Origin of the sequence: Niastella populi (assembly GCF_002078015.1) — a bacterium.
GTDB lineage: Bacteria > Bacteroidota > Bacteroidia > Chitinophagales > Chitinophagaceae > Niastella > Niastella populi.
Map to the genome: position 1 here is coordinate 1 of NZ_LWBP01000210.1, position 382,711 is coordinate 382,711.

285 protein-coding genes and 2 tRNA genes are annotated in these 382,711 nt (G+C 45.9%); 192 read left to right on the forward strand and 95 right to left on the reverse strand.

Features of this window, described 5'->3' with window-relative positions; all coding sequences use genetic code 11:
* Positions 1-121 precede the first annotated feature (121 nt).
* From A4R26_RS25550 to A4R26_RS25590, 9 genes are all read left to right on the forward strand, one after another.
* Positions 122-454: a hypothetical protein gene (locus A4R26_RS25550; RefSeq protein ID WP_133054776.1), complete on the forward strand. Its 333-nt coding sequence runs from the start codon at positions 122-124 to the stop codon at positions 452-454.
* Positions 440-529: transfer RNA gene (locus A4R26_RS25555), tRNA-OTHER, on the forward strand. Before A4R26_RS25550 ends, A4R26_RS25555 begins: the two co-directional genes overlap by 15 nt.
* A gap of 345 nt (positions 530-874) precedes the next feature.
* Positions 875-1,672 (forward strand): site-specific integrase, encoded by a 798-nt coding sequence (locus A4R26_RS25560; RefSeq protein ID WP_081169371.1) that lies wholly within the window; start codon positions 875-877, stop codon positions 1,670-1,672.
* A 6-nt stretch (positions 1,673-1,678) separates the two neighbouring features.
* Positions 1,679-2,026 (forward strand): helix-turn-helix domain-containing protein, encoded by a 348-nt coding sequence (locus A4R26_RS25565; protein WP_081169372.1) that lies wholly within the window; start codon positions 1,679-1,681, stop codon positions 2,024-2,026.
* A gap of 69 nt (positions 2,027-2,095) precedes the next feature.
* Entirely contained in the window at positions 2,096-3,091 is a 996-nt protein-coding gene (locus A4R26_RS25570) for a virulence RhuM family protein/type II toxin-antitoxin system death-on-curing family toxin (protein ID WP_081169373.1), read from the forward strand.
* Positions 3,092-3,130: 39 nt separating this feature from the next.
* Positions 3,131-4,189 (forward strand): Swt1 family HEPN domain-containing protein, encoded by a 1,059-nt coding sequence (locus tag A4R26_RS25575; protein ID WP_133054777.1) that lies wholly within the window; start codon positions 3,131-3,133, stop codon positions 4,187-4,189.
* Positions 4,190-4,293: 104 nt separating this feature from the next.
* Positions 4,294-4,692, forward strand: a complete 399-nt coding sequence (locus tag A4R26_RS25580; protein ID WP_081169375.1) for a hypothetical protein — start codon at positions 4,294-4,296, stop codon at positions 4,690-4,692.
* A gap of 69 nt (positions 4,693-4,761) precedes the next feature.
* A complete protein-coding gene (locus A4R26_RS25585) occupies positions 4,762-5,007 on the forward strand; it encodes an ImmA/IrrE family metallo-endopeptidase (RefSeq protein ID WP_081169376.1) in 246 nt (81 codons plus the stop codon).
* A gap of 81 nt (positions 5,008-5,088) precedes the next feature.
* Complete coding sequence (locus tag A4R26_RS25590) at positions 5,089-6,072, forward strand: hypothetical protein (RefSeq protein WP_081169377.1); 984 nt, start codon at positions 5,089-5,091, stop codon at positions 6,070-6,072.
* Positions 6,073-6,199: 127 nt separating this feature from the next.
* On the opposite strand, the gene A4R26_RS25595 is transcribed toward A4R26_RS25590, so the two are convergent.
* Together A4R26_RS25595 and A4R26_RS25600 are read right to left on the reverse strand one after the other, a co-directional pair.
* On the reverse strand, positions 6,200-7,036 hold the full coding sequence (locus tag A4R26_RS25595; protein ID WP_081169378.1) for a tetratricopeptide repeat protein: 837 nt from the start codon (positions 7,034-7,036) through the stop codon (positions 6,200-6,202).
* 203 nt (positions 7,037-7,239) lie between these two features.
* Positions 7,240-9,222, reverse strand: coding sequence for a carbohydrate-binding protein (locus A4R26_RS25600; RefSeq protein ID WP_081169379.1), 1,983 nt, complete (start codon positions 9,220-9,222; stop codon positions 7,240-7,242).
* Between the two features lie 316 nt (positions 9,223-9,538).
* Here A4R26_RS25600 and A4R26_RS25605 point away from each other — a divergent pair, with 316 nt between their 5' ends.
* Positions 9,539-9,967, forward strand: coding sequence for an EthD family reductase (locus A4R26_RS25605; RefSeq protein ID WP_081169380.1), 429 nt, complete (start codon positions 9,539-9,541; stop codon positions 9,965-9,967).
* A gap of 37 nt (positions 9,968-10,004) precedes the next feature.
* Here A4R26_RS25605 and A4R26_RS25610 read toward each other — a convergent pair whose 3' ends face one another.
* From A4R26_RS25610 to A4R26_RS25625, 4 genes are all read right to left on the reverse strand, one after another.
* Positions 10,005-11,306 carry a ComEC/Rec2 family competence protein gene (locus tag A4R26_RS25610; RefSeq protein WP_081169381.1) on the reverse strand — a complete coding sequence of 434 codons (1,302 nt, stop codon included), beginning with the start codon at positions 11,304-11,306 and terminating at the stop codon, positions 10,005-10,007.
* 7 nt (positions 11,307-11,313) lie between these two features.
* Complete coding sequence (locus A4R26_RS25615) at positions 11,314-12,843, reverse strand: SusD/RagB family nutrient-binding outer membrane lipoprotein (RefSeq protein WP_107685902.1); 1,530 nt, start codon at positions 12,841-12,843, stop codon at positions 11,314-11,316.
* 24 nt (positions 12,844-12,867) lie between these two features.
* The gene (locus A4R26_RS25620) at positions 12,868-16,458 is read right to left on the reverse strand and encodes a SusC/RagA family TonB-linked outer membrane protein (RefSeq protein WP_242675016.1); all 3,591 of its coding nucleotides are present in this window, start codon (positions 16,456-16,458) and stop codon (positions 12,868-12,870) included.
* 71 nt (positions 16,459-16,529) lie between these two features.
* Complete coding sequence (locus A4R26_RS25625) at positions 16,530-17,519, reverse strand: FecR family protein (RefSeq protein ID WP_081169383.1); 990 nt, start codon at positions 17,517-17,519, stop codon at positions 16,530-16,532.
* 139 nt (positions 17,520-17,658) lie between these two features.
* Here A4R26_RS25625 and A4R26_RS25630 point away from each other — a divergent pair, with 139 nt between their 5' ends.
* Together A4R26_RS25630 and A4R26_RS25635 are read left to right on the forward strand one after the other, a co-directional pair.
* A complete protein-coding gene (locus tag A4R26_RS25630; RefSeq protein WP_081169384.1) occupies positions 17,659-18,216 on the forward strand; it encodes an RNA polymerase sigma factor in 558 nt (185 codons plus the stop codon).
* Positions 18,217-18,620: 404 nt separating this feature from the next.
* Positions 18,621-18,845, forward strand: coding sequence for an SHOCT domain-containing protein (locus tag A4R26_RS25635; protein WP_081169385.1), 225 nt, complete (start codon positions 18,621-18,623; stop codon positions 18,843-18,845).
* A gap of 8 nt (positions 18,846-18,853) precedes the next feature.
* Here A4R26_RS25635 and A4R26_RS25640 read toward each other — a convergent pair whose 3' ends face one another.
* From A4R26_RS25640 to A4R26_RS25650, 3 genes are read right to left on the reverse strand one after another with little or no spacing between them, the layout of a single operon-like run.
* Positions 18,854-19,885, reverse strand: coding sequence for an MlaD family protein (locus A4R26_RS25640; protein ID WP_081169630.1), 1,032 nt, complete (start codon positions 19,883-19,885; stop codon positions 18,854-18,856).
* Between the two features lie 7 nt (positions 19,886-19,892).
* Positions 19,893-20,663: an ABC transporter ATP-binding protein gene (locus tag A4R26_RS25645; protein WP_242675017.1), complete on the reverse strand. Its 771-nt coding sequence runs from the start codon at positions 20,661-20,663 to the stop codon at positions 19,893-19,895.
* Positions 20,664-20,674: 11 nt separating this feature from the next.
* A complete protein-coding gene (locus A4R26_RS25650) occupies positions 20,675-21,445 on the reverse strand; it encodes an MlaE family ABC transporter permease (RefSeq protein WP_081169386.1) in 771 nt (256 codons plus the stop codon).
* A 714-nt stretch (positions 21,446-22,159) separates the two neighbouring features.
* Between A4R26_RS25650 and A4R26_RS25655 the strand changes: the two genes are divergently transcribed.
* Positions 22,160-22,753: a DUF4136 domain-containing protein gene (locus tag A4R26_RS25655; RefSeq protein WP_081169387.1), complete on the forward strand. Its 594-nt coding sequence runs from the start codon at positions 22,160-22,162 to the stop codon at positions 22,751-22,753.
* 110 nt (positions 22,754-22,863) lie between these two features.
* On the opposite strand, the gene A4R26_RS25660 is transcribed toward A4R26_RS25655, so the two are convergent.
* Positions 22,864-23,055 (reverse strand): hypothetical protein, encoded by a 192-nt coding sequence (locus tag A4R26_RS25660; RefSeq protein ID WP_081169388.1) that lies wholly within the window; start codon positions 23,053-23,055, stop codon positions 22,864-22,866.
* Positions 23,056-23,264: 209 nt separating this feature from the next.
* Between A4R26_RS25660 and A4R26_RS25665 the strand changes: the two genes are divergently transcribed.
* Positions 23,265-24,299: a heavy metal-binding domain-containing protein gene (locus tag A4R26_RS25665; protein WP_107685903.1), complete on the forward strand. Its 1,035-nt coding sequence runs from the start codon at positions 23,265-23,267 to the stop codon at positions 24,297-24,299.
* 88 nt (positions 24,300-24,387) lie between these two features.
* On the opposite strand, the gene A4R26_RS25670 is transcribed toward A4R26_RS25665, so the two are convergent.
* Entirely contained in the window at positions 24,388-25,023 is a 636-nt protein-coding gene (locus A4R26_RS25670) for a hypothetical protein (RefSeq protein ID WP_081169389.1), read from the reverse strand.
* Between the two features lie 429 nt (positions 25,024-25,452).
* Between A4R26_RS25670 and A4R26_RS25675 the strand changes: the two genes are divergently transcribed.
* A complete protein-coding gene (locus A4R26_RS25675) occupies positions 25,453-25,902 on the forward strand; it encodes a YqgE/AlgH family protein (protein ID WP_081169390.1) in 450 nt (149 codons plus the stop codon).
* Between the two features lie 14 nt (positions 25,903-25,916).
* The gene (locus tag A4R26_RS25680; protein WP_081169391.1) at positions 25,917-26,192 is read left to right on the forward strand and encodes a hypothetical protein; all 276 of its coding nucleotides are present in this window, start codon (positions 25,917-25,919) and stop codon (positions 26,190-26,192) included.
* 99 nt (positions 26,193-26,291) lie between these two features.
* On the opposite strand, the gene A4R26_RS25685 is transcribed toward A4R26_RS25680, so the two are convergent.
* A complete protein-coding gene (locus tag A4R26_RS25685) occupies positions 26,292-29,993 on the reverse strand; it encodes a CBM96 family carbohydrate-binding protein (protein WP_081169392.1) in 3,702 nt (1,233 codons plus the stop codon).
* A gap of 54 nt (positions 29,994-30,047) precedes the next feature.
* Positions 30,048-31,718 (reverse strand): CBM96 family carbohydrate-binding protein, encoded by a 1,671-nt coding sequence (locus A4R26_RS25690; RefSeq protein ID WP_165760414.1) that lies wholly within the window; start codon positions 31,716-31,718, stop codon positions 30,048-30,050.
* A gap of 469 nt (positions 31,719-32,187) precedes the next feature.
* On the opposite strand from A4R26_RS25690, the gene A4R26_RS25695 reads away from it, so the two are divergent.
* Together A4R26_RS25695 and A4R26_RS25700 are read left to right on the forward strand one after the other, a co-directional pair.
* Positions 32,188-32,799, forward strand: coding sequence for an NAD(P)H-dependent oxidoreductase (locus A4R26_RS25695; RefSeq protein ID WP_242675018.1), 612 nt, complete (start codon positions 32,188-32,190; stop codon positions 32,797-32,799).
* A gap of 2 nt (positions 32,800-32,801) precedes the next feature.
* Entirely contained in the window at positions 32,802-34,700 is a 1,899-nt protein-coding gene (locus tag A4R26_RS25700) for a monovalent cation:proton antiporter-2 (CPA2) family protein (RefSeq protein ID WP_081169394.1), read from the forward strand.
* 186 nt (positions 34,701-34,886) lie between these two features.
* Here the strand turns inward: A4R26_RS25700 and A4R26_RS25705 are convergent, their stop codons facing one another.
* On the reverse strand, positions 34,887-35,654 hold the full coding sequence (locus A4R26_RS25705; protein WP_081169395.1) for a MerR family transcriptional regulator: 768 nt from the start codon (positions 35,652-35,654) through the stop codon (positions 34,887-34,889).
* 566 nt (positions 35,655-36,220) lie between these two features.
* On the opposite strand from A4R26_RS25705, the gene A4R26_RS25710 reads away from it, so the two are divergent.
* The 8 genes from A4R26_RS25710 (at position 36,221) to A4R26_RS25745 (ending at position 52,390) form a co-directional block, all read left to right on the forward strand.
* Positions 36,221-39,076 (forward strand): glycoside hydrolase family 31 protein, encoded by a 2,856-nt coding sequence (locus A4R26_RS25710; RefSeq protein ID WP_081169396.1) that lies wholly within the window; start codon positions 36,221-36,223, stop codon positions 39,074-39,076.
* A gap of 19 nt (positions 39,077-39,095) precedes the next feature.
* Positions 39,096-42,215, forward strand: coding sequence for a SusC/RagA family TonB-linked outer membrane protein (locus tag A4R26_RS25715; protein WP_081169397.1), 3,120 nt, complete (start codon positions 39,096-39,098; stop codon positions 42,213-42,215).
* Positions 42,216-42,232: 17 nt separating this feature from the next.
* Entirely contained in the window at positions 42,233-43,822 is a 1,590-nt protein-coding gene (locus tag A4R26_RS25720; RefSeq protein ID WP_081169398.1) for a RagB/SusD family nutrient uptake outer membrane protein, read from the forward strand.
* A gap of 30 nt (positions 43,823-43,852) precedes the next feature.
* Complete coding sequence (locus tag A4R26_RS25725) at positions 43,853-45,277, forward strand: hypothetical protein (protein WP_081169399.1); 1,425 nt, start codon at positions 43,853-43,855, stop codon at positions 45,275-45,277.
* Between the two features lie 255 nt (positions 45,278-45,532).
* The gene (locus tag A4R26_RS25730; RefSeq protein WP_242675019.1) at positions 45,533-48,772 is read left to right on the forward strand and encodes a SusC/RagA family TonB-linked outer membrane protein; all 3,240 of its coding nucleotides are present in this window, start codon (positions 45,533-45,535) and stop codon (positions 48,770-48,772) included.
* A 23-nt stretch (positions 48,773-48,795) separates the two neighbouring features.
* Positions 48,796-50,616 (forward strand): RagB/SusD family nutrient uptake outer membrane protein, encoded by a 1,821-nt coding sequence (locus tag A4R26_RS25735; RefSeq protein WP_081169400.1) that lies wholly within the window; start codon positions 48,796-48,798, stop codon positions 50,614-50,616.
* A gap of 162 nt (positions 50,617-50,778) precedes the next feature.
* Positions 50,779-51,192: a DUF2541 family protein gene (locus A4R26_RS25740; protein WP_133054778.1), complete on the forward strand. Its 414-nt coding sequence runs from the start codon at positions 50,779-50,781 to the stop codon at positions 51,190-51,192.
* Positions 51,193-51,349: 157 nt separating this feature from the next.
* Positions 51,350-52,390, forward strand: a complete 1,041-nt coding sequence (locus tag A4R26_RS25745) for a hypothetical protein (RefSeq protein ID WP_133054779.1) — start codon at positions 51,350-51,352, stop codon at positions 52,388-52,390.
* Positions 52,391-52,413: 23 nt separating this feature from the next.
* Here A4R26_RS25745 and A4R26_RS25750 read toward each other — a convergent pair whose 3' ends face one another.
* Positions 52,414-53,304, reverse strand: coding sequence for an AraC family transcriptional regulator (locus A4R26_RS25750; protein WP_165760415.1), 891 nt, complete (start codon positions 53,302-53,304; stop codon positions 52,414-52,416).
* A gap of 304 nt (positions 53,305-53,608) precedes the next feature.
* On the opposite strand from A4R26_RS25750, the gene A4R26_RS25755 reads away from it, so the two are divergent.
* The 5 genes from A4R26_RS25755 (at position 53,609) to A4R26_RS34555 (ending at position 57,731) form a co-directional block, all read left to right on the forward strand.
* A complete protein-coding gene (locus A4R26_RS25755; RefSeq protein WP_081169404.1) occupies positions 53,609-54,469 on the forward strand; it encodes an alpha/beta fold hydrolase in 861 nt (286 codons plus the stop codon).
* A gap of 45 nt (positions 54,470-54,514) precedes the next feature.
* The gene (locus A4R26_RS25760; RefSeq protein ID WP_081169405.1) at positions 54,515-55,297 is read left to right on the forward strand and encodes an alpha/beta hydrolase; all 783 of its coding nucleotides are present in this window, start codon (positions 54,515-54,517) and stop codon (positions 55,295-55,297) included.
* A gap of 9 nt (positions 55,298-55,306) precedes the next feature.
* The gene (locus tag A4R26_RS25765) at positions 55,307-56,089 is read left to right on the forward strand and encodes an MBL fold metallo-hydrolase (protein ID WP_081169406.1); all 783 of its coding nucleotides are present in this window, start codon (positions 55,307-55,309) and stop codon (positions 56,087-56,089) included.
* Between the two features lie 417 nt (positions 56,090-56,506).
* The gene (locus A4R26_RS25770) at positions 56,507-56,707 is read left to right on the forward strand and encodes a hypothetical protein (protein WP_081169407.1); all 201 of its coding nucleotides are present in this window, start codon (positions 56,507-56,509) and stop codon (positions 56,705-56,707) included.
* Positions 56,667-57,731, forward strand: coding sequence for a GDSL-type esterase/lipase family protein (locus A4R26_RS34555; protein ID WP_107685904.1), 1,065 nt, complete (start codon positions 56,667-56,669; stop codon positions 57,729-57,731). The genes A4R26_RS25770 and A4R26_RS34555 overlap by 41 nt, the downstream gene beginning before the upstream one ends.
* Positions 57,732-57,935: 204 nt before the next feature.
* Here A4R26_RS34555 and A4R26_RS25780 read toward each other — a convergent pair whose 3' ends face one another.
* Together A4R26_RS25780 and A4R26_RS25785 are read right to left on the reverse strand one after the other, a co-directional pair.
* On the reverse strand, positions 57,936-58,697 hold the full coding sequence (locus A4R26_RS25780; protein WP_081169408.1) for a LytR/AlgR family response regulator transcription factor: 762 nt from the start codon (positions 58,695-58,697) through the stop codon (positions 57,936-57,938).
* Entirely contained in the window at positions 58,678-59,697 is a 1,020-nt protein-coding gene (locus A4R26_RS25785; protein WP_081169409.1) for a sensor histidine kinase, read from the reverse strand. The genes A4R26_RS25780 and A4R26_RS25785 overlap by 20 nt, the downstream gene beginning before the upstream one ends.
* A gap of 329 nt (positions 59,698-60,026) precedes the next feature.
* On the opposite strand from A4R26_RS25785, the gene A4R26_RS25790 reads away from it, so the two are divergent.
* The 22 genes from A4R26_RS25790 (at position 60,027) to A4R26_RS25895 (ending at position 97,147) form a co-directional block, all read left to right on the forward strand.
* On the forward strand, positions 60,027-60,782 hold the full coding sequence (locus A4R26_RS25790) for a DUF1223 domain-containing protein (RefSeq protein WP_081169410.1): 756 nt from the start codon (positions 60,027-60,029) through the stop codon (positions 60,780-60,782).
* Positions 60,783-60,832: 50 nt separating this feature from the next.
* A complete protein-coding gene (locus A4R26_RS25795; RefSeq protein WP_081169411.1) occupies positions 60,833-61,270 on the forward strand; it encodes an organic hydroperoxide resistance protein in 438 nt (145 codons plus the stop codon).
* A 275-nt stretch (positions 61,271-61,545) separates the two neighbouring features.
* Complete coding sequence (locus tag A4R26_RS25800) at positions 61,546-62,244, forward strand: isochorismatase family protein (protein ID WP_081169412.1); 699 nt, start codon at positions 61,546-61,548, stop codon at positions 62,242-62,244.
* A gap of 77 nt (positions 62,245-62,321) precedes the next feature.
* Complete coding sequence (locus A4R26_RS25805; protein WP_081169413.1) at positions 62,322-64,094, forward strand: amidohydrolase; 1,773 nt, start codon at positions 62,322-62,324, stop codon at positions 64,092-64,094.
* Positions 64,095-64,419: 325 nt separating this feature from the next.
* Complete coding sequence (locus A4R26_RS25810) at positions 64,420-65,130, forward strand: PepSY domain-containing protein (protein ID WP_081169414.1); 711 nt, start codon at positions 64,420-64,422, stop codon at positions 65,128-65,130.
* Positions 65,131-65,256: 126 nt separating this feature from the next.
* Positions 65,257-65,850: an RNA polymerase sigma factor gene (locus A4R26_RS25815; RefSeq protein ID WP_081169415.1), complete on the forward strand. Its 594-nt coding sequence runs from the start codon at positions 65,257-65,259 to the stop codon at positions 65,848-65,850.
* Between the two features lie 149 nt (positions 65,851-65,999).
* Positions 66,000-67,241: a FecR family protein gene (locus A4R26_RS25820; protein WP_081169416.1), complete on the forward strand. Its 1,242-nt coding sequence runs from the start codon at positions 66,000-66,002 to the stop codon at positions 67,239-67,241.
* 266 nt (positions 67,242-67,507) lie between these two features.
* Positions 67,508-72,751 carry a carbohydrate-binding protein gene (locus A4R26_RS25825; protein WP_081169417.1) on the forward strand — a complete coding sequence of 1,748 codons (5,244 nt, stop codon included), beginning with the start codon at positions 67,508-67,510 and terminating at the stop codon, positions 72,749-72,751.
* Between the two features lie 199 nt (positions 72,752-72,950).
* Complete coding sequence (locus A4R26_RS25830) at positions 72,951-73,544, forward strand: RNA polymerase sigma factor (protein ID WP_165760416.1); 594 nt, start codon at positions 72,951-72,953, stop codon at positions 73,542-73,544.
* A gap of 217 nt (positions 73,545-73,761) precedes the next feature.
* A complete protein-coding gene (locus tag A4R26_RS25835; protein WP_081169419.1) occupies positions 73,762-74,997 on the forward strand; it encodes a FecR family protein in 1,236 nt (411 codons plus the stop codon).
* A gap of 463 nt (positions 74,998-75,460) precedes the next feature.
* Positions 75,461-78,967 (forward strand): TonB-dependent receptor, encoded by a 3,507-nt coding sequence (locus tag A4R26_RS25840; protein ID WP_081169420.1) that lies wholly within the window; start codon positions 75,461-75,463, stop codon positions 78,965-78,967.
* A 31-nt stretch (positions 78,968-78,998) separates the two neighbouring features.
* A complete protein-coding gene (locus A4R26_RS25845) occupies positions 78,999-80,795 on the forward strand; it encodes a RagB/SusD family nutrient uptake outer membrane protein (RefSeq protein WP_081169421.1) in 1,797 nt (598 codons plus the stop codon).
* Positions 80,796-80,935: 140 nt separating this feature from the next.
* Positions 80,936-82,276 (forward strand): IPT/TIG domain-containing protein, encoded by a 1,341-nt coding sequence (locus A4R26_RS25850; RefSeq protein ID WP_081169422.1) that lies wholly within the window; start codon positions 80,936-80,938, stop codon positions 82,274-82,276.
* Positions 82,277-82,311: 35 nt separating this feature from the next.
* Positions 82,312-83,595, forward strand: a complete 1,284-nt coding sequence (locus tag A4R26_RS25855; RefSeq protein WP_081169423.1) for an alginate lyase family protein — start codon at positions 82,312-82,314, stop codon at positions 83,593-83,595.
* Between the two features lie 492 nt (positions 83,596-84,087).
* The gene (locus A4R26_RS25860; protein WP_133054780.1) at positions 84,088-84,453 is read left to right on the forward strand and encodes a hypothetical protein; all 366 of its coding nucleotides are present in this window, start codon (positions 84,088-84,090) and stop codon (positions 84,451-84,453) included.
* Between the two features lie 135 nt (positions 84,454-84,588).
* Positions 84,589-85,704, forward strand: coding sequence for an efflux RND transporter periplasmic adaptor subunit (locus A4R26_RS25865; protein ID WP_081169636.1), 1,116 nt, complete (start codon positions 84,589-84,591; stop codon positions 85,702-85,704).
* Positions 85,705-85,771: 67 nt separating this feature from the next.
* Entirely contained in the window at positions 85,772-88,963 is a 3,192-nt protein-coding gene (locus tag A4R26_RS25870) for an efflux RND transporter permease subunit (protein ID WP_081169425.1), read from the forward strand.
* Between the two features lie 62 nt (positions 88,964-89,025).
* Positions 89,026-90,483, forward strand: a complete 1,458-nt coding sequence (locus tag A4R26_RS25875; RefSeq protein ID WP_081169426.1) for a TolC family protein — start codon at positions 89,026-89,028, stop codon at positions 90,481-90,483.
* A 307-nt stretch (positions 90,484-90,790) separates the two neighbouring features.
* Positions 90,791-91,198 carry a hypothetical protein gene (locus A4R26_RS25880; protein WP_081169427.1) on the forward strand — a complete coding sequence of 136 codons (408 nt, stop codon included), beginning with the start codon at positions 90,791-90,793 and terminating at the stop codon, positions 91,196-91,198.
* A gap of 99 nt (positions 91,199-91,297) precedes the next feature.
* Positions 91,298-92,380 (forward strand): efflux RND transporter periplasmic adaptor subunit, encoded by a 1,083-nt coding sequence (locus tag A4R26_RS25885; RefSeq protein ID WP_081169428.1) that lies wholly within the window; start codon positions 91,298-91,300, stop codon positions 92,378-92,380.
* A 173-nt stretch (positions 92,381-92,553) separates the two neighbouring features.
* Complete coding sequence (locus A4R26_RS25890; protein ID WP_081169429.1) at positions 92,554-95,721, forward strand: efflux RND transporter permease subunit; 3,168 nt, start codon at positions 92,554-92,556, stop codon at positions 95,719-95,721.
* The gene (locus A4R26_RS25895) at positions 95,714-97,147 is read left to right on the forward strand and encodes a TolC family protein (RefSeq protein WP_081169430.1); all 1,434 of its coding nucleotides are present in this window, start codon (positions 95,714-95,716) and stop codon (positions 97,145-97,147) included. Before A4R26_RS25890 ends, A4R26_RS25895 begins: the two co-directional genes overlap by 8 nt.
* Positions 97,148-97,233: 86 nt before the next feature.
* Here the strand turns inward: A4R26_RS25895 and A4R26_RS25900 are convergent, their stop codons facing one another.
* From A4R26_RS25900 to A4R26_RS25920, 5 genes are all read right to left on the reverse strand, one after another.
* Entirely contained in the window at positions 97,234-97,686 is a 453-nt protein-coding gene (locus tag A4R26_RS25900) for a hypothetical protein (protein WP_081169637.1), read from the reverse strand.
* A 59-nt stretch (positions 97,687-97,745) separates the two neighbouring features.
* A complete protein-coding gene (locus tag A4R26_RS25905) occupies positions 97,746-98,642 on the reverse strand; it encodes a helix-turn-helix domain-containing protein (RefSeq protein WP_081169431.1) in 897 nt (298 codons plus the stop codon).
* A 56-nt stretch (positions 98,643-98,698) separates the two neighbouring features.
* A complete protein-coding gene (locus A4R26_RS25910; protein WP_081169432.1) occupies positions 98,699-99,535 on the reverse strand; it encodes an oxidoreductase in 837 nt (278 codons plus the stop codon).
* Positions 99,522-99,803: an Atu4866 domain-containing protein gene (locus A4R26_RS25915; protein ID WP_242675020.1), complete on the reverse strand. Its 282-nt coding sequence runs from the start codon at positions 99,801-99,803 to the stop codon at positions 99,522-99,524. The genes A4R26_RS25910 and A4R26_RS25915 overlap by 14 nt, the downstream gene beginning before the upstream one ends.
* A 204-nt stretch (positions 99,804-100,007) precedes the next feature.
* Positions 100,008-100,526 (reverse strand): arabinofuranosidase catalytic domain-containing protein, encoded by a 519-nt coding sequence (locus A4R26_RS25920; RefSeq protein WP_107685905.1) that lies wholly within the window; start codon positions 100,524-100,526, stop codon positions 100,008-100,010.
* Between the two features lie 175 nt (positions 100,527-100,701).
* Here A4R26_RS25920 and A4R26_RS25925 point away from each other — a divergent pair, with 175 nt between their 5' ends.
* The 3 genes from A4R26_RS25925 to A4R26_RS25940 all read left to right on the forward strand — a co-directional run bounded on the left by A4R26_RS25925 (position 100,702) and on the right by A4R26_RS25940 (position 103,315).
* The gene (locus A4R26_RS25925; RefSeq protein ID WP_081169434.1) at positions 100,702-101,781 is read left to right on the forward strand and encodes a mechanosensitive ion channel family protein; all 1,080 of its coding nucleotides are present in this window, start codon (positions 100,702-100,704) and stop codon (positions 101,779-101,781) included.
* A 253-nt stretch (positions 101,782-102,034) separates the two neighbouring features.
* Positions 102,035-102,661, forward strand: a complete 627-nt coding sequence (locus A4R26_RS25930) for an HAD family hydrolase (RefSeq protein ID WP_081169435.1) — start codon at positions 102,035-102,037, stop codon at positions 102,659-102,661.
* 453 nt (positions 102,662-103,114) lie between these two features.
* Complete coding sequence (locus tag A4R26_RS25940; RefSeq protein WP_242675021.1) at positions 103,115-103,315, forward strand: HTH domain-containing protein; 201 nt, start codon at positions 103,115-103,117, stop codon at positions 103,313-103,315.
* A gap of 105 nt (positions 103,316-103,420) precedes the next feature.
* On the opposite strand, the gene A4R26_RS25945 is transcribed toward A4R26_RS25940, so the two are convergent.
* From A4R26_RS25945 to tssD, 11 genes are all read right to left on the reverse strand, one after another.
* Positions 103,421-103,822, reverse strand: coding sequence for a hypothetical protein (locus A4R26_RS25945; RefSeq protein ID WP_081169438.1), 402 nt, complete (start codon positions 103,820-103,822; stop codon positions 103,421-103,423).
* Positions 103,823-103,832: 10 nt separating this feature from the next.
* On the reverse strand, positions 103,833-104,690 hold the full coding sequence (locus A4R26_RS25950; protein ID WP_081169439.1) for a M35 family metallo-endopeptidase: 858 nt from the start codon (positions 104,688-104,690) through the stop codon (positions 103,833-103,835).
* Positions 104,691-104,809: 119 nt separating this feature from the next.
* Positions 104,810-105,211, reverse strand: a complete 402-nt coding sequence (locus A4R26_RS25955) for a hypothetical protein (RefSeq protein WP_081169440.1) — start codon at positions 105,209-105,211, stop codon at positions 104,810-104,812.
* Between the two features lie 25 nt (positions 105,212-105,236).
* Positions 105,237-105,404: a M35 family metallo-endopeptidase gene (locus A4R26_RS25960; protein ID WP_165760417.1), complete on the reverse strand. Its 168-nt coding sequence runs from the start codon at positions 105,402-105,404 to the stop codon at positions 105,237-105,239.
* A complete protein-coding gene (locus tag A4R26_RS25965) occupies positions 105,380-105,682 on the reverse strand; it encodes a PAAR domain-containing protein (RefSeq protein WP_081169442.1) in 303 nt (100 codons plus the stop codon). The genes A4R26_RS25960 and A4R26_RS25965 overlap by 25 nt, the downstream gene beginning before the upstream one ends.
* Before the next feature lie 22 nt (positions 105,683-105,704).
* On the reverse strand, positions 105,705-106,109 hold the full coding sequence (locus A4R26_RS25970; protein ID WP_081169443.1) for a hypothetical protein: 405 nt from the start codon (positions 106,107-106,109) through the stop codon (positions 105,705-105,707).
* Positions 106,110-106,139: 30 nt separating this feature from the next.
* The gene (locus tag A4R26_RS36145; RefSeq protein ID WP_369332942.1) at positions 106,140-106,388 is read right to left on the reverse strand and encodes a M35 family metallo-endopeptidase; all 249 of its coding nucleotides are present in this window, start codon (positions 106,386-106,388) and stop codon (positions 106,140-106,142) included.
* A 130-nt stretch (positions 106,389-106,518) separates the two neighbouring features.
* Positions 106,519-106,923, reverse strand: coding sequence for a hypothetical protein (locus tag A4R26_RS25980; protein ID WP_081169445.1), 405 nt, complete (start codon positions 106,921-106,923; stop codon positions 106,519-106,521).
* A 47-nt stretch (positions 106,924-106,970) separates the two neighbouring features.
* Positions 106,971-107,822: a PAAR domain-containing protein gene (locus A4R26_RS25985; RefSeq protein WP_081169446.1), complete on the reverse strand. Its 852-nt coding sequence runs from the start codon at positions 107,820-107,822 to the stop codon at positions 106,971-106,973.
* Between the two features lie 47 nt (positions 107,823-107,869).
* Complete coding sequence (locus tag A4R26_RS25990) at positions 107,870-109,540, reverse strand: type VI secretion system Vgr family protein (RefSeq protein WP_081169447.1); 1,671 nt, start codon at positions 109,538-109,540, stop codon at positions 107,870-107,872.
* Positions 109,541-109,620: 80 nt separating this feature from the next.
* Positions 109,621-110,016 carry a type VI secretion system tube protein TssD gene (gene tssD, locus A4R26_RS25995; protein WP_081169448.1) on the reverse strand — a complete coding sequence of 132 codons (396 nt, stop codon included), beginning with the start codon at positions 110,014-110,016 and terminating at the stop codon, positions 109,621-109,623.
* A gap of 560 nt (positions 110,017-110,576) precedes the next feature.
* On the opposite strand from tssD, the gene A4R26_RS26000 reads away from it, so the two are divergent.
* Positions 110,577-112,106 carry a SulP family inorganic anion transporter gene (locus tag A4R26_RS26000; protein WP_081169639.1) on the forward strand — a complete coding sequence of 510 codons (1,530 nt, stop codon included), beginning with the start codon at positions 110,577-110,579 and terminating at the stop codon, positions 112,104-112,106.
* Between the two features lie 136 nt (positions 112,107-112,242).
* On the opposite strand, the gene A4R26_RS26005 is transcribed toward A4R26_RS26000, so the two are convergent.
* The 3 genes from A4R26_RS26005 to A4R26_RS26015 form a co-directional block, all read right to left on the reverse strand.
* The gene (locus A4R26_RS26005) at positions 112,243-112,680 is read right to left on the reverse strand and encodes an ankyrin repeat domain-containing protein (protein ID WP_081169449.1); all 438 of its coding nucleotides are present in this window, start codon (positions 112,678-112,680) and stop codon (positions 112,243-112,245) included.
* Positions 112,681-112,799: 119 nt separating this feature from the next.
* The gene (locus tag A4R26_RS26010; RefSeq protein ID WP_081169450.1) at positions 112,800-113,252 is read right to left on the reverse strand and encodes an ankyrin repeat domain-containing protein; all 453 of its coding nucleotides are present in this window, start codon (positions 113,250-113,252) and stop codon (positions 112,800-112,802) included.
* A gap of 456 nt (positions 113,253-113,708) precedes the next feature.
* Positions 113,709-115,418: an ATP-binding protein gene (locus A4R26_RS26015; protein WP_081169451.1), complete on the reverse strand. Its 1,710-nt coding sequence runs from the start codon at positions 115,416-115,418 to the stop codon at positions 113,709-113,711.
* A 319-nt stretch (positions 115,419-115,737) separates the two neighbouring features.
* On the opposite strand from A4R26_RS26015, the gene A4R26_RS26020 reads away from it, so the two are divergent.
* Positions 115,738-116,517: a metallophosphoesterase gene (locus A4R26_RS26020; protein ID WP_081169452.1), complete on the forward strand. Its 780-nt coding sequence runs from the start codon at positions 115,738-115,740 to the stop codon at positions 116,515-116,517.
* 758 nt (positions 116,518-117,275) lie between these two features.
* Here A4R26_RS26020 and A4R26_RS26025 read toward each other — a convergent pair.
* Positions 117,276-117,635: a hypothetical protein gene (locus A4R26_RS26025; protein WP_081169453.1), complete on the reverse strand. Its 360-nt coding sequence runs from the start codon at positions 117,633-117,635 to the stop codon at positions 117,276-117,278.
* 87 nt (positions 117,636-117,722) lie between these two features.
* Between A4R26_RS26025 and A4R26_RS36150 the strand changes: the two genes are divergently transcribed.
* From A4R26_RS36150 to A4R26_RS26045, 4 genes are all read left to right on the forward strand, one after another.
* The gene (locus A4R26_RS36150) at positions 117,723-118,100 is read left to right on the forward strand and encodes a YgjP-like metallopeptidase domain-containing protein (RefSeq protein ID WP_207625821.1); all 378 of its coding nucleotides are present in this window, start codon (positions 117,723-117,725) and stop codon (positions 118,098-118,100) included.
* A gap of 98 nt (positions 118,101-118,198) precedes the next feature.
* Entirely contained in the window at positions 118,199-118,621 is a 423-nt protein-coding gene (locus tag A4R26_RS26035; protein WP_081169455.1) for a hypothetical protein, read from the forward strand.
* A gap of 156 nt (positions 118,622-118,777) precedes the next feature.
* A complete protein-coding gene (locus tag A4R26_RS26040) occupies positions 118,778-120,472 on the forward strand; it encodes a right-handed parallel beta-helix repeat-containing protein (RefSeq protein ID WP_081169456.1) in 1,695 nt (564 codons plus the stop codon).
* A gap of 378 nt (positions 120,473-120,850) precedes the next feature.
* Positions 120,851-122,791, forward strand: a complete 1,941-nt coding sequence (locus tag A4R26_RS26045; RefSeq protein ID WP_081169457.1) for a T9SS type A sorting domain-containing protein — start codon at positions 120,851-120,853, stop codon at positions 122,789-122,791.
* Positions 122,792-122,984: 193 nt separating this feature from the next.
* Here the strand turns inward: A4R26_RS26045 and A4R26_RS26050 are convergent, their stop codons facing one another.
* Entirely contained in the window at positions 122,985-127,415 is a 4,431-nt protein-coding gene (locus A4R26_RS26050; protein ID WP_133054781.1) for a hybrid sensor histidine kinase/response regulator transcription factor, read from the reverse strand.
* A gap of 211 nt (positions 127,416-127,626) precedes the next feature.
* On the opposite strand from A4R26_RS26050, the gene A4R26_RS26060 reads away from it, so the two are divergent.
* The 4 genes from A4R26_RS26060 to A4R26_RS26075 all read left to right on the forward strand — a co-directional run bounded on the left by A4R26_RS26060 (position 127,627) and on the right by A4R26_RS26075 (position 134,242).
* Entirely contained in the window at positions 127,627-129,048 is a 1,422-nt protein-coding gene (locus A4R26_RS26060; RefSeq protein WP_081169460.1) for a 3' terminal RNA ribose 2'-O-methyltransferase Hen1, read from the forward strand.
* A gap of 1 nt (position 129,049) precedes the next feature.
* On the forward strand, positions 129,050-131,602 hold the full coding sequence (locus A4R26_RS26065) for a polynucleotide kinase-phosphatase (protein WP_081169461.1): 2,553 nt from the start codon (positions 129,050-129,052) through the stop codon (positions 131,600-131,602).
* Positions 131,603-131,678: 76 nt separating this feature from the next.
* A complete protein-coding gene (locus A4R26_RS26070) occupies positions 131,679-132,662 on the forward strand; it encodes an MBL fold metallo-hydrolase (RefSeq protein ID WP_081169462.1) in 984 nt (327 codons plus the stop codon).
* Positions 132,663-132,982: 320 nt separating this feature from the next.
* The gene (locus A4R26_RS26075) at positions 132,983-134,242 is read left to right on the forward strand and encodes a serine hydrolase domain-containing protein (RefSeq protein ID WP_081169463.1); all 1,260 of its coding nucleotides are present in this window, start codon (positions 132,983-132,985) and stop codon (positions 134,240-134,242) included.
* A gap of 96 nt (positions 134,243-134,338) precedes the next feature.
* On the opposite strand, the gene A4R26_RS26080 is transcribed toward A4R26_RS26075, so the two are convergent.
* The 4 genes from A4R26_RS26080 to A4R26_RS26095 all read right to left on the reverse strand — a co-directional run bounded on the left by A4R26_RS26080 (position 134,339) and on the right by A4R26_RS26095 (position 138,297).
* A complete protein-coding gene (locus tag A4R26_RS26080) occupies positions 134,339-135,814 on the reverse strand; it encodes a serine hydrolase domain-containing protein (RefSeq protein ID WP_081169464.1) in 1,476 nt (491 codons plus the stop codon).
* 223 nt (positions 135,815-136,037) lie between these two features.
* On the reverse strand, positions 136,038-136,649 hold the full coding sequence (locus A4R26_RS26085; protein WP_081169465.1) for a hypothetical protein: 612 nt from the start codon (positions 136,647-136,649) through the stop codon (positions 136,038-136,040).
* A 197-nt stretch (positions 136,650-136,846) separates the two neighbouring features.
* Positions 136,847-137,260, reverse strand: a complete 414-nt coding sequence (locus A4R26_RS26090; RefSeq protein ID WP_081169466.1) for a nuclear transport factor 2 family protein — start codon at positions 137,258-137,260, stop codon at positions 136,847-136,849.
* 485 nt (positions 137,261-137,745) lie between these two features.
* Positions 137,746-138,297 (reverse strand): TetR/AcrR family transcriptional regulator, encoded by a 552-nt coding sequence (locus A4R26_RS26095; protein WP_081169640.1) that lies wholly within the window; start codon positions 138,295-138,297, stop codon positions 137,746-137,748.
* 149 nt (positions 138,298-138,446) lie between these two features.
* Between A4R26_RS26095 and A4R26_RS35715 the strand changes: the two genes are divergently transcribed.
* The 5 genes from A4R26_RS35715 to A4R26_RS26115 are packed head-to-tail and all read left to right on the forward strand — an operon-like array spanning position 138,447 to position 141,623.
* On the forward strand, positions 138,447-138,671 hold the full coding sequence (locus tag A4R26_RS35715) for a helix-turn-helix domain-containing protein (protein ID WP_242675022.1): 225 nt from the start codon (positions 138,447-138,449) through the stop codon (positions 138,669-138,671).
* Positions 138,672-138,674: 3 nt separating this feature from the next.
* A complete protein-coding gene (locus A4R26_RS26100; protein ID WP_242675023.1) occupies positions 138,675-139,301 on the forward strand; it encodes a methylated-DNA--[protein]-cysteine S-methyltransferase in 627 nt (208 codons plus the stop codon).
* 9 nt (positions 139,302-139,310) lie between these two features.
* Positions 139,311-139,919 (forward strand): alpha-ketoglutarate-dependent dioxygenase AlkB family protein, encoded by a 609-nt coding sequence (locus tag A4R26_RS26105; RefSeq protein WP_081169467.1) that lies wholly within the window; start codon positions 139,311-139,313, stop codon positions 139,917-139,919.
* Positions 139,919-140,182: an Ada metal-binding domain-containing protein gene (locus A4R26_RS26110; RefSeq protein ID WP_081169468.1), complete on the forward strand. Its 264-nt coding sequence runs from the start codon at positions 139,919-139,921 to the stop codon at positions 140,180-140,182. The genes A4R26_RS26105 and A4R26_RS26110 overlap by 1 nt, the downstream gene beginning before the upstream one ends.
* 10 nt (positions 140,183-140,192) lie before the next feature.
* Entirely contained in the window at positions 140,193-141,623 is a 1,431-nt protein-coding gene (locus A4R26_RS26115; RefSeq protein ID WP_081169641.1) for a GDSL-type esterase/lipase family protein, read from the forward strand.
* Here the strand turns inward: A4R26_RS26115 and A4R26_RS26120 are convergent.
* Positions 141,620-142,600 (reverse strand): GlxA family transcriptional regulator, encoded by a 981-nt coding sequence (locus A4R26_RS26120; protein ID WP_081169642.1) that lies wholly within the window; start codon positions 142,598-142,600, stop codon positions 141,620-141,622. The two genes, A4R26_RS26115 and A4R26_RS26120, sit on opposite strands and share 4 nt — an antisense overlap.
* 269 nt (positions 142,601-142,869) lie before the next feature.
* Between A4R26_RS26120 and A4R26_RS26125 the strand changes: the two genes are divergently transcribed.
* Positions 142,870-143,442, forward strand: coding sequence for a dihydrofolate reductase family protein (locus tag A4R26_RS26125; RefSeq protein ID WP_081169469.1), 573 nt, complete (start codon positions 142,870-142,872; stop codon positions 143,440-143,442).
* A gap of 14 nt (positions 143,443-143,456) precedes the next feature.
* Here the strand turns inward: A4R26_RS26125 and A4R26_RS26130 are convergent, their stop codons facing one another.
* Entirely contained in the window at positions 143,457-144,353 is an 897-nt protein-coding gene (locus tag A4R26_RS26130; RefSeq protein WP_081169470.1) for a TolB family protein, read from the reverse strand.
* Positions 144,354-144,750: 397 nt separating this feature from the next.
* Between A4R26_RS26130 and A4R26_RS26140 the strand changes: the two genes are divergently transcribed.
* A complete protein-coding gene (locus A4R26_RS26140) occupies positions 144,751-149,244 on the forward strand; it encodes a DUF4979 domain-containing protein (RefSeq protein ID WP_165760418.1) in 4,494 nt (1,497 codons plus the stop codon).
* A gap of 241 nt (positions 149,245-149,485) precedes the next feature.
* Here the strand turns inward: A4R26_RS26140 and A4R26_RS26145 are convergent, their stop codons facing one another.
* The 5 genes from A4R26_RS26145 to A4R26_RS26160 are packed head-to-tail and all read right to left on the reverse strand — an operon-like array spanning position 149,486 to position 151,914.
* Positions 149,486-149,845 (reverse strand): SnoaL-like domain-containing protein, encoded by a 360-nt coding sequence (locus A4R26_RS26145; RefSeq protein WP_081169473.1) that lies wholly within the window; start codon positions 149,843-149,845, stop codon positions 149,486-149,488.
* 31 nt (positions 149,846-149,876) lie between these two features.
* Complete coding sequence (locus tag A4R26_RS26150; protein ID WP_081169474.1) at positions 149,877-150,728, reverse strand: sigma-70 family RNA polymerase sigma factor; 852 nt, start codon at positions 150,726-150,728, stop codon at positions 149,877-149,879.
* A gap of 18 nt (positions 150,729-150,746) precedes the next feature.
* The gene (locus A4R26_RS26155; protein WP_207625822.1) at positions 150,747-151,163 is read right to left on the reverse strand and encodes a RidA family protein; all 417 of its coding nucleotides are present in this window, start codon (positions 151,161-151,163) and stop codon (positions 150,747-150,749) included.
* Between the two features lie 54 nt (positions 151,164-151,217).
* Positions 151,218-151,436 (reverse strand): putative antibiotic biosynthesis monooxygenase, encoded by a 219-nt coding sequence (locus A4R26_RS34670; RefSeq protein ID WP_133054782.1) that lies wholly within the window; start codon positions 151,434-151,436, stop codon positions 151,218-151,220.
* A gap of 16 nt (positions 151,437-151,452) precedes the next feature.
* On the reverse strand, positions 151,453-151,914 hold the full coding sequence (locus A4R26_RS26160; RefSeq protein ID WP_081169643.1) for a carboxymuconolactone decarboxylase family protein: 462 nt from the start codon (positions 151,912-151,914) through the stop codon (positions 151,453-151,455).
* A 220-nt stretch (positions 151,915-152,134) separates the two neighbouring features.
* On the opposite strand from A4R26_RS26160, the gene A4R26_RS26165 reads away from it, so the two are divergent.
* From A4R26_RS26165 to A4R26_RS26235, 15 genes are all read left to right on the forward strand, one after another.
* Positions 152,135-152,467 carry a hypothetical protein gene (locus tag A4R26_RS26165; protein WP_081169476.1) on the forward strand — a complete coding sequence of 111 codons (333 nt, stop codon included), beginning with the start codon at positions 152,135-152,137 and terminating at the stop codon, positions 152,465-152,467.
* Between the two features lie 17 nt (positions 152,468-152,484).
* The gene (locus tag A4R26_RS26170) at positions 152,485-153,045 is read left to right on the forward strand and encodes a hypothetical protein (protein ID WP_081169477.1); all 561 of its coding nucleotides are present in this window, start codon (positions 152,485-152,487) and stop codon (positions 153,043-153,045) included.
* A gap of 241 nt (positions 153,046-153,286) precedes the next feature.
* Positions 153,287-153,637 (forward strand): NADH-quinone oxidoreductase subunit A, encoded by a 351-nt coding sequence (locus A4R26_RS26175; RefSeq protein ID WP_081169478.1) that lies wholly within the window; start codon positions 153,287-153,289, stop codon positions 153,635-153,637.
* Between the two features lie 63 nt (positions 153,638-153,700).
* Positions 153,701-154,267 carry an NADH-quinone oxidoreductase subunit B gene (locus tag A4R26_RS26180; RefSeq protein WP_081169479.1) on the forward strand — a complete coding sequence of 189 codons (567 nt, stop codon included), beginning with the start codon at positions 153,701-153,703 and terminating at the stop codon, positions 154,265-154,267.
* The gene (locus A4R26_RS26185) at positions 154,264-154,755 is read left to right on the forward strand and encodes an NADH-quinone oxidoreductase subunit C (protein WP_081169480.1); all 492 of its coding nucleotides are present in this window, start codon (positions 154,264-154,266) and stop codon (positions 154,753-154,755) included. The genes A4R26_RS26180 and A4R26_RS26185 overlap by 4 nt, the downstream gene beginning before the upstream one ends.
* Positions 154,756-154,764: 9 nt before the next feature.
* Positions 154,765-155,931, forward strand: coding sequence for an NADH-quinone oxidoreductase subunit D (locus A4R26_RS26190; protein WP_207625823.1), 1,167 nt, complete (start codon positions 154,765-154,767; stop codon positions 155,929-155,931).
* Positions 155,932-156,051: 120 nt separating this feature from the next.
* Positions 156,052-157,128, forward strand: a complete 1,077-nt coding sequence (gene nuoH / locus A4R26_RS26195) for an NADH-quinone oxidoreductase subunit NuoH (RefSeq protein ID WP_081169481.1) — start codon at positions 156,052-156,054, stop codon at positions 157,126-157,128.
* A 71-nt stretch (positions 157,129-157,199) separates the two neighbouring features.
* A complete protein-coding gene (locus A4R26_RS26200) occupies positions 157,200-157,676 on the forward strand; it encodes a 4Fe-4S binding protein (RefSeq protein WP_081169482.1) in 477 nt (158 codons plus the stop codon).
* A gap of 204 nt (positions 157,677-157,880) precedes the next feature.
* Positions 157,881-158,495: an NADH-quinone oxidoreductase subunit J family protein gene (locus A4R26_RS26205; RefSeq protein WP_081169483.1), complete on the forward strand. Its 615-nt coding sequence runs from the start codon at positions 157,881-157,883 to the stop codon at positions 158,493-158,495.
* On the forward strand, positions 158,492-158,803 hold the full coding sequence (nuoK, locus tag A4R26_RS26210) for an NADH-quinone oxidoreductase subunit NuoK (RefSeq protein WP_081169484.1): 312 nt from the start codon (positions 158,492-158,494) through the stop codon (positions 158,801-158,803). Before A4R26_RS26205 ends, nuoK begins: the two co-directional genes overlap by 4 nt.
* Positions 158,804-159,036: 233 nt before the next feature.
* Positions 159,037-160,947, forward strand: a complete 1,911-nt coding sequence (gene nuoL, locus A4R26_RS26215) for an NADH-quinone oxidoreductase subunit L (protein WP_081169485.1) — start codon at positions 159,037-159,039, stop codon at positions 160,945-160,947.
* A 109-nt stretch (positions 160,948-161,056) separates the two neighbouring features.
* Positions 161,057-162,526, forward strand: a complete 1,470-nt coding sequence (locus A4R26_RS26220) for a complex I subunit 4 family protein (RefSeq protein WP_081169486.1) — start codon at positions 161,057-161,059, stop codon at positions 162,524-162,526.
* A 72-nt stretch (positions 162,527-162,598) separates the two neighbouring features.
* Entirely contained in the window at positions 162,599-164,008 is a 1,410-nt protein-coding gene (locus A4R26_RS26225) for an NADH-quinone oxidoreductase subunit N (protein WP_081169487.1), read from the forward strand.
* Between the two features lie 161 nt (positions 164,009-164,169).
* The gene (locus A4R26_RS26230) at positions 164,170-164,553 is read left to right on the forward strand and encodes a hypothetical protein (protein ID WP_081169488.1); all 384 of its coding nucleotides are present in this window, start codon (positions 164,170-164,172) and stop codon (positions 164,551-164,553) included.
* Positions 164,554-164,853: 300 nt separating this feature from the next.
* Complete coding sequence (locus A4R26_RS26235; RefSeq protein ID WP_081169489.1) at positions 164,854-166,722, forward strand: serine hydrolase; 1,869 nt, start codon at positions 164,854-164,856, stop codon at positions 166,720-166,722.
* A gap of 70 nt (positions 166,723-166,792) precedes the next feature.
* Here A4R26_RS26235 and A4R26_RS26240 read toward each other — a convergent pair whose 3' ends face one another.
* From A4R26_RS26240 to A4R26_RS35165, 5 genes are all read right to left on the reverse strand, one after another.
* Entirely contained in the window at positions 166,793-168,373 is a 1,581-nt protein-coding gene (locus tag A4R26_RS26240) for a hypothetical protein (protein WP_081169490.1), read from the reverse strand.
* A 32-nt stretch (positions 168,374-168,405) separates the two neighbouring features.
* Complete coding sequence (locus tag A4R26_RS26245) at positions 168,406-169,857, reverse strand: M48 family metalloprotease (RefSeq protein ID WP_081169491.1); 1,452 nt, start codon at positions 169,855-169,857, stop codon at positions 168,406-168,408.
* Between the two features lie 213 nt (positions 169,858-170,070).
* Complete coding sequence (locus tag A4R26_RS26250; protein WP_081169492.1) at positions 170,071-170,535, reverse strand: hypothetical protein; 465 nt, start codon at positions 170,533-170,535, stop codon at positions 170,071-170,073.
* 214 nt (positions 170,536-170,749) lie between these two features.
* Complete coding sequence (locus A4R26_RS26255) at positions 170,750-172,219, reverse strand: aminotransferase-like domain-containing protein (protein WP_081169493.1); 1,470 nt, start codon at positions 172,217-172,219, stop codon at positions 170,750-170,752.
* Positions 172,220-172,237: 18 nt separating this feature from the next.
* Positions 172,238-172,498 carry a hypothetical protein gene (locus A4R26_RS35165; RefSeq protein ID WP_165760412.1) on the reverse strand — a complete coding sequence of 87 codons (261 nt, stop codon included), beginning with the start codon at positions 172,496-172,498 and terminating at the stop codon, positions 172,238-172,240.
* A 121-nt stretch (positions 172,499-172,619) separates the two neighbouring features.
* Here A4R26_RS35165 and A4R26_RS26260 point away from each other — a divergent pair, with 121 nt between their 5' ends.
* The 3 genes from A4R26_RS26260 (at position 172,620) to A4R26_RS26270 (ending at position 175,060) form a co-directional block, all read left to right on the forward strand.
* Positions 172,620-173,678: a sensor histidine kinase gene (locus tag A4R26_RS26260; protein ID WP_081169494.1), complete on the forward strand. Its 1,059-nt coding sequence runs from the start codon at positions 172,620-172,622 to the stop codon at positions 173,676-173,678.
* Entirely contained in the window at positions 173,665-174,372 is a 708-nt protein-coding gene (locus A4R26_RS26265; protein ID WP_081169495.1) for a LytR/AlgR family response regulator transcription factor, read from the forward strand. The genes A4R26_RS26260 and A4R26_RS26265 overlap by 14 nt, the downstream gene beginning before the upstream one ends.
* A 133-nt stretch (positions 174,373-174,505) precedes the next feature.
* Complete coding sequence (locus A4R26_RS26270; RefSeq protein ID WP_081169496.1) at positions 174,506-175,060, forward strand: hypothetical protein; 555 nt, start codon at positions 174,506-174,508, stop codon at positions 175,058-175,060.
* A gap of 3 nt (positions 175,061-175,063) precedes the next feature.
* Here A4R26_RS26270 and A4R26_RS26275 read toward each other — a convergent pair whose 3' ends face one another.
* From A4R26_RS26275 to A4R26_RS26290, 3 genes are all read right to left on the reverse strand, one after another.
* Positions 175,064-175,882 carry a universal stress protein gene (locus tag A4R26_RS26275; protein ID WP_081169497.1) on the reverse strand — a complete coding sequence of 273 codons (819 nt, stop codon included), beginning with the start codon at positions 175,880-175,882 and terminating at the stop codon, positions 175,064-175,066.
* 312 nt (positions 175,883-176,194) lie between these two features.
* Positions 176,195-177,574, reverse strand: coding sequence for a HAMP domain-containing sensor histidine kinase (locus A4R26_RS26285; RefSeq protein ID WP_081169499.1), 1,380 nt, complete (start codon positions 177,572-177,574; stop codon positions 176,195-176,197).
* The gene (locus tag A4R26_RS26290) at positions 177,574-178,269 is read right to left on the reverse strand and encodes a response regulator transcription factor (protein WP_081169500.1); all 696 of its coding nucleotides are present in this window, start codon (positions 178,267-178,269) and stop codon (positions 177,574-177,576) included. The genes A4R26_RS26285 and A4R26_RS26290 overlap by 1 nt, the downstream gene beginning before the upstream one ends.
* A 243-nt stretch (positions 178,270-178,512) precedes the next feature.
* Here A4R26_RS26290 and A4R26_RS26295 point away from each other — a divergent pair, with 243 nt between their 5' ends.
* The gene (locus A4R26_RS26295) at positions 178,513-180,150 is read left to right on the forward strand and encodes a tetratricopeptide repeat protein (RefSeq protein ID WP_133054783.1); all 1,638 of its coding nucleotides are present in this window, start codon (positions 178,513-178,515) and stop codon (positions 180,148-180,150) included.
* An 869-nt stretch (positions 180,151-181,019) separates the two neighbouring features.
* On the opposite strand, the gene A4R26_RS26300 is transcribed toward A4R26_RS26295, so the two are convergent.
* Positions 181,020-185,975, reverse strand: coding sequence for a LamG-like jellyroll fold domain-containing protein (locus A4R26_RS26300; RefSeq protein WP_081169502.1), 4,956 nt, complete (start codon positions 185,973-185,975; stop codon positions 181,020-181,022).
* A gap of 905 nt (positions 185,976-186,880) precedes the next feature.
* A complete protein-coding gene (locus tag A4R26_RS35915) occupies positions 186,881-187,003 on the reverse strand; it encodes a hypothetical protein (RefSeq protein ID WP_278248447.1) in 123 nt (40 codons plus the stop codon).
* Between the two features lie 322 nt (positions 187,004-187,325).
* On the opposite strand from A4R26_RS35915, the gene A4R26_RS26305 reads away from it, so the two are divergent.
* The 5 genes from A4R26_RS26305 (at position 187,326) to A4R26_RS26325 (ending at position 193,084) form a co-directional block, all read left to right on the forward strand.
* Positions 187,326-187,799: a RidA family protein gene (locus tag A4R26_RS26305; protein WP_081169503.1), complete on the forward strand. Its 474-nt coding sequence runs from the start codon at positions 187,326-187,328 to the stop codon at positions 187,797-187,799.
* 295 nt (positions 187,800-188,094) lie between these two features.
* A complete protein-coding gene (locus tag A4R26_RS26310) occupies positions 188,095-189,315 on the forward strand; it encodes a selenocysteine synthase (protein WP_081169504.1) in 1,221 nt (406 codons plus the stop codon).
* A 140-nt stretch (positions 189,316-189,455) separates the two neighbouring features.
* The gene (locus A4R26_RS26315; protein ID WP_081169505.1) at positions 189,456-190,706 is read left to right on the forward strand and encodes an amidohydrolase/deacetylase family metallohydrolase; all 1,251 of its coding nucleotides are present in this window, start codon (positions 189,456-189,458) and stop codon (positions 190,704-190,706) included.
* A 13-nt stretch (positions 190,707-190,719) separates the two neighbouring features.
* Positions 190,720-191,640 (forward strand): RraA family protein, encoded by a 921-nt coding sequence (locus A4R26_RS26320; RefSeq protein ID WP_081169645.1) that lies wholly within the window; start codon positions 190,720-190,722, stop codon positions 191,638-191,640.
* A 307-nt stretch (positions 191,641-191,947) separates the two neighbouring features.
* Positions 191,948-193,084 carry a bile acid:sodium symporter family protein gene (locus A4R26_RS26325; RefSeq protein ID WP_081169506.1) on the forward strand — a complete coding sequence of 379 codons (1,137 nt, stop codon included), beginning with the start codon at positions 191,948-191,950 and terminating at the stop codon, positions 193,082-193,084.
* A gap of 72 nt (positions 193,085-193,156) precedes the next feature.
* Here A4R26_RS26325 and A4R26_RS26330 read toward each other — a convergent pair whose 3' ends face one another.
* Positions 193,157-193,534 (reverse strand): hypothetical protein, encoded by a 378-nt coding sequence (locus A4R26_RS26330; RefSeq protein ID WP_081169507.1) that lies wholly within the window; start codon positions 193,532-193,534, stop codon positions 193,157-193,159.
* A 100-nt stretch (positions 193,535-193,634) separates the two neighbouring features.
* Positions 193,635-194,012 (reverse strand): winged helix-turn-helix transcriptional regulator, encoded by a 378-nt coding sequence (locus A4R26_RS26335; RefSeq protein ID WP_081169508.1) that lies wholly within the window; start codon positions 194,010-194,012, stop codon positions 193,635-193,637.
* 248 nt (positions 194,013-194,260) lie between these two features.
* On the opposite strand from A4R26_RS26335, the gene A4R26_RS26340 reads away from it, so the two are divergent.
* From A4R26_RS26340 to A4R26_RS26425, 18 genes are all read left to right on the forward strand, one after another.
* A complete protein-coding gene (locus A4R26_RS26340) occupies positions 194,261-195,124 on the forward strand; it encodes an SDR family oxidoreductase (protein ID WP_081169509.1) in 864 nt (287 codons plus the stop codon).
* 26 nt (positions 195,125-195,150) lie between these two features.
* Positions 195,151-195,852, forward strand: coding sequence for a DsbA family oxidoreductase (locus tag A4R26_RS26345; protein WP_081169510.1), 702 nt, complete (start codon positions 195,151-195,153; stop codon positions 195,850-195,852).
* A 150-nt stretch (positions 195,853-196,002) separates the two neighbouring features.
* A complete protein-coding gene (locus A4R26_RS26350; protein ID WP_081169511.1) occupies positions 196,003-196,575 on the forward strand; it encodes a YceI family protein in 573 nt (190 codons plus the stop codon).
* A 12-nt stretch (positions 196,576-196,587) separates the two neighbouring features.
* Positions 196,588-197,124: a YceI family protein gene (locus A4R26_RS26355; protein WP_081169512.1), complete on the forward strand. Its 537-nt coding sequence runs from the start codon at positions 196,588-196,590 to the stop codon at positions 197,122-197,124.
* 13 nt (positions 197,125-197,137) lie between these two features.
* Positions 197,138-197,527, forward strand: a complete 390-nt coding sequence (locus A4R26_RS26360) for a hypothetical protein (protein WP_081169513.1) — start codon at positions 197,138-197,140, stop codon at positions 197,525-197,527.
* A gap of 347 nt (positions 197,528-197,874) precedes the next feature.
* Entirely contained in the window at positions 197,875-199,119 is a 1,245-nt protein-coding gene (locus tag A4R26_RS26365; RefSeq protein WP_081169514.1) for a Pycsar system effector family protein, read from the forward strand.
* Positions 199,120-199,132: 13 nt separating this feature from the next.
* Positions 199,133-201,187 carry a polyphosphate kinase 1 gene (ppk1, locus tag A4R26_RS26370; protein ID WP_081169515.1) on the forward strand — a complete coding sequence of 685 codons (2,055 nt, stop codon included), beginning with the start codon at positions 199,133-199,135 and terminating at the stop codon, positions 201,185-201,187.
* Between the two features lie 16 nt (positions 201,188-201,203).
* Positions 201,204-202,067: an SdiA-regulated domain-containing protein gene (locus A4R26_RS26375; RefSeq protein WP_242675024.1), complete on the forward strand. Its 864-nt coding sequence runs from the start codon at positions 201,204-201,206 to the stop codon at positions 202,065-202,067.
* A gap of 15 nt (positions 202,068-202,082) precedes the next feature.
* On the forward strand, positions 202,083-204,620 hold the full coding sequence (locus tag A4R26_RS26380) for a BamA/TamA family outer membrane protein (protein ID WP_081169517.1): 2,538 nt from the start codon (positions 202,083-202,085) through the stop codon (positions 204,618-204,620).
* A gap of 234 nt (positions 204,621-204,854) precedes the next feature.
* Entirely contained in the window at positions 204,855-207,218 is a 2,364-nt protein-coding gene (locus A4R26_RS26385) for a GAF domain-containing protein (RefSeq protein WP_133054784.1), read from the forward strand.
* A 134-nt stretch (positions 207,219-207,352) separates the two neighbouring features.
* Positions 207,353-208,375 (forward strand): lipid A deacylase LpxR family protein, encoded by a 1,023-nt coding sequence (locus A4R26_RS26390; RefSeq protein ID WP_081169519.1) that lies wholly within the window; start codon positions 207,353-207,355, stop codon positions 208,373-208,375.
* Positions 208,376-208,635: 260 nt separating this feature from the next.
* Entirely contained in the window at positions 208,636-209,859 is a 1,224-nt protein-coding gene (locus tag A4R26_RS26395) for an ROK family protein (RefSeq protein ID WP_081169520.1), read from the forward strand.
* Between the two features lie 134 nt (positions 209,860-209,993).
* Positions 209,994-213,314, forward strand: a complete 3,321-nt coding sequence (locus A4R26_RS26400) for a SusC/RagA family TonB-linked outer membrane protein (protein WP_081169521.1) — start codon at positions 209,994-209,996, stop codon at positions 213,312-213,314.
* A 24-nt stretch (positions 213,315-213,338) separates the two neighbouring features.
* A complete protein-coding gene (locus A4R26_RS26405) occupies positions 213,339-214,892 on the forward strand; it encodes a SusD/RagB family nutrient-binding outer membrane lipoprotein (protein WP_081169522.1) in 1,554 nt (517 codons plus the stop codon).
* 116 nt (positions 214,893-215,008) lie between these two features.
* Positions 215,009-216,370 carry a DNA recombination protein RmuC gene (locus A4R26_RS26410; protein WP_081169523.1) on the forward strand — a complete coding sequence of 454 codons (1,362 nt, stop codon included), beginning with the start codon at positions 215,009-215,011 and terminating at the stop codon, positions 216,368-216,370.
* Positions 216,371-216,796: 426 nt separating this feature from the next.
* Positions 216,797-217,168, forward strand: a complete 372-nt coding sequence (locus A4R26_RS26415; RefSeq protein ID WP_081169524.1) for a hypothetical protein — start codon at positions 216,797-216,799, stop codon at positions 217,166-217,168.
* The gene (locus A4R26_RS26420) at positions 217,131-217,463 is read left to right on the forward strand and encodes an endonuclease toxin domain-containing protein (RefSeq protein WP_341350293.1); all 333 of its coding nucleotides are present in this window, start codon (positions 217,131-217,133) and stop codon (positions 217,461-217,463) included. Before A4R26_RS26415 ends, A4R26_RS26420 begins: the two co-directional genes overlap by 38 nt.
* A 5-nt stretch (positions 217,464-217,468) precedes the next feature.
* Complete coding sequence (locus A4R26_RS26425) at positions 217,469-217,918, forward strand: contact-dependent growth inhibition system immunity protein (protein ID WP_133054785.1); 450 nt, start codon at positions 217,469-217,471, stop codon at positions 217,916-217,918.
* 165 nt (positions 217,919-218,083) lie between these two features.
* Here A4R26_RS26425 and A4R26_RS26430 read toward each other — a convergent pair whose 3' ends face one another.
* Positions 218,084-218,866 (reverse strand): DeoR/GlpR family DNA-binding transcription regulator, encoded by a 783-nt coding sequence (locus A4R26_RS26430; RefSeq protein ID WP_081169527.1) that lies wholly within the window; start codon positions 218,864-218,866, stop codon positions 218,084-218,086.
* Between the two features lie 434 nt (positions 218,867-219,300).
* Here A4R26_RS26430 and A4R26_RS26435 point away from each other — a divergent pair, with 434 nt between their 5' ends.
* From A4R26_RS26435 to A4R26_RS26470, 8 genes are all read left to right on the forward strand, one after another.
* Positions 219,301-222,426, forward strand: a complete 3,126-nt coding sequence (locus A4R26_RS26435) for a SusC/RagA family TonB-linked outer membrane protein (protein ID WP_081169528.1) — start codon at positions 219,301-219,303, stop codon at positions 222,424-222,426.
* A 54-nt stretch (positions 222,427-222,480) separates the two neighbouring features.
* Entirely contained in the window at positions 222,481-224,013 is a 1,533-nt protein-coding gene (locus A4R26_RS26440) for a SusD/RagB family nutrient-binding outer membrane lipoprotein (protein WP_081169529.1), read from the forward strand.
* Positions 224,014-224,193: 180 nt separating this feature from the next.
* On the forward strand, positions 224,194-225,837 hold the full coding sequence (locus A4R26_RS26445) for an alpha-L-fucosidase (RefSeq protein WP_081169530.1): 1,644 nt from the start codon (positions 224,194-224,196) through the stop codon (positions 225,835-225,837).
* Between the two features lie 3 nt (positions 225,838-225,840).
* On the forward strand, positions 225,841-228,138 hold the full coding sequence (locus A4R26_RS26450; RefSeq protein WP_081169531.1) for a glycoside hydrolase family 20 protein: 2,298 nt from the start codon (positions 225,841-225,843) through the stop codon (positions 228,136-228,138).
* A gap of 25 nt (positions 228,139-228,163) precedes the next feature.
* Positions 228,164-229,480: a gluconate:H+ symporter gene (locus tag A4R26_RS26455; protein ID WP_081169532.1), complete on the forward strand. Its 1,317-nt coding sequence runs from the start codon at positions 228,164-228,166 to the stop codon at positions 229,478-229,480.
* A 24-nt stretch (positions 229,481-229,504) separates the two neighbouring features.
* Positions 229,505-229,966 carry a RidA family protein gene (locus A4R26_RS26460; RefSeq protein WP_081169533.1) on the forward strand — a complete coding sequence of 154 codons (462 nt, stop codon included), beginning with the start codon at positions 229,505-229,507 and terminating at the stop codon, positions 229,964-229,966.
* Between the two features lie 126 nt (positions 229,967-230,092).
* The gene (locus A4R26_RS26465) at positions 230,093-231,130 is read left to right on the forward strand and encodes a sugar kinase (protein WP_242675025.1); all 1,038 of its coding nucleotides are present in this window, start codon (positions 230,093-230,095) and stop codon (positions 231,128-231,130) included.
* A 108-nt stretch (positions 231,131-231,238) separates the two neighbouring features.
* The gene (locus A4R26_RS26470) at positions 231,239-232,306 is read left to right on the forward strand and encodes a dipeptidase (protein WP_081169535.1); all 1,068 of its coding nucleotides are present in this window, start codon (positions 231,239-231,241) and stop codon (positions 232,304-232,306) included.
* 90 nt (positions 232,307-232,396) lie between these two features.
* On the opposite strand, the gene A4R26_RS26475 is transcribed toward A4R26_RS26470, so the two are convergent.
* Positions 232,397-234,037: a T9SS type A sorting domain-containing protein gene (locus A4R26_RS26475; RefSeq protein WP_081169536.1), complete on the reverse strand. Its 1,641-nt coding sequence runs from the start codon at positions 234,035-234,037 to the stop codon at positions 232,397-232,399.
* A gap of 666 nt (positions 234,038-234,703) precedes the next feature.
* Between A4R26_RS26475 and A4R26_RS26480 the strand changes: the two genes are divergently transcribed.
* Both A4R26_RS26480 and A4R26_RS26485 read left to right on the forward strand, forming a co-directional pair.
* Positions 234,704-235,804, forward strand: a complete 1,101-nt coding sequence (locus A4R26_RS26480; RefSeq protein WP_081169646.1) for a glycosyltransferase — start codon at positions 234,704-234,706, stop codon at positions 235,802-235,804.
* 18 nt (positions 235,805-235,822) lie between these two features.
* Positions 235,823-236,227, forward strand: a complete 405-nt coding sequence (locus A4R26_RS26485) for a hypothetical protein (RefSeq protein WP_081169537.1) — start codon at positions 235,823-235,825, stop codon at positions 236,225-236,227.
* 8 nt (positions 236,228-236,235) lie between these two features.
* On the opposite strand, the gene A4R26_RS26490 is transcribed toward A4R26_RS26485, so the two are convergent.
* Positions 236,236-236,805: an RNA polymerase sigma factor gene (locus A4R26_RS26490; protein ID WP_165760419.1), complete on the reverse strand. Its 570-nt coding sequence runs from the start codon at positions 236,803-236,805 to the stop codon at positions 236,236-236,238.
* Positions 236,806-236,954: 149 nt separating this feature from the next.
* On the opposite strand from A4R26_RS26490, the gene A4R26_RS26495 reads away from it, so the two are divergent.
* The 16 genes from A4R26_RS26495 (at position 236,955) to A4R26_RS26575 (ending at position 268,792) form a co-directional block, all read left to right on the forward strand.
* Positions 236,955-237,947, forward strand: coding sequence for a FecR family protein (locus A4R26_RS26495; protein WP_081169539.1), 993 nt, complete (start codon positions 236,955-236,957; stop codon positions 237,945-237,947).
* A gap of 33 nt (positions 237,948-237,980) precedes the next feature.
* The gene (locus A4R26_RS26500; RefSeq protein WP_081169540.1) at positions 237,981-241,712 is read left to right on the forward strand and encodes a SusC/RagA family TonB-linked outer membrane protein; all 3,732 of its coding nucleotides are present in this window, start codon (positions 237,981-237,983) and stop codon (positions 241,710-241,712) included.
* Between the two features lie 13 nt (positions 241,713-241,725).
* Complete coding sequence (locus tag A4R26_RS26505) at positions 241,726-243,339, forward strand: SusD/RagB family nutrient-binding outer membrane lipoprotein (RefSeq protein ID WP_081169541.1); 1,614 nt, start codon at positions 241,726-241,728, stop codon at positions 243,337-243,339.
* A gap of 166 nt (positions 243,340-243,505) precedes the next feature.
* Entirely contained in the window at positions 243,506-244,948 is a 1,443-nt protein-coding gene (locus A4R26_RS26510) for an alpha-L-fucosidase (RefSeq protein WP_107685908.1), read from the forward strand.
* 35 nt (positions 244,949-244,983) lie between these two features.
* Positions 244,984-246,444 (forward strand): alpha-L-fucosidase, encoded by a 1,461-nt coding sequence (locus A4R26_RS26515; RefSeq protein ID WP_081169542.1) that lies wholly within the window; start codon positions 244,984-244,986, stop codon positions 246,442-246,444.
* A gap of 68 nt (positions 246,445-246,512) precedes the next feature.
* The gene (locus A4R26_RS26520) at positions 246,513-248,363 is read left to right on the forward strand and encodes a beta-galactosidase (RefSeq protein ID WP_081169543.1); all 1,851 of its coding nucleotides are present in this window, start codon (positions 246,513-246,515) and stop codon (positions 248,361-248,363) included.
* A 129-nt stretch (positions 248,364-248,492) separates the two neighbouring features.
* A complete protein-coding gene (locus A4R26_RS26525; protein ID WP_081169544.1) occupies positions 248,493-250,655 on the forward strand; it encodes a glycoside hydrolase family 3 N-terminal domain-containing protein in 2,163 nt (720 codons plus the stop codon).
* Between the two features lie 911 nt (positions 250,656-251,566).
* Positions 251,567-254,173: a glycoside hydrolase family 2 protein gene (locus A4R26_RS26535; protein ID WP_081169546.1), complete on the forward strand. Its 2,607-nt coding sequence runs from the start codon at positions 251,567-251,569 to the stop codon at positions 254,171-254,173.
* A gap of 218 nt (positions 254,174-254,391) precedes the next feature.
* The gene (locus tag A4R26_RS26540) at positions 254,392-256,386 is read left to right on the forward strand and encodes an SUMF1/EgtB/PvdO family nonheme iron enzyme (protein WP_081169547.1); all 1,995 of its coding nucleotides are present in this window, start codon (positions 254,392-254,394) and stop codon (positions 256,384-256,386) included.
* Between the two features lie 634 nt (positions 256,387-257,020).
* A complete protein-coding gene (locus A4R26_RS26545; RefSeq protein ID WP_081169548.1) occupies positions 257,021-260,098 on the forward strand; it encodes a SusC/RagA family TonB-linked outer membrane protein in 3,078 nt (1,025 codons plus the stop codon).
* A gap of 42 nt (positions 260,099-260,140) precedes the next feature.
* Entirely contained in the window at positions 260,141-261,745 is a 1,605-nt protein-coding gene (locus A4R26_RS26550) for a SusD/RagB family nutrient-binding outer membrane lipoprotein (protein WP_081169549.1), read from the forward strand.
* A gap of 152 nt (positions 261,746-261,897) precedes the next feature.
* Positions 261,898-265,263, forward strand: a complete 3,366-nt coding sequence (locus A4R26_RS26555; protein WP_081169550.1) for a VCBS repeat-containing protein — start codon at positions 261,898-261,900, stop codon at positions 265,261-265,263.
* Between the two features lies 1 nt (position 265,264).
* On the forward strand, positions 265,265-266,710 hold the full coding sequence (locus A4R26_RS26560) for a vanadium-dependent haloperoxidase (RefSeq protein ID WP_242675026.1): 1,446 nt from the start codon (positions 265,265-265,267) through the stop codon (positions 266,708-266,710).
* Between the two features lie 150 nt (positions 266,711-266,860).
* Positions 266,861-267,754 (forward strand): helix-turn-helix domain-containing protein, encoded by an 894-nt coding sequence (locus tag A4R26_RS26565; RefSeq protein ID WP_081169551.1) that lies wholly within the window; start codon positions 266,861-266,863, stop codon positions 267,752-267,754.
* Positions 267,755-267,959: 205 nt separating this feature from the next.
* The gene (locus A4R26_RS26570) at positions 267,960-268,301 is read left to right on the forward strand and encodes a hypothetical protein (protein ID WP_133054787.1); all 342 of its coding nucleotides are present in this window, start codon (positions 267,960-267,962) and stop codon (positions 268,299-268,301) included.
* Positions 268,302-268,384: 83 nt separating this feature from the next.
* Positions 268,385-268,792, forward strand: coding sequence for a DinB family protein (locus A4R26_RS26575; protein ID WP_081169553.1), 408 nt, complete (start codon positions 268,385-268,387; stop codon positions 268,790-268,792).
* 177 nt (positions 268,793-268,969) lie between these two features.
* Here A4R26_RS26575 and A4R26_RS35170 read toward each other — a convergent pair whose 3' ends face one another.
* The 3 genes from A4R26_RS35170 to A4R26_RS26585 form a co-directional block, all read right to left on the reverse strand.
* Positions 268,970-269,143, reverse strand: a complete 174-nt coding sequence (locus A4R26_RS35170) for a hypothetical protein (RefSeq protein WP_165760420.1) — start codon at positions 269,141-269,143, stop codon at positions 268,970-268,972.
* Positions 269,144-269,158: 15 nt separating this feature from the next.
* Positions 269,159-270,820: a sodium:solute symporter family protein gene (locus A4R26_RS26580; RefSeq protein ID WP_081169554.1), complete on the reverse strand. Its 1,662-nt coding sequence runs from the start codon at positions 270,818-270,820 to the stop codon at positions 269,159-269,161.
* 397 nt (positions 270,821-271,217) lie between these two features.
* Positions 271,218-272,234, reverse strand: a complete 1,017-nt coding sequence (locus A4R26_RS26585; protein ID WP_081169555.1) for a LacI family DNA-binding transcriptional regulator — start codon at positions 272,232-272,234, stop codon at positions 271,218-271,220.
* Between the two features lie 171 nt (positions 272,235-272,405).
* Here A4R26_RS26585 and A4R26_RS26590 point away from each other — a divergent pair, with 171 nt between their 5' ends.
* The 7 genes from A4R26_RS26590 to A4R26_RS26620 all read left to right on the forward strand — a co-directional run bounded on the left by A4R26_RS26590 (position 272,406) and on the right by A4R26_RS26620 (position 284,542).
* Complete coding sequence (locus tag A4R26_RS26590; protein ID WP_081169556.1) at positions 272,406-273,293, forward strand: inositol oxygenase family protein; 888 nt, start codon at positions 272,406-272,408, stop codon at positions 273,291-273,293.
* 241 nt (positions 273,294-273,534) lie between these two features.
* The gene (locus tag A4R26_RS26595) at positions 273,535-276,567 is read left to right on the forward strand and encodes a SusC/RagA family TonB-linked outer membrane protein (protein WP_081169557.1); all 3,033 of its coding nucleotides are present in this window, start codon (positions 273,535-273,537) and stop codon (positions 276,565-276,567) included.
* 17 nt (positions 276,568-276,584) lie between these two features.
* Positions 276,585-278,258: a RagB/SusD family nutrient uptake outer membrane protein gene (locus A4R26_RS26600; RefSeq protein WP_081169558.1), complete on the forward strand. Its 1,674-nt coding sequence runs from the start codon at positions 276,585-276,587 to the stop codon at positions 278,256-278,258.
* A gap of 366 nt (positions 278,259-278,624) precedes the next feature.
* Positions 278,625-280,901 carry a GH92 family glycosyl hydrolase gene (locus A4R26_RS26605; protein WP_081169559.1) on the forward strand — a complete coding sequence of 759 codons (2,277 nt, stop codon included), beginning with the start codon at positions 278,625-278,627 and terminating at the stop codon, positions 280,899-280,901.
* A gap of 43 nt (positions 280,902-280,944) precedes the next feature.
* Positions 280,945-282,384, forward strand: a complete 1,440-nt coding sequence (locus A4R26_RS26610) for a glycoside hydrolase family 28 protein (protein ID WP_081169560.1) — start codon at positions 280,945-280,947, stop codon at positions 282,382-282,384.
* Between the two features lie 179 nt (positions 282,385-282,563).
* Positions 282,564-283,205: a hypothetical protein gene (locus A4R26_RS26615; RefSeq protein ID WP_133054788.1), complete on the forward strand. Its 642-nt coding sequence runs from the start codon at positions 282,564-282,566 to the stop codon at positions 283,203-283,205.
* A gap of 380 nt (positions 283,206-283,585) precedes the next feature.
* On the forward strand, positions 283,586-284,542 hold the full coding sequence (locus A4R26_RS26620; RefSeq protein WP_081169649.1) for a CvpA family protein: 957 nt from the start codon (positions 283,586-283,588) through the stop codon (positions 284,540-284,542).
* A 68-nt stretch (positions 284,543-284,610) separates the two neighbouring features.
* On the opposite strand, the gene A4R26_RS35175 is transcribed toward A4R26_RS26620, so the two are convergent.
* A complete protein-coding gene (locus A4R26_RS35175) occupies positions 284,611-284,778 on the reverse strand; it encodes a hypothetical protein (protein ID WP_165760421.1) in 168 nt (55 codons plus the stop codon).
* A 279-nt stretch (positions 284,779-285,057) separates the two neighbouring features.
* On the opposite strand from A4R26_RS35175, the gene proB reads away from it, so the two are divergent.
* The 3 genes from proB (at position 285,058) to A4R26_RS26635 (ending at position 291,617) form a co-directional block, all read left to right on the forward strand.
* The gene (gene proB / locus A4R26_RS26625; protein WP_081169562.1) at positions 285,058-286,092 is read left to right on the forward strand and encodes a glutamate 5-kinase; all 1,035 of its coding nucleotides are present in this window, start codon (positions 285,058-285,060) and stop codon (positions 286,090-286,092) included.
* 9 nt (positions 286,093-286,101) lie between these two features.
* Complete coding sequence (locus A4R26_RS26630) at positions 286,102-287,343, forward strand: glutamate-5-semialdehyde dehydrogenase (protein ID WP_081169563.1); 1,242 nt, start codon at positions 286,102-286,104, stop codon at positions 287,341-287,343.
* A 197-nt stretch (positions 287,344-287,540) separates the two neighbouring features.
* Positions 287,541-291,617, forward strand: coding sequence for a two-component regulator propeller domain-containing protein (locus A4R26_RS26635; protein WP_242675027.1), 4,077 nt, complete (start codon positions 287,541-287,543; stop codon positions 291,615-291,617).
* A 10-nt stretch (positions 291,618-291,627) separates the two neighbouring features.
* Here A4R26_RS26635 and A4R26_RS26640 read toward each other — a convergent pair whose 3' ends face one another.
* Positions 291,628-291,876: a hypothetical protein gene (locus A4R26_RS26640; protein WP_133054789.1), complete on the reverse strand. Its 249-nt coding sequence runs from the start codon at positions 291,874-291,876 to the stop codon at positions 291,628-291,630.
* Between the two features lie 736 nt (positions 291,877-292,612).
* Here A4R26_RS26640 and mgrA point away from each other — a divergent pair.
* The 3 genes from mgrA (at position 292,613) to A4R26_RS26660 (ending at position 297,290) form a co-directional block, all read left to right on the forward strand.
* The gene (gene mgrA / locus A4R26_RS26650) at positions 292,613-293,608 is read left to right on the forward strand and encodes an L-glyceraldehyde 3-phosphate reductase (RefSeq protein ID WP_081169567.1); all 996 of its coding nucleotides are present in this window, start codon (positions 292,613-292,615) and stop codon (positions 293,606-293,608) included.
* A 375-nt stretch (positions 293,609-293,983) separates the two neighbouring features.
* Positions 293,984-296,311, forward strand: a complete 2,328-nt coding sequence (locus A4R26_RS26655) for a glycoside hydrolase family 2 TIM barrel-domain containing protein (protein WP_081169568.1) — start codon at positions 293,984-293,986, stop codon at positions 296,309-296,311.
* A gap of 82 nt (positions 296,312-296,393) precedes the next feature.
* Positions 296,394-297,290: an aldo/keto reductase gene (locus A4R26_RS26660; protein ID WP_081169650.1), complete on the forward strand. Its 897-nt coding sequence runs from the start codon at positions 296,394-296,396 to the stop codon at positions 297,288-297,290.
* A gap of 252 nt (positions 297,291-297,542) precedes the next feature.
* Here A4R26_RS26660 and A4R26_RS26665 read toward each other — a convergent pair whose 3' ends face one another.
* The 4 genes from A4R26_RS26665 to recG form a co-directional block, all read right to left on the reverse strand.
* Complete coding sequence (locus A4R26_RS26665) at positions 297,543-301,187, reverse strand: DUF7948 domain-containing protein (protein WP_242675028.1); 3,645 nt, start codon at positions 301,185-301,187, stop codon at positions 297,543-297,545.
* A 69-nt stretch (positions 301,188-301,256) separates the two neighbouring features.
* A complete protein-coding gene (locus A4R26_RS26670; protein ID WP_081169569.1) occupies positions 301,257-302,357 on the reverse strand; it encodes a PorP/SprF family type IX secretion system membrane protein in 1,101 nt (366 codons plus the stop codon).
* A 283-nt stretch (positions 302,358-302,640) separates the two neighbouring features.
* A complete protein-coding gene (locus A4R26_RS26675; RefSeq protein ID WP_081169570.1) occupies positions 302,641-306,309 on the reverse strand; it encodes a DUF7948 domain-containing protein in 3,669 nt (1,222 codons plus the stop codon).
* Positions 306,310-306,605: 296 nt separating this feature from the next.
* Entirely contained in the window at positions 306,606-308,726 is a 2,121-nt protein-coding gene (gene recG / locus A4R26_RS26680; protein WP_081169571.1) for an ATP-dependent DNA helicase RecG, read from the reverse strand.
* Positions 308,727-309,185: 459 nt separating this feature from the next.
* Between recG and A4R26_RS26685 the strand changes: the two genes are divergently transcribed.
* The gene (locus A4R26_RS26685) at positions 309,186-309,827 is read left to right on the forward strand and encodes a DUF4136 domain-containing protein (RefSeq protein ID WP_081169572.1); all 642 of its coding nucleotides are present in this window, start codon (positions 309,186-309,188) and stop codon (positions 309,825-309,827) included.
* Positions 309,828-309,859: 32 nt separating this feature from the next.
* A complete protein-coding gene (locus A4R26_RS26690; protein ID WP_081169573.1) occupies positions 309,860-310,495 on the forward strand; it encodes an outer membrane beta-barrel protein in 636 nt (211 codons plus the stop codon).
* Positions 310,496-310,760: 265 nt separating this feature from the next.
* On the opposite strand, the gene A4R26_RS26695 is transcribed toward A4R26_RS26690, so the two are convergent.
* The gene (locus A4R26_RS26695; protein ID WP_014223435.1) at positions 310,761-311,312 is read right to left on the reverse strand and encodes a YqgE/AlgH family protein; all 552 of its coding nucleotides are present in this window, start codon (positions 311,310-311,312) and stop codon (positions 310,761-310,763) included.
* 293 nt (positions 311,313-311,605) lie between these two features.
* Here A4R26_RS26695 and A4R26_RS26700 point away from each other — a divergent pair, with 293 nt between their 5' ends.
* Positions 311,606-312,997, forward strand: coding sequence for a sensor histidine kinase (locus A4R26_RS26700; RefSeq protein WP_242675030.1), 1,392 nt, complete (start codon positions 311,606-311,608; stop codon positions 312,995-312,997).
* Here A4R26_RS26700 and A4R26_RS26705 read toward each other — a convergent pair.
* Positions 312,960-314,204, reverse strand: a complete 1,245-nt coding sequence (locus tag A4R26_RS26705; RefSeq protein ID WP_242675031.1) for an S-adenosylmethionine:tRNA ribosyltransferase-isomerase — start codon at positions 314,202-314,204, stop codon at positions 312,960-312,962. The genes A4R26_RS26700 and A4R26_RS26705 overlap by 38 nt on opposite strands.
* 487 nt (positions 314,205-314,691) lie before the next feature.
* On the reverse strand, positions 314,692-315,000 hold the full coding sequence (locus A4R26_RS26710; RefSeq protein WP_133054790.1) for a hypothetical protein: 309 nt from the start codon (positions 314,998-315,000) through the stop codon (positions 314,692-314,694).
* A 273-nt stretch (positions 315,001-315,273) separates the two neighbouring features.
* Here A4R26_RS26710 and mraZ point away from each other — a divergent pair, with 273 nt between their 5' ends.
* The 15 genes from mraZ (at position 315,274) to A4R26_RS26780 (ending at position 333,896) form a co-directional block, all read left to right on the forward strand.
* A complete protein-coding gene (gene mraZ / locus A4R26_RS26715) occupies positions 315,274-315,738 on the forward strand; it encodes a division/cell wall cluster transcriptional repressor MraZ (RefSeq protein ID WP_081169577.1) in 465 nt (154 codons plus the stop codon).
* Positions 315,739-315,742: 4 nt separating this feature from the next.
* Positions 315,743-316,666, forward strand: coding sequence for a 16S rRNA (cytosine(1402)-N(4))-methyltransferase RsmH (gene rsmH / locus A4R26_RS26720; protein ID WP_081169578.1), 924 nt, complete (start codon positions 315,743-315,745; stop codon positions 316,664-316,666).
* A 9-nt stretch (positions 316,667-316,675) separates the two neighbouring features.
* Positions 316,676-316,798: a hypothetical protein gene (locus tag A4R26_RS35920; protein ID WP_278248448.1), complete on the forward strand. Its 123-nt coding sequence runs from the start codon at positions 316,676-316,678 to the stop codon at positions 316,796-316,798.
* 148 nt (positions 316,799-316,946) lie between these two features.
* Positions 316,947-317,276, forward strand: coding sequence for an FtsL-like putative cell division protein (locus tag A4R26_RS26725; RefSeq protein WP_081169579.1), 330 nt, complete (start codon positions 316,947-316,949; stop codon positions 317,274-317,276).
* A gap of 93 nt (positions 317,277-317,369) precedes the next feature.
* Entirely contained in the window at positions 317,370-319,499 is a 2,130-nt protein-coding gene (locus A4R26_RS26730) for a PASTA domain-containing penicillin-binding protein (RefSeq protein WP_081169580.1), read from the forward strand.
* Between the two features lie 12 nt (positions 319,500-319,511).
* Entirely contained in the window at positions 319,512-320,975 is a 1,464-nt protein-coding gene (locus A4R26_RS26735) for a UDP-N-acetylmuramoyl-L-alanyl-D-glutamate--2,6-diaminopimelate ligase (protein ID WP_081169581.1), read from the forward strand.
* A 34-nt stretch (positions 320,976-321,009) separates the two neighbouring features.
* Positions 321,010-322,290, forward strand: coding sequence for a phospho-N-acetylmuramoyl-pentapeptide-transferase (mraY, locus tag A4R26_RS26740; protein ID WP_081169582.1), 1,281 nt, complete (start codon positions 321,010-321,012; stop codon positions 322,288-322,290).
* Positions 322,291-322,514: 224 nt separating this feature from the next.
* Positions 322,515-323,855 (forward strand): UDP-N-acetylmuramoyl-L-alanine--D-glutamate ligase, encoded by a 1,341-nt coding sequence (gene murD / locus A4R26_RS26745; RefSeq protein WP_081169583.1) that lies wholly within the window; start codon positions 322,515-322,517, stop codon positions 323,853-323,855.
* Between the two features lie 61 nt (positions 323,856-323,916).
* Positions 323,917-325,368, forward strand: a complete 1,452-nt coding sequence (locus A4R26_RS26750) for an FtsW/RodA/SpoVE family cell cycle protein (protein ID WP_081169584.1) — start codon at positions 323,917-323,919, stop codon at positions 325,366-325,368.
* A gap of 20 nt (positions 325,369-325,388) precedes the next feature.
* Positions 325,389-326,537, forward strand: a complete 1,149-nt coding sequence (murG, locus tag A4R26_RS26755) for an undecaprenyldiphospho-muramoylpentapeptide beta-N-acetylglucosaminyltransferase (protein ID WP_081169585.1) — start codon at positions 325,389-325,391, stop codon at positions 326,535-326,537.
* Positions 326,538-326,629: 92 nt separating this feature from the next.
* Positions 326,630-328,036, forward strand: coding sequence for a UDP-N-acetylmuramate--L-alanine ligase (gene murC / locus A4R26_RS26760; protein ID WP_081169586.1), 1,407 nt, complete (start codon positions 326,630-326,632; stop codon positions 328,034-328,036).
* 85 nt (positions 328,037-328,121) lie between these two features.
* Positions 328,122-328,889, forward strand: coding sequence for a cell division protein FtsQ/DivIB (locus tag A4R26_RS26765; RefSeq protein WP_081169587.1), 768 nt, complete (start codon positions 328,122-328,124; stop codon positions 328,887-328,889).
* 80 nt (positions 328,890-328,969) lie between these two features.
* On the forward strand, positions 328,970-330,349 hold the full coding sequence (ftsA, locus tag A4R26_RS26770) for a cell division protein FtsA (RefSeq protein ID WP_081169588.1): 1,380 nt from the start codon (positions 328,970-328,972) through the stop codon (positions 330,347-330,349).
* Between the two features lie 279 nt (positions 330,350-330,628).
* Positions 330,629-332,482, forward strand: a complete 1,854-nt coding sequence (gene ftsZ, locus A4R26_RS26775; RefSeq protein WP_081169589.1) for a cell division protein FtsZ — start codon at positions 330,629-330,631, stop codon at positions 332,480-332,482.
* 478 nt (positions 332,483-332,960) lie between these two features.
* Entirely contained in the window at positions 332,961-333,896 is a 936-nt protein-coding gene (locus tag A4R26_RS26780) for a TIGR01777 family oxidoreductase (protein ID WP_081169590.1), read from the forward strand.
* On the opposite strand, the gene A4R26_RS26785 is transcribed toward A4R26_RS26780, so the two are convergent.
* The 4 genes from A4R26_RS26785 to A4R26_RS26800 all read right to left on the reverse strand — a co-directional run bounded on the left by A4R26_RS26785 (position 333,897) and on the right by A4R26_RS26800 (position 338,982).
* Positions 333,897-334,697, reverse strand: coding sequence for an ABC transporter permease (locus tag A4R26_RS26785; protein ID WP_081169591.1), 801 nt, complete (start codon positions 334,695-334,697; stop codon positions 333,897-333,899).
* A 1-nt stretch (position 334,698) separates the two neighbouring features.
* Entirely contained in the window at positions 334,699-335,595 is an 897-nt protein-coding gene (locus A4R26_RS26790; protein WP_081169592.1) for an ABC transporter ATP-binding protein, read from the reverse strand.
* 115 nt (positions 335,596-335,710) lie between these two features.
* Positions 335,711-336,370 carry a peptidase M10 gene (locus A4R26_RS26795; protein ID WP_081169593.1) on the reverse strand — a complete coding sequence of 220 codons (660 nt, stop codon included), beginning with the start codon at positions 336,368-336,370 and terminating at the stop codon, positions 335,711-335,713.
* A gap of 200 nt (positions 336,371-336,570) precedes the next feature.
* Complete coding sequence (locus tag A4R26_RS26800) at positions 336,571-338,982, reverse strand: 3-hydroxyacyl-CoA dehydrogenase/enoyl-CoA hydratase family protein (RefSeq protein ID WP_081169594.1); 2,412 nt, start codon at positions 338,980-338,982, stop codon at positions 336,571-336,573.
* Between the two features lie 152 nt (positions 338,983-339,134).
* Between A4R26_RS26800 and A4R26_RS26805 the strand changes: the two genes are divergently transcribed.
* Positions 339,135-340,454: a glycerate kinase type-2 family protein gene (locus A4R26_RS26805; RefSeq protein WP_081169595.1), complete on the forward strand. Its 1,320-nt coding sequence runs from the start codon at positions 339,135-339,137 to the stop codon at positions 340,452-340,454.
* Positions 340,455-340,530: 76 nt separating this feature from the next.
* Here the strand turns inward: A4R26_RS26805 and A4R26_RS26810 are convergent, their stop codons facing one another.
* Both A4R26_RS26810 and metG read right to left on the reverse strand, forming a co-directional pair.
* A complete protein-coding gene (locus tag A4R26_RS26810; protein ID WP_081169596.1) occupies positions 340,531-341,403 on the reverse strand; it encodes an NAD(P)-dependent oxidoreductase in 873 nt (290 codons plus the stop codon).
* 75 nt (positions 341,404-341,478) lie between these two features.
* Complete coding sequence (gene metG / locus A4R26_RS26815) at positions 341,479-343,590, reverse strand: methionine--tRNA ligase (RefSeq protein ID WP_081169597.1); 2,112 nt, start codon at positions 343,588-343,590, stop codon at positions 341,479-341,481.
* Positions 343,591-344,400: 810 nt separating this feature from the next.
* On the opposite strand from metG, the gene A4R26_RS26820 reads away from it, so the two are divergent.
* The 4 genes from A4R26_RS26820 to A4R26_RS26835 all read left to right on the forward strand — a co-directional run bounded on the left by A4R26_RS26820 (position 344,401) and on the right by A4R26_RS26835 (position 349,824).
* Positions 344,401-345,234, forward strand: coding sequence for a S66 peptidase family protein (locus tag A4R26_RS26820; protein ID WP_439330562.1), 834 nt, complete (start codon positions 344,401-344,403; stop codon positions 345,232-345,234).
* Between the two features lie 72 nt (positions 345,235-345,306).
* Positions 345,307-346,215 carry a S66 peptidase family protein gene (locus A4R26_RS26825; protein ID WP_081169599.1) on the forward strand — a complete coding sequence of 303 codons (909 nt, stop codon included), beginning with the start codon at positions 345,307-345,309 and terminating at the stop codon, positions 346,213-346,215.
* 509 nt (positions 346,216-346,724) lie between these two features.
* Positions 346,725-348,179 (forward strand): glycine-rich domain-containing protein, encoded by a 1,455-nt coding sequence (locus A4R26_RS26830; protein WP_081169600.1) that lies wholly within the window; start codon positions 346,725-346,727, stop codon positions 348,177-348,179.
* A gap of 709 nt (positions 348,180-348,888) precedes the next feature.
* The gene (locus A4R26_RS26835; RefSeq protein ID WP_081169601.1) at positions 348,889-349,824 is read left to right on the forward strand and encodes a hydrogen peroxide-inducible genes activator; all 936 of its coding nucleotides are present in this window, start codon (positions 348,889-348,891) and stop codon (positions 349,822-349,824) included.
* Between the two features lie 125 nt (positions 349,825-349,949).
* Here A4R26_RS26835 and A4R26_RS26840 read toward each other — a convergent pair whose 3' ends face one another.
* From A4R26_RS26840 to A4R26_RS26850, 3 genes are all read right to left on the reverse strand, one after another.
* Entirely contained in the window at positions 349,950-350,756 is an 807-nt protein-coding gene (locus A4R26_RS26840; protein WP_081169602.1) for an alpha/beta hydrolase, read from the reverse strand.
* Positions 350,757-350,934: 178 nt separating this feature from the next.
* A complete protein-coding gene (locus tag A4R26_RS26845; protein WP_081169603.1) occupies positions 350,935-351,723 on the reverse strand; it encodes an alpha/beta hydrolase in 789 nt (262 codons plus the stop codon).
* A gap of 421 nt (positions 351,724-352,144) precedes the next feature.
* Complete coding sequence (locus tag A4R26_RS26850) at positions 352,145-354,139, reverse strand: KUP/HAK/KT family potassium transporter (RefSeq protein WP_081169604.1); 1,995 nt, start codon at positions 354,137-354,139, stop codon at positions 352,145-352,147.
* Between the two features lie 238 nt (positions 354,140-354,377).
* Here A4R26_RS26850 and A4R26_RS26855 point away from each other — a divergent pair, with 238 nt between their 5' ends.
* From A4R26_RS26855 to A4R26_RS26875, 5 genes are all read left to right on the forward strand, one after another.
* Positions 354,378-355,955, forward strand: coding sequence for a hypothetical protein (locus tag A4R26_RS26855; RefSeq protein ID WP_133054791.1), 1,578 nt, complete (start codon positions 354,378-354,380; stop codon positions 355,953-355,955).
* 13 nt (positions 355,956-355,968) lie between these two features.
* The gene (locus A4R26_RS26860; protein WP_081169606.1) at positions 355,969-356,955 is read left to right on the forward strand and encodes a hypothetical protein; all 987 of its coding nucleotides are present in this window, start codon (positions 355,969-355,971) and stop codon (positions 356,953-356,955) included.
* A 208-nt stretch (positions 356,956-357,163) separates the two neighbouring features.
* The gene (purQ, locus tag A4R26_RS26865; protein ID WP_081169607.1) at positions 357,164-357,865 is read left to right on the forward strand and encodes a phosphoribosylformylglycinamidine synthase subunit PurQ; all 702 of its coding nucleotides are present in this window, start codon (positions 357,164-357,166) and stop codon (positions 357,863-357,865) included.
* Positions 357,866-357,933: 68 nt separating this feature from the next.
* The gene (locus A4R26_RS26870) at positions 357,934-358,386 is read left to right on the forward strand and encodes a protein-disulfide reductase DsbD domain-containing protein (protein WP_081169608.1); all 453 of its coding nucleotides are present in this window, start codon (positions 357,934-357,936) and stop codon (positions 358,384-358,386) included.
* Between the two features lie 262 nt (positions 358,387-358,648).
* Positions 358,649-360,613, forward strand: coding sequence for a protein-disulfide reductase DsbD family protein (locus A4R26_RS26875; protein ID WP_081169609.1), 1,965 nt, complete (start codon positions 358,649-358,651; stop codon positions 360,611-360,613).
* Between the two features lie 294 nt (positions 360,614-360,907).
* Here the strand turns inward: A4R26_RS26875 and A4R26_RS26880 are convergent, their stop codons facing one another.
* The gene (locus tag A4R26_RS26880; RefSeq protein ID WP_081169610.1) at positions 360,908-361,489 is read right to left on the reverse strand and encodes an RNA polymerase sigma factor; all 582 of its coding nucleotides are present in this window, start codon (positions 361,487-361,489) and stop codon (positions 360,908-360,910) included.
* A 262-nt stretch (positions 361,490-361,751) separates the two neighbouring features.
* Here A4R26_RS26880 and uvrA point away from each other — a divergent pair, with 262 nt between their 5' ends.
* Positions 361,752-364,568 (forward strand): excinuclease ABC subunit UvrA, encoded by a 2,817-nt coding sequence (gene uvrA, locus A4R26_RS26885; RefSeq protein ID WP_081169611.1) that lies wholly within the window; start codon positions 361,752-361,754, stop codon positions 364,566-364,568.
* A 220-nt stretch (positions 364,569-364,788) separates the two neighbouring features.
* Here uvrA and A4R26_RS26890 read toward each other — a convergent pair whose 3' ends face one another.
* A complete protein-coding gene (locus A4R26_RS26890; RefSeq protein WP_165760422.1) occupies positions 364,789-365,688 on the reverse strand; it encodes a T9SS type A sorting domain-containing protein in 900 nt (299 codons plus the stop codon).
* A 503-nt stretch (positions 365,689-366,191) separates the two neighbouring features.
* Between A4R26_RS26890 and A4R26_RS26895 the strand changes: the two genes are divergently transcribed.
* Positions 366,192-366,683, forward strand: coding sequence for a hypothetical protein (locus A4R26_RS26895; protein WP_081169613.1), 492 nt, complete (start codon positions 366,192-366,194; stop codon positions 366,681-366,683).
* 73 nt (positions 366,684-366,756) lie between these two features.
* Here A4R26_RS26895 and A4R26_RS26900 read toward each other — a convergent pair whose 3' ends face one another.
* From A4R26_RS26900 to A4R26_RS35180, 3 genes are all read right to left on the reverse strand, one after another.
* The gene (locus tag A4R26_RS26900; protein WP_133054792.1) at positions 366,757-367,182 is read right to left on the reverse strand and encodes a DUF4293 family protein; all 426 of its coding nucleotides are present in this window, start codon (positions 367,180-367,182) and stop codon (positions 366,757-366,759) included.
* A gap of 149 nt (positions 367,183-367,331) precedes the next feature.
* Positions 367,332-368,612: a serine hydroxymethyltransferase gene (gene glyA / locus A4R26_RS26905; protein WP_081169615.1), complete on the reverse strand. Its 1,281-nt coding sequence runs from the start codon at positions 368,610-368,612 to the stop codon at positions 367,332-367,334.
* Positions 368,546-368,797, reverse strand: coding sequence for a hypothetical protein (locus tag A4R26_RS35180; protein WP_165760413.1), 252 nt, complete (start codon positions 368,795-368,797; stop codon positions 368,546-368,548). Before A4R26_RS35180 ends, glyA begins: the two co-directional genes overlap by 67 nt.
* A gap of 179 nt (positions 368,798-368,976) precedes the next feature.
* Here A4R26_RS35180 and A4R26_RS26910 point away from each other — a divergent pair, with 179 nt between their 5' ends.
* Together A4R26_RS26910 and A4R26_RS26915 are read left to right on the forward strand one after the other, a co-directional pair.
* The gene (locus tag A4R26_RS26910; RefSeq protein WP_081169616.1) at positions 368,977-369,975 is read left to right on the forward strand and encodes a sugar phosphate nucleotidyltransferase; all 999 of its coding nucleotides are present in this window, start codon (positions 368,977-368,979) and stop codon (positions 369,973-369,975) included.
* 184 nt (positions 369,976-370,159) lie between these two features.
* Positions 370,160-370,573 (forward strand): carboxypeptidase-like regulatory domain-containing protein, encoded by a 414-nt coding sequence (locus A4R26_RS26915; protein WP_081169617.1) that lies wholly within the window; start codon positions 370,160-370,162, stop codon positions 370,571-370,573.
* Between the two features lie 289 nt (positions 370,574-370,862).
* Here the strand turns inward: A4R26_RS26915 and A4R26_RS26920 are convergent, their stop codons facing one another.
* From A4R26_RS26920 to A4R26_RS26935, 4 genes are all read right to left on the reverse strand, one after another.
* Positions 370,863-371,765 (reverse strand): hypothetical protein, encoded by a 903-nt coding sequence (locus A4R26_RS26920; protein ID WP_081169618.1) that lies wholly within the window; start codon positions 371,763-371,765, stop codon positions 370,863-370,865.
* Between the two features lie 164 nt (positions 371,766-371,929).
* Positions 371,930-372,463, reverse strand: a complete 534-nt coding sequence (thpR, locus tag A4R26_RS26925; RefSeq protein WP_081169619.1) for an RNA 2',3'-cyclic phosphodiesterase — start codon at positions 372,461-372,463, stop codon at positions 371,930-371,932.
* A 51-nt stretch (positions 372,464-372,514) separates the two neighbouring features.
* On the reverse strand, positions 372,515-373,813 hold the full coding sequence (locus A4R26_RS26930) for an ABC transporter permease (protein ID WP_081169620.1): 1,299 nt from the start codon (positions 373,811-373,813) through the stop codon (positions 372,515-372,517).
* A 119-nt stretch (positions 373,814-373,932) separates the two neighbouring features.
* Complete coding sequence (locus A4R26_RS26935) at positions 373,933-374,868, reverse strand: ABC transporter ATP-binding protein (RefSeq protein ID WP_081169621.1); 936 nt, start codon at positions 374,866-374,868, stop codon at positions 373,933-373,935.
* A 140-nt stretch (positions 374,869-375,008) separates the two neighbouring features.
* Here A4R26_RS26935 and A4R26_RS26940 point away from each other — a divergent pair, with 140 nt between their 5' ends.
* Positions 375,009-375,998: a zinc dependent phospholipase C family protein gene (locus A4R26_RS26940; protein WP_081169622.1), complete on the forward strand. Its 990-nt coding sequence runs from the start codon at positions 375,009-375,011 to the stop codon at positions 375,996-375,998.
* 475 nt (positions 375,999-376,473) lie between these two features.
* On the opposite strand, the gene A4R26_RS26945 is transcribed toward A4R26_RS26940, so the two are convergent.
* Positions 376,474-378,066, reverse strand: a complete 1,593-nt coding sequence (locus tag A4R26_RS26945; protein ID WP_081169623.1) for an NAD(P)/FAD-dependent oxidoreductase — start codon at positions 378,064-378,066, stop codon at positions 376,474-376,476.
* Positions 378,067-378,554: 488 nt separating this feature from the next.
* Between A4R26_RS26945 and A4R26_RS26950 the strand changes: the two genes are divergently transcribed.
* The 5 genes from A4R26_RS26950 to A4R26_RS26975 form a co-directional block, all read left to right on the forward strand.
* Positions 378,555-378,842: a hypothetical protein gene (locus A4R26_RS26950; protein WP_081169624.1), complete on the forward strand. Its 288-nt coding sequence runs from the start codon at positions 378,555-378,557 to the stop codon at positions 378,840-378,842.
* A 277-nt stretch (positions 378,843-379,119) separates the two neighbouring features.
* Positions 379,120-380,553 carry a chromosomal replication initiator protein DnaA gene (gene dnaA, locus A4R26_RS26955; RefSeq protein ID WP_081169625.1) on the forward strand — a complete coding sequence of 478 codons (1,434 nt, stop codon included), beginning with the start codon at positions 379,120-379,122 and terminating at the stop codon, positions 380,551-380,553.
* A gap of 104 nt (positions 380,554-380,657) precedes the next feature.
* A complete protein-coding gene (locus tag A4R26_RS26960) occupies positions 380,658-381,389 on the forward strand; it encodes a hypothetical protein (RefSeq protein WP_081169626.1) in 732 nt (243 codons plus the stop codon).
* A gap of 155 nt (positions 381,390-381,544) precedes the next feature.
* Positions 381,545-381,635, forward strand: a tRNA-Ser gene (locus A4R26_RS26970).
* Between the two features lie 261 nt (positions 381,636-381,896).
* Positions 381,897-382,711 (forward strand): site-specific integrase (locus A4R26_RS26975; RefSeq protein WP_081169628.1); only part of this gene is annotated, 815 nt, incomplete at its 3' end.

Genomic DNA, 382,711 nt, shown 5'->3' on the forward strand with positions numbered 1-382,711 from the left:
TACTCAAAAGCTCCTCCTGGCTCCAGCCATTTTAAATTAATATCGACTTATACGAAATGCATTTGCTCATACTGATGTTATCGCTGACAATGATGAAAAACCCTCAGATAAAAAGAGTGAATTGCATTATAAAGAAATAATGCAATTTCAAGGGCAAATTGAAGCAGCCTATCCAAAGCTGAACGCACCGAATAGTATTGATAATATAGGGTTTGATGATTTTTTATTATTTACAAGAGCAGTAAAAAATACTGCTGAGAATATGATGAAGTTTTGCACCCCTAAGAATAGTGAACTGTATTCTTATTATCAGCGTCTTAATCTCTTTCGACAATACCAGTCTGGGTCAACTAGGAGAAAAAACGCTATGGTGGGAGATTTGAAGCAAAGATTTGGGCTAAGTACTGTTGAAGCAGAAAATTTATTAAATTCGGACTTTGCTTCGTTAGCTTAATTGGTAGAGCGACCACCTCGATAGCAGTAACCTGCTATCAAGTGGCAGGTCGGAGTTCGAATCTTCGGTGAAGCACTAGTTGCCCGCATAATCTTGATAGAGTTATTGAATTTATTATCTTAATAGTCTCTTTAATGCTCTTCTTCAATAATGTCCTTGTTTTGTTACTAAATTTTGTAAACCTCAAGTAATTTGCGAGTCTTTACTTTCTGTATTGGGAAGTAACGCTTTTCTTCTGCTTTCTCTTGTTTTCATCAGCTTTCCTAACGTGATGCTTATCAGGACTGTGTTCTAACAGATTCCTCTAATTTTCCTGCGTTTTATTTTTTTGTTGGACGATTTCCTGTTAATTTCGGATAGCAGGTGCGAGGTGCAAAATTTAAAGGTTTTAGAGAAATTATTGCACTAAAATGCTCTTGAGTGCTTTCTAGTGCAATAAAATATCTGAAGAAGTGGAAAGGTGCTCACTTAAAATTCCGGCATATTGATGAAAGGTTTTTAGAAAAATTCAAGGAGTATTTGCTAACTACCACTTCTTTAAAGTCGAAGCACACAAAGCTTAACCAGAATTCAGCTGCCTCCTATTATGATAAATTAGCCCTGATTGTTCAGAGTGCATTTCTTGATAAATATTTATCTGAAGACTACACACAACGGGTTCCCCATATCAGTAATGTAGAAACGTTCCAGCAGATCATTGACGACGAAGAATTGAAATTGCTGTTGGATAATCCGGTGGAGGATGAATTGGTTTTCAGATCATCAATATTTGCGTTATTAACCGGCTTTCGCTTCAGTGCCTTGAAAATATTGAAGTGGGGTGACTTTCATTATTCTACTTCATTAGATGCCTGGTATGTGTACATTATTGACCCAAAACCAGAACGATCATTTAAACACTATATCAGTCATCAGGCTTTACATATTTTAGGTGGCAAACAGGATGGTGATAAACTGGTATTTCCCGATTTAAATTATCACCACGTAAGAGCAAAATTGAAAGAGTGGTTCAGTAAAGTGGGCCTGGAGAAAAAAGCCAAGTTCCATAACTGGCGGCATAAATATGCTACCGACTTAATTGAAAAAGGAGAAGATATTTATATAGTAAGTAAGATGCTTAATCACAAGCATGTGAAAACAACGCAGATCTATGCAAAGGTACCTGATACCAACAGGGCCAGGGCCGCAGGTAAGGCGATTATTAATCATTTAAATTAATCAAGTATGGGTATATCACCGATGGAGCAACGTTTGGAGAAAATGGAAGCTGATATACAGCATATAAAAGGCATGCTGAGTGAATTGCTGGATATCACCCGTATGGCTACACAGAATCATTCAGAGGAAAAGATCATGTCGGCAAAAGAAGTAGCGGAATTTCTAAAACTGGATTTAAACGTGATCTACTCCAAATGTAGCGATGGGCAAATACCTTATTTCAAAATGGGCAAGCTGTATAAGTTTAAGAAATCTGAAATCCTGGAGTGGGTAAAAAAGCAGGAAGCCAGCTCGCCGTTTTCGGTAGATGATTATGTTGAGCGGTATTTGCAGAAGAATCAGTTGAAGGGGTGATTAAAAAATTGAACTACCGAGGAAAACTCGGTAGTTCGAATATATTGGGAACCAATTAAATATTTTAAAATGGAGAATCGAGGGGAAATCGTTATTTACCAGGCAGATTCTGGTAAGCCTCAAATAGAGGTTAAATTAGCTGGGGATACTTTGTGGTTGTCACAACGACTTATGGCCGATGTATTTGATAAAGATTCAGACACGATTGGTTTACATATTAAAAACATTTTTTCTGAAGGAGAACTACTGGAAAATGAAACTACCGATGTTTTCTCGGTTGTTCAACACGAGGGAAACAGAAAAGTGAAAAGGAATGTAAAATTTTATAATCTGGATGTCATTTTATCGGTTGGGTATAGGGTCAGTTCTAAAAGGGGCACGCAGTTCCGGATTTGGGCAAACAAAATATTAAAAGATTATCTGGTTGTAGGGTATGCGGTGAATGAAAAGCGCCTGCAGGAACAGTCCCGTCAGTTGGAGGAACTAAAAAAAACTGTTAAGCTGTTAAGTAATGTGGTAGATAATAAGGAACTAACTTCCGACGAAGCAACTGGGCTGCTTAAAGTAATCGCTGACTATACCTACGCTCTGGATGTATTGGATCAATACGACCACCAGATATTGGAAATTCACGATACCACCGCAGAGGAACTATTTCGGATTACTTATGAAGAAGCGATGAAAGCTATCCGTGGCTTGCGGGACAAGTTCGGTGGAAGCTCACTTTTTGGGAATGAAAAAGATGATTCTTTTCAGGGGTCGCTTGCGGCTATTTATCAGACGTTCGACGGTCACTATGTATATCCAAGCGTTGAGGAAAAAGCTGCCAACCTACTATACTTTGTTATAAAGAACCATTCCTTTTCGGATGGTAATAAACGTATAGCTGCTTTTCTGTTTGTGTGGTTTCTTGAAAAGAACCATATTTTATACAGAGTGGATGGCTCAAAGCGAATAGCTGATAATGCACTGGTCGCACTTACCTTAATGATTGCAGAAAGTAAGCCAGATGAAAAGGATATGATGATAAAGGTGGTCGTTAATTTAATTAACATGAGAAATTAGCCGTAAATTCCTATTCTCTTACTATCTAAATTTTTAAAGGTGAATATTTTGACTGAGAACACTTTATCTATTTTGCCTGCAGACCTGATTCAAAAAGCAAAAAAGATGTCTAAGGCATATGAATATCTTTATTGTATTGAGAATTTACTGCGGGATTTCATCGATAAACATCCGAATCGGATTTTACTAAACTTCTCTTCAGAAGTTCAAAAAAGTATTCGGGTAAGAAAAAACGAAGAGCAAAAACATAATTGGATTTCACTGAGGGGCAATTCGGACTTATTTTATATAGACTTTAAAGATTTAGCTGATGTAATCTCTAACAATTGGGACTATTTTAAAGACAATTTCCCTTCCCAAATTTGGATCAAAGCAAAACTTGAGGATTTGACGAAAATACGAAATTTAATCGCACATAATAGTTACATTGACAGTGACGACTTATCTCTAGCTAAAGTTCATTTCAATACAATCGCTCGACAAATATCTGGCAATAAAAATATATGTTTTGTAAGCCAACCCACGGATAACATAGTAGGTAATTTTTTCGTTGAAGGGTTAAGTAAATCCAAACTTTGGACGTATGGCCAAGTTTCTGATGGGATAGAATATCTTTTTTACTTTCCAGCTACTATTGATGTTGCTCCAATTTTGTTACGCGCTTTTTATTACCAAGTTAGTATTGCCTTTTATATCGTTTATGAAAACTGCAAAATTCTTTTGAATCCATCTTTTAACACTAGCCGGGAATATGAGGAATGTAAAAATTTAGAGTTTCTTAACAAAAACGTTCAATTTCAAATAGGCTTCCATGATATTGATAAAGACGGATTGGAAGAATTGTTTATTTGCGCTAAAGATCAGACGCGGGAGTTTATAAAGGATGGGATGGTAATTAACGTTTTCAAGTATTATCCTCCAGCTTTTAAGCGACATTCAGGTAGAGCTGAAAATTGGGATCTTGTCGGAGATTTCAAATGCTGGGAAGAAAAAGCTTATGTTAAAGAAAGTTCTATAACTATCCCGCGTAATTTAAGAGGGTTTTATTATGAATGGACTTTTGTGAAAGGAGAATTCAGAGATACGGGATATCATTAGTACCATTAGCAGAGACCTTGGTTAATAAATTCAAATTTATTAATCAATATTTTGCCATATAACCAATGGTTCATTTTCCTCTTTCTGATTCAAAAAAAGTTTATATGATCGACAAAATTTCAAATTGGATTAAAGGTAAATTGAATAGGCATAACGAAAAAGCAAACCCTTCTGATTTGCGACTAATAACCGCCTTGCACGAAGCAGCCCATGTAGTTTGTGCATATCTGTCTAAATTCCATTACTTAATCGGAAACGTTTGTTTGACTTCTGATTTAACCGGTGAAACATTTGTGACTCTTAGTAAGAGCAAGCTTATAGTAGAAGGTAAAGCCGAAATGCCAGGTATTGAGAACGATTGTGATGTAGCTATTGATGCTGCAATTATTTTTTATGCTGGTTTTGAAGCAGAGAAAGTTTATTCCCATAAGAGTGGAATTTCGCCAGATAAAAGCCACTCAATGAATGACTATAATTATGTTGACCAGTTGATTGTGGACTAAAATTTTGACTCAACGTGAAGTATTCTTGGTTGTTCTTTTTTAATTTTAATAGATTAGTCGGATTTTGATATGAACTTTCTGGAAGTATCTCTGTCTGAAGAATACCAGAATATTTCAATTGCATTGGGTATGAGATATTATTGTGAAGAGCAAGAAGAAGAAGCTAAATATTTAGGTGGGTGCTTGCAAATTCCAAGAGCGGGATTATTGTGGGCAACAAAAAAGTCAATGAGTATTGAGCAAATCAGTGAATACTATGTTGCAAGTATAGATATGGTTAAATATAGACTAAATATAAGTGGTGTTTCTAAGTAACGATTTTTTACTAAAAAGTGAAATATTTTTTCTTAATTACTTAAGCAAGGATTGATTTTTAAAGTTTAAATAATTGCATACATGGAACCGTTGATATACTATCCCACATTTGAGCCGCCAAATGAAACCTGGCTAAAATTTGCATTGTTATATTTTGAGAATTTTAAACCAATTGTTCCTTACAATAGGCGTGAAAATCTTTCTGATGATTTTAGGAGAGTTATTGATAAATCTGATCTTGTTACTTTATATTCTCCTGGTGATATAGATGGCCATCATGCCTCTCTCCATGCAATTGAAGATGTAAGGAGAATTTTAGAAGAACCGTATGGTCGAAGTGAAATGTTTAAGGAAATAAATCTTGCGAGAAAATGGAAAGATCCCAAAAATTGGACTTTCAAAATATACAAGGAAAAGTTTTCTTATAATTGGGTGGAGTTTTGTCAAAATCATAATATAGGCATTAATACACAAGATGGAATTCTTTTGCCTGAAGAATTAGCTTTTATATATATGACCTATTTGGCTAAGGAAATTGCCTTTAGTGAATCTGCAGCGATTATAACTGACAACAATAAGTTCGATGCATTTACCAATTTTTCAAGACTCAGTAATCCTGTTACTGATAGAAATCTTGAATTCAGAAAAGGAATTATCAATTTGGTACTTCCTAGGAAGTTAAATGAAATACCAATTAATAAAGTGATAAAATTTAGGCGAGAAAATAGGGCGCTTATAAAAGCATTTAATACTGAATTGCAAAGTGTTCAACAGAAAATATCAGAAGGCTATTCTGAGCAGGACTTTATAGATCGCTATAATGATGTATATTCTCAGATAACTACGGAGATTGCCAAATTCGGAATCGGGATAACAGCAATTCCTTTTGGAATGTATGCATTAATTAAAAATCCTGGAGCATTAACGCAAGCGTATGTTAAGGAAGTTTTAGGTGCAATGGGGTTTTTAATTGGAGGTGTTTTTGGGTTGCATAAAGGGTTAAAGGATACTGCAACAAAAAGGTACTGCAAAAAATATATTACTAATCTTACAAGGTTGCAATAAAGCTTCATTTTTTGTAAGAACTAATGAAATTGCAGAAAGAGCTGCTACTTTTTTCACTAGTTTTCATTAAAAGCGCATCAACTGCGATTTTCTACTTTCTGTATCGGGAAGTAAATCCCTCTTTATTTTATTGCTTTTGCTTCGATCTGAAATATTCAATCACTTTCGGGATAGCGTACAAATCTTTGTTGCTCTCCCAATACAGATGCGCCTGCTGTTCTGAACCCTGAAGAATGCCACCCAACATTTCGGTAGTTTTATCAACTGGCGGTGGTGTATGTTCCTCTTTTGCCACTTCATCTACTACATACTTATTCCGCTGCATTGCAGCAGGCAGTTTCCTGTCGGCGTCCGCTATCTTATCTTCCAGCACATCCAGCACAATTTCCCCGAACCTGAATTCGATGGAAGGATCATCATGGTTCTTTTTCAGATGCTCTCTGGCAGCCTTGTAATCACCGGTGTTCATATACGTATCCATCAACAAAAGTCTGATGCCCTGATTATCGCCCTCATTCAGGGAAAGGATCATCCTGAATATTTCAATTGCTTTCGGAACTTGTTGCTGCCAGAGACATTCCAGTCCATAAGAATGGCACATACGCAACCAGGCCCTGTTATCCAGTATCAGCCAGCTGAGTTTATGTTTGGAAAAATCGAACTTTTCAGGGAATAATGCTTTGCCTTTCAGGTAACCCTGCTCAACAGTGGCAAGTGCTTCATCCGGCTTCTGCTGTCTGCGATACAATTCACTCAGGCAGGAATAGGCACTGAAATAATAAGGGTATTCTTCAATCAGGGAAAGCAAATCTTCTTCTGCTTTCTTAGGCTTTTTGTCAAAAAGGCGAAAGGCTTCTACCATCGCTTTATGCAGCATTTCCGGACTCCAGAATTTAGGATATACGAATTCCCATTCCGTTGTGTCATATTGCCGGATCTTTGGCTTTTGTTTATCGTTGGCCATAGTAATTTAGTTTTTCATTGACCAACAAGATAGCTGCTTACATTTAAAAAACAAAGCTCCGCATCAGTTAGCTTCCATTTTTAAAAAATTGATTTGTGTCATATTTGCGCAAAGTCCCGTGGGTGAGTATCTTTTCGCTCCTGAAAAAAGTCAGGAGTGAACAATTTTCACTCCTGACATAGCTACTTAATTATATCTAACGACTATTGCCGCTTCAGGAATTTCTTTGTGATGATCTCCTTGCCGTTGGATAATTTGATTATGTAAAGGCCGGATGAAAGTACGCCAACATTCACAGTAGTTTTGTTTCCATACAGTCTGTAATTCAATACCTGTCTTCCTGTGTTGTCATATATCAAAATACCTGCATGCTCATCGACTTTCTGACTCACGTAAACATTCAGGAAATTAACAGTGGGGTTAGGAGACAGCTGAATATTGCTTTCGGCGTTCTCTATCATAGGCTCGCTAACGGCGAACCTGGCGCTACCTCCCGTAAATACAAAATGGTTTAAATTAAACAAGTAGCCGGTGCCTCCTGAAAATGATAAGTAAAGATCGTGTACACCACTTGCTCCACTAATGCTGGAAGTCATCGTTTTCCAGGTTTGCCAGCCGCCTGAATTGGTAACATTTATTGCACCTATTTGAGGACCGCCTGCAGCATCAAGCCTGAATTTTATGGTTCCTCCGGTTGTGTTGCTGGCAACACGAAGTGAAACACCGGTAGCACCTGTACCAAAATTTACGTTGGCAAAACGTATCCAGTCGCCATTTTCAATAAAGCCGACGTTCAGGCCTCCTTCACTGCACGTTTCTGTTTGTACGCCTGACATGGAACTATAATTTTCGGCTTGTACTATGGAATAGGCGTTTATGTTTCCGCCGCCACTACCGGTCAGGCTGTTGATATAAATTTCAAGCATGGTATATCCACCTGCTCCGATATTGTTCCTGTCAGCTGCATTATTGGGGTTCAACCCATTGGCTGTTTCCCATGCATTCGACATACCATCGAGATCAGAATCGGCAGCAGGAGTGCCATTAGCTACAGTTCCAACATTTCCGGGAATGCCGTTATCATCTTCTGTATTTATGATCTGTCCTGAAGTTCCATATGATTTCAACTGGTTAATTAACAGATTATCGACGGCGTCTCTGGTAATAGAAGCACCCACATTTGCAATAATATGATTGACGGCAGTCTGAGCCGACATTAAATTTGACACGCCCGGATAACTATATGGTGAAGATTGTACGGTTGCTGTCTTGTAATCAGTAAGAAGTGAACCATCCAACACGCCATCCTTATCCGGATCTACCCAATTGTCAGATGCATAAACATTGAATGATGGCGTCGTATTGGTAATATGGGAGTTACTGTTGCCCGACGGTCCATATATGAAATAATTTCCGATCAGGTTGCAAGCTGAAGCACCTTCAGTATCTCCCATGATATAACCATGTTCCGCCCAGTTGTAAAGTACGGAGTTGATGAACTCATGCGTACCCCTGGCCTTTGGATTGCGTGTTTTATTGTCAATGTATAAACTACGTATCATCGACCATTTACCACTTTGCAATAACCCACCTGTTGAATGATTTGTATTATTAATTCCCTGGCTTATGATACAATCCTGGAAAGTCAGGTTATCTATACCTGAACCATTGACATCAAGGGTGCCATCCCTCCCCCAGGATATGGAAACATGGTCAAAAATAAAATTTTGACCCGATGAAATGCTTAACGCATCTTTTCCGGACGTTCCATTTTTTCCCATACGAATGCGGATATAACGTATAATATTGTTTCCGGCGTTACAGGCTACACCATCACCGTAAATGGTGATACCCCCGCCTGGGGCAGTTTGACCGGCAATAGTAACACCGCCGGATACTACAATACGGGAAGAAATATTTATAACTCCACCCACATCAAAGACAACCATTCTGTTCGACTGGCTCACGGCATCGCGGAGTGAGCCTGCCCCGGCATCATTCAGATTGGTTACATGGTAAACGGTTCCACCCCGGCCGCCAGTTGCATAACGGCCGAAACCCTCAGCTGTGGGAAAAGCTAATTGCTGCGCCATCGTCAACGAAGTGTTTAAAAGCAAGATACCGGTGATGCATATACCGGTGAAACTGAAATGAATGTTCGGTAGAGTAAATATTAATTTTTTCATATGCAAGATTTTAGTTGAAGAAACTTAAGGAAGGCGTATCTTTTTCAATCGTTATTGTCAAACTTATGATATTACAGTTTTCCGAAGTGCTGTTTTTTGACCATTTAAGTTTAAAAATTGATTTGTTCACATAGCTGGCGACCCGTATAACCGATTTACAAAAACTTACGCATTATACTATTTCATGTTGTACTCTGATCAAAACCGTAAGAAACGGATACGATGATCTGGTAGGTACAGCGTTTTTTCCTGTTCCCGAATTATGTTATATTCGTTTACAATTTTTCATACTGCACCATAGCAAAAAAAAATACAGATGAAACTCAGCGTTTTAATATCGTTTCTTCTTATGACAGCGAGCGTTGCCGCGTTTGGTCAGGAAAAGCAATCTGGCAGATCTGAAAACCGGCATTCGGAGGTCGCTGAAAAAGGGCTTGTAAAAATATCTGTCATGTATCCTTTTGCGGAAGGCAAAAAATTCAATATGGAGTATTACCAAACCAGGCACATGCCGATGGTTGCAGGATTTCTGGGCGCAAATTTGGTAAAATACACCATAGAAAAAGGCCTTGCGAGCGGCATTCCCAACCAGCCATTGCCTTATATGGCTATTGGAACATTTTATGTAAAAAGCCTTGATGAATATAAGTCGGCAATTGGCCCGAAAAGAGATGCTATAAGGGCCGACTTCGCAAATTATACAGATATAGCTCCGGTAATTTTAGTTAGTGAGGTGGTAAGGTAACTTGCTTACACTACACATTTCAGGTAAGTATGCCCAATTATTTCCCCTTCGACTCATAAGGCCCGAACACCGCTTTCACCGGCATAGCAGATGTACTGTCATCAAGAATAATAACATAGTAAACGGCGCCGCCGGGCAATACTCTTACCAGAATATGTCCCTGCTGGCTTTTATAGGCACGATCGATCAACGGGCCTATTACATACCTGTTTGCATCCAGCATATTGGTGGCAAACAGATCGCGCGGGCCGGGGTAAATGTGTGTATTGGTCATCCGTATCAATACTTCATGGCCCGGGTGATCGGCCGACCACGACTGTCCGATCCATATACGCGGTTTAAATGTTCTTACCTGAAACTCATTCACCGCATCGCGGTTGCCGTGATGGTCCATGGTAGCAACATCCACTTCCCCAATGGCTTTGGCCATGGGTGTTTCCACATCGCGCAACCGGTTATCGCCGGGAAAAACATTTCCGGGATTATCGCCCCCAGTGTAATAAGTGAACGGCCCATAGTTAATGGTCAGCGCCAGGCTCAGGCTGTTCTCATCGGGCCAGCTTGCACGGTTGGCAGTATCTATAGCAGGAAAATGTTGTACAACAGTTGAATCTTTACCTGTCCAGATCCATTGATTGGCTTTTACGTTTTGTATATAAAAGGAAGGGTAAGCGCCGGCATCATGCCGCAAACGGAGCTGCCGCCTGCTTCCGGCTTTGAGGCCGGCCACTTTCATTCCGGCCTGTTGTTTGGCCGAAAGGAAATTAAAATAGTTTCCCATGGTGTGGCCAAACCTTATTTCGCCACCACCGTATTGATCAGCCTGCTTTTTTATATCGTATGGATAATTATAATCCGGATACCCTCTGTCGATCAATGTGCCGATTGGCAGTAGTTCGGCAACGCCTGTAATGCCGGTCAGTTTGAATTTGCCCGATGCTGCTTCCGGTGCATCGGGATACCAGGCGCCAAAATGATCGTCATGAAAATGGGTGATCAGCGCATAGTCGATAACGGCTTTATTTTTATTGGGCGATACCTGTTGAATATACCGTACTATCCATTCGTAAGGTTTATGCGAATCATCAGGTTTTAGCTTGGAGTTACGTGGAGTAAAAGTGCGGCTGTCCAACGGTGATATTTCACCGGCATCTACCAGCATGGTAGTGCCATCGGGCAAGATGTAAAAAGCCGAACTGCCCCTGCCCGTATTTATATGATGCAGATCGAGATACCCTTTTTGCCAGGCAGGTAATGGTGCTCCGGCTACAGGTACCTGTGAAAAGATCCCTGTACCCATAAGGGTACAGGGAAAAAGCAGATAAAGTAATATTTTCATTTTGCTCTTATTGCAATAACCACATTTTGGTGTTCAGGTCATCGGTATTGCCTTGCCGTTGTACGGCAGCCGCCCGGTTCGCTGTATTGAGTGATTGTTCCGATAAAGGATAAATATAACGGATGGGCACTTTGTTATTGTTCAAATTAGAAGGGCCGGGTGTAATGGTTGGCGAGCCGGTCCGGCGCCAGTCGAACCAGGCCTCCAGTCCGTTAAAGTATAAAGCGATCCATTTCTGCAAAGCGATCTTTTCAAGTTTCTCCGCATCGGTGCCTGAATAAACTACCGGTGCCTGGGTAAGGTAGTTCGCCGGCATGGCTACATTGAGGTTATATGCCGCCGGTACCACCGATTGCCAGTAATTGAAATTGGCGGTGATGCCATTGTTGTAATACGTTTCGGCATTTCCGGTAGTTATTAACCCCTTCTGGTGGGCCTCAGCCAGAATAAACTGCAATTCTGCATAGGTCATCAGCAATCCCTGTGCTGCAGCGGGTTCGGGAGGCGCCTGTCCGGCGTCATTGCAAACCAGGCAGGCAAACGTATAACCGACTCTCGAAACGCCCTGTACGCCGCCGTTATATGCAAGTGCATCAACATCACTGAGACCATTCGGAATTCCTTTTATTTCAGGTGAACCGCCTGCCACTGAATTTTGTGTGGGCCTGCCGAATATTTTAATGCGGGGATCGCTGAGCTGGGTAAGCCGGTCGGTGAACGTTTTACTAACCCTGAATTCATCAAAGCTGCCTACGCGGCTTCCATACATGGGCCATTGATTGGGTGCGGCAGGCAGGTATTTAAGTACCGCGTTGTCGTTGTTGTTTTCAAAAACCGGGTTGCCGGCGGCATTGCCAACGATGGCCTGCATATCGGCAGCGACATTTTTCTTTGCTGAGATACGCATCAGGGCCCGAAGGCGTAATGAATTGGCCAGCTTTCTCCATTTTAACAAAGCAGTTACACCGCCGCCGTATAACAGGTCGCCGGTAAAGTTGCTGCCATCTGCACTTTCCAGTAGCTCGTTGGCTTTTTTCAGATCGGCCAGGATGCCTGCATAAATATCCTCCTGTTTATCGTAAGCGGGTTGATATATTCCACCTGTTTTTGCTTTGCCGGCATCGCTGTATGGAACATCGCCATAGGCATCTGTCGCCAGTGAGAACATCCATGATTTCAGGATCAGGCTTACACCGTAATAGGGACTAGCTTCATTATTTTCAACAAGAATTAAGATGTTCTGGATGTTGCGGTAATTGCTATATACCGTATTCCAGATATCGTTTCTTTCATTCCAGCCATAACGGTCTTCGTTTACGAATTGTATTTTGGCATGGTGCTGAACAACGATATTGCCAATGCTCCAGGCTTCATTTACCTGGCGGTCCATCATGTTTTTAATGATGCCGCTTAATAAAACATCGGGTGTTACAGCGGTGGGATTATTATTATTCGTGTTGACTTCTTCAAAATCTTTTTTACAACCGGTGGTAAGTCCGATCACAAGCACTACCACCATAATATTGATCAGTTTCATAATAGTTCTTTTAGGAATAACGCATCAAAATTTAAAAGAAAGGTTTACGCCATAGCTGCGGGTAGAAGGAATGCTCATATACTCGATACCCGGCAGGGCTGTACCACCTGAGTAGGACATGTTTTCAGGATCTATATGCGGCACATTATCCCATAGCAGGAGATTGCGGCCCACCAACGAAATAACGGCATCATGAATAGGCGTTTTTCCAAATAGTTTGCGTGGAATTGTATAACCTATCTGTACTTCGCGGAGCTTGACAAAGGAGGCATCATACATTACACCCTCTGCTATGCTGCGGCCGTTTGTCCAGGCCGTATGCCATTCGCGTACGGCAACCTTTTTTGTATTGGGACTAAAACTGCCATCGGGATTTTGGATCACACCGGCTCCAATAACGCCATTTCCTTCTTTGCCGAGGTCGTATCCATCTGCACGGCCCTCGAGCGTTTCTTTGATGATGCCGCCTTCACGACCAACGGTCTGGGTTTCTGAATACAGTCTTCCGCCCTGTCTTATATCGAACAGGAAGCTAAACCTGATGCCATTGTACATCAACGTATTTCCAAGGCCCATCAACCAGTCGGGATTATAATTGCCGAGGTGGATCCTGTTAGTGGTTGGAACAGGGCGTCCTTTATCGGCTGAGAAAACCATTTGCCCCGTGTATTTTCCGGTGGCATCGTAATATGGCGCATCCTTGTTGGTACTTTGTACCCTGGCGAAACCAATACCATACAGGTCGCCCATTCTTTCGCCTACTCTTGCTTCCACACTTACCCGGCGTGAGGCCATTACATAATTGGTAAGGCCATCGCTTAACTCAAGCACCTTGCTGCGGTTGGCTGAAAAATTGATATAGGTATCCCACGAGAATTTCTTCGATCTAACTGGTGACGCGGTGAGCATTACTTCAACTCCGCTATTCCTGATCAACCCTGCATTGATCTTGCGCGAATCATAACCGCTGGTGTTCGACAGCGGAATGTTCAGGATCTGGTTTTTTGTACGGCTCTGGTAATAAGTTACATCGAGCCCTACACGGTTGTTCAGGAAACGGATCTCCAAACCGCCTTCATACGCAGAACTGATCTCCGGTTTTAAATTCAGGTTGGCCAGACTGCTTGTTTCGCTGTAGATCTGAGCTGCGCCAAAAGGATCGCTGCGGTTATAGGTTTGGGTGAATGCAAATGGATCGGTATCATTTCCTACCTGCGCCTGGCTGGCACGCAGCTTTAAAAAGCTGATAGCGCGGGGCAGGGTGATCATGTCGCTCAGGATGGCGCTTATTGCAATGGAGGTATAGAAGTAGGAATTATCTTCTTTTCCGAATGATTTCAGTTCCTGAGGAAGCGTTAACGCGCTGCTCCAGTCGTTACGGCCTGTAACATCGAGGAACAAGAAATTCTTATAAGAAACACCGGCAGAACCATACAAACTATTGATCCGTTTGCCCACATTGTTCTGCTCATTCACCAGCGCAATGCGCGAATTGTTGGCGCTGTAAATTTTCGGAACATTCAACTGGCCCGCCACTGTTTCATTGAAACGGGAGGTCTGCCGCATCTGGTTGCCGCCTAAGGTGGCATTCACGGCGAAGTCGCTGTTGATGTTTTTGTTGAGCGTAATAAGTAAGTCGGAGTTGCGCTCTTCATTCACAATGTTCGATTCGCGGTACTGGCCATAGGGAAAACGCTGTGTACTGAAAGCCCTTTTGTATTCACGGCGCTCATTGCTCCAGTCGGTTGCAGTACGAAGCTGCAGGCTAAGCCAGCTGGTAAAATCGTATTTCAATACCACGTTGCCTATTATACGGTCATAGTACTGGCCGTTGGTATTTTCATATACGGTAAGATATGGGTTGTCGTGGTAGTTATAGTTCCAGCCATATTGTTGCACATTGTCCAGCCCACGCTGCCACAGGCGTTTCATATCCGACAGTTTAACAGAAGCCGGTAACCAGCAGTTGAACAGGTACATGATGCTTTCCGTACCGTAACTGATAGAAGGCCGGTTATCGCTTTCACTCTTGATATAGCTCACAAAGGCTTTGGCTGAAAACTTATTGGTTAAATTGTAGCCGCCCGAAAAGGAGATCGTATTTCTTTTAAGGTCGGTATTGGGAACGATACCTTTTTGATCGAGATTGGTATAACTAAGCCTGAAATCACCCTCTTTGTTTCCGCCCACCAGGGCTACGTTATTGGTAAATGTATGGCCTGTTTCAAGAAATTTCTTCAGGTTATCTGTTTCCGGCTCCCAAAGAGTAGGAGTTATTACACTTCCTGCAGGCGCATTCATATCGCCGCCTGTAAAAGGGATCGATTGCCCGTTCAACGTTCTGGGAGAATTGTACTGGGGGAACAACTGACCATTGAATGCTGGTCCCCAACCCTCATCTGTTCCATCGGCAAGACCCGCACCGCGTCCGTCTACAAAAGCAAAATCACCACCGCTTCCATTTCCCTGTCCGTATTTGTTTTGGTATTCGGGTAGTTTTAGCGGTGTTTCGAAAGTGAAATTGCTGTTTACTTCCACACCTATACCTCTTTCTCTTTTTCCGCTTTTTGTTTTGATAAGGATAACGCCATTGGCAGCTCTTGAGCCATATAATGCAGCTGCGGCCGGCCCTTTCAGTACGCTGATACTTTCTATATCGTCAGCGTTCAAAAAGCTGGCCCCATTGCCATAATCCACTTCCAGGTTGTTACGGCCTGAGCCGCCGGTAATGGAATTGCTGACAGGCACCCCGTCTACCACATACAGCGGTTGGTTTTTATTAAGGTCTACCGAACGTTCGCCACGGATCGATACCCGGGCTGAACCGCCTATTCCAGATGGGCTTCCCACCACGGTTACACCGGCCACTTTACCTGCCAGTTGATTCACTACATTGGTTTCGCGGGCCACGGTAATATCTTCTCCTTTCACTTCCTGCAAAGCATACCCGAGGCGTTTTTTTTCTTTTTTAATACCCAGGGCGGTTACTACCACTTCATGTAATCCTTTATCTGAACGCACCATTTCAACCTGTATATCGTTATCTGTACCAACAGTAATAACCTGTGAAGTATATCCAATATGGCTTAACTCCAAACGGTCGCCTTCATTTACCTGTACGGCGAACCGGCCGTTTTTATCTGTACTGGTTGCTTTGCCCGAGGGCCGCGCAATGATGGAAACATCGGGCAGCGGATTTTTTGTAGAGGCTTCCACTATTCTGCCTGTCAATTCCTTTCTTACGGAATATTTCTTTTCAGCAGCAGGCGCTTTTTCAGTTCTGAATGCAATGTTTGAACCAATCACATTGTAAAGCAGGCCGCCATTTTTCTCCAGGTCGGTCAGTGCCTGTTTTAATGAAACGTTCTTCCATTTCACTTCTTTCAGCTCCACTTTTCCCAGTGCGAGCTTGTCGTAGGAAAAGGGAGTGTTACATTGTTTTTGCAAAGCGTTCAAAACAGCAGCCAGGTTGGTGTTCCTGGCTTCCAGCCTGATGGGGGTGCCCAGCACATCTTTATGCTGGCCTGCCGCCATCGAGGAGCCTAGAATACAGGAAAATGCAAGCGCCGTCAGTTGCTTCCGGCCTGCATTCCAAAATGTGGTACATTTGTCCATACGTAATTTTTGTGAACTTTTGTTTACAAATCCCTCCCGTTCCAGCGGGAGGTTTTTTTTAGAAAGAATGTTTATCTTCTGACTACCTGAATGGTATTATCATCTATCCTGTACTGTAACCTGTAAATAAAGGCCAGGTTGCTGAGCGCGGCTTCCAGGTTATTGCCCGGTACTACGGCCGTTAGCTGTTGCTGGTCATCACGATTGTTTTGTAAATGAATGGTTTTGCCGAAGTGAGAACCAATACGGTTTAACGCATCGTTCAATGAAATATCCTGCAACACGATATCGGCGCCTGTAAATGAGCCGGCATCTGAAATATTCACAGGCTGCACATTTCCTTCAGCCTTTAGCCGGTTATAGCAAAGCATATTACCGGGGGTAAGTAATGTGGTGATGGTCTTATTATGTGTATCTGAATAATTGGTGCTTACTTTTCCTTCTATCAGCGATATGCGTGTATTTTCTTCATTATCGTAAGCCTCTACATTGAACCGCGTGCCCAGCACCGTGAGCTTAACCTTTCCTGCCTGTACTGAAAATGGATGCAGACTGTCTTTATGTACATCAAAAAATGCTTCACCTGTAAGCAGGATCTGCCGTGTTCCTTTTTCAGGATCATTTGCATATTGCAATACGGCGCCTTTTGAAAGCCATACTTTCGATCGATCGGGCAGTTGAAAGCTCATCTTGCCCGATCCGCTATTTCGAACTGTTTTCCAGATGGTTGCAGCTACCGGTTTATTATGGCGCCGGTTGTTCGCCCACCACGAAACGGTAAAAAAGATTGCCAGTACGGACGCGGCAACGGCAGTTTTTTTCCATTGCCCCATTATCAGTATTGTCCTGCCATGTGGTTTTATCTGTGAGCGTATCTGCTGCCACAGGGAAGCGGTAGCTTTTTTGCTCATGACCCCACTGGCATGTTCCCAATTTTCATCCATCTGCCGCAAAAGCACTTCCGGGTATTGCTGCAAATATTGTTGTACATAAGCTGCTTCTTCAGTTGTGCACATTCCATCGATCCAACGGCGTAATAAATCCTTAGTAATGTTGTTCATATAAAAATTCGCTGGCTATAACACACCAAAAGCGGATTTCAGTACTAGTCTGAAAAGTGGATAAAGATTGAATTAACAATCTGGTAATGGTAGTGAGGGTAAGTGGTCAGGGTACTAACCTGTAATTTTGACTGCCTGAATGCTTATGACCAGAGAAGAGCTGTATAAAGAGCAATTGTTTACTGAAGTGTTCTATGCTTCAAAAGATAAACTGTACGCCTTCCTGAAGGAATATACAGACGATACGCATTTTGCAGAAGACATCATGCAGGCCTGTTACATAAAGGTTTGGGAAAACATCGATAAGTGGGATAATGCAGACAGGCTGTTGCCGCTCATTAAAACCATTGCACGAAATCTGTTGCTCAACGCCATCCGCAATAAAGCCCAATTGCCATTGGAATGGCTCGAAAAGTATGGTGTGGATCATACTCAATATTATCAACCTGATCAAGACCAGGTAAAACGTTCGCTTTATTCACTCGATACGGTGATCAACCAGTTACCCGACCAGTGCCGTAAAGTATTTGTAATGCACCGCGAGAAAGGACTCAGCTACGATGAAATTGCAACCCGCTTGTCAATTTCCGTACATACTGTGCGGAATCATATGAGTAAAGCGATCCATCTCTTAAAAAGCCATATTCCAAAGGATATGATCCAGGTAATAATATTACTCTACATACATTTTGTTTAAGAGATTCCCGGATGGGAGTTATAGAAAACGATAACCGGTGTGTTGAAAATTCTGCAGGCAAAGGCTTTAATCTCATCTACGATATTCTAACATCCGTTTAATATCATTCTAATTCTTATAAAGTAAATTTAGTGATCAATTGAAATAATTCGTAGCATTTATACAGCGGGACAATTTGGTGTTTCATGCGTAATGTGATTATGCATGTGTTATAGGTGTCCTCAACCCAAACGGTAGAGAGAAATCCCTGACTTAATACTGTATGCAGGGAAAACTTATGTATTACTCATGTGCCCAAGCGATCATACTGGATGATCGATTCGCTCCTTCTGTTAATGAAGGAGCGTTTTTTTGGAACCTTATGTCATTTACGGCTGTAATACTTATCATCAAAAAATACGAATATGCGGTACAATGATTATTTTATGGGAATGCATTTTTTTTGGTGGATCTTATGGGTACTGATGGTTGTCTGGATCTTTTATTCAGCCTGGAGTTTCGGGCAGCAAAAAGAAAAAAAAGATACACCGCTTGATATTCTTAAAAAGCGTTTTGCAAAAGGAGAGATCAGTAAAGAAGAATATGAAGATCGAAAAAGCATTCTTCAACAGGATATAACAGGGGAATAAGATAATTCCTATTTGTCTGCGGGCGCCGGGCGTTGTTCCTGAAATGCCATCGTTTTTTTGGCTTCCCTTTGCTTTTGCCTTTCCAGTCTTCTGAAGTATCCGCGGAACAGGAAATTATGCTTCAATGCTTCCATATTCTGGTTAAAGGAGTGGGTGCCTTTTTGTATGTTGTCGAGGCTGCTGTTTATTTTAGTTACCATCGTAGAGTCTTTCAGCAGGGCATTTACCGTACCGTTACCGTTATATACATCCTGCTGCACATCTTTTATGACCGCATGTAAGGAAGCTGCCAGTTCATCGGCCGTTTCTCCTACTCCTTTAATTTTCGCAATAGCTTCATTCAGGTTCATGGCAAGAGATGAATCGGTTAGTATAGCCCCTGCCGATCCTTTCCCGTTTTTTACATTGGAAACGATAGCCTGCAGATCATCGGCCATGGCTGCAGCACGGGCAGTGGCCAGCTGCATATTGACGGCAGACCTTTTAAGATTGCGTGGCAGGGTTTCCTCGTTCAATATTTCCCATAAAGCCGTACTGTTATTAATGCGTTGCACTGTCGACTTTAATTGCGCGGCAATAACCGCCATGTCGTCGTTGGTTTTAGATAGTGTTTGCAACATATCATCTGTATTAACCCCGTTGCGGGCATTTAAAACCTCTCCTTTGGCAACAAGGGGCGCCGGCTGGCCTGAAGGGGAAATATTGATCACCTTGTTTCCCATCAGCCCGTCTGAACCAATTGAGGCGAAGGCGTTATTACGGATGATCTTTTCCATCTTTTTATCAACCCGCATTTCAACTTCCAGCAGCGTGTCTTTTAAGATTTTGATCCTTTTTACCGTTCCAATCTGAATACCCGAAAAGCGAACGTTGTTGCCGGGCACAAGTCCCTGCACATCTTCAAATTGTGCTTTCAGGATGAAGGATGGGCCAAACAGGTTGCTGTTTTTGCCGATCATATAAAGCAGGACTATAAGAAAAAATAATCCCGACAGAACAAATGCGCCCAGCTTTATTGTATTTACCGTTTTCTTTGCCATAAAATAGTTATTCAATTAAGTCTTTAATTTTAGGATCACCCGATTTTTTTAGAGAGTCATAGGTGCCTTCGGCATAACAACGGCCGTCTATCAGCATCACCACTCTGTCGGCGGCAAGCCGAACACAGTTCATATCGTGCGAAATGATAAGAGAAGATGATCTATATTTTTTCTGAATGGCAACAATTAGTTCTATAATTTCTTTTGCGGTTCCGGGATCGAGGCCGGTGGTGGGTTCGTCGTATAAGATAATTTCCGGTTTAAGTATCAGCGTTCGTGCCAGCGCTATTCTTTTGCGCATACCACCCGATAGTTCGGCAGGCATCATGTTTATCGTATGTTTCAATCCAACGTCATCAAGCGCTTCCTGTACGAGTTTATTAACTTCCGGCTGGTTAACATTCATCCAGTGCCGGCGCAGTGGAAATTCGAGATTTTGCCGAACGGTCATTGAATCGTACAAGGCGTTACCCTGAAAGAGGAATCCAACTTTGGCTCGTATTTCATCCAATTCATTCCGGTCAAGATCGGGTATATTCCGCCCGAATATTTCAATTGTACCGCTATCGGGTTCCAGTAAACCAATTATACATTTTATCAGAACCGATTTACCCGAACCTGATTTGCCCATTACTACGAGATTCTCGTCTTTTTCAAGATTAATGTTAAAATCAACCAGTACTTTATTACTGCCAAAGGATTTGTTCAGGTGTTTTATGATTATTACATCCTGGTTGGATTTCTTTTTTTCCGGTTGTACAATTGTTTGCGCTTCCACGATCGAATGATTTAGTTCAGGTTTAATACGTTTGTAATTTGAACGGCTATGAGGTCAATAACAAATATCGTGATGGAGGAAATCACAACGGATGAATTGGCCGATTGTCCTACCCCTTCAGTTCCTTTATTCGAATAAAACCCTTTATAACAGGAAATAATACCTACAGCAAAACCAAAAAAGAATGATTTCACAAATGCCGGCAATACGTCACTAAAACCAAGGTTATTGAATACCTGTGTATAAAACAGGGGAAAACTGGTTATGCCATTGATGTTTACACCGATATACGAACCGAATAACGATATGGCGTCACTTATCATCACCAGTATAGGTAACATCAGTGTTGAAGCTGCAACCCTGGTTACCACCAGGTATTTAAAAGGGTTGGTGCCCGATACTTCCATGGCATCTATCTGCTCGGTTACTTTCATCGATCCCAGTTCCGCCCCGATACTGCTTCCTATTTTACCTGCGAAGATCAGGGCAGTGATCACCGGGCCGATTTCCCTTACTATGGCAATGCCCACCATGGCCGGCAATTGAGACTCTACGCCGTATTCGATCAGCGAAGGCCGCAACTGCATGGTCAATACCAGTCCCATGATAAAACCGGTTAATCCGATCAACGGTAATGATCTATAACCGATTACAAAGCATTGCCGTAAGAACTCTGAAATCTCGTATCGGGGTTTGAAAGCCTCTTTAAAAAAGCGGCCTGTAAAAACTGATATCCCCCCGGTTTCCTGCAGGAAATCAGTTGTTTTAACCGGTAACGCCATAACATCAAGATTTTGTCCTGTTTATATTAAATTTCTAAGGCAACATTTGCCGTTTTTTATTCAGCAACCGGTAAGAACAGGTTGTTTGCGGGGATGGCAATGTGGTGTATTATACCGCTATTGAGGAAAATATACCCACTTACTATTAACCCGGCATCATACGCTGATCTGCCCGTTTTCCATCATCCGCGCGTTTTACTTTTCAGGGTACTCATTTACCAAATTGTCGATACCTAAAGGAGTAATGGTTCCGGTGGCGCCGGCCATATAATAGTGTGACAATGTAATTGAAGATGTTTTTTCATGATCTACAGTTTAAGATTGAAGTAATGATCACCGGTGTTTCGTGAACAAAACTGAATTTTGTCAGGGGGTTGCTATACAGCATAAAGCAAAAAAATCATTCCAGCGCAAAGTTGCTCGTGGCATTGAGCTGATGTTGGACTTTAATGAGTGCGTATTTAACGCTGCTCTAATTCTGTTTTAATATAGTGTTTATCAGCGAATCGCATCAGCTATGATTCGCCTGCGTGTTAAAAACTCTGCACTATGGGGGATCATTTCTACTCTTTATTGCTTTGTACAGGGCGGTTAAATGTTCAGGACCGGATTGGGTATTATCAATCAGATTATTAGCAGTTCCCGTTGTACGATGCGTCTGGTGGCATAAATATTCCATTTTATCTTTCATTAGATCACCAAAAAACATGTAACATGACAAAGATTACGACAGTAAGTGCGGTGTTAGGATTGATCCTGTTTATAGTCAGTTGCGGACCGTCAACGACACAAACGATTGGTAAAAATGTAGATCCCGATGCGGTAAATCTCAGAGATGCCAGAACCTATGGCTGGATCAGCAGTATAGACAATATTCCGGAAACCCATATATTTATTAGCCCTACCGGCGTTTATGCATTTAACAATGAATCGGCCAGAAAAAGAATTAAGGATGCAATTGAATATGAATTAAAAGCCCGCGGATATAAAATGTACGATTCCGGCAATGAACCCGATATGGAAGTGTCTTTTTTTATATCGGAACAGGCAGGCACCTTGCGCAAGACAGGCAGCTATGTTATGGTTCAGGGAGAGCCTGTAATTCCCAGCGACAATGTAGAAGAGGTAGCTGTTGAGCCGGGAACGCTCATCGTTAATATCATCGATGGTAAAACCGATAAAATGGTTTGGCAGGGATTTGCGTCGGGAATTCTTAAACCGGAAGATGTAAACGATGAATTAAAAATAAACCAGGCTGTATCTTCCGTATTTAACAGGTTTAATTTTAAGGCTGCTGGTAACAGATAAGACGCAAAGCACATAAGCATATCAGCCCGAAAAATAAAGCAGGAGGATAATAATGGTGTAAAGGCATACAGGTTAAAGGTGGATCCGGAACATTTTTGCAACTGTGATAATTACATATCGCTACTATCCGGCTTATTATTTTTAGGAGCGAGGTTTTCATTTTCAATTGCATTTGAATCCCTGTTTTCGATCTCAATAGAAACACCACTAACGCCTCCTGCTCGTTTTGATAATTGTTTTTTAGTTTTTAGATTCACCTTTGATACCTTTCTTGCCTTTTTATTGAAATATTTCTTTTTCATCGGTTTCCTGTTGTAAATATTATAAATATATTTTCCAGTTCTTTTTTCTTCGCTCTTCAGAAGCAGGCAGTTTGCCCTGCCTTAAGTTTGTGTCTTTTATTAATAGTATTATATACTTTATTGAAGTAAAGTTATTTTATGTATGGGGTTTTTTCATCAATAGACACAACTTTTAATTTGCTTACTTTTAAGCAACCCAATGCAAACAAATGGCTACAAAAACGCTACACCTGTTATTCATTCTGATGCTGGTTACATGTAATGATCTGTTCTCTCAATACGTTTGTACTCCATGCAATGCCTCATGTGATACCATACATTTTACCGCGCCGGGCATTTGTCCGCATTGTAATATGCAGCTTGTGTTGGGGTCATCGCCAAACACGAACAATGAAATTAAAGCGGGCTCCGGAAAATTTTCGTTTGCAAATTCCCGAAATGGCAAACAGGTGACGGTTCATTATTATCTCCCCAAAACATTAAATAAAAATTCACCAGTTCTTTTTGTTATGCATGGTGCCGGACGTAACGGCGGGCCTTATAGAGATACATGGGTTGAACATGCCGATAGATATAATGTACTGGTGCTGGCGCCTGAATATTCCGATGACAAATATCCGGGGTTCTGGAACTACAACCTCGCCGGAATGATAAGTGATGTAAAGGTCAATAAAGAAAGAACAGGCATTGACTCTTATAAGATCAATTCAAAAAAGGAAGAATGGGTCTTCGATGATTTTGATGAAATATTCGATGCCGTTAAGGATAGCCTGAAGTTAAAGGTCAAAACCTATGATATGTTTGGGCATTCTGCGGGCGGACAAATTTTGCATCGCCTGGCGATGTTTAAACCCGGAAGCAAAGCGAACAGGATCCTGGCTTCAAATTCCGGCTGGTATACTGTGCCCGATTCTACAGCTTTGTTTCCCTACGGTTTGAAAAATAGCACCGCAACCAAAAAACTGCTCACAAAGGCATTTAAAGCACAATTGATCGTCTTTCTTGGTGAGAAGGATAATGAGAATGAAAAGCGGGGTGATCTTGTTCGATCGGCAGAAGTGGATGTTCAGGGCACCGGCAGGCTGGCACGCGGTAAATACTTTTATACGAAAGCGAAACAATACGCCGATGCATTGCGTGTTGGTCTTAAATGGAAACTGGTTATTGTACCCGACGTGGGGCATGATCATATTGCCATGGGCAATGCTGCTGCAAAATACTTATATGGATCTGAAAATGATTGATGCCTCAATACTCAAACACCCTTGGCCAAAAGTACCAGGAAATAAAAACGGGGCCGCTTGCGAGGCCCCGTCTTATAAACGATTTTTATTAATCCTGTGTGAACAGTTTCAGTTTACCTGCAAAGGAGAACTCGGTTGAAACTGGTTTCCCCTGATTGGGTGAGTACCAATAAGAAACTGCGTTGGTATAAGCACCGGTTCCTGATGCGGAAAATTTCAGCGAAACATTGCCGGTGGTTACATTAAGACTGTCGATAGTGATAGATTTGGTAAGACCAGTATAATTACCAGAATAATAAGCATTGTCGTAATAACTATCCTCATCTTCCCAATAGTGGCCACCTGCTACATTGGTAACTTCCTTTGTAGTAGGATTATAAGTAAATTCTGTCCACGCACCCTCGTTCCAGCCTACGTCACTGAAACGCTCTATATAAATGTCATAAGTTCCATCACCGTTATTGCTTAATTTTTGCGTGCTTTGATCATTACCTTTGAACCTGTACATGCCACTAACTGTTCTGCTTTTACTGTTATTATCTTCGAAAGTGGTTGTAGCGGTAATTGGTTCATTTGAACCCAGTGAGCTTATAACTCCATCTAATTGTTCCTGCAAAGCAGAGTTGTGTTTTTTCAAATCGTTGATGTCGTCTTTCAGCTTTTTACAAGAAACAAATGGAGATCCTGCAATAAGCACACCGAAAATGATTACTAACTTTTTCATTACAATCTTGCTTTTTGTTGATTTGGGGTTTATTATATATTAAGTGTCTGCTCGTTTAGGTGGCACTTTTTCAAAAGTGCATGCGTATGTCATTCCGCTATCAAATGTTGATGCAGCCAGCATGATTAAATAGCAACGTTGGCGATGTTCTTAACTGATACTAAATGGGAAAAGAGAGTACCTGTGATACGGTCTGTTCGTGTAAGAATAGTTTTTCATGGAATAGATGTTATTGGATATCATTTACGAATGCAAAGTTAGAGGAAATATGCAGGTATGCAAGAAAATACTTATAAAATGTAGAAATATATGTTCCAGTTGTTGAAAATGGGTAATGAAGCGTATTTAACCATAACTGCGCACCACATTCATCGATGATGCCGGTCAGTCGCTGAATACAACTAATTAAGAACTTCTTACATTTACTATATGAAACCAGGAACCTTTTTAAAAAGTACGCCGCTTTTAGCCGACACGGTGTTTGAGAACTCGATAATATTTATCGTAGAAGTAAACGATAAAGGTGCAATGGGGTATATCATAAACAAAAAGTATCACCGGGCATTGAACGAGCTGGAAGAGTTCAAACACGTACGTTCCTTCCCTTTATATGTCGGCGGCCCTGTAGACCAGGAACATCTTTTCTTTATTCATAAGCGACCCGATCTGATAACGGGCGGAACGCCCATTGCTGATGGTGTTTTGCTGGGCGGAAATTTTAAAGAAGCTGTTACACATATCAACAACAATTTACTTACCGGCAAAGACGTTACCATTTTTCTTGGATACTGCGGCTGGGATCGCGGAGAACTGGAAGCAGAGATTGCCGAAGGAAGCTGGGAGATCATAGGAAAAGAAACACCTTTTCAGGAAAACTGAAAATAAGCTATATCATGACAAACATCCCTGTTGAAAAATTAGAACTGGTAGTGGTTTTTAAAAAAAATATTGAATTGGTAAATGCAAAGGAGATTCTTGATAATGGTAAGGTAATTTGCAGGGAAGGCATGGATTCAGGCCGGGGCAAACTCTACTACTATAGAACAGGTCCTAAGTTTATACTCACATTTGAAAAGGAAGCCGACAAGCAGCGTATACTAACTCAATTCGAGGCATTACCCGAAATACATGAGGTATATACACCCGATTGGGATAAGTGTAAAGACTAACAACCCACAAAACAAAAAGGTGAACATTCACGACCTGTGTGCCAGGAAGCAATGTTCACCTTACCTACCGGATCGATCAGGATCCAACGGCAGGAAGCGTTATTCTTTCAGTAATTTCCGTGTAACGATCTTTCCGTTATACACCAGCTTCAGCAGATAAATTCCCGCCGGAAGTTGCTTCATGTTCAGCGATGTGCGGTGGTCGCCGGCCTGCAGCCAGGCGTTCACAAGCACTTTCACCTGTTTACCCGTCATATCAAATGCCGCCAGTTGCGTATGGCCGGGCGCCGGTAATGAAAATGTAATAGTGCCTGTTTCCCTGAATGGATTGGGATAACTGCCCAGTGTTAATTTCAATACATCGGAAACCAGTCTTTCCGCCCGGGTACTGGTTCGAGCTGTGGAACCATTTGTTGTAATCACCAACCGGGGCGCATTGGAACCAAACTCAGAAGAATTCCAGAAGATCCGCGGCTCGTGCGCGGCCTGGCTTTTCAGCGCCAATGAAATGCCGGTTCTGCCCGCCTGCAATTCGCTTTGCACATAATCGGTAACATCCCAGGTGATATAAGCGTAAGCGCTATTGGTAACGGTAGCCGATGCCAGCGCGGTGTTTCCTGAAACAGGTTTATTATTCCAGGTAAGGGCATTTTCTGTCCATGTAATATTGCTTACCGGGAAAACGCCGACAGGCACACTGGGCACGGTGGTAAGATCAACTTTTCCATATACGCTCAATGTGGCAGAGCTGACATTTGAAATACCGCCTGCATCGAAACGCAGATATGTTTCCCTGTTATTACCGGTGGTAGTTGATGGGTTCACTTTAGTGATAAGCAATGTTGAATCTGTAACCCCGTGCGTAATGCCGGCATTGGCGCCGTCGCGTACATAGGCGTCCTGCACGGGCACCAGTGTAATGGTTTCACCGCCCGAACCGGTTTGTATTTTTACTTCCGTATAACTGTTCCAGGCATTTACACTATTGCCATGCCCTACAATGCGAACATATTTTGCACTGCGTGGCGTAAAGGTGAATGTTTCCAGGTTCAACGTACTGCCGCTGCTTACCACCCCCGTTGCAGCGTTGGTAAAGTTAACGCCGTCATTGCCTGTAAGTATATCAAAAGTTGAAGTTCGCGTATTACCACCGTAGAAGGCGATCTGCACACCGGTAACCGTAGCCGCATTGGCAAGACAGAGCTGGATCCATTGCCCGTCGCCATTGGCCGACCATCGTGTGTTGAGATCATTGTCGAGTACATTGGCCGGTACATTGCCATCGTTCCCGCTGGCAGTTACCGGTTCGCACGCAGGTTCGCCGCCATCTGCAATAACCGATAATACAGGTGGGTTGGAACCAGATTCACTGGAATTCCAGAATATACGCGGGTCATGCGCCTGCTCGCTCTTCAATGCCAATGCTATTCTTTTACGCCCTGCCGCCAGTTCCGCTTTTACATAACTGGTAACATCCCAGGTGTAATAGGTAGCGGCCGCATTGGTAACGGTAGTAGATGCCAGCGCTGCAACCGATGAAGCGGGTTTGTTGTTCCAGGTAATGGTGTTTTCTGCCCAACTGGTATTGGCCACTGAGAACACACCTACCGGTACGGCTGGTACGGTAGTTAAGTCAACCTTGCCAAATACTTTTAATTGTACAGAGGCCACATTGCCGGTAAGTGAGGTAAGATCGAATAGCAGGTACGACTCGCGGGCATTGTTTAATTGTGCGCCCGGCGCCAATTTGGTAATAAGAAGGGTAGAATCGGTAGTGCCGAAATTTGTACCTGCATTGGTGCCATCGCGCACATAGGCATCGTGTATGGGCGTATAACTTAACGCCGGCGGCGCTACCCTGAAATGTGCGGTATAAGTAGCATCATTATCGGTGATGTTAATATTTTGTAAGGCGGCGCCGCCATGTTCCCAGTGGTCGAACAAATAAGTTGTGCCATTTACTGTCTGGGGCGAAATTGCTTCCATCGGCCGCACCATACCACTCAGCGCAGGCGTATTATATGGAGCGGTAAAAGGCACATCATCTAACCGTATTTGTAAACCCGCCGGTACAGTGCGAAGTGAAAGTGTAGACAGGATCGGGAAGATCTCTACATAAGTAGTATCCCTTGCGCCCTGCGCATCACGCACAACCAGGTACAGCCGGTACCAGATATCGGTTTCAACATGGCCTTCGGCTGAAATAGGAAATGAGCCGTTACTGACGCCATCAGCGATCTCAGGTCCGGGGTGAATATGATTGGCATGATGAAAATCAACCCACCACTCAAAATTGGCAGCCGGCAAATTACCGTTCTCCGCATCGGTGCCTGTACCGCTGAAACTAATGGTTGTACCGGCTCTGAACGATGCGCCATTCACCGGACTGGTAATGGCTGCTACCGGGGGCGTGTTGGGTTGTGTTACCGTCAACGTGGCATTGTTACTTGTAACCGAGCCTGCGTTGTTCGTGACAACCACACTATATGTGCCGGCATGGGATGGTTGTACATTGGTAATGGTGTAGGTCGCCGATGTAGCGCCGGAAATAGCGGTGCCATTCTTTCGCCACTGGTACGTAGGCGCCGGGTTACCCGTAGCGGTAACGCTGAACGTAGCCGTATTACCCTGCGATATAGTAATACTTTGCGGCTGCGTGGTAATCACCGGCGCCTGCGTGCCGGTATAAATAATTCTGTAAAGCGCATTATTGTTCCTGCTTAAATAATACAGGTTGCCATCGGTTCCCTGTTTAACATATACGAGCCCACTGCCGAGGTTTGTACCAAAATTGCTGCGGGTGGGGGAGGTGGCGGCAGGGTTGATATGATCGATCCATGTGCCGCAGTAGTCGAGAAAGAAATAACGGCCGTTATATGTTGATGGATAATTGCTGATGGCCCCATTGAAGAACGTACCGCCATTTATGGCGCAGCCCTGCCCTGCTGGCGGTGGATCATTACGGTTAGTTGCGTACACATAAATGGGATTGGTAAAACCGGTGCAACCGCTGGTGCACATGCCCTCCTTGCTGGGCCACCCGAAATTACGTCCGCCGGTAGTGGCGTCATTGATCTCTTCCCAGGTGGCATTGCCCACGTCGTTCACAAAGATCTTTCCACTTACGGGGTCTGATGCAATGGTAAAAGGATTTCTCAATCCGTAAGCCCAGATCCTGCTGCGGGCGGCATTGCCGGTAAAAGGGTTACCGGCAGGCACGGTGCCATCTGAATTGATGCGTAATAATTTTCCAAGATAATTATCGAGGTTTTGCGAATTGGAACCAACCTGGTTCTCACCCACGGCAACATATAACTTACCATCATTACCAAATGCCAGTGCGCCCCCATTATGATAAATACCGCTTAATGTGGGCAGATCGAGTATGGGCGTTTCTGAACCGGCCACATCCCCCGTCATGGTAAAACGGCTCACGCGGTTATGCGGCCCCGAGGTATGCGTATAATACAGGTAAATGAACTGGTTGGTGGTAAAGTTTGGATCAATGGCTACTCCAATCAAACCTCTTTCCCCGCTGGTATTTACCGAAAGACTAACGGCGGGGGTAGATAAAAGGCTGCCATTTTTTACAACCCGGAGCTGACCGCTCTGCTGGCAAATAAGTACGCGGCCATCGGGTGTGAAAGCCATGGCGGTGGGATTGCTTAATGATGCGGTGACCTGAACGCGTTGAAAATTGGCTGGCAAAGTTTGCCCCTGTACTTTGGAGAATAGTAACAATAATAATATGAACAGGGTTGGCCATGCCGGCCATGCTTTGAGGATGTTTCTTTTTTTCATAATGATGGTTAAGGTTAATGACGAAAGAAATGCTATCGCTGCTGTAGATGTCAATTATTCCTTCAGCAGTTTTCTGGTAATGACTTTATCGTTATAAGTTAGCTTCAATGTATATACGCCGGAGGGCAGGCGGCCGGCATTGAAACTGGCTTTATGATTTCCCGCCTGAAGTATACCGTTTACCAGCACAGCTACCTGTTTGCCGGTTATATCGTACACTGAAAGATGGGTATTGGCCGGTTTGGCGAGGGAAAAAATAATAGTGCTGTTGTTTTTGAACGGGTTGGGAAAACTGTTTAACCCGCTCACCGTTGTTACACCGGTTATCTCCTGCCGTGCACCGGCGGCGGTTGTAATGGTTAATTGTGGCGCATTGCTTCCGGTTTCTTTCGAATTCCATAATAACCGGCCCTGTGTTTCCTCGTGGTTCTTCAATACAAAGGAAACTTTTGAACGGCCTGCAGCTATTTCGCTCTGAATATAGCTGCCTACATTCCAGTTGTAATACCGGGCCGTAGCATCGGTAACTGTTGTGGTGGCCAGTGCTGAAGAAGCGGAAGCCGGTTTATTGTTCCAGGTGATGGCCGATTCGGTCCAGCCGGTATTGGAAACCGTATACGCTCCAACAACAATATTGGCATCGCGGTTATCCTCCGTACGTCCGTTTACTTTTAAAGTAGCTCCGGTAACGGTGCCTGTTACGGAAGAAAGATCAAAGATGAAATAGCTTTCGCGGTTGTTGTTTGCCTGGCCTGCGGGCGCAACTTTGGTAATCAATGATGTTGGGTCGGTTGAACCAAAAGCGGTGCCGGCATTGGTGCCATCGCGTACGTAGGCATCGTGCTGTGCGTTCAGGTTTATGGGGCCGCCCGGGTTGCTGCCGCCTATACCGCTGGGACAAAGGCTCGCACTGCTTTCTGTAATACAAAAATCGTTGAACCGTACCTGTTCATCGCGCAGCACATCGTCTTTGCCGCGGTATACACCCCATTTGCCGCGGTTATAATCGGCGCCCGAGCGCCACATATCGAGGCTGTTGTTGGTATAAGAAAGTAAAAGTGCCCCGTCGCTTACGCGCGTTAATGTGATCTCGAATGTGCCCGCGCTGCCATCACTGCTTTTGTATTTTACATAGGCTTCAACCCAGTTGCCTTTAAAAGGCGCCAGGTCAACTTGTTTAACTGTGCCGAGGCTACCGCTGCCTTCGCCTGAACTGTGAATGATCTGCATCTTTTGCGGATTGCCGGCGCGTGGAGTAATGGTGATCAATGGCGCTCCGGCATCGCCTTCGATCGCTTTTATCTGAAAAATATGGGTGAACCGGCTGGAGGGAATAAAACCGGCGTCCAGTTTAAACTTCCAGCGATAATAAGCTGTTTGTCCCTGTGTGTGCTGCATGTCGGCAGGAGATCCTGACCCGCCTTTTATTTCCATACGCACCCTGTCTTCGTTCGTACAACGGTCATCATCGGCATCGGCATGACTGTGAAATACAAATACATATTTCCCTAGCGTGTTGTCAAATGCCTGCGTAACATGCGGGCCAAACGATGTATGTCTGCAATCGGGGTTCTCATTGCCAAACCCTTTTGAACTAATTAGGCTATAGGCGGTACCCGAACCGGTAGCGCTTAATGTAACCTGTGCGTGTAATGGATAATAGAGAAATAACAAAAGTAAAATTACAGCGGCTGTAAGAAGCCGGTTGTGTAGTAACGGTTTCATGTTGAACAAGGCTTTAAAGTGTAAATAATAGATGCCCGCCATCAGACCGGATGAGCATGATCTGTTGGTGCAGGTTGTAAACTGGCAGAGGTAGGGGTATGTGCTGTTCCGGGAGTATAGTTTGCGCGGTATGTGAACAGGCTAAGAGAACGAATATACCATAGCGATATATTCGCGAATGTTTTGTTTTTTCATATAGCAGTTGTTTTAAGTGAGAAGAAGGTCTATGAAGTAACTACTTTCTTCTATCAACCGCGTCCCTGCAATTAGCCGAATGGTAAACTATTTTAGCATCGTTTATCTGATAACGATAGAAAATACAGCCCCGGAATTCAAGCAAAAAAAGAACTATTTATATTTCATTGTACCTGACAGGATGTCTGGAAGATGACGGGCCTGCCCTAAATAAAAATTATTGATAAAAATTGTAATTTCTCTTAAGTTGTGGCTTAAATAAATGGGGGAAAGCATGATGAAGAAAATCCTGGTAATTTTTGCCCATCCGGTGTTAGAGAAGTCGCGGGTGCATAAATCGTTGCTGCACTCTATATCCCGGCTCGACCATGTAACTTTCAACGATCTCTACGAGAATTACCCCGATTTCGACATAGATGTAAAAAGAGAACAGCAGTTGCTGCTTGCGCATGACATCATCATCTGGCAGTTTCCTTTCTATTGGTACAGTGCGCCTGCTTTATTAAAGCAGTGGCAGGATCTTGTTCTGCAGCATGGGTGGGCGTATGGAAAGAACGGGATGGCGTTAAATGGCAAAAAGGTCTTCAACGTAATTACATCGGGCGGCGGTATGCAGGCCTATCAGCCTGATGGGTACCAGCATTGCACCATGAGCGATCTGTTGCGGCCTTATGAACGTACCGCCGCCTTGTGCCATATGGCCTACTGGCCCCCTTTCTGGGTTCCGGGAACACATAAACTCGAAGCGGCACAGATAGAAGAATTCGGCGAAAAATACCGGCAGCTCCTCATTGAATTGGGAAAGGGTAATTTAACCGATGAGGAAATACTGCCCGTTAACTGTATAAACGACCTCATAGAAATTACGAAAAGTAACACGGCATAAACATGGAGCATTCATTTTTTTCTACCGCATTGGTTTTCCTTGCAGCGGCCGTTTTGTTTGTACCGCTGGCAAAAAAGTCGGGACTGGGTTCTGTATTAGGTTATCTTATTGCCGGCGTTATCATTGGCCCGTTTGTAATGGGGTTTGTTGGCAAGGAAGGGCAGGATATAATGCATTTTGCCGAATTCGGGGTGGTTATGATGTTGTTCCTGATAGGGCTTGAACTGGAACCCGAGTTGTTATGGAAACTGCGTAAGTCGATCCTCGGGCTTGGCGGGCTGCAGGTAGTGCTCACTACCATTGTTATCGCGGGCATTGCCATGTTGTTCAATTTTGTATGGCAGCAGGCGCTGGCGCTGGGAATGGTGCTGGCTTTGTCTTCAACAGCCATTGTGTTGCAAACCCTTTCTGAAAAAGGGCTGATGAAAACATCTGCGGGACAAAGTGCGTTTTCAGTTTTGCTGTTCCAGGATATAGCTGTAATTCCAATGCTCGCACTTTTTCCTTTACTGGCCACTATTGGGAATGGAGGTGAAAAAGCGGCCGATCCGCATGCCGTAAAAACATGGGTTGATGGTTATCCGGGCTGGCTGCATGCACTGATCGTGCTGGGGTCAATTGCCGCTATCATTGCGGCAGGAAGAATTGCGGTTCGCCCCCTGCTGCGGATCATTGCCAAAACCAACATGCGTGAAATTTTTACCGCTTCCGCACTTTTGATCATCGTTGGTATTGCCGTTCTGATGACGCAGATAGGGTTAAGTCCGGCCCTGGGCTCGTTCCTTGCCGGCGTAGTGCTGGCCAACAGTGAATACCGGCATGAACTGGAGAGTGATATAGAACCGTTCAAAGGACTGCTGCTCGGCGTATTCTTTATTGCCGTTGGCGCTTCCATCGACTTCAATCTTGTTGCCGCACAATACAGCCAGATCATCTTGTGGGTATTTATTTTGATCGCTGTTAAAGTGGGCGTACTATTATTTCTGGGAAAGTTTTTCAAGGTCAGTATAGAGCAGAACTTTATTTTCTCCTTTAGCCTTGCACAGGTAGGCGAGTTCGCTTTTGTATTGTTCTCGTTCTCTTTACAACAGGGCATATTATCTGCGGAAACAACGAGTTTGATGACCGCTGTTGTGGCCATAAGTATGGCCCTTACGCCGCTGATCATACTTATAAATGAAAAATTCATACTGCCTAAAGTGGGAACCGATGAAGTGGAACAGCGGCCCGCTGATGAAATAGATGAAAAGAACCCGGTTATCATTGCCGGTTTCGGCCACTTTGGAAGTACCATAGGGCGTTTTTTGCGCGCCAATAAAATACCTGCCACCTATCTCGATCTTGACTCTGACCGGGTTGACGCATTGAGAAACATGGGTTTTAAAGTTTTTTACGGCGACGCTTCGCGGCATGAATTGTTACAGGCAGCAGGAGCCGATAAAGCGAAGATCATAATCATTGCCATCGATTCGCCCGAAAAGCGGTTGGAAATGATTGAAACGGTAAAGAAACATTTTCCGCACCTGCACATGCTTGTACGGGCCAAAAACCGGTTCGATGCATATGAGCTGATGAATGCCGGTATGCTGCATATTTACCGCGAAACACTGGAAACCAGCCTGCGGGTAGGGGTTGATGCCATGTCGTTGCTGGGGTATAGAAAATACACTGCGAAGCGGCTGGCAAAGAACTTTATGAAATACGATGAGGCGAATATGAAGTATTTGTCGGCCATCCGCAACCAGGAAGAGTATGTTATTGAGGCAAGAAAGTATATTGAAGAAATAGAAGAAACCATTCAGTCTGACCGGCAAAACCTGTTCTTTGGCGGCGACATGTCGTGGGACCCTGAAACGTTGCGCGAAGAAGCAAGGGCAAATAATAGTGGAACAATTGGCTGATATAAAATATAGGAGGCTGACCCAAAAGGTGGGTCGCCCTTAACGGATACATGCCTTTCCGCGAAGCAATAGGGCGGCTCACCTTTTTTACGCAAGATGAGCCACCCTTCAACGGTCAGAAAGGGGCAAGCGAAGCCAGGGGTGATCCTCCTTACAGATTCTCTTTACCTGGTCAGCCCCTTTTGCCTATTGCTTTTGCGAGTTAACATAATGCGCTGTGGCTTCTTTTATAAAAAGCGCCAGCTCCATACTGGGCAGGCCGTTAACCGGGGTGTAACGGTTGTCTTCCACATACAACTCGCCCAGTTTTCTGAAATATTCCAGTTTACCCGTTTTTATTTGTCCGCCGGTAAGCCGCAGAATGATCTGATAACGCCGCGCTATGCATTCCTGCACTTCTTTGCTTTTGGGGTCGCCGGTCATAAGCGCCGTTAATTGAGCGGTAATGTCGTTCAACTCCTTTTTCAGCGTTTCCATTTCTTCTTTGCTGAAACTGCGAAGCGTTTCCTCCGCCTCTAAAATGGTTTCCTTACCCCATTTCGTCATGGCTTCCGTTCTGTATGCTTCCATTTTTTCGCGGGAGATGCCATCATAAAGATCCTCTACCTGTAACATAGTGTTGTTTTTTAGTGTTACCAATGTTTTTTCAATGGTACCAACCAATGTGTTTATCCTTTCCTTCCGGGCCAACAGCGCCTTTTTATGTCCTTCCAGCGCCTGCACTACATCGAATGCAGGATCGTCCAGAATGGCGCCGATCTCTTTCAGCGGAAAATCGAGCTCGCGGTAAAAGAGGATCTGCTGCAAACGCAACAGTTCTTTTTCGCCATACAGCCGGTACCTGGCCTCGGTACGTACGGAAGGTTTCAACAAGCCCAGCTTATCATACAGGTGCAAGGTGCGCACGCTTACGCCCGCCAGTTTCGAGAGCTTTTTTACAGAATAGTTGTCCATCGTTTGGGTTTATACCTGACGCGAACAAATATAGCCTATGACGTAAGGTAAGGGTCAAGAGAAAACCCGGGTTTTTTTCCTTTCGTGAAGGAGAACTTACACCTTAATACCAAATCATAGCATCCTTACGGCCGATGCTACCACTGTTCTTAGGGTTTTCTTAGGGTATTCTCAGGGTGTACCTAGGGTTAAAACCCTAAGAAAACCCCAGGATGACCCTAAGATGACCCCAGGATGACCCCAGGATGGAAGGAGGAAGAGAGACAGCAAAGCGGTTGAATAAAACTGGTAAATGCCCCGGGTGTCATAACGGCGCATAAACGGTTGCCTTTCACCCGGTGTTGGCGCATGATAATTTACTGGGTTGTAAATGGCTGGTGAAGCCGGGCATTTGTGGTGCACTTTCGGGGGGCTGGGAGGCATATTAATTTCCATATTGCCCACAACATGATGTAAATCAGTTAGTCTTAACATTTAACCCCCTAATTGGAAACATTTGGGTCCCTCGTTTCAATTCACCAGGTTTTAGTTTTATGGTATCAATTAACGCTTGTATTGCTAATACTATGAAACTACGACTGCTGCTTTTTAGTATCGTGTGCACCTCATTTTTCAATGCCTTATTGGCAGAAACTCCATCTTACATTACCACGCCAACCGGCGTTATCATTTTTACCGATAGCCTGGTTACCGGAACTTCACGGGCCGTTAAACTGGAAGTTATTGCCGATAATATCATAAGGGTTATAGCTGCACCGGGTAAGGAAATGGCTGCTACCCAAAGCCTGGTTACCGCTTACAGCAAAAAGCCGGGCCTTGCCTGGAATGTGGTTCCTTCAAAAGGCAGCCTTACCTTAAAAACAAAAAGCCTTGCGGCCATCGTTGATCTCAAAACCGGGGTGGTTACTTTCTTCGATGCCAAAGGCAAAAAAATACTGGCCGAAAAACCACCGCTAGGCAGAAGTTTCGAACCTGTGGTATTCGATGGCAAACGGTTGTATGCGCTTACCCAAACATTTCAGTCAACCCCCGATGATGCGTGGTACGGCCTGGGGCAGCACCAGGATGGCGTATTTAATTATAAAGACCAGCAGGTAACGTTCTTCCAGAACAATACTGAAGTAGCCATTCCGTTTTTGATCTCCAGTAAAAACTATGGCATCCTGTGGGATAACTATTCTCTTACGAAGGCAGGGGATGCACGCCCCATGCACCAGCTTTCTTCTTTCAGGCTATATTCAAAAAATGGCGAACAGGGCTGGCTTACGGCCTCGTATTGTAATGATAGATCAAAACCGGATGACATTGTTTTGGAAAGGGCGGAGTCGGCGATCGATATGGAATTCCTGAACGATTCAAGGATACAGCTTCCGGCCGCATTTACCCCGGCCACCGGTTCGGTAATATGGGAAGGAAGCATTGCAAGCGCCATCACCGGTTTGCACAGGATCCGTTTTGTTTTCGGCGGCACCATAAAAGTATCTGTGAACGGAAAAACCGTATTGAACCGCTGGCGTAAAGCCTGGAATCCCGCGCCGGCATTGCTTCCGCTCAATTTGAAAAGCGGCGAAAAAACTGACATTCGTATTGAATGGGTACCCGAGGGCGCTGAATCCTATTTATCGGTAAAATGGCAGGAACCGCTTACGAAGACGGAACAGAATGCATTTACTTTCAGTTCCGAGGCCGGTAAACAGGTTGACTATTATTTTATTTCCGGCGCCAATATGGATGATGTAATTGCCGGTTACCGCAACCTTACGGGTAAAGCGCCCATCGTTCCAAAATGGGCACTGGGTTTCTGGCAAAGCCGCGAGCGGTATAAAACACAGGCCGAAATACTTGCCACCATCGATGAATTCCGCAAGCGAAAAATTCCTATCGATAATATTGTTCTCGACTGGAGTTACTGGCGCGAGGCAGAATGGGGAAGCCAGGATTTTGATGCAAGCCGTTTTCCTTCGCCCGATAGCATGATCGATGTGCTGCATAAAAAATACAACACAAAGCTCATGATCTCGGTATGGCCGAAGTTTTATGAAGGCATTCCCGCCTATAACGAATTTGACAGGCAGGGCTTCCTGTATAAAAGAAATATTGCCGACCGCCAGCGCGACTGGATCGGTAAAGGGTATGTTTCCACTTTCTACGATGCGTTCAATGAAAACGCACGAAAAAATTTCTGGGACCTCATTCATAAAAAAATATACACCAAAGGCATCGATGCCTGGTGGATGGATGCCAGCGAACCCGATATTTTGTCAAATGTGAGCCCCGAAAAAAGAAAACTGCAAATGACGCCGGTTGCTTTGGGCAGCGCGGCAGAATACCTGAATGCATATCCGCTGCAAAATGCAAAAGGCATTTATGAAGGACAGCGTTCAACCGATCCCGATAAACGCGTATTCTTATTGACCCGTTCAGGTTTTGCCGGTTCACAACGGTATGCGGCGGCTATCTGGAGCGGCGATATCGGCGCTACCTGGCACGATATGAAGGCGCAGATCGCTGCGGGAATTAATTTCTCCATGTCGGGCCTTCCTTACTGGACCATGGACATTGGCGGTTTTGTAGTGCCTGAAAAATTTGAAAAACCAAATGCGGAAGATCTCGAAGAATGGCGCGAGTTAATGACCCGCTGGACGCAGTTTGGCGCTTTTGTTCCTTTGTTCCGTTCGCATGGGCAGTTCCCTTACCGCGAAGTATTTAATACCGCACCGGAAACGCATCCTGCCTATCAAAGTTTTTTGTATTACGACAAACTGCGGTACCGCCTCATGCCTTATATCTATTCACTGGCCGGAGCGGCATACCATAACGATTACACAATTATGCGCGGCCTGGCTATGGACTTCGGAACCGATACTGCCGTATTGAATATCGGCGATCAGTATATGTTCGGCGGTTCATTGCTGATAAACCCCGTGTATGAACACAGGCAAACCAAACGCGAGCTATACCTGCCCAAAAGCGCCGGCTGGTACGACCTGTATTCAGGCAGGTGGTATGCGGGCAAACAAACAATTATGGCAGAAGCGCCTTATGAGCGCATGCCCGTATACGTAAAGGCCGGGTCAATTATTCCGTTCGGGCCCGAGCTGCAATACACGGCTGAAAAACCGGCCGACACCATTACGCTGAACGTTTATGCCGGCGCCGATGCGTCATTCGATCTGTATGAAGATGAAGGCGTGAATTATAATTATGAAAAAGGCGCCTATGCCATCATTCCTGTAAAATATAACGAAGCCGCAAAAACGATCACCATCGGCGACCGTAATGGAACGTTTGCCGGAATGCTGCAAAAAAGAACATTCCGTATCAATTTCATTACGCCGGGAAAAACGATGATGCTCGACTTAGGCGCCAGGACCGCCCGGGAAGTGCTGTATGAAGGAAAGAAAATGAACATAAAACTGTAGTTAAGTTAAAAATTTAAATATGAAATCAACCCAAACGATCTGCTTGCGACTATTGCTGCTATGGGGAATGTTGTTTGTATTCCTGCCTGGCAATACGTATGCGCAAACCGAAAAGATCAGTGGTACGGTATTACATCAACGTACTGCTGAGCCGGTACCGGGCGCAACGGTTACGGTTAAGAAAACCAATCGCGTTGCCGTTACCGATGCTGCCGGAAAGTTTTCGATCAATGCATCGGCCGGCGAAGTGCTGGTGATCACCTCCATCGGGTTCACTCCGCAGGAAACAACTGTTGGGGCAGGCGAGTTGAGCATACGGTTACAGGAAGCCGACAATCAACTGGAGAATGTAATTGTGATCGGTTACGGCACACAAAAGAAAAAACTTGTTACCGGTGCTAACATCCAGGTAAAGGGGGCCGATATTCAAAAGCAGAACACCACCAATGCGCTGCAGGCTTTGCAGGGGCAGGCGCCGGGTGTGCAGATCACCTCTTACTCGGGCCAGCCAGGCGCCGGTATGAATGTGATCATTCGCGGTAAAGGTACTATTGGCAATTTCGGGCCGTTGTATATTGTTGACGGAATTCAGACAGTGGATATTTCTTACCTGAACCCGGCCGACATTGAATCGATCGATGTGCTGAAAGACGCGGCTTCTGCTGCCATCTACGGCTCGCAGGGCGGAAACGGCGTTATTATAGTTACTACAAGAACCGGAAAAACCAATCAAAAACTTCAGCTTACGCTCGATGGTTTTTATGGTGTGCAGAACATAGCCCGCAAAGCGCCATTGCTGAATGGAAAAGAATATGCGATCATAATGAACGAAGCGGCTATCAATTCCGGTAAATCACCTTTATTCACTAATGACGTTGTGAATAATTTACCGGTTAGCACCAACTGGATGGATAAAATGTTTGATAAGGATGTACCTTATCAAAACTATGTATTGGGGCTGCAGGGTGGGGGCGCCGGTTCTGCATTTACCGCATCGCTGGGTTATACCAACCAGGGGGGCATTATAGGCGGTTCGGGCATCTCCAATTTCGAACGGTACACTTTCAGAATAAATTCCGAGCACAACCTGTATCAGAACATCGTTAAGATGGGGCAGCACCTCACCTTTAATTATCAAAATACAAGGGGTATTGCGGTTGACGGACAATACAACAATACTTTACGGGCTGCCTTCGGTACCAGTCCGTTCCTGCCCATGTACGATTCAGCGGGAAAATATTTCAGTGCCGATAAATTGGGCTGGTATCCGGGAAAAGCCGATCAGGCATGGAACAGTGGAGAATCGAACCCATATGCAACGATGGATTACACTACCCGTAACCGTCACAGCAACCAGGCTTTGTTTGGCGATGTGTATATCCAGGTTGAACCCATAAAAGGATTGAAATTCCGTTCAAGCCTCGGGTTGAACTATGCCAACACTCAAAGCCATGGTTATACGCCGGTTTACCGGCTTTCAATATATGCATTTAATGATACCGCCAAGGTTACCCAGTCAATGGGCAACGGCCGCACCATACAGTTCGACAATATGCTTACGTATGATTTCAAGGTGGCGAATGATCATAGTTTCAGTGTTATGGCCGGTGCCTCTTCTTTAAAAACAAAAAGCGACAGTATCAGTGGTTACAACTGGGATCTGCGTGTTTCCGATATCAGGTATGCTTATTTAAGTGTTGCCCAAAATGTGAGCAGGGGCCTTCCTTATATGGGTATTACCGGCTTCCCTTATGAGCGGGCGCTGCTTTCCTACTTCGGAAGATTACAATATAACTTCCGTGAAAAGTACCTGTTGAATGCCACCTTCCGCGCCGATGGTTCTTCCAAGTTTGCATCATCGGGCCGTTGGGGATATTTCCCATCCGTATCGGTAGGTTGGGTTGCTTCATCGGAAGAATTCATGCAGTCTGTTGCATGGCTCGATCATTTGAAGGTTCGTGCAAGCTGGGGCCGCGTGGGTAACCAGGACGTAATCGCTAACCAGTTTCTATCACCCGTTGTGTTTAACAATGCCGGGTATATTTTTGGCAACCAGGAAGGCGCATCTGTACAGGGCGCTTATACAAGCAGGCTGGCCAATCCTGATATAAAATGGGAAACATCACAACAAACCAATATCGGTATCGACGCCGTTGTGATGAAGCGGTTGAATGTAACGTTTGATTATTATGTAAAGGATACGAAAGACTGGCTGATCACCGTGCCCCTGCTGGCAACCGCCGGCGCCGATGCACCGTTGATCAACGGCGGAGATGTAAGGAACTCCGGTGTTGAACTGGCCCTTAATTACCGTAATAATATTGGCAAGCTCAATTATTCAATTGGTATAAACGGCGCATATAATAAGAACCGGATAGGCAGCATTCCAACGAGCGACGGTATCATTCATGGTAATACGAATGTGCTGTACGCGAATGCAAATGAGTTTTACAGGGCGGCGAACGGCCAGCCGGTGGGTTATTTCTGGGGCCTGAAAACAGATGGCATTTTCCAGAACGAAGCCGAAGTGAACAATTACGTAAGCAAATCGGGCAATAAAATACAGCCTGATGCACAACCGGGCGATGTACGTTATGTTGATCTTGACAACGACGGTACCATCAGCGATAAGGACAGAACGAAGATCGGTGATCCCAACCCTGATCTTACCTATGGTTTTAATGTATCGTTGGAGTATAAAGGGTTCGACTTCCTGGTACAGGCTTCCGGTGTGGCGGGCAACCAGATCGTACAATCATGGCGTAACCACTCCGGTGCACAGGGCAACTATTCAACCGAGATCCTTGGCCGCTGGACCGGTCCCGGCTCTTCCAATAAAATTCCCCGGGTAACGGAAGATAACCGCAACTGGACAAATTTTTCCGATCTGTACATCCATAAGGGCGACTTCCTGCGCATAAGCACTATTACACTAGGTTATGATCTGGCCAATGTGGTCAAAAAAAGCTATCTGAGCAGGGCAAGGTTATACGCCTCTGTGCTGAATGCTTTCACCTTCACCCGGTATAATGGCATGGATCCGGAAGTTGGCTATAATGAAGGCTTTTCTTCGGGCATCGATCTTGGTTATTATCCAAGGCCGAGAGTGGTAATGATTGGTGCAAACATTCGCTTTTAATTAAAACTGCAGTAACAATGAAAAACGTAAAACTATATATACCGGTAATTGCGCTGTTATCGCTGGCGGCCTGTAAAAAAAGCTTTCTCGATACGGAAGATGTAAAGGTTGCCTCGGATCAGAACTTTTATAAAATACCATCCGATGCCTGGAAAGCGCTGGTGGGCGCCTATGATGGCCTGCAGCGGGTATGGGCAGAAGGGGTTGCATTGCCGGTGGCAGCGGAAATAATGTCTGATAACGCATTTGGCGGTACCGGTAATTCAGATGGATTGGGCTTCCAGATGATGGATGAGTTTGACAAATTGCGTTCACCGGCCGATGTAAGCATGTTTGGTAATAACTGGACAGCCTACTACAAAGCGATCTACCGCGCAAATGTGTTGTTGTCGAAGCTCGATCAAATTGAGTGGGCCGGTAGTGAAGACCTGCGCAAAGTGTATGAATCGGAAACAAGGTTCCTGCGGGCTTATTGTTATTTTGATATGGTGCGGTTGTTTGGCAATATTCCGTTGGTAACAATACCTACAACGGAAAATGTACCACAGGCCAATCCCGATGATGTATACAAGCTCATTGCCGAAGATTGTAAGTTCGCGGCTGACAATCTTCCGGCAATAAGTTATACCAGCCAGGCTGCCGCTACCCGTGGCCGCGTTACCAAATGGGCTGCAGAATCGCTTATTGGCCGCGTTTATCTTTACTATACCGGTTATTATAATAAATCCGATCTGGCCGGCGTGGTATCAAAAGCACAGGCGCTTGCTTACCTCGAAGATGTGATCAGCAACGGCGGTTTTGGGCTGGTCGACAAGTTTGCGAACTTATGGCCTGCAGCTTCCGGCGCCAACTATGTGGGTGAAGAAAATAAAGAAACGATCTTCGCTATCAGGTATACGTACACCAGCAATTACGATGGCAATGTCGATGGCAACCACTGGCTGGTAATGTATGGAATCCGTGGTAAGAACTATGCGCCTTATGGCCTTGGCTGGGGCGGCGGTACCGTAAATGCAAAATTGTGGAATGCCTACAATGCCAATGATACCAGAAGATCCGCTACTATTGTTTCCATTGCCGGTGAGGGAATCGACCTGCAAAACAAAAACGACCAGCGGGAGTATACCGGTTATTATCAAAAGAAGTATGTGCCTATGTCTTCAGGCGATACCAGCCTGGCGGTAAAAATGGGGGGCCTCAATTTTATGATCGGCCAGTTCCAGGATTATGTTTCCATCCGCTATGCAGATGTGTTGTTAATGGCTGCCGAACTGGGTTCTCCCAATGCACAAACCTATTTCGACGATGTGCGTAAAAGGGCATGGGGCGCCAACTTCGTTCAAACGACGGTAAACCAGGCGAACATCATGAACGAAAGAAGGCTCGAGTTTGCCGGGGAAGGAATTCGTTACTACGATCTGCTTCGACAGGGGGTTGGTACTGCCGCCAGTGTAATTGGGGAATCGGTTGTACTGCAAAATGGCGGCGCCAACGTTACAAAGAATATTCTTCCTTCAAAGATCAATGAAACAAAAGGCCTGGTGCAGATTCCCAATTCACAGATCACCTTATCGAATAATGTGTTAAAGCAGAATGCCGGCTGGTAATAACATTGACAACATTTAAAAAGCAAACAAATGAAACGCTATAATAAATTAACGGTGTTGGTTGCACTGGCGGTATTTACGGTGGTCGGCTGTAAAAAGACAGACTACAGTTTAGCGGGCACGCCCGATAAATCGGAGATCGACATGGAAGTGAAACAAGACCTGCAGGTGGATGCCGGTGGTAATACGGTTTACCTTATCAATCATACCGAAAAAGTGGAGCCCTACTGGAATTATGCAACCGGTACTTCAACCCGGCGCATAGATACCGTGCGCTATGCGTTCAAGGGCGATTACGTAGTACAGCGCACAGCCATTACCGCTGGCGGCCTGGTAGAACTGGACCCTGTTACCATTCATGTAACGAAAGATAACCTGAACTATGTAAGCGACCCATTGTGGATCCTGCTGACCGGTGGGCCTGGAAATGAAAAGACCTGGCTGCTCGATGCCAATGCCAATGGCGATCAGAAATTCTTTACCAGTCCGGCATACTTTACCGGTCAGAGCAATGTAGCAAGCACCAAAGCGCCCGACGGGCAAAGCGTTATCTGGCCACAATGTTCAGATGCGTCTGACCCTATGTGCTGGAAATATGAGCCCAATTACCTGAACGATACCTGGGTGTCGCCAAAACAGGATTATGGTTTTATGACGTTTAGTTTAAAAGGCGGTCCGTTTTTGACTACCGACCATAAAGGGGTTGCTGGCGTAAATACCGAATCGGGTACGTATTATTTTGATGTAAATACCCTTACCCTCACAACCAGCAATGCAACTGTGTTAGGCGTGGCGTTTACACCCACCGATGCCGGCAATCTGTTAAGTTTAAAGGTGCTTACATTAACCGGGAACACCATGCAGTTGGCGGTTAAGCACAAGTCAAAACCGGAATACCAGGTATTGAATTATATCAGCAAACAATACAGCGACAACTGGGTTCCACCGCCGCCGCCTGCAAAAAAGCCCGACGATGGTTACAACCCATCATTTGCCGCAGGTGAACTGGTGAACATGCTTACCGGTGGCGCCGCTTCACCCGGCCGCTTCTGGGCATTGGATGTAAATGGTAACCCGGTTGACTGGATCGCAAAAGGCAATGGCTGGACAACCAGTAAAGCCTCTTCAACTCCCTGGGGATGGAATACCGATTGGGAAACGGCAGTGAATGGTGCATGGATCCGTTTCGATCTTGTAAATGGCCAAAACTATTCCCGCTACCAGAACGGAACACTTACCACCGGTACATTCACGGTAGATGAAACAAAGAATGAAGTAACCCTGGTAGGAAATACATTGTTGCAGAACCCGGCAAGTTCGTTGAACCCGACAGCTACCACACTCAAAGTAGTGAAGGGCTGGCCAACCGATTATAAAAATAAAGGCATTTGGTTCGGCACCAGCTATGATGCAGGTAAAGACGAATGGCTGTCATTCCACTATATAATGCCATAAGCAATAAATAAAAGCGAACACAGGCAACAACTTTTTCCAAAATTGTAAACGCGATAACGGAAATCAGTAATGGTTCAAATCAAATCAGAGAGGCGCCTCAAACTTGAAAGCAAGTGCGGGCGCTTCTTTACATGTAGTAACAGCCGGTTACTGGCCATCATATTATGAAATTATCAGGATGGCGCAGGATGCTTTTCCTTTGGTACATTAATACCTTGAGCACCAGTATTTATAATAATCAGTAAACGCTGCTATATGAAAAAATGTCTGCTTACCCGGGCATCGATGCTCATTTCCCATGCCCGTTATCGAAAGTTGTTGCTTTTTTCTCTCTCCATTCTGTTGTGGAGCGCCTCTTTCTCGCAAAACAGCTTAATTGTATCGGGTATTGTTGAAGATAAAACAGGGCCGCTTGAAGGTGTAAATGTGTCGGTTCAGGGATCAACGACCGGAACATTTACAGATAAGAGTGGAAAATTCACCCTGGGGGTGCCCGATCAAAATTCAACCCTCGTTTTTTCATTTATCGGTTATGTTACGCGCACCATGCAGGTGGGCGGCAACACCACCTTCAATATTACACTGGAGGCCCAGGATAAATCGTTGAACGAAGTGGTGGTGATCGGTTATGGTACCGCGCGCAAAAAAGACCTTACGGGGGCAACGGCTTCTGTAAGCGGCGCCGAGATCGTAAAGATCCCGGTAACCTCCGCTGCACAGGCTATCACCGGTAAAATTGCCGGCGTAAATGTCGTTACGCAAAGCGGTGCGCCCGGTGCGCCCATCAACATTACCGTACGCGGCGGAACTTCCATTACCCAGGGTAACTCCCCCCTGTATATTGTTGACGGGTTTCAGATGGATGATGCGTTGAGAAATATCGACGCCAATGACATCGAGACCATCGATGTAATGAAAGACGCCTCTGCAACCGCTATTTATGGCGCCCGCGGTTCAAACGGGGTTATTCTCATCACCACCAGATCGGGCAAAAGCGGCAAAACGCAGGTCACTTACAACGGTTATGTGAGCTTTGAAAAACTCGCCAACAAACTTGAGTTATTGAATCCGCAGCAATATGCCGGTTACCAGTATGAATTTCAGCTGCTGGCCGGCCGGCCCGATAAATGGGCTAAGAATTTTGGCGGTGATATCAACGATCCGAATTTCTATACCGGTGCGGCGGAATATATCCGTAATACGTATGGTAATACACCCGGCATCGACTGGCAGGATCTTGTTTTTGGCGGCACCGCGCTGTTGAAAAGCCATAGCGTAGCGCTAAGCGGCGGAAATGAAAAAACAAAAATGATGCTCAGCCTGAACCACATTGGGCAGGAAGGTATTCTGGCAAAACATGGTTTTCAAAAGACCAATGTACGCGCCAATATCAACCACCGCATCTCCGACCGCATCAGGGTTGAGTTCAATTCCAATTTCAATACTATGAAGTTGCAGGGTGGAGGTAACATGTCGGGCCAGCTGAAACTGAGCATACTGCAGCCTGTTACAGGAGGTACGCGGTTCTCAGATGCACAACTGATAGATACCGATATCAGCGAAGACATGCAGGCCGACGATTCGCAGTATGATATTTACAATCCCATCATTACAAACGACGCCGTTACCAGAACAAGGTATACCCGGCAGTTCGTAAACAATGCAGCCATCAATATCGACCTTATGAAAAACCTTACCTGGCGTACTGCCGGCAGCTACATGTGGCAACAGATACGGGAAGATTTCTGGGACGATGGCCGTACAAAAACTTCCCAAACCTATGGCGGTCCCTGGGGCAGCCGTGACAACAGTGAAAAATATTCCTGGCAAATAACCAATACCCTGAACTGGAAAAAAACATTTGGCGGGCACAGCCTGAACGTAATGGCCGGCCAGGAAACCTATTATAGCGAGTCTATAAACCTCGATAATACCTACTCAGGATTCGGACCTAACAATTTTGGTTTGAACAATGTGGCCATGGCCGATACCCTGTATGATAAAGGATCAGGCAAAAGCCGGTTTGGACTGGTATCGGTATTTGGCCGTATCATGTATAGTTACGCCGATCGTTACCTGGTAACCGCCACTATGCGTGGCGATGGGGTTTCGAAATTTGCACCCAGCCGCCAATGGGGCGCATTGCCCTCCATTTCGGCCGCATGGCGTATTTCACAGGAGGAGTTCATGCAGGATTTCACTTTCTTCGATCAGTTGAAATTACGCGTGGGCTACGGAACCACCGGTAACTGCAACATCGACGACAACATGTATGTCACTGCCTACGGCGGCGGTTATTATGCCATCAACAGGCAACAGGTGAATACGCTGGTGCCGGGGTCCAAACTGGCGAACGAGGAACTGGTATGGGAAAAAACGAACTCGTTCAACGTTGGTGTCGATATGGCCATTCTCAAAAACCGCGTAAACCTCAGCGCTGATTTTTACAACCAGCAATCGAATAATTTGTTGCTCGAAGCCAGCATCCCCACCTCAACCGGTTACTCTACCCAGTTTCAGAATATCGGTTCCATTCGCAACCGCGGGGTGGAGTTTGTGCTGAACACAAAAAATATTGTGAGTAAAGATTTTCAGTGGACAACCAACCTGAACATTTCATTCAACAGGTCGCGCGTGCTTCATTTGAATGGCACCGACAGGTTAGCTCCCTCCGATATGTTCATTATTGAAAAAGGCAAATCGTTAGGAAAATTCTACGGCTACCAGTACGATGGCTTATATACCACCGACGATTTTGTTCAGAATGGAAGTACCTACACGTTGAAAGATGGCGTTGCCCGTTTAAAGGGAAGTAATGCCGCCAATGTTAAACCGGGCGATATAAAATATAAACCAGCTGCCGGCGAGTTTGATACGAAAGGCAACCCGGTTTGGAGCACGGCCGACCGCACCATCATCGGCAGGGGCGAACCCGATTTTACCGGCGGTATCACCAACACGTTTGCCTATAAAGGATTTGACCTGAACATTTTCATGAACTTCGTTTCAGGCAACAAAATATTCAATGCCAACTCCCGTCGCTTCTTAGGGCCCTACCTGCCCAATCAAACCATGCTGGCGCCTATGGCCAGCCGTTTCACACTGATTGACCCTGCAACCGGCCAAGAAACAACCGACCTCGCGCGCCTCGCCGAGTTGAATCCCAATCAATATGCCGCTGACGCCATGTGGAGTTTGCATTCAGATAACAGCAAGGCCATAAGCGATAATATCAATTATTACCTGGAAGATGGTTCCTTCCTGCGTTTGAATACGATTACCCTCGGTTATTCATTGCCCCGTCAATTATTGAAAAAGGCCGCGATCAACCAGGCAAGGGTATACGCAACCGTGAACAACATTCACACCTTTACAAGCTACACAGGCTACGATCCTGAAGTGGCTAATACAGATAACCCAACAAAGAAAGGCCTCGATGATTCGGCCTATCCCCGCGCAAAAAGTTTTGTGATCGGTTTGAATGTAACCTTCTAGTCCTAATTTAAAAACGAACAGCAATGAAAAAGATATTATATAATATAACCATATTGACATTTGCGGTGCTGGGCTTTACTTCCTGTAAAAAATGGCTCAATATGCCATCTGAAAGTAAGTTCGACAGCGAAACCACTTTCCAGACCGTCGACAAAGCGGAGATGGCTGTATTGGGCATTTACCCGTTTACATTCAACAGGGAATTGTATTATCAGTTTGGCATGGGTACCGATGAGTGTTTCTCAACCGAAGGAGAAACAAATTCGAAGAACCAGTTTTCGAATTATGTGTATTCGCCCGGTATTACACCAACAGATACCTATACCGCCATGTACCGGGCCATTGAATATGCCAATGTTTGTATAAAGAATCTGAGCGCGATGACCGCGGCCGGCGAAGCTGAGCAAAAAAAGATAAACATGTTGCTGGGCGAGTCGTACGCCATGCGCGCAATGAGCTATCTGAATGTGGTGCGCCTTTTTGGCGATCTGCCGTACCCTACCATACCCGTTCAGGACGCAGGTACTTTTTCTTCATCGCGGGTTAGCCGCGATACCATTTATGATGGTTGTGTGGCCGACCTGCAAAAAGCGATCGATCTGTTGCCATGGAAAAGCGAAGGCATGGTGGCAACGCCGGAACGTTTTACAAAAAATGCCGCCTATGGCATCCTGGCCCGGGTAGCGTTATATGCGGCCGGTTATTCGTTGCGTTGGGACCTGGCCAGTTATTCGGCTGGTTCTATTACTATGGGGCAGCGCACCGATGCGGCCCGTATACGCGAGTTGTACCAGATTGCGTCCGATGCATGCAATGCGGTTATGACGAAAGGCGAGAATGATCTGCTGGGAAGTTTCGAAACCGTTTTTCGCGACCTCGTGAATGGCAGGTACAATAAAGAGTCAATGCTTGAGTACGGTCAGTACGGCACTAATGTGAACGGCTCGGCCATTGGTTATACAAACGGCATGTTTGCCCATACCAGTTCTTTGTATGGAAAAGCAGAGCCTTTAATGGGAGCCATGCCCACATTATTGTATGATTTCGGGGAAGGCGACCAACGCCGTGATGTAAGCATTGCAACGTATGGGGTAACTTCAGCCAACAAACGCCAGATGAACCCCTACGGAAGCAACCGCATTGGTAAGTTCCGCGTTACCTGGAAATCAGGATCGGGTACGGCCATCAATAAACGCGATATCAACTGGCCCTGGCTGCGCTATTCAGATATATTGCTGATGTATGCAGAAGCACAAAACGAGTTGAACAATGGCCCTTCCGCTACCGGCAAAGCTGCATTTGAAAAAGTAAGGATCCGGGGTTTTGGCGGCGATGCCGGCAAAATTGGAACAACGCCCGCTACTTACCAGGATTTTAAAAATGCGATCATCAATGAACGTAAACTGGAACTGGCATTTGAAGGCTTGCGCAGAACCGACCTGGTTCGCTGGGGTATTCAGTATGAAGTGCTGAGCCAGGCAAAGCAAAACGTGATCGATATGGCAAATAAAACAGGAAAGTATGCCAATATCGATCTGTTCAGGGCGTATAAACTGGAAACAGCTACCACATTCAATGATCCCGTTGTAGCCATTCCGTATATCGGTTATAAAACAGCGCCCACGCCGGCAGAGCAGGCTCAGTTGACTACCGACGGATATACATTGCTGAATATGCACAGCAATGTGGCGCCACACGGCGGCCGCGAGTTGGCGGCAAGCCAGGCCTGGGTAAAAGCTATCTTCAGGGGGCTCGAAAAAAATAAAACGGAACTGTTACCGCTGAACACTACTACAATTGATAACAACCCTGGTTTGGCCGGGCAGCAACATCCTTTGTATTAAAATAAAAATGATGAACCTCAGAAGGGGTGGGTCGCCTGGAGCGGCCCACCCCTTTTGCTTTAATGTTGTTGTGATGAATTATCTCCCCACGGAACAGATTTTGCTGCACTTGTTATTAAAGGTGATGCCATCTTATTGTTTCATATAAAAAAAGGAGAAACTATGAAAAGAATGATTTTGTTTTTAATGACAACGTTTCTGACTGTTACCTTTTTGCATGCGCAAAAACCTGAGGTGATCATAAAAGACAAAGCCGGATGGAACAAGATCGGCGACGCAAAGGTTGATTTCAGCAACGACAAGGATAAATTTATTTTATTATGGAAAGATAAATTCAAAATGCTGCAGATAAGGGTAAAAGACGCGCCTGTTCATATTGAAACCATGTCGGTAGAATATGAAGGGGGAACAAAGGAAGATATTTCGCTGGCTTCAGAGCTTAAGAGCGGTTCAGCAAGCCGGGAAATAGAACTTAAGAACCCCGATAAGGAAATAAATAATGTAACATTCGTATATCGTACCGTTTCCGGTTCCGGAACTTCCAAAGCGGAAGTGGAACTATGGGGTATGAAATGATCTGAGGTAGCGCGGCTCTTATAATTGAGCTACGATTATCCTGTCAACGGAATAGCAGCCTGCCATTGGGAGGCTGCTATTTTTAAGTCCCTGCTGTAGAAAGTAATGCTCGATCTATGAAATATGTTCCCCATGCATAACTATTGAAAATAAACTAATGACTCGCTTATTTATTGTAATGCTGCTGCTGGCTGCTACACACGTAAATGCCCAGCATAGCTTGTGGTCTCCTGATTCATTATCCAATTCCTCTCCCAATTTTGCAATGGACCGGTACAACCAGTTGCTCACTTATCACGATCCCATAATGTACCTGGCCTTTCCACTTATAGAACCACTGAAAACAAGAACAATCCCACTTAAAGACGGAGAAGGAAAAGATGGTTACTGGCTCGAAGGGAATTTTACCAACCGGTTCGTCATTCACAGAGGTAAATATTATAATCCGGGCTGGTTGCAAAGAACGCGTTTTACTTTTGATGTGGCCATTACGCCTCGGTTGACCCGCGATGAATCGAGCCCGTTACTGCCCTCGAATAACCGGTTCGGGCTTGGCTTCGATCTGCTGCTTTCCTCAACAGGCAACCTGATAAAAGACCGCACAACACCTGCATGGCTTACTGTACAGTTGCTTCATTATTCAAATGGCCATGCCGATTCGTTCTTTATCAGGGACGATGAAGGCAATCAACGGAATAATTACCGTTCGGGCGATTTCAGCACCAACAACCTGCGGGTGCTTTTCAACCTGGCAAATGTTTCTGCAGGCAAGCATGTTTTATCGGCAGCCGTGGGCTGGCAGAGGGAATTGGATCTGAGCGGGCCGCTTGGGGTTAGTCCGCAAATGCGCAATAGCTATGGCAAACACCGGGCATTGTTCAGCTTTCAATGGCTTCGCGTATCGAGGCTGGTTGTCCGCAATTCCATCTTCAGTACCGCAACCAAAAAGATCGCCAAACAGCGGCAGTTCTCTTTCAGAACGGATATGGAATATATAGCCGGCGATCTGTCGAATTACCCGTATAAAAATAAATACCGGTTTGGCTGTCATGCCTATCTTACCTATATGCCATCGACCACCAATGAAGTTGGTTTTCTCATTCACGGGTATACCGGTCGCGATTACCTGAATATCCGGTTCGATGATATTGTTTTTATTGGCGAGCTCGGTTTATACATGCGGATCAATAAAAGATAAAAAAGAGCGCCCGTTGTAACCGGTTAAAGCTTTTGCTGCTGGTTCTTGTATTCGGTAAAATTTACGCCACAGTTATTTTTAAAGAATTTGCTGAAGTGCGCCGGGTTGTCGAATCCGAGGCTGTAGGCAATTTGTTTCATGCTTTCGGAAGTATAGAGCGCCTGCCGTTTTGCTTCGAGAATAATTTGCTGTTGTATATGATGGCTTGTAGGAAAACCGGTGATCTTCTTCACGGTGCGGTTGAGGTAATTAGGTGTTACCGCCAGTAGGGAAGCATAGTCATTTACAAATTTCCTGGTATGAAAATGTGTTTTCAAAAGACCGATGAATTTGTTCACGAGGTCTTTCTCGCGGTTAGGGGCGTCGTTGTGCGGTAATTTATTCAGGTTTCTTGAAAAATAGATCAGGAAAATATTCAGCAATCCTTTCAGCAGTTCCATTCGCTTATCGAACAGGTTGCCGTATTCCGATTTCATTTTTTGCGCAACAATTTCCAGTTCGGGTTGCATTTCTTTACAGATCAGGGCCGACGCCACATTATGATATTGCCCCAGCCAGGTGGCGCTGTTACTATAACTATCTGAGAGCCGTAGAAATTCAAGAGCAAAAGAAATGATAAACCCTTCTGTGCCGGTGGTAAACCGCAGTTTCCTGAAGTGGCCGGGAAAAATGCAATAGATATTATTTTCCGCCAGCAGGTGCTCCTGCCCATCGAGTTGCAAACTCCCCTTTCCTTTTTGCAACAACAGTATTTCAAAGTGATTGAGCTTTTCCGGTGGTGAAGAAATAACAGGTTGCGGTTCCTGGCACCCGATCGTATGGATCGAAAAATGCTGACTGTTGTCATTAAACAGTTGATAGAAGACCGGTGCTTTTTGTTTTTCACGATCAGCGGACAGAATGGAAGTGTTCATAGCAATGAGTTTATGATTTGGTTGGTTGAAAGCTGTTATACTGTTGTCAATTGGCATGCCATTGTATAAAGTATTGATCTTGCAATATTTATATCTGGCGTAGATTGGAGGCTGTCGCGACATATCGCGCATTGGCGATATGTCGTCAGTTACGTTTTTTGTGTTGTGTAAATTGGTTTGATCTACCTTTAACCCTGCAGACAGGGCATGCCGAAATATACAAACAGTAGCACCATTTAACTATTGATCGGGAATAAGCGGCAGCATAATTTTGATAGCGAACAAAGACCAAAAACTTATTGCTATGGAAGTAAATGCCACCAACGCCCGCACACAGTTCGCCGGTATCAATGGAAAAAAAATTGCCTATAGATCTATAGGTAAGGGTTATCCCATGATCCTTTGCCAGCGTTTTCGTGGAACGCTCGATGATTGGGACCCGTTATTTCTCGATGAATTAGCCCGTAATTACAATGTGATCATCTTCGATTATACAGGGCTCGCTTCCTCACAGGGTATACCGCATGCCGATATGAAAGGTTTTGCCGGCGATGTTATTGATCTGGTAAAATATTTAAACCTCGAAAAGATAATTCTTGGCGGCTGGTCGTTCGGCGGCTGGGTGGCACAGATAGTGACTACCGTATATCCTCAACTGGTTTCACAAGCGATACTTATAGGTACAAGGCCCCCTGGCAAGGTTAGCCACGACCTGGAGGAAATTTTTATAAAAACAGCGTATAAACCGGTAAATGATTTTGCCGATGAGATCATCTTGTTCTTTGAACCCATTTCTGAACTGAGTGTAAAAAAAGCGAAGGAAAGCCATGACCGCATTGCGCAAAGGACCATCGATAAAGACATTCCGGTAACCCTCGATCAGTTGCAACATTATAGGAACGGCGGTGAGGATTATGTAAAAGATCCTTACAATGCCCGCGAAAAGTTAACAACCACCAATATTCCCATCCTTGTTATTTCAGGCGATCACGAAATATGTTTTCCACCCGGCAACTGGTTTGAGCTGAACAGGACGCTGCCGACTACACAGGTGGTGGTGATTCCGCGGGCCGGACATGGCCCTCAGCACCAGTTTCCAGAAATGGTGGCAACCTATATCCACGCCTTTATCGTGAATAACATAAAGGACGGTACCGCGAATTGAATTTACCGGAATACATTTTATTAATCATAAAAAACGCTTAGATCGATGCTCACCACAAGAAATATCGTGTTTATAACCGGCGCATTTGTTTCCAGTGCGTGTTGGGATGAATGGCGCGTATACTTCGAAAACAGGGGTTATAAAACCGTAGCGCCGCCATGGCCCTTTAAAAATGGAACCGCAGCGTCGTTGCGGGCAAAACAACCCAACGATGTCGACCTCGCTACCCTCACATTTAAACAACTGGTTGATCATTACGTAAGCATTGTAACAAGCTTTCCCGAAAAGCCGATCGTTATAGGGCATTCATTGGGCGGCATGATAACGCAGGTAATTTGTAACCGGGGATTGGCAGCGGCCGCGGTGGCCATCCATTCGGTTCCGCCGCAGGGTGTATTCCCTTATGAATTTTCATTTTTAAAAGCCGGCTGGCGGGTATTGGGTATCGGTACCTCGCTGAAGAAAACATACCTGATGTCGTTCAAAACCTGGCAATATGCTTTTGTAAATGGCATGCCCTATGAAGAACAGAAGGCAGCATATGATAAATTCACTATTCCCGAATCAAAAACGGTAGCAAGAGGCGCATTGACTTCAGATGCAAAGGTCGATTTCAGCAAACCGCATCCGCCATTGTTATTGACGGCAGGAACGGAGGGTACCATCATTCCCGCGCATTTGAGCAGAAGGATCTATAATAAATATAAAAAGAACAACGGGTCTGTTATCGAATACAAGGAGTTTACCGGCAGAAATCATTTTGTACTGGGGCAACCGGGCTGGGAAGGCGATGCGGATTACATTATCGATTGGCTAAAACGGGTTTAATATCCTCATATGACCATCAACATTACCCATATCGATACCGCCTGTGTGCTGCTCGAGATCAATGGCTATAAAATACTCACCGATCCCACCCTCGATAAGGCCGGTAAATTATATTATCATGGGGCAGGCACCTTTTCCCGCAAAACGGGCAACCCTGCCATTACCATAGACCAGTTGCACGATGTTGACCTCGTATTATTAAGCCATCATCAGCATAGAGACAATTTTGATCATAATGGAAAAAAGTTTGCGCAAACCGTTCCATTGATCATTTCAACCAATCCGGCAGCCAGGGCAATAAAAGGCATAACGGGTTTGCATGATTGGGAAAGTTATGCGATCGATACGCCTAAAGTACCGGGATTAAAGATTACGGCTACACCGGCGCAGCATCACCCCTGGTGGGTGCCTGAGTTTTTGGCCGGCAAAGTAATTGGTTTTGTTATCGAATTCGATGCGCAGCAGCATGGCGTCATATACATTTCAGGCGATACGGTTTATTTTAAGGGAATAGAACAGGTGGCCAGGATGTACAGGATAGATATCGGTATTTTTCATGTGGGTTCGGTTGAGATCCGCTACCTCACCGGTTGTAGCCGCTATACCATGAATAGCGACGATCTGTTACGGTCGGCCGAAATATTGAAGCCGCAGAAAATAATTCCTATTCACTACAAGGGCTGGAGCCATTTTAAAGAAAAGGAGAATACCTTACGGGCAAAGATCGCGGGCGATCGAGATGTAAGCAGTAAAACTGTTTTTCTTACCCCGGGTGTAAAGACCGTAATTTAAGACGCGTGTTTATTTCCTCTTTTGATATTCCACAGGTTATTATTGACAATTAAAGTCACTACACCCTAAATGGATGTAGTGGCTTTTTTCTGCGCCAATACTTTCAAACGTAGAAACCGAAACGCTTTTGCAGCGTGCGATGAATGCGAAAGTATAGCAAGACGACCAATGTTTGTGTATAGGTAAAGTCCTGTTTTATTGATATTGATCAAGCGCTACCTGTTTTGAAGAAAATTATTAAGATGTAACCTGAAAGATCCAACTCCATTAAATCAACTGTTGCTGCTATGAATAAAGTGGCCAGGTTAATGTGCATAGGGATCAAAGTAAAGGCACGCACGAAATTTCCGGAAATCAGAATAACTAACTTTTTCCCACCGCCCTTTTCCCATACACTCCCGCAATTTCAGAACGTATATGAAAACGGGCGGTTATTTAGGATCAACGTATCTTACAGCTGGCAATTATAAATATAATACGTTTGTAGCCGCCGACTTTGCAGCGGCAGGAATAGAGAACCAACCCTATTCCATCCCTGTTCACGGCTACACCGGTAAATCAGTAAACAAAGGAATTGATGAAAACAGTATTGGCAATTTTCGCATGTTTGATCTTTAGCTGCGCACAGGCGCAGGAAGTGCTTCCGCTTTACAATGGACAAATATTAGGTAATATTTATGAAATTAATAAGGAAAAGACAGAGAAGCCTGAAAAGGGAAGACCGTCGGTGATCAATGTAAGCAAGTATACTGAAGAGGATATACTGAAATATTCACCTGAACTGCAGGTAAGCAGTACAACCCCACCGGCATTTTTAGTACATGCGCAGGACGACAATACTTCGTGGGTGGGTAACAGTATTGCCTATTATAAAGCGCTTACGGCAAAAAAGATCAGCGGTCAATTGCTTATTTATCCCAAAGGCGCACATGGGTTTGCCATCAACAATAAAGCCATGGGCAAGTCGTGGCTGCCGCAGGCCATGAAATGGTTACGCATCAATGGATTTTACAAACCGCTGGCGACCCGGCCAAAACAGCCGCAGGCGCCACCGTTCTATAAAGATATCCTGGCTTTCAAAAAACAGGATGCACAACAGGCGCCGCCGGCCAATGGCATTCTGCTGGTTGGCAGCTCCTCCTTTACAAAATGGACAGATGTGCAGGAATACTTTCCCGGTTATCCCATTATCAACCGCGGTTTTGGCGGATCAACGCTGCCCGATGTGATACGGTATGCATATGATATTATTCTGCCCTACAAACCGAAGCAGGTATTGATCTATTGCGGGGAGAACGATCTGGCCTCGGGAGAGGAGGTAACCGCGGCGGTGGTAGTGCAACGGTTCAAAACATTGTACGGCATCATAAGGCAGAACCTGCCCAATGCCACAATCAGTTTTGTATCGATAAAACCCAGCCCGGTAAGGGCACATATACAACCAAAAGTAAAAGTGGCCAACAGGGAAATACAGGCCTGGCTGAAAACCAAAAAAAATGCGCAGTTCATCGACATCTACGATGCCATGCTCGATGCAAATAAGAACATGCGCGAGGAATTGTATGTAGGCGACCGGTTGCATATGAAACCGGAAGGATATGCCATCTGGAAAAAGTTAATTACACCGTATCTGGTTAAATAACATGAGGCGCGGTGAAGGTGTTATAACAGGTAATAAGATGAAATACTTCAGGATATAATTAGGACCGCTTACGATGAAACAAACGCCCGATGGTTTGTGCAAAGGGAGTATGGTGGCCGCACCATGCATGTAATTTCGCTTTGTATGGGCCTGTAGGGCACGAGTTAACTTTTTAACCAGTCAACGCGTCAACCGGCTCGCCCTTCACCTATTCTCCAGCCACTGCAAAAAAGCGGTGGTTTTTTCTTTGCCCAGTAACAGGTCGTCGGCATTGGGAACAACCAGCTTCACCAGTAGCTTTCTGCCATAATAATGTTCCACTTCTTTAATGGCGCTGAAGTTCACCAGGTATTGGCGGTTCAGCCGGTAAAATTGTTTAGCCGAAAGCTGGTTCTGTACCTGGTCAATCGATTGGGGAAGGGTATAGGTTTGTTGCTGGAATGTTACTATAGTAGTGGTGTCGTGTTTTATATAAATGTATGCGATCTGGTCGGTGGCAATGGTAACATATTTATTTTCCTTAAACACCAGAAAGCTTTTCTTGCCATCATCAATCCCCAGTCTTTTTATCAATTCATCGAGATTGGGTTGGGTATTTTGTTGAAAGAAGTTTTTAAAGTTGTCTACTTTTTCAAAAGCCTGTTCCAGTTGTTCCTTCGAAAATGGTTTTAAGATATAGTCGATGCCGTTTGCTTTAATGGCGTCCATGGCGTATTCGCCATAGGCCGTGCAGAATACAACCGGGCAGTTTATTTTCACCGCCTTAAAAATTTCGAAGCTCACGCCATCCGACAGTTGAATATCCATAAAGATGAGGTCGGGCGCAGCATTTTGTGAAAGGTAGTTCACCGCGCTTTCGATACTTTGCAAACTGGCAACAACTTCGGCGCCGGGTTTTATTTGGGTGATCAGGCCGGCCAGCGATTTTGCCGCTTTTACCTCGTCCTCAATAATGACTATTTTCATGTATTACAGGCAGTTTTATCGTGAACAATGTATCGTTGGGTTGTATGAGTATTTTTTTATCGAGCAAATGCGTATACCGCTGGTTGATATTTTCAAGCCCCATTCCTGTTGATGCCTCCGGCGTTCGTTTTAGTTGTACCTGGTTTTGAACAACGATGAAATCGCCTTCGGAATATATTTTTATCTGCAAGGGCCGGTCAAGTGAAACCACATTATGTTTTATACAATTCTCAACCAGCAATTGCAGGGTAAATGGCGGTATCCAGGTTTGCTGTAACTGCGGATCGATAGCAACCGAAAGATCGATGCCTTCCTCAAACCGCGCTTTCAGCAGGAATACGTAGGCGTCCATGATCTTCAATTCCTCGCCCAGTTTTATCAGGTTCAGTTTGCGGCTTTCGAGGGTAAACCGGTAAAAGTCTGAGAGTTTCAAAACAAATTCAACCGTGTGCTCATCCCGGCTCTCAACCATATACTTTAAGGTATTAAGGCTATTGAACAGGAAGTGGGGATTAACCTGTTGTTTCAGTAATTCGTACTGTGCGCCGAGATTATCCATTTTCGAGCGCTCGAGCTCGATGCTTACCTGCTGGTTATGATAGCTCTGGTACAACAGTTGAATGAACATATAGAATGTAATGGTTATTAAAATACCTCTTACCTCAACCATTACCATCGTAGCGCCAAAGGGCAAATGCGATAAAATGAACTGTTGCAGGCTGGCCAGCAGGAACATGACCAATAAACCCAGCGCCAGATTTTTTACCAGCCGTTTTGCCGAAAAGCCATGGGCTATATCTTTTCTTGAATAAGCCGGCAGCGTATACATATTATAATACCATACGAACAGGGCGAACAGGGTTGTCAAAACAAAATTGGCGATGGTTTCATATAAACTGAAATGCCGTTCGGCAATTTTAGGTATCGATAACAGGATGCCCACCAGTATGGAGCTTGACCATATTATTTTGCCCGATATCCTGAATGTTTGCTTTTTCATTAATGACTCAAATATAATTTGAATTCGCTTCTTTCTACTCAGGTGGGCGGCCGGGTAGGCAATTTAAACGGTGAATCAGGCTTTTTATGCCGTGAATTGGACAGGTTGAAACGTTGATAAAGTTAATAAACGTTGTATTCCCTTATCAACCTGTTAACTTCTCAGCCTGCCCTGCTTTGCAGTGCCAGTCTCGCTAGCCGTCCTGATTGCCTAATTCAACCGTCAATTAGCCTACACCACCAATTTATGTATTTCCACCCGTGGATATTGACGTCAATTTGTGTTGCAATTGACGCAGGAACGAATTACAATAATTAAAAAACAGGTGTATGAAAACAATAATAGTAATGATAACAATAGCAGTGTTGGCCGCCGCATTTGCGCGCCCGCTGTATAATAAAGACAAAAGCAAAAAAGCCACCGCTGGCAATAACAATGGGTTTGTGGTAGCCGAACTTTTTACTTCCGAAGGTTGCAGTAGTTGTCCGCCCGCCGATAAGCTCATTCAAAAGATCACGCAGGAGAATACCGGCAAATCAGTTTATGTGCTGGCCTTCCATGTCGATTACTGGGACCACCAGGGCTGGAAAGACCGCTTCAGTGATGCTGCCCACACCGAAAGGCAACGCCGGTATGCCGGTTGGCTGAATCTGGAAACCGTATACACTCCGCAAATGGTGATCAATGGACATAAAGAATTTATTGGTTCCTATGAAAACAACATTACAAAAGCCATTACAAAAGAACTGGCGCAGCCGGCCGCGCAAACAATATCGCTTCGTCCGCATGTGGAAGGCAACAAACTGCATGTTGACTTTACCGCAGCGGCACAAAAGAATGCCGAACTGGTGCTGGCGCTGGTGCAGAAAACCGCTACAAGTAATGTAAAGGCCGGTGAAAATACCGGAAGGCATTTAACACATGTGCAAATAGTGCGACAGTTGTACACACAGGATGTAAGTGATAATAAAAAGATCATGCTCGATCTGCCCGGTGATTTCAATGCAAATGCTTTTGAGTTGATCGGTTTTGTGCAGCAAAAGAAAAACGGACGGATTACCGCAGCTGCCAAAGCTGAATGGTAGACAGCTGACGCGGGTTCATTATAAATTTTAAAACAATTAAAAACTAAAAAATGAATGCTTTAACAACAAATGTAACAGACATCGAAAAGGTATTGTACACTGGTAAAACCCATACCACCGGCGGAAGGGATGGGGCTGCCAAAAGTTCTGACGGCCGGCTTGATATTGCCCTTACACATTTGGGTACACCGGGTAACGGAACCAATCCCGAACAGTTATTTGCCGCAGGCTGGTCAGCCTGTTTCCTGAGCGCCATTGGTATTGCCGCGGCGAAAAGAAGCGTGAAGCTGCCCGCAGATGCTGCGGTTGATGCGGAAGTAGACCTGGGTAGTTCAGCCGGCGCTTATTTTCTACAGGCGCGCCTCAATGTTAGTTTGCCCGGCATCGATGCCGAACTGGGTGCAGAACTGCTCAGGGAAGCGCATGCAACCTGTCCGTACTCAAAAGCAACAAGTGGTAATATCAATGTAGCGATCAACCTGGTGTAATGTAGGTAATGCTGACGTTCAGCACTGTTGCGAATAGGTGGTGTTCTGTTTATAGTGATTTGTGTTTCGCATTCAGCGTTTTGCGTTCAGCCTTTTTCATGGCTAAAGCAGCGCTCCGCTCTCCGGCGGGGTCGCTGTTTTTTTTGTGGTTTGCGCTGTAGCCTCTTGTATGCATAAACTATAAATCATACAACGAAACGTCTCATTTGTCAATTGATCGAGGGGGCGGGTTAAAATAAATTTGTGCTATCTAATTCACTAAAATTATTTCACCCATGGAGAAGCCTATCAAATCAATTGTAGCGCTAATGGCAGCCTGTTTGTTTTCAATAAGCGGTTTTGCTCAGAAGCCTTCCCCGAAATTATTGACGCCCACTAATCACACATTGGTATTGATCGATTTTGAAGGCCAGATGGCCTTTGCGGTAAAAAACATCGACCTTGAAAACCTGCGCCAGAATGTAGGGCTCGTCAGCGGCGGATCGAAGATCTTTAATGTACCTACCATTGTTACAACGGTTTCGGAAAAAAGTTTCAGTGGCCCGGTGTTCCCCGAAGTAAGCGAAGTATATACCGATACCGAAGCCTACATGGACCGAACTACCATGAACGCGTGGGAAGATGTAAAGGTGCACGATGTTATAGTAGCCAAAGGCAAAAAGAAGATCGTATTGGCCGGGTTGTGGACCGAAGTATGCATTGTAGACCCGGCGCTTTCTGCACTGATCGAAGATTATGAAGTGTATGTGATCACCGACGCCTGCGGTGGAGTAAGCGATGAGGCGCATAGAGTGGCCATTCAAAGAATGATACAGGCCGGTGTGCAACCTATTACCGCTACACAATATGTTCTTGAACTGCAAAGGGACTGGGCGCGTTCTGAAACATACGCCGCCGTTACCGCGCTGTTCAAAAAATACGGCGGTGCTTATGGTTTAGGTATTCAGTATGCGCATGATATGCTTAAACACTAAAGCTATTTGTTTAACATTCATGTAAGAGGTTGTAAGGCAGGTTAACATCCTGCTTTTTCATTTTAAACTGTAATAAAATGAAAGCAAAAAATTGGTTACTTTTTATTCTCTTCTCATCGGTGGTTTCGGCAAATGCACAACAGGCTTCGCTTATCATTCATAATGGAGCCATCATTACGCTCGATGACAGACATCCTTCAGCCAGTGCGGTTGCTATTGCCGGCGGCCGCATCGTGGCAGTGGGCAGCAACGAAGAAATTTTAAAGTTAAGAACGCCGGCCACCAAACTGGTTGATGCAGGCGGGAAAACCCTGATCCCCGGTTTGTTCGATTCACATTTGCATGTGATACGGGCCGGCAGATTTTATAATGCAGAGCTTCGTTGGGATGGGGTGAAAACCCTGAAGCGGGCCTTGCATATGTTGAAAGAACAGGCGCAACGCACACCAAAAGGGCAATGGGTGCGGGTAACAGGCGGATGGAATGAATACCAGTTTGCAGAAAAGCGATTACCCACCTTGCAGGAAATAAATGAAGCCACAGGCAACACACCCACATTCATTTTGTATTTATATTCCCATGCTTATTTGAACAGGGCGGGGCTGCAGGCATTGCACATCGATGAACATACAACTGATCCTGCCGGCGGCCTGATCCAGAAAGATGTAAACGGACAACCCACAGGATTACTGGTAGCAGAACCGAATGCGTTCATCCTGTATTCAACGCTGGCAAAACTGCCAGAGTTGACCAATGAGGAAAAGATCAATTCAACCCGGTTGTTCATGACCGAGTTGAACCGGCTCGGCGTTACCAGCGTAATGGATGCAGGTGGGGGCTTTCAGAATTTTCCGGATGATTATTCAATAACAGACTCACTTTCCAAACTGGGGCAACTGACCGTTCGATTGCCTTATTATCTCTTTGCGCAAAAAGGCGGCACTGAGTTGCAGGATTATCAGAAATGGATCTCGATGGTGGATCTCGATCATCAGCCTTCGGAACATTTACCCACCGAATATTTTGTAGAGGGCGGTGGTGAGAACCTGGTAGCCGCAGGGGCCGACTTTGAAAATTTCAGTAAACCCCGTCCAGAGCTGTCTGCGGCAATGGAAAAACAATTGAAGGATGTTATTTCGTTACTTGTAAAGAACAGGTGGCCGTTCAGGTTGCATGCAACGTATAACGAATCTATAACCCGGTTTCTGAAGGTGATTGAAGAAGTGAACAAAGAAACGCCCCTGAATAATTTGCCCTGGCTTTTTGATCATGCTGAAACAGTGTCTGCGGCAAATCTGAAACGCATCAAAGCACTGAATGGCGGCATTGCGATCCAGCACCGTATGGCGTACCAGGGCGAAAGCTTTGTAACCCGGTATGGCAAAACGGCTGCCCGGCATACACCACCCATTCGCGAGATGTTGTCGCTGGGCATTAAAGTGGGCGCAGGTACCGACGGCACCCGCGTTGCCAGCTACAATCCCTGGGTGGCATTGTACTGGCTGATAACCGGCAAAACCATTGGTGGCAACAGCTATGCTGCTGCTGAAAACCAACTGGATAGAATAACCGCCCTTAAGTTATTCACCCAGGGCAGCGCAAGTTTGATCAACCTCGATAATGACCGCGGTGCAATAAAAAGAGGTTATATGGCTGACCTCGCGATCTTAAGCGATGATTACCTGAAGACGGGTGCAGAGAATATTAAAAATATTCATTCCTTATTGACGGTGCTCGATGGCAAAATTGTATATGGTGAAGGAGACTATAACCGGTTGGCGCCCGTTCAGCCAAAGCCGGTTCCGGCCTGGTCGCCCGTGAATTATTATGGAGGATATCAATACAAATAAACCTGTGAAGCAGGTATTTTTGGTAATTGGCTTTTGTGTTGGCATAAATGCGGGGCGCAAATTGTCCCTGCATTTAAGCCTTTGCGTTATAACGACGATTTCAGCAGCTTACGAAACGATACCGGTTTAACCTGGTATGAAAAGGCAAAGTTTAACGCGCTGTCGAAAAATTAGAACGCCTATGTAAGCCTTGGCGGCGAAGTGCGATACCGGTATTTCAACCTGAAGAATGAAGACTGGAGCGACAGCCCGGATGATAAAATTTGCGGTTGTATTTTAAGTTTTGAACAACTTGTGTAATTTAGCTGCCATTAATATCCTTTCTATGAAAACTGCAATAACCGCATTGCTGGTATTTTTTTCCGTTTCCATGGCCGCCGGGCAGGCAATATGTAATAATATCCGGTTTATCGACAAAACCTCCATCCCCGGTTTCGACAATCCCTACAGTACCTTCAAAAAATACGATAACGCCGGTATTGTTCCCGAAACGGTTAAACAACGCATTGAAAAGGTAACCATTGAGGAAACATCGCGGAGCTTCTTTCAAAAGCTGATCGTAAAACAGGTGTTGGTGTGTGATGCCGATGTCAGGAAAAAGATGACCGATGCCTCGCGGTTCAAAGATGAGAACGGCAACCAGATCGACTATGTTTATTCATATCTGTATGAGGTGAAACTGAATAACGACATTCCCTTCCTTTTCAGGGTTGATTATAACAAAAGCGGGGAGTTGATGCGCAAAGTGCAATTGTCATCCCTTAATTGCAAGCGATTGAAAGTGATCAACTGCGACAGGGCCATTCAAACCGCATTGACCGATAAAACCCAGCCAATCGTTCATGGCATCGATGAAAGTTTCCTCGTGGTAAACCCGCTTAAAAAAACACTGGTGTACCAGATCACTTCTGTAATGGACCCCGAAACCAGCATGGTATACATAAAATGGATCGATGCGTACAACGGAAAAGTGCTGGCAAGAAGAAACTATAAAGTGGAAATAGAAAACCCGAAAGATGTTAGAGTGGGCGGGTAAGATAAATGTTTGGCAGACGGTTTAAATAAAAATTATTTTTATAATTCCTGAAACGCCGTAGATTAGCTCTCCTTATCGATTGATCGTACACTCTTTTAAACCTGTTAAATAAACACGTAAAACGCCTTGTCGCCCGACCCTTCATATACTGAGAATGAATTACTAAGGCTGATAGCTGAAGGTGACAAAAATGCCTTTACACAGATTTTTAATAATTACCGCAACAAGATCTATTCCATTGCTTACGATCTTACCGGATCAACAGCCGTAGCAGAGGAAATAGTGCAGGATGTGTTTTTAAAGATCTGGGTAAAAAGAAATTCGCTTAACGAGGTAGAACACTTTCGCGCTTACCTGTTTACCATCACCCGCAATTATGTATTCACTGCATTGAAACGCATCGCCCGCAAGGAATCGATAGAAGTGAGCGCCATGCAGGAGGCACCCTTGTATTACCACGATACCGAAAACAGGGTGCTTAACAACGAATATACCCGCATTTTACAGGCGGCCATCGAACGCCTGCCCGAACAGCAACGGCAGGTGTACAACCTTATAAAGAACGAAGGGTTGAAAAGAGAAGAAGCCGCTGCCGCACTTCATTTATCACCGGAAACGGTTAAAACCCATTTGGCGCAGGCCATGCGCAGTATCAGAACGTATTGCCTTGCCCGCCTCGACATTTCCATCGCCCTCATCATTCTCATCCGGAATTATTAACCGGCTGATATTCACATTAGTTATCTTCTTTCCGAAAATATTTTAAAAAAAGTTTCACCCGAACTCACCCAAACAGTTTCGTGCAGGCGTCTCTATATACGTAGTGCTTTTGTACAAAACATTCAAAGTTCATAACCCCTGGTATTAGTATGTCTTCATCATTGGAGTATTTATTGAACAGGTATGCTGATAAAACCTGTACTGTAGAGGAGAAAGAAGAATTAATGCGCCTGCTGCAGGAAAGCGGCAATGACGAAGCTGTGCAGCAGTTGATCGATAAAATGCTGGAAGAAAGACCTGAAACACATGTCATGTCCGGGAAGACCGCGCAGGCTGTATTGCAGGCGATCTTCGAAGCCGAAGAAACACCGGTGGTGAAAATGAAAACAACACCGGTACGCAGGGTATCATTTGGCCGCATCGCTGCCGCCGCTTCAGTATTGTTGTTATTGACCGCTGGCGGTTGGTTCCTGTTGAACCGCATGTCAAAAACGCCTGTTACCACAGCCGCTGTAGTGAACGATGTTGCGCCCGGTGGAAACAAAGCCTTGCTTACACTCGCAAACGGTTCAACCATCGTACTCGAAAATGCAGCCAACGGCGTTGTAGCGCAGGAAGGAAATGCGGAAGTAGTTAAACTGAAAAACGGGCAGTTGATGTATAAGACAGCCGGCGGCAAACCAGAAGGCACATCAACCGATTTAACATACAATACATTGTCGACCCCCAAGGGCGGTGAGTACAAGATCGTATTGCCCGATGGCAGCCAGGTGTGGTTGAACGCTGAATCATCGATTACGTATCCCACCGCATTCGATGCCAGGGAAAGAAAAGTGCAGGTAACCGGTGAAGCCTATTTCGAAGTGGCCAAACTGGTAACGGCAAAAGACAAAAAAAGAGTGCCGTTCCTGGTTGATATAAAGAACAGGAAAACCGGTGGCAATATAGGCCAGGTGCAGGTATTGGGCACACACTTCAACATCAATGCATACGAGGATGAAAAGCTGGTGAAGACAACCCTGCTCGAAGGCAAAGTGAAGATCAGCCAATTGGCCAAAAATGCAAAACAGGAAGTGACCCTTAGTCCCGGTGAACAGGCGCTGCTGGGAACCCACTCGCCCCTCACTACAAACCGCTCGCCCGATATCAACCAGGTAATGGCCTGGAGAAACGGGGTGTTCCATTTCGAAAAGGCAGATATACAAACAGTGATGCGCCAGATATCGCGCTGGTACGATGTAGAAGTGGTGTATAAAAGAGATATTGAACAGGACGACCCTTTGTTCTTTGAAGTAAAACGCAATACCAATCTCTCCGATGTGCTGAAAGTATTGAACCTCGCAGGCGGCGCAAAATTCAGCATAGAAGATAAAAAAATAATAGTACAGTAAATGTGCCGGTGGCGGGTTGAATCAGAATTCCCGCTGCGTTTAGTGAATACCCGCAATTAATTAACAACCTGGTACCCGGTAACTGGTGCCCGGTACCCGGCACCCTGCAACTGAATCAGCAACATGTAAACACTTAAACAGATCCTATGAAAAACCTGTGGTAAACAATAACCAACAATCCCATACCACCTAAACCCTGGCCCGGAAAAAAATATTGAGATCATCCGTAGATCGATTACCCTAATTAAAACAGTTAAAATTCGTCCATGAAAAATTTTACTCAAAATATTCCATACTATTCCCTTTGTAGTTGGATGAAGAGGAAAATGGTGATGCACAAACTGGTGCATGGCGTTATGCTGATGTTGTTGATGATCGTTTTCAATCAAACAACCTATGCGCAGCGCACATTTGCCCACCCCGGTATCAGCCACAAAAAGAGTGACCTAGACCGTATGAAATATATGGTGCAGGCAGGTAAAGAGCCCTGGAAAACTTCTTTCCGGAACCTCACTCAAAACCCATATGCCAGCTTTAACTATACCGTACAGGGCAACCCGGGTATTACCCGGTTGGTTGAACCTTCTTCCATAGCTGGTTACAACTACGAAAAATTCAAGTACGATGCATTGGCCGCCTATTACAATGCCATCATGTGGTATATCACCGGTGATGAACGGCATGCCCAAAAAAGCGTACAGTGTTTCAATGCATGGGTCAACATCACCCATATTGAATCAAACGGTACCATGGCGCTCGATGCGGGCCGTGTGATCTGGAAAATGCTGGAAGGCGCCGAGATCATCAAGAGCACCTATACCGGTTGGGCGCAAAACGATATAAACAGGTTCAAGGCAATGCTGGTGTATCCCGGTTATTCAACAACCACGGTGCCTGCGGCAGCGATCCAGGCTGAAGATGCTACCTTCTACTGGTATATGTACAATGGCGATGCAGGCCGCCACGGCAACCAGGGCATCTTTGCCATGCGTGGATTGATGGCCATGGGTATCTTCATGGATAACGAGATCATGTACGACCGGGCGCTTCGTTATATGACGGGCCAGCCGCACCGCACAGATGATCTGCCATATCCTTCAGGTCCCCGCTCCGTATCGGCCAACCCCACTGCTACCTACGATTATTACGATGAATATTCACTCGGCTCTTCGGTTGGTACAACACCCGATTACGGGTATAATGAACCTATCGCAAATTATATCTGGGAAAATGGTCAATGCCAGGAAGCCAGCAGAGACCAGTCGCACACCATAACAGGCGTGGCTATTATCAACACCATGTGTGAAATGGCCTGGAACCAGGGTGACGATTTGTATAGTTTTCTCGACTACCGCGTATTGCTGGGTATAGAGTTCGGTATGCGTTACAATGCATCGCTCAACTATAAGTTCCCCGACCAGCAGTCGCCCTGGGAACCTACTGTGGAAAATGGTGAATTCATTCAACGCAGAGACCGCACCGGCCGCTGGTTCTCAAAGAAAATGAACCCGTACCTCGAGAAAAATTTTGCAACACTTACAAGAGGCACCAACTTCAAGTTCACCCAATACCCCTTCCATGAAATGGCGCTGGCGCACTACCGCGATCGCGTTGGATTAAATCCCGACAGGTACAAATGGTTGCAACGGGCGTTCGACATTTCAACTTCCGAGTCGGGTCTGGAAGGACAGGGTTTCCAGGTTGACTTCCCGGGCTGGGGTGGTTTAGCTTACCGCAGGCCTGCCAATTGTGCCGGAGATCCCGTTGAATTTGTAAATGGCAAACCTGTTTATAAAATGCATGTGGTGCCCGGAAAAATTGAAGCGGAGGATTTCGATCATTTCACTACCGGCGGGCAGGGTAAAGTATATAACGACAAAACCGCCGGCAACAGCGGTGGGCAATACAGGACCGGCGAAGCGGTTGATATTGAAACGTGTTCCGAAGGCGGTTATAATCTTACCGGTCTCGAGAGCGGCGAGTGGATCAATTATACAGTAGCCGTACCAACGGCAGGTACGTACAAACTGAAAATGCGTTATGCTGCAGCTGCTGCCAATGGCGCCATAAGAGTAGAGTTCAATGGCGATGATAAAACCGGTACAGCAGGCATCCCTTATGGCACTGTATTCTCAAATGGCCCGCAAGACTGGCGCGAGATCACTATAGGTTCGGCCTTCACCCTGCAGGCCGGCGTACAAAGCATGCGCGTATATATTGCAGGCGCCAGCAATGCTTTCAACATAAACAGGTTCTCATTGAGCTATATAGGCGCGCTGGAAACACAAACCATCTCCTTCGGGGTATTGCCAACAAAGAAATTAGGCGATACCGATTTTGAATCAGGTGCAACGGCCAGCTCAGGTTTGCCGGTTACGCTTACCAGTTCAAACCCCGGGGTGGCTACTATTGTTGATGGAAAAATAAAAGTGGTAGGTTCCGGTGTGGTAACCATTACCGCTTCACAGGAAGGTAACGATGCCTATGCGGCAGCCGCCAATGTTTCCCAAACGCTCACGGTTACGGGAATTGCAGCTGGTGATTTTGTTTCAACCGGTAACATGAACTGGAATGGAGGTACCTGGAACATCTCGGATGGAAATGGCGGGTACAGCGGTACCACCACAACGGCGCCCAATGGTAATACGAACGTTCACATTCTCGCGGGGCACACGGTCACGTTGGCATCGACGGCCGGAGTTGCAAAAAACTGCACAGTATATGATGGAGGCACCCTGTTACAACAGGTTGCCCTTTCTGTTTCAGGCCTATATGTGATCGATGGTACGCACACCATGTCAGGTACCCTCACCGTTAATGATTTTTCAATAACCAGTACCGGTGTACTGGCTTCTACAACGGCCCCTGCCGGCAGCGTGTACAGCCTTATCACCAATAAAGCCACTACGCTTTCTATCAATGGCCGTCTTGGCGCGCCGGCAGGTTCTGCGGTTACTGCCATTGGCTCAGGCATTCGCATATTTGTAAGCGGTACAGGTACAACCACCTTTACCGGCAGCGGTGTCATGAACATTGCCCGTTTCTCACCAAACTCTTCACAAAGCTCAAACCAGACTTTCATTATCGATATCGATATGGAAGTTCGTAACTACGCAGGTTCAATGGTGAGCAGCCTCACCCTGCAGAACGGCAACAATGGAAGCGGCGCCAAAACCCTTACCATCAATGCCGGAAAAACAGTAACCATCAACGGTAACAACAGTCAGGGTTCATTCCATGGCCAGTATGGAACAGGGTATGGCTGGACGGCATTCACCAATACCGGCGGCAGCATGACCTATAACATCAACGGTACGCTCGATTGTTCTGCGGCCCAGTTCAACCTGAGCACCAACCAGAACTCATCAAACAACGAGCTAACCGTAAACGTGAACGGAAAGCTGAAACTCGGTTCTACCGTACGTTTATTCCGTTTTCAACCCACGCAAAAGATCAGTATCAATGTAGGCGATAACGGCGTTATCGACGGTGCGGCCGCTGCATTGATCCTGAATGCCGCAACAAGCGGTCAAAGCGTTAATACCAGCAACCACACCGGTACTGCTGCCGTAGCTACCGGCTTGGGCGGTGTAACTTTCAATGCCAATAATCCTGTACCGGGTACTTATACATTTGTTGGAACCGGTGGCTCAGGTTATGTAACTCCGCCGGCCGTGTTCTTCACCGGTGGTACATTATCGAACAACCTGGCGCCAACCTATGCCGTTGCCAACCTCACCAATGGGGCAGTTACCGGCATTACGGTTATTTCTACCGGTAACTATTCGGTAAAACCAACCGGTATTACATTCGCAGGCGGCGGCGCCCCCACGCAATGGTTTGCCATCAAAGGCGATAACCAGTCGGGTACGGTAACCTGTTTGGCCAATGCCAATATCGCCTCTCCATTGTGGATCGGTACCGCAAACAGCTACAACCCGGTAACTGTTACGCCAGCTGCAACCACTGTTTTCACTGCAAACGTTAAGCAGGGCAATCTGTCTGTTGGCTCTGCCTATGAAAGCCATGCCATCAACAGAAGCTGGACAATTCAACCGGCTACCCCAACAGCTACTGACATTACTTTTGGTTATAACGCAACCGATGCGAATGCCCTTTGTGATGCTGCGGCGCCTATGCGCCTGGCCTCGCAGGCAAATGTGCCGGCAATACTTAGTGAACCACAAACCCCCGCCGTTGGTACAACCTACCAGGCAGGTTTTACCGGTGTTACCGGGTTCCCTTCATTTAATTTATTGAACGTCGGAACGCAAACCATTACGTTCGATGCTATGCAACCTGTAATGGTTGATGCCGGTGAAATTGAGGCCGGCGCTACCGCCAGCTCTGAGTTGCCGGTTCAATATGCAAGCTCCGATGAATCCATTGCAAGGATCGTAAATGGCAAAATTCAAATAGTGTCGGCAGGGGTGGTTACCATTTCCGCTACACAGGGCGGCGACGAATACTATCTGAGCGCCGACACCGTATCGGTACAACTGACCATTAACAAAGCATTCTATGCCGACGCTGATGGCGATGGGTATGGTGCAGGCGCTGCCGTGTTGTTTGCGCAAAACGATGCACCCGCCGGGTATGTTGTCAACAATTCAGATTGTAACGACGCCGATGCCCTGGTACATGAACCCATCCTGTACTATGTTGATGCCGACCATGATGGTTTCGGTTCAACAGTGTCGGCTCCGTTCTGTACAGCTACCGCTCCCGCAGGTTATGTAACAAATAATGAAGATTGTGATGATACCAGATTACTGTATGCAGATACCGATGGCGATGGTTTGGGCGCTGGCAGCCCTGTTGCCTGTGGCGTTGATAATAATACTGATTGCGACGACACGAACCCGGTTTCGTTAAAAGCCGGCATTCCCGATGTATATGCGGTAAACGCGTATGCTACTCAAAAGAATACCATTTATGTTGGTTATGCGAACTCCTCGCTCACCATTGAGGCTATGCCTGAAGGTGGCACGGCTCCTTATACCTATAAATGGAATAACAACAAAACAACAAAGGCCTTCACGGTTACCACCGCCGGTACCTATACAGTTACCATCACTGATAACAAAGGCTGTAAGGCTACTGCTTCAATAACCATTAAGCGTATTAATGTAACATGTGGCATACGTGACGATAAAGTGGTGATCTGCCATAACAGGCACAGCGGGTGCGTAAGCGCTTCTGCAGTAGATGCTCTCCTGAAACATGGGGCCAAACTGGGCTATTGCGACGATGAAGACGCCATTGCTGAGATCACTGTTTACCCCAACCCGGTAATAGGTGGTAATGTTTTTGTAAGAACCCCCGACTACCTGAAAGGCAAACAGATAACGGTAACCATTACCGATCTGCCGGGTAAAGTGATTCTCCAACAGGTTGAGCCAAACAATGATGGCACCATTGAAATTCGTTTAGACAGGAAAGTGCGCACCGGAATATATATGATTAAAGTAAACAACAAGTATGTTACGAAACTGATCGTGCTTCAATAGGAATGTTTAGTGATAAAAACAAAAACCTGTTCTCGTTATGGGAGCAGGTTTTTTTTATGACGCGCTTAAAATGGCGGAAAAGCACTATTCATTAGGGTGGTGTATTTTAAATTTTAATTATATAATTACAAAGCCGCAGCATGGGTTATCATTTATAAGTTTTTGTATTACTTTTACCGCCCTAAGTAGTAATCCTTATTTGGAAGCGACAATAATCTATACTGATGAAACACTTCTCGATCTTGTAGCCGATGGCGATAAAGATGCATTTACCATGCTCTATCGCCGTTACTGGCAGCCATTGTTTACATCGGCAGCAAGGGCGCTTCGTTCAAAAACAGATGCGGCCGACCTGGTTCAGGATATCTTTTTATCGATCTGGAACCGCCGGCATGATCTTAATATTACCGGTTCGCTGGCCGCCTATTTACAAACAAGCGTGCGGTACAGTGTCATTAAATACATTGAAAAAAATATTACCCGCCGCGATTACCTTATCCTGTTAACGGAAGTGCTTGTCAACTATCAGCCGCCCGATGTAGAATCCCAACTGCAAATAAAGGAGCTGCAAAACGTAATACGATCTGCCGTGGAACAAATGCCGCATAAAATGCGTGAAGTATACCAGCTCAGCCGGCAGCATCATCTTAGCCATAAAGAAATTGCCGGTCGTTTGGGCATTTCAGACGAAACAGTGAAAAAGCATATTCAACATGCTTTACAAATTATTAAAACAGCCATCAGGCATAACGCCACAACATTTGCGTTCCTGCTTATTCAATGGTTGAAGTAAAGCGACTGACTATTCCCGTTCCTGTTCAGGATTGCTGCAATTTACGCCTCATATATTTGTAACTGATCTGCCATATGGTTATGGGTAAATTACCAGAACAGGGTAAAGTATAATTACGTTCGAACCCTGGCTCAAAAAAAAATTCTGTTTTTTTTACCCCCTCGGTTGCATTTGCCGGACAGTATATACGTTGCCCGAATTTTTATATGCTTGAATTATGAATGAAACATTGGCAACTGACCTTTTAAAAAGATACAGTAGCGGAGATTGTTCAGATGTTGAGAAACAGCTTGTAGAAGCATGGTACAATGAATTGATCGAAACGGGAGCCCTTGAATGGGAGGAAGGAGAACGTGAATCAATGCAGGCTGCCATTGAAAACCGGTTGTTGCAGAACATGACTGACGATGAGATCCCGTATGTACCGGTACGCCGGATGCATACTGCCGCCAGGACCTGGTGGGTTGCAGCTGCCATGCTGGTATTATTGACCGGCGCGGTGTATTACCTGCATACCAAAAAACAGGCGGCCCTGCTTGCGAAAAAAGAACAAACGTTAAAGAACGATGTGGAGCCCGGCAGCAACAAAGCAGTTCTTACTTTATCGAACGGTTCAACCATTGTTCTCGATGATGCGTTGAACGGAGTGATAGCGGAACAGGGTAATGCCAAAGTGATGAAACCCGCCGACGGGCAGTTGTTGTATGAACAGGAAGGCGATAGGGAGAACGGGCCGTTGGTTTATAATACACTAACCACACCCCGCAGCGGACAATACCGGCTTGTATTACCCGACGGTTCCAAAGTATGGTTGAATGCAGCCTCTTCTATTCATTATCCTATTGCATTTGCAGGAAATGAAAGAAGGGTACAGATAACCGGCGAAGCTTATTTTGAAGTGGTCAAAAAGCAGCTGCCTTCGGGAGTTCACGTGCCCTTCATAGTTGATCTCCCTCCCGCCGGGGGAGTAAAGGGGGGCCAGAGCGGCCAGATAGAAGTGTTGGGAACGAATTTTAACGTAAATGCCTACAGTGACGAAAGAGCCATTAAAACAACATTGCTCGAAGGAAAGGTGAGAATAAGCCAACCGGCAATCGACAACCGGCATTTGACAAAAAATGCTGAACGTTCAGTTGTCTTGAAACCCGGTGAGCAGGCTGTATTGGCAGGCGCCCATTCACCATTGACCATTGACCATTCACCGGATGTAGATAATGTGGTAGCATGGAAGAACGGCCTGTTCCATTTTGAGAACGCCGATATAAGAACAGTAATGCGACAGCTTGCAAGGTGGTACGATGTAGAGGTTGAATATGAAGGAACCACCGTGAAAAATGATCCCTTGTTTGTTGAAATTTCAAGGAACACCCGGTTGTCGGATGTACTGAAAGTTTTGAATGAATCGGGAAGTGCGAAGTTCACCATCCAGGGTAAAAAGATCATTGTTAAATAACCCCTATAATATGCATATCCTGTTTGAGGCCATCCGCGTCTACTGTAAACGCGGACAATTAATAACCTATGGATCATGGCTCCATGCCTGTCGTGGAGCCCGTACCCTGTCGGGCGGTACAAACGCTGCAATTTATCATTCTCTTTCGGCTGCAACCATTTCTTGCCGGCAGCTACCCGACGATTCTTATAAAGAGGTCTTCCGGAATAATTGACGGTGTGTTTAACCAGTGCATTGACGATTGTTTAATCCGCTTTGCGGATTGACCAGGGATCGGTATGCCCTATCATAAAGTGTATTTGGCTGAATGAAGGTTTTTTCATTGGCCTGAATAAAAAACCGCCCCGAAGGCGATCGGTGCGGTTTGTAAAAATTCAGGTTAATGCAATGCAGATGCTGATATCCTTATTGTTTAACCCAAGACCACCCCGGTCAGTGAAACCGGGGGGCTAAATCCAAATTTATGTATTTAATTCATTGCCTCCACCGCTATTTGGCGAAAATAAAGGTGGGGCGTAAAGAACTGATCGTAATGAATTACCTGTTCATTTTTCTACTGTTTACCTGTTTCAACCTCTCGGCAGGCGTAGTGTATTCTCAAAAGGTTACACTCTCCGGGAAGGACATTCCCTTAAAGCAGGTCTTTAAGGAGATCAAAAAACAGGCAGGATATACGTTTGTTTACCGGGAAGTGCTGTTGCAAAAAGCCGGTCCGGTTAACCTGAACGTGAAGAACGCTTCCGTTCCGCAGGTGCTCGACATTTGCTTCAAAGGCCAGCCGCTATCCTATACCATTATCAATAACAACATTGTTGTAGTAAAAGAAGTGGTGTTCTCTTCTCCGGCGCCGCCAACCACTTCTACCCATACTGCACCCACGAATGTTGTTATACAGAACCCCATAAAAATAATAGCCCCGCCCATTAAAATTACCGGTCGCATTTTGGCCGAGAACGGTCAGCCGCTGGCCAACGCCAACGTTGCAGAGAAAGGAAAATTAAATGCAGCGATCACAAAAGCCGACGGTTCATTTGTGCTGATGGTTGAAGGCCCGCAGTCGGTGCTGGTGATTTCCTATGTTGGTTTCGACGATAAACTGGTGGTTGTTGGCGACAAAACCGAGCTTGAAATAAAATTGACCACCACGCAATCGCCCATGGAAGAACAGGTGGTGGTGGGTTACGGTACTTCCAAAAAAGCAACGGTAACCGGTGCGTTGGAACCTGTAACCAACAAAGTATTTGAAAGCAGGGCGGTAACCAACCCCGCACTGGCATTACAGGGTAGCACACCCGGTTTGGTTATTACAAGAACGTCAACCCGCCCCGGTAATGAAGCGTTGAACCTGCAGATCCGTGGCGTCACTTCTATAAACGGCGGACAGCCGTTGATCGTTATCGACGGTATTCCCGTAGCAAACACCAATGCCTTCTTCACCATGAACCCCGATGATATTGAATCGGTGAACGTGTTGAAAGACGGTATGGCCGCCATCTTCGGGTCGAGAGCCGCCAACGGTGTAATAATGGTAACCACCAAACGCGGTAAAGGAAAAACGCGGATCGACTATAATTATAATGCGCGTATCAATACCATGGGGATAAGAACGCCCACCACCTCGATGCAGAATTATGCTGCTTTATGGATCGAGGCCAATAAGCAGGAGATCACACCTGATTACTGGGGATGGCAGTCGATAGAGAACCTCGAAAAAATGAAAGCCGGTGTGGAAGGAATTTATTCAACCTCCAAATGGGGCGATGTATTCATTGGTAACGCCGACCGTTTCGATGAATTGTTCTCTCCCCGTCTTTCACAACAACATGGCCTCAGCATTTCGGGATCAACCGATAAAACCGCTTACCGTTTATCTGCAGGTTATGCCGATAACCGCGCACCGCTGGCAACCGCCTATGATGGTAACAAACAATACAACCTGCGCCTGAATTACGACTATAAACTGGCCCAAAAAGTGAAACTGCAAACCGGTCTTTCTTATCAGCGCGATGTTACTTCTTCGCCTTCGAGCGGTATGCGTTTCGAACTCATCGGTTATGATCCGCCGTTCTTCCCGGCTAAAAACCCGTTTGGCCAGTGGTATGCCAACTTCAATTCGGCCGGTAACCGGAACAGTACGGCTGCTACAACCGATGGCGGGCGTGATATCAGGGCGAATGACCTGCTACGCATCGACTTAAAAGGTACCGCCGAAATTTACAAAGGACTTGAACTGGAAGGAACCGCTTCATTCCAGGTGAACCAGTACCGTATGGATAATTACCACCTCACTGTTCCCATGTACACATGGACAGGAGAGTCGGCTTCTGAGAAAATAAATCCCGAATCGGATATCAGGGCCGAAACACAGAACACTTTATACCAGAACTATACCGGTTTGTTACGGTATACCAAATCGTTTGGTGGCCACCGTATCACCGCTATGGGTGGTATCAATGCCGAAAAGAACGATAGCAAGGGATTATATGCCTATCGTACCAACATCGGCAACGACGGGGTTTATGACCTGAACGTTGCGCCTGCCGACTACGTAGAAGGAAGAGGCGGCCGCAACCAGTGGGGGATGTATTCCTATATCGGCAGAATAAATTATGCATTCAGGGGAAAATACCTGGTTGAAATACTGGGCCGCCGTGATGGTTCTTCCCGGTTTGCACCCGGCCATAAATGGTCGAATTTCTATGATGTATCTGCCGGTTGGGTAATAACCAATGAGCAGTTCCTCAGAGACCTCGATATCGTCGATCTCAACTACCTGAAGATCCGCGGTGGTTATGGTATCATGGGAAACAACGTCAACATCTCGGAATATGATTATATCTCCGACATCGTAATGGGCAATACCGTATTCGGAAGCACGGCCGGCAACCAGACCGTTATCCGGTTGAACCGTAATGGCCTTACCAGCGTTGACCGTACCTGGGAGCGCGTGAAAATGATGAACGTAGGTTTTGACCTCATCATGTACCGTAACCGCTTAAACGCCCGTTTCGATTATTACAGGAAAAGAAACGACGGTATGATGGTGCAGGTGATCTATCCATCTGTACTGGGTGGAGATGCACCGCAAACAAATAACGGTGTGCTCGATGTGCACGGTTGGGAAGCGATGGCAGGCTGGCGCGATAAGATCGGCGATTTCAGCTATAATGTGTCGGTGAACGTTTCTGACAGCCGCAACGAGCTGGTGAAATTATACGGCGCCGCTACTTCAAACCCCGGTATGGTAGCCGCAAAAGAAGGTTATCCCCTGAACTCATGGTTCATGTACCACACAAGAGGTTTTCTGAAAGACGAAAAAGAAGTTGATCTGTATTACAACAGGTATACCGCTTTGGCGCAGGGCGAAATTCCTGCGGTAAGTAACGATGAAAGACTGCGGGCCGGTGATACCAGGAAGCGTGATGTGGATGGCAATGGCGTTATCGATCAGAACGATGTGAAGTTCATGGGCGATGCTTCTCCGCATTATACATTCGGAATTACCCTTGGCGCCGGCTGGAAGAACATTGACTTCAGCGCATTCCTGCAAGGGGTAGGCGAACAATATATCGAGCGTACCGGTGCGCTGGCCTATCCTTTCTACGCAGGGTACACCAACCAGAACACTTCATTCCTCGGAAAAACCTGGACACCTGAAAACCCAGGCGCAAAATATCCAAGGTTAACCGTAAACAAAGTACGTTCAAAATGGAATTACCTGCACAACGATTTCATGTTGCAGAACAACCGTTATATCCGCATGAAAGCGTTGATAGTAGGTTATACCCTGCCCCAATCACTGATCTCGAGAGTGAAGCTGGAAAGAGTAAGGATCTATTTCTCAGGCAACGACCTGTTCGAAATAACCTCTGTAAAAGACGGGTTCGATCCTGAGCAGGGCGCTGATTCGCAGTTAAACGGTTACCCGTTCATGAGAACCTGGTCGTTCGGTGTTAATCTCGGTTTATAATCTAATATCTGAATAGCGAAAAAAACTCTACATGAAGAACTTCATTATTCCGGCGGTTATTGGCGCCATGCTTACCGGCGCCGTTTCGTGTCAGAAAAATTTTCTCGATCTGAAGCCCCTCGACAGATTGAACGAATCATCCTATTTTACCACCCCGGTGCAGTTTAAATACGCTACCAATGATTTCTATGAGAAAATGATCAGTTGGGAAAAGATCGACGGTAGCAGCATTTATGATTTTATGGACTTCGGTTCCGACATTTCGGCAAATGTTAACGAAGGGGTTCAGACCAGTTATGGCCGCGGCGCCATAACTGTGCCCACCGACGATAAGTACTGGGACAACGCCTATGCATATATCCGCGCTATCAATATCGTTTTACAAAAGGCGGAAAACTATTCCGGTAAAAAAGAGGAGATAAAACAATACATAGCCGCCTCAAAATTTTTCAGGGCCTGGCATTATTTCTTCCTGTTGAAACGCTTTGGCGGCGTGCCGTTGATCACAACCGTGCCCGATATTGAAGGCGCGGAATTGTCGGCCCCCCGTAACAGCCGTTACCAGGTTGTTGACCACATCCTGGCCGACCTGAACGAAGCCATCGAAGGCCTTCCAACTGAACAGGCAATTCCTACAACGGAAAAAGGCCATGTAAGCAAATGGGCCGCCGAAGCATTTAAAGCACGCGTATTGTTATACGAAGCAACCTGGCGTAAATACACAGGGACATCAACCGATTTCAAAGGGTCTGAAGGCCCCGCCGGTGATCAGGTAAACCAGTTCCTGACAGAAGCGATCGCCCGGGCAAAAAATGTGATTACGAAAGGCGGTTATAAATTATGGAACTACAACAGTTCGTTAGGCAACCGTAGCTCTTATTACCTGTTCTGTATCGATGGTACCGGTTCAAACCCTTCAGGGCTCGATAAAACTTCCAACAACGAGTTTATCCTGAAAAGCATGTACGATCTGAACCTGCGTCCCGGCGGCATCAACCTTTCACGAACCATGCAAACCTACCAGTTGCCTAACCGCAAGATGATGGATATGTATGTGTGTACCGACGGGTTGCCCATTCATAAATCATCGATGTTCCTCGGTTATGACGAGGTATCGAAAGAATACCAGAACAGGGATTATCGTTTGTTAGGTCATGTACTTGGCGGATCGGCAGGCATCCCGGCAAAAGGATCTGTCAAACTCGACGGAAAACTGGGTTATACCAATTATAAATTTGCCGCCTACAGGTATCCAACATACCGTGCCGATAACCAGGAGTCGCAGGACTATCCACAGATACGCCTGGCCGAAGTATACCTGATCCTTGCTGAAGCACTGTATGAAAAGGATGGCGCCATCAGCGATGCAGACCTCAATAGTACGATCAACCTGTTAAGGGCAAGAGCCGGTGTGGCCCCGCTTACCAATGCGCTGGTAAGCACCAATGGCCTCGACATGCTGGAAGAGATCAGGAGAGAGAGAACGGTTGAACTGTTCGGCGAATGCACCCGCTTCGATGATCTGAAACGCTGGGGCATTGCAGAGTACAGCCTGAACCAGCATATCTGCGGTATGGTGGTAGGCGATGCTTCTTACCCCACTGAATTCAGGGATGCTGCCGGCAACGCTACCGCGCTGTACATTCCCCGCAACTATGAAAAAGGCGGTGTTAGTGAAACGGTGGTAAATACGCCCGCGGGCGATGTGAAGGCGATCCTCATAGATGCATCAGCCAACCGGAATTTCAAAAGAAAACATTATTTATACCCGTTGCCATTGCGTCAGATCCGGTTGAACCCCAACCTGGTTCAGAACAATGAATACTAAGTAACAGGCAATAGGCAATTGACAGAGAGAGGAGCAAATAACAATTTGTGCTCCTATCCAATCGGGAGATAGCAAATTGACTGTCGATTGTCTATTGCCGTTTATGATTACCATTTGAGCATCTGTTTAAATCCATATATATGAAGTTTCCAGTAAAAAATATTCAGTTCATTACAGCCATACTTGCTGTGGCTGCAGCTTATGTGGGTTGCACCAAGGGCCCCGATATTAAGTCATATTCTTACCCTGCACCGGAACCGAAAGCGATATTCCCCGATGCGGGTTATGCCGGTTATGCCGATGTAACCATCACCGGCGCCCGGTTTGGCGATTATAAACAGGCCGTTAAAGTATTTTTTGGCGGTATTCAGGCCGATACCATCCTCAGCTGTGAAGATGAAAAGATCGTTGCAAGAGTACCGGCCGATGCCGTTTCCGGTAAAGTAAGTTTGCATGTTTGGACGCACTCGATAGACTCTGTCGCCAGTTTTAAAGTAATGCCCAACCCGGTAATTACTTCAGTGAGCGAGTCTGCCGGTGTACCGGGTGATGTGATCCTGATCTCAGGCGCCCATTTCGGTACCGATGCTACCAAAGTGAACGTTAACTTCAATAATACACCAGCTACCGTTAATTCAGTTGAAGATTCATTGGTTAGTGTTACAGTACCTGCCGGTTTTGTGCCCGGCAAGCTGCACGTTACCATAAATAATTTCAATATAACCGGGCCCGATTTTGGAATTCTTGTCGCTACTCCAACACCTGTTTATGCGCTGGATTTTGAAAGCGACCTGGTCGACAAAATAAGCGGTGTTGCAGCCACCTATAATAAGGGTACGGCAGCGGATCTTACTTACGAAGAAGGAAAACGTGGCATGGCAGTGCGATTCCCCGGTTTTACACCCACTTCATGGAACAGCTCGGGCTCTGTTTCAATACCTGCGACAGTATTCCGGCAAAGAGACTTCTCCGTTACCTGTTGGGTAAAATGGGATGCGGGTAGAAACATTTATCCCGACCCCATCTTTGAATTTGGTGAAGCCCGCGGCACACGGTTTTGCTTTTTAAACAGAATGGGTTCCGGAACAAATAACTGGAATGGTACACAACAAAAAATAGTGACACGTTTCCTGTTAGAGAAAAAAGTAAGGAATCCGGGAACTGGTGCAACCGAAAACTACGAAGATTATTTAGGCGGTTCCAATGTAGTGCCGCCAACCGTATGGAAACACGTGGCCATCGTATATTCTTTCACTAATCAGTTTATGAAGATCTATATGGATGGCGTTGAGATCGGGTCGAAAAACCTTTCAAGAAACGACGCAGATCCTTTCCTGATGACCATTAACAATGCCCGTATTGGTGGTTATGCATACGGTTCTGGTACCGAAACAAACTATGCCGGCTTAATGGATAATTTCCGTGTATATAACCAGGCATTGAGCGGAGACCAGATCTATACTGACTTTTATAAAAAATAGGAACGTACACCAATATTCAAAAGCTCCAAATTACTATGAAACGAATCGCAGGTTTTTCTATACTGGCCATCGTATTGAGCGTATCGGCCATATACTGCTCGAAGAAAGGCGGTGAAGAATATGATGAATTATATGATACCACTGGCATAGTGGGCGCCGTAAAATATATTGATACGCTGGCTGCTGGTAATGCGTTGAAACATCCCGGCGGATTGAATGTGAAGGAAGATTTTGACCGTATCAAAGCGGCGCTGCTTGCAAATAATACAGACATCATTGCCGGTTACAATAAACTGATAGCTAATTCGCATGCTCAGCTTTCTTATTCGCCCAACCCGGTTGAAAAACTGGTGCGCGGCGGAAAAAGCCGCGAAGAGCCCGATGCCGATAACTATTCGCGCGCTTTCAATGACGTAGCGGCCGCTTACCAGTTAGGGCTTCGCTGGAAGATCGAAGGCAATGATGCATATGCCGGGAAGGCCATTCAGATCCTCAACGCCTGGGCTGCCACCTGTAAAAAATTGAGCGGCGACCCCAACGTATTCCTGGCTGCCGGTTTCTACGGTTACCAGTTTGCACTGGCCGGTGAACTGTTGCGCGATTATGCCAACTGGAAGCCGGAGGATTTCAAAAAATACCAGCAATGGATGCTGGATGTTTTTTATCCCAAGAACCATTCATTCCTTACAACACATAATGGTGCGTGTATCGATCACTACTGGGCTAACTGGGATTTAGGTAATATAGCTTCAGTGATGGCCATCGGAATTTTAACCGATAACCGTACCCTGTACAATGAAGCGGTGAATTATTTTCAACGCGGCGCCGGTAACGGAAATATCAGGAAGGCGATCTATTACGTGCATAAAGACCAGGGCCTGGCGCAATTGCAGGAAAGCGGCCGCGACCAGGGACACGCTACACTGGTAATGGCTATGTTAGGCACCATCTGCGAAATAGCCTGGCACCAGGGCGATGATTTTTATGGCTTTGGTGATAATATGGTTTTAAAAGCATCGGAGTATAATGCCAAATACAATATTGCCCGTGAAGATGTTCCCTGGAAAGAGTATGCATACAAAGATTGTGATACTACAATAATGCATACCGCGCCAAGCGAAGAAGAAAGAGGCGATCTCAGGCCCATCTATACCATGATCTATAACCACTATGTGAAGCGCAAAGGTATTCCGGCTGCTCCTTATACCCTCATAGCTGTAAACAGGAGTTTTCCTGAAGGCGGCGGCGGCGATTACGGTTCAAACAGCGGTGGTTTCGATCAGCTTGGTTTCGGCACCCTGTTATATACAAGACCATAATTTATTAATAAGATCCAATATCCAAACCGGTGTTGCCACACTTTCAATGTGTGGCGCACCGGCAAAAAATCAATATCCAATATCCGAAATCCAGTATCCTGAATCCAGTATCCGGTCCGGTATCCTGAAAAACCAAGATCCAATATCCCGTCCCCTTTACATTTTTTTGTTCCCGATGTAAGTCAGGAGACACGGGAACCAGAAACTCCGGAAGGCCTCCCGATAATTTCGGGGGGCTTTTTTTATCGTGTCACGGTTTCTTCACAGGGATATGGTTAAAGCAATATTTAAAATTTATTAGAATGATATTAGAAATTCATTAGTGTTAAATGCTCAACTGATCAGCAGGTAATTTTACATCACAATTTTGCATATACTTAACCACAATAAAAAAATAATGAATAATAAGGATTGATTGCAACCGTTTTAATGATAAATCAATCTGTAACTATAGTTAGTGTGTACAGTTCATCCTGAAAATAAATCGTGATTGTGATCAAGAAATACTTTCTTCAATTCATCGTTTATTTATTGTTCGGCCTTCTGGCGATGGCCGATCCGGGTCTGCGTACGCAATGGCATGCAGGATACAACACATTATTTGCCAACACCCCGGGTGGTCATAATTTTGTATCCGGTGATGATGAGCAGGTTAATTGTACTTATGACACCCGCAAGAAGCAATCGTTTCTACGGTTACGATTCCGTGCAGAAACATTATTCCGCAACAGCTACAATGATATAGGCAAACCGGTTAGTACTATCGATCCCGCAAAATTACCGGTATCGTATGCCAGGAAATGTGCCCATCTTCCCCCCTTTTATTATCTCTTTCTTTTCAGGCTTACTCCATTCTGACCCTTGTAATACCGTTTCTTTCTCTGCTTGCGATAATGATAATTATAACAGGAAATTGCTTGCTCCAAAAACAGGTTTGGCAGGGAAATATTTGCTTATCCCTTCCTATTAAATATTAAATAAATGTATAAAGAGATGAAAGCTTTAGCAGCCTTGAATATTTTGTCGATAGTCTGGTTAACAGGATGTGCCGTAAAAGGAAATACAGAAAAGAAAAATGCAGATGTGGAAGTGCCTGTATTTGAATTGAAAAGCAGGGATACTACGCTTAACCGCTCGTATGTGGCAAATATCAATGCCCGTCAGAACGTTGAGTTGAGGGCAAAAGCCTCTGGTTTCCTCGAAGACATACTGGTTGATGAAGGCCAGATTGTAAGGAAAGGCCAGTTGATGTTCCGCCTCAACGATGCCGAGTTCAAGGTGCAGGTAACTGAAGCAAAGGCCGCATTGGCCAGTGCAGTGGCAGAAGTGAAAAGCGCTGAAGTGGAATTGCGCCGGGTACAGTCGCTTGTAGATAAAAAGATCGTGACAGGCACTGAACTGGAACTGGCAAATGCAAAGCTGGCTGCTGCAAAAGCAAAGGTTGACGAAGCCCGCGCAAGGGAAGAAAAAGCAAACATCAGTTTATCTTATACAGCTATACGGGCGCCGTTCGATGGCATCATCGACCGCATACCGCATAAATTAGGAAGCCTTGTTAATGAAGGAACTCTGTTGACCACCGTGTCGGACAATAAAGCCATGCACGTATATTTTAAAGTGTCTGAACAGGAATATCTGAGTTATGTAAATAATAAGAAAGCCAGAGACGCCAAACAACCCGCCACGTTGGTGCTGGCCGACGGAACTACCTACAAACATCGCGGCAGAATTGAAACGATGGAAGGCGAGTTCGACAAGGAAACCGGCTCTATCGCATTCCGCGCAGCATTTCCCAATCCATCGGGTGTACTTAAGCATGGCGCCAGCGGAAACATCGTACTTACAACGCCCATTTCAAATGCCCTCATCATACCATCGAGATGTGTGCTGGAGATCCAGGACCGTAATTATGTATTTGTTGTAGACGAAGAACAGAAAGTAAGCATGAAAAGTTTTATGCCCGAAGCCCGCATCGATGATTTCATTTTGGTGAAATCGGGTCTCGATGAAGGCGATCGCATTGTATATGAAGGCGTACAAAATATAAAAGAAGGCAGTCCGGTTAAACCCCGTATGTTAAGTAGTGAAAGCGTTTTGACTGCAGACTGATTGTTGCGAAAAGCAATCTGATCCTTATTTAACAACAATTAAAAAGCAGTAAAAAAAACCGGATAGCATGTTTGAGACTTTTATAAGACGACCGGTGTTGTCGTTGGTGATCTCTTTGGTTATACTCTTACTGGGCGTTCTCGCCTTATTTACTTTACCCGTAACCCAGTTCCCCGATATAGTACCACCCTCGGTAGTGGTAACGGCCACGTACAATGGCGCCAATGCCGATGTATGTACAAAAGCGGTAGCCGTACCGCTCGAGCGCGCCATCAACGGTGTGCCCGGCATGACCTATATGAGCTCTGTAAGCAGTAACAACGGTGTTACGCTTATTCAGGTTTTCTTCGAAGTAGGCACCGACCCCGACCAGGCGGCGGTGAATGTACAGAACCGTGTAATAACCGTGTTGGACGAATTGCCCGAAGAGGTGATCAAGGCCGGTGTTACGGCAGAAAAAGAAGTGAACTCCATGCTGCTGTACCTCAATATTATGAGCAACGACAGTACGGCAGACGAAGAGTTCATTTATAATTTTACCGATATTAATATTCTCCATGAATTAAAACGCATTAATGGAGTAGGTCTCGTTGATATCATGGGTTCGCGCGATTATTCCATGCGCGTTTGGTTAAAGCCCGATAAATTATTGGCCTACAATATCTCAACCGACGAAATAATAGCAGGGTTACGCCGTCAGAATATTGAAGCGGCGCCCGGTTCAACCGGCGACAATTCAGGTAAGGATAAACAGGCAAAGCAATACATCCTGAAATATACCGGCAAGTTCAATACGCCCGAACAATACCGCAATGTGATCCTGCGCGCCAATGAAGACGGTTCTTTGTTGCGATTGAGAGATATTGCCGATGTGGAGTTTGGTACGGTGAGTTACGACATGGTATCGAAGACAGATGGCCGTCCCTCTGCATCCATCATGATCAAGCAACGCCCGGGTTCAAATGCAAGTGAGGTGATCGAAACCATTAAAACGAAAATGGCGGAACTGAAAGAGACCAGTTTTCCGCCCGGAATGACCTATAACTACGCTTACGATGTATCGCGTTTCCTCGATGCCAGTATCCATGAAGTACTGCGTACTTTAATGGAGGCGTTCATTCTCGTGTTCATCGTGGTGTTCATCTTCCTGCAGGATTTCCGTTCTACCCTCATCCCCGCGCTGGCCGTACCCGTTGCACTGGTGGGAACGCTGGCCTTTATGCAAATGCTTGGCTTTTCTATCAACATGTTAACCCTGTTTGCATTGGTGCTGGCCATTGGTATTGTGGTAGATAACGCCATTGTGGTAGTGGAAGCGGTGCATGTGAAAATGCAGGAAGAAAATTTACCGGCAACAGAAGCTACCATTGCCGCCATGAAAGAAATAGGCGGCGCAATAGTGGCCATCACCGGTGTTATGTCGGCCGTATTTGTGCCGGTGGCATTTTTGTCAGGCCCTGTGGGCGTGTTCTACCGGCAGTTCTCGCTCACACTGGCCATGAGCATCGTTATCTCTGGTATCAACGCCCTTACGCTTACGCCGGCATTGTGCGCGCTGATGCTTAAGCATAATCATGGCGCTAAGAAAAAGAAGAACCTGTTACAGCGTTTCTTCAATGGGTTCAACCGCGTGTACAACCGTACGGAAAAAGGTTATGGCCATATGGTTACGCATATGGTGAAACGCAAAGCGCTTACCCTTGGCGTACTCGTATTGTTTTGCGTGGCCACCTGGGGCGTTTCGAAATTCCTGCCATCAGGGTTTATTCCGGCTGAGGACCAGAGCATGATCTATGTAAACGTTACTACGCCACCCGGTTCAACCGTAGAACGTACTGAGGAAGTACTGGATAGGGTACAGAAAGCGATCGGAAAAGAAAAAACCATCGATAATATCAGTACACTGGCCGGTTATAGTTTGATGAGCGATGTTACCGGCGCTTCCTATGGCATGGCCATGATCAACCTGAAAACCTGGGACGAAAGAGAAGAAACCGTTCAGCAGATCATACAACAATTAAAAGCAAAGACCGCGCATATAGCCGATGCGGTGATAGAATATTTTGAACCGCCCACCGTGCCCGGTTTTGGTAATGCCGGTGGTTTTGAGTTCAGGTTATTGAACAAGAACCGCAATACCGGTTTGCAGGAGATGGCTGAAGTGTCGGATAAATTTCTGACCACGCTGAAAAATCATGAAGCCATTTCAGGCGCCAATACCAGTTTCGATCCCAACTTTCCGCAATATCTGTTGCACATCGACCAGGAAATGGCGGCCAAACAGGGCGTAAGTGTGGAGAACGCGATGAATACGTTGCAAACCCTGCTGGGTAGTTATTATGCAACCAATTTCATTCGCTTTGAACAAATGTACAAAGTGATGCTGCAGGCATTGCCCGAATACCGCGCCAACCCCGAAGACGTGTTGAAGTTATACGTCAAAAACGACAAGGGCGAAATGGTGCCGTACTCGAATTTCGTACGAATGGAAAAAGTGTTCGGCCCCGAGCAGATAACCCGGTATAATATGTACACCGCCGCCATGATCAATGGAGATGCGGAAACGGGTTACTCGAGCGGACAGGCCATCAGTGCCATTCAGCAGGTGGCCGATAGCGTATTGCCCAAAGGGTATACGTACGAATGGAGCGGTATGACCCGTGAACAGATCATTTCGGGTAACCAGGCCGTTTACATCTTTGCGGTATGCCTGGTGTTTGTATACCTGTTACTGGCTGCGCAATATGAAAGTTTCCTGTTACCGCTGGCGGTTATTCTTTCATTACCTGCCGGTATTGCCGGTGCATTTGCCCTGCTGCTGGCCATGGGGTTGGAGAATAATATCTATGCCCAGGTAGCATTGATCATGCTCATCGGTTTGCTGGCGAAGAATGCGATCCTCATAGTTGAAGTAGCTGTGCAGCGGCACAGGGCCGGTATGCGGGTAATTGAAGCTGCACGAGAAGGCGCGGTATCGAGGCTGCGTCCCATCCTCATGACCTCCTTTGCCTTTATTGCCGGTTTGATACCGTTGTGTATTGCCAATGGAGCAGGCGCTATGGGTAACCGTTCTATCGGGAATGCGGCCGCAGGCGGCATGCTGGCAGGTACCCTCTTTGGTATCTTCCTGATCCCCGGCCTGTACGGATTGTTCATGTACCGCCGTACAAAGAAGAAAGGTAAAAAGAATGTGCGGCCCCATGAAGAAGAGCCGTTGACCGAACATATGGTAGATCATGAGGAGATAGCAAAACGATAGCGGTGGGTCGCTCTTGCAGAGCTGCTCACCCTGGTGTTACTTTTTAAATTATATATCAACTAATGAAAAATATATTCTCCCGTATCAGTGGAAAGGTAATAACGGGATCAGCTTTTTTGGTTTTTAGTGTAGTATCGGGTTGTAAGGTAATGACCCCGTCAGCGCTGCCTGCGGTAAAACCGATGCCGCAGCAGTTTGCTGACAAAACAGGCGCCGCCGATTCGGCCAACCTGGTTTTCCGCAATATCTTTTCCGATCCGCATCTGAATACTTTTATAGCAACCTCTTTAAAGGATAATACCGATTTGAATATAGCGCTGCAACGCATCGCCGCGGCGCATGCGCGGTTATCGGAAAGAAAGGGCGCCTTTCTGCCTTCGGTGAATGGCGTAATTTCCGCTGCTGCCGACAGGTACGGCGATTATACGATGAATGGCGTGGGCAACTTCGACACCAATCTTTCGCCCAATATCAATAAAGACCAGAAGATACCCGTAAGCCCTACAACCGATATGTTTGTAGGTCTTACCAGTAACTGGGAGATCGATCTCTGGGGCAAATTGCGCCATTTGAAAAAAGCGGCGCAGGCCGAATTGCTGGCAACCGAAAAAGGTAAACAACTGCTCATTACCTCGCTGGTGGCAACACTGGCAGAAGGGTATTATACATTACTCGGCCTGGATACAGAATTGAAGATCGTAAGAAAGAACATTGGTTTGCAGCAAAGGGCGCTTGAAATTGTAGAGGCGCAAAAGACCGGTGGCCGGGCCAATGAACTGGCGGTACAACAGTTCAGGGCGCAGTTGCTGAACACCCGCGGCATCGAGTTCAGGATCCTGCAGGATCGCATTCGCATCGAAAATGAATTGAATGCCATCGCCGGCAGTTATCCCAAACACATCGATCGTGACACCGCTCTTCCGGCATCACCGGCAACAGCAATTGAAACCGGTTTGCCTGCTTCATTATTATCTGCGCGCCCCGATGTTAAACAGGCCGAATTTGAATTGGAGATGATGAAAGAAAATGTGCAGGCCGCGCGCGCCGCTTTTCTGCCTTCCTTAGTATTGAGCCCCTATGTGGCGTTCAATGCATTTACACCATCGTTATTGTTCAATGGCGGAAGCCTGGCCTATGGAATTGCCGGTGGTTTAACCGCACCGCTTTTTCAGCAACGCCGGTTAAAAGCGCAGTTCACTATTGCAAATGCCGCCAGCAAAGAGGCGGTATATAATTACCAGCAGAAACTGCTCGATGCCTACAGTGAAGTGGTGACCAATATGAATGCGGTGGAAAATAACAAAAAGTCACATGAACTGAAGTTGCAGGAGGTACGCGAACTGAACGCAGCAGTAACTTCTGCCCGTGAATTGTACCTTACCGGTTATGCAACCTATCTGGAAGTGATCACCGCCCAGAAGAATGTACTGGAAGCCGAACTGGCGCTGAATGAACAGAAGATGAACATTTACCTCTCCCTCGTCAGGTTGTACCGCAGTCTCGGCGGCGGCTGGCAGTAGTAATTAGCTAATGTGATAAGGTGATAATTTGATAATGTGATAATGTGATAATGAAATACAGAGATCCGCAAATTTAGTATAAAGGCAGGTGTGCCACGTTTCAAAGACGTGGCACACCTGTTTTAGGGAAGTATTTTACTAATGAAATGTTATTGACACCCTGCCGGCTTCCCGGTTGTGTTTTTACAATTAATTTTACGACATCCGCCCCTCAATGGATTCCCGGCAAAACGCAGGCGGTAAACTAAACGATTGCTTTCCACAAACGGGAAGACTTGTCCTTTTAAATCTTCATATTAGAAGCCTGATGGAGTTGCTGGTTAAAATTTTATTATCACTTTGTTCATTTTTGCCGGGCGTGCACGCACACACCTCCCAGCAACATGTTCATGGCTTCTCCAAACATTTCTACACCCTGCCGGCCGGGGATCTCAACAACCTGCAGAATGTACAGGCGGTGGTTAGTCAACGCCGCTCAGCAGGCGACCGCCGGGCAAATGACGAGGCTGCCGAAAGGGAAGAAGAAAGTGAGGACGACGATGATGATGAATCGCGATCGTCCAAAAAGCACCCCGGTTCCGGTAGCAATTTCATTACTTATAATTCCGCATCAAACAATAGCGCACATTATTTTTTAAATCAATTCTCCGCCAACGGGCAGTTATCGCATTTCTCCGCCAATAAATTTATCATTCACTGTGTTTTCAGGATATGATCCTGAACTTCTCCACATGAACCTAACCAGCTAACCTATCGATTGGCTGTATTTATTGTATTCCATTATCGAATTATCACATTATCGAATTATCACATTATGAAAGGAATTTTTATGCTCACAGGCTTGTGCGCCCTGTTGTGCTATACTGGTTGTACGACAAAAGAAGAAAGCAAAGAAGAACCTGCCAGATTACTTGTAACCAGTCCGCTCAAAATGGACACTACCGTTACCCAGGAGTACGTGTGTCAGATCCGTTCTATCAGGAATATTGAATTGAAGGCCCAGGAAAAAGGGTACCTGCAACGTGTGTATGTCGACGAAGGCCAGTTTGTAAAGGCCGGGCAATTATTATTCAAGATCATGCCTACGCTGTACCAGGCAGAAATGGAGAAAGCCGATGCGGAAGCGCAGGCGGCCGATATTGAAGTGCAGAATACGCAGTCGCTGGCCGACCGCAATATAGTATCTAAAAACGAGCTGGCGCTGGCCATAGCGAAAGCAAAAAGGGCAAAAGCAGAACTGGCGCTGGCGAAAGCGCATCTCGCATTTACCGATATCAGGGCGCCATTCGATGGCATCGTTGACCAGCTGCATTTGAAACAGGGAAGCCTTGTTGAAGAAGGGGAGTTGCTCACCAGTCTCTCAGACAACAGCCAGATGTGGGTGTACTTCAATGTTTCCGAACCAGAGTACCTCAACTACCAGGCAAACCTGAAAACAAAGGAAAAAATGAAAGTGGAATTATTGATGGCCAACAAACAGGTATTCAATCATCCCGGTTATGTGGAAACCATCGAGGCCGAGTTTAATAACGAAACCGGTAACATCGCTTTCCGCGCCTCATTTCCAAACCGGGAGGGACTGCTTCGCCATGGCGAAACCGGCAGCATTCTTATGAAAGAACAAATGAAAGATGCTATAGTCATTCCGCAGAAAGCCACCCTCGAGATCATGGATAAGAAATATGTGTACATAGTGAATAAAGACAATGTGGTGAAATTAACGCCTGTCACTATTGCTGCAGAGATCCCTGACTTGTATATAATAAAAGATGGGGTGAATGAAGGCGATAAGATATTGCTGGAAGGCATCCGCAAGGTACAGGATGGCGATAAGATAAGCTTTGAGTTTGAAGAACCCGAAAAGGTGCTGGCGCATCTGAAGCTTGAATCGGAATAGATCTAAAAGCAGTTGCTGTTACCAGGAACCGGTTACCGGGGCTCGAAATATTACAGGTTGATTACAGGCGGGCATTCCGAATCAGGGGTCCGGCAACGGGTAACCGGTAACTGACACATCGACCCCGCTCGAGCAATGTTCAGTCGGGCGGGCATTCACCAAAAGATAAAACTATGTTTAATATATTCTTAAAACGGCCGGTCTTTGCGATCGTGCTATCCCTCGTCATTGTCTTTATGGGAATTCTGGCAATTAATACATTGCCAACATCCCAGTTTCCATCCATTGCGCCGCCACGGGTTATCGTTAGTGTGGCCTACCCGGGCGCCAGTGCCGATGTGTTGGTAAAATCTGTGCTCATTCCCATGGAAAAAGCCATAAACGGTGTGCCTGGCATGAAGTACATGACATCGGATGCCACCAGCGCCGGTGAGGCAAATGTACAGGTAGTGTTCGATCTGGGAACCGATCCCAATGCGGCAGTGGTAAACGTAAAGAACCGGATAGAACAGGTAACGAACCGCCTACCCGTGCTGGTACAACGGGAAGGGATCATTGTTAATATTTTACAACCGAATATGTTGATGTATGTTAACGTATTCAGTACCGACAAACACGCCGATGAGAACTTTCTTTACAATTTTACCAATGTAAATATCCTGCGCGAGCTGAGCCGGGTAAAAGGCATTGGCAGCGCGCAGATCCTCGGCAGCCGGCAGTATGCCATGCGCATCTGGCTGAAACCCGATCGCATGCGCGCCTATAATGTTTCTACCGATGAAGTGATGGAGGCATTGGCCAGCCAGAGTATTATCGGTTCTCCCGGCAGGTTAGGCCGCAGTGATGGTAAAAGATCTGAAGCGCTGGAATATGTATTGACCTACAAAGGACGGTATAACCAGCCCGATCAGTATAAGAATGTGATCATTCGCGCCAATCCCAAAGGCGAGCTCCTGTACCTGAAAGATGTGGCCGACGTTGAATTGGGAAGCGAATTTTACGACATCTATTCCAACCTCAATGGCCATCCGTCAGCAGCCGTAGTATTGAAACAAACCTATGGCAGTAATGCGCAGGATGTAATTAAAGCCATTAAAGAAAAGCTGAACGAGTTGAAGAAAGAATCCTTTCCGCCGGGAATGGATTATGAGATCGACTATGACGTATCCAACTTTCTCGATGCATCAATTGAAAAAGTATTGCATACGCTGGCAGAGGCCTTCGTACTGGTGGCTATTGTGGTATTCATCTTTCTCGGCGACTGGCGTTCGACGCTTATTCCCACCCTGGCGGTACCGGTTTCGCTTATCGGTTCCTTCTTCTTTATGCAGTTGTTTGGGTTGAACATCAACCTCATCACCCTGTTTGCGCTGGTACTGGCCATAGGTATTGTGGTTGATAACGCCATTGTGGTTATTGAAGCGGTGCATGCGAAAATGGAAGAAACGCATATGTCGCCCTACAATGCAACCAAACAGGTATTGCACGAGATCAGCGGTGCAATCGTCGCCATCACTTTTGTAATGGCGGCGGTGTTTGTTCCGGTGGCGTTTATGAGCGGTCCGGTGGGCATCTTCTACCGCCAGTTCGCTATTACTATGGCCACCGCCATTGTATTATCGGGGGTAGTGGCGTTAACGCTTACGCCGGTGTTGTGCGCTATGTTGTTAAAGAACAACCATGGCAAGCCGAGGAAGAAAACACCCATCGATCGTTTTCTCGATTGGTTCAACAGGGGTTTTGAGCGAATGACGGGCAGCTATTCAAGGCTGATGGAAAAGATCGTAAGCCGGCGCCTGGTCACCTTCGTATTGCTGGGTGCGTTTTGTTTTGGCATCTTCGGTATTGGTAAAACACTGCCTGCAGGTTTTATTCCCAGTGAAGACCAGGGTATGATCTATGCCATCATTCAAACCCCGCCGGGTTCTACCATTGAAAGAACGAACGACCTCGCCAAACGGGTGCAGGAGGTGGCCGAACATATAGATGGTATTCAGTCTGTATCGGCGCTGGCAGGCTATGAGGTGTTGACGGAAGGCCGTGGTTCAAATGCCGGTACCTGTATAATAAGTTTGAAAGACTGGGCGAAAAGAAAACATAATGTATCGGCGATCATTGAAGAACTGGAAGAGAAGTGTAAGGAAATACCGGGCGCTACCATCGAGTTCTTCGGTCCGCCGGCCGTGCCCGGTTATGGCGCTGCGGGTGGTTTTGCCCTGCGTTTGCTCGACAAAACCAATAGCGACAATTACCTCGATATGGAAAAGGTGAACGATGACTTTATGGCTGCGCTCAAAAAGCGTAAAGAGCTCACCGGCTTGTTCACCTTCTTCAGCGCCAATTACCCGCAGTACGAACTGGAGATCGATAACAGGGCTGCCATGCAGAAGGGCGTGTCAATCGGAAAGGCAATGGATAACCTTTCGATACTGATAGGCAGCAGCTATGAGCTGGGCTTTATCAGGTTCGGCAACTTCCTGAAGGTATTCGTACAATCGTCGCCTGAATACCGTGCGCTGCCCGACGACCTGCTGAAATTATACGTAAAGAACAACCGCGATGAAATGGTGCCCTATTCGGCGTTTATGTCAATCAAAAAAACGCACGGGTTGAACGAGATCACGCGGTACAACATGTACAATTCATCGGCTATCAGGGGCGAACCGGCCAAAGGATACAGCAGCGGCGAGGCCATAAAGATCATTCAGGAAGTGGCCGATAAAACCTTACCCCGTGGTTATGGTATCGACTGGGAAGGGTTGTCGAAAGATGAATCGGCACGCGGTAATGAGGCGGTCATCATTTTCGGTATTGTATTGATGTTCGTGTACCTGATCCTGGCCGCGCAGTATGAAAGTTTCATTCTGCCATTATCGGTAATTCTCTCGCTGCCTGCCGGTGTGTTTGGGTCGTTCCTGCTCATTAAGGTAATGGGACTGGCCAACGACATTTACGCCCAGGTGGGTTTGATCATGCTGGTAGGTTTGCTGGGTAAGAACGCCGTGCTGATCGTTGAGTTCGCAGCGCAGAAACACCGGTCGGGCATGACCGTATACCGGGCTGCCATGGAAGGCGCCAGAACGCGGTTTCGCCCTATTCTTATGACGTCATTGGCGTTTATTGCGGGTTTGATACCGCTGGTAGTTGCTACGGGACCGGGCGCTATCGGTAACCGTACCATTGGTTCCTCCTCATTGGGCGGTATGCTCATAGGAACCGTTGCCGGGGTGATCGTGATACCCGGACTGTATTATATGTTTGGCAAACTTGCAGCAAAACGGCAATTGATCAGGAACGAAGACGAAAATCCATTAACAGAAGAAATTGATCACCATGTTTAGAAACACTATAATAAAATATGTAGGTATCGGTTGCATTTGCCTGGCATATGCAGCCTGTAAAACGCCTGTGCTTACCGGTAGAACGGAGAACAGAACGGTGCCTGCGGGCTACAACAACCCGCAGGATACTGTTAATTCCGGGGCCATTAAGTGGAATACTTTTTTCACCGATCCCAACCTGGCAGCGTTGATCGATACGGCGTTAAAGAACAACCAGGAGTTGAACATTACCTTGCAGGAAATAGCGATCACCAAAAATGAAATAACCGTCAGGAAGGGAGAGTACCTGCCATTTGTTGGTATCAAGGGAGGCGCAGGTGTTGAAAAGGTGGGCCGGTATACCAGCCGGGGCGCCAATGACGCTACTACTGAAATAAAACCCGGTAAGGAAATGCCCGAGCCCCTGGGTGATTTTTTGATAGGCGCCTATGCAACCTGGGAGGTCGACATCTGGCACAAACTGCGCAATGCGAAAAAAGCGGCCGCACTCAGGTATTTGTCAACGATAGAAGGCCGGAATTTCGTGATCACCACACTGATTGCGGAGATTGCCAATTCTTATTATGAATTGCTGGCGCTCGACAATCAGCTGGAGATCGTAAAACGAAATATCGATATTCAGACAAATGCGCTGGAGGTGGTAAAGCAACAGAAGGAAGCGGCGCGGGTAACCGAGCTGGCGGTACGTAAGTTTGAAGCGGAAGTGCTGAATACAAAAAGCCTGCAGTACAGCATTCAACAGCAGATAACCGAAACTGAAAACCGCATCAATTTCCTGTTGGGGCGGTTTCCGCAGCCAATACCACGCAATGCACAGTCGCTCGATAATGTGATGACTGAAAGTTTGCATGCCGGTATTCCATCGCAGTTATTGACCAGCAGGCCCGATATAAAACAGGCAGAGTTGGACCTGGCGGCAGCGAAGCTGGATGTGCAGGTGGCGAAAGCGCAGTTCTATCCTTCACTGGGCATAACGGCTGGTGTGGGATATAATGCGTTTAGTCCGTCATATTTATTGAAAACGCCCGGGTCTATGTTGTATTCACTGGCCGGTGAACTGGCAGCGCCATTGGTGAACAGGAATGCGATAAAGGCAATGTATTTAAATGCCAATGCTAAACAAATACAGGCGGTGTATAATTATGAGCGAACGATTGTGAATGCGTATGTAGAGGTGGCCAACCAGGTGTCGAAGATCGATAATTTGCAGAAGCGTTATGATCTGAAGTCGAAGCAGGTGGAGGCGTTAACGCAATCGATCACTATTTCAAATGACCTGTTCCGCAGTGCGCGTGCCGATTATATGGAAGTGCTGATGACGCAGCGTGATGCGCTTGAATCGAAATTTGAGTTGATAGAGACCCGGAAGGAGCAAATGAAAGCGAAGGTAAATATTTACCAGGCGTTGGGGGGAGGGTGGAAGTAATGTGCAAATGTGCTAATTGAATACAGGGACGGCTATAAAGTAATGTAAAAAGCCTCTGGTTGAGCTGGAGGCTTTTTACATATACACTAATTTTTCACCCTTACATATCGTTCTATATTATACCGGTTAACGCCGGTAGCTTCAATTTTCTCAATTCCCTGTTGAATCAACGTATCGTTGTGAATGCGAACGGTGAATTCGAACTTATTGTTTTCCCAGTCACGGGCGTTGCAATATTCAAGAAATTCGGTATAGGTGCTGTCTTTGAAAGTATACTTTCCGCCACCGGCGGAGAAGAAAGCGGTTGCTGAATCTTTGCCTTTGTTAAGGTCGTGGCCCATAAATGCAAAGTGCGAATCATTGATGATCTTGATGAATCGTTTGTTTTGGGTGTAATCGGTAACGGTAGTGTCGTTCTTTTCAATAAGGGTACCGGTTTGCAGTTTCCAGGTGCCGGTGATAGGTGATGATGTTTTGTTATTCGAATTACAGGAGGCAAAGATCAGGAGAAAAGGCAGAGATCGTACAATCGATTGCATGTAGCTTGAGTTTGGTTGAAAGTTAAAAATAGCGAAAAACGGGTTATCCACAATCCCCCTCATCCCCTGAAAACAGTGGGCGTTGTATTGTTAAATCGTTTGAAGAAGTGAATAAAATGCGCCAATTCTTCAAAACCCAGGCACCAGGAGATCTCCGACACATTCCAGTTGGTGTGTTTTAACAAAGCACGGGCTTCCTGGGCCAACCGTTCGGCAATGACCTTTGACGTGGTTTTTCCCATTACGGATTTCACACTTTTGTTCAAATGGTTTACATGTATGGCCAGTTGACCGGCAAATTCCGCAGGCGTTTTCAATTTTACCTGCTGGTGTACCGATTCTATAGGGAACTGCCTTTCGAGTAATTCGATAAACATGGCAGTAGTACGCATCGCTGCATTCGATTTGGTATCGGCTGCGGCGGATGCAGGTTGCATTTTCTGCGCTTTATGTACCAGTTCATACACCAGGTTGCGGATCACATCGTATTTGAACTGGTAATCAGATTGTATTTCCGCCTGAAGGTGTTTAAAGATCTCCGTTACCTCGCTCTCTGTTGTTTCATTTAAAACAAACACCTTATCACCGCCTGGTTTGAATACGGGGTACTCTTTGATATTGCCAAAATGGTTAAAAAAATCTTCAGTGAAAATGCAAAAGTACCCGCTCTGGTGATCATCGAGCGGTTCCCAGCTATAGGGGATCATCGGGTTGCCGAATAGCAGGCAGCATTGGGGGCTGTCAACCGTTTTGTCGGCGTAATGTATGCGATTGTTCCCTTTGATCAGCGTGATCTTATAGAAGTCTTTTCGATTATATGGTATGGGTTTGGCATTCTTGCCTACAAACGGGTCCAGCTCAAAAACATTAAAATGGCCCAATCCTTCCTTTAACTCTGCAGGGATCCACTTGAATTTCGTTTTATAGAATTCCTCAAGGGTTTGCGTTTTTTCCATAATGCAATTTACCGAAAAATAAAAGTCTATGGATTCCCGATGCACTTATTGCCCGTTTAAAAATCAGTTGAAAAACTAAGCGCCTTCAATGCATCCAGTGAGCTGTTTATATCTGCAATTTTTGCTTTTGCCCTGTTGTAAGCATCGGTACCGAGAAATAATCTTACTGGCGGTTCTGGCATTTCGGCCAGTTCTATCAACGCTGCAGCGGCTTTCACCGGATCACCGGCCTGCGAACCGTCCATGCTTTTATATTTCTGGTGCGATTGGTGTACAGCAGCATAATCATCGATCTGATCTTTGACAAACACCAACGAGTTATCAGAGAGGAATTCCGTTCTGAAACCGCCTGGCGCTACCGCCGTTGTATGGATCGTCAATTCTTTCAGGTCCTGTGCCAGCACTTCGGTCAAGCCGGTCAATGCAGATTTTGTGCCTGCATAAATAGCCCAGCCGGTGGCGCCGGCAAATCCAGCGATGGAAGAAATATTGATGATATGCCCGCTACGCTGTTTGCGCATATAGGGCAGTGCTGCCTGCATTACATATACGGGAGCGAAAACATTTACCGAAAAGCTCTGTTGCAGTTCCTCTTCCGTGAATTCTTCTACGGTTCCGCCCATACCATACCCGGCATTGTTAACGATAACATCAAGCTGTCCGAACTTTTCTACCGTATCTGCTATTGCTTTTTTGACCGCATCCGGGTTGGTAAGATCAACGCCAAGCGGAAGAAAGTTGTCAGAAGCGTTTTCTATTGCTGATACGAGTTGAGCTGCGTTACGCGAGGTGGCGGTAACCCGGTAGCCTTGTTCAAGCAGTCGCTTTGCCAATGCAAGACCCAGTCCTTTCGACGCGCCGGTGATAAACCACACCTTTTTATTGTTGTTCATGGTCGTTTTGTTTTTGTTTATATAATACCATACCGGCATGATACAGGATGCCGTTCCTGAAATCGCCATCGGCGGTAAAACCGGTATCGTCTTTATAGTCGATGTGATTTCCCGTTACCCGGTATGCGCCCACATAAGCGCTTTGGCGGTTGCCACGCGCTTCATCGTACCGGTTACCTGGTAATAACTGATGTTTGATATAGCCATCCCGGGTAACCCATATGCCCAGGTATTCGCGGCTTTCTTCCATTGTAATATTTGTTTCCATGATCGATTGTTTTATTAAATCAAAATTACAGCTGATGCCGGCGCCGGCTTTTGCGGGCATCAAACCAAAAACTGCATAAATCAAACAATTGAAGATAATGGGACTGATAAAAAGAAGGGTTGGATAATTTCAACGTCTTAATGGGGAAAAATAATAGCGGCCGTCCTCATTGAGGTACGGCCGCTTTAAATTAATTCTCTTTTTTTATCGTACTCCCTGATGCGCAGCGGTGGTTGTGTTTCCGCGCGGTTGTTTTTTCGATTCCAAAGAATGTCTTTCGCCCGAAGCAAGCGCCAGTTCATCAATAATCCCGGCATTTACTATCCGGGTTTGCAGGGCTTTATCATGCTGCACAGCGTCGGGACCATTCCCGCTCTGATCGTACCAGATGCTGACATAACAACTGGTGGCCTTATAAAAGGTAGAAAATGACATTATTGTACCGGGAAAATATTTAGACGATCCCGGTGTAACAATGATCACTTTACTATTGGCGGTAACCGATTTGGTGGCTTCGTCAAATTCCACCCAGGCTTCGGCATTATCTGACGCCCTGCGTACCATAAAGCAAAAGCCGGCATACGTATTTCTAAGTAATTTGCTTGAATAGGCAGGGGTAACAGACGTGGATAGGTGGGTGTCGTTAGTTGATTCCTGTGCGTTCGTATTAAGAAAACTTAATACTAATATAAAGGAAAGCGCATGAGCGTAAAAGGTTTTCATGAATAGGATTTACGGGATTAGGAGTTTAGTGGGAATATATATTCCCCAGCCAAAATATATTGTAAAAGAGTGCGGTACAAACTTTTTAGTGAAATTATTTCTGTTTTAACGCCATTATAATGGAATAACATTTGTAGTGGTGAGCCTAATCGACTGATTATTAAAATGAACGCGTATGAATTGGTGGGATACCGTTTTTGCCGGAAATTCCTTATTGAATTGGATGATCGCCTTTGGAATTATAATCGCTTCCTGGGCCGTAATAAGGGTGGCAAAACACGTTTTGTTAACAAGGTTCAAAAGATTTTCAACCCATACCCGAAGCACACTCGATGATTTTATTTTGCAGTTGGTCGAAGGGGCATTGATCCCCGCTTTATATTCAGGCGCTCTCTATGCGGGTATTTCGTATTTAATTTTGAGCCCGAAGGTAGACAGGCTGATGCATATTGCAGTAATGGTAGTGGTTACATTTATTATTATTAAAACCATTACATCGGCATTGAACTATCTTATAAACAATGCACTTGGTAACGATGCAGAAGACATAGAGAAGAAGAAGCAGGCGCGCGGGATCATTATTATTGTAAACATTGTATTGTGGGTGCTTGCCCTGGTGTTCCTTATAAATAATCTTGGATATAATATTACATCGGTTGTTACCGGTTTGGGAATTGGTGGTGTGGCCATTGCGCTGGCTTCGCAAAATATCCTCGGCGATCTGTTCAATTATTTCGTTATCTTTTTCGATAAGCCCTTTGAAGTGGGTGACTTTATTATTGTAGATGATAAAATGGGCGCTATAGAATATATCGGTGTAAAAAGCACCCGCATAAGAACTTTGAGCGGTGAGCAGTTGATCTGTTCAAATACCAACCTGGTGAATGCGCGTATACATAACTACAAACGCATGGAAAAACGGCGGGTGTCATTCACGATAGGGGTAGTGTACAATACGCCGCCTGAAAAGGTGCAGAAAATACCGGGAATAATAAAAGAGATCATTCTTGCGCAGGATATGACCACGTTCGACCGGGCGCATTTTTCGGCGTTTGGGCAGTTCAGTCTCACCTTTGAAGTGGTATATTACATTCAAAGTCCGGATTACAATTTATATATGGACAGGCAGCAGGCCATTTACCTGGCTATATTAAACGCTTTTAAAAAAGAAGGCATTCAATTCGCGCTGCCAACGCAAACATTGCAGTTCAGCAATGGTTTTGGTTCACTGGCTGGCGCTGAGGTTAAAAGTTGAAAATGGTGCCCTGATTGTAGAGCCAATTCCCCTTACTCCCAGCGGGTAGCGAATGTTGCGTTGTTGTAAAAGCGTTATCAGGAATTGTGCATCATCGGGAGAATGAAACCTGGAGTAGGTGCCGTATTGTGACATAGGAGACAGGGCATGAGTGCAATATAAAGTAAAATTGGCGTGAAGGCAAGGGCATGGAAACTGGGGATTGTTAAAAACACCCGCAATTGGTATATTAGCCTTTTAAACGACTGCTCATATGAAAAAGGCCATCATTTTTGACCTGGATAATACCATTTTCCCGGTGCCGCAAATCGGGCACAAATTGTTTGCTCCATTATTTGAGTTGATAGAAGTGGACGGAAACCATACAAAGGACCTGGAGAAGATCAAAGATGCGGTGATGCGCACGCCTTTTCAGAAAGTGGCAAAGGACCATGGTTTTAGCGAAGAGCTAACCCGCAAAGGCATAGACTTGTTAAAGGAGTTGGTACATAACGGCGCCATAGAGCCGTTTGCCGACTTTGACCAGGTAAGAAAATTGCCGTTCGATAAGTATGTGGTGACTACCGGCTTTACAAAAATGCAGCAAAGCAAAGTAAACAGTCTCGAACTGGAGAAGGATTTTAAGGAGATCCATATCATCGATCCTACCACAACCAACAAAACAAAGAAAGATGTATTTGCCGATATTATACAGCGGCACAAATATAAAAAGGAAGATGTATTGGTGGTAGGAGATGATGTAAATTCAGAAATAAAAGCGGCGCAGGAATTGGGTGTCGATGCCGTGTGGTATGACAAATACAGCCGGTATGAGCCGAAAGAGGGTGTGAGCAAAATAGCTGATTACCAAAAGTTGGTAGAAAGATTATTAGTAGTTTGAACTAACCATCCCGATAGCTGGGCGCCAGTCTAATCCCATGTGTTGTTTTATTAGGGTTTTGAAATAGTGCGAATTAAATATAGAAAGAGCAGGGCGGAAATGCAAGGGATGTGAGAATGTTACTAATGCTTCAATAGCAAAAGACTTAATCTAAAAAAGGAATATGCATTTTTTGCATATTACATCAATTCAAGCAAAGTTCAAATTTTGCACTTTGCAAATAATAAGAAGTCAATTAAGGGCCAGAGGTAAAAAGTACACAGTTAAAAATGACAATGGTGATGTCGCTGGAGTGAATAATGCTGCAAAATTGCAGAGGATATTTAACTACAGCATTAATGGTGCATTTTTTTGTAAGTTGTTACGAGCGTCGGATATAATGAGAAAAACGTCGGAGAAAACGTAGGAGAAAATGGAAAAAGCGTCGGAGACATTAGAAAAACGTCGGAGAGAGTGTCGGAGAGGATAGGGAAAACGTCGGAGAGGATATTAGAACTGATAAATGCTAATCCGGAAATTACTATTCAGGAATTGGCCCCAATAATTAGTGTATCTAACCGGTCAATTGAAAGAAACCTTCAAAAGTTGCAGGAGAAAAATTTATTAAAAAGAATTGGTGCTGATTTTGGCGGACGCTGGGAGGTATTGGGGTGATCCCAAAGCAGAGCCTTGTCAAAGGAAGAAATGCTGTGCCTGTCCTAAGGGGTGTAGCCCATGATCGTTCATCAGCGTTTCCAGTTCGGCCTGGAGGGTTGGAAGCTAGTAAGATATCTCAACCTTATTTGATTCCAGCTTATTAAGCGGCCCTTCGTCTTTATAATTAGGATGATAAACAGACAGCTGAACAGTATATTTTTTCCCCTGAATAATCTGATAAACTTCATTAAGTTCAATACATGTGCTTATGGTATCGCCTGATTGTATTGGAATAAAATCTTCAGGAACAACGATGCGTTTTTCCATTTCACCTACGTATTTGACAGGCTGATTGTTTTCGTCTGTTATGATAAATAAATTTCTACGAGTTTTCCCGTTAGTGCATATCGTCTTTTTATCCAAATAAACCTCTCCAGATGTGTTATTGGAAAACACCAGATTGGCAACCATAAGTTTGCCGGCGACTTTAACATCTAAAAAAACATCGACAAACATATTCTTCATACTCGTAAGTTTACGTCGTTACAAAATACTCAAAAGAAGTAGCGTTTTTCAAAGCGCCATCAGGGTTTTGTTTAGCCAGTAGAAAACAACCATTTTCTCCATACATCACATCTTGCGTTCCTCCAATATTTGCAAAATGTGATAATTCATGTATTATTGTGCTTGACTTTGAATCTTTTCCTGTCGCAGTTGCCTTCCAAAATACGGTACCTATTTTAAACCTATATTTATAATCGTCAGGATAAGCCGTGGCACATATTTCTCTTCTGTCCTTTTCGTCAATTATTTCATCGAAGTTACCTGCAGTTAACGTTTTACTAGCTTCTAAAGCTCGTTTTATCCTTGCTAGTATTTCCTTCCTGGTGTTGTCATCGTTTTGGCCAAACCACTTGGTCAGACATTCCATAGTCTGATTGTCACCTTCGCTTAACAACTTAATTTTGTGTTCTAATACGCGTATAGTATCTGCAATAGCCTGGTTTATTAACCGTATTTTATGTTTGATAGAAGGCTCTACAAACTTCTTTTTGTTACCATAAGTATCTTCAGGCGGAAAGATACCCAAACATCCGCCTCCAATAATAACTGAACTACTGCCTGAACTCACATTACCACCATGTGCACAGAGGTCGTTCATGCGTGCGGTGGGCATTCCACCAATATAAACACTTGATGATCCGGTTACTACTTTATCCGCCTCCCCCACACATGCACAAACATCCCCAACCGTCGCTGCCGGTAACCCTTCAATCAGCACCGTCCCACAACCCGGGCCAATTATAACTCCACCCACATGCGGAACACCCGTACCGGGCGTTACCTTCGGGCAGGTATGCATGTCGCCTATTCGTGCTGCGGGTTTGGCCATAAACCTTATTATACATTATTTATACATGAATTCAATAATATTCGACTGCACAACAAGAAGCAAAAGTTAATTGAATATTTTCCATGCCTCATATCCACCTACAACCATTTTTTAATTTCTTAACAAATTACTTCAACAACATTTGATTCAATCTTTTCAATGCTCGAGTTTGTCAGATTATTATTAAGATATGCTGAATATTGGATGGTATATTTTTTCCCATTCTTTAGCTCATATACTTCATCTAATTCAACACTTGTTTCTATTTTCTGTCCGGGGTCAATCATAATAAAGTCTTCGGGCGTAATAAAACGCTTTACCATAGGTCCATCATAGTCAATCATACGCTTCTTTTCATCAAAAATTTTAAACAAATTATTTTGTATTTTATTTCCATGACAAGTCCTTAGCTTATCAATGGAAACTGTTTCGGATGTATTATTAGAGAAAATTAAATTAGCAAATATCTTTCTGTCCTTTTTTGCAACAGATAATTCGACTTTAATAAAATTGATATCCATATGTCAATTTATTTTATAAAACAATTTATGCCTCCATAAAATATTCAAATGAATCGGCGTTAAATAGTGCATCTTTGGGATTCTTAATTGCCAAATCTAAGCTCTTTACTTCTCCATCAGCATGGTCAACAGTTCGTCCAACATTTTTAAAATGAGATATTTCATGGATCAGGATGCCTGGTCTTGAATCCATACCCGAACACCAGTAACCCTTCCCCCCTGCGCACATTGATCTCCAATTCGTGCCGCCGGTTTACCACCTAAAAATACCCCGGTTGACCCCTTTGTTATTTTGTCCGGCTCACCCACACATATACAAGCATCCCCAACCGTCGCCGCCGGCAATCCTTCAATTAGCACCGTTCCGCATCCCGGGCCAATTATAACCCCGCCCACATGTGGTACACCTGTGCCGGGCGTTACCATAGGGCAGCTATGCATGTCGCCTATTCGTGCTGCGGGTTTGGACATTAATAAAACTTATTGTTACTGTCTATTTATAAACTATCTCTACTTTATTAGACTCAAACGGTGTAAACCCTGACTTGTCCTTATAAGTAGGATGAAAAACAGAATACTGGATACTATATTTATGCCCTTTTGACAATTTATAAACCTCATCTAAGGTTATCCGTGATTCAATTATTTCACCACTTTTTAGCTTAATATAGTCTTGAGGAACAACATCCCGATAAACATATGCGCCAGTATACCCAACCTCGGTGTTATCCTCATCAACAATATTAAATATCTTACGACGGGTCTTGTTATCGATACATATGGTTTGCTTATCCAAATGCATATCGCTATTTGAGTTGTTCGCAAATTTCATGTTGGCAATCAAGCTGCCTTCTGATAACTCTACCGCTAATTGTATGTCAATGCTTTTCTCGTTCATAACTCTTTACTTTGTTTTAATAGTTATGCTTTATATGGCTATAAAACACTCAAATGAATCCGCATTCTTTAAAGCAAGATTTGGATGGCCTTTAGCCAATTCTTTACACCGATCGTACCCATAAATGATATCTTCAGTTTTTCCAATATCGTGGAAATGTGATAATTCGTGAATTATTACCGAAGCTTTTGAAGGCTGGCCCTTTTGTTTGCAATACTTCCAGAATGAATCTCCCATAAATATTCTATGCGATGCATCTTCGTTTAAACCCTTGCAAATTCTATTTGCTTTAGCTCCTCATTTGCTATTACAAGAAAATTTATTTCTGAAAGACTGTTTAGCACACTCAAAGATTTCCTAATTCGTGCTGCGGGTTTGGACATATAGTTAGCTTAAAATGACACTTCCCTTACTTATAGATAATATCAATTACGTTGGAGTCGATTTTCGCCAGGTCTTGTTCTTCAAAATAAGGAGGTTGAAATGCTGAATATTGGATTGTATACTTTTTTCCCTTTTTTAACTCATATACTTCGCTTAAGTTTATATCCGTCTCCAATTTTTCATTTACATTAAGCTTTAAGAAAGATTCTGGATTCACCTCGCGGCAAACTTTCATTCCAGTATAATCAATCAATTTTCCTTTTTCGGTCTTTATTCTAAAATAATCTCCACGAATAGTGTTGTCGTAACAAATTGTTTGATCATCTAAGTACACCATTTTGGAGGCAGTATTTGCTATACATAAATGAGCAATTAACTGGCCGTTTATTACTTTTACACTTAGATTTACATCAATAATTTGATCACTCATATAACTATTCTATTAGAGTTCATAATTTATATATTGTCCTTGTCTTGTCAGGATTCTACAAACAACCTGAATGAGTCTGCGTTGTTTAAAGTATATTCCGGATAGGTTTCTACTAATCGCAAACATCCCGTTTCATAATAGGCATGATCTAATGTATTGCCTGTTTTTTTGAAGTGCGACAGTTCATGTATCAAAACACCGCTTTTTGAATGTTTTGAATCTCCGCCTAATTGCCAGAAAGGATCACCTAGAAAAATCCTATATGATCTATCTTTGTTGTAAACAACAGCTTGCTGTTGCATTCTGTCTTTTTCATTATAGATTTGGTCGAAACAATCCACCGTCAATTTCTGACAAACATTCAAAACCTTTTTGATCATTTTCAAAATTGTTATCCTTGCATTGACGTCATCAGTTCCAAACCATTTTTTAAACTCCTTCAATGTATCAGGATCACCATTCTTTAGTAACTTATGCTTATGACTCAACATGGCTACGCAATCCTTAATTACCTGGCTTATTATCTCTCTTTTCTCTTCATCGGAAGGTTCTATGAAATCCGAGTCAGGAACGCCCTCTGCTGGCAGGCACATGAACTCACCCTCCCCAATCAACACACTCCCACACCCACCAGTAACCCTTCCTCCATGCGCACATCGATCTCCACTTCGTGCCGCCGGTTTACCACCTAAAAATACCCCCGTGGACCCCTGTGTTATTTTGTCTGGCTCACCCACACACGCACAAGCATCACCCATCGTCGCAGCCGGCAATCCTTCAATTAGCACCGTTCCGCATCCCGGGCCAATTATAACCCCACCCACATGTGGTACACCTGTGCCGGGCGTTACCGCCGGACAACTATGCCCATCTCCAATCCTTGCTGCCGGCTTACCCAATTGATGAAATTTACAAATTGTTTAGTTTGTATCCCTGTCCCGGTAAATTAATTGAGCTTGATCACGCCCGCCTTCATGATCATATCCATCGCAGCATTGATATTCGCCTTTCCATTGCTTACGATCTTTAACTCCTCCGTTGTTTTTATATTCACCTTTACCCCCTTCAGCGTTATCTCCCCATCTTTCATTTCCAGCTCGGCCTCCCCGCATTTCAATTTCAGGTTTCCCTTTGCTTCTATTACAATCTTATTTTCTCCATCCATATACAACTTGTTCCCGTTTTGATCTTCCATAGTAACACTCCCTTCCTTATCGTTCATGATCACCTTTACACCACTGCGGGTTTGTATCGCCTTTATATCGTTTTTTTCAGTGCTAAACTCCGTTTTTGCGCCGCCATTATAAACCGTTCCGGCAACATAGGGCCGGGTAGCATTGTCGCCCGCAAAGGCCACCATCACTTCTTCGTCTTTCTCCGGTAACATAAATAACCCTTTTCCATTCCCCGCGTAGGGCGATATAACCCGTAACCACGGACTTTTCTCATCCTCACTCATCCAGCGAAACCGAACCTGCACTCTGCCTAATCCCGCATTATCATGGTTATTCACCACCAGCGCACTCTGCGTTTCACAATACGGTTCGGCAACGGCCTTTACCGGTGGTATTTTTACCGTTGACGGTATCGCCGTAAACTCATTGGAATAATTGCCTGTTCCATCCCAGGTATGTTCTATGGAAATAATAGTAAACTCGCCCGGCGATCGATCTGCCGGATCTTTTTTCTCCTCCGTTTTTATAACTACACAATCTCCCGGCTGAAAACCGGGCAGGTCGCTGCAGCCATGCACCCGAACAACATCACTGATCTCACTCGCCGCCCGCAGCGTCATAACCTCATCTACCTGCTTTACATTTCGCACATAGTGATTATGCCAGTTGGTTACCGGTGCTATAAATACCTGTTCTCCTTTTGTCAGCGCGTATTCGCCCAACCCGTTATGCCCTGCATTCAACGCACTGTTCGCAACCTCGGTACTATACACTTCATTGTTTACATAATCCAATGCCTTTACCTGGCACTTGCCGGGCTTTATTTGCATATGCAAGGCATACCGGCTCAACTGCACCCCGTATTGCAGTGTGATCTTTTTCCCCTTTGGCTGCCCTATTACCAGTTGCTGCCCGTCATAAAACAACCATTCGCCGTGTTTGCCGGCCAGCCTGCTGATAAACTGCCAGGCCGATTCTTTGTACTGCACATAATAATAAAGGGTCTCTTTATATGAAGGGTTGATCCTGTATTTCAGCATATCATCGGGATACAGGTTCAATACTTCTTTCAGGATGCTTTTTACCGACTTGCGCAACCACGACCGGCAATGCCGGCCGCTATCCAGTAAAATGGTGGGAGAGTACCCACTGATCACTATATTTCCCGGATGCCCGTTATTACACGTTGCCTCCATTTGCGTAACTACACCGGTAAATGACAGTTCCGATCGCTCGTTTTCCGAATTCACTTTTATGTGCACCGCGGTGCCGATCAAGCTTTTCGACTCCTTCAACACAGCTCCATCTTCTTCCACCGCCTTGGCCGGACAAACCAGCCTGAACGAATGATGCGCATATATTCCCTGGCTTAACTTCAGCGAAGTGAACTGATCTATTTTAACACCATTTATTTCTATAGTAGTTTCTACGGCTTGTGCCATGAATACTTGTTTTAAGGTTAATAGATGCCTGCCAGATGCTTACTAAAGAGCATCCGCAACACGCCTTACCGCCAAACCGCTTACAGTCCGGGCCAGTTGTTTTTAAACACTGTTTCTTCCAGCTTGATGGTGTGTGCACTTAGCGTTAGCTGTAATAATATGGGATGTTCGCCCGCAGGATCGAATATTTCATGATATTCCACACACAAGGCGTTTTCAAACTCAAGCGTTTTCAGTTTGCTCATGGTATCGTACCTGATAAATGTGATCTTCCCATTCTTTGTTTGCAATGTATTGATCATCCATTCAAACAATTCCGGGTGGTTGATGCTCGCCAGCGTAAGATTAATGGTTCCACCCATCGGCTTTGACGCAGCCTTACCCGTTACATCGATTGACTGATTGAATTTAAAGCCGCATCGCAGCACATTTATTTCATCCTCATTCTGCAGTTGCAGCCTGGCAATGAACGACATGGTAAAAGTTTTTAAACAATTACAAATACGTCAAGACATATGTCTTGCACAATATAATAGTTAATGCACTGCACTGGTTGGGACATGCGGGGTTGCCGGGAGTATGTAGATATGTTGCTTCTAAAATCAGAGAGACCTAACGTAGCATAGATTGTAAAATCAAATATATGTATTAATCGATTACAGCAAACAGTTATTGTATAAATTTTTTCGCGTGAGTCGAATCGTTAAAGAAGTATATCAGTGATCCGTATTAGGTATAAAAAAGTCCTGCGGGTGCTTGTTGCATTGATCTGTAAAAGTAAAGGCTGTTTCTTTATTCAATGTTTAAGGAACATAAACAAGCCCCGCTTTTAACCGGCATTGTAAAGGAAATGATACCACAAAAAGGCCTGTCCAGGCAGGACAATACCCCTCACTTTTTTTACCTACCTTCGCGCCCGGAATGAATGGCATTATTGCATCTTCCCCGGTTGCCTTGCTTTAATTCAGATACCGATATCCATATAATTCTTTTCATTTCCGGCAACAATTATTTTATTACTGATTTATACAGCAGCATGGCTTTCCTGAATTTATTCGATTTCAAACAAAAAGTAAACTATAAAACAGAAGTACTGGCCGGGTTCACCGTTGCCATGACCATGATCCCTGAGTCATTGTCCTTTGCAATTTTGGCGGGTTTGTCGCCTTTGACCGGTTTATACGCCGCATTCCTGATGGGGCTGATTACCGCTGTCCTCGGCGGACGGCCGGGAATGGTCTCCGGCGGCGCAGGGGCTACTGTTGTTGTATTGATCGCGCTTATGCAGTCGCATGGCGTGGAATATGTTTTTGCCGCTGTGGCGTTGGCGGGCTTATTTCAGGTTACAGTTGGCGTATTCAAACTGGCAAAGTTCATCAGGCTGGTACCGCAATCGGTGATGTATGGATTTGTGAACGGCCTCGCCGTCATCATCTTCATGGCGCAGATAAAACAGTTTACTACAACAGGCGCCACCGGTACATCGTGGCTTACCGGAACGCCGTTATGGACGATGCTGGCACTTGTAGCATTGACCGTTGCAGTCGTGATCGTACTTCCGAAGATCACGAAAGCCGTTCCTGCTTCACTGGTGGCTATCATTGTCGTATTCCTGGTGGTGCTGGGGTTTGGCATAGAAACGAAAACGGTTAAAGACATTGCCTCTATCAGCGGCAGCCTGCCGCCATTTCATATTCCCATGGTGCCATTTAGTTTCGATACATTGAAGATCATTTTCCCGTATTCACTGGTAATGGCCGGTGTGGGTTTGATAGAAAGTTTATTAACACTGAATATCGTTGATGAAATTACGGGCACAAGGGGCCGCGGTAATAAAGAATGCGTGGCGCAGGGAACGGCGAATGTGTTCAACGGCTTTTTCACCGGCATGGGTGGCTGCGCCATGATTGCACAGTCGTTCGTAAATTTATCGGCCGGCTCAAGGGCCAGGCTCTCTGCCATTATCGGTTCCATAACCATTTTAATTGTGATCCTCGTAGGCGCGCCTATCATCGAGCGCGTACCCATGGCTGCATTGGTTGGCGTAATGGTCATGGTGGCCATTGGCACGTTCGAGTGGACCAGCCTGCGCATCATCAATAAAATGCCAAAGCCCGATGTAATTGTGGGAATACTGGTGGCCATCATTACCGTATGGTTGCATAACCTGGCATTGGCGGTACTGATCGGTGTTATCATTTCCGCCCTGGTATTTGCCTGGGAGAGCGCGAAAAGAATACGGGCCAGAAAATACATCGATGAGAAAGGGGTAAAACATTATGAAATATTCGGTCCCCTTTTCTTTGGTTCTGTTGCCACCTTCCTGGAAAAATTCGATGTATCAAACGACCCCGCAGAAGTGATCATTGATTTTAAAGAAAGCCGCATTACCGATATGAGCGCAATAGAAGCATTGAACAAGCTGACTGAGCGCTATCATAGATCAGGTAAGAAATTACACCTGCGCCATTTAAGCGCCGATTGCCGCGCACTGATCAAAAACGCCGAATCGGTCATAGATGTAAATGTCATCGAAGACCCTGAGTATAAAGTGATGGCTGATTAAGCCATTCACCCCGAAAAATAATAGCGGTTATGCATTCATGTGTAGCCGCTTTTTTATTCCCCTTTACGCCGGCCCGGCCATCGTTCCGGTTCGTTCCGGGATGGCGCGGTTGCCTGCAAAAGTTGATGCAACTACATTATGCATTCCCCTCGTAAGCCACCAGCTCTTCTACATTCGGAATGGCCGGTTTGAACAAACTCACCAGGCAGTCAAATTCATCTTTGTTTTGGAAACGATAGGTGTTTATAACATCCAATGGTTTTTTGCCTTTGTCGTTTTTCTTATTGAGGTCACCCCCGTTTTCAACGAGGAGTTTCATTATTTCAATTAATTCGGGGAAGAATTCAGCGCGTTTATTTTGGATCATGCTATCGATAGCGTAGGCGCTTATTTTGTGCAGGAGCGTCCAACCCCCGCCGATATCAACATTGGGATCGGCGCCGGCATCGAGAAATCTTTTTAGCATGGCAGCATCATGTTCAAGCAATGCAAATTCGATGGGGTAGATGGGCACCTGCCACTGGCCGAAAAGCTGGCGTTCGTTGATGTAGAAAGGATCAGGTGAGTGAAGCATAGGGTAAATAGGATATTAGAGCGTAAATATAGGGTGGAGATCTTTGAATGTCAATAGGTTCGGAAGAAAAAAGATAAATAATTATTGGAGGTGGAATGCCTGAGGGGGGTATTTCAAAACTAATTGATATGTATATTTTTATAGTTTGAGGCGGTTGGATGTCTTTCCTGGTAGGTGATCAGGTTGTCGATATTGGGAATGGCCGGTCTGAACAAATTCATGAGTTTATCGAACCCTTCTTTTAAGCCAGCATAGCTATTGATTAGATCCAATGGGCTTATGCCATTGATGTCTTTTTTATTAGGATCAGCGCCGTTTTCAAATAAAACTTTAACCATTTCAAGATGTTCGGGAAAGAAGGTGTCGCGGTTGTTTTGGATCATACAATCAATGCATGCGTCCATAGCTTCGTGCAAAGGCGTAAAACCCTTGCCAAGATCGATATTAGGATCGGCCCCGGCTTCAATAAGTAACTTTACCATATCAGGGTCATCCTCGTTTATGGCAAATTCAATGGGATACACACCATTGGGAAGCGGAGCATTAACTGACTGGTTAGAAAAGTTGAACATGGTGACCTTATTTGTCAGGATTCGGTAGTAAATATAGGTTTTCTATTCCTTAAGTAAAATGTATGGGAATGGCAGCGATTAACAGAAAATACATTTTGTGAAATGATTTGATTTGTTCGAATCGTATCACGGGAGGAACTGGTTGTTTAATGAGATGTTCGTGTCATTTTACGGTGGAGCTATTAATATAACGATTAAGTGAGCGCCTCAACCATTTTCCTGGCGTCGGGAAAATGGTCAGCGGGGGCGATCACATTCCTGACTTCAGGAAGGTGATTGGCTTATCTCAATTTGCCAATTATAGAGAATTTTTACGAAATGTGGAGAAATGCAACAAAATTTGCAGATATCATAAATTAAATATAATTATTTGATAATTAATTGCCTATGTGGCATTTTCGATCTTTTTTTTTTGAATATGGAGAAATTTTTTAAATATTATGGAGAAATCAGGAGCTACGGTTCTGTTGATTGGTCTAAATAGGATACTACATTATAAATTAGTTCATCATTTTGTAAGTCGTTAAACTTATTTTCCAGTTTATATCGCGTCCCCCTCCCTGTTCCCTCGGCGACTATAACTTTATCTAACAATAGCTTATTGATAATATATTTGATCTTATTTCGGTTTAAAAACCCTTTCAACATTTGCTCCAATTCGCCAATTTTTAAAACTTTTCCTTGTAACGCAGCAATCAACCGCTCAACCTCCTGAACAACATATCTTGTCCCAATTTTTTGTTCCTTTTCTTTAATTTGCTTGTATTCATCCGATAGTAAGTATTTTAAAGCGTTACCCCTGCTACGTTTAATAATTTGGTGATCTTTTAACCAATTCAGTATTGTTGAATTAATTTCGTTCGATTGGTTATTTTTAATTCTATGCAAAGCAATAATAACATCAACTGCAAGTTTTTTATGAGGCAGATGTTTCCTTTGAATATTGTTAAGGAAGATGTAGAATTCTTTATCCAGGTTGGTGCTATCCAGAACAAGGGTCACCTGAAACAGGTTTGAATCAGTATAATCAGGTTCATGTTTTCCCTCCGATAATGTAATTGAATATATTTTATCTATTCCTTGCCCCGACCGTTCTACGAGGCCCGTTTTTTCCATTACTTCTGCCATTAATCGACTGCGTGGTGTACTACTTACCGTGAGTAGATTGTTAATGTTTACCCCTTTCGGAAAACCGCCGGGATTTATAATTTTAATTTTTTGAGGATATTGTTTAATAACAACTTCGCTTGTAATTGAATAATCACGGTGTGCTATGGCGTTCAGAACTGCCTCTCTAATAACCGTTTCGTTAAAGTGCATTATTCCAAAAATATAAACCTCTGATTCTATCATTGTTTGGCCGTTGCGCACATTTATCAATTGCCATATGTCGTCAATTGCTACAAATAATGGGCCTGATATTACCTGCCGTTGTTCATAGGGAATGCTTGATTCAAAATACCGGAACTCCCAAATGATTCTTGCATTTGGCAGTAAATTTTCTATAGTTTCTTTTTTACCCAGCAAAATCAGGGCAGCATAATTTAGCCGGCCCTGTACAAGTAATTTTAGATCTGATAATATTTGGGTGGTGGATAGTGTTTGAAAATCAGGATTCATTTGCTTCCGTGCGTATGCTTCTTTCATTATGCCTATAGCGCTTTCGTCCAGATCTTCAATGGTAAGATCTGAACATGTTTTGGCTGAAAAATCAGGTTCCTGCTCGCTAAGGATATGAAACATTTCATCATCGGTCATATTGCGTAAACTTTCCCCGGTACGCATCAGGGCCACGCCTTCAAATTTCATAAGCCGTCCAACAGGCCGAGATGATACATAAACAATAAGTACCCGTTTATTTTCTTCGAATAACTCATCATAATGGATTCTTATACCCAGGTGAATTAAAGTATCATTAACGATGGCGCCCATTCGATGGAGGCCAAAATCTGAACCTACTACTTCATGAGGAAAAGCGTCTGTCATTCCAAAAACCAATTTGCCGCCACCTTTATTGGCGAGGGCTGTAACGTAACCGAGAAAACATTTGCGGCGATCTGCCTGTTTAGTACTACTGCCCCCGCCGAAAGGAAAATTGTGTTTAGCTTCCTTAAATTCAATATGGTCTTCAGACTCTTTGAGTTGTTTTAATTGGTCGATCGTCATAAAAATTCCTGTTTACTCACTGATAAAAGAACAGAACGAAACATTACAATCAGGGAATTGCAATTGATCTTCAATGAATAGTTTGGTTGGAATCGCAAGGGAAGGAAAGGCAATCAGGAAAGCCCGTTGTGAACTTTTGCAAATACAATATACAGTAATTTTTCAATAGCCGGCATGAATAAACGAAATGACTGAATAAACTTTTAAAGAGTTAAGAAATGAACTCTGTAGGGTTAAATCTTATATTCATGTATAGTGCTAAGGTGTAAACGAATCCCTGACAACTGGAATTACGATTTAATGATTTTAAATTTGCCCAATGAAAATTCAATACTGTTCCGACCTGCACCTGGAGATGCCCGATAATGAAAAGTACATAAAGCGACACTTGTTGGAGCCAGTGGGGGAGGTATTGGTATTGGCAGGGGACATCCTGCCGTTTGGACTGCATAAAAAGCAAAATGAATTTATTGATTATTTAGCCGGAAATTTTGAAATGGTGTATTGGGTGCCCGGCAATCATGAATATTATGGGTACGATGCTGCTACGGTAGCCAATCCTTTGTTGGAAAAATTACGCAGCAATGTATGGATGGTCAATAACCAGGTGGTGGTGCATAATGGCGTGAATTTTATTTGCACAACCATGTGGAGCAAAATTGATGTGGTGCATGCGCTGGAGATACAACGAAGTGTAACCGATTTCTCCAACATACAATGGGCGGGCGAACGATTTACTACCCGCCAATTCAATCAACTGCATAACCAGTCGATGCATTTTTTGGAAAAAGCGATCAAAGAAAAAGGCGCCGGAACAAACGTAGTAGTAACGCATCACGTACCAACGCTGTATAACTATCCCGCGAAATACAGGAACAGCCAGGTCAACGGCGCATTTGTCACCGAATTACATGATCTCATTCATGATTCGGGAGTTGACTACTGGATCTACGGCCATCATCATAGCAATACGCCCGAGTTTAAAATCGGAAACACTACTATGCTTACGAACCAGTTGGGGTATGTGCGGCGGCATGAGCATGGGAGTTTTAGCAGGGGGAAGGTGGTGGAGGTGGGGGCTAAACGCGGTCGGGACTGAAACGGTGGTCCTTGAAATTCCCTCACGTTTTTGCCTTATTTCCCAATCCGGGATAACCGAAGCCAGACCGAAGCTTAACCGATGCTAGGCCGAAACTTGAATGCACGGATTCTGAATGGGAACAGCTCGAAAACCTACTTCAATCTTGTTGAACATTACGAAATTTGGCGACAGGTTGCCGCCGGATTGGATAGAATGCCCGAAATACTGGTGGCGCGCAGATTAAACGTGGATGCAGCGTAGATTCAGTATAGGATCACTATAGACTCGCCCTACACTAACTATCACTCACCATAGACTAAGCCAGGATCAGCCGTACATCAGCCGTATTACAGCCGTACTTACTCCGATGTTGAAAGAATCAATGAGTTATGTTGATATCAGGACATGTAGCTGTACCGCAATGGTAGCAATATGGCAGGGTAATGGCCTGGGTATTGCACCGGCACTCTCTGGATACTCTACTGGAACACTAGTGCGCATGAGTAGTCCCAGAGCATACTTAGAGCTATCCCAGAGCACCCCCAGAGCATTATACTACCATTACCCTACAAATCATGTAGCACCCTGATCGGGGAATCCTTCGTTCCTGGTTCGTTCTTCGTCCGTTCCAACACTATCTGATTACTACCCAAATACTACCCATTTCATAGGGAAAAACGCTGGTCTACGGGTAGCCTGAAAACGAAGTAAGAACGAAGTTGGGGTAGTTCAGTAACGGCACGTGTGTAGTTAAGCGAACTTGATCATTATCAACTTTATAGACAGCGAAAGGCAGGGTTTTTGAGGTATAGTCTGTGAGCTTGCGATGGATGAAATATGGCTTTGCCGTCGTGACCGATGCCGGCTTCCAGGAAATCGGCCAGTTCGCGCCGGATGCAATCGATGGGGCATTGATGGAAGAAGTCGGTAATAGTGGATAAAAGATTGTTTAGCTGCTCGCTTATCAACATGCCATGGAGTACCTCTATAAACAGAATCAACAGCTCGTAGAATTCATACAAGATCTCCCGTCCATTCCCGCTCGAATACGGACTTTGTGTGTTGATCAACGCAACCCGCAGCCAATTGGGCAACAGGTAATCGATAAGATCGCTCAGGGTAGCCTGGTCGAACACTTCGGCTATTACCTCAATAGGTTGAGTGGTGACTTTTTCGATCAGCCGGGCTGGTTGACTTAAACAAAAAGTTCCTCGATCTGTAATGTGCGCCCTGGCACAAGTACTTCTAAGCGGCAATACATTCTGAATAACTGGTATCGAAATGAGCTGAAAGAGTTGATTTCTTCGAATATAGAAAAGTGGGAGAGAATTATACCGGTAAAAGTTGATGACTTTGGTGTAAAGAGCATGAAGACGAAATGGGGCACATGTAATATAGAAGCCCGGCGAATTTGGCTTAACCTGGAACTGGCGAAGAAGACCCTTCAATGTTTGGAATATGTTCACGAAATGGTGCACTTGTTAGAAAGAAGGCATAACGATCGGTTTATATGGTATCTGAATAAGTTTATGCCGCAATGGAAAAGTTACCGGGAAGAATTAAACCGGTTGCCAATAAGTCATTTGGATTGGGAGTATTGAGATGATTACTAAACGTGAGTAGTTTGTTATATTAGTATTGTAAAAATGGCTGACATACTTTTTTACAGGGTTTAAGGAATTTTGCATCCGAATAAATAATGACAACTCAATACAGTATATTATCAGTTTTAATCAGACCTGAAATCCAGGAAAAGATTTCAATAGGGTTGCTATTGTTTGATGCGAATGAGGTCTACTTCAGCTTTTCAGGAAATAAATTACTTGTTTGCAAAGAGTTGCTTTCAACTCCTTCTTACAAGATCCTTAGGGAAATCTTTGAGAATATCGAGAAAATTCTTGATGAGGAGAAAGCCAGAAACTTCCAACCTAAAAGCTTTAGGATTTACAAGAGTGCCATCACCGGGAATATATTTACAGCAGCATATATATCGTATTTGAGTAGGTACTCCAATAATATTTTGTCTTTTACTGCACCAAAGGATATTAATTTAGAGACTAATGATCAGAACTTTTTGAGTCTGTTCAAAAAGTATATTGATGAGATAATTGAAGCAGTGTAGTCGAAAGGTTTAAATCTGCTATTCATATTTTAGGTCATTCCCCAACCTGAGAAACGTAATAAGTACTTCTCTGTATTTCCGCATTTCGTAACCTCCCAAATTGTTGACTGGCATGGTTTTGCGGGCTTCTTGCGCCTCACTACTTTTTGAAAAACTATGAAGCGCTTAACCTCCTGTTTCCTTGTTACACTGCTTGTGGCAACATCATTGTTTACTTATGCGACTGACTACTACGTTGACCCCTCATCCGGTGGCAGAAACCTCGGCACTTACAACGATCCATGGCACGGCATTGACGACATTCCACAGTTTGTAAACTTCTTTCAACCGGGCGATAACGTTTACTTCCGTCGTGGTCAACAATACTGGGGTACTTTGTCTATCAATAGTAGTGGCCGCGAAGGCGCACCTATTTCGTTCCTGCCCTATGGTGAGGGCGCCGCGCCCATCTTTAAATACGGTTCCTGGAACTTTAGCGATCCACTGGTATACAACCGCACTTTTATCCGGCTCAATCAATGTAACTACATCGTTATCGACGGGTTTGAAATGAGTGACTATACCATTCGCGATTACGATCGTTACACCCCCGCTAACGTGGGCTATGGCGTTTACATCTATAAAGGTCCCGGCAATGGGGGTTCGCATAATGTCATTAAAAATTGCAGCTTCTCGCGTATCGGTTGCGGCATTAGCATAGACGGCGGAAGCGACAATACCGTCACCAATTGCGATATCCGTAACCTGCGCATGATCATCAATACGAATTATCAAATGTGGGACGACTTCGGCGCCATTGGCATCGTAGTAGGCGGGTCCAACAATACCATCACCCGTAACCAGATCCACGACTGCTGGGCCAATAGCTACGATTATAACCTCGACGGCGGCGCCATCGAAATGTATGGCGAAGTTTCCAACAACAAGATCATGTACAACACCGCCAGCGATAACATCGGCTTTATGGAATTCGGCAGCGGCTGGGGCGGCCACGCACTCAATAACCTCGTTGGCTATAACCTGCTCGTCAATAACGGCCACGTATTCTGGATCAACTCTACCAGCGTTTTCGCCCTCGATGTGCGTAACCTCCAGTTCTTCAATAACAATGTGGTGGAAACCAAAACGCCCCGCCTCCCCGATGTAAGAAATCTCATTGGGATCATGTCTACACCCTGGGTGTCGAATGTGCTTACAATGAAGAACAATATTTTCTGGATCAACACTTCTTCCAATATCACCGATCCGAATTTCAGGCCTTTTAACGGCCCGCAGTTGATCCACCAGAGTAACATCTTTCACCTGAATGGCGGCAACCTTGGGTTTGAACTGGATTATTCAGAACAAAACCTTCCTAAAGAAGTGGAAGTATTCGCCAACAGTTATTCGTACGATCCGCTTAGCTGGAACTACGATCTGCGGCCAACAGCCTGTGCCGTTAACTGGGGCCAATGGACTGGCATCGAAAAAGACTTCTGGGGTAAGGCCGTGCCTTTCAGCGGTGTTCCTGATGCGGGCATCTCTGAAAGCAATTCCAGCATTACGCCCGCCCGTATTTCCGTGGCGTCAACCGGTTTGGTTGCAGTGGAGGACCGTGACGTGAAAAGCAGCCTCTCCGTTTCGCCGAACCCCGCACAGGATTATATCTACCTGAAATTGCCGGGTAATAATTTTTTAAACAAAGAACTGATAGTTGTAAATATGGCCGGTGCAGTGGTTAGAAAACAAAGATTGAACGATGCCGGCGCCCAGGTAAAGCTGAACGTTAGTGCATTGCCGAAAGGCTCCTTTGCAGTAAAATTGATAGATACTAAAACCGGTCAGTCTCAAAGTACAACATTTATAAAGTAAGTTGACGAGTTGACCGGTTAACGAGTTAAATAGTCAATATGCCTCACTACCTGGTACATACGTAGCGTATGTTAGGGCCATTGCTATGCCGCTACTTTCCACTCTTTCAGGTAGGTTTTTATTGTGCATTTTATTGTACAAGGCTTCATTTTATTTCAGAATTACTATTGATGTTTAGCTGATGATGAACACTTCATTTGCTATGATGTGTATGCGAAAAATATTTCATTAGAACCTAAACGTTCTCATTGTTTTTCTGCTAAGTACAATTGTGTAGTGTGAACATTTATTAATTTTCTCTTAATGTTATTGGCATAATTTTATGGGGTATTAGTTACACATTTTAAGTTTCTGATTTCGTAGCCGTAATCAATCCCAATGAAAAATACAATATCCTGTATGCTTGTACTGCTGTGCAGTATGGCCTCGCTCGTAGCGTCTGCAACAAATTATTATGTTGATCCGTCATCAACCGGATCGAATCAGGGGACATTCAACGATCCCTGGAAATCTATCGACGACATTCCATGGGCTATCAATTACTACTCACCGGGTGATACCATTTTCTTCAAACGTGGTCAGGAGTACGTTGGCACCATGTCGATGAACAGCAGTGGCAGCAGCAGCGCGCCGATCGTGCTTATGCCCTATGGTTCCGGCGCCGCCCCTTTGTTTAAATACAGTGCAGGTCACTTTACCGATCCGCTCGTTTACAACCGTGTGATGATCCGGCTCAATCAATGTAATCATATCGTTATCGATGGCTTCGAGATGACCGACTTCACCATTCCCAATGATCATAGCGTTGCGGCTAACGTGGGTTATGGCGTATACATTTACGCAGGCCCCGGTAATAACGGCTCCAATAACATCGTCAGGAATTGCAAGATCACCAAACTTGGCTCCGGCGTTTGCATCGACGGCGGCAGCTTTAACACCGTTACCAATTGCACCATCGGCGACCTGCGCATGATCCTTAACACGCCCGATGTTGAGTGGGACGATTTCGGCGCCATGGGTATCATGGTGGGCGGTTCCGACAATACCATCACGCATAACCAGATCCACGAATGTTATGGCACCAGCTACGACTACCATATTGATGGCGGCGCTATTGAAATGTATGGTTCAGTTTCGAATAACAAAATACTTTATAACACTGCCAGCGAAAATATCGGCTTTATGGAGTTCGGCAGCGGCTCGGGTGGACAAGCACTCAATAACCTCGTTGGTTATAATCTGCTCGTGAACAATGGCCACGTGTTCTGGATCAACTCGGCCAGTATCTATAGCCTCGATGTACGTAACCTGCAGTTCGTGAACAACAACATTATTGAAACGCATGCGCCCCGCATTGCCGATGTAAGGAACATGATCGGTATAATGTCTACCCCTACAGTGGCCAATGTGCTCACCATGAAGAATAACATTTTCTGGATTGCCACTGCTCAAAATATCACCGATCCCAATGCGCAGCCCTTCAATGGCCCGCAATTGATCCATCAGAACAATATGTTTCACCTGAGCGGGGGCAGCCTTGGCTATAATATGGACGTAACTGAAACAAACCTTCCCGCCGGCTTTTCGCCGTTCATCGATATTACTTCTTCCAGCAATCCGCTGCTGTGGAATTATGATCTGAAACCAGCTTGTACTGCTATCGATTTTGGTCAGTTCACCGGTATCGATAAAGATTTCCAGGGTAAGCCGGTTCCTTATGGCGGTTTGCCCGATGCGGGGATCATTGAAAGTATTGCGATCGTTCTCCCGCTTGAAATTTTGTCTTCACGGGGTTATTCAACTACCGTCGGAAATATTATCGAATGGGAAACCAATAAAGAACTGGCCAAACACTTTGAGGTGGAGAAAAGCAGCGATGGCCAAACGTTTGGCTCTATTGCGACAATTCCGTATAAAACGGACGCGAACACAAGCAGTATAATATACCGGTTCACCGATGGCGATATTAAAGGTGAGGTTCAGTACTATCGCATTAAAGGGGTTGAAGCCAATAGCAAGGAGATCTATTCAAAGATCATAAGTATTAAGAGCGTTACAGTGCAGTCATCCCCCGGCAGCTTTACCCTGTTCCCTAATCCTGCGCAGGATCATGTTTACCTGAAATACCCGGGCAATGATTTTCTGAATAAAGAAGTTATGGTGGTAAGTATGGCAGGCGTTGTGGTGAAAAGGCAAAGGTTGAATGACGCATCGGCCCAGGTTAAACTGAACATCGGCGATTTGCCGAAGGGGGCATATGCCTTAAAACTGTTCGACACTAAAACCGGGCAAACACATAGCACTATGTTAACCAAATAAAAGGCCGCAAGTGTAAGGCCTGATATAATAAAAGAATCAAAATGGCGAGCGGGTTTACATTCCCGCTCGCCATTTTTACTAATTACAGCAGAATCTTAGGTAAATCATTGTATCCGTAAAACGTCCTGAAGGAGCGTGATGTTAAGTAAGTAGCGAGTCACGAATAAAACCGTCACTTACCACTTACTACCTATTACTTACTACTTACCTTACTTTTCACGTACTCCGATGGCGTTACCTCGTACTTCGCTTTGAAACAGGTGCTGAAGTATTTGGCATTGTTGAATCCAACCGAATACGCGATCTCGGAAATATTGCCATAACCGGAATCGAGCAGTTGCTTTGCGCGTTTAAGGCGCATTTCTCTTACAAACTCAATAGGCGCCAGTCCGGTAAGGCCCTTGAACTTTCTATAGAAGGTGGTTCTGCCCATAGCTACGGTTTCGGCCACCGTATCGATATTGAAATCGGCATCGCCCATCTTCTCTTCCACGATCGCTACAACCTGTTGCAGGAAGGCTTCATCGCGGGAAGTGATGGCTACTTCGCCCGGTTCCAGTGGCACCGTTTTCTTTCCTTCCAGCAATGAGTTCAACAGCTTCTTCCGCTGACTTATCAGGTTCCTCATGGCTGCCACCAGGAAATCGTGCCGGAATGGTTTGGTGATATAATAATCCGCGCCATAATCCAACCCTTCTATCTGGCTTTCGATGGCGCTTTTGGCGGTTAACAATATTACCGGAATATGGCTGGTAACCAGGTTGTTCTTTAGTTTGTCGAGCAGTTGAATGCCATCCATCTTCGGCATCATAATATCGCTCAATACCAGGTCGGGCTGCAGCTCCAGCGCTTTTGCCAATCCTTCTTCACCATTGTCGGCTGTCTCAACCCGGTATAATGTAGTCAGCTGACTTTTCAAAAACGCCTGCAGATCGGCATTGTCTTCTACCACCAGCAACAGTGGCAAATTGCCATTCGCATCGGCAGTAGTTGTTGATGCCGTTGCCAAAGCTGTTGTTTCATAACCGGCCAGCATTTCATCCGTTGCTTCTGCATGGTGCAGAAAAGCAGGCGTGGCAACGGGCGCCTGTGCTTTCCCCACTGATAAAGTAACGGTTACCGTCAGGCCGCCATCGGCATTATTATGGGCTGAAATAGTGCCGCCATGCAGCGTGATCATTTCTTTCGACAGCGCCAGCCCGATACCGGTTCCTTTCACCTGTTTGCCTTCGGTTACCTGTTCTTCATGGAACAGCTCGAATATTTTATCGAGCATCTCCGGCGGCACTCCCTTGCCCTGGTCGCTTACCTCAATTTGTATGCGGTTGTGTTGCGCCGGTTGCGACACCTTTACCCTGATGGCCTTTCCTTCCGGCGTAAACTTAAAGGCATTTGCTACCAGGTTGTAGATCACTGTTTCTACTTTATCCAGGTCGAGCCAGGCCTCTATTTCCTTTGATTCACTCACCACCTGGAAATCGATCTGTTTCTCCCGCGCCAGCTCGAGGAAATATTCGCCAATGCTTTTTACAAATGAAACTACTTCTACCCGCGAGGGATGTATGACCGCCTTACCGCTTTGCAGTTTGCGCAGGTCGAGCAACTGGTTTACAAACCTTGCCATGCGGTTGGCGTTCTTTCGAACCACTTCTACATATTGCCGGCCCTGCGGGGTGAGGTTTTCCTGTTTTCCAATTTCCTCGATGGGGTTCACTATTAACGTAAGCGGGGTGCGCAGTTCGTGCGATACATTGGTGAAGAAATTCAACTTCAGTTCAGCCAGCCGTTTTTCTACTGCAATGCGTTGCCGCAGCCGTAACATGGTCACGGCTGCCCGCCGCACGATCTCGAAAATAATAATTGCCGCCAGCGTATATAACAGGTATGCCCACCATGTTTTCCACCAGGGCGGCAAAATGGTGATCTGCATACTTTTAACAGGACCGTTACTATACAACTCCCCATTCGTGCATTTTACCTCAAATACATAATCACCGGGCGGCAGGTTGGTGTACGTTGCGCGGCGCTCACTGCGGTTGTAATGCCAGCCGGTATCAAAACCCTGTAACCGGTAAGCGTACGATTGTTTGTCGCCCGAACGGTAATCGAGCACCACATAATCGATGCTGATGATATTTTGGTTATGTTGTAAGGTAAGCTTTGAAGTATGGTTCACCGAAAACGGCAGAATGTTGCTCCGGCCCGCCGCCACATCGGTATTGTTTATTTGCAGATTGGTGAAGGCGATCGCTGCGCGGATCGGGTGCGCCACAATGGTTGTGGGATCGAAGGTGAGATATCCTTTCAGCGTTCCGAACACGAGGCTGCCATCGGCCCGGCGTATTCCTGCTGTTTCGGAAAATGCATAGGGCGGAACGCCGTCATATGAATTGTAATTGCGAAAAGTTTTTTGCTGCATGTCGAACCGGGCCAAACCGGTTTGCGTGGCTATCCATAAATGGCGCTTGTTGTCTTCTGCACAACTCAGCAGGTAATCGTTGGGCAAACCTTCCTGCGTGGTATATACCTGGAATGTCAACCCCTTCATAGGATCATCACCTATGGCCTGGTTCAACCCGCCGCCAGAGGTGGCCAGCCACATGGTATTGTGTGAATCGCGGTAAATATATTGGATATCGTTATTGCCGAGACTGTATTGATCGCCGGGGATCTTCTGGTACATGGCATACGTGAAATGACCGGCCTTACCGGTATGTACAATTAGCAGTCCGTCGGTAGTGGCCACCCAGATATTGCCATGCCGGTCTTCCGCCATATTGCGGATCTTCCGGAAGATATTAGCCGGGTAGTCGCGTAAGGCGTTTTTGTCGTGCAGAAATGTAGTGCGTTCGCCTTCGTTCACCACCAGGCTCAGCCCTTCCTGGAAACTGCCTACCCAAATTCGTCCGGCTTTATCTTCCAGCAAGGCATAGATCTCATTGCTGGGTATGCTCGCAGGGTCATTTGCATTGGGCATGAAATGATGCAGCTGGTATTTCGTTTCTGCCTTATTAAGCGGTACCGCTTTGTACAACCCATGCGCTTTTGTGCCCAGCCAAACCGCGCCCTTGCTGTCCTGCATAATGGTATACACCAGTCCAAGGCCCTGTGAGGGCATACCTTCAAATTGTATATTTACCGGCTTGCCGTTTTCCAGCACATACAGCTTTGCCCCTTTAGCGCCGATCCATAACCGCTTTTTACGGTCTTCGCACAAACCGCGTACTTCATTTTCTGTTTGGAATGCGGCCGGGTTTTCGAGCAGGTGCTGGTCAAAAGCATTACGCTGAAAAGTAATTTTTTCAACACCGCGGTCTTCGGTCCTGATCCACAGCAGTCCCGCCTCATCGTAATACCAGGTGCCTACATTGTTCGAAAACAATTGATCGGGTGCATTGGGTTCGTTGTAGAAATATTCCACCTTATCGGTAACCGGGTCATAATAACCAAAACCGCCGCCTTTCAAACTTATCCAAACCCGGTGCAGGATATCTTCCAGTACCGCATAATGGCCTTTCGGGAAAATATACCGCGCATTACTTTTTTGCCGGTAAGCTTTCGCTTTACCGGTTGCAGGATCGAGCCTTATCACCCCTTCCTTTTGCGGTTCTATCCATAAATAACCCGAGCGGTCTTCATAAATGCTGAACAGGGCATTCGCAGGATCGCTGATCAGGGTTTTAGTTTTGAAGAACGGTGCATGTATAAAATGCATGTCAATTAATTCGCCACCGGCCGTAGAGGCGTACATATGGCTGCGCTCCCTGTTGAGCTGTAACGCATGGATGGCCGAATTACTGATGGGCATTACAGCATACATTGTATCGCCCAGGTATTGAAACAAGCCGCCGTTGCCCATGCCAAAATATAGAACAGCTCCGCTAAGCGATGGTTCCGCGCAGGTGTAGGCCTGGTTTTTAGGGAAGTGATCGGCAAATGCCGCATTTTTATAAACCCCCTTTGCGTCTTTCACCAAACACGTCAGGCCTTTTTCTGTGCCTATCCATATGCGGCCGTCTTTATCTTCCTTAAAAAAATGTATTTGGTTCGATGGCAGCCTGAAATCCTTTGAAAGCCCTTCCTGGTAAGTGTAGTATCCCGATGAGTCGGCCTGCGGTGAGGTCACTGCCACCAGGCCTTCATTCAGCGTTTCAATCCATATTCTGCCATTGCCGGTGGAGAGGATGCGTTTGAATGTATATTTTCTTCGCGGCGGTAATTGTATAATGGCATTCAGCGGCAGCAGTTTTTCGGTGCGTTTGTTGAACCGGTATACCAGTCCGTCGTAACCTACTATCCATAACTGTTGAAAATTATCTTCAACGATCTGGTCGATGCGGGGGCTTTTCAGGTAGCTCTGATCACCGGGCGATGATTTGTAGGTGACAAAACGCTGGCCATCGAACCGGTTGATGCCGTTCCAGGTGCCGAACCACATAAATCCTTCGCTGTCCTTGAAAATGGTGGTGATGATATCGTGTGAAAGCCCGTCTTCTGTAGCGTAGTGCTCTATTTTACATTTTGGTTGAGCCGTGACGGTTACAACAGCTAGTACCTGTAAAAGCAACAGGCAGCAAAAATATCTGGCAGTCATGATCATAACACTAAACAATCGTACAGGCAAGTCGCGTTTTTTCTCCTCCGTGAAAGTACCAATTTACTTGTACAATTTACATTTTTCCCACCTGCTTTATGGGCTTTTGGCGGTGCAGAAGCCGGAAAGGCTAATTGCAGGCGGCGCCAGGATAACCCCGGGGCTTTTTTATTGGGTTACTTTTTGGTAGATTCGGTATTGTTATTGGCAGATTTATAGCAATTGCCAATGTATAGCTTTTATGTTACTGACCATTACATCTACCCACCAGCCGGCTTCTGACCTGGGCTACCTGTTGCACAAGCATCCTGCCAAAGTGCAGGAATTTGAAATTTCCACCGGCGTAGCGCATGTTTTTTATCCTGAAGTTTCCGAACAAAGGTGCACCATTTGCCTGCTGCTCGATCTTGATCCCGTTGGCCTCGTTCGCAAAAGCAATGGGCCGCGCGGCAATGATTTTGCCCTCGAACAATACGTGAACGACCGGCCGTACGTGGCCAGTTCGTTTATGAGCGCCGCCATTGCAAAAGCATTTTCTTCCGCCATGAACGGGCGTTGTAAAGAAAAGCCCGAACTGGTTGCCGTGCCCATGCCGCTCGAAGTGGAAATTGCGGCCATTCCCGTGCGCGGCGGCGAAGCGGTAGTGAAGGAGTTGTTTGAACCGTTAGGATATGAGATCACATTGCAACGTCACCCCGTCGATACCGCTTTTCCCGAATGGGGCGAAAGCCGGTATTTTACACTGCGCCTGAAGCATACCGTAACGGTACAGCAGTTATTGTCGCACCTGTACATTCTGATACCGGTTTGTGATAACGACAAACATTACTGGGTGGGGCAGAGTGAAGCGGAAAAGCTGTTGGAGAAAGGGCAGGACTGGCTGCCTGCGCATCCCGCCCGGGAATTCATTACCATGCGCTATTTGAAAAATCAGCGAAGCCTGACCAGCCAGGTAATGGAAGTGTTGTTGAAAGATGAGGCAACGGTTATAGATGAGGAGGATGAAGAAAAGCCGGAACCTGAGCAAAAGAAACGGGTACACGACCTGCGCCTGCAAACCGTGCGCGATGAATTACTGAATGCAAACGCCAAAACCGTCGTTGACCTTGGTTGCGGCGAAGGAAAATTGCTGCGCCTGTTGCAGGCGGAAAAACAGTTTGAAAAGATCCTTGGCATGGATGTGAGCTACCGCGCACTCGAAATAGCAAAGGATAAACTAAAGCTCGATAAACAACTCGTTACCCCAAAGCAGCGGATAGAACTGATACAGGGCTCGCTTACTTACCGCGACAAACGCATCGAGGGTTTCGATGCCGCCGCTTTGGTGGAGGTGATCGAGCATTTGGATGAACCGCGGCTGGCGGCATTGGAAAAGATCGTTTTCAAGTATGCAAAGCCCCTGGATGTGATCGTTACCACGCCTAACGCGGAATACAATAAAAAGTTTGATACGTTACCGGCCGGGCAAATGCGGCATAGCGACCATCGCTTCGAGTGGACGAGAGCCGAATTCAGACAATGGGGCGATCGCATTGCCGAACAATATAATTACGAAGTTGTATATAAACCGGTAGGGGAGGAAGATGCGGAGGCAGGCGCATTGACGCAAATGGCGGTTTTTACAATAAAGCAAAGAACAGTTGCACTGAACAGATTTTTATAGCATGACGAACAGAAATATACACATTCCTGAATTATCATTGGTGGTGCTGATCGGGGCTTCCAGCTCGGGTAAATCAACCTTTGCACGGAAGTTCTTTAAAGCAACGGAGATCGTTTCTTCCGATCATTGCCGCGCCATGATCAGCGATGATGAGAACAGTCTCGAAGCATCGGCAGATGCATTCGATGTAGCGCGTTTTATTACCGCTAAAAGATTGAAGGCCGGGTTGCTAACGGTGATCGACGCCACCAACGTACAGGAAGCCGGACGGAAAGACTGGGTACGGCTGGCAAGGGAATACCATGTGCTGCCAACGGCCATTGTGATCAATATGCCCGAGAAATTGTGCAGCGCCCGCAATGTCCTGCGCACAGACCGCGATATGGGCAAACACGTAATTCCACAACAGATCAGCCAGCTCAGAAGAAGCCTGCGGCATTTAAAACTGGAAGGGTTTAGAAATATCATTGAGTTCCGTACTCCTGAAGAGGTGGATGCCATCGAAAACATTATCCGTGATCCGCTGTATAATAATAAAAAACAGGAGCGCGGTCCGTTCGATATCATTGGCGATGTGCATGGTTGTTATGATGAGCTGGTGTTATTGATAAATAAACTGGGTTATGAACTTGCAGACGGCCTGTATAAACACCCGGCCGGCCGTAAGCTGGTATTTGTGGGCGACCTGGTTGACCGCGGCCCCAAAACGCCGGAGGTATTGCGCCTGGTGATGAACCATGTGAATGCAGGGCTTGCTTTTTGTGTGCCCGGTAACCATGATTATAAATTAATGAAATGGCTGAATGGGCGAGATGTGACCATTGCGCATGGTTTGCAGGAATCTATTGACCAGTTGAATAAGGAAACGCCTGCATTCAGGAACGATGTAAAGAAATTCATCGACGGGTTGATCAGCCATTATGTATTCGATGGCGGTAACCTGGTGGTGGCCCATGCCGGTTTGCGGGAAGAAATGCATGGCCGCGGTTCCGGCGCCGTGCGCGAGTTTTGTATGTATGGCGAAACCACCGGTGAAATTGATGAATTCGGATTACCGGTCAGGTATAACTGGGCCGCAGAGTATAAAGGCAAAGCCATGGTGGTATACGGACATACGCCCGTACCCGAACCGCAATGGTTGAACCGCACCATCGATATAGATACCGGTTGCGTTTTTGGCGGAAAACTGACGGCTTTGCGTTACCCGGAGAAGGAATTGATGTCGGTTCCGGCTGCGCGTGAATACGCCGTTTCAAAAAGGCCGTTGCATAAAAAAACCGGTAACCTGCTTTCGTTGCAACAACTGCACGATGATGTGCTTGACCTGGAGGATGTAGCCGGTAAACATATTATATCCACCACTTACGGCCATAACATTACCATACGTGAAGATAATGCAATTGCTGCGCTGGAGGTGATGAGCCGGTTTGCCATCAACCCCAAATGGCTGATCTACCTGCCGCCAACGATGAGTCCGTCGGAAACCAGTAAACTCGATGGTTACCTGGAATATCCTGCGGAAGCATTTGATCACTATAAGAATGTTGGGGTTGAGAAGGTGATCTGTGAAGAAAAACATATGGGCTCGCGGGCCATTGTAATTGTTGGCCGCGATGAAGAAGCCATTCATAAAACATTTGGAATAGCCAACGAAGGCATTGGCATTGTATATACCCGTACCGGCAGGAATTATTTTAATGATAAGAAAGTAGAACAGGATTTCCTGTTGCTGGTGAATGATGCATTGGAGAAATCAGGTTTTTACGACCGCTTTCAAACCAGTTGGGTTTGTATGGATACCGAGTTGATGCCCTGGAGCGCCAAAGCGCAAAGCCTGCTCGAAACGCAATACGGTTCGGTAGGCGCTGCTGCAACGCAAGGTTTGAACAGTGCGGTAGAAGCGTTGGTAAAAGCGGCGGCTACGAATGAAGCGGCCTTGCCATTGCTGGAAAAATACCAGGTGAAGAAAGCACAGGCCACTCAGTTCATCGATGCCTACCGCCGCTATTGCTGGCCGGTGCATGCGCTCACCGATTACAAGCTGGCGCCATTTCATATTCTGGCCACCGAAGGTAAAACCTGGGTCGATCAAAGTCATGAATGGCATATGGAAAACATACAACAGATCTGTGAGGCCGATTCAGCGGTGATGCTGGCAACGCCCTACCGGATCGTTGACCTGAACGATGAGAACAGTATACAGGAGGCTACCGAATGGTGGCTGTCATTGACCGCCAAAGGCGGCGAGGGCATGGTGGTAAAACCATTTCAGTATATACATACCAATAACAAAGGCCTGGTGCAGCCGGCCATCAAGATCCGCGGGCAGGAATACCTGCGTATCATTTATGGACCGGAATATACAACGCCATCGAACCTTAACCGGTTAAAACAAAGAGGGCTGAATGCGAAGCGATCGCTGGCCATTCGTGAATTTGCATTGGGGGTGGAAGCGTTGGAGCGGTTCATTAAAAAGGAGCCGTTGCGCCGCGTGCATGAATGTGTATTTGGCGTACTGGCGCTGGAGAGCGAACCGGTTGACCCGCGATTGTAGTAAGTGTGCCACTCCTCCGGGGTGTGGTACACGTTTTCCCTATTTAGCTTACTTTACATACCGATAATACACCTATATGAAATATTTGCATCCGGCGGTAAAACAAGGAAAAAAGTATTTGAACCCAGTTCCCACCAGTGTGGGCACCGGATCATTATGGGGCGTATTATGGAAGTATATGACCAATAAGGCGGAAACAACACCTAAACGAAAACTGGGTCCGTTTACGACAGATGCGACAATATACGCGCAGCCGCCTGTTTCCGGATTGCGCATTACCTGGGTAGGGCATTCAAGCCTGTTGATAGAAGTGGATGGATTGCGATTACTGACCGATCCGGTTTGGAGCAGCCGCGCCTCCTTTTCAGCTTTTATCGGTCCGAAGCGTTTTTTCCCGGCGCCGTTGGATCTCAATAAACTGCCGCCGCTGGATGCGATCATCATTTCACACGATCATTACGATCACCTCGATAAACATGTAATACCGCATTTTGCTTCTTCCAATGTACCTTTCTATTGTTCAATAGGTGTGGGGCAATACCTGCAGGCCTGGGGCATACAAAAGGAAAGGATCACGGAAATGAACTGGATGGATAAGGCCACGATCAGGAATAGCTGTACGATAACAGCCTTGCCTGCCCGCCATTTTTCGGGCCGCAGTTTAACCAACCGGTTTGAAACCCTGTGGTCGTCATTTGCCATAAGAACGGCTGCGCATAACATCTACTATGGAGCCGACTCCGGTTGGTATGAAGGGTTTACCGAAATTGGCGAAGCGTTCGGTCCGTTCGATGTCACCATGTTGGAAGTGGGCGCTTATAACCGGGACTGGGCCGATATACATATGGGTCCGGATAATGCGGTAATGGCGCATCAGGCATTGAAAGGAATACTGATGATGCCCATCCACTGGGGCACTTTCAACCTGGCCTTGCATCCCTGGAATGAACCGGTGCAAAGATTGCTGGAGCTGTCATTGGCAAAGGGCATTCCCTTATTTCTTCCCCAACCCGGCGTACCGACGGAAGTAGCCAAATATAGTTCGCAGTGGTGGGAATAATATTTATCCTATCTCAGTAACAGAAAACTTTGAACTGTTGCAAAAAGTGCAACAGTTCAGGTAAAAGTAAATCCGGAATTTCCGGATTTACTGACATAACGGCGGCAACTGTTTACCCAAATGAAATGGTTCGAATAGAATGTCATGGCTGTTGTAAAATTGTACAACTAAATTGAGTAGTTGCAGAAAATGCAACAACTGAAGATGGCCTCTATGCAAAAACACAATCAACCTCTGGTATAAAAGGATCACCACATCTCCTGAACATTCTTTAAATTCAGGAGCTGTAAAGCTATTCACATAGATTAAAAATTATTGCTATGAAACGAACGATCCTTGTCTTGCTGCCTGTCCTCCTTATTGTCAGTGCATTTCAATTAACAAATTCTTCCGTTCAATACAAACCGGCGCCGATTGTTTCCGCGGCGGTGAAAGACCGTATAGACGCTACCCTGAAGCGTTTTATCGATTCAGGTAAAATAGTCGGTGTTTCGGCCCTGATCTTTGAAAGGGGAAAAGAAGTTTACTACAATTCCTTTGGCCTGGCAGACCGTGAAGCCAATAAACCCATGGACCGCAACACCATCGTGCGCATTTTTTCCATGACCAAACCGGTGACGGGGGTGGCGCTTATGACGCTTTATGAAAAAGGCGCTTTTCAGCTCGATGAACCGCTTTCGAAATACGCACCTGAATTTGCCGACATGAAAGTGTACAAAGGCGTAGATGCCAGCGGTAACCTGATACTGGAGCCGGCCAAACGGCCAATAACCATTCGCGATATAACGCGCCATACTGCAGGTTTTGCCGGCATGGAAATTCCCGCGCTGGCCAAACTGGTGAAAGAAGCCGATTACATGAACCCGGCCAACACGCTCAGTGAAATGGCAAAGAAACTGGCCGGCCTGCCCCTGGCATTTCACCCCGGCGATGAATGGTCGTATGGTCCCTGTGTGGATGTACAGGCGTACCTGGTTGAACGGCTTTCAGGCAAGCCATTTGATCAATACATAAAGGAAAAGATCTTCGATCCGCTTAAAATGACAAACACCCGCTATGTGCTTGCTGAGAGTGACCATGCACGTTTTGCGGCTTTGTATGACCGTAGCGATGATAAAACATTGAACCGCGTTCCCGATGAACGCGCCAATGGGTTCAATACAAAGAACTGGGCTTTGAAACCCGGCGGCTGGGGCCTCACATCTACCCTCGATGATTATATGAAGTTCACTCAAATGCTGGTAAACAAAGGAAAGCTGGGAAAAGTACGGGTATTGAAACCCGAAACAGTACAACTGATGTCGACCAATCATTTAAGCGATACCATTTCAAAACGCATGTGGCTGCCCAGTAAAGGGCGGGTTGGTTTCGGAATTGATTTTGCCGTGCGTACGCAGCCGCCTGCAACAAAGGACGAGAACAATGGCGTAGTGGGAGAATATTTCTGGGATGGCGCCGCCAGCACCATGTTCTGGGTTGATCCGGCCAATGAACTTACAGCAGTATTATTTACGCAACTTGTTCCCTTCGATAGAGTAAAATTGCATAAAAGCTTCAGGGATGCGGTGTATGGAGAATAGGCTAATTAGCTAATGTGCTAATTCGATAATTAATACAGAAAAGGCCGCCAATGGCGGCCTTTCAATTAGCATATTAACACATCAGCACATTAGCAATTAGTTTTTTGTTTTTTCCAGCAGCCACTTCGCGTGTTCATTCTTTGCATCTAATGCTACCGCTTTTTCAAAAGCTTCCATAGCCTCTTTCTTTTTGCCGCTGCGTTTGTAGTATTCGCCAAGGGTTTCAAAAACCATTGAGTTGTCGGGATATTCCTGTGCGTTCAACTCCAATATTTTAATGGCTGCGCTCATTTTTTTTGCGATCCGCAGATCATTGGCCACATAATTCAACTGGGCCGGATCAAAGATCAGCCCCGGGCTGCGGCTTACCTTCATCGTTTTGTATTCTTCAATGGCTTTATCGACGTTCTTTTTTTTGGCTGTCTCCAAAACGAGATCGTGCAGCGCCCAGATATACCGGTACGGTTTTACGGGAACTGTAGGTGCTAAAATATGATAAGCCAGATCGTTTATCGGGTTTAGCGTGTTCGCCAGGATCACAACGCCTGTTTTTTTGGTGCGGTTCAATAACATGATAGATCGATAACCGGCGGTTGTACCGTCTTTCCATAAGTATTCATCGCCTTCTTTCGATTTTACCAGCGTCCAGCCCAGTGTTACTTCTCCATCGTCAGGTCTTTTTGAGATGCGGGGAGTATGCGCCAGTTGCATGGCAGGGTACAGGTCTGTCTTTATGATGCCTAAGTTGGCGCCTGCAAAGTTGAGCAGATCGTTGATGTTCGACCGCAGTGCGCCGGTACCGGCGATGGCCGGCATATCCCAGTTTTCAACGGCAGTACCGGTTTCATTATGACCCATTGCCAGCACTGCTTTTTGGGCGGGCGCCAACGTAATGGTGGTATTGGGCATGTTGAGCGGCGTGCATATTCTTTCTTTCACCAGGGTTTCATAGGGTTTGCCCGCCACCTGCGAAAGTATATGTCCCAGCAATCCATAACCGACATTGCTGTATTTGAACCAGGTGCCGGGTGCATAATCGAATGTAGCCCTGCTGATGTAATCGTAGGTTTGTTCAATGGTATAGTCGGCAAATGGGTTGTCGAGGCTCTTAGGATCGTAATTATCGGGCATGCGGGGCCAGCCTACGGAATGGTTGGCTAAATGCAGTAAGGTGATCGGCTGGTTTTTTATCACAGGCACCTGAACGCTGGCAGGCAGATATTTCGAAACAGGATCATCGAGATTGACCTGTTTCTTCAATACCATATCGGCCAGTAACAACGATGTAAACACCTTGGTTATGGAGCCTATTTCATACATGGTTTTTTCATCGGGCAGCACCTGGCCCTTTTCTTTCCAGGTACCCGCCGCAACTATCTGACGTTTTCCCGTGGCATCTATGGTGCCAACGATAATACCCGGACTTCTTTTCTGGTATACTTCTTTTTCAAGAATGGGTTTTATTTCGTCTGCCGGCAATTGTGCCGAACCAACGAAACAGGTGGTGGTAATCAATAGCCCGGTAAAAATGCTTTTTAAAAATGGCTGGCTGTTGTGTTGTAAAAATTGCATGTTCAATAAGATTAATAAAGGGTCATGGCAGCGCGAGGCGCCACAATACTAACGGGTTATGCCGATAATTATTTTTGTAGAATTGAAGTTGGAGTGTGCCACGATGCGGCAGGCCCTAAATTAGGCTATAATGTGTATAAAAGAAAAATTCCTGCCGGTTTTTATCGTGTAAGTTCATTTACATGATAATCCGGCAGGAACACTATAATGTCTTCAACAGGATCTATCGCCCGTTTGCCCGCAGCACCACGATATCTTTCTGCACTTTGTCGTCGTGTGTTTTTTTGATAATATAATGCCAGTTGCGCTCAGATACATCTACAAAGAAAACCTCGTCTTTTTTATGGGCGGCAACAGCGTCCTGCACTTCTTTCGGAAACATCAGTTCGCCAAAGAACCAGTCGGTATCACCCCTGGTCGTATTGCCATCCATAGTGTACTGGTCGCTCAGTTTATCCCACGACTCTCCTGCATTTATTTTTGCAACGATCAGCTTTTTCATGCTGTCGATCTCTGAAGGGGATAATGAGCTGCCATCGAGGAAAATGTAGCTGGCGCGGTAAGCAACCGCCTCTTTTGCTTCAACCACTTTGTAGGTAACGTAGCCTACGGAAAAGATATCGCCTTGTTTTTGTCTTAACAGCCGCTTGTCAATAAGCGTTGTGTCTTTGCCATACGTGAGCTTAAGTATGGCGGGTTTGATCTCCGGGTTAGCATCTACAAATTGTTGCGCCTGTTGAACTGTTCCGATCTTCTGGAATCTTTCTACCAATGTTGGTTGTGCCATTACAGTTGCTGAAAAAAGCACTGATAAAACCGACAAGCTGAATTTCATATATTTTATTTGTTTTCTTTTACGTAAAAGCCTGGGGCTCCGTTGGGGCCAGGGGTTTGGAAGTTACTATTTTTTACCTGATCCGGATACCCCGTTTCATGTAATATATTGCGAAATATTTGCAAAAATTTGGCCATTTTACGCTAAAGAGAGCCGGCGGCACGTCCCATTGGGCATTATTTAATCATATTCTAACGTCAAATGAACTTCCGGTCTTTACTGTCGATGGGTACATCGTTTATTGACGCGTATCTGCGCTGCATCAGTCCGTCGGCATTGAACTCCCATTGCTCATTTCCATAAGAGCGGAACCAGTTGCCTTGGTGGTCGTGCCACTCGTATTCGAACCTGACGCTGATGCGGTTGCCGGTATAACTCCACAGCTCTTTTTTGAGTTTATAATCCAGTTCTTTTTCCCATTTTTTGGTCAGAAAGGCTACTACTTCTTCCCGGCCATTGATGAATGTATCGCGGTTCCGCCATTCGGTATCGACGGTGTAGGCGAGAGATACGCGGTTCGGGTCTTTGCTGTTCCAGGCGTCTTCGGCGAGTTGCACTTTTTGTATGGCGGTTTCATACGTAAATGGCGGCAGCGGTGGTCTTTGTTTCATAAATTTTTTTTAGTGGTGCTTGTGATACAACAAAGATAAGCGGTTTTTATTAAACGAATAGACCGATCTGTCTATTTTAATAAAAACTGTATTTTTAAAAGGAAATTGGAGAGTAGCAAACATTGTGAAAGTTTTGTAGCGTGCGTGAGGCATCCGCGTGGCAAAAGCGTTTTGCCCTCCGCCCCGGGGCCTTCCGCGTGAAGCATTTTGCATTTCGCATTTTGCGTTTTGCATTCGCGTTTTGCATTAAGTGTTAGGCGCTCCACGTTTCGCGTTCCGGGTTAGGCGCTCCGCGTTCCGCGTTCTGCATTTTGACTTCCGCATTTCGCGTTCCGGGTTAAGCGTTCAGCGTTTCGCGTTCCGCATTTTGTCTTCCGCATTTTGCATTCAGCGTTTTGCGTTCCTCATTTTGCCTTCCGCGTTTCGCGTTAAGCGTTTTGCGTTAAGCCTTCAGCCTTCAGCCTTCCGCCTTTAGCCTTCCGCCTTTAGCCTTCAGCCTTCAGCATCCGGCTGACTATCTTTTTGCATTCATTCACCGGCCACTGGCTGCGGAACAATTTGCTTTCCATGATGGCCGATTCAAAGAGAAGGTATATGTGATCTTTGATCGATTTATCGCCGGTGATCAGGCTGCCGAGGTATTTGCGAACATCGATCTTATGGTTCTGGATAATGTCGAGTATTTCTTTTTCTTTATCGCTGATTTCACCCAGCATATTCAGAAAGGCGCAACCCTGGTAGTTCTCTTCCTTATTCATGGCGTGAATAAAATCGAAGGCGGCCAGGATCCTCTTTTGGGGATCATCGGCACGGTCAACCTGTTTTTTTAATTTGGTAAACCAGTGATCGTGGCGGCGGTTCAGGTACGCGATGCACAATTTCTCCTTCGACTCATAATGCTGGTACAGGCTGGCCCTTGCCACATCGGCTTCTTTTATAACCTGGTTTATACCCGTGGCCTGGTACCCCTGTTGGTGAAATAACCGGGTGGCCGTTTGCATTATGCGCTCTTTTGGATTGGATTCATGTACCTTCATACCGGCAAAAATAACCATATCTTTTATGTGTATACAGACTAATCTGTCTGGTATTGATTTTGAATTCGTTAAGGATCAGAAAAACAGCGCAAGAACCGGGTTGTACAACCCGCTGCCAGGGGAGAGATTTGCGGTATAAAATTGAGTTTATGGAAAAGCAGGAGGAAATAAATTACAACCGCATAGCGGAAGCCATCGACTTTTACCGGCATAATTTCAGGGATCAGCCATCGCTCGATACCGTGGCGGAACATGTGCACGTGAGCCCTTTTCATTTTCAGCGGATGTTTAAGGAATGGGCCGGCGTTACGCCGAAACAGTTCCTGCAATACCTTACGCTCGAACACGCCAAACAGGTGCTGAAAAAAGGATAGGAGGTGACGTTGGTAGATGCTGCATTTGAATCGGGGCTTTCCGGCACCAGCCGTTTGCACGACCTGTTCATAAAAGTGGAAGGCATGACACCGGGGGAATATAAGAACGGGGGCGAACAACTGGCTGTCAATTACAGTTTTGCTGAAAGTCCGTTCGGTACTATCATCATAGCCTCCACCCACAAGGGTATTTGTTATATGGCATTTGCCGATGGGGAAGAAGAGGCGGCGTTGCAGGAGTTAAAGAACCAGTTCCCCAATGCAAAATACCGGCAGTTGTCAGACACCATTCAGCAGAACGCATTGTTTATTTTTACGCAGGACTGGAACAAACTTCACGAAATAAAACTCCATTTGAAAGGAACGCCCTTCCAGATAAAAGTATGGGAGGCGCTGCTGCGGATCCCAATGGGTGAGCTATCGACTTACTCGGGGCTGGCCGGTAAACTCAACCAACCCCTCGCATCGCGGGCCGTAGGTTCGGCGGTAGGCGCTAACCCGGTTGCCTTTTTAATTCCCTGTCACCGCGTAATAAAATCAACCGGTGAATTTGGCAACTATCATTGGGGCAGCACCCGCAAGAATGCCATGATCGGTTGGGAGGCATCAAAACTTTCTTCAGCACAATAATTTGTCAGCATGGACCTGTTCAGCAATCATACAGACGAAACGATAAACTATTTGCCCAAAGACGGTACGGTGAATTATTATGGCAAACCATTGACCCGTACGAAGGCAGATCACTACCTCGAAAAATTATTGACCACCATCGAGTGGAAAAACGACGAAGCCGTCATTTTCGGCAGGCATATCATCACCAAAAGAAAAGTGGCCTGGTACGGCGATGAGAATTATAACTACGCTTATTCGAACATCAACAGGCAGGCTTTACAATGGACAAAAGAATTGCTTGAACTGAAAGCGCTGGTAGAAGAGCGAACGGGCGAGGTGTACAATTCCTGTTTGTTGAACCTGTACCATAATGGCGAAGAGGGCATGGCATGGCACAGCGATGATGAAAAAACGCTGGCCGAAAATTCGGCCATCGCTTCCTTTAGTTTTGGGGCAGAGCGTAAGTTCTCGTTCAAACATAAACAAACAAAAGAAGTGGTATCGATGGTGCTCGGGCATGGCAGCCTGCTGGTGATGAAAGGCGCCACGCAAACGTACTGGCTGCATTGTTTACCGAAATCGAAACGCATAACCACGCCGCGGGTAAACCTTACTTTCAGGATAATGAAACCATAATGATCAGGCAGCGCGACCTGGGAAATGATGTTGCTGAAAGAAAGGCTGCGGTTCACCGGCTCATCAGGAATAAAGCGATCACATTGGGCGGGAATATGCCGGCAAAGATCTATGGCACGCTTTCCTGCGGTTCCGGCAAAAAAATGAAGGCGGAGAACAGGGTCTTTTTTCATAATGAAGCAGAAGCCATTGCTGCGGGTTACCGGCCCTGCGGGCATTGCCTGCGGGCGAAATACCTGAAATGGAAAAATGCCTTATTTTAGCAGGCATCATATGAAAAAGATCACGCCCAACCATTGTTTGTTTTTCGTTTTCCTTTTTATTCAAACCGCGGTAGTTGCCCAAAAGGCTGTGCGCATTTCCTGCGTGGGCAACAGTATTACGGCTGGCTCAAGACTGGCTGATCCCAAAACGGAAGCTTATCCGGCGCAACTGCAGCAGTTGCTGGGCGGTGGCTATGTGGTAAAGAATTTTGGCGTGGGTGGCAGAACGGTGATCAAAGATTGCAACAGATCGTATATGGCCACGCCTGCTTACCGGGAAGCATTGAAAAGCGAACCCGATATTGTTACGATAAAATTAGGCACCAACGACAGCCGCCTGCCTTACCGGTTACAGATCGATAGTTTTATGGCAGACTATAAAACATTGATCCGTTCATTTCAACAGCTGCCAACGCATCCCCGTATTATTTTGTTATTACCGGTAACATCCTACCTTGCCGATACCATGCGGCAAACTGAGCAGGCCATTGCAAAACTGATCAGGCCGCGCATACGGCAGGTAGCATTTGAAGAGAAGCTGGAGCTGATCGACCTGCACAGCATTACAACCGGCATGGCGGCTGCGTTTCCCGACAGCCTGCATCCATCTGCAGCAGGCGCCGCCATTCTAGCCAAAAGAGTGTATGAAGCAGTAATTAATAAGGGAGATGCACACTACGATATCTTCAAAAAGATAAAATCGCCTTTTACCGTTTCTTCTTTTTATGGTTATGATTGCGCCGATTTTACTTTCAATGGCCGGAAGGCCAAAATTGTAAAACCGCGCCGCACGGCCGAAGGCCGGCCTTTTATCTGGCGTGCACGGTTCTGGGGCGTAGAGCCGCAAACAGAGATCGCGCTGCTCGACCGGGGTTTTCATGTGGTGTATTGCGATGTGGCCGAATTGTTCGGCAATGCAGCAGCGATCGCTGCCTGGAATAAATATTACGCATTCCTGCAACGCGCAGGTTTATCGAAGAAAGCCTGTATGGAAGGGTTTAGCCGCGGCGGGGTGTATGTATACAACTGGGCGGCGCAAAATGCTGCAAAAGTTGCGTGTGTGTACGTCGATGCGCCTGTGCTGGATCTGAAAAGCTGGCCGGGTGGCAAAGGCAGCAGTAAAGGAAGCGCTAAAGAGTGGGACACCTTTAAAAAAGATTACGGTTATACAAGCGATTCAGCCGCTGTAACATTCAAAGGCAATCCGGTTGATAAAGTTGCGCAGATCGTAAAAGGCGGTTACCCGGTGCTGCATGTGGTGGGCGATGCCGATGAGGTGGTGCCGGTGAGCGAGAACACCGCCATTTTTGAACAGAAGATGCAGGCGTTGGGCGGAAACATACAGGTGATTCATAAACCGGGCGTGAACCATCACCCGCATAGCCTTGCCAACCCAACACCTATTGTTGATTTTATTTTAAAGGCCGTGGGGCGAAGTTAAACCTCAACGCCTTCTTTGTTGTATTTGTTGCGGTATTCGATAGGCGAGAGCCCGGTGATCTTTCTAAACACGGTGCGGAAAGCCTTGATATCGGAATAACCTACATCGTACATCACTTCATTTACATTCTTGCGGCTGTTCTCGAGTTGTTTTTTTGCCGCCTCTATTTTTACGCGCTGAATATATTCGATGGGGGTATTATTGGTGGCTTTTTTAAAGCGCCTGATAAAATGCCGTTTGCCGATGGCGTATTTTATGGCCAGTTCTTCTACCGAAATTCTTTCCATTACATTCTTTTCGATAAACTCCTGCGCCTGTTTTATGGGTTCATCCTCATGTTTTTTCTGCCCGTTGAACATGATAAAGGGCGACTGGGTTTTGCGGTCTATTTCCAGCGCAAATACCTTGGCCGCCATAATGGCCATTTCACGGCCGGCATGTTTTTCAACCAGGTGCAGCAGCATATTCCAGTAAGAGGTAGCGCCGCCGCTGGAGTATAATCCCTGTTGTTCGGTCACTATGCGGCCATCGACGAGGGTTACTTCGGGGAACATTTCCCTGAATTCATTGGCCTGGCGCCAGTGGCTGCTGCATTCTTTTCCATTCAATAAGCCGGTTGCCGCCAGCAGGAAGGCGCCAATGCACAAACTGCCAACTTCTGCTCCCTTGTGATATTGATCAACGATCCAGGGAAGAAAACCTTCATTCTTTTTTATTGCTGCTTTCAGGTCGCCGCCAATGGCCGGCACCAGAATGAGATCGGTCTTTTTTATATCACCTGTCAATGCATCGGCATGAACCGTAAAAGTGCCGTTGTGCAACTGCACTTCCCTGGTGAGCCCCACCAATTGCACTTTGAATGCCGGTGGTTTGCCGGTTGATTCAAGAAAATCATTTACGCCGGTGAAGAGGATGCGAGGGTCAACGATGCTTGCCATTACCGCATCATGCGGAATAAGAATGCTGATATGCTTCATAATAATATAGCAATTTGTCGTTATGTAATTAGCTGTACGCTGCAAGCCACACGCTGCAAGCAAATACAAAAACCTGCTTTTCAAACACTTCCCGTTTTGCAGTTTTGCCTTCCGCGTTAAGCGTTTTGCCTGCCCGCTAAGGTAAGAAACAATAAAGTCGCGAACAACCCGCAAGGAAGTCATTTTCACACTCCGTCAAACCTAATTACCGTCGATACATTTGTATCAGCAAACCATTAAACAACAATTAAATGGAAAAGTAGTGCGCTATGCGGAAAGTAATTGTATCCATGAATGTGACGCTGGATGGCTTTATGGCGGCCAAAGATTGCGGGCTCGACTGGCATTTCAGGAGCTGGAATGAAGAGATGGCGCGCGCAACGGCGGAACAGCTCAGCAGGGCCGATACCATTTTGCTGGGCGGCATAACCTACAGGGGCATGGCGCAATACTGGAATGCTGATCCGGTGAATATGATCAGGCCGCGGGAAGACCTCGATTTTGCCACTATGCTGAACAGTTACCCTAAAGTGGTTTTCTCAAAAACAATGTCAACCGTTACCTGGCATAATGCCAGGCTGGCCAAAAGAAGTATTGGCGACGAGGTAAGTGAATTGAAACGCCGTGAGGGAAAAGATATGATCATTTATGGCAGCGGCAAAATAGTAACGGCACTGGCAAAGCTCGGCCTTATTGATGAGTTCAGGATGTGGGTTCACCCGGTTGTGATCGGCTGCGGTAAACCGGTGTTTAAAGAGCTGGCCGGTTTGTTCGATCTGCAACTGGTGAAAACGGAGATCTTTAGTTCGGGAGTGGTGATATTATTTTATTCGGTGCGATAATACGCTGTCTATTTTCATCGAAGCTTCTTAATTACATCAGTGGAAACCCAATAAATATCCCCTCTGCTGGCATAGAACAGGTACTTGCCATCCGGGCTCACGTATGGGCAAAAATCATTAGTGTTCGTATTGATGGCGGCAATGGGGCGGGATACCGACCAGGTGCCGTCAGGTTCGCGGAAACTTACATGCAGGTCGCCGCTTCCCAAACCTCCCGGACGATTTGTTGCAAACACCAGATAAGTTTCATCTGGTGATACAAATACGTCGGCTTCGTAATGAGATGAATTTACACCGGAAGATAGCTTAACAGGAGGCTGAAATTTACCCAAACGAAAGTCGGAGGAATATATATCATAATTCTTCTTTCCTTCCTTATCTCCCATATTGGAGGAAAAGTACATGGTGCCATTTTTTGAAAAGGAGATGTAATATTCATTCTTATCACTGTTAATATTGCTTCCGGCATTTATTGGTTCAGACCAATGGCCCGACTGACGCTCAATGTACCAGATATCATAATCCTTTTTAGGCCCCGGGCCATTTAGCGGTTGATCGGAAATAAAAAATAACTTCTTTTCATCTGGCGACAAAAACGGGTCATTATAGCTATAAACATTGTGACTAAGAATAGTAACCGGGGGCGTCCAGCTTCCGTTTTCAAATATTATCATCCGTGTTTCGGCTTTGCCATCGATCTCTACACCGTAATAGAATTCCTTAAGGTCTTTTGAAAACACGGCGCCAAATTCGAATTGGTCTGTTTTCGACACTATACCCGGCGCAAATACCCTGGGTGTTTTTCCGGGCGGTATTTCATTAAAATAGCGCGCATCGGGGTTTTGCGCATTAGACGCCGCAGTGCAAAGAAAAGCGGCTGTAATTAATGATATAAACTGATTTTTTCTCATGCCTTGATTAATTAGCGATGTCATGTGTCCCAGCTCCATAATTGCCATATACCGCTAATCGGATTGAAATTATGAATAATCCCGGCAAGCCCAACCGTTTTGTTTCCATAACCTCCCATTTGATCTACGATAAAAGAAGCAGGGAGCTGACCGGCGTCGGGCCATGTTTTTTTCAAAACCGGAAGAAAGGCGGGATTCCACATCGGGCCTGCCATTGCCCCTATGCGACCGCCACAAATAAAAAATAAATTTAATTCCGAAGTACCCCTTACGGCTAACCTGGCGGACATTATACCCGACAACAGGCCTGGCCGCTGTGTTTTCGTAATGTCACATTGTTGCGAACAATGTAAACATATGAATTCTAAACCCCATGAAATATCCAAACCGTACAAACATGAAGATTACCCTTACGAGCAATGTGCTTCTGTTGAAGCAAAAATGGCTGCGATCCGCCGCCATGAAGATCAAAACCACAACCCTGATTTTTGCGCTCATGCTTTTTGTGCAGCGATCCTGGGCGCAAACCGGCCTGGTCAATGATGATTTCTCAACCGGCAACACCAACAACTGGAAAGCGGCTACCGCCGGATCAGCAGGACAAATTGTGAATGGCCGTTTTGTGGTAACAATGGCCCTTCAGACGAGTGGCAAATACCGCGGCGACATTCAAAAAACAGGCGGCATAACGCTGAACCGCAGTGCCTATCCTATTGTTGCCATCAAGTTCAACAAACCCCCCAGGTGTAACTATTTCTTCGACACCAACCTGGGATCGTTCAATGGTACCAATAACAATGCTATCAAAATAGCTTCGGCCACTGGTAATGTATATTATTGGGATCTTTCAAAGGGTACCCTTGGAACTACCGCACTGGCTGAAGGCAGCGCTACCACCCTTACCTCATTCCAGTTTAAAATAGCAGATGTGGTACTATCTTCCACAGAAGTTGCTGCGAATGATATTCAATACGAGGTAGACTGGATCAAAACCTTTACGTCGGCAGAAGAACTGCGGGCGTATGTAGGCGTTAATAACCCGCCTTCTTTTTCTTTTACCGGGCAATTTGTGCATCCGGGGTTATTGCACAATACGGCCGACCTGCAAAGAATGAAAAGCGCTGTGGCCGGCAAATTTGGCCGTCCTTACCAAAGCTACCAGTTGCTTCAAAGTTCAACCCGGTCCTCTGCTTCTTACAATATGGCAGGACCATACCAGTTACTTACCCGCGACGCCAGCGTTACGGTAAATGGTGTAAGCGGCGGTACAATTAAAAATGGCGTGGAAGCCGATTTTCTGGCAGCTTATTACAATGCACTCATGTATAACATCACAGGTAATGAAGCGCATGCCATAAAATCAATCGAAATAATCGATGCTTATGCCGCTGCCACAACCGGAATTACCGGTAGTGATGCAGAACTGAACGGCCTGTATGGTTTTATGCTGGCCAATGCAGCCGAGCTTATGCGTGCTACCTATTCAGCATGGGCCGTGGAAAAGCAGGAACAATGCGCCACCATGCTTAAGCAGGTATTTTACCCTGTACTGCAAAACTTTAAACCCTGTTCACATGGCAACTGGGATATCATTTGTATGAAAGCATTGATGGCAATCGCTATCTACAGCAATGATACCAACATGTTCAACCGGGTAGTAACGTACTTTTACCATGGCGAAGGTAATGGCAGCATCGATAATTATGTATTGACTGCTGCAGGCCAGTTGCAGGAAAGCAATCGCGACCAGCCTCACGTAATGCTGGCATTGGGCTCAATGGCCGAACTGGCTGAAATGGGTGTTAAACAGGGCATCGATCTCTACGCTGCTTCAGGTAATGCCATAATGCGCGGCTATGAGTATACCGCGAAATATAATCTTGGCAACACCGTAGATTACCAGACAGCTTACGATTATTGCGAAAAGAACTATAGCGATTACACGCCCGAAGCAATTTCTTCAAATGGTCGCGGTCAGTTCAGGCCGGTATTTGAAATTGCGTATAACCATTATGTGGTTCGCAAGGGATTGCAAATGCCCTGGACTTTACAGGTAATGAGTGCCACAGGGCCTGAAGGGGCGCCTGCCGGTGCCGACAATCCGGGATATGGCTCTTTGTTCTTCTATCTGAACAGTGCAGCCGATTATCCTAAAGACAGCACTATAACGCCGGTTGATACTACTGCCGGTTTGATCAATGATAACTTTACTGCCACAGCCGATGGCTGGGCAGCGGTTACCAGTGGGTCAACAGCCAGTGTAGCAGACGGAAAACTGATCGTTAGCCTGGTTACTCAATCGAACGGCAAAGGACGTGGCGATGCAAAGAGGACCGCCGGCGCCACACTGGCTCCTGGCAACTACCCCATTTTTGCCATTAAGTTCAAGAAGCCACAGGCAGGTAATATCACATTCGATACCAACCTGGGTGCTTTTGGAAACGGCGCCAATAAATGGACCGGTAAAGTAGGCGATGATATATATTATTACGACCTTACCAAAGGTGGGTTTGGTGCAACACCAACCATGCTGAGTATGGATAAGTCAACCCTGTTAACCACCTTCCAGTTTAAAGTAGCAGATATTACCTCTGGTGAAACAAGCTATGCAATAGAGTGGATAAAAACAGTGAAAACGGTTGCTGACCTGCAGGAACCTCCAGCTCCGCTTAAGCCGCAAAGCATCACATTCGATTCGATCCCTGTTGCAATACTGGGCGATACTGCAGCTATTGTGTTGAAGGCTATCGCAAGCTCAGGCCTTCCGGTTACTTATACCATTTCCGATACTACTATAGCTACTATTGTTAACAATAGGGTGATCGTTAAAAGCGATGGCACTGCAATCATCACCGCTTCACAAGCTGGTGATACTGCTTACCAGCCAGCAAACCCTGTTGCGCGTACCCTCATCATTCGCGATACCATCAGCGGCCTGATCGATGACAACTTCATTGGCAGCAGCGATGGCTGGGCTGCTGCAACCAGTGGTTCGGTTGCAACCATTGAGAATGGCAGGCTGGTAGTTACCCTGGTAACTCAATCGAACGGTAAAGGCCGTGGCGATGTGAAAAGAACCGCCGGTGCCAAATTGTTACCTTACAATTATCCCATCATTGCCATCAGGGTTAAAAAACCACAGGTGGCCAATATCACATTCGATACCAACCTGGGTGCGTTTGGCAATGGCGCCAATAAGTGGACGGGCATCATAGGTGATGATATCTATTATTATGACCTTACCAGGGGCAGTTTCGGTGCTGCTGCTGCCAAACTGCTGCAGGATAAGGGTACCAGGCTCACTACCTTCCAGTTTAAAGTGGCTGATATCACTTCCGGTGAAACCAGCTATGCAATAGAGTGGGTAAAAACCGTGAGATCTGTAGAAGATCTGAAGAAAACCTTACCCCATGTTGCGCAAAGCATCAGCTTTGATTCAATGCCTGCTGTTTTATTAGGCGATACCGCAGCTATTGTGCTCAATGCTACCGCCAGCTCGGGCCTGCCTGTTACCTATATCATTTCCGATTCGACCATCGCTACCAATAATAATGGCGTGGTTAAAATTCATCGCGATGGTACCGTGATCATTACCGCTTCTCAACCGGGAGATTCGGCTTACCTGCCTGCAGCACCAGTTGCACGCACGCTTACCATAACTCCGTTGAAGATAACCGTACAATCGCTCGATGGCGATAAAGGAAAAACTGCCAATAACAGCATCAATCCGTACCTGAAACTGGAAAATCAGGGATCGGCTGCTATACCTTATAGTGAGTTAACCGCCCGTTACTGGTTCACAGCGGAGAACTTTGCCGGGATCAATACCTGGATCGATTATGCGCAAATAGGTAATAGTAAAGTGAAAATGAAATATGTGCAGCTCGATACGCCACGGGCCGGTGCTTATGGGTATATCGAATATAGTTTCGATCAATCAACCGGCAACCTCGCTGCCGGTGGTAATTCAGGTGTTATTCAGGCGCGTTTTGCCAATACCGACTGGGCAAACTTCAATGAAACGGATGACTATTCATACGTGAATAACAGTGCCTATGCGAGCAACAGCCACATTACTTTGTACCGCAATGGGCAACTGGTATGGGGTGTAGAACCTGCTGCCGTAACGCCCGGGGTGAAGGTGAAAGTTTACTCGTTGACCAGAAACAGTGGCGCCAATACCATCAGCACTGAGCTAACCATCAACAACGAAGGCAATATGCCCGTAGCTTATGGCGACCTGAGCGTTCGTTACTGGTTTACAGCCGATGGCACAGCTGCATTGAATTCATGGGTAGATTATGCGAAACTGGGCAACAGCAATATTATTACCAGCTTCAACGCGGTAAGCCCTGTTGCAACAGGAGCCGATAAATACTTTGAGATCAAAATTAAACCAACGGCTGGTAACCTGTACCCTGCTGGCAATACCGGTACTATCCAATACCGCATAGCAAAATCAGATTGGTCGAATTTTACGTTTACTAATGACCATTCGTGGAAAGCGCCTGCACCGTTAGCGGTGAATGATCATATAACCGTTTATTACAAGGGACAACTGATCTTCGGTACGGAGCCCACTGCTGCGCATCAGGCGCGGGTAGCTACCCATACCGCAGTAGAGGTGGTTGACAATGTAAATCGCCATGCTGCACCTGGCAACATCGCGCTGTTCCCGAATCCGGTAAAAGATCTGTTGAATATTCGGGTAAGTGAAGTGGCGCCCGGCGCGTTGGTAAAAGTATACAACCTACAGGGCCACCTGTTACTTACACGCAGCATCACTGCTTCAATTCAAACTATTTCCCTGCAATCATTGGCAACTGGCATTTACCAGGTTGAAGTGCGCAATGGGAATACGGTAACAACAAAACAAATTATCAAACACTAAAAAGCAATAGCCAGGGAACACGTATGCTTCCCTGGCTATTTTTAACATTTACAGCCACCATCCCTGTCCAATAACCGAAATGCCGCATTCGTTAAAACACCCTTCAAATGGCCTTTGTAGCATGGTAGTTTTGATCTGCATATCAACACCTGCAACAAATGAAAGCGAAATTTCAACAGCCGGCATGGCTGTTTTTGGTGATAGCCTTTTGGTGAGCCACCCTTGTCATTAAGAAGCTTTACTATACAAAGAATTGCTCAGAAACGATCTTTCCATCCTTCACCACATACGCGCACACTTCGGTCATATCCCAGCGTTGTTTGTCCTTCATCGACACATCCATGCGCATGGTACAGGCAAAGGCGCCGGTGCCAATCAACGGGTCACTCACTTCCAGTTTGTGCATTGTCTCTACCATATCCTGAAACTTATTCCCTTTTTCCAGAATAGCGGGTAAACCCTTTGTTTCTTTTTCAAAGGCGGGTGTTTCATACGGCTCGATGCTAACGGCGTCGTTGGCAAACAATTCTTTCTGGGCTGATTCAAAATCGCCTTTGCGGCAAAGTTCAACCAGGCGGTTGGCAATTTGTTCTATTGTCATGGCGTATTGTTTTGTATGAAGCTACAAAACCTTATGCCAATCTGCTGCCGATAGCCTTTAATTTTTCGGGGTCAAGCACATTACTGATCTGGAAAATCCTGTTGGTTTCCGGGTCAATTCCAAAAACCTGGCATATTTTAAGTTGATCGCCGTCATAGAACAGCAAAGCGGGTTGATGATTAATTTCCCCGGCCTTCACAGTGTAACCGCTGTCATATTTATGGAAAACAAATATCAATGTGTCGGCCACTTCGGGTATGCCAGTACATGTTTTCTTAAATACTTTATATGTGCTTCCGCCATCTGCATAGAAGGCGATATCTTCCGTTAACACGCTTTCGAGTGTTTTTGTATCGCGGCTTCTGATGGCATGCATGAATTTTTCGAGCAGATCCGGTGTGGTATTTTCCTTTTTGGGGGCGGCTGCGGGGGTATGCGCCTGATCTATCTTTTGTTTGGCGCGGCTAAGCAGTTTGCGGGAACCCTCCACCGTAATGGAAAGCGTTTCGGCAATTTCCTCATGCGAATAGGCAAACGCTTCTTTTAAAATAAATACAGCCCGTTCTTTGGCATTCAGTTGTTCGAGCAATATCAGCAACGAATATGAAACAATTTCATTCAGTTTGATATTGGTATCGGCTTCTTCGGTATCAACCGGTTCGGGCAGCCACATATCGCCCAGTTGCAGTTTCTTTCTTTTGTTTTTGATGGTGATCGATTGATTGATGACGCTGCGGATAAGATAATTCTTAGGGTCTGCCACATTATCTTTTCCACCGGCTACATATTTATACAATACATCCTGGATGGCATCTTTTGCATCTTCGGCCGTTCCCAGAATATTGTAGGCATAAGGGAACAGTATGTGCTGATAATTTTCCAATTGATATGCTTTTATGAACTATTTGGTAACGGCTACCGCATCGATCTCTACCAGCATATTATCCAATGCCAGCCGCGGAACGGGGATCAATGTGTTGACCGGAAATTGGTTGTCGGGCCACATTTTTTTAAACTCTTCAATAATGATGTTCAGTTTTTCCGCATTGTGATCAACCACCAGCGTGGTTACTTTAACCACCGACCTCATTGACAGTTGTTGCGTTTGCAGCGCAATTTTAATATTATTCAGTGAATGTTGCACCTGGGTGCGGAAATCGGCGCTTAATTTTCCCTCTTTATTTTCTTCACCGCCTTGTCCGGCCACAAACACTAATTTACTGCCGCCGGGCACTACCGCCACATGCGAAAAGCCATAGGGCGATGGATTGAACAGGGCATCGGGATTGTGAAAGGTTTGTGCATTTGCTGTTGTCATAGTTGAAAGAATTAGAAATGCTGTTATAATGCTTTTCATGTTTTATGTTTTCAGTTATCTGCTCAGCCAGTTATTCAATAATCGTTGCATGGCCGGCACCACGGCAAAAACGGCAATGGGTACTACTATGGCCGTAGATACCAGTGTTTGCAATGGAAGCGGTTTTATTTTCGAGAAATGATGGCCAAAGAGCATGGCTATTACTGTAACGGTAGGATAAATGGCCATCCAGATGAGGACAGCCATCTTCCATTTTTTGGGTGGTTTCGACATGGGTATTAGTTGATGATTAATTGAACTGGCCAACTTTATAACCACCGGGCGTTGTTCTGAAAGCGATATTGAACCTGTTCCAGGTATTGATGCTGGTGATAGCCAGGGTGAGATCTGCTATTTCAGACTTATTATAGTACTGGCTGAGTGTATTGTACACGTCATCGGTAACTTCCTGCTGGGGTATTTTTGTTACTGCTTCCGCATAAGCAAGCGCTGCTCTTTCGGCTTCACTATAATACGGGCATTCTTTCCAGGCGGGTAAAGAATAAAGCCGTTGTTCCGATTCGCCCATGGCAACGGCGTCTTTATAGTGCATATCGAGGCAATACGCACAGCCATTAATTTGCGACACCCGGGTCTTGATGAGCTCCAGTAACTTGTGATCTAACCCTGATTTTTTAAGGTACATTTCCGATTTGAACAAGCCTTCAAATAAACTTTTGTTAGCGTCGCTAAATGCAATTCTCTGTTCCATGATCATATCTTTTTTATTGTTTTGAATCGTTTTCCGGTAGTAAAACAAAACAGCGCAGCAAAATGTGACAGCACCGGGGAAGTTTTTAAAAAGTTTTTGAAATGCGGGTAAACGTGAGGCAGCAGGGAAGTTGATTATAATCAATAAATAACTGGAATTCAACGATGAGTTGAGCTGGATGCTAATTTGTTTAGTAAATTCAGTGATCAAATGGTAAGTGATGGCGAAAGGAAATAAAATCAGATGGGATGTATACTTAGTTGAGTTAGCTTCCAGGGTAGGAATTTTCGGTACGGTTGTAATTTCTCTTTTAGCATTATTCATTGTAAAAGGAACAGCGGCCCAGCACAAGGAGTTTATTGATAAATTCTTTTTGGTGAAATGGGGCAATGGAGCCAGCTTCTATCTGGGTATAATTATTATCTGTCTTGTCGTGCTTCTATTGGCCCAATATGATCATTATAAACTTCGAATAAGGGTAAAAGAGGAAAGAATAACAGAACTTTTAAATGAAAGAGAGCGGTTACAAAATAAGTTATTAAAAAAGCATTGATTTATAAAGTAAGTCAAATGGTACAAATCCTTCTTTATATTATTCCGGTATTTATTGTTTACCAGATTATTCGTGGCTGGTGGGTTTCTAATGAAACCTTAAAAGCAAAGTATAAATTAGATCGTTTAAAAGACGAGCTTACGTGGTTGGCAATTTCCGGTGAAGTAAACAGGGAAAATAAAGTGTATATACACTTAAGTAATAATATTGATAAAGCATTGATTGCGCTTCCCCGTTTTAACTTTTGGGTAATGTTATACATATTAATAAGAGGAAAATATCAAATAAATATCCAGGAGATAGAAAAGGTGCATAATGAAGCCGAAACACACGCAATGCTTAAAGAAATATATAATTCTTACCATAAAGTAATTCTCGCTTACATTGCCCGGAAAAATTGTATTACGGTACTGCTGTCTTTTCCTATATGGAAAAAGCTATTGACCAGGCAACTCACTGTTAATGAGCATGACCATACGTGTGATCGAAATACAGATGTTAATGATGAGGCTCAGGAATACTCGGCTTTTGTATTTTATTTTCAAAATATTTCTGCAAAATCTCTGCTTGCAGGTTAAATAAGTGACCTGAGGACGTTGCTCCTTTCTCACCAGGGTGTTGACCTTATAATCAAAATCAGGTTGTCCCATGCTTCGCGGCGAAGCAATGCCGTGCACCCATTTTTTTGTGCCGGTTGTATCATCAACTGAATCTGAAACCGTTAGCCCGTCTGTTAATTAAGATACAAAATGTTGCATTTGAAATAAAAATGCTAAATTTAGAATCAGCAGCCGATTCGCTTACATTCAAATTCGCCATATGGGACCAATTGCGCTCCTTGTATTGACCCTCGCTGCCATTCTTTTCTCGGCCGGCGGCATACTCGTATCAAAATTTTTGGTAAGGGGATCGGTGAATGCGCAAAAAGGCCAGCCCTACGAATGCGGCATACCTACTGAAGGCTCGCCCTGGAATCAGTTTAATGTTGGTTATTATCTGTTCGCCCTTCTGTTCCTGATCTTTGATGTAGAATTGATCTTCGTTTATCCCTGGGCCGTTGTTGTAAAAAAAGTTGGAATAATGGCGCTTGTTGAGATCGCCATTTTCTTTTTTATATTATTTACCGGGTTTTTGTACGCTCATAAGAAAGGCGCATTAAAATGGATGTAGGCCCCCTCTAACGCTTCCGCCGGCTGGCGGAGTGAACTGAGGGGTAAAGTCAGCATAATATCAATGGAAAACAACACAAACAAAGAGATAGAAACCGCATCCCAGGGAAATGAACATTTTCCCGGACAGGTTCACGACCTGCCCGGCGGCGGCATTATTATCAGTTCTTTTAATGATATCATTAACTGGGCGCGATCCAATTCGTTATGGCCGCTCACTTTCGCCACCAGTTGTTGCGGAATTGAAATGATGTCAACCGCTTCTTCCAAATACGATTTCTCCCGTTTTGGTTTTGAAGTGGCGAGGGCCACACCCCGCCAGGCCGATGTGATCATCATCGCCGGCACCATCGTAAACAAAATGGCGCCGGTGCTGAAACGCCTGTACGATCAGATGGCCGATCCCAAATACGTGATCGCTATGGGCGCATGCGCCATCAGCGGCGGCCCGTTTTTCTATAATACCTATTCCGTTGTAAAAGGCGCCGATCATATTATACCGGTTGATGTATATATTCCCGGGTGCCCGCCCCGGCCCGAAGCTTTGTTACATGCCTTGATCACCTTACAGCAAAAAATAAAAAGCGGATTGACCCGCGAACAGATCCGCGCAGAAAAAATGCAGCCATGACCAAAGAAGAGATGAAGGAACATATAGCCCAACATTTGCCCGGCGCTGTTTTTGATGAAACGGGCGAATGGTTGAATGTGCAGGTGGAAGCGGATGCATGGAGATCCTTTGCGCAATGGTTACGCAATGAAGTACTGCAAATGGATTATCTGTTTTGCCTTACGTGTATCGATTGGCCGCCTGCCGCTGCAGCCAAAACGCAGACGGCCGCCGGTGGTGGAGCATTAACGATGGTGTATCATTTTACTTCAACCACGTTCAGGCAACCGCTTGTGGTGAAAGTAAAACTCGATAGAAATAACCCTGAAATAGAAACGGTATCAGCTATCTGGCGCACGGCCGAATTTCATGAGCGCGAGGTGTACGACCTGTTTGGCGTGCGGTTCCTGCATCACCCCGATCTGCGCCGACTGGTTTTGACCGATGATTTTGAAGGGCATCCGTTAAGAAAAGATTTTGAAGACCCGGTGAATATGATCAGGCTTTGATATAATATAATGTATAGAGAAACGCAAATAGTAAACACTCAGAATAATATTCCTTCAAATGCGGAGGATGCAGGGTTTGCTGCGGATGGCGGCGAACTGGTAATTAATGTGGGGCCGCAGCACCCGGCAACGCATGGCGTGTTGCACCTGGTGATCACCTTACAGGGTGAAACCATTCAAAAAATAGAACCACACCTGGGCTATATCCATCGCAGCATAGAAAAAATGTGCGAAAGCCTTAGCTATCGCCAGTTCATTTATGTAACCAGCCGTATGGATTATTTGTCGGCCCACATAAACAACCATGCCTGCGCGCTTTGTATTGAAAAAGGATTGCAACTGGAAATACCACCGCGCGCCCAGGTGATAAGAGTACTGATGGGTGAGCTTACCCGCATTGCCTCACATGAATTGTGGTGGGGTGCTATGGCGATGGACCTCGGTGCGTTCACGCCTTTTTTTTATGCCTTCCGCGAACGCGAAACCATCAACGATATAATGGAAGAAACCTGTGGCGCCCGCTTAACGATGAACTATATGGTGCCCGGTGGTGTGATGTATGATCTTCACCCCAACTTTCAAAAAAGGGTAAAGGATTTTATTCAGCTGTTCAATAGCAAGATCGATGAATACGATGACCTGGTGACCAGTAATATTATTTTTCAGAACCGCACAAAAGGCGTGGGCGTGCTGTCGAAAGAAGATGCCGTTTCGTTTGGTTGTACGGGGCCGGTAGGAAGGGGGAGCGGCGTACAATGCGATATCAGGAAATTGTATCCGTATGAAGTGTATGATAAGGTTCAATTCGATGAGATCATAGAAACGGGCGGCGATAGTTTTTCGCGGTACCTGGTGCGGGTGAAAGAACTGCGCCAGTCGATCAGGATCATTGAGCAATTGATCGATAATATTCCTGAAGGCGATTTTCAGGCAAAGACAAAAGCCGTTTTAAAATTGCCGAAGGGCGAGTTTTATTCGAGGGTGGAAACCGCCCGCGGTGAATTCGGGGTGTATATCGTGAGTGAAGGCGGCACAACGCCCTACCGCATAAAATTCAGATCTCCGGGATTTTCAAATTTATCGGCGCTCGATCATATCAGCAGGGGTTGTAAGATCGGTGACCTGATGGCCATTATGGGAACGTTGGATTTGGTGATACCGGATATCGATAGATAAAGTAGCGTTGAAAAGTTGACAGGTTAACAGGTTGATAAGGGCCCGTTAAGGCTGCATTCTTTGCATCCGGAGCAGCAACAGAAAATTGACTTTTGTGAACCCTGAATAAACAACAACAGGATGTTTAGTTTAGAAAACATAACAAACTCAATTCAGCACTGGTTGTACAGCACGTTCAACCCAACCATGGCATTGATCATGGAATGCGTTATTGTTATGTTCCTGGTGATCGGGTTGTTTGCCACGTTGGGGTTGGTTCTGGTACTAATGGAAAGAAAAGTTGCCGCCCGGATGCAGATCCGGCTTGGTCCGAACCGGGTAGGGCCCCAGGGCATTTTACAAACTACCGCCGATACCTTAAAGCTGATGATGAAGGAAGGGCTTACACCCAATGGCGCCGATAAATTCCTGTTCAACCTGGCGCCATTCATTGTAATGATCGCGGCGATGCTGATCCTCGCACCAATTGCATTTGCAAAGGGTTTTCAGATCTGGGATATTAATATCGGCGTATTGTATGTTACGGCTGTATCATCCGTTTCGGTGATCGGTATATTGATGGCAGGCTGGGCCAGTAATAATAAATATTCGCTGCTGGGCGCTATGCGCAGCGGGGCGCAGATCGTTAGTTATGAACTGTCGGCCGGTTTTTCAATTATCTCTATTGTTGTATTGTCGGGCAGCCTGCAGGTATCGGAGATCATTGCTTCGCAACAAACCGGCTGGTGGTTGTTCCGCGGACATATTCCTGCCATTATCGCTTTTGTAATTTTTATTATCGCGGTTACCGCAGAAACCAACCGCGCACCTTTCGATCTCGCAGAAGCAGAATCGGAGTTGACCGCGGGTTTTCACACCGAATATTCGGGAATGAAGTTCGCGTTGTTCTTTTTGGCTGAATACATCAACATCTTTATTGTATGTGCTATTGGCGCCACTTTGTTTTTAGGCGGGTGGATGCCGCTACATATCGGCAATTGGGAAGGGTTCAATCGCATAATGGATTATATCCCTTCATCGGTATGGTTCCTTGGCAAAACATTTTTCCTGATCTTTTTGATCATGTGGTTCAGGTGGACGTTCCCCCGCTTGCGGGTTGATCAGTTGCTGAGCCTGGAATGGAAGTACCTGTTGCCCATAAGTATGTTCAACCTGTTGCTGATAACGCTAATCGCCATTATGGGCTGGCATTTTTAGCCTCCGGCCGGCCCCTAAAGGGAAGGAAAAAACTGAGCGTGCCTGAACGAAGCCTGACTAAAATTGATAACATGTTTATTAAGCAGTATATCTCAGATGTATATCACACTGTTGCATCGCTGCTGAAGGGAATGAGAACAACGGGCAGCTATTTTGTGCGGCCCAAAGAGATCATTACCCAGCAGTATCCCGATAATCGGGCGCAAATGAAACTGCCCGAGCGGTTTCGTGGTGAAGTGGTGATGGAGCATGACGACAATAATGAACATGCCTGCACCGGCTGTACGGCTTGTGAACTGGCCTGCCCGAATGCCACCATCAAGATCGTAACGAAATTTGATATAACACCGGAGGGCAAAAAGAAAAAAGCGCTGGACACGTTCGTGTACCACCTCGAGCTGTGCACCATGTGCAATTTATGCGTGGAGGCTTGTCCGACCAGCGCCATAAAAATGGCCCAGACGTTTGAACATAGTGTTTATGACCGGAGTCAGTTATTGAAGAAATTAAACAAACCGGGATCGAAGTTGCGCGCGGGAGTGGAGTAGGGGGGAGTTGACAAGGAGTTGAAAAGCTGATACAGGTGATAGAGTTGATAAAGGGAATACAGTTGAGTTGATGAGTTGACCGGTTGATACAGGTGATAGAGTTGAGAAAGGGAAGGCGGGAGATGAAGAATGAGGAAGTTCTTAAGATTTTTGATTTGGCATTTTTGATTTGGTTCTTGCAAATTGAGATTTGGAATTTTTATTATGAACGCATCACAAGTCATATTCTATCTTATTTCGGCTTTTGTGCTGGGTACGGCCGTTTTGGCGGTCACCAGCCACAAGATCTTCCGTTCCGCCATCTGGCTTTTATTTAGCCTTATAGGCGTGGCGGCATTGTATTTCTGGATGCAGGTAGAGTTTGTTGCTGCGGTACAGATCATCGTATATGTGGGCGGGGTAGTGGTGCTCATCATCTTTTCTATTTTCTTAACCCAGCAATCGGGTAGTGAAATGCCAAAGCCGCCATTGAAACGGATGCTGTTTTCCATACTGGCGGTGCTGTTTGGGTTTGCATTTTCCTATAACATAATTGCTAATTACGGCTTCGATGCCGCAACCACCACAAAACCTTTCAATGTGCCGGTATCGGCTATTGGCGAACAAATGCTCGATACAAAACAATATGGATTTGTTTTGCCGTTCGAAGTAGTGAGTATGTTGTTGCTGGCAGCCATGATCGGGTGTATTGTTATCGCCCTGCGATCTGCTCCTAAAGGAAAACCTGTTCAAAAACCGGCAGCGCCGGCTGGTGCCAATGGCGCTTCCAATAAACCGGTAACCGGATCAAATATGGTTGTAGAAGAAAAATCATTATGAACATACCACTGACACATATTTTATTTGTAAGCACGGCCCTGTTTTTCATAGGCATGTACGGGTTGTTCACCCGCCGTAATCTTATTACCATGCTGATGGCCATAGAACTTATCTTAAATAGTGTGAATATAAATTTTGTGGCATTCAATAAATACCTGTACCCCGATAACCTGAACGGCGTTTTCTTTACCCTTTTTATAATAGCCATTGCTGCCGCTGAAGCTGCGGTGGCAATTGCGATCATCATAAATCTGTACCGTAGTCACCGCTCGATCGATGTGGAAGATGTGAGGGAGATGAGAGGTTGATGAGTTGACTGGTTGATGAGTTGACTGGTTGATAGCGTTGATAAAGGGAATACAGGAAAATGAAGAATGAGGAATGAAAAAGGGAATACAGCATATTGAATAGCTGAAGTATAAAAATTCGCGCGGCCATTCACGATTGCCGATTGCTGATTCACGATTTCGGAATAACGATTGCCGGATAATGGCGCGAATCACAAAATTCGTACTGCCATTCACCATTCACCATTGACCACATGAACTACGCATCATACATAGCACTGATTCCCCTGCTGCCACTGGCGGGTTTTGTGATATTGGGGTTGTTTGGCAAAAAGCCTTTTGCCCGCTCAGCCGGGGTAATAGGAACGCTTTTAATATTCATATCAACGCTGCTGGCGCTGTATACAGCGTATCAATATTTTTTTGTTGCCGGAAAACAACACGGCATATACCCCGCGGTGAAGGCGCTCGAATTTACCTGGTTGCAGTTTTCTCCGGGGCTGTCGATCGATATGGGTTTACTGATCGATCCGGCATCGGTAATGATGCTGGTGGTGGTGACCTTCGTTTCACTCATGGTGCATATATTTAGCATCGGCTATATGAAAGGCGAAGAACGGCTTTCTACCTATTATTCCTTTCTGGGGTTGTTCACCTTTTCTATGCTTGGGCTGGTACTTTCAACCAACATTTTCCAGATCTATATTTTTTGGGAACTGGTGGGCGTATCCTCTTTCCTGCTTATCGGTTTCTATTACGATCGCCCGGCAGCCGTGGCTGCCGCGAAAAAAGCATTTATCGTTACCCGCTTTGCCGATCTGGGATTCCTGATCGGCATATTGATCCTCGCCTTCTATAGTGGAACGCTCGATTTCGGCACATTGATACAACGGTTAACCGAACCTGGCTCATCGGCCCTGGCGCAATTGAAAGGTTACGGTTTTATAGGCATTCCTGTATTCAGCTGGGCGCTTGCCTTATTGTTTATAGGCGGCGCAGGTAAATCGGCCATGTTTCCCCTGCACATCTGGTTACCCGATGCCATGGAAGGTCCCACCCCGGTATCGGCATTGATCCATGCGGCAACCATGGTAGTTGCCGGTGTATACCTGGTGGCCCGTTTATACCCGGTGTTTGTGTTGGATGTTCCGGTATTGCAGTTGATAACCTGGGTGGGCGTTATTTCGGCTTTCCTTGCAGCGGTCATTGCCTGTACCCAAACCGATATAAAACGGGTGCTGGCATATTCAACCATTTCGCAAATAGGGTACATGTTGTTTGCGTTGGGGCTGGCAGGTTATACTGCATCGCTCTTCCACCTTTTCACCCACGCATTCTTTAAATCCCTGTTGTTCCTCGGTGCGGGGGCCGTTATTCATTATATACATACCAATGAAATGGGCAATATGGGCGGGTTGCGAAAGTATATGCCTGTAACGCATATTACATTTCTTATTGCCTGTATGGCCATTGCCGGTATTCCGCCATTCGCCGGTTTCTTTAGTAAGGAAGAAATATTGCTGACCGCCTGGCAAAACAATCAACCTGTATATTATATAGCCCTGCTTACCTCGGGTATCACCGCTTTTTATATGTTCCGGTTGTACTTCAGTATCTTCTGGAACAAGCCCCTGGCACATAACCATAACCATCATGGTGAAGGCCCCTGGAGTATGAAATTCCCCCTGCTGGTATTGGCGCTGGCCGCCGTTGTAGTGGGTTTTATTCCGTTTGCGCATTATATCTCAGCCGGTCAGCAGGCAGCGGAGCATACCATACCAATTAGTTTTTCCATTGCTCCGGTGGCAATGGCCCTTGCAGGCATTGCGCTGGCATATATGTTATATTATAAACAGAACGAAAGGCCGCAAAAGCTGGCGACCGCAATGGGCGGTTTGTACAGGCTCGTAAGGCAGAAATTCTATTTCGACGAACTGTACCTGTTCGTTACAAAAAAGATCATTTTTAACGGTATTGCAAAACCTGCGGCCTGGATCGATAAACATCTGGTTGATGGATTGATGAACGGGTTGGGCCGGGCTACAACCGGTATTTCTGAACGGATAAAAGCATGGCAGTCGGGCAGCGTGCAAAGTTATGCCTTGTACTTCTTTGGCGGAATAGTGGCGCTGGCAGCTGTTTTCATTTACTGGTGGACAGGTTAATGTGATAATGGGATAATTCGATAATTCCGGCTGCAGCGGGAATGGGATAAGGAAAGTGAACCACAAACCGCAAACCACAAACCACAAACAACAAACCACAAACAACAACATGTCGTTGTCATTACTGATCATATTACCACTTATTACCGCCGTTGCATTGTTGTTATGCAATGGCCTGAAACCCGTGCGGGTAGTGGCGCTCACCGGTGCGGTGGTGCAGTTGCTCTATTCGTTCTATGTGCTGTTGATGTACCATAACCAGCGGGTGTTTGATGGAACGCCGATGCTGTTGCAGGAGAACCATGTCTGGTTCGCCCCGCTGAATATCCATTACCATGTTGGCGTAGATGGTATTTCCATGGCCATGATAATGCTGACCGCTTTTGTAACGGTTGCAGGCATACTGGTTTCGTGGAAAATAGAAAAACTAAGCAAAGAGTTTTTCTTTCTGCTTACGTTGTTAAGCATGGGCGCCTATGGCTTTTTTATTTCACTCGATCTGTTCACGCTGTTCTTCTTTCTTGAAATAGCGGTGATCCCGAAATTCCTGCTGATAGGCATCTGGGGCAGCGGCCGGAAAGAATACAGCGCCATGAAACTGGCGTTGATGCTGATGGGCGGCAGTGCACTGGTGTTTGTGGGACTGGCCGGTTTGTATTTCAGCACGCAAACCGCTGGCGGCGAACATACGTTCAATATGTTGCAGATTGCGCAGTTGCGCATTCCGCCGGAAACGCAATTGATCTTTTTTCCTTTTGCCTTTGTGGGGTTTGGCATTTTCACCGCTTTATTCCCTTTTCATACCTGGGTGCCCGACGGGCACTCATCGGCGCCAACCGCCGCCTCCATGTTCCTCGCCGGTATTTCCATGAAGCTGGGCGGCTACGGATGTTTACGGGTAGCCACGCTGTTAATGCCCGATGCGGCGCATGCTTATTCATGGATCATTATTCTGCTGGCCACGGTTGCCATCATCTATGGCGCGTTCGCTACCATGATGCAGACCGATCTTAAATACATCAATGCTTATTCCTCCATCAGCCATTGCGGTTTTGTTTTGCTTGGCATTGGCATGATGACCCAAACGGCTATTATGGGTGCGGTGTTGCAAATGGTTTCGCATGGGCTCATGACGGCCCTCTTCTTCGCTGCCATTGGTATGTTATATGAAAGAACCCATACGCGGGAGGTGGCGCAAATAGGCGGCTTGTTAAAAGTAATGCCGTTTATAGCTACGGTATTTGTAATAGCCGGTTTGTGCTCGCTGGGGTTGCCGGGGTTGAGCGGTTTTGTGGCGGAAGTAACGGTGTTTATGGGTAGCTGGGAAAATGCCGATGTATGGTACCGGCTGGCTACCATACTTGCGTGTGCTTCGATTGTGGTAACCGCGGTGTACATTTTACGGGCAATGGGTAAGGTAATTATGGGACCCTTACAGGTAGAAGGCGCTTCGCTGCAGCAGGCCGGCGCACTGGGTGATGCCGGCTGGAATGAAAAGGCAGCGGCAGGATTGTTAATAATTGGAATTATAGCCATCGGAGTAGCTCCGTTTTGGTTAACTGAATTGATAAAACAATAAACAATAGGTAAGGGGTGCCACACTTACGTAAGCGACGCCGTGAAAGTGTGGTACACCTAAATAACTTTTACTATGGCTTTGGATTTTTTACTACTCATGAAACAGGAACTGTTGATCACCGTGATCATCTTTACGCTGTTGCTGTTGAAAATCGGAAGCGATCTTTCCAATGCTGCCGTATTGAATGTTGCCAATGGATTGTTGTTGCTGAACCTGCTGGCGGGTACAGTAGGTAACCAAACCGGTGCATTGTTCAATGGCATGTTCTTCACCAGTCCGCTGATCGTACTGGAAAAAAATATTCTTAGTCTGGGTACCCTCATCGTTTCGTTGCAGTCGTCTTCCTGGCTAAAAAAGCATGAGCATGTACCGGAGTTTTATATTTTATTGTTATGCACTTTGCTTGGCATGTACTTTATGATCTCTGCCGGCAACCTGCTGATGTTTTATGTGGGGTTGGAATTATCGAGCATTCCGTTGGCGGCCATGGCCAATTTCGATCTGGCAAAAAGAAGATCGTCAGAAGCCGCCATGAAGTTCATTTTGTCATCAGCCTTTGCATCGGGATTATTATTGTTCGGTATTTCGCTGGTGTATGGCGCTACCGGCACACTTACTTTCAGTGAAATAAGTTCCCGGCTCGATGGCGCACCGTTACAGGTCTTTGCCTTTGTATTATTACTGGCGGGTTTTGCCTTTAAGATCTCCATTGTGCCTTTTCATTTATGGACGGCCGATGTGTATGAAGGCGCCCCGGTAGCGGTCACTTCGTGGTTATCGGTTATTTCAAAGGGGTCGGTCTTGTTTGTGTTTGTTTCGGTTCTATACACCGTATTTAAACCGCTGGCCGGCGCCTGGTATAATATGTTGTTCGTTTTGTCGATGGTAACGATACTCATTGGTAATCTCTTTGCCATCCGTCAAAACAATATCAAACGGTTCCTGGCTTTTTCATCCATTGCCCAGATCGGTTTTATTCTGGTTGGGATAACCGGAAGCTCACAACCCGGTACCGCATCGGTTGTTTATTTCGTGCTTATTTATGTGTTCTCGAACCTGGCTGCATTTGGCGTGGTGGCGCTGGTAAGTTCGGTAACCGGGCGCGAACAGGTGAGTGATTATAAAGGGTTTTACAAAACCAACCCGGTTTTGTCGTGGGTGCTTACAATTGCTTTGTTCTCGCTGGCAGGTGTGCCCCCAACCGCGGGTTTCTTTGGTAAGTTCTTCCTGTTGATGTCGGGTGCGGGTAAAGGCAATTATGTATTGATAACGGTGGCGGCACTGAACATGATCATTTCATTTTATTATTACCTGCGCATAGTAAAGGCGGTCTTTATGGATGCCAATGAGCAGCCCATCGAACGGCTGGCAATTCCTGTTTATCCAAAACTGGCCATGTTTATTTGTGTGGCAGGGATAATTGTAACCGGACTGGCGGGCTATGTGTATGATTATATCTATTCGCTGAGTTTTGGGTTTTAAGTTCACAGTTCACAGTTCACAGTTCACAGTTCACAGTTCACAGTTCACAGTTCATAGTTCATAGTTCGCAGGTCGCGGTTTGGCTTCAATGTTGTGTTTTTTTAGTTTTGGCGATTTGTATTTTTTGTTTCTTGTTATTTTTTTGGAATTTATCCTTTATTATGGCTATCAATAAAAATCATGAATTCGAAGAACTGGATGGCGTTAAATGCGCCATAGTGGAAAGGAATGCCTCGCAGCAACGCGTCGGTTTTTTAAGACCATTACTGGAGTTCAATAAATATACAGTGATAGTGGTAACTTCACCGCCACCCAAAGCTGTGGCCGCCGCCGCACCGGCCGCAACAGATACGCCTGTTGAAGCAGCAGCGCCACCACCGCCCATATTTACTATTGGTGTAACAGATGTTACCTTCAATGCCATCAATGCCATCTTCGGAAGATTACTGAAAACACCCGATGGCCATACTGTTACACTTGCGTACTGGCAACAGAAAGAAACGGTAAGCAGGGATGATGTGCCGTACTTCTCTAAAAAAATATAATCACTGTATACTTCTTACATTATACTACTTCTGTGATTACGTAGTCTTACTTGATCTTTGTCAAAGAAGGAGTTTACCACTATTGTGGTATTGGTAACGGGGCATATACCTGTTACATTTGCATTGAATTCGAAAATGAACATTTGCCCCCGCATAATGAATAAGGGTTGATCTGTTCGCACCAGCAAGTGTCTCCGATTATTAGCACAAACAATTTTTAAATACAGGGATCTCGCTATTGCATCAATAGCATGGCAGTCTTTTGTGTCAAATTATTAAACACTAGTTAAAGGTCTTACCATGAAATCAATTTCTCTGACAGGTTTATTTGTTCTCTTTATCACATTAGCTTCGTTGCGATCAGGTTTTTCGCAGTGGGTGGCAAGGCATAATTTAAGTGCTGCACAATACCAGGCAGCATTTGATGATTATGTAAAAAAGGGATTCCGGTTGTCGACTGTAAGCGGTTATACCAGTGGCGGACAGGAACGTTATATTGCGCTGTGGGAAAAGAAGGCGGGTCCGGAGTGGGCTGCACGCCACGGGTTATCGGCCAGGGATTATCAAAATGCATTCGATGACTTCAGTAAGAAGGGTTTCCGTCTTACCCATGTTGCCGGTTATGGCGTTGACGCGCAGGCGAAATTTGCCGCCATCTGGCAAAAAAAATCCGGTGCTGCCTGGGCTGCACGGCATAATTTAACGGCGGCTCAGTATCAAAAGGCATTTGAAGATTTTTCAAAACAGGGATATCGTTTGGTGCATGTATCGGGTTATGTGGTTAACAATGTTGAATACTTTGCCGGTATTTGGGAGAAGAGCGCCGGCAATGCGTACATCGCGCGTCATAACCTTACTTCAAGCCAGTATCAGCAGGCGTTCAACGATTTTACCAAACAGGGTTATGCTTTGAAAACGGTAAGCGGGTATACAAAGAACGGTACCAACCTGTATGCGGCTATCTGGGAGAAAGCTGGCGCTCCTTTATGGGCTGCCCGGCATGGCGTAAGCAATGGCAATTACCAGTATGTGTTCGATAATATGTATTACCAGGGTTACAAACCAGCCTATGTAAATGCATATGCATCGGGCAACAGTTGTGAGTACAATGCCATCTGGACCAACACCAACATGAAGGGGGCTGATATTGCGGCTATCGACGAGGCCGTGAACCAGTATATGAGCAGCCAGAGCGTAAAAGGATTGTCTATCGCGGTTTGTAAAGACGGCAGGCTGGTATTTGCGAAAGGCTACGGGTATGCCGATGCCGCCAGCGGTGAAGAGATGTCGCCCGATCAGCCCCTGCGGATCATGAGCATCTCAAAACCGGTAACATCGGTTGGGGTAATGACGTTGCTCGATCAGAAGAAGATCTCGCTCGATAAACCGGTGTTTGGTCCCAACAGTATCCTCGGTTCAAAGTATGCAACGCCTTCCGGCAAAGAAAAGTTGAACCGCATTACGGTGCGTCAGTTGCTGAACCATACCTCGGGTTTGCGCTCGTGTAATGGCGAATCGGTTTTCTGGGATCAGAATAAAAACGCCGACGATGCCATGAATGTGCTGCTGAACGCCTCGGACCTTATAACGACCGATACTTCTTCACAGTATATTTATTCCAACACCAACTTTTTTATACTGGCGCGGATAATAGAGCAGGTGAGCGGCCAATCGTACGAAAACTATATTCGCAGTAACGTGCTTAATAAATGCGGCATCGGCAATACCATGTATGTGGGCGCTGCTACGGGCACTGCAAAATCGGGGGAAGCCACTTATGTGCCGATGGATAAAATGAATTTACAATTGTGGGCCGGTTTCGGCGGCTGGGTAGCAAGGCCGATCGACCTGTTGAAATTCCTGAACCGCGTTGATGGTACGGCTATTCCCAGCGATGTGATCACCTCGCCCACCCATACGGCCATGGTTGCCGGTACCTCTTTGAATAATAACTATGGCTGCGGCTGGAACGTATCGGGGACAACACAAAATCACAATGGTTGTTTTAACGGCACGCGGTCGTTCCTGGTTGAAATGGGCAACGGCATCAGCTATTCGGTTATCGTTAACAACAATCCTTCGAACGATGGTTGCGGCTGGATGATGAAAGGAGCTATTGAAGCGGGTTTGAATAAAGTGTCGGGCTATCCGTCGTATGATCTTTTCTAGCATTGGTTAAACAGGATAATAAAAAAAGCCTCCCGGTTCAATGGGAGGCTTTTACTATTTTATGACGGCATTATAAAGATTCGATTGAAACCGTTGTAGATCTTTCCCTTCTGTTGTATTCAGATACCATTATATGTCCTTCCTTGGCCGGGAAAATATAAGTTAAAATATTTCCCTCTTTACGCGGAACGGTACGGATCACTTTTTTTGCGGTCAGGCTGTAAATAAAGAAGTTCTTTTTGTCTGAAATGATAAGATACGTGTTCTTTGTTTCGGGGTTCGAAGCGGTCATGTACTTTCTTGTATCGAACATCCAGCCGAGTTTGTTCAGGTAAAAACCACCTTCGTCACCGCGAATGGCGCTTTCGTTCGATAACACGCCTTTGGAACTTTGTTTAAGTAATACAGTATTGTCGATCCTTACTTTGTTGTAACCAAACATGGAGATGTACAATGGAATGATAACGGTAGGCGCGGTTACAACTGAGGCTACTATCGAACCTACCTTTGCTTTTTTAACAAAGCTGGTACCAAAGAAATAAGTGTTACCCTGGTAATCTTTTATTCCACCCTCATACCAGCAGTACGTTCTGCTGTCGAGGTTCTGGCCTTTTTTCGAAAACAGCGACTGTGAACCATCGTTCCAGTACGAATAAACTTCACTGATATCGCTTTTCCTGGGGCCATTGATATTTAAAGAGTATACGCCTGCAAATGTACCGCGGGCAAAGGCTTTGGGTGTGGCATAATTGTTCCCTTTTTGTGGGTCTATAACACAACCGCTTATAAACAGGTTGCCGGTTACCGGGTCATTTGAGAACGAGTTTATGGTCAATGAGTTCCCTTGTTTATCTTTTAAGGCGTGTTTGAAAGGAGAAGCCGAATCTGCTATATGAAAACCCCATACTTCATAACTGCCCAGGTTCATGTCGCCATTTCTTCTATCGGGTTTGTTCTTGGCCAGCACATAAACATATTTTCCGGCGGTTAACATGTTTGCCAGGCTGGCGCCTTCAAAAATTTTAACAGGTTTTGTCCATAACTGGTCACCGGCCGTATTGAAAGCAACCAGCGTATTCTTTTGTTCATCGCCATAACACAATGCGAATCCTTTTCCGGGAATGTTGCGCAGGTACACGTTCTTCAGGGCACCGCTACCCATATACGATTTGTTGCCCATTTTACCCGACCATTCCGATTTCTTTACGGTTACATTCAGGTTATTGGCTTTTATTATTTTGCCATCGAGGCTCAGGAACTGGGTTAAAATGGCTGTTTTTTCGTTTTGCTCGGCCGCTTTATATTCTTTTTTGCTTGTATATTCCTTGAAGTAGAAATTACTTTTGAAGTAGGCCAGGCACAATACATCCTGTTCAAATGTTACGCCATATAAAAAGAGTTTGATCTCTTTGAAATTTATCACTCCTATATCGTTCAGGTTTTCATCCATAAGGGTGATCTTATAGTTGAACGAATCGGCGCTTGCTTTTTCGAGCTGGGTAAATACCACGTAACCTACGAGTGAGTTATCCTGGTAAATGGGTTTTACCTGTGACTGAATATCCTCGTTCACTTCTTTAAAAACTTTGGTTTGCGCTTGTGCGGCACACACCGAGCATAGCAGCAGGAATGCTGTCAGGATTTTTTTCATCTGTTTTGTTGGTTATATTGTATGGGGGAGAACTATTGCTTTTCGAAAATTCTGGCAAATTCGTAATACATGCTATTGGCATTGCTTACAGAAAATTCCCGGGCAGCCTTCGACCTGTTATTTTCTGAGATATCGGGGTCGAGCGCCAATGTTGATAAAAGGTTTTTCAATGCCTTTTCGCTGGCGGGCATGCTGTTCCAGAAACCGGCATTTTGGAACGACTTGCAATATTGTTCGAGCTGCTCACGTGGAATTTGTTCCAGCATGGTTTGCAGTTCATAATAGTCTTTTGAAATGTATTCTTTCTGAACAACACCAATGGCGTTAAAGCGATGCAGTTCGCGGTCGGAATAATATAAACCCGAAATGATATTGTTGAACATGAAGTCGTACCACTCGTCGGTATTGCCTTTGTCTTTTTCGAGCAGGATGCGGTACAGGCAGGGGGTAAGGCTCATGTTGGAATACATATTCCAGATGAGCATCTTATTTGCTTTTTCGTAGATGTTAGCCGGTATGCTGGTGAGCGTAGCGGGAACATTCTGGCTGCGGGTCTTATTATATCTTTCAACGCAGTCGGGGTGTGTTTTTAAAGAGTCGTTAACGCCGGTAGTATCTTTAAAATTATAGGCTCTTGCTGAAAGCCCTTTTGACCGCTTTTTTGTCCAGGCATCTTCGAAGGGCAGGTTGTATGCGGTGAAATAGCTTTTAACCGGGTTCTTCAGCGGGTGCTGGTATACGACATCGGCGCTGTCGAGCCGAAGAAAAAATTCAGCCTGGAAGGGAATGTTGCTTTTCTTCAATAAGACGATCGCAAGCGAATCGGCATCGCTTTCGTGGTAACGCTGGTGTTTGCTTCTGCTGAACGAGTAGTTCTCCAGCACTTTTTTCAGGCGGGTAAGCCGTTCATATTTTGAATCGAGCACCGAGTTCAGCGATTTCTGATACTCATCTGAGGTAAGCCATTCGGCGCGTTGCTTCATGGCATTTTCAGGATGCGTAAGAATGTTATGTGATAATTCGTGTGCTATTACCAGCGACAGTTCTTCCTTTGTTTTTGAAAAAACGATCAAACCCAGGTTCACTGCAATGATATTGTTGCCGATGGCATATGCATTCACCGAGGCGCTTCTGTCGATAACCAACATGGGCTTCACCGGTATCGATGTTTTATTTGCCTGTACTATCTGGGTAATGATGCCATCTACATATTCATATACTTCTTTGTCGCGGATATAATTATTGCCATCGATGGCTTCGGTAAAAAAGCTGGTGCGGCCGTCCCAGATCTCTTTGTATTTTTTCTGTGTGTTCTTTTCTTTATAAATGGCCGGGCATACCCAGGCTTTTGACAGGGAATCCTTTTGCTTTTTGTAATAAATGCGGGAGAGGTCCTGAAAGCTGTACAGTGACTTTGTTTGGGCAAATACCGGTATCGAAACAATGGTTAGAAGGGCCGTTATCAGGGGTTTAAGGCGGTGCATCGGATACGTTTTTTCAGATGTAATTTTTCTGCGCAAAAATACTAATAATTGTTACGGTGATTGGTAATTTTGAACAAATGGTGTATTAGTTTAATATAATACGGCCGTTTACAGGACAAGGTTGGGTTAAAAAGTGAAAAGGCAGAAGCCTGAAAGTATAACTTTCAACCCTTCTGCCTTTGTTCTGCAACATAAACTTAATTCCGGTGCTGTTTATTGCGCTTTTTTGTATTTTTCTACTACGCTAAAAATCGCCTCATTGTCCGATTTCAGGGTCATCCAGGTTTTTGCATCTTCCAGTTTTATAAAGTAATCGATCCTGGAATTGCCATTTTCGGTCATGACAGAAACCTCTACCACGCCAAAGATATTTTTGTTAGGATAGGTGTTTTTGACCTTAGAGCGGATCACGAACGGCAAACCCGACTCGGAATAGTAACGGGTAAACTCGGTTGCTTTTCCGTCTTTCAGGTAAATGATGCGTGAACGAACACCATCGGCAACAAAATTTACCACCCACGCTTTGGGCATTTCATACCAGTTCACTTTTTCGGCTTTGGGAAAACTGGTGCTGAACGTTTCAATCAATTTGTCGTCGATTTCACCCGGACCAGGATCACGGGCGATCAAACTGAAACTAAGAAGCAGTGCTGAGAACATGATGAACAACTTTTTCATGGCTTAAACTTTTTAAACATTAATAATCGGTCGTAAAGGTATATGGTATTTGGACTATTACGGCATCCGGTTTTTATATTCCAGGTAGTCCGGTTTAATGGGGCAACAGTAAATGAGATCAGTGTTATGAGAACATGCGTCAGAGTGCGTCGGGGACTTTACTCGGGTCAACACGCATTAAAAAATTCCGCACTATAACGGAGAATCGGAATTATTATTTTGAGCGGATGGCTTTAGTGAGTTGTTCAACTGCGTACTCCGTTTCCGTTTCATTCATCCAGCCAAAACCCATTCGGGTGGAATTCAGCGAGATAGGCGAGGTATTATGGATCAAACCATTTGAAAGAATTAATCCCTGCGATTTTAATTTTTCTGTAAGCGGGGGTAGTGGAACCGATTTATGGAATTTAGCCCAGATGGCCAGTCCGCCATCGGGTATTTTGAACTCGATAATGTCGGAGAGTTTTTCATTCAGCAGTCCGCATAAAAAATCGCGGCGTTTATGATAGGCCAGCAGGGCCTTTTTCATATGTCTTTTTATATGCCCTTCTTCAAACATTTCGGTTAGCGCCAGCTCCATAATCGGGTCGCCCTGTACGTCTATCAATTGCCGTAAGCGGCTTAGTTCGAGAATAAGATTTTGCGGCGCAATAATATAACCGGTTCGAATGGCAGGTGCAATGGTTTTGCTGAGCGTGCCGATATATACTACCATGCCTTTTGTATCGGCGCTTACCAGGGGCAGCATGGGGCTGCTTAAGTAATGAAAGTCGTAATCATAATCATCTTCGATAATGATAAAACCATACTTTTCGGCAAGCGACAACAACTGAATACGGCGGGCAGCCGCCAGGGTTACCGTGGTGGGGTAGTGGTGGTGCGAGGTGATGTACAGCGCTTTTATTTTTTTGCGTGTACAAAGTTTTGCAATGGCATCTACATCTATGCCGTATTCGTCGACCTTCACGCGCGCAAGCTGCATACCGGCTTCCAGAAAAACATGATCGGCATAATAGTAGTTTGTATCGCCTACAATAATGGTATCGCCTTTTGTAAATAATATAGTGGTAAGCAGGTAGATCGCCATTTGAGCGCCGCGGGTAACCAGGATATTTTCAAATGTGGTTTGCAGGCCGCGGCTCGCATTCAGATAGTCGGAGAGAACGATCCTGAATTTTTGTACACCGGGCGTTTCAACATACGACATGAATTTCAGGTAGGTATTTCGCGACAAAACGCTTTTATAGGCCCTGCCGATCTCATCGGCGGGGATCAGCCGCATGTCGGGACCATCGTGAAAACCGGTAATATGCCGTAAAGGCAATGAAGGGGAACGGGTTACCGTGTTCACTTTTACGGAATAACCGGTTGTAGCGGCAAAGTTTTTTTGTTTGACCGTATTTGAAAAACGGCGGGCGTTTATTTCGGGCAGTTCTTTGCTGGTGAAGGTTCCTTTTGAAGGATGCATTTCTATCCAGCCCTGGGCATCGAGTTCCTCATAGGCGCGTACGATCGTTTTGCGATGTACTTCCAGTATTTCGGCCATTTGCCGGGTTCCGGGCAGTTTAATGCCGGGCCCCACCCGCCCTTTGCGCATTTCCTGTATAACGGAATTGGCTATTTGCAGGTAAACAGGGCAATCACTGTCTTTCTGTAATTGTATGATCGTTTTCCATGGAAGCATAGCGGACTACCTGGCTGGTTAAAAATGATCACTAAGATAGTCCATTTGCACGAGATGGGCATTGATACCCGGTGTATGGCCGGCACCTGGCAAAGCGGTTTTCATTTTCAATGATTTTTGCCCTGGCATAATTTTTAATCTGTTGTTATAAACTTTTATATGCGTGACTGGCTCAAAGGTTTGATCGCAGGATATGCCGCCTGGAAATGGGGCGGCGGCTGTTTGGGAACCATTATCGTTTTTGTATTGGTTTACTGGTTGTTGCAGGGTTGTTAGCATAAAAGCGGCTTTATTACTAAACGTGCAGTCTGAACCCTGCAACCTGTTTTCTGTACTTTCCTGCCTGCCGTTCGTTGGGTTATTATCAGAATAGGCACATTTTCCCGATTTTTAGGGTGCTATGAAAAGAGTGCTGCTGCATAGTACCTTCTGGTTGGTGTATCTGTTGCAGGATACCGTACTGGAATTTGTTTGGATGGGCCCTGCCTTAAAGAACATTCCTGAAAATGTACAATTCTGGCTGGCGTTTAAAGCTGCGGTTGCGGCCGTGGTTCCTAAAATGCTGTTCACGTATTATGTTTTGTACGTAGCCATTAAACAGGTCATTCAGGGAATGCTGAAACTGCACCTGGTCATTTTGCAGGTTATTGCCGCTGCCATAATTACCATCATTTTTTACCGCGTCGTTTTCGTTTATTACATCAACCCGGTTATTTACGCCGGCGTGTTGAAAGAACGCCCGCTTTTTCATATCCTCGGTGTATTGCTGGCTGTTATGGATACCGGCTTTGTTTCTGGTATTGCCATTACACTGAAATTACTTCGAATACAGCTGGCTGCCCGCGAACGTGAAAAAAATCTCATTAAAGAAAAGCTGGAAGCGGAATTGCTATTCCTGCGCAACCAAACCAATCCCCACTTTTTATTCAATACCCTCAATAATATTTATGCGCTTGCCCGCAAACGATCTGAACATACGGCGGAAGTGGTGATGCGGTTATCGAAACTGTTGCGTTTTATTTTATATGGATCAAAAAGAAATGTGATCACCATTGCCGATGAATTGAAGGTCCTTGACGACTATATAGCACTGGAAAAAATGCGTTACGAACGGCTTACCATTCACTTTCATCGCGAAATAGACGACCCCACGAACAAGATAGCGCCATTGCTTTTACTGCCTTTTGTTGAAAATGCGTTCAAGCATGGGGCCAGTGAAAGCCGTTTCGATTCTTTTATCCGCATCGACGTGCAATTACGGCAGGGGCGGCTTACCTTTAAGATAGAGAATACCAAAGAGGATAATACAACAGCCGAAATACGCGATAATATCGGGCTGCGCAATGTACGCCGGCAACTGGAGCTTATGTACAATGAGTATGATCTGCAGCTGCAGAATGAACCTGGTACGTTTTCGGTACAGCTATTTATAAATTTAACCAGCTATGCACAGGTATAACTGTATAATTGTTGAAGATGAACCACTGGCGGCAGAAGTGCTGAAAGATTATGTTGCGCAGGTGCCCTTTCTGCATTTAAAAGGCATTTGTACCGATGCGTTGTATGCTATGGACGTGTTGCAAAAAGAAAAGATCGACCTGGTGTTCCTCGATATTCACCTGCCGAAATTGAAGGGGTTTGATTTTATTAAAGCGTTAAAGAAACCGCCGCATATCATCATTACCTCTGCCTACCAGGAATATGCGCTGCAGGGATATGAATTGAATGTGGTTGATTACCTGTTGAAGCCAATAGAGTTCAATCGTTTTGTGATGGCGGTTAACAAGCTGAAAGACAGAGATACGGCCGATGTGCCGGTTATAGCGCCGGCAGCGGCAATGGAACGGGCCGCCCTGTTCTTTAATGTGGGCAAGAAACGCGTGAAGGTATATATTGATGAGATCCTTTTTATCGAAAGCCTGAAGGAATACATAAGGATAACTGCAAAAGACAGGGCCATTCTCACCAAATTACAGTTAGGGCAAATTGAAGAAATGCTGGCGCAGAACGGTTTTCTGCGCATTCATCGTTCGTTTTTGGTGGCCCGTAACAAGATCGATGCTTTTTCGGCTACGGATGTGGAGGTTGCTGGTAAACTAATACCTATTGGAAGAAGTTATAAAGAGCAGGTGATGGTAATACTTGAATCATGAAAAAAGTTATTCAGTTGTTCAGTTAGTAAGTTAGCATTGAACTCAGAACTGAACAACTGAACAACTGAATAACTGAACAACTAAAGAACCTGCTGTTTGCAGGTACTAAACTGCATTTCGTTGAAAAATTGATATGGAGAAACGCCCTTTCCTTACATTCAGCATTCAACCAAATGCTGCTGTCATGACAACCGTTCAACCTGTTCCCGGTCTCCGGCAACATAATACAAAACCGCTGGTGAAAACAATTGCCTGGGTAGGCCTGCTGGCGGGAAGCCTCGATATTCTATCAGCCTTTTTGCATGCTTATATTGTACGGGGAACCGCTCCCGGCATCGTGTTGCGTTTTATTGCCAGCGCTGCTGCAGGTAAGCCGGCTTTTACCGGCGGCTGGGAAATGCCATTGCTGGGTTTGCTATTTCATTTTATGATCGCGTACGGTTTTACCATCCTGTTCTTCCTGTTGTATCCTCATTTGAAAATAATGTGGAAAAGCATGGCGCTTACCGCAATCGTTTACGGCATCTTCATTTTCGTGGTAATGAACCTGCTGGTGCTGCCGCTGACAAAGGTTCCCCGCGCCGCCTTTCATTTCGATAAAGCGGCTATAGCCACCGGCATCCTGATCATTGCGATCGGGTTACCGCTTTCATTTTTTGCCGGAAAGTTTTATGATGTCAGAAAATGATGATCAGTTATCGGGCGTTCTGAAAACGCATAACACGGGCATTCTTGCGTGGTTGATGATCCTTTGGGAAAAGGGCCCGATAAAGAATTGCTTGTTGGCAACATCAACCGTGGAAGAAATTACCAGCATGTCGGGCGCCGTTTTATCGGCTTTGTCGAGTACTTCTTCGGCAATATTTTTTCCGAAACTGTAACTTACCGCGTATTGTACGGCATTCTTCCAGGTGCTTTTCATTTCATCGGCGATTTCCGATACCTGTTTTACATCCTGGTCTTTTCTGTCGATGGAAATACCCAGTAGTTCGAAGTTACAATCGGGATAGATCTTGATGACCAGGTCGCTGATGTACTGGTATTTTTTAAACCCGCCCAATGTGGGTCTTATGGGGAAAAGCACTTTGTTGAAATCCTGCCATCTTTTGCCTTCAGGAACGATCAGTACCGGGCAGCAGGCATGTTTTATGGTATAATATGAGTTGGACCCGATGAAGTAGTCCCGGTGCCCGGAAGCGCCATAAGCGCCCATGACAACCAGGTCGGGTTTCATTTCGAGTGCAAGTTTTGCAATGGTTGGCCCAATAAATCCTTCCTTGAAAAATACGGTTGTTTCAATCCCGTGCCGTTGTTTTATATTGTCTGCGATGGCGTGCCCGATTTGAGTGGCATTTTTTATGGGATACGTTTCTTCCGCTGTATAAGCCGTATCATCTATATGCACGATCTGTATTGCCGCATTATTTCTTTTTGCTATAACAATCGCCGTTTCCAATGCATTAAAGGATGCCTCGCTATAGTCCGTAGGGATTAAAATATTTGTAATCATGAGGCCTTGTTGTGATCATTTTTTTCGGGGTACGGGGGGTAATGGCAAAGCGGCTGGTTTAGTTGTGTCGATCTTACGGGTAAGTTCAATTACAACCCCTTTTAATGAATCGTTTTGTAAAATGAGTTCTCTGTTCGCCCATTTATAGTCAATGGTTTGTTTATAAAGGCAACCGCTTACTGCTACGAGCATTGTAATAAACGCAAGCAGGCATGTAAATACTGGACGTCTGAGTTTCATTTGAAGCGGTTCTTTCCCATGCAATTTATTCCCAGTCTGTTATTGAGTAATTAATAGTGGGTTAGAAGTGTATTAGAATTTTGCCGTAGGCACGATGATCACAAATTCGGTGCCCTGGCCGGGGGTGGAACTTACCGAAATGCTGCCCTTATGCAGTTTGACTATGCGGTTGGCCAGTGACAGCCCCAGGCCAAAGCCTGACTGCTGACTGGTATTATTTACCCGGTAAAAGGGTTGAAAGATATATTTCAATTCTTCCTCAGGAATACCCATGCCCTGGTCGCTGATGGTAATGGAAATTGTATCGGACGCTGCCTTCAGTTTAATGACGGCCTTGTGATCGTTGGAATATTTGCAGGCGTTGGAAACGATATTTTTAATGGCGGTAAATAAGAGTTCTGCATTGCCGAACACGATCAGTTTTTGTTCTTCGGCGGGCATATCGTCGAACGACAAAACTACCAGGTAGTCGGGATTGCTTTTTTTGATCTCGGCGGGAAGGCTCATCAGTATTTCATCCATTCGTACCGGTAAGATATTCAGCCCGCCCGGGTCGCCCGAAGCCTGTGCAAATTCCAGCAGGGTTTGTGTTAGTTTGCTTAAATGACGTACATCCTGGTACACCGATTCCATTACAACCCGGTATTGCCCGGCTTCCCGGTTCTTTTGCAGCGATACTTCCAGCTGGCTCGAGATGGCAGTTAACGGGGTAGATAGTTCGTGCGAGGCATTGGACACAAAACGGCGCTGGGTTTCAAAGCTGTCCTGCAACCGGCCCAGCAGGCGGTTGAGGGTTTCCGACAGGTAATGCCATTCGTCCTTTACATCGCCGGTGCTTATCCGGCCCGAGAGATTATGGGCGGAAATATCATTGATATCATCGGCTATTTTGCGCACAGGCCGCATCAGGCGGTCGGAAAAGAAATAACCGCCCAGAAACGTAATGATGATGCCTGATAAAAAACTGAACCACAAGATATTTCGCAGCTGCCTGATCTTGGTTTTGCCATCCTCGTCGTAAGCTGCTGTAATGGCCACGATCCGCGACTGGGGGGTCACGTAGTGATACGCTACTGCTTCTTTACGGCCGATGTTGAAAAAGATGGCCCCTTTTACCCGGGCATCGTCGAGAATGGGGGTATCGATCCTGACGGTATCAACCGGTGCGTCGCTGTAACTATAGATCTTTTTGTTGAGGTAATCATAGGCCTGAAAGGTTTTGTCTTTCATTGCCAGCATAGTGGAGGAATCAATTTTACGAATGAGGTCCTGGTCAAAAACCTGCGACTGCCCCAGCAGGCGGGCGAGGGTAATGGCCCGGTTCTGCAAACGCGTGCGGATGTTTTGCTGCCGTTGCGAATAGGAAAAGTACCAGACGGTTGCGCATACCATGGCCAGGATAAAAAATACAATCAGACAGAACAATAATGTTATGCGCAGTTTAACGGGCATCAGCGATCGTTTTCCTTTAAAATATAACCCATGCCAACATGTGTTTGTATCAGCTTTTGTTCGTAGGGTTTGTCGATTTTATTACGCAGATAGCTTATATATACGTCGATGATATTGGTGTTGGTATCGAAATCGATATCCCACACGTTTACCGCAATGGCTGCCCTCGACACTACTTTGTTCTTGTTACGCAGCAGGTATTCCAGCAACTGAAATTCTTTAGCGGTTAAACTTATTACATCTTCTCCCCGCTTTACTTCTTTACTGTCGAGGTTCATGGTAAGGTCGGCCGCTTTAAGTAAGTTGCCAACCGGTACCTGCTGGTTCATAGTGCGTTTGAGCAGTACCCTTATTTTAACCAGCAGTTCCCTGAACTCGAATGGTTTTACAATATAATCGTCGGCGCCGGCGTCATATCCTTCTATCTTATCGTTCAGGGTGCTTAACGAGGTAAGCATAATGATAGGTATATGGGTATTGCGGGCCCTGATGATCTTCGTGAGCTCGTAGCCATTGAGGCCCGGCAGGTTTATATCAAGGATCACCAGGTTGAAATCGTGAGCGAAGAACAGCCGTTCGCCTATTTTACCATCATAGGCCACTTCAACATAATAGCCGTTCTCGGTAAGCCCCACATTTAACGTGTCGGCAATCTTTTGTTCGTCTTCAATGATCAGGATCTTCGTTTCTTCCATATACTTTTATTACGGTGTACTGGTACACGCAAATTGCAATAACAATAAGAACTGAATCGATGTTATAAGCGCTAAGTTACAATTTCAATTGCTATCCTTAAAAAATAGCAAAATACCGCCCGGCCAATGCGCCCGCCCCGGTTATCAGGGCTTCTAATGGACTTCTAATTCTGATTTAACAAGTGCCTAATTCCTGTAAAATAAGTTTGACAACCCTAATTTAAAAGTTGTAAAGATATGCTGATGAAAAAAGGACCAGTCACACTACTCTGCGCTATGATCTCGCTTGGCGCCTCCGCACAAACCGTGCAGGACGCAAAAAAAATGATCTATTACGAACGCTATAAAGCGGCGTCGGAACAACTGCAACAAATTGTAAAAACAGAACCTGCCAATGCAGAGGCCTGGTACCTGCTTACAAAAGCAAATTTGCAGTCAGACAATCCCGCTTCCACAAAAGATATTCTATTGCAAGCCGTACCCGATGTTAAAGATGAACCTTTTTACCAGGTTGCTTACGGAAGTGTATTGTTGCACAACGGGAACAAAGACAGCGCCCGCTTCTATTTCGACAAAGCGCTGGATAAAACCCGCAATAAAAATCCCGATATCCTGTCGGCGGTAGCCAATGCGCATATCGACGCCAAAACCGGCGATGCGGCATATGCCGTTCAGCTGCTCGACAGGGCCATCGACCGCGACAAAAAAGAAGCCGCCCTGTATGTAATGATGGGCGATGCCAATCGCAAACTGGGCAATGGCTCCGAAGCATACAAAATGTATACTGCAGCGCTGGGTAGAGACAAAGACCATGCTGCTGCCATGTACCGCATCGGGAAGATCTTCGTGTCGCAGAAGAACCCCGAAATGTACCTGAAGCATTTTAACGAGGCGCTGGCCGCAGATAGCAGTTATGCACCCGCCCTTTATGAATTGTATTATCATTATTATTTCACCGAGCCGCAAAAAGCGATGCAGTATTTTCAGCAATACGTTGCCAAAAGCGATAATAAGAAGGATAATGATGTACTTTACACCGATCTGTTGTACCTGAACAAACAATACCAGGAGGCCATTGCCAAAGCACAGCAGTTGATGGCCAAAAATAATGGCGACTCTATGCCCCGCCTTCATAAATTGATGGCTTATAGTTACCTCGGCCTTAAAGATTCAGCCAACGCCATGGCTAGTATGAACAAGTATTTTGCCAAAGAGGTAGACAGCAATTTTGTTGCAAAGGATTTTGAGATCATGGCCGATCTGTATGCAGGTATAGAAGGTAAAGAAGATTCTGCGATCGTTTATTATCAGAAAACGGCAGATAAAATAAAAGACAAACCTGAAAGATTTCAATTGTACAGGAAACTGGCCGACCTGCACAAAGACAAAAAAGATTACGTGAACCAGGCACATTGGCTGGGTATGTATTACCAGGATAATCCAAAGGCCACCAACATCGATCTGTTCAACTGGGGAATAGCCCATTTCAAAGGTGAATCATATGTACAGGCCGATACGGTATTTGGTACCTATATTCAAAAATATCCCGATCAGGCTTTTGGTTACTACTGGCGTGCCCGTACAAATTCCCTCATGGATTCAACCATGGAAAAAGGCGCGGCCATTCCCTGGTACAACCAGCTCATCACCCTTATTGAAAAAGACACCGCCAATAAAACCAATAAGAAGTGGCTGATAGAAGCATATGGTTACCTCGCAGCTTATGAAACCAACCAGGTAAAAGATTATAAAACGGCTACCGAGAATTTGAAGAAGATCCTGGTTATTGACCCCGATAATAAAGATGCACAACAATATATTTCAATACTTGAAAAGAAGTTAACAGCTGATAGCAAACCGGGATCGGATCCCGGCAAATAATAGGGCATGAAGATTAGTAACTCCAGTCACAATGCTCTTTTTCTACAGGTCATAGGTGGGTTATCCTTTCAAGGATAACTCACCGTTTTTTTTATAAGGAGGCTATGTCGGCTTCGTACACAATTGTCGCTTTTATACATTACCTGATCAGGATTATCAATAGCTGTATTAAAGCCGTTTACCGATGAAATTGAAGGGTAGAAGCGATGAATGGCTAAACGCCTTCAACAAAAACAATTAATTTTTTTTTATTATTAGTGTCGAAAAATTTTTTATTTGAAAAATTATTTTACTTTTGACTACCCAATTACCTTAGTTCTTCCTTAAGCTTTGATTATTAAACCTGCATTTCCTGCCTTATCAGTTCTAAGCCATTCAGTAAGATACACTACAAGATTCCCCCGGTTTATACATTTTGTAATTACACACCCGCCCTAATTCGTATACCAGGTTTTTTATTTTAACTGCAATTGAACATTGCAGCAGGCGCCTTACAGGCCAATACAATCTTAATATAATTCCAATTACTTAAACCGGTGCTGACAGGGCATTGCCTGCTGCTGGCAAAACCGAGCGATCTTATTATACCATGAAAAACCCATGATAACGCCAATATATAGTAGCCCGTGTATCCTGTACTGGTTAAGGTCAGCTTTATTTCTGGTTAGTCTGAACGTTTTGTTAGCGGTGGACGAATGCCTTATCTGTAGCCATCACTAATTAAATGGCTACTTTGAACCACAAGCTGAACTTATAATATGAAAAACCAAAGGTGACCCCTCCACATCGGGGTCACCTTTTTTTGGGCCTCCCCCTGACATCCTCCGTGGAGGGGGACAAAAAATGATATACTTAATTGGCGGTATAACCTATCGCTGAATGATCAACTGTTTAACACGTACTTCAGCAGCAGTAACCAGCTTTACAAAATATACACCGCTGCCGAGCTGGCTGGTGTTCACCGGGTAGCTGACTAATTGATTGGCCGCTGTTTCGCCGGTACTTACCACCTGCACCAGGCGGCCTTGCGTATTGTACAACTCGATGCGGTACTTACCCGGTTTGTTCAGCGTGAACGCAATGGTGCATCGGTTGCCGGCCGGTGTTGGGTAAATAATGAATTTTTGTTGCGCATCGATGATGGCCTGCGGCTGAGGGTCGTTGGTTGCGGTGCGTGCATTGCCTGCACTGTTTGTTGCGCAATGGCCCAACTGGCCGCCGATCAATTGCAGAACGGGTACTGCCAGTTTGTTTACGCAAAGCTCATAGCCACGATAACATACGGTTACCTTTTGTTCCCTGCCGCCGCAGCGCACATCTTTTACATGCAGGTTTACCGAAGCGGTGGCGGTGCAGCCATACGCATTTGTCGCTTTTGCCGTATAGCTGTATTCTCCGGCCCCGGTTGGGGTAAATACCGGGTTGGCAATGGTAGAATCGCTCAGGGCTGTAGCCGGCGTCCACCTGAATTGTGCAGGCGTTGCATTGGTAGCGGTCAATCTCAATTGCTGGCCGCCATAACCGAGGTAAATGGTATTGAGATCGGCGCCGGTATATACCGGGCTCATACGGTTAACCTTGATGGCCGGCGCGGGTATAGAACCGGTAACGGTGACAATGGCGCTGGCCGATGCGCGGTTATTGTTTGAGTCGATCACTGTTAACTGAACTTCGTTCTCTCCAATATCAGTACAGGTAAAGGTGTCTTTATCTACAAGCAACTGTTGAATGCCGTATCGATCGGCCGATCCATTGTCGAGATCGCCGGCGGCGATGCTGGCCATACCATTAACCAAAGTAACGGAAACGTTTTTGGTGATAACCGTTGGCGGTACGGTATCTGTAATGTTGAACTTCCAGGTAGTGCCGGTTGCTGTTTCGCCATCACGAACCGCATCAACACGCCAGAAGTAATTGCCGGGCGTGTTGGCATTGATAATTGTGTAGGAAGGAGCTGTAATGCCCGTTGCCAGTTCCTGCAAGCTGTCGGGTGATGCGCCCACATATACATTATAGGTCTGCGCTGTTCCTTTCCAGCCCAAATTCACGGTGCCATAGGCTACGCTGTCGCCATTGGCCGGCTGCGGATCGGTTACTGCCGTTATCAATGGATTGCCATTGTATAGTGAAGCGATCTCTGCAGGCGTCAATGCGTAGTTGTACAAACGCACATCGTCCATAATATCGTGAAAGGGCTTATTCTCGGGTGAATTGCCTATCAATAAAGGAGCGGCTTTACCTATGGTGCCGCTGGTTGAATAGGTTTTTGAACCGGCGGGAACGCCATTGATATATAACCTGATCTGCCGGGCGGCGGTATCTTTGACGGCAACTACATGTGAGAAGTTGTTGTTGAAGATATTAAATGCAGTGGCTCTTTTCAGGCTAACGCCTATGTCGCTTTTGGCCGATGCATCATCGATGGCAAATGTAAGCGTGCTATCTTTCAGTTGAATGCCATACCATTTTCCGCCGGGATCGGTGAACTGTCCTTTATGGATCAGGTAACAATCTTTTCCTGAACTATAATTGCTGTTACCGCTGGTGAGCTTTACCCATAGTGAAACGGTGAACGAATTGGCATCGAACAACAGGTGTTCGGCATGCGCCACATTCACCGCACTGCCTGCTACCGGGTTAAGGTATTGCAACCCGTTACCCGATTTACCGGGGGTAAATGTTGCTTCAGGCATATTTACGATGTTACCGTTATGATGATAGTTGCTGTTGTCGGCAACGATGGTGCCGCTGGTTTCATCGAATTTCCAGTGGCCCGTCATGCCTTTGGGCGATATCGCCCTGAACCACCAGGTAGCGCCCTGCGTAATTCCGGCATCGCCTTCAGCATCTACCCGCCAGTAATAGTTTGTTTTTGCGGCAAGATCATGGACTGTAAAGCCGGGGTTGCTCAGCGGCACATCTGCAACAAATGCAAGGTTGCCCGGATCGGCGCCGGTATATAGTTTGTACTTATTGGTTTTCAAACCGCCTTTCCAGGTAATGCGCAGGCTGTCGCCATACCCTTCCAGTGCGGCGCCATTGGCAATGGATGGACTGTAGGGTTGCAATGGCAGCGGGCTGGTGTGGTACAGGCCCAGCACTTCATCGGCGCTGAGCGCATAGTTATAGATCTTCAGCTCATCGAGCATGCCTTTATAGGGAGCGGGTCTGTTGGCAGTAGATAAAAATTCAAGCGCGCCAATGTTCCCTATAATAAGATCGCTGGCCTCTCCAATGCCGGCATTGGCTTTTGAAATAGTAGTTTCCTTCACCAGTGCGCCGTTCATGTACAACCGCAATCTTTTGGCCGCGGTATCGCGGATAGTGGTCACATGCACCCAGTTACCGGTAAAGAAAGGCGTACCATCGGCCTGCAGTTCGTCTTTACCGCCGCCATTGGCGTCGTTATCGTCGTCGATGGCAAACCGAAGTTGTTTGTTTTTGAATTCTATGTCGAATCGTTTACCGGTTGCGCCGGTTGCGGCATTGCGCGTTATGGAACCCTTGCACAACAGGTAAGCGCTGGTTGAGTTGTCGGATGGCAACAATGCAGCATCGGCCTTCATCCAGAACGATAACGAGAAAGAACCTTTGTCGAGGTACAGGTGGTCCTGGTGCGGAACATTCACCACGTAAATATCGGCATCGGCGGTTGAGAAATCAAGCGCATTATTTATTTTGCCGGCTACCCGTATGTTTTGGTTATCGTCGTCAAGGCCCAGCACGCCATGAGCCTGGTAAAGCGATGAATCGGTTACCTCGCGGCCTTCCGTTTCATCGAAGCTCCAGTGGCCCACCAAACCCAATGGAAAGTTTTTGGTGGTCCTGAACTGCCAAAGCGTTCCCTGTGTAGTGCCTTTGGCGTTGGTAGCATCGATGCGCCAGTAATAAGTTACAAAATCGGTGACGCCGGTAACACTGTACGAGGCATTGGCTGTGTAAGGGAGCGCTGCTTTTTTTACCAGGTTGCCGGTATCGGTACCGAAGTAAATGGCGTAAGTGGCAGTATTGCTGCTGCCGGTCCATTTTAAGGTAACCGCGTCGGCGGTTATTTCTACATATTGATTGCCGTTTGAGGGAACCGGCGCCGAGGCTGCTGCCGGGGCAGAGGGGAGCGGCGGCGTTTTTGTCGTAACCGGTGCGCTGTAAGAAGAAACACCCGCTGCATTCGCTGCCTTTAGCCGGTAATAATAAGTTGTATTGGGGTTAACACCGGTGCTGTCGCTGTAACTCGTTGCATTGGCTGGGGGCTGTGCAATCGCGGTATAGTTCACCCCGTCGGCCGAGCGTTCCAGTACAAAATGATCTTCATTGTTTGCATTGTCGGCCCATTGTATAACTACTTTGCTGTAAGGCGCAGGCAATTCAAAAGTGGAAGCGGTTAAGGTTACATTGGTGGGCGGTTTTATAAAATCCGCGGGTGGGGTAGCGGTAAGCGTATTGATGTATACTTCAATGTTCAGGTATTGCGGGTAGGTTGCATTATACGCTACTGCGTCCTGTGCATTATTCCGGTTCAAACCATGCGCATCTTCCCAGCTGTCGGGCATACCATCGTTGTCTGAATCTAACGGCGCCGGAGCATTGAAAACGGTTCCAACCCCGCCATTGGTAAATGGCAGGTCACTCTCGCGATATACATAATACCCTTTTGTGCCGCGCGAGCGAACTTCTTCGGCCAGCAATGAATCTACCTGGTCGCGGCGCGGATAACTTGCACCCACGCTGTCGATCACCCATGCATAAGCCTGCGCTGCGGTGAATGCGGGATTGGCCTGCGGGTAAGGGAAGGGTTGCGTTTTAAAACCATCGGGTGCAATGCCGGGATAACCAATGGTATCGTAAGGAACCGGCGCGCCATCGGAAATACCATTCTGGTTATTATCGAAGTAGTTACCTGAACCGTACAGGTAAAAGGTGCCGGTACCACGGGAGAACGGTGTTGTTTTGGTGGGTGGCGTCAGTGGCCCGCCCATGAAATAGTTGTTGATGATATTCACTTCCGAAACACCGGAAGAGCCGCCCATGATGTAGGCGTCGGCCGACCAGCCATAGTTGAGGTTATCGCCAAGGCGATTGCCGTTACCCCAGTCGTACACCACGTTGTTTACAAATTCATTTACCCCTTTTACTTTCGGGTTACGCGTTTTGTTACTGATGTACAGGTTCCTGATCAAACTTACTTTACCACCATCAGGCGTTTGTATCAACCCGCCTGCTGAGTGGTTTTCGCGGTGTAAGCCCTGAGCAATAATGGAATTTTGAATGGTGATGCTGTCGGGCGCGGTGCCTTTGTTGTCCCAGTTAATAGAGAACACTTCATCCATGCCCCAGCTGAACGACATATGATCGAAGATGATGTTGGCGCCATTGGCTAAACCTGAAGCGTCTTTGCCACTGTTACCGGTAGCGCCCAGCCTGATGCGCAAAAAACGACAGATCGTATTGTTGGCGCCGGTGAAGGTTACCCGTTTGTTGAACAGTACAATGCCATCACCCGGCGCTGTTTGTCCGGCAATGGTAACATTCGGTGCAACAAGAACATCGGAGGCGAGGTGTATGATTCCGCCAACGGCAAAAACCACAAAACGGCCGGGTGTGCTAACGGCTTCCCGAAAGGAACCGGCACCGCTGTCGTTCAAATTGGTAACTACATATACCGATGGTGATGCAATGCCTCTTGCCCCTTTGGCAAAGCGCCCGAAACCGGTAGCGCCGGGAAAAGCAAGTGTTTGAGCATGGGAAACAGTAAATGAATGGGTAAAAAGGAAAAGAAGAACCGCAAAGGCAATGGCTTTGCGATAACGTGAAGCAAAATTTCGCATGGCAATTAATTATGGAATGGTGTTATTGGCAATCGTTTAGTGCACACTGTTTCAGTTACTGCAATCTTTGATCAATGTTAGTTAATTGCAGCTGTTACATTGTCCTGCTCCATCCTGAATTGCATGAGGTCCCATTCGTTTTCTCAAAGATCAAATCAACATTTCACATTGCCCGTGCGGTATTTGAAAGGGTTGGCCCGGTAATTGACTTTACCGGTTTCTTTTTGACGTTGCCAGCTCGGAATCTGACATGTCTGTTTGTTTTTTTATGCATTACCAGTTCGGTTATTGACACAACCATTTAGGTATTTGATCCCACCCGCTCAGGTTTTCATTAATACAAGTCGGAAAGAAGCCAGTATGGTGTAGTCAGCCATCCATTCCTGGCTGGTAATGGCTTTTACACCAATGGTTATAGCAATAACCGCACACGAAGGGTCATTTACCCGGTTGGAGATGGCTATTACTTTTTGGGTAATGTCAAAACCTGGCCCGGTGAAGTGAAAAACCGGTTGGCGATCGCTATAACCCGGTCGGCAGGGGCATTTACCCGATTGGGGAAGGCCTTGTACTGATGGGTGGAAGCATGCACCTGGTTGGCATAAGCCTTTCGCCGGTTGGGGGAGGCTACAGCCTGATGGGGGGAAGTATTATTTCAACCGGCGAGAGGTTGAAAACGATAAGGTGAAATGAAAAAACAGGATGCCAAAGCATACTATCGATTGGGAATGTCAGTTACCGCGCTGAACAGGTGACATGTTGAGTTGAATTGCCATTGGGCCGGTTGGGAAAGTCAATTGCCTGGTTATTCATTGCCCAAACCCTCTCCATCATCTGCCAACCCGTTTCGTGATCCGTTTTATCAGTTGGTCGGCAGCGCGTTTCCTGTTTTTGGTTCTTCCCATTTATTTTTCCGGTTGTACATCATAATTTTTCTCCCCGCTCTTCAACCCGGTTCCCACATAGTCATGCCCGTCACCACTCAATTGTAAACCATATTCAATCAAAATGCCTGCTTTCCCGATCAATCAAACGGTTGTTCAACGCGGCATTTTACAGGTAAAAGGTCCTGAATTGTTTTCGGTGTAACAAGGGCGACGGCACTTTGCTGCAAAATTTGCGGATTTATGATCTTTTTTGCAAGGAAAAAGGGGCTGGAAAATAAAATTATCGCCCATTATGCAAATAATTTGCAATTATTTTTTGCAAATTTCGAGAATGGGGCTAAATTAGATGAGTAATTCAATCAGTACTTATTGCCAGGCCTGCTGCCGGTGACCGAAAGTTTCGCGCTGTAAACCGACAGCTTCCGGGCTCATTCGCCATCACTAACACTTAAAGAAATTGCGCATGATCAGCCAACGAAGAAACGCACTCAAAAAATTGTTTGCTACAGTTGCCGGAACCGTAGGATTGGGGTTGTTTGCAAAAGCGGGAGCCGCTGCTGCTGCACCAGATAAAGAAGACAAGGACGTATTTAATGTTGTTGATGACCAGGATGTGCCGCTTTTCTCAGGCGCCACAAAATTCAAAGGACTGGTTTTCATTGCGGGCAAAGGCGCTCATTTTGCCGGCGACATCAAAGCCCACACCGATCATGTATTGAAAGAACTTGAAAAAGAATTACTCGCTGCCGGGTCTTCAATGGAAAAAGTGTTGAAAGTGAATGTGTACCTCGACGATATCAAAGACTATAAAGAGATGAATGAGGTGTACAAAGGTCGTTTTGGAAAGAAACCGCCGGTGCGTACTACCGTAGCCGTTGCCAAAGGCGGCGTGCCGGGCGATTCATTGGTAGAGATCGATTGCATTGCATATGTATAAGGTTTATGGTTTATAGTTGCCTTGAAATTCGGGCGGTTACCATTTTTAGCAAAAGCCTGAATATTCGGGAGCCATAACCATAAACAAAAAACTATAAACAATAAACTGTTTCAGGTTAAGGTTCGATTAATACACTACAACATCACATTTCTTATTCTCTTATCACTGTGATCTTGTGGTTACCATCACCTTATTGTATACCCGGTCCGTTTGTTAATCCAGCTATGAACGGGAAGTGATCCAACCAAACATTTGTGATCCAACCAAACATTTCCGCAAACCACAAACTAACTGTATGCAACGGAGAACATTGCTCAGGTATTTTTCACTTGTTCCCATGGCAGGCAGTGCCGCGCTGATTCCCTTTGCCACTGCCAAAGCCGCTCCGCCCCCTGCTGAAAAACGAAACCTTTTTAAAGAACTGGGTGTGCGCACATTTATCAATGCTGCGGGCACATATACTGCCATGACCGGTTCGCTGATGCACGATTATGTTGTAAATGCCATACAGCAGGGCGCCGCCGAATTTTGCATGCTCGATGAATTGCAGGATAAAGTGGGCGCGAAGATCGCCGCGCTGGTGCATTCGGAAGCAGCAGTGGTAACATCGGGCGCCTTTGCCGGCATGACGTTGGGGCTGGCCGGTATTTTAACCGGGATGGACCAGCATAAAGTTGAACAGTTGCCTCACCTCGAAGGAACGGGAATGAAGTCGGAAGTGATCATTCAAAAGGCACATGATATTGTATACAATCATGCCCTCAAAAACACCGGCTGTAAATTAATTTATGTAGAAACCGCCGCCGAAGCAGAGCAGGCCATCAATGAAAGAACGGCCCTGCTGCACTTCCTCAATATCGAAGCCGATAAAGGAAAGATCCTACACGAAGAATGGGTGGCGCTTGGCCGTAAACACAATATTCCCACATCTATCGACATTGCTGCCGATGTACCACCCGTATCAAACCTTTGGAAGTTCAATGATATGGGTTTCAGTTTCGTGGTGATCTCAGGCGGCAAAGCCATTCGGGGTCCGCAAAGCGCGGGATTACTGATGGGAAAGAAAGAGATCATTGCGGCTGCGCGGCTGCATATGCCGCCGCGTGGATTTAATATTGGCCGTGGGTTTAAAGTGAACAAAGAAGAAGTGCTGGGTATGTATGTGGCGCTTGAAAAATACATCCAACAGGATCACGATAAAGAATGGAAAGCGTGGGAAACAGCCACAGCGCAAATCGATACTGCCGCGAAGGCAGTAAACGGTGTAACAACCAGTATCTCCGTGCCGGCACTTGGAAACGTTACACCTACTTTACAAATCAGCTGGGATGCAACAAAAGTAAAAGTAACCGGTAAAGAACTGCAGGAGAAATTACGTGGCGGTCATCCCTCCATCGAAATAGGCGGTGTAGGCGATAACAGCATTACCGTTACGGTCTGGATGCTGAAACCCGGGCAGGAAAAAATTGTAGCCACCCGTATCAGGGAGGAATTGTCGAAAGCGGGAGGCTGGTAGAGGCAATTGGAAACGTGAAACGGCAAACTTCAGCGCGGCGTACGCCGGCAATTCGCCTTCGCCAGGCTACGGCGAACAAGTCGGCAATCCTTGCCCGTCCGAAGCATTGACCATTGACCATTCACCATCGACATCAAAGCATGTTCAAATTATACATCTTTCTCTTTCTCGCAAATGTGTGGCAGATCGCATCGGCTCAAACCTACAATCTGGTTGTCAAAGGAGGTCATGTGATCGATGCCCGCAATAATATTGATGGCGTAATGGACATTGCCGTAAGTGATGGCAAAATTGTACGGGTGGCAAAAAACATCGATGAAACAAAAGCAACACAGGTCATCAACGCCAAGGGCCTGTACGTAACACCCGGACTTATAGATGCGCATGTGCATGTATTTTATGGTCCCGATGCCGAACGCGCTTACAGCAACGGCCACCTGGCTGTTATTCCCGACCTTTTTACTTTCAGAAATGGCGTTACCACAATAGTGGATGCCGGTAGTTCGGGCTGGCGTAACTTTTCCCAATTTAAAAAACAGGTGATCGATCTTTCACAAACAAGAGTGCTGGCATTTATAAATATTGTAGGCGAAGGCATGCGGGGTGGGGCATATGAACAGGATACAAAAGATATGGATGGCAAACTCACCGGTATGACGGCGAGGCGGTATAGCGATCATATCGTAGGAATAAAAGTGGCGCATTTTGTTGGCAGCGAATTTACGCCGGTTGATGAAGCCGTAAAGGCAGGCGCCATCGCAAGTTCACCGGTAATGATCGATTTCGGTGGTAGTAGTCCGCCCCTGTCAATTGAAGAATTATTCACCCGGCATTTACGGCCCGGCGATATCTTCACCCATTGTTTTGGCCAGTTGCGCGATCGCGAACCCATTGTTGACGTCGATACCAAAAAAGTAAAACCCTTTGTTTTTGAGGCGCAGAAAAAAGGGATCGCTTTTGATGTAGGATACGGTTCCATCAGCTTTGCTTTCTCCCAGGCCATTCCGGCAATAAAGAATGGTTTCTATCCCAACTCCATCAGCACCGATATTCATGCAAACAGTATGAATGCATCCATGAAGGATCTGTTGAATGTGATGTCGAAAATGATGAGCATCGGCATGACCCTGCAGGGTGTTATTCAGGCCGCCACCTGGAACCCGGCCCGCGAAATAAAACATGAAGAGCTGGGGCATTTGTCGGAAGGCGCCATTGCCGATATCGCTATTCTTGGCCTGCGCAACGGTAAGTTCGGTTTTTTCGACTATACCGGTTACAAAGTAGAAGGCGCTCAAAAGCTGGAATGTGAAATGACCATCAAAGGGGGAAAAATAGTGTATGACCTCAATGGGCTCACGCCGCCGGCAACAAACAAAGCGGGCGGTCAATAAAAATAAACTGATCATGAAACCTGTTATCATAACGGCTGTTCTTCTGCTTTGTACAACAATGGCATTGCAGGCGCAAACCATGCCGCGTGAAGAACTGATCTTTCTTACCGGCGAGTGGAAAGGCGAACGGTTTGCCGATGGGCGGCCAAAGATCCCCGACGATCTTATTCGCCGGGCGCGCAGTATCAATATTGAAGATGCATGGACGATCCTCAGCAACGAGGGCTATACCTGCCAGTATGAAGGCAGCTGGAAAACAGTGCATACCGATACGCCGGTGGTTGGCCGGGCATTGACCGCCCGTTTTATGCCAACCCGTCCCGATGTGGAGAAGAATATAAAAGAACGCGGAAAGAAAGAAGGGCGCGTAGGCAATACCAACGCCTGGCCTATTGATATGCTTACCAAAGGCGATGTATACGTGGCCGATGGGTTTGGAAAGATCGCCGATGGAACGCTAATCGGCAGTAACCTTGGCAATGCCATTTACAGCCGCTCGGGCAATGGTGTCGTTTTTGACGCCGCGGCCCGCGACCTCGAAGGGCTGGCAGAAATAAAAGGTTTCAACGCATATGTGCGCGACTGGCATCCCTCGTATTTGAAAGACGAGGTATTGATGGGACTGAACACGCCGGTCCGCATAGGGCATGCCATGGTGATGCCCGGCGACCTGGTGGTGGCAAAAAAAGGCGGGGTGCTGTTTATTCCGGCCCATATGGCCGAGACCGTTATCGTAACTGCCGAGTTTATTATTTTAAAAGACAAATTCGGCATCGGTATGTTGAAGGCCGCTAAGTATACACCGGGGCAGATCGACAGCCAGTGGACCGATAAAATAAAACAGGATTTCCTGGAATGGCTGCAGAAAAACCCCAATGAGATCCCGATGACCCGCGCGCAGTTGGATGAGTATATGAAGAAGCGGACGTGGTAGGGGGAGTTGACGGGTTGACGAGTTAACAAGTTGAGAGGTTGATAAAGGCATGTGATGAAAGTATATTATAAAGGGGCTGGTGGTGGCATGGTGCAAACAAAGTGAGCGCGCCGATTGCAGATGTAGGCCGCGCAGAGGTTTGCCGTTTCTCAGCCTGCCCCGATGAAGTCGGGGTTTGCCGATTCACGATTGCCGATTGCCGACGATGAAGCGAGTTCCAAACTGGGAAACCCTTTCACGATTCACGATTGCCGATTCACGAAAACGAACAAAGATCCTTATCTATAAAAATGCTCATACTTAATCAATGACTTCCTTAAAGATAGCCCTGCCGGTTGCTGCTGTATTTTTTATCGCTTTTGTCGTATTCAGTATTTTAAACGGCGCAGCAAATGCCGGTCCCTGGCTGATTGCCTGTTTCCTGTTTTTGTCAGCAGGGTTCAGGGTGTATGATGCCCTGAAAGGTTTTTCTTTCACCATGATCATATTTGCCGCCGTAACCACGGCGCTTTATTACCCGCAGTATTTCGTAAGCTGGGGCGGAGTGAAACTGGCTATTTTCTTCACTCCATTATTACAGATCATCATGTTTGGAATGGGAACCGAAATGGGCATTAAAGATTTTGCCGGCGTTATAAAAATGCCCAAGGCTGTGCTGATCGGGTTGTTTGGTCATTTTACATTTATGCCGCTGGCCGGTTATACCCTTGCCCGCATTTTTAATTTTCCACCCGAAATAGCAGCCGGTGTAGTGCTTATTGGCAGTATGCCGTGCGGAATGGCGTCGAACGTGATGTCGTACCTCGCCAATGCCAATTTAGCGTTGTCGGTAACGTTAACGGCTGTTGCCACGCTGTTATCGCCATTTTTAACGCCGTTGTGGATGAAGGTGCTGGGCGGACAATTCATCACCGTTGATGCCAGCGCTATGATGTGGGATATTGTGAAGATCGTTGTACTACCCATTGGCGCCGGTTTGCTGTTCAACCGGTTCTTCAAAGGCAAACTTACCTGGCTCGATAAAATAATGCCGTTGATCTCCATGTTCGGTATTGCCTTTATCATTGTGATCATTGTGGCCGCAGGGCGCGATAATCTTATTGTAATAGGACCGGCCCTCATCATTTGCGCACTTATTCATAACACCACCGGGTATATGTTTGGTTACTGGATCGGCAGGCTGTTCCGGTTGCCCGAACGCGATGCCCGTACCATTGCCATTGAAGTGGGAATGCAAAACGGGGGACTGGCCTCAGGACTTGCCAGGGAAATGGGAAAGGCCGCAACGTTAGGACTGGCGCCTGCGATCTTTGGTCCGCTCATGAATATTACCGGATCGATACTGGCGTCGTATTGGCACAGGAAGCGGATAGTTGATGAGGATGGTTCAAAGAAAGAGGCTTTGGAAGCTATAGGTACGTTGGAGGTTAACAGGGTTGGTTGAGGTTGACGAGTTAACGAGTTGACTGGTTGACGGGAGGTTGAAAAGGTGATAAAGTTGATGGAGGTAATAAAGTTAAAAGTGGGTATAATCGCAAGGCCATTTTAAATCATTAAATTCTTTGCCAAACCTATGTAGAACCTCTTCTACCTCATACAAATTGTATAACCTGTAAATATCATTACGCCTGTAATCCTCATTTGTAGGCCATATGTCACTTTCATAAACGTCTCTACGCAATTCCTGTACATGTATGCAGTATGGTTTTTCCCAGATAAGTTTTTCTTTCCTGAATTCAGGAGAATGAGGATCGTTTACGTATAAATCCAGCAGGCGTTGATTTGCAGTTTGCTTTGTAACACTGAGCCAACCTATATAGTCAGGGCCGGAATCGAGCTGAGCGCCCAGTAATTTTCCTTTGTTTATAAATTGAATTGCATGCTCTTTTTTCATAGGAGAAGAACTGGTAATCGGAAATTGTCTGGGTACTTGCCCTCAAACCTGAACTACTTACTAACTCAATAACTAACTCCTCTTTAGGGGCGGGGGTGAACTAACCAACTTTCTTCTGCGCATACTTCGCCCTGTTTGCCAGAATACATTCCATATTCTTCTCGGCCCACAGTGCCAACTGCTCGATATGCGGTAATAAACTTCTGCCAAGATCGGTCAACTCATACTCTACCCGTGGCGGTATCTCGGGGTACAGTTTGCGCGACACCAGTCCATCCGCCTCCAATGATCGCAACGTTACCGTCAGCATCTTCTGCGAAATATCGCCTATCTGTTGATTCAATTCATTGAACCGCTGTTTTCCCACATGGCCAAGTATCGAAATGATCAATATACTCCACTTGTCGCCAAACCGGTCGAGGATGTGACGGATGGAGCAATTGGGGAATGCATGTTTTTTTTCACTATTATCTTTCATGTCTAAACATTGAGAATCAATAATACTTACCTCGAGGTAACTGGCGAACGGGAAAGTAAGTTCTTTGTTGGTATTAACTTACTTCTTAGCTTTGACTCTCCAAAAGAGAGTAAGAAACTAATAGGATGCAAGTTAAAACAAAAAAATAAGTAACACAAACCTGTTCCCCAAATTGCCCCAACAGGCATTATAAGATACGCATAATGAGCCAATTGTGCAACTTGATCGGGAACAATAAATGATTGAATATGATATTGGTAACAGCAGCAACCGGACACCTTGGAAGCGCCACTATAGACTACCTGTTGAAGAAAAATGTACCCGCCGCCGGCATCGCCGCCCTGGTAAGGGACGAACAAAAAGCCGCCGGTTTAACCGCCAAAGGCATCAGTTTGCGTAAAGGCGACTACCACAACGCCGCCTCCCTGCAGGCTGCTTTTAAGGGTATCGATACCCTGGTATTCATTTCATCGGGATCGATCCATGACCGGGTAGCCCAACATAAAAATGTAGTGGATGCAGCCAAAGACAGCGGCGTTAAGCACATTATTTATACCAGTGTATTGAAGGCTTCCGATAAACTGAAGTTCGTACCGGGCATCGACCACTATCATACCGAAAATTTTTTGAAAGCAGGCGGTATCGCTTATACCGTTTTACGTAACACATTTTACATAGATGTGCTGCCGATGCTGTTGGGCGGGGCGCTCGAAAGCGGGCAATGGTACTATGCAGCAGGTAATGGCAAAGTGAATTTAGCGGCCCGAACCGATATGGCCGAAGCACTGGCCAATGTAGCCGCTGCGCCGGCTTCGCATGTAAATAAAATATATGAGATCGCCGGCAGCAACTCGCATACATTTCACGAAATAGCCGATGTATTGACGCAGGTTACCGGAAAAACGATCATTTATATCCCCATTCCGCTCGAAGCATTGAAGGAAGGCATGAAACAGGCAGGTGTGCCCGAAGACCATATACCCATGTATGCCAGCATAGCGGAAGGCATCGCCGCAGGCGACCTCGATTCGAAGGATGCAAGCCTTGAAAAATTATTACAAAGAAAACCGGTTGGCCTGAAGGAATATCTGCCCAAAGTTTTAGGGAGGTAAAAACGAAAAACAGGAAATAAAATATTATGAAAATAGAGATCTGGTCAGATGTGATGTGCCCGTTCTGCTATATAGGCAAACGGCGATTTGAAAATGCGTTGAACCTGTTACCGTTCAAAGACGAGATTGAAGTTGAATGGAAATCGTTCCAGCTCGATCCTTCCATTGAGAGTGAACCAGGCAGGAACATACACCAATACCTGGCCGAACGGAAAGGGTTTTCGGTAGAAAAAGCCAAAGAGCTGAATGACCATGTAACAGCAATGGCGGCCGCCGAAGGGCTGCAATACAATTTCGATAAAGCGGTGGTGGCCAATTCGTTTGATGCGCACCGGTTTGCACAGGTGGCAAAAAAGAACGGCAAAGGTATTGAAGCGGAAGAAAGCCTGTTCAGGGCATATTTTACAGAAGGAAAAGATATCTCCAACCACGATACGCTGGCTCAGTTAGGCAGTGAGATCGGGTTAGATGGGGCAGCAGTAAAAGAGGCGCTGGAAAGCGATGCCTATACGAAAGAAGTACAAAAAGACATATCAGAGGCGGAAGCATTGGCCATACGCGGCGTTCCCTTCTTTGTGATCGATCGTAAGTACGCGGTGTCAGGAGCGCAGGCATCCGAAACGTTTGTACAGGCATTGAATCAATCATATACGGAATGGAAAAAACAAAATACGCAGTTAAAAACCATCGACGGACAAGTTTGTACACCCGGTGGTGATTGCAAATAAGATCAAACATCTATATTTGCTTCCCCCTGAACGGCGTACCGTAACCGATTGCACATACTGTTATGCTTATATGAAATTTTTCCGCGTTGTAAAACCGGAAGGGTTAGCATCTCATTATCTCTTACATTAATACTCAAACAATAAGAAAACATGAAAAAAGCAACTATCATTGCAGCATTATTGATCGCATCTGCAGCAACAACCTTTGCACAAACCTGGTCCATCGACAAAGCACACTCAAGATTAGGTTTCAATGTTACCCATATGGGCATCTCTGAAACAAGCGGTTCATTCAAGATCACTGACGCAAAAATTACTTCATCGAAACCCGATTTTTCCGATGCGGTAGTTGAACTGACCGCCGATGTAAAAAGCGTCAATACTGAAAACGAAATGCGCGACAAACACCTGCAGGGCGCCGATTTCTTCGATGCGGAAAAATATCCTACCCTTACTTTCAAAAGCACTTCTTTCAAAAAAGTAAGCGGTAAAAAATACAAAGTAGCCGGCCAGCTTACATTACATGGCGTTACCAAACCGGTTGAACTGGATGTTACTTTCAACGGAACTGTTGAAAACCCAATGAGCAAGAAAACCATGGCCGGTTTCAATATTGCTGGTATCGTTAAACGTTCCGAGTTCGGAATTGCTACCGGTATGCCTGCTACCATGCTGGGCGACGGAGTTGCACTGCAGGCAAGCACTGAATTTCAAAAAGACTAATAGTATTTGATTATGAAGAAACTCATCTTCTCAATGGCAACACTGCTGGCTTTTACAGCAGTGTTCGCCTTCACCGTTCTGGCTCAAAACTGGACGATCACTGATAAATACAGTATTAAGTTTTCGAGCCCCGATGTGTCAGGGATCTTTAAAACATTCAAAGGCAGCATTGCTTTTGATGATGCCAACCCTGCCGCTTCAAAATTCGATGTAACTGTTGATGTGGCCTCTATCAACACGGGCAATGGTTTACAGAACAAACACGCCAAAGGCGAAGAGTGGTTCGATGCAGCCAAACACCCTGTTATCAGGTTCACCAGCAAAAAGTTTGCAAAAACAGCCACAGGTTACAGTGTAACGGGCGATTTGCAAATAAAAGGTGTTACCAAAGAGTACACCATTCCCTTCACCTTTAAAAAAGCCGGCGCCGGCGCTACCTTCAATGGCAGCTTTACTGTAAACCGTTCTGATTTCAGGATCGGTAAACCCGGCGGCGATGTAGCTGAACAGATAAAACTCGATATAGCTGTTCCGGTTACCAAAGGCTAATAAACGAACATGTATGTTTAAAAGATTATTATTACTGGGTTTGGTATCGGGTGTATTGGCCGGGTTGGCAGCCTTTGTTTATCAAAAGGTTTATTTCAAAGCCAATGAAGTTGATTTCTCAGCGATCGTAACACCGGCAAAACTCTTCATCGGGGGCATACTGGTAAACCTGCTGGCTTCCGTTGTTTACGGTTTGCTCACCAAATGGTTGCCGAAAGCAGGCGAGATCATCTTCAACCTGTTGTTCGTAATAATTACGTTCGCATGCCTGGTAGTGCCTATCGGCTATATACTACCGCTCGATTATGAGCAGCCCGAATTATTCCCCGGTTTAACGGTGCCCATGCTGTTCTTCCCTGCATTGGCCTGGTTCACCATAAAACCGGTTTTTATAAAGAAATAGCCAGCCTTAAAAAGACGCTGTTGATGTTCGGGCCGGAAGAAGTGAACAGAAGATGAATAATTAAAGACAGGATGTATAAAATAGATGATAGTTGTTGCTTCCGGCCGGTTTTTACTTCCCGCATTGGGAAGCAAGTGTGCCACACCTTCGAGGTGTGGCACACTTGTTTCACCGCCTTCCGGTTATACAAATCCTGTAATTTGATGTAACAGTTCATGATTTTATGGCCGCGGCTTCCTAAATGACCCTAACTTTGGCGTTGTAGCGCCTAATTCTCAGTAGCCGTACAAATAATTTTACCTGATTATATTTGCTATATACTTGTAGACAGTAAAAGAATTCCTTATATGAATTATTATACGTTATTGGATGAAGTAAAACAATACGTAACCACTTTCTTTCATACCCATGCTAATGATAAACTGGTTTATCATAACCTGGTGCATACAGAAAATGTAGTGAATGCGGCAATCGAGATCGGCAACCACTACCGGTTGAACGATTTGGATTACTTTATTGTGGTAACGGCGGCCTGGTTCCACGATATAGGGTACTATACCGAACCGGCCAGGCATGAAGAGAAAGGGGCGGAAGAGGCGGCGGTATTTTTGAACAGGAAAGGCGTTGATGCAACAACCGTTGAAACCGTAGCCAATTGCATACGGGCCACGCGGTTGCCCCAAAACCCGCAAACCCTGCTCGAGAAAATAGTGGCCGATGCCGACCTGTTCCATCTTGGAACGGCCAAATTTGCCGAGTTGAATAAAGTAATAAGACGCGAATTCATTGAACTGCATAACATAGATATCAGCAAAGAAGAATGGCGGAATAAAACCATCCGCCTGCTCGAAACACATCAATACCATACCGATTACTGCCGGCTGTTGTTGAACGATACCAAGGCCAAACACCTTGAAAAGCTAAAGGCAAAAGCGGCGGAGAAAAACCCGGAACAAAAAAATACCGTACCGGTTTCGCCCATTCCACAACCCCCAACCACCAAAACGAAATTAACTCCCCTGATACAGGAAGAGCCTGATGAAAAAGGAAAACGGAAAAACAGCCGGCCCGACCGCGGCATCGAGACCATGTTCAGGATCACTTCGGCCAATCACCAGCGCCTGAGCGATATGGCCGATAGCAAAGCGCATATCATGATCTCGGTAAATTCCATCATCATTTCCGTATTGTTGAGTGTGCTGTTGAAGAACCTGGAACAATTTCCGCAGTATACCATTCCCGCCATGACCCTGCTTACCATTAGCCTGGTCACCATCGTATTTTCAATTCTGGCAACCCGGCCCAACATCCCCAGCGGAACTTTTACCCAAACCGATATCAACGAAAAACGGGTGAACCTGTTGTTTTTCGGGAACTTCTTTAGAATGAGCATGGATGAGTATACTTCGGGCATGTTGCAGATGATGGACGACCGCGACTTTTTGTATCGCAGTCTGATCAAAGACGTTTATTCGCAGGGAGTAGTGCTGGGAACAAAATACCGGCGCCTGCGCATCTCGTACAACGTGTTCATGTATGGGTTGATCGTTTCGGTGATCGCCTTTTCCATAGCTGCCATCGTTACACAATGAAATCGGTAATTGCATGCAATCTGAATCTTTTTTCGACAGGGACCTCAGCTGGTTGTCGTTTAACGGAAGGGTGCTGGAAGAAGCAGGCAGCGACAACGTGCCATTATTGGAACGGATCAAATTCTTATCTATCTATTCGTCGAACCTCGACGAATTTTACCGTGTGCGCATGCCCGCTGTAATGGCACTGGAAAAAATACACCAGTCGAAAGGGGAACATAAAAAAGAAAAGGCCAAAACAGAACTGTTGTTGCAGATAGATAAAATTATCAATGAGCAACAGGAGCGCTTCGGGTTTATTTTTACCAACGAACTGTTGCCCCTGCTCAGGGAAAAGAATATTCATTTACTGTACAACGAACCGGTACCTGAAAATATAAAAGCCGAAGTGGCCGATTATTTCTACACCCAGGTAATGGCATTTCTGCAGCCGGTTTACCTGTCTATTTCCGGCGTTAAATTCTTTCCCGAGAATAATAAGATCTACCTGCTTACCGTCATAGAGAACGATCGCGGGTACGATGAGCTGGTCATACTCAATATTCCATCAGACAACATGCCGCGGTTCTTCAGTGTGCAGCGCGGTGATGAACAGTTTGTCGTTTTTCTCGATGATATCATCAAAGACAACCTTTCGGCCATATTCAAACATGCGGTCATCAAGGGCTGTTACAGTTTTAAAATAACGCGCGATGCCCAGCTGGAGGTGGAAGATGATTATGAAGGCGATGTGGCCCGCAAAATTGAGGAGCAGTTAAGCAAACGCGATTTCGGGCTGGCAACCCGGCTGCTGCATGAGCCCGGTGTCGAAGAGGGGCACCTGCAGTTACTGATCATGGCACTTAAACTGCAAAACGCCATGGTGATCCGGGGCGGCTGTTATCACAACCTGAAAGACCTGATGGCATTTCCCGTAAAGGATGCGGCAATGAGTTATGATAAATGGCCGGCCATTGCGGTAAAACCCGGCGATGGGGTATTGTCGCTTTTCGATCTGGTTGAAAAGAAAGACATCATGCTGCATCCGCCCTATCAGTCGTACGACCTGGTACTGCGGTTCTTCAACGAAGCGGCGGTTGACCCGGCTGTTACCGAGATCTATGTAACCCTGTACCGGATCGCCAGCGATTCAAGAATAGGCAATGCGCTGGTAAGCGCGGCAAAGAATGGAAAAAAAGTGTCGGTACTCGTAGAGCTGAAAGCCCGGTTCGATGAAGCCAATAATATTCGCTGGGCGAAGAAGATGAGTAAAGCCGGCGTTAAAATAATTTACAGCGCCACTACCCTGAAAGTACATGCCAAGATCGCCCTGGTAAAACGAAAAAAAGACAAACGCATTACCTATACCGGCCTGCTGGCAACGGGCAACATGAACGAAAGCACCGCCCGTTTGTATACCGATCATATTCTTTTTACCGCCCATGCCGGCATCCTCCGCGAAATGGAACTGCTGTTCATTTTCCTTGGGCACAGGAAGAAAGCCGGCAATCCCGGCCTTATAACATTCGACCAGTTACTGGTGGCGCAGTTCAACCTGCAGCAACGCTTCCTTGAAATGATCGACCGGGAAATGGCAAATGCCCTCGAAGGCAAGCCCGCCATCATCACCATCAAGATGAACAACCTCGAAGAAAAGGTTTTGATCAACAAGTTATACGAAGCCTCACAGGCGGGCGTGCAGGTACGCCTCATTGTACGAAGCATTTGCTGTTTGCGGCCGGGTGTGCCGGGGTTGAGTGAAAATATTACCGTAACCCGCATAGTTGACCGGTACCTCGAGCATGGAAGGATCTTTGTATTTCATAATAATGGCTCAACCGAATTGTATATGGGTTCGGCCGACTGGATGAACCGGAATGTATACCGGCGCATAGAGGTGGTGTTTCCCGTGTATGATAAGGGCATTAAAAAACAGGTACTGGAGCTGTTGCAACTGCAGTTACAGGATAATGGCCAGGCCGTAGCCATCGACCAGCATCTGAACAATATACCGTTACCCAGCGAAGAAGGCAAAGCTTTTTGTTCGCAAAAAGCGATCTATCAGTTTTTGGCTGCAGGTAAGGCGTAAAACAGCAAGTATGTATATGAAAAAAATAGCTCCGGGCCGGTTGATCGTGCTGGCATTTGCACTGGCGTCAACCGCCTGCGCACCAAAGCGGAAGTTTGAAAGTCCGAATGAGTACGATATCAACAAACCGCAAAAGATCGTTATGCCGCCAAGCCTCGAAGAAATTTCGGGCATTACATTTTATAAAGGGAACAGCGATACATTGTATGCCCAGGAAGATGAAAGCGGCAAGCTGTATTACCTGAAACCGGGTGATAAACGGTCGCAGCATTTCAAGTTCGGCAAACATGGCGACTATGAGGATGTGGCTATCTGTAACAACACGGTGATCATGTTGAAAAGCAACGGCGTGCTGTTCACGTTTCCTTTTGCTGATATTCGTCACCCCGAAGAAACGGGTAATGTAAAGGAATGGGAACACCTGCTGCCTGAGGGAGAGTATGAAGGAATGTATGCTGATGAAAAAGACAATACAATCTACATTATATGCAAGGATTGTGTTGATGAAAAAAGCAGTAAAACCGCAAAAGGCTATATCTTGCAGCTAAATAACGACGGATCGATTGGTCAGAAAGGGACTTTTGAGATCGATGTACACTCCATAAAGGATATTACCGGCGAGAAAAAAATCAACTTTCATCCATCTGCCCTTGCCCGCAACCCCCGTACTAACGAATGGTATATCATAACATCAATAAATAAATTATTGGTGATAACCGATAGCAACTGGAAAGTGACCGCCGCGTATAAACTGAATCCGGCCATCTATATTCAGCCAGAGGGAATGGCATTTGACAAAGACAACAATCTGTATGTATCCAATGAGGGCGGAGACCTGCATTCCGGAAATATTTTAAAAATTAAATGGAAGGGAAAGTAAACCTTGGGAGAGCCTATGTCAAAAAGAATTCTACACCTTGCATTACTTATTGTATTCACCGCGCCGCTTGCGAAAGCGCAAACCGACAGTGCCGTTGTTAAAGCCCATCCTTCGTATGACAGTGTTACCAGGTGGCACCGGCGGTTATTTGGTGAAAATTTCCGGAAAGAATGGGCGGCGCCGGTTAAGCTGCCCGTTATCAATGTTAGTGCAAGAGGGCTTACCCCCATACAACGCGGAGGCGGCCACCAGACCCGCTCTCTTCGGCTTAAAGACGCCAAAGGCAATGAATGGGTATTGCGTAGTATTGAAAAATACCCCGAAATAATTCTGCCCGAAACATTTCGCCAAACTTTTGCCGCCGATTGGGTACGCGATGCCATGAGCGCGCAGCATCCCTATGCACCCCTCATCGTTCCGGTGTTATCAGATGCGGCGGATGTGCCGCACAGCAATCCTGTTATTGGCAGGGTAGCACCCGAAGGGCTTGGCGAGTTTGAAAAGGAATTTGCCAACACCATGTGTTTGCTGGAACAAAGAGAGCCGTATGGCGATTCAGACAATACCTTTAAAATGCTGGAACGCCTGAATGAAGACAATGACAACGTGATCGATACGGTGGCATTCTTCAGGGCCCGCCTGCTCGATATATTTATGGGCGACTGGGACCGGCATGAAGACCAGTGGCGCTGGGTAGATGAACAAAAGGGACGCGGAAGAAAGTATGCACCCATTCCGCGCGATCGCGACCAGGTGCTGTACCGCAATGAAGGTTTTTTTCCACGGATCGCATCCCGCAAATGGGTGGCGCCCTTCCTCACCGGTTTCCGCGGTGACATCAAACGGCAGAACTACGCTTTCTTCAACGGCCGTTTGCTCAATGCCCGGTTTTTGATTCAGTTTGATCATGATCGCTGGATGCAACTCACCAATGAGTTTCTGGCAAAAATGACCGATGAGGTGATAGAGGCGGCGTTGAAGCGGTTGCCGCCGGAAGTATATGTGATGAAACATGACGAGCTGCTGCAGAAAATGAAAATGCGGCGCGCTGCCATGCCAAAGGCCATGGAAAATTACTATCGCTTTCTGAACCGCATTGTAGACCTTCAGCTCTCCGGCAAAAACGAGCTGGTTGAAATAACAGACGCTCCTGAAAATGGTTTACTGGTAACCATTCACAAACTTTCGAAGAAAGGAAAGGCCCAAGATCAACTATTTTCCCGCACATTTGTTTCATCAGAGACAAAGGAGTTGCGAATATTTATAGGAAAGGGCAACGACAGTGTGGTATTGAACAATACCAACAAGAAGATCAAAGTGCGTATTGTCGGGGGCGAAGGCAATAAAGTGTATAACGTGGCGGCATCGGGTAAAAAAGTGTGTGTGTACGAACGCGAAACAGGCGCCGTATTTACGGGTAAAACCGGCCGGTTGAAAACGCATTTGTCGAACGACACTGCTAATACGGGTTTTACCCCAACCAATCCCTACGCTATTGTAAAACCGGTGATAGCTGCCGGTTTTAACCTCGATGACGGGCTTTTACTTGGCGGCGGCGTTAAAATATTTACACCCGGTTTTAAAAGAATGCCCTATGGCAGTATACAACAGATCTCCCTTGCGCATTCCTTTTCCACTGCTGCTTACCGCATCAGGTATCGGGGGGAATGGTTACGGGCTGTTGGAAAGGCCGATATAACGCTGCAGGCCAATATATTTGCGCCAAACAATACCCGCAACTTTTTTGGCAGGGGCAACGAAACGGAATATATAAAAGAAGGGGATTTCAGAAGATTTTACCGTACCCGGTATAATGTATATCATTTTAACCCATCGCTTCGCTGGCACCTGGGCCGGTCTGTAACACTGAGCGCCGGTCCCTCCCTTCAGTTCTATCATTCCGATAGCGTGGAGAACAAAGGCCGGTTCATAAATACCAACGTATCGCTGATCAGTTCATATGACAGTAATACCATTCACCAGGACAAACTGCATGGCGGTGTAATAATTAACCTCATAAGCGACAAACGCAATAACCCTATACTTACTACAGCGGGGCATTATATCAATTTGCAGGCGCATGCGCATGCCGGCATGAACGATATATCGAAATCCTATATGCAGCTGATACCGGAAGTTGCTGTTTATAAGCGCCTGAACAAAAGAGCTACGCTGGTAGTTGCCAACCGGTTAGGCGGCGCTGTTACCATTGGTAAAGCAGCTTTTTATCAGTCGGCCTTTTTAGGCGGACATGAAAACCTGTTTGGCTTCAGGCAGTACCGTTTTGCCGGGGAGCATATGGTATACAACAATCTTGAATTTCGTTTAAAGCTGGCTAACTTTGCCAGCTATATACTCCCTGGTCAGTTTGGAATGACGGGTTTTTATGATGTGGGCCGGGTTTGGGAAAAAAATGAGTCATCCAGCATATGGCACCAGGGCGTTGGGGGAGGATTTTATTTCGCGCCTGCTCAAATGGCAGTATTCCAGGTTACGGCCGGTTGGTCAAAAGAAGGCTGGTTTCCCTATGTGATCATGGGATTCAGGTTTTAACGGATACAACTTTATATGATATATTGCCGGTTTCCGGTTCCTGCAGGTGACATTACAGCTGTTTTTGAGTTGTGGCATCTTATTCGCGAAACGTTAAATGGCAACCGTGAAAAGCGCCGCCCGAATATTCCCTTCCCGGTAGAATGCCAATTTTTGTGAAATTTGATCTGGCAACTCCCCGATTGTGGGTTTCACGTTTCACTTTTTACGTTTCACGCCTTAAAGGCCTTGTGTATGCAAACGATGACGTTAAATATTAATGAGAAGTTTACTTTAAATAAACTGGATACGGCTTTTTCACTGCGTCCCTTCATTAATTTTCTGAAAAAGAGTTTAAAGAACGATTCTTCATTAAAAGATAAACTGACCGCGTTTTTGCTGGAGAAAATGGAGCAATTTCCTGAACTGGAAGGCGACATTTCTGTCGAAAACATGGACAAATACCGCGACATACTCGAACTGATCTTTGTAAGTATGTCGAATGTCACTGAAGATGAAAACCGCCTTCCCTGGGCGCTGGGTATGCCATTGCGGCCACTGTTCATATATGGTACAGATGCCTTTTATAACCTGATGATCGATACCCGCGATAAGAAACTCAAAAAGGCGGTGTTGCCGGGTGATGATAAGGTAATGAAGCTGCGCAATTTGCGCATGGCCTATACCTTTATCCTTGAACGTATTTACAATTTTTCCCCTTTTCACAAGAATGACATGATCCACACTTTTGTGGATGAAGAAACGGGGCTGCTGCGGCATTTGAAAATAAACATCGATACCCGTTTTATAGAAGTAACACCGGTTGGCCCCTTGCCCGATCTGAATTCGATCGCTGGCCCGGGCCAGTTGGATGATGAGCATGGTTTTGAAAAGCTGGAGAAGATATTGCCGTTAAGCATCTTTAAATTCAGGGGAATGTCGGTAGTTACTATCACTGACGAAACAGCGAAGTATGCCGTAGAAACCATCAGGAACACCATTGTTTCGCATAACATGCATTCGGAAGATGAATGCTACAAAGACGTGTCGAAATCATTGAAAACGCTGGTGCAGAATAACGCCATCGATTTCAACGTAACGCCGTTGTTCATGATAAACGATGAACTGGTGTTGCCCGAGGTGCAGGACCTGAAAAGCGTACTGATGACCGAGGATTGTAATAGCCAGGCCGCCCGGAATGCTTATCGGTCGTTCGTTGGGGAATATATCCGCAATCCGAAACCGCTTATTTACAAAACCATTTCTTCAAAAGAAGCCAAATTATATCCCTTCCTGGCATCCTGCACCAGAACCGGTATACAGTCGTTCATGGTGTTACCGTTGTACTCGAATAATAAGCTGGCGGGCATCATGGAAATTTTTACCAGGGTGCCGGGCATCCTCGATGAGAAGGTGCTGGCCATGCTTGAACCGGCCTATCCTGTGCTGGCGCAACTGGTGCAGCTTACGATCGATCATTTCAATGCGGCCATCGATGGGGTGATAAAAGAAAAATTCACCTCACTGCAACCCGCAGTACAATGGAAATTCAATGAAGCGGCCTGGCGTTATATAGAACAGCAGGAAAATACCGGCAAAGGAAAAATAGAAACCATTGGGTTTGAGGATGTATACCCGCTGTACGGCGCTATCGACATCCGCAATTCAACCATTGAACGCAATAAAGCGCAGCTCAGCGATCTGCAGCAACAGTTCGCCATCCTGCTCGAAACCCTGCAGGAGGTTAAAAAGCATTATACGCTGGCATTGACCGATGAAATGATCTATAAATGCCGCAAGTGGAAAAATACACTCGATGACTCCCTTACGCCGCATGGCGAAGTAAAGCTCACCGATTTCCTTGAAAAAGAAGCCGTTTCTTTCCTGAAACATTTCAAGCTAACCCATCCCGGATCGGCAGCCATCGTTGAAAAATATTTTGCCGCCATAGAGGAAACAAAAGGAGTGGTGTGGGCGAACAGACGGCAGCTGGAAGAATCGATGCAGTCGGTAAACATGGCGGTGAACAATTACCTCGACCTGATGAAGGATGAACTGCAGCAATCGTATCCCTGCTATTTCGAACGCTTCAGGACCGATGGGGTAGAGTATGATATTTATATAGGACAGTCCATTGCGCCAAACAAACCATTCGATATACTGTACCTGAAGAACCTGCGCCTGTGGCAGCTTTCGTCAATGGCTGCCATTGCAAAGATCACCCATGAGATGTTGCCGAAATTGTCGAAACCATTGGAAACAACCCAGTTGATCTTCATACACAGCAGTACGATCGATATCAGTTTCCGGAACGACGAACGCCGGTTCGATGCCGAAGGCGGCTACAACATCAGGTATCAGGTAATAAAAAAGCGGATCGATAAAGTGCATGTGGCCGATACCAACGAACGGTTGACCCAACCCGGCAAAATTGCACTGGTATACTTTAACCGCCGCGATGCCGATGAATACATTTCGCATATTCAGTATTTGCAGGAGCAGGGAATATTGTTGAATGATCTTGAGTTCCTCGATCTGGAAGAACTACAGGGCGTAGCCGGGTTGAAAGCGTTACGGGTAGGCATTAACCTGGCGTATGATAACAATGAGAACGCATAAACTTCAAAAAAAATCGTCGCAATAGTATTGCAGGCGGAGGGTTACACGTTATTACCTCGTACAACCATCGGAAGAAAGACTGGTATTTCAATTACCGGCAGATGCTTTCCATGTTGCCAGGCTAAACTGTAATTATGAAGCGCGGACAAATAATTTTATTGTTGTTGTTAGGGATTGGAATAACGGAAACGGGCCTTACGCAGCAGCAGGCGGCATACAGGCATTTGTTGCGCGCCTATGAGGACAATGACATTATCAATTTACCGGGCGAAGGCACCGACCGGGGTTATTCAAATGGCACCCGGCTCGACTATTTTCTGGTTAGCAATAAACAAACGCTTTTCTTTCTCAACCGCATTATGCCAAAGGCCGGCGACAGCAGCGTGAATACCTTTGGCTTCAGCCTCATGCAGGTGATCTACACCCCAAAGAATATCCTTAAAAGAATACCCGACAGAAATGATTTCGCCTATGCCGGCGGATTGTTCGCCACCCACTCTTTGCTTTCAGCCAATGCCATAAAAAAGTACGGTTGGCAAACAGAAGTGTTGCTGGGTGTAATGGGGCCGCCCTCGCTGGCAAAAAATGCCCAGTTAAAAGCGCACCAGATCGTTGGCATTGTAAAACCGAATGGTTGGGATCATCAGCTAAAAACCGATCTGTTGTTGAACGTAAGTGTGGCGGGGGAAAAGGAGCTGTGGCACCTTGGCCATTTTATGGAAGCGGTCGGCGGCGCCCGGGCTTTTGCCGGAACCGCCATGAATGGATTTTCATTGTATGCTCTCATTCGCCTTGGTAAAATGACACCTTATTTCAAGGGGTATGTTTCACAGTTTTCTGCCCCACCGGGCCGAAAAAGCCGCTGGCAGGTGTATGGTATGGTGCGGCCTGTGGTTGAATACATGCTTAGCCATGCATTGATAGATGGCGGGGTGTTTAACCGTAATAATGAACCGGCGCCGGTGCCAGACCCCTACGCCGATGAACCGGTGACCGGCGACCGGGTTCGGAACCGGGTTGTAGCAAAAATGGGGTATGGACTGGTTGTGTCGGCAGGGCAGGTGGGGATCTCTTTTACGCAGACAACTATGACGCCGGTTGTAAAAGGAACGGGCAGGCAGGAGATCGGCAATATTTCGCTACACTTCGCCTGGTAAAAAAGAATAGGATTTAAAGAGGAGGGTTTCCTGTTAAGGAAGCCCTTCTTTTTTGTTTTTGCACCCCCTTTAGCATCGTATAGCAATCGAAAAAGCCACCATACGTACTCCCTGAATCAAGACTATTTGCAGAAAATTATAATTTGATAGTCAATGGACTAGCGGGAGTAATGAAAAAAAATTAAAAACATTTAATAAAAAATTAAAAAGATATTTTAACTTACAATTAAATTTGATAAAAGAACCAACTAACGCCGCGCATGGAAAAAAACTTATTGTATAAAAGGAGGATCGTTAAACATCTCTATTTTGGCAATATGTTATCCTGTGCCGACCTGAGTGACAAGATCCACAAAAGCATACCGCTTACCACCCGAATGTTGGGTAAGTTAATGGAGGAGGGGATGGTAACCGAAACCGGGTATGCAGCTTCAACCGGTGGAAGGCGCCCTGTAATGTACTCATTGAAACAGGATGTAATGTATGTAGTGTCTGTGGCTATGGACCAGTTGGTTATGCAGATAGCTATTCTCGACATGCAGAACAGGAACGTGACCGCTATTGAACTGTTCGAGCTACCACTCACTAAGAATCCGAATGCACCCGCAGCCCTTGCAGAAAAAATCAACGAAATAATTATCCGTTCGGGAATTCCGAAGAGCAAAATTGCCGGCATAGGGATCGGAATGCCTGGTTTTGTAAATGCGGTAAAAGGGATCAATTACACCTTCCTTGAAACAGATGGATACACCATTAGCCAGTACATTTCGGCAAAAGTGAAATTACCGGTGTTCATAGATAACGACTCGCGTTTGATCGCGTTGGCCGAACTGAAGTTCGGAGCTGCGCGTGAAAAAAAGAATGCATTGGTGATCAATGTCGGCTGGGGAGTGGGGTTAGGGATGATCCTTGAAGGGGAATTGTTCAGGGGCCATGATGGGTTTGCGGGCGAGTTCAGCCATATACCATTATTTCTGAATAATAAATTATGCAGCTGCGGTAAAAGCGGTTGCCTTGAAACCGAAACCTCATTGTTGGTAGTGATCGAAAAGGCGAGCAATGGATTGAAGAGTGGCAAACTGTCGATGCTGAAAGAATCGGCGCTTTTGGTCGATCACCCGGAAAAAGCATTTCAGAATATAGTAACCGCGGCCAGCCGGGGCGACAAGTTTGCGGTAGAGATCCTGTCAGAGGCAGGGTACAATATTGGAAGGGGCGTGGCCATCCTGATCCACCTGTTGAATCCTGAGGTAGTGATCCTGAGCGGACGCGGCTCAGCGGCCGGGAAGATCTGGCAGGCGCCTATTCAGCAGGCATTGAATGAACATTGCATACCGCGTTTATCATTAAATACAGAAATAGAAGTATCGGCGCTCGGGTACAATGCAGAACTGACAGGCGCAGCCGCGCTTGTTATGGAAAATTATGAACGCGATGATGTGAAAAACCTGATATACGAAAACAGACCGGATGTTTTTATCTGATCCGGTCCTTTCTTTAATTAAGCTTTATACCTATACCTATATAAGACTGTTTTTAAACCAGGAATGCGTTGAACGCAGCATTCCGGCATCTGCTATATAAACAGGGAAAATTTTAAACAATCAAACAAACTGCTATGACGAAAGCAACAATCCGTCTACTTCTGGTCATGCTGGCCGGTATCTGGAGCCTTACAGGTACTGCGCAGGAAAAAAGGATGATCTCAGGAGTAGTAAAGGACAGCACTGGTAAAGCTTTGCCAGGTGTTTCCATCTCTGAAAAAGGTTCAACAACCGCTACGGTTTCCGACATGAACGGTGTCTTCAGGATCCCGGTTTCTTCTGCTAACCCGATCCTGGTTTTTTCTTCCATCGGATTCGATAGAAAAGAAGTTACAGTAGGTAGCCAGACTACATTGGATGTTTCCCTGGCCGGCGAGATCACCAGTCTCGAAGGCGTGGTAGTAACCGCGTTGGGTATTAAGAAAGATCAACGCAAATTAGGTTATGCCACTTCACAGGTAACAGGTAAAGACATCCTTCAAACGGCTCCTACCAACTTTGCCTCTGCATTGTATGGTAAAGCGCCCGGCGTTACCATTAGTACCAACCCTGGCGGTGCAACTAGTGCCGCGTCTATTCAGATCAGGGGTATCAACTCAATTAATGGTCAGGGTCAGCCATTGCTGGTAGTGGATGGTGTGGTTATCCGTAATGGTGATGCCAACAGTGAAGGTTACTGGGGTGGCAACCAACGGTTGAATGGTAATGGTTTGCTCGATATCAACCCTGAGAACATTGAAAGCATCAACATCCTGAAAGGTGCTGCTGCTTCCGCACTGTATGGTTCCGATGCCAATTTTGGCGTTGTCGTTATTACTACCAAAAATGGTAAAGGCCGTAAAGGATTAGGTGTAGATGTTAACCTGAGTGCCAACGTGGAGCAGGTGGCTGTAGTGCCCGATCTGCAAACAGAATATGGTCCGGGTTACGAACGTGCAGTAAATATAGGACAGGGTGCCGATGATCAGGGCTGGATCAACAGAACAATAAATGGCCAGGCGGTACAATACCCCAATTATAGAGCCTATGCCCAGTTTGGTCCAAAAATAGATGGCCGCCAGATCTATTACTGGGATGGTACCATGCGTGAGTACAAAGGTCAAAATCTCTGGAAAGAATTTTACAGAACAGGGCATAGCCAAATTGCCAACATTGCCATCAATAACTCAACTGATAAAATGAATTACCGCTTATCGTATACCCGTAACGATTACAAGGGTATTCAGATTGGTGGTAAACAGGAAAAAAATACATTCAATTTTAACTCAACCTATAAGGTTACATCGAAAGTTTCGGTTGATTTGATTGCAAACTACATTAACGAGAAAGTACATAACAGGCCACGTCAGTTGTATTATGTTACCAACAACTTCGGCGGTTTCTTCAGCCCTGCTGATAATATGGATGCATACTTCAACAAGTATCAGACATCCAAAGGGTACAAATGGGTTGACTGGAACAGCAATCTCGATGTGGAGGAAAGATTAAAATACAACATCCGCGCTAAGGACTTCCTCGACTTTTTGTGGAACCAGCTCGCTAATAATTTTGATGAAACCAGCAACCGCTTCCTGGTTTCCGCAACGCTTAATTGGAATATCGCCAAAGGATTGAACTTCCGCGGTCGTTATGGCACTGATTATACCGGTTATTATGCTGAAACAAAAGAAAAATCAACACAGCCCATTTCATTTGGTGCTACCGGCCGGTATGCTACCAATTCCAATCGCTTTGTTGTAAATTATGGTGACGTTTTACTGTCCTATAATCGCAAGCTTTCAGAAGATTTCAATACGACGGTATCAGTAGGTTATCAGGCGCGTAAAGAAGATTATCGTTGGAACGAGGCTACTACCAGGGATGGTTTAACACAGGAAAACTGGTTCAGTTTGAACGCCTCTAAAAACAACTCAGGCAGTACAGTAAGAAACCAAAGATTGGTTAAAGATGGTGCATTTGGTATTTTGAACATCGAGTACAAAGACTTCCTTTTCGTAGAAGGTACATTAAGAAGAGAAGTTACTTCGTCTCTGGCCCCAGGCAATAACACCTTTTATTATCCTGGTGTAAGTGCGGCATTTGAGTTAACCAATGCGCTTCAATTACCTGCCTTCTTTACCTATAGCAAACTGCGCGCTTCATGGGGTGTAGTGGGTAATCCGCCTCCGGCATATGTAGGTAATGTTGCCTATTATTCTAACCCGCCATCCAATGTGGAAGGTATTCCCATCCTGTATCCGCCAACTACACGATATGGTAATAAGGATCTGAAGAACGAACAAAAGAACGAGATCGAGTTTGGTTTGGAAAACAGGTTCCTGAACAACCGTTTGGGTTTTGACCTCACTTACTATAATGACAAGATCAAAGATCAGATCCTGGAACTTACTACGCCTGCAACCATTGGTGCTTCAAGCGTGTGGGTGAATGTGGGTGATATGCGTAACTATGGGGTTGAATTGGGTTTGTATGGTACACCGGTTAAAACAAAAGATTATGCATGGGATACCCGCCTGAATATTGCTTTCAACCGTAACAAGGTTATCTCCCTGATGCCAGGTTTGGAAAGATTGCAACAGGCTAATCTCGATAACGGTTCTGCATTCGTAGTAGCTCAGCCTGGCAAGGCAGCCGGCGAAATTGTTGGTTACAAAAGAAGAACCGATGACAAAGGGAATTATATTATAACCGCCAGCGGTTTGCATGAGATCAATTTCGATACGCTGCAATCCCTGGGTAACCTGCAACCAAAAGCAGTAGGTGGTTTTATCAACAACTTTTCCTACAAGAACTGGAATCTGAATGTAGTGGTTGATTTCCGTTTTGGCGGTCAGATTATTTCACAGGCTATGTTGTACGGAACAGGTTCCGGCATGTATAAGAGCACGCTCCATGGCCGCGATACAGAGCATGGTGGTTTGTCTTTTTATACTGATGCAAGCGGAAAAAATATCCAGGTGCCTGCAGGAACAGCTGCTGGTCCGGGCGGACAAAAAGTTTACAACGATGGTATGATAATAAAAGGGGTAACTGCTGATGGTAAAGAAAACACTACTATCATAGATGCACCTACATATTACCGCTACCATTATAACTGGGGTTCATTTGTAGGATCAAATATCAGCTATGCTGACGCTGTGTTCGATAATGATTTTATCAAAATGCGTGAAGTGGTCCTGTCATATACGTTGCCCAGAAAAGTGGCCGGCTTAATAAAAGCACAAAACCTTACGCTAAGTGTTTATGGTAGAAACCTGTTTTACTTCGACAAGGCGCTGCCTAACTACGATCCTGAAGAAGGTGTTGGTACTAACTGGGTTTCTCAGGGTACAACCAATGGTCAGGGTAACGCCGCTACCCGTTCATTCGGTGGCAGCATCAGGGTTTCATTCTAAACACATTGAAAAACATTGACAATTATGAAAAAACTTATTATAACAATCCCGCTTTTAATTATGGCGGCAGGCGCGCTGGTAACGGGTTGTAAGAAATCTGAGATCACGGGTAGTTATTTTGATCCCAATGCTTCTGTAAACGCCACTATTCCAGCTTTGTATTCAGGTTTATTCTATAATGAAAGAGTGTTACCGCGTTATTGGGGACTGTTCACTTTTCAGATCCCTATGATGGGTACTTATAGCCAGACCGCCGGTTATACCCAGGGCGATAAAGTTTATGAGCAGGCGGTTAACTATACCAAAGACCGCTGGGATTATTTTTATAATAATACCATAGCCCGGTATCGTGAAATTGAAAAGTACTATGGCAATCTTGCAACCGATGCTGAAAAAGCAGGTTATCAGTTGTTCCTTGAAACGTCAAGGATATTCCTGTACGACCAAACTTCACAAATGGTAGATATGTGGGGTGATATTCCTTTTTCAACTGCAGGTCAGTTGAATACAACAGGAACTATTGTACTGGCTTCTTATGATAAGGGTGTTGATATTTATACGAACATCCTGAACGATCTGAAACGTATTTCAGATTACCTGGCAACTGTAAAACCAGAGCAATTCTACCAGGATCAGTTGACCGCTTATGATTACATCAATAAAGGGTCAATTACCAAATGGCGTAAATATGCCAACTCGTTGATGTTGCGCTTGGCTATGCGTATTTCTTATCAGAATGAAACCGCAGCCAAGTCACTGGTGCAAACCATTCTGGGTAATGCCACTCAGTATCCTACTGTTGATGCTGCTGCTGAAACTATAAAAATTCAACCTTCAAGCACTACCAGTACACTTACTGTTCTCAATGATATCAGAAATGGTTTTGGTGTAAATCCGTTTCCAGGCAGCAAAATGGTTGATACCATTATGGCGCCGGCAGCAGATCCCCGCTTACCCATTTACTTTACTGCAAATAGAAGAGGCGAATACAAGGGTGTGCCTTATAACTGGACAGCTACCCGTGTGGCAGACTCAGTTGCTACCAATTACTTCTCCCGCTGGGATTCTACTACCTTCAGTGAGAACAATGTGTTCCCTGGTATAATTATCTCCGCCGCCGAAGTAAGCTTTTTGAAAGCAGAAGCGTTTGAAAGATGGGGTGGTGGAAATGCAAAAACAGCATATGAAACAGGCGTTAAGCAATCCATTCAGTTCTATCAGTCGGTAAATGCAGGCAGCAGCCATACCGGAGCAAAAGAAGCAATGCCTTCAGATGGAGTTATTAATACTTACCTGGCAAATCCTGCCATAGCATATGGTACCGATAACCTGGAAAAGATCGCCACGCAGAAGTGGATCGATTTTGGCGTGATCCAGGCTCACCAGGCATGGATCGAATGGCGCCGGACAAAATTGCCTAAGTTAAATTTCCCAAATGATCCTTCGTCTGTGCTGTCGCCCGCCCCGCCCACTCGGTTGTTGTATCCTTCAACTGAAGTCAGCTTAAATGCAGCAAACTATGCAGCAGTGAAGTCGAGTGATAACGTTACTACCAAAGTATTTTGGGATGTAAAATAAGTTACATATTAAGTGTTGAGAGTTAACAGCCCCGGTAATCGTACCGGGGCTTTTTTATTGGGTAAAGTCGGCAATTTCTGACCAATTGCTTAAATTGACCCGTCAATACCATTACCATGGAAACAATATTTATAGTGCTGTTGGTTCTTCTGCTGCTGGTTAGCGTCATTACCCTGGGTGTTGCATTGAAAGTAATGGGGGCGAAGAACAATACCGATTGGATGGCCATGAAGTATAAAATGGAAAATGTGATGACGGAGATCGCCCGGATAGAGGCTGCCGTGAAACAGGAAATGGTTACCAACCGCCAGGAAACGGGCGATAATACACAACGCATTCGCGCCGAGCTGGCCGCTTCGCTCAAAAATTTCGGCGAGCTTATAACCCAAACCATGTCAAGCGCCAGTACGGTGCAGAAAGATAGCTTTCATGCTTTGCTGAACAAACAAAGCGAACAGAATAATGCCATAGCATTTCGGTTAGACCAGATGCGTGAAACCCTGGAGAAGAAAATGGCCGAGATGCAAACGGGCAATGAACGCAAGCTCGATGAAATGCGCGCAACCGTTGACGAAAAATTACAAAAAACGCTGGAGGCCCGTTTGGGTGAATCGTTCAAACTGGTAAGCGAGCGGCTGGAAGCTGTGCATAAGGGACTTGGCGATATGCAGCAACTGGCAACCGGCGTAGGCGATTTGAAGCGGGTACTTACCAATGTAAAGTCAAGAGGTGTGCTGGGCGAATATCAACTGGAAAGCATACTTGAACAAATTCTCACCATCGATCAATACGGGCGCAACGTAAAAACAAAAGAGGGTTCCAATGCATTGGTGGAGTTTGCCATAAAATTACCGGGGCGCGGTGACAAAGATAAAGTGGTATGGCTGCCCGTCGACTCCAAATTCCCCAAGGAAGATTTTGAAGCGTTGATGGATGCATACGATCAGGCAATACCCGATCTGGTGGAAGAGATCAGGAAGAATTTTATAAAAGGCATTCGGAAATGCGCCCTGGATATCAGCAGCAAATATATTGACCCGCCAAATACAACTGATTTTGCCATCCTGTTCCTGCCCTTCGAAAGCCTGTATGCCGAGGTGTTGCGTACGCCCGGTTTGTTTGAAAGCATTCAACGGGAATATAAGATCATCATTACCGGTCCAACCACGTTATCGGCTTTGCTGAACAGCTTGCAAATGGGTTTCAGAACGCTGGCCATTGAAAAAAGATCAGGTGAAGTATGGCAGTTGCTGGGAGCGGTGAAAACCGAGTTCGGCAACTTCGGCGGTATACTGGAGAAAACGCAAAAGAAACTACAGGAAGCCAGCAATGTAATAGAACAGGCAGGTGTGCGGTCGAGGGCAATTGAAAAGAAATTACGCGCTGTACAGGAATTGCCGAAAGACGATGCGGTTGCACTTCTCGGAAAGCAGAATCCTTTGAATTTGGAGCAGGGGGATGAGGGTGAAGAAGGATAGTTAATGTTTAACTTCGTGATAGGCAGGACCGGAATCTCGGCTGTCCCGTACTATTTTCAAGCCATTTTGACGGAACCGCTCACTTCAACCTGTATATACAAAAAACTACCAACGTGCCGTAATGAATATGCGAAAAGGGTCTTTACACTGTATGTGACCAAAGATCCGATCAGGACTTAAGGAAAATCCAACACATAACGTATTTTTTTTTTACTTTTGAATTCAAAGTTTCCAACTGGCCCAATACTATTCAATTAACTGTTAGCTTCAATAATTCAGATCAGTCAATTAACATCCTGGTTAAAATTTTAAAGGAATATTTATTATGTTTCAGAAGAGTTTTCTGTAGCCTTATCCTCATTGGCTTGTTAGCGTTACGGACAATTGCACAAACAAAACCATTGGCGGAATCCGTAATCGGGAAAGGTGATTACCACAACTACAAATTATATAGGCGGCCTTGTTTACCAAAGCAAAGCGACTGTACCGGCAGAGGCAACTGACCATACCGATCAACTCCAGCATATAATGCACGAAGAAGGAAGAACACGGTTTGTAGCTGCAGTGGACAACAACCCGGGCAGTTTTGAGCACGACTATTTTGTTAAGGATCATTTGGGTAATGTGCGTATGGTACTGACAGAAGAACGTAAAACGGATATCTACCAGGCGACTATGGAACCGGCCATACGGAACTTTGAAGTAGCTTTATTCGGCAACAAGGTAGAGTCAACTGCCCAAACCAAAGACCCCGATTTTGATGCGGATAAACCTTCCCCATTGTTTCAAAACTATTGATAGATTTAGCGAAGGTGTTGCAACAAGTATCAAGAGCATTGACATGGGAGCAAAGAGTTATATTGGAGCAGGTAAAGTATTCGATGTCTTAAAGGGATATATAGATGTATTAATGCAGTTTAAAGGTGGCTCAAGGGCCGGTGTCATTATTAAGGAAGCAGATATTACATCTAAAGTATTGCAGGTTGCAATAAAGCCGTTTGGCACCAGCCTGATGCAGTGGGTTGAAATAGCGAAAGCCTGGCAATATGCATACAAAAACAATATAGGATTTCAATTAAGATTAATAAAATGATTTATATGCCTGGAGCTTCAATTTATAAGCTACATTCCGAAGATTACCTGATGTTTGCCTTATGCAAAACTAAAAGTGGATTCTCCGTTGCATGTGATCCGTTCACTCGTATCGCTAAAGATGATAGAGGCGTTGATGTGGTTGTTAATGCATTAAAAGTTTCCCTCAATACAGATGATACAAAACGGTTACCCGATCCCCAGAACTGGAAGGAATTCGAACAGAATTTTTTACAGAAATGTGGACTGAAAACTTTACAGCCGCTGCAAAAGGCCGGAACGCTTTTGGTTGAAATTTATAGAGAAGACAACTATCTGGTATTTCTGCCAACGAAGCGTGGTGAAGATGCTAATTTTGAGCATAAGGACAGGGCCGAAGCTGTTAAAGTATTATTTACTGCTTCTAATAAAGAAATAATGCAGGCCCTGGAGGAAACTTTCAGCAAATGTGAATAGTGTTTATTTCAATTAATTTACAATTATGGCTTCTAGTTGTAGAGAATTTTTATTACTACCACTAGAAGCCATATCTTTTAAACAGAAGAACTGAAAAGAAAGAGTAACCTATTTATTATGCTGGAGTGAGACCCGAATTTCAGGCCCTCAACTATTCATTGGAGGTTACAGTAGCGTAAGATTTTTAGCTTTATACGCCTGTAATTCGTTGCTGTCGGGGGTAAGTTCTGTGATTAAATAATCGATCTCATTTACGTCTGCGATCTTCATTTGCATCACCGAATTCAGTTTTTCAGAAATGGTAAGTACGGCTACTTTGTCGGCCGCATTGATCATCGCTTTTTTTACCTGAATGGTTTCCCAGTCTGAATCGGTTAAACCGCTGTTGGAATCGATGGCATTGATACCGAGAATGCACAGGTCGGCTTTTATATTACTGAGGTATTGAAAAACTTCGCCGCTAACGGTCATCTGGCTGTAGGTAGAAATTTGTCCGCCGATCATAATGGTCTTGATCATTGGTTTATCGAGCAGCTCAACTGCAGAAAGTACATTTACGGTAATGAATGTGGCCCGCAGGGTAGCAGGTATTTTTTTGATGAACTCCCTGATGGTAGTCCCCCCGCCGATAAGCACGATCATATCTTCCTTCAACAGCTGCAGGGTTTTATCGGCAATGATCTCTTTATGTTGCTGCGAATAGGTTTGCGACTCATGGCCAATATGGTAGGCAGCCGACATCACCCCGCCTTTAATGCGGATCACCTGGCCCTCTTCGGCCAGCTCATTCACATCGCGCCGGATGGTGTCTTCCGACACATCTATCAGCTTTACCAGGTCGGTAAACATTAAACGGGTATGGATATTTACCTGTTTAGTGATAAGCTTCTTCCTTTCCTTTTTCTGCAATGCAACCGGCGCCGGTGTATTGGGATTATTGTTTGCCATAAACTATTGAAACATTGTTTGGATTAAGGTCCCTCTCCAATTGACAAAATTCAATATTTACCTCGAAATAAAACGGCTTCTTTAAAGGTTAGGCGATTTTATTTTTCAATCAGGAAGGGTAACCCCGGAATTGTAAAGACCTTCTATTTATGCAATTGTTGCAATAATACAATAATTGCAAATATTTTGCAAAGTTAATTCCATTCTTTCGTTTTTGACGTCTACCTGGCAGATAATTTATTGTTAGTTGATAATCAGTATTTATTGTGGCATTTGCTTTATCTGCATCCTTAACCGCTCTCAAATGCCTTTATCTAAGTATTTGCAGTATTTTGAATAATAATTGCAAATAATTTGCAGTTATTTCGTTTTTGTTATTTAAATTGAGACAGAATTCGCAACGTAACCAAACATTCTACTCAACTCAAACGCTTATGAAACGAGTCAAACTAATTGCTTCGGGCAGCTTGCTGCTATGTTTTCATTTCTTATTCTCCTTCCCGGGCCTGGCCCAAACGACCCAATTGAAAGGGCTGGTAAAAAGCGAAGCCGACCAGTCGCCACTTCCCAACGCCACGGTAACCCTGGTAACAGGCAAAGGTGACGCCTCCACCACAACCGATTTAAAGGGACGTTTTACCCTGGTGGTGCCCGCCGGTTTGGGTTCTTCAGAGCTGCAATTACTTATTACCTCGGTAGGGTTTGAAAAAAAGCAGGTCACTGTTACGCCGGGTGAAACAATGATTACCATCTCGTTGAAAAATGGCAGTGCCGATATGCTCGACAACGTGGTAGTAACGGCATTGGGCGTGAAAAAAGAACGGAAAGCGGTAGCTTATGCCGTTACCGAAGTAAAAGGGAGCGAGTTTACCCAGGCTCGTGAAAATAACGTTGCCAATGCGCTGACCGGTAAAATTGCTGGCGTTAATGCCGCCGGTTTATCAACAGGTCCAGGCGGTTCAAGCCGGGTTACTATAAGAGGTAATGGTTCTTTAAATGGCGATAACCAGCCGCTGTATGTAATTAACGGAATGCCCATAGATAATTCAGTGCCGGGCGGTGCGCCTACTGTAAATGGTATTACGTTCAATATCGACCGCGGCGATGGCATAGCCGGTATAAACCCCGACGATATTGAATCAATAAGTGTATTGAAAGGAGGAACGGCCGCAGCCTTGTACGGTTCGCGGGCGGCGAATGGCGTAATTCTTATTACCACAAAAAAAGGCAGGGCGCAAAGAGGAATTGGTGTGGAATATAATTCAACCTATACCATGGAGAACATTGCGGTCATTCCCGATTTTCAGTACGAATATGGCCAGGGCGCCCAGGGGGTAAAACCTACAACCCTTGCCGCATCACAGGCAAGCGGCAGGTTTTCGTGGGGGGCAAAAATTGATGGTTCGAAAGATTATGTAGGTGTTGACGGCAATACACATCCGTATGTTGCACAAAAAAAGAACCTGCAGAACTTTTATCAAACGGGCACCACGTTTACCAATACCATAGCGCTTACCGGCGGTTCCGATAAGTTCAATTTCCGGTTCTCCGCTGCCGACCTGAACAGTAAAGGTATTCTACCAAATACTACCTATAAGCGCAAAACTTTTAACCTGTCTGTAAACAGTAAACTAAGCGATAAACTACACCTCGACGCGGTAGTGCAATATAATCTTGAAGAAGGGAAGAACCGTACCATGGCTGGCGATGCCCTTGGAAATCCTAACTGGACCCCGCTTGAAATTGCCAATACGGCCGATGTGCGCTGGCTCGATCCCGGTTATGATGCAAACGGCAATGAAACGATCTGGAACGATGTGGCCATTGCCTCGAACGGGTATTTTGTGCGCAATAAATGGCAGGAAAACGACCGGAAGAACCGGTTTATAGGTCAGGCCGATATTTCGTACGAACTGGTAAAAAACCTGGTATTCAAAGGCTCGGTGAGCCGTGATTTTTATAACTATAATTACTCGCACGTAATGCCTACCGGAACGTTATATACGCCGAATGGCGAGTATGCCGGTTTGAAATCTGATGTGTCTGAAACCAATGCCATGGTTACCGCCTCGTACAAAACATCTGTGGCGGGGAAACTCGGCATTTCGGTAATGGCCGGTGCAAATAGCCGCAAATTCAATAACGACCAGCTTAACATGAGCGGCCGGAATTTTACCATACCTTATTACTACAGTTTTTCAAATTTGTCAACGGCATCTACCATACCGTATAACGGCCGTATTACCACGAATTCGGTTTTTGCTTCTGTAGACCTCGATTACAAGAACCTGTTGTTTATTACGTTAACAGGCCGCGAAGACTGGTTCTCGACCCTCAGTTCAAAAAATAACCATATTTTTTATCCGAGTGTAGGCGGCGCCTTTATCCTGTCCGATGCGCTCAGCCTTCCTTCCCTTTTTAACTTTGCCAAACTGAGAGCCTCATGGGCGCAGGTAGGCGGCGGAGCGCCCGATCCGTATGCTATCAATCTTACTTATAGCAATGTGCCCAGTTCGGGGCCGGCGTTATTGAACGTTACCAGTAACAATATCTCAAATCCCAACCTGAAGCCATATACTTCAACTACCTACGAAGCCGGTATTGAACTGCAAATGCTGCGCAACAGGCTGGGACTTGATTTTACCGTTTACAACCGTAAAACAACAAACGATATTGTAAATACGGCTATTTCCTCTACCTCGGGTTATAACAATGTAATTCTGAATGTAGGCGAATTGCGCAACCGGGGCATAGAGGCATTATTGACCGGTAAACCGGTTACCGGTAAGTTTAGCTGGAACGTTAGCTATAATGTAGCCTACAACAACAGTAAAGTTGTTCAACTGGCTCCCGGTTTAAAAAGTATCCAGATAGCCAATGCCGTTGGTAACTGGTGTTACATCAACCATATCGAAGGCCAGCCTTTCGGTACCCTCGTAGGTACCCGCATGGTTAAGGATGAAAATGGAAACACTGTTTTCAATGCTACCACAGGATTGCCGGTTGTAAGCCCGCTGCAGGAACTGGGCAACAGCGTGGCGCCGCTTACCATGGGGCTCACCAATGAATTCAGGTATAAAGATTTTTCGTTCAGCTTTTTGCTCGATGGTAAATTCGGTAACAAGGTTTTCTCCGTCTTCGAACTATATGCTACCCGTATGGGCAAATTGAAAAGTACGCTGCCCGGCCGTGAGAACGGACTGGAACTAAAAGGAGTTGACCAGGCCGGCAACCCGTATTCAAGAACCGTATCGGTAGCCAATCTGCGCCCATACTACGACAATTTCAAAACTTACTCCGAATTGTTCCTGCATGATGGCAGTTTTGTAAAGCTCAGGCAGGTGATACTCTCGTATAACATCCCCGTAAGTAAAATAAAGTTCCTGAAAATTCAGGCGGCCAGCCTGTCGTTCGTTGCCCGTAACCTGGCCATCCTTTACCGGCAAACCGACAATTTTGATCCGGAACAGAGTTTTACCAACAGCAATGCCCAGGGATTTGAGTCTATTGGCCTGCCACGTACAAGATCATATGGCCTGAACCTGGGTATTAAATTATAATTCCAAAAAATTGAAGGATGAAACGTCCATGGCAAAACTCATAAATATTTTCAGATGAAAAAACTCATAACAACATATACGGCCTGCCTGGTTATATTGTCCGGTACATTTATCATGCAGTCGTGCGACAAGAATTTCGAAGAAACCAATACCAACCCGAATGCCGTTTCAACGGTAGTTCCTCAGTTTGTATTTACCAAGGCGCAGTACGATGGCGCTGGCAATATGCTCGCCTTGTTTTTAGGTCATATGCAATACACTACCAGCTATAATGATGTGGCCGGGTTTGGGTCGAAGTATGTTACCAACCAAAGCCAGCAAACAGCCGCCGCTTTCAGCAGCGCTTATACGAATGAGATAAATGAAATTGGAATAGTGATCAAAGCGGTACAGGGCGATGCAGCAAAAATTAATATGCTCGCAGCGGCTAAAATATGGCGGGTGTACTGTTTTAGCAGGCTTACCGACCTGTATGGCGACATACCGTATTTTGAGGCCGGGCTGGGGTACGATTCGGCTTTGTACAAACCGGCCTACGATTCACAGAAAGACATTTATGCCCACATGCTGGCCGAACTTGAATCGGCCGCACAAAGCTTTGATGCTTCTAAAACCACTTTCGGAACATCGGACCTTATGTATGGCGGCGACATTGATAAATGGAAAAAATTCGCTTATTCTTTAATGTTGAGAATGGGCATGCGGATGACCAAAGTAGATGCCACCCTGGCGCAAAGCTGGGTTGCAAAAGCAATTGCCGGCGGTGTTATTTTGCAGGACGGCGATATTGCTAAAATATCTTACATCGGCTCTGGCCAGGATATTAATAAAAACCCGCTGGTCTTTGATTTATGGAATAGCGATTATATTGCCCAGAATGGATCTACCAATACAGAAGGAGGTAAGTATCATAATGTATTTATCAATTACCTCAAATCGACAAAAGATCCGCGCTTACCCGTTTTTTCTGTGGTTTGGGTTAATGGAACACCCAGTACCGATACTGCCATTCAGAAAGGAATGCCGGCCACGTTCATTAATATTAAACCGGCCGATTTCGTAACCTATTCAGAGCCCAACCCGAAAACCGTATTGCAGATGAGTTCGCCGTTGTTGTTATTTACCGCGGCCGAGTCGCATTTTCTGCTGGCCGAAGCCGCCCTCAGAGGTTGGTATAATGGGGCAACAGCCAGTTCGTTGTACCGGAACGGCATTGAAGCGGCCATGCGGCAGTGGGCAATTATAGCCGGAAGCGCCGGTCAAATAGCCGAATCAGATATCAATAAATACGTTGCCGGCAATGCTCTTAATACAGGCGGCACCTTCGACCAGCAAATGGAACAGATCTATACACAGTTTTGGATAAGTATTTTTCCCGATGCCCAGGAAGTGTTTGCCACTTTCCGCCGTACCGGTTATCCGGCATTGGTTCCGAATAACTACCCCGGCAACGCAACCGGCGGAAAATTTTTCCGGCGTGCATTGTATCCGTTATCAGAACAAAACCTGAATGCGGAATCGTATAATGCTGCCGTGAGCCGGCAGGGTACAGATGAATTTTTAACCCGTATCTGGTGGGATAAGTAACTGAAACGGCAATCGGCAATCGGCTCGAATTTTCGGGCGGCGCAAGGTCGTAATAAAATTTGAATAGTCGCGATGCCATTCACGATTCACGATTTTTCGTACACAATACAAGTAGGTTTTAAGTGTAACCGGAGGGCATGTCTATGTCCTCCTTTAAAAAAATACCAATAATTGAATGGCATGAGAATAAAAAGAGGATTTGTAATTATCATTTGCATAATGCATTCGTTGGTTTCCCCGGGCCAGCACGATGTAGTGAAAGATGGTGAGGCCAGCGAATATAATCTCAATAAACCGGAAAGGGAAGAATGGTTGCGTAATTCAGCTGCAGGGTTGTTCATACATTTCAGCGTGGATGCACAACTGGGAATAGTGATCAGTCATTCGCTGGTTGGTGCATCGGATGATTATGTAAACAGGTATTTCAATGAACTGCCGAAAACATTTTATCCGTCACGTTTTGATCCCGTTGAAATTGCCACCCTGGCAAAACTGGCCGGTATGAAATATATTATGTTCACGACAAAACACCACTCGGGGTTTTGTATGTGGAATACGAAAACGACCGGCTTCAATATCATGAACACACCGTACCGAAAAGACCTGTTAAAGGATTTTGTAGAAGCCACGCGCAATGCAGGGTTACAGGTAGGGTTTTATTTTTCGCCCGAAGATTTTCATTTCCTGCATACGCATGATATGCTTATCAGCCGCGACGATGTTGTAATGACTGATGTGGTTAAGAAAGAATTTGATGAGTTTACCCGCCGGCAATGCGAGGAGCTTATGACGAATTATGGAAAGATCGATCTGTTGTTTATTGATGGTGAGCCAAAGGAAGTGGTAAAGGAAACCTGCTGGAAGCTGCAACCCGATATTTTAATTACCCGGGGAGCATTGAAAACAACCGAGCAGATGTTGCCCGGTGTAACCATTCAAAAACCCTGGCTTTCGTGTATTACCATTGGTACGGCCTGGCAGTTTCAGCCAACGAATGAACGATACAAATCGGGCACTTCATTGATTGATTTACTGGTAGAGGCCAGAAGTAAAGGCGGATCGTTATTACTGAATACCGGTCCCAAACCCGATGGCGCCATGGTGCCGGAGCAGGAGAACCGGCTGCGTGAACTGGCCGCCTGGTATTTCATCAACAAAGAAGCGGTGGACAGCGTGCAGCCCTGGGTCATTAGCCGCGAAAAGAACATATGGTTTACAACGAAAAATAATAAACAAACCCTTTACGCAATTATTACCGGTTTGCCAGGCTGGGTAGAAGGTGACCGGAAAAGCTTTGTACTGCATTCAGTAAAGGCAACAGCCGGCACTTCAATCAGTGTACTTGGACAGAACGGCATCATCCAGGAATATAAACCGGGCCGGAACGTAAAACCCGCTTTTCAGCAAACTGATACCGGGTTAATTGTATCGGTGTTTCGCACCCAGCGCATTTACGACGATCATAAATGGCCTAATGCCGTGGTGGTAAAACTGAAAAATGTGCAGCCTGCCATTGAACCCGTACAGGTGGTAACGTTAGACGCCCGTTCATCAGGAACTACCATGGCGTTATCAGGTAAAATATTAAACTTTAAGCCGGCAACGCCAATGAAAGCACGATTTTACTATCGCCCGTATCACGGGCAGATAGAAGACCTGTATACCGGCCCCTGGATAAGGTCTGCCCCGGCGCCGATAGAAAGCAACGGACACTTCAAGGCAACCATTGCCGGTTTGAAAAAGGGACAGCAATATGAATTCAAGGCAGTAGCCGAATACAGCAATATTGAATTGGAAGGAGATAAAAAATTGTGGACTCAATAAAATATGAAGTGTAAAAGAAGTTCCCTGGTGGTATTTATATTGAATTTTTTCCTGCCTCATGCCCTGTTGGCGCAGGCCGGCAGCAATGTATTGCCTGCCCTTATCCCTTTACCGGTTGAGGTAAAACGATCGGCCGGAATTTTCGATTTGAACCCATCGACAAAAATTGTAATTGAAAATAAGGACGTGAGCGGGTTGGCTGCATTGTTTAACGGCTATGTGACCGCCCTCAGTGGAAAACAGTTACCGGTAGTATCTGCCGCCCCGGCTTATAATTTTATCTTATTGGATCTCGACCCGGCATCGATAACCCATAAAGAAGGGTATCGGCTTCAGGTCAATGAAAAAAGCATCCGGTGTATTGGCCATGATGCAGCGGGGGTTATGTACGGCCTGCAAACCTTACGGCAGTTATGGAACGTTTCGGGCAATTCGATAAAAGTACCGGCATGTACCGTAAACGATTACCCGCGGTTCGGGTACAGGGGCATGGCCCTCGATGTGAGCCGGCATATCTTTCCGGTACCATTTATCAAAAAATACATCGATCTGCTTGCCCTTTACAAGTTCAATACTTTTCACTGGCACCTGACCGATGACCAGGGTTGGCGGATCGAGATCAAAAAATATCCAAAGCTGCAGTCGGTGGCTGCCTGGCGCAACGAAACACTCATAGGGCATAAAAAAGAATTACCGCACCGGTTCGATGGAAAACGTTACGGTGGTTATTATACACAACAACAGATCAAAGAGGTGGTACAGTATGCGGCCAGCCGGCATATAACCATTATTCCTGAAATAGAAATGCCCGGTCACGCTTCAGCAGCGCTGGCTGCTTATCCGTTTCTGGGTTGTACGGGCGGTGCATATAAAACTTCAACGTTCTGGGGGGTGTTTGACGACGTGTTTTGCGCAGGTAACGATAGCACATTTACATTTTTGCAAAATGTGCTCGATGAAGTAATGGCGCTGTTCCCATCAACCTTTATTCATATCGGCGGCGACGAATGCCCAAAAACAAGATGGAAGGCTTGTGCAAAATGCCAGCAACGGAAACAGTCGCTGGGTTTGGCCAACGAACATGCATTACAGAGCTATTTCATTCAGCGGATGGAAAAATACCTGAATGGTAAGGGCCGGCAGATCATCGGCTGGGATGAAATACTGGAAGGCGGTTTGGCGCCCAATGCCACGGTAATGAGCTGGCGGGGTGAAGAAGGAGGAAGGGCCGCTATAGCTCAAAACCACCGGGTGATCATGACGCCCGAAAGTCATTGTTATTTCGATTATTACCAGTCGTTATACAATGAGGAGCCACTGGCCGCGGGTGGTTTTACACCTTTGCAGAAAGTATATGGTTATGAACCGCTTGCTGCAGATACGGATACTTTGCAAACCCAATACCTTGCGGGCGTTGAAGGGCAGGCCTGGAGCGAATACTTTACCAGTGAGGCAAAGGCGGTGTATATGATCTTTCCAAGGGCGTTGGCGCTAGCTGAACTGGCCTGGACGCCCAAAGCGCAGCGTAATTACAACGATTTCCTGCAACGGTTACGGTCGCAGAAAGAACTGATGCAACTGGCCGGCCTGCGTTATCCGGCGCATGTTGATGACATCACTTTCAATGCAACAGCCCTACAGAACAATACCGTTCAAATGACCTTGCAAACATCGCTGCCCGGTGCTGCAATCCGGTATACAACAAACAATAGTGTTCCAACCAAACAGAGTGCGCTATATACCGCACCGGTTGCGCTAACGAAAACAGGCACGTTAAAAGCGCTGGTATTTGACAAACAGGGAAAACCCTGCGGCAGGATATTTCAGCAGTCAGTTCATATACATAAAGGAGTGGGGGCGCATGTAACAGTGAAGCATAAGCCGGTAGAACGTTTCAACCCCGGTAACAACGTATTGGTAAATGGATTGTACGGCAGCAACAGGTACAATGACAGCCAGTGGCTGGGTTATAGTGGCAGTGATTTCAGTGCCGTGATCGACCTTGGTTCAGTGCAAACGATTACACGACTCGGTTTAAACACCCTGAACTATCACTGGCAGCGGATGTGGGCGCCGGTTTCGTTACAATTCCTGGTTTCAACAGATGGAGCGCATTTTTCGGAAGTATACCGGCAGCAATCGTTTCCGGTGAACGGCATCAATAAGGTGAAAAGCACCATAAAACCCGTTCAGGCGAGGTACATCAAAGTTACCGGCGTAAACAAAGGTGTAATTCCGGCTGGTGAATATGGCGCAGGCGGTAACGCCCTGCTGCTGATAGATGAAGTAATAATTGAATGATGAAAAGCAAAATCAATAAAAAGTAATGTCAATTGTAATCGTTCTGGTCTGCATAGTTATACTCATCCTGCTGATAACGTGGGGTAAGCTGAATGCATTTCTGGCTTTTCTGATCGTATCACTGATGGCCGGTTTATTTCTTAGGCTGCCGGCCGAAAAGATCATGGCATCTATTCAGCAGGGAATGGGCGATACGCTGGGCGGGTTGGTGAGCATTATCTGCCTTGGCGCCATGCTGGGTAAGCTGGTAGCGGAAAGCGGCGCTGCGCAAAAGATAGCTACGGTGTTGATGAACGCATTCGGCGTGCGTTACCTGCAATGGGCCCTCATGATAACCGGGTTTATCATTGGCATTCCATTGTTCTACGGCGTAGGATTTGTGCTGATGGTGCCGCTTATTTTTTCGGTTGTGTATCAGTATAAGTTACCGGCCGTTTATATTGGGCTGCCCATGCTGGCGGCCTTATCGGTAACCCATGGCTTTTTGCCGCCGCATCCTTCACCCACCGCATTGGTAACACAATTCGGGGCAGGAATGGGAGCAACGTTATTGTATGGTCTGGTAATAGCTATTCCTGCCATCGTCATCGCAGGCCCGTTATTTTCAAGGACGATCAAAAATATTTCAGCCCAACCGCTTGAAACTTTCAGGCCGCAGACAATAGATAAGGCAAAGCTACCGGGAACCGCCGTTAGTTTTATCACTTCATTGTTGCCTGTGTTCCTGCTTACCGCCACCACCGTTGTAACATATTTCTTTAATGAATACGAATCATTCAAAGGCATTTTGACGTTGATAAGCGAACCTGCGCTCATTATGCTGGTATCGGTGCTGGTTGCCGCTTTTACATTGGGCGTGGGTAATGGCAGAAAGATGAAGGACGTGATGCATATTTATGGAGAAGCGGTTAAGGATGTTGGCATGATCCTGTTGATCATTGCCGGCTCGGGCGCATTGAAACAGGTATTGACCGACAGCGGCGTGAGCAAAGAAATAGCATCGGCTTTACAAACCTGGCCGGTACATCCGTTGATCCTGGCCTGGTGTATGGCCGGCATCATACGTATTTGCGTAGGCTCTGCAACTGTAGCCGGCTTAACCACTGCCGGTATCATTGCCCCGCTGCTTGCAGGTTCGGGTGTTGATCCCAACCTGATGGTATTGTCGGTAGGCGCAGGCAGTTTATTGTTCTCGCATGTTAATGATGCCGGTTTCTGGCTGTTTAAAGAGTATTTCAACCTGAGCATAAAAGACACTATAAAAACATGGTCGGTGATGGAAACGATCGTTGCCGTGACGGGACTGGCCGGCGTAATGATATTAGACGGGATCATAGGTTAAATATAAAAGTCAAATAACTAAAACATGAACGCAGAAGAAAGATTCAACAAACTGGGATTGAGATTACCGCCTGCTCCCACCCCATTGGGAGTGTACAAGCCTTATCTTATCGATGGAAAGTATCTGTACTTATCGGGCCATGGGCCTGTTCGAGACGACAAAACACTGATCATTGGCCGTATTGGCAGCGAACTGAATATGGAAGAAGGTAAGCTGGCCGCCCGGCAGGTAGGGTTAACTATGTTATCGACGATCGTAACACATATAGGCAGCCTCGATACAATTAAACGGGTAATAAAAGTATTGGGCATGGTGAACTGTACGCCCGATTTTGAACGGCATCCCTATGTAATAAACGGTTGCAGTGAATTGTTTGCAGCGGTATGGGGTGAAGAGAATGGGATCGGCGTGCGCAGCGCTGTTGGTTTTGGTTCCCTGCCCGATAATATACCGGTGGAAATAGAAGCAATGTTCGAGTTGTTTTGAAAACGGAAGCCGGAAGTCAGTGGTCGGAAGCCGGAAGGAATAGTAAATTAGGTTTTGGATTTTAGCCGGAAAGCGCAAAATTCGTGAAACCATTGACCATTCCCCTTTCACCATTAAAAGCACTTGATGATGATGCCACCATTAAATGGTCCTGTTCAGTTAACCGCATTTGGTGAGTTCATGATGCGGTTGCATAGCGCAGGATCTCAGCGGTTTTTACAAACCCAGGAATATAAAGCTTATTATGCCGGCGCGGAAGCCAATGCATGCGTGTTACTATCCCGGCTTGGCATTCCCACCCGGTATATTACCCGGGTGCCTGACAATGATATCGCCCTGGCCGGCATTCAACAACTGCAAAGCCATGGTGTGGCTACCGGTCATGTAATATATGGCGGTGAAAAGCTGGGACTTTATTTTACCGAGCCCGGCAATCATCTCCGGCCCACACGCGTCATTTACGACAGGGCCGGTTCTTCCTATGCCGAACTGCAGCCGGGTATGATCGATTGGAAAAAGGCATTGCATAACACCGCTTATTTCCACTGGTCGGGTGTGGCCGCGGCAGTTTCGCAAAGCGCGGCCGATGTATGTGCCGAAGCGCTGGCTGTGGCAAAAGAGAACGGCGTCATCATTTCCGCCGATTTCAATTATCGCAGCACCTTGTGGAGGTATGGGAAGAAAGCTTCCGACATTATGCCTGCATTGTTACAATACAGCGAAGTGGTGGTGGCCGACCTCGATGCTGCTGCCATTTACTATGGAATAAAAACAGCTGAAGGCGCCTCGCTGGAAGATCGCTTTAAACAATGCAGCGACGCATTGCGCAAACGATTACCGGCCATGAGAACGCTGGCCATGAGCTTTCGAAAGACCGAGGGGTTGATGCACGATTATTCCGGAGCCATGATGCACCAGGGGCAATATTATTTTACAGCCGGCTACCGGCTGCCGTTTATTACCGATCAGATCGGAACGGGTGATGCCTTTACTGCCGGTTTGTTGTATGGCCTCATGAATGATCTGCCACCGCAGGCGGTAATTGAATTTGCAATGGCCTGTGGTGCATTGAAGCAAAGTGTTCAGGGCGACTGGGCCATCATCAATAAGCAGGAAGTAGAACAATTTATGCAGCAGGGCGCATCGGGAAGAATAATCAGGTGAAATGAAGAATGAGAAATGAAAACAGAGAAATGAGAAAGGCATAAAAACAGATGAAGATTGAATGTAGAATTGTAAATCTCAAAGTCGGGAATTAAAAAGAACTAAACAATGTTTACAATAGATGCACACCTCGATCTTAGCATGAATGCCATGGAATGGAACCGCGATCTGCGGCAGCCGGTTATGGATATCCGTAAACGCGAGGTAGGGCTAACCGATAAACCCGACCGGGCAAAAGGCACTGTAGCGCTGCCCGATTTACGAAAGGGGCATATCGGGTTGGTAGTGGCAACCCAGATAGCCCGGTATGTAGGGCCGGGAAATCCCTTGCCGGGCTGGCATTCACCCGAGCAGGCCTGGGCGCAAACACAGGCGCAGCTGGCCTGGTACAAAGCGATGGAAGCCGCCGGCGAAATGGTGATGATAAAAAATAAACATGAGCTTGAAAGCCACATCGCATTATGGTTGAATGGTGAGCCCGATGATAATAAACCTGTGGGTTATATCCTAAGCCTCGAAGGCGCTGATTCGCTGGTAACAGTAAAACATCTTGAAGCGGCGCATGCCTATGGACTGAGAGCGGTTGGCCCGGCCCATTATGGCCCCGGGCGTTATGCCAATGGTACCGATGCAACCGGTGGTTTACAGGAGATGGGTGCAGCTTTGTTAAAAGAAATGGACCGCCTGAACATGATCCTCGATGCTACGCATTTGTGTGACGATGCATTTTGGGATGCCATGCGCATTTTCAACGGGCCCGTTTGGGCCAGCCATAACAATTGCCGCGCATTGGTTGATCATAACCGGCAGTTCAGCGATGAAATGATAAAGGTATTGATTGAAAGGGGAGCCGTTATTGGCGGCGCCCTGGACGCATGGATGATGGTACCGGGCTGGGTACGGCAGCAATCGACGCCGGAAGAAATGAACTGCAATCTCGACAAAATGCTCGATCATCTCGATCATATCTGTCAGCTGGCAGGTAATACGCTACATGTTGGTATCGGTACCGACCTGGATGGCGCTTTCGGAAAAGAGCAATCGCCATACGACCTCGAAACAATTGCCGATCTGCAAAAGATCCCGGCACTGTTAAAGAAACGCGGATATGCACCGGAAGACATTGAAAACATCATGCACGGCAACTGGCTGCGGTTTTTACGCCGCGTGTGGTAAGTGCAACCACAGTTCATAGTTCATAGTTCATAGTTCGGAGTTCATAGTTCCACATTCCGCGTTTAGCCTTCAGCCTTTAGCCTTCCGCTTTCAGCGTTTCAAAACCTGGTATACGTTGTAGCGGTTTCGCGTTCTCACAGCCAACAGGTAAATACCGGCGGGATACCGGCTGATGTTGAATTCCTCCTGGTATTTACCTGGTTTTTTTTCACTGCGCCACATACCCACCTGGTGCCCCTGCATGCTATGCATGGTTATTTCAACCGCCGATAAAGAATCAATATAATAGTTCAGGGTGAATAGCCCGGCGTTGGGGTTGGGAAGAACACTGTGCTGCAACCCGAGTGACTGCAGCATTAACCGGCTGGCAAAATCTTTCGTAGTGTTTGCCGTTAAATGTATTTTATTAACTGAATTGTTGACACCGGGGTCGGTGCCGATAATATAGAAGTCATTGATGTCGATCTCGGTATTCGACCACCCGTCGCTGCTAAGGAAAATGGGATAGTTAACACGGATCTCATCCCATTTGGGGGCCGATCTTACAATGAACCTGCGGTCGGTCCAGTTTACAAGATCGACGGAAAACCGGATGGCGATCTTCCACAATTTTTTATCTGAATAATCGATGAATTCTTCCACGCCAATGAAGTAATTCTCATGCTCAACTTTGGCAACGCTGAACCTTATTTCCTGGGCCTCATTTTTGGTATCGCCCATAATGTCGGTGGCCTTAGCGCCTTTCACCGTTATAAAATCAAGCATTCTTTCTTTGGTAAAACCAACGGGTAATGAGCGGTTCCATGATTCCTCTCCGTCCGGTGCTTTATAATACACCTCGTAGCTAAGCGGGTTCAAGGCATCGTTCAGTGGCGCCCGCGCTACCTTTATACCCTCGTGGCAGCCTTCTTCATCGGGGATATTATCTGCATAAGCGCCGCTTTCGACATAATAAACGTAAACGTAATTATTATGAACGATGGAGGAAGGATGTCTTAATCCGCAGGTGGCCTTAACTCCCTGGGTTGTTACGTATGCGTTTGCCGGCCAAACGATTGGCCCCAGTTCGTTGGAAAAAAACTGCTGGCCCCAGTTGGTGGCCTCGTTGTTGGGCACCCAGGCCGCACTGATGATACCGTTATAGGCCTTCCAGCCTTCAATGTAGGGGCTGCCGCCCGAATAGGTGGTGTGATCGAACGGATCGATGGGGCAATTTTTCTGAATGGTATTTGGGTATTTTTTGCTCATGGGGTTTTTGGCTTCGCCGGAAACGTAGTTCTTGTTCTCGCCATGCAAAAAACCAAGCGAAACCTTTCCTTCATTTGGGTGATGAAAGCTGGCAGCGCTGTAAATAGCATGATAGGTGCGCTTCCAGTCGTACCCTGGTTTCAGGTTATGATATGCTTCAGAGTTGATATAACTTTTCGATACATTATAGGGGCCAACACCTTCCTGCCTGAAATTGATCGACCGGTTGGTTGTAAGTGGTGAGGGCGATGACCAGATGTAAGAGCCGCTGCCATCAACGAACAAATATGACTTCCAGCCGCCGGGAATGATCCATGGTGGCACTTCCGTTTTTGCTTTTCCTTTATCCCGTGCTCTGGCCTCGAATGTAACGGAAGTCACTTCGTCAACCGTAAACGAATGCAGATCGGGCAGTTGCCCGGTTTGAGCCGTTAATGAACAGGTACAGAACCATGCTACAAATACAAGCGTTATTTGTTTCACATAAAAGGTTTGGAATATTCAAAAACCTGTCATAAGCGGCCGATAGAATGATCAGCTGCCGGCAGGCGATATAAATTTTAAGGGTATATATAAGCGCAGGAAAGGCAGGTATGAATCCCGTAAACAATTTACTAAATTATATTACAATTTTTTTAAGGCGTATGAACTTTTTGTTGTCTTGTTGGCCTGCAGATGCCGATTGTTGTTTAATGACCGGTTAGTGACATTAAACATATTTTTTATCAATGTGTGGAATCGGAGACACGGAAAATAGTTTTCGTTTATTTCATGGGCCATATGCACAGCCATGCCAAAAAAGAATAACTGCTTCTATATAAAAGAATTAGTGCCCTTTTTCGGGTTAATGCCTTTTTTTAAGGGAAGTTTTATGAACAATAGGCACAATAATAGCAGCTAGCAGCATGGCTGCCATAGTTGCTATTATGTAAGGAACATCGATACCCTCCCCAATCGGGCCCTGGAAAGCCAGAAAGCCGGTCTGTAGTAGCTTCCATAATAAATTGCAAAGTAAAGAGTGCAGGCGCGCCCTGCACTTCTAAAAAGATCAGCACCCAACGTGATGCTGGTTGCAGGCGTATTGTTAACAATTAAACGACCATGGGCAAATTATACTTTACTGATTAATTGATTTTTATTGGAACGTATATGAAGATCGTACATGTAGTAGAGCCTTTTGCTTCTGGCATAGCCACGTTTGTTCAATCGATCGTACAGAATTTGCGCGATGACCACCACATCGTTATCCATGGCGAGCGGGAATGTGTGATGCGGTCGGCAGAAGTAATAAAATATTTTCCCGAAGATAATGTGCAGTTTATCCGGTGGCGTTCGGCGCAACGAAGCATCAGCCTGGTGAAGGATACCGCAGCGTTGGTAGAATTATGCCAGTTGTTGAAGAACCTGAAGGCGAAAAAGATGGTCGACGCCGTGCATTTGCATTCCTCCAAAAGCGGTTTTCTGGGCCGCCTGGCATGCCGCCTTACGAATATCCCGAATGTGATCTATACACCCAACGGCGCTCCGTTCCTGCTGAGTAATGTAAACGCTATGAACCTGTTGTATAAACTGTTTGAAAAGCTGGGGTCCGCATTTGGCGGAAAAGTCGTTTGCAGTTCCCGGTCTGAACAAACCGCTTATCGCAAGCTGGGCATCAGGGCACTGAATATCAATAACGGCATAAGTATCAGTGAGAACCGTAATGCCGCGAAACTTAACCCGGTGTCAACAGCCAGGTTTCGCATTGTTACCAGCGCCCGCATCGTGCAACAAAAAGACCCGGCGCTTTTTAATGATATCGCTGCCTGTTTTAAGGATTTTGATCAGTTTGAGTTTATTTGGGTAGGCGATGGGGAAGACAGGCACCTGCTCACAGCTCCCAACATTACCATTACCGGCTGGCTTCCCCAGGCCGAAGTGCTGAGGTTGATCGACGGCGCCAATTTATATTTATCAACATCCCAATACGAAGGATTGTCTTTTTCCGTTCTGGAAGCGCTTTCCCTCCGCAAAACCGTATTGCTGAAGGATTGCATAGGCAACAGGGATATTGTGAGAAAGGGGCTGAACGGCGATCTTTTTACCAGCAAGCAGGAAGCGATCGTTAAGATCTTTCAATACTATAACAATCCGGCCATGTTGCAGGTAATGGGTGAATACTCTGGCTGGCTTTGTCACAAAGAGTTCAATGTAGATGCTACCTGCCTGCTCTATCGTGACCTGTATAAACGGGTGGTAATAAACAAATAAAAGCGTAAACAATTGTATATGGATATCACTATAAATGGACTGAAAGAACGGAATGAAGGCGCAAAACATTTAACTAACGGGCATGCGATAAGCGATTCGTCGTATAAGCAGATCAACGAAAAGCTTGAACAGATAACCCAATATCTTTTACAGGAACTGGAGGCCAAACAGCGTACCATTGAAGAGCAGCGCAAAGAGATGGAACGGTTTAAAACAGAACTGGTTGAAAGATCGTCAGAAATAAACCAGCTTGAAGAGAAGCTGCAGCAATGCACACAAAATACGGAAGGCCATCGCCAGCTGATCAATAAATTATTGAATGATATTGAACATTTTCAGAACGATATCGAGTGGTATAAACGCACCTACGAACGCCGGAGCTTTTGGGGCGTATTGAAAGAAAAACTAACGAGAAAGAAATAAGTTCCAGCCTATAAAAAAAAGAAACAGAAGAATGCCATTGTCGTCAACAGCTTTTTTAACGACTTAATTGATTGGTACAGCAGGTTGCGGGCAGCCTGGTAATTGATATTCATGATCTCGCTCACTTCGTCATAGTTCAGTTCCTGGTAAAATTTCAGGTATATGATCTCCTTCTGCCGGTTCGAAAGCTGGCCAAGCGCCTGCAGCACCCGGGCCGTTTTTTCTGCATCCTGCTCCCGGCCCACCAGCAGGGTTTCATGGCTTAATTCAAACAATACATCAGCGTGATTTTCATTAAAAGGCCCGGTCGTTCTGCGCTGGTTAGCCCGGTACAGCTTGTATTTGAGCGACTTGAACAGGTATGCCTTTACCGATTGAACCTGGGTTTGGCTTTTGTTCTGCCATAGTTCAGTGAAGAGTTCCTGGATGCAATCTTCGAGAATATCGTTGCTGTTGGTGAGTTTACCGCCATACTGAACCAGCGGTTCATAGTAGCGTCTGAAAAGCAATGCAAACGAATCGTGATCGCCTTTTTGATAGGCCTCCCATAAAGCAATATCAGTTTGGTTAAATATCAAGTTTTTATCAGCTAAGCTAGTTTTGTGAGTGTGAAACCGAAACAGATGTGAATTTAGGATATGTTTTAGTTGAAAATCACAAAAAAACCTAAAAATATGATTACAAATAGTGATTTTGCAGTACTAAATTTAGAAGTGAAACCTACAATATGGATGTTACGAGCAATACTATTGAAGAACTGTTAAGTGATGAGAGCTTTTTGGCGTGGTACTTTAAAACCGATCCTTTAGCTACAGAAAAATGGAATGACCGTATAACCAACGACCCTGTGCAAAGGAAACTGGCTGAAGAGGCCGTTCAAATGCTTCAAACCATTACCATTAAAGAACAATCAGTTGATATACAACGGCTGAATAATGCTGAAACCAGGCTTGTCAATGCTACCGTCAATGCTGATGCAGATCAGCGTTTGGCGCCTGTTGTCGCTATCAGATCCCGTAAATATAAATGGTGGGCTGCTGCTGCAATTATTTTCTTAACTTCAGTAGGAGTTTGGCAATATTTCCGCACTACAGGCAAACTCGCCATTCAAACCGCCTATGGGGAAACCCGGCAGGATGTATTACCCGACGGATCGCAGGTAATGCTCAATGCTAACACCACACTGAATTATAAAAAATGGAGCGAAGGATCAGATCGCGAAGTGTGGGTGAAGGGTGAAGCCTTTTTCCATGTGAAAAAAACAGCTCAGAAAACAAGGTTCATTGTACACACAGGAAATTTCGATGTGCTTGTTACAGGAACCCAATTCAATGTCATTGACCGGAACAATAAGAACAATGTGTTGTTGAAAGAAGGAAGTATTATCATACAACACGAAGGACAGGAAGTACATATGAAGCCGGGCGATTATGTTGAGTTCAGGGATAATGGCATTCAAAGGAGAGAAATCAATAATGCACCGGTTCTGGCCTGGACGGAACACAAGTTCATTTTTGAAAAAACTCCTATGAAAGAGGTCGCAACCCTGGTAACAGAGTTGTATGGAGTAAAAGTTACCCTGGCTGATGAAGCTAGTTCAACTGATTCGATCTCCGGCATAATGCCTAATGATAACCTGGATGTATTTATACAGGCTTTGGAAGCGTCTAAATATGATGTAGTGAAATCGGATAAAGAGATTCAGATCAGAAGGAAATAACGACCAGGCAGGTTTATGTTTTAAAATCTGCGTATGAGGAAAAAAGGCTCGGAAAGATTTTTCCGGGGTTGTTTATTAACGGTTGCCATGTTGCTCGTTTGTGCTGCTTTTGCACAGAATGGCGTTACATTCAACCGGAATAAAGCTCCACGTAAATCTTTACATGCAGGCGTTTCAACACCGGCAAGGGATACTACTGTTGCCCGCCAACCCCTTTTCGTCATTCTAAAACAGCTCAATCAATCAAAAGGTATTTTCTTTCTTTTCTCCGAAAAATCGTTTGGAGATGTACTGGTAAAGCCGGTCAGCAATAATAACCGGCCGGTTGAACAGATCCTGCAGGAACTACTGCAATCAACCGGCCTGAAGTACAAAAGGGTGAACAATAAAACTTTTGTCATTGTAGACGCTTCACGTGATAATTCTCCGCTCAATAAATCATCCTCTTCTTCTTCCGCTTCTGAAACAGGGAATACTTCTGCCGAAAGTAAAATGCAACTGGTAAAAGGACGGGTAACCACCGTTGATGGAAAACCGCTGTTGAATGTAAGCATTTGGGTAAAAGGTACTAACCGCGGCACTACCACCAACGCCAATGGTGAATTTGAAATGGAAGGTTCCAAAGGTGAAGTGCTTGAAATGACAAGCGTGGGGTACGATAGAAAAGAAGTTGTGCTCAATAATTCCAGCGCCATCATTTACCTGCATGCGCGGTTATCGGTTGTTGATAAGATGATGAATGAAGTGGTAGTAACCGCGCTTGGTGTAAATAAATATTCCCGCTCTTTAGGGTATTCCTTAAGCACGGTCACTGCAGAGGACCTCACTTCGGCCGGCAATACCAATTTCGCTTCTGCTTTATATGGCCGGTCGCCAGGAGTGTTGATCAATACAGCGCCGGGCGGCGCCACCAGTGCCGTTCAGGTACAGATCCGCGGAGTGAACTCGCTAAATTTCAATGCCCAGCCGTTATATGTAGTGGATGGCATCGTTATCCGCAATACCAATGAAAAAGGCATTGCCGGCATCAACAATGGCGGTTACTGGGTCGATCCGCGTATTCGCGGCAATGGCATCCTCGATATCAATACTGCCGATATCGATAACCTTACTATTCTAAAAGGGGCCAGCGCTACGGCCCTGTATGGTTCCGAAGCCGCTGCGGGTGTGGTGGTGATCACCACAAAAAAAGGAGCACCCAAAAAGCGGTTGGGTGTTTCGGTAAATTATACGAACACCATAGAACAGGCCGCGTTTTTGCCCGACTTCCAACATACCTATGGCCCTGGCGCCGACCGCGCAACCAATTTATCGGAAGGCGCCACGGAAGAAGGCTGGATCCCCGTTGACCTGGACGGGGATGGCGCCAATGATCACCTGCGGCCAAACTTTACCGCCTATGCGCAATTCGGCCCGAAGTTCGATGGCCGCGATGTGGCCTGGTGGGATGGGCACCTGCGGCCTTATAAAGCGCATGAGAATAATTACAAACAACTATACCGCACCGGGTTCAATTCTATTTTAAATACATCGGTTGCGAACCAAACCGATAAATTCTCTTACCGGTTGTCGTATACCCGCAACGATTATAAAGGCATACAACACGGCGGCGATCTGCAGCGGAATACATTTCACCTCAACAGTAATTTTAAGATCAATGATAAACTGAATGTAGATGTGATCTCCAGCTATTTTAACAGTAAAGTGCATAACCGCCCGTACCAGTTGACCCGCATCATTGCCGCATATGCCGGTTTTTACAGCCGGGCCGAAGATATGGGCGTGGTGCTCAATAAGTATAAAACAAGTGAAGGCTATAAATGGGTGCCCTGGAATCAATCGCAACGCAACCCGGCAGAAGCGCTGCGTTCAAACGTAAAAGTGGAAATGCTCGATTTCCTGTGGATGCAGTTGAGGAACAGCGAAGATGAATTTCAGGATCGTTTCCTTAACAGTGTTACGCTCAATTATGAGCTGAACAGTAACTTGAAGTTCAGAGCGCGTATCGGTAATGACCTCACCAGTTTGAAAACAGAAACCCGCCAATACAATGAATACCCGGTTATTTATAATCCTTCCAATGCAAGTACCGGCAAATTCAAATTGGCCAACGGGCGGTATTCGATCTTTTATGGCGATGGGTTATTGACCTGGACGAAGAAATGGAATAGCAAATGGAGCCTTTCGGTAACCGGAGGGTTTCAGGCGCGCAAAGAGAATTACAACGACCAGTCATCCGAAACCACCGATGGTTTGCTGGAGGAGAACTGGTTCAGCCTCGAAAATTCCTATCATCCTGTACTTACGCAAACCGACAGAAGCGCCATTTTAAAATACGCTTACCTTGGGTTCTTCAATCTTGCGTATAAAAACTATTTATTTTTGGAAGGTACCGCACGAAAGGAGTATTCATCTACTTTACCGCCCGGTAAGAACAGTTATTTTTATCCATCCCTGAACACCGGGTTTATTTTTAGTGAAGTAATGAACCTTCCAGGCTGGATCTCTTTTGGTAAAGTGCGTTCTTCTTATGGTATTGTGGGCAATGCGCCGCCTGCCTATACCTCGCCGGTTGCGTATACACAAACCACGCTTTTTTCGATGAACGGCCCGGTGGCAGCATTGAATGCTCAGATAAATGCCGGCAATAATGATATTCGTCCCGAAAATAAGTATGAACTGGAAGTTGGGCTGGAGTCCATGTTGTTCAAAAACCGGCTGGGTTTTGAAGTTACGTGGTTCAATAGCCGCACGGTAAACCAGATTGTTCAATTGAGCATCCCTTCCAGTTCGGGCGCCATGACCAAACTGGTGAATGCCGGTGAGCTAAAAAGCAATGGCGTTGAAATGGGGCTGCATGCATTTCCGTTGACCGGAAAAAAATTAAAATGGAAAAGCCAGTTGAATGTATCGATGTCGCGGTCAACCGTAAGCAAACTGGCATCGGGGGTTTCGAATATCGTATTTTACGAAGCCGAACAAAATGCGGTGCGCATAGTGGCCGAAGAAGGCGAAACGGTGGGTAATATTTATGTTAATCCGCGGCTGAAAGATAATGAAGGAAACTTCGTGATCGGTTCAAACGGCTTGTATGTAATAGATAATAACCGGTATGAAAAAGTAGGGAACGTAATGCCGCGGGTTACTGGTGGCTGGTTCAATAAGCTGAACTGGAAAATGTTCTCGCTCGATTGGGCCGTCGATTACCGACTTGGCGGTAAAATAGTATCGCCGCCTTTGAAATACAACCTCGGTGCGGGTATGTATAAAAGTACGTTACAATACCGCGATGCTGAAAATGGCGGATTACCTTATTATATCAGCAATGGTGAAAAGATCTTATTGCCCGGTCACCAGGCACAGTCGCCCGATGGCAGCAAGGTATATCACGACGGCGTTATATTGCCCGGCGTTACGGTATCGGGAAAAGAGAATACAAAGATCGTCGATGCTGCATATTACTATATGAATACCTACATCTGGGGCGCATCGGCGGTAAATGAAAGTGTTGTGGTGAATAACAGTTATATCAAATTGCGCGAAGTTGTATTGGCGTATTCATTGCCGGCCAAATTTGCCAATAAGTTGCATTTTAACAATATCCGCTTTTCACTAATTGGCAGAAACCTGCTGTATTTCTACCGTACTCTCAAGAATATCGATCCCGAAGCAACCATCGGTTCCAACTGGATCAGGCAAAGCGTCGATGAAGGATCGATGGCCGCTACACGGAGCTTCGGGTTCTCTGTAAATATGGATTTTTAATGAATGATCGTAAATGACCAAAACGGTTCAACATATAATTTTATTGGTATTGCTGGTTGCTGTAACTATCACCGGTTGCCGCAAAAAGCTGGCAGACCTGTATTATGACGCCGACAAAACCGTACAACCTTCCATTGAAAAGTTCTTTACCCAAATGCTTGACAACGACCGCGTACATCCCTCATACTGGAACGTGCGCACGTTTATTGCTTTGCACACCGGCGTGTATACCCAGTTGATCGGTTATTTGAACTATACGACCTCGTATCAGCAGAATGCAGGTTACACGCAAGACAGGTGGAACGATTTTTACCGGCCGGGCACCGCCGGTGATGGCGGTAATGGCGGCATAATGGCCCATTACCGGTTGATAGAATCTTTGTACAATTCCATAGAAGATGATCAGCAAAAAGCCAATGCCGCTGTTTTTGAAATGGCTGCAAGAGTAGTGATGTATGACCAGGCTTCGCAACTGGTCGATTGCTGGGGCGATATTCCTTTTAGTGAAGCCGGCAGGGTGAACACCTCCGGCGGTTCGATGTTGCCGGGGTTTGAAGCTGCGTCAAACGTGTACAATACCATCCTCGATGGGTTGAAAAATGCAGCGCTCTATTTTTCAGGCGCAACGCTATCCCCGGCTGCGCATGCCGCATTCACCAAACAGGACATCCTGTTGAACGGACAGTTAGGTAAATGGCAGCGTTATGCCAATTCGTTGCGGTTACGCCTGCTGATGCGCCTGTCGTATGTTGATGAAACAAGAGCGAAAACGGAAGTATTGACAATAATAAACAATCCCGACCAGTTTCCGTTGGTTGACGGTGCATCGAACTACATGCCTGCAACAACAGATGTTTTACAACAGCCGCTTGCCAACTATGTCGAAGATCTGCATAATGCGCTTTCTGAAGTGTTCAATTATTCGGCTCCTGATCATTTGCTGAATAAAGCGATGAAGCCGGCCAACGATCCACGTATTCCGGTGATGTTCGATAAATACGGCCGAACCGAAGGGGATCAGTTTATTCCCAATGCCGATTACAATGGCCTGCCGGTTAGCTTCAATGCCGAACAGCAGCAGGTGAACCTGGGCCGTTACGCCATTCTTGATTCCGCTACATTTTTATACAATAGTAAGTTGCCGGGGATTGTGATCACCGCCCCGGAAGTGAACTTTTTAAAAGCCGAAGCCTGGGAACGCTGGGGCGGGGGCGATGCGAAGTCGGCATATGAAACCGCTATCAGGCAATCGATTGCTTTTTACTATTATCTCAATAGCCTGAATACCATTACCCGTATGCCTCTGGCGCAACCGTCCGCTGCTGCCATCGACAATTTTATACAAGACGATCAAGTAAGTTATACAGGTACGGCCAACGAGTTGCTGGCTAAGATCTGGTTACAGAAATGGGTGCATTTTGGCTTTTTGCAATCGGTACAGGCCTGGGCAGAATACCGGAGAACAAAACACCCCCTGTTGCAGTTCTATCCCTCTACCTTGCCCGGTTACGAATGGCCGCCTTCGAGGCTGGTGTATCCTTCCAGCGAAACATCATATAATACAAACTATATAACCGTAAAAGATAAGGATGTACGTACAGGCAGAATATTTTGGGATGTTAAATAAACTCTAAGGTTTCAGGACTTTTTAAAATCCGGTATGTATCGTTGAAAATTTGCGCCCAGTACTTAGTTTTGACCCCCCTGTATCAACCTGATATCCGTTACTGCTATTTATAGCCACCGAAACAAAGATTGTTGCCAATTATTAATAACAAAACCAGCTTCTGTTTATGATGCGTGTTTCATTCTATTATCTTTTTGTTTTACTCATACTGACAGGCAGTACTATGGCACAGGAACAGGTACACCCGCAGTCGACCCAATACGAATGGCCAACCGACCCGGCCGTAAAAGAAAAGCTGGAGAACTGGCGCGATCAGAAGTTTGGGATGATCATTCACTGGGGATTGTATGCAGTACCCGGCATGATAGAATCATGGGCATTGTGTTCGGAAGATTGGGTATCACGCGATACGAACAGCAATTACTGCGATTTCAAAAACTGGTACTGGGGTTTGAAAAAAGATTTCAATCCCGTTCAGTTTAATCCCGACCAATGGGCGCAGGCCGCGAAAGACGCCGGTATGCGGTACCTGGTATTCACTACCAAACACCACGATGGCTTTTGTATGTTCGATACGAAAGAAACCGATTTCAAGATCACCAACGGTCCTTTCGCCGGTAATGCCAAAGCCAATGTAGCCAAATACGTATTCGAAGCGTTCCGCAAACAGGGCCTGATGATCGGCGCTTATTATTCAAAACCCGACTGGCATAGCCCATACTACTGGTGGCCAATGTATGCCACGCCCGATCGCAATAATAATTATGATATCCGCAAACATCCCTGGCGCTGGAACAGGTTTAAGGAATATACGTATAACCAGATCAGTGAGCTGATGCACGATTACGGTTCCATGGATATCCTGTGGCTCGACGGTGGTTGGGTGCGGCCGCTGGAAACGGTAACCGATGAAGTGCGGGCCTGGGGAGCTGCCATTCCGGCCTGGAGCCAGGATATCGATATGCCAAAGATTGCCGAAATGGCGCGCAAGGCGCAGCCCGGTTTGCTGATCGTCGACAGAACGGTTCATGGCCCGTATGAAAATTATCAAACACCCGAGCAACGGGTTCCCGATAAACAACTCGAACATCCCTGGGAAAGCTGCATTACACTTGGTGATAACTGGGGGTATGTGCCAACCGATAAGCTGAAAACGCCGTCTAAAGTTATTCATCAGTTGATTGAAGTGGTTGCCAAAGGCGGCAGCCTGTTGCTGGGCGTTGGTCCCAAACCCGATGGAACGTTGGATGCACCCGTTGTAGAACGCCTGGCCGCGATCGGCAACTGGCTGAAGGCAAACGGTGCAGCTATTTACAACACCCGGCCCATTCAGGGTTATCAAAGTGGCAAAGTGTATTTTACGCAATCGAAAAATACCAGGTCGGTATATGCCCTTGCCCTGCTCGATGAAAACAGCCCCGTGCCTGCTACCATTGAATGGGATATCAATGTGCCGCCCAAAGGATCGAAAATAAAACTGTTGTCAACCGGCGCCAATGTGAAGTATGTTATCAATGGCGAAAAAGTGAAAGTAAATATTCCGGCTGCTGTACAAAAGATGAAAGGTGTTCCGGCCCTGACTTTTGAATTTATAGTGGCAGCAGATTAGGTAACCGATATAAAAATTTATAATCAGTAGAGCGTATGAAAGTAAGTAAAGGAGTTATTTCAATAGCGACGGCGGCATTTGTGTCATTCTCATTTTTATCCGCACAGGCCCAGGTAAATGCGCCGGCGCCTGTTGGCCCGGTACCAACGCCTGCCCAACTTGCCTGGCACCAAATGGAAACCAATGCCTTTGTACATTTTACCATCAATACATTTACCGATAAAGAGTGGGGCTATGGCGATGAAAGCCCGAAGTTGTTTAACCCCGCCGCTACCGATGCCATGCAATGGGCGCGGGTGCTGAAGGAAACCGGTTTCAAACAAATGATCCTCACCTGTAAACACCACGATGGCTTTTGTTTATGGCCTACCAAATACACCGAACATTCAATAAAGAACAGTCCGTATAAAAACGGGAAAGGCGATATTGTAAAGGAAGCATCCGATGCCTGTAAAAAGTACGGGTTGAAATTTGGGGTATATCTTTCACCGTGGGACAGGAACCGGGCCGATTATGGCACACCTGATTACATTACTTATTACCGCAACCAGTTGAAAGAATTGTTCACCGGTTACGGACCGGTTTGCGAAATGTGGTTCGATGGGGCCAATGGCGGTGACGGTTATTATGGCGGCGCCAGGGAAAAAAGAAAGATCGATGGAAAAACGTATTATGACTGGCCAGCGACGTTAAGCCTGGTGCGGCAGATGCAGCCCAATGTGATCTTCTTCAGCGATGCAGGTCCGGGTGTACGCTGGGTAGGTAATGAAAGAGGCGTTGCGGGGGAAACCAACTGGAACACCATTACACCCGATACCCTCTACGCCGGAAAAGCGGGCATCGAGGATTTATTGAATACCGGCTCTGAAGATGGAACTGCATGGATCCCCGCAGAAGTGGACGTGTCTATAAGGCCCGGCTGGTTCTATCATAAGAAAGAAGATTCACTGGTTAAAACCGCGCAGCAGTTGTTCGACATTTATCTCACCTCAGTAGGCCGTGGCGCGGTGTTGCTGCTGAACATTCCGCCCGATCAGCGCGGTTTGTTCCATGAAAAGGATATCAAATCATTGTACGGCTTCCGCAATATCCTCAACCGCGAATTAGGTAAGAATAAAGCTGCGGGCGCTTCTGCAACCGCCAGCAATTTCCGGGGTAAGGCAGGCGCTTATGCGGCCGGCAATGCGGTTGATAACAGCAACGAAACGTATTGGGCAACAGATGACGAAGTAACTACCGCATCGCTCGAAATAAACACCGGCAAGGTGCAAACGTTCAAATACATCATGCTGCAGGAATATATAAAACTGGGCCAGCGCGTAAAATCATTTACGGTAGAGGTGTGGAACAACGATGCCTGGCAGCAGGTAGCCGCCGGCACTACTATCGGGTATAAGCGCATCCTGAAACTTACGCCTGTAAAAGCCGGTAAAGTGCGGGTCAATATCACCGCTTCAAAAGCCTGTCCGCTCATTTCAAACGTAGCCCTGTATTAATCATATTATAGAACCAATTGTAGAAAGATATTATGCAATTTCTCTGGCGTTGTGGCACGGTTAACAACATGAAATGGTTTCTTTTTGGTTTGGTGTGCATGTTGATGGCCGGTGCGTCCATGGCTCAAAAAGCCCGTTCATTTGAAGTGAAGAACGGGCTGTTCATATACGACAATCAACCTGTACAAATTCACTCGGGCGAAATGCATTATGCCCGCATTCCCGCGCAATACTGGCGGCACCGCTTAAAAATGGTTAAGGCCATGGGCCTTAACACGGTGGCTACTTATGTATTCTGGAACTATCACAACCCGGCCCCCGGAGTGTGGGATTTCAAAACAGGCAGTCACAACATTGCCGAATTCCTGCGCATTGCAAAGGAAGAAGGGTTGTTTGTAATTCTGCGGCCGGGTCCGTATGCCTGCGCCGAATGGGAATTCGGGGGTTATCCCTGGTGGTTATCGAAAGATACCAGCCTCGTCATTCGCTCATACAACCAGCCGTTTTTAGATTCCTGCAAGGTTTACATCAATAAACTGGCTGAGCAGGTAAAGCCTTACCTCGTGAGCAGTGGCGGACCCGTTATTATGGTGCAGGTTGAAAATGAATTCGGATCATACGTGTCGCAGCGGAAGGATATACCCATTGACACACATCGCAGGTATAATGAAGCCATACATCAGCAACTGGTAAGTTCAGGGTTAACTGGGCCATTCTTCACTTCCGATGGAACGTGGTTGTTTGAAGGCGGTTCTATACCCGGTATATTACCGACTGCCAATGGCGAAGACAATGTAGAGAACCTGAAAAAGGCAGTGAATAAATACCATAATAACGAAGGCCCGTATATGGTAGCGGAATATTATCCCGGCTGGTTACACCACTGGGCCGAACCGTTTCCCAATATCGGTGTGCAGCAGGTTGCGCAGCAAATAGAGAAATACCTGAAGAACGGTGTGCACTTCAATGTTTACATGGTACATGGCGGCACCAATTTCGGATTTACATCCGGCGCCAATTACAATAATGAGCACGATATTCAACCCGATCTTACCAGCTACGATTATGATGCGCCGATCTCCGAAGCAGGCTGGGCCACACCCAAATATCTTGCCGTGCGTGATCTGATAAAAAAATATGCAAAATATACGGTACCGGAAATACCTGCAAAGATCCCCGTGATCACACTGCCTGCCATTCAGCTGAACAGATCGATTGACCTGTTTGATCTTAAAAAAACAGTACAACCGGTAGTGGCCGATACACCACTATCTTTTGAAGCGCTGAACCAGGGGCATGGATATGTATTGTACAGTAAACGTTTTACCCAACCTGTACAGGGTACCCTGCAGATAAAAGGATTGCGTGATTACGCTGTAGTTTATGTTGACGGAAAGAAAGTGGCGGTCTTAAATCGCGTGAATAAAGAGTATACTGCTGCAATAAATATTCCTTTTAACGGTATGCTCGAGATTCTGGTGGAGAATATGGGCCGGATCAATTATGGCAGTGAGATAGTGCATAACAGCAAAGGCATTATTTCACCGGTGCTCATCGATGATATGGAGATCACCGGCGGCTGGAATATGTACAAACTTCCATTCGATAAAGCGCCGGTTGTTGGTACAGGCAAACAAAAAGAAGGGAAGGCGGCTATTTACAGCGGTACGTTCAGTGTAACCAACCCCGGCGATGTATTCCTCGATATGCATAACTGGGGCAAAGGGATCGTATTTGTAAATGGCATCAACCTGGGCCGGTACTGGCAGGTAGGACCGCAGCAAACTTTATATTTACCTGGTTGCTGGTTGAAGAAAGGTATAAATCAGATCGTGGTATTTGAGCAGTTGAACGATAATATTAAACCGGTGATACCTACGGTGGCAAAACCGGTATTGACGGAATTGAAGGGAGAATAGGAGACAGGTGAATGGTCAATGGTCAATGGTGAATAAGCCGCCGGCATTCAACATTCCCCAAAAACCGGAATCATCTCACCACTCACAATTCACCAGATCAGATATTCTAAAGCTAATTTTATATACATAATGAATAAACGAATTCTTTTTTCATTAAGTCTCTGCGTTGCATTAACGACGCAGGCCCAAAACAATACTGCTGTATTTCGCAATGCACAGCAACCAATGGATGCGCGGGTGAACGACCTGCTGCATCAGTTGACGCTGGAAGAGAAAATCTCCCTGCTGGGTTACCGCAGTAAGGAAGTACAACGGCTGGGCATACCTGCTTATAACTGGTGGAACGAGGCGCTGCATGGCGTTGCAAGGGCGGGAGTGGCCACCGTATTTCCGCAGGCAATTGGCATGGCAGCCACTTTTAACAACGATCTCATGCATGAGGCCGCTACGGTTATTTCTACAGAAGCCCGTGCCAAATACAATTTATCGCTGGCACAGAACAGAAGACTGCAATATATGGGGCTTACCTTCTGGTCGCCCAATATCAATATCTTCCGCGATCCCCGCTGGGGGCGCGGCCAGGAAACTTATGGCGAAGATCCTTTCCTGACGGCGAATATGGGAACGGCCTTCGTAAAAGGATTACAGGGGAACGACAGTAAATATTTAAAGACCTCGGCCTGTGCCAAACACTTTGCCGTGCATAGCGGTCCCGAAGCGGGCCGGCATACCTTCAATGCCGTGGTTGATGAAAAAGACCTGCGCGAAACATATTTGTATGCGTTCAAATCATTGGTTGATGCCGGTGTGGAATCGGTGATGTGCGGTTACAACCGGGTGAACGGCCAGCCTTGTTGTACCAGTGATATCTTACTACAACAGATCCTGCGTAATGAATGGAAGTTCAAAGGACATGTGGTTACCGATTGCGGTGCACTGGATGATATCTTCATGCGGCATAAAGTAATGCCATCCGGCGTTGAAGTGGCGGCTGCGGCCATCAGGGCCGGTGTAAGTCTCGACTGCTCGAATGTGTTGCAAAACGACGTAATGAAAGCGATAGAGCAAAAGCTGCTGACTGAAAAAGAAGTGGACAGCGCGCTTGCGCATATTTTGCGCACCCAGGTAAAACTGGGTTTCTTCGATGCGGCAACCGCCAACCCATTCAGTAGTTACGGGGCCGACAGTGTGGCCAATGCCGGGCATGCCGCACTTGCCCGTACCATGGCGCAACAAAGCATGGTGCTGTTAAAGAACGATAAACAGTTACTGCCGCTCGATAAAAAGAATTATCCGGCTATCATGGTGGTTGGTTCCAACTCTGCATCCATGGATGCATTGCTGGGCAATTATCATGGCGTAAGCAGTCGTGCAGTTAGTTTTCTCGAAGGCATTACCAATGCCGTTGATGCAGGCACCCGCGTTGAATATGACCTCGGCTGCGATTATACCGATACCGTTCATTTTGGCGGTATCTGGGCAGCCGGCAATGCCGATATTACGGTGGCGGTGATCGGGTTAACGCCCGTATATGAAGGGGAAGAAGGCGATGCATTTCTCGCAGCAAAAGGCGGCGACAAACCCGACATGAACCTGCCCGCTGCGCATATTGCTTTTATGAAAGAGCTCAGGAAAAAAACAAAAACCCCGGTTGTTGCAGTCGTTACAGCGGGAAGCGCTGTTGATATTTCAGCCATAGAACCATATGCCGATGCCATCGTTCTGGCGTGGTACCCGGGCGAGCAGGGTGGTAATGCACTGGCCGATATCCTGTTTGGTAAAGTATCGCCTGCCGGCCGCTTGCCGGTAACATTTTACCAGTCGTTTGCCGATGTACCGGCATACGACAGTTACGCCATGAAAGGCCGTACCTATCGCTACTTCAATGGCAAAGTGCAGTATCCGTTCGGTTATGGATTGAGCTATACTTCATTTGCATATGAATGGCAAAAAATGCCGGCTAACATACGAACGGCAAAAGACAGTCTTACCTTTTCAATAAAAGTAAAGAACACCGGCAGCAGGGATGGTGATGAAGTGGTACAGGTGTATGTTGAATATCCGCAGGTAGAAAGAATGCCGCTGAAAGAATTGAAAGCTTATAAACGCGTGCATGTAAAAGCCGGTGGTGAAGCGGTTGTGCAATTAAGCATTCCGGCTGCAGAATTGCAGAAATGGGACCTCGCCACCCGAAGCTGGAAATTATATCCCGGCAACTATACTATTTTCGCCGGCGGCAATTCGGCCGATAAGAAAATAACCGCTACTGTTAAAACAGGGGGGAAGAGGTAAAAAGGCAACGAGAAAAGGCAACGAGAGAAAAGGCAAAGAGGCAAAGAGGCAAAGAGGCAAAGAGGCAAAGAGGCAAAGAGGCAAAGAGGCAAAGAGGCAAAGAGGCAAAGAGGCAAAGAGGCAAAGAGGCAAAGAGGCAAAGAGGCAAAGAGGCAAAGAGGCAAAGAGGCAAAGAGGCAAAGAGGCAAAGAGGCAAAGAGGCAAAGAGGCAAAGAGGCAAAGAGGCAAAGAGGCAAAGAGGCAAAGAGGCAAAGAGGCAAAGAGGCAAAGAGGCAAAGAGGCAAAGAGGCAAAGAGGCAAAGAGGCAAAGAGGCAAAGAGGCAAAGAGGCAAAGAGGCAAAGAGGCAAAGAGGCAAAGAGGCAAAGAGGCAAAGAGGCAAAGAGGCAAAGAGGCAAAGAGGCAAAGAGGCAAAGAGGCAAAGAGGCAAAGAGGCAAAGAGGCAAAGAGGCAAAGAGGCAAAGAGGCAAAGAGGCAAAGAGGCAAAGAGGCAAAGAGGCAAAGAGGCAAAGAGGCAAAGAGGCAAAGAGGCAAAGAGGCAAAGAGGCAAAGAGGCAAAGAGGCAAAGAGGCAAAGAGGCAAAGAGGCAAAGAGGCAAAGAGGCAAAGAGGCAAAGAGGCAAAGAGGCAAAGAGGCAAAGAGGCAAAGAGGCAAAGAGGCAAAGAGGCAAAGAGGCAAAGAGGCAAAGAGGCAAAGAGGCAAAGAGGCAAAGAGGCAAAGAGGCAAAGAGGCAAAGAGGCAAAGATTGAGCGGCGCAAGTTAGTAAAGTATTTACGAAGTTCGCGAGGCATTTCACGTTTGCCGTTTCACGTTTGCCGTTTCGCGAGGCCATTGACCATTGACCATTGACCATTGACCATTGACCATTGACCATTCACCACTCACGACTTAGAATCAATAAAGAAACCAGACAATGAAAAGACTAACCTTGTTATTTTTGGTGGCAGTGCACATAGCGGCGGGGCAGAACCGTTATGAATTGAACAACGGCTGGGTATGTGCCGCCATGGGATCGGTGAAAACAACGGGCGATAAAATTTCCGCAGCATCCTATTCCGTAAAAGGGTGGATGCCCGCAACCGTACCCGGTACCGTGCTTACTTCATTGCTCGACAATAAAAAAGTACCCGATCCTTTTTACGGCATGAACAATGAAAAGATCCCCGATATTTATAAAACCGGCCGCGATCATTACACGTACTGGTTTGTAAAAGACTTTACCGAAAAAGCGCCGCAGGGCAACGAGCAGGTATGGTTGCAGTTCAGAGGGGTAAACTACAGCTGCGATATTTTTCTCAATGGAAAGAAAGTGAACGCCAACCGGCACTACGGCATGTTCCTGCGGCAGAACTATAACGTTACCCGCTTGCTGAACAGCAATGGCAACAACCGGCTTGCAGTGATCGTATATCCCATCGATCCCGTTGGTAACCCCAATGGCGGCCAGGGTGGGGATGGCACCATTGCCCGCAACGTTTCGCATCAGTATGTAGCGGGGTGGGACTGGATCCAGCCGATGCGTGATCGCAATACCGGCATCTGGGACAAAGTGTACATCGAAAAAACCGGTGCTGTAAATGTAAAGAACCCGCATCTTGTAACACAGGTGCCTGGCGTTCGTAAACCTGAAGGCCCGCAGCAACCTGCGCAAATACTGGCAAGCGCCGAACTCGAGAACGCTTCCGATAAAAAGAGGGACGGCGTGTTGCAATACCAGATCGATGGGCAAACGGTTAAACAAAACATTTCCATCGAGCCGGGCGAAGTAAAAGAAGTAAAGCTGCCGGTGTTCCAGCTCAACAATCCCAAATTATGGTGGCCTGCCGGTTATGGCCCGCAGCATTTATATACAGTGAAATTCCAGTTCATTGAAAACGGCGCCGTTTCCGATGAAGAAACGGTAACCGCCGGTGTACGTGAAATTCAAACAGGCTGGAATGCCATCACCCGCAGCAAACAGGTGGCAGTGAACGGACAAAAAATATTTATCAAAGGTGGTAACTGGATCATTTCCGACGCCATGTTGCGTTTTACCGATAAACGCTATGATGCCGAGATCCGCTATCACCGCGACATGAACCTTAATCTGATCCGTGTATGGGGTGGCGCGTTGATAGAACGCCCCGAGTTCTTCAATGCATGTGACAGGTATGGCATGTTGGTGATGCAGGATTTCTGGATGTCGGGCGATTGTAACGGCCGTTGGGTCGATCCCATGAAATCGGAAGATCAATGGACCCGCAGGAAATATCCCAATGATCACAACCTGTTTTTACATTCGGTTGCCGACCAGGTAAAAATGGTACGCAATCATCCTTCGCTGGCCATGTGGTGCGGTGGTAACGAGATCACGCCTCCCGAGGATATTCTGGTGCCGATGAGAGATTCTATATTACCCGCATTGGATGGTACGCGCTGGTTCGTCGATTATTCAAACAGCGATGAGATGTCGTATAATTCACTGGGCGGAAACGGCGATGGACCATATACCATACAACCTGTAAGTCACTTTTGGGAACACCGTACCTTCCCCTTCAATTCGGAAGTGGGTTCGGTGGGTGTAGGCGATTACGTTTCATTGCAGCGCTTTATACCACCGGCCAATATGCAGTTCCCGACGCATACACCCAAAAAAGTAGATTCCGTTTGGGAATATCATAAATACATCGGGTATGATCAGTACATTGCTCCGTATGGCAGGTTGTTCGATATTGCCGACTGGACCAGAAAAGCGCAGCTGGTAAATTATGATCAGTACCGCGCCCTGTCGGAAGGTTTCAGTAACCGCATGTGGGACTGGTACACCGGTTTCATCATTTGGAAAACCCAAAATCCGTGGACGGCTATGCGCGGGCAGATGTATGATTATTACCTCGACCCCAATGCCTGTTTGTTTGGCTTGCGTAAAGGCAGCGAACCCCTGCACGTCATGTGCAACCCCGTCGATGGCATGGTTACTATCGTAAACAATACCTTCGAAGAGCAGCGCAACCTGATGTTGTCTGTGCATTTTTACGATATGTACGGAAAAGACAGTTTTGTAACGCAGGTGTTCACATATATTGAACCGTCTTCGGCGAAGCGGATTCTGTCAGTAAAGGAGTTGATGACGAACCTGTCGAAAGAAAAAGGTGTTTTCCTTTCGCTGCAGTTGCTCGATGAGAAGAAACAGGTGATCAGTGACAATTTCTACTGGTATCCCGATGAAATAGGGAACTATACCGGTGTGGAGGCACTGGCGCCTGCGCTGTTAAAAACAAATGCCAAACAGTTGGGAAAAGGCAAAATTGAAGTAACGCTGACGAACCCGCCAACCAATACCGTGGCATTTTTTAACCGGGTTACGCTGGTTGATGCCAATAAAAAAGAACGGATCTTACCGGTGTTCTACAGCGACAACTACTTTTCTATTGTGCCCGGCGGTGAGAAAAAGATCACCATTGACTATGAGTCTTCCGCTGCACCTTTAATTATAGTCGAAGGCCAGAATGTGCGGCCCCAGGAAATAAAAGTGCAGTAAACGGATCCGGATAAACAATATTAGGCGGGTTCCCTTTATCGGGAGCCCGTTTTTTTTGGGAGTCATCTGCCGGAAGTAGAGCGCCTCGCACCGGCAGCATTCCTTTATTAACGTTGTCAACTTTTTCAACCTTTCAACCCACCCAACGGTCCACCTTTCTATTTATAGAGAAATCGTTATTTTACAACCTTTAAGCACATTAAAGCCTCTATTCCCGTATGAATAATCCCCGGCTCATTATTATATGTTACTTGCTGATGCAAACCGGTTTACAAAGCATTGCCCAACAAAAGAACTCCATAGGGGTGCAGCTGGTTGAGGTAAAAGCCGGCACGTTTGCCATGGGATCGAACCGGGGAAAAGAGGATGCCGATGAAAGCCCGGTACATGAGGTAACCATCTCAAAAAGTTTCAACATGTCGGCCACCGAGATCACCAATAAACAATATGAAGCATTCGATCCGGGGCATAGCCGGCTGCGTGGCAAAAACGGGTTCTCTTTGAAAGATGATGAAGCGGTGGTGTTTGTCAGTTATGAAGAAGCTGTCGCTTTTTGCGCCTGGTTATCGCGTAAGGAAGGAAAACCTTACCGGCTGCCTACGGAAGCGGAGTGGGAGTATGCCTGCCGTGCAGGTACCGTCACCGATTACCATACGGGTAATGAATTACCCCCGGCCATGCAGAAATTACAACATACGAACCGCACACCGGTGCCGGTGTCATTGCAGGTAGCGCAAACTGAACCAAATGCATTTGGATTATATGATATGCATGGTAATGTGGAAGAGTGGTGTTACGACTGGTATGGCGCTTATACCGCCGGTTCGCAAACCGACCCGGTTGGCCGGCAGTCGGGTATGAGCCGGGTTACAAGAGGCGGCAGTCATAATACGCCCGTGCGTTTCCTGCGCTCGGCCAACAGGCAGGGGATGTTGCCGGAAGACAAACACTGGCTTACCGGGTTCAGAATTGTACAGGCGCCCATGCCCCGTACCAAAGCATTACCGGCAGCACCTCCGGCCGCTCATACCATGCAGGTTGCACAACAAAAGTTTAGCTGGAATAATATAACGGAACCATTTTTCGATGCGCCGGTTGCCTATGTAATAAAACCTGACAGCAGTTCAGGTACTCCGTACTATAAACATAATCATTGTCCGGCCATTACCTGGTGCCCCAATGGCGATCTGCTTGCAGCCTGGTTCAGCACCAATGCCGAGTCGGGCCGTGAAATGGTGATCCTGGCAAGCCGGTTGCGCGCCGGTCATAATAAATGGGATACGGCATCGATGTTCTTTTGTGTACCGGATAGAAATACCACCGGCACCTCTTTATTATACGATCAAAAAGGTATGTTGTATCATATAAACGGTCTCGAAGCTGCAGGCGACTGGCAGAACCTGGCGATGGTGATGCGCAAAAGCGCCAATAACGGCGCTACCTGGTCGAAACCGGTGTTGATCGCACCGGAGCATGCAAAACGCCACCAGGTGATTGCCGGTTCATTAATTACAAAAGAAGGCTGGATGGTGCAGTTGTGCGATGCCGATCCCAGCTCACGAGGCGGAACAGCCATGCACATCAGTAAAGATAAAGGCGCGCATTGGTCAACACCATATACCCTGCCTGTAACACCATTGTTTAAGAATGGTGCAACGGGTGGACTAATTGCGGGTATTCATGCCGGTGTGGTGCAATTGAAAGATGGCCGCTTGCTGGCGCTGGGACGTAATGATAATATTAAAGTTGATAGTACGACCGAAAGAATGCCGGTAAGTATCTCCGCCGATCTTGGCGCTACCTGGCAATATGCTCCTTCTGTATTCCCACCTATAAGCAGCGGACAACGCCTGGTGTTGCGCCGTCTGAATGAAGGCCCGCTGTTACTGGTTTCTTTTACACATAGTCCGGGTAAATCAAATGTCGAGGGCATGGATTTCACCAAACCCGATGGGAAAGTGTTTAAAGGTTATGGAATGTATGCCGCCCTTTCTTTCGACGAGGGAAAAACCTGGCCGGTTAAAAAGTTGTTGACCGATGGAACCATCAGGCAACTCGACGGTGGTGCATGGACCGGTGTGTTCACCATGGATTCGACCCATGCCGAACCAAAAGGCTACCTGGCTGCCACCCAAACGCCCGATAATGTTATACACCTTGTAAGCAGCAACTTATATTATCGTTTCAATCTGGCCTGGTTACAGTTGCCGTAATCGGCAAACTCCAGCGCGGCGTACGTCGGCAATCCTTGCCCGTCCGAAACGTAAGCGAAGGCGGGGGCAATCGGCTTGAAATTCGGGCGGCGCAAGGTCGTAACGATATCCGAATAATCGCGAACCCTTTCACGTTTCACGTTTGCCGTTTCACGAGGCCATTCACGATTCTCCTTCATTAAGGGCAATAGCTTTCCCACCCGCTATAACGGTAACATTATATAGTGCTTGGCAATTTTATGATTGTAATCATTGTTTTTAATTTTTTTTTATTTGTCTGCATCAATTTTATGCAAATGATTGCCTCTAAAAAAAGAGTTGTTAAATCTTTATTACAAAATGGTATTTGCTTACACTTAGTATTATAAACCTTATGCCTTTGTAATTAGAGCCTTGTGCCTTGACTCTTACGCCTTGTGCCCTGGCTTGTGGCCTTCCGTTAAGCCAAAGTATAACCAAAACAAAACCAGAAAACTTAACACTTCACCGACCCCTTAACTGAGAGGGCTTTAACACCATTAGGGAGCATTGCAAAATGATTAGCAGTCTGAAAATGACCGCCTGTTCATCTCATGTCATTTTGTATCCAATCTTCTTATGGGAGTTATTTATTCATCATAAAACCAATTGCTAAATGAGACATGTTCGCCTGCTAATTGCATTTTTATTACTGCATTCAGCAGTACTGGCCCAAACACGACAAATATCCGGGTCTGTCAAAGACAAGGCCGGCACCGGAATTCCCGCCGTAACAATTAAAGTAAAAGGAAAAGCCAATCAAACCGTTACCGACATCAACGGTGCTTTTAGTTTACAGGTTCCAACTGGTAAAATACAACTTGTGGCAACATCGGTAGGCTACGGTGAAACAACCGTTGATGTAGCAGCCGATCAAAGCGACGTTGCAGTAACCATGTCGGAATCAGGAGAGCAACTGGGTGAAGTTGTTGTTACCGCGTTAGGTATTTCGAAAGAAGCCAGGAAGGTAGGGTATTCTGTGTCAACCGTTGTAGGTGACCAGCTTAACCAGGCAAGGGAAACCAATGTGGCCAATTCATTAAGCGGCCGCGTTGCCGGTTTAAAGGTTTCTGGTACCAATGGCGGTCCCGGCGGCACCGTAAAACTTTTATTGCGCGGTTTACCTAGTATGAATAACCCCGGCTCGCCGCTGTTTGTTATCAATGGCGTGCCGATGGACAATACACAAAGAGGCAGCTCCGGTGAGTGGGGCGGCGCCGATAACGGTGATGGTATCGGTAACATCAATCCCGATGACATTGAAACCATGACCGTATTGAAAGGTCAGGCCGCTTCTGCCCTCTACGGATCGAGAGCTACCAATGGTGTGATCCTTATTACTACCAAATCGGGTAAACGCGGTGATTTCTCGGTTGATTATAATTTGAACGTTATGGTTGACAGGGCCATTGACTTTACCGAGTTTCAATATGAATACGGACAGGGTGTTGGCGGTTTAAAACCGGCAACTGCTGTAGCCGCCCAGGCATCGGGCAGAATGAGCTGGGGCGAACGCCTCGATGGCTCGCAGGTTATTCAGTTCGATGGTAAAATGTATCCTTACAGCGCTCAGAAAGACAATATTGAAAATTTCTACAGAACCGGCCCTTCCATTACCAATACAGTGGCAGTTTCAAGAGGGGGTGAAAGCGGTTCATTCCGTTTATCATTATCGAACCTGAGCAATGAGTCAATCGTTCGTAACAGCGGGCTCGACAGAAAGACCGTGAACCTGAACATAGAACAAAGCATCACCAGCAAGCTGTCGATAAAAATGATGGCTAATTATATTGATGAAAAATCAAAGAACCGGCCGCAGTTGAGCGATGGTCCCATGAATGCCAACAATGGCCAGTTCCTCGCTACCAATATTGACCAGAATATTTTGAAACCTGGCTACGATCCGGTAACGGGTTACGAAACACAGTTCAGCGATGATGAATATGTAACCAATCCGTGGTTTGTGGTGAACCAGTATGTAAACAATCTTGGCCGTAAACGTCTCATTACATCAACAGCCGTGCGGTACGAGTTTACCAAATGGCTGTATGCACAAGGCCGGTTGGGTTACGATATATCGCACGACCGGTTGTTTAAAGTAGAACCCTGGGGAACGGCTTATACAACTAACAGGGCCGGTAATTTACAGGACCTGCAGTCATGGGAGCGTTATGAATTGAACGTAGATGGATTGATCGGCGCTAGCCATAAGATCACCGATGACCTCAGTTTTGATGCGGCCATTGGCGCCAACATTCGCAAGAACCAGGATGAAAGAATAAAGATCGGCGGCGGCCCGTTCATTCTCCCTTATCAATATTCATTCAATAACGTACAGAATTTTAACCGGGATTATGATTTCAACAAATCGCAGGTGAATTCGGCCTACTATACTGTTGACTTTGCCTGGAAAAATTTTCTTACAATCGGTACCACCGGCCGGTATGATGCTTATTCAACCCTGCCATCAGGCAACAATGACGTTTTCGTTCCCTCGGTTTCTGCCAGCCTGATCTTCTCTGAGTTAACCCATATCAGGGACCTGAATTTCGGTAAACTAAGGGCCTCTTACGCGGTTACCAGTAACGAGCTTACAACGCCGTATGAAACCAAGGTATATTATTCCCTGGGAAATAATTTCAATGGAGTGCCCATGGGGCAGTTCAATACTTCATTGCCAAGTGGTTTGTTAAAACCTTTTACGGTATCAGAGTTTGAGATCGGCACCGAGTTGCGCATGTTTGGAAACAGGTTGAATGTAGATGTGGCTTATTTCACCAAGAAAACAAGGGATGAGATCATGAATGCCACATTCAGCATTGCTACAGGTTACACCAGTGGGTACATTCCAAATGGTCAAACCCAGAACAAAGGAATTGAAGTGCTGGTAAGCGGTTCACCTGTTAAGACCAAGGACTTCAGCTGGACTGCAACCTTGAACTTCACATCGGTTAACAACAAAGTGTTAAGAACCGATGCTGCCAACAGGCCTGTACCCCAGGGTCAGAACCGCGGAACATTAGGTAATGCCATTACAGCTTATGTTGTAGGTTTTGCCGGTCCGCAGATCCTGGCTTATGATTACAAGCGCGATTCAAAAGGTGAAATCGTGGTGGATGCATCAGGTTATCCATTGCGGGGCGATAGTTTGCTGGCCTGGGGTAGCGTGTTGCCAAAAGTGTATGGCGGTTTGAACAATGAGATCAACTTCAAGGGAGTTACGCTTTCTTTCCTGATCGATTATAATTTTGGTAACAAAATACTCAGTGCTACCAGCTATTATTCCATTCTCCGCGGCCTGAACAAAATGACACTGGAAGGCCGTAACGGAATAACAAAAGGGGTAACGGAAGCCGGCGCACCCAATACCACACAGGCCGATGCCCAGGGATATTACCGCGCACTGGCGCAAAATGTAACTTCTGTTCACGTGCTCGACGGCGATTTCATCAAACTTCGCCAGGTACAATTAAGTTATACCTTACCAGCAGCGATCGTTAGCAAATCAGTGATCTTCAGATCAGCTCAGATCTCATTGGTTGGCCGCAACCTGTGGACCATCATGAGGAAAAGTGATAACATCGATCCCGAATCACAGTTCGGTTCCAATGTTCGATACGCTGGTATTGAAGGAACAAGTTTGCCTTCAACCCGTACTTATGGTGTTAACCTGAATTTGAAATTCAAAAAATAGAGCACGGCAGAAGAGCGATTATTAAACATTAAAATTTCCCAAATGAAAAGAGGACTTATATATATATGGCTGGCAGTATTTGCGCTGGTAACGGGATGTAAAAAAGATTTCGATGCTATCAATACCGATCCCAACCAGGTAGCGCCTTCCAATTTCAACTCCGATTATTTTTTGTCGGGCAGCCAGTGGAATTATATCAATGGCATTACCGGTTATAACGGCGCCATTCTGTTCCAGAGCGGCTGGGCGCAGATCCTTGCTTCCACTACATCGGGCGCTGCGAACTATTACAGCAATATGGATAAATATGTGCCATCGGGCCAAACCAACGACTATTCGGGCCGCGGGTTCGATCTCGGTTATAAAAGCGCCCGGCTGTCGCAGGAGATCATAAAGAACTATGCCGACAACCCCGAAAAGGTGAATGTTGTAAGCGCCGCCACTGTAATGAAAGTACTCGCCATGCAGTTCGTTACTGACCTATATGGCGACGTTCCATATTCCCAGGCATTGCAGGCAGCAGCAAATATTACACAGCCGGTGTACGACAAACAACAGGATATTTATAATTCCATGTTGACCGAGCTCGATGAGGCATTATCAAAATTTGATGCGTCAAAGCCAAAACCTGCAGCCGATCTGTTCCCATATGCAGGCGATGTAGACAAATGGAGAAAGTTTGGATATTCTCTGATGTTGCGCGTGGCTATGCGGTTGACAAAAGTAGATCTGGCAAAGGCACAGCAATATGCTGAAAAAGCAGCAGCCGGTGGTACCCTGTCATCTGTTTCTGAAGATGCCTATATCAGGGGCGACAATGCCAGCGGGTACCGCAGTGAGAACTCGCGTTCTCTTATCACTCCGGCCGATTTCTACCAGGTAAAATGGAGCAAAACGCTGATCGACTTTCTTAAAGCAACGAACGATCCGCGCGTAAGCGCCATCGCAGAACTTCCACCAGCCGGCATTGCCGGGGCCCAAAATCCTGATCTTACCGGCAATAATACCTTTGCCAACCAGATGGGATTGCCTAATGGCTGGGACCTGAATGGCGGTGCAACAGATATTACCAATGCACCCGGTTATCCCGGCGCATCGGGCAATGACCCCATAGGCAATTATTCACGGCCACGTCAGGCTGTATATACCAATCTGAACAGCCCACAGTTTGTTTTAACATATGCAGAATCTGAACTGTTACTGGCCGAAGCAAAAGTGAGAGGCTGGAACGTAGGCGCTACTACGGCCGCCATGCATTATGCCAATGCAGTATCGGCTGGGCTGCAATCCCTGTCAGCCTTTGGCCCTGCTGCTACCATTGCTCCGGCAACGGCCAATGCGTATGCCGCTGCCCACCCGTTGAATACTTCATCAACAGCGGCTTCGCTGAAACAGATCAATGAACAATACTGGGCTACCACCGGCATTCTGTTGAATTTTGTAGAAGCCTGGAACAACTGGAGAAGATCGGGTTATCCCTTACTGACGCCGGTTGTTTATCCCGGTAACTTTTCGGGCGGTAATATTCCGAGAAGACAGTTGTATCCAACAACAGAGGCCTCTATCAACCCGGCCAACTACCGGTCGGCGGTAGGCAGCCTTACAGCAGGCGATGTATTTCAATCGAGGGTTTGGTGGGATAAATAACGTTTAGGGTTTATGGTTTGTGGTTTGTGAACGTTGTAGCCCCTGAGTATTATTTTTTGCTGGCTGGCATTTCGGGCTATGCAATTATTACTTAGGGGTTTCGGCCTAAAGAACCACAAACCATAAACCACAAACTACAAACTGATGGTTATATGATAAGAATACTAATTATAACGGTATTTGTTAATTGTATTTTTATTGCTGCACCGCAGTCGCAGCCCCTTTTTGAATTTTTAACTCCCAAACAAACCAATATTCAGTTTGTAAACCGCATCAGCGAAACAGAGAATCTGAACGTGCTCGCGTATGAATATTTTTATAATGGCGGCGGCGTGGCGGTGGGTGATATAAACAATGACGGGCTCGAAGATATCTTCCTGGTATCTAACATGGGCGAAAACAAGTTGTACCTGAACGGCGGGAAACTGCAGTTTAAGGATATAACAAAAGAGGCAGCGAAAGAACTGGCAGGAAGAACCGGAGGCTGGAAGACCGGTGTAACCATGGCCGATGTAAACGGCGATGGCTGGCTGGATATCTATGTTTGTTATTCCGGCAAAGTGAGCGACGATATGCGGCGCAACCAGTTGTTCATTAACCAGGGCAATGGTAAATTCAAAGAAGAAGCGGCAGTTTATGGTATCGATGATAAAAGTTATGGCACACAGGCCGCCTTTTTCGATTATGACAACGATGGCGACCTCGATCTGTTCTTACTGAACCATAGCACAAAGAAGATCGATAATATGGAACTGGCCCGGCACCGCGATGAAGTAGATGAACTGGCTGGTAACAAACTGTATGAAAACCGGAACAATCATTTTGTCGATGTTTCAAAAAAAGCGGGTATCAGGCAAAACCCGTTAACCTTTGGTTTAGGTATTGCCGTTGCCGATATCAACAAAGACGGCTGGCAGGATGTATATGTTACCAACGATTACAACGAGCCCGATTACATGTACCTCAACAATGGCAACGGCACATTCACCAACAATGCCGATAAAAGCCTGCGTTACCTGTCGCAGTTTTCAATGGGCGTCGATATTGCCGATTTCAACAACGATGCATTGCCCGACATCATTACGCTCGATATGCTGCCCGAAGACAACCGGCGTCAAAAACTATTACAGCTGCAGGAGAACTACGAATCGTTTGCCCTGATGGTAAACCAGGGGCTCAACCCGCAGTATATGCGTAATATGCTGCATTTGAACAATGGCGGCCCCCTCCCGACCTCTCCGCCAGCTGGCGGAGGAGGAGATAGGGCTCTTTTCACCCCCTCCACCGGAGGGGGCAGGGGGGAGGCTCCTTCCTTCAGCGAAATTGGCCAGCTGGCCGGCATATCGAATACCGATTGGAGCTGGTGCCCGTTACTGGCTGATTATGACAACGACGGTTACAAAGATCTTTTTGTCACCAACGGTTATTTACGCGATTACACCAACAAAGATTTTCTGCGTTACTGGGGCGATTACAAAGTAAAAAAGGCAATGGACCGTGAACCTGTTCTGCTGATGGACCTCATACGGGTTATGCCCTCAACAATGTTGCCTAATTATATTTTCAGAAACAATCACAACTGCACCTTTACCAACCAGCAGAAACAATGGGGAATGGAAAAGCCGGCCATCTCATCCGGCGCGGTATATGCAGACCTGGATAACGATGGTGACCTTGACCTTGTGATAAATAATATCAATGAACATGCGTTTGTATACCGGAATACCGCACGTGAAAACACGAAGGCCGGCTATGTTTCCCTAACGTTGCATTACAAAAAGCCCAACTGGTTTGCCATTGGCGCCAGGGTTTATCTGTATCAGAACAAAACGGTACAATATGCAGAGGTAAATCCGGCGCGCGGGTATCTTTCCTGTTTACCTGTTCGCCAGCATTTTGGTGTTCACAATTCCGCAACAATAGATTCAATAAAGATCGTTTGGCCCAACCGTACGGTGCAACTGCTTACCAACGTAGCCGCCAATAAAGAAATTACGGTTGAATACGAACAACCGCCCCAACCCATTATAGAAGAAAAACCGGTTTATGCAAAGACCATTTTTGCGCCGGCCGATAAATTATTTACTTATAAACATACCGACCTAAGCGAAAATGATTTCAAACGCCAGTTGCTGATGTTGTTCATGTACAGCAAAACGGGTCCGGTGATAGCAAAAGGCGATGTGAATAAAGACGGGCGGGAAGACCTGTTTGTAAGCGGCGATAAAAACAAACCTGCCAAAATCTATATTCAGAATACGAAGGGGCTGTTTTATGAGGAACCCAATGTTATCGGTGATGAAAATACATCCTGCATTGCGGCTTCCGCATTTTTTGATGCAGATGGCGATGGTGATCAGGACCTGTATGTTGCCAAAGGCGGTTATGCGTTGTTTGAACCCGGTACCCGGGCCCTGCAGGATGAACTATATCTGAACGACGGCCGCGGGCAATTCAAACCCGCGAAGGATGCACTGCCCAACCTGGGCGCTAACAGCAAATCATGCGTTCGGCCCTGCGATTATGACGGCGATGGCGATATCGACCTGTTTGTTGGCGGCCGTGTTATACCCGGTTACTATCCACTGACGCCAACTTCTTTCCTGCTGGTAAATGATGGCAAAGGGAAATTCACTACCGCAACCGTTCCTTTTACACAGGCAGGTATGGTAACCGATGCGCAGTGGGCCGATCTGGATAAAGACGGCCGGAAGGACCTGGTGCTTTGCGGCGAGTTTATGCCGGTAACCGTGTTTATGAACACCGCCAACGGGTTTGTTGATAAAACAAGCGCCTGGTTCAATAAGAATGCCAACGGTTTTTGGTTTACCCTGCATGTGACCGATGTTGACGGGGATGGCAATGAAGATATCATTGCCGGCAACATGGGCCTGAACACCTGTATAAAAGTATCGGATAAGGAACCGGGCGAGCTGGTGTATGCCGATTTCGACAGCAATGGTTCTGTTGATCCTTTCTTTAATTTTTATATTCAGGGTGTAAGTTATCCGTTTGTCAGCCGCGATGAATTGAATGACCAGATCTACCCCATGCGCAAACGGTTCACTTCATATGCGGCTTATGCGCAGGCAACCCTCAACGATATTTTTTCAAAGGAGGAACTGGAAAAGGCAAACCGGTTAACTGTGACCGAAACCCGTACCCTTGCTTTTTTGAACCGGAACGGGAAAATGGAACCCGTTGAATTGCCCATGCAGGCACAGTTTTCGGTAGTTACCAGTATTCTTTCCGATGATTTTAACGGCGATGGAAAGAAAGACCTGTTACTGTTGGGAAATCGTTCCGATAACCGGTTGAAGATCGGTTGTATAAATTCAAGTTATGGCTGTTTGTTAAGCGGTGATGGAAAAGGCGGGTTTAATTATATTGATCAGCCCAATTCGGGGTTGAATATAAAAGGCGATGTAAAAGCCGCTGTGGAATTAAAAGCGAACGACACAAAATATATTATAGCAGGTATCTGTAATGAAGCCATGGAATTTTATAAAGTACAGTAATATGCTTAAAGAGTCTCTTCGTTTGTTTGATATGTCAAACCGGTGCCTGGAAACGGGCGCCGGTATATTTTCCATTGCCTGCATGCAACGAATTGGAAAATATATGCTTCTGGTTATACTGTTACTGGGTCAACAGAGAACCATTGCTCAACCAACGGCTGTTAAAGCAAGGGTAATGCAGAAAAGTGAAGCGGCATTTACCCGTTATCTGCAGCCCGCCGTTTTTTCTTTATCGAAAATAATGATGCACGACGTGGTGAATCCGCCTGCGGCTGCCCGTTACTATGCCTATTGTATGCTGGGCGCTTATGAGATCATTTCGCAAAACGATTCTACGCTCACTACGCTGAATAACTTACTGAAACAATATGAACGGCCGTTGATAACCACCAAACGCGGCAGTTACGATCCCCGCATTGCAGCCATATATTGTATTATGGAAACAGGCAGGCTTATGTTGCCATCGGGTTACCGCCTGCAGGAAGAAGAGGAACAATTCATTGCACAACAAATTAAAGCCAGGGTGCCGCGGGCAATGCTCGACAGTTCGGTTGCAGTTGCCAATTACATTGCCGCGAAGATGGCCGGCTATGCCAAAGCCGACCGCTACGGTAAGTTAAGCGCACAGCTGAGGTATACCCCGGTAAAGGGCGACAGCTACTGGTATCCCACGCCGCCGGCCTATATGGAAGCGGTAGAGCCTAACTGGAAAACGATACGCCCGCTGGTGATCGATTCGTGTAACCAGTTTTTACCAAAGCCGCCGGTTGTGTTCAGTAAAGACAGCGCCAGTGAATTTTACAAAATGGCTAAAGAAGTATATGATGTTTCGGTAAAACCAACCGAGGAGCAACTGAACATAGCTTCGTTCTGGGATTGCAACCCGTTTGTTGTAGCCACCTCGGGGCATATGATGATCGGGTTTAAAAAGATCAGTCCGGGCGGCCACTGGATGAACATTGCCGGCATAGCTGCTCAGCAGGCGCACTTGAGTTTCAATGCTACCATTACTGTGCAGATGCTGACAGGCATTACCATCCATGATGCGTTCATCAGCTGCTGGGATGAAAAGTACCGGTCGAACCGCATCCGGCCTGAAACCTATATCAACCGCTATATCAATATAAAATGGCAGCCCCTGCTGCAAACCCCGCCCTTTCCCGAATACACCAGCGGCCATAGCGTGGTATCAACAGCCGCCGCTGAAGTGCTTACCTATATGTTGGGCGATAAGTTAACGTATACCGATAATTCCGAAGAAATATTCGAGATCCCCGCAAGAACATTTACTTCTTTCCGGCAGGCCGCGGATGAAGCCGCGGTTTCACGGCTGTACGGCGGCATTCACTATCGCGATGCTATTGTGAATGGGCAGGACCAGGGCAGGGAAGTGGGGATGTTTATCGTTGGCAGATTGAAGGCGGTAGGGATGAAGCCGGTGAAATGAGTTGTCTGGCAAGGCAATAGCTGTAAAAGAATGGAAATGTCCCCGTTTGAGATCCAGACCGGTACTCCTGCCTTTCTTATACAGCAGATCAAAAGGAGAGGTGAATTCCGGTAGCTGATCTGACAACCGGAAATTTTGTAATTTTAAAGTATGGATGCCGATATTCATACCTTGTACGAATCAGATTTCTACCGTGTTATGGATTTCAGGTGCCGGTGCACCGAATGCCGTACTTCGAAGCCTGAATATAATACGGAGTTTTGTATAAGCTTTGTACGAAAAGGCAATTTCCTGTTCAATGTTTTCAGGCGGTCGCTCGATTCCTATAGCGGTTGCGTGCTGGTGACCAAACCCGGGTATGAACGCACGGTTACCCATACCCATGCCATTCCCGACGAATGCACCATCTTTGAATTTAAAACCGGCTTTTTTAAAGCAATGCTGGAACATTATGGCAAAATTCCTTTCTTCACCGATAACGATTGGCACTCCACGCTTATAAAAACAAATGCGGAAACCGAGTTCCTGCATTTTCATATTATAAAACTGATACTTAACCGTACGGGCGGCAAGCTGCAGATAGATAACCTGGTAATGGAGGTGATTGAAAAAGTGCTGAGCAATATAACCAATTATAAACCCGATCTGCGCATCAATACCCGGTTAAAGCAAAATCACCTGGTTACCATAGAAAGGGCAAAGGACTTCCTCTCAAATCATTTTACCGACGATATTTCCCTGATGCAGATCGCTGAGTATTGCTTTGTGAGTCCCTTCCATTTCAGCCGCCTGTTCAAAACTTTTACTTCAGAAACGCCGCATCAATTCCTGTTAACGCTTCGACTCAAGAATGCCGAATTGTCATTACGCAATACAGCACAACCGGTTGCTGATATCGCTTTTTCATCAGGATTCAATAGTGTAGAACATTTTACGGCTGCATTTAAACAAAAGTATAATTGTCCGCCCGCCGCCTACAGGCAGCAACATGCGGTAGCTTCCGGTACTGGCAATAAGACGTATTATCATTACAGCAAACTATAAGGAAGGCTTTGCCTGTTATGAGCTCTACTTCGACTTCAGTGGCGATAGCGAGCACGAACTGATTATCAGCATGCATATCCCATATCTTCAAGCAAGGCCCTTCCGTCATTGTTTCAATGAATAGTATAGAAGCGGTAAAACTGCTGTTGCAAAAGGGACGAAGGTGGGAAATGCCATCCTGGAATGCAATCAGGGCGACCGCTGTTTGCAAAGGGAAATACTTAAGCTGCTTGTAGATCATGGAGGGAACGTTGACCACCTGGGATATTGGAAACGAACAACACTTTATTATGAAATTGAGAACTGGGTGAATACTTTTCAAAACATGGCAGCCGCAAGAAGCAATAATCCTAATAGGGTGGCAGGGCATGAAGCGGATTTCAAAAATCATTCTTTCAATATTCCTTTTTTAATTCAATTGGCCGCCAACCCTTTCAACTGTGACGGAGAGAACTCCGGTTATCTCACCCTGTTGAGACAGAAATGGAGTGAAAACTACATTAATGCAACAGGAGTTGAAAAGTTTGTTGAGAATGCCGGAAGATAACAGCATAAAATCATAATGAATTTAGCAGGATTCCTTAAGTGCTTCGGAAAACGGCTGTATAGCTTTGCTGAAAATACAGCGTTATGAAAGATCAATTATTGTCAATCATCGAAAATTCAAGGAAGTACACATTACAGGTTGCCGCGGCCATGCCCGACAAAGATTATCATTACAAACCAACCGGCGCCGGTTGGGATTTTGGTGAATTATTGAACCACATAGCTTATGGTATTCACTGGTGGGAAGAAAATTATATCAAAGGTACTAAGACGGAATGGGCCCCGCCGCCGGCAAAGAAAACCAAAAAGGATGTAGTGGCATTGCTTACGAAGGCATTCGATTCACTGCAAAATACGGTTAAAGGGCAAACGCTCGATGAGCAATCGGGTTACGGTGCTCATGCAACGCTCGATCATATTACCCATCATCGCGGCCAGGCGGTTGTATATTTACGTACCCACGGTATTGAGCCGCCGGAGTATATGTATTAAAGTTATTGTTATGGTGGGTTATCGGCCAGTTGGCGGATGACCCATTTTTATTTAAGCTGTTATTTGCGGCGGGTGAATTCCTGGCAGTAAAAATATGCAATATGTTGAACCCTTGCTATAAAAAAACGGCTGTCACCCGACAGCCGCTATTCGTATTTTGGTAACAAGTTTTCTAAGTTATGCCTTGTTGGCTTTTCTTATGAACATCATAGCCAGGCCAAAGATGAGAAAAGAAACGCCTGTATAGGCATTCAGTTTATTGGCAAGATCGGATCCCAACAACAGGATCAGTGATACAACCGAAAAGAACAGGCCAATGACAAATTGCAGATCGTTTAATTTTTTGTACATGGAAGCAATTATTGGTTAAAAGAAAATTATGTTCAACAGTAAGGTGATCGCCAACAACAGCAGACCCAGCGGTACCACCCGCAAATACCATTTTTGTTCGTGGTACTTCGGTTTCTCCGTTAACGAATATACTAAACCTTTTAATTCCTCGTCGGGTTTGGGTTTGGTAAACAGGCTCACTATGATTGTTGTAAAGAAATTGAAGGTCCACGATACGGCAGCTACGATAAATGCCTGACCCATACCGCTTTTGATGGTATACCATTCGGCTATCCAGCCGCCCTTGCCTTCGGCAACGGTAAGCCCGTGCGTTGCGGCGGCGGCGGCGGTTCCCACAACCAGTCCCCAAAAGGCGCCATGGCTTGTGGTTCGTTTCCAGAACATCCCCAGCAGGAAAGTGGCAAACAGCGGACCATTCACAAAACCAAATACGAGTTGCAGAAAGTCGTTGATGTTGTTAAAGCTTTTGGCAATGTATGCAGTAGCAATGGAAATAAGGATGCCCACCACCGTTATGACCTTGCCCACCAGCAGGTAATGCCGGTCGCTTTTATTCTTTACAAAATACGATTGATAAATGTCAAAAGTGAACACGGAGTTGAAGGCGGTAACGTTACCGGCCATGCCGCTCATGAACGAAGCGATGAGCGCGGTAATGCCCACACCAAGGATACCGGTAGGGTAGTAGTGCGCGATCATCGATGGCAGGGTCATGGTATAATCCAGTTCGCCATTGGCGGTTGTTGGTATGCTATAGCCCTTTGATGCAAGGGCAGGTTGCATTAAGGTAATGGCAATAAGCCCGGGTAATACCACTATCAGTGGCATCACCATTTTAGGAATGGCAGCAATGATCGGTGTGCGTTGTGCATCGCCCATATTGCGGGCGATCATGGCCCTTTGCACTACAAGGAAGTCGGTGCACCAGTAACCGAACGACATTACAAAACCCAGCCCGAAGATCAATGACATAAAGTGCAGTCCCATGGGATTATCGTTGGCGTTACCCATGTATTTCCAGGCATGCGTCATTTCGGGTTGTAATAACGATTTGATATTATCCCAGCCACCGGCATCGTGCAGGGAAATTACTACCAGGGGTGATAGTCCCAATACAATTAAGAAGAACTGCAATACTTCATTATATACCGCACTGGTTAAACCGCCGAGGAAGGTGTATACCATTACAATGCCGGCCGAAACCCATATAGAGATATCGAAATCCCAATGGAGGATCGTTTCCATCAGTTTTGCCAGTGCATACAATGAAATGCCCGATGAAAACACCGTCATAACGGCAAAGGAGATAGCATTTAAGCCCCGCGTTTTTTCATCAAAGCGAAGCGACAGGTATTCGGGCACACTGCGGGCGCGGCTGCCATAATAGAACGGCATCATAAAAACGCCAAGGAATACCATGGCGAAAATGGCGCCTACCCAATAGAAGTGGACGGTCATTATGCCGTACTTGGCGCCGGATGCCACCATTCCAATCACTTCCTGGGCGCCAAGGTTGGCTGATATAAAAGCGAGACTGGTGATCCAGAGCGGGATACTGCGGCTGCTGGTAAGAAAATCATTACTTGATTTTATTTTCTTTTTTATAAGAAAACCAACGCCAATAACAAAAATGAAATAAACAAGAATGATCAGGTAATCGGCAAGTTCTAAGCGCATGTGCAATCGTTAACTGTGTGTGATAGTTTCATGCACAATATATTTCTTTCATTTCATTATTATGATCTGAATCATAGATAGGGAGAAAAAGTTACGAATACGGTTGCGTGGGCCGGAAGCCCCGGGTTGAAAGGTTAATAGAGTTGCTAATGTTGATGGAGGGGTATTAAGATAACTAATTGGATAGCTTTAGCTTGTTGGCCTTGGATTTATAAGTTGATATGTTGACAAAGCTGGAACCGGAATTTCTGACCTTCTGGCCGGTGTCAGGCTCGCATTTGCTGGGGTGGCCCGGAATATAAACCCCGGAAACAGGTAACTGGTAACCGGGAACATTGAATTTTGAACTAAAAACTAATATTTGACCTTTATCAACTCTATCAACATTATCACCTTTTCAACTTCCTCCTGCAGTCGACTCCCGTTCAATAAGAACCGAAGGTATCACCATCCGCTCCTTGCTTAAATCAAATGTACTCTTTTCAATTCCTTTAAAAAGCAGGGTGGCGGCAGCTTTGCCAATTTCAAAGGCGGGCTGGGTAATGGTGGTGAGCGGGGGATTCAGGATGGGGGCCGTGTCGAGGGTGGCAAACGCTATCACTTTGATATCCTCTGGTATATGTATGCCCAATTCATGACAGGCAAGATAAACCGGGGTAACGATCTTTTCAACCGAAGCGATCAATCCATCGGGGCGGTGTTTATTTTGCAAAATGGTTTTTATTTGATCATACATGCTGTCGTTATCGGTACAATATATTATCTGTTGGTTTGCTTCCGGTATACCGGCTTCAGTAAGCGCCGCTTTAAATCCTTCTTCCCGGTTCAGGCAAATAGGCAGGCTTTGCGAAATGCTTACAAATGCCGGTTTGCGGCAACCTTTCTTTAATAAATGATTGGCTGCCATAAGGCCACAGTCGTAATCATTGGTTGTCACTCTCGCGGTTTCTATCGATTCCTGTTCACGGTCGAAAAAAACAACCGGGATATTATTGGCCTGTAACTTAATAATATGTTCGGCTGATTTGGTTTCGCTGGAAATGGAGATCAGCACCCCGTCTACCCGACCACTCTGACAGTCTTCGAGAATGGTTCTTTCGTTGGCGAATTTTTCGTGCGATAAATAGATAAGTACGTGATAACCTTTGGTTTCGGCAATAGACTGAATGCCATTGATGGCGAGCGAGAAAAAGTTATCGGCCACTTCGGGCAGCACTACCGCAATGGTTTTACTTTTCTTTTTGCGCAGGCTGCTGGCGTATGGATTAGGTACATAATTTAACTGCGCTGCCAGCTCCAGTACCTTCTTTTTTGTTTCATCACTGATCTCATAACTATCGCGCAACGCTTTTGAAATAGTTGAAACTGATAGTTGCAACTGTTCTGCTAAAACCTTTATGTTGACTTTACTCATCGGACTGTTTAAGGTCTAAGTGCCTGTTTTACAGACTATTTTATCTTGCAAATTGCTGCAATTTCTCGCAACCGTTTTCGTAAATAAAGTTAAACGATAGCTAACAATCTTTAGCAAAAAAGTAGAACTTAGTTTTGAATTCAACACCAGTCTTAATAAAAAAACGATTGCATGGCAGCTCCTGGTAAATTCACCGAGAAAGAAATTAATCCGCTTGGCAGTTTGGATGAGTGGGAAGACGACGTTCTGCAACGCTATCCAGATCCCGATACAATTGCAAAAGAAAAATCAAAAGAAGCATACCGTAATTACGAAGAACCCGGCCGCGATACCGTGCGCGAGTTCTACCGCCTTAATCATACGCACCAGACGTTTGCGTTCGTTCAACAGAAAAGAAAAGATTTTTTACAGTTCAATCGTAAAGAAATGTCGGTTTGGGATGCGTTCAATTTCCTGAACCAGCTGGTTGACGATTCCGACCCCGATACAGATCTCGACCAGTTCCAACACCTGTTACAGGCATCGGAAGCCATACGTGCCGACGGCCACCCCGACTGGATGGTGCTCACCGGTTTGATGCACGATATGGGCAAGGTACTTTGTTTATTTGGCGAGCCGCAGTGGGCAGTTGTTGGTGATACGTTCCCGGTTGGCTGCGCTTATTCAGATAAAGTTGTTTATCCCGAATTTTTTAAGAACAATAATGATTACACCGATCCCGTTTTTAGCACTAAACTAGGGGTATATACGCAAAATTGCGGATTACGAAATGTAAGCATGTCATGGGGACACGACGAGTATGTTTATCAGATGTTGAAAGATTATTTACCCGAGCCTGGCTTATATATGCTGCGGTATCACTCATTTTATGCCTGGCATCGCGAGGGCGCTTATGGCCATCTGTTAGATGATCACGATCGTGAAATGCTGAAATGGGTTAAGTTGTTCAACCCATATGACCTGTATTCAAAATGTCCCACACCACCAGATTGGAAGCAGCTTCGGCCCTATTATGAGGACCTGGTTGCTAAATACCTACCATCGACCATAAAATTTTAGTAGCAAACAAAAAAGTCTCACCCGAAAACTTTATCCATTCCTTGTTTTATTTCACTGAACAGGTAAGCTATGCCTATGCGTATAGTTGATGAATCAGTGTGCAGGTAATCGTATGCAATGTAAAACACAATTTTCAGGTAGTTGTGTTTTTTTAGAGATATGCATATAAATGTGACTAATACATTTAATTGACTTTAAAAACCGGAAGAAAGATTTAACACTTTAACCTAAAACTTACGTTATGAGATTGCTTGGTCGGTCGCTCCCGAAAGGCGCGGGTAAACGCCTATTGCTTCTGCTATTCTTAACGCCGCTGTATCTGCTGGCACAATCACAGGAAGTTTCCGGAACCGTAAAAGACTCTACGGGTCGCCCATTGGCTGGGGTTTCGGTTTCTGTAAAGGGAAAGAATCTTGTTACTATTACAAAGTCGGGTGGTACGTTCATCATTCCTGCACAAACAGGAGATGTACTGGTATTTAGTGGTGTTTCACTCGAGAATCAGGAAATTTTGATTGGAAGTAAAACAACGCTTGATGTTACTATGCAAACCTCAGCCTACATGATGACTGATGTGGTGGTGGTAGGTTATGGTAAAGGGTCACGTAAAACCCTTTCCAGTGCTATTACATCTGTTAAACCCGAAGACCTCAACCGAGGCGCCATTGGCGATGTAGGCCAGTTGCTGCAGGGTAAAGTACCGGGTCTTAACATCACTGCCAATGGTGACCCAAACAGGCCTGCGGCAATTATTCTGCGCGGGGCCTCCACTATTAATAGTCCCCAGGGACCTTTCTATGTAATTGATGGTATTCCCGGCGCCGATATCAATACCGTTGCACCGGATGATATTGCTTCCATCGATGTGCTGAAGGATGCTTCGGCTACGGCCATTTATGGTAATAGAGCCAGTAACGGCGTAATAATGGTTACTACCAAAAGAGGTAAAAAGGGAGCATTACAGGCTACCTACAATGGCTATGTCGGTATTGAATCGGTTACAAATGGTTTGGATCTGATGGATACCACACAATTAAGAGAATATGTTCGCAAGAACAATTCATCGATAAACCCTAATGATGATAAAGGGGCCAGCACCGACTGGATGAAGGCCATTCAAAAAGATAATGCTTTTTCTCATAATCATAACATATCGTTCAGCGGCGGTACCGATAAAAGTACCTACAGCGCCAGCCTGAACTACCTGAAAAAAGATGGTATCATATTGCAAAGCAGTCTGGAAAGAGTGATCGCCCGCATTTCGGCCGAGCATCGTGCGCTGAACGATCATTTGATCTTCGGGTTGAATTTGATGAGCAGCAACAGTAAGGCCTCCAATGTTCCTTTCCAGAACATGGTGTTTCAACAGGCTGTAAAATACAACCCCACCTCTCCGGTATATAATGCCGATGGTACATTTTTCGAAAACCTGAACAATACGGGCTATTTTAACCCGGTTTCCATTATTAAAAATGCGAAAGATGATACCAAATACGGGTCATTACAGGGCGCATTTACCGTGGAAGCCAAACTGCCGTTCGGATTTACCTATAACATGAACCTGGCTTATCAAAGAGGTACCTGGCTGCATGGTGAATATTACAGCAAGTATTATTCACAATATTATAACAGCAGTAATTTTTATACCAACGGAGACCCAGGTGGCGGCCGCTCATTGCGTAATTTCTATTCAAGTGGTTTAGCGTACAGGGGATATTACCAGGGTACTACTAAAACACTGGAGTCGTATTTAACCTGGGCAAAACGTTTGGGGCTGCATAATATCAAAGCAGTAGTGGGTTACAGCTGGCAAAAGAACACCAGTGGAGATGGTTTACAAAACAGCCAGACCAATTTTATCTCTGATTATACTTCCTACAATAACATGAGTTTGGGTAACTATCAAACGGTAAATGGTTTTGTTGTGGATTTTGGCGGTACGTTATACCAGGAAACGAATTTTATCTCTGATTTCGCCAGGCTTAACTACGATTTTAATGAAAAGTATTTGTTACAGGCTTCGGTGAGAAGAGATGGCAGCTCTGTATTTGGTAAAAATAAAGAATGGGGTTATTTCCCTTCTGTAGGAGCGGCCTGGCGCATTTCACAGGAAGATTTTCTTCGGCATAATGAAATAATCAGTGAGCTGAAATTAAGAGCCAGTTACGGGGAAACCGGTAATGCTTTCGGGCTGGGCGCTTATACCTCACAACAGTTATACGATAAAGCAGGTTCCTATTACAATGCCGGCGTTTTTGCCACTTCAATCAGAGTAAGTCAGGGCTACAATCCGGATTTGCAATGGGAAAAAACTTCCACAAAAAATATCGGTATCGATTATGGCATATTGGATGGAAGGATCTCTGGTTCTATCGACGTATATGAAAAGCTGACTACCGGTATGATTTTCCCCTACGCTGTAAGCCCAACCATAGATCCGAGTGGATTTGTGTATATGAATGTGGGTAAAATAAGGAACCGTGGTATTGAGTTTAGCTTAAATGTGAGTGCTGTTAATACGAAGGATTTCAGCTGGAACACCGCTTTGAACCTGGCCAGCAATAAAAACGAAATTCTGAGTTTGAAAGGACCTGAAAAATACGGTATGAATGCAGATTCTACTTACTATACTCAGTTAGATGGTCCTGGAACAACAGGTAGTACGTTACAAATGTTGGCAGTGGGTAATCCATTAGGTCTGTTCTATTCTTTTAAATATGCAGGTAAAGATGCCTCAGGTAACTCCTTGTTTATAACAGGGAAGGGCGATCAAACAAGTAACCCCACCCAAAGAGTCGATTATCATCCATTAGGAAGCCCGCATCCGAAATTAATGTTCGGCTGGGTAAATAATTTCCGGTATAAGAACTTTGATCTCAATCTCTTTATACGTGGTGTAACCGGTAACAAAATTTTCAATGGTACCCGTGCCGATCTGCATTATGTTACGTCTGCAGGTGTAACCAACATCACGCCCGATGCAATGGATGATGCAAAGAGCGATGCCAGGAATAACAACTATTCATCGCGTTTTGTGGAAGACGGCTCCTATATACGTTTGGATAATGCCACGCTGGGATACCGCTTTAAGCTTAATAGCCCCTATATCAAACAACTGCGTTTTTATACTACCATAAATAACGCTTTTGTAATAACAAAGTATAAGGGAATAGATCCTGAGATCAACCAGGGTGGTGCATCACTGGGTGTTGACTATAATAATTTCTATCCCAGAACAAGAACTATTTTGTTTGGCGTGTCAGTTGGTTTCTAACGATTAAAACAAAAATTATGAAAAAGCATTTTCGATTATATATGATCATTCTGGCAGCCGCTACAACATTGGGCGCCTGCCATAAAATATCGGTTAGTCCGAATTCCCTGTATACCGGGGATGTTTTCCCAACCAACGATGAACAGTTCCAGTCTGTTATCGGTACCATTTATACTAATATACGTGGTCACTATCCGCTTACTTTCTGGTTTGTTCAGGAATTGCCTTCCGATGAAGCCATACTGCCGAGCTATGGCGGTAACTGGTACGATGGCGCCGGGTATATTGACCTGCATCGTCACAGCTGGACAAAAGACCATGGCTGGATTGGAACTGCCTGGTCAGACACATATGGTATAGTAGGGCTTTGTAACCAAACCATCTATACTTTCAGGACTGCGCCTGAAAGCGACGCTAAGAATACCGCTATTGCAGAAATAAAAACATTAAGAGCATTGGCTTATTGGGAATTGCTCGATATGTTTGGTAATGTACCGCTCGATACTGTTTACCCAAGCCCCGGTGTTCAGGAAAAAGCGCCGCGTGCACAGGTATTCAGCTATGTGGAGTCGGAGTTGAAAGCAGCCCTTCCCTTCCTGAAAACAGGTACCGGAATTGCAACTTATGGAAAAGTTACAAGATGGATGGCCCAGGCTTTATTGGCTAAATTATACCTGAATGCACAGGTATACACTGGCGCTGCCAAGAACAACGAGTGTATTGCCGCCTGCGACGATATTATTAATTCCGGAAATTTTGCGGTTGAAGCGCGTGGAAGTTATTTAAACATGTTCTATCCTGACAATGGCCCTTCAAACAAGGAATTTATTTTTGCCATTCCTTATGACCCCGCCACCAGCAACGGCTACCTTTTCCACGGACGTTATGACCTGAACAGGAACCTCGGAATTAAATACCGTTATTCAGGGGCAACACCTGGTAATTATTCCATGAGTAGTATTATTATGAATCAAACCAGTGGAAATGGTTTGAAAAATACCAAACCCAGCGGCCCCCGCGCAACACTTTCCGGTTTCTATAATGCGTATTTTAAAGATGATGCAAATGATATCCGAAAAGACCAATGGCTGGTTGGTCCTCAATACTGGCCAGATGGCAACCCTATTAAAGTAGCTACTACCAAAAAAGGATATGATCAGTTTTACAGCGGATCAGATGGAAGTGCTTCTTACATTTATGATCTATACATTGATTCTGTAATAAGCTTGCGCCAGAGTGTTTCTGCCCTGGACCTGGGTAACGATGAAATAGCCTGGAATATGGGTATCCGGAATATCAAGTTTTATCCCGATGCCAATTCCGCTTCCCGTAACCAAAACAACGACGCACCGCTGTTCCGTTATTCCGATGTGCTGTTGATGAAAGCAGAAGCGATCCTTCGCGGCGGTGCTGCCACTAATGGCCAAACAGCTTTGTCGCTGGTAAATATGGTCCGCAGCAACCGTACTACTTCGGCTGCATGGTCCTCGGTTACCCTCGATGACCTGTATGCTGAAAGAGGCCGTGAATTTACCTGGGAATGCTGGCGCCGTAATGATATGATACGTTTTGGAAAATATGAAAGTGCGTATGGTTTCAAAACCAACTCAGATACTTATCGTCGTATTTTCCCAATACCAACAAGAGCATTGGCAACTAACAGTAAATTGACGCAAAATCCAGGTTACTAATAATATTGATTGAAGAATAACCCGTGTTAATCCGATTCCTAAATTAATCTGTAACCCTAACACATAAACTTTAGTTTTAGGAAAGGCGATGACCAGAGCGCCGGGCTTGCACACTGGAGCCCGGCCTATTTAATAAATTTTGAAGAACCGTTTTTAAAATCCACATAGTCCTTGTTCATTTTTTAAATGCAATTACGATTTTTTTCATAATCATGTAGCAGTAAATACTGACCCTCCGGGCTTTCCAGCCTGGAGTTTTTTTTAAAAATGCGGCCGGGGATCCCGGATTCCTTATGTTTGGCGAATTACAAACTGTAGCGAGTTAAAACTGAATAACTGAATAACTGAATAACTTGAAAAGCATATATGAACCGGATGTTATTATTGAGTAAAATAGTGATATTGATAGCATGGGGCCAGTTTATAAAAGCTCAGGATCTTATCCAATACGTACAACCATTATCGGGCACCGCCCCGTCAACAACGACGGCCGCACAAAAACATAGTGAAGCCGGCTCTGAAAAAAATGCCAATACCATTCCGGCAGTAGGTGTGCCATTCGGTATGACGCAATGGACGCCGCAAACGAGAACTGCAGAAACAAAATGTATTCCCCCCTATTTTTATAAAGACAGCCTCATCAATGGATTTCGCGGAACACACTGGGTTAGCGGATCGTGTATGCAGGATTATGGCAGCTTTACCATTATGCCCGTGACCGGTTCTCTTCGAACGACGAACTTCGCCACACCATTCTCGCATCAGCAGGAGATCGCCACGCCTGCTTATTATAAAGTTGAGTTGCCGGCATACCATTGTATAACCGAAATAACGGCTACGGCACGTTGTAGCATGATGCAGTTCACCGTTCAACAGGATGATAGCCTGTTCCTGCTCATTATGCCTAACAGCGACCGCGGTGAAGGGGAAGTGTATTTAAACCCGGTTAAAGGAACGGTATGGGGGTTTAACCCCGTACATCGTATTTACCAGGGCTGGGGCAACCAGGCAGGTTTTAGCGGTCATTTCTTTTTGCAATTTGAAAAACTCCCGGTAAGTGGCGGCAGGTTTAGCGAAGTAACACCGCCAACCGGCAGCGTTACAAATAAGCACGGCAATGGGGTGTATGCCGGGTTTGCTTTAAAAAAAGGCGAAAAGCTCAGGGTTCGTATCGGCACCTCATTCAGCAGCGCCACAGAAGCTCAAAACAATTTACGGACAGAAATTGCTACCTGGGATTTTGCTACCGTTTTATCAAAGGCTAAACAAAGCTGGGAACAGGCGCTTGCACAAATACAGGTGCAGGGTAAAAACGAAAAAGATAAACGCATTTTTTATACAGCCATGTACCATGCGCTGCAGCATCCGCGGCTTTACAGTGATGCAAGCGGCGCTTACCCGCCATTTACCGGCGGATTGCCGGTAAAGAAGTTATCGAATGGGCAGTACTACGATGATTTTTCCATGTGGGATATTTACCGCGCTCAACTGCCCTTGCTGCAGATCCTGCAACCGGCACGCGTGAACCAGTTTGTTTCGTCAATGATCCTGAAAGGCAAACAGGGTGGGTGGCTGCCCATTTTCCCCTGCTGGAACAGTTATACCGCCGCCATGATCGGCGATCATGTAACGGCGTTTATTGCTTCGTCTTACGCTAAGGGGATAAAGCATTACGATGTAACGGCCGCTTACCGCCTCATGCGCCAGAATGCTTTCGATTCTCCCAGTAAAGAGGATTACGTTAATGGAAAAGGCCGCCGCGCCCTTTCCTCGTATTTGCAATACGGTTATATTCCCATGGAAGACAGCGTGCAGGAAGCATTTCATAAAAAAGAACAGGTGAGCCGCACCCTCGAATATGCCTACGATGACTATGCATTGTCGGTGGTAGCCAAAGGGTTGAATAAAACAGCCGACTATAAAGAACTGCGCAAACGCGCTTTGAATTACAAAAATGTATTCGACAGCAGCGTGGGCCTGGTTCGCGGAAAATATATTGACGGTCATTGGTATGAACCCTTTAATGCCGACAGGCGCGAGCCCTATATTACGGAAGGAACCCCGCGCCAGTACACATTTTACGTTCCGCACGATGTGAACGGGTTGGCGAACCTGATGGGGGGCGATAAAGCGTTGGAGAGAGCGCTCGACACCCTGTTTGTCAAAAATGAATACTGGCATGGGAATGAACCGGGGCACCAGATCCCGTTCATGTACAATTACACGCCATCGCCCTGGAAAACGCAACAGGTGGTGCGGAGTATCTTAAGTGAAGAATACAGCGACGGTGCCGGTGGTTTAAGCGGTAATGACGATGCCGGGCAAATGAGCGCCTGGTATGTGTTTGCTGCCATCGGTCTGTACCCGGTTGACCCCGTTTCGGGTGAGCATCTGCTTTGTTCACCCATCTTCGATAAAGTTACCCTGCAATTACCCGGTAATAAAAAACTGCACATCGTTTGTAAGAAACGATCGGAAGGCGCTATCTATATAAAACAGGTGAAGCTGAACGGCAAACCCTTCAGCAGGAATTTTATTACGTATGCCGATATCATGAAAGGGGGCATGCTCGAAATTGAATTACAACAACAACCCGGCAGCTGGGGCGCAGCGCCCATGGCAAGGCCTGCGGGAATGAAATAATACCTTACAGGTCGTTCCCTGAATTAAATAAAACGCAATCGTGATGATAAAGAAACTGACTATAATAAGTCTGGTATTGGTTATTACTCTGCCGCTTACAGCGCAACGGATCTTCAATGTGGTGAGCTACGGCGCCCGGGGCGATGGTAAAACAAATGATGCGCCGGCCATACAAAAAGCGATCGATGCCTGTTCGAAGAGTGGCGGCGGCCGCGTACTGCTGCCTGCCGGCCGGGTGTTTATGGCAAGCCCGTTCAACTTGCGATCGAACATCGATCTGGATGTGGAAGCGGGGGCGAAGCTGCTGGCCAATCCCGATGAAAAAGTTTACACCAAAAGCGCTTTCCGTCAAAACCCCGGGGAAGGCACCGTCTGGATCGGCGGGGAAAATATTCAGAATGTATCTGTCACTGGTTTGGGCGAAATAGATGGCAACGGCATTTCCTTTATGGGCAAAGAACTCGACGATTCGTATGAACTGAAACCCTTCAATGTGCTCGATCCCCGGCCGCATGTGCTTACGATCGTCGGTGGAAAAAATATCCGCATCAGGGATGTGCGCATTGGCAATTCAGCCTACTGGACCATTCACCTTGCCGGTTGTAATGATGTGGTGATCTCGGGCATTACCTTACTTAATTCATTAAAAGTCCGCAACAGCGACGGCATCGATGTAGACCATAGCAAAAACGTACGCATCAGCGATTGTTATATTGAAAGCGGCGACGATTGTATTTGCCTCAAGAACCGCCGCGAATACGAAGAGTTCGGCCGTTGCGAGAACATTACAGTGAGCAACTGCACCATGACCTCGCGCAGCTGCGCCATAAAGATCGGTTCTGAAAATATGGACACCATTCGCCAGGTTGTTTTCAATAACTGCATAATAAAGAACAGTAACCGCGGAGTGGGTATTCAGAATCGCGATGAAGGCGTAGTGCATGATGTGATCTTTTCGAACATGATCATTGAAGGGCATTTGTTCTCCGATGTGTGGTGGGGCAAGGCCGAGCCCATTTATGTTACCGCTTACCGCAGGGCAAAGATCGATCACAAGGATGCCAACTGGCGTTTTCCAAAAGGTGCTACAGAAGGCCGGGTAGGCATGGTATACAACATTTCTTTCAGCAATATTAAATGCATCAGCGAGAATGGAATTTATGTAAGCGGCGAATCGCCCGGTAAGATCGCCAATATTTACTTTGATGAGGTTGATGTACAGATCAACAAAAGCACCAATATTCCCGGCGGTGTGTATGACCGCCGCCCGGCCAATGTGGAAGGTTTTGTAAAAGGGCGCACTTCGGCCTTTTACTTCGACCAGGCGCAGCACATAAGGTTACGGAATTGTTCGGTGCAATGGGGCAGTAACCGGCCCGAATATTTTGCCCACGCAGCCGAAGCGCACGGGGTTGATAGTTTTACCGTGTTCAATCTTGAAGGAGGGGCGGCGTTCCCTCAGTTAGCACCGGTGAAGAAATAAATAGTTACCCGGTCCCGGGGCCTGAAAATTCAGCCTTCTGCATATAGTCGTAGGTCTGGAAGTTCAGGCCTTTATCAACTTTATAAACTATATCACCTTATCACCTTACTGTTAACAAAGCTTTGGCTCAAAAAACAATATTTGTCGTTATTTTCGCCTGGAACCAACTACGTCATTCTATGCGATCTTTATTATGCCTGTGCATGCTGGGCCTGAGTATTGGCGCCCTGGCCCAGGATGAACCGATGCCCGATCTCCGTAACAAAAGAGAAAGTTTTACAAAATATCCCAAAGGCGAAATTCGTAACGACCTGGCCACCTTTACCATCGGTGGCATCGATGAACGTATTGGCAAAAATCCGCTCGAACGAATACCCGCTACCGACTTCAATATGCATTCAATAACCTTTGAGGGCAATAACGTCAGGGTGATCATTAAAAGCGGTCCATTCGATGCCAGTAAGCACAAATTATTTTATTACTATGATAAGAAGTACCTCGTTAAAATAGATGGTAAGCCTTATTATGGCGATTACGGCACCATTCCGACAACAGCTATAACTTCGGTTACTGTTATAGTTAATAATAAAGATACGGTGGCTATACCGCCGGCCGCATTTGCCGATCTGTACCACCCCGATTTTACTTATTCAGACGGTGGCACAATCAAAACCCATAATGCAGTGTACCTGTCGGCCGACAAAAAGAAGATGTACATCTATATGTTGAACAGCGAAGCGATCGGTAAATATGAAGTTACCTGGATCTTGCAGGATAATAAATATGTTGGACGTGTGATCGATTCAGGAATCATGCGGTAGTAGTGCTTTTTATTACCGGTCGAACGGCAATAACCGACTCCCTGAAGCTGGGAGTGTTGTAATTTATTAATAGGTATAAACAACACATTCTCAGTTTGGAAGCAGTTCATCTCCCGGGGTAAAAAAATAATTTTTTTCCGGGAAACAATTTACGAACCACGAACACCGTTAGTATATCGGTTTTTCATAGGATATTGGATTTTTAACAGGCCTGGATTTCTATCCGGGCCTTACTTTTTACCCCCCGTTCTGAACAGAAGTGTAGAATTTTAGCAACAATACGATCAGCCCACCGGTAAATCTTACAAGAGAATACCTGAAAAATTACAATTTGCACCTGTAGCATGGTTTTTTACTGTTATTGCCAAAGGCTTGTAAGTATGAATTGGGTTGATATACTGCTACTGATAGTGGTAGCTTACGGTATTTGGGACGGTTGGCAAAAAGGATTTATCCTCGAGTTATTGTATTTACTGAGCCTGGTGATCAGTATTGCAGTCACTTTTTTATTATATCCATACCCTACTATTTTTATCAACAAATATATTCCCGCGCTCGGCTCCTGGGCCTTGCCCTTTGCGTTTATTATTACTTATGTTCTCATGCGGGTGTTAACAAATTTGCTTACCAACAAAACATTACACCGTATTCCGGCAGAAACACATGACCGCTGGGATAATAAATTTCTCGGCATGCTGCCCGGTTTCCTAAACGGGGTTGCCCATGCGGTGATCGTAGCGGCCCTTTTGCTGGCGCTGCCCATCAGCAATAAAGTTTCAAATACAACCCGCGAAAGCCGGTTTGTGGTATTGCTGTCGGTTCCGGCCGAATGGATAGAAACCAAATTGTCGCTGGTATTTGATGAAGTGGAAAGAACGATGAACCGGTTAACGGTAAAACCGGGCTCCGATGAAACAGTACTCCTTCCTTTTACAGTAATTGCACCACCCTCCAGGGCCGATCTTGAAATTCGTATGTTAAGCTGGGTAAATGCGGAAAGAATAAAAGCAGGTTTGAATACGGTGAAAGCCGATCCGGAATTGACGGCGGTTGCCCGCAAGCATTCTGTCGATATGTTTCAGCGGGGATACTTTTCGCACATATCACCCGATGGGAAGAACCCGTTCGACCGCATGAATAATGACGGCGTTAAATTTACAAATGCGGGTGAAAATATTGCGTTGGCGCCAACGCTCGATATTGCCCATAGCGGGTTGATGCATTCTCCCGGTCATCGTGAAAATATTCTGCGGCCCGAATTCGGCCGTCTTGGTATCGGCATCGTCGATGGCGGCAAGTATGGATTAATGATCTCCCAGGAATTCAGGAACCATTAAGCAGTTTGCAATAGACAATTGGCAAATACATCTTTGCTGCCTGCCATTTGTCTATTGCCGATTGAGATCTATTTTCTTCCAAATAACTTAGTAATTATAAAGAATATCAGGGCAATTACACCCACTACCAGGATGATTCCCCACCACATACCTACTTTAAAAATGGTTTCAATAGCCGCACACCCTGTGTAAAACATTGTTATCATCAATAAAATAATTCCATAAAACGCTTTCATATCGATTGTTTATTACTAATATCTAAAACGGTGTGCCTGTTATAAGTTATTGACAATCATAGTGCTTAAAGTGATTCTTTGTAGAATTAATTACCCGAAATATGCCCAAGGCCGAAAGCGGAAGGCTAAAGCAAAATGCCGAACGCAGCTTCCGGTCTGACGGGCTTCCGCAATACATTATTCCCGATAAAATCGGGATAGTTCGACATTCGGGGTTCAGCGTTAAGCCTTAGTCGTTCAGCCTTAGCGTTCTTCCGCCTTTTGCGTTATTTTTGCGCCATGCAAAAACCGGTTATTGTTATTAAGCTCGGCACAGCGGTCATAACCAATGAAGAAGGTGTAATCAGTCATTCCATTATTAAAAAAGTAGCGGCGGAAATTGCGGAATTGTTTGCTACCCATCGTGTGGTACTGGTTTCGAGCGGTGCGGTTGGCAGCGGAAAGGTTTTTATTCAGCACTATAAAGGCAGTATTACCGAACGCAAGGCGGCCGCAGCCGTAGGCAACCCCCTGCTGATCCAATTATATCAAAAGCATTTCTCCAAATACGACATTCCCGTGGCCCAGGCCCTGTGCGAACGCCATCATTTCAGTAACCGTTTCCAGTTCCTGCAGTTAAAAGAAACCTTCGAGGCGTTCTGGCAGAACGGCATTTTGCCTATTGTGAACGAAAACGACCTCGTTAGCAATGTGGAACTGAAGTTTTCCGATAACGACGAACTGGCTACCCTCATTGCCGTGGGTTTCGATGCTGAAACACTGGTAATTTGTACCTCCGTAGGCGGGTTTATGGATGATGCCAAAAACATAATTCCCCGGGTAGAGAAGATCGATGGTAAAGTAATGGGCTATGTGCAAACCGGTAAAAGCAGTCTGGGTCTTGGCGGCATGACCTCCAAACTCACCTTTACCCGCCTCGCTACCTCGTTGGGCATTCAGGTGATCATTTGCGGACTGGCCGGCAAAACACCCTTTGCCGACGCGCTGGCCGGTACAACCGGAACTACCTTTGTATCGCAGGCTTCGAACCTGAAAGCACGTCAAAAATGGCTGGCCAGCGGGTCAATTACGCTCGGTACTATTCTGGTCGATAAAGGCGCCGTTAAAGCCCTTCGCCAGCGCCGGAGTTTGTTAACTGTTGGGGTTACCAGCGTACAGGGTAAATTTGCAGCTGGTGAAGTAGTTCAGATAAAAGATGAAGAAGAAAACATTATCGGTGTTGCCAAAGTGAAACTGGATACTGCTGCTATCCGCGATGGTATTTCACAAAAGAACGTACTGGCAGCACATGCTGATGATATCGTAATATTTTAAAAAGGCCTGATGAGCACTATACAACCACAAATAATTAAGACCTGGAAAGCCGCCATCCACCTGCGGCAGGCCAGCGAAAAACAATTGAAAGCCGCCTTACTGCAACTTGCCGATGAGTTGGAGAAGAACAGTTCGGCCATTCTGAAAGCCAATCAGCTCGATGTAGATAAACAGGAGCCCGGTAATCCGCGTATCGACAGGCTTATATTGAATAAACAACGTATTACAGGTATTGCCAACAGCATTCGCAAGATCAGCAGGCTGCCTAACCCTTCCGGTAAAACGCTTGAAAAGCGCCGGCTCCGGAACGGGTTACAGTTGCGAAAAGTGACCGTGCCGCTGGGTATTGTAGGCGCTATTTATGAATCGCGACCAAATGTAACGTTCGATATAGCGGCGCTTTGTTTACGCAGCCAGAACGGCGCCCTGCTCAAAGGCAGCAGTGAGGCAGAGAATACCAACCAGGCAGCCATGCGCCTTATAAAAAAAGTACTGAAGGCAAATGATATCGATCCTGATTGTGTAACGTTATTGCCTTCAGACCGCGAAACGGTGCAGGAATTGTTTACCGCAACCAGGTATGTAGACGTACTGATTCCCCGCGGTTCCGATTCTCTCATACAATTTGTTAGAAAGAACAGCCAGGTACCGGTGATCGAGACCGGCGCCGGCGTATGCCATGTGTACGTGGAAAAAGAAGCCGCGCTTAAAAAAGCGGTAAATATTGTGGTTAATGCAAAAGTATCGCGCCCTTCGGTATGTAATTCCGTTGATACGGTACTGGTAGACGAAAAAGTAGCGCCTGCATTCCTGAAACAACTGCAACCATTGTTCAGCGAACACCAGGTAGAGATCTTTGCCGATGCCAAAGCGCATAAATTACTGAAAGGGTATCCCCATTTACAAAAGGCTGCCCCCGGAGATTTTGACCGCGAGTTCCTGAGCCTTAAATGCGCGGTGAAAGTGGTAAAGGACATTGATGAGGCCCTGGACCATATTCGCGAGCATTCAACCAAACATTCCGAAGCAATCGTCAGCAATAATAAAAAGCATTGCGCCCGTTTTCTGCAGGAAGTGGATGCCGCCGCTGTGTATACCAATGCATCAACCCGTTTTACCGATGGGGAAGAAATGGGGCTGGGTGCAGAAATAGGCATCAGCACCCAAAAGCTGCATGCCCGCGGCCCCTTCGCATTGGAAAAGCTGGTTACCGAGAAGTGGCTGCTGCAGGGGAACGGACAGGTGCGGTAAAGCCGGTTACAGGTTGCAGGTTTTTGTATTCCCGGTAACCTGCATCCGGTAACCTGCATCCTGGAACCTGGAACCTGCCAGATACTGGTACCTGGCAACAGGCAACTTAATTTTACGTAAATTGCTACTGCCGATTTACCATGATTAACCGTGTATTGATTATAACGATTGTCTTCTTATTAAACCTCCTTCCCGTATTGGCACAACCTGTGCAATATGCTTTTTCACACCTCGATATTTTCAACGGCCTTTCGCACAGCCAGGTGAACACCATCATCAAAGATGCAAAGGGGTTTATGTGGTTTGGCACCGCCTCAGGCCTCAACCGCTACGATGGTTATACATTTAAAGTTTTTCGCCATAAAGAAAATGACAGCACTACGCTCAGCGATGATCTTGTTTCTGCGATCCAGGAAGGGCCGCATAATAAATTCTGGATCAATACCCGGGGCGGACAAAACATTTTTGATCCGGTATCGGAAAAGGCCATAACCAATACGCCTGCCTACTGCCGGCAACTGTCGTTACCCGCCGCAGTGGTTATCGATATAGCCAAAGACAAACAGGGCCGGTTCTGGTTTGCCCAGCCCGGGTACGGCCTCAGCCGCTATGACCCGGCTACAAATTCAGTGCATCGGTTTCAGCGCAAAGCGGTAAAAAACATGCCCTATATAACCGATATGGTAACTGACAATGCAGGCAACCTGTGGGTTATGTACAATGATGGACTGCTGGAAGCATATACTACTGCAACGGAAAAACTCAATTACAGCAACGCAGCAATCTTTAAGAAAGGCGATGCTTTACGTTACCGCCTGTTTGCCGATGCTGACAATGATCTCTGGATCTACACCGATGGTTTTCCCCAAGGCGTGTACTGTTTCAACAGCACAAATAACAAGCTGCAGCATTATCACCGCGACGCTGCTGCCAACCGGCTTAATACCAATCTGGTTACCGGTATACAACAGGACAATAACGGCAGGATCTGGATCTCAACCGATCATGGCGGCATCAACCTGGTAAATAAAAGAACGGGTGTTGTTTCTTACCTTGAAAATAATCCGGAAGACATCAAAAGTATTAGCCAGAACAGCATCAATGCCATTTACCGCGATAACACCGGTATCATTTGGCTTGGCACTTATAAAAAGGGCATAAATTATTATCACGAGAACATCATTAAATTTCCTGTATACCGGCATTCGCTGTCCGATGCGAAGAGCCTGCCCTTTGACGATGTGAACCGTTTTGTTGAAGACGATAAAGGCAACCTGTGGATAGGCACCAACGGGGGCGGGCTTATTTATTACGACCGGGCCAATGGAAGTTACCGCACCTTTAAACACAACCCCGCCAGTGATAACAGCATCAGCAATGATGTCATTGTCAGTTTGTGCATCGATCATAATAAAAAATTATGGATCGGCTCGTTTTACGGCGGGCTCGATTGTTATGACGGCAACCGGTTCATTCATTATAAACATGATCCCGGAAATGCAACCAGCATTTCTGATAACAGTATCTGGGAAATATATGAAGATGCGCAACAACAACTGTGGGTTGGCACTTTAAGCGGCGGGTTGAACCGTTTTGATGCCGCCATAAATGGTTTTTTTACGTATCGTAATGGCGCAGGCTCCATCAACTCGAATTATATTTCGGCGCTTGCCGAAGACCAGGATGGCAATTTGTGGATAGGCACCGAAACGGGCATCAATGTGCTGAACAGGAAAACGGGTCGGTTCACTTATTATACGCACAACTCGAAAGACCCGCACAGCCTCGGAAATAACAGTATTACCGACCTGCTTAAAGATAGCCGTGGTAATATGTGGGTAGCTACCCGCAACGGGTTGAATTTTTTTGACCGGCGTACCAATACGTTCCGGCATTTCAATGAGGCTGATGGATTGGTGCAAAGCAATATTCTCACCCTTTTGGAAGACAACGCCAATACGCTTTGGCTGGGTACCACAAATGGTATTTCGAGGGCCTGGGTACAGTATGGCGCCAACGATGAATTGACAATCCGGTTCAGAAGTTATGATGAACGCGATGGACTGCAGGGCCGCGAGTTCAATGAAAATGCCGCATTAAAAACTAGCCGTGGCGAACTGATCTTTGGCGGCGCCAATGGCTTTAATATTATTAGTCCGCAATCAATTGCCCACAATACCACCATACCCGAAGTAGTGCTTACCGATCTGCGGGTATTCGATAAAAGCCTGCAGGCCGGCGATACCTTCAACAACCGGGTGTTATTAAGAACGGCTATCTCAGAAGTAAAAGAGATCACGCTTAAACATCATGAGAAAATCTTCTCGCTCGAGTTTGCCGCGCTCAATTATTCAAACCCCGAAAAGAATCAATATGCCTATAAGCTCGAAGGTTTCAATAATGATTGGCTTACCACCGACGGTACCCATCGTACGGTAACCTATACCAACCTCGACCCCGGCAAATATGTGTTCAGGGTAAAAGCCGGTAATGGCGATGGGGTATGGAATGAACAGGGCACTTCGCTCACTGTAACCATTTTACCCCCGTTCTGGCGCACCATTCCGGCATTTATTATTTATGCATTACTGGCTGCCGCTATTTTAATAGTTGCCCGCCGGCTTACCATTCAACGGGCGCATATGCGTTTTCAACTCGCCCAGCAAAAGAAAGAGGCAGAGCGCATACATGAGCTCGACCTGTTGAAGCTGAAATTCTTTACCAACGTAAGCCACGAATTCAGGACACCGTTGTCGCTCATCATGGCGCCGGTAGAAAAAATGCTGAAGCAGTCGGGTGAGCCGGAACAAAAGAAACAATACCAGTTAATATACCGCAATGCCCGCCGCCTGCTGGCCCTGGTAAATCAACTGCTCGATTTCAGGAAGCTCGAAATGCAGGAGCTGCGTTTATATCCGTCACTGGGCGATATCGTTTCTTTTGTAAGGGAAATAGCCAACTCCTTTACCGATATGGCGGGCGCCAAACACATTCACTTCAATTTTACCACCGGCATTTCCGCCCTGCAAATATCCTTTGATGCCGATAAACTGGAGCGCATCCTGTTCAACCTGTTGTCCAATGCATTCAAGTTTACGCCCGAACATGGCAACATACAGGTAATAGTAGATCTGCAGCCGCATAGCGGTGAAAGTCAAACGCAATATGTATCCATTCAGGTGAAAGACAATGGAATTGGCATTCCGGCTGAAGACCAGGAGCGGATATTCGAGCGGTTCTTCCAGCACGATGTACCGGGCAGTATCCTTAATCAGGGAAGCGGAATAGGGCTGGCCATTTCAAAAGAGTTTGTACGGCTGCACCAGGGCTCAATAAGTGTAAACAGCGAACCGGGGAAAGGCACTTGTTTTACGGTGTTGTTACCGGTAACCGCGCCGGTTGCGCAACCGGTTATTGAACCTGCGCTGGCTGGCAGTGAAGAACTGATGACTGCTGAATTGCCCGAAGAACAAACCGGGCCGCCGGGTAAGGGCAGTCGCAAACGGCCGGCGGTGCTCATCGTTGAGGATAACGAAGACATAAGGTTTTACCTGAAAGATAACCTGCGCCGCAACTATACGGTATATGAAGCGGTGAACGGGGCCGAGGGGTGGGAGAAAACAAAACAGCTTCAGCCCGATCTGGTTGTAAGTGATGTAATGATGCCGGTGATGGATGGCATGGAGCTATGCAAACACATAAAGAACGAAAAACAAACATCTCATATTCCGGTGATATTACTGACGGCGCGTTCTGCGGCTGAACCCAAACTGGAAGCTTTTCAGGTGGGAGCCAACGACTACGTCACCAAACCCTTTAGTTTTGAAATGCTGCAGTCGCGCATTAAGAACCTGCTGGCGCAGCAGGAGGCCATGCGTAAGTTATTTCAAAAACAATTGGAGGTGAACCCTTCAGAGATAAGCATTACTTCTGTTGATGAACAGTTCATTCGCCAGTCGATAGAAACAGTTGAACAACAGATCTCCAATGCCGACTTTTCGGTTGAAGACCTGAGCCGGGCCTTGCATATGAGCCGCGTGGCCCTTTACAAGAAATTGCTGGCCCTTACCGGTAAGTCGCCCCTTGATTTTATAAAGACCATTCGCCTGAAACGGGCGGCGCAATTGCTTGAGAAAAGCCAGTTCACCATTTCTGAAATTGCCTGGGAAGTGGGTTTCAACAATCCCAAGTATTTCGCCCGCACTTTTAAAAAAGAGTTTGGGGTGTTGCCATCGGAGTATGCGGCCCGGCCACCGGCTAATAAAAGCGAATAGGATGCACGTATTAATGTGAGTGCCCCGGGGCATAGTTGCGGGCCGATTGTTCACCATGTATTTTTTTCGCATGCCCGGGTGGGATCTTCTTATGCCTGTGTGCCTTTCGCGGTTCCTGATGATTGCCCGAAGGCAGGGTAGAAGGGTTTTGCGGCGCCGGCTTCTCAATCACCGGCGGTGCTGTTTTTGTTTCCGTTTTTGATTTACAACTGCTTCCTGTCAGTGCCATCAAAGCCATTGCGTAAATAAGCAATTTCATGTTAAAGGGTATTGGATCTACGGGTTGTTCCGTATTGGAAACAATTATAATATACTTTTTCTGATCATACAAGCGCTGCCTTGTTTTCAATTGATTTATCATAAGCAGGCACCTTGGTTAACATTTTAATACCATCAAAAATACATTCTGTTACCCATTAAGATCATAGCAAAAAGTATTTTAGCACCCTGGTGTTATTGGGGTTGCCGGTACCGGCTTGTATTCCGGAATTGGTTAAACCCATAATTTTTCGAACGATTGCTGTCCATGCCTTTTCCTTTTCCAGGTTGTCCTGCACTCAGGGCAACCTGGTTTTTTTATGCCTTCTGCAAAATATACGGTCAATTTGCAAGAATATCTCGCCGGTTGTAGTGCTTTCCCTATTCCACATGTTACCCCTTGCTGAGCAAGTAGTTATCGCACCAAACGCAGGCCCCGCCTGTAAAGAAATGTTAAAATAACAGTTGTAAGTTTTGTTTAACCACATAATTAAATAAGCACTGTAGCGTTTAACATATGTATAGATTGAACAGGGAAGAGTTAGCAGGGCCGTATACCGTCAAACCCAGGGAACTAAGTATTATTCTTATCTATACGTACTTAAATACCAATATGACGCGTTATATATATTACGCATTGAATAACATAGATTATGTGTAACGATACTCAATGCTCCGTGGCTTCAGGTTTGATGTGCTTTCAACTATTTTCGAATTCCATTAATCAATAACTTAAGATGGCATATACCCCGTCTTCAACCCGTTATGATTCCATGACGTACAATCGTTGCGGCAAAAGCGGTATACTCTTGCCTGCATTATCGCTTGGGTTGTGGCATAATTTCGGTGGGGTAGACGATTTTAAGAACGCCCGCCGGATCATCAGGCATGCCTTCGATAAAGGCATCACGCATTTTGATCTGGCAAATAACTACGGGCCTCCGCCCGGTTCGGCCGAAGAGAATTTCGGCGCTATGTTGAAGAAGGATTTTTCGGGTAACCTGCGCGATGAACTGATCATCTCAACAAAAGCAGGTTATTTAATGTGGCCGGGGCCTTACGGTAATTGGGGGTCGAGAAAATACCTGATGTCGAGCCTCGATCAGAGTTTGAAAAGGATGCGATTGAATTATGTCGACATCTTTTACTCGCACCGGCCCGATCCTGAAACACCGCTCGAAGAAACGATGATGGCGCTGCATGATATTGTAAAGAGCGGAAAGGCATTGTATGTTGGCATTTCGAATTACCAGGCAACCGAAGCAAAGGAAGCGCTGGAGATGCTGAAGAAAGCGGGAACACCCTGCCTCATACATCAGCCGAAGTATTCGATGTTTGAAAGATGGGTAGAGAACGGATTGCTCGATGTGCTGGAAGAATATGGTGTAGGATGTATTCCCTTCTCGCCGTTAGCGCAGGGTATGTTAACCGACAGGTATATAAAAGGAATACCTGCCGATTCAAGAGCATCGAAGGAACATGGTTTTTTAAAGAAGAACGATATAACACCGGAGAGGATGGAGAAAATAAAGCGGTTGAATGAGATCGCCACACGGCGTAACCAGTCGCTGGCGCAAATGGCGCTCAGCTGGTTGCTGAAAGATAAACGGATAACGACCGTATTGATCGGTGTAAGCTCGGTAAATCAGTTGGATAATAACCTGGCCTGTCTTGATAACAGGTTATTCTCATCTGAAGAGCTAAATGAAATTGAATTGATATTGAAGGGTTAGGATCATGTGTTTGCAAAACAGTTTGCTAAAACGGGAATGTAAAATATAACAGGATTGAAAGGCTTTAAAACGCTTAGACAAAACAAAATTTAGTATTATATTGCACCGTTCGTAGAAACTACCTATAGGTTTTTCCTGTAATGCAATGTGTGAGCGGCTTTAATTGAATTGAAACGTACCATTCTGTTCAATGAAATGCTTCGCAAAACATGTTACAACTATAGGGAACAGGTATAACCCCGCCACCAAAAACCGCAGAGAAGAATAACCGCTTTGGTATTCTTACCTGTTGGCAGGTTATATAGATCTGGTCGGTAGTTTTTATACGGTTAGGTCTGATATCTTATTTAGTAGCTACTTATCCATACACCTGAAATGAAAAAGACTATCCTGCAATTGTTGATCGCGCATGGGATATTAACCCAGGCGTTTGCACAGGGAACTGCACCCAACCAGCATTTAGGAACAGAGAGAGAGCATTCCTCTTTGCGTGGCCTGTATAGTTCCAACGACCGTGCCAATGACATTAGAGCCAAGTTACCCCTGCCAGGACTGCTGGAACAAAAGGAACTTGCCTCACGCAACACCGCCGCCCACAACAGGGTATTCGATTCTTATATAGAACGGGTATCCATCGATGCCAAGGCATCAGGCGATTTCTCCATGCAGGTGTTCAGTGATAATATTAAGCCAGGTCAAACCATCGAGTTCCAGGTATTAGACCCCAACGGCAAACCGCTGGGCGAACCTTCTCATGTGACGGCTGCTGAAAAGGCTGACATCAAAAAACAGTTTTCCATGATCAGAACATGGAATCCTGAAAACCCGCACCTGTATCAGATCGTATTAACATTAAAAGACGCATCACAACAAGTATTATACACTTTTACTAAAAAATTCGGTTTCCGTTCGGTTGAGTCGAAGCCTGATGGTATTTATGTAAACGGCATTAAGGTCATCTTTAAAGGGATGAACCGTAAGAGCGCCGAGCTGGGCAATGCAAGATCATCTGAAGAAGCATACCTGGCTGATATCAATACCATGAAGGACCTGAACATGAACGCCGTTCGGTTGTCTTACTACCCCGTAGATCCTCACTATTTCGACCTGTGCGATTCTATCGGTTTGTTTGTGATCAGTGAGCTCGCCTCCGGCGGCAAACCAAAAGAAATGGTAAAGGAGATCGTATTCAGCGGTTTGAACCATCCTTCGGTAGTATGTTGGTCAACCGGTCCCGAGCATGCCGGCAACAAAGAGCTCGATAAAGAGTTCGCTGCATACGATGTACAGAACCGTTATGTTATTCACCCGGTTATAAAAGGTGATAACAAAAAATCAGATTTCAATTCAGTTGCCAATTCTATCATCTACGGCACTGAAGCATATATACCTGTAGAAATTGGTAATGGTATCTTCTCTGGCGGTCGCGCGGCCGGGTTAGATGAGTTCTGGACAGAAGCCAGCAAATCGTCTAAGTTCTCCGGTACCTTCCTCGCATCTTACCGCGATGAGAATGGTATTGAATCTGCCAGCGGGTACGATATCAAATCGAAAGACAAATGGGCCAGCTACTACGCTATTAAAGAAATATGGGCCCCCCTTGCTTTTGATATCAGTTCACTCAGCCCTTCATTCAATGGCGTATTAAATGTTGAGAACAAGTTCCTGTATACCAACCTTACCAGGCTTAAGTTCAGCTGGAAACTGGTACTGTTCCCCAAGGCAACCCAGAAAACCCTGGAGCCGCTGGTGATAGAAGAAGGAAAAACTGAATCGCCTTATACAGGCCCTGGTGAAAAAGGCCAGTTGAAGTTCACCTTTACGCAGCCTTTTATTCATGCCAGCGCCCTCGTTTTGAATGTGCTTGACAACAAGGATAAAGAAGTATATACCTGGACGTTCCCCATCATGAAGCCTGATGACGTGGTAAAAACCAGTCCTGAAGTCGCTTCTATCTCAACCATCATGCGTACAGAGGAAAAAGACTTCCTGTCGCTGGTGTGCGATGGTATCAACTATATCTTCGATAAGAAGAATGGTAACATGACCAAGGTATATGTAGGTAAACGCGACCTGCCATTCAACGGACCGTTCCTGGCTGGTTTGTCGAACTACGCCCTGGCCGATTTCAAACACCTGGTAAAAGACAACACCCACATTGTTGAGGTAATATATAAAGGCGAGAGCACATTGAATGTTAAGTGGACCTTCCACACCGGTGAACTGCCTCGTATGGATTACACGTACTCGATGAAATCTCCCGGCGAATTTGTTGGTATCACCTTCAAATATCCCGAAGATAAGATCACCGGCATGAAGTGGTTTGGCCGCGGCCCCTACCAGGTTTGGAAGAACCGGGTTAAAGGCCAGCAGTTAGGTGTGTGGGAGAAATCAAATAAAGGTAATGCCGAATACAAAGGATGGCATGCCGATTTATACTGGGTGCAGTTCCAGACAAACATGGGGAACTTCACTTTCTATACCGATCGGCCGAACATATTCCTGCAAATGTTCAGCCCCGTGAAACAGGGTACCCTGCTGAATGAGTTCAGCGCAGCGCCGTTCCCTGATAATGGTAATATCGGGTTCATGCACCAGATCAGTGGTTTGGGCACCAAACCGGCCGAAACTGTGGCTAACAAAAGCCTGAAGAGCGCTAACGAACAGTTAGGCGGCACGATCTATCTCGATTTCAGATGGTAATATAAGTTCTGCTAAATATTTGACCCCGTTCCGGCTAAACCTGGAGCGGGGTTTTTGTTTGTAGCTATTGTACCTTTATGCCATGGAATATGCACAACTGGGAAGATCCGATCTGCAGATCAGCCGCATAGGGTTCGGTTGTATGTCGCTCGGCGATACGTATGCCGGTAGTGAAAAAGTACTGCACCGTGCCGTTCATCTTGGCATCAATTTCTTCGATACCGCCGACCTGTATGCCAAAGGCATGAACGAGATCGCCGTAGGCAAAGCATTGAAGCCTTTTCGCAGTAACGTATATATAGCTTCCAAAGTGGGCAATCAATGGCGTGCCGATGGCAGCGGATGGGACTGGAACCCGCGTAAGGAATATATTCTTGAACAGGTGGAAGGCAGTCTGCAACGCCTGCAGGTTGATTGCATCGACCTGTACCAGTTGCATGGCGGTACCATTGACGATCCCATCGATGAAACCATAGAAGCGTTTGAACTGCTGAAACAGCAGGGCAAGATCAGGCATTATGGTATTTCATCTATCCGCCCCAACGTAATAAGGGAATATATCAGGCGCTCAAACATCGTAAGCGTTATGATGCAATACAGCCTGCTCGACAGGCGGCCTGAGGAAACCTGTTTACAATTATTGCAGGAAAACAATATAGGTGTTTTGGCCCGGGGCGCTGTTGCGCAGGGATTGCTCATAAATAAACCGCCTAAAGCATATCTTAATTATTCGCCCGGGGAAGTGGAGCTGGCAGCCGCTGCAGTACATAAAGCAGCTGATGAAAAGCGCAATGCGGCCCAAACGGCCTTACGTTATGTATTGCAGCATCCGGCAATTTCCGCTGTTGTGGCAGGGATAAGGACCATTGAGCAACTTGAAGAAGCGGTGGCTGCGTTAAAAACGCCGGTCATTGATGAAAAGGAACTGGCGGTGTTGAAGGAAGCCGTTGTAGCAAATAAGTATGAACAGCACAGGTAGTTAATGTGATAATGAATACAGCTGAAAGCCGAAAGCGAATACAAATACAGCTGCAAGCTGCAAGCGAATACAGGCCAAAGCTGAACGTAAAACATGTGGCCCAACCTCCATCAACTTTATCACCTTTATCAACTCCATCAACTTGCTCCCTGTATTCCACTTCAACATCCTACATTGAACATGCCGGCGCTTCGGTCGGCATCCCGACACGCAGAGCTTCGTCGGGATACGATATTCTTCTGTTTTTCACATTTATCTTATCAACGTAATATCTCCCGTTTTCCGCACCTTTTTCCCGTCAGAATACTCCACATCGAGGGTATACGCATATACATCCATCGGTTGCAATTGCCCGTTGAAGGTACCATCCCAGCTGGCGCGGCGGTCCTGTGTACCGAACACCAGCCTGCCCCAGCGGTTGTAGATCTTCCAGTTCATTTTGGCAATGCCAAAACCGGTAACCATAATCCTGCTGTTTCTTCCAAAACGCCCGGGCGTAAAGGCATTGGGCACATCGAGCAACGGGTTGATCAACGCCTGCACCGGTTTACAAATAGTATCGGAACAACCCTGCCCTGTATACGCAACCAGGCAGGCCTGGAAGGTACCGGTAGCATTATACTGATGGCTTACGGTATCGACCGTGTTTTTGATCACTACGTCATCATCGCCAAAATGCCAGTGATAGTTTACAGCACCGGTTGATAAATTGGTGAAGATGGTTGGTTTATTTACCTCAGGCGTTACCGGTGAAAACGAAAAATCGGCTACAGGCTTCGGATATACCGTAATGTCCATGCTTGCTGAATCAATGATATTGCACGTGTTTGAATCAATGACAACCAGTTTTACGGTCCATTTGCCTAACCGGGTATAGGTATGCGTGGGGTTTACTTCGTTTGAGGTAGTGCCATCGCCAAAATCCCAGTGAAATGTTTGGCCGGCCAGCGAGGTATTGTTGAATACAGCGTAATGCGGCAAACATCCCAACGATGGCGTTTCGAACCGCGCATCGACCAGCGGCGATACGCGCAGTTCTTTTGATATGGAGTCGGGCGAATTACAATAGGCCGTGTCGTGCAGAATAAGTTTTGGAATATAGGTGCCTGCCGACGTATATGAATGATGTACCGTTTGACCGCCCGGTGTTATGCGGGTGCCATCGCCAAAATCCCAGGTAAAGCTTTCAGGCTTGAAGGGTTTACCCGGCGGGAAGGTGCTGGTATTTACAAATTCATATTGTAGCGAGTGACAGGGCGGTAGTTTGGTTATGGTATATGCCAGGTTAGCCGGGTCGTCGCGTACATGGATAGTCAGAAAAGCGGTATCGCGAATGTTACAGCTAGCAGAGTCAACAGCGATCAGGCGTATGCGAAAGCTGCCCGTGCTGTTAAACGTATGGGTAATATCGTAGGTGGTGGTATATTGTTCGGGGGTGCCATCGTCAAAGTTCCATTCATAACTTTTGGCGTCGAGAATGGTATCTTTCAATACCACTGTGAACGGCACACAACCCAACGTATCGAACATGCCGTTGAAATAAGCTTTTGGCCCTGCGCCTACACCGGAGAAGTTGAACAGTATTTTAACGGCGCCGAGGTTACAGCCATTTTGACCTGCTCCATTTGTAGGCGACCATACACCACTGGTAGTAGGGTAGGGCCTGGTAATAGGCAGATCGGGAATATTGCCATAGCAGTTGGCGCATATGGCCTGGTAAATAGCGCCCTGCTGGTCGAACCGGCTGGTACCGCCATCTACGTGTTCACCCAGGCCGCCATCCTGGCCAAAGAAAGTGCCATACTTTAATGAAGCGGCATTTCTTTCCAGTACAATAAAATAGAAATCCCGGTTATCGGTCACCGCTTTCAATGCATCGGGTGTAACGGGCATACCCCGGGTGCCGCCGAGGTCGTAGGGATCGGCCTGTGTTGAAGCCGGCGCATACCAGCCGCCCCAGCCGGAGATGTATACGTTCTCGCAACGGTCAACGAGGAAGGCCACCGGCGATATATTGGGTTTATTGCCGCTGCCGAATACCGTTGAGTATTCTATGGAGGTAAGATCGGGCCGTAATTTTGTGATGAACTGTTTTGCACCCGCATTGCTGTAAGCGGCGTTTATAACGGGCCACGACCCGCGCGTTACGCCCATAACATAGGGAAAACTGTTGCGGTCGAACTGAATGCCGTATATGAGATCGGCCTGCTGGGTGCCCATATAAATGGTGCGCTGCAGGGTAGTGCCGTCGTTTGAAATAATGGAAACATATCCATCTATAAAACCTGCCAGCCCACTGCTTATTACACCATTATTGAGGCCAGGTACCGTTCCGGGCAGGTCACTGCTGGAAGTGCCGCCGGCTACATAAATTTCGTTCGTTGCTGGCCGTAATGCCAGTACAAAGGCGGCATCGTCGCCTGTGCCGCCAAGGAAGGAACTCCAGATAACCGTATTGCAATCGGGGTTTATTTTCAGCACCACGCCATCCTGGTTGCCGCTGCGTGTTTGCTGAAAACCGTTCCCTATCATGGGGAAATTCGATTGCGATTGGCCGGCCACATAAATAAACCCGTTGTTGTCGAGGATCACTTCGCTGTGCGAATCATCGCCATAGTTCCTGAGCAGGGAATTCATTATGTGATCGCCGCTTTCCATCTGGTCCTCTATATTCAACCCGTCGTTGCCCGGGCCGCCGATGCGTAAAGAACCTATAATGGCGCTGCCCTGGGCATTCAGTTTGGTAACCACCATGTCGCAGCCGCCGCCCTGGCCTATAAGCGTACCGGGGTAGTCGCCTGAATAGGTTCTTCCCAGGATTACCAGGTTGCCCTGGGGATCGCAGTAAAGACTATGCGGAAAATCATCGGCGCCGCCGCCGAGGTAAGTAGCATATTCCCGTCTGTTACCCGCTGCGCTGAACTTAAAAATGCTGATATCCAAACCGCGTTGCCCGCCGCGCGTCCAGGTAGTTTTATATGCGCCGGGGGAAGCCGGAAAGCCCGCCCCGAATGCAATACCGCCTGAGAACAGGGAGCCATCAGGGCCCGGTGTGGCTGTAAAGCCCCATTCATCGGTGGTGCTGCCGGTAAAGGATGAAAAAATGATCGTTGGGTCTATCACCAATGTGCTGGTCTTTGTATAATCGCCTGTTTTGAATCGCACCCTGTTCTTTCCTTCAATTTTATAAGCGCAGGAGGTTTCCTTTCTGCCGTGTATATTGTCGAACTGGTACGTGTACGGGTATAACTCCCGCACATCGCCCACACTGGTTTTTATTACCAGTTCACTGTTCTTTACCGATAGTTTATTGGCCCCGTCGTATTGCATTACGATATCGTTCACATTGCCGCCGGGGTTTACGATGATATCGTATTTCAGCCGGCCGCTCTCTGAATAGTACCGTACATCTATATGGGGGTAAACGTTTTTGTAAATGACCGCCTGGCAGCTTTTAACATGGCTGATCCATTGGGAAGGATCGTTGCCTTTGATATAATTGCTGTAACCCGGTAATACTTTATCGGGAACAATTTGCGGATTGGCAGCTCCGCCTATGAACTGTACCCTGTAGGCGTGGGAGCGTATGGTGATGGTGGAGTGACCGGCACTATCAACGGATTGTGTGTTCCTGGCAATACGCGCCCTGCTGTCTGTTGCTATGGGTAACTGATGGTTGTCATGCGCTTCACCGAGGTCGGTGGCGTTGTGCTGCACAATGGTAAACCCGTTCTTTTGCAGATAGAAATTCCCTGTGGGCAAATCGCCCCTGAATTGAACCTGTTTATCCCATTGTCCTTTATTCTCGATGAACTCAAAAGAGGAAGGTGCCTGCGCAACCGATCGTATAACGCCTGTTATGCACAGGGTTATAGCTATCAGACAATTCTTAACCAAGATTCGTGTTTTCAAAGTGTAATAATAGGCCAGGTTGCAATGATAAGGATTACGGCTCTCCCGTAAGCATTAATATTTGAACGTAGGACACATTGACTGCCTTCTGTCGCCATTATACTCGTTATAGAACCCGTGTCTAAATAAAGCAAATTCAAACGCGCCACGTGATTGATTGTACTGTTTCAGGGATGACGTGGTAGCATCATAGGTGAACATGAGCTTGATGGCCTTCCATTCAAAACCCACCATGGGAATGAACGAGTCGCCGCCGCGATAATATAAACCACCGATCAGTTGGTATTCGCCATCGCCCGATAAATTGTATTGAACATTTCCGCCCAATACCAGCTCGCTTGTTTTTGCGGTGGTGCTGTAATAGGCCATGGGATTCAAAATAACCTGTTCGTTCAGCTTGAAGCTGGCGTTCACAAAAGCATTGTACCGGGGCGCAATACGGCTATCGTACCCACTTAATGAATCAGGGGTGGTAAAGAACGATTCGCGGGGCCTGTTTATGTGCCAGGCAGAAATACCGCCATTGAGATATAACCTGTCGGTAGGAAAGTACGCATAATTCAAACCTACCTGCATATCGAAATAACTTACGTTGGGCGCATCGAGCGCTACGCTGGTAGGCAGGTTGCTGTCGAAGAACTTGCCATCGAACTGATCAGGGAACTTTAGCGCGGTTGTGTTGATGCGTTTGTTGGCCCAGCCTACATTGAACCCGAGCGATAATAAATGCGCTACGCCCAGCATTTGATGGTAAGCTGCCGAACCATATATTTTGGTTGAAGTAAGACTGCCCGAACCGGCAACATCACGAAGTATAACGCCGCCTAACCCCAACCAGCCGCTTTCGATCCGGTCCCTGAACACCTGGGCATCGCCCCATATACTCATTGTTTTGTATGGAACGCTCATGATCGACGACCATTGATTGCGATAGTTAACGCCTAAGCGGTAATCGGCATCGGGTATAAAACCCGTGTTGGCGGGATTGGTTGTGAGCGGGGAATTAAACCATTGGGAAAAATGCATATCCTGCGCCGTTGCCTGAGAAACACATACGACACACGACAACATCGCCACCACTGTTTTCAGTAAACGGTTTACTATTTCCCGGGTCACAGGGGGCCGCACTGTTTTGTTAGCTTTAATTTTTTTCATAAACCACCTGTTCTAAAAGTACAATTTGTTATATCATATGAAAGCTTTCATTGAGCTTTAACATATTATTTTACAGCTTAGCGCTAAACGCTTAATGCTGAACGCTGGTTCCCGGCTGTTCAGTTTTCTATCCGGGTATTGAGCTTCCTGCCCTGGGCGTTTTATCACTTTCCGCGTTCCGCGTTAAGCGTTCTTGCTTCTCCTGCTGCACTTTCAGGCGTCTCAACGAAGTAAGGCCGTACGCCGGTTCGGTCATTAGCCTTCCGCATTTCGCCTTCCGCCTTTAGCGTATTAAAGTAATATCCCCCGTCTTTCTTAGTTTTCTTCCATCGGAAAATTCCACATCGAGTGTATAGGCATATACATCCATTGGTTGTGGCGTGCCTTTGTAGGTGCCGTCCCAGCCAATTTTTCTGTTATTGGTTTCAAATACCAGTTGTCCCCAGCGGTTATAAATGCGCCAGGTCATTTTTGCAATTCCAAAACCCATCACGCTAATGAATGCGTTCCTGCCGAAGCGGCCAGGTGTAAACGCATTGGGTACGTCGAGCAACGGATCAACAATGGCTTCCACAGTTCTGCAGGTAGTATCGCTGCATTCAAATTCATTGAACGTAATGAGGCAGGCATTGTAGGTTCCCGTTGCATTGTATTGATGCGCGGTGGTATCCATGGTTGTCTTAACCACTGACTCGCCATCGCCAAACTGCCACTCATACCTTGCTCCACCGGTCGATAAATTGGTGAAAATGGTTGGCTTATTGGTTTGGGGCGGAACCGGCGCAAACGTAAAGTCGGCGGTCGGCAGCGGGTTCACGGCGATTTCCATACTTGTTGAATCGATAATATTACAGGTGCTGCTGTCAACGGCCACCAGTTTTACCGTAAACCTGCCAAGGTTATTGTATACATGCACCGGGTTCACGTCTGTAGAGGTGGCGCCATCGCCGAAATCCCAATAGAACTGTTGCCCGGCCAGTGAGGTATTATTGAAAATGGCGGTATAAGGCGCACAACCCGAAGCCGGGGTTTCGAACCGCGCATCAACCAGCGGCGATACGCGCAGTTCCCTTACAACCGAATCGGGTGAATTACAATACGCCGTATCGTTCAGAATAAGTTTTGTCTGGTAGGTGCCTGCCGCAGCATAGGAGTGCTGGTAGGTTAACGGCGCCGGTGTTATGCGGGTGCCGTCGCCAAAATCCCAGGTAAAGCTGCCGGGCTTAAAAGGTTTGGTGGCCGGGAAGGAAGTGGTATTGGTGAATTCATATAACAGCGACTGGCAGGGTGGTAGCTTAGTCGAAAGGAATGCCAGGTCTGCCTTATCGCTACGCACATGAACGGTTACATAACCGGTATCCCTGACGTTGCAGGTAGTGGGGTCAATGGCAATCAATCGTACCCGGTAGTCGCCCACCGCGTTGAAGGTGTGCGATATTTCTGTATTGGTGGTTGTTTCATCGGGCGAACCATCGTTGAACGACCACTCATAACTTTTGGCGTTGAGAACAGTGTCTTTTAGTACAACGGTAAAGGGCACACAACCCAGCGTATCTACCACGCCGTTGAAAAACGATTGCGGTCCGGCAGCCACGCCGGCAAAGTTGAAGGCGATCTTGGCGGCCCCCAGGTTACAGTTGGAAGTTCCTGTTCCATTCACCGGCCCCCATACACCCGGCGTAATGGGGTAGGGCACTGAAATATTGCCTACCGAACTGCCGAAGCAGTTGGCGCAAATGGCCTGGTATATTACGCCCTGTGCATCGAAACGGCTGGTGCCTCCGTCAACGTGTTCGCCTTCGCCGCCGCTTTGGCCAAAAAAGCTGCCGTACAACAGGGAGGCAGCGTCCTTCTTTATAACAATGAAATAAAAATCGTGGTTATCGGTTACGGTCTTCAACGCATCGGGCGTGGTGGGCATACCGGCTACGCCCGACATATTGAACGGGTCGCGGCCATTGGCCGAGATCCAGCCGCCCCAGCCCGAAATATAAACGTTCTCGCAACGGTCAACCAGGAAGGCCACCGGCGAAATATTGGGACGCGCAGCGCCATTACCAAATGTGGTTGAATATATGAAACCCGACAGGTCGGGTTGCAGTTTTGAAATGAATTGTCTTGAATTGCCACCGTTATACGCGGCATTGATAATTGGCCAGGTGCCTTCGGTGATACCCATTATGTAGGGAATGGCCAGCTTATCGAACTTGATGCCATACACGGCGTCGAACCCACCGGTACCCATATACGAGCTGCGGATGATGGTTGAGCCGTCATTGGCGATCTGCGCTACGAAACCATCTGTAGTGCCGCCCTGGTTGGTGCCCTGGTACACTCCGCTTTTGTTGCCGGGAAAATTGCCGCTGGCTGTGGCGCCGCCTACAAACAGATCGTTGGAAGCCGGGTTTACTGCCATCACAAACGCACCATCGTCGCCTGAACCGCCGAGGTAACTGCTCCAGACAACGTTATTACAGGTCGGGTCTATCTTTAACACCACACCGTCCTGACCGCCGCCTGCTCCCGGTTGAAAAACGCCGCCGGTCGTTCTGAAATCATTTGAACGTGTTTGGGCTGCTATTACAATATTTCCACCATTGTCGAGCGATACTTCGCTGCGGCTGTCATCGCCATAAAAGCGCAGGGTAGAAGACAGATTGATGGAGCCGCCTTCCTGCAGGTCGCTTACGTTAACACCATCAGCACCGCTGCCGCCAATGCGCATTGAACCAATAATGCCGGTTCCCGATGCATTCAGTTTGGTAACGGCAATATCGGCGCCGCCGCCGGGGCCAAATAGCGAGCCCGGATAACGCGAGCTATAGGTTCTGCCCATCACCACCAGGTTGCCCTGCCCGTCACTGATAAGGCTATGCGGGTAATCGTTCCCTTCGGCCCCGAGGTAGGTTGCGTACATACGCTGTGAACCATCGGGACTGAATTTGAAAATACCTATATCCACCCCGCCATTGGCAGAGCCGCCCTGGTAACTGGTTTGGTAAGCGCCCGGCGAAACCGGGAAACCGCTGCCGAATACGATACCGCCCGAGAACAGCGAACCATCGGGGCCCGGGGTGGCGGTAAAGCCGTATTGGCCGGCCTTGCTACCGGTAAACGATGAAAAAATGAGCACCGGGTCAATGATCAGCGTGCTGGTCTTTGAGTAGTTGCCTACTTTAAAGCGCACGGTATTTTTATCAACCAGTTCATAGGCGCAGGTAGTTTCCTGTTTGCCTTTTACCTGATCGAACTGGTACGAGTAGGGATACAGCTCCTTTACTTCGCCAACCGACGTTTTTATGATAAGCTCTTTATTCTTTATTGATAACTTATCGGCGCCTTCGTAGCGCATAACGATATTGTTCACATCGCCGCCGGGGTTAACGATGAGGTCGTATTTTAAATGACCGTTCTCAGAGAAATAACGAATATCGATATTGGGATAGATGTTCCTGTACAGGACGGCCGTGTAGGTTTTTACATTGCTGCTCCATTTGGAAGGATCGTTCCCGATGAAATAATTGCTGTAGGTTGACAGCGGTTTATCGGGCATGATCTGCGGGTTGGCTGCTGCGCCAACGAAATGCACCTGGTAGGCATGCGAGCGTACAGTCCACGGAGAGGAAGGTGGGTTGCCACCGCCGCCCGGTTTTCCGGAATGACCGTAGCTGGGGTCATCGGTACGGGCATTTGATTTTACGCTTGCCGTGCCCGATACTTCACCATGGGTACGGTGAAAGAACCGTTCCAGGTCGCCGGTATTGTGTTGAACGACTGTAAAGCCATTGGGGTGCAAATAGAAATCACCCGCCGGCAATTCGCCTTTGTATTTGATCTTACTTTCCCACTGGCCTTTATTTTCAGTGAATTCAAATGTAGATGGCCCCCCTTGCGCAAGCGTATCAAGGGCTATGATGGTAAGAAGAAGTGCTATCGAACTGATTTTGCCCAATTCCTATCGGTTTTCAATTTATTATAATATAACGTTTATTCTATTCTGTTCTTACCTGCCCGGATAATATTAATCACATATTAAGCTCTTGCAGCGTATGATATAAATAGCAGGAGATGGAATTAATTAAAAAGTATCGTACTACTTTTTTAACAGACCCAGGCAGGTGTGCCACACTTTCAAAGTGTGGCACACCTAAGTATCTTTTTTAGTAAGCAGTTAGTGTTTACAATTTACGATGCATCAATTGAATTGTAAACCTGTATATAAGCAGTAATGGTTAAGACTTTTGTAACCTACGAAATTTTGCTCCAGGCGGTTTTTCCTGTAAGCGATTGCAGGTAGTTTTTTAGCTGCAAATTTGCTGCCGAAGCCAGGTCGGGGTCATCATCCAGTAATCGTTCGGCCATTTCGCGGGCAATCTCGAGCCATTTTTTGTCCTGAACGATGCTGGCCAGTTTGAAATTCAATGCGCCGCTTTGTCTTGTTCCCTCAATATCACCGGGGCCTCGCAGTTCAAGATCTTTCTCTGCAATTTTGAAACCGTCGTTCGTAGCACACATGATCTTTAACCGTTCCCGGGCGTCATTGTTCAGTTTTGAACCAGATAATAATATGCAAAAGCTTTTCTCGGCTCCCCGTCCCACACGGCCGCGTAACTGGTGTAATTGTGAAAGCCCGAATTTCTCGGCATTTTCTATCACCATCACACTCGCATTCGGCACATCAACCCCCACCTCAATCACCGTTGTACCAACCATGATTTGAGTGTCATTGGTCTTGAAACGTTGCATGTTGGTGGTACGCACTTCCGGTGTTTGCCGCCCGTGCACCATACTGATCCAATACCTGGGCTCCGGAAAATAGGCCTGCACATTTTCGTATCCCTTCATCAGGTTCTCATAGTCGAGTTTCTCCGATTCCTCAATAAGCGGAAAAATGATATAAGCCTGCCGCCCTTTGACAATTTCTGCCTTTATAAAGTCCATTACCTGGCTGCGAACCGTCTCATAACGATGTACGGTTAAAATAGGTTTACGGTTGGGGGGAAGCTCATCAATTATGCTTGTGTCCAGGTCGCCGTAAGCTGTCATGGCCAGGGTGCGGGGAATGGGTGTGGCGGTCATCACCAGCACATGCGGCGGAATTGCCGCCTTTTGCCATAAACGGGCACGCTGGGCTACCCCAAACCGGTGCTGTTCATCAACGATGGCCAGTCCCAGGTTTTTGAATTTTACCGTGTCTTCGAGCAGGGCGTGGGTACCTACTACAAAATGAATGGTACCGTCTTCCAACTGCTGCAATATCTCTTTTCGTTCGCGGGTTTTGGTAGAACCGGTGAGCATGCGCACATTTACCGGCAGCTCTTTCAGCAAACCGCTGATATTGTTGAAATGCTGGTTGGTAAGGATCTCCGTGGGCGCCATAAGGCAACCCTGGTAACCGTTATCAATAGCCAGCAATAATATCAGCAGCGCTACAATGGTTTTACCACTTCCTACATCACCCTGCAGCAGCCGGTTCATTTGTTTGCCGCTGCCGGTATCGCGTCGGATTTCTTTTATTACTCTTTTTTGTGCTCCGGTCAGTTCAAACGGCAGGTGATTTTCATAAAAGCGGTTAAATATATCGCCAACCTGGCTAAACACTACTCCTTTTGAATAGCGGTGCCGTTGTTGCCGCAACAGGCCCATCCGAAGCTGTGCTATGAAAAACTCTTCAAACTTCAACCGGTCAATTGCTTTTTGCCACGTTTCAGGGTCGGGCGGAAAATGCATGCTTGTAAAAGCCTTGAAGCGCGGCATCAGTTGCAGCAGTTGCAATATGGATTCCGGCAGTATTTCAGGAATGTTCTTTTCCTGTAACAATTTAATCAAAGTTTCTGTAAAATGGCCGATCTGGCGGCCGCCCATTCCCCTCGATTTTAATTTTTCTGTACTGGGGTAAACCGGTTCAAGGGTGCTTTTGCCTTCCATCTTTTCCCGGCTCCATACCTCCATTTCGGGGTGGGTGATCTGGGGCTGGCCCTGAAAGAAACTCACCTTTCCATATACCAGGTAAACCTGCCCCAGCGCAAGCATTTTTTGTATATAAGTAATGCCCTGGAACCAAACGAGTTCAAGGGTGCCTGTGGCGTCTTTTATTTCGGCTACCAGGCGTTTTGCCCTTTTCTCCCCAATTATTCCAAAGCTGGTGATCACTCCTTTGATCTGAATAAAATCGGTTTGCGGAACAATGTCGCGTACCTGGTTCACCCTGGTTTTATCAATATGGCGGTAGGGTACCAGTTCGAGCAGGTCTTTGAAGGTAAATATGTTCAGCTCTTTTTTGAGCAGGTCGGCCCGTTGCGGCCCCACACCTTTCAGGTACTCAATGGGATTGGCTAATATGTCTACAGTTCCTTTTATGCGGCAAATTTAATGCAAGGCAACGAGGCAACAAGGCAACCAGGCAACAAGGCAACGAGGCAACAAGGCAACCAGGCAACAAGGCAATCAGGCAGCAAGGCAACGTGGTGGCTCGCGCAACACACATTTCCCACACATCCACCTTTCATCTTAAGGTCATTCTAGCGTATACCTAGGGTTTTCTTAGGGTTATCTTAGGGTTCAAACCCCAGGAAAACCCCAGGATGACCCTAAGATGACCCTAGGATGACCCTAGGATGAGAGGTAACAAAGAGGTGGATCACACGTACAGAATAAACCTGTAGGGGTTTAACGAAGTTTTAATTAAACCATAAACCGGCTGCGGCATCTAAGGGGCACGTCGACAGTTTATAACATGTTAGCGCACTGTTAAGGAATGCGAATTGCAAACATTCAGGTATTGGCTTTGTTTCATTTTTATAATCAGGACGTTAAAACCAGTTAATTATGAAGAGAATAGTAATTGCAGCGTTAGTAACGACGGGGGTACTGGCCATGACCAGTTGTAGAAAAGATCCCGTTAAAAACCTCGAGGGAGACGAAGGGCTCATTTACATTACCAAACACTCCGATTCGGCAAATTTTGGAACGTTCCGAACGTTCAGCATCGCCGATTCGGTAGCCGTTATCAGCAATAACCAGTTGGAAGGAAAAGTGCGTACCGATGTGGATGCCGCCTATATTAATGCGGTAAAAGACCAGTTGGTGCAACGTGGCTACACGCAGGTGGGCCGCGACCAGGACCCCGACCTTGGCGTCAACATCAGCCGTATTTACAATACCTCAACCGGGTTGTTTGATTATGGCGCTTACTGGGATCCCTATTACGGCTCTTACTGGGATCCTTATTATTGGGGTTATGGCGGTTATGGATATTATTTCCCCTCATATTTCGTGGGCACGTACTCCATAACGGAAGGCGCTATGTCGATCGACATCTTTAATTTACGCGACGCCAAACAAACCAACAGGATAAGCAGTGTGTGGAACGGCCTTATAAGAGGCTCAAGCGTGTTCAATGTGCAAACCGCCGGCAACGGGGTGAAGGCGCTCTTTGATCAGAGTACCTATTTTTCGACATCGAACTAAATTTCATTAACGATCATTAAAAGCTTACAGATATGAATACGAAGTTGAGTATGGGCATGTTATTGATAGTCAGTTTGTTGCTTTTGACCACTGTACCCTTTACCGCCAAATCGCAGGAAAGGGTACTACAGCTCGATATAAACTATGCCATAGGAATACCGGCCGGATCGTTCAAGAGCGATCTGGTTGATAAAACCTCGGCCCGTGGCTGGACGGCCAACATAATGTATAACACTACCAAAAAGTTATCGGTAGGTTTGGGTTTTGGATTCCAGGATTTCTACCAAAAATTTCCGCGTGCCGTGTACAAGCTCGAAGAAGGGGGCGAAGTGTCGGCGGTGCTGACCAATTCCATTCAAACCATTCCGGTGCTGGCCCAGGCGCAATACCGTTTTTTGCCGGGCAAAGCGGTTCAACCCTATGTGGGGCTGGGCCTTGGTGGAAATATTATAGTGTACGATCAGTGGCTGGGTGAATTTGAGAACAGCAAGTCGAGCTTCAAATTTGCCGCAAGGCCCGAAGCCGGCCTCTTCATTCCATTCAGACCCCAGGGACCCGCAGGGATCCACCTTTTTGGCGCCTATAACTACATGCCTTATAACCAGGACGGGGTTGATAATTTGAATAACTGGGGAGCAGGTATTGGGGTGAAATTTCCGATCCGGTAATTTAGGTCAATGGTGAATGGTCAATGGTTAATGGGCCATCTAAATATTGTAGCCCGCCTTATGTTTGGCGGGCTTTTTTATAGGCATAAGCCTTCAGTATCCAGAAAGTTATGCTTAATGGTAAATGGCAAAGTAGATTACTAATGGAGATAGTTCAAAAAAATCGATCGCAGGCGCTATCGGCAATTAAAGACTTTGCCAGAGTGAGGCATAAATTACGTGGGAATTCAGAATTTCGGGAACCAATTCCCCATTTACCATTCACCTAATTCAGCTGCGGGTCAACGGGGAAATTGGCCATCATTTCATAGTCGCCGCCAAGATGTTTGAGCGATTCTTTCCATATTTCATCGGCCTTGCGGTGGAATACCAGCTTGCGCGTCGCCTGGGCGGTAAGCCATGATTTTTCTTTCAGTTCATCATTAAGCTGACCGCTGCCCCAGCCGGAGTAGCCAATAAAAAAGCGGATCTTTGTGGTATCGATAGAACCGGCTTTTATGAGGGTAATGGCGGTTTCAAAATCGCCGCCCCAGTATATACCATCCAGCACTTCGTAGCTGCCTGGGATCAGATCGGGGTATTGATGCAGAAAATGTATGGTATCCATTTGAACCGGTCCGCCATAGAAAACAGGAAGTTTAAGCTCGTCCAGGTCGTTCATCAGCTCATTGAGGGTGTGGCCAAAAACCCGGTTTATAACAAAACCAAAGCTGCCCTCGTCCTGGTGATCACATAAGAAAACTACTGTTCGGCTGAAATTCGGGTCCTTTAAAAAAGGCTCAGCTATAAGTAATATGCCTGGTCCTGGATTTACCATATTTCTAAATTAGTACATAAAACGACTAACCAAAATGATTGTTCAAAAAAATTAGCGATTCAATAAAAGTTTTCTAAGTTAGCGTCCCGCTTTGCCGGTGCAACTTGGTAAATCTAAGTTAAAGGATCGCATATGAATTCGGTACCATAGGGGGGACTAATTTCGTTTATTAAATTTGCCGGTTAAAATTATCTGCTATGAGGATGTTGTTCTTTCCCACAACAGGAAGGAGTGTAGCAGTAAACGGTAACCGGTAGATAATGACAACAGCGGCGTTAATAAAACCATATAAATTGCAGTTAAGGAAAATTTTTCCTGTTATTATTGTGCTGATCAGCTTATCGCTGGTGGGGACCATATATGTACAGTACAGCTGGTTACGAACCATGCTGTTGAACAAGAATGAAGAATTGAAAGGTAAGATCGAACGTGGTATGCACATCGTAGGCACGGCCCTGATGGAGCAGAAAGGTTCGCTGCCTTCTCTTAAACGTTACCGTACGCGACCCGATTTCAGCTGGCCGGCAGAACAGTTCAAGATGGAACTGATGAACCCGCCTACCATTGCCCAAAAGTTTACCGAACAGGAGGTGGCGGAAAAGCTGAACAAAGCTTTTGAAGAACAGGGTTTGCACAATGTGAAATTTGAATTTGCCATTACTTCCAACCTGAATTTGCTTTCTTACGAAATTAAATCAAGAGGTTTTTTAACACAGGTTGAAGATACCGTGGGCGATCGTAACCTTGGGTTTTACTACCTGTTGCAACCGCCCAGCGGCAGCGACCTCGAGAACATTGTACCCGAAGAAATAATGACGGTGATTGTGCCCAATGTGAAAAGAATAGTGCTTAGCGATATGCGCTGGATGATCATTGGCGCCATTTTCTTCACCCTTATGATCATTACCGCTTTTTATATTACTGTAAATGCATTGTTGCGTCAGAAGAAGCTGAGTGAAATAAAGAACGACTTCATCAATAATATGACGCATGAGTTCAAAACGCCGCTTGCTACCATTTCGCTGGCAGTTGATGCCCTGCGTAACGATAAAGTGGCGCAGGACCGCGAGAAAATGAATTACTTCAGCAGTATTATCAAGGAAGAGAACAAACGGATGAACAAGCATGTGGAAACCATTCTGCAGGCTGCTGTTATGGACCGTCAGGAAATTACGCTCAACCGGGTGCCGTTGCATGTACATAATCTCATTCATGAGATCATGGATAATTATCAACTGCAGTTGCAGGAGAAAGGCGCACGTGCCGAATTAAGCCTGGATGCCAGGTTCGATTTCATTGAGGCCGACCAGGTGCACTTCCGCAACCTGATCTCGAACCTGGTTGATAATGCCGTTAAATATTCGAAAGAGAACCTGTTGATAAAAATTGCCACGTATAATACCAGTCATGCAATAGGAATACGTATTGAAGATAATGGTATTGGTATGAGCAAGGAAACGGTTCGGCGCATCTTCGAAAAATTCTATCGCGCCCATACGGGTAATATTCACAATGTAAAAGGGTTTGGTCTTGGCTTGAGTTATGTAAAAACCGTAGTTGATGCCCATGACGGCAAGATCAAGGTTGATAGCATGCTTGGCAAAGGATCGGCCTTCACCCTCGAAATTCCATTGTTTAAAGAAAAGGTTAGTGCCGAAACAGCAGGCAGCCATCGCCATAACTAAGAAAGCGAAAATCATTCTCTAACGCATACGTATATAGTTTTCGCCAGTCGGCCCCAATGAATGCGGCTACCAGTAAGAGCAGCGTTGATTGCGGCTGGTGAAAATTTGTCACCAGCGCATTGGGTATGCGAAACGTATAACCCGGCGCAATCAGCAGCGATGTTTTGGTTATAATGCGATCGAGCTGATGTTGCTGTAAGTAATTCAGTAAATTTTCGAGCGCGGTTTTAGCCGGAACCGGATCGCCGTTCAATTCATACGGGTCCCACTGGTGTACTACCAGTTCTTCCGGCGGGCAGTCGGGTTGCCGCGTTGCTTTTACTCCCAGCCAGTACAGGCTTTCCACCGTTCTTAATGAAGTGGTGCCTACCACAGTGATCTGTTTATCGAGGTAATTCAATAGGCAGTTGATGGTGTCGATAGAAACATCGATGAACTCCGCATGCATAGGATGCCCACTCATGGTTTCGCTTTTCACCGGTTTGAAAGTGCCGGCGCCAACATGCAGGGTTACATATTCGAGGTGGACCTGTTTTTGATCGAATGCTTTAAAAACCGCATCGGTAAAATGCAAACCGGCCGTGGGAGCGGCTACCGATCCTTCAGCATTGGCATAAATGGTTTGATAGCGTTCGCTATCGGTTTGTTCAACTGTGCGTTTTATATAAGGAGGAAGCGGAATATTACCCGCTACCTGCAAAACTTCGGCAAAGGTGAGCGAAGCAGGTGTCCATGATAGTTCAATGGAAAAGCTGTCTTTCTCCTTGCCAAGGTAGCGGGCCTGCAAAACAATTTCATCGTCATTCCAGGCCATTCGTTTTTCAAGAATTTGTCCGGGTTTCCATTTGGAGGCGCCGCCGATAAGGCATATCCAGGTAACCTGGCCTTTTTGGGTCATGGCTGTGGTCATGTCGGCGTATTGCGGGGGCGGTTCCAGGCAAAAGATCTCCACTACCGCGCCGGTTGGTTTTTGAAAAAGCAGGCGGGCGGCAACTACCCTGGTATTATTGAAGAGAAGGAGGGAACCGGCGGCAACATATTGAGGAATATTCCGGTAAATGTCTTCCTGAATGGCCCCTTCTTTATAAATAAGAAGCCGGGAACTGTCTCTTTCGGGAAGTGGATACCGGGCAATTTTTTGCTCCGGCAGCTCATACGTAAAATCGTGAACTGATAAGTCTTTTGGATGCATCGGGCATACGGCCAACTGCCGCTGTTTTGATGAGGGGCAAAGGTAAGGGAATCGATTGGCAATAGTGAAAGGGCGATAGGTAATCCCTGTTGATGGGCGCTGAAATCCCTGATCATATACCCGGAAACGAAAGATACCCAGAAACAATGAGCGGCTGTGATGACCGGTAAGCCGCAGAATCATGCAAGGTTCGCTGAAAGTGAGTTGTGACGGCCATTTAATAGCGCTGATCTGATGTTGATTTGACTAAAAGAATTAGACAAAATCTTTCAACAATTAGTCAAAACTTGACGTGGATTTAGTTTTTAATTAATTCTAATAAAATATTGACGCGTATTCAATTATTTCTTAACTTAGAGGCATAGGATAAGGTTTAATGGTTAATGGTATTTGATTAGTGCAGCCTCCCCTCCGGGAGGCTTTTTTATTTATATCCATCGATGGCAGTTGCAATTGGTTGCAATGCTTGTCGGCCGGGCAATTGGTGTGATGAGTGGTAAGGCTAATTGCACAAACTTACTTCAACAAGATCATGCTGCAGGGCATAGTGGCGAATGGTGGCTTCCTTCGGTAACCATGCCGCCGCTTTTCTTAAAATCCAAAACCTGGAGGCCCTGGTACCCGGCCACGGGTAACCGGTAATCTGGTTTTCCCCTTTTTTACCACCGGCCTGCCGGTTCAACCGATCTTCTACCACATTTTCCCACCAATTACAGCTTTCCTGGAGGCAATAACCACCCCCGAATCCCATTTTCAGGCAGCCCGGATAAATTTTCCCGCCACAAAATGACCCGCTTTTAGTTGAGGCCATGCCAGTTTTTTGCCGCTGCCACGAAAAAACATCCACCGGACCGTTCAATTTTGCTTAATCCACAGCTTATGCACAGTTATGCACATCAATTCACATGATTATGCACATGTTTGAAGGGAAATAAAGTAGAAAAATTCACGGAAAGCCTTGTTGATCACTTATATACAAATAATAATCCTTGTGGAAAAAATATTCTTTCCAAATTCGGGTAAGAAAGTGGGAAAAAGTGTTATTTTGTGTAAGTGTTAGACAAATAGGTGCAACTCATTGTAAATGATACAATTTCTCGGAGAATACGAAGCAACCCTCGACGCAAAAGGGCGTTTTCTCCTACCGGCAGGCATTAAAAAGCAAATGCCGGAGGATGCTGGAGACCAATTTGTCATAGCTCGTGGTTTTGAAAAATGTTTGACTTTATATCCCAAAAAAAATTGGGACCCAATACTGGCCGAACTGAGTAAAGTTAGCGAATACAAGGCCGAAAATAGGGAGTTCTTACGATATTTTACAATGGGCGCTTCACTGTGCGATCTGGATTCAGCGGGAAGGATGTTGGTGCCTCCAAATTTAAAAGCCCATGCAGGGCTCGAAAAAGATATAGTACTGGTTTCTGTTATCAATAAAATTGAGATCTGGGATAAAGTTAAGTACCAACAGTTCTTTGAGTCTTTTACACCGGAAAAGTACAGCGATCTGGCAGAGCGGGTAATGGGTGGTCAAAATACTTCACAATTGTAATGTTATGAGTGAGCCTGTTTACCATGTACCGGTTTTATTGCAGGAGGTGATCGACGGTTTGAGCATTCGCCCTGATGGGGTGTATGTTGATTGTACCTTTGGCGGCGGTGGCCATTCCCTGGAAATTCTTAAACTACTTAACGCTGAAGGGCGTATGGTTGTTTTCGACCAGGATGCAGATGCCCGGAAAAATGTGCCCGATGATGATCGTATCATTTTTGTTCCGCACAATTTCAGGCACCTGCAGCGGTTTTGCCGGCTGCATAAAATAACGCAGGTAAATGGCATTTTAGCCGACCTCGGCGTTAGCAGCCACCAGTTCGATACCGCCGATCGCGGGTTTAGCACCCGCTTCGAAGGCGACCTCGATATGCGAATGGACCAGCGGCAGGAACTGACGGCCTTTGAAGTGGTTAACACTTATGACGAACAGCAATTGCACAAATTGTTTGAACAGTATGGTGAGGTTACCAACTCAAAAACACTGGCCCGCACCATTGTTCAGGTTCGAAAAACGGTATCGCTTAAAACCATCTCTAACTTCAAGCAGGCGCTGCACGCGGTAGTAAAAGGAAATCCTAATAAATACTTTGCCCAGGTATTTCAGGCTTTGCGAATTGAGGTGAATGATGAATTAGGCGCATTGAAAGAAATGCTGCAACAGGTTCCCCCCCTGTTAAAACCCGCCGGCCGTGTAGCCATCATAACTTTTCATTCTTTGGAAGACCGGATCGTGAAGAATTTCTTTCGCAAAGGAAATTTTGAAGAAGAAGAAGTGGATGTTGACCCGTTCGGAACAAAAACCTCCACACCACCACTCAAAGCAATAACAAAAAAGCCGATCGTTCCAACCGAAGCCGAGATGAAGCGAAACCCGCGCGCAAGAAGCGCCCGGTTAAGAGTAGCAGAGAAGGTAGAAGGAAATTAGAAATTAAAAATGAGAAACAGAGAAATGAAGAAGGAAGTACAGAAGCAGAAGGCAGGAAATAAAAATGAAAGAGAGATAGGGAAATTGAACAATGAAAGTGAAGCTGTATGCGTCGTGCTGGTGTTTCATTAGCAAATTATCACATTCACCGTCGAGTTCTTGTTCTCATAATAAAGGGTAATTAAAAATTGCAATTTCTATTTGATTTAAGCCTCGTGAATTAAGCATTCATAGCGGTTAGACGGATAGCACCTGTCTGACCGCTATTTGATTAAGTAAAATGAGTGAAGAAAAAGAAATATCACGCAGGAGACGGCAACGCAAAAGGTTGTTTGGGTACAGGTGGATCGTAAAGAACATTCCTTTCTTCCTGTTCCTGTCGGTACTGGCAATCGTGTACATCTACAATGGTCACTACGCCGACAACACCGTGCGCAACATTAACAAAGTAAATCGCGAGCTGAAGGAACTGCAATTCGAATACAAAACATTGAAAAGCGAAGTGATGTTCCGCAGCAAACAGAGCGAACTGGCCAAATCGGTAGAAACGCTTGGATTGAAAGAACTGGTTGTTCCACCGGCGATACTGGTAGACACATTAAAAAATTAGAAGGTTTAAAATATAAAAGTGAGGATGCTGGCAGGTGAAGGGCGTTTGGATGTAGGAAACTCGTCATTGACCATTCACCGTTGACCATTCACCATGGAGGTTAAAAAGGACATATTATGGCGGGTTTACCTGTGCTACATAGGCATAGTTGTATTCAGTATTGCCATTCTGGGGCGGGCGATTTACATTCAACAGGTGCAGGGCAAATTCTGGCGCGGGCAGGCAAAAGACCAGCAGCAGAAGTTTGTAGAGATCGATGCGCAACGCGGTACCATTTATAGTGAAGATGGCCGAATGCTCAGTACCTCAACACCGTATTTTGACATTTATGTTGATTTTGCAGCAGAGGGATTACGTCAGAAGAACGGCGCGCGGTTCCACAATAACCTTGATTCACTGTCACTTGGCCTGGCCACCATGTTCCCTGAGAAAAGTAAGGCATCGTGGCGCCGTGAATTAAAGAATGGTTATCAAAGAAAGAACCGCTATTATTTGTTGAAAAAGAACCTGACATTTCAGCAATACAAACAGTTACGCAGTTTGCCATTGGTGCGGTTGGGAAAAGATAAAAGCGGTTTCATTGCGGAAGTAAAAGATAAGCGTTTAAACCCTTTCGGGTTGCTGGCAAACAGAACCATCGGGTTATCACGCGAATACATAGATAGCGGCGGAAATATGCGCAGTATGAATGTGGGGTTGGAAAAAACGTATGACGATCAGTTGCGGGGCGAAAGTGGAAAACGTTTGATGCGAAAAATTGCAGCCGGTGTATTTGTACCTGTCGACGGATCGGAGATAGAACCGCAGAACGGAAAAGACATCATCACCACGCTGGATGTGAACATTCAGGATATCGCTGAAAATGCATTGCTGAATGTTTTAACCACAAATGAGTGTGAATATGGTACTTGCATCGTAATGGAAGTGGCAACAGGGAAAATTAAAGCCATCGCTAACCTGAGCCGAAGGGAAGACGGCAGTTACTGGGAGAATTACAATTACGCCGTACAGGCATCTGAGCCCGGTTCTACTTTTAAATTGGCTACGATGTTGGCGTTGCTCGAAGATCAATTAATAACTTTGCAGCAACACATAAACCTCGAAGGCGGAAGCTGGAACGTAAATGGAAGAACCGTATATGACACCGAAGATCATGGCACGGATGCAACAGTAAAAGAGGCGTTTGAACACAGCTCGAATGTTGGAATGGCAAAGTTGACCACCACCTACTATGGTAAGAATCCGACTCGTTTTATAAATCACCTTAAGAAACTGCGATTCGATCAGCTAACGGGCATCGATCTGTTGGGCGAAGGAAAACCGCTGGTGAAAACACCTAAATCAAGGTCATGGAGCGCAACATCGCTGCCATGGATGAGTTTCGGGTACGAAGTAATGGTAAGCCCTTTGCAAACATTGATGTTATATAATGCGGTAGCGAATGATGGAAAAATGATGAAGCCTTACCTGGTGAACGCAGTAACCGAAAACGGCGTGACGATACAGGAGAACCAGCCGCAGATAGTGGAAGAAACGATCTGCAGTACAAAAACATTAAAACAGTTACGCCAGTGTCTTGAAGGTGTTTGTTCAGATGGAACGGCAAAGGAATTGTTCAGGGGAGCGCCCTACCGCACAGCAGGTAAAACCGGCACAGCTTTGATGGCCAACGGCAATAAAGGATACAGTGAGAAAATTTATCAGTCGTCGTTTGCAGGTTATTTTCCGGCCGAACATCCGCAATACAGCTGCATAGTTGTGATCCGTAACAAACCGTTTGCACCTGTTTACTACGGAGCAAAAATTGCAGGACCGGTATTTAAAGAGATCGCCGATAAATTATATGCGTTGAATGCCGATCGAAGCAGGGGATTGAAGCAGCTGGCATTGAGAAAAGACAGCAGCTTCCATTTATACGCCGGTTCAACGGAAGATATAAAAGAGGTGGTTGAGAAGTTACGAATGAAATACCGCGATTCGGCAAAAGCAGATGAATGGGGTCATTTGTATACAGTAAATAACCAACAGGTGTTGAACAACAGGAAAGTGTCGAATAAGATCATGCCCGATATACGGGGAATGGGTTTAAAAGATGCACTGTTCCTGTTGGAAAACAGAAAAATGAAAGTAGTGTTCCGGGGCAGGGGGAAAGTGGTTAGTCAGAGCATAGAACCCGGGGCATATGTAAGTAATCATCAAACGGTGAGTTTAGAACTGAATTAATAAATATATAGCGTGACACTGCAGGATATACTATATAAGGTAAGTATTCGCTCGGTACATGGTAACACCAGCATACCGGTGCATGACCTGCAGTTGGATTCACGGAAGGTAAGCGCAGGATCGGTTTTTATTGCCGTAAAAGGTTCTGCGGTAGATGGCCACCGGTTTATTGATCAGGTGTTACAACAGGGCGCCGTTGCGGTCATCTGTGAAACAATGCCCGCCGAATTGAAAGAGGGAGTGGTGTATGTTCAGGTGGAGAGCAGCGCGGCTGCCGCGGGTTACATGGCACATAACTTTTACGAACAGCCATCTGAAAAAGTAAAGCTGATAGGAGTAACCGGCACCAACGGTAAAACAACCATCGCTACCTTATTATTCAAGCTCTTTACCAACCTGGGATATAAATGTGGCCTGCTGAGCACGGTGCAGAATCATATTGGAAATGAAGTAGTGCCGGCAACACATACCACACCCGACGCCATCAGCCTGAATGCCATGCTGCAACAAATGGTGAACAGCGGCTGTACCCATGTTTTCATGGAAACCAGTTCGCATGCCATACACCAGCATCGTATAACCGGTTTGAAGTATGCCGGCGGGTTATTCAGCAACATTACCCATGATCACCTCGATTATCATAAAACATTCGATGAATATATCAGGGTAAAGAAATCGTTCTTCGATCTGCTGCCATCAGAAGCATTTGCCATATCAAATGCCGATGACAAACGCGGTCAGGTGATGTTGCAAAATACACACGCGCGCAAATACCTGTACAGCCTGCGAACGATGGCGGAGTTCAAAGGCAAGATCCTGGAGAACAGGTTAACCGGTTTGGTAATGACCATCAACGACCAGGAAGTGCATTTCCGCCTTATTGGTGAATTCAATGCCTACAACCTGTTGGCCGTATATGGTGCTGCCATTTGTTTGGGTGAAGATAAACTGGAAGTGTTGCGGGTGTTGAGCGAGATCACCGGGGCGGAAGGACGATTTGATTATATCATTTCACCCAACCAGAAAATAATAGGGATTGTAGATTATGCCCACACGCCGGATGCATTGCTGAACGTGTTGGCCACTATAAAAAAATTGCGCGAAGGACATGAGCAGGTTATTACGGTAGTTGGTTGTGGCGGCGATCGCGATAAAACCAAACGTCCGGTAATGGCGGAAGTTACCTGCGAGCACAGTGACAAAGTGGTATTCACTTCCGATAATCCGCGCAGTGAAGATCCATTACAGATCCTGGCCGACATGGAAACCGGTTTAAATACCGCGGCCAAAAGAAAATATGTATCAGTGCCCGATCGCAAAGAAGCCATAAAACTGGCAGTGAGCATGGCAAAGCCGGGAGATATTGTGTTGATTGCCGGTAAGGGCCATGAGAAGTATCAGGAAATAAAAGGAGTAAAACATCCTTTTGACGATAAGCAGGTGATGCGTGAAATGTTTGAGCTGTATGAAAAATGAGGAACAAGAGCTCGTACACCTAAAATAAACCAACATGTTGTACCATTTAATCGATTGGTTAAAGGAATTGGGGGTTAAGATGCCTGGTAATGCACTGTTTCAGTTCATTACATCCAGGGTATTGCTGGCAGTGATCCTGTCGCTGGTAATATCGGCCGTGTTCGGGAAAAAGTTCATCAATTACCTGCGTAAAAAACAGGTAGGCGAAACCGTACGCGATCTGGGCCTGGCCGGTGAACAGCAAAAGAAGGGAACGCCAACCATGGGCGGTTTTATAATCATCCTGGCAATTCTGGTTCCAACGCTCTTGCTGGCCGATTTAACAAAGGCTTACATCCGCCTCATGTTGTTTGCGACCGTATGGCTGGGGATGATAGGTTTTATAGATGATTACCTGAAACTGCGCGCCAAAAAGCTGGCCCAGCAACAAGGCATCGCTTATAAAAAAGGTGATAAGGATGGTTTGGCCGGGTGGTTCAAAATATTAGGACAGGTTGTGTTGGGTTTTGTAGTGGCTGCCACATTGTTATTCAATAACAATACAAAGGCATGGCGGGAATTTACCGGAACAACGCCACCGGCCGAATCCGCCAACTACAGGGAAATAACTTTTGACGGTAAGGTTAAAAAGTTTGTGGTAGCCGATGAGCCTATTACAACCATCCCGTTTGTAAAATCGCACGAGTTCAACTATTCAAAACTGTTGCCTGAAGGTTTACGCTCTTTGACCTGGATCCTGTATGTGATCATCGTTATTATTATTGTAACGGCAGTTTCCAATGGCGCCAACATAACCGATGGTATCGATGGGTTGGCAACAGGAACAAGCGCCATTATAGGAGCATGTTTGGGCATCTTTGCGTACGCGAGCGGTAACCTGCGGTTTGCCGAATACCTGAACATTATGTATATACCCAACCTCGGTGAGCTGAGTATATTCATCGGCGCCATGATCGGGGCCTGCGTAGGGTTCCTGTGGTATAATTCATATCCGGCGCAGGTATTTATGGGTGATACGGGAAGTTTGACGCTGGGCGGGATCATTGCTGCACTGGCGATCATTGTAAGAAAAGAATTACTGATCCCTATTTTCTGCGGTGTGTTCCTGGTTGAGAACCTGAGTGTGATCTTGCAGGTGTCGTATTTCAAATACACGAAGCGGAAATATGGTGAAGGGAAAAGAATATTCCTTATGAGCCCGCTGCACCACCACTACCAAAAGCTGGGTTACCATGAATCGAAGATCGTAACGAGGTTCTGGATAGTGACCATCCTGTGTATAGTGTTTGCGATAGTAACACTGAAAATAAGATAATAAAAAGCCTCACCGGTTAGCCGGAAGCTTGAATAGCAATAAACTGATTACTGAAAAACCAACACTCTGAATTTCCACTTAAGGAAAACCAATCATAGTAGTAGGTAGAGTGTGGTAGAGCAGTACAAATTCAAACTAAGGAAGAACCCCCTTTAATCCGGATAACACCCGATTAATAATATAAGTACCCGGTATAACCGGCACGTAATGGAGTTAGTATTTACATGAGTAAGCGATTGGTAATACTTGGAGCCGGCGAAAGCGGCGTTGGCACTGCCATCCTTGGCAGGCAGAAGGGGTATGATGTGTTTGTATCGGACGGTGGAGCGGTAAAAGAGAAATATAAAGAGGAGCTGAATAAATACGGGATCGAATGGGAAGCAGATCAGCATACCGAAGAGAAGATCTTGAACGCGGATGAAGTGATGAAAAGTCCGGGCATTCCTGAGAAGAGCGAACTGGTGAAAAAGATCAGGAAAAAAGGAATACCGGTTATCAGTGAAATAGAATTTGCATACCGCTACAAAGGCAACAGTAAGATCATTGGCATTACGGGCAGTAACGGAAAAACGACAACGACGTCGTTGATGTATCATATTTGTAAAACCGCCGGACTGGATTGTGCGCTTGTAGGCAATATCGGTTATTCATTCGCCAAACAGATAGCTGAAGACCCGAAGGAATTGTATGTGGCGGAGATCAGCAGTTTTCAATTGGATGATATTGAAACGTTCAGGCCCGATGTAGCGATACTTACCAATATTTCGGAAGACCATTTGGACAGATATGATTACCGGTTCGAAAACTATATACACAGTAAGTTCAGGATAGCTGAGAACCAAACAGCGCAGGACTATTTTATTTACTGTGCCGATGATCCGGTAACCATGCAGTACTTAGAGAAATATACTATCAAATCTAACCCATTACCATTCAGTATGAGTAAAGAATTACCCCAGGGCGGTTTTATCAGGAACGGACAGATGACTGTTACAGTTGATGATGAGAAGATGCAGATGAATGTGAGTGATTTTACTTTAAAAGGAAAACACAACCAGAATAACACGATGGCAGCAAGTTTAGGTGGTGTAACGATGGGGATTCGCAAGGAGAAGATCCGCGTAGCCGTTCAAACATTCGAATCGCTGGCCCACAGGATGGAACCCGTTAGCACTGTACGTGGTGTTGAGTTCATCAACGACAGCAAGGCCACGAATGTGAACAGTACCTGGTATGCCCTCGAGAGCATGGAGCGGCCTACTATTCTCATACTGGGTGGGGTAGATAAAGGAAATGATTATTCTATCCTTACCGACCTCGTTCGCGAAAAAGTGAAAGCGATCGTGTGTTTAGGTACGGATAACCTTAAAATACATGAAGCATTTAAAAATGATGTACAGTTGATGGTGAACACCGCTTCGGCAGAAGAAGCCGTAAAAGCTGCATTTCATTTTGCCACACCGGGCGATACGGTTTTGTTAAGCCCGGCCTGCGCCAGCTTCGATCTGTTCAAGAATTATGAAGATCGCGGCGACCAGTTCAAGCAGGCAGTGCGCGAATTGTAACCGGTTTGCAGTTTTCAACTGCCAACTGGTAGCCAGGCTAAAAGAGTGTTAATGAAAAGGAATGACGAATGTTAACGATATAGGTTTGTTAAACAAAACCCGGGGTGATAAGGTCATCTGGGCTATTGTGGTCGTATTGGCCCTGGTGTCAATGCTGGCGGTGTATAGTTCTACCGGATTACTTGCATATAAGCATAACCGCGGAAACACCGAGGTGTACCTGTTCAAACAGGTAGTTACTACCATCATGGGCCTGGCGATCATCTATTTTTCACACCGGGTGAATTATACCTTGTACTCAAGGGTAGCGCGGATCTTATTCATGATCTCGATACCCTTGTTGGTATATACCTTGTTCTTTGGCGTTGAATTAAACCAGGGTAGCCGCTGGATCCGGTTACCTATCATTAATCTCACGTTTCAAACTTCCGATCTCGCCAAGCTGGCGCTCTTCATGTTCCTGAGCCGCCTGCTGAGCAAAAAACAGGAAGTGATCAAGGATTTCAAAAAGGGATATATCCCTGTGATCATACCCATAGCTGTCGTTTGTATTTTGATAGCCCCGGCCAACCTGTCAACCGCATTGCTGATAGCTGCTACCAGCATGTTGTTATTATTTATAGGCAGGGCAAGCACCAAACACCTGTTACTGACGATTGGGATAGCCGCCATTCCGGTAGCGATACTGGTAATGATAGCTGTAGCTTTTTATGATAAGAAAGAAGAGAAATGCGCAGAGCTGCCTTTCTTTTTGCAAACCGCACGTATCCCAACCTGGATAAGCCGCGTGCAAAACTTTATTTACGACAGCAAACAGGTTGATAAAGATGAGAACTATCAGATCAATCAGGCAAAGATCGCCATTGCAAAAGGCGGTTTGCTGGGGTTAGGTCCGGGTAATAGTGAAACGCGGAACTTTTTACCGCACCCGTATTCAGATTTCATTTTTGCCATCATCATTGAAGAGTATGGACTGGCGGGAGGCTGTTTTCTCTTATTTGTATACCTGCTGTTCCTGTTGAGGAGTATCAGGATCTTTAAAAAATGCCCTTATGCTTTTGGGGCATTTCTGGCGTTGGGGTTAAGCTTCACGCTGGTGATACAGGCCCTCATCAACATGGCGGTAACGGTTAACCTGTTTCCGGTAACGGGCGTTACATTGCCGCTGGTAAGTATGGGTGGCAGCTCGTTCATGTTCACCTGCCTGGCCATTGGCATCATCTTAAGTGTGGCCCGTAATGTAGAACAGCTCGAAGCGCCGGCCACACCAAAAGCAACCGGTGAAGCAAAAGAGAAAAAGAAAGCTGCTGCTGATGAGGAAGAAGCCGGGATGGAGGAAGAAGAAACACCGGTGAAAGCCAAAAAGGAAAAAGCGGTGAAGAAAGTAAAAGCCACCGAGGCAGAAAAAGCAGAAATGGCCGGGAAAGCGGAGAAAGCAGACAAAGCGGAAAGAAGTAAGGCATTGAAACCGTTGACCGATATAGCGATGAATGATCTGGAGCAAGGCAAGTAAGCTTTCAAAAAAAATGCACAATGAGCGAGTCACCAAATATATCAACAGGCTCACATTACCCCCCCACCGGGGTGGCCAGGGGTGGCCGGATAATCATAGCAGGAGGAGGAACGGGCGGACATATTTTTCCGGCGGTGGCCATTGCACATGCATTGCGTAAACTGGAACCATCTGTTGAGATCCTGTTTGTAGGGGCCAAAGGAAAAATGGAAATGGAAAAAGTGCCGCAGGCAGGATATAATATTATAGGGTTAGACATCGCCGGTTTTAACAGAAGTTCTTTGATAAAGAATATCGGTTTGCCATTTAAACTCATAAAAAGTTTCTGGCAGGTTCGAAGCATTCTTAAAACATTTCAACCCGATGCGGTGATAGGTGTGGGTGGTTATTCAACCTATCCGGTATTGCGCTCGGCGCAGGCAAAGGGAATACCCACATTTATACACGAGGCCAATTCATTTGCCGGTAAAGCAAACATGATGCTGGGTAGAAATGCCACCAGGATCTTTGTGGCAACCGATGGCATGGAAAAGTTTTTTCCGGCCGGCAAGATCATGATCACCGGCAACCCGGTACGGCAGAACATTGTAAACAATACCATCAGCCGTTCAGAAGGCATTCAGTTCTTTGGGTTGGATGCATCTAAGAAAACGGTATTTGTTACCGGCGGTAGTTTGGGCGCGAAAGGAATAAACGAAGCGATAGATGCCAACATAAATGCATTCATACAGAATGACGTGCAGCTGATATGGCAAACCGGTAAACTGTATGCTGAAAAAGCCAGCGCAAGGGCGGCGGAGAACCGGAACATCTGGGCCAACAGTTTCATTACACAAATGGAATATGCTTATGCGGCCGCAGACATTGTGATCTCGAGAGCAGGCGCCATGTCGGTAGCTGAATTATGTGTAGCGAAAAAACCTGTAGTGTTTGTGCCCTTTCCGTTTGCCGCAGAAGATCATCAGACTGCCAATGCACAAAACCTGGTGAACAAACAGGCCGGCTTATTGATAAAAGACAGCGAGGCAAGGGAAAAACTGGTTCCAACCGTAATTGCCCTAGCCCGTGATGAGGACCAGCAAAAGATGCTGCGGGAGAATATTGGGGAATTAGCGGTTACCGATGCAGATGAAGTGGTTGCGAGGGAAGTGTTGAGATTGATTAGTTAACGAGTTGACTGGTTAACGAGTTAACAAGTTAAGGCTGGTTGAAAAGTTGATATTGTTGCCGTTTGCCGTTTCACGATTCACGAATAAAGAAAATGATCGATATAAAAGACATACAAAGAGTTTATTTCATAGGGATCGGTGGTATAGGAATGAGTGCACTGGCCCGCTACTTCAAATTTCATGGAAAGGAAGTGAGCGGTTACGACAAAACCGAAACCCCGCTTACAAAACAGTTGGTAAACGAAGGTATTCCGGTACACTATGAAGACGATCTGGCATTGGCGCCGAAAGATGCACAATTGATAGTGTATACGCCGGCAGTGCCGAAGGGACATACCGGGCTGGCCTTTTACCAGCAAAACAACTACCCGTTGTTGAAACGAAGTGAAGTGCTGGGGGCTATAACAAGAAGTTCTTTTAATATCTGTGTGGCCGGAACGCATGGCAAAACAACCATCACTACCATGGTAGCGCACATTTTGCGCCACAGCGAATATGGTTGTAATGCTTTCCTCGGTGGCATTGCTGTGAACTATAACAGTAATTACTGGAGCCATGAGAACGATACCTGTGTGGTAGAAGCCGACGAATACGATCGCAGCTTTTTACGGTTAACCCCTGATGTGGCAGTGATCAGTGCAATGGATCCCGATCATCTGGACATTTACGGAACACCCGGCGCTATGGAAGACGCGTTCATTGAGTTTGCCGGTAAAATAAAACCAGGCGGAACGTTGATCAGCAAGTTTGGTTTGCCAAGAGGGAAGGAACTGAAAGCACCGAACCATTTTACCTACCATTTGCAAAATACCCAGGCTGATATTTATGCCTGTAATATTCAGATGCAGCATGGTACATATGTATTCGATGTGCAGGTGAAAGAGTGGAAGCTGGCAAACGTGGTGTTGAACATGGGCGGCTTACACAATATAGAAAACGTAATAGCTGCTATAGCTATTGCCCACCGCCTTGGAATTGATGATGAAAAAATTAAAGCGGCGGTAGAAGCATTCAGGGGAGTGAGACGCCGGTTCGAATATGTTATAAAAACTCCTCCCACAGCAGGGGAGGCCGGGAAGGGGCTTACGTTTGTTGATGATTACGCCCATCACCCCGAAGAGTTGCGCGCTTTGATAACCGGGGCCAGAGGATTGTTCGGAAGCATGAAGTGTACCGTGGTATTTCAGCCACACCTTTTCACCCGGACAAGAGACCTGGCAGATGAGTTCGCCGAAGTGCTCGATATGGCCGATGAGGTAGTGCTGTTGCCCATATATCCGGCAAGGGAATTACCGATAGAAGGTGTCACCAGCAGCATCATACTCGACAAAATGAAGAACCCGAACAAACAGGTATTGACTAAAGAGCAGTTGGTGCAATGGATTAAGGAGGTGAAAGACCCATCAACAAAAAGCGGCAATGGCTGGTTATTGATCACAGCCGGCGCCGGTGATATCGATACGCTGGTTTTACCGGTTAAACAGATCATTGAGAAATAGAATAAGTGCAGAATAAGTGCAGGCACCTGCAGGTGCTACGTAAAAGTAGTTGTACCCATAGGTGCCGGCAGGAACATAAGATCACATGAAAAAGAAAAGCGCTGTCAGAAGATTGATACTGGTGACTTTCTGGTTGTGTATAGCAGCCGGCACTATGGTATTGCTGGTAGCGGCGATGAATTCACAAAGCAACAAAACCTGTAAAGGGTATGCGATAAGGATAAAAGGCAAGGTTGACCAGTGGTTCCTTGATAAAAAAGATATCGCATCGTTGCTGGTAGTACAGGGAGGGGTGCAGGGAAAACCCATAAAAAGTTTCGACCTGCGCACAATGGAAAACCAGCTCAGGAACAATGTGTGGGTGAAAGATGCGGAACTGTACTTCGATAACAGCCGCATATTACAGGTGCAGGTTGAAGAGCGAATGCCCGTGGCCCGGTTATTTACGGTAACAGGCAACAGCTTTTACATCGATAGCAGTGGCGAAAAATTACCGTTGTCAGATAAGTTCTCGGCCCGTTTGCCCGTGTTTACCGGTTTTCGTTCGGAGAAGGATAAACTAAACGGAGCAGATAGTGTGTTGATGCGGGATATAATAAATATCAGCGATTACCTGGTACACGATGATTTCTGGATGGCACAGGTTTCGCAAATAGATATCCAGCCCGATCGTTCATTTGAGATTATCCCCGTGGTAGGCAACCATATAATACAGTTTGGTGACGGTACCGATTACGAGAAGAAGTTCAAAAGGTTGCTGTTGTTTTATCAGCAGGTGTTGAGCAGGACCGGAATGGATGTATACCAGAAGCTGAACGTACGATACGCACGACAGGTAATAGCGGTGAAGTAAGAACATTGTAAGAGCAGAAAAAATGATTGAATAATATAGAGCAACGCCCCCTCAATACAACAACTAAAAACAGGATAGTTATGCAACACGAACAACAACCCATTATTGTCGGACTGGATATCGGTACGACAAAAATTGCCGCGATTGCCGGCCGAAAGAATGAATTCGGCAAGCTGGAGATCATTGGCTTTGGCCGGGCCAACTCCAACGGTGTTAAGCACGGGCAGGTGCTTAATATCGATGAAACCATCAAGGCCATTAACATGGCGCTTGAGAACTGCTTCGCATCAAATCCGGGTTTGGAGATAAATGAAGTTTATGTAGGTATTGCAGGCCATCATATAAAAAGCCTGCAAACCCGTGGCGACATCGTGCGTCAGCAAACCGACGATGAGATCTCGCAACGTGAGATCGATCAGTTGATCTCTGATCAGTATAAAACATACATTCCTGCAGGTGATCAGATCATCGATGTGATACCCCAGGAGTTTACAGTTGATAATTTTCAAAATATTCCTAACCCAATTGGCTATGGTGGCGTGAAAATTGGTGCTAATTTCCACATCATCACCGGCGACAAGAATGCCATCCGGAATATAACCCGTGCAGTAGAAAAAAGCGGTTTGAAAACAAAGGACCTGGTATTACAACCACTCGCCTCTGCTTCAGCCGTAATGGGAACAGAAGACCTGGAAGCAGGTGTAGCCATTGTTGACATTGGTGGTGGTACTACCGACCTCGCTGTATTTTATGAAGGTATCTTAAAACATACCGCTGTTATACCTTTCGGTGGTGAGAATATAACCAACGATATCAAAACCGGTTTGGGTGTTTTGAAAACACAGGCTGAGCAAATGAAAGTGCAGTTCGGAAGCGCACTGGCAAATGAAGCCCGCAGCAATGCCTTCATTACCATTCCGGGTTTGCGCGGTATGCCGGCCAAAGAGATCAGTGTAAAGAACCTGGCCAACATCATACAGGCACGTATGAGTGAGATCATGGATTTTGTTACCTATCACCTGAAGCAGGTAGGTTTGGATAGCCGGATGCTCAATGGTGGTATCGTATTGACTGGCGGCGGTTCTCAATTAAAACACCTCATTCAGTTGACAGAATATGTAACCGGACTGAACGCCCGCATTGGTTACCCTACCGAGCACCTGGCAGCAGGGCATATTGAAGAATTGGCCCGCCCAACTTATTCAACCTGTATCGGTCTTATTTTAAAAGGCTACAGCGATTACGAACATCAACGCAAGCAGTTCGAGAATCAGTTCAGGAAATTCGAGATCCCCGAAAATCTGCGTAAAAATGCAGCCATCGAAGAAGAAGAAATGATCGACGAAGATGAACTGCAGGCAGAAAAAGTAAGGAACCGCAAAGGCATCAAGGATTTCTGGGGCAAGTTCAAAGATGGTATCATCGAACTGTTCAAGGAAGAAGAAGACCACGCATTATAAAAACACAAGGCCCTGAACTCCCCCTCCAACGGGAGCGCTTGTCCCGACTTGTGGGGAGGACAGGGGAGGCCACAAGTAACAGGAATTGATAACAGACCGCGTACATTCAACCTATTGAAAAAGAAAATCCGGGGAATATGAAAAATGCCGGCATGGCATTGACGCTGTTGCGCAGTAACATAAATCGATACCATGCAAATTTGTAAACTAACCCGTTATTCTTAATCTGGTCTCAACAGCGAGTGAGGGTAGGCTGGTGGGGCTGTTAAACAGTAAGCTATGATTCATTTTGATTTACCGAAGGAGAAATCATCTATCATCAAAGTAATTGGTGTGGGTGGCGGCGGTAGCAATGCGGTTAACCACATGTATAGCCAGCAAATTGAGGGTGTTAACTTTATTATTTGTAATACCGATGCCCAGGCTATTTCACAAAGCCAGGTGCCTAATAAAGTGCAGTTGGGACCCCACCTTACACAGGGATTGGGAGCAGGAGCAAATCCTGAAATAGGTAAACAGGCTACGGAAGAAAGCCTTGAAGAAATTAAGCGCATTTTGGAAGTGAATACCAAAATGGCATTTATCACTGCAGGCATGGGCGGCGGAACCGGAACCGGTGGCGCCCCAATTATTGCCAAAATATGTAAAGATCTTGACATACTTACTGTTGGTATCGTAACTACACCATTTTCATACGAGGGTAAGAAACGTCAGTTGCAGGCTGAATATGGAATAAAAGAACTGAAACAGTCTGTTGATACATTGCTGGTGATCAGCAACGATAAACTGCGTCACCAGTTTGGTAACCTGAAAATGAAGGAAGCTTTCTCGAAAGCTGATAATGTGTTGGCTACGGCTGCCAAATGTATTACAGATGTAATTAATAGTACCGGCCAGATCAACGTTGACTTTGCCGATGTGTGCACCGTTATGCGTAACGGCGGCGTGGCTATCCTTGGCAGCGCAGCCTGCAACGGGGAAGACCGTGCATTGCGTACGATCGAAGAAGCGTTGAACTCGCCATTGCTGAATGATAACGATATCCGTGGCGCAAAATGGATCTTAATTAATATCAATTCAGCCGAAGGGGAATATGAGTTCACAATGGATGAAGTAGAGATCATTCAGAACTACCTGTTAGATCAGGCCGGTGAAGGTACCGATGTAATTCTCGGTATGGGCTACGATGATTCGCTGGGCGACAAACTGGGTATTACCCTTATTGCCACCGGCTTTGAACATAAAGACCCTTTCAAGAAAGCGGCGGCGCCAAAAGCCGAACCAAAGAAAGACGATAAGATCATTCTTACTTTGGGAGCCAACGATAAAGCTAAAAAGGAACAACCGGTTGCTGAGAAAAAAGAGGAAAAAAACGAACCGGACATCAAGCCGGAACTGGCGCCCAAGCTGGTTGATAATGAGAACACGGCAGGACCGGTAGCGCTCGAACTTTTTACGAATGAGGATGCTGGTAAAAATACTGTGGATAAAAACGGCGCGCCGGAAAAAATTGAATGGGTACTTTCGCAGCCATCCGACCCCATCCAAAATTCCTCTATAAAACAGCAGCAGCAACAACAACATCCACAAAAGAATCAAAATAATTCTTCGGTGTCTGCAGCATCCGGAGGATACTTGGCCAAGCCCGCCAATATTTATGCAGAACCAAAAAAAGAGGAATCCAAACCAGAAAATTCGCCTATGAAGGAACCAGTTAAAAATACCAATGCAAACCCACTCCAGGAAGATGATCCTTCCAATGAGTTGCATCTGGTATTCAAAGATGATATTCCAGCGGCGGATGAGCCTGGGGCCCATCATTCTCAACCCCCTGTTAGTAACGGCAACATTTCTGTTGAGGACCTGGCTATGCTAGACGAAGCAGAAGAACAAAAACGCCGTGCAGCTGAACGAATTCAGAAATTGCGCAACCTTTCGTTCAATATTAACGGAGCTGACCCTAACAACGAGTTTGAAACTGTGCCGGCATACATCCGCCGCAATTTGGAACTGTACAATACGATTTCAAGCGTCGAGAACTTCTACAGCAAGTATGAAGTGAAGGCCGACGAAAATAATAATGGTCAGATTTCCACGCTGAACACGTTTTTAGATGGAAAAAAACCTGATTGATAATTGTTGTTTAGATCCTGTCCCACCCAGTGTGCTACCTGTTTGTATTGAGAGTAAAGGTTCATTGAACAGGAGTTCCGGGTTAAATCGATTGTTTTAACACAGCGATTGTTGTTTTTAGTTGTAGTCCCCCCGACTAATCGGGGGGATTTTCTTTTAATGAAAAATGCTAAATGAGGAACAGAGAAATGAGAAAGGAAATACAGAAATATTGAATGTCGAATGTTGAATAATAAATGTAGAAGTAGAGAAAGACGGTTGATAAGTTAACAGGATAACAGGTTGACAAGGTTGATAGAGGTGATGGAGTTAATAAGGTTGATAGTGGTTTAAAACCAGCAATTTGTAGTGTTGTATTCGATTTCAGCTGTATTCGCTTGCAGCTTGCGGCTTGAAGCTTGAAGCGTGCAGCTGTATTTGTATTCGCTTGCAGCTTGCGGCTTGAAGCTTGCAGCTGTATTTCTCCTACCTTTGTACCATGGCAACCATACTAATCACCGGCGGTACAGGTACCATCGGCAAAGCTTTGAGCAAATTCCTTACCGGTCAGCAGCACCAGGTAATCATTCTTACGCGCAGCCTTCAACGCAGCGGAACAGGTACACCCGGTGTATCATATGCCGCCTGGGATCCGGCCCAAAAGTCCATCGACATCGATGCATTGCAAAAAGCCGATTATATCATTAATCTCGCAGGCGCCGGCGTGGCCGATAAACGCTGGACGAAAAAACGCAAAAAGGAAATTGTTGACAGCCGGGTGCAAAGCGGTGAGTTGCTGGTAAAAGCGTTGCAGGAAAACACCAATAAAGTTAAAGCGGTGATAAGTAGTTCGGGTATCGGCTTTTATGGCGATGATAAAAAGCGAAGCACTTCACAACCTTATTTTAAAGAAAGCGATCCCCCCAGTGATGATTTTTTAGGCGATACCTGTGTAAAATGGGAGAATGCCATAAAACCTGTAACTGCATTGAACAAACGCCTGGTGATTTTCCGTACTGGTATAGTATTAAGCAACGATGGCGGTGCTTTTACTGAATTTAAAAAACCAATACGTGCCGGCATAGCGCCTATTTTCGGCAGCGGCGACCAGGTAACCAGCTGGATCCATATCGACGATGTTTGCCGCATGTTCCTGTATGCCATCGCCAATGAAAGTATAAAGGGCGAATACAACGTGGTAGCCCCTCAACCCGTCACCAACAGGAACCTTATGCTTACGCTGGCCAAAAAAATAAAAGGCCGCTTTCACATTCCCATCTATGTTCCTTCATTTATGCTCAAACTGATCCTCGGCGAACTCAGCATCGAGATCCTGAAAAGCGCAAAGGTCAGTTGCCACAAGATCACCGACAGCGGGTTCCAGTTTGTATTTCCTACGCTGGAAGTGGCAGTGGATGATCTGCTGAAAAAATAATTACAGATCGTCGGTCGTGAATTTTTTAACGGAAAAAAACAAATACGCAGCCAGGTAGATCAGCGCCATAATGAATATGGCCGTATAGTTAGGCGGCGTGGCAATCAGTTTATTCATTATCTGTTGAATTCTCGGAAAAGGTACCAGCATATCGGTTGTTTCGAGCGGTAAGTACCGGCCGGAATAATTGGCGTACTTGTTCAATAGCAATACAATGATCTGTTCCAGCACCAGCGCATAGGAAAAGAAAACGCCAATGGCCAATCCCCCCCTTTTAAACAATACGGCCATCACTACGGCAACCATTATATAGCTCATAGCCTGCAGCAGGTATAACCAGATATAGGAAAAGCCATCGAAGCTGAACGAATTGGTGCCTTCCATAAAACCATACAGCGTGGCGGCCATAAACACGACTACTGTCGATAGCAATGACAACAACGCCGCCATCATGATCTTGGCTACGATAAATTGTTGCCGCGTCCAACCATCGATAACATTCTGCCGATGGGTTTTAAAACTATACTCGTTGGTAATGGTAATGATCATGATGAGGCCGGGAATAAACAACAGGAAACTACTGATATTGGCCGTTGTTTGCCATACCGTAGGAAAAGAGTAGGGCGTGCCCAACACCATTTCTGCAATGCCTTTGGCCTGTTTCGACTGGTAGATAGATTCCTGGATGCGAAAGGCAATGTAATTGGCGCCGAAAATAGTGGCTACATAAAGGCATAACAGGATCCAGAACGCACGGTAGTTCTTTACCTTCATCCATTCTATTGCTAATAGCTGGCCCATACTAGTTATTGTTTTGAGTAAGTTCAAAGAATTTGGTTTCAAGGCTTTTTTTCCTGAGCCGCAGGTGATTAAGCGTAATGCCTTTGTCGAAACAAAAGCGGTTCAACGCTTCAAGGTGGGCGGTACCTGCAGAAAACGCAACATCTACATGTTGCCCTTTCATGTGTACCCCTTTTACACCGGGATATTGTTCAAGAATGGTATGCAGTTGCTGCAGATCGGTGGCGCCCGTTTCAACAATATCTTCCGTAACCAGTATTTCATCTACATGACCGTGGGTGAGCAGGGTGCCCTTTTGCAGAACGGCCACATGCGTACAAACTTTCTCCACTTCATCGAGCAGGTGGCTGGCCATGATAATGGTTTTGCCTTCTTTGCTTAATTTTTTTATCAGTTCCCTGATCTCCACAATACCCACGGGATCGAGGCCATTGGTTGGTTCGTCGAAAACGAGTACATCAGGATCGCCAAGGAGGCTGCTGGCAATGGCCAGCCGTTGTTTCATTCCCAATGAATAGGTACTGAATTTCGAGAACCTGCGTTGCTCGAGATTCACCAGTTGCAATACTTTATCGATATCGGCTTTCCCGCGCTGTTTTATGGCGGCTGCTATCGTAAGGTTCTGCACCGCATTGAGGTAATGATAGAAATTGGGAGTTTCAAGCAAGGTGCCTATCTGCTGCCGCTGCACATGGGTAGGCGCCTGATCGAATAATTTATAGGAACCCGAAGTGGCGCGTAATACATCGAGGATAATGCCCAGCAGGGTCGTTTTGCCACTGCCGTTAGGGCCTAAGATACCGAAAACCGATCCTTTGGGAACGGAAAATGAAACGCCTTTTAACGCCTCGATGGGGCCGTAATTCTTGTACAGATTTTCAACGGTAAGAATAGCCATGTTTACCCGGTTTAGCTGGTGATTGAGCAACAAAAAAATAAAATACAACAAGTTTGTCGCTGCGGTGAGCCAAATATTACCAGCGGCAGGCAGGAAAAATAAACAAAGGAGTTTATCAGGTAACCGGTGGGCGGTGTTTTTGGTGGTACAGGCTGCTGAATTCGCCTACAACCGCCTTTCCATTAGTAAAGAACAGCTTATGCAGCTTTAATGCTTCAATTTCACTGGCCATCACTTTGCGGTGAACCGGGTTCATGGTGCCGCCGGCACCGCCTGCTTTGGCATTGGGATCGTATTGAAAGGGCGGGTCAACAATGGTACCGCGGGGATACATGATACCCGGCGTAGACTTTCCTCTTATATCAAGTACCTCGGGGTGAAGCAGCCCTAGGGTATGCCCATACTCATGGGCGGCGGTGGTGGAAGTTTGTATGAGATTGTCGAGTTTGAAGTAACCGGTATTACAGCCGATACCATCTACAAAAGAAATATTGCCGGCCGCAAAGGCTTCAATGCGAAAGAAATTATATCGCGGGTTATCGTTGTACCATACTTTTTCGGGGTCGAGGCTGGGTTCGTAAATACCATCAATTTCAAAGTGCACGTTGTACATTTCGCCGTTGATCTTTATACTGGCTTTGGGTTCGTTCCAGTGTTTGCCGATATCATTGGCTATTTGAATGGAAAGTTCTTTGGTAGCCGCATCACCGTAAATGACGATCACTGAATGGATGACCAGTTGATTGGTGATGGTATGTAATTCGGCTTCCCCCATTTTGAATACCGCTTAAGGCTGAACGCTCAACGCTTAACGCTGCCTCGCGTAATGGATGCTGACCAACTAAATGCGAACATCCCGAAGTTCGGGGGTAAGCCTTTAGCATTCAGCCTTCAGCGTTTTGCATATTGTAATTTAAAGAAAAAGGCGCCCCGATGGTCCGGAGCGCCATAGTTTTCTCATGTGACGCCTGATTATCAATTGCGGACAGGCTTTCCGCCTTTCAAAACACTTTGGATCCTTTCCAGGGTTTTCTTCTCACCACACAGTGATAAGAATGCCTCCCGCTCGAGGTCCAGTAAATATTGTTCAGATACCAGCGTAGGTTCGCTCAAATCGCCGCCGCACATAACGTAGGCTAACTTTTTAGCAACTACTACATCATGATCGGTAGCATAAGCTGCGCGCCACATGCCATTGATACCGGCATATAAAGCGCCCAGTGCCGAACGGCCCAATACTTTGATATCGGTTCGTTGTACGGGTGTAACATAACCGCTGTCAAAAAGTTCGATCACGCTCTTTTTGGCTTCAGCAATACGGCGGCCCTGGTTCAGCACTATTTCATCTTTCCCTTTGCGGAAGATGCCCAGTTCAAAACCTTCATGGGCTGAAGTAGCGACTTTGGCCGTGGCTATGGTAAGAAATCGGTTTTTAAGTGTAATAGTATCCGGTTCGTCCTCATGCATTTCATCTGCGGCGCGTAAAACAAATTCTTTTGTGCCGCCGCCACCGGGTATAAGTCCAACCCCCAGTTCAACCAAACCAATATAGGTTTCTGCAGCAGAACAAACTTTATCGGAATGCAGGCTTAATTCGCAGGCACCGCCCAGCGTAAGGGCATGTGGTGCAACTACTACAGGAATGGCAGAATAGCGCGCACGCATCATGGTGTTCTGGAACATGCGAATGGCCATGTCGAGCTCATCATATTCCTGTTCTATTGCAAGCATAAAGATCATGCCTACATTGGCGCCAGCGCTAAAATTTGCGCTATCATTTGCAATTACTACACCTTTATAATTATCTTCTGCTTTTGCAACAGCTGTTTGTATGCCTTCCAGTACTTCGCCGCCAATGCTTCCCATTTTCGTATACCACTCCAGGCCCAGTACATCATCGCCCAAATGATAGAGCCGGCAGGCGCTGTTTTTCCATACGGTCTGGTTCTCAAAATTCTTCATCACAATAAATGCATCGCCGCCCGGCAATGATTTATATGATCTGGAAGCTACATCATAATATAAACGTTTGCCATTCTCAACCTTGTAGAATGTTTTTGCACCGGCTTCCAGCATCTCGTTTATCCAGGGGGCAACGGCATAACCGGCAGCTTTCATTTTTTGCACCGTACTTTCCACGCCCAGTACATCCCAGCTTTCAAAGGCGCCGATCTCCCAGCCAAAGCCGGCCATCATGGCATCGTCTACCCGGTATATTTCATCAGAGATCTCGGGAATACGGTGTGAGATATACGAAAACAGGCCGTAGTGAAAATGACGGTAAAAATCTCCTGCTTTATCAGTGCCGCTGCACAAAGCTTTCAACCTTGTTTTAAGATCATCGATGGGTTTGGCAGCTTCCACTGTCGCAAACTTTGCTTTGGCGCGCGGTTTATATTCAAAGGTTTTGAAGTCAAGGGAATAAATTTCCTTCCCGGCCCCCTCCAAACCTCCTCCGCCAGCTGGCGGAGAGGCTTTCAAAGTCTTTTTGAAAAAGCCTTGTTTTGTTTTATCGCCCAACTGGTTGTTGGCTACCATTTTTTCAAGCCAGGCCGGTATTACAAATATATCGCGTTGCTCGTCGTTAGGGCAATTATCATAAACGCCCTTCGCCACTTTCACCAGCGTATCGATCCCTACCACATCGGCAGTTCTGAAGGTGGCCGATTTCGGGCGGCCGATGATCGGGCCTGTCAATGCATCTATTTCATCAACAGTGAGGCCCATTTTATCAACCAGGCCAAAAATGGCCATGATGCCATAAACACCAATACGGTTGGCAATAAATGCCGGGGTGTCTTTACACAACACAGTGGTTTTACCCAAGTACAGGTCACCATATTGCATCAGGAAATCAACCACCGCCGCATCGGTATGTGGTGTTGGAATAATTTCAAGTAATCGTAAGTAACGGGGTGGATTGAAAAAGTGCGTTCCGCAGAAGTGTTTTTTAAAATCATCGCTTCTGCCTTCCGCCATCAGGTGAATAGGAATGCCCGATGTATTTGAGGTAATAAGCGTACCGGGTTTGCGGTACTTTTCTACTTCTGTAAAAATTTGTTGTTTTATGTCAAGCCGTTCAACAACTACCTCTATGATCCAGTCGTAACCGGAGATCTCTTTCAGGTTATCGGTAAAGTTGCCGGTGGTGATCTTCTTCACCACATCTTTAGTGTAAACAGGAGAAGGATTACTTTTTAAAGCAGCCTGGAGGGCGTCATTGACCAGCTTATTGCGGGCAGCTTTGTTATCACTTTCCACTGCCTCCTTAGGCACCATGTCTAATAACAACACCTGAACCCCAATACCGGCAAAATGGCATGCAATACGGGAGCCCATAACTCCACTGCCCAAAACAGCTACTTTTTTAATGATTCGTTTACTCATAAAAAAATAGTTAGCTAAACAACTATTTTCAAAGATAGGATAAAATCCGCACCTGCCAAGAGCTTTTTATAAATTAGCTTGTTAATGAGCCTCCGGGTTTATACCGATATTTATATAAGTTGCTGGCTCTCCGTTAAAAACTGTTATAAAGTATGCGTAACAGCGCCATTCAAATATTTTCCGCGGCTGTGCGGGCAGTACAACCGCAGTATCTTTTGCGCAAGTATATGCGCCGGGAGCCTGGCGGACTGCGCTTAGGCGAACAGTTTTTCAACCAGCAGGATATTAACAAAGTATATATTATAGGTGCGGGCAAGGCCAGTGCCGCCATGGCACGCGAAGCGGAGCTCATTCTGGGCAACCGTATCGATGCCGGTATCATTGTTACCAAATACGAACATGCTTTTCCGCTCAAAACCATCGAATGTATTGAGGCGGGCCACCCGGTGCCCGATGAAAATAGCCTGCTGGGCGGCCGGGAAATTATCAGGCTGCTAAAAAATGCGGGTGAGAAGGATGTAGTGATCGCCCTCATCAGCGGCGGTGCTTCGGCATTGATGATCGATTGTCCGCCCGGCATATTGCTGCCCGAACTGCAAATTGTTTTCAACCGGTTACTCGAATGCGGGGCTACCATTGAAGAAATGAATATTGTGCGTAAACATTTATCGGCCGGTATCAAAGGCGGGCAGTTGTTGCGTACGGCTGCACCGGCAACCGTCATCAGTTTTATTTTAAGCGATGTTATTGGCGACCCGCTCGATATTATTGCCAGTGGGCCCACCGTGGCCGACCCTTCTACATTTGCCGGTGCCTGGGAAATTCTGCGCAAATATCAATTGCCCGATAAACTACCGGTAAGTATCATTCGATGGCTGCAGCTGGGCATGAATAAACAGATTACCGAAACCCCAAAACCCGGCGACCCGCTTTTTGATAAAAGTTTTAATTACCTCATTGGCTCCAATCGCATCGCACTCGGGGCGGCGGCTTCCATGGCGCGGGGCCTGCAATACCAACCAGTTATTATTACCAATGTGCTGAAAGGTGAAGCGCGCGATAAGGCAAAGGAACTGGTATCGCAGATCCAACAATACGATGGTATAAGACCGGCCTGTTTGTTATTGGGCGGCGAAACAACCGTAACCATCAGGGGTACGGGTAAAGGGGGCCGTAACCAGGAGTTTGCCCTTGCAGCACTGGTGGAATTACAAAAACTGTATTCAATAGACGAAGAAAATAGGCCGGTCATCCTTTGCGCCGGAACCGATGGTACCGACGGACCAACGGATGCCGCCGGTGCGGTGGCCGATGGCCTGGTGGCAGCACTCGCTGCCAAACGGAAACTAACACCTGAAAACTATCTTGCACAAAACGATTCCTGGAACTTCTTTCATCAAACGGGCGGACTGGTGATAACCGGTCCCACGCATACGAATGTGATGGATATTATTGTAGTGTTGATACCATAAGAAGACCTGTAAGGCCCGCCATTTGAGCCTGCCCTTGCAGTTGACCTTAGCGCACCTTACAGGTCTGGCCAGTTAATTATTTAAGGTCAGCGGCTAACGAAACGGCGCTCCAGTCGAGCTCAGGGCCTTTCTTTTCAATCAATTGTTGCATATGCTGCTGCAGCAGGCTGGCCAGCGGCATATTTTGTTGCACCTGTTGCGCCTGTGATAAAACCAGGTTAACATCTTTCAATCCTAATTGCATATTGAATGCAGGCGGCGTAAACTGTTTGTTTACGATGATGTTGCCGTAATTGGTATAAATAGGGGAGTTGAAAATGGTTTGCGTAAAGAACGACCACATTTTTTGTGTATCTATATTGCTTTTGGCAGCCATGGATACGCTTTCGCCAATGGCTTCCATGGCGGCGGCTATCATAAAATTACCACAGAGTTTAACCGTATTGGCAGCGGTAATGTCGTCGCCAAATTCCCAAACGCCGGCGCCGCCCGCATCTTTCAACAGTTGTTCGAACCGCTGGCGGTGTGCCGCATCACCCGATATTACAAAGTTCAGCTTACTGGCACGGGCAGCCTCAGGGCGGCCAAATACCGGGGCCGACAGGTAATGTGAACCTTTTTGTGTATGTTGTTTTGAAAGTTCTTCAGCGGTAAGCGGCAGAATGGTGCTCATTGAAATATGAACGCTGCCGGGTTGCATGTTCTGGATCAACCCATCGGGGCCTTCGCTGATACTTTTTAATGCCTTGTCGTCAGATACCATGGTAATGATGACATCACAGGCTTCGGTTAATTCCTTTACATTGGCACAGGCCGTGGCGCCCTTATCGGTCAATGCTTTTGTTTTGGCGGCGGTGCGGTTGTAAACGAATAGCGGGTTTCCTTTTTCAAGAATGTTTTCGGCTATGGGTGTGCCGAGGTTACCTAGTCCAATGAATCCTATTTTCATATATTATGTTTTAAAACGCAAAAAGGTGAGCCGCTTTGGAAGGCGGCCCACCTTTTGCACCTTCGTAAAAATATATTAACTCACTGAAGAGCCATTGTCAATAGCATCGACGGGATTGATAAAATGCAGTTTGCCTGCTTTATCGTCTGCCATCAGGATCATTCCATTGCTTTCAATACCGCGCATTTTTCGGGGCGCCAGGTTGGCTACCACCACTACCTGTTTGCCGGTAATGTCTTCCGGTTTAAAATGTTCGGCAATGCCCGAAACAATAGTGCGCGTTTCAAAACCCAGGTCAACCTGCAACTTCAACAATTTATCGGCTTTTGGCACTTTTTCGGCAGCAACGATAGTTCCAACCCGCAGATCGAGTTTGGCAAAATCATCGTACTGAATGGTTTCTTTTACCGCTTTAGGTTCAGCATGGGCAACAGCGGCTGCTTCGCCCGATTTGCTCTCTGCCTCGGGCTTCGCTGCTTCAGCTGGTTTAACCAATCCGGCTTTTAATTTGGCTACCTGCGCTGCTACCACGTCATTCTCAATTTTTGTGAACAACAATTCAGGCGCCCGTAAACTATAACCAACGCTTAGCAATTTTGTTTTACCGGCGTTCTCCCATTCAAGCATTTTTTCTACCACCTTCATCTTATGCAACATTTTTTTTGCAGTTTCAGGCAGGAAGGGATGCATTAATATCGCCAGGTTGGCGGTCAGCTGTAAGCAAATATGCAAACAGTTATCGATCAGTTTCTGATTATCGGGGTTCTCGGCTAATGTTTTGGCAACGATCCACGGTTCTTTCTTCTGCATGTACTTATTTCCTTTATCGGAAAGTTGCATAACCTCGAACAGGGCATCTCTGAATTTGAATTCCTCAAGCGCTGTTTCCACTTTCTGTTTTGCTACTGCAAATTCTTCCAGCATAGCTTTATCGGCTTCATCCATTACCTCGGCATGTAACGGCGGTACTTTACCACCGCATAATTTGTGCATGAGCACAAAAGCCCGGTTTTCGAAGTTGCCGAAATTATTAACCAGTTCGCTATTGATCCTGGTTTGAAAATCAGCCCAGGTAAAATCATTGTCCTTTGTCTCAGGGGCGTTTGCACACAACACATAGCGCAACATATCGGCCCCACCCGGAAAATCCTTTATGTATTCATGTACCCATACGGCCCAGTTACGGCTGGTACTTACTTTATCGCCTTCAATATTCAGGAACTCATTGGCCGGCACATTTTCGGGCAATACAAAACCGCCGTGCGCTTTTAACATCGCCGGGAAAATGATACAGTGGAAAACGATATTATCCTTACCAATAAAGTGCACCAGTTTGGTGTCGTCCTTGCACCAGTAATCGTCCCATTGTTCGGTAAGTTCTTTGGTAGCGGAAATATAACCGATAGGGGCATCGAACCAAACGTACAGCACTTTGCCTTCGGTATCGGGCAGGGGAACTTTTACGCCCCAACTGCTGTCGCGGGTCATGGCGCGACTTTGCAAACCGCTGTCGAGCCAGCTTTTACACTGTCCATATACGTTGTTCTTCCATTCGGTATGGCCTTCGAGGATCCAGCCTTTCAGCCATTCTTCGTAGTTCTGCAGCGGAAAATACCAGTGTTTGGTTTTGCGTTTAACCGGCACCGCATCGCTGAGCGTGCTGCGCGGGTTTATCAGTTGCTCGGGGCTTAATGTAGAACCGCATCGCTCGCACTGATCGCCGTAGGCATTTGGGTTGCTGCACACCGGGCAGGTACCGGTAATGTACCTGTCGGCCAGAAACGTATTGGTTTTTTCATCATAGAACTGTTCCGTTTCTTTTTCCTCGAACAGGCCATCGTCGTACAGCTTTTTGAAAAAGGCGGCGGCAGTTTCATGATGCACCTGGTTGCTGGTGCGGGAATAGATATCGAAAGAAATACCCATTTGATCGAAGCTTTCTTTGATCAGGGCATGGTATTTATCTACAATTTGTTGCGGACTAACGCCTTCTTTCATGGCGCGGATGGTAATGGGAACGCCATGCTCATCACTGCCGCCAATAAATTTGATATCTCTTTTTTGCGCCCGTTGGTAACGCACATAAATATCAGCCGGTAAATAGCAGCCTGCCAGGTGACCGATATGCACCGGACCATTGGCGTACGGCAGGGCCGCTGTAACTAAATAGCGCTTAAAATTGCTCATTTGATCGTCTTTTGTATTTCTTATCGTCGTCCCTTGCGACACTTCCTTGTGCAGCATATCGCTACGCAGCCCAAAGGGTTGAAAGGATGGATTGCAAAAATAACTATTCTGGGGGAGGGGATGAAATCGGGTAATTGACGGGGCAAAGTGTGTGGAAATGCAAAAAGTCCCGTCCGGGATCTCTGGCAAAGATGGAGGACCGGGGAGCGGCAATCGACTTATTCCAAAATTGTAATGCGCCTGTTGTTACAAATGGAAAACCGGTTTATAAACCAGTGATAAATCAATTGGCATAAGCAACCGTATAGGTTATCGTTGCCTCTATACTATTGACGTATGGGAAGTTTAAAAAGGTTGGGGGAAAGAGGAGATTTATAAGGTTCACCACAATAAGACACTGATAATGACCCGGACAGCCGCAAAAAAAGCAACGAACATCACTTCATTGTTGATTTCAGCACCGGTCTTTTTGCGAACGAGTAACTGGTATCCGGTCCAGCCGCCACAGCGCAATGACCATAAACAATGCCTGCATTACGCGAACTGCCATGTAATAAAAGTAATTTTTTTATGTTTTGGCGGAATAAACTTTACGGTATATTTAAAAATCATATTTAATACATGAACCGTAAGCATTTTTTGTCCTCGTTCCTGTTGCCCGGTTTGCCTTTTCCTGGTTTTAGCGCGCTCGCTAATGAAGGGGAGAACGAATCGCCGGCGCCTGTGCTGCCGCGCTATCTTAAACCCGGTGATACTATTGGCATTACCTGTCCGGCCGGTTTTATCACCCTGCCCGAAATACAACCCGCCATGGTGCAAATGGTGGAGTGGGGATTCAATATCAGGGTGGGCGATACCGTAGGAATGAGGGATTGTACTTTTGGGGGAACCGATGAGGAGCGCGCGAAAGATCTTCAGCAAATGATCGACGACCCTAAGGTAAAAGCCATTATGTGCGCCCGCGGCGGGTATGGGTTTGTGCGCATTATCGATAAACTGAATTTCACCAAACTGGCCGCCCATCCCAAATGGATCATCGGCTTTAGCGATATCACGGTATTACACTGCCACCTGAACCGGAATTTCGGTATCGCTTCCATTCATTCAAAAATGTGCAATAGTTTCCCGGATGACTGGAACAAAGCCGAGCCCATTCAAATAGAAACCATTCTTTCGATAAAACAGGCATTGACCGGTGAAAAAATGAAATATACGGTGCCCGTTAACCCGCTGAATAAACCGGGTAAGGCCGAAGGCGTACTTATCGGTGGTAACCTTAAAATTATAGAAACGCTGGCCGGAACAAGATCAGAGCTGCGCACCACCAACAAAATACTGTTTGTTGAGGATACGGGTGAATACCTGTATAGTATCGACCGCATGTTCTGGAACCTGAAAAGGACCGGAAAGCTGGAGAAACTGGCCGCACTGATCGTTGGCGGCTTTAAGGTAAAACCCGATGACCCCGGAGAAGAGTTCGGCCGTTCGGTACAGGATATTGTGCTGGAAAAGGTAAAAGACTATAACTATCCCGTTTGTTTCGATTTTCCTATTGGTCATCAACGGAACAATTTTGCATTAAAATGCGGGGTAGTGCACCGGCTCACCGTTACAGGTGAACAAGTAATGCTTCGGGAAATTTGACGGTTTTATGGTTTACTTAAATTTGCGTCATCGTTTTAATAATTTGGCATTGGGTCTTACAAATAATCAATAATGGTAAAAATTCCTCCCTATTTACAGCCTGGTAACACCATTGCATTGGTTTGTCCATCGGGATATATGGCAATAGAGAAAGCGCAAACATGTATCGATGTATTACAGCAATGGGGCTATAAGGTAAAGGTGGGCACTACGGTAGGCAGCCATTCTGCCACGTATTTTTCAGGTACCGATGAAGAACGCCTGATCAATTTTCAGCAGATCCTCGATGATGAGGAAGTGCATGCGGTTTTGTGCGCCCGCGGAGGATACGGGTTAAGCCGCATCATCGATCATATCAGTTTCAAAAAATTTAAAAAGCAACCCAAATGGGTGATCGGCTTTAGCGATATAACGGTGCTGCATTCACATATTTATTCCAATTATGGCATAGCCACTTTACATTCACCTATGGCCGGTGCGTTTAATGATGGCGGTTTCAATAACGAATATGTGCTGTCACTTAAAAATGCGCTCGAAGGAAAACGAATAAAATATGAATGCGCCGCCCATGAGTTCAATAAAAAAGGAGAAGCCGTTGGCGAACTGGTGGGCGGTAACCTCGCCCTGCTGGCGCACATGGTAGGTACACCTTCCGACATTAAAACAAAAGGCCGGATCCTGTTCCTCGAAGATGTGGGGGAATACCTGTATAATATCGACCGCATGATGCGGCAGTTGCAGCGAAGCGGTAAACTCAGTAAACTGGCCGGACTGATCATTGGTGGTTTCAGCGATACAAAAGATACCGAGCGGCCATTTGGACAAACCGCCTATGAAATAATTCATGATATAGTGAAGGAATACGATTACCCCGTTTGTTTTGGTTTCCCGGTAAGTCATGAAAAAGAGAATTATGCCTTGAAGGTGGGGGAAGGGTATAAGTTGAAGGTGGGGAAGGGGAAGGTGATGCTGGAGGAGTAGGTTGGAGTTGACTGGGAGTTGACTGGGAGTTGAAAGGTTGATAGAGTTGATACAGGTGATAAAGGGTTCCTGCGCGGCAGGCTTATTAATTGCCGGCCCGTTCTCTGATATAAAGCCAATCCTGTTATATGAATCTTTTTGGACACTGTATTTGCTTGCGTTTAGCGCGTATATTGCTTTAGGCTTACAGCTGTATTTGTATTCGCTTGCAGCTTATTGCTGTATTTGTATTCGCTTGCAGCTTACAGCTGTATTTGTATTCGCTTGCAGCTTGTAGCTTGCAGCTTGCAGCTGTATTTGTATTCGCTTGTAGCTGTATTTATTTCCTCGTTCCACGCCGCTTGTTCAGGTATGATAATCAAAGCAGCACTTGTTCCACATGCCGGTTTCACGTTAGCTGAAACCCGCTTCCAGACTGAGGTTTCACGTCTGTTAACAATTTGGTAATATGCCTTTTCTTGTACGTATGATTGCTTCCGTTATAACTTTGGGTAACCAAAGAAAGAAATATGAAAGTAGAAGAACACAGTAGCCTTTGGAGTGCCATTCAACAGTTTCCCCTCGATGACCCGAACGCAGAAATTAACTTCTCCCGGAAATTATCTGCAAAGCAACGCTGGTCACCTTCCTACACAGCACAGGTCATTGAGGAATACCGGAAATTTCTCTTCTTATGTTGTATCTCTCCAAACGGCGCATCACCATCACAGGCTGTAGACGAAGCCTGGCATTTACACCTCACTTACACACAATCCTACTGGACCGATCTGTGTAAGAATACACTCAAAAAAGACGTTCACCACCATCCATCGCGGGGAGGGGATGAGGAAGATCACAAACACCGCGATTGGTATGCCGAAACGCTTTCGCTTTACCAGTCGGTTTTTGAATCGCCGCCACCCGAAGACATCTGGCCCCCACCTTTACAACCAAAATCTCCAATAGAAGAACCGGTTCCGATCATCCGAAACACTGTTATCGCGCTCATTGTAGTATTGCTGTTGTTTCCCTTCCTCCTCATTTATTATCAACACGGCGTTTTCTTTCCTTTCTCACTCACCGGCAAACAGTTTATAGGTTTTCTTCCGCTCCTCGCAGTAAGCAGTATCCTCTGTCATATGCTCATCCAGAACGAAAAGTTCAAACATTTTCCTGCACTGGCAGATTCCTGGTTTCCCGAAGAGGCCACGGCTTTTGAAATCGCCCGGTTCCTGTATGGTAGAAAAAGGGCAATGCAAACCGCGATCGTCGATCTCATCCGCAGGAACTTACTGGTGCTAACAACCGATAAGCTGTTCTTACTGTACCCCCACAGGTATGTAAAACCAGAAAATGAGCGGAACCCGCTGATCCCGGCGCTTCTTAAAGACGATCGAAGCAGCGTTACATATGATAGTATCATAGAGCAGTGGGGTAAGGATGTACCGGAAGAACATTCCACTTTGCAACAGTTGCATGAGCTCGCTAATCGCAAGGAATCGTTCTTTAAGAAGTACAACTTCCTGATCATCCCGTTTGCGATAGGAATAGCACGTTTCATACAGGGAGTGGCTAATTACAAACCCGTGAGCTACCTTTTCGTGGAAATAATGGTGCTGCTGCTGGTTACTTCACTGGTAGTGAAAGCGTTCTCAGGAAAAACAGCGATGTTCAAAAGAATAAGTGAAAAAGCAAAAACGAGGAATGAATTCGGGTGGTTGTATGACGACAAGGTGGTGGCAGACTTTGCGATGAAGGGCAATGATGCAATAAGCGGGTTTTCTGACGGAATTGTGTTGATAGGCCTTTTCGGAATGCTTCCGTTCTTTGACCGGACGGCGAACACTTTAACAAATTTCTGGGAAGACCTCGGCTATGGTGCTACATCAGATGGAGGTGAATGCGGAAGCAGTGGCGGAGGATGTAGCGGTGGCGGAAGTTGTGGCGGAAGTTGTGGCGGGGGATGTGGTGGATGTGGTTCGTAGTTTACAGTTCACAGTTCATTGTTCATAGTTCACTGTTCATAGTTCAGATTTTTTATGTTGCCAGAAGCCGTTGGTTTCTGGTTTGTCGTTTATAGAGGTATAAGGATCAGGTGATCAGATTTTTATTTTCATGAAAAATGAAGAACTCTTTAAACGAAAGGGTATCTGCTAACGGTAGTAAGGTAGGAAAATCGCGAGTCCACTCACCATTCACCATTGACCATTCACCAAAAAGCCACCGTCCTTCATTAAGGAACAGTGGCATACTTTAACCTAAACTTATAATTTACTCCTGTGACCTGTTTATAGTTAGAACTCCTGTTTTTGTTTTTGCAAATCGGCAATTGCCAGTAAATTCGGGCGGCGCATGACCAATTATTATCTCTGAAGTTGAGCGCCTTTCACGTTTGCCGTTTCAGGCTCACCCCAGCCACCCAGGCGGTAACGATGTGCATCAGAATAGGAAAGAATACAGCCTGTATTTTTACAAGGCGGGTAACTGATACCATCTACCACATGAGCGGGTGCAAAACGCATTATCCGTTGTTGCATAATTATATACAGGGTACCTCCTTCACTACTATTTCAGGGCCTGTCGCAGACTCCCTCAACACCGATCATGTTTAATTCCCGATCGCTATACAAAACTTCAATAATTTTTGCTATAAATCAAATTGATTAATTTTATGTAAGCATAGATAAAACCTATATGACATTTGTACAACTAGAATATGTGGTGGCAGTAGATACATACCGCCATTTTGCTTCCGCCGCAGAACACTGTTTTGTTACCCAGCCTACATTGAGTATGCAGGTGCAGAAACTGGAGGAGGAATTGGGCGTCAAACTTTTCGACCGCAGCAAACAACCGGTGGTGCCAACGGAAATAGGGGTGGAGATCATCGAGCAGGCCCGCCGCATTTTGTCGGAAAAAAATGTGATCAATGAACTGGTGCAAACAAAAAAGGGTATTCTCACCGGCGAATTGCGCATTGGCATCATTCCTACGCTGGCGCCTTATTTATTGCCGCTTTTCATTCAAAGTTTTTACAAGAAATACCCGCACATAAAACTGGTGGTGCAGGAATTGATGACCGAGTACATCATTACCCGGTTACGTGAAGGGCGGATCGATGTGGGTATTCTGGTAACGCCCCTGCAGGAGAATGGGATAAAAGAACATGTGCTGTTCTATGAGGAGTTGCTGGCCTATGTGTCGCGGAAAAATGCGGCGTATAAGAAAACATATGTGCTTGCCCAGGATATCGATCCCGAAAAATTATGGCTGATGGAAGAAGGGCATTGCTTCCGCTCGCAGATCGTAAATCTTTGCGAACTGCGCCGCGCCAGTGAAATGAGTACCCACTTCGAATACGAGGCCGGAAGCATTGAAACGCTGCGCCGCATGGTAGAACTGAACGATGGCATTACCATTCTGCCCGAATTGACCACCCTCGATATGAGCGCCCGCCAGTTACAGCTCATCAGGCATTTTAAAAAACCGGCTCCCATGCGTGAAGTGAGTATTGTGGTTCACCGCGATTTTGTAAAGAAAAGGCTGATAGAAGCGCTGAAGGAAGAGATCATTTCGGCAATACCCGATAAGATCAGGATGAATAGGGATCTGAATGTGGTGCCAATATAGAAATGAAAAATTAGAAATTAAGAATGAAAAATAAAAAAGTAAAGGCAGAATTGCAATCTCATACAAGCTTTAAACCGGGAAGTTGGCTTAAACTTTTTCATTTCTAATTTCTCATTCTTCATTTTTCATTTCAACAATGAATCAAGTTTATTTTGATATTCCGGAAACCCCGTCAAATCATTGTGTTTCCCGCCTTCGATCGTAATATACTCATCCGTTGGTTTCAGCAACGGCTTTAGTTTTTTCGAGTTACGATACGGAATGGTATTGTCGCTGGTGCCATGAAAAATAATAACCGGGTTGGTAACTTCCTGCAGGTATCGATACGTGGGCAATTTAAACTTTATCATGTTATTGAGCGGGTATACCGGCAGCCAGCTTCCGATTATTGACGGAAAGCTATAATAGGGCGCTTCCAGCACCAATGCTTTGCAGTCGCGGATGGTGGCCAGTTGCGATGCTATTCCGGTACCCATCGATTTTCCGTAAATGATAATGCTGTCCTTCGAATAATGCGCCTGCGCCAGTTTGTAAAACACGAGCGCCCAGTCGTACAACCGTTGTTCGGTAAAATCACCCGTGCTTTTGCCAAAACCGGGATAATCGATCATCCACACGTCGTAACCACGGTTGATAAAATCCGGCGCCGCCTTTGCGTAGTGCGAAATGTTCTGTTTATTGCCATGAAAATACAACACCACGCCTTTGGGTTGGGGCTGTTTGGCGGCAAACTGAATGATATTGATATTCGATGTTTTCGTATAGGGAATATTCACCTCTTTAAATGCCCAGGGAAAATTGTACGGCGATGCAGCCGGAACCGGTTGCGGATGAAACATTATTTTATCCTGACCGTAATAAATAACAATGCCAATTAAACAATATACCAGTATCAGCACTTTCAGCCAGCGAAAGAGGATCTTCTTTTTCATAGAAAATGCAAGATAGTTGTTTGTGGTTTATGGTTTGTAGTTTGTTATTATCCTAATTTCATAGCCGCCTCATTATTGGCTGACGACTTAAATGACAGGTAAGGTAAGCTAAAGTATTACAGACGGCCTGATAGTTGTCAGCAGTTTGCAGAGAAAGAACCACAAACCACAAACAGCTTCAATATTTAAGAATGTCTCTCACAAAATTGTGATATTCCGGAAAGGAAGGTAAATTATTGTGTTTGCCGCCTGCAATGCGAATAAGCGTGATCTTATGGGGATTGATCCGCTGCAGTTTTTCACTGTGCCTTATCGGTATCAACCGGTCACGGGTGCCGTGAATGATATACGTATGGCAATTCACATGGCGGATCCATTTATCGGTGCGCAGGTGATAACGCAGCACCCATCGTACGGGTAATATGGGCAGGAACCGTTCTACCACGATGCGAAAATTATAATAGGGCGAATCCAGGATCAGGTACCGGGGTTTGTTGTCGGAAGCGATCTTCGCCGCAAAACCGCTGCCGATGCTTCGTCCGTATACAATGATGTGATGCTCGGGGTATTTTCCGGTGAGGACATTATAAACGAATTGCATGTCGTTCAGCATGTCCTTTTCGCTGCGTTTGCCGGTGCTTTTGCCAAATCCCCGGTAATCGACCAGCACCACATCGTAATCGTAGCGGTAAAAATCACGGGCATATTTAGCCCAGCCTTTTATGCTTCTTGTATTACCATGAAAATAAAGGATCAGCCCCTTGGGATCGGGCCGGTAAAAGTGCAGTCCGTTGATGCGTACGCCCGGCGAAATATCGAAAAATAATTCAGTGAATGGGATGTCGTACCTGAACTGAAAATCGGCCGGCAGCTTTTCTGGTTTGAAAATAAACCGGTCCTGTATGAGGTAAATGAGAATAAATAGTAATAACAGGCTTCCGATAATATAATAAACGAGAATGGGCAAGTGATCAGTTTATGGTTTGTAGTTTATGGTTTGTGGTTCTTTCACTTCAAACCACTAATAAATAGCAGGCAGATTGTTATGCGATAGTTGAAGTTACTGAACTTTCAGGGAGTATGCCAATTATCGGCGAGCCCGGATTTCGGGTCAACCATAAACAAAAAACAATAAACTATAAACTTTTAGAAAGCAGGCCAATAATCAGGTGACTATAAATTTAGGACAACCACAAACAACAAACCATAAACCACAAACTCTTCAGCGTGCATGCCAACAATCAGCCGGCTATAAGTTTAGGATAACCACAAACAACAAACCATAAACCACAAACTCCTCTGCGTGCATGCCAATAATCCGTCAGCTATTAATTTAGGACAACCACAAACCACAAACCATAAACCACAAACAGCCTGCGTTCCGCAGGCTAATATCCCGTTATGTTTTCTTCACTGTCGAACACCCGTTTCAAATTAAGATTTGGTACCGGCGCCACAATGAGCGGGAATTTTTCAATGGTCACGTTGCTCACATCCAGGCCGAAGCCGCGTTCTTCCGACAAACTGTATTCCTTCACATTGAAATACAGGCGCATGATCATTTTTTCGAAGAAAGGAAGTTCGATATCCTGGCTCAGGTATTTTTCCATTACAATGAACTGGAAATCGCCCACCACATTGTTACGTTCAAGGCTTTCGTAGCGGCTGGTAATGTTCACCTCTTTATTGGCAACCAGGTCGGCCACCACTTTCCTGAACATGAGGTTGATCTTGGGCTCCATTCTGAAACCTAATCTGAACTCTACCCTGATGATGTCATTGGGAATGATATGCTCAACCGTGTACTCGCAGGTATACGGGTCGTCGAGCGTATCAACGTGAACAAACCAGTAGATATCGGCCCGTTTGGGCTTTTTATTGAGGATGGAATAAATGATCTTATGCTCAATTTCCTTGGGGTTATTGGCGCTGGTAAGGTATACCAGGTGGGTAGCGTACTTGGGTACGGTTTTGTCGTTGCTCAATTCCTGTATTTGCGGAATATAATGTTCGAGCCTTACAAACTCCACATACCGGTTTTTGATCTTGCGGCTGCGGTACCAGATATACATTACAAAGAACAGGGCGCCACCTACCAGCAGGGTAACGAAACCACCGTGCGGGAATTTCTCGAGGTTGGCAAACAGGAACGACATTTCTATGGTAAGGTAAACGATCAGGAATAGATAGATCCAGATGGGTTTGGCCCTGCGCGAAACCAGGAAGTTGGCGAACAAAATGGTAGTGGCTATCATACACATGGTGATGGCCAACCCATAGGCAGCCTCCATTTGTGACGATTTCTTAAAATATAATACCATGGACACACAACCTACAAATAACAGCATGTTAATACCCGGTATGTACAATTGACCTCTTTCCTCGGTAGGGTAATTGATCTTCAGCTTGGGCCACAGGTTCAGCCGCATTGCTTCACTGATAAGCGTAAACGAGCCGCTGATCAACGCCTGGCTGGCGATGATGGCTGCTGCGGTGGCTATAAGAATGCCCGGGATCACAAACCAGTCGGGCATTATTTTATAAAATGGGTTGAAACCGGCGCTGATCATGGCGGGGGTTACCTGTTTGCCCGAATAATTTGCAAGCAGGTAAGCGCCCTGGCCCAGGTAATTCACGATGAGACAGCTTTTTACAAATACCCATGAATACCGGATGTTTTCCCGTCCGCAATGGCCCAGGTCGCTGTACAGGGCTTCGGCCCCTGTGGTGCAAAGGAATACGCCGCCCAGGATCCAGAACCCATTAGGGTAATTCGATAACAGGTCTATAGCGTAATACGGGTTGAACGCTTTAAAAATGTGCAGGTCATCTAACAGGTGCGAAGCCCCCAGCACGGCCAGCATACAGAACCAGCAGGCCATGATGGGACCGAACATTTTTCCAATGGAGGCCGTTCCAAACTGCTGCAGGAAGAAGAGCACACTTATGATGGCGAGAACGATATAAACGATGGTGGAATCTTCAATACGGCCAAGCCCCTGAATATTTCGCAAACCTTCTACGGCCGAAGTAACCGAGATTGGCGGGGTGATCATGCCATCGGCCAACAGGGCCGCACCCCCCAGCATGGCGGGTAATACGAGCCATCTTCGTTGCCGGCGCACCAATGCATACAACGAAAAAATGCCTCCCTCACCCCGGTTATCGGCTTTTAGCGTAAGTACAACGTATTTCAGGGTAGTTTGCAGGGTGAGAGTCCAGATTACGCAGGACAAAGAGCCCACAATCAATCTTTCATCTATCGTCCGGCCGCTGGTGATTGCATTTAGAACGTATAATGGAGATGTTCCGATATCGCCATAGATAATTCCTAACGCAATGAGTAAGGTGGCAACGGTAACTTTATTAATTTGTTTGCCCACGGTAGTGTCGCTTATCCCGTTATCAAAGGGTTTTTAATAAAAATGGTAGCACCCCGGGTGATAGTTCCCGGGGCGCCCGGTACAAAGGTATACGTAAAAATATTAATTCTGAGCCATTTTATGAATCGAACCTGAAATGCCGACGGATTTTATGCACTTTCGGTTGCCTGCGAATCAATAAAAAATGAAAGCTTAAATTTATTGCGAAAGTTTGGGCAGCCGTTTAACAATCAGTAATTTGGCATATAACATGCATTGCAGCACCATGATGAATTCAGGCAAAAAAACAGGGCGACAATTGCTGCTGGTAGCATTGTTGCTGGTAGCTTTTTCATATATCAGTTCCGCACAGCGGATCACCTATTCCCTGGCTGAACGGGAAGACAGCCGGCGTACCGATTTTGAAATAATCGGCAAGATCGGTGCCAACGTTCTTGTGTTCAAAAACAACCGTAACGAAAATGCCATCAGCGTTTACAATAACGATATGAAGCTGCTCGAACGGGTAAAGCTGGAGTATGTTGACGACCGCTGGATCAACGTCGACTTCATTCCCTATTCAGATCACGTGTGGATGATCTACCAGTTCCAGCGCAGAAGTATCGTGTATTGCATGGGGGTAAAGCTCGATGCCAACGCCAAACGCATGTCGGAGCCCATCGAGCTCGATACAACCCGCATAGGCTGGGCCGCCAGTAACAAACTCTACAGCACCATTTACAGCGACGACAAGCAAAAGATCATGGTGTTCAAGATCAATAACAAGAATCCCAAGAGTTTCCTGTTCACCACGATGCTGTTCAATAACAGCTTCGAGTTGCAGAATAAACATCATATGAACATGGCCATGGAAGAGCGGAACGACTATTTTACCGACTTCCTGCTTGATAACGACGGAGACATGGTTTTTGGCAAATTCGTTCGAAAGAATGGCAGCGATTATATCAGCAAACTGCAGCTCATTACCAAAAAAGCGGGGGAGGAGCGGTTTACGGTCCGTGACCTGAACAAAAAAGAAGACCGGGTGCTCGACGAAGTAAAAGTAAAGGTCGACAACACCAACCGGCGCTACCTGTTCTCGGCCCTCTATTACAAACAAAAACGGGGCAATGTGGAAGGATTGTACTCCGTGATCTGGGACAAGGCCGCCGATTCTGTCATGAAAGAATCGATGCTGGCTTTCAATGAAGATCTGCGTAAACAGGCCAAGGGGCCCGATGCCAACCTGCGGATAGCCTTTAATGACTACTTTATCAGCGATATTATCATAAAAAGGGATGGCGGGTATATACTTACAGCCGAATCGATGTATACTACATCCCGCGGCGGTACGTTTAATAGATGGGATTATCTGTATTGGAACAATCCCTGGTCGTCGCCGCTCGATTATAGTTACTGGTCGCCCTACTATAGTCCCTGGCGCTCGCCCTGGAACCGGTACGGTGGCTCTTCCGCAACCCGCTATCATGCCGAGAACATTATGGTGCTTTCATTCGATAAGGACGAAACGCTGCAATGGAGCAACGTGATCTCGAAAACGCAGTTCGACGACGAAACGGATGCGCTGGTGTCGCACTCGCTGATGATAACCGGGGGTGAATTGCATTTTTTGTTTAATGTGTATGAGCGCAGAACCCTGTTACTGAACGACCATAGCATTGCTGCCGATGGTAAGGTTACCCGGCACCCAACACTGAAAAACCTGGATAGGGGAGTGGAATTCATGCCCCGGCTGGGTAAACAGGTAAGTGCCGGCTCCATGATCGTTCCCTGTCAATACAGAAACTATCTTACTTTCGCCAAAATTGAATTTTAAAATATCTGTTTGAGTGACAGGAATATTCAAGCAAAAAACCTCCAGTAATATCATCGTATTGCTGGTATATGGTTTAATTCTGAAATTTAATCGTTTTCTGAACCCTGCCGGCGGTCCCCTGCAACAACCGGAAGACCATTTCCTGTATAACTGGCTGATCAGTTTGTTAAAGCCGCTGAATATTCACCCGGTCCTGTATGTATTGTTCACTTTCCTGCTGTTGTTCAGCCAGGCATTGTTGTTCAACCGTATTTGTAACGACCAGAAGCTGCTGCCGCGGCCCAATTACCTGCCGGCAATGGCCTACATGCTTACCACCTCGCTGTTTGCCGAGTGGAACTATTTTTCGGCGCCCCTGCTGGCCAATACCTTCCTGATCTGGATCTTTTACCGCATGACCACCCTGCCCAATATTCAAAAACCGGCTGCGGCCATTTTCAGTATTGGCGTTCAAATAGGCATTGTTACCCTCTTATACCGCCCCGCCGTTGTTTTTGTGGCGCTGGTGTTGCTGGCCCTGTTCATCATGCGGCCATTCAGGCTGAAGGAGTGGGCCATCAATCTGCTGGGTATTACCATGCCGTACTATTTTCTGGCCCTCGTGCTGTACCTCGGCGATCAGTGGGACTGGAATAAGATAAAGCCGGTGTTCACTATCAGTTTACCTGCCATTCCTTCTTCAGTATACAATACAATAAGCATTACGTTACTGGTTGTGCCCTTTATGATCGGCGGCTACTTTGTACAGTCCAATCTCAACAAAATGTACATTCATGTGCGTAAAAGCTGGAGCCTGCTGCTGCTGTACCTGATCATGGCCATGCTCATCATTATGGCCGACGGGGGCAGCAATTATGTGAGCTGGATGCTGTGCGCAGTGCCCATTACCGCCTTTCATGCCGCTATGTACTTTTATATCGGTTCCCGCCGTCTGCCCATGATCCTTCACTGGGTTATTTTTGGCTATGCCATTTATCTTAATTATGTGATTAAAAATTAAGACTGCAACTGATTGATAATTAAAATGCTATGTTGGTTTAAAACAGCAGGCTTAAAGCTTTAAGCCCTACGCTGTTGGCTAAAGGGAACAGCGGAAACCGTATTTGCTTACGGCTTGCAGCTTACGGCTTACAGCTGCGGGAAACATATTATCTTTGCATTTCAATTTAAAGAACGCCATCTGGCTAAAAACAAATAAACATTTTCAGATGAAATTTGGTGTTGTAGTTTTTCCCGGCTCCAATTGCGATCGCGATATGCAGGATGCCTTGCAAGATGATCTGAATCAGGAAGTAATAATGCTTTGGCATAAAGATAAGGACCTCAGTATGTTCTCAACTGAAGACTGCATTGTGCTGCCCGGCGGTTTCTCCTACGGCGATTATATGCGCTGCGGGGCCATTGCCCGGTTCAGCCCAATGATGCAAAGTGTGATCGAATTTGCCCAAAAAGGCGGTAAAGTGCTTGGCGTTTGTAATGGTTTCCAGATCCTTTGCGAATCGCATTTATTACCCGGTGTTTTATTACGTAATGCCAATCAGCAGTTTATTTGCAGGAACGTATACCTCAAAGGCATAGGTTCCGATAAAGCGCTGAAAATACCTATTGCGCATGGCGAAGGCAGGTTCTATGCCGATGACGCAACACTCAACAAACTGGAAGCCAATAACCAGGTTATATATCGTTATTGCAACGAGAACGGCGAAATAACCGCCGAAGCCAACCCCAATGGCGCCACCCGTAATATTGCGGGAATCTGTAATGAACAACGCAATGTGTTTGGTATGATGCCGCACCCCGAGCGGGCTACCTCAGCCGCATTGGGCAATACCGACGGCCGAATCGTATTACAATCGCTGATCATGGGCGTAACCGCTGTCACGGAAAAAGCGGCGCTGGTCAATTTTTAGATAATTATTAAGTTTTTTTCTTAGACTTTTGAGGCAGATAAACTGTTTTAATAAGTAAACAATACAACATGAAGGTAACGCTGCTCTCCCTTTTGGTAACGATGATCGGTGCTGTTTCGATGGCGCAGTCGAGTAAAGAAGTAAAATGGGCTTTTACATCAAAAAAGATAGCCGACAAAACATATGAGGTTCGCATGACAGCCACCGTAAATAACGGCTGGCATATCTACTCCCAGAAAGTGGGCGTTGACGGACCGATACCAACGGCATTTACTTTTACCAAAAACCCATTGGTAGTGCTGGAAGGCGCACCCAACGAAGTTGGAAAGGTGATCAGTAAAAATGAAGAAGTTTGGGGTGGCGTGGTACGCTACTTTGAAGATAAAGTTGAATTTATACAAAAAGTTAAGATCAAAGGCGGTAAAACAAACCTCGCAGGTAAAGTAGAGTATATGGTTTGTAATGAAGAAAAATGCCTGCCGCCTGCTGAAACAACTTTCTCTGTAGCAATAGGCGGATAAGGCTGAAAGCTAAAGGCACAAGGCTGAAGGCGAAAACCGAAGATAAGAGGGAATGCCGAACAACCGGAGACAAGCGTTCAGCCTTAATCGTTCAGCGTTTAGCATATTCCGGGTTTTTCGGAAATAATCGGGTTGAACGAATTTCGGAGGCTGGCATTCAGCGTTAAGCATATTAAACGGGTTCTTGTTAAAAGAACTCGTTTGTTTTTTTGCAAAGTCAGTATCGCATTTATTTAATTGTGAATTGCTTTCAAATAATTGTATGAAACATTTTCTATGGAGTTTAATAGCGCTTTGCTGCATCAACTCCACCGTGGTTAAGGGCCAGGATGCAACTGCTTACAAATGGGAGGTCACCGGTAAAAAAGTACAGGATAAAGTATACGAATTAACCTTTACTACTCCCGGAAACAACAAATGGCAGTTATATGGCGCCAATGAATCGATAAGCGATGTGCCATCAGTAGAAATGGAGTTCGCCGATTCTTCCATTGAAGTAAAAAAGCCGTTCAAAGAAAGCGGGAACAGCGTTGCATTTAAAAATCCCATTTTCGATAACACTTCATTTAAAGTATACGAGGGGCCCGCTTCATTTACGGTAACGGTTCAGTTCAGCGGAGCCGTACCGGCCAACCTGTTAGGTACTTTTCGTTATACATATGGCAAAGGCGAAGAGTTCTACCCGTTGAACGCCTATGCTTTTTCCGTTCCGTTAGAAGGCGGTGTGGCGTCCACAACAAAGATCAGGGTAGCCTCTTTTGACCTGAAAAATCCCGTAAATGCCTGTGGCGATGAAGATACCGGTGGTAAAAGCCTGGCCGGTATATTTCTGATCGGTATGCTGGGCGGTTTTATTGCATTGTTCACGCCCTGCGTATTCCCGCTGATCCCGTTGACGGTTTCGTTCTTTACAAAAAAGAGTGAGGATAAAAAGAAAGGTATTGGCAATGCTACCATATACGGCCTGTTTATTTTTCTGATCTATATTTTATTGAGCATTCCGTTTCATCTTGTTGATAATGTACAACCGGAGATCCTCAATAATATCTCCACCAATATGTGGTTGAACATTCTCTTCTTTTTCATTTTTGTATTCTTTGCCATTTCTTTCTTTGGCTTTTTCGAAATAGGCCTGCCCAGCGGGCTCGCCAATAAGATCGACTCCCGCTCAGGCATGAGTAGTTTGGGCGGCATCTTTTTTATGGCGCTTACGCTGGCCATTGTTTCGTTCTCCTGTACCGGGCCTATTTTGGGTTCACTGCTGGCAGGCGTAGCATCAGAGGGCGCCTGGCCATTGACAGTGGGTTTGGCTGGTTTTGGTTTGGCGCTTGCCTTACCGTTTGCCCTGTTTGCCATGTTCCCCGGCTGGTTACAATCATTACCAAAATCGGGTGGCTGGCTAACCAACGTAAAAGTGGTGCTGGGTTTCCTCGAGCTGGCCATGGCGGTAAAATTCCTGTCGAATGCCGATCTGGTAAAACAATGGGGATTTTTAAAACGGGAAGTGTTCTTTGCCATCTGGGTAGTGATTGGTATCCTCATCGTGTTGTACCTGTTGGGCAAGATCAGGTTCCCGCATGATGGTCCGGTTAAAAAGTTCAGCAAAACCCGCATCGCATTCATCGCCATTTTTGCGGCAGCCACTATATACCTGATACCCGGACTAACCAATACCCACAGCGCGAACCTGGGGCTTATCAGTGGCTTTCCGCCGCCGCTTTGTTATAGCCTGTATAGTAACCCGGTGAATTGTGAAAAGGGTAAGTCGATAGAACCTTTGCGGAATGATTATGAAGAAGCGCTGGCGCGCGCCAAAAAGGAGAACAAACCGGTGCTGATAGATTTTACCGGCTGGGCCTGTGTAAACTGCCGTCGCATGGAAGAGAATGTATGGCCCAATGAACAGGTGAATGCGTTGATAAGGGATAAATTCATTATCGTGTCGCTGTATGTAGATGAAAAAAGGGCATTGCCGGCCACCCAGCAGGTTGATTTTGTAACAAAGACCGGCGCACAAAAGAAGATCATTACGGTAGGTGACAAGTGGGCAACTTTTCAGTCGGAGAACTTCGATGCGGTGGCGCAACCACAATATGCCATCATAAGCCCCGATGAAAAAGTACTTACAAAAACCAAAGGATATACACCCAGTGCGAAAGAATTTGCCCAGTGGCTTGAGTGTGGAATAGATGCCTATAAGAAAGACAGGCAAACGGCAGCGAAGTAAACAAGTGTGCCACACCTCCAGGGTGTGGCACACTTACAATCCCGAAGTTCAGCTTCGGGACTAAAAAAGAAAACACCCCGCTCAGCCTGAGTGGGGTGTTTAATTAGGCGTCATTCTGTTCCAGCCTTCCGGCAAGCAAGCAATTCAGGAAAATGGGCCCGGATGGAGGGCCAGAATGACAATATTTTTTACTTTCTCAAATCTTTATCTCTCGTCAAAATTAAGCAGCTTATTCCGTTCCCTTTTCAGAAATGCTGTTAAATTTCTGTGTACCCTTTCTAAAAGTAAAAAAACTTACAAAGCGATCTTTTTCTGTAACATCATTTTGCGCAGATTGATCAGGCCGTAACGCATTCTGCCTAATGCAGTGTTGATGCTGCAATTGGTCAGTGCTGCGATCTCTTTAAAGCTCAGATCGGCATAATGACGTAAAATGATCACTTCGCGTTGATCATCCGGTAACAGATCAAGCATTTGACGAACGCGGTCATAACTCTGACGCTTCATCATTTTTTGATCAGCACCGTCTTCTGTGAAATTGATAACTTCGAATATATCCCTGTCGTCGCTGGTTTTGATAGCAGGGGTACGTTTTACCTTACGGAAGTGATCAACACACAAGTTGTGAGCAATACGCATTGCCCAGGGAAGGAACTTTCCTTCTTCGGTGTACCTGCCTCCGCGAATGGTGTCGATGATCTTGATAAGCACATCCTGGAAAATATCTTCGGCGAGATATTTGTCCTTAACAAGAAATAAGATGGAAGTGTACATTTTTTCCTTGTGGCGAAGGATGAGTGTTTCAAGAGCGTTCAGATCTCCATCCTGGAAGTCTGTGATTAACTCGTGATCCGTTTTTTTACGTAGTGAACTCATAAACTTCTACGGTTTTTGAAGGTGATAGGATATTAATTAATATGGATTTTTATAATTGAATGGCTTTTCTGAGTAGAAGTGTCTGCGCGATAGGCGGTGTGTTTAGTTTTCGTTTCGTTGTACAAATTACCAACTAAAGATAGAGACTTTTTCGAAAAAAGCAAACTTTAAGGAACTTTTAGATTTTTTTACCCAATAACCGCTAAAGAAACTATTTAAAATTATCCTCCAACAAAACAATAAATTTGTTGTCTTTCTAATTATGGCAGTATCAACAAAGGCAAAATCAGTGAATAACCCGGCGCCAAAACCATCAGATAACATATATATAAAAGGTGCACGGGTTCATAACCTAAAGAACATATCGGTTGAAATTCCCCGAAACAAATTCATAGTGGTCACGGGTGTGTCGGGTTCAGGCAAATCTTCTCTTACCATTGATACGTTATTTGCTGAAGGCCAGCGGCGCTACGCAGAAAGCCTTAGCGCCTATGCCCGCCAGTTTATGGCCCGGATGGTAAAACCCGATGTGGATTTTATCAAGGGTTTATGCCCGGCAATTGCTATTGAACAAAAGGTAATTACCCGTACCCCACGCTCTACCGTGGGTAGCATGACGGAAATTTACGATTACCTGCGATTGTTATTTGCACGCACCGGCAAAACCATTTCCCCCGTTTCGGGCCGCGAAGTGAAGAAAGACGATACAAATGATGTAATACAGGCCATCGCTAACCGGCCTAACGGTGATAAAGTACTTATTCTTATCCCCTTCAGGCAACATAAGAACCGCAAACCGCTCGAAGAACTGAATATCCTCATGCAAAAAGGTTTTTCCCGGTTGTATAACGGGGAAGTGCTGCGCATTGAAGAGCTCATCGATTCGGCCAATACTAAAAACGGTTCGGTTCCCAAACTTACCGGCGACGTATATGTGTTGGTCGACCGCCTGGTGGTAAAAGAATTCGACGAAGACGACCGCCATCGCATGGCCGATTCAATTGGCACCGCTTTTTATGAAGGGGAAGGAGAGTTGATGTTGGAAGTGAATGGCGCCACCAAATTACATTTCAGTAACCGCTTCGAACTCGATGGCATGCAGTTCGAAGAACCCGTTCCGAACCTCTTCTCTTTTAATAACCCGTTTGGCGCCTGTCCAACCTGCGAAGGGTTTAGCCAGGTGCTGGGCATCGATGAAGACCTGGTAGTGCCCGATAAACGGTTAAGTGTATATGATGGCGGAGTTGCCCCGTGGAAGGGTGAAAAACTAGGCGCCTGGAAAGACCAGTTTATCCGCGGCGCCCGCAAATTCGATTTCCCGGTACATAAACCCATCATCGATCTTACCAAAGCACAATACAAAGTGTTGTGGGAAGGCAATGAGTTTGTGAACGGCATCAACGATTTCTTTAAAGAAGTTGAGCAGAACCTGTACAAGGTTCAGTATCGCGTATTGTTATCGCGCTACCGCGGAAGAACGCAATGCCCCGATTGCAATGGATACCGGCTGCGTAAAGAGGCCCTGTATGTGAAAGTGGGTGGTATGCATATTGGCGAACTGTGCGAAATGCCGGTGAAAGACCTGAACCAGTGGTTTGCCGGCCTGCAGCTAAGCGAATACGATCAACAGGTAGCTAAACGTATATTGATAGAAATAAACCACCGGATAAAGACCCTGCTCGATGTGGGCCTTGGTTATTTGACCCTTAACCGCCTTGCCAACTCTTTAAGCGGCGGCGAAAGCCAGCGTATACAGCTCACCCGTTCATTGGGCAGCAACCTCACCAATTCGTTATATATTCTCGACGAGCCTTCTATTGGCCTGCACTCACGCGATACCGAAAGGCTGATACGGGTGTTGAAAGAACTGCGCGACCTCGGCAATACCGTTGTAGTGGTTGAACACGATGAAATGATGATGCGCGAAGCGGATTACATCATCGACATGGGGCCGCTGGCTTCGCACCTCGGCGGGGAAGTGGTGGCGCAGGGCGACTATAATACCATTATCAAAAACGATAAAAGCTTAACCGGGAAGTACCTGCGCGGCGATCTGAAAATTGAAGTGCCCCGCACGGTGAGAAAGTTCACCCGTTCGGTAAGTATCGAAGGCGCCCGGCAGAACAACCTGAAAAATGTTGATGTAACCTTTCCGCTGAATGTATTATGTGTGGTAAGCGGGGTAAGCGGCAGCGGCAAGACAACACTGGTTAAACAGATCTTATACCCCGGACTAAAAAAGATCAAGGGCGAACCTGTTGAAAAAACGGGAATGCACAAAGCGATCACCGGCGATACAGATTATATTTCCCAGATAGAGCTGGTTGATCAGAACCCGATCGGAAAATCATCGCGCAGCAACCCGGTAACCTATATAAAGGCATGGGACGAAGTGCGCGACCTTTTTGCGAAACAACCATTGAGCAAGATCCGCGGTTTTCAACCCAAACATTTTTCATTCAATGTCGACGGCGGCCGCTGCGATACCTGTAAAGGGGAAGGCGAACAGATCGTTGAAATGCAGTTCCTGGCCGATGTGCACCTTACCTGCGAAATATGCGGTGGTAAAAAGTTCAAGGAAGAAGTGCTTGAAGTAACCTACAGGGAAAAGAATGTATACGAAGTGCTTGAAATGAGTGTTGATGAATCGCTGGAATTCTTCAAAGATGAAAAAGACATCATCAATAAAATAAAACCGTTGAGCGATGTGGGCCTCGGTTATGTAAAACTGGGACAATCATCCGATACCCTGTCGGGCGGTGAAGCGCAACGCGTAAAGCTGGCTTCATTCCTCGGTAAAGGCCGGGGCCAGGGGCACATCCTGTTCATCTTTGATGAACCTACTACCGGTTTGCATTTTCATGACATTAAAAAACTGCTTACCTCGTTCAATGCGCTTATCGAGCAGGGGCATTCTATACTGGTGATAGAACACAATACCGATGTTATCAAAAGCGCCGATTATATAATTGACCTTGGGCCCGAAGCCGGCGACGGCGGCGGTTCAATCGTATATGCCGGCGTACCCGAAGGGTTGAAGAAAGTGAAGGAGAGTTATACGGGGAAGTTTTTAAGTTGACGGGTTAACAGGGTGTGCCACGTTTGACCTCGACGATTACAGGAAACGAGGTACACCTGCTTTGTTGGCGAAGCGATCCACCCATTTGCTATAATAAACAAAAAACCCTCCGGTACAACCGGAGGGTTTTTTTCATGGAATAATGCTACTCAATGGTAACATAAATCATTTGTAAACTGTATTTTGTCTATAACGGCTTCCAATATCCAAAACTTCAACACTATTTCTTAAGCGCTTTATGAATGCTTTCGCCAACCTTGATGAAGTACAGGCCTTTGGCTGCTTTTTCATCGAGCGCGATGGCATTGGCGCCTACGATCCGGAAATTTATCTGTTGACCAGACATGTTGAAGACTTTAACTTTGCCAGGAGTATTCAGGTCGGCAGAAGTAGCGCCGATCAGTTGAATTTCGCTGGCGAAAGGATTGGGGAATATTTTGGTAACGATGCTAGAACCTTTTTTGCTGTTTACATAAACAACTTTAGAAAGCTCTGATTTGCCATCGAGGTCAACCATGTTAAGACGATAGTAATATGCGCCTGCGCCAGGAAGCGGATCGTTAAAAGTATATTTAACAGCGTCAAAAGACATACCTTTTGCCGTTACTTTACCTACAGTAGTAAAGCTTCTGCCATCAGCGCTTCTTTGCACTTCGTACTGGTAGCTGTTTTCTTCCATTGAAGAGGTCCAGGCGAGGGTAGCTTCTGTTTCGGTATTCAGGCGGCCGTTGAAAGCTGATAATTTAACGGGCAGCGGACCACCGGCAATAGGAACTAAAGTACACTCTTTAAGCACACCACCTGAGTAAAAGTTTATTTCTACGCGAACGATACCCTGACATGCGTATTCAATGGTAGCTGAAGTAGATGTAGACGGAAGCGGCTGAGCGGTATTGCCATTTATATCCGGGATAGGTAAACCGTTACCGCCGATCAGCGATATGGTACCAACAGTTGATGGATCACCGGCAGGCAAATTGCCAAGAAATAATTTGCAAAAGGTAGGAGAGGCGGGCATATTAAAATATTGTCCAACAGCCAGCGGACAATCCGGATCGGGTTGTGCCATTGTTGTTACATAACCCGCTAAAACCATGATCAAGAGGTAAAACTTTTTCATTACATACATTTATTAGGTTCAGAAATAAAATACGATGTCATTACCGCTGTTTGAAAAAACATGCGGGTTACGGTTAGCACCTTACACGATGTAAGATTGCCCGGGCTTTAGACAGGAGTGGAACTGTTCGGGATAATCAGAAAGACTTAAACCGGTGGGATTTAAAAGGATATGGATTAACAAAAAATGTTTTAAACAGGGAAATGCAACAGGTAGGAAATTCTAACAGATATTGGAATATGGCTACTACGTCAGGGGGAAAAACCAATAGATGGTTCGTGTGAAAATTGATCCTTATTAATTATTCCTTAGGGGGTGGATATGAAGTCGAAGGTAATAATAAAATTCAAAATTCAAAATCATTTTGGCGGATTAAATTGTGATAGTGAGTGCGTTGGGATTCTACGATTTTGTTTAACCGAAGATCACCTTCCGCTTATCTTACTTTTTAACACTACCAAAGCATTTGGCTCCCTTACTTTGCAAAAACTATAGCCATATAAATGAGAAAAATATTAATTTCTTTATTGTTGATAATCATCTCCGTTGGCGCCTTTTCGCAATCGGTTACTGTTCCCCGGCTGATCGACATGCTCGACTGGAGCCCCACGCAGGTAGATACTACGTTGAAGAAGAATGGTTATCTGCTGATGAAGAAAGATGTAGATTCAACCAGCTCATTGTATGAATATTCATGGTTCGATAAAGACGTGGATGGGAGAGAGGTGGTACGCGCCCTGGTGCTGATGGATGCCCGGGTAAGGAATATGCAAAGCAGGCTGATAACCTACCGCACTTATAATAGAGATGAATACGGGCAAATGGCCTCCTGGCTGCTGGCCAATAATTTCCATTCCACAGCCAAATACGATTTTAAAGAAGCCCAGCACACCGTTTACAGCAATGGCAAACTCAACATTACGGTAAAAGTGATCACCACCCGGTTAAAGAACGGGAAGAAGTTTACAGCGTATGAGCTGGAACTGGGAAAATAAGTTATTCAGTTCGTAGTTATTGAGTTCATAAGTTTTGAAAACTAACAAACTGAACAACTGAATAACTGAACAACTACCTCAACCTGTCCAGGCTCTTCACCAGCTTCTCATCTCTGCGTATACCCCTGATCGCAAAGAACAGGAACACCGGAACAAAAATGGCGAAGATGGCTGTGAGGTCGAATGCGCCTTCGTTCGGTACAAACTTTCTTGTTTCAACAAAGAACAGTACCAGGTTGATGATCGATACTAACAGGGCCGCGAGTACGAGCCGCAACTGCATTTTTCTGTCCTTGTATAAGAAGATGGCAATAATGGAGGTAATGCCTACACCTGCAGTTAAGATCAGCAGCATCAAATTGCTTTGCGCGGTTAAAGAAGCAAAGGTCTTTTGTTGATTTTCCGCGATCATATTGCCGCTGTAGAACGAAAATTTCAAACTGCAGAAAGCGGCTGCGGCAGCCAGCAGTAACCAAACAGATTGTAGACGTTGGATCATAATGGTGATGGTGAATGGTGAAAGGTGAATGGGGAAATCGTGAATGGTCAATGGCCAATGGTGAATTGCGATTCCTGATCTTTTGGCCTCGCTATTATTCCGGGAGCTGCATTACCGGGTTTATTCACCATTGACCATTCACCATTGACCTATCCTAATTCAGGATACAGCGGGAACTGTTTCATGAACGCATGCACATCCTGCTTAACAGCGGTGATGGTAGCTTCATTATCAGTATCCATCAATACTTTATCGATCATGCTTACCACGGTTTCCATATGGCCTTCATTCATGCCCCTGGTGGTGATGGCAGGAACGCCAACCCTGATACCGCTGGTAACGAACGGGCTCTTGTCGTCGAAAGGAACCGCGTTCTTATTGAGCGTGATATGTGCTTTGTCGAGTGTTTCCTGTGCTTTTTTACCGGTGAGGTTCTTGTTACGCAGGTCGATCAGCATCAGGTGGTTGTCGGTACCGTTGCTGATAAGGTTATAACCGCGTTTTACAAAAGAGGCCGCCATGGCCTGGGCGTTTTTGATGATCTGCTGGCCGTACGTTTTGAACTCATCGGTCAGGATCTCACCAAACGCAACAGCTTTGGCAGCGATCACATGCTCCAGCGGTCCGCCCTGCATACCGGGGAAAACGGCCAGGTCGAGCAGTGCGCTCATAGAGCGGATGTTGCCCTTGGGGTCTTTAATGCCCAGCGGGTTATCGAAATCATGACGCATCATGATGATACCGCCGCGGGGACCGCGCAGGGTTTTATGTGTAGTGGAAGTAACTATGTGGCAATGATCGAACGGATCGTTCAGCAGGCCTTTGGCAATTAAACCGGCGGGGTGGGCGATATCGGCCATCACCAGGGCGCCAATTTGATCGGCAATAGTGCGAATGCGTTTGTAATCCCAGTCGCGGCTGTAGGCAGAAGCACCGCAAATGATCATTTTAGGTTTTTCCTTTTTGGCAATGGCTTCCATCTGGTCGTAATCAACCAGACCGGTGTCTTTACTCACCCCGTAATGCAATGCCTGGTAGTTCTTACCGCTGAAGTTGGCGGGGCTGCCGTGGGTAAGGTGGCCACCCATGCTCAGGTCGAGCCCCAGGATCTTGTCGCCGGGTTTCAGACAGGCTAAAAATACCGCAACGTTGGCCTGGGCGCCGGCATGCGGCTGTACGTTGGCCCAGCTTGCGTTAAATACTTTTTTCAGGCGCTCGATGGCCAGTGTTTCAATTTCATCCACCACTTCACAACCACCGTAATAGCGTTTGCCGGGGTAACCTTCCGCATATTTGTTGGTAGGTACAGAGCCCATGGCCTGCATCACCTGGAAGGAAGTAAAGTTTTCGGAAGCAATAAGTTCTATTCCATTTCTTTGACGTTCAAGTTCTTTTTTAAGAAGGTCAAAAACAAGCGTGTCTTTTTGCATGGCGCAAAGATAAGGCAAGAAGGCAAGGCAACAAGGCCAAAAGGCAAGGCAACTAAGCAACGAGGCAAAAAGGCAACGTGGTAAAAAGGCAGGAAGGGCATCAGCCAGCCCGGCAAAGCGGCAAATAAGGCATGTTCCCCGCTGCCGCGATGCCCCGTTGCCTTATTGCCTTTTCCAACTAACAAACGCTGGTAAAATATTTTTTACTATTTTCACGGCTTTGAAAAAAACAAACCACTTGTTTTTCAAGTAACAACCAGTGCTTAGCGGGTCTTGAAAAAAGAAAGTAGCGACGATACATAGCCTGGGTGTTTCCCCTGAAGGCGGTCCCGACTTGTCGGGATGAAAAACAAATATTTTTCAAATGAAAGCAATCATTCCCGTAGCTGGAGCAGGCACAAAACTGCGACCGCATACGTATACGCAACCAAAGGCACTTATACCCCTGGCCGGCAAAACTATCCTTAGTATCATTGTTGACCAGTTACGCGATGCAGGTATCGATGAATTCATTTTCATTGTTGGTTACCTCGGCGATAAAATACAGGACTACGTAAAAGAGAAATATCCCGAACTGAAAGCCTGGTTCGTTACCCAGAGCGAACGCCACGGTATTGGCCATGCCATACAACTTACCAAAGACATAGTGGGTGATGACGAAGTATTCATTGTGCTCGGCGACACCATTTGCGAGTACGATGTAAAGGAACTGCTCGATATGCCCTGTTCGGCACTTGCCGTAAAGCGGGTCGACGATCCCCGCGATTTCGGGGTGGTGGAAATGGGAGAAGACGGGTACATCACCCGCGTGGTAGAGAAACCCCAGATCCCCAAATCGAACATGGCGCTCGTAGGCATTTACCGTATCAAGGAAACATCTTTCCTGTTCAACTGCCTTGAAAGCAATATCCGCAACCAGGTAATGAGCCGGGGCGAGTTCAGTATCACCGACGCCCTGGAATGTATGATCCAGCATGGCGCCCGGTTCCGGCCATTCAAAGTGCAGAACTGGTTCGATTGCGGAAAAAAAGATACCCTGCTAGAGTCGAACGCCACCCTGCTGAAAAAATTTGGCGGCGTTATTTCTCCCGATCACAATTTTGAGAATACCATCATCATACCTCCCGTTAGTGTGGCCGAAGGCTGCGATATCAAAAACTCCATAGTAGGCCCCAACGTTACCATCGGCGAAAAGACCACCATCAGTTATTCAATAATAAAGGATTCTATTATTGGTTCATTTGCAGACCTCTACGATATTGTATTGACAAATTCCCTCATAGGAAGCGATACCGAAGTAAAAGGGGAGAGCCGGAGCCTGAATATCGGCGACAATACCGAGATCGATCTGGGCGAATCGTGAGTAAATATTTTCGTTGCCAAATAGTGCTAAACCGCGACTTAACTGGGTAAATTCTTTAGAATTTGAGTACCTTCAGGCAGAGAATGCAACATTCTGAATGTGCATTGTGTCTTTATGATTGGTCCCGTATGAAAACTGTGGCAGCTGATGTTTGGGTTTGCCCACCTTTTAAACACTAATTTTTATGAGAGGTAAAAAAAGTTACCTGTTGCTTGCAGCGCTATTGCCTCTTTCTCTGTTAACCAAAGCTAATGGCGATAACGGTAACCGTAAGTCGACAGAGCCTGCGATTCAGGGATGCGTAGCGGATGCTTCTACCAAAAAGCCTGTACAGGGCGTAACGATTTCAATTTCCACCACCAAAGGCCAGGAAAAGAAAGAGTTCACCACCGATGCATCAGGCAATTTCAAAATTCCTCAAATGCCTGTGGGCGAAGTGATCATTGTGTTGGAGAAAAAAGGGTATAAAACCACCCGCCGCGAAGGGATCGTGATCAGGGAAGGCGTTTCTCTCAAAGTGAATTTTGATATCACCAACATAAAGCTCGAAGAAGAGAACGATGTTTTTCATCCGTTCCTGCGAATGATGGAAGGGTGATTTACTTAAGTATAAAAGAATGATAAGAGACCGGCTGAAGAGTTGGTCTTTTTTATTTTATAGCTGCAAGGAAATACAGCTGCAAGGAAATACAGCTGCAAGCTGCAAGCCATAAGCTATAAGCGAATACTTCTTCTCTTTTTCTGTATTCAGTTTTTCATTTCTCATTTCCCTCCCTTCAACATGCTACATTGAACATGCCGACGCTTCGGTCGGCAACAATAAAAGCGGGACTGAGAACAGCCCCGCGAGATGAGAAAATCACTAGTCTAATTTGTGTATCCAACATTTATTGATGGTCGATCTTCACCTCCCCATCCTGTTTTTTTATGGCTATATTCTTTTTGCGAAAGTTCTTTTTGTATTTGCCGGCTACCTCCTGCGGTTGCTTTTTCCCGTTAACGAACAGGTCACCGTCTTTAAATTCAATCGTATAATCTTCTTTGGTGTTTAAAAGGCCTTCTTTTTCCATATCGTAGATCACATCCTGGTAACCTTTTACTTCTTCTTTTGCTTTGTCAACTTCACCCCTCGCTTTGTCCAGCTCTTTCTTCATGTCGAGTTTTTGCTGCTTCATTTCTTCTTTTACCCGCGCCAGTTCCTTCTTTGTATTCTCCAGCGCTTTCTTCACTTCTTCCTTACTTATTCGCTGCGCTTCTTTCATGTTCTCTTTCCACTCTTCTTTTTCCATGGCTTCCTTTACCTGCAGCCTGGCCTTTTCAATTTCCCGTTTTATCTCTTCTTTATCTATTTTCTTTACCTCTTCGAGCGACTGGTCGATAGACTGCTGAATTTTATCGAAGTCTATTTTCCGTAACGATTCCTGGATCTGCCGGTTTATCTTTTCAAAATCGATATTTTTGATCGCTTCATTCACCTGTTGCTGTATCTTCTCCACATCGATTTTGCTTACCGATTCTTCTATCTTACGTTGAACTTCTTCCCAGTCTTTTTCTTTCAAGCGTTCGAGTTGTTCACTGGCTTTATCGAGCGATCGCAGTTCTTTATCGAGGTCGCGGTCACTGGCGTCTTCGCGGGTAACCTTGTTTCTTTTTTGTGGAACGGTGTCCTGGTAGTGGGCAGCAGTGGCCGGTTTGGGACCGGGGCCGCCGGTGAAGGATTCAAACGTTATTACAGCGGTGAGGGCAAGGATCGACAGGGAACCCCAGATAAAAGGTTTATGCAATTTCATGGTTGTTGTGTTTTAAAATTAACTATTTCCGCATAAGGCATTTTGCGTACCGCGTTTAGCGTTCTGCATGCTGCCTTTACGATGCTCTTCGTATAAAAGTACGATACATTTCGTAAAATGTTGCATGGAGCGTACATCTTTTTTAATGAAATGTTTTTTAACGGTTAGTTGCCAAGCGGGAAGGAATTGGCCACTTCCCAGGTTTGACCGTTATGCCGGAGCAGGGAAATTGCATGGGCCACAAAAGATGCTTCATAGGGGCGCTGCTGAAAGTGTTGCCAGGCGATGGGGAAATCGGCTGCCTGCAGATCGCGGTTGGCAATGGTAACGTGCGGATGATAAGGGCGGTCTTCTTTTTTAATGGGAAAGTCTGTTTGAATGAGGTAAGCTTCCAGGCGGGCCTGTAAACCGCTTAAATGGGTATTGGGTTGAACATGTACATATATTACCCGCGGTTTAAAGGCGGCAAAGTTCTTTAACTGTATAGGAAAGCGTGGCTGTCTGGCAGCAAACTCCGGCAATACTTCCTCCAATTCATGGTGCTTGGTGCCGGGTAGCTGAAATGGCGGAATAAGCGTTATATGCGCCGGTGATTTCAACGCCACCCTGCAATGAAAGGTCTGCAGCATATACTGTTTCCATTCCAGTACCTGGTTGTTGATGGCTTCAGGTGCTACTATGGCTATGAAGTACAACATTATTTATATGGGTTGTATTGCCGTTTCACGTTTCGCGAGGCCATTCACGATTCACGATTTTCTAATCGCCCAACGCATCATTTCCTTCCACGTAACCTTCTTACCATATAACAAAATGCCGGTACGGTAGATCTTCGCGGTTAGCCAGGCAAAGAACAATATCGAAAGTACCAATGATACCATGGAGAAGATCAGCTGGCTAATGGGAACATCATACATAATGCGCCCCACCATTACCACAGGCGATGTAAGCGGAAAAATGCTGCCGAAAACCACGAGCGGGCTGCCGGGTTCCGAAATAGCCTTTGTCATGATCACAAAACCCAGCACTATAGGCATCATCACGGGGAAGATCATCGACTGCGCTTCGTTCTGATCTTCGCTAACCACACTGCCGATAGCGGCAAACATGGAAGCGTACAAAAGGTAGCCGCCGATAAAATAAAATATAAAACAGAACAGGATCATACCCCAGGGCAGGGTTTTCAGTCCCAGTAAAACCGTATCGAACTTGCTCACGTTCTCTTCCATTCCTGCCTGCCCGGCTTGCGCAATGGCCGACGGGTCAATCGACGGGAAGGGCAGAATGAGACCAATAAGCGCAATCAGAATGATCCAGATGGCAAATTGCGTTAGTCCAACCGCACCAATGCCAATGATCTTTCCCATCATCAGTTGAAAAGGCTTAACCGAACTAACCATCACCTCGGCAATCCGGCTTATTTTTTCTTCCATAACCCCGCGCATAACCATGGTGCCGTAAATAAGCATGATCATATAAATGAGCAGGCCGCAGGCAAAGGATACAATAGTGGCAACCATAGCTACCCCTTTCTTTTGTTCCTTGCCGGTTATATTGTCGATAGACACATCCGATCTAATGGCGCTGTATTGCTCGCGGCTTAAATTGGCCGATTGCAAACGCCTCAGCTCGATGGCATTGTTGATGGCTTTTTCAATTCTTCCTTTCTGGCTAACCGCTACCGGCGAATTACTGTACAGTTGAATGTTGCTCACTTTTTCCTGGGAGATATCGACCGGTGGAATGTAAAGGAAATAATCGTAGCCCAGTTTCTTATAATTCACTTTTAGCGAATCGGCCGGTTGGTTATCGATAAATACATATTCCGATGCGTCGCTTTTCGCTTTTTCCATGCCGTTTGAAAGCAGTCTGGCTTCATCGATAACGGCTATCCGGTGCTTTTCATGCCCGCCGCTGGCGCCGATGGCGATCATAATGGCATAAAATGCTATAATGATAATAGGTACGCCGATCGTAGTAAATAAAAATGATTTTTTCTTTACTCTCACCAGGTATTCACGTTGTATAACGAGTAATATTTTGTTCATTGCAGTATCGTATTAAGCGGTTTATAAATGCAGAACGCCAATTCCCGGAATACGTTCTGCCTGAATAATTTCGAAAAGCCCGGATTCGGGATTTTGCCTTTAGCCTTCGGCGTTAAGTCTTAAGCGTTTTGCGTTGTTTGAAATTGCCGGGTGAGCGGCGTGCCCTCAACCAGTTTAATGAATATATCGCTCAGCGAAGGAAGTATTTCGTGAAAGGAGTTGATGGCTGCCTGTTGCTGCAGAAAATACAGCAGTACATCGTTCGGTTTATACCCTTCGTTTATCTTCAGTATCAACTGATGCCCTTTGCTATTGATGACCTCAAATGCCGGTGTACTGATATTTTCCGGGTTATGTTCGAGCCCTATGGAAAAAATATTCTCTTTGAACTGATGTTTAACGGCGGTCACCGAACCATCGAGGATCTTCTGTCCTTTATTTACAAGAATGATATGATCGCAGATTTCTTCAACCTGTTCCATGCGGTGGGTACTGAAAATAATACTGCTGCCCTGCTTCGCCAGGTTGTTGATTTCATCTTTTATCAGGTTGGAGTTCACGGGGTCGAGACCGCTGAACGGTTCATCGAGGATGATGAGTTTGGGATCGTTCAAAACGGTGGTAACGAACTGCAATTTTTGTTGCATGCCTTTACTCAGGTCTTCCACCTTTTTGTTCCACCAGCTTTGCATTTCAAATTTTATGAACCAGTGCTTCACCCGTTCCAGGGCTTCGCTCTTGCTTAGTCCTTTCAGTTGCGCCAGGTAAATGGCCTGATCGCCGATCTTCATCTTTTTGTACAATCCTTTCTCCTCGGGCATATAACCTATATAAGCAACGTCTTTATCGGGGTTGAAAGGTTGCCCGTCAAAAATGATCTCTCCTTCATCGGGGAACAAGATCCCTGTTATCATTCTGATAAGAGTGGTTTTACCGGCGCCGTTAGGGCCCAGCAAACCAAAGATGCTGCCCGGGGCTAAAGTAAAGCTGATATCATCCACCGCTTTTTGCGAGGTATAATATTTTTTGAGATGTTTAACTTCCAGTCTGTTCATTGAAGGAATGGTTTAAGTTGAAACCAATGGGTGCTGAGCGCATGCGCTGGCAAAAGGTAATGAAACAGTTAATTAGTAACAAAAAAATCCTGTTTATTACAAGCCCGCACTATATTTATGCAATTTCATTATAAAGGCGCATGAAAAAACTGATAGTAACGACTGGTATATTAATAATGGCAGGTATACTTTTCAGCAGTTGGGGCTTCCTGGGCCACCGTACCATCCATCAGCTGGCTATATACGAATTGCCGCCATCGATGCGGTATTTTTTCCATAATAATATGAACGAGCTCGTAAAAAGCTCAGTTCGTCCCGATCAGCGCAGGAACCAGGACAAAGAAGAAGCGCCAAAACATTTTATCGATCTTGAATTGTACGGCGATTCCGCTGCCTGGAAAATGCCCCTGCTTTATAAAGATGCCGTGAAGAAATATGGTAAAGACAGTTTGTTCAAATGTGGTTATGTTCCCTATCATGTGGTGGCCATGAAAGAAAAGCTCACAGCGGCTTTTCGCAGCGGCAACCGCGACAGCATTATTTTTTATGCAACCGACCTCGGGCATTATATAAGTGACGCCCACGTACCCCTGCATGTGACCGAGAATTATGATGGACAACTTACCAATCAAAAAGGACTGCATGGTTTATGGGAGTCGATGATCCCCGAAATAGAGATCGCGCAGTACGATCTGCGCGGCCGGCATAAGGCGAAATACCTCAAACACCCTGAAAGAGCCATCTGGCGGGCGATCAGGCAATCGTATAAACTATTACCACAGGTGTTTGGTGAAGAAAAAGCGGTTACGCGATCGTTTACCGAAACGGAGAAGTACCGTGTGCAGACACGTAATGGCCGGGAGTATAAAAGTTATACATCGGCATTTGCAAAAGCATACAGTGCAAGGTTGGGGAAAACCATCAATAAACAATTGATCCGTTCTGTGAATATGGTTGCCGACTTCTGGTATACGGCGTGGGTCGATGCCGGTTGTCCGAACCTGAACAAGGGCTTATTGACGAATAATAAGAAGAAAGAAAGGGATGAGCTGCAGGCGGAAATGGAAGCGTATAAGAAAAACAAACTAATTGAGAAGAAGATGTTATTGTCGAAGGAGGGGAGTGATTAATTAGCTAATATGCTAATGAATACAAAATACAAATACATAATTAGCTGATTTGATAAGGAGGTTCGCCATTCAACGGATAACCGGCAACTGGTAATCGGGAAAATAGGTTTCCCCAAAGCGGGAATAATTCCCCAGATACAAATGTAAATATCACACTATATTATGCGGAAGGGCGCGGGACCCCGTATTGGAAAAACAAATAAGCAAAAAGCAAAATACCGCAAGGGCAATGTGATAATATGCTAATTTGATAATGTGATAATTTGATAATCCCGACTATAGCCGGGACAAGTTATGATAATGGAATACAATGCAGGTCGCAGGCAAAAGCTCAAAAGCAATAGTAGTATGCAGGCGGTTGCAGCACTGCGGAAGCAGGGAGCTGTGGCGTAGTGAAACGAAGCCGGGCATTAGCGATGATAGATGTATTATTGACCATTGACCCTTCACGATTCACCCTTGACCATTCACCTCACTAATGATCAGTGGTTATAAGTTGAGCTATATTCTCTGCAACTCTTTCCCCATCCATAGCTGCGCTAACGATACCACCGGCATAACCGGCGCCTTCCCCACAGGGAAAAAGCATTTTTACCTGGGGATGTTGTGTGGTGTCGTTATCGCGCGGAATACGCACAGGTGATGATGTTCTCGATTCGGTAGCAACCAGTACCGCTTCATTGGTAAAATAGCCTCTCATTTTCTTGCCAAATTCAATAAACGCCTGTTGCAGTGATGCATAAACAAATGGTGGTAATACTTCATTGAGCGCGGCAGGCGCAATGCCGGGTAAATAAGAGCAGTCTGGTAAAGAGGTAGACAATTTCTTTTGTGTAAAGTCGGCCATCCGCTGAGCCGGAGCCACAAATTTACCGCCGCCGTATTGAAAGGCTTTCTTTTCAACGGCTTGTTGAAAATACATCCCTGATAAAGGAGAATGCTCCTGTTTGCGGGATTGTTTGTTTTTGAAATTGATAAAATCTTTAATCTCAACAGCGGTAACGATGCCTGAATTGGCAAAGGGATTATTGCGTTTGCTGGGCGACCAGCCATTGACAACAAGCTCACCTTCACTGGTGCACGCCGGCGCTATGATGCCACCCGGGCACATACAGAACGAAAATACGCCACGTTCATTTACCTGTTGTACAAGACTATACGAAGCTGGCGGAAGAAACGCATTCCGTTCCGTGGAGCAATGATATTGTATGCTGTCGATAATGCTTTGTGGATGTTCTACACGAACACCAAGGGCGAAAGGTTTTGCTTCTATCAGGATATTTTTATTGTGTAATAGTTCAAAAATATCCCGGGCAGAATGGCCGGTAGCAATGATCACTGCATTGGCATCGAATGTATTTCCACTGGCCGTTTTTACGCCCTTTATGGTGTCATTTTGTATTATAAGATCGGTAACTTTTTGTTCAAAGAGGAAGTCGCCGCCACAGGCGATGATCTGTTCTCTTATAGCGGTAATGATGTCGGGCAATTTGTTTGTGCCTATATGTGGGTGTGCTTCATACAGGATCTTTTCATGCGCGCCAAATTGTACCAGTATATTCAGTATGCGTTCAACATCACCGCGTTTGGTGCTGCGCGTATACAATTTACCATCGCTATAGGTACCGGCGCCGCCTTCGCCATAACAATAATTGCTTTCACTATTGACAATACCCTGTTTATTAAGGACTGCCAGATCACGTCGGCGCGAGCGAACGTCTTTTCCTCTTTCAAGCAATATGGGTTTAATACCCTGCTCTATCAGTTTTAATGCAGCAAACAAGCCGGCCGGGCCGGCGCCAACGACAATAACCCGGTGAGGCGCGTTCGATATCTCCTGCAATAACAATTTTTTAACTGTTCTTTCATGAAACGGTTCATTGACGAATACCAGAATGGTAAGCATTATCCAGGGTTGTCTGCCCCGGGCGTCAATAGATCTTTTAACGATCTGGAAACCGGTAATGGCGGAAGATTTTAGTCCTAATGTTTGAGCAGCATACTGTTGTATGATGGAGTCGGCGGCAGCTTCGGACGGAAGCAATTTTAATGTAATTCGTTGTTGCATAAAGTTAGGTAGTTAACCTAAAAAATATTTAACGGTACAAAGGTAACGAGTTACGATTCACAAAAGTGTTCCACGAGTAAAAGGTTGAAGAAAGACCTGATCAAAAATATACGGTAGCTAAAGCAGTATAGTTATTTAGCTGTTTGTAATGATAAAAGGGATGTTATTTTACCAGGCTTTTCGTTATCGGTGATAAAAATTCATTGGTAAATGGGTACTATAGAAAGAAAGTAGGAATTATACCTGTATGTGTTATTGTTTTATAAAAAATACCTGAATACCTTGGCGCTTCAGTAGTTATGCTTACAAGTGTTAACCATTTAATGCGTATTTGAGGCTAATGCTGCAAAAAAATAATCTATAACTTTTTTTCAGTTAATGCAATGTTGTGAGATGGATTTTTATTTTGATCAATAAATAAAAAAAACTGGTTTTATATTTTCTGCATTTCAAATAATTTGTACCTTCAAGAGCATCCAATAAATAATATGAAGAAAGCATTATTTGATACTACTGCGTTGTCGTCTTTCTTCATTAGCATTTCCTGCAAAACCAACACGATAAAATCCGTTCAATGTAAACCAGGTGCTTCACGGTCGTCGGCAGGCCCGCTCAACAAATTTTCCCGGGCATATAATAATAAAATACTTAGCGCTGCTTATGCAAGTAGTGACGCAAAAGTACGTAGTAAAGGTGGTCAGTTACTGAACATGAACTATGCTGCTTTTTGCGATTCATTACGTGTAAATGGCTATGCGCACAGGTTGGAAAAGTAAAAAGAACAGTAACTAAATCTGCGCATAATAATTGCATTGGAAAGTTATTGATGGGAATTATTTTGACAGTAAGAAATAAAATAAAATAATAAGTCAGGCGGAGTGGATAATTGTCAGAAACTAGTGAATAAAAAATTTTTTTTTAAGAGAAAAAATTTGATATTCGTCGCCCTTTTTAAATTTTGAGATTCCCCAACATTCCTGTGAAGTTGACAGTTGTGCGCTAATAATAATGAATACGAACTTAACTCAACATAAAAAAACTGCTTCTAGTATAATGGCTAAGACGTCCGAAAAAGTTTGGAGTAATTGTTTGGAAATAATAAAGGATATTGTTGAGTGGCAACATTTCAAAACCTGGTTTGAACCTATCAAACCGGTGGAGTTGAGAGACAATATACTTATCATTCAGGTTCCGAGTCAATTCTTTTATGAATACCTGGAAGAGCATTATGTTAATCTGTTGGCAAAAACTTTAAGAAGGGTACTTGGGAAGGAAGCCAGATTGGAATATCGGATAATGGTTGATAGTGGTAATCATAATAACAAACCGCTAACTATGGACGTTCCTACACACGGGTACAAAACATTTTCAAGTAATGAGATGGATTTTCCGCTCATTATAAATAATCCGGTCAAGAATCCCTTTGTAATTCCGGGTTTGAAAAAAATGCAGATCGATCCGCAGCTCAATCCCATTTATACATTTGAGAACTTCGTTGAAGGCGATAGCAATCGTGTTGCGCGCAGGGCGGGTAAAACCGTTGCGGAGAAACCGGGCGCCAGTTCGTTTAACCCACTGGTTATATATGGTGGTGTAGGTTTGGGTAAAACCCACCTTGCACAGGGTATAGGTAATGAAACAAAAAGACTGCATCCAAACAAAGTGGTGTTGTATGTAAGCTCTGAAAAGTTCATTAACCAGTTCCAGGACCATAGCCGTAATAATGCGATCAACGATTTTATACATTTCTATCAGTTGATAGATGTACTGATCATCGACGATGTACAGTTCTTCAACAGGGCTGAGAAGTCGCAGGATGCTTTCTTTGCCATCTTCAACCATTTGCATCAAAGTGGCAAGCAGTTGATATTGACGTCTGACAAGCCGCCTAAAGACCTGGAGGGCGTGCAGGAAAGGCTGTTAAGCCGTTTCCGTTGGGGGTTAAGTGCCGATCTGCAGGTTCCCGATTATGAGACCCGTATCGAGATCCTGGAGAAAAAGATGAAAAATGATGGCCTTGAAATGCCAAAAGAAGTAGTTAAGTACCTGGCTTATAACATCAACAGTAATGTACGGGAGCTAGAAGGGGCGCTGATTTCATTATTGGCACAATCTTCGCTTAACAAGCGGGAAATAGACCTAGACTTGGCAAAAAGAGTCCTCCGTAATTTCGTGAAAACTAGCAGCAAGGAAATCACCATCGAAACCATCCAGAAAATGGTATGTGAATATTTCGATGTGCCGTACGACAAACTGCTACAGAAAACCCGCAAACGAGAAATCGTGCAGGCCCGCCAGATCACTATGTACCTGGCCAAAGCATTTACCAAAAACTCATTAAAGACCATCGGCGAACATTTCGGTGGCCGCGACCACACTACCGTTATCCACTCCTGCCAAACGGTGAAGGATCTGATGGATACCGATAGCACGTTCCGCGAAAGTGTTATGGAGTTGCAACAGAAAGTGCAGCTGGCCGCTATGTAGCGGTGATTGCTTTCAAAATATTCATCCTGTTCCGGTTAAACCGGGGCGGGATTTTTTATTGGCCTCAGGCTTAATAAATCACCTTCTCAAAATCTCAACCCTGTATGCAGAATCGATCCGGTTACCTGTGGTTAGTATTATTACTTTCTCTCCTGCAACTTGCCGCGTGTAAGCCGGCCCCGCCCAAAAAAGACCAGCCGCCGCCACCGGCGCCGCCTACCTGTCTTTTACAATCTGGCGAACATATTTATGGTAAACCCAAAGAGATCGTTACAACCACAATTACCGATCGTACATCAACCGAAAATACCGCCGTTTTTGACTGGGCATCGCGGAAGGTTACTTACCTGGGCGATACGGTTTATCTGGGAGCCGATCTTCGTCCCGACTCAAGCGTTGCGATCGGTAAAAGATCGCGTATGCGGTATCTTAAAACGCCTTATTTCAAGGAGTATTACAGTTATCTGTTGTCGACCGAGCCGGCGGAGTATCACTACTTTTTTGAAGTAGATACAGTTAAAAGACAGGTGCGTAAAGTAAAAGAAAACCCGGCCGATACATCGGAGTATACGATCGATGATTTCAGTGCTGAAGGTTTTCTGATTCACAAGTACGCGAAGCTTGGGAAAATGGAGAACTACCATGTGTATTATACCAATGACAACCATGGGAACCCGGTAGAGGAGCGCATGGTGACCAGGGATATAAATTATATCCAGTATAAGTATGAATATGAGTATGATAAAGAAGGCAACTGGGTAAAGCGGGATGTGTATCGTTTTTACCCGGATGGGCTGACCGTCAAAATGGAGTTTACAAGAAAGATTACCTATTGATGCAAATAGTAAGGTTCCGGGAGGGGGGCCGGCGGAAGTTGAGAAAAGCGGACCGCACCATTTGGGGCGGAAAGAGAAACAATCTTAAGATTTTCACCATTTTATTGGTTGTTATTTCAGAATTTCCACTTAATTTTGCCGTCCCGATAGAAAAAGGAGAGGTGCCTGAGTGGCCGAAAGGGCCGGTTTGCTAAACCGTTGTACGAGCTTAAACTTGTACCGAGGGTTCGAATCCCTCCCTCTCCGCTCGGCTCAGTTAAATGAGATAAACTTAAGGTATAAATCCTGCAAAATCAACGATTTGCAGGATTTTTGCTTTTTAGGCATACCTGTTTTTACTGCACTTTATGGGTACGTTTTCAGGCGTCATTCATTGCGTCATACCTAGTTTTATAAATGCGCAATTAACTTTACACACGGCGCTGTTTATTAACACTTTATAAGAACTGAACTCAATTTTTAACTGCCCCGGCGGGGTAATTTTAAACCATTAAATGAAGCGTCATTATGGAAAAGAGTTTCGGTTTGTTTTTCTTCATCAAGAGATCAAAAAGCAGCAAAGCTGTTGAGCATTTTATCTACCTCCACATTACGGTCGATGGGGTTGGCTGTGATATCAGCACCAAGCGAAAGTGTGATCCGGCCAAATGGAATGGCGATGCCGGAAGGGCCGATGGAAAGATGGAAGCGGTAAAGTCGCTCAATTCTTACCTGGACCTGTTGCAACGGAAAGTTTACGAGGCCCGGCAGCAATTGTTACATCATGGCCATCCGGTAACTGCCGAGAATGTCAAAACCGTTTTTTTGGGAAAGGAGATCCAGAAACATAAGTACATGCTGATGGAAGTGTTTAAAAAGCACAATGATCAGATGGCAGCGTTGGTAGGTCTGGAATATGCGCCCGGTACCCTGGAGCGATTTCAAACCGCTTACCGGCATACCCATACCTTTTTGCAATGGAAGTACAAGGTAGACGATATTGATATCAATAAGCTGGATTATGAGTTTATAAGCGAATATGAGTTCTGGATTAAGAGCGTGCGGAAGTGTAACCACAACTCCACCATAAAGTACCTTACCAACTTCCGTAAGGTGATCAACCGCTGTGTACGGAACGGCTGGCTACCTAAAGACCCGTTCGTCAATTTCAAAATGACCTTACGGGAGGTGGAACGCATAGCGCTTACTGAAACCGAACTGCAAACCCTGATAGTCCAACAATTCCCAACTGACCGGCTGAGGGTAGTTCGCGATATCTTCCTGTTCAGTTGTTATACCGGTCTGGCTTATGCTGATGTAAAGAAACTAAAGCGCTCCGAGAT

What these genes read in the sequence shown, in the direction of transcription:
- A4R26_RS26790 (WP_081169592.1), bottom strand. Translation starts at nt 335,595, where the DNA reads ATGGCTATTCTTACCGTTGAAAATCTGTACAAGAATTACGGCCCCATC.
- A4R26_RS25745 (WP_133054779.1), top strand. Translation starts at nt 51,350, where the DNA reads ATGACTCGCTTATTTATTGTAATGCTGCTGCTGGCTGCTACACACGTA.
- A4R26_RS26575 (WP_081169553.1), top strand. Translation starts at nt 268,385, where the DNA reads ATGAAAGATCAATTATTGTCAATCATCGAAAATTCAAGGAAGTACACA.
- A4R26_RS25750 (WP_165760415.1), bottom strand. Translation starts at nt 53,304, where the DNA reads ATGAACACTTCCATTCTGTCCGCTGATCGTGAAAAACAAAAAGCACCG.
- A4R26_RS25605 (WP_081169380.1), top strand. Translation starts at nt 9,539, where the DNA reads ATGAAACTCAGCGTTTTAATATCGTTTCTTCTTATGACAGCGAGCGTT.
- A4R26_RS26345 (WP_081169510.1), top strand. Translation starts at nt 195,151, where the DNA reads ATGAAAATAGAGATCTGGTCAGATGTGATGTGCCCGTTCTGCTATATA.
- A4R26_RS26785 (WP_081169591.1), bottom strand. Translation starts at nt 334,697, where the DNA reads ATGGGCCAGCTATTAGCAATAGAATGGATGAAGGTAAAGAACTACCGT.
- A4R26_RS25710 (WP_081169396.1), top strand. Translation starts at nt 36,221, where the DNA reads ATGAAACTACGACTGCTGCTTTTTAGTATCGTGTGCACCTCATTTTTC.
- A4R26_RS26300 (WP_081169502.1), bottom strand. Translation starts at nt 185,975, where the DNA reads ATGCGAAATTTTGCTTCACGTTATCGCAAAGCCATTGCCTTTGCGGTT.
- A4R26_RS26310 (WP_081169504.1), top strand. Translation starts at nt 188,095, where the DNA reads ATGCAACGGAGAACATTGCTCAGGTATTTTTCACTTGTTCCCATGGCA.
- A4R26_RS26075 (WP_081169463.1), top strand. Translation starts at nt 132,983, where the DNA reads ATGAAACGAACGATCCTTGTCTTGCTGCCTGTCCTCCTTATTGTCAGT.
- nuoH (WP_081169481.1), top strand. Translation starts at nt 156,052, where the DNA reads ATGTTTAGTTTAGAAAACATAACAAACTCAATTCAGCACTGGTTGTAC.
- metG (WP_081169597.1), bottom strand. Translation starts at nt 343,590, where the DNA reads ATGAGCAATTTTAAGCGCTATTTAGTTACAGCGGCCCTGCCGTACGCC.
- A4R26_RS26080 (WP_081169464.1), bottom strand. Translation starts at nt 135,814, where the DNA reads ATGCAATTTTTACAACACAACAGCCAGCCATTTTTAAAAAGCATTTTT.
- A4R26_RS26455 (WP_081169532.1), top strand. Translation starts at nt 228,164, where the DNA reads ATGTCAATTGTAATCGTTCTGGTCTGCATAGTTATACTCATCCTGCTG.
- A4R26_RS25625 (WP_081169383.1), bottom strand. Translation starts at nt 17,519, where the DNA reads ATGAACAACATTACTAAGGATTTATTACGCCGTTGGATCGATGGAATG.
- nuoL (WP_081169485.1), top strand. Translation starts at nt 159,037, where the DNA reads ATGAACTACGCATCATACATAGCACTGATTCCCCTGCTGCCACTGGCG.
- A4R26_RS25805 (WP_081169413.1), top strand. Translation starts at nt 62,322, where the DNA reads ATGAAAGCAAAAAATTGGTTACTTTTTATTCTCTTCTCATCGGTGGTT.
- A4R26_RS25740 (WP_133054778.1), top strand. Translation starts at nt 50,779, where the DNA reads ATGAAAAGAATGATTTTGTTTTTAATGACAACGTTTCTGACTGTTACC.
- A4R26_RS26810 (WP_081169596.1), bottom strand. Translation starts at nt 341,403, where the DNA reads ATGAAAATAGGATTCATTGGACTAGGTAACCTCGGCACACCCATAGCC.
- A4R26_RS26035 (WP_081169455.1), top strand. Translation starts at nt 118,199, where the DNA reads ATGACAACTCAATACAGTATATTATCAGTTTTAATCAGACCTGAAATC.
- A4R26_RS25865 (WP_081169636.1), top strand. Translation starts at nt 84,589, where the DNA reads ATGAAAGCTTTAGCAGCCTTGAATATTTTGTCGATAGTCTGGTTAACA.
- nuoK (WP_081169484.1), top strand. Translation starts at nt 158,492, where the DNA reads ATGAACATACCACTGACACATATTTTATTTGTAAGCACGGCCCTGTTT.
- A4R26_RS25705 (WP_081169395.1), bottom strand. Translation starts at nt 35,654, where the DNA reads ATGGACAACTATTCTGTAAAAAAGCTCTCGAAACTGGCGGGCGTAAGC.
- A4R26_RS25915 (WP_242675020.1), bottom strand. Translation starts at nt 99,803, where the DNA reads ATGGAAACAAATATTACAATGGAAGAAAGCCGCGAATACCTGGGCATA.
- purQ (WP_081169607.1), top strand. Translation starts at nt 357,164, where the DNA reads ATGAAATTTGGTGTTGTAGTTTTTCCCGGCTCCAATTGCGATCGCGAT.
- A4R26_RS25595 (WP_081169378.1), bottom strand. Translation starts at nt 7,036, where the DNA reads ATGGCCAACGATAAACAAAAGCCAAAGATCCGGCAATATGACACAACG.
- A4R26_RS25695 (WP_242675018.1), top strand. Translation starts at nt 32,188, where the DNA reads ATGATGAAGAAAATCCTGGTAATTTTTGCCCATCCGGTGTTAGAGAAG.
- ftsZ (WP_081169589.1), top strand. Translation starts at nt 330,629, where the DNA reads ATGATTCATTTTGATTTACCGAAGGAGAAATCATCTATCATCAAAGTA.
- A4R26_RS25895 (WP_081169430.1), top strand. Translation starts at nt 95,714, where the DNA reads ATGTTTAGAAACACTATAATAAAATATGTAGGTATCGGTTGCATTTGC.
- ftsA (WP_081169588.1), top strand. Translation starts at nt 328,970, where the DNA reads ATGCAACACGAACAACAACCCATTATTGTCGGACTGGATATCGGTACG.
- murG (WP_081169585.1), top strand. Translation starts at nt 325,389, where the DNA reads ATGAGCGAGTCACCAAATATATCAACAGGCTCACATTACCCCCCCACC.
- A4R26_RS26400 (WP_081169521.1), top strand. Translation starts at nt 209,994, where the DNA reads ATGACGAAAGCAACAATCCGTCTACTTCTGGTCATGCTGGCCGGTATC.
- A4R26_RS25675 (WP_081169390.1), top strand. Translation starts at nt 25,453, where the DNA reads ATGAAACCAGGAACCTTTTTAAAAAGTACGCCGCTTTTAGCCGACACG.
- A4R26_RS25590 (WP_081169377.1), top strand. Translation starts at nt 5,089, where the DNA reads ATGGAACCGTTGATATACTATCCCACATTTGAGCCGCCAAATGAAACC.
- A4R26_RS26450 (WP_081169531.1), top strand. Translation starts at nt 225,841, where the DNA reads ATGAAGTGTAAAAGAAGTTCCCTGGTGGTATTTATATTGAATTTTTTC.
- A4R26_RS26605 (WP_081169559.1), top strand. Translation starts at nt 278,625, where the DNA reads ATGAACCGGATGTTATTATTGAGTAAAATAGTGATATTGATAGCATGG.
- A4R26_RS26235 (WP_081169489.1), top strand. Translation starts at nt 164,854, where the DNA reads ATGAAATCAATTTCTCTGACAGGTTTATTTGTTCTCTTTATCACATTA.
- A4R26_RS26910 (WP_081169616.1), top strand. Translation starts at nt 368,977, where the DNA reads ATGAAAGCAATCATTCCCGTAGCTGGAGCAGGCACAAAACTGCGACCG.
- thpR (WP_081169619.1), bottom strand. Translation starts at nt 372,463, where the DNA reads ATGTTGTACTTCATAGCCATAGTAGCACCTGAAGCCATCAACAACCAG.
- A4R26_RS26065 (WP_081169461.1), top strand. Translation starts at nt 129,050, where the DNA reads ATGACGAACAGAAATATACACATTCCTGAATTATCATTGGTGGTGCTG.
- A4R26_RS26765 (WP_081169587.1), top strand. Translation starts at nt 328,122, where the DNA reads ATGAAAAAGAAAAGCGCTGTCAGAAGATTGATACTGGTGACTTTCTGG.
- A4R26_RS26295 (WP_133054783.1), top strand. Translation starts at nt 178,513, where the DNA reads ATGAAAAAAGGACCAGTCACACTACTCTGCGCTATGATCTCGCTTGGC.
- A4R26_RS26835 (WP_081169601.1), top strand. Translation starts at nt 348,889, where the DNA reads ATGACATTTGTACAACTAGAATATGTGGTGGCAGTAGATACATACCGC.
- A4R26_RS26015 (WP_081169451.1), bottom strand. Translation starts at nt 115,418, where the DNA reads ATGACGATCGACCAATTAAAACAACTCAAAGAGTCTGAAGACCATATT.
- A4R26_RS26615 (WP_133054788.1), top strand. Translation starts at nt 282,564, where the DNA reads ATGCGATCTTTATTATGCCTGTGCATGCTGGGCCTGAGTATTGGCGCC.
- A4R26_RS26805 (WP_081169595.1), top strand. Translation starts at nt 339,135, where the DNA reads ATGCGTAACAGCGCCATTCAAATATTTTCCGCGGCTGTGCGGGCAGTA.
- A4R26_RS34670 (WP_133054782.1), bottom strand. Translation starts at nt 151,436, where the DNA reads ATGTCGAAACCACCCAAAAAATGGAAGATGGCTGTCCTCATCTGGATG.
- tssD (WP_081169448.1), bottom strand. Translation starts at nt 110,016, where the DNA reads ATGTCGTTCATTGCCAGGCTGCAACTGCAGAATGAGGATGAAATAAAT.
- A4R26_RS35170 (WP_165760420.1), bottom strand. Translation starts at nt 269,143, where the DNA reads ATGTACAAAAAATTAAACGATCTGCAATTTGTCATTGGCCTGTTCTTT.
- A4R26_RS26670 (WP_081169569.1), bottom strand. Translation starts at nt 302,357, where the DNA reads ATGAAAAAAATTAAAGCTAACAAAACAGTGCGGCCCCCTGTGACCCGG.
- A4R26_RS26365 (WP_081169514.1), top strand. Translation starts at nt 197,875, where the DNA reads ATGAATTATTATACGTTATTGGATGAAGTAAAACAATACGTAACCACT.
- A4R26_RS25835 (WP_081169419.1), top strand. Translation starts at nt 73,762, where the DNA reads ATGAATGAAACATTGGCAACTGACCTTTTAAAAAGATACAGTAGCGGA.
- A4R26_RS25565 (WP_081169372.1), top strand. Translation starts at nt 1,679, where the DNA reads ATGGGTATATCACCGATGGAGCAACGTTTGGAGAAAATGGAAGCTGAT.
- A4R26_RS26540 (WP_081169547.1), top strand. Translation starts at nt 254,392, where the DNA reads ATGAATAATCCCCGGCTCATTATTATATGTTACTTGCTGATGCAAACC.
- A4R26_RS26725 (WP_081169579.1), top strand. Translation starts at nt 316,947, where the DNA reads ATGAGTGAAGAAAAAGAAATATCACGCAGGAGACGGCAACGCAAAAGG.
- A4R26_RS26565 (WP_081169551.1), top strand. Translation starts at nt 266,861, where the DNA reads ATGGATGCCGATATTCATACCTTGTACGAATCAGATTTCTACCGTGTT.
- A4R26_RS25670 (WP_081169389.1), bottom strand. Translation starts at nt 25,023, where the DNA reads ATGAAAAAGTTAGTAATCATTTTCGGTGTGCTTATTGCAGGATCTCCA.
- A4R26_RS26800 (WP_081169594.1), bottom strand. Translation starts at nt 338,982, where the DNA reads ATGAGTAAACGAATCATTAAAAAAGTAGCTGTTTTGGGCAGTGGAGTT.
- A4R26_RS26555 (WP_081169550.1), top strand. Translation starts at nt 261,898, where the DNA reads ATGATAAGAATACTAATTATAACGGTATTTGTTAATTGTATTTTTATT.
- A4R26_RS25600 (WP_081169379.1), bottom strand. Translation starts at nt 9,222, where the DNA reads ATGAAAAAATTAATATTTACTCTACCGAACATTCATTTCAGTTTCACC.
- murC (WP_081169586.1), top strand. Translation starts at nt 326,630, where the DNA reads ATGATCGATATAAAAGACATACAAAGAGTTTATTTCATAGGGATCGGT.
- A4R26_RS26600 (WP_081169558.1), top strand. Translation starts at nt 276,585, where the DNA reads ATGAAAAAGCATTTTCGATTATATATGATCATTCTGGCAGCCGCTACA.
- A4R26_RS25965 (WP_081169442.1), bottom strand. Translation starts at nt 105,682, where the DNA reads ATGTCCAAACCCGCAGCACGAATAGGCGACATGCATAGCTGCCCTATG.
- proB (WP_081169562.1), top strand. Translation starts at nt 285,058, where the DNA reads ATGCAAAAACCGGTTATTGTTATTAAGCTCGGCACAGCGGTCATAACC.
- A4R26_RS26560 (WP_242675026.1), top strand. Translation starts at nt 265,265, where the DNA reads ATGCTTAAAGAGTCTCTTCGTTTGTTTGATATGTCAAACCGGTGCCTG.
- A4R26_RS25665 (WP_107685903.1), top strand. Translation starts at nt 23,265, where the DNA reads ATGGCTACAAAAACGCTACACCTGTTATTCATTCTGATGCTGGTTACA.
- A4R26_RS25785 (WP_081169409.1), bottom strand. Translation starts at nt 59,697, where the DNA reads ATGAAAAAGCAAACATTCAGGATATCGGGCAAAATAATATGGTCAAGC.
- A4R26_RS25910 (WP_081169432.1), bottom strand. Translation starts at nt 99,535, where the DNA reads ATGAACAACAATAAAAAGGTGTGGTTTATCACCGGCGCGTCGAAAGGA.
- A4R26_RS25580 (WP_081169375.1), top strand. Translation starts at nt 4,294, where the DNA reads ATGATCGACAAAATTTCAAATTGGATTAAAGGTAAATTGAATAGGCAT.
- A4R26_RS25700 (WP_081169394.1), top strand. Translation starts at nt 32,802, where the DNA reads ATGGAGCATTCATTTTTTTCTACCGCATTGGTTTTCCTTGCAGCGGCC.
- A4R26_RS26180 (WP_081169479.1), top strand. Translation starts at nt 153,701, where the DNA reads ATGGAAAACAACACAAACAAAGAGATAGAAACCGCATCCCAGGGAAAT.
- A4R26_RS25585 (WP_081169376.1), top strand. Translation starts at nt 4,762, where the DNA reads ATGAACTTTCTGGAAGTATCTCTGTCTGAAGAATACCAGAATATTTCA.
- A4R26_RS26360 (WP_081169513.1), top strand. Translation starts at nt 197,138, where the DNA reads ATGTTTAAAAGATTATTATTACTGGGTTTGGTATCGGGTGTATTGGCC.
- A4R26_RS26470 (WP_081169535.1), top strand. Translation starts at nt 231,239, where the DNA reads ATGTTTACAATAGATGCACACCTCGATCTTAGCATGAATGCCATGGAA.
- A4R26_RS25845 (WP_081169421.1), top strand. Translation starts at nt 78,999, where the DNA reads ATGAAGAACTTCATTATTCCGGCGGTTATTGGCGCCATGCTTACCGGC.
- A4R26_RS26340 (WP_081169509.1), top strand. Translation starts at nt 194,261, where the DNA reads ATGATATTGGTAACAGCAGCAACCGGACACCTTGGAAGCGCCACTATA.
- A4R26_RS26090 (WP_081169466.1), bottom strand. Translation starts at nt 137,260, where the DNA reads ATGAAACAAAGACCACCGCTGCCGCCATTTACGTATGAAACCGCCATA.
- A4R26_RS26500 (WP_081169540.1), top strand. Translation starts at nt 237,981, where the DNA reads ATGAGGAAAAAAGGCTCGGAAAGATTTTTCCGGGGTTGTTTATTAACG.
- A4R26_RS26550 (WP_081169549.1), top strand. Translation starts at nt 260,141, where the DNA reads ATGAAAAGAGGACTTATATATATATGGCTGGCAGTATTTGCGCTGGTA.
- A4R26_RS25875 (WP_081169426.1), top strand. Translation starts at nt 89,026, where the DNA reads ATGAAAAATATATTCTCCCGTATCAGTGGAAAGGTAATAACGGGATCA.
- A4R26_RS26175 (WP_081169478.1), top strand. Translation starts at nt 153,287, where the DNA reads ATGGGACCAATTGCGCTCCTTGTATTGACCCTCGCTGCCATTCTTTTC.
- A4R26_RS26685 (WP_081169572.1), top strand. Translation starts at nt 309,186, where the DNA reads ATGAAGAGAATAGTAATTGCAGCGTTAGTAACGACGGGGGTACTGGCC.
- A4R26_RS25725 (WP_081169399.1), top strand. Translation starts at nt 43,853, where the DNA reads ATGAAACGCTATAATAAATTAACGGTGTTGGTTGCACTGGCGGTATTT.
- A4R26_RS26020 (WP_081169452.1), top strand. Translation starts at nt 115,738, where the DNA reads ATGAAAATTCAATACTGTTCCGACCTGCACCTGGAGATGCCCGATAAT.
- A4R26_RS25615 (WP_107685902.1), bottom strand. Translation starts at nt 12,843, where the DNA reads ATGAAACTGATCAATATTATGGTGGTAGTGCTTGTGATCGGACTTACC.
- A4R26_RS26200 (WP_081169482.1), top strand. Translation starts at nt 157,200, where the DNA reads ATGTTTATTAAGCAGTATATCTCAGATGTATATCACACTGTTGCATCG.
- A4R26_RS26260 (WP_081169494.1), top strand. Translation starts at nt 172,620, where the DNA reads ATGAAAAGAGTGCTGCTGCATAGTACCTTCTGGTTGGTGTATCTGTTG.
- A4R26_RS25680 (WP_081169391.1), top strand. Translation starts at nt 25,917, where the DNA reads ATGACAAACATCCCTGTTGAAAAATTAGAACTGGTAGTGGTTTTTAAA.
- A4R26_RS25685 (WP_081169392.1), bottom strand. Translation starts at nt 29,993, where the DNA reads ATGAAAAAAAGAAACATCCTCAAAGCATGGCCGGCATGGCCAACCCTG.
- A4R26_RS26535 (WP_081169546.1), top strand. Translation starts at nt 251,567, where the DNA reads ATGAAAAGACTAACCTTGTTATTTTTGGTGGCAGTGCACATAGCGGCG.
- mraZ (WP_081169577.1), top strand. Translation starts at nt 315,274, where the DNA reads ATGATACAATTTCTCGGAGAATACGAAGCAACCCTCGACGCAAAAGGG.
- A4R26_RS26350 (WP_081169511.1), top strand. Translation starts at nt 196,003, where the DNA reads ATGAAAAAAGCAACTATCATTGCAGCATTATTGATCGCATCTGCAGCA.
- A4R26_RS35175 (WP_165760421.1), bottom strand. Translation starts at nt 284,778, where the DNA reads ATGAAAGCGTTTTATGGAATTATTTTATTGATGATAACAATGTTTTAC.
- A4R26_RS26795 (WP_081169593.1), bottom strand. Translation starts at nt 336,370, where the DNA reads ATGGGGGAAGCCGAATTACATACCATCACCAATCAACTGGTCATCCAT.
- A4R26_RS26580 (WP_081169554.1), bottom strand. Translation starts at nt 270,820, where the DNA reads ATGCGCTTAGAACTTGCCGATTACCTGATCATTCTTGTTTATTTCATT.
- A4R26_RS26140 (WP_165760418.1), top strand. Translation starts at nt 144,751, where the DNA reads ATGAAGATTACCCTTACGAGCAATGTGCTTCTGTTGAAGCAAAAATGG.
- A4R26_RS26355 (WP_081169512.1), top strand. Translation starts at nt 196,588, where the DNA reads ATGAAGAAACTCATCTTCTCAATGGCAACACTGCTGGCTTTTACAGCA.
- rsmH (WP_081169578.1), top strand. Translation starts at nt 315,743, where the DNA reads ATGAGTGAGCCTGTTTACCATGTACCGGTTTTATTGCAGGAGGTGATC.
- A4R26_RS25660 (WP_081169388.1), bottom strand. Translation starts at nt 23,055, where the DNA reads ATGAAAAAGAAATATTTCAATAAAAAGGCAAGAAAGGTATCAAAGGTG.
- A4R26_RS26780 (WP_081169590.1), top strand. Translation starts at nt 332,961, where the DNA reads ATGGCAACCATACTAATCACCGGCGGTACAGGTACCATCGGCAAAGCT.
- A4R26_RS26935 (WP_081169621.1), bottom strand. Translation starts at nt 374,868, where the DNA reads ATGAACAGACTGGAAGTTAAACATCTCAAAAAATATTATACCTCGCAA.
- A4R26_RS26095 (WP_081169640.1), bottom strand. Translation starts at nt 138,297, where the DNA reads ATGAAGGTACATGAATCCAATCCAAAAGAGCGCATAATGCAAACGGCC.
- A4R26_RS26230 (WP_081169488.1), top strand. Translation starts at nt 164,170, where the DNA reads ATGGCTATCAATAAAAATCATGAATTCGAAGAACTGGATGGCGTTAAA.
- A4R26_RS26040 (WP_081169456.1), top strand. Translation starts at nt 118,778, where the DNA reads ATGAAGCGCTTAACCTCCTGTTTCCTTGTTACACTGCTTGTGGCAACA.
- A4R26_RS26275 (WP_081169497.1), bottom strand. Translation starts at nt 175,882, where the DNA reads ATGATTACAAATATTTTAATCCCTACGGACTATAGCGAGGCATCCTTT.
- A4R26_RS26070 (WP_081169462.1), top strand. Translation starts at nt 131,679, where the DNA reads ATGAAATATTTGCATCCGGCGGTAAAACAAGGAAAAAAGTATTTGAAC.
- A4R26_RS25970 (WP_081169443.1), bottom strand. Translation starts at nt 106,109, where the DNA reads ATGAACGAGAAAAGCATTGACATACAATTAGCGGTAGAGTTATCAGAA.
- A4R26_RS26380 (WP_081169517.1), top strand. Translation starts at nt 202,083, where the DNA reads ATGTCAAAAAGAATTCTACACCTTGCATTACTTATTGTATTCACCGCG.
- A4R26_RS26750 (WP_081169584.1), top strand. Translation starts at nt 323,917, where the DNA reads ATGACGAATGTTAACGATATAGGTTTGTTAAACAAAACCCGGGGTGAT.
- A4R26_RS26485 (WP_081169537.1), top strand. Translation starts at nt 235,823, where the DNA reads ATGGATATCACTATAAATGGACTGAAAGAACGGAATGAAGGCGCAAAA.
- A4R26_RS26950 (WP_081169624.1), top strand. Translation starts at nt 378,555, where the DNA reads ATGAAGAAAGCATTATTTGATACTACTGCGTTGTCGTCTTTCTTCATT.
- A4R26_RS26430 (WP_081169527.1), bottom strand. Translation starts at nt 218,866, where the DNA reads ATGGCAAACAATAATCCCAATACACCGGCGCCGGTTGCATTGCAGAAA.
- A4R26_RS25950 (WP_081169439.1), bottom strand. Translation starts at nt 104,690, where the DNA reads ATGGCCAAACCCGCAGCACGAATAGGCGACATGCATACCTGCCCGAAG.
- A4R26_RS26595 (WP_081169557.1), top strand. Translation starts at nt 273,535, where the DNA reads ATGAGATTGCTTGGTCGGTCGCTCCCGAAAGGCGCGGGTAAACGCCTA.
- A4R26_RS25770 (WP_081169407.1), top strand. Translation starts at nt 56,507, where the DNA reads ATGAAAACGGGCGGTTATTTAGGATCAACGTATCTTACAGCTGGCAAT.
- A4R26_RS25720 (WP_081169398.1), top strand. Translation starts at nt 42,233, where the DNA reads ATGAAAAACGTAAAACTATATATACCGGTAATTGCGCTGTTATCGCTG.
- A4R26_RS26495 (WP_081169539.1), top strand. Translation starts at nt 236,955, where the DNA reads ATGGATGTTACGAGCAATACTATTGAAGAACTGTTAAGTGATGAGAGC.
- A4R26_RS26930 (WP_081169620.1), bottom strand. Translation starts at nt 373,813, where the DNA reads ATGAACAAAATATTACTCGTTATACAACGTGAATACCTGGTGAGAGTA.
- A4R26_RS25840 (WP_081169420.1), top strand. Translation starts at nt 75,461, where the DNA reads ATGTATTTAATTCATTGCCTCCACCGCTATTTGGCGAAAATAAAGGTG.
- A4R26_RS26895 (WP_081169613.1), top strand. Translation starts at nt 366,192, where the DNA reads ATGAGAAAAATATTAATTTCTTTATTGTTGATAATCATCTCCGTTGGC.
- A4R26_RS25760 (WP_081169405.1), top strand. Translation starts at nt 54,515, where the DNA reads ATGCTCACCACAAGAAATATCGTGTTTATAACCGGCGCATTTGTTTCC.
- A4R26_RS26390 (WP_081169519.1), top strand. Translation starts at nt 207,353, where the DNA reads ATGAAGCGCGGACAAATAATTTTATTGTTGTTGTTAGGGATTGGAATA.
- A4R26_RS26110 (WP_081169468.1), top strand. Translation starts at nt 139,919, where the DNA reads ATGATCAGGCAGCGCGACCTGGGAAATGATGTTGCTGAAAGAAAGGCT.
- A4R26_RS35165 (WP_165760412.1), bottom strand. Translation starts at nt 172,498, where the DNA reads ATGCTAACAACCCTGCAACAACCAGTAAACCAATACAAAAACGATAAT.
- A4R26_RS26255 (WP_081169493.1), bottom strand. Translation starts at nt 172,219, where the DNA reads ATGCTTCCATGGAAAACGATCATACAATTACAGAAAGACAGTGATTGC.
- A4R26_RS26185 (WP_081169480.1), top strand. Translation starts at nt 154,264, where the DNA reads ATGACCAAAGAAGAGATGAAGGAACATATAGCCCAACATTTGCCCGGC.
- dnaA (WP_081169625.1), top strand. Translation starts at nt 379,120, where the DNA reads ATGGCTAAGACGTCCGAAAAAGTTTGGAGTAATTGTTTGGAAATAATA.
- A4R26_RS25820 (WP_081169416.1), top strand. Translation starts at nt 66,000, where the DNA reads ATGTCTTCATCATTGGAGTATTTATTGAACAGGTATGCTGATAAAACC.
- A4R26_RS26880 (WP_081169610.1), bottom strand. Translation starts at nt 361,489, where the DNA reads ATGAGTTCACTACGTAAAAAAACGGATCACGAGTTAATCACAGACTTC.
- A4R26_RS26900 (WP_133054792.1), bottom strand. Translation starts at nt 367,182, where the DNA reads ATGATCCAACGTCTACAATCTGTTTGGTTACTGCTGGCTGCCGCAGCC.
- A4R26_RS25780 (WP_081169408.1), bottom strand. Translation starts at nt 58,697, where the DNA reads ATGAAAATAGTCATTATTGAGGACGAGGTAAAAGCGGCAAAATCGCTG.
- A4R26_RS26660 (WP_081169650.1), top strand. Translation starts at nt 296,394, where the DNA reads ATGGAATATGCACAACTGGGAAGATCCGATCTGCAGATCAGCCGCATA.
- A4R26_RS26330 (WP_081169507.1), bottom strand. Translation starts at nt 193,534, where the DNA reads ATGAAAAAAGAGCATGCAATTCAATTTATAAACAAAGGAAAATTACTG.
- A4R26_RS26155 (WP_207625822.1), bottom strand. Translation starts at nt 151,163, where the DNA reads ATGACAACAGCAAATGCACAAACCTTTCACAATCCCGATGCCCTGTTC.
- A4R26_RS26405 (WP_081169522.1), top strand. Translation starts at nt 213,339, where the DNA reads ATGAAAAAACTTATTATAACAATCCCGCTTTTAATTATGGCGGCAGGC.
- A4R26_RS26270 (WP_081169496.1), top strand. Translation starts at nt 174,506, where the DNA reads ATGGAGAAACGCCCTTTCCTTACATTCAGCATTCAACCAAATGCTGCT.
- A4R26_RS25630 (WP_081169384.1), top strand. Translation starts at nt 17,659, where the DNA reads ATGCTTATGACCAGAGAAGAGCTGTATAAAGAGCAATTGTTTACTGAA.
- murD (WP_081169583.1), top strand. Translation starts at nt 322,515, where the DNA reads ATGAGTAAGCGATTGGTAATACTTGGAGCCGGCGAAAGCGGCGTTGGC.
- A4R26_RS26315 (WP_081169505.1), top strand. Translation starts at nt 189,456, where the DNA reads ATGTTCAAATTATACATCTTTCTCTTTCTCGCAAATGTGTGGCAGATC.
- A4R26_RS26425 (WP_133054785.1), top strand. Translation starts at nt 217,469, where the DNA reads ATGCCTGGAGCTTCAATTTATAAGCTACATTCCGAAGATTACCTGATG.
- A4R26_RS26510 (WP_107685908.1), top strand. Translation starts at nt 243,506, where the DNA reads ATGATGCGTGTTTCATTCTATTATCTTTTTGTTTTACTCATACTGACA.
- A4R26_RS26585 (WP_081169555.1), bottom strand. Translation starts at nt 272,234, where the DNA reads ATGAGTAAAGTCAACATAAAGGTTTTAGCAGAACAGTTGCAACTATCA.
- A4R26_RS26870 (WP_081169608.1), top strand. Translation starts at nt 357,934, where the DNA reads ATGAAGGTAACGCTGCTCTCCCTTTTGGTAACGATGATCGGTGCTGTT.
- A4R26_RS26920 (WP_081169618.1), bottom strand. Translation starts at nt 371,765, where the DNA reads ATGAAATTGCATAAACCTTTTATCTGGGGTTCCCTGTCGATCCTTGCC.
- A4R26_RS25570 (WP_081169373.1), top strand. Translation starts at nt 2,096, where the DNA reads ATGGAGAATCGAGGGGAAATCGTTATTTACCAGGCAGATTCTGGTAAG.
- A4R26_RS25855 (WP_081169423.1), top strand. Translation starts at nt 82,312, where the DNA reads ATGAAACGAATCGCAGGTTTTTCTATACTGGCCATCGTATTGAGCGTA.
- A4R26_RS25850 (WP_081169422.1), top strand. Translation starts at nt 80,936, where the DNA reads ATGAAGTTTCCAGTAAAAAATATTCAGTTCATTACAGCCATACTTGCT.
- A4R26_RS26520 (WP_081169543.1), top strand. Translation starts at nt 246,513, where the DNA reads ATGAAATGGTTTCTTTTTGGTTTGGTGTGCATGTTGATGGCCGGTGCG.
- A4R26_RS26205 (WP_081169483.1), top strand. Translation starts at nt 157,881, where the DNA reads ATGAACGCATCACAAGTCATATTCTATCTTATTTCGGCTTTTGTGCTG.
- A4R26_RS25650 (WP_081169386.1), bottom strand. Translation starts at nt 21,445, where the DNA reads ATGGCGTTACCGGTTAAAACAACTGATTTCCTGCAGGAAACCGGGGGG.
- A4R26_RS25690 (WP_165760414.1), bottom strand. Translation starts at nt 31,718, where the DNA reads ATGAAACCGTTACTACACAACCGGCTTCTTACAGCCGCTGTAATTTTA.
- A4R26_RS25870 (WP_081169425.1), top strand. Translation starts at nt 85,772, where the DNA reads ATGTTTGAGACTTTTATAAGACGACCGGTGTTGTCGTTGGTGATCTCT.
- A4R26_RS26115 (WP_081169641.1), top strand. Translation starts at nt 140,193, where the DNA reads ATGAAAAAGATCACGCCCAACCATTGTTTGTTTTTCGTTTTCCTTTTT.
- A4R26_RS26505 (WP_081169541.1), top strand. Translation starts at nt 241,726, where the DNA reads ATGACCAAAACGGTTCAACATATAATTTTATTGGTATTGCTGGTTGCT.
- A4R26_RS26120 (WP_081169642.1), bottom strand. Translation starts at nt 142,600, where the DNA reads ATGAAGCATATCAGCATTCTTATTCCGCATGATGCGGTAATGGCAAGC.
- A4R26_RS26250 (WP_081169492.1), bottom strand. Translation starts at nt 170,535, where the DNA reads ATGAAAAAGTTGTTCATCATGTTCTCAGCACTGCTTCTTAGTTTCAGT.
- A4R26_RS26335 (WP_081169508.1), bottom strand. Translation starts at nt 194,012, where the DNA reads ATGAAAGATAATAGTGAAAAAAAACATGCATTCCCCAATTGCTCCATC.
- A4R26_RS26045 (WP_081169457.1), top strand. Translation starts at nt 120,851, where the DNA reads ATGAAAAATACAATATCCTGTATGCTTGTACTGCTGTGCAGTATGGCC.
- A4R26_RS26545 (WP_081169548.1), top strand. Translation starts at nt 257,021, where the DNA reads ATGAGACATGTTCGCCTGCTAATTGCATTTTTATTACTGCATTCAGCA.
- A4R26_RS26245 (WP_081169491.1), bottom strand. Translation starts at nt 169,857, where the DNA reads ATGCACCGCCTTAAACCCCTGATAACGGCCCTTCTAACCATTGTTTCG.
- A4R26_RS26145 (WP_081169473.1), bottom strand. Translation starts at nt 149,845, where the DNA reads ATGACAATAGAACAAATTGCCAACCGCCTGGTTGAACTTTGCCGCAAA.
- A4R26_RS26590 (WP_081169556.1), top strand. Translation starts at nt 272,406, where the DNA reads ATGGCAGCTCCTGGTAAATTCACCGAGAAAGAAATTAATCCGCTTGGC.
- A4R26_RS26640 (WP_133054789.1), bottom strand. Translation starts at nt 291,876, where the DNA reads ATGAAATTGCTTATTTACGCAATGGCTTTGATGGCACTGACAGGAAGC.
- A4R26_RS34555 (WP_107685904.1), top strand. Translation starts at nt 56,667, where the DNA reads ATGAAAACAGTATTGGCAATTTTCGCATGTTTGATCTTTAGCTGCGCA.
- A4R26_RS25810 (WP_081169414.1), top strand. Translation starts at nt 64,420, where the DNA reads ATGAAAACTGCAATAACCGCATTGCTGGTATTTTTTTCCGTTTCCATG.
- A4R26_RS25765 (WP_081169406.1), top strand. Translation starts at nt 55,307, where the DNA reads ATGACCATCAACATTACCCATATCGATACCGCCTGTGTGCTGCTCGAG.
- A4R26_RS26420 (WP_341350293.1), top strand. Translation starts at nt 217,131, where the DNA reads ATGCGGATAAACCTTCCCCATTGTTTCAAAACTATTGATAGATTTAGC.
- A4R26_RS26060 (WP_081169460.1), top strand. Translation starts at nt 127,627, where the DNA reads ATGTTACTGACCATTACATCTACCCACCAGCCGGCTTCTGACCTGGGC.
- A4R26_RS26320 (WP_081169645.1), top strand. Translation starts at nt 190,720, where the DNA reads ATGAAACCTGTTATCATAACGGCTGTTCTTCTGCTTTGTACAACAATG.
- A4R26_RS26915 (WP_081169617.1), top strand. Translation starts at nt 370,160, where the DNA reads ATGAGAGGTAAAAAAAGTTACCTGTTGCTTGCAGCGCTATTGCCTCTT.
- A4R26_RS26410 (WP_081169523.1), top strand. Translation starts at nt 215,009, where the DNA reads ATGGAAACAATATTTATAGTGCTGTTGGTTCTTCTGCTGCTGGTTAGC.
- A4R26_RS25980 (WP_081169445.1), bottom strand. Translation starts at nt 106,923, where the DNA reads ATGAGTGATCAAATTATTGATGTAAATCTAAGTGTAAAAGTAATAAAC.
- A4R26_RS26385 (WP_133054784.1), top strand. Translation starts at nt 204,855, where the DNA reads ATGCAAACGATGACGTTAAATATTAATGAGAAGTTTACTTTAAATAAA.
- A4R26_RS26480 (WP_081169646.1), top strand. Translation starts at nt 234,704, where the DNA reads ATGAAGATCGTACATGTAGTAGAGCCTTTTGCTTCTGGCATAGCCACG.
- A4R26_RS26225 (WP_081169487.1), top strand. Translation starts at nt 162,599, where the DNA reads ATGGCTTTGGATTTTTTACTACTCATGAAACAGGAACTGTTGATCACC.
- A4R26_RS25920 (WP_107685905.1), bottom strand. Translation starts at nt 100,526, where the DNA reads ATGAAAACCTTTTACGCTCATGCGCTTTCCTTTATATTAGTATTAAGT.
- A4R26_RS26130 (WP_081169470.1), bottom strand. Translation starts at nt 144,353, where the DNA reads ATGAGAAAAAATCAGTTTATATCATTAATTACAGCCGCTTTTCTTTGC.
- A4R26_RS26525 (WP_081169544.1), top strand. Translation starts at nt 248,493, where the DNA reads ATGAATAAACGAATTCTTTTTTCATTAAGTCTCTGCGTTGCATTAACG.
- A4R26_RS26710 (WP_133054790.1), bottom strand. Translation starts at nt 315,000, where the DNA reads ATGGCCTCAACTAAAAGCGGGTCATTTTGTGGCGGGAAAATTTATCCG.
- A4R26_RS25825 (WP_081169417.1), top strand. Translation starts at nt 67,508, where the DNA reads ATGAAAAATTTTACTCAAAATATTCCATACTATTCCCTTTGTAGTTGG.
- A4R26_RS26820 (WP_439330562.1), top strand. Translation starts at nt 344,401, where the DNA reads ATGGTGCAAATGGTGGAGTGGGGATTCAATATCAGGGTGGGCGATACC.
- A4R26_RS26000 (WP_081169639.1), top strand. Translation starts at nt 110,577, where the DNA reads ATGGCTTTCCTGAATTTATTCGATTTCAAACAAAAAGTAAACTATAAA.
- A4R26_RS26690 (WP_081169573.1), top strand. Translation starts at nt 309,860, where the DNA reads ATGAATACGAAGTTGAGTATGGGCATGTTATTGATAGTCAGTTTGTTG.
- A4R26_RS25610 (WP_081169381.1), bottom strand. Translation starts at nt 11,306, where the DNA reads ATGAAAATATTACTTTATCTGCTTTTTCCCTGTACCCTTATGGGTACA.
- A4R26_RS35920 (WP_278248448.1), top strand. Translation starts at nt 316,676, where the DNA reads ATGAGAAACAGAGAAATGAAGAAGGAAGTACAGAAGCAGAAGGCAGGA.
- A4R26_RS26515 (WP_081169542.1), top strand. Translation starts at nt 244,984, where the DNA reads ATGAAAGTAAGTAAAGGAGTTATTTCAATAGCGACGGCGGCATTTGTG.
- A4R26_RS26160 (WP_081169643.1), bottom strand. Translation starts at nt 151,914, where the DNA reads ATGGAACAGAGAATTGCATTTAGCGACGCTAACAAAAGTTTATTTGAA.
- A4R26_RS25800 (WP_081169412.1), top strand. Translation starts at nt 61,546, where the DNA reads ATGGAGAAGCCTATCAAATCAATTGTAGCGCTAATGGCAGCCTGTTTG.
- mraY (WP_081169582.1), top strand. Translation starts at nt 321,010, where the DNA reads ATGTTGTACCATTTAATCGATTGGTTAAAGGAATTGGGGGTTAAGATG.
- A4R26_RS26290 (WP_081169500.1), bottom strand. Translation starts at nt 178,269, where the DNA reads ATGGAAGAAACGAAGATCCTGATCATTGAAGACGAACAAAAGATTGCC.
- A4R26_RS26610 (WP_081169560.1), top strand. Translation starts at nt 280,945, where the DNA reads ATGATAAAGAAACTGACTATAATAAGTCTGGTATTGGTTATTACTCTG.
- A4R26_RS25955 (WP_081169440.1), bottom strand. Translation starts at nt 105,211, where the DNA reads ATGGATATCAATTTTATTAAAGTCGAATTATCTGTTGCAAAAAAGGAC.
- A4R26_RS26655 (WP_081169568.1), top strand. Translation starts at nt 293,984, where the DNA reads ATGAAAAAGACTATCCTGCAATTGTTGATCGCGCATGGGATATTAACC.
- A4R26_RS26620 (WP_081169649.1), top strand. Translation starts at nt 283,586, where the DNA reads ATGAATTGGGTTGATATACTGCTACTGATAGTGGTAGCTTACGGTATT.
- A4R26_RS26460 (WP_081169533.1), top strand. Translation starts at nt 229,505, where the DNA reads ATGAACGCAGAAGAAAGATTCAACAAACTGGGATTGAGATTACCGCCT.
- A4R26_RS25930 (WP_081169435.1), top strand. Translation starts at nt 102,035, where the DNA reads ATGAAAAAGGCCATCATTTTTGACCTGGATAATACCATTTTCCCGGTG.
- A4R26_RS26325 (WP_081169506.1), top strand. Translation starts at nt 191,948, where the DNA reads ATGACTTCCTTAAAGATAGCCCTGCCGGTTGCTGCTGTATTTTTTATC.
- A4R26_RS25730 (WP_242675019.1), top strand. Translation starts at nt 45,533, where the DNA reads ATGAAAAAATGTCTGCTTACCCGGGCATCGATGCTCATTTCCCATGCC.
- A4R26_RS25795 (WP_081169411.1), top strand. Translation starts at nt 60,833, where the DNA reads ATGAATGCTTTAACAACAAATGTAACAGACATCGAAAAGGTATTGTAC.
- A4R26_RS26695 (WP_014223435.1), bottom strand. Translation starts at nt 311,312, where the DNA reads ATGGTAAATCCAGGACCAGGCATATTACTTATAGCTGAGCCTTTTTTA.
- A4R26_RS26165 (WP_081169476.1), top strand. Translation starts at nt 152,135, where the DNA reads ATGGCGAAAGGAAATAAAATCAGATGGGATGTATACTTAGTTGAGTTA.
- uvrA (WP_081169611.1), top strand. Translation starts at nt 361,752, where the DNA reads ATGGCAGTATCAACAAAGGCAAAATCAGTGAATAACCCGGCGCCAAAA.
- A4R26_RS26445 (WP_081169530.1), top strand. Translation starts at nt 224,194, where the DNA reads ATGAGAATAAAAAGAGGATTTGTAATTATCATTTGCATAATGCATTCG.
- A4R26_RS26440 (WP_081169529.1), top strand. Translation starts at nt 222,481, where the DNA reads ATGAAAAAACTCATAACAACATATACGGCCTGCCTGGTTATATTGTCC.
- A4R26_RS26940 (WP_081169622.1), top strand. Translation starts at nt 375,009, where the DNA reads ATGAAAAAACTGATAGTAACGACTGGTATATTAATAATGGCAGGTATA.
- A4R26_RS26465 (WP_242675025.1), top strand. Translation starts at nt 230,093, where the DNA reads ATGATGATGCCACCATTAAATGGTCCTGTTCAGTTAACCGCATTTGGT.
- A4R26_RS25900 (WP_081169637.1), bottom strand. Translation starts at nt 97,686, where the DNA reads ATGCAATCGATTGTACGATCTCTGCCTTTTCTCCTGATCTTTGCCTCC.
- A4R26_RS25990 (WP_081169447.1), bottom strand. Translation starts at nt 109,540, where the DNA reads ATGGCACAAGCCGTAGAAACTACTATAGAAATAAATGGTGTTAAAATA.
- A4R26_RS26960 (WP_081169626.1), top strand. Translation starts at nt 380,658, where the DNA reads ATGCAGAATCGATCCGGTTACCTGTGGTTAGTATTATTACTTTCTCTC.
- A4R26_RS25655 (WP_081169387.1), top strand. Translation starts at nt 22,160, where the DNA reads ATGACAAAGATTACGACAGTAAGTGCGGTGTTAGGATTGATCCTGTTT.
- A4R26_RS26375 (WP_242675024.1), top strand. Translation starts at nt 201,204, where the DNA reads ATGAAAAAAATAGCTCCGGGCCGGTTGATCGTGCTGGCATTTGCACTG.
- A4R26_RS26395 (WP_081169520.1), top strand. Translation starts at nt 208,636, where the DNA reads ATGGAAAAAAACTTATTGTATAAAAGGAGGATCGTTAAACATCTCTAT.
- A4R26_RS26890 (WP_165760422.1), bottom strand. Translation starts at nt 365,688, where the DNA reads ATGAAAAAGTTTTACCTCTTGATCATGGTTTTAGCGGGTTATGTAACA.
- A4R26_RS26085 (WP_081169465.1), bottom strand. Translation starts at nt 136,649, where the DNA reads ATGAAATTCAGCTTGTCGGTTTTATCAGTGCTTTTTTCAGCAACTGTA.
- A4R26_RS35715 (WP_242675022.1), top strand. Translation starts at nt 138,447, where the DNA reads ATGGAAAAGCAGGAGGAAATAAATTACAACCGCATAGCGGAAGCCATC.
- A4R26_RS26170 (WP_081169477.1), top strand. Translation starts at nt 152,485, where the DNA reads ATGGTACAAATCCTTCTTTATATTATTCCGGTATTTATTGTTTACCAG.
- A4R26_RS25715 (WP_081169397.1), top strand. Translation starts at nt 39,096, where the DNA reads ATGAAATCAACCCAAACGATCTGCTTGCGACTATTGCTGCTATGGGGA.
- A4R26_RS26630 (WP_081169563.1), top strand. Translation starts at nt 286,102, where the DNA reads ATGAGCACTATACAACCACAAATAATTAAGACCTGGAAAGCCGCCATC.
- A4R26_RS25640 (WP_081169630.1), bottom strand. Translation starts at nt 19,885, where the DNA reads ATGGCAAAGAAAACGGTAAATACAATAAAGCTGGGCGCATTTGTTCTG.
- mgrA (WP_081169567.1), top strand. Translation starts at nt 292,613, where the DNA reads ATGGCATATACCCCGTCTTCAACCCGTTATGATTCCATGACGTACAAT.
- A4R26_RS26265 (WP_081169495.1), top strand. Translation starts at nt 173,665, where the DNA reads ATGCACAGGTATAACTGTATAATTGTTGAAGATGAACCACTGGCGGCA.
- A4R26_RS26285 (WP_081169499.1), bottom strand. Translation starts at nt 177,574, where the DNA reads ATGCCCGTTAAACTGCGCATAACATTATTGTTCTGTCTGATTGTATTT.
- A4R26_RS26875 (WP_081169609.1), top strand. Translation starts at nt 358,649, where the DNA reads ATGAAACATTTTCTATGGAGTTTAATAGCGCTTTGCTGCATCAACTCC.
- glyA (WP_081169615.1), bottom strand. Translation starts at nt 368,612, where the DNA reads ATGCAAAAAGACACGCTTGTTTTTGACCTTCTTAAAAAAGAACTTGAA.
- A4R26_RS25790 (WP_081169410.1), top strand. Translation starts at nt 60,027, where the DNA reads ATGAAAACAATAATAGTAATGATAACAATAGCAGTGTTGGCCGCCGCA.
- A4R26_RS26830 (WP_081169600.1), top strand. Translation starts at nt 346,725, where the DNA reads ATGAAAGTAGAAGAACACAGTAGCCTTTGGAGTGCCATTCAACAGTTT.
- A4R26_RS25885 (WP_081169428.1), top strand. Translation starts at nt 91,298, where the DNA reads ATGAAAGGAATTTTTATGCTCACAGGCTTGTGCGCCCTGTTGTGCTAT.
- A4R26_RS26005 (WP_081169449.1), bottom strand. Translation starts at nt 112,680, where the DNA reads ATGCTTCACTCACCTGATCCTTTCTACATCAACGAACGCCAGCTTTTC.
- A4R26_RS25905 (WP_081169431.1), bottom strand. Translation starts at nt 98,642, where the DNA reads ATGGAAAAAACGCAAACCCTTGAGGAATTCTATAAAACGAAATTCAAG.
- A4R26_RS26730 (WP_081169580.1), top strand. Translation starts at nt 317,370, where the DNA reads ATGGAGGTTAAAAAGGACATATTATGGCGGGTTTACCTGTGCTACATA.
- A4R26_RS25620 (WP_242675016.1), bottom strand. Translation starts at nt 16,458, where the DNA reads ATGGACAAATGTACCACATTTTGGAATGCAGGCCGGAAGCAACTGACG.
- A4R26_RS25890 (WP_081169429.1), top strand. Translation starts at nt 92,554, where the DNA reads ATGTTTAATATATTCTTAAAACGGCCGGTCTTTGCGATCGTGCTATCC.
- ppk1 (WP_081169515.1), top strand. Translation starts at nt 199,133, where the DNA reads ATGCAATCTGAATCTTTTTTCGACAGGGACCTCAGCTGGTTGTCGTTT.
- A4R26_RS25945 (WP_081169438.1), bottom strand. Translation starts at nt 103,822, where the DNA reads ATGAAGAATATGTTTGTCGATGTTTTTTTAGATGTTAAAGTCGCCGGC.
- A4R26_RS26825 (WP_081169599.1), top strand. Translation starts at nt 345,307, where the DNA reads ATGGTAAAAATTCCTCCCTATTTACAGCCTGGTAACACCATTGCATTG.
- A4R26_RS26305 (WP_081169503.1), top strand. Translation starts at nt 187,326, where the DNA reads ATGATCAGCCAACGAAGAAACGCACTCAAAAAATTGTTTGCTACAGTT.
- A4R26_RS26105 (WP_081169467.1), top strand. Translation starts at nt 139,311, where the DNA reads ATGGACCTGTTCAGCAATCATACAGACGAAACGATAAACTATTTGCCC.
- A4R26_RS26190 (WP_207625823.1), top strand. Translation starts at nt 154,765, where the DNA reads ATGTATAGAGAAACGCAAATAGTAAACACTCAGAATAATATTCCTTCA.
- A4R26_RS26125 (WP_081169469.1), top strand. Translation starts at nt 142,870, where the DNA reads ATGCGGAAAGTAATTGTATCCATGAATGTGACGCTGGATGGCTTTATG.
- A4R26_RS25960 (WP_165760417.1), bottom strand. Translation starts at nt 105,404, where the DNA reads ATGGATTCAAGACCAGGCATCCTGATCCATGAAATATCTCATTTTAAA.
- A4R26_RS26240 (WP_081169490.1), bottom strand. Translation starts at nt 168,373, where the DNA reads ATGAAAAAAATCCTGACAGCATTCCTGCTGCTATGCTCGGTGTGTGCC.
- A4R26_RS25925 (WP_081169434.1), top strand. Translation starts at nt 100,702, where the DNA reads ATGAATTGGTGGGATACCGTTTTTGCCGGAAATTCCTTATTGAATTGG.
- A4R26_RS25735 (WP_081169400.1), top strand. Translation starts at nt 48,796, where the DNA reads ATGAAAAAGATATTATATAATATAACCATATTGACATTTGCGGTGCTG.
- A4R26_RS26945 (WP_081169623.1), bottom strand. Translation starts at nt 378,066, where the DNA reads ATGCAACAACGAATTACATTAAAATTGCTTCCGTCCGAAGCTGCCGCC.
- A4R26_RS26220 (WP_081169486.1), top strand. Translation starts at nt 161,057, where the DNA reads ATGTCGTTGTCATTACTGATCATATTACCACTTATTACCGCCGTTGCA.
- A4R26_RS25755 (WP_081169404.1), top strand. Translation starts at nt 53,609, where the DNA reads ATGGAAGTAAATGCCACCAACGCCCGCACACAGTTCGCCGGTATCAAT.
- A4R26_RS26010 (WP_081169450.1), bottom strand. Translation starts at nt 113,252, where the DNA reads ATGTTCAACTTTTCTAACCAGTCAGTTAATGCTCCGCTTCCCAATGGT.
- A4R26_RS26435 (WP_081169528.1), top strand. Translation starts at nt 219,301, where the DNA reads ATGAAACGAGTCAAACTAATTGCTTCGGGCAGCTTGCTGCTATGTTTT.
- A4R26_RS26840 (WP_081169602.1), bottom strand. Translation starts at nt 350,756, where the DNA reads ATGAAAAAGAAGATCCTCTTTCGCTGGCTGAAAGTGCTGATACTGGTA.
- A4R26_RS25635 (WP_081169385.1), top strand. Translation starts at nt 18,621, where the DNA reads ATGCGGTACAATGATTATTTTATGGGAATGCATTTTTTTTGGTGGATC.
- A4R26_RS25880 (WP_081169427.1), top strand. Translation starts at nt 90,791, where the DNA reads ATGGAGTTGCTGGTTAAAATTTTATTATCACTTTGTTCATTTTTGCCG.